This window comes from Cupriavidus nantongensis, from assembly GCF_001598055.1.
In the GTDB taxonomy this organism is placed as follows: domain Bacteria; phylum Pseudomonadota; class Gammaproteobacteria; order Burkholderiales; family Burkholderiaceae; genus Cupriavidus; species Cupriavidus nantongensis.
The window spans coordinates 111,384-565,566 of record NZ_CP014844.1 but is presented as its reverse complement, the minus strand read 5'-3'; the positions used below and the strand labels follow the sequence as shown (position 1 = coordinate 565,566).

Annotated in this window: 410 protein-coding genes, 2 tRNA genes and 2 riboswitches (2 of these 414 only partly in view); of the genes, 185 read left to right on the top strand and 227 right to left on the bottom strand. The window is 67.8% G+C overall.

Translation table 11 applies throughout. The annotated features are described in order from the left end of the window. On the top strand, positions 1–96 hold the end of the coding sequence (locus tag A2G96_RS02555) for a YbaN family protein (protein WP_062796495.1). Its footprint begins 306 nt before the window's first position; only the last 96 of its 402 coding nucleotides appear in the window; its start codon lies beyond the left edge, outside the window; the stop codon is at positions 94–96. 90 nt (positions 97–186) lie between these two features. Here A2G96_RS02555 and A2G96_RS02550 read toward each other — a convergent pair whose 3' ends face one another. From A2G96_RS02550 to A2G96_RS02520, 7 genes are all read right to left on the bottom strand, one after another. Beyond that, a complete protein-coding gene (locus A2G96_RS02550) occupies positions 187–1,437 on the bottom strand; it encodes a phenylacetate--CoA ligase family protein (RefSeq protein ID WP_062796489.1) in 1,251 nt (416 codons plus the stop codon). A gap of 84 nt (positions 1,438–1,521) precedes the next feature. Next, positions 1,522–2,337, bottom strand: a complete 816-nt coding sequence (locus A2G96_RS02545) for an ABC transporter ATP-binding protein (RefSeq protein ID WP_018003769.1) — start codon at positions 2,335–2,337, stop codon at positions 1,522–1,524. Between the two features lie 202 nt (positions 2,338–2,539). Beyond that, positions 2,540–3,877 (bottom strand): ABC transporter substrate-binding protein, encoded by a 1,338-nt coding sequence (locus A2G96_RS02540; RefSeq protein ID WP_062796487.1) that lies wholly within the window; start codon positions 3,875–3,877, stop codon positions 2,540–2,542. Between the two features lie 89 nt (positions 3,878–3,966). Continuing rightward, complete coding sequence (locus tag A2G96_RS02535) at positions 3,967–5,043, bottom strand: branched-chain amino acid ABC transporter permease (protein WP_062796485.1); 1,077 nt, start codon at positions 5,041–5,043, stop codon at positions 3,967–3,969. Positions 5,044–5,067: 24 nt separating this feature from the next. After that, entirely contained in the window at positions 5,068–5,982 is a 915-nt protein-coding gene (locus A2G96_RS02530; RefSeq protein WP_062796483.1) for a branched-chain amino acid ABC transporter permease, read from the bottom strand. 11 nt (positions 5,983–5,993) lie between these two features. Then, positions 5,994–6,956 (bottom strand): ABC transporter ATP-binding protein, encoded by a 963-nt coding sequence (locus A2G96_RS02525; RefSeq protein WP_062796480.1) that lies wholly within the window; start codon positions 6,954–6,956, stop codon positions 5,994–5,996. Beyond that, entirely contained in the window at positions 6,953–8,959 is a 2,007-nt protein-coding gene (locus tag A2G96_RS02520; protein WP_062796478.1) for an AMP-dependent synthetase/ligase, read from the bottom strand. The genes A2G96_RS02525 and A2G96_RS02520 overlap by 4 nt, the downstream gene beginning before the upstream one ends. Before the next feature lie 280 nt (positions 8,960–9,239). Between A2G96_RS02520 and A2G96_RS02515 the strand changes: the two genes are divergently transcribed. Both A2G96_RS02515 and A2G96_RS02510 read left to right on the top strand, forming a co-directional pair. Continuing rightward, complete coding sequence (locus A2G96_RS02515) at positions 9,240–9,908, top strand: Crp/Fnr family transcriptional regulator (RefSeq protein ID WP_012351564.1); 669 nt, start codon at positions 9,240–9,242, stop codon at positions 9,906–9,908. A 25-nt stretch (positions 9,909–9,933) separates the two neighbouring features. Continuing rightward, on the top strand, positions 9,934–10,356 hold the full coding sequence (locus A2G96_RS02510) for a DUF3293 domain-containing protein (protein ID WP_062796476.1): 423 nt from the start codon (positions 9,934–9,936) through the stop codon (positions 10,354–10,356). A 35-nt stretch (positions 10,357–10,391) separates the two neighbouring features. Here A2G96_RS02510 and A2G96_RS32175 read toward each other — a convergent pair whose 3' ends face one another. From A2G96_RS32175 to A2G96_RS02480, 6 genes are all read right to left on the bottom strand, one after another. Then, positions 10,392–10,733: a hypothetical protein gene (locus tag A2G96_RS32175; protein ID WP_082818827.1), complete on the bottom strand. Its 342-nt coding sequence runs from the start codon at positions 10,731–10,733 to the stop codon at positions 10,392–10,394. A 128-nt stretch (positions 10,734–10,861) separates the two neighbouring features. Then, positions 10,862–11,851 (bottom strand): virulence RhuM family protein, encoded by a 990-nt coding sequence (locus tag A2G96_RS02500; protein WP_231909608.1) that lies wholly within the window; start codon positions 11,849–11,851, stop codon positions 10,862–10,864. Positions 11,852–12,079: 228 nt separating this feature from the next. Further along, positions 12,080–12,982: a 3-hydroxybutyryl-CoA dehydrogenase gene (locus A2G96_RS02495; RefSeq protein ID WP_470290490.1), complete on the bottom strand. Its 903-nt coding sequence runs from the start codon at positions 12,980–12,982 to the stop codon at positions 12,080–12,082. After that, positions 12,979–13,416 (bottom strand): HIT family protein, encoded by a 438-nt coding sequence (locus tag A2G96_RS02490; RefSeq protein WP_062796468.1) that lies wholly within the window; start codon positions 13,414–13,416, stop codon positions 12,979–12,981. The genes A2G96_RS02495 and A2G96_RS02490 overlap by 4 nt, the downstream gene beginning before the upstream one ends. 144 nt (positions 13,417–13,560) lie before the next feature. After that, the gene (gene icmF / locus A2G96_RS02485; protein WP_062796466.1) at positions 13,561–16,851 is read right to left on the bottom strand and encodes a fused isobutyryl-CoA mutase/GTPase IcmF; all 3,291 of its coding nucleotides are present in this window, start codon (positions 16,849–16,851) and stop codon (positions 13,561–13,563) included. Between the two features lie 264 nt (positions 16,852–17,115). Continuing rightward, positions 17,116–17,463 carry a DUF2917 domain-containing protein gene (locus tag A2G96_RS02480; RefSeq protein WP_062796464.1) on the bottom strand — a complete coding sequence of 116 codons (348 nt, stop codon included), beginning with the start codon at positions 17,461–17,463 and terminating at the stop codon, positions 17,116–17,118. 224 nt (positions 17,464–17,687) lie between these two features. Here A2G96_RS02480 and A2G96_RS02475 point away from each other — a divergent pair, with 224 nt between their 5' ends. Next, a complete protein-coding gene (locus A2G96_RS02475) occupies positions 17,688–19,097 on the top strand; it encodes an aminotransferase-like domain-containing protein (RefSeq protein ID WP_062796463.1) in 1,410 nt (469 codons plus the stop codon). Positions 19,098–19,099: 2 nt separating this feature from the next. On the opposite strand, the gene A2G96_RS02470 is transcribed toward A2G96_RS02475, so the two are convergent. From A2G96_RS02470 to aptA, 4 genes are all read right to left on the bottom strand, one after another. Beyond that, complete coding sequence (locus A2G96_RS02470) at positions 19,100–20,497, bottom strand: amino acid permease (RefSeq protein ID WP_062796462.1); 1,398 nt, start codon at positions 20,495–20,497, stop codon at positions 19,100–19,102. 175 nt (positions 20,498–20,672) lie between these two features. Beyond that, positions 20,673–21,023: a glyoxalase superfamily protein gene (locus A2G96_RS02465; RefSeq protein ID WP_062796461.1), complete on the bottom strand. Its 351-nt coding sequence runs from the start codon at positions 21,021–21,023 to the stop codon at positions 20,673–20,675. Positions 21,024–21,039: 16 nt separating this feature from the next. Next, entirely contained in the window at positions 21,040–22,557 is a 1,518-nt protein-coding gene (locus tag A2G96_RS02460) for a CoA-acylating methylmalonate-semialdehyde dehydrogenase (protein ID WP_062796460.1), read from the bottom strand. Positions 22,558–22,678: 121 nt separating this feature from the next. Further along, entirely contained in the window at positions 22,679–24,010 is a 1,332-nt protein-coding gene (gene aptA, locus A2G96_RS02455; protein ID WP_062796459.1) for an omega-aminotransferase AptA, read from the bottom strand. Positions 24,011–24,334: 324 nt separating this feature from the next. Between aptA and A2G96_RS02450 the strand changes: the two genes are divergently transcribed. Both A2G96_RS02450 and dmeF read left to right on the top strand, forming a co-directional pair. After that, complete coding sequence (locus tag A2G96_RS02450; RefSeq protein WP_062796458.1) at positions 24,335–25,795, top strand: aminotransferase-like domain-containing protein; 1,461 nt, start codon at positions 24,335–24,337, stop codon at positions 25,793–25,795. Positions 25,796–26,205: 410 nt separating this feature from the next. Then, the gene (gene dmeF / locus A2G96_RS02445) at positions 26,206–27,183 is read left to right on the top strand and encodes a CDF family Co(II)/Ni(II) efflux transporter DmeF (protein ID WP_062796457.1); all 978 of its coding nucleotides are present in this window, start codon (positions 26,206–26,208) and stop codon (positions 27,181–27,183) included. A 35-nt stretch (positions 27,184–27,218) separates the two neighbouring features. On the opposite strand, the gene A2G96_RS02440 is transcribed toward dmeF, so the two are convergent. The 4 genes from A2G96_RS02440 to A2G96_RS02425 form a co-directional block, all read right to left on the bottom strand. After that, positions 27,219–27,662, bottom strand: coding sequence for a GNAT family N-acetyltransferase (locus A2G96_RS02440; protein ID WP_062796456.1), 444 nt, complete (start codon positions 27,660–27,662; stop codon positions 27,219–27,221). 316 nt (positions 27,663–27,978) lie between these two features. Then, positions 27,979–28,053 (bottom strand) — tRNA-Cys (locus tag A2G96_RS02435). Between the two features lie 96 nt (positions 28,054–28,149). Continuing rightward, positions 28,150–28,629 carry a bacterioferritin gene (gene bfr / locus A2G96_RS02430; RefSeq protein ID WP_062796455.1) on the bottom strand — a complete coding sequence of 160 codons (480 nt, stop codon included), beginning with the start codon at positions 28,627–28,629 and terminating at the stop codon, positions 28,150–28,152. A 315-nt stretch (positions 28,630–28,944) separates the two neighbouring features. Continuing rightward, positions 28,945–29,937 (bottom strand): Bug family tripartite tricarboxylate transporter substrate binding protein, encoded by a 993-nt coding sequence (locus A2G96_RS02425; protein ID WP_062796453.1) that lies wholly within the window; start codon positions 29,935–29,937, stop codon positions 28,945–28,947. Positions 29,938–30,041: 104 nt separating this feature from the next. Here A2G96_RS02425 and A2G96_RS02420 point away from each other — a divergent pair, with 104 nt between their 5' ends. Beyond that, the gene (locus A2G96_RS02420) at positions 30,042–30,971 is read left to right on the top strand and encodes a LysR family transcriptional regulator (protein ID WP_062796451.1); all 930 of its coding nucleotides are present in this window, start codon (positions 30,042–30,044) and stop codon (positions 30,969–30,971) included. Between the two features lie 34 nt (positions 30,972–31,005). Here A2G96_RS02420 and A2G96_RS02415 read toward each other — a convergent pair whose 3' ends face one another. Genes A2G96_RS02415 through A2G96_RS02400 form a run of 4 tightly spaced genes read right to left on the bottom strand, consistent with a single transcriptional unit; the run spans position 31,006 to position 35,088 of the window. Further along, positions 31,006–32,325 (bottom strand): MFS transporter, encoded by a 1,320-nt coding sequence (locus tag A2G96_RS02415; RefSeq protein ID WP_062796448.1) that lies wholly within the window; start codon positions 32,323–32,325, stop codon positions 31,006–31,008. Beyond that, positions 32,322–33,638, bottom strand: a complete 1,317-nt coding sequence (locus tag A2G96_RS02410) for an acyl-CoA dehydrogenase family protein (RefSeq protein WP_062796446.1) — start codon at positions 33,636–33,638, stop codon at positions 32,322–32,324. The genes A2G96_RS02415 and A2G96_RS02410 overlap by 4 nt, the downstream gene beginning before the upstream one ends. Next, positions 33,635–34,021: a DUF6285 domain-containing protein gene (locus A2G96_RS02405; RefSeq protein WP_062796444.1), complete on the bottom strand. Its 387-nt coding sequence runs from the start codon at positions 34,019–34,021 to the stop codon at positions 33,635–33,637. Before A2G96_RS02405 ends, A2G96_RS02410 begins: the two co-directional genes overlap by 4 nt. 2 nt (positions 34,022–34,023) lie before the next feature. Then, positions 34,024–35,088, bottom strand: a complete 1,065-nt coding sequence (locus A2G96_RS02400; protein ID WP_082818826.1) for a phosphotransferase family protein — start codon at positions 35,086–35,088, stop codon at positions 34,024–34,026. Between the two features lie 158 nt (positions 35,089–35,246). On the opposite strand from A2G96_RS02400, the gene A2G96_RS02395 reads away from it, so the two are divergent. After that, on the top strand, positions 35,247–35,882 hold the full coding sequence (locus tag A2G96_RS02395) for a TetR/AcrR family transcriptional regulator (protein ID WP_062796439.1): 636 nt from the start codon (positions 35,247–35,249) through the stop codon (positions 35,880–35,882). Between the two features lie 88 nt (positions 35,883–35,970). Here A2G96_RS02395 and glmS read toward each other — a convergent pair whose 3' ends face one another. Together glmS and glmU are read right to left on the bottom strand one after the other, a co-directional pair. Then, positions 35,971–37,809 (bottom strand): glutamine--fructose-6-phosphate transaminase (isomerizing), encoded by a 1,839-nt coding sequence (gene glmS, locus A2G96_RS02390; protein WP_062796432.1) that lies wholly within the window; start codon positions 37,807–37,809, stop codon positions 35,971–35,973. An 87-nt stretch (positions 37,810–37,896) separates the two neighbouring features. Beyond that, positions 37,897–39,261, bottom strand: coding sequence for a bifunctional UDP-N-acetylglucosamine diphosphorylase/glucosamine-1-phosphate N-acetyltransferase GlmU (gene glmU / locus A2G96_RS02385; protein ID WP_062796429.1), 1,365 nt, complete (start codon positions 39,259–39,261; stop codon positions 37,897–37,899). Positions 39,262–39,563: 302 nt separating this feature from the next. Between glmU and A2G96_RS02380 the strand changes: the two genes are divergently transcribed. Beyond that, positions 39,564–40,391, top strand: a complete 828-nt coding sequence (locus A2G96_RS02380) for a DUF6279 family lipoprotein (RefSeq protein WP_062802019.1) — start codon at positions 39,564–39,566, stop codon at positions 40,389–40,391. A gap of 69 nt (positions 40,392–40,460) precedes the next feature. Here the strand turns inward: A2G96_RS02380 and ttcA are convergent, their stop codons facing one another. The 3 genes from ttcA to A2G96_RS02365 all read right to left on the bottom strand — a co-directional run bounded on the left by ttcA (position 40,461) and on the right by A2G96_RS02365 (position 42,866). Continuing rightward, positions 40,461–41,387 carry a tRNA 2-thiocytidine(32) synthetase TtcA gene (gene ttcA / locus A2G96_RS02375; RefSeq protein WP_062796427.1) on the bottom strand — a complete coding sequence of 309 codons (927 nt, stop codon included), beginning with the start codon at positions 41,385–41,387 and terminating at the stop codon, positions 40,461–40,463. 109 nt (positions 41,388–41,496) lie between these two features. Beyond that, entirely contained in the window at positions 41,497–41,898 is a 402-nt protein-coding gene (locus A2G96_RS02370; RefSeq protein WP_082818824.1) for a dihydroneopterin aldolase, read from the bottom strand. Between the two features lie 71 nt (positions 41,899–41,969). Then, complete coding sequence (locus A2G96_RS02365; RefSeq protein WP_082818823.1) at positions 41,970–42,866, bottom strand: SDR family oxidoreductase; 897 nt, start codon at positions 42,864–42,866, stop codon at positions 41,970–41,972. 15 nt (positions 42,867–42,881) lie between these two features. Between A2G96_RS02365 and A2G96_RS02360 the strand changes: the two genes are divergently transcribed. Both A2G96_RS02360 and A2G96_RS02355 read left to right on the top strand, forming a co-directional pair. Further along, positions 42,882–44,117, top strand: coding sequence for a class I SAM-dependent methyltransferase (locus A2G96_RS02360; RefSeq protein ID WP_062796425.1), 1,236 nt, complete (start codon positions 42,882–42,884; stop codon positions 44,115–44,117). Positions 44,118–44,133: 16 nt separating this feature from the next. Then, positions 44,134–44,328, top strand: a complete 195-nt coding sequence (locus tag A2G96_RS02355; protein ID WP_012351539.1) for a DUF2905 domain-containing protein — start codon at positions 44,134–44,136, stop codon at positions 44,326–44,328. A 7-nt stretch (positions 44,329–44,335) separates the two neighbouring features. On the opposite strand, the gene A2G96_RS02350 is transcribed toward A2G96_RS02355, so the two are convergent. The 4 genes from A2G96_RS02350 to A2G96_RS02335 form a co-directional block, all read right to left on the bottom strand. Next, positions 44,336–45,583, bottom strand: coding sequence for a multifunctional CCA addition/repair protein (locus tag A2G96_RS02350; RefSeq protein ID WP_062796424.1), 1,248 nt, complete (start codon positions 45,581–45,583; stop codon positions 44,336–44,338). A 62-nt stretch (positions 45,584–45,645) separates the two neighbouring features. Beyond that, entirely contained in the window at positions 45,646–46,344 is a 699-nt protein-coding gene (locus tag A2G96_RS02345) for a glutathione S-transferase family protein (RefSeq protein ID WP_062796421.1), read from the bottom strand. Between the two features lie 211 nt (positions 46,345–46,555). After that, entirely contained in the window at positions 46,556–47,578 is a 1,023-nt protein-coding gene (locus A2G96_RS02340; RefSeq protein ID WP_062796419.1) for a complex I NDUFA9 subunit family protein, read from the bottom strand. A 132-nt stretch (positions 47,579–47,710) separates the two neighbouring features. Next, positions 47,711–49,663 carry a lytic transglycosylase domain-containing protein gene (locus tag A2G96_RS02335; protein WP_062796418.1) on the bottom strand — a complete coding sequence of 651 codons (1,953 nt, stop codon included), beginning with the start codon at positions 49,661–49,663 and terminating at the stop codon, positions 47,711–47,713. Between the two features lie 103 nt (positions 49,664–49,766). On the opposite strand from A2G96_RS02335, the gene A2G96_RS02330 reads away from it, so the two are divergent. After that, complete coding sequence (locus tag A2G96_RS02330) at positions 49,767–50,357, top strand: 5-formyltetrahydrofolate cyclo-ligase (RefSeq protein ID WP_062796415.1); 591 nt, start codon at positions 49,767–49,769, stop codon at positions 50,355–50,357. Here A2G96_RS02330 and A2G96_RS02325 read toward each other — a convergent pair. The 4 genes from A2G96_RS02325 to ahcY all read right to left on the bottom strand — a co-directional run bounded on the left by A2G96_RS02325 (position 50,354) and on the right by ahcY (position 54,154). After that, the gene (locus tag A2G96_RS02325) at positions 50,354–51,112 is read right to left on the bottom strand and encodes a Mut7-C RNAse domain-containing protein (protein WP_062796413.1); all 759 of its coding nucleotides are present in this window, start codon (positions 51,110–51,112) and stop codon (positions 50,354–50,356) included. The two genes, A2G96_RS02330 and A2G96_RS02325, sit on opposite strands and share 4 nt — an antisense overlap. A gap of 295 nt (positions 51,113–51,407) precedes the next feature. Next, the gene (gene metF, locus A2G96_RS02320) at positions 51,408–52,238 is read right to left on the bottom strand and encodes a methylenetetrahydrofolate reductase [NAD(P)H] (RefSeq protein WP_062796411.1); all 831 of its coding nucleotides are present in this window, start codon (positions 52,236–52,238) and stop codon (positions 51,408–51,410) included. Positions 52,239–52,286: 48 nt separating this feature from the next. Beyond that, on the bottom strand, positions 52,287–52,637 hold the full coding sequence (locus A2G96_RS02315) for a phage holin family protein (protein ID WP_062796409.1): 351 nt from the start codon (positions 52,635–52,637) through the stop codon (positions 52,287–52,289). Between the two features lie 83 nt (positions 52,638–52,720). Next, complete coding sequence (ahcY, locus tag A2G96_RS02310; protein ID WP_062796407.1) at positions 52,721–54,154, bottom strand: adenosylhomocysteinase; 1,434 nt, start codon at positions 54,152–54,154, stop codon at positions 52,721–52,723. A gap of 119 nt (positions 54,155–54,273) precedes the next feature. Next, positions 54,274–54,387: riboswitch (S-adenosyl-L-homocysteine riboswitch) on the bottom strand. A gap of 58 nt (positions 54,388–54,445) precedes the next feature. Between ahcY and thiD the strand changes: the two genes are divergently transcribed. Further along, positions 54,446–55,282 (top strand): bifunctional hydroxymethylpyrimidine kinase/phosphomethylpyrimidine kinase, encoded by an 837-nt coding sequence (gene thiD / locus A2G96_RS02305; RefSeq protein ID WP_062796405.1) that lies wholly within the window; start codon positions 54,446–54,448, stop codon positions 55,280–55,282. Between the two features lie 23 nt (positions 55,283–55,305). Here the strand turns inward: thiD and A2G96_RS02300 are convergent, their stop codons facing one another. From A2G96_RS02300 to thiC, 9 genes are all read right to left on the bottom strand, one after another. Beyond that, positions 55,306–55,755 (bottom strand): PaaI family thioesterase, encoded by a 450-nt coding sequence (locus A2G96_RS02300; protein ID WP_062796403.1) that lies wholly within the window; start codon positions 55,753–55,755, stop codon positions 55,306–55,308. 101 nt (positions 55,756–55,856) lie between these two features. After that, entirely contained in the window at positions 55,857–56,141 is a 285-nt protein-coding gene (locus A2G96_RS02295) for a type II toxin-antitoxin system RelE family toxin (RefSeq protein WP_062796401.1), read from the bottom strand. Beyond that, entirely contained in the window at positions 56,125–56,349 is a 225-nt protein-coding gene (relB, locus tag A2G96_RS02290) for a type II toxin-antitoxin system RelB family antitoxin (RefSeq protein ID WP_042883856.1), read from the bottom strand. The genes A2G96_RS02295 and relB overlap by 17 nt, the downstream gene beginning before the upstream one ends. A gap of 51 nt (positions 56,350–56,400) precedes the next feature. Next, positions 56,401–56,907 carry a GNAT family N-acetyltransferase gene (locus A2G96_RS02285; protein WP_062796399.1) on the bottom strand — a complete coding sequence of 169 codons (507 nt, stop codon included), beginning with the start codon at positions 56,905–56,907 and terminating at the stop codon, positions 56,401–56,403. 7 nt (positions 56,908–56,914) lie between these two features. Then, complete coding sequence (locus A2G96_RS02280) at positions 56,915–58,048, bottom strand: thiamine phosphate synthase (RefSeq protein ID WP_062796397.1); 1,134 nt, start codon at positions 58,046–58,048, stop codon at positions 56,915–56,917. Further along, a complete protein-coding gene (locus A2G96_RS02275; protein WP_062796395.1) occupies positions 58,045–58,896 on the bottom strand; it encodes a thiazole synthase in 852 nt (283 codons plus the stop codon). The genes A2G96_RS02280 and A2G96_RS02275 overlap by 4 nt, the downstream gene beginning before the upstream one ends. A 3-nt stretch (positions 58,897–58,899) precedes the next feature. After that, positions 58,900–59,097 (bottom strand): sulfur carrier protein ThiS, encoded by a 198-nt coding sequence (thiS, locus tag A2G96_RS02270; protein WP_012351522.1) that lies wholly within the window; start codon positions 59,095–59,097, stop codon positions 58,900–58,902. Between the two features lie 12 nt (positions 59,098–59,109). Next, the gene (locus A2G96_RS02265; RefSeq protein WP_062796393.1) at positions 59,110–60,300 is read right to left on the bottom strand and encodes an FAD-dependent oxidoreductase; all 1,191 of its coding nucleotides are present in this window, start codon (positions 60,298–60,300) and stop codon (positions 59,110–59,112) included. Between the two features lie 156 nt (positions 60,301–60,456). After that, entirely contained in the window at positions 60,457–62,337 is a 1,881-nt protein-coding gene (gene thiC / locus A2G96_RS02260) for a phosphomethylpyrimidine synthase ThiC (protein WP_062796391.1), read from the bottom strand. Between the two features lie 100 nt (positions 62,338–62,437). Then, positions 62,438–62,539, bottom strand: a riboswitch (TPP riboswitch). A 204-nt stretch (positions 62,540–62,743) separates the two neighbouring features. Here thiC and A2G96_RS02255 point away from each other — a divergent pair. Further along, complete coding sequence (locus A2G96_RS02255; RefSeq protein ID WP_062796389.1) at positions 62,744–64,414, top strand: acyl-CoA dehydrogenase family protein; 1,671 nt, start codon at positions 62,744–62,746, stop codon at positions 64,412–64,414. On the opposite strand, the gene A2G96_RS02250 is transcribed toward A2G96_RS02255, so the two are convergent. Then, positions 64,411–66,090: a GMC family oxidoreductase gene (locus tag A2G96_RS02250; RefSeq protein WP_062796387.1), complete on the bottom strand. Its 1,680-nt coding sequence runs from the start codon at positions 66,088–66,090 to the stop codon at positions 64,411–64,413. The genes A2G96_RS02255 and A2G96_RS02250 overlap by 4 nt on opposite strands. Positions 66,091–66,360: 270 nt before the next feature. On the opposite strand from A2G96_RS02250, the gene A2G96_RS02245 reads away from it, so the two are divergent. Next, a complete protein-coding gene (locus A2G96_RS02245) occupies positions 66,361–67,764 on the top strand; it encodes a coniferyl aldehyde dehydrogenase (protein ID WP_062796385.1) in 1,404 nt (467 codons plus the stop codon). A 15-nt stretch (positions 67,765–67,779) separates the two neighbouring features. Here the strand turns inward: A2G96_RS02245 and A2G96_RS02240 are convergent, their stop codons facing one another. Continuing rightward, positions 67,780–68,721, bottom strand: coding sequence for a Kdo hydroxylase family protein (locus tag A2G96_RS02240; protein ID WP_062796383.1), 942 nt, complete (start codon positions 68,719–68,721; stop codon positions 67,780–67,782). Positions 68,722–68,922: 201 nt separating this feature from the next. Beyond that, a complete protein-coding gene (gene metK / locus A2G96_RS02235; RefSeq protein WP_010813318.1) occupies positions 68,923–70,086 on the bottom strand; it encodes a methionine adenosyltransferase in 1,164 nt (387 codons plus the stop codon). A 278-nt stretch (positions 70,087–70,364) separates the two neighbouring features. Between metK and A2G96_RS02230 the strand changes: the two genes are divergently transcribed. From A2G96_RS02230 to A2G96_RS02215, 4 genes are all read left to right on the top strand, one after another. Next, positions 70,365–71,279 carry a lysophospholipid acyltransferase family protein gene (locus tag A2G96_RS02230; protein WP_062796380.1) on the top strand — a complete coding sequence of 305 codons (915 nt, stop codon included), beginning with the start codon at positions 70,365–70,367 and terminating at the stop codon, positions 71,277–71,279. Next, positions 71,276–72,169: a lipid A biosynthesis lauroyl acyltransferase gene (locus A2G96_RS02225; protein ID WP_062796378.1), complete on the top strand. Its 894-nt coding sequence runs from the start codon at positions 71,276–71,278 to the stop codon at positions 72,167–72,169. Before A2G96_RS02230 ends, A2G96_RS02225 begins: the two co-directional genes overlap by 4 nt. A gap of 62 nt (positions 72,170–72,231) precedes the next feature. After that, positions 72,232–73,098 (top strand): diaminopimelate epimerase, encoded by an 867-nt coding sequence (dapF, locus tag A2G96_RS02220; protein ID WP_062796376.1) that lies wholly within the window; start codon positions 72,232–72,234, stop codon positions 73,096–73,098. Between the two features lie 96 nt (positions 73,099–73,194). After that, positions 73,195–74,004 (top strand): polyphosphate kinase 2 family protein, encoded by an 810-nt coding sequence (locus A2G96_RS02215; protein WP_062796374.1) that lies wholly within the window; start codon positions 73,195–73,197, stop codon positions 74,002–74,004. A 19-nt stretch (positions 74,005–74,023) separates the two neighbouring features. Here A2G96_RS02215 and A2G96_RS02210 read toward each other — a convergent pair whose 3' ends face one another. Together A2G96_RS02210 and pyrE are read right to left on the bottom strand one after the other, a co-directional pair. After that, the gene (locus A2G96_RS02210) at positions 74,024–75,331 is read right to left on the bottom strand and encodes a patatin-like phospholipase family protein (RefSeq protein WP_062796371.1); all 1,308 of its coding nucleotides are present in this window, start codon (positions 75,329–75,331) and stop codon (positions 74,024–74,026) included. Positions 75,332–75,421: 90 nt separating this feature from the next. Then, positions 75,422–76,126: an orotate phosphoribosyltransferase gene (gene pyrE / locus A2G96_RS02205; RefSeq protein WP_150124042.1), complete on the bottom strand. Its 705-nt coding sequence runs from the start codon at positions 76,124–76,126 to the stop codon at positions 75,422–75,424. A 27-nt stretch (positions 76,127–76,153) separates the two neighbouring features. On the opposite strand from pyrE, the gene A2G96_RS02200 reads away from it, so the two are divergent. Next, positions 76,154–76,930: an exodeoxyribonuclease III gene (locus A2G96_RS02200; RefSeq protein ID WP_062796369.1), complete on the top strand. Its 777-nt coding sequence runs from the start codon at positions 76,154–76,156 to the stop codon at positions 76,928–76,930. 11 nt (positions 76,931–76,941) lie between these two features. Here the strand turns inward: A2G96_RS02200 and A2G96_RS02195 are convergent, their stop codons facing one another. Continuing rightward, the gene (locus A2G96_RS02195) at positions 76,942–77,340 is read right to left on the bottom strand and encodes a type II toxin-antitoxin system MqsA family antitoxin (protein WP_062796367.1); all 399 of its coding nucleotides are present in this window, start codon (positions 77,338–77,340) and stop codon (positions 76,942–76,944) included. Between the two features lie 32 nt (positions 77,341–77,372). Continuing rightward, a complete protein-coding gene (locus A2G96_RS02190) occupies positions 77,373–77,669 on the bottom strand; it encodes a type II toxin-antitoxin system MqsR family toxin (RefSeq protein ID WP_062796365.1) in 297 nt (98 codons plus the stop codon). A 171-nt stretch (positions 77,670–77,840) separates the two neighbouring features. Here A2G96_RS02190 and argC point away from each other — a divergent pair, with 171 nt between their 5' ends. Then, positions 77,841–78,788, top strand: coding sequence for an N-acetyl-gamma-glutamyl-phosphate reductase (gene argC, locus A2G96_RS02185; protein ID WP_062796362.1), 948 nt, complete (start codon positions 77,841–77,843; stop codon positions 78,786–78,788). 73 nt (positions 78,789–78,861) lie between these two features. Here argC and A2G96_RS34300 read toward each other — a convergent pair whose 3' ends face one another. Both A2G96_RS34300 and A2G96_RS02175 read right to left on the bottom strand, forming a co-directional pair. Next, positions 78,862–80,940: a S8 family peptidase gene (locus A2G96_RS34300; protein ID WP_062796360.1), complete on the bottom strand. Its 2,079-nt coding sequence runs from the start codon at positions 80,938–80,940 to the stop codon at positions 78,862–78,864. A 102-nt stretch (positions 80,941–81,042) separates the two neighbouring features. Continuing rightward, positions 81,043–82,029: a M48 family metallopeptidase gene (locus A2G96_RS02175; RefSeq protein WP_062796358.1), complete on the bottom strand. Its 987-nt coding sequence runs from the start codon at positions 82,027–82,029 to the stop codon at positions 81,043–81,045. A gap of 99 nt (positions 82,030–82,128) precedes the next feature. Between A2G96_RS02175 and A2G96_RS02170 the strand changes: the two genes are divergently transcribed. After that, positions 82,129–83,388: a muropeptide transporter gene (locus tag A2G96_RS02170; protein WP_062796356.1), complete on the top strand. Its 1,260-nt coding sequence runs from the start codon at positions 82,129–82,131 to the stop codon at positions 83,386–83,388. Positions 83,389–83,401: 13 nt separating this feature from the next. On the opposite strand, the gene A2G96_RS02165 is transcribed toward A2G96_RS02170, so the two are convergent. Both A2G96_RS02165 and A2G96_RS02160 read right to left on the bottom strand, forming a co-directional pair. Then, on the bottom strand, positions 83,402–84,250 hold the full coding sequence (locus tag A2G96_RS02165) for an acyl-CoA thioesterase (protein WP_062796354.1): 849 nt from the start codon (positions 84,248–84,250) through the stop codon (positions 83,402–83,404). 121 nt (positions 84,251–84,371) lie between these two features. Next, positions 84,372–85,259, bottom strand: a complete 888-nt coding sequence (locus A2G96_RS02160; RefSeq protein WP_062796352.1) for a DMT family transporter — start codon at positions 85,257–85,259, stop codon at positions 84,372–84,374. Positions 85,260–85,370: 111 nt separating this feature from the next. On the opposite strand from A2G96_RS02160, the gene A2G96_RS02155 reads away from it, so the two are divergent. Continuing rightward, a complete protein-coding gene (locus A2G96_RS02155) occupies positions 85,371–86,285 on the top strand; it encodes a LysR family transcriptional regulator (protein ID WP_062796350.1) in 915 nt (304 codons plus the stop codon). A 21-nt stretch (positions 86,286–86,306) separates the two neighbouring features. Here the strand turns inward: A2G96_RS02155 and A2G96_RS02150 are convergent, their stop codons facing one another. Then, positions 86,307–86,894 (bottom strand): TetR/AcrR family transcriptional regulator, encoded by a 588-nt coding sequence (locus A2G96_RS02150; protein WP_062796348.1) that lies wholly within the window; start codon positions 86,892–86,894, stop codon positions 86,307–86,309. 60 nt (positions 86,895–86,954) lie between these two features. Here A2G96_RS02150 and A2G96_RS02145 point away from each other — a divergent pair, with 60 nt between their 5' ends. Then, positions 86,955–87,383, top strand: coding sequence for a VOC family protein (locus A2G96_RS02145; RefSeq protein WP_062796346.1), 429 nt, complete (start codon positions 86,955–86,957; stop codon positions 87,381–87,383). A gap of 13 nt (positions 87,384–87,396) precedes the next feature. Here the strand turns inward: A2G96_RS02145 and metW are convergent, their stop codons facing one another. The 5 genes from metW to argB all read right to left on the bottom strand — a co-directional run bounded on the left by metW (position 87,397) and on the right by argB (position 92,085). Next, complete coding sequence (gene metW / locus A2G96_RS02140) at positions 87,397–88,008, bottom strand: methionine biosynthesis protein MetW (RefSeq protein ID WP_062796341.1); 612 nt, start codon at positions 88,006–88,008, stop codon at positions 87,397–87,399. Further along, entirely contained in the window at positions 88,005–89,186 is a 1,182-nt protein-coding gene (gene metX, locus A2G96_RS02135) for a homoserine O-succinyltransferase MetX (protein ID WP_062796339.1), read from the bottom strand. The genes metW and metX overlap by 4 nt, the downstream gene beginning before the upstream one ends. Positions 89,187–89,461: 275 nt before the next feature. Next, positions 89,462–90,088: a nucleoid occlusion factor SlmA gene (slmA, locus tag A2G96_RS02130; protein WP_062802014.1), complete on the bottom strand. Its 627-nt coding sequence runs from the start codon at positions 90,086–90,088 to the stop codon at positions 89,462–89,464. Positions 90,089–90,144: 56 nt separating this feature from the next. Next, positions 90,145–91,095 carry a pyrimidine 5'-nucleotidase gene (locus tag A2G96_RS02125; RefSeq protein WP_062802015.1) on the bottom strand — a complete coding sequence of 317 codons (951 nt, stop codon included), beginning with the start codon at positions 91,093–91,095 and terminating at the stop codon, positions 90,145–90,147. 72 nt (positions 91,096–91,167) lie between these two features. Further along, the gene (argB, locus tag A2G96_RS02120; protein ID WP_039008462.1) at positions 91,168–92,085 is read right to left on the bottom strand and encodes an acetylglutamate kinase; all 918 of its coding nucleotides are present in this window, start codon (positions 92,083–92,085) and stop codon (positions 91,168–91,170) included. A gap of 346 nt (positions 92,086–92,431) precedes the next feature. On the opposite strand from argB, the gene A2G96_RS32170 reads away from it, so the two are divergent. Beyond that, entirely contained in the window at positions 92,432–92,686 is a 255-nt protein-coding gene (locus A2G96_RS32170) for a cysteine-rich CWC family protein (protein WP_082818821.1), read from the top strand. Here the strand turns inward: A2G96_RS32170 and A2G96_RS02115 are convergent. Further along, complete coding sequence (locus tag A2G96_RS02115; protein ID WP_062796336.1) at positions 92,635–93,189, bottom strand: DMT family transporter; 555 nt, start codon at positions 93,187–93,189, stop codon at positions 92,635–92,637. The genes A2G96_RS32170 and A2G96_RS02115 overlap by 52 nt on opposite strands. 93 nt (positions 93,190–93,282) lie before the next feature. Between A2G96_RS02115 and A2G96_RS02110 the strand changes: the two genes are divergently transcribed. After that, positions 93,283–94,218, top strand: coding sequence for a LysR family transcriptional regulator (locus A2G96_RS02110; RefSeq protein WP_062796334.1), 936 nt, complete (start codon positions 93,283–93,285; stop codon positions 94,216–94,218). Positions 94,219–94,258: 40 nt separating this feature from the next. Here the strand turns inward: A2G96_RS02110 and A2G96_RS02105 are convergent, their stop codons facing one another. After that, positions 94,259–94,747, bottom strand: coding sequence for a copper chaperone PCu(A)C (locus A2G96_RS02105; protein WP_062796332.1), 489 nt, complete (start codon positions 94,745–94,747; stop codon positions 94,259–94,261). A 150-nt stretch (positions 94,748–94,897) separates the two neighbouring features. On the opposite strand from A2G96_RS02105, the gene A2G96_RS02100 reads away from it, so the two are divergent. Continuing rightward, on the top strand, positions 94,898–96,292 hold the full coding sequence (locus A2G96_RS02100) for an ATP-binding protein (protein WP_062796330.1): 1,395 nt from the start codon (positions 94,898–94,900) through the stop codon (positions 96,290–96,292). Continuing rightward, a complete protein-coding gene (locus A2G96_RS02095; protein ID WP_062796328.1) occupies positions 96,289–96,900 on the top strand; it encodes a response regulator transcription factor in 612 nt (203 codons plus the stop codon). Before A2G96_RS02100 ends, A2G96_RS02095 begins: the two co-directional genes overlap by 4 nt. A gap of 83 nt (positions 96,901–96,983) precedes the next feature. Here the strand turns inward: A2G96_RS02095 and A2G96_RS02090 are convergent, their stop codons facing one another. The 5 genes from A2G96_RS02090 to A2G96_RS02070 all read right to left on the bottom strand — a co-directional run bounded on the left by A2G96_RS02090 (position 96,984) and on the right by A2G96_RS02070 (position 101,828). After that, entirely contained in the window at positions 96,984–97,277 is a 294-nt protein-coding gene (locus A2G96_RS02090; protein ID WP_062796326.1) for a hypothetical protein, read from the bottom strand. Positions 97,278–97,487: 210 nt separating this feature from the next. Beyond that, a complete protein-coding gene (gene hslU / locus A2G96_RS02085; RefSeq protein ID WP_062796324.1) occupies positions 97,488–98,819 on the bottom strand; it encodes an ATP-dependent protease ATPase subunit HslU in 1,332 nt (443 codons plus the stop codon). Positions 98,820–98,853: 34 nt separating this feature from the next. Next, positions 98,854–99,390 carry an ATP-dependent protease subunit HslV gene (hslV, locus tag A2G96_RS02080; protein WP_012351483.1) on the bottom strand — a complete coding sequence of 179 codons (537 nt, stop codon included), beginning with the start codon at positions 99,388–99,390 and terminating at the stop codon, positions 98,854–98,856. 263 nt (positions 99,391–99,653) lie between these two features. Further along, on the bottom strand, positions 99,654–100,640 hold the full coding sequence (locus A2G96_RS02075; protein WP_062796322.1) for a tripartite tricarboxylate transporter substrate-binding protein: 987 nt from the start codon (positions 100,638–100,640) through the stop codon (positions 99,654–99,656). A gap of 288 nt (positions 100,641–100,928) precedes the next feature. After that, complete coding sequence (locus A2G96_RS02070; RefSeq protein WP_062796321.1) at positions 100,929–101,828, bottom strand: alpha/beta fold hydrolase; 900 nt, start codon at positions 101,826–101,828, stop codon at positions 100,929–100,931. A gap of 131 nt (positions 101,829–101,959) precedes the next feature. Between A2G96_RS02070 and A2G96_RS02065 the strand changes: the two genes are divergently transcribed. The 6 genes from A2G96_RS02065 to A2G96_RS02040 all read left to right on the top strand — a co-directional run bounded on the left by A2G96_RS02065 (position 101,960) and on the right by A2G96_RS02040 (position 108,873). Continuing rightward, positions 101,960–102,481 (top strand): Fur family transcriptional regulator, encoded by a 522-nt coding sequence (locus tag A2G96_RS02065; protein ID WP_062796320.1) that lies wholly within the window; start codon positions 101,960–101,962, stop codon positions 102,479–102,481. A gap of 28 nt (positions 102,482–102,509) precedes the next feature. Continuing rightward, positions 102,510–103,595 carry a CobW family GTP-binding protein gene (locus A2G96_RS02060; RefSeq protein ID WP_062796319.1) on the top strand — a complete coding sequence of 362 codons (1,086 nt, stop codon included), beginning with the start codon at positions 102,510–102,512 and terminating at the stop codon, positions 103,593–103,595. Between the two features lie 610 nt (positions 103,596–104,205). Next, on the top strand, positions 104,206–104,625 hold the full coding sequence (dksA, locus tag A2G96_RS02055) for an RNA polymerase-binding protein DksA (protein ID WP_010813282.1): 420 nt from the start codon (positions 104,206–104,208) through the stop codon (positions 104,623–104,625). Between the two features lie 230 nt (positions 104,626–104,855). Next, entirely contained in the window at positions 104,856–106,139 is a 1,284-nt protein-coding gene (locus A2G96_RS02050; RefSeq protein WP_062796317.1) for a GTP-binding protein, read from the top strand. Further along, positions 106,129–106,527: a hypothetical protein gene (locus A2G96_RS02045; RefSeq protein ID WP_062796315.1), complete on the top strand. Its 399-nt coding sequence runs from the start codon at positions 106,129–106,131 to the stop codon at positions 106,525–106,527. Before A2G96_RS02050 ends, A2G96_RS02045 begins: the two co-directional genes overlap by 11 nt. A 159-nt stretch (positions 106,528–106,686) precedes the next feature. Next, positions 106,687–108,873, top strand: a complete 2,187-nt coding sequence (locus A2G96_RS02040; RefSeq protein WP_062802013.1) for a TonB-dependent receptor — start codon at positions 106,687–106,689, stop codon at positions 108,871–108,873. 119 nt (positions 108,874–108,992) lie between these two features. Here the strand turns inward: A2G96_RS02040 and A2G96_RS02035 are convergent, their stop codons facing one another. The 27 genes from A2G96_RS02035 to A2G96_RS01905 form a co-directional block, all read right to left on the bottom strand. Beyond that, a complete protein-coding gene (locus tag A2G96_RS02035) occupies positions 108,993–109,886 on the bottom strand; it encodes an MBL fold metallo-hydrolase (RefSeq protein ID WP_062802012.1) in 894 nt (297 codons plus the stop codon). A 32-nt stretch (positions 109,887–109,918) separates the two neighbouring features. Further along, the gene (locus A2G96_RS02030) at positions 109,919–110,209 is read right to left on the bottom strand and encodes a DUF1289 domain-containing protein (protein ID WP_082819031.1); all 291 of its coding nucleotides are present in this window, start codon (positions 110,207–110,209) and stop codon (positions 109,919–109,921) included. 21 nt (positions 110,210–110,230) lie between these two features. Further along, complete coding sequence (locus A2G96_RS02025) at positions 110,231–110,659, bottom strand: thioesterase family protein (protein WP_062796313.1); 429 nt, start codon at positions 110,657–110,659, stop codon at positions 110,231–110,233. Further along, on the bottom strand, positions 110,656–111,195 hold the full coding sequence (locus A2G96_RS02020; RefSeq protein WP_174549288.1) for a YbaK/EbsC family protein: 540 nt from the start codon (positions 111,193–111,195) through the stop codon (positions 110,656–110,658). The genes A2G96_RS02025 and A2G96_RS02020 overlap by 4 nt, the downstream gene beginning before the upstream one ends. 34 nt (positions 111,196–111,229) lie before the next feature. After that, positions 111,230–112,165, bottom strand: coding sequence for a hydroxymethylglutaryl-CoA lyase (locus A2G96_RS02015; RefSeq protein ID WP_062796311.1), 936 nt, complete (start codon positions 112,163–112,165; stop codon positions 111,230–111,232). 51 nt (positions 112,166–112,216) lie between these two features. Continuing rightward, positions 112,217–113,158 (bottom strand): 2-hydroxyacid dehydrogenase, encoded by a 942-nt coding sequence (locus tag A2G96_RS02010; protein ID WP_062796309.1) that lies wholly within the window; start codon positions 113,156–113,158, stop codon positions 112,217–112,219. Between the two features lie 172 nt (positions 113,159–113,330). After that, entirely contained in the window at positions 113,331–114,314 is a 984-nt protein-coding gene (locus A2G96_RS02005; protein ID WP_082818820.1) for a fimbrial protein, read from the bottom strand. 168 nt (positions 114,315–114,482) lie between these two features. Continuing rightward, entirely contained in the window at positions 114,483–116,501 is a 2,019-nt protein-coding gene (locus A2G96_RS02000) for an acetyl/propionyl/methylcrotonyl-CoA carboxylase subunit alpha (RefSeq protein WP_062796303.1), read from the bottom strand. Positions 116,502–116,582: 81 nt separating this feature from the next. Beyond that, on the bottom strand, positions 116,583–117,605 hold the full coding sequence (bioB, locus tag A2G96_RS01995) for a biotin synthase BioB (protein ID WP_062802009.1): 1,023 nt from the start codon (positions 117,603–117,605) through the stop codon (positions 116,583–116,585). Between the two features lie 22 nt (positions 117,606–117,627). Then, a complete protein-coding gene (gene bioD, locus A2G96_RS01990) occupies positions 117,628–118,383 on the bottom strand; it encodes a dethiobiotin synthase (RefSeq protein ID WP_062796301.1) in 756 nt (251 codons plus the stop codon). Beyond that, complete coding sequence (gene bioF, locus A2G96_RS01985; RefSeq protein WP_062796299.1) at positions 118,380–119,594, bottom strand: 8-amino-7-oxononanoate synthase; 1,215 nt, start codon at positions 119,592–119,594, stop codon at positions 118,380–118,382. Before bioF ends, bioD begins: the two co-directional genes overlap by 4 nt. Continuing rightward, a complete protein-coding gene (gene bioA / locus A2G96_RS01980) occupies positions 119,584–120,984 on the bottom strand; it encodes an adenosylmethionine--8-amino-7-oxononanoate transaminase (RefSeq protein WP_062796297.1) in 1,401 nt (466 codons plus the stop codon). The genes bioF and bioA overlap by 11 nt, the downstream gene beginning before the upstream one ends. A 439-nt stretch (positions 120,985–121,423) precedes the next feature. After that, positions 121,424–122,212 (bottom strand): enoyl-CoA hydratase/isomerase family protein, encoded by a 789-nt coding sequence (locus A2G96_RS01975; RefSeq protein ID WP_062796294.1) that lies wholly within the window; start codon positions 122,210–122,212, stop codon positions 121,424–121,426. A 51-nt stretch (positions 122,213–122,263) separates the two neighbouring features. Beyond that, positions 122,264–123,160: a dienelactone hydrolase family protein gene (locus tag A2G96_RS01970; protein ID WP_062796293.1), complete on the bottom strand. Its 897-nt coding sequence runs from the start codon at positions 123,158–123,160 to the stop codon at positions 122,264–122,266. 40 nt (positions 123,161–123,200) lie between these two features. Further along, positions 123,201–124,808, bottom strand: a complete 1,608-nt coding sequence (locus A2G96_RS01965; RefSeq protein ID WP_062796291.1) for a carboxyl transferase domain-containing protein — start codon at positions 124,806–124,808, stop codon at positions 123,201–123,203. Between the two features lie 64 nt (positions 124,809–124,872). Beyond that, positions 124,873–125,550 (bottom strand): glutathione S-transferase family protein, encoded by a 678-nt coding sequence (locus A2G96_RS01960; RefSeq protein ID WP_062796289.1) that lies wholly within the window; start codon positions 125,548–125,550, stop codon positions 124,873–124,875. Continuing rightward, positions 125,547–125,996: a YchJ family protein gene (locus A2G96_RS01955; RefSeq protein WP_062796287.1), complete on the bottom strand. Its 450-nt coding sequence runs from the start codon at positions 125,994–125,996 to the stop codon at positions 125,547–125,549. Before A2G96_RS01955 ends, A2G96_RS01960 begins: the two co-directional genes overlap by 4 nt. Then, positions 125,993–126,679 carry an HAD family hydrolase gene (locus A2G96_RS01950; protein ID WP_062796285.1) on the bottom strand — a complete coding sequence of 229 codons (687 nt, stop codon included), beginning with the start codon at positions 126,677–126,679 and terminating at the stop codon, positions 125,993–125,995. The genes A2G96_RS01955 and A2G96_RS01950 overlap by 4 nt, the downstream gene beginning before the upstream one ends. Further along, positions 126,676–127,332 (bottom strand): 2-hydroxychromene-2-carboxylate isomerase, encoded by a 657-nt coding sequence (locus tag A2G96_RS01945; RefSeq protein ID WP_012351457.1) that lies wholly within the window; start codon positions 127,330–127,332, stop codon positions 126,676–126,678. The genes A2G96_RS01950 and A2G96_RS01945 overlap by 4 nt, the downstream gene beginning before the upstream one ends. Before the next feature lie 110 nt (positions 127,333–127,442). After that, entirely contained in the window at positions 127,443–128,573 is a 1,131-nt protein-coding gene (locus tag A2G96_RS01940; protein WP_062796283.1) for an acyl-CoA dehydrogenase family protein, read from the bottom strand. 32 nt (positions 128,574–128,605) lie between these two features. Continuing rightward, positions 128,606–129,286, bottom strand: a complete 681-nt coding sequence (locus A2G96_RS01935; RefSeq protein ID WP_062796281.1) for an SDR family oxidoreductase — start codon at positions 129,284–129,286, stop codon at positions 128,606–128,608. Positions 129,287–129,365: 79 nt separating this feature from the next. Next, the gene (locus A2G96_RS01930) at positions 129,366–130,544 is read right to left on the bottom strand and encodes an acetyl-CoA C-acetyltransferase (protein ID WP_062796279.1); all 1,179 of its coding nucleotides are present in this window, start codon (positions 130,542–130,544) and stop codon (positions 129,366–129,368) included. A 51-nt stretch (positions 130,545–130,595) separates the two neighbouring features. Beyond that, the gene (gene can, locus A2G96_RS01925; protein WP_062796276.1) at positions 130,596–131,267 is read right to left on the bottom strand and encodes a carbonate dehydratase; all 672 of its coding nucleotides are present in this window, start codon (positions 131,265–131,267) and stop codon (positions 130,596–130,598) included. Next, the gene (gene aceK / locus A2G96_RS01920; RefSeq protein ID WP_062796274.1) at positions 131,264–133,117 is read right to left on the bottom strand and encodes a bifunctional isocitrate dehydrogenase kinase/phosphatase; all 1,854 of its coding nucleotides are present in this window, start codon (positions 133,115–133,117) and stop codon (positions 131,264–131,266) included. Before aceK ends, can begins: the two co-directional genes overlap by 4 nt. A 121-nt stretch (positions 133,118–133,238) precedes the next feature. Further along, on the bottom strand, positions 133,239–134,420 hold the full coding sequence (locus A2G96_RS01915; protein ID WP_062796272.1) for an isovaleryl-CoA dehydrogenase: 1,182 nt from the start codon (positions 134,418–134,420) through the stop codon (positions 133,239–133,241). 75 nt (positions 134,421–134,495) lie between these two features. Then, complete coding sequence (locus A2G96_RS01910; protein ID WP_062796270.1) at positions 134,496–134,972, bottom strand: PaaI family thioesterase; 477 nt, start codon at positions 134,970–134,972, stop codon at positions 134,496–134,498. 124 nt (positions 134,973–135,096) lie between these two features. Then, on the bottom strand, positions 135,097–135,537 hold the full coding sequence (locus A2G96_RS01905) for a MerR family transcriptional regulator (protein ID WP_062796268.1): 441 nt from the start codon (positions 135,535–135,537) through the stop codon (positions 135,097–135,099). 211 nt (positions 135,538–135,748) lie between these two features. Here A2G96_RS01905 and A2G96_RS01900 point away from each other — a divergent pair, with 211 nt between their 5' ends. Then, the gene (locus A2G96_RS01900) at positions 135,749–136,825 is read left to right on the top strand and encodes an MBL fold metallo-hydrolase (RefSeq protein WP_062796266.1); all 1,077 of its coding nucleotides are present in this window, start codon (positions 135,749–135,751) and stop codon (positions 136,823–136,825) included. 5 nt (positions 136,826–136,830) lie between these two features. On the opposite strand, the gene A2G96_RS01895 is transcribed toward A2G96_RS01900, so the two are convergent. The 5 genes from A2G96_RS01895 to argS all read right to left on the bottom strand — a co-directional run bounded on the left by A2G96_RS01895 (position 136,831) and on the right by argS (position 141,948). Continuing rightward, positions 136,831–137,664: a helical backbone metal receptor gene (locus A2G96_RS01895; RefSeq protein ID WP_062796263.1), complete on the bottom strand. Its 834-nt coding sequence runs from the start codon at positions 137,662–137,664 to the stop codon at positions 136,831–136,833. Between the two features lies 1 nt (position 137,665). Next, entirely contained in the window at positions 137,666–138,472 is an 807-nt protein-coding gene (locus A2G96_RS01890) for an SDR family oxidoreductase (protein ID WP_062796261.1), read from the bottom strand. A gap of 101 nt (positions 138,473–138,573) precedes the next feature. Next, positions 138,574–139,209, bottom strand: coding sequence for a thiol:disulfide interchange protein DsbA/DsbL (locus A2G96_RS01885; RefSeq protein ID WP_062796259.1), 636 nt, complete (start codon positions 139,207–139,209; stop codon positions 138,574–138,576). Between the two features lie 137 nt (positions 139,210–139,346). Continuing rightward, on the bottom strand, positions 139,347–140,060 hold the full coding sequence (locus A2G96_RS01880; protein ID WP_062796257.1) for an SPOR domain-containing protein: 714 nt from the start codon (positions 140,058–140,060) through the stop codon (positions 139,347–139,349). A gap of 100 nt (positions 140,061–140,160) precedes the next feature. After that, a complete protein-coding gene (argS, locus tag A2G96_RS01875; RefSeq protein ID WP_062796255.1) occupies positions 140,161–141,948 on the bottom strand; it encodes an arginine--tRNA ligase in 1,788 nt (595 codons plus the stop codon). A gap of 277 nt (positions 141,949–142,225) precedes the next feature. Here argS and A2G96_RS01870 point away from each other — a divergent pair, with 277 nt between their 5' ends. Beyond that, positions 142,226–142,549: a DUF1840 domain-containing protein gene (locus A2G96_RS01870; RefSeq protein ID WP_062796253.1), complete on the top strand. Its 324-nt coding sequence runs from the start codon at positions 142,226–142,228 to the stop codon at positions 142,547–142,549. A 213-nt stretch (positions 142,550–142,762) separates the two neighbouring features. On the opposite strand, the gene A2G96_RS01865 is transcribed toward A2G96_RS01870, so the two are convergent. Together A2G96_RS01865 and A2G96_RS32165 are read right to left on the bottom strand one after the other, a co-directional pair. Then, entirely contained in the window at positions 142,763–143,194 is a 432-nt protein-coding gene (locus tag A2G96_RS01865; RefSeq protein WP_062796251.1) for a DUF883 family protein, read from the bottom strand. A gap of 53 nt (positions 143,195–143,247) precedes the next feature. Beyond that, positions 143,248–143,415: a DUF1328 domain-containing protein gene (locus tag A2G96_RS32165; RefSeq protein ID WP_010812883.1), complete on the bottom strand. Its 168-nt coding sequence runs from the start codon at positions 143,413–143,415 to the stop codon at positions 143,248–143,250. Between the two features lie 343 nt (positions 143,416–143,758). Here A2G96_RS32165 and A2G96_RS01860 point away from each other — a divergent pair, with 343 nt between their 5' ends. After that, the gene (locus A2G96_RS01860; protein WP_062796249.1) at positions 143,759–145,162 is read left to right on the top strand and encodes a sensor histidine kinase; all 1,404 of its coding nucleotides are present in this window, start codon (positions 143,759–143,761) and stop codon (positions 145,160–145,162) included. Positions 145,163–145,186: 24 nt separating this feature from the next. On the opposite strand, the gene A2G96_RS01855 is transcribed toward A2G96_RS01860, so the two are convergent. From A2G96_RS01855 to A2G96_RS01835, 5 genes are all read right to left on the bottom strand, one after another. Then, a complete protein-coding gene (locus A2G96_RS01855; RefSeq protein ID WP_062796247.1) occupies positions 145,187–145,594 on the bottom strand; it encodes a response regulator in 408 nt (135 codons plus the stop codon). Between the two features lie 55 nt (positions 145,595–145,649). Continuing rightward, positions 145,650–146,282, bottom strand: a complete 633-nt coding sequence (locus A2G96_RS01850) for a response regulator (RefSeq protein ID WP_018006648.1) — start codon at positions 146,280–146,282, stop codon at positions 145,650–145,652. A gap of 361 nt (positions 146,283–146,643) precedes the next feature. After that, positions 146,644–147,105, bottom strand: a complete 462-nt coding sequence (locus tag A2G96_RS01845; protein WP_062796245.1) for a hypothetical protein — start codon at positions 147,103–147,105, stop codon at positions 146,644–146,646. Positions 147,106–147,367: 262 nt separating this feature from the next. Continuing rightward, positions 147,368–150,115, bottom strand: a complete 2,748-nt coding sequence (gene metH / locus A2G96_RS01840) for a methionine synthase (RefSeq protein ID WP_062796242.1) — start codon at positions 150,113–150,115, stop codon at positions 147,368–147,370. 18 nt (positions 150,116–150,133) lie between these two features. Beyond that, on the bottom strand, positions 150,134–151,195 hold the full coding sequence (locus tag A2G96_RS01835) for a homocysteine S-methyltransferase family protein (RefSeq protein ID WP_062796240.1): 1,062 nt from the start codon (positions 151,193–151,195) through the stop codon (positions 150,134–150,136). 221 nt (positions 151,196–151,416) lie between these two features. Here A2G96_RS01835 and A2G96_RS01830 point away from each other — a divergent pair, with 221 nt between their 5' ends. Continuing rightward, positions 151,417–151,809 (top strand): rhodanese-like domain-containing protein, encoded by a 393-nt coding sequence (locus tag A2G96_RS01830; protein WP_018006652.1) that lies wholly within the window; start codon positions 151,417–151,419, stop codon positions 151,807–151,809. A gap of 105 nt (positions 151,810–151,914) precedes the next feature. Here the strand turns inward: A2G96_RS01830 and A2G96_RS01825 are convergent, their stop codons facing one another. The 4 genes from A2G96_RS01825 to A2G96_RS01810 form a co-directional block, all read right to left on the bottom strand. Next, a complete protein-coding gene (locus A2G96_RS01825; RefSeq protein ID WP_012351433.1) occupies positions 151,915–152,172 on the bottom strand; it encodes a BTH_I0359 family protein in 258 nt (85 codons plus the stop codon). A 226-nt stretch (positions 152,173–152,398) separates the two neighbouring features. After that, a complete protein-coding gene (locus A2G96_RS01820) occupies positions 152,399–153,241 on the bottom strand; it encodes an alpha/beta fold hydrolase (RefSeq protein WP_062796238.1) in 843 nt (280 codons plus the stop codon). Between the two features lie 53 nt (positions 153,242–153,294). Beyond that, positions 153,295–154,311, bottom strand: coding sequence for a DUF3108 domain-containing protein (locus A2G96_RS01815; protein WP_231909607.1), 1,017 nt, complete (start codon positions 154,309–154,311; stop codon positions 153,295–153,297). 58 nt (positions 154,312–154,369) lie between these two features. Then, positions 154,370–155,203, bottom strand: a complete 834-nt coding sequence (locus tag A2G96_RS01810; protein WP_062796236.1) for an IclR family transcriptional regulator — start codon at positions 155,201–155,203, stop codon at positions 154,370–154,372. Between the two features lie 179 nt (positions 155,204–155,382). Between A2G96_RS01810 and A2G96_RS01805 the strand changes: the two genes are divergently transcribed. From A2G96_RS01805 to rfaE2, 7 genes are all read left to right on the top strand, one after another. Continuing rightward, a complete protein-coding gene (locus A2G96_RS01805; RefSeq protein ID WP_062796231.1) occupies positions 155,383–156,390 on the top strand; it encodes a Bug family tripartite tricarboxylate transporter substrate binding protein in 1,008 nt (335 codons plus the stop codon). 109 nt (positions 156,391–156,499) lie between these two features. Beyond that, positions 156,500–157,480, top strand: a complete 981-nt coding sequence (locus A2G96_RS01800; RefSeq protein WP_062796229.1) for a fumarylacetoacetate hydrolase family protein — start codon at positions 156,500–156,502, stop codon at positions 157,478–157,480. Positions 157,481–157,598: 118 nt separating this feature from the next. Beyond that, positions 157,599–158,432, top strand: coding sequence for an enoyl-CoA hydratase/isomerase family protein (locus A2G96_RS01795; protein ID WP_062796227.1), 834 nt, complete (start codon positions 157,599–157,601; stop codon positions 158,430–158,432). Between the two features lie 65 nt (positions 158,433–158,497). Continuing rightward, entirely contained in the window at positions 158,498–159,334 is an 837-nt protein-coding gene (locus A2G96_RS01790) for a PhaM family polyhydroxyalkanoate granule multifunctional regulatory protein (RefSeq protein ID WP_062796225.1), read from the top strand. A 38-nt stretch (positions 159,335–159,372) separates the two neighbouring features. After that, on the top strand, positions 159,373–160,650 hold the full coding sequence (locus A2G96_RS01785; protein WP_062796224.1) for a patatin-like phospholipase family protein: 1,278 nt from the start codon (positions 159,373–159,375) through the stop codon (positions 160,648–160,650). A 201-nt stretch (positions 160,651–160,851) separates the two neighbouring features. Further along, on the top strand, positions 160,852–161,715 hold the full coding sequence (locus A2G96_RS01780) for a ferritin family protein (RefSeq protein WP_062796223.1): 864 nt from the start codon (positions 160,852–160,854) through the stop codon (positions 161,713–161,715). A gap of 361 nt (positions 161,716–162,076) precedes the next feature. Next, positions 162,077–162,571 (top strand): D-glycero-beta-D-manno-heptose 1-phosphate adenylyltransferase, encoded by a 495-nt coding sequence (rfaE2, locus tag A2G96_RS01775; protein WP_062796221.1) that lies wholly within the window; start codon positions 162,077–162,079, stop codon positions 162,569–162,571. A gap of 29 nt (positions 162,572–162,600) precedes the next feature. Here the strand turns inward: rfaE2 and A2G96_RS01770 are convergent, their stop codons facing one another. The 3 genes from A2G96_RS01770 to A2G96_RS01760 are packed head-to-tail and all read right to left on the bottom strand — an operon-like array spanning position 162,601 to position 164,570. Then, positions 162,601–162,813, bottom strand: a complete 213-nt coding sequence (locus tag A2G96_RS01770; protein ID WP_062796220.1) for a hypothetical protein — start codon at positions 162,811–162,813, stop codon at positions 162,601–162,603. 33 nt (positions 162,814–162,846) lie between these two features. Continuing rightward, entirely contained in the window at positions 162,847–163,698 is an 852-nt protein-coding gene (locus A2G96_RS01765) for a type III pantothenate kinase (RefSeq protein WP_062796219.1), read from the bottom strand. Then, positions 163,695–164,570, bottom strand: a complete 876-nt coding sequence (locus A2G96_RS01760) for a biotin--[acetyl-CoA-carboxylase] ligase (protein ID WP_062796218.1) — start codon at positions 164,568–164,570, stop codon at positions 163,695–163,697. The genes A2G96_RS01765 and A2G96_RS01760 overlap by 4 nt, the downstream gene beginning before the upstream one ends. Before the next feature lie 188 nt (positions 164,571–164,758). On the opposite strand from A2G96_RS01760, the gene A2G96_RS01755 reads away from it, so the two are divergent. From A2G96_RS01755 to A2G96_RS01735, 5 genes are all read left to right on the top strand, one after another. Beyond that, the gene (locus A2G96_RS01755) at positions 164,759–165,889 is read left to right on the top strand and encodes an MlaE family ABC transporter permease (RefSeq protein ID WP_150124040.1); all 1,131 of its coding nucleotides are present in this window, start codon (positions 164,759–164,761) and stop codon (positions 165,887–165,889) included. After that, positions 165,886–166,746, top strand: a complete 861-nt coding sequence (locus A2G96_RS01750) for an ABC transporter ATP-binding protein (RefSeq protein WP_062796217.1) — start codon at positions 165,886–165,888, stop codon at positions 166,744–166,746. The genes A2G96_RS01755 and A2G96_RS01750 overlap by 4 nt, the downstream gene beginning before the upstream one ends. Then, on the top strand, positions 166,743–167,687 hold the full coding sequence (locus A2G96_RS01745) for an MlaD family protein (RefSeq protein WP_062796216.1): 945 nt from the start codon (positions 166,743–166,745) through the stop codon (positions 167,685–167,687). The genes A2G96_RS01750 and A2G96_RS01745 overlap by 4 nt, the downstream gene beginning before the upstream one ends. A gap of 65 nt (positions 167,688–167,752) precedes the next feature. Further along, positions 167,753–168,415, top strand: coding sequence for an ABC-type transport auxiliary lipoprotein family protein (locus A2G96_RS01740; protein WP_417926422.1), 663 nt, complete (start codon positions 167,753–167,755; stop codon positions 168,413–168,415). Between the two features lie 18 nt (positions 168,416–168,433). After that, positions 168,434–169,684, top strand: a complete 1,251-nt coding sequence (locus tag A2G96_RS01735) for a VanZ family protein (protein WP_062796208.1) — start codon at positions 168,434–168,436, stop codon at positions 169,682–169,684. Between the two features lie 37 nt (positions 169,685–169,721). Here the strand turns inward: A2G96_RS01735 and pcp are convergent, their stop codons facing one another. From pcp to pxpB, 6 genes are all read right to left on the bottom strand, one after another. Further along, complete coding sequence (gene pcp / locus A2G96_RS01730) at positions 169,722–170,372, bottom strand: pyroglutamyl-peptidase I (RefSeq protein ID WP_062796206.1); 651 nt, start codon at positions 170,370–170,372, stop codon at positions 169,722–169,724. A gap of 15 nt (positions 170,373–170,387) precedes the next feature. Beyond that, positions 170,388–171,338 (bottom strand): DUF979 domain-containing protein, encoded by a 951-nt coding sequence (locus tag A2G96_RS01725; protein WP_012351412.1) that lies wholly within the window; start codon positions 171,336–171,338, stop codon positions 170,388–170,390. A gap of 10 nt (positions 171,339–171,348) precedes the next feature. Beyond that, complete coding sequence (locus A2G96_RS01720; RefSeq protein WP_062796204.1) at positions 171,349–172,077, bottom strand: DUF969 domain-containing protein; 729 nt, start codon at positions 172,075–172,077, stop codon at positions 171,349–171,351. Positions 172,078–172,184: 107 nt separating this feature from the next. Next, entirely contained in the window at positions 172,185–172,925 is a 741-nt protein-coding gene (pxpA, locus tag A2G96_RS01715; protein WP_062796202.1) for a 5-oxoprolinase subunit PxpA, read from the bottom strand. Between the two features lie 35 nt (positions 172,926–172,960). Beyond that, positions 172,961–173,980 carry a 5-oxoprolinase subunit C family protein gene (locus A2G96_RS01710; RefSeq protein ID WP_062796200.1) on the bottom strand — a complete coding sequence of 340 codons (1,020 nt, stop codon included), beginning with the start codon at positions 173,978–173,980 and terminating at the stop codon, positions 172,961–172,963. Further along, positions 173,977–174,624 (bottom strand): 5-oxoprolinase subunit PxpB, encoded by a 648-nt coding sequence (gene pxpB, locus A2G96_RS01705; RefSeq protein WP_062796198.1) that lies wholly within the window; start codon positions 174,622–174,624, stop codon positions 173,977–173,979. The genes A2G96_RS01710 and pxpB overlap by 4 nt, the downstream gene beginning before the upstream one ends. 211 nt (positions 174,625–174,835) lie before the next feature. On the opposite strand from pxpB, the gene A2G96_RS01700 reads away from it, so the two are divergent. Together A2G96_RS01700 and A2G96_RS01695 are read left to right on the top strand one after the other, a co-directional pair. Further along, on the top strand, positions 174,836–175,114 hold the full coding sequence (locus A2G96_RS01700; protein ID WP_062802006.1) for a ribbon-helix-helix domain-containing protein: 279 nt from the start codon (positions 174,836–174,838) through the stop codon (positions 175,112–175,114). Between the two features lie 86 nt (positions 175,115–175,200). Next, positions 175,201–175,422 (top strand): type II toxin-antitoxin system RelE/ParE family toxin, encoded by a 222-nt coding sequence (locus A2G96_RS01695; RefSeq protein ID WP_231909648.1) that lies wholly within the window; start codon positions 175,201–175,203, stop codon positions 175,420–175,422. Positions 175,423–175,523: 101 nt separating this feature from the next. Here the strand turns inward: A2G96_RS01695 and lipA are convergent, their stop codons facing one another. The 3 genes from lipA to A2G96_RS01680 form a co-directional block, all read right to left on the bottom strand. Beyond that, a complete protein-coding gene (gene lipA, locus A2G96_RS01690; protein ID WP_062796196.1) occupies positions 175,524–176,528 on the bottom strand; it encodes a lipoyl synthase in 1,005 nt (334 codons plus the stop codon). 40 nt (positions 176,529–176,568) lie between these two features. Further along, the gene (lipB, locus tag A2G96_RS01685; RefSeq protein WP_062796194.1) at positions 176,569–177,297 is read right to left on the bottom strand and encodes a lipoyl(octanoyl) transferase LipB; all 729 of its coding nucleotides are present in this window, start codon (positions 177,295–177,297) and stop codon (positions 176,569–176,571) included. Positions 177,298–177,466: 169 nt separating this feature from the next. Further along, positions 177,467–177,835 (bottom strand): DUF2917 domain-containing protein, encoded by a 369-nt coding sequence (locus A2G96_RS01680; RefSeq protein WP_062796192.1) that lies wholly within the window; start codon positions 177,833–177,835, stop codon positions 177,467–177,469. Positions 177,836–178,083: 248 nt separating this feature from the next. On the opposite strand from A2G96_RS01680, the gene A2G96_RS01675 reads away from it, so the two are divergent. Next, a complete protein-coding gene (locus A2G96_RS01675; protein WP_062796190.1) occupies positions 178,084–179,040 on the top strand; it encodes a transcriptional regulator GcvA in 957 nt (318 codons plus the stop codon). Between the two features lies 1 nt (position 179,041). Here the strand turns inward: A2G96_RS01675 and A2G96_RS01670 are convergent, their stop codons facing one another. From A2G96_RS01670 to A2G96_RS01640, 7 genes are all read right to left on the bottom strand, one after another. Continuing rightward, positions 179,042–180,118: a tyrosine recombinase XerC gene (locus A2G96_RS01670; protein WP_062796187.1), complete on the bottom strand. Its 1,077-nt coding sequence runs from the start codon at positions 180,116–180,118 to the stop codon at positions 179,042–179,044. A 23-nt stretch (positions 180,119–180,141) separates the two neighbouring features. Then, on the bottom strand, positions 180,142–180,828 hold the full coding sequence (locus A2G96_RS01665) for a DUF484 family protein (protein ID WP_062796185.1): 687 nt from the start codon (positions 180,826–180,828) through the stop codon (positions 180,142–180,144). Positions 180,829–180,910: 82 nt separating this feature from the next. Beyond that, entirely contained in the window at positions 180,911–182,053 is a 1,143-nt protein-coding gene (gene rodA, locus A2G96_RS01660) for a rod shape-determining protein RodA (protein WP_062796183.1), read from the bottom strand. Positions 182,054–182,064: 11 nt separating this feature from the next. Then, positions 182,065–184,371, bottom strand: coding sequence for a penicillin-binding protein 2 (gene mrdA / locus A2G96_RS01655; RefSeq protein ID WP_062796181.1), 2,307 nt, complete (start codon positions 184,369–184,371; stop codon positions 182,065–182,067). A 50-nt stretch (positions 184,372–184,421) separates the two neighbouring features. Next, positions 184,422–184,934 carry a rod shape-determining protein MreD gene (mreD, locus tag A2G96_RS01650; RefSeq protein ID WP_062796179.1) on the bottom strand — a complete coding sequence of 171 codons (513 nt, stop codon included), beginning with the start codon at positions 184,932–184,934 and terminating at the stop codon, positions 184,422–184,424. After that, positions 184,931–185,896 carry a rod shape-determining protein MreC gene (mreC, locus tag A2G96_RS01645; protein WP_062796177.1) on the bottom strand — a complete coding sequence of 322 codons (966 nt, stop codon included), beginning with the start codon at positions 185,894–185,896 and terminating at the stop codon, positions 184,931–184,933. Before mreC ends, mreD begins: the two co-directional genes overlap by 4 nt. A gap of 196 nt (positions 185,897–186,092) precedes the next feature. Next, the gene (locus A2G96_RS01640; protein WP_008648066.1) at positions 186,093–187,136 is read right to left on the bottom strand and encodes a rod shape-determining protein; all 1,044 of its coding nucleotides are present in this window, start codon (positions 187,134–187,136) and stop codon (positions 186,093–186,095) included. Between the two features lie 613 nt (positions 187,137–187,749). Here A2G96_RS01640 and gatC point away from each other — a divergent pair. The 5 genes from gatC to gatB all read left to right on the top strand — a co-directional run bounded on the left by gatC (position 187,750) and on the right by gatB (position 192,784). Next, positions 187,750–188,049: an Asp-tRNA(Asn)/Glu-tRNA(Gln) amidotransferase subunit GatC gene (gene gatC, locus A2G96_RS01635; protein ID WP_025585501.1), complete on the top strand. Its 300-nt coding sequence runs from the start codon at positions 187,750–187,752 to the stop codon at positions 188,047–188,049. An 85-nt stretch (positions 188,050–188,134) separates the two neighbouring features. Continuing rightward, entirely contained in the window at positions 188,135–189,640 is a 1,506-nt protein-coding gene (gene gatA, locus A2G96_RS01630) for an Asp-tRNA(Asn)/Glu-tRNA(Gln) amidotransferase subunit GatA (protein ID WP_062796175.1), read from the top strand. 2 nt (positions 189,641–189,642) lie between these two features. Then, on the top strand, positions 189,643–190,101 hold the full coding sequence (locus A2G96_RS01625; RefSeq protein WP_062796173.1) for a hypothetical protein: 459 nt from the start codon (positions 189,643–189,645) through the stop codon (positions 190,099–190,101). Between the two features lie 26 nt (positions 190,102–190,127). Then, positions 190,128–191,237, top strand: coding sequence for a dienelactone hydrolase family protein (locus A2G96_RS01620; RefSeq protein ID WP_062796171.1), 1,110 nt, complete (start codon positions 190,128–190,130; stop codon positions 191,235–191,237). An 89-nt stretch (positions 191,238–191,326) separates the two neighbouring features. Further along, positions 191,327–192,784, top strand: coding sequence for an Asp-tRNA(Asn)/Glu-tRNA(Gln) amidotransferase subunit GatB (gene gatB, locus A2G96_RS01615; RefSeq protein ID WP_062796169.1), 1,458 nt, complete (start codon positions 191,327–191,329; stop codon positions 192,782–192,784). Positions 192,785–192,977: 193 nt separating this feature from the next. Here gatB and A2G96_RS01610 read toward each other — a convergent pair whose 3' ends face one another. Then, the gene (locus A2G96_RS01610) at positions 192,978–193,679 is read right to left on the bottom strand and encodes a tetratricopeptide repeat protein (protein WP_062796167.1); all 702 of its coding nucleotides are present in this window, start codon (positions 193,677–193,679) and stop codon (positions 192,978–192,980) included. A gap of 145 nt (positions 193,680–193,824) precedes the next feature. Continuing rightward, on the bottom strand, positions 193,825–194,796 hold the full coding sequence (locus A2G96_RS01605; RefSeq protein WP_062796165.1) for a magnesium and cobalt transport protein CorA: 972 nt from the start codon (positions 194,794–194,796) through the stop codon (positions 193,825–193,827). Between the two features lie 240 nt (positions 194,797–195,036). Between A2G96_RS01605 and minC the strand changes: the two genes are divergently transcribed. From minC to A2G96_RS01585, 4 genes are all read left to right on the top strand, one after another. Further along, entirely contained in the window at positions 195,037–195,837 is an 801-nt protein-coding gene (minC, locus tag A2G96_RS01600; protein ID WP_062796163.1) for a septum site-determining protein MinC, read from the top strand. A gap of 68 nt (positions 195,838–195,905) precedes the next feature. After that, a complete protein-coding gene (minD, locus tag A2G96_RS01595; protein ID WP_062796161.1) occupies positions 195,906–196,721 on the top strand; it encodes a septum site-determining protein MinD in 816 nt (271 codons plus the stop codon). Between the two features lie 21 nt (positions 196,722–196,742). Next, entirely contained in the window at positions 196,743–196,997 is a 255-nt protein-coding gene (minE, locus tag A2G96_RS01590; RefSeq protein WP_012351386.1) for a cell division topological specificity factor MinE, read from the top strand. 334 nt (positions 196,998–197,331) lie between these two features. Next, positions 197,332–198,420: a porin gene (locus A2G96_RS01585; RefSeq protein ID WP_062796159.1), complete on the top strand. Its 1,089-nt coding sequence runs from the start codon at positions 197,332–197,334 to the stop codon at positions 198,418–198,420. A gap of 50 nt (positions 198,421–198,470) precedes the next feature. On the opposite strand, the gene A2G96_RS01580 is transcribed toward A2G96_RS01585, so the two are convergent. After that, positions 198,471–199,232 carry a sensor histidine kinase gene (locus A2G96_RS01580; protein ID WP_062796157.1) on the bottom strand — a complete coding sequence of 254 codons (762 nt, stop codon included), beginning with the start codon at positions 199,230–199,232 and terminating at the stop codon, positions 198,471–198,473. Continuing rightward, a complete protein-coding gene (locus A2G96_RS01575; RefSeq protein WP_062802005.1) occupies positions 199,229–199,957 on the bottom strand; it encodes a response regulator transcription factor in 729 nt (242 codons plus the stop codon). Before A2G96_RS01575 ends, A2G96_RS01580 begins: the two co-directional genes overlap by 4 nt. Before the next feature lie 229 nt (positions 199,958–200,186). On the opposite strand from A2G96_RS01575, the gene A2G96_RS01570 reads away from it, so the two are divergent. Then, positions 200,187–200,867: a response regulator transcription factor gene (locus A2G96_RS01570; RefSeq protein WP_062796155.1), complete on the top strand. Its 681-nt coding sequence runs from the start codon at positions 200,187–200,189 to the stop codon at positions 200,865–200,867. A 32-nt stretch (positions 200,868–200,899) separates the two neighbouring features. Here the strand turns inward: A2G96_RS01570 and A2G96_RS01565 are convergent, their stop codons facing one another. The 3 genes from A2G96_RS01565 to A2G96_RS01555 form a co-directional block, all read right to left on the bottom strand. Then, positions 200,900–201,889 (bottom strand): Bug family tripartite tricarboxylate transporter substrate binding protein, encoded by a 990-nt coding sequence (locus A2G96_RS01565; protein WP_062796152.1) that lies wholly within the window; start codon positions 201,887–201,889, stop codon positions 200,900–200,902. A gap of 99 nt (positions 201,890–201,988) precedes the next feature. Further along, positions 201,989–202,255, bottom strand: coding sequence for a hypothetical protein (locus tag A2G96_RS01560; RefSeq protein ID WP_092315260.1), 267 nt, complete (start codon positions 202,253–202,255; stop codon positions 201,989–201,991). Positions 202,256–202,352: 97 nt separating this feature from the next. Further along, positions 202,353–203,264: an EamA family transporter gene (locus A2G96_RS01555; RefSeq protein ID WP_062802004.1), complete on the bottom strand. Its 912-nt coding sequence runs from the start codon at positions 203,262–203,264 to the stop codon at positions 202,353–202,355. 91 nt (positions 203,265–203,355) lie between these two features. Here A2G96_RS01555 and A2G96_RS01550 point away from each other — a divergent pair, with 91 nt between their 5' ends. Then, positions 203,356–203,907, top strand: a complete 552-nt coding sequence (locus A2G96_RS01550; RefSeq protein WP_062796147.1) for a MarR family winged helix-turn-helix transcriptional regulator — start codon at positions 203,356–203,358, stop codon at positions 203,905–203,907. Between the two features lie 8 nt (positions 203,908–203,915). Here the strand turns inward: A2G96_RS01550 and A2G96_RS01545 are convergent, their stop codons facing one another. Further along, positions 203,916–205,163 carry an MFS transporter gene (locus tag A2G96_RS01545; RefSeq protein WP_062796144.1) on the bottom strand — a complete coding sequence of 416 codons (1,248 nt, stop codon included), beginning with the start codon at positions 205,161–205,163 and terminating at the stop codon, positions 203,916–203,918. A 127-nt stretch (positions 205,164–205,290) separates the two neighbouring features. Between A2G96_RS01545 and A2G96_RS01540 the strand changes: the two genes are divergently transcribed. Beyond that, complete coding sequence (locus A2G96_RS01540; protein WP_174549287.1) at positions 205,291–206,163, top strand: AraC family transcriptional regulator; 873 nt, start codon at positions 205,291–205,293, stop codon at positions 206,161–206,163. Positions 206,164–206,187: 24 nt separating this feature from the next. Here the strand turns inward: A2G96_RS01540 and A2G96_RS01535 are convergent, their stop codons facing one another. From A2G96_RS01535 to A2G96_RS01525, 3 genes are all read right to left on the bottom strand, one after another. Further along, the gene (locus tag A2G96_RS01535; RefSeq protein ID WP_062796142.1) at positions 206,188–207,432 is read right to left on the bottom strand and encodes a M20 aminoacylase family protein; all 1,245 of its coding nucleotides are present in this window, start codon (positions 207,430–207,432) and stop codon (positions 206,188–206,190) included. 204 nt (positions 207,433–207,636) lie between these two features. Continuing rightward, positions 207,637–208,485, bottom strand: a complete 849-nt coding sequence (locus A2G96_RS01530) for a fumarylacetoacetate hydrolase family protein (protein ID WP_062796140.1) — start codon at positions 208,483–208,485, stop codon at positions 207,637–207,639. 34 nt (positions 208,486–208,519) lie between these two features. Continuing rightward, a complete protein-coding gene (locus A2G96_RS01525) occupies positions 208,520–209,194 on the bottom strand; it encodes a GntR family transcriptional regulator (protein WP_231909606.1) in 675 nt (224 codons plus the stop codon). Positions 209,195–209,428: 234 nt separating this feature from the next. Between A2G96_RS01525 and A2G96_RS01520 the strand changes: the two genes are divergently transcribed. Continuing rightward, positions 209,429–210,727, top strand: coding sequence for an MFS transporter (locus A2G96_RS01520; protein WP_062796136.1), 1,299 nt, complete (start codon positions 209,429–209,431; stop codon positions 210,725–210,727). Positions 210,728–210,822: 95 nt separating this feature from the next. Then, complete coding sequence (locus A2G96_RS01515) at positions 210,823–211,551, top strand: maleate cis-trans isomerase family protein (protein WP_010811436.1); 729 nt, start codon at positions 210,823–210,825, stop codon at positions 211,549–211,551. Between the two features lie 64 nt (positions 211,552–211,615). Here A2G96_RS01515 and A2G96_RS01510 read toward each other — a convergent pair whose 3' ends face one another. The 6 genes from A2G96_RS01510 to A2G96_RS01485 all read right to left on the bottom strand — a co-directional run bounded on the left by A2G96_RS01510 (position 211,616) and on the right by A2G96_RS01485 (position 218,553). Beyond that, complete coding sequence (locus A2G96_RS01510; protein WP_062796134.1) at positions 211,616–212,242, bottom strand: glutathione peroxidase; 627 nt, start codon at positions 212,240–212,242, stop codon at positions 211,616–211,618. 82 nt (positions 212,243–212,324) lie between these two features. Then, a complete protein-coding gene (locus A2G96_RS01505; RefSeq protein ID WP_417926421.1) occupies positions 212,325–213,911 on the bottom strand; it encodes an MDR family MFS transporter in 1,587 nt (528 codons plus the stop codon). A gap of 300 nt (positions 213,912–214,211) precedes the next feature. Next, entirely contained in the window at positions 214,212–214,652 is a 441-nt protein-coding gene (locus tag A2G96_RS01500; RefSeq protein WP_062796130.1) for a CBS domain-containing protein, read from the bottom strand. Between the two features lie 152 nt (positions 214,653–214,804). Further along, positions 214,805–216,226, bottom strand: a complete 1,422-nt coding sequence (gene dbpA, locus A2G96_RS01495) for an ATP-dependent RNA helicase DbpA (protein ID WP_062796128.1) — start codon at positions 216,224–216,226, stop codon at positions 214,805–214,807. A gap of 22 nt (positions 216,227–216,248) precedes the next feature. Then, the gene (locus A2G96_RS01490) at positions 216,249–217,208 is read right to left on the bottom strand and encodes a DUF72 domain-containing protein (RefSeq protein WP_062796126.1); all 960 of its coding nucleotides are present in this window, start codon (positions 217,206–217,208) and stop codon (positions 216,249–216,251) included. 139 nt (positions 217,209–217,347) lie between these two features. Next, positions 217,348–218,553, bottom strand: a complete 1,206-nt coding sequence (locus A2G96_RS01485) for a DUF4382 domain-containing protein (protein WP_062796124.1) — start codon at positions 218,551–218,553, stop codon at positions 217,348–217,350. Positions 218,554–218,854: 301 nt separating this feature from the next. Here A2G96_RS01485 and A2G96_RS01480 point away from each other — a divergent pair, with 301 nt between their 5' ends. Further along, positions 218,855–220,654, top strand: coding sequence for a methyl-accepting chemotaxis protein (locus A2G96_RS01480; protein ID WP_062796122.1), 1,800 nt, complete (start codon positions 218,855–218,857; stop codon positions 220,652–220,654). 12 nt (positions 220,655–220,666) lie between these two features. On the opposite strand, the gene A2G96_RS01475 is transcribed toward A2G96_RS01480, so the two are convergent. Next, positions 220,667–221,110, bottom strand: a complete 444-nt coding sequence (locus A2G96_RS01475; RefSeq protein ID WP_062796120.1) for a helix-turn-helix domain-containing protein — start codon at positions 221,108–221,110, stop codon at positions 220,667–220,669. 64 nt (positions 221,111–221,174) lie between these two features. On the opposite strand from A2G96_RS01475, the gene A2G96_RS01470 reads away from it, so the two are divergent. Both A2G96_RS01470 and A2G96_RS01465 read left to right on the top strand, forming a co-directional pair. Then, positions 221,175–222,068, top strand: a complete 894-nt coding sequence (locus A2G96_RS01470) for a class I SAM-dependent methyltransferase (protein WP_062796118.1) — start codon at positions 221,175–221,177, stop codon at positions 222,066–222,068. After that, on the top strand, positions 222,061–222,570 hold the full coding sequence (locus A2G96_RS01465) for a DUF2938 domain-containing protein (protein WP_062796116.1): 510 nt from the start codon (positions 222,061–222,063) through the stop codon (positions 222,568–222,570). Before A2G96_RS01470 ends, A2G96_RS01465 begins: the two co-directional genes overlap by 8 nt. 30 nt (positions 222,571–222,600) lie before the next feature. On the opposite strand, the gene A2G96_RS01460 is transcribed toward A2G96_RS01465, so the two are convergent. From A2G96_RS01460 to A2G96_RS01445, 4 genes are all read right to left on the bottom strand, one after another. Next, the gene (locus A2G96_RS01460; protein ID WP_062796114.1) at positions 222,601–223,491 is read right to left on the bottom strand and encodes a restriction endonuclease; all 891 of its coding nucleotides are present in this window, start codon (positions 223,489–223,491) and stop codon (positions 222,601–222,603) included. A 125-nt stretch (positions 223,492–223,616) separates the two neighbouring features. After that, the gene (locus A2G96_RS01455) at positions 223,617–223,940 is read right to left on the bottom strand and encodes a nucleotide pyrophosphohydrolase (RefSeq protein WP_062796112.1); all 324 of its coding nucleotides are present in this window, start codon (positions 223,938–223,940) and stop codon (positions 223,617–223,619) included. A gap of 97 nt (positions 223,941–224,037) precedes the next feature. Continuing rightward, the gene (locus A2G96_RS01450) at positions 224,038–224,379 is read right to left on the bottom strand and encodes a type II toxin-antitoxin system RelE/ParE family toxin (RefSeq protein WP_062796109.1); all 342 of its coding nucleotides are present in this window, start codon (positions 224,377–224,379) and stop codon (positions 224,038–224,040) included. Beyond that, positions 224,379–224,654 (bottom strand): type II toxin-antitoxin system Phd/YefM family antitoxin, encoded by a 276-nt coding sequence (locus A2G96_RS01445; RefSeq protein ID WP_062796107.1) that lies wholly within the window; start codon positions 224,652–224,654, stop codon positions 224,379–224,381. The genes A2G96_RS01450 and A2G96_RS01445 overlap by 1 nt, the downstream gene beginning before the upstream one ends. A 216-nt stretch (positions 224,655–224,870) precedes the next feature. Between A2G96_RS01445 and A2G96_RS01440 the strand changes: the two genes are divergently transcribed. From A2G96_RS01440 to A2G96_RS01400, 9 genes are all read left to right on the top strand, one after another. Then, entirely contained in the window at positions 224,871–225,665 is a 795-nt protein-coding gene (locus A2G96_RS01440) for an IclR family transcriptional regulator (RefSeq protein WP_062796105.1), read from the top strand. Positions 225,666–225,745: 80 nt separating this feature from the next. Continuing rightward, positions 225,746–226,501, top strand: a complete 756-nt coding sequence (locus A2G96_RS01435) for a glutamine ABC transporter substrate-binding protein (RefSeq protein ID WP_062796103.1) — start codon at positions 225,746–225,748, stop codon at positions 226,499–226,501. A gap of 18 nt (positions 226,502–226,519) precedes the next feature. Continuing rightward, positions 226,520–227,188: an amino acid ABC transporter permease gene (locus tag A2G96_RS01430; RefSeq protein WP_062796101.1), complete on the top strand. Its 669-nt coding sequence runs from the start codon at positions 226,520–226,522 to the stop codon at positions 227,186–227,188. Beyond that, positions 227,185–227,946: an amino acid ABC transporter ATP-binding protein gene (locus A2G96_RS01425; protein ID WP_062796099.1), complete on the top strand. Its 762-nt coding sequence runs from the start codon at positions 227,185–227,187 to the stop codon at positions 227,944–227,946. Before A2G96_RS01430 ends, A2G96_RS01425 begins: the two co-directional genes overlap by 4 nt. After that, entirely contained in the window at positions 227,943–228,893 is a 951-nt protein-coding gene (gene hutG, locus A2G96_RS01420; protein ID WP_062796097.1) for a formimidoylglutamase, read from the top strand. Before A2G96_RS01425 ends, hutG begins: the two co-directional genes overlap by 4 nt. A gap of 193 nt (positions 228,894–229,086) precedes the next feature. Beyond that, entirely contained in the window at positions 229,087–230,481 is a 1,395-nt protein-coding gene (locus A2G96_RS01415; protein WP_062796095.1) for a saccharopine dehydrogenase NADP-binding domain-containing protein, read from the top strand. Beyond that, on the top strand, positions 230,481–231,656 hold the full coding sequence (locus A2G96_RS01410) for a glutathionylspermidine synthase family protein (protein WP_062796093.1): 1,176 nt from the start codon (positions 230,481–230,483) through the stop codon (positions 231,654–231,656). The genes A2G96_RS01415 and A2G96_RS01410 overlap by 1 nt, the downstream gene beginning before the upstream one ends. A 3-nt stretch (positions 231,657–231,659) precedes the next feature. After that, positions 231,660–232,382, top strand: a complete 723-nt coding sequence (locus A2G96_RS01405) for a hypothetical protein (protein WP_062796091.1) — start codon at positions 231,660–231,662, stop codon at positions 232,380–232,382. 61 nt (positions 232,383–232,443) lie between these two features. Next, positions 232,444–232,842 (top strand): DUF350 domain-containing protein, encoded by a 399-nt coding sequence (locus A2G96_RS01400; protein ID WP_082818819.1) that lies wholly within the window; start codon positions 232,444–232,446, stop codon positions 232,840–232,842. A gap of 112 nt (positions 232,843–232,954) precedes the next feature. On the opposite strand, the gene A2G96_RS01395 is transcribed toward A2G96_RS01400, so the two are convergent. From A2G96_RS01395 to A2G96_RS01390, 4 genes are all read right to left on the bottom strand, one after another. Continuing rightward, entirely contained in the window at positions 232,955–233,413 is a 459-nt protein-coding gene (locus A2G96_RS01395) for a DUF2846 domain-containing protein (RefSeq protein ID WP_062796089.1), read from the bottom strand. Next, on the bottom strand, positions 233,410–233,820 hold the full coding sequence (locus A2G96_RS32160) for a hypothetical protein (protein WP_082818818.1): 411 nt from the start codon (positions 233,818–233,820) through the stop codon (positions 233,410–233,412). The genes A2G96_RS01395 and A2G96_RS32160 overlap by 4 nt, the downstream gene beginning before the upstream one ends. Before the next feature lie 250 nt (positions 233,821–234,070). Next, positions 234,071–234,556, bottom strand: coding sequence for a hypothetical protein (locus A2G96_RS33025; RefSeq protein ID WP_150124039.1), 486 nt, complete (start codon positions 234,554–234,556; stop codon positions 234,071–234,073). Between the two features lie 680 nt (positions 234,557–235,236). Then, positions 235,237–236,022: a GntR family transcriptional regulator gene (locus A2G96_RS01390; protein WP_062796087.1), complete on the bottom strand. Its 786-nt coding sequence runs from the start codon at positions 236,020–236,022 to the stop codon at positions 235,237–235,239. A gap of 95 nt (positions 236,023–236,117) precedes the next feature. Here A2G96_RS01390 and A2G96_RS01385 point away from each other — a divergent pair, with 95 nt between their 5' ends. The 6 genes from A2G96_RS01385 (at position 236,118) to A2G96_RS01360 (ending at position 242,924) form a co-directional block, all read left to right on the top strand. After that, a complete protein-coding gene (locus A2G96_RS01385) occupies positions 236,118–236,900 on the top strand; it encodes an SDR family oxidoreductase (RefSeq protein WP_062796085.1) in 783 nt (260 codons plus the stop codon). A 71-nt stretch (positions 236,901–236,971) separates the two neighbouring features. Next, positions 236,972–237,904, top strand: coding sequence for a 3,5-dioxohexanoate:acetyl-CoA acetone transferase (kce, locus tag A2G96_RS01380; RefSeq protein WP_062802001.1), 933 nt, complete (start codon positions 236,972–236,974; stop codon positions 237,902–237,904). Between the two features lie 119 nt (positions 237,905–238,023). Beyond that, the gene (locus tag A2G96_RS01375; protein WP_062796083.1) at positions 238,024–239,331 is read left to right on the top strand and encodes an MFS transporter; all 1,308 of its coding nucleotides are present in this window, start codon (positions 238,024–238,026) and stop codon (positions 239,329–239,331) included. An 835-nt stretch (positions 239,332–240,166) separates the two neighbouring features. Continuing rightward, positions 240,167–240,889, top strand: coding sequence for an ABC transporter permease (locus tag A2G96_RS01370; protein WP_062796081.1), 723 nt, complete (start codon positions 240,167–240,169; stop codon positions 240,887–240,889). Further along, positions 240,889–241,608: an ATP-binding cassette domain-containing protein gene (locus tag A2G96_RS01365; RefSeq protein WP_062796079.1), complete on the top strand. Its 720-nt coding sequence runs from the start codon at positions 240,889–240,891 to the stop codon at positions 241,606–241,608. Before A2G96_RS01370 ends, A2G96_RS01365 begins: the two co-directional genes overlap by 1 nt. A 488-nt stretch (positions 241,609–242,096) precedes the next feature. Further along, positions 242,097–242,924 carry a hypothetical protein gene (locus tag A2G96_RS01360; RefSeq protein ID WP_062796077.1) on the top strand — a complete coding sequence of 276 codons (828 nt, stop codon included), beginning with the start codon at positions 242,097–242,099 and terminating at the stop codon, positions 242,922–242,924. A 215-nt stretch (positions 242,925–243,139) separates the two neighbouring features. Here A2G96_RS01360 and A2G96_RS01355 read toward each other — a convergent pair whose 3' ends face one another. After that, entirely contained in the window at positions 243,140–244,516 is a 1,377-nt protein-coding gene (locus A2G96_RS01355; protein ID WP_062796075.1) for an XAC2610-related protein, read from the bottom strand. 258 nt (positions 244,517–244,774) lie between these two features. On the opposite strand from A2G96_RS01355, the gene A2G96_RS01350 reads away from it, so the two are divergent. The 7 genes from A2G96_RS01350 to A2G96_RS01320 all read left to right on the top strand — a co-directional run bounded on the left by A2G96_RS01350 (position 244,775) and on the right by A2G96_RS01320 (position 257,472). Continuing rightward, a complete protein-coding gene (locus A2G96_RS01350) occupies positions 244,775–247,672 on the top strand; it encodes a type VI secretion system Vgr family protein (protein WP_062796073.1) in 2,898 nt (965 codons plus the stop codon). 20 nt (positions 247,673–247,692) lie between these two features. Then, complete coding sequence (locus A2G96_RS01345) at positions 247,693–248,586, top strand: DUF4123 domain-containing protein (protein WP_062796071.1); 894 nt, start codon at positions 247,693–247,695, stop codon at positions 248,584–248,586. 134 nt (positions 248,587–248,720) lie between these two features. Next, complete coding sequence (locus A2G96_RS01340) at positions 248,721–249,296, top strand: DUF3304 domain-containing protein (protein ID WP_150124038.1); 576 nt, start codon at positions 248,721–248,723, stop codon at positions 249,294–249,296. Positions 249,297–249,363: 67 nt separating this feature from the next. After that, complete coding sequence (locus A2G96_RS01335; RefSeq protein ID WP_062796069.1) at positions 249,364–251,877, top strand: T6SS phospholipase effector Tle1-like catalytic domain-containing protein; 2,514 nt, start codon at positions 249,364–249,366, stop codon at positions 251,875–251,877. A 148-nt stretch (positions 251,878–252,025) separates the two neighbouring features. Then, entirely contained in the window at positions 252,026–253,798 is a 1,773-nt protein-coding gene (locus A2G96_RS01330) for an SWIM zinc finger family protein (RefSeq protein WP_062796067.1), read from the top strand. A gap of 150 nt (positions 253,799–253,948) precedes the next feature. Beyond that, entirely contained in the window at positions 253,949–254,659 is a 711-nt protein-coding gene (locus tag A2G96_RS01325; RefSeq protein ID WP_417926429.1) for a YdcF family protein, read from the top strand. A gap of 170 nt (positions 254,660–254,829) precedes the next feature. Next, positions 254,830–257,472 (top strand): bifunctional diguanylate cyclase/phosphodiesterase, encoded by a 2,643-nt coding sequence (locus A2G96_RS01320; RefSeq protein WP_062801998.1) that lies wholly within the window; start codon positions 254,830–254,832, stop codon positions 257,470–257,472. A gap of 57 nt (positions 257,473–257,529) precedes the next feature. On the opposite strand, the gene A2G96_RS01315 is transcribed toward A2G96_RS01320, so the two are convergent. Beyond that, a complete protein-coding gene (locus A2G96_RS01315) occupies positions 257,530–257,853 on the bottom strand; it encodes a hypothetical protein (protein WP_062796065.1) in 324 nt (107 codons plus the stop codon). Between the two features lie 495 nt (positions 257,854–258,348). Next, on the bottom strand, positions 258,349–258,678 hold the full coding sequence (locus tag A2G96_RS01310; RefSeq protein WP_062796063.1) for a DUF1484 family protein: 330 nt from the start codon (positions 258,676–258,678) through the stop codon (positions 258,349–258,351). A 506-nt stretch (positions 258,679–259,184) separates the two neighbouring features. On the opposite strand from A2G96_RS01310, the gene A2G96_RS33670 reads away from it, so the two are divergent. Together A2G96_RS33670 and A2G96_RS01305 are read left to right on the top strand one after the other, a co-directional pair. Further along, entirely contained in the window at positions 259,185–259,352 is a 168-nt protein-coding gene (locus A2G96_RS33670) for a hypothetical protein (protein ID WP_154676074.1), read from the top strand. Positions 259,353–259,369: 17 nt separating this feature from the next. Beyond that, the gene (locus A2G96_RS01305) at positions 259,370–259,981 is read left to right on the top strand and encodes an HNH endonuclease (RefSeq protein WP_082818815.1); all 612 of its coding nucleotides are present in this window, start codon (positions 259,370–259,372) and stop codon (positions 259,979–259,981) included. 14 nt (positions 259,982–259,995) lie between these two features. Here A2G96_RS01305 and A2G96_RS33020 read toward each other — a convergent pair whose 3' ends face one another. The 10 genes from A2G96_RS33020 to dnaA form a co-directional block, all read right to left on the bottom strand. Continuing rightward, positions 259,996–260,742 carry a hypothetical protein gene (locus A2G96_RS33020; RefSeq protein ID WP_150124037.1) on the bottom strand — a complete coding sequence of 249 codons (747 nt, stop codon included), beginning with the start codon at positions 260,740–260,742 and terminating at the stop codon, positions 259,996–259,998. A 59-nt stretch (positions 260,743–260,801) separates the two neighbouring features. After that, entirely contained in the window at positions 260,802–261,821 is a 1,020-nt protein-coding gene (locus A2G96_RS01295; RefSeq protein ID WP_062796060.1) for a restriction endonuclease, read from the bottom strand. 255 nt (positions 261,822–262,076) lie between these two features. Beyond that, positions 262,077–263,537 carry a class I SAM-dependent DNA methyltransferase gene (locus A2G96_RS01290; RefSeq protein WP_062796058.1) on the bottom strand — a complete coding sequence of 487 codons (1,461 nt, stop codon included), beginning with the start codon at positions 263,535–263,537 and terminating at the stop codon, positions 262,077–262,079. After that, positions 263,534–264,322, bottom strand: a complete 789-nt coding sequence (locus A2G96_RS33015; protein WP_150124036.1) for an HNH endonuclease family protein — start codon at positions 264,320–264,322, stop codon at positions 263,534–263,536. Before A2G96_RS33015 ends, A2G96_RS01290 begins: the two co-directional genes overlap by 4 nt. Then, complete coding sequence (locus tag A2G96_RS01285; protein ID WP_062796056.1) at positions 264,319–266,037, bottom strand: AAA family ATPase; 1,719 nt, start codon at positions 266,035–266,037, stop codon at positions 264,319–264,321. The genes A2G96_RS33015 and A2G96_RS01285 overlap by 4 nt, the downstream gene beginning before the upstream one ends. 2 nt (positions 266,038–266,039) lie before the next feature. Beyond that, entirely contained in the window at positions 266,040–267,848 is a 1,809-nt protein-coding gene (locus A2G96_RS32155; RefSeq protein ID WP_082818814.1) for a restriction endonuclease subunit S, read from the bottom strand. Next, on the bottom strand, positions 267,845–270,634 hold the full coding sequence (locus A2G96_RS01270) for a type I restriction endonuclease subunit R (RefSeq protein WP_062796049.1): 2,790 nt from the start codon (positions 270,632–270,634) through the stop codon (positions 267,845–267,847). Before A2G96_RS01270 ends, A2G96_RS32155 begins: the two co-directional genes overlap by 4 nt. Before the next feature lie 173 nt (positions 270,635–270,807). Then, the gene (gene gyrB / locus A2G96_RS01265; protein ID WP_062796047.1) at positions 270,808–273,333 is read right to left on the bottom strand and encodes a DNA topoisomerase (ATP-hydrolyzing) subunit B; all 2,526 of its coding nucleotides are present in this window, start codon (positions 273,331–273,333) and stop codon (positions 270,808–270,810) included. A 253-nt stretch (positions 273,334–273,586) separates the two neighbouring features. Further along, positions 273,587–274,702: a DNA polymerase III subunit beta gene (dnaN, locus tag A2G96_RS01260; protein WP_062796045.1), complete on the bottom strand. Its 1,116-nt coding sequence runs from the start codon at positions 274,700–274,702 to the stop codon at positions 273,587–273,589. A gap of 367 nt (positions 274,703–275,069) precedes the next feature. Next, on the bottom strand, positions 275,070–276,860 hold the full coding sequence (gene dnaA, locus A2G96_RS01255; protein ID WP_062796043.1) for a chromosomal replication initiator protein DnaA: 1,791 nt from the start codon (positions 276,858–276,860) through the stop codon (positions 275,070–275,072). Positions 276,861–277,678: 818 nt separating this feature from the next. Between dnaA and rpmH the strand changes: the two genes are divergently transcribed. The 5 genes from rpmH (at position 277,679) to tam (ending at position 281,455) form a co-directional block, all read left to right on the top strand. Beyond that, positions 277,679–277,813, top strand: a complete 135-nt coding sequence (gene rpmH / locus A2G96_RS01250; RefSeq protein WP_008650850.1) for a 50S ribosomal protein L34 — start codon at positions 277,679–277,681, stop codon at positions 277,811–277,813. A 61-nt stretch (positions 277,814–277,874) separates the two neighbouring features. Then, positions 277,875–278,390, top strand: coding sequence for a ribonuclease P protein component (rnpA, locus tag A2G96_RS01245; RefSeq protein ID WP_417926428.1), 516 nt, complete (start codon positions 277,875–277,877; stop codon positions 278,388–278,390). Positions 278,391–278,400: 10 nt separating this feature from the next. Next, complete coding sequence (gene yidD, locus A2G96_RS32150; protein WP_082818812.1) at positions 278,401–278,682, top strand: membrane protein insertion efficiency factor YidD; 282 nt, start codon at positions 278,401–278,403, stop codon at positions 278,680–278,682. 21 nt (positions 278,683–278,703) lie between these two features. Continuing rightward, positions 278,704–280,374 carry a membrane protein insertase YidC gene (gene yidC / locus A2G96_RS01240; RefSeq protein WP_062796039.1) on the top strand — a complete coding sequence of 557 codons (1,671 nt, stop codon included), beginning with the start codon at positions 278,704–278,706 and terminating at the stop codon, positions 280,372–280,374. Positions 280,375–280,684: 310 nt separating this feature from the next. Beyond that, the gene (gene tam, locus A2G96_RS01235) at positions 280,685–281,455 is read left to right on the top strand and encodes a trans-aconitate 2-methyltransferase (protein WP_062796037.1); all 771 of its coding nucleotides are present in this window, start codon (positions 280,685–280,687) and stop codon (positions 281,453–281,455) included. Between the two features lie 7 nt (positions 281,456–281,462). Here the strand turns inward: tam and A2G96_RS01230 are convergent, their stop codons facing one another. Both A2G96_RS01230 and A2G96_RS01225 read right to left on the bottom strand, forming a co-directional pair. Beyond that, the gene (locus A2G96_RS01230) at positions 281,463–281,849 is read right to left on the bottom strand and encodes a VOC family protein (RefSeq protein WP_062796035.1); all 387 of its coding nucleotides are present in this window, start codon (positions 281,847–281,849) and stop codon (positions 281,463–281,465) included. 38 nt (positions 281,850–281,887) lie between these two features. Continuing rightward, entirely contained in the window at positions 281,888–282,325 is a 438-nt protein-coding gene (locus A2G96_RS01225; protein ID WP_062796033.1) for a PaaI family thioesterase, read from the bottom strand. 176 nt (positions 282,326–282,501) lie between these two features. On the opposite strand from A2G96_RS01225, the gene A2G96_RS01220 reads away from it, so the two are divergent. From A2G96_RS01220 to A2G96_RS01200, 5 genes are all read left to right on the top strand, one after another. Further along, positions 282,502–283,320 carry a CHAD domain-containing protein gene (locus tag A2G96_RS01220; RefSeq protein WP_062801997.1) on the top strand — a complete coding sequence of 273 codons (819 nt, stop codon included), beginning with the start codon at positions 282,502–282,504 and terminating at the stop codon, positions 283,318–283,320. Between the two features lie 80 nt (positions 283,321–283,400). Then, on the top strand, positions 283,401–284,828 hold the full coding sequence (gene mnmE, locus A2G96_RS01215) for a tRNA uridine-5-carboxymethylaminomethyl(34) synthesis GTPase MnmE (protein WP_062796031.1): 1,428 nt from the start codon (positions 283,401–283,403) through the stop codon (positions 284,826–284,828). Positions 284,829–284,984: 156 nt separating this feature from the next. Then, complete coding sequence (locus A2G96_RS01210) at positions 284,985–285,566, top strand: OB-fold putative lipoprotein (RefSeq protein WP_062796029.1); 582 nt, start codon at positions 284,985–284,987, stop codon at positions 285,564–285,566. A gap of 33 nt (positions 285,567–285,599) precedes the next feature. After that, the gene (locus tag A2G96_RS01205) at positions 285,600–285,794 is read left to right on the top strand and encodes a hypothetical protein (RefSeq protein WP_062796027.1); all 195 of its coding nucleotides are present in this window, start codon (positions 285,600–285,602) and stop codon (positions 285,792–285,794) included. 165 nt (positions 285,795–285,959) lie between these two features. Further along, complete coding sequence (locus A2G96_RS01200; protein ID WP_062796025.1) at positions 285,960–286,502, top strand: Sbal_3080 family lipoprotein; 543 nt, start codon at positions 285,960–285,962, stop codon at positions 286,500–286,502. Positions 286,503–286,591: 89 nt separating this feature from the next. Here the strand turns inward: A2G96_RS01200 and A2G96_RS01195 are convergent, their stop codons facing one another. The 3 genes from A2G96_RS01195 to A2G96_RS01185 form a co-directional block, all read right to left on the bottom strand. Beyond that, positions 286,592–287,569 (bottom strand): M14 family metallopeptidase, encoded by a 978-nt coding sequence (locus A2G96_RS01195; protein WP_062796023.1) that lies wholly within the window; start codon positions 287,567–287,569, stop codon positions 286,592–286,594. Positions 287,570–287,680: 111 nt separating this feature from the next. After that, positions 287,681–288,667 (bottom strand): Bug family tripartite tricarboxylate transporter substrate binding protein, encoded by a 987-nt coding sequence (locus tag A2G96_RS01190; protein WP_062796021.1) that lies wholly within the window; start codon positions 288,665–288,667, stop codon positions 287,681–287,683. Positions 288,668–288,796: 129 nt separating this feature from the next. Continuing rightward, positions 288,797–289,774: a LysR family transcriptional regulator gene (locus A2G96_RS01185; protein ID WP_062801996.1), complete on the bottom strand. Its 978-nt coding sequence runs from the start codon at positions 289,772–289,774 to the stop codon at positions 288,797–288,799. 102 nt (positions 289,775–289,876) lie between these two features. Between A2G96_RS01185 and A2G96_RS01180 the strand changes: the two genes are divergently transcribed. Next, the gene (locus tag A2G96_RS01180) at positions 289,877–290,713 is read left to right on the top strand and encodes a MerR family transcriptional regulator (protein ID WP_062796019.1); all 837 of its coding nucleotides are present in this window, start codon (positions 289,877–289,879) and stop codon (positions 290,711–290,713) included. A 193-nt stretch (positions 290,714–290,906) separates the two neighbouring features. Here A2G96_RS01180 and A2G96_RS01175 read toward each other — a convergent pair whose 3' ends face one another. The 6 genes from A2G96_RS01175 to A2G96_RS01150 all read right to left on the bottom strand — a co-directional run bounded on the left by A2G96_RS01175 (position 290,907) and on the right by A2G96_RS01150 (position 296,819). Further along, positions 290,907–291,071: a rubredoxin gene (locus tag A2G96_RS01175; RefSeq protein ID WP_062796017.1), complete on the bottom strand. Its 165-nt coding sequence runs from the start codon at positions 291,069–291,071 to the stop codon at positions 290,907–290,909. Continuing rightward, positions 291,068–291,943, bottom strand: a complete 876-nt coding sequence (locus A2G96_RS01170) for a metal-dependent hydrolase (protein WP_062796015.1) — start codon at positions 291,941–291,943, stop codon at positions 291,068–291,070. Before A2G96_RS01170 ends, A2G96_RS01175 begins: the two co-directional genes overlap by 4 nt. 23 nt (positions 291,944–291,966) lie before the next feature. After that, positions 291,967–292,926: an alpha/beta fold hydrolase gene (locus A2G96_RS01165; protein ID WP_062796013.1), complete on the bottom strand. Its 960-nt coding sequence runs from the start codon at positions 292,924–292,926 to the stop codon at positions 291,967–291,969. After that, positions 292,923–293,813 (bottom strand): SDR family NAD(P)-dependent oxidoreductase, encoded by an 891-nt coding sequence (locus tag A2G96_RS01160; RefSeq protein ID WP_062796011.1) that lies wholly within the window; start codon positions 293,811–293,813, stop codon positions 292,923–292,925. The genes A2G96_RS01165 and A2G96_RS01160 overlap by 4 nt, the downstream gene beginning before the upstream one ends. Before the next feature lie 61 nt (positions 293,814–293,874). After that, positions 293,875–295,470: a flavin-containing monooxygenase gene (locus A2G96_RS01155; protein WP_062796009.1), complete on the bottom strand. Its 1,596-nt coding sequence runs from the start codon at positions 295,468–295,470 to the stop codon at positions 293,875–293,877. Positions 295,471–295,727: 257 nt separating this feature from the next. After that, on the bottom strand, positions 295,728–296,819 hold the full coding sequence (locus A2G96_RS01150; RefSeq protein ID WP_062801995.1) for an AraC family transcriptional regulator: 1,092 nt from the start codon (positions 296,817–296,819) through the stop codon (positions 295,728–295,730). 121 nt (positions 296,820–296,940) lie between these two features. Here A2G96_RS01150 and A2G96_RS01145 point away from each other — a divergent pair, with 121 nt between their 5' ends. The 7 genes from A2G96_RS01145 (at position 296,941) to A2G96_RS01115 (ending at position 305,274) form a co-directional block, all read left to right on the top strand. Further along, positions 296,941–297,558 (top strand): hypothetical protein, encoded by a 618-nt coding sequence (locus A2G96_RS01145; RefSeq protein WP_062796007.1) that lies wholly within the window; start codon positions 296,941–296,943, stop codon positions 297,556–297,558. Between the two features lie 7 nt (positions 297,559–297,565). After that, positions 297,566–299,161, top strand: coding sequence for a GMC family oxidoreductase (locus tag A2G96_RS01140; protein WP_062796005.1), 1,596 nt, complete (start codon positions 297,566–297,568; stop codon positions 299,159–299,161). A gap of 275 nt (positions 299,162–299,436) precedes the next feature. After that, positions 299,437–300,399, top strand: a complete 963-nt coding sequence (locus A2G96_RS01135) for a TetR/AcrR family transcriptional regulator (protein ID WP_062796003.1) — start codon at positions 299,437–299,439, stop codon at positions 300,397–300,399. A gap of 175 nt (positions 300,400–300,574) precedes the next feature. Continuing rightward, positions 300,575–301,507, top strand: coding sequence for a DUF1571 domain-containing protein (locus tag A2G96_RS01130; RefSeq protein WP_082818811.1), 933 nt, complete (start codon positions 300,575–300,577; stop codon positions 301,505–301,507). 170 nt (positions 301,508–301,677) lie between these two features. Continuing rightward, a complete protein-coding gene (locus tag A2G96_RS01125) occupies positions 301,678–303,036 on the top strand; it encodes a DUF2957 domain-containing protein (protein WP_062796001.1) in 1,359 nt (452 codons plus the stop codon). A 33-nt stretch (positions 303,037–303,069) separates the two neighbouring features. Continuing rightward, complete coding sequence (locus A2G96_RS01120; RefSeq protein ID WP_062795999.1) at positions 303,070–304,353, top strand: DUF2957 domain-containing protein; 1,284 nt, start codon at positions 303,070–303,072, stop codon at positions 304,351–304,353. 81 nt (positions 304,354–304,434) lie between these two features. Further along, positions 304,435–305,274, top strand: a complete 840-nt coding sequence (locus A2G96_RS01115) for an OmpW/AlkL family protein (protein ID WP_062795997.1) — start codon at positions 304,435–304,437, stop codon at positions 305,272–305,274. A 220-nt stretch (positions 305,275–305,494) separates the two neighbouring features. On the opposite strand, the gene A2G96_RS01110 is transcribed toward A2G96_RS01115, so the two are convergent. The 3 genes from A2G96_RS01110 to A2G96_RS01100 all read right to left on the bottom strand — a co-directional run bounded on the left by A2G96_RS01110 (position 305,495) and on the right by A2G96_RS01100 (position 311,457). Further along, a complete protein-coding gene (locus A2G96_RS01110) occupies positions 305,495–306,973 on the bottom strand; it encodes an efflux transporter outer membrane subunit (RefSeq protein ID WP_062795995.1) in 1,479 nt (492 codons plus the stop codon). 2 nt (positions 306,974–306,975) lie between these two features. Beyond that, positions 306,976–310,128, bottom strand: a complete 3,153-nt coding sequence (locus A2G96_RS01105) for an efflux RND transporter permease subunit (protein ID WP_062795993.1) — start codon at positions 310,126–310,128, stop codon at positions 306,976–306,978. Between the two features lie 72 nt (positions 310,129–310,200). Continuing rightward, positions 310,201–311,457, bottom strand: coding sequence for an efflux RND transporter periplasmic adaptor subunit (locus tag A2G96_RS01100; protein WP_062795991.1), 1,257 nt, complete (start codon positions 311,455–311,457; stop codon positions 310,201–310,203). A 621-nt stretch (positions 311,458–312,078) separates the two neighbouring features. Here A2G96_RS01100 and A2G96_RS01095 point away from each other — a divergent pair. Continuing rightward, positions 312,079–312,819 (top strand): TetR family transcriptional regulator, encoded by a 741-nt coding sequence (locus tag A2G96_RS01095; protein WP_062795989.1) that lies wholly within the window; start codon positions 312,079–312,081, stop codon positions 312,817–312,819. Positions 312,820–312,849: 30 nt separating this feature from the next. Here A2G96_RS01095 and A2G96_RS01090 read toward each other — a convergent pair whose 3' ends face one another. Next, a complete protein-coding gene (locus A2G96_RS01090) occupies positions 312,850–314,064 on the bottom strand; it encodes an ABC transporter substrate-binding protein (RefSeq protein ID WP_417926420.1) in 1,215 nt (404 codons plus the stop codon). A gap of 203 nt (positions 314,065–314,267) precedes the next feature. Between A2G96_RS01090 and A2G96_RS01085 the strand changes: the two genes are divergently transcribed. Further along, complete coding sequence (locus tag A2G96_RS01085) at positions 314,268–314,942, top strand: response regulator (protein WP_012354366.1); 675 nt, start codon at positions 314,268–314,270, stop codon at positions 314,940–314,942. 1 nt (position 314,943) lies between these two features. Then, positions 314,944–316,416 carry a sensor histidine kinase gene (locus A2G96_RS01080; RefSeq protein ID WP_062795987.1) on the top strand — a complete coding sequence of 491 codons (1,473 nt, stop codon included), beginning with the start codon at positions 314,944–314,946 and terminating at the stop codon, positions 316,414–316,416. Positions 316,417–316,503: 87 nt separating this feature from the next. Here the strand turns inward: A2G96_RS01080 and A2G96_RS01075 are convergent, their stop codons facing one another. The 12 genes from A2G96_RS01075 to A2G96_RS01020 form a co-directional block, all read right to left on the bottom strand. Next, positions 316,504–317,991, bottom strand: a complete 1,488-nt coding sequence (locus A2G96_RS01075; RefSeq protein WP_062795985.1) for a dihydrolipoyl dehydrogenase family protein — start codon at positions 317,989–317,991, stop codon at positions 316,504–316,506. A 67-nt stretch (positions 317,992–318,058) separates the two neighbouring features. Further along, positions 318,059–318,955, bottom strand: a complete 897-nt coding sequence (locus A2G96_RS01070) for a patatin-like phospholipase family protein (protein ID WP_062795983.1) — start codon at positions 318,953–318,955, stop codon at positions 318,059–318,061. Positions 318,956–318,972: 17 nt separating this feature from the next. Next, a complete protein-coding gene (locus tag A2G96_RS01065; protein WP_062795981.1) occupies positions 318,973–319,386 on the bottom strand; it encodes a PaaI family thioesterase in 414 nt (137 codons plus the stop codon). 62 nt (positions 319,387–319,448) lie between these two features. Beyond that, positions 319,449–320,507, bottom strand: a complete 1,059-nt coding sequence (locus tag A2G96_RS01060) for an AbrB family transcriptional regulator (RefSeq protein ID WP_062795979.1) — start codon at positions 320,505–320,507, stop codon at positions 319,449–319,451. A 122-nt stretch (positions 320,508–320,629) separates the two neighbouring features. Next, a complete protein-coding gene (locus tag A2G96_RS01055; protein ID WP_062795977.1) occupies positions 320,630–322,144 on the bottom strand; it encodes a tripartite tricarboxylate transporter permease in 1,515 nt (504 codons plus the stop codon). A 28-nt stretch (positions 322,145–322,172) separates the two neighbouring features. Next, positions 322,173–322,646, bottom strand: coding sequence for a tripartite tricarboxylate transporter TctB family protein (locus tag A2G96_RS01050; RefSeq protein WP_062795975.1), 474 nt, complete (start codon positions 322,644–322,646; stop codon positions 322,173–322,175). Positions 322,647–322,903: 257 nt separating this feature from the next. After that, the gene (locus tag A2G96_RS01045; protein WP_062795973.1) at positions 322,904–323,872 is read right to left on the bottom strand and encodes a tripartite tricarboxylate transporter substrate binding protein; all 969 of its coding nucleotides are present in this window, start codon (positions 323,870–323,872) and stop codon (positions 322,904–322,906) included. A gap of 348 nt (positions 323,873–324,220) precedes the next feature. Then, the gene (locus A2G96_RS01040) at positions 324,221–325,045 is read right to left on the bottom strand and encodes a ChaN family lipoprotein (RefSeq protein ID WP_062795971.1); all 825 of its coding nucleotides are present in this window, start codon (positions 325,043–325,045) and stop codon (positions 324,221–324,223) included. A 37-nt stretch (positions 325,046–325,082) separates the two neighbouring features. After that, a complete protein-coding gene (locus A2G96_RS01035; protein WP_062795969.1) occupies positions 325,083–325,430 on the bottom strand; it encodes a DUF2149 domain-containing protein in 348 nt (115 codons plus the stop codon). Next, on the bottom strand, positions 325,427–325,936 hold the full coding sequence (locus tag A2G96_RS01030) for a MotA/TolQ/ExbB proton channel family protein (protein WP_062795967.1): 510 nt from the start codon (positions 325,934–325,936) through the stop codon (positions 325,427–325,429). The genes A2G96_RS01035 and A2G96_RS01030 overlap by 4 nt, the downstream gene beginning before the upstream one ends. A 119-nt stretch (positions 325,937–326,055) precedes the next feature. Continuing rightward, a complete protein-coding gene (cobN, locus tag A2G96_RS01025) occupies positions 326,056–330,051 on the bottom strand; it encodes a cobaltochelatase subunit CobN (protein WP_082818810.1) in 3,996 nt (1,331 codons plus the stop codon). 26 nt (positions 330,052–330,077) lie between these two features. Then, positions 330,078–332,342, bottom strand: a complete 2,265-nt coding sequence (locus A2G96_RS01020) for a TonB-dependent hemoglobin/transferrin/lactoferrin family receptor (RefSeq protein WP_062795963.1) — start codon at positions 332,340–332,342, stop codon at positions 330,078–330,080. A 284-nt stretch (positions 332,343–332,626) separates the two neighbouring features. On the opposite strand from A2G96_RS01020, the gene A2G96_RS01015 reads away from it, so the two are divergent. Next, positions 332,627–332,884, top strand: coding sequence for a type II toxin-antitoxin system RelE family toxin (locus A2G96_RS01015; RefSeq protein WP_062795961.1), 258 nt, complete (start codon positions 332,627–332,629; stop codon positions 332,882–332,884). Continuing rightward, complete coding sequence (locus A2G96_RS01010; protein ID WP_062795959.1) at positions 332,881–333,258, top strand: helix-turn-helix domain-containing protein; 378 nt, start codon at positions 332,881–332,883, stop codon at positions 333,256–333,258. The genes A2G96_RS01015 and A2G96_RS01010 overlap by 4 nt, the downstream gene beginning before the upstream one ends. A 21-nt stretch (positions 333,259–333,279) precedes the next feature. On the opposite strand, the gene A2G96_RS01005 is transcribed toward A2G96_RS01010, so the two are convergent. From A2G96_RS01005 to A2G96_RS00985, 5 genes are all read right to left on the bottom strand, one after another. Beyond that, positions 333,280–336,477, bottom strand: a complete 3,198-nt coding sequence (locus A2G96_RS01005; RefSeq protein WP_062795957.1) for an efflux RND transporter permease subunit — start codon at positions 336,475–336,477, stop codon at positions 333,280–333,282. A 3-nt stretch (positions 336,478–336,480) separates the two neighbouring features. Further along, on the bottom strand, positions 336,481–337,728 hold the full coding sequence (locus A2G96_RS01000; RefSeq protein WP_062795955.1) for an efflux RND transporter periplasmic adaptor subunit: 1,248 nt from the start codon (positions 337,726–337,728) through the stop codon (positions 336,481–336,483). Positions 337,729–337,990: 262 nt separating this feature from the next. Beyond that, positions 337,991–338,629: an MOSC domain-containing protein gene (locus A2G96_RS00995; RefSeq protein ID WP_062795953.1), complete on the bottom strand. Its 639-nt coding sequence runs from the start codon at positions 338,627–338,629 to the stop codon at positions 337,991–337,993. A 151-nt stretch (positions 338,630–338,780) separates the two neighbouring features. Then, on the bottom strand, positions 338,781–339,953 hold the full coding sequence (locus A2G96_RS00990) for an MFS transporter (protein ID WP_062795951.1): 1,173 nt from the start codon (positions 339,951–339,953) through the stop codon (positions 338,781–338,783). A 170-nt stretch (positions 339,954–340,123) separates the two neighbouring features. Beyond that, the gene (locus A2G96_RS00985; protein WP_062795949.1) at positions 340,124–341,149 is read right to left on the bottom strand and encodes a D-2-hydroxyacid dehydrogenase family protein; all 1,026 of its coding nucleotides are present in this window, start codon (positions 341,147–341,149) and stop codon (positions 340,124–340,126) included. Positions 341,150–341,685: 536 nt separating this feature from the next. Here A2G96_RS00985 and A2G96_RS00980 point away from each other — a divergent pair. Beyond that, entirely contained in the window at positions 341,686–343,542 is a 1,857-nt protein-coding gene (locus A2G96_RS00980; protein ID WP_062795947.1) for a phosphoenolpyruvate carboxykinase (GTP), read from the top strand. A 56-nt stretch (positions 343,543–343,598) separates the two neighbouring features. On the opposite strand, the gene A2G96_RS00975 is transcribed toward A2G96_RS00980, so the two are convergent. Together A2G96_RS00975 and A2G96_RS00970 are read right to left on the bottom strand one after the other, a co-directional pair. Further along, complete coding sequence (locus A2G96_RS00975) at positions 343,599–344,285, bottom strand: response regulator (RefSeq protein WP_062795945.1); 687 nt, start codon at positions 344,283–344,285, stop codon at positions 343,599–343,601. Continuing rightward, on the bottom strand, positions 344,282–345,688 hold the full coding sequence (locus A2G96_RS00970) for a cache domain-containing protein (protein WP_062795943.1): 1,407 nt from the start codon (positions 345,686–345,688) through the stop codon (positions 344,282–344,284). The genes A2G96_RS00975 and A2G96_RS00970 overlap by 4 nt, the downstream gene beginning before the upstream one ends. 406 nt (positions 345,689–346,094) lie before the next feature. On the opposite strand from A2G96_RS00970, the gene A2G96_RS00965 reads away from it, so the two are divergent. The 3 genes from A2G96_RS00965 (at position 346,095) to A2G96_RS00955 (ending at position 349,069) form a co-directional block, all read left to right on the top strand. Next, positions 346,095–348,167, top strand: coding sequence for a carbon starvation CstA family protein (locus tag A2G96_RS00965; RefSeq protein ID WP_012354347.1), 2,073 nt, complete (start codon positions 346,095–346,097; stop codon positions 348,165–348,167). Positions 348,168–348,189: 22 nt separating this feature from the next. Next, the gene (locus A2G96_RS00960; RefSeq protein WP_012354346.1) at positions 348,190–348,384 is read left to right on the top strand and encodes a YbdD/YjiX family protein; all 195 of its coding nucleotides are present in this window, start codon (positions 348,190–348,192) and stop codon (positions 348,382–348,384) included. Positions 348,385–348,610: 226 nt separating this feature from the next. Then, positions 348,611–349,069: a hypothetical protein gene (locus tag A2G96_RS00955; protein WP_062795941.1), complete on the top strand. Its 459-nt coding sequence runs from the start codon at positions 348,611–348,613 to the stop codon at positions 349,067–349,069. Positions 349,070–349,331: 262 nt separating this feature from the next. Here A2G96_RS00955 and A2G96_RS00950 read toward each other — a convergent pair whose 3' ends face one another. After that, the gene (locus tag A2G96_RS00950) at positions 349,332–349,622 is read right to left on the bottom strand and encodes a hypothetical protein (protein WP_062795939.1); all 291 of its coding nucleotides are present in this window, start codon (positions 349,620–349,622) and stop codon (positions 349,332–349,334) included. 201 nt (positions 349,623–349,823) lie between these two features. Here A2G96_RS00950 and A2G96_RS00945 point away from each other — a divergent pair, with 201 nt between their 5' ends. Then, a complete protein-coding gene (locus A2G96_RS00945) occupies positions 349,824–350,765 on the top strand; it encodes a LysR family transcriptional regulator (protein ID WP_062795937.1) in 942 nt (313 codons plus the stop codon). Between the two features lie 74 nt (positions 350,766–350,839). Here the strand turns inward: A2G96_RS00945 and A2G96_RS00940 are convergent, their stop codons facing one another. The 4 genes from A2G96_RS00940 to A2G96_RS00925 all read right to left on the bottom strand — a co-directional run bounded on the left by A2G96_RS00940 (position 350,840) and on the right by A2G96_RS00925 (position 356,572). Next, complete coding sequence (locus A2G96_RS00940) at positions 350,840–353,527, bottom strand: DNA topoisomerase III (protein WP_062795934.1); 2,688 nt, start codon at positions 353,525–353,527, stop codon at positions 350,840–350,842. Between the two features lie 158 nt (positions 353,528–353,685). Then, entirely contained in the window at positions 353,686–354,090 is a 405-nt protein-coding gene (locus tag A2G96_RS00935) for a thioredoxin family protein (protein WP_062795932.1), read from the bottom strand. 81 nt (positions 354,091–354,171) lie between these two features. Further along, positions 354,172–355,374 (bottom strand): DNA-processing protein DprA, encoded by a 1,203-nt coding sequence (dprA, locus tag A2G96_RS00930; RefSeq protein ID WP_062795930.1) that lies wholly within the window; start codon positions 355,372–355,374, stop codon positions 354,172–354,174. 7 nt (positions 355,375–355,381) lie between these two features. Further along, positions 355,382–356,572 (bottom strand): LysM peptidoglycan-binding domain-containing protein, encoded by a 1,191-nt coding sequence (locus A2G96_RS00925; protein WP_062795928.1) that lies wholly within the window; start codon positions 356,570–356,572, stop codon positions 355,382–355,384. A 160-nt stretch (positions 356,573–356,732) separates the two neighbouring features. Between A2G96_RS00925 and def the strand changes: the two genes are divergently transcribed. From def to A2G96_RS00865, 12 genes are all read left to right on the top strand, one after another. Further along, positions 356,733–357,239 carry a peptide deformylase gene (def, locus tag A2G96_RS00920; RefSeq protein ID WP_018005004.1) on the top strand — a complete coding sequence of 169 codons (507 nt, stop codon included), beginning with the start codon at positions 356,733–356,735 and terminating at the stop codon, positions 357,237–357,239. Between the two features lie 154 nt (positions 357,240–357,393). Then, positions 357,394–358,407 carry a methionyl-tRNA formyltransferase gene (fmt, locus tag A2G96_RS00915; RefSeq protein ID WP_062795926.1) on the top strand — a complete coding sequence of 338 codons (1,014 nt, stop codon included), beginning with the start codon at positions 357,394–357,396 and terminating at the stop codon, positions 358,405–358,407. Positions 358,408–358,588: 181 nt separating this feature from the next. Then, positions 358,589–359,449 carry a zinc metalloprotease HtpX gene (gene htpX / locus A2G96_RS00910; protein ID WP_018005006.1) on the top strand — a complete coding sequence of 287 codons (861 nt, stop codon included), beginning with the start codon at positions 358,589–358,591 and terminating at the stop codon, positions 359,447–359,449. A 141-nt stretch (positions 359,450–359,590) separates the two neighbouring features. Continuing rightward, complete coding sequence (gene rsmB, locus A2G96_RS00905) at positions 359,591–361,030, top strand: 16S rRNA (cytosine(967)-C(5))-methyltransferase RsmB (RefSeq protein ID WP_062801992.1); 1,440 nt, start codon at positions 359,591–359,593, stop codon at positions 361,028–361,030. Positions 361,031–361,039: 9 nt separating this feature from the next. Then, positions 361,040–361,912 carry a DUF4390 domain-containing protein gene (locus A2G96_RS00900; RefSeq protein WP_082818809.1) on the top strand — a complete coding sequence of 291 codons (873 nt, stop codon included), beginning with the start codon at positions 361,040–361,042 and terminating at the stop codon, positions 361,910–361,912. After that, positions 361,909–364,341, top strand: coding sequence for a sensor histidine kinase (locus tag A2G96_RS00895; RefSeq protein WP_062795924.1), 2,433 nt, complete (start codon positions 361,909–361,911; stop codon positions 364,339–364,341). The genes A2G96_RS00900 and A2G96_RS00895 overlap by 4 nt, the downstream gene beginning before the upstream one ends. Before the next feature lie 52 nt (positions 364,342–364,393). Then, positions 364,394–365,104, top strand: a complete 711-nt coding sequence (locus A2G96_RS00890) for a response regulator (protein WP_062795922.1) — start codon at positions 364,394–364,396, stop codon at positions 365,102–365,104. A 60-nt stretch (positions 365,105–365,164) separates the two neighbouring features. After that, a tRNA-Phe gene (locus tag A2G96_RS00885) sits at positions 365,165–365,240 on the top strand. A gap of 291 nt (positions 365,241–365,531) precedes the next feature. Next, on the top strand, positions 365,532–365,819 hold the full coding sequence (locus A2G96_RS00880) for a BrnT family toxin (protein ID WP_062795920.1): 288 nt from the start codon (positions 365,532–365,534) through the stop codon (positions 365,817–365,819). After that, positions 365,785–366,135 (top strand): BrnA antitoxin family protein, encoded by a 351-nt coding sequence (locus tag A2G96_RS00875; RefSeq protein WP_082818808.1) that lies wholly within the window; start codon positions 365,785–365,787, stop codon positions 366,133–366,135. Before A2G96_RS00880 ends, A2G96_RS00875 begins: the two co-directional genes overlap by 35 nt. 201 nt (positions 366,136–366,336) lie before the next feature. Continuing rightward, on the top strand, positions 366,337–366,828 hold the full coding sequence (locus A2G96_RS00870) for a hypothetical protein (protein WP_062795918.1): 492 nt from the start codon (positions 366,337–366,339) through the stop codon (positions 366,826–366,828). 308 nt (positions 366,829–367,136) lie between these two features. After that, positions 367,137–367,877, top strand: coding sequence for an aquaporin (locus A2G96_RS00865; RefSeq protein WP_062795916.1), 741 nt, complete (start codon positions 367,137–367,139; stop codon positions 367,875–367,877). On the opposite strand, the gene A2G96_RS00860 is transcribed toward A2G96_RS00865, so the two are convergent. Further along, positions 367,861–369,528 carry a carbohydrate porin gene (locus A2G96_RS00860; RefSeq protein WP_062795914.1) on the bottom strand — a complete coding sequence of 556 codons (1,668 nt, stop codon included), beginning with the start codon at positions 369,526–369,528 and terminating at the stop codon, positions 367,861–367,863. The two genes, A2G96_RS00865 and A2G96_RS00860, sit on opposite strands and share 17 nt — an antisense overlap. A gap of 500 nt (positions 369,529–370,028) precedes the next feature. Here A2G96_RS00860 and A2G96_RS00855 point away from each other — a divergent pair, with 500 nt between their 5' ends. The 3 genes from A2G96_RS00855 (at position 370,029) to dinB (ending at position 373,365) form a co-directional block, all read left to right on the top strand. Further along, on the top strand, positions 370,029–371,165 hold the full coding sequence (locus tag A2G96_RS00855) for a TRAP transporter substrate-binding protein (protein ID WP_062795912.1): 1,137 nt from the start codon (positions 370,029–370,031) through the stop codon (positions 371,163–371,165). A gap of 150 nt (positions 371,166–371,315) precedes the next feature. Then, positions 371,316–372,221: an EamA family transporter RarD gene (gene rarD / locus A2G96_RS00850; RefSeq protein ID WP_062795910.1), complete on the top strand. Its 906-nt coding sequence runs from the start codon at positions 371,316–371,318 to the stop codon at positions 372,219–372,221. Positions 372,222–372,285: 64 nt separating this feature from the next. After that, positions 372,286–373,365: a DNA polymerase IV gene (gene dinB / locus A2G96_RS00845; protein WP_062795908.1), complete on the top strand. Its 1,080-nt coding sequence runs from the start codon at positions 372,286–372,288 to the stop codon at positions 373,363–373,365. Positions 373,366–373,440: 75 nt separating this feature from the next. Here dinB and A2G96_RS00840 read toward each other — a convergent pair whose 3' ends face one another. Next, positions 373,441–374,451 (bottom strand): DUF2272 domain-containing protein, encoded by a 1,011-nt coding sequence (locus tag A2G96_RS00840; RefSeq protein WP_062801989.1) that lies wholly within the window; start codon positions 374,449–374,451, stop codon positions 373,441–373,443. A 241-nt stretch (positions 374,452–374,692) separates the two neighbouring features. After that, a complete protein-coding gene (locus tag A2G96_RS00835) occupies positions 374,693–374,971 on the bottom strand; it encodes an HU family DNA-binding protein (protein WP_012354324.1) in 279 nt (92 codons plus the stop codon). A 1,172-nt stretch (positions 374,972–376,143) separates the two neighbouring features. Between A2G96_RS00835 and A2G96_RS00830 the strand changes: the two genes are divergently transcribed. After that, the gene (locus tag A2G96_RS00830; protein ID WP_012354323.1) at positions 376,144–376,659 is read left to right on the top strand and encodes an SET domain-containing protein; all 516 of its coding nucleotides are present in this window, start codon (positions 376,144–376,146) and stop codon (positions 376,657–376,659) included. A gap of 25 nt (positions 376,660–376,684) precedes the next feature. Here A2G96_RS00830 and A2G96_RS00825 read toward each other — a convergent pair whose 3' ends face one another. The 4 genes from A2G96_RS00825 to phhA form a co-directional block, all read right to left on the bottom strand. After that, positions 376,685–378,313: a sensor histidine kinase N-terminal domain-containing protein gene (locus tag A2G96_RS00825; protein WP_417926427.1), complete on the bottom strand. Its 1,629-nt coding sequence runs from the start codon at positions 378,311–378,313 to the stop codon at positions 376,685–376,687. A gap of 152 nt (positions 378,314–378,465) precedes the next feature. Next, a complete protein-coding gene (locus A2G96_RS00820) occupies positions 378,466–379,170 on the bottom strand; it encodes a response regulator transcription factor (protein WP_012354320.1) in 705 nt (234 codons plus the stop codon). 155 nt (positions 379,171–379,325) lie between these two features. After that, positions 379,326–379,625, bottom strand: coding sequence for a 4a-hydroxytetrahydrobiopterin dehydratase (locus A2G96_RS00815; RefSeq protein WP_026164049.1), 300 nt, complete (start codon positions 379,623–379,625; stop codon positions 379,326–379,328). 187 nt (positions 379,626–379,812) lie between these two features. After that, positions 379,813–380,742 carry a phenylalanine 4-monooxygenase gene (phhA, locus tag A2G96_RS00810; protein ID WP_062795904.1) on the bottom strand — a complete coding sequence of 310 codons (930 nt, stop codon included), beginning with the start codon at positions 380,740–380,742 and terminating at the stop codon, positions 379,813–379,815. A gap of 170 nt (positions 380,743–380,912) precedes the next feature. Here phhA and A2G96_RS00805 point away from each other — a divergent pair, with 170 nt between their 5' ends. The 5 genes from A2G96_RS00805 (at position 380,913) to A2G96_RS00785 (ending at position 391,540) form a co-directional block, all read left to right on the top strand. Continuing rightward, entirely contained in the window at positions 380,913–381,398 is a 486-nt protein-coding gene (locus tag A2G96_RS00805; protein ID WP_018005022.1) for an Lrp/AsnC family transcriptional regulator, read from the top strand. Positions 381,399–381,505: 107 nt separating this feature from the next. Then, entirely contained in the window at positions 381,506–387,577 is a 6,072-nt protein-coding gene (locus A2G96_RS00800) for an Ig-like domain-containing alpha-2-macroglobulin family protein (RefSeq protein WP_062795902.1), read from the top strand. Further along, positions 387,574–388,278 (top strand): lysoplasmalogenase, encoded by a 705-nt coding sequence (locus A2G96_RS00795; RefSeq protein WP_062795900.1) that lies wholly within the window; start codon positions 387,574–387,576, stop codon positions 388,276–388,278. The genes A2G96_RS00800 and A2G96_RS00795 overlap by 4 nt, the downstream gene beginning before the upstream one ends. Beyond that, positions 388,275–390,500 (top strand): penicillin-binding protein 1C, encoded by a 2,226-nt coding sequence (gene pbpC / locus A2G96_RS00790; protein ID WP_062795898.1) that lies wholly within the window; start codon positions 388,275–388,277, stop codon positions 390,498–390,500. The genes A2G96_RS00795 and pbpC overlap by 4 nt, the downstream gene beginning before the upstream one ends. An 86-nt stretch (positions 390,501–390,586) precedes the next feature. Beyond that, positions 390,587–391,540 (top strand): delta(1)-pyrroline-2-carboxylate reductase family protein, encoded by a 954-nt coding sequence (locus tag A2G96_RS00785; RefSeq protein ID WP_062795896.1) that lies wholly within the window; start codon positions 390,587–390,589, stop codon positions 391,538–391,540. Here A2G96_RS00785 and A2G96_RS00780 read toward each other — a convergent pair whose 3' ends face one another. Next, positions 391,541–392,197, bottom strand: coding sequence for a TetR/AcrR family transcriptional regulator (locus A2G96_RS00780; RefSeq protein ID WP_062795894.1), 657 nt, complete (start codon positions 392,195–392,197; stop codon positions 391,541–391,543). A gap of 178 nt (positions 392,198–392,375) precedes the next feature. On the opposite strand from A2G96_RS00780, the gene A2G96_RS00775 reads away from it, so the two are divergent. Next, positions 392,376–394,373 carry an alkyl/aryl-sulfatase gene (locus tag A2G96_RS00775; RefSeq protein ID WP_062795892.1) on the top strand — a complete coding sequence of 666 codons (1,998 nt, stop codon included), beginning with the start codon at positions 392,376–392,378 and terminating at the stop codon, positions 394,371–394,373. A 265-nt stretch (positions 394,374–394,638) separates the two neighbouring features. Then, entirely contained in the window at positions 394,639–395,361 is a 723-nt protein-coding gene (locus tag A2G96_RS00770) for an OmpW/AlkL family protein (RefSeq protein WP_062795890.1), read from the top strand. Positions 395,362–395,428: 67 nt separating this feature from the next. On the opposite strand, the gene A2G96_RS00765 is transcribed toward A2G96_RS00770, so the two are convergent. Continuing rightward, positions 395,429–395,629 (bottom strand): heavy-metal-associated domain-containing protein, encoded by a 201-nt coding sequence (locus A2G96_RS00765; RefSeq protein WP_062795888.1) that lies wholly within the window; start codon positions 395,627–395,629, stop codon positions 395,429–395,431. Between the two features lie 196 nt (positions 395,630–395,825). On the opposite strand from A2G96_RS00765, the gene A2G96_RS00760 reads away from it, so the two are divergent. The 3 genes from A2G96_RS00760 to A2G96_RS00750 all read left to right on the top strand — a co-directional run bounded on the left by A2G96_RS00760 (position 395,826) and on the right by A2G96_RS00750 (position 399,826). Continuing rightward, positions 395,826–398,354, top strand: coding sequence for a heavy metal translocating P-type ATPase (locus A2G96_RS00760; protein ID WP_062795886.1), 2,529 nt, complete (start codon positions 395,826–395,828; stop codon positions 398,352–398,354). Next, positions 398,354–398,764 carry a Cu(I)-responsive transcriptional regulator gene (gene cueR, locus A2G96_RS00755; protein ID WP_062795884.1) on the top strand — a complete coding sequence of 137 codons (411 nt, stop codon included), beginning with the start codon at positions 398,354–398,356 and terminating at the stop codon, positions 398,762–398,764. The genes A2G96_RS00760 and cueR overlap by 1 nt, the downstream gene beginning before the upstream one ends. Positions 398,765–398,887: 123 nt before the next feature. Next, a complete protein-coding gene (locus A2G96_RS00750; protein WP_062795882.1) occupies positions 398,888–399,826 on the top strand; it encodes an alpha/beta fold hydrolase in 939 nt (312 codons plus the stop codon). Here the strand turns inward: A2G96_RS00750 and A2G96_RS00745 are convergent. Beyond that, the gene (locus A2G96_RS00745; RefSeq protein ID WP_062795880.1) at positions 399,823–400,710 is read right to left on the bottom strand and encodes a LysR family transcriptional regulator; all 888 of its coding nucleotides are present in this window, start codon (positions 400,708–400,710) and stop codon (positions 399,823–399,825) included. The genes A2G96_RS00750 and A2G96_RS00745 overlap by 4 nt on opposite strands. 303 nt (positions 400,711–401,013) lie before the next feature. Between A2G96_RS00745 and A2G96_RS00740 the strand changes: the two genes are divergently transcribed. The 13 genes from A2G96_RS00740 to A2G96_RS00680 all read left to right on the top strand — a co-directional run bounded on the left by A2G96_RS00740 (position 401,014) and on the right by A2G96_RS00680 (position 416,708). After that, positions 401,014–402,510, top strand: a complete 1,497-nt coding sequence (locus tag A2G96_RS00740) for a CoA-acylating methylmalonate-semialdehyde dehydrogenase (protein ID WP_062801988.1) — start codon at positions 401,014–401,016, stop codon at positions 402,508–402,510. Positions 402,511–402,537: 27 nt separating this feature from the next. After that, entirely contained in the window at positions 402,538–404,241 is a 1,704-nt protein-coding gene (locus A2G96_RS00735) for a GMC family oxidoreductase (RefSeq protein ID WP_062795878.1), read from the top strand. Positions 404,242–404,592: 351 nt separating this feature from the next. Continuing rightward, positions 404,593–405,369, top strand: coding sequence for an ABC transporter ATP-binding protein (locus A2G96_RS00730; RefSeq protein WP_062795877.1), 777 nt, complete (start codon positions 404,593–404,595; stop codon positions 405,367–405,369). A gap of 17 nt (positions 405,370–405,386) precedes the next feature. After that, on the top strand, positions 405,387–406,106 hold the full coding sequence (locus A2G96_RS00725; protein WP_062795876.1) for an ABC transporter ATP-binding protein: 720 nt from the start codon (positions 405,387–405,389) through the stop codon (positions 406,104–406,106). A gap of 79 nt (positions 406,107–406,185) precedes the next feature. Then, positions 406,186–407,394, top strand: a complete 1,209-nt coding sequence (locus A2G96_RS00720; RefSeq protein ID WP_062795875.1) for an ABC transporter substrate-binding protein — start codon at positions 406,186–406,188, stop codon at positions 407,392–407,394. Between the two features lie 304 nt (positions 407,395–407,698). Further along, positions 407,699–408,583, top strand: a complete 885-nt coding sequence (locus A2G96_RS00715) for a branched-chain amino acid ABC transporter permease (protein ID WP_062801987.1) — start codon at positions 407,699–407,701, stop codon at positions 408,581–408,583. After that, on the top strand, positions 408,583–409,638 hold the full coding sequence (locus A2G96_RS00710) for a branched-chain amino acid ABC transporter permease (protein ID WP_231909605.1): 1,056 nt from the start codon (positions 408,583–408,585) through the stop codon (positions 409,636–409,638). Before A2G96_RS00715 ends, A2G96_RS00710 begins: the two co-directional genes overlap by 1 nt. Positions 409,639–409,967: 329 nt before the next feature. After that, positions 409,968–410,501, top strand: a complete 534-nt coding sequence (locus A2G96_RS00705; protein WP_062795873.1) for a hypothetical protein — start codon at positions 409,968–409,970, stop codon at positions 410,499–410,501. Positions 410,502–410,590: 89 nt separating this feature from the next. Then, entirely contained in the window at positions 410,591–411,352 is a 762-nt protein-coding gene (locus tag A2G96_RS00700) for a sulfite exporter TauE/SafE family protein (protein WP_062795871.1), read from the top strand. Between the two features lie 290 nt (positions 411,353–411,642). After that, a complete protein-coding gene (locus A2G96_RS00695; RefSeq protein WP_062795869.1) occupies positions 411,643–412,791 on the top strand; it encodes an ABC transporter substrate-binding protein in 1,149 nt (382 codons plus the stop codon). A 255-nt stretch (positions 412,792–413,046) separates the two neighbouring features. Then, a complete protein-coding gene (locus A2G96_RS00690; RefSeq protein ID WP_062795867.1) occupies positions 413,047–414,099 on the top strand; it encodes a branched-chain amino acid ABC transporter permease in 1,053 nt (350 codons plus the stop codon). Between the two features lie 3 nt (positions 414,100–414,102). Further along, entirely contained in the window at positions 414,103–415,944 is a 1,842-nt protein-coding gene (locus A2G96_RS00685; RefSeq protein WP_062795865.1) for a branched-chain amino acid ABC transporter ATP-binding protein/permease, read from the top strand. 20 nt (positions 415,945–415,964) lie between these two features. Then, the gene (locus A2G96_RS00680; protein ID WP_062795862.1) at positions 415,965–416,708 is read left to right on the top strand and encodes an ABC transporter ATP-binding protein; all 744 of its coding nucleotides are present in this window, start codon (positions 415,965–415,967) and stop codon (positions 416,706–416,708) included. Between the two features lie 260 nt (positions 416,709–416,968). Here A2G96_RS00680 and A2G96_RS00675 read toward each other — a convergent pair whose 3' ends face one another. Continuing rightward, the gene (locus A2G96_RS00675) at positions 416,969–417,904 is read right to left on the bottom strand and encodes a LysR substrate-binding domain-containing protein (protein ID WP_062795860.1); all 936 of its coding nucleotides are present in this window, start codon (positions 417,902–417,904) and stop codon (positions 416,969–416,971) included. 165 nt (positions 417,905–418,069) lie between these two features. Between A2G96_RS00675 and A2G96_RS00670 the strand changes: the two genes are divergently transcribed. The 24 genes from A2G96_RS00670 to A2G96_RS00555 all read left to right on the top strand — a co-directional run bounded on the left by A2G96_RS00670 (position 418,070) and on the right by A2G96_RS00555 (position 448,770). Beyond that, positions 418,070–419,065, top strand: a complete 996-nt coding sequence (locus tag A2G96_RS00670) for a Bug family tripartite tricarboxylate transporter substrate binding protein (protein ID WP_062795858.1) — start codon at positions 418,070–418,072, stop codon at positions 419,063–419,065. A 3-nt stretch (positions 419,066–419,068) separates the two neighbouring features. Then, positions 419,069–419,941 (top strand): N-formylglutamate amidohydrolase, encoded by an 873-nt coding sequence (locus A2G96_RS00665; RefSeq protein ID WP_062795856.1) that lies wholly within the window; start codon positions 419,069–419,071, stop codon positions 419,939–419,941. Positions 419,942–420,152: 211 nt separating this feature from the next. After that, positions 420,153–422,111 (top strand): tRNA uridine-5-carboxymethylaminomethyl(34) synthesis enzyme MnmG, encoded by a 1,959-nt coding sequence (gene mnmG, locus A2G96_RS00660; RefSeq protein WP_062795854.1) that lies wholly within the window; start codon positions 420,153–420,155, stop codon positions 422,109–422,111. Between the two features lie 23 nt (positions 422,112–422,134). Next, entirely contained in the window at positions 422,135–422,836 is a 702-nt protein-coding gene (gene rsmG, locus A2G96_RS00655; protein WP_062795852.1) for a 16S rRNA (guanine(527)-N(7))-methyltransferase RsmG, read from the top strand. A gap of 85 nt (positions 422,837–422,921) precedes the next feature. Further along, complete coding sequence (locus A2G96_RS00650) at positions 422,922–423,695, top strand: ParA family protein (protein ID WP_062795850.1); 774 nt, start codon at positions 422,922–422,924, stop codon at positions 423,693–423,695. A gap of 16 nt (positions 423,696–423,711) precedes the next feature. Further along, on the top strand, positions 423,712–424,614 hold the full coding sequence (locus A2G96_RS00645; protein WP_062795848.1) for a ParB/RepB/Spo0J family partition protein: 903 nt from the start codon (positions 423,712–423,714) through the stop codon (positions 424,612–424,614). 317 nt (positions 424,615–424,931) lie between these two features. Next, the gene (locus tag A2G96_RS00640; RefSeq protein ID WP_012354284.1) at positions 424,932–425,438 is read left to right on the top strand and encodes an ATP synthase subunit I; all 507 of its coding nucleotides are present in this window, start codon (positions 424,932–424,934) and stop codon (positions 425,436–425,438) included. 243 nt (positions 425,439–425,681) lie between these two features. Further along, positions 425,682–426,548, top strand: a complete 867-nt coding sequence (gene atpB, locus A2G96_RS00635; protein ID WP_035848827.1) for a F0F1 ATP synthase subunit A — start codon at positions 425,682–425,684, stop codon at positions 426,546–426,548. Between the two features lie 71 nt (positions 426,549–426,619). Further along, the gene (atpE, locus tag A2G96_RS00630) at positions 426,620–426,886 is read left to right on the top strand and encodes a F0F1 ATP synthase subunit C (RefSeq protein ID WP_011299478.1); all 267 of its coding nucleotides are present in this window, start codon (positions 426,620–426,622) and stop codon (positions 426,884–426,886) included. A gap of 99 nt (positions 426,887–426,985) precedes the next feature. Next, complete coding sequence (locus A2G96_RS00625) at positions 426,986–427,456, top strand: F0F1 ATP synthase subunit B (protein ID WP_062795846.1); 471 nt, start codon at positions 426,986–426,988, stop codon at positions 427,454–427,456. A 2-nt stretch (positions 427,457–427,458) separates the two neighbouring features. Next, a complete protein-coding gene (locus A2G96_RS00620) occupies positions 427,459–428,004 on the top strand; it encodes a F0F1 ATP synthase subunit delta (RefSeq protein WP_062795844.1) in 546 nt (181 codons plus the stop codon). 38 nt (positions 428,005–428,042) lie between these two features. Further along, positions 428,043–429,584: a F0F1 ATP synthase subunit alpha gene (gene atpA, locus A2G96_RS00615; RefSeq protein ID WP_062795842.1), complete on the top strand. Its 1,542-nt coding sequence runs from the start codon at positions 428,043–428,045 to the stop codon at positions 429,582–429,584. 74 nt (positions 429,585–429,658) lie between these two features. Next, entirely contained in the window at positions 429,659–430,534 is an 876-nt protein-coding gene (gene atpG, locus A2G96_RS00610) for a F0F1 ATP synthase subunit gamma (RefSeq protein WP_062795840.1), read from the top strand. 33 nt (positions 430,535–430,567) lie between these two features. Then, positions 430,568–431,971 (top strand): F0F1 ATP synthase subunit beta, encoded by a 1,404-nt coding sequence (atpD, locus tag A2G96_RS00605; protein WP_018006198.1) that lies wholly within the window; start codon positions 430,568–430,570, stop codon positions 431,969–431,971. 96 nt (positions 431,972–432,067) lie between these two features. Then, entirely contained in the window at positions 432,068–432,484 is a 417-nt protein-coding gene (locus A2G96_RS00600) for a F0F1 ATP synthase subunit epsilon (protein WP_010811262.1), read from the top strand. A 718-nt stretch (positions 432,485–433,202) separates the two neighbouring features. After that, a complete protein-coding gene (locus A2G96_RS00595) occupies positions 433,203–433,643 on the top strand; it encodes a CoA-binding protein (protein WP_062795838.1) in 441 nt (146 codons plus the stop codon). A gap of 52 nt (positions 433,644–433,695) precedes the next feature. Continuing rightward, on the top strand, positions 433,696–434,646 hold the full coding sequence (locus tag A2G96_RS00590) for an alpha/beta hydrolase (protein ID WP_062795836.1): 951 nt from the start codon (positions 433,696–433,698) through the stop codon (positions 434,644–434,646). 52 nt (positions 434,647–434,698) lie between these two features. Continuing rightward, complete coding sequence (gene hemE, locus A2G96_RS00585) at positions 434,699–435,790, top strand: uroporphyrinogen decarboxylase (RefSeq protein ID WP_062801985.1); 1,092 nt, start codon at positions 434,699–434,701, stop codon at positions 435,788–435,790. A gap of 523 nt (positions 435,791–436,313) precedes the next feature. After that, positions 436,314–438,626 carry a primosomal protein N' gene (locus tag A2G96_RS00580; RefSeq protein WP_062795834.1) on the top strand — a complete coding sequence of 771 codons (2,313 nt, stop codon included), beginning with the start codon at positions 436,314–436,316 and terminating at the stop codon, positions 438,624–438,626. 194 nt (positions 438,627–438,820) lie between these two features. Further along, positions 438,821–442,804: a trifunctional transcriptional regulator/proline dehydrogenase/L-glutamate gamma-semialdehyde dehydrogenase gene (putA, locus tag A2G96_RS00575; protein ID WP_062795832.1), complete on the top strand. Its 3,984-nt coding sequence runs from the start codon at positions 438,821–438,823 to the stop codon at positions 442,802–442,804. Between the two features lie 180 nt (positions 442,805–442,984). Next, the gene (locus A2G96_RS00570; RefSeq protein ID WP_062795830.1) at positions 442,985–444,136 is read left to right on the top strand and encodes a branched-chain amino acid ABC transporter substrate-binding protein; all 1,152 of its coding nucleotides are present in this window, start codon (positions 442,985–442,987) and stop codon (positions 444,134–444,136) included. Positions 444,137–444,288: 152 nt separating this feature from the next. After that, positions 444,289–446,262, top strand: coding sequence for a tetratricopeptide repeat protein (locus tag A2G96_RS00565; RefSeq protein ID WP_062795828.1), 1,974 nt, complete (start codon positions 444,289–444,291; stop codon positions 446,260–446,262). Between the two features lie 166 nt (positions 446,263–446,428). Continuing rightward, positions 446,429–447,655 carry a cation:proton antiporter gene (locus tag A2G96_RS00560; RefSeq protein ID WP_062795826.1) on the top strand — a complete coding sequence of 409 codons (1,227 nt, stop codon included), beginning with the start codon at positions 446,429–446,431 and terminating at the stop codon, positions 447,653–447,655. Beyond that, positions 447,655–448,770 (top strand): YbdK family carboxylate-amine ligase, encoded by a 1,116-nt coding sequence (locus A2G96_RS00555; protein WP_062795824.1) that lies wholly within the window; start codon positions 447,655–447,657, stop codon positions 448,768–448,770. Before A2G96_RS00560 ends, A2G96_RS00555 begins: the two co-directional genes overlap by 1 nt. 58 nt (positions 448,771–448,828) lie before the next feature. Here the strand turns inward: A2G96_RS00555 and A2G96_RS00550 are convergent, their stop codons facing one another. The 5 genes from A2G96_RS00550 to gcvP form a co-directional block, all read right to left on the bottom strand. Further along, positions 448,829–449,677, bottom strand: a complete 849-nt coding sequence (locus tag A2G96_RS00550; protein ID WP_082818807.1) for an alpha/beta hydrolase — start codon at positions 449,675–449,677, stop codon at positions 448,829–448,831. 19 nt (positions 449,678–449,696) lie between these two features. Further along, on the bottom strand, positions 449,697–450,170 hold the full coding sequence (locus tag A2G96_RS00545; protein WP_062795822.1) for an OsmC family protein: 474 nt from the start codon (positions 450,168–450,170) through the stop codon (positions 449,697–449,699). Between the two features lie 28 nt (positions 450,171–450,198). After that, positions 450,199–450,936, bottom strand: a complete 738-nt coding sequence (locus tag A2G96_RS00540) for an MBL fold metallo-hydrolase (protein ID WP_062795820.1) — start codon at positions 450,934–450,936, stop codon at positions 450,199–450,201. A gap of 66 nt (positions 450,937–451,002) precedes the next feature. Next, positions 451,003–452,379: an L-serine ammonia-lyase gene (locus tag A2G96_RS00535; RefSeq protein ID WP_062795818.1), complete on the bottom strand. Its 1,377-nt coding sequence runs from the start codon at positions 452,377–452,379 to the stop codon at positions 451,003–451,005. Between the two features lie 92 nt (positions 452,380–452,471). After that, positions 452,472–454,183: the 3' portion of an aminomethyl-transferring glycine dehydrogenase gene (gcvP, locus tag A2G96_RS00530; protein WP_062795816.1), read on the bottom strand. The gene runs 1,219 nt beyond the window's last position; 1,712 of the gene's 2,931 nt are visible here — the last part of the coding sequence; the start codon falls outside the window, past its right edge — the gene reads right to left on this strand; the stop codon is at positions 452,472–452,474.

The window sequence follows — 454,183 nt, the reverse complement described above, 5'->3', positions numbered from 1 at the left end:
CCGCTGGTGTCGGCGGCGCTGCTGGCGTGCGCGGTGGGGGTGAGTGTGTGGATGGTGCGGTTGCCGACGCGGCCGGCGGAAGGTGGGGAGACTTGAGGCTTTCCGGACTATCGATGCCCTTGCTTCGTTGATGCTCCGGCCCTCACCCCCGCCCCTCTCCCGCAGGCGGGAGAGGGGAGCAAACCGTCAATCGTACTTGCGCGCATCCTCGATCAGCCGCCCGTCCTGCGGCAACGAGCCCGCCGCCACGAACGCCACCTCGCCTCGCAGCCGCATCACCTCGCGCAGCGACTCCGCCACCGCGCGCTGCAGATCGGCGTCTTCGCGCGTCGCCTCGCAGCGCAGCGTCATCACGTCGGCGCCCGGATCGCCCGTCACCACCAGCCGCGCCGCGCGGATTTCGGGATGGCGCCGCAGCACGTCGGCCACCTGGCCGGGATGCACGAACATGCCCTTGACCTTGGTGGCCTGGTCGGCGCGGCCGAGCCAGCCCTTCAGGCGGATATTGGTGCGGCCGCACGGGCTGGGCCGCTGCGACGATGCCGGCACCACCGCCGACAGGTCGCCGGTGCCGAAGCGGATCAGCGGATAGTCGCCGTTGCCCAGCACCGTCACCACCACCTCGCCGGTCTCGCCTTCGGGCATGGGACGCGAGCCGCCGGGCTCGACGATCTCGACCAGCACGCCCTCGTCCACCACCCAGCCGTCGCCGCCTTCGGTTTCATACGCGATCAGGCCGACATCGGCGGTGCCGTACATCTGCTGCACGCGCACCCCGCGATCGCGGAACCAGTTGCGCAGCGACGGCGGCAGGGCTTCGCCCGAGACCAGCGCCTTGGCCAGGCTGGTGCACGGCGTGCCGAGTTCATCGCCGCGCTCGAGCAGCAACTTGAGGAACGACGGCGTGCCGGCATATGCGGCCGGTTGCAGGCTGGCCAGCGCCTGCACCTGCGAATCGGTCTGGCCGACGCCGGCCGGGAATACGCAGCAGCCCAGCCGGTGGGCGCCGCTTTCCATCATCATGCCGGCCGGCGTGAAGTGGTAGGAGAAGGTGTTGTAGACCAGGTCGCCGGCGCGAAAGCCGGCGGCATGCATGGCGCGCGCGGTGCGCCACCAGTCGGCGTCGTGGCCGTCGGGCTCGTGGATCGGGCCGGGCGACTGGAACACGTGGCGCAGCTTGCCCAGCGGCGTCGCATTGAGCCCGCCCAGCGGCGGCAGCGCGCGCTGGCGCGCGCTCAGGTCCGATTTGCGCGTGACCGGCAGCTGGGCCAGCGCCGCGCGCGAGGTCAGCAGGCGCGGATCGACGCCGTCCAGCAGTTCGGCAAAGTATGGCGCCCGTTCGCGCGCATGGGCCACCTGGCGTGCCAGGGCGGCAAGGAGCGCCTGCTCGCGGACTTCCGGCGCGCGGGTTTCGAGCGGATCGAAGTGTTCTGGCATGGTGCTGTGCGTCAGGGAAGGGGATGCGGCTTGCCCCGCGCCGCAGTGCGCGTGGTGACAAGCCGGGTGAAAAACGGTCGGTTGCTAGGCCAGCCAGCGCTTGCGGCGACGGTAACTCTTCACGTCGCGGAACGACTTGCGGCCGGGGCCGTCGGCGTCGTTGGCGGCCACGCCCAGGTAGAACTCCTTGACGTCCTCGTTGGTGCGCAGCGACTCGGCGTCGCCATCCATCACCACGCGGCCGTTCTCGAGGATGTAGCCATAGTCGGCGTAGCGCAGCGCCACCATGGTGTTCTGCTCGGCCAGCAGGAAGCTGACGTTTTCGCGCGAGTTCAGGCCGCGCACGATCTCGAAGATCTCCTCGACGATCTGCGGCGCCAGCCCCATCGACGGCTCGTCGAGCAGGATCATCGCGGGCTTGGCCATCATGGCCCGGCCGATCGCGCACATCTGCTGCTCGCCGCCGGAGGTGTAGCCCGCCTGCGACTTGCGGCGCGTCTTCAGGCGCGGGAAGTATTCGTAGATCTTTTCCAGCTCGTCGCGGGTCTGGCCGCGCGACAGGCCGCGCGTGTAGGCGCCGGTGAGCAGGTTTTCCTCGATGGTCAGGTGCGCGAAGCAGTGGCGGCCTTCCATCACCTGGATCACGCCGCGGCGCACCAGGTCGTTGGGAGTGAGCTGGTCGACGCGGTCGCCGCGGTATTCGATCGAGCCCTTGGTGACGTCGCCCCGCTCGGCCTGCAGCAGGTTGGAGATGGCCTTGAGCGTGGTGGTCTTGCCCGCGCCGTTGGCGCCCAGCAGCGCCACGATCTTGCCCTCCGGCACTTCGAGCGAAACGCCCTTGAGCACCAGGATCACGTGATCGTAGATGACTTCGATGTTGTTGACGGACAGGAGGCTCATGGTGCGGGTCGTGGTGGTGTGGCGGTAACTTAGGACTTCACAGTCGCGGCGGTTTGCTCCCCTCGCCCGCTTGCGGGAGAGGGGCCGGGGGAGAGGGCAGGAGCTCGCCATGGCGAAGGCGCTCACTCTGTTGATGCGCTGCCCTCTCCCCCGCCCCTCTCCCAGAGGGAGAGGGGAGAAACCAATCGGGATTGGTGCGGCATCAGCTCTTCGAGCACCCCGGCGTAATCCCCTTCTCCTTCGCGTACTGCGCCGCGGTGGCCTTGAACAGCGGGTGGATCAGGCTCTTGTTGCCCTCGATCCAGTCCGATACCACCACCCACTTGCTGCCGTCCCACTGCTGGATCTTCACCTTGCCCGAGCCCTCGTGGTTCTCGCAGCTGGTCTTGATCTCCGGCAGCAGGCCGGTGGCGCCCAGTTGCTGCAGGCGGGCGTTGGTCAGGTTCAGGTTCTCGAAGGCCCAGCGCATCTGCTCGCCGGTCATGGGCTTGCCCTTGCCGAACTTGGCCTGCGCCACGCGCACCGCTTCCACCGTCACCACCGCCGCCGACACGCCGCGGTTGTACAGCACCGAACCGACCTTGTTCTTGTCCTGCATATTGCCCTTGCCGGCGCCATAGACCACCTTCTCGATATCGGCGATCAGCGGCACGCCCTTGCCGGCCACGTTCCAGGTCGCGCTCATATAGCCCTTGGAGGCATCGCCGGCCGGCACCGTGTCTTCCTCGGAGCCCGCCCACCAGGAGCCGATCATCTTCTCGCGCGAGAAGCCCACCTTCTGCGCCCCTTTCAGCGCGGTCTGGTTCATCACGCCCCAGCCCCAGAAGATCACGTAGTCAGGGTTCTCCTGGCGGATCTTCAGCCATTGCGCACCCTGCTCGTTGCCGGGGTGCGCCACCGGGATCTCGACCAGGTTGAACTTGCCCAGCCGCGCCTCGGCCTGCAGCGCCACGATCGGCTCCTTGCCGTAGGCGGAATCGTGGTACAGGTAGACGATCTTCTTGCCCGCCAGCGAGCCGCCGCTCTTGCTGGCCAGGTACTTGACGATGGCGGAGACCTGCATCTGGTACGTGGTCACCAGCGGGAACGCGTACGGGAACACCGAGCCGTCGACCGCATCGGTGCGGCCGTAGCCCATCATCACCAGCGGTACCTTGTCGGCCGCGGTCTTGTCGACCAGCGCGTACGAGATGCCGGTCGACATCGCGTGGTACGCGGTGCCCTTGGTGGTGGCGTTCTTGGCCTTCAGCCGCTCATAGCACTCCACGCCCTTGGCGTTGTTGTACTCGGTCTCGCACTCCTCCCAGCTGAGCTTGACGCCGTTGACGCCGCCGTCCTTCAGGTTGACGTAGTTGAGGTAGTCGATGAAACCGCCATACCAGGACTGCCCGTTGGCGCCATAGGGCCCCACGCGATAGCTCGGCAGCGCGATGAACTGCTCGTTGCTTTGCGCCAGTGCCGGCACCGCCGGCGCCAGCAGTGCAGCCGCGGCGCTGACCACCAGGGCGGCGCGTTGCACGTTGCGAATCAGGTTGGTCATGACAGTCTCCTTCGCCCTCAGGGGAGCGTTTCGTTATGCGTGAGCTTCAGAACTTCACAGGAACTGCGGTAACACGGGCACCCCTCCCGTCAATGAGGGAACGGCCACAGCCTCAGCTTCTCCTTGGCGATCTGCCACAGCCGGGCCAGCCCGTGCGGCTCGACGATCAGGAAGAAGATGATCAGCCCGCCGAACACCATCAGCTGGATGTGCGACACGGTGGCATTGGTAAAGGGCAGGTGCAGCAGCGATGCCAGCGGCGGCAGCACGTTGTCCAGGAAGATCGGCAACAGCAGGATGAAGGCCGCCCCCAGGAACGAGCCCATGATGCTGCCGACGCCGCCGATGATGATCATGAACAGCACGCGGAACGACAGGTCCAGCGAGAACCCGTCCGGCTCGACCGAGCCCAGGTAGCAGAACGCATACAGCGCGCCGGCCACGCCGCAGTAGAACGAGCTGACCGCGAACGCCAGCAGCTTGGTGCGCATCAGCGGGATGCCGATGACTTCCGCCGCCACGTCCATGTCGCGCACCGACATCCAGGCGCGGCCGGTGGCCGAGCGCACCATGTTCTTGGCCGCCAGCGCCAGCACCGTGACGATGGCCAGCACGAACAGGTACTTCTTCACCGGCGTATCGATGGCGTAGCCGAACAGATCCAGCCGCTGCGCCGTGATCACGCCCGACGAGCTGTTGTTGGAGAACCAGGGGAACTTGGTCAGCGCCCACACCACGAAGAACTGCGCCGCAAGCGTGGCCACCGCCAGGTAGAAGCCCTTGATGCGCAGCGACGGCAGCCCGAACGCCACCCCCACCAGCGCCGCCGACAGGCCCGCCAGGATAAAGGTCAGCAGCACCGGCATGCCTTCGATGCGCAGCTGGAAGTTGTAGGCCGCATACGCCCCCACCGCCATGAAGGCCGCGGTGCCCAGCGACAGCTGGCCGGCATAGCCGGTCAGGATATTCAGCCCCAGCGCCGCCAGCGAGAAGATCAGGAACGGGATCAGGATGGCCGAGAACCAGTATTCCGAGCCGATGAACGGGATCGCCACGAAGGCGATCGCCATCAGCACCGCAAAGCCGATCCGGTCCTGGCGGATCGGGAAGATCTGGCTGTCGGCAACGTAGCTGGTCTTGAACTGGCCGGCTTCACGATAAAACATGGCAACTCTCCTGTGCGAAGTCGGTCAGACGCGATCGATGTGTTTCTCGCCAAACAACCCTTCGGGCCGCACCAGCAGAAACAGCAAGGCAAACACATACGGGAACCACCCCTCGATGCCGCCGAAGTTGCCGCCGAACATCGACTGGAATACCGGCGGGATATAGATCTCGGCCAGCTTCTCCGACGCGCCGATGATCAGCCCGCCGACGATGGCGCCGGGCACCGAGGTAAAGCCGCCGAGGATCAGCACCGGCAGCGCCTTCAGCGCGGTCAGCGTCAGCGCGAACTGCACGCCATTGCGCGAGCCCCACAGCATGCCGGCCACCAGCGCGACGAAGCCGGCCACGCCCCAGACGATGGCCCAGATGTTCTGCAGCGGGATCCCCAGCGACAGCGCGGCCTGGTGGTCGTCGGCGACCGCGCGCAGCGCGCGACCGACCTTGGTGTACTGGAAGAACAGCGCCAGCGATCCCACCAGCACGCCGGCGATGGCGGCGGCGGCAAGGTCGAACTTGGAGATGACGATGTTGAAGGTGGTCAGGATCGATTCGATCGGCTCGTCGACGATGCCCAGGTTGATCGGGCGCACTTCATTGCCGAACAGCAGCGGCCCCAGCCCTTCGAGGAAGAACGACAGCCCGATGGTTGCCATGAACAGCGTGATCGGCGGCTGGTTGACCAGCTTGCGCAGCACGAAGCGCTCGGTGCTCATGCCCACCAGGATCATCACCACGAAGGCGCCGATCACCGCCGCCCACATCGGCATGCCCTTGTCCATCAGCCCCACCACCGCCAGCGCGGCAAAGTAGACCATCGCGCCCTGGGCAAAGTTGAACACGCCCGAGGCCTTGTAGATCAGCACGAAGCCCAGCGCCACCAGCGAGTACATCAGTCCCGACAGCAGGCCGCCGAGCAGGATTTCAAAGAAGAACGTCATGGTTCAGACCCTCAGTGCGAAGTGCCCAGGTATGCCTTGATCACGTCAGGGTTGCCCTTGACCTCCTCCGGCGTCCCATCGCCGATCTTCTTGCCATAGTCCAGCACCACCACGCGGTCGGAGATATCCATCACCACGCCCATGTCGTGCTCGATCAGCACGATGGTGGTGCCGAACTGCCGGTTCACATCGAGGATGAAGCGGCACATGTCCTGCTTCTCTTCCACGTTCATGCCGGCCATCGGTTCGTCGAGCAGCAGCATCGACGGCTCGGCGGCGAGCGCGCGCGCCAGCTCGACGCGCTTCTGCAGGCCGTACGGCAGACGCCCCACCGGGGTCTTGCGGATCGACTGGATTTCGAGGAAGTCGATCACCTCCTCCACCTTCTGCCGGTGCCGCATCTCCTCGTTGCGCGCCGGGCCCCACCACAGCGCGTGCGCGAACCACGAGGTGCGGAACTGCGTGTTGCGGCCGGTCATGATGTTGTCCAGCACGGTCATGCCCTTGAACAGCGCGATGTTCTGGAACGTGCGCGCAATGCCCTGGCGCGCCGCGGCGGTAGGGTGCATCTGCTTGCGCTCCTCGCCGCGGAACACGATGCGCCCCTGCTGCGGGTGGTAGACGCCGTTGATCACGTTCAGCATCGAACTCTTGCCGGCGCCGTTCGGGCCGATGATGGCGCGCACCTCGTGCTCGCACACGTCGAACGAGATATCGGTCAGCGCCTTGACCCCGCCGAACGACAGCGAGATATGCTGCAGGTCCAGGATCACCTCGCCGCCGGTGCGCGCCTGCGCGCCGGTGCGCTGCGCATGGCGCGTACCGGGAGGCACGCCGCTGTCATCCGCCAGCCCCGCGGGGGGCAGCGGTCCTGCGGGCGCCATCGCCCCGCCACCGCCAGCGCCGCTCGCATCGGTGCGTGCCGCCGCGGTCCATTCGCGCTTGCCGGCGCCTTGCCAGGCCACTTGTGTCATGTTGCTGCCTCCACCTGTGCTGTTATGGCCGTTATGCCGCGCGCGCCTGCCGCGCGCGCCGCTACCGGCAGCCGCCTGGCATCCACCAGCTTCAGCGTGGCCGACACGCTGCCCTCGCGCCCGTCTTCGAACTTGACGCGCGTCTCGATGAACTGCTCGGACTTGCCCGCATAGAGCGCGTCGACCAGCACGCCGTACTTCTCCGCGATAAAGCCGCGCCGTACCTTGCGCGTGCGGGTCAGTTCATCGTCGTCCGGGTCCAGCTCCTTGTGCAGCACCAGGAAGCGCGCCACCTGCGACCCCGCCAGCATCGGGTCGTTGGCCAGGTCGGCATTCACCTGGTTGACGCATTCGCCGATCATCTCCAGCACGTCCGGCTGCGCGGCCAGGTCGACATAGCCCGCGTACGGCAGGTGGCGGCGCTCGGCCCAGTTGCCGACGGCTTCGAAGTCGATATTGATAAAGGCGCAGACCTGGTCGCGGCCGTTGCCGAACGCCACCGCCTCCTTGATGTACGGGAAGAACTTGAGCTTGTTCTCGATGTACTTGGGCGCGAACATCGAGCCATCGGCCAGCTTGCCCACGTCCTTGGCGCGGTCGATGATCTTCAGGTGGCCGTCGGCGTCGATCACGCCGGCGTCGCCGGTCATGAAGTAGCCCTCGTCGTTGATGGCCTCGCGCGTGGCATCCTCGCGCTTGTAGTAGGACTTGAGCAGGCCCACGCCGCGCACCAGCACCTCGCCGTTGTCGGCGATGCGGATTTCCATGCCGGGCGCGGCCGGCCCGACCGAGTCGAACTTGACCTTGCCGTCGGGCTGCAGGCACACATAGGCGCAGGTCTCGGTCTGGCCGTAGAACTGCTTCAGGTTCACGCCGATCGAGCGGTAGAAGCGGAACAGGTCCGGGCCGATCGCCTCGCCGGCGGTGTAGGCCACGCGGATGCGGCTCATGCCCAGCACATTGCGCAGCGGGCCGTAGACCAGTGCTTCGCCCAGCGCATAGCGCGCGCGCTCGGCGAGCGATACCGGTTGGCCGTCGAGGATGGCGGTGCCGCAGCGGCGCGCCACGTCCATGGCCCAGTGGAACAGCTTGCGCTTGATCCAGCCGGCATCCTCCATGCGGATCATCACCTGCGTCAGCAGGCCTTCGTAGATGCGCGGCGGTGCGAAGTAGTAGGTGGGTCCGATCTCGCGCAGGTCGGTCATCACCGTTTCGCGCGATTCCGGGCAGTTCACCGTAAAGCCTGCCACCATCGCCTGCGCATACGAAAACAGGTTGTCGCCGACCCACGCCATCGGCAGGTAGGACAGCACGTCGTCGTCGGCGCTGAGCTTGTCGAAGGCGCAGCCGTTGCGCGCCGAGCCGATCAGGCCATGGTGCGAATGGCACACGCCCTTGGGCTTGCCGGTGGTGCCGGACGTATAGAGGATGATCGCGGTGTCGTCGGGCTGCCCGGCGGCGATGGCCTCGTCATAGAAGCCCGGATGGGCCTGGTCGAACTCGCGCCCCAGTTCCTGCAGGCGCTCGTACGACATCAGCGAGGGATGGTCGTAGTCGAGCAGGCCGCGCGGGTCTTCGAAGATGACGTGGCGCACGGCGCGGCCGGACTCGGCAAGCTGCGCCTCGACTTCGAGCAGCTTGTCGACCTGCTCCTGGTCCTCGACGATGGCGAACTCGATCTCCGCATCGTTGAGCACGTAGACCATCTCGTTGGCGATGGCGTCCTGGTACAGCGGCACCGGCACGCCACCCAATGCCTGCGCCGCGGTCATGGCCCAGTACAGGCGCGGACGGTTGTCGCCCACCACCGCCAGGTTCATGCCGCGCCTGAAGCCAAGCGCGGCCAGACCACATGCCAGCGCCCTCACCTGCTGTGCCGCCTGGGCCCAGCTGTATGTCTGCCAGATGCCGAGATCCTTCTCGCGGTAGGCCGGATGCTCCGGCCGCTGCTGGGCGTGCGCCAGCAGCCATCGCGGGAAGGTCGTCGCCGACGATTCCTGCATCGCTGTCTCCTGTCCCTCCGGCGTGGGGGTCCACGCCCGGTGTCAAGCGCCGGTCCAGTCGTTATACTTGGCTTGCTTTGCCCGGCGGCATCTGCCGCATCGCATCAAGCCCGTCTGTGCCTTGTCTTGAGGGGCCGGGAAAAGCGTCTTCTGCCTTCCCGGCGTGCCCCTGGTGGCACCCGCGGTTCCGTTGTGATCGTACGATAGCCCATGCCAACACCCCCGGTTGTCACGCCGGTGACAATTCCGGGTTAATCCCTACCGGAGCTTTCGCGAGGCCATGCTGAACGATTTTGTCGACCGCTGCGTGTGGGCAGCAGACCTGAGTCCGGAGCAGCGCGAGCGCGTGCGCCGCGCCATGTTCGTGCACGAGTACAGCCAGGGCGACTACGTCTGCCACAAGGGCGACAAGGCCGAGCACTGGCTGGGCGTGCTCGAAGGGATCGTCAAGATCACCACGGTGTCGCCGTCGGGCAAGTCGGTCACCTTCACCGGCGTGCCCACCGGCGGCTGGTTCGGCGAAGGGGCGGTGCTGAAGTCGGAGATCCGCAAGTACGACGTGATGGCGCTGCGCCGCTCGACCATCGCCTTCCTGCCGCGCGACACTTTTCAGTGGCTGCTGGATACCAGCCTGCCGTTCACGCGCTTCCTGCTGACGCAGTTCAACGAGCGCCTGGGGCAGTTCATTGCGGCGGTGGAATATGAACGGCTGCTCGACATCGATTCGCGCGTGGCGCGCGCGGTGTCGTCACTGTTCAACGAACACCTGTATCCGGGCATCGGCAAGACGCTGGAAATCTCGCAGGAAGAAATCGGCCTGCTCGCCGGCATCTCGCGCCAGCGCGCCAACCAGGCGCTCAAGGTGCTGGAACAGCAGGGGCTGGTGCGGGTGGACTACGGGGTGATCGAGGTGCTGGACCTCGACGGACTGCGGCAGTACGGGGAGTAAGGTGGGAAATAAGGTGGGAAATAAGGTGGCCAGCGCCATCGACGCCGAGACCCTGCGGGCGTATCGCGAAACGCACTACCGGGTGCTGGGCGACATGCCGATGACCTTGCGCATCGACCAGCCCAGCGCCGCGCTGGCCGCGCTGCACCGCGCGCTTGGGGTGGGCTGCAGCGCCTTCATTACCGCTGCCAATCCCTTCAGCCAGCGCTGCGACGATGCCGCCAACGCGCGCCGGCAATTGGCACTGGCACAGGATATCAACGCACTGGGGCTGCACGCGATCGAAGCCGCCGGCGAGCATCCCGACAACGGCTGGCCGGCAGAACCGAGTTTCCTCGTGCCGGGACTGCCGCTGGCCGAAGCGCGGGCCTTGGGCCAGACCTACCAGCAGAACGCCGTGGTCTGGAGCGGCGCCGACGCGGTGCCGCGACTGGTGCTGTTGCGCTAACCGGGGCGGCTGGAGCGGTCACGTCGACCCGTTGATCAGTGCCCGTGGCCGCGATGGCCATGATGGCCACGATGCCCATGGCCGTGGTGGCGATAGTGGTGATGCCGGTGATGATGGTGCCGGTAATGGTGATGCCGGCCGCGCCATTCATGCCGCCCATACCAGCGCCGGCCGTCCCAGTAACGATCGCCGTGCCAGCCGTGATAGCGCGGTGCGTACACCACGGGCGGCGGCGGCGCCACATAGACCGGCGCCGGCGCGGCATAGACCGGGGTGCCGATGTGCACGCCCACATCCACATGCGCCATTGCAGAACGCGCCGCCAGCAGGGACATGACGCCAGCGAGCAGCGCTGCAAAAAGAACCGGATGAGCCATGATGCGGTGTCGTCGTAAAAGGAATGGGTGCACTCTACCGCGCATTCCTGTTACCAGATGCGGCGGATTGTTTCGGTATATAACGCGGTGTAAGCGGGATTACAGACGGCCTGGGAATAAGGCGATGGTCACGGTTTTTTGACCACGGTACCGTCAAGCTGCTGCTCGAGTCGTTCCAGCGCCGCGACGTCCTCGGCGTCGGCGGCGAGGCGCTCGGCGTCGCGCCGTTTTGCCTCGAATTCGGTATAGCGCTCGAGCGCCAGGCGCTCTGCCACTTCCGCTGAGACCTTGCCGGCATGCGTCAGGACTTCGCGTTCGTTGAACGCCAGGAACGCATCCAGCTTGTCCGCCCATTCCTGCATCGTCATCGTCTTGCGACGCAGGGCCATGCTTTCGGCGTAGTCGAGATACATCACCACAATGCGGTTGAGCGCGTCGAACTCCGGCTGCTGCAGATAATTCTTGGCAACGCCCACGTCGCCCCGCCGCACCCGGCCGCCCTTCCAGCTCGTCAGCCCCATATTCGGCTGGCTCGAATCGGATCGGGCTGCAATCAGCTCCGCGGCGGTGTGGCCGGTAATGGCCCACAGCATCTTGTTCTGGGTCTTGGCGAAAAATCGCTGCGCCTGCTCGGTGGTGCCGTCGTAATCGACCGCCGTCGCATAGATATCACGGATCTTCTGGTAAAACCGCTTTTCGGACGCCCGGATGTCCCGGATGCGTTGGATCAGCTCGTCGAAATAATCCCAGCCGCCGGGCTCCTTGAGCCGTTCGTCATCCATGACGAAGCCCTTGACCAGGAATTCGCGCAGGTGGGTGGTGGCCCATTGGCGAAACTGGGTGCCACGATGCGAGCGAACCCGATAGCCTACTGCCAGGATCATGTCGAGGTTGTAGAGCATGGTTCGGTAGCTTTTGCCGTCGGAGGCAGTTGTAAAGTTTTGCTTTACAACTGAATGCTCCGCTAACTCGCCATCCGCCAGCACGTTCTTGATGTGCTGGCCAATGTTCTGCTTCGAGGACGAAAACAGTTCCGCCATCTCCAACTGCGACAGCCAGACCGTTCCACCTTCCGCCCGCAGCCGGATCCGCGTCCCCCCGTCCTCGGTGGTGTACAAGATGAGTTCGCCAGTACGCATAGGCGGGATTCCTCTACCAGTTCCTTGATCGCGTCGTCGCGAACGACCCCATAGACTACCCGAAGGGATCGCCCGGATTGTTGCAGAGTGTGCCGATACCGTGCCGAACGGCACCACCAACGGAAAAGGCCGGCGCTGACCCAAGTCCAGCCGCCGGCCTCGCTCAGACCAGACCCGCCCACTGAAAGTGGCGGGTCCAGGTCCGACTTACTTGCTATACACGTACACCCCACGCCCCGTCTTGCGCCCCAGGTAGCCCGCGGCCACCATCTCGCGCATCAGCATCGCCGGACGGTACTTCGGATCGGCGAACTCGGTGTACAGCACTTCCATCACCGCCAGCATGGTGTCCAGCCCGATCATGTCGGCCAGCGCCAGCGGTCCGATCGGATGGTTGCAGCCCAGCTTCATGCCCTCGTCGATCTCTTCCGGCGAGGCCAGGCCTTCGCCCAGCACGCAGAACGCCTCATTGATCATCGGGCACAGGATGCGGTTGACGACGAAGCCCGGGCTGTTCCTGACCGTGATCGGGTACTTGCCCAGTTCCCTGGCCAGCGCTTCGACGGCGCCGTGGGTGGCGTCGCTGGTCTGCAGGCCGCGGATCAGTTCGACCAGCGCCATCACCGGCACCGGGTTGAAGAAGTGCATGCCGATAAAGCGGTCGGCGCGCGACGTCACCGCAGCCAGCTTGGTGATCGAGATCGACGAGGTGTTCGACGCGATGATGACGTTGTCGCCGACGATGCCGTCGATCTGCTTGAGGATCTTGACCTTGAGGTCGTAATTCTCGGTGGCGGCCTCGATCACGATGTCGGCGGCCTTGAGGTCGTCATACGACGTGCTGCCCTTGATGCGCGCCAGCGCGTCGGCCTTCTGCGCCTCGGTCAGCTTTTCCTTCTTGATCAGCCGGTCCAGGCTGCCCGACACCGTGGCCACGCCCTTCTGAACGGCGGCGTCGCTGATGTCGACCATCACCACGTTCAGTCCCACCACTGCGCAGGCCTGGGCGATGCCATTGCCCATGGTGCCGGCACCGACGATGCCTACAGTCTTGATTGCCATCTTGTCTTCCTCTGCTTGCTTGGTTGAATGCTTGGATGCGTGATTCAGGGCGCCTGCTCGCGCAGCGCCGCGATGATGCGTTCGGCATGCCCCTTGAGCACTTCCGGCTCCTGCATGTCGCGCGCGTGGCCGCGCAGCGACTGGTCGTTGTAGCGCGGCACGATGTGGAAATGGATGTGCGGCACGGTCTGGCCCGCCGCGGCGCCGTTGAACTGGCCGATCGAGATGCCGTCGGGGTTGAAGGCCGCGCGCACCGCGCGCGCCACGCGCTGGGTGGCGACGATGGCGGCCTGGGCGCCGCGCTCCGACAGGTCGAACAGGTTGACCGCGGCTTCCTTGGGCACCACCAGCGTATGGCCGTCGGCCTGCGGCATGATGTCCATGAAGGCGATGGTGTCGTCGTCCTCGTACACCTTGATGCACGGCATTTCGCCGCGCAGGATCTTGGCAAAGATGTTGTTCGGGCTGTACTGGGTGTCCATGGTCTTGTGTTGCGGTTGTCTCGGAATTAGTTGCCGCCAGCGCTATGGTGCGGCCAGGGTGCGGCGCAGCATTCGAGTGTAACGCAGGGCGGCCCTTCACCGCGGCCGCCCTGCGCGATTACCGGTCAGCGCGTGGATCGGGGTCTACATATTGCGCCGGTATTGCCCGCCGACCTCGAACAGCGCATGCGTGATCTGCCCCAGCGAGCAGACCCGCACCGCGTCCATCAGCACCGCGAACACGTTCTGGTTGTCGATCACCGCCTGGCGCAGCCGCTGCAGCATCGCCGGGGCTTCGTCGGCATGAGCCTGCTGGAATGCCTGCAGGCGCTCGAGCTGGCTCTGCTTCTCGGCCTCGCTGGAACGCGCCAGTTCCAGCTTCTGCGGCACCGGGTCGCCGTCCGGATTGCGGAAGGTGTTCACGCCGATCAGCGGCAGCGTGCCGTCGTGCTTGAGCTGCTCGTAGTAGAGCGATTCCTCCTGGATCTTGCCGCGCTGGTAGCCGGTCTCCATCGCGCCCAGCACGCCGCCGCGCTCGGCGATGCGCTCGAACTCCTGCAGCACCGCCTCTTCCACCAGGTCGGTCAGCTCCTCGATCAGGAAGCTGCCCTGGTTGGGGTTCTCGCACTTGGCCACGCCCCACTCGCGGTTGATGATCAGCTGGATCGCCAGCGCGCGGCGCACCGATTCGCCGGTGGGCGTGGTGATGGCCTCGTCGTAGGCGTTGGTGTGCAGCGAATTGCAGTTGTCGTAGATCGCGATCAGCGCCTGCAGCGTGGTGCGGATATCGTTGAAGTCGATCTCCTGCGCATGCAGCGAGCGCCCCGAGGTCTGGATGTGGTACTTCAGCTTCTGGCTGCGCTCGTTGGCGCCGTACTTGTCGCGCATGGTCACGGCCCAGATGCGGCGCGCGACGCGGCCCAGCACGCTGTACTCGGGGTCCATGCCGTTGGAGAAGAAGAACGACAGGTTGGGCGCGAAATCGTCGATATGCATGCCGCGCGCCAGGTACGCTTCCACATAGGTGAAGCCGTTGGACAGCGTGAACGCCAGCTGCGAGATCGGGTTGGCGCCGGCCTCGGCGATGTGGTAGCCCGAGATCGACACCGAGTAGAAGTTGCGCACCTGGTGGTGCACGAAGTACTCCTGGATATCGCCCATCACCTTGAGCGAGAACTCGGTGGAGAAGATGCAGGTGTTCTGGCCCTGGTCTTCCTTCAGGATATCGGCCTGCACCGTGCCGCGCACGTTCTGCAGCACCCACGCGCGGATCTTGGCCTCTTCGTCGGCGGTGGGATCGCGGCCGTTGTCGGCGCGGAACTTGTCGAGCTGCTGGTCGATGGCGGTGTTCATGAACATCGCCAGGATGGTCGGCGCCGGGCCGTTGATGGTCATCGACACCGAGGTGCTCGGGCTGGTCAGGTCGAAGCCGTCGTACAGCACCTTCATGTCGTCGAGCGTGGCGATCGACACGCCCGAGTTGCCCACCTTGCCGTAGATATCGGGGCGCAGGTGCGGGTCTTCGCCGTACAGCGTGACCGAGTCGAACGCGGTCGACAGGCGCTTGGCATCCATGCCCTGCGACACCAGCTTGAAGCGCCGGTTGGTGCGGAAGGCATCGCCTTCGCCGGCGAACATGCGCGTGGGGTCTTCGTTCTCGCGCTTGAACGCGAACACGCCGGCGGTGTACGGGAAGCTGCCGGGCACGTTCTCGCGCATCAGCCACTTCAGCACCTCGCCGTCGTCGTCGAAGCGCGGCAGCACCACCTTGCGCACCTTGGTGCCCGACAGCGTGGTGGTGACCAGCCCGGTGCGGATCTCCTTGTCGCGGATCTTCACCACGTATTCGTCGCCGCTGTAGGCCTCGCGCATCTGCGGCCACATTGCCAGCAGCTTGCGCTCGACCTGGCCCAGCGCGCTGTCGCGCTCCGCGGCCAGCGCGTCCAGCGCGGCGCCGTCGCCCTGCGCGGCCTGCAGCATGCGGCTGGCTTCGCGCAGCTGCTGGCGCTCGCGAGCGATGCGGCTCTGCTCGGCGACGCGGCGGTGGTAGGCACGCACGGTGTCGGCCAGCTCGGCCAGGTAGCGGCTGCGCGCCGGCGGCACGATCACGTTCTGGCCGGTGGAGATGCGCCCGGCCAGCACCGGCAGCGTGCCCGCCTTCACCTTCAGGCCATGTCCGGCCAGCGCCTCGCGCAAGCCCTGGTACAGCATGGTGACGCCATCGTCGTTGAAGCGCGACGCCTGGGTGCCGTACACCGGCATGTCCTCGGGCTTGCCGTGCCACTGCTCGCGGTTGCGCTGCACCTGCTTGGCCACGTCGCGCCAGGCATCCTGCGCACCCTTGCGGTCGAACTTGTTGATGGCGACGAAGTCGGCGAAGTCGAGCATGTCGATCTTCTCGAGCTGGCTGGCGGCGCCGAACTCGGGCGTCATCACGTACAGCGACAGGTCGACGTGCGGCACGATGGCGGCGTCGCCCTGGCCGATGCCCGAGGTCTCGACGATCACCAGGTCGAAGCCCGCCACCTTGCACGCGGCGATCGCATCAGGCAGCGCCTGCGAGATCTCGGAGCCGGCCTCGCGCGTCGCCATCGAGCGCATGAAGATGTTGGGGTGGTTGATCGCGTTCATGCGGATGCGGTCGCCCAGCAGCGCACCGCCCGACTTGCGCCGCGACGGGTCGATCGAGATCACGGCGATCGACAGCGCGTCCTGCTGGTCGAGGCGGAAACGGCGGATCAGCTCGTCGGTCAGCGACGACTTGCCGGCGCCGCCGGTGCCGGTGATGCCGAGCACGGGGATTGATGCCCGCTGCGCCTGGGCATGCATCGCCGCCACCAGCGCCGCATCGGCCTTGCCGTTCTCGAGCGCGGTGATCAGCTGCGCCAGCGCGCGGCGGTCGCCGGCGGCGACGGGATCGAGCGAGGCGGGCGCATAGCGGCTCAGGTCGAGGTCGCAGCGCTGCACCATGTCGGCAATCATGCCGGCCAGGCCCATGCGCTGGCCGTCCTCGGGGCTGTAGATGCGGGCCACGCCGTAGGCCTGCAGTTCGCGGATCTCGTCGGGCACGATCACGCCGCCGCCGCCGCCGAAGACCTGCACGTGTTCGCCGCCCTTGTCGCGCAGCAGGTCGACCATGTACTTGAAGTACTCGACATGGCCGCCCTGGTAGCTGGAGATCGCGATGCCCTGCGCGTCTTCCTGCAGCGCGGCGGTCACGATCTCCTCGACCGAGCGGTTGTGGCCGAGGTGGACCACCTCGCAGCCGTGCGACTGCAGGATGCGGCGCATGATGTTGATCGACGCGTCGTGGCCGTCGAACAGGGATGCGGCGGTGACGAAGCGCACCTTGTTGACCGGGCCGGTGCCGGGCTGCACCGGCTTGGGCTGGGGCGCGCCGCGGCGCACATCATGGACATCGGAAAGGTCGGTCATTGTCTCCACCGTGTCGGGGTGTTGGCTGCGACCGCGGCGTCCGCCGGCGCCGTTCTGTGCCGGCTTGGCTGGAAACGCGCGGGCTGCGCCCCGGGGTTGGGGCGGGTCGATTGTATGACGTTGACGTTAACGTAAATCAATGGGGCGGAACCCGGACGGCGGGGTGCCGGCGTCCTTATAGAGTAGGTGTCTGCGCGCTGCGGACAAACAAAAGGCCACCTTGCCGGTGGCCTTTGCGCCGCATCCAGATGACTGCCTGCCGCGTTACCGGCACAACGCCCATATCCGCGGGCATTCGCCGAACGCATCGGTGCTGTGCTCGGTCACCCGATGCCGCAGCGCGCGCAGCCACGCGGCCAGCCGTTGCATCGACCACGGCGCGGGCGTCTGCGCCAGCGTGAAGCGCGCCCCCGTACCATCGCCGGACAGCCAGACCCTATAGCCCTCGGGCAGCGCCAGTTCCTGGCCCGGTTCCAGCCAGATATCGTTGGGATTGCCTTCCACCGTCACCCACAGCTTGCCCGCCGCCGCGCAGACGGTCTGCCCGTAACCGGCACGCCAGCTCACCGGCAGTCCGGGTTGGTCCAGTTCGAAAGTCCGTAGTTCGCGCATGTTGCACTCCTTGTCAGCCCGGCGGTCAGCGCGGGTGCCGGAGCATCCTGGATGCGGATGCCGGCGCCTTCGTCCGCCACGCTTCCATTATTCGCATCCCTCACTACAATCCCATGTACAGTTGTGAACAGTTTTCGATGGACTGTTCAGTAGTTTTTCCTGACAGTTGCCTGCCCACCGCCCCTCACCGGCAGCCCACCGGCAGCTCCCCGGCAGCTCCGCCCATGAAACTCATCTTAGATGCTTCCACCGGAATTCCACTGACCGAGCAGATCGTCGACGGCGTGAAGGCGTGGATCGGCAATCGCGAGGCGCGCCCCGGCGCGCGGCTGCCGTCGATCCGGCAGCTGGCGGCCGAGAACGGCATCAGCCGCTTCCCGGTGATCGAGGCCTATGACCGGCTGGTGTCGCAGGGGCTGCTCGATTCGCGGCAGGGGTCGGGGTTCTATGTGGCGGACAGTCCGCTGGCGGGGCGCTCGGCGCGCGGCTGGTCGGACCCCAGCCTGGCCGAGGACCTGTCCGACCATATCCTGGAGCAGTTCAACCACCCCAGCGGCACGCTCAAGCTGGCGGGCGGCTTCGTCCCCGAGAGCTGGCGCGACGTGGAGGGCCTGACGCAGGCGATCCGCGCGATCTCGCGCAACGAGATCGACAGCGTGATCCACTACGCCACGCCGATGGGCCATCCGGAGCTGCGCCGCCAGGTGCTGCTGCGCGTGCGCCAGCTGGGCATCGCGGCGGAACTGCCGCAGGTGCTGATCACTACCGGCGCCAGCCAGGCCCTGGACCTGGTGGTGCGCCACCTGCTCAAGCCGGGCGACACGGTGTTCGTCGAAGACCCCGGCTACTACAACCTCTTTGGCCTGCTGCGCCTGCACGGGGTGCAGCTGGTGGGCGTGCCGCACACGCCCGACGGCCCCGACCCTGACGCCACCGCGGCGCTGCTGCGCCAGCACAAGCCCAAGCTGTTCTTCACCAACAGCGTGCTGCAGAACCCGACCGGCTCGACGCTCGCGCCGCCGGTCGCGTTCCGGCTGCTGGAGCTGGCGCGCCGCCATGGCTTCCGCTTTGTCGAGGACGATATCTTCTCGGACTTCCAGACCCACTTCACCGACCGGCTGGCCACGCTCGACCAGCTCGAGCACGTGATCTACATCGGCGGCTTCTCCAAGACGGTGTCGGCCTCGCTGCGGATCGGCTACCTGGTGGCCGACAAGGCGCTGGTCAAGGACCTGGTCGATGTGAAGGTGCTGACCAGCGTGGCCGGCTCGCACTTTGCCGAAGCGGTGACCGCGGCGCTGCTGGAGCGCGGCGGCTACCGCAAGTACGTGGAGCGGCTGCGCTTGCGCGTGCGCGAGGCCGTCGCCAACGCGGTGCGCCAGCTGCATGGCAACGGCTGGGAGGTGTTCTGCCAGCCCTCCGGCGGCAACTTCCTGTGGGCGCGCCCGCCCGGCATCGAGGACTCGCGCGAGCTGGTGACGCTGGGCGAACAGTTCGGCGTGACGCTGGCGCCGGGCAACTACTTCCGCCCGGGCGGCGAGACCTCGGCGTGGATCCGCATCAACGCCGCCTATGCCAACGAGCCGCGCGCGGTGGCGTTCATGAAGGCGGCAGCGGAGCGCGGCGCGCGCTGACCTCAGCCGCCGTGGTTATGCAGCACGGCATTGCGCCGCGCATAGGCGAAGTAGATCACCAGCCCCAGCGCCAGCCACACCAGGAAGGCGACCCAGGTCAGCGCCTGGAGGTGGGCCATCAGGAACAGGCAGAAGCCGATCGACAGCAGCGGCACCACCGGCACGCCCGGGCAGCGGAACGCGCGCGGCAACTCGGGCCGGGTCTTGCGCAGCACCAGCACCGCGACCGAGATCAGCGTAAAGGCGGCCAGCGTGCCGATATTGATCAGCTCCGCCAGCACGTTCAGCGGCACGAAGGCGGCAATCGCGGCAAACACGACGCCGACGGTCCAGGTGGCGAAATACGGCGTGGCATGCACCGGATGCACCGACGACAGCCGCTCGGGCAGCAGCCCGTCGCGCGACATGGCGAAGATCACGCGGGTCTGGCCGTAGGTCATCACCAGGATCACCGTGGTCATGCCGAGGATCGCGCCCAGGTCGACAAAGCCCGCGACCCAGTTCTGCCCGGCGAACTGCAGCGCCAGCGAGACCGGATGGTCCACCCCGGCAAACTTCGCGAACGGCACGATGCCGGTCATGATCGCCGCCACCACCACATACAGCACGGTGCAGACCGCGAGCGAGCCGATGATGCCGATCGGCAGGTCGCGGCGCGGGTTGCGCACTTCTTCCGCGGCCGAGGTCACGGCATCGAAGCCGATAAAGGCGAAGAACACCAGCGCCGCCGCATTGAAGATGCCGGCAAAGCCGAACGGCGCGAACGGCTGCCAGTTGGCGGGCTGCACGTGCCACACGCCCACCGCGATAAACAGCAGCACCACGCCGATCTTCACCGCCACCATCAGGTTGTTGACGCGCGCAGACTCGCGCACGCCGTACGACACCACCCAGGTGATGGCCAGCATGATCAGGCACGCCGGCAGGTTCAGCACGGTCTGCACGCCCGGCACCGAGCCTGGCGCCGCGCTCAGCGCGGCCGGCAGCTTCATGCCGAAGCCGGCCATCAGCGACTGGAAATAGCCCGACCAGCCCACCGACACCGCCGACGTCGCCAGCCCGTATTCCAGCAGCAGGTCCCAGCCGATCATCCACGCGACGATCTCGCCCAGCGTGGCGTAGCTGTAGGTATAGATCGAGCCCGACACCGGGATCGCCGAGGCGAATTCCGCGTAGCACAGCGCGGCAAAGCCGCACGCCAGCGCCGCGATCACGAACGACACCGTCAGCGCTGGCCCCGCGGTCAGCGCGCCGGTGCCGGTCAGCACGAAGATGCCGGTGCCGATGATGGCGCCGATGCCCATCAGCACCAGGTCGACCGGACCCAGCACCTTTTTCAGGCCGTCATCGCGCGCGACGGCCAGCATAGCGTCGATGTCCTTGGTGCGGAACAAGCTCATTCAAACTCCCTGCAACGGTGGCCGGGCCCCGCGGCGGCAATGCCGGGGCCCGGAAAAAAGGGCGCTAGTGTACGCCGCTGGCCGGGCGCATGCATCACTTGCGCCGTGCCAACGCGTTGCAGGAATGATAGGAAAGGCGCGCCGGGCCGGCACTGACGGCGGGCAAGGCCCGCGCTCAGGCGTGCGCGAGGATATTGACCAGCTGCCCGAACGGGTCGCGCACAAAGAAGCGCCGCACGCCCCATGGCTCGTCGGCCGGGCCGTATTCGACGGCAAAGCCGGCCGCCACCATGCGGCGGTGGGCTTCGTCGACATCGTCGACCTCGATCGACAGCGCGGGCACGGGCGTGCCGTTGCCGCCTTCGACGGCAAAGCTGACCTGGGTCCGCGCCGCGGCATCGCTGCCGTAGGTGCGGATCCAGCCGTGGTCCATCAGCAGCTCCAGGCCCAGCACATCCTGGTAGAAGGCGCGGGCCCGGCCGGGATCGGCGGTGCCGATGTTGGCGACGATGCGGTTGACCTTCATGCCCGCGCTCCGCTGCTTACTTCGCCACCGGCATGGTGAACTCCGCGCCCTTGGCGATCGAGTCCGGCCAGCGCTGCATCACGCTCTTGTAGCGCGTGTAGAAGCGCACGCCCTCTTCGCCATAGGCATGGTGGTCGCCGAACAGCGAGCGCTTCCAGCCGCCGAACGAATGCCACGCCATCGGCACCGGGATCGGCACGTTGATGCCGACCATGCCGACCTGGATCTGCCGCGCGAACGCGCGCGCGATGCCGCCGTCGCTGGTGTAGCACGACACGCCGTTGCCGTACGCGTGCGCGTTGATCAGCGCCACCGCCTCGGCAAAGTCGTGCACGCGCACCACCGACAGCACCGGGCCGAAGATCTCTTCCTTGTAGATCGTCATCTCCGGCGTCACATGGTCGAACAGCGTGCCGCCGACGTAGAAGCCGTTCTCGTGCCCGTCGACCGTGTGGCCGCGGCCATCGGTCACCAGCGTCGCGCCCTCTTCCACGCCCTTCGCGATATAACCCTCGACCTTGGCCTTGTGCGCGCCGGTCACCAGCGGGCCCATCTCGGCATCGGCCTCCATGCCGTTGCGGATCTTCAGCGCACGCGCACGCTCGGCCAGTCGTGGCACCAGCCGGTCGGCGACGTCGCCGACCGCGACCGCCACCGAGATCGCCATGCAGCGCTCGCCGGCCGAGCCGTAGGCGGCGCCGATCAGCGCATCGACGGCCTGGTCCAGGTCGGCATCGGGCATCACCACCAGGTGGTTCTTGGCGCCGCCCAGCGCCTGCACGCGCTTGCCGTGCTTGGTCCCTTCGGTATAGATGTACTCGGCGATCGGGGTCGAGCCGACGAACGACAGCGCCTGCACGTCGGGGTGCGCCAGCAGCGCGTCGACCGCTTCCTTGTCGCCCTGCACCACGTTGAACACGCCGTCGGGCAAACCGGCCTGGCGCAGCAGGTCGGCAATCAGCAGGCTCGGCGACGGGTCGCGCTCGGACGGCTTGAGCACGAAGGTATTGCCGCACGCCAGCGCCACCGGGAACATCCACATCGGCACCATCACCGGGAAGTTGAACGGCGTGATGCCGGCCACCACGCCCAGCGGCTGGCGCAGGTTCCAGTTGTCGATGCCGCCGCCGATGTTGTCGGTGAAATCGGTCTTGAGCAGGTTGGGGATGCCGCAGGCGAACTCCACCACCTCGATGCCGCGCGTGACTTCGCCCTTGGCATCCGAGAACACCTTGCCGTGCTCGCGCGTGATCAGCGCGGCGAGGTCGTCGTGGTGCTGGTCGAGCAGTTCCTTGAACTTGAACAGGATGCGCGCGCGGCGTAGCGGCGGAGTGTCGGCCCACGCCGGAAACGCGGCCCTGGCGGCGGCGACGGCATCGGCCACGTCCTGCGCCGTACCCAGCGCGACGCGTGCGGAGACTTCGCCGGTGGCGGGGTTGAATACATCCGCCTGGCGCTGGCCGGCGGCGCGGCGCACGGTGCCGCCGATGAAATGATGGACTTCGGCCAGTTGCCGGTTTTCTGCGATGCTCACTTGGGGTTTCCTTCGATGGCCGCGGCGCGCAACACAGCGCGCCCCGGCGTGCAATCAGGGAGGCCGGGCCCGCGGGCCCGGCGGCAATGGGAGGCGGCGCGGGCCGCCGGCTCGATGTGCCTTACTTGATGTCCTGCAGCGCCTTCTTGACCGTATCGAACATCTCGCCGATCTGCGCCTCCGAGATGATCAGCGGCGGCGAGAACGCCAGGATGTCGCCGGTGTAGCGCACCAGCACGCCCAGCTCCAGGCACTTGAGGAAGGCCTCGTAGGCGCGCGCGCCGGGCTGGCCCGGACGCGATTCCAGCTCGATGCCGGCCACCAGCCCGTAGTTGCGGATGTCCTTCACGTGCGGCGCGCCGCGCACGCCGTGCGCCGCGGCCTCGAAGACCGGCGCCAGTTCGGCGGCGCGGCCGAACAGGTTCTCGCGCTGGTACAGGTCGAGCGTGGCGATGGTCGCCGCGGCGGCAACCGGATGGCCCGAATAGGTATAGCCGTGCAGCAGCTCGATCGTACCCGGTGCGGCCGAATTGACCACGGCGTCATGCACCTCGCGGCGCACCGCGACGGCGCCCATCGGCACCGCGGCGTTGTTGATCGCCTTGGCCATGGTGATCAGGTCCGGCGTCACCTTGAAGCGCTCGGCCGCGGTGGCGGCACCGAGGCGGCCGAAGGCGGTGATGACCTCGTCGAAGATCAGCAGGATGCCGTGGCGGCTGGTGATCTCGCGCAGCTTTTCCAGGTAGCCGACCGGCGGCACCAGCACGCCGGCGGAGCCTGCCAGCGGCTCGACGATCACCGCGGCGACGTTGGCCGGGTCATGCAGCGCCAGGATGCGCTCGAGCTCGTCGGCCAGGTGCGCGCCCCATTGCGGCTGCCCCTTGGAGAAGGCGGCCTCGGCCAGGTTGAGCGTGGCCGGCAGGTGGTCGGTACCCGGCATCAGGTTGGCCGAGAAGGCCTTGCGGTTCGGCCCGATGCCGCCCACCGCCATGCCGCCGAAGCCGACGCCGTGGTAGCCGCGCTCGCGGCCGATAAAGCGCGTGCGCTGGCCTTCGCCGCGCGCGCGGTGGTAGGCCAGCGCGATCTTCAGCGCGGTGTCGACCGACTCCGAGCCCGAGTTGGTGAAGAAGATGCGGTCCAGCCCCTGCGGCATGATCGCCGCCACCTTGGTGGCAGCCTCGAACGACAGCGGATGGCCCATCTGGAACGGCGGCGCATAGTCCAGCGTGGCCGCCTGGCGTGCCACCGCCTCGGCAATTTCCTTGCGGCAGTGGCCTGCGGCCACGCACCACAGGCCGGCGCAACCGTCCAGGATCTGGCGGCCGTCGTGGGTGGTGTAGTACATGCCGCTGGCCGACGCCAGCAGGCGCGGCGCCGCCTTGTACTGGCGGTTGGCGGTGAAAGGCATCCACAGCGCATCGAGATCGGGAATCACGGTCTTGGCGGCGTCCATACGTTCTCCTGGAGGAATCGGGTCGGTGGGCGGCGCCGCGCTGGGGGCAGCGGCGGCGATGAAGGCCACTCTACCGGCGGTGGCTGGCCGACAAAATATACAGTCCGGACAACCTCGCCTTACCGTACAGTTTGGCCACGCCAAACCGTACAGGCAAGCGGCACTCCGGTGCCGGCCCCAGGCACTCGCGCCGTGCGCCGCCTCTGCCGCCGCAGGGGCATGGCGCGCTGCACCGCGGCAATTTTCGCTGGATGGAACGTTAGCGGTCGCGAGCACGCCGCCAGCCGCTAAACTGTACAGGTCCACGCCCAGCCCGAGTGCACGATGCTGACCCTGAACCTGACCCGCAGCCGCCGCGACGGCGACACCCTGACCGAGCAGATCGTCGCCGGCATCGCCGCGCTGGTCGAGCAGCGCGCGCTGCGGGCCGGCGCGGCGCTGCCGTCGGTGCGGCGCTTCGCCCAGCATCATCACGTCAGCACCTTCACCGTGGCCGAGGCCTACGGTCGGCTGACCGCGCTCGGCTACCTGGCTGCGCGGCCCGGCTCGGGCTACACCGTGGCGCACCGCCACGCGCCGGCCGGCAATGCGCGCGCGCCGCAATGGGAGGCGCCGGGACTGAACGCGGCCTGGCTGCTGTCGGACGTGTTTGCCGACCATTCGGTGCCGATCAAGGCCGGCGCCGGCTGGCTGCCGGGCGACTGGCTCAACGAGGAAGGCCTGCACCAGGCCATGCGCGCATCGGCGCGGGTGCCGGCGGCGCAGCTGTCGGGCTACGGCCATCCGTATGGCTTTGCGCCGCTGCGCGAGCACATTGCCGCGGGCCTGGGCCAGTACGGCATTCCGCTGCAGGCGCAGCAGGTGGTGCTGACCCAGGGCGCGACGCAGGCGCTGGACCTGGTGGTGCGCACGCTGCTGCGCGCCGGCGATACCGTGCTGGTGGAATCGCCGTGCTACTGCAACCTGCTGCAGATCCTGCGGCTGGCCGCGCTGCGTGTGGTCGGCGTGCCGCGCACGGCGGCGGGACTGGACACGGATGCACTCGAAGATGCGCTGCGCGCCCATGCCCCGCGCGCGCTGTTCATCAACACCGTGCTGCAGAACCCGACCGGCGCCAGCCTGACCAGCATGAACGCCTTCCGCGTGCTGCAACTGGCCGAGCAGCACCGGCTGCTGGTGGTCGAGGACGATATCTACCGCGAACTGGCGCCGGCCGGCTCGCCGATGCTGGCGGCCATGGACGGGCTGTCGCAGGTGGTCTATGTCAACGGCTTTTCGAAGACCATCACGCCGTCGCTGCGGGTCGGCTACCTGGCCGCCAGCCCGGACCTGGCCAAGGCCTTCGCGCGTACCAAGATGGCAGTCGGCCTGACCTCATCGGAGGTGACGGAGCGGCTGGTGTATTCGGTGCTGACCAGCGGCCACTACGGTCGCCATGTGGCGGCATTGGCGGAACGGCTGCGCGCGCAGCAGGACCGCGTCACGGAAAGGATGGAAGCCCACGGGCTGGAGGTGCTGCTGCGCCCGGAAGGCGGGATGTTCGCGTGGGCGCGCCTGAACGAAGCGGTGCAGGCGCGCTGGCTGGCCAGCCGGCGCGGCGGACCGCTGCTCGGCAACCGGCTTGCCACGCTGGCGCTGGAGCATGGCATCTGGCTGGCGCCGGGATCGTATTTCGAGCCGGACGAAACCGACTCGCCATGGATCCGCTTCAACGTGGCCACCGGCGATGCGCCGCAGCTGTGGCAGTTCTTTGACAGCCTGGCGCAGGCGCGCGAGGCGGCTTGAGGTGGAGGGATGCAGCCCGGCCGGCGCTCAGCTCCAGAGACGCTCGACCAGCCAGCCGGCGGTGGCGCAAACGCCTACCCAGGCGGCAAGACAGGTGGCAATAAAGCGATAGCTCATCTCGGTACGGTCAACAAAGATATGACGGGGGCGTGAATTTTTCGCTGGATCATACATCCATTCATGAATGTATGTAAGCGAAAGACAAGATTCCTTACGACTATCGCGGGTATGTTGTTGTGTATAAGGCACACGTCCGCAATACCGGCCCGCCCTTTCCTGACCAGCCCAAACCCGCCCCTGACGCCGTCGGGGGATGTCGCGGCACGCGCACAGGTCTCTGCTACCCTTGGGCCTGCCCGGCTCCGTGCCGGGCGGGCTTCACGATTTCAAGCGCAACGCACGAATTTTCCATGCATACCCAAGACCTGTCCGCCTGGACCCACAGCCACGCCTTCGACGCCGGCAACCGCGCCGCCGAACGCGGCACGCGCCTGGTCATGGTGATCACCGCCATCACCATGGTGGCCGAGATCGCCGCCGGGCTCTGGTTCAACTCGATGGCACTGCTGGCCGATGGCTGGCACATGAGCTCGCACGCGCTGGCGATCGGCCTGTCGGCCTTCGCCTATGCCGCTGCGCGGCGCTACGCCGGCGACTGGCGCTTTGCCTTCGGCACCTGGAAGATCGAAGTGCTGGCGGGCTTTGCCAGCGCGGTGTTCCTGCTATGCATTGCCGCGCTGATGGCGGCAGGCTCGGTCGAGCGGCTGTTCACGCCGCAGGCCATCCACTATCGCGAGGCGATGGGCGTGACCGCGCTCGGGCTGCTGGTCAACCTCGGCTGCGCGCTGATCCTCGGCGGCCATGCGCATGGCCACGACCACGGCCATGACCATGGTCACCAACACGCTCACCATCACGGCCACGACCATGGCCATCATCACCACGACCTCAACCTGCGCGCCGCCTATGTGCACGTGCTGGCCGATGCCGCGACCTCAGTGCTGGCGATCATCGCGCTGGCCGGCGGCTGGTGGCTGGGCTGGTCGTGGCTGGACCCGGTGATGGGGCTGGTGGGCGCGGTGCTGGTCGGCCGCTGGGCCATCGGGCTGATGCGCCAGAGCGGCACGGTGCTGCTGGACCGCGAGATGGACCACCCGGTGGTCGACGAGGTGCGCGAGGTGCTGGCCGGCCTGGATCACGGTGATGAAAGCACTCGCGTGTCCGACCTGCATGTGTGGCGCGTGGGGCGGCAGCACTTTGCCTGCATCGTCTGCCTGGTCACGCATGATGCCGCGCTGACGCCGCAGCGCGTGCGCGAGGCACTGTCGGTGCACGAGGAACTGGTGCACGTGACGGTGGAGATCAGCCGCTGCGACGGTGTCCACTGAGGCGAGCGCGAAGCTCGCCGTCGGCTAACAGGGGATCAACTCAGCTCGCACCACATGCACAGCGGCGGCGTGTCCGCGGCGCGGTGGAATTCGCTAGATGCCATGACCTCGGGCGGCAGCTTCGCGGCCGGCACCAGCGTAAAGCCGTAGCGCGCGAAATAGCTGGGACAGCTGGAAGCGAGCAGCACCGCGCGCCGCGCGCCGTTGGCGCGCGCGCGCATCAGCGCGGCACGCACCACGTGGGTGGCCACGCCCTGGTCTCGGTGTTCTGGCAGCACGGCCACGGAACGTATCACCACGGTATCGCCGCAGCGCTCGCCGGCGGCGCAGCCGATGATCTGCGCGCCAAGGATGGCAACGTGGAAATGCTCGAGCAGCCGCGGTACACCGTCCACCGGCAGCCCGCATCGTTCCAGCACCTCTCCCACGGCGGGAGCGTCGGTCGGTACGGCCACGCGGATGCGCAGGTCTTTCATCATCTGGAGCCTCTGTTTGTCACACTGCCTCGCGAAGGGAAACGCCATGGAAGCCCGTACATGGCGGTGCCGCCAACTGGCGGCACGGGTTGCACGCAGGCCGACAGGCCTGTCGGGCAACATTACCTGATTCGTTGCCGTTGATCCATTGGGGATAAACGGGTGTCCGGAACCGTTGCGGCATACCGGTCAGGGCGCGCGCGGCACAGCACGCCGCAGTCATGGCGCAGGCCGATGACAGGCGCGTGAAAAAAGGAAAGCGGAAAGGTCGCGCGCGCATGCGCAGGTGCGCCGGGCGCAATGCGCCCGGGCAGGAAGATGGAGGCGGGGATCCGGAATCGAACCGTCGTACACGGCTTTGCAGGCCGTTGCATAACCACTCTGCCACCCCGCCGCTGACATCGCGCCGGAGTGGCGCGACGTGCTGCGGGCCGCAGTGTAGCGGGAAATGGAAATCTTTGCAGGAGACCGCGCGGCTCAACGCGCCGGCTCAGTCCTCGATCCCGCCCATGGCGGACTGGATGTAGTTCTGCAAGCCGACCTTGCGCACCAGCTCCAGCTGCGCCTCGAGCCAGTCGATATGCTCCTCGGTGTCCTCGAGGATATCGACCACCAGCTGGCGCGAGACATAATCGCCGACCGACTCGAAATACTTGATCGCGTCCTTGCAGCTGGCCTGCGACACTTGTTCCAGCTTCAGGTCGCAGCCGAGCATCTCTTCGGTGTTCTCGCCGACCAGCAGCTTGTCGAGGTCCTGCAGGTTGGGCAAGCCGTCGAGCAGCAGGATGCGCTCGATCAGCTTGTCGGCGTGCTTCATTTCCTCGATCGATTCGTCGTACTCATGCTTGCCCAGCGCGCGCAAGCCCCAGTGCCGGTACATGCGGGCATGCAGGAAGTACTGGTTGATGGCGGTCAGCTCATGCCGCAGCTGCGCGTTCAGCAACTGGATTACCTTCTTGTCAGTCTTCATGGCATTCCCCAATGTCCCCAGCAACGGGGACACACGATGTCGCGATGGCACGACCACAGCAACGCCACGGCGCATCAGCGATCCGCCGCCGTGACTTCATGGTAGTCCCGCATGGGCGGACATCAAGCCATCGCGGGCCGCGCCGCGTGGTTCTTGCCGCACGGATTCCCTATTTTCTTCGCCTGCTTGCGGATGCGAATGCCAATGGTTTTTATTCGGCTTTCATAAGCGCCCTGCACGACATCGCGACCATGAAAAGGCGGGCGCCGCGGTATTTGCCGCGGCGCCCGCCGTGGGCGTTGCCATCGTTGCAGTTCAGTCCAGCTTCGCGCCCGAATCCGCCACCAGCGTCTTCAGCACCGGCCAGTCGCGCGCATAGAGCGCCTGCGCCTCGGCCGGCGTACTGCCCACGGTGCGCAGGCCCAGCGTGACCATGCGCTCTTGCATCTCCGGGGTCTGCAGGATGGCGCGCACCTCGCTCTCGAGCCGGGCCAGGATCGGTGCCGGCACGCCCACCGGCGCCACCAGACCGATCCAGCCGACGGTCTTGAAGGCGCTGTCCTGCATGCCGGCCTCGGCGAAGGTGGGCATGTCGGGCAGCGCGCTGCTGCGCTGCGTGCCGGTCACCGCCAGCGCCTTGAGCTTGCCGCTCTGGATGTAGGGCTTGGCGGTCAGGATGCTGGCAAAGCCAAACTGCACTTGCCCGCCGAGCAGGTCCTGCAGCATCGGCGCCTCGCCCTTGTAGGGCACGTGCGTGGCCTGGCCGTGCACCAGCTTGCTGTAGTAGGCGCCGCTCAGGTGCGACAGCGAGCCGACGCCCCACGAGGCATAGCTGAGCTTGCCCGGCCGGCTGCGCGCGTAGTCGCCCAGCTCGCGCACGGTGCGCGCCGGCACTGACGGGTGGGTCACCAGCACCAGCTGCGCGTCGGCCAGCACGCTGATCATGCTCAGGTCCTTGCGCGGGTCGTAGGGCAGCTTCTGGAACAGGAACTGGTTGGTCAGCACCGACTGCGTCAGCGTCATCAGCAGCGTGTAGCCATCGGGCGCGGCCTTGGCCACGGCATCGGTGCCGATGATGCCGGAAGCGCCGGCCTTGTTGTCGACCACCACCGGCTGGCCCAGCCGCTTGCTCAGCTTTTCACCCATGGCGCGGGCGATGGTGTCGGTGCCGCCGCCGGCCACATAGGGCACGACGATGCGGATCGGCTTGGCGGGATAGGCCTGGGCCGCGGCCGGCAGGGCCATGCCGAGCGAAAGCCCGGCGACCAGGCCGCTGGTGGCCAGGGTCAGCCATGCGCGTCGGTTCATGTTGTCTCCAGATCGGTTTTGGTTTTGGAGGACAACCTTAGTGGGCTTGAGAACTTACGTCCAATGCAATATTTTTCAGTTTTTGATGCGCAAATAGTTAATTCATGGGCCTGAGGCAACTGCATCACTTCGTCACGCTGGTCGAGCAAGGCAGCTTCGCGCGCGCCGCGGCCGCACTGCACCTGTCGCAGCCGGCGCTGACGCGCAGCATCCAGGCGCTGGAATCCGAGCTGGGCACGCTGATCGACCGCAGCTACGGCAAGGTGCGCCCCACCGCCGCCGGCATGCTGGCGCTGACGCGCGCGCGCCGCATGCTGCGCGAGCAGCGCGAACTGCGGCGCGACCTGCAATTGCTCGAAGACGTGGAAGTCGGCACCATCCGCGCCGGCTTCGGGCCGTTTGCGGCGTCGTTCCTGCTCGACCCGGTGCTGGAGGCGCTGGTGCGCCGCTACCCGCGACTGCGCATCGACCTCGAGACCGCAGACACTGCCGCGATGCGGCGCTCGCTCGAAGCCGAGCAGCTCGACATCTTTGTCGGCGAAAGCCGCAGCCTGGCGGACCTGGCACACCTGCAGATCGACCGGCTGCCGGCACTGGAAACGGCATTCTTCGTGCGGAGCGGCCATCCGCTGACGCAGCAGCGCAAAGTCACCCTGGCCGACCTGCGCGCCTACCCGGTGGCCGGGACCCGGCTGCCGCCGCATATCGTGCGCTACTTCCGCCAGGCCCTGCACGAGGCCAGCGGCAGCAGCGGCCCGCTGCCCGAGGACCAGCCCGGCCTGATGACCGTCACCTGCAACGACATGCACGCGCTGCGCACGCTGCTGCTGGCGGTCGATGCCGTGGCGCTGGTGCCGGTGGCGATGATGGCCGAGGCGTGCGCGCAGCGCCTGGCGGTGGCCCTGCCGATGCACCCGCCCACCGCGCTGAAGGCGCAGTACGGCATCGTCACGCTGGCCGGGCGCACCCCATCGCCGGCCATGCGCGTGTTCGCGGCGCTGGTGCATGAAGCGGTGGCGCAGACCGGCGCCTAGTTTTGGCCGGGCGGGCCGGCGCGATGCGAAGCGTTCAGCCCGCAGCCACCGCGGGCTGTCCGGCCGGGACATCCGCCGGCAGCCGCGCGGCCAGGCGCTGGCGCGAGCGCTCGGGGTTGACCACGCACAGCCCGGCCAGCGCCGCCACCACCATCAGCGCGCCACATAGCGCCAGTCCCAGTTCAAAGCCGCGCGCGCCGGGCACGTTCTGCACCAGCACGCCCGTCACCAGCGGCGCCAGCACGCCGGCCACCGACGACACCGAGGCATCGATCGCCAGCACCGCGCCGCGCTGCCCGGCCGGCACCACCTCGGCCAGCATCGCCGGGCCGAGCGAATAGATCGCCGGCGCGCACACGCAGGCCAGCACCAGCAGCCCCACGCGCATGGCGGGCGTGGTGTCCGGCCACAGCAGCGACAGGAAGAAGCCGCCTGCCAGCAGCAGCATGCCGGCCGAGATCCGGCCGCGCGCCACCCGCGACGACACCCCGCGCGCCAGCAGCCGTTCCGAGAACCACGCGATCGCGATCGTCAGCGGCAGGTTGGTGCCGACGATCAGAGCGAACAGCTTGCCGCTGACGGCATGGTCGAAGCCCAGCCCGCTCTGCAGGTAGGCCGGGATCCAGGTCAGGCACAGCGCCAGGCCCCAGTACGCCGCCAGCCGCAGGGCAAAGCAGCCCAGCACGGTGGGATCGCTCAGCAGCACGCGATACGGCAGCCGCTGCGGCGCGCCGGTGCCCGCGGCGCCCGCGGCACCATGGCCGGCCGGGCGTTCGTCGAGCGTGCCTTCGCGCCCGAGCGCGAGCCACGCCACCGCCCACACCACGCCCAGCACCGCCAGCAGGTAGAAGTTGGTGCGCCAGCCCCAGTGCGCGGCCACCGCCGGGATCAGCAGCCCGGCCAGCACGATGCCGATGCCCGCGCCCTGAGTCAGCACCGCCACCGGCAGGTTGCGCCGGTTGTTCGGAAACCACTTGTAGCAGGCGTGGATCGCCACCGGCGCGGCCGGCCCTTCCATGAAGCCGAGCAGCACGCGCGACACGATCAGCACCGCCAGGCTGGACGACAGCGCGATCGGGATCTGGCACAGCGACCACGCCAGCGCCATCAGGATCAGCAGCCGCGAAGTCGGCGTGCGGTTGGCGAGGAAGCCGCCCAGCACACCCGACACCGCGAACAGCCAGAAGAAGCTGCTGCCGACCAGCCCGAACTGCGCCGGCGTCAGCCCCAGCTCCGCCATCATCGGCGCGGCCAGCAGGCCCACCACCATCTTGTCCATGGCGTTGACCACCAGGAAGAAGAACAACAGCACTGCGGTCAGCCAAGCGCGGCGGGGTTGGTAGGATGGATTCATGCGTGTCTCCCGGAAGTAAGGGGATGCGCGCCGCCATCGCGGCCGTCGCGCCCGATATAGCCGAACAGGTAGGCGCCGACCTTGCGCATCTGGATCTCGTCCGAGCCCTCGGTGATGCGGTAGCGGCGATGGTGGCGGTAGATATGCTCGAACGGCTTGTGGCGCGAATAGCCCAGCCCGCCGTGCACCTGCATCGCGGTGTCGGCGGCCTCGCAGCACAGGCGGTTGGCGGTGTAGTTGCACATCGAGACCTTGTCCGACAGGCGTTTCTCCACCTCGCGCTTGGGCATCTGGTCCATTTGCCACGCGGTCTGGCGGATAAAGGCGCGCAGCATCTCGGCGCGCGTGGCCAGTTCCACCAGCGGGAACTGGATGCCCTGGTTGCGCGCCAGCTCCTGGCCGAAGGGCTTGCGCTGGCGCGCGTACTTCACGCTCTCGCGGATGCAGTAATCGGCCGCGCCCAGGCTGGCGGCGGCCTGGCGGATGCGGTTCTCGTGCACGAAATGCTGGGCGATGGCGAGGCCCGCGCCGGGCTGACCAAGCACGGCGTCGTCCGGCACCCAGACCCCGCTGAAGCTCACGCGCGGATGGTCGGTGGGCATGTTGAAGGTCCACAGGTACTCTTCCACGCGCACGCCTTCGCTGTGCGCCGGCACCAGGAACGCGGTGATGCCGCGGGCATCGCCGTCCTCGCCGCTGGTGCGCGCGAACAGCACCACGTGCGTGGCGGTATGCAGGCCGGTGGTCCACATCTTCTCGCCGTCGATGCGCCAGCCGCCGCGGCCGCCACGCGCCTCGGGACGCGCACGCGTGGCCATGTGGGTGGCATCGGAACCGTGCTCGGGCTCGGTCAGGCCGAAGCTCAGCTTGACGGTCTCGTCGAGCATGCCCGGGATCAGCGTGGCGCGTTGCGCGTCGCTGCCGAAATCGCGCAGCACCAGCACGAATGGCTTGTTGCCGACGATCGAGTGCTCGTTCTGCAGGTCGTTGTGCAAACCCAGCCCCCTGGCCGCCAGGTGTTCGCGGATCACGGCCATCCACAGGTTGCCGCCATCGCGGCCGCCGTACTCGGCGGGCAGCGCGAAGCGCAGGTGCCCGGCGCGGTCGGCGCGGCGGCGCGCCTCGGCCAGCAGCGCCTCCCATTCGGGACGCGGCAGGCCCTGGTTGTCGAAGTCGGTGCGGGCCCACTCGCGGCGGTGGTCGAAGAAGCGCTGGTTGTCGTGTTCGGCCTGCAGCGGTGCAATCTCCGCCTCGATAAAGGCATCGAGCTCGGCCAGGTAGGCCGTCAGCTCGGCCGGCAGCTGGAAATTCATGGAAGCGTCTCCTCAGGATCCACAATCTGGCGATAGCTGCTGTACCCGGGCTGGTCGACGGCAAGCTTGGCCAGCGTGACCGCCCACAGGTGGTCGGCAAGCCCCGGCGTGGTGGCATCGAGGCGCCCGCTGGCGATGCCCTCGCACAGGCGCCGGTTCAGTTCGGCAAGCGTGCCGTCGGCGCCCAGCAGCACGCGCAGGCGCTCATGCTCGGCGGCTTGCGCCGCAGGCGCGAGGCGCAGCTCGCGCGCGACGATGTCGAGCACGTTGGCGGCCACGCGCGCGTCGAAGGCCGCGCGGCCGCTCAAGCCTGGGATCGCGGTATCACGCAGGAAGGCGGTCACCGCGTCGATCAGTTCCGCGGCGTGGGGGGTGTCCGGCATGGTCAGTCTCCGCAGGCCAGGCTGGCCGGCGCAGGTTCGCGCGGCAGCAGCAGGTTGAGCAGGTCGATCTCGGTTTCGGAACTGCGCCGGCCAATCGCGGCGCGCTCGACGCTGCGCGGACCGCCGCCCGCCGGCGCGCGCGACATGGTCTGGCACGCCACGCCCCACTTGAGCACGCCGAAGATCTCCCAGAAGCGCACGCGCCCCGCATCCACCGTGCCGCCCGCGTCGGCATAGCCGGCAAACAATTGCTCGCGCGTGCCGAAGCCACCCACCGGCAAGCCGGAGCTGCCGAAGCGCCAGGAGTTCACGCACAGCCAGCCGAGGTCCGTCATGGGATCGCCAACATGCGCCAGCTCCCAGTCCAGCACGGCGCGCAGGCCTGCCTCGTCGACCATCAGGTTGCCGTTGCGGAAATCGCCGTGGACCAGCGTGGTGCGCCCGGTGGCCGGCGCATGGCGCTGCAGCCAGCGGAAGGCCAGCTCGAACACCGGCCGCTGCTCGCCCGCCGCCCGAAAGCGCCGCAGGTAGCCTTCGACTTCCTCGGCGGCATGGCTCTCGCGCAGCGGCGGCAGCGCGGCGCGGTCGATGCCGTGGATCGCGGCCAGCGCCTGCCCGCACTGGTAGGCCAGCCGTTCGCGCGCCCGCGCCAGCCGCGGCTCGCGCACGATGCGCCCGCCCAGCGTCTCGCCTTCGATGCGGTCCATCACAAAGCCCGTGCCGATGCCGTCCTGCGGCGTCAGCATCGCCCGCACCACCGGCACCGGCACACCGGCCGCGCCGGCCAGCCGCAGCAGCGCGGCCTCGGCCGCCATGCCGGCCTGTATCGCCGAGACCGCGGCCGCGGGCCGTGCCCCTTCGCCGGGATCGCGCCGCAGGATCATCGGCGCCGGCCCGTGCGGCCCGGCCAGCGTGAATGACCAGGTTTCCTGGCTGGCGCCGCCGGACAGGCGGCGCAGTCCGGTGATGCCGGCCTCGGCATCGAAGCCGGGCAACTCGCGGCGTACGACGCGGCGCAGGCCGGCGAGCAAGGCGGCTTCCGCGTCGGGGGGCGTGGATGGGTGCATCGGTCTCCGGGCAGTCCCGCATGGTGGCGGCACGGCCAAATTGATAATCTGAATTATGTTTTTGGCGAGTATGGTGGCCTGATACAGTTCATGACATCAGTAAAAACACGGACAAGCAGGGGCATGCGGAGCCACTTCCGCACCGAATCGGGGTCGTCATGAAAGAAAAGCTGATCGCGCTCGAGGGCCATGCCGGCTATGCCGCGCCGCGCTATTCCAGCGGGCTGCGCACCACCCACCGGCTGCTCGAGGCGGGCCGGCGGCTGCTGCGCGAACGCACGCTGGAACAGGTGCCCATCCAGGAGATCTGTGCCCGCGCCGGCGTCACCACCGGCGCCTTCTACAGCCGCTTCGACGGCAAGGACAGTTACTTCAAGGCGCTGCAGGCGCTGGCGCTGGCCACGCTGCGCGAGGCCATGGCGGCACGCCTGGCACAGCTCGATAACGCGCCGACGACGCTGGAAGACGCGGTGCGCACCATGGCGCGCGACAGCCGCATCTGGGCCTGCCGCAATGAAGGCGTGCTGCGCGCCTCGCTGGTGGTGCGCGCCACCACCGGCGAAGACCCGATCCGGCAGCTCAATCGCCAGTACATCATCGACCTGGCCTCGCGCCTGGCGCGGCTGCATCCGGCCGGCCCGTCGCCCGAGCTGGAAGAACGCATCCGCTTCGCTCACCAGACACTGGCCGGCACGCTGCTGTATGCGCTGATCAACCGCGAAAGCATCTACGCGCTGTCGGACCGGCGGCTGGACCAGGAAATGGCAAGGGTGTTCCTGCTGTCGGTGGCGTAGCGGCAGTCAAATCGGAGCCAGAATGGAAAAGAGGCCCCGCAGGGCCTCTTCGCAACTGGCAGCCGGCATCGCGCCGGCATCGCCCACCTTATTCCACCGTCACCGACTTCGCCAGGTTGCGCGGCTTGTCCACGTCAGTGCCGCGTGCGCACGCCGTGTGGTACGCCAGCAGCTGCAGCGGCACCACGTGCAGGATCGGCGAGAGGTCGCCGTAGTGCTCGGGCATGCGGATCACCTGGATGCCGTCGGACGACTGGATCTGCGTGTCGCTGTCGGCAAACACGTACAGGCGGCCGCCGCGGGCGCGCACTTCCTGGATATTGGACTTGAGCTTTTCCAGCAGCGCGTCGTTGGGGGCGACGGTGACCACCGGCATGGCTTCGGTGACCAGTGCCAGCGGGCCGTGCTTGAGCTCGCCGGCCGGGTAGGCCTCGGCGTGGATATACGAGATTTCCTTGAGCTTGAGCGCACCCTCCAGCGCGATCGGGTAGTGCAGGCCGCGGCCGAGGAACAGTGCGTTCTCGCGGCGGGCGAAGTCTTCGGACCAGGCGATGATCTGCGGCTCCAGCGCCAGCACGCCGTGGAGCGCGGCCGGCAGGTGGCGCAGGTTGGTCAGCGCGCGGGCTTCGGCCTCTTCGGTCAGCAGGCCGCGGGTCTTGGCCAGCGACAGCGTCAGCATGTAGAGCGCGGCCAGCTGCGTGGTGAAGGCCTTGGTCGAGGCCACGCCGATCTCGGTGCCGGCGCGGGTCAGGAAGCGCAGTTCGGTCTCTCGCACCATGGCGCTGGTGGCGACGTTGCAGACCGCCAGCGTATGGACGTGGCCGAGCGCGCGCGCATGGCGCAGCGCGGCCATGGTGTCGGCGGTTTCGCCAGATTGCGAGATCACCACCACCAGCGCGCGCGGGTTGGGCACGGTGTCGCGGTAGCGGTATTCGCTGGCGACCTCGACCTGGGTCGGGATCCTGGCGATGCTTTCGAGCCAGTACTTGGCGGTGCAGCCGGAGTAGTAGCTGGTGCCGCAGGCCAGGATCAGCACGCTGTCGATGCCGGCGAAGACCTCGGCGGCGTTGTCGCCGAACAGGTCCGGCGACAGGCCTTCGACACCCTCGAGCGTGTCGCCCAGCGCGCGCGGCTGCTCGAAGATTTCCTTCTGCATGAAGTGGCGGTACGGGCCCAGGTCGACCGAGGCGGCGTGGGCTTCGACCACGCGCGCTTCGCGCTCGACCGGGTGGTCGCCGGCGTCGTGGATGGTCACGCCGTCGAGCGTGATCTCGACCACATCGCCCTCTTCCAGGTAGATGATGCGGTTGGCGGTGCCGGCCACGGCCAGCGCGTCGGACGCCAGGAAGGTCTCGTTCTCGCCCAGCGCCACCACCAGCGGCGAGCCGGCGCGCGCGCCGACGACGCGGCCGGGCTGGTCCTTGGCGAACACCGCGATGGCGTAGGCGCCGTGCAGGCGCTTGGTGACCGCGCGCACCGAGGCGAACAGGTCGCCGCGGGTGGCGCTGCTGGGGTAGCTGTAGGCCTGGTGGATCAGGTGCGCGACCACCTCGGTATCGGTCTGCGACTCGAAGCCGTAGCCGACCGCGCGCAGTTCTTCGCGCAGCGGCTCGTAGTTCTCGATGATGCCGTTGTGCACCAGCGCGATGGTCTCGCCCGACAGGTGCGGGTGGGCGTTGACGGTGTCGGGCTTGCCGTGCGTGGCCCAGCGCGTATGCGCCACGCCGGTGAAGCCGGACAGGCCGGACGCCTGCGTCTGCGCGTCGAGGTCGGCCACGCGCGACACGGTGCGCGCGCGCTCGACCGCATCGTCGCGCACGACGGCGACGCCGCACGAGTCATAGCCGCGATACTCCAGGCGGCGCAGCCCTTCGATCAGGACCGGAACGATGTTGCGCGTGGAAACCGCGCCGACGATGCCACACATGCTGAACCCCCGTTTGCTGGCGCCTGCCGTCTGGCCACTGGCGCCGGTATGAATCCTGTGGGCCGCCTGCGGGCGGCCCCTTGGTGCTTACTGCTTCGGCTGCTTGACCGGACGCTGCCAGGCGTCGATGGTCAGCTGCTTGGCCCGCGACAGCGTCAGCTTGTCGGCCGGGGCCTCCTTGGTGAGCGTGGTGCCGGCGCCCAGCGTGGCGCCGCGCCGCACCGTCACGGGTGCCACCAGCTGCGTGTCGGAGCCGATGAAGACATCGTCCTCGATCACGGTGCGGTGCTTGTTCACCCCGTCATAGTTGCAGGTGATGGTACCCGCGCCAATATTGACGCGCGACCCCACCGTGGCGTCGCCCACATAAGCCAGGTGGTTGGCCTTGCTGTGTGCCGCCACCTGTGCATTCTTGACCTCGACGAAGTTGCCGATATGGACGTCCTCGCCCAGCTCGGTGCCGGGGCGCAGGCGCGCGTACGGCCCGATGCGGCCCGCGGGCCCGATTCTGGCGTCGTCGATATGGCAGAACGGGTGCACCTGCGCGCCGGCGCCGACGGTGCTGTTGCGGACCACGCAATGGGCGCCGATGCGTACGCCGTCTTCGAGGTGCACGCGGCCCTCGAACACGCAGCCGACGTCGATGGTGACATCGCGCCCGCAGGTCAGCTCGCCGCGCACGTCGATGCGGGCCGGGTCCAGCAGCGTCACGCCGGCTTCCAGCAGGCGCCGGGCCTGGTTGCCCTGGTGGATGCGCTCGACTTCGGCCAGCTGCAGCTTGCTGTTGACGCCCAGCGTCTCCCACACCGCCGCCGGCTGGGCCGAGACCGTCTCGACGCCGTCGGCGACGGCGCGCTCGACGGTGTCGGTCAGGTAGTACTCGCCCTGGGCATTGTCGTTGCGCAGCGTCGACAGCCACTTGCGCAGGTGGCCGGTCGGGCACACGATGATGCCGGTGTTGATTTCGCGGATGGCCTTCTCGGCTTCAGTCGCGTCCTTCTGCTCGACGATGCGGACGATGCTGCCCGCCGCGTCGCGCACGATGCGGCCATAGCCGGTCGGGTCGGGCATCTCCACCGTGAGCACGCCAAAGCGCTGCGCGCCGGCCTCGGCCACCAGTGCCTGCAGCGTCGCCGCGCTGGTGAGCGGCACGTCACCGTAGAGAACCAACGTAGGCTGGTTGTCGTCCAACAAGGGAAGTGCCTGCATCACCGCATGGCCCGTGCCCAGTTGCTGGGCCTGCTCGGCGAAGGCGACATCGTCAGCGGCCACCGCCTCGCGCACGCGCGCGGCGCCGTGGCCGACCACGACCACCAGCCGCGACGGCGACAGCGCACGGGCCGTATCCAGGACATGCGCGAGCATGGGCCGCCCGGCTACCGGGTGCAGCACCTTGGGCAAATCGGAATACATCCGCTTGCCCATGCCCGCGGCGAGAATGACGATATTCACAAGGAGACCCCTAAGTGAGTGTGTCCGAAAATATTCTGGAAAACGCCGGGCGGATATTGGGCCCGGTGTTTGGCAAGGGGCGCCGCCGGGGCTGGCAAAAGCTTGCCGCCAGGCCTGCGCATCTTCCCGCAAACCCTTGCCAGGACTTGGCTGGCGGGCAGCGAGCGAGCCCGGTTCCAATGCGCGGCGATTTTAACATGGCGCATTCTGCCCAACCGACCGAGGTTTCCGAATTTCACAATTGCTGGGCCCGGCGCATTTTGGTGATTCTGGGCGCCGCGGCCGTGTGCGCGTGCAGCGCCATGAAGCTCGGTTACCAGCAGGGCGACCGCCTGGCGTACTGGTGGATCGACAATTATGTCGACGTCACCTCGGCCCAGGAGCCGCTCACGCGCGAGGCGATCGCGCGCTTCTTTGCCTGGCACCGCAAGGCGCAGCTGCCGGAAATCGCCAACCTGCTGCAGCAGGCCAAGGCCGACGTGCGCCAGCCGGTCACGCCGGCAAAGGTCGCGCACTTTCAGGACGCCTCGCAGGAACTGGCGCGCCGCTCCTTCGAGCAGGCCATGCCCGACATGGCCGACCTGCTGCTGACGCTGACGCCAGACCAGATCGCGCGCATGGAAAAGAAGTTTGCCGAGGGCAACGCCAAGTACCGCAAGAAATTCCTCAACGTGGACCCGGCCGAGCGCGAGGAGGCGCGCTTCGACAAGGTGATGGAGTACGCGCGCCTGATCTACGGCGGCTTCTCGCCCGAGCAGGAAAGGGAGATCCGCGTCAAGGTCGGTCCGGTGGTGCAGAACGCCGAGGCGCGCTATGCCGAGCGCGTCGCGCGCCAGCAGGAATGGATCAAGATGGTGCGCTTCGTGCAGGCCACGCAGCCGCCCAAGGCGCAGGTGATCGACCTGCTGCGGCGCTTCCGCGAATACTGGCAGAACCCGCCCGCCCGGCACGCCGCCAGCCATGAAGCCGGCAACAGCGCCGGCATCGCGCTCACCGTGGCGATCGCCAACCTGACCACGCCGCAGCAGAAGGCACACGCGCAGGATCGCTTCCAGAAGTGGATCGACGACACGCATGCACTGATGCGCGAGAAGGCGAATGCGCCGGTGCAGTCGGCGGCGGCGAACTGACGCCGCCTCGCCCTGACGCAAAAAAACGCCCGCGCAAGCGGGCGTTCTGCCATCCGGGTGCCGCAGGACTTACTGCGTGCCAGCCGGCTCCGCCGCGGGCGTGCGCTCGAAGCGCACGAACTCCATGCGGTTTTGGTCCAGGCTGCCGGCAAACGTCAGCGGCTGCTGCTGGAACGTGGTCTCACCGAACAGCGAGGCCTCGTCGACCTTGGCCAGGCCTGTCGCCAGGCCGGTGAACGGGAACAGCTCGGTATCCGCGAGGTGCGACGGCACCACGTTGCGCAGCGCCGAGAAGATATTATCGATGCGGCCCGGGTTCTGCCGCTCCCACTCCTGCAGCATCTCGCTGACCTTCTTGCGCTGCAGGTTTTCCTGCGAGCCGCACAGGTTGCACGGGATGATCGGGAATTCCATCGCGCGCGCGTACGACGCGATGTCCTTCTCCGAGCAGTAAGCCAGCGGGCGGATCACGATATGCGCGCCGTCGTCGGTGGCCAGCTTGGGCGGCATCGCCTTCATCTTGCCGCCGAAGAACATGTTCAGGAAGAAGGTGTTGACGATGTCGTCGCGGTGGTGGCCCAGCGCGATCTTGTTGGCGCCCAGCTCCTTGGCGGTGCGGTAGATCACGCCGCGGCGCAGGCGCGAGCACAGCGAGCAGGTGGTCTTGCCCTCCGGCACCTTTTCCTTGACGATCGAGTAGGTGTCCGCCTCGACGATCACATATTCCACGCCGACCGACTTCAGGTATTCGGGCAGGATGTGTTCCGGGAAGCCGGGCTGCTTCTGGTCCAGGTTCATCGCGATCAGCTTGAACTTGATCGGCGCGCGCTTTTGCAGCGCCATCAGGACCGACAGCATGGTGTACGAGTCCTTGCCGCCACTCATGCAGACCAGCACGGTGTCGCCGTCCTCGATCATGCCGAAGTCGCCGATGGCCTTGCCGGTTTGCGATTGCAGCCTCGTCTCGAGGCGATAGAAGTTGTTCGAGTGGCTCATGGAGCATCCTGTTGCGTGGCGCCCGCCGGATGGAATGGCCGGCGCGGCGCGAAGGGGCAACATTTTACTTTAGGCGCCGGCGCGCTGCAGCGGGCGCCGGCAGGACCGCTCAGGCCTGCTTGATATGGAACACCTCGACCCCGACCGAATCGCAATCCGGGTAGACGTCGGGCTTCTCGGTCGACACGCGTACCGCGCGCACCTTGGGATGCTTCAGCATGGCGCGCGCGACGTCGTCGCACAGCGTTTCCTGCAGGTGCACGTGGCCCTGCGCCATGCGCGCGGCGACGGTGTTGCGCATGAAGTCGTAGTCGACCACTTCGTCGAGCTTGTCGGCCTGCGGCGTGCATTCCTCCAGCGGCACGAAAAGGTCGATATTGATCAGCACGCGCTGCTCGCCCTTCTTCTCGAATTCATGCACGCCGATATTGATCTGCACTTCGTAGTTGCGCAGGAACATGCGTCGGCAGTCCTGCAGGCTGGGGTGGGAAAGGGCGGCGAGCATGGTCATGGGCGGAAAACGAAAAGGGGGAAGTGTAAGGCGGGGGTGCCGCGCCGGTCAGGCGCGGCCGGTGATGCAGGTCATTCGGTCAGGAACATCACGTCGCGCGCCAGCGGCATCAGGTGCTGGCCGCCGTCGACGTACAGCGTGGTGCCGGTCACGGCGCGCGCCTGCGCCAGGTAGGCCACCGCCTGGGCGATGTCCTCGGGCGTGGACGACTGGCCCAGCGGCGTCACGCGATGCGCGCGGCGGAAGCTCTGTTCCGACTGCTCGCCCGACACCAGCGTGATGCCCGGGGCCACGCCGACCACGCGCAGGCGCGGCGCCAGCGCCTGCGCCAGCTGCACCGTGGCGGTCTGCAGCGCGGCCTTGGACAGCGTGTACGACAGGAAATCCGGGTTCAGGTTGTCGAGCTTCTGGTCGAGCAGGTTGATCACCACGCCGCGCGGTTCGGCCGCCTTCTCGGCCGCCTTGTCGGCGGCCTTGCCGGCGCCATCCGGGCCCGCGGCCGCGGCCAGCGCCTTGTGCAGTTCGCGCGCCAGCAGCAGCGGCGCGGCCACGTTGGTGCGCATATGCGTATCGAGCGACGCATACGAGAAGCTGGTCGCGACGTCGTACTGGAACAGCGAGGCATTGTTGACCAGGCAGGTCGGCACGCCCAGCGCGGCGCTGCAGTCGGCCACCAGCCGGCTGGTGGCGGCCTCGTCGGCGAGGTCGGCGCGCAGCACCGCGGCGCGGCGCCCGAGCGCGCGGATCTGCGTAGCCAGCGCTTCGGCCTCGTCGACCGAGCGATGGCAGTGCACCGCCACGTCCCAGCCCTGCGCCGCCAGTTCCAGCGCGATGGCGCGGCCCAGGCGCCGCGCGCCGCCGGTCACGAGGGCCACGCCGCGGGCGGCGGGCTGGCCAGCGGGCTGGCCAGCGGACTGGCTGGCGGCTTGGCTGGCGGCTTGGTTGGCGGAGTTGTCGGTTGCGGGCATTGCTACAATCGCAGGATGCAGAAAGCCGCTAGTTTACCCCTTCCCCCCGCCGACGCGCAGGCCGCTTCCGATACCCTTACCGCCCGCATTGGCGAATCGATCGATGCGGCCGGAGGCTGGATCGGCTTCGACCGCTACATGGCGCTGGCGCTGTACGCGCCCGGCCTGGGCTACTACAGCGGCGGCTCGGCCAAGTTCGGGCGCGATGCCCGCGACGGCAGCGACTTCATCACCGCGCCCGAGCTCAGCCCGTTCTTCGCCCGCACGCTGGCACGCCAGTTCGCGCCGCTGCTGGCGCAGGGGATGCCACGCCTGCTGGAATTCGGCGCCGGCACCGGCCGGCTGGCGGCAGACCTGCTGCTGGGGCTGGAACAGGAAGGCCAGTTGCCCGACACCTACGCCATCGTCGAACTGTCGGGCGAGCTGCGCGCGCGCCAGCAGGACACGCTGGCCCGGCGCGCGCCGCACCTGGCCGAGCGCGTCACCTGGCTCGATACGCTGCCGGCCGCTTTCGAAGGCGTGATCGTCGGCAATGAAGTGCTGGATGCGATGCCGGTGCAGCTGTATGCGCGCCGCGACGGCTTCTGGCATGAGCGCGGCGTGGTACGCGATGTGGTACGCGATGTGGTGCGCGCCGCGCCGCAGGCCGATGGCGGCGCGCCCGCGTTCCGCTTCGAGGACCGGCCGCTGGCCGAGGCCGACGTGCCGGCGGCGCTGCGCGCCATCCCTGGCGACCACGACCTCGTCACCGAGACCCATGCCGAGGCCGAGGGCTTTACGCGCGCGGTCGGCGCCATGCTGGCGCGCGGCGCGGCCTTCTTCATCGACTACGGCTTTCCCGGCAGCGAGTACTACCACCCGCAGCGCGCCGGCGGCACGCTGATGTGCCACTACCGCCATCATGCGCACCCGGACCCGTTCCTGTACCCCGGCCTGCAGGACATCACCGCGCACGTCAATTTCAGCGGCATCGCGCATGCCGCGGTGGAATCAGGGCTGACCGTGGCGGGCTTTGCCTCGCAGGCGCGCTTCCTGATGAACGCCGGCATCACCGAGCTGCTGATGGCGCTGGACCCGTCCGACGCGCGCGCCTTCCTGCCGCAGGCCAATGCGGTGCAGAAGCTGCTGTCCGAGGCCGAGATGGGCGAACTGTTCAAGGTGATCGCGCTCACGCGCGGGCTCGACTACGGACTGGAAGACAGCGAGCCGCTGGCCGGCTTTGCCCGCGGCGACCGCTGCCACGCCCTGTAACGGCACCGGAGCCGCGATGCTGCGCTGGACCCTGACCATCTTCCTGAGCGTGATCATCCTGTCGGCGGCGCTGCCGTGGCTGCAGAAGGTCGGGCTGGGCCGGCTGCCCGGCGACGTGCGCTTCCGGGTGTTCGGGCGCGAGTTCGTGCTGCCGTTCGCGTCGACGATCCTGATCTCGCTGATTGCGCTGGTGATCGGCAAGCTGCTCTGAGCCTGGCTCACTCGCCCGGCTGCGCCGCGAGCCGCTGCGCCACCGCCGCCACGCGCGCGGCATGGACGCGGTCCTTGATCTGCGCCACGTCATCGGCGCAGGCGCGCGCGATGGCGCCCGCATCGACCGACGCCGCGGCCTCGCGCGCCGCCAGCAGGCGCGCGGCCTGCGGATATTCGCTGTGCTCGAAACCCTTGCGCCCGCGCTTGTCGGCCTCGCAGGCCTGCAGCGCCTGGGCGAAGCGCGCGGGCTTGCGCAGCGCATCGCAGCGCTCCAGCAGCCGCACCACCGCGGCGGCGCTGAACTCAAGCGAGCGGTGGATATTGCCGTGCTCGCGCGCCACCACCACCGCCAGGTCGCGGCATTCGTTGGGCACGCGCAGGCGCGCACAGACCTCTTCCAGCAGCCTGACGCTGCGCAGTTCGTGGCCAATATGGCGCGGCAGCACGTCTTCCGGCGTGGTGCCCTTGCCCAGGTCATGCACCAGCGCGGCAAAGCGCACCGGCAGCGGTGCGTCGAGCGCCGCGGCGCAGTCGATCACCATCATCACGTGCACGCCGGTATCGACCTCGGGGTGGAAGTCGGCGCGCTGCGGCACGCCCCACAGCCGCTCCAGCTCGGGCAGCAGCCGCGCCAGCGCGCCGCATTCGCGCAGCACCTCGAACATCCGCGACGGCCGGGCCTCCATCAGTCCGCGCGCCAGCTCCTGCCACACGCGCTCGGGCACCAGCGCATCGACCTCGCCCGCGGCGACCATCTCGCGCATCAGGCGCATGGTCTCGGCGGCAACGTTGAAGTCGTGGAAGCGCGCGGCAAAGCGCGCCAGCCGCAGGATGCGCACCGGGTCTTCGGCAAAGGCGTCGGAGACATGGCGGAACAGGCGCGCGCCCAGGTCGCGCTGGCCGCCGTGCGGATCGATCACGGGCCCGGTCAGGTTGCCGTCGGCATCGACCGCGCGCGCCATCGCGTTGATGGTCAGGTCGCGCCGGACCAGGTCGTCTTCCAGCGTGACATCGGGCTCGCAGTAGAAGGCAAAGCCCTTGTAGCCCATCGCGGTCTTGCGCTCGGTGCGGGCCAGCGCGTACTCCTCCTGCGTGCGCGGATGCAGGAACACCGGGAAATCCTTGCCCACCGGGCGGTAGCCGGCGGCTTCCATCTCCGCCGGGGTCGCGCCGACGACCACGTAGTCGCGGTCCTGGCTGGGCTTGCCCAGCAGTTCGTCGCGGATCGCGCCGCCCACGGCATACACCTGCATGGTTGTGGCCTTTTCATGCGCCGGCACGGGCAACCAGTTGTGGCCCGGCGCCGGCGCGATTGCTAGTGGGTGACGATTATCGCATCGGCACGGTCCGGGGCCCGCCGGTACGGTTCGTCGTCGGCGAGGAAGTCGCGTTCCTCGCGCGCGCCGGCAATCCATTGCTGCATCGCTGGCAGGCCCAGCACGAAATCGGCATAGGCCTTGGCGTCTTCGCGGTCGTCCGGCAGGTGGATGCCGTAGGTGGCGAAGCGACTCACCACCGGCGCATAGAACGCGTCGGCGACGGTGAAGCTGCCGAACAGGAACGGCCCGCGCGCCGCATGCTGCCTGCGCAGCCCGTCCCAGATCGCGGCGATGCGCTCGACCTCGCGCTGCACCGCCACGTTCCAGCCGCGCCCGGGCAGCACCGCGGTCACGTTCATCGGCAACTGGTTGCGCACGTTGGTGAAGCCAGAGTGCATCTCGGCGCAGATCGCGCGCGCGACCGCGCGCTCGGCGGGGTCGGCCGGCCACAGCTGCTGCTCGGGGAAGCGCTCGGCCACGTATTCGGAAATCGCCAGCGAATCCCACACGGTGACGTCGCCGTCGACCAGCACCGGCACCTTGCCCGCGGGCGAGTAGCGGGCGATCTCGGCGGCGAAGCTGCCGGTGAACAGGCGCACCTGCACTTCCTCGAAATCAATGCCGGCCTGGCGCAGCAGCAGCCAGGGGCGCAGCGACCAGGAGGAATAGTTCTTGTTGCCGATGACGAGCTTCATCGTGAGGTCCTTGGGGGAGGAAACGGAGGGAGAGACGGCACGGAGCGGGCCGCGATCCATGGGCCGCGATCCGCGTCGCGGCCCCGGGGCACGGCGTGGCCGCAGAGCGCCGGACCAGTCATTTTGCCAGCGCGCTCGCCCGCGTCAAAGTGAATTGCTCTCGCAACCGATATGAAATCCGGTCACATAAGCCGCGCCGCCGCGGGCCGCCTCAGCGGTGCACGCTGGCGCGCATGTGGGTCAGCGCGGCATCGCGGTTGCGCCCCGACAGCGCGTCGGTCATGACGGACTCCAGGTGCACGGGATGCAGGTTCAGCTCCGGCGCCAGCGGGCGCTCCAGCACATTGTCGAGCCGCATCGAATCCAGGTTGTCGCGCGACAGCAGCGGCTCGCCCGGCATATGCTCCATGACCGCGGCCTGCACCCGCGCCAGCGCGTCGGGCAGCGCGATCACCGGGCGGGGATGGCCCGAGGCGCGCCCGGCAAAGCGCACCAGTTCCTCGAGCGTATAGACCTGCGGCCCGCCAAGCTCATAGCCGTGGCCGATGGTGGCCGGGTTGACCATGGCGTTCAGGTAGGCCTGCACTACGTCCTGCACGAACACCGGCTGGAAGCGCGCATGCGCGCACGCCAGCGGCACCACCGGCGCCAGCTGCTGCATGTGGGCGAACAGGTTGAGGAAATGGTCGTCGGGGCCGAACACCACCGAGGGCCGGAAGATGGTCCAGTCGAGCCCGCTGGCGCGCACGATGCGCTCGCCGTCGCCCTTGCTGCGCAGGTACATCGACGGCCCGTTGCTGTCGGCGCCGAGCGCGCTCATATGCAACAGCCGGCGCACGCCCGTGGACAGGCACGACGCCACGATCTGCCGCACCAGTTCCACGTGCGCGCTGGCAAAGGCCTCGCCGTAGGGATCGGCGCGCTCGCCGTGCAGCACGCCGACCAGGTTGACGACGATGCCGTCGACGCCGAGCGAGCCGATCGCGTCGTCGAGCGCGGCGTTGTCGGCCAGGCCCAGTTCCACCACCTCGACGCGCGGCAGCAGCAGCAGGTGCTGCGCATGCTCGACATTGCGCGTGCCGACCACGATGCGGTCCGGGGCGATGGGGGAATCGGGATTGGCGCCGGGTTCCAGCGGCGCGCCCGAGGCCGAGGCGGCGCCGGCCAGGCGCGAGACGAGATGGCTGCCGATAAAGCCGGCGCCACCGATGACGAGGACGTTGCTGGTCTGCATGTTGCCTCCGTGCCAGGAAAGAAGCACGCCGCGGCACCCGCGCCAGCCCGGGCCAGCGGCGTTACGCCGGCAGGCCCGCCGCGCCAGTCCGACCCGCCCCATGCCGGGGCAGGCGGACCAGAACAGACGACTTCAGGGCAGGCTGGTGGTGGTCACCGCCGACGGCGCGACCGTGCCCAGGCGCGACTTCAGCGACTGCGGCCGGCCACTCATCAATGCAGCATAGTACGTAGCGTTGGAAAGCACATTCTTCACATAGCCGCGCGTTTCATTGAACGGGATGGTCTCTGCAAAGATCGCGCCTTCCACCGGCCGCGCCAGCGTGCTGCGCCAGGCCTTGGGCCGGCCCGGGCCGGCGTTGTACGCGGCCGAGGCCAGCGTCCACGAGCTGTCCAGGTCGGTCAGCACCATGTTCAGGTAGTTGGTGCCCAACTGGATGTTGATGGTGGGATCGCCCATCATCGACGGCGAAAAGTCGCTCATGCCGATCTTGCGCGCCACGTACTTGGCCGTCGCGGGCATCACCTGCATCAGGCCATGCGCGCCCGCCGACGAGCGCGCATTCATGATGAAGCGCGATTCCTGGCGGATCAGCCCGTACACCCATGCCATGTCGAGGCCGACCTCGTCGGTGGCGCGCTGCATGATGTCGCGGTACGGCATCAGGAAGCGCAGTGCGAAGTCATGCTCGTTGCGGGTGCGGTCGGCCGAGTTGACGGTGCGGTCGAGCAGCTCGAGGCGGCGCGCATATTCGGCGGCGGCCAGCAGCTCGCGGTCGCTCATATTGCGCAGCTCCCAGTTCCACTCGCGGTTGCCCTCGAAGCGCAGGTTCATCGCGTAGAACTTCTGCGCGCGCTGAAAACCGGGGCGCGCGCGCATCGCCATGGCCTCGGCGTCGCTGACGGTGGTGCGCGGCGGCAGCGTGATGCGGTTGCCCAGTTCTTCGCTGGCGAGCTGGCCGTAGAAGTTGAACTGGCCGGCAATCTGCTGGAAGTTCTGCTGGGCCTCGGTGTCGCGGCCGTCGGCCTTGAGCGCGCGGCCGTACCAGTAGGTCCAGGCCGGGTCCTTGGCACGCAGCTCCGGCCGCATCAGCTCGACCGCCTGGCGCACCTGCTTCCAGTCGCCCTGGCGCAGCGCGGCGCGCACGCGCCATTCCTGGCTGTCGTCGGACAGCCACTGGTTGCCGCCCAGGTCCATCTGGCGGCGGTAGTAGCCGGCCGCCTCGGGCAGCAGCTTCTTGGCGGCGAACTGGCCGATCACACCCCACGCCGCGCCCTGCTCGTCGCGCGACAGCGTGCTCTGGGCCGTGGCCAGATAGGCCGCCGCCTGCGACGGGTCGGAGCGCGCCATCTTGACGATGGTGGCCAGGGTATCGCCATCGACGCGCGCGTCGGGCAGCAGCGCGGCGATCTTGCCGGCGAGCGTGACGTAGTTCTGCTCCAGCGCCAGCCGCGCCTGGAAGGCCACGTCGCTGCGCTGGATCTGCTGGCTTTGCACCAGGTAGCCGATCAGGTCGACGCAACCTTCGCCGTAGTATTTGGGATCGCTCAGCAAGTTGCGCGCGTCGGCGGCGACGTTCTGGCCCTTGAGCGCGCGCGACAGCAGCGCATAGCATTCGACCTGGGTATCGTCCTTGAGCGCGAACTGCGGGTATTCGACATCGAAATTGGCCCAGTCGCGCTTCTTGCCCAGCACCAGCAGCCAGTCGTTGCGCATGCGGTCGGCAATCGCATCGCCCTTGTAGCGCTGCAGGAACACGCGCACCTGGTCGTCCGGCGCATCGATGCGGGCCAGGCCGCTGGCGTCGAACAGCTGCGGCTTGATGCGGAAGTACTCGACATAGGACGGCACCGGGTAGTCCACCAGCGTGGCCGAGATCGCGTAGGCGCGTTCGACGTCGTTCTTGCGCGCGGCTTCGCGCAGCGCGGTGAAGGCCTCGTCGGGATCGCTGGGGATCACCGTCGACGGCGCGCGCGTGACCGCCTGCGGGCGCTTCTGCGCGTGGACGGGCGTGACAAGCAATGCACATGCAAGCGCGATCCATGCGGCCCGCCCTGCACGCTGCAGATATACTCCCTTCAGCATTCTTCTTCCTTGTCGATGACGGCGGCGCCCGCGCCTGCACCGCGTGCCGGAAACCGCGGCGCCGCCGTCCGTGTTGGTTCGGACGAGGGCATTATCCCACGCCATGTCTTCCATTCCTGCGACTAGCTCCACCCCTGGCCCCATCCCCGCCGACGAGCGCCGCGCACTGCGCGCGCAACTGCTGGCGCAGCGCGCCGCGCTGCCCGCGCGCGCCGCCGCCGATGCCCGCATCGCCGCCGCGCTGTCCGAACTGCTGGCGGGCCTGGCGGTGCGCTGCCTGGGCTTCTACTGGCCGATCCAGCAGGAGTTCGACGCGCGCGCCGCGGTGGCGCAATGGCTCGCCGCCGTGCCCGGCCGCCATGCCGCGCTGCCCTCGGTCAGCCGCCCCGGCACGCCGCTGGATTTCCACTTGTGGACGCCGGATACCCCCATGGCCACCGGCCACTACGGCATCCCGGTGCCCGACGGCACCGAGGCCGCGATGCCGGATGCGCTGGTCATTCCCTGTGTCGGTTTCAGCCCGGACAAGTTCCGCCTGGGCTACGGCGGTGGCTTCTACGACCGCACGCTGGCCGCGATGGCGCAGCGGCCGGTCGCCATCGGCATCGGCTACGACGCCTGCCGCATTGCGCTGCAGGCGCAGCCGCACGACATCGCCATGGACTGGATCGTGACGGAGTCGGGCGCGTTCTAGCCCGGAGCCGGCCCGGCGCCCTGCACCAGCTCGTCGACCAGCGCGCGCATGCAGCGCCAGTGCGAGCCTTCCCAGAACACCCGCCGGCAGCGGTCGCAGGTGACGAAGCTGCGATGGCGCGCCAGCACGCCATCCGGCACGCGCCCGGCCGCGCCGGCCGGATCCAGCGCGCGCAGCGGCGCATTGCAGTCCAGGCACAGCGAAAACGGCCGGGCGCTGCGCGCCAGGTCCAGCCGCGCGAAGATCTCGCGCACCTGCTGGCGCGACTTGAGCGCGCGCACATAGCAGCCGTGCGTGATGCCGCGCCGCTTGAGCAGTTCGCGGTCGCGCGTCAGCACGATGCGGCCCTCGTCGACCGCGATGCGCTCGATCTCGCTGTCTTCGAAATGGTTGTCGTAGAGCGTGTCGAAGCCGGTCATGCGCAGCAGATGCGCCAGCCCGCCCAGGTGGGCATCGGCGACAAAGCGCATCACGCGCAGCGGCTGCTCGCGTACCCGCAGCAGCGGCGACACGTCGATCCGTTCGAACTTGGGGTAGACCGAAACCCGGTCGCCATCACGCAGCTGCCGCTCGAACCCGCTCGACTCGCCATTGACCAGGATCAGCTCGACCTCGGTATGCGGCACGCCCAGCGCCTCGATCATGTGCTTGACCGTGGCCGCGCGCGCGCACACGCACGACAGGTCGCGCCGGCGCTGGTCCGGCGCGAGGAAGTCGTTCAGTTCCTCGTAGAAACGGAAGGTGGCGGTGACCATGGAGGCGAGTATGGCACCGATTTTGGCAGGCGTGGCTGTGAGCCTGAAGCTGGCTGCCGAAGCTTGCAGCAAGCTCCCCTCGCCCGCTTGCGGGAGAGGGGTGGGGGAGAGGGCCAGGCGGATCAAAGGCCGAGGGCGGTGGGTTTACACCGTTGGCCTTGCTTGATGTGGTTCCTAGTTAAACCACCCCTCACCCCAACCCTCTCCCCATGAGGGGAGAGGGAGAACACCTTGCTTAGGCTAGTTCGGGCGGCTTGGGAGCACCCAAAGCCGCTCTCTTCTTCTGCGGCGTTCCTTACAGCTTCAGCCGTTGCCAGATCGCCTTGGTGGCGCCGGCCGCGTTGAGCGTATAGAAATGCAGCCCCGGCACGCCCGCGGCCAGCAGCCGCTCGCACAGCGCCGTGACCACATCGAGCCCGAAGGCGCGGATCGATTCGCGGTCGTCGCCGAAGCTCTCCAGCCGCCTGGCCACCCAGCGCGGCACTTCGGCGCCGCACATCTCGGAGAAGCGCATCAGCTGCGAGTAGTTGGTGATCGGCATGATGCCCGGCACGATCGGCACCTCGACGCCGAGCGCGCGCACGTCGTCGACAAAGCGGAAATACGCGTCGGCGTTGTAGAAGTACTGCGTGATCGCCGAGTCGGCGCCGGCCCTGACCTTGCGCACGAAGTTGTCGAGGTCATGGCGCGGCGACTTCGCCTGCGGGTGGTACTCCGGGTATGCCGCGACTTCGATATTGAACCAGTCGCCGGTCTCGGCGCGGATGAACTCGACCAGCTCGTTGGCGTAGCGGAACTCGCCGATCTCGCCCATGCCCGACGGCATGTCGCCGCGCAGCGCGACGATATGACGGATCCCGCCGTCGCGGTACTGCTGCAGGATCGCGCGGATGCTCTCGCGCGACGAGCCCACGCACGACAGGTGCGGCGCGGCCTCGATGCCTTCGCGCTGGATTTCCAGCACGGCGTCGAGCGTGCCCTGCTGCGTGGTGCCGCCGGCGCCGAACGTCACCGAGATGTACTTGGGCTTGAGCGGTGCCAGCTGCGCGCGCGTGTTGCGCAGCTTCTCGGTGCCCTCCGCCGTCTTGGGCGGGAAGAATTCAAAGCTGAAGTAGCGGTCTTGCATGATGGTGGCGCGCCGCGTTGGCACGGCGCGCGAATAGGGTCAGGCGGGTCAGTCGTCGCGGTTGCCCAGCAGCAGGCTGGCCAGCAGCCACGAGATCACGCTGTACAGGATCGAGCCCAGCAAGGCCGCCCAGAAGCCGCCGACGGTAAAGCCCGACAGCAGGTTGCCGACGAACAGAAACAGCAGCGCGTTGATGATGAAGATAAACAGCCCCAGCGTCAGCAGCGTGACCGGCAACGTCAGGATCACCAGGATCGGACGGATCAGCGTATTGACCAGGCCCAGCACCAGCGCCGCCAGCATCGCCGAGCCGAAGCTCTTGATGTGGATCGACGGGATGATGTACGGCAACACGAACAGCGCGACGGCGTTGATGATCCAGACGACCAGTAGTCTCATGACGGTTCCTTGGTTGGTTTCCCTGCGGGATGGCGCCCCGCTCCCGCAAGCGGGAGCGGGGCCTTCCTACCTTCCTGCGCGCATCAATAGCGGTAGTGATCCGCCTTGTACGGGCCTTCCTTGTTCACGCCGATGTAAGCGGCCTGCTGGTCGGTCAGCTCGGTCAGCTGCGCGTTCAGCTTGCGCAGCTGCAGGCGCGCGACCTTCTCGTCCAGGTGCTTGGGCAGCGTGTAGACGCCGACCGGGTACTTGCCGCTGTCGCGTTCCTGCCAGAGCTCGATCTGCGCGATGGTCTGGTTGGCGAACGAGCTGCTCATCACGTACGACGGGTGGCCGGTGGCGCAGCCCAGGTTCACCAGGCGGCCCTTGGCCAGGATGATCAGCTTCTTGCTTGGTTTGTCGCCAACTGCGGGGAACTTCACATGGTCGACCTGCGGCTTGATCTCGTCCCACTCGTACTTCTCGATCGAGGCGATGTCGATCTCGTTGTCGAAGTGGCCGATATTGCAGACGATGGCCTGGTCCTTCATCTTCGCCATGTGGTCATGGGTGATGACATGGTAGTTGCCGGTGCAGGTGACGAAGATATCGCCATGCTCGGCGGCGTAGTCCATGGTGACCACGCGGTAGCCTTCCATCGCGGCCTGCAGCGCGCAGATCGGGTCGATCTCGGTGACCCACACCTGCGCCGACAGCGCGCGCAGCGCCTGCGCGCTGCCCTTGCCCACGTCGCCGTAGCCGGCGACCACGGCGATCTTGCCGGCGATCATCACGTCGGTGGCGCGCTTGATGCCGTCGACCAGCGATTCGCGGCAGCCGTACAGGTTGTCGAACTTGCTCTTGGTGACCGAGTCGTTGACGTTGATCGCGGGGAAGCGCAGCTCGCCCTTCTGCGCCATCTGGTACAGGCGGTGCACGCCGGTGGTGGTTTCCTCGGTCACGCCGCGGATGGCTGCCAGGTTGCGGCTGTACCAGCTCGGGTCCTTGGCCAGCTTTTCCTTGATCGCGGCGAACAGGAAAGTTTCTTCCTCGCTGCCCGGGTTGGCGATCACCGCAGCGTCCTTCTCCGCGCGGGCGCCCAGGTGCAGCAGCAGCGTGGCGTCGCCGCCGTCGTCGAGGATCATGTTGGGGGTGCCGCCGTCGGACCAGTCGAAGATGCGGTGGGTGAAGTCCCAGTACTCCTTCAGCGATTCGCCCTTGAAGGCGAACACCGGCGTGCCGCCCGCGGCGATCGCGGCGGCGGCGTGGTCCTGCGTCGAGAAGATATTGCACGAGGCCCAGCGCACGTCGGCGCCCAGCGCCTTGAGCGTCTCGATCAGCACGGCGGTCTGGATCGTCATGTGCAGCGAGCCGGCGATACGCGCGCCCTTGAGCGGCTGCGCCGCGGCGAACTCGTCGCGGATCGCCATCAGGCCGGGCATCTCGGTCTCGGCGATGGCGATTTCCTTGCGGCCCCAGCCGGCCAGGTTGATGTCGGCGACGAGGTAGTCCTGCTTCAGGTCGGTCACAGCGTTCATGTTTCACTCCCGGTGAAGAGTGGCACGCAGTTGACGAGTACGGGGATCTGGCGGCCGCGCATGGCGCTCGGCTCATGCGAAGCACGCGGATAGGTCGACTCGCTTCCGTGCGGACCACGGATCAGCGAGCGCCGTTGAAGACAGTCCGAGCCTGGCGGATGGCAGGGGCGGCTGTGCCGCGGCCGCGCGATGTGCTTCGCGGGCCTCCATCCGTTGCAACGCTCCTCGGAGTGGCGGTATTGTAGCGTGCCCGGAGGCCTTGCGCACCGGCCCTCCTCGATTTCCGCACAGATGATTCCAACGCCACCCCGCACCCTGACCATCGCCGGTTCCGACTCCGGCGGCGGCGCCGGCATCCAGGCCGACCTGAAGACCTTTTCCGCGCTGGGCTGTTTCGGCATGAGCGCGATCACCGCGATCACCGCGCAGAACACGCTGGGCGTGACCGGCGTGCATGCGATCCCGGCCGACATGGTGGCCGCGCAGATCGACGCGGTCGCCGGCGACATCGGCGTGGACGCAGCCAAGACCGGCATGCTGGGCACCGCCGCCATCGTCGAGGCGGTGGCCGCGGCGGCGGACCGGCACGGCATTCGCAAGCTGGTGGTGGATCCGGTGATGATCTCGACCTCGGGCGCGACGCTGTCCGACGACGCCACCACCCAGGCCATGGTGCGGCTGCTGTTCCCACGCGCGCTGCTGGTCACGCCCAACCTGCCCGAGGCCTCCTACCTGCTGGGCCGCAGGATCGCGCGCCGCGCCGACATGGAACAGGCCGCCGCCGACCTGATCGCGCTGGGCTGCCCGGCGGTGCTGCTCAAGGGCGGCCACCTGGAACACGATGGCGCGGCGGGCCTCGGCGGCGGACTGGACGACATGCTGATGCTGAAGGACGGCAGCGTGCGCGTGTTCACGCACCCGCGGGTCGAGACCCGCAACCTGCACGGCACCGGCTGCACGCTGGCGGCGGCGATCGCGTCGCAGCTGGCGCGCGGCGACGCGCTGGAAACGGCGGTCGGCACCGCGCTGGACTATGTGGCGCAGGCCATCGCGGCCGGCGCGGGATTGCGGCTGGGCGGCGGCAACGGCCCGCTGAACCACGCCTTCGCGCCGCGCCCGCTCGGCTGAGCGGCGCGCGGCTCAGGCAGCGCTTAGTTGCCGCCGCTGGACAACGGCACCAGCTTGAACGCGGCACGCGCCACGCACACCACGTTGCCGTCGGCATCCTTCACTTCGCCCTCGCAGAACGCAATGCGCGCGCCGCGGCGCAGGCAGCGCGCTTCCAGCGTCAGCTCGCCGCGCGCGGCGGCGAGGAAATGGGTCGACATGTCGATGGTGATCACGCCGGTTTCCGTCGGCGCATGCGAGCGCGCGGCGCCGCTGAGGGTGAAGTCGAGCGTCGCCATCAGCGTGCCGCCATGCACGTCGCCGCGGCTGTTCACCAGCTGCGGATGCGCCGGCAGGCGGGTGCGGCAGTAGCCCTCTTCGATCAGCTCCGGCTGCAGGCCGAAATAGCGCATCAGCGGCACGTCGATGCCGAAATAGGGCTTTTCGGGCGTGCCGGGGGCGGCGGGGATGATGGCGGTGGGCTGGGTCGACATGGTCGGGACGCGGGGTGATTGGCGGGGAATGCTGCCCGACATCATAGCGGCGGGCTGCCGCCCGTTTTGGCAGTTGCGCGAATGTCGCACAAATCCTGACGCTAGCGATACACGTCTCTGCGATACACGTCTCTGCGATTCCCCAGGCGCAGCACCACAACCGTGATACGGGCGTCTTCGATCTGGCAAATCAAGCGCCAGTCGCCCACCCGGTATTTCCAGTATTCGCCCAGCTCGCTGCCCTTCAGGGCTTCGCCAAGCGAGCGGGGGTCGACGGATGCCGCGACACGCTCGCGCAGAAACGTGACAATACGCCTGGCGACCGGCCGATCCAGTTTGGCGAGTTGTTTCTCTGCCGTTTGCGTGATTTCAATCCGCCAGGCCAAGCCGCGCCTCCAGTTCATCCAGCGTTACCGTGGATTCCTCGCCGGCGCGAACGCGCGCGGCAACCTTGTCTGCCAGGTACAGGTCTTCAAGGTCGTCCAGGTGCTGCATGATGGCTTCACGCGCATAAAACGTCTTGGTGCGGCCGGTGCGCTTGGCAAGGGCCTCCAGGCGCGCTTCGATATCCTCGGGTAGTCGGATGGCGAGCATGACAGCCTCCAAAGTGATTGCTATACAAGTATAGCTCCGAGGTTCACGCCGTCAGAGCACCTGTCGCATCGCCACGCGCCGTCGCAACCCCGCCGCTCGCTGCGCCGCCAGCGCATCGGCCAGCAGGGGACATAGCTCGTCCTCGCGCAATTGCCGGAAGCCGAGCGAGGCATAGAACGGTGCATTCCAGGGCAAATGCGCGAACGTGGTCAGGTTGAGCGAGCGCAACCCGCCCGCACGCGCCCATCCCTGCACCGCTCCAACCAATGCCCGCCCGATGCCGCGGCGGCCATGGTCCGGATGAACGTCCATTTCATCGAGATAGGCACATTCGCCGTTGCGGCTGGCCAGCGCAAAGCCAGCCAGTTCGCCGTGGCGCTCGGCCACCCACAGACGCCCTTCGCGCTGCGCCGCCGCCAGTGCCGCTTCAGGCGTGCTGACCAGGCGCAGCAGCGCCGGCAGGTCGCCTTCCGGAAACAGTGCGGCGGCGGCCAGCTCGATGTCCGGCAGACGCGGCAGGTCATCAACGGCCGCCAGGCGAATGCGCAGGGCGGCCACGGCGCGCTCAGCCGGCCGGGAACAGGCTTACGAGGTGGGCCACAGCGGCCGGCACGTCGTCGGCCTCGGTGACGGCGCGGACCACCGCGGCGCTGCCGACGCCCACCGCGAGCACCTCGCGCATATTCGACGCATTGACGCCGCCGATGCCGACCAGCGACGGGATCACCGGCTGCATCAGCTTCACGTAGGCGCGGAAGCGGCCCATGCCTTGCGGCTGGGTCGGCATCACCTTGGTGGTGGTGGGGAAGATCGCGCCCAGCGCCAGGTAGCTGGGGCGGATCGCGGCCACGCGCAGCATCTCGGCATAACCGTGCGTGGACACGCCCAGCCGCAGCCCGGACGCGCGAATCGCGTCGAGGTCGGCATGGTCCAGGTCTTCCTGGCCCAGGTGGATGCCGTAGATGCCGCTGTGCGCGCCATGGGCGGCGTGGTAATCGAGCGCCGCCTGCCAGTGGTCATTGATGAAGAGGCGTGACGACGAGCCTTGCATGGCCCTGGCCGCGCGCGCGATCTCGGCGCGCACCGCCGTGGCGTCGCCGGACTTGAAGCGCAGCTGCAGCGTGGGCACGTTCAGCGGCGCCAGGCGCTCGATCCACTCGGCGTCCGGCACCACCACGTACAGGCCCAGCGCGGGGCATGGCGCGAACGGCGCGACGGTGTGCTCGGGCGCCACCAGCGCGGCGTGGCGCACGTGCGGGAAACGCGCGAAGTCGGACGGCCAGTCGGCCGAGCCCGGCGCCCAGGCGCGCGCCAGGCACAGCGCATCGTGGGCCGGGAAATGCAGCGACAGGCAGGCCAGCAGCACCGCGACGAAGGCGGGCGAATGCGGCTGGCCGCTATCCGCGGCGACCGAGAACACCCAGGTGCCCATCGGCGAGCGCACGGTGTCGATCCACTGGCCGCCTTCGCGGTCGGTCTCGATCAGGGTGGCGCCGGCGGCGGCCACGCGCGCGATGGTGTCGGCATCGGCTTCGCCGTCGGACAGCAGCACGTCGTGGGCGCCGGGCTGCGCCGGCGCGTCCTGCAGATGCCAGGCCTGCCACGGCTTGTCGTCGACGCCGAAGGTATCGCCATAGTGTTCCAGCACCGCCTGGCGCAGCGGGCCGTCGCTGGGGGCGTGCACGGGGCGGCGGGTCATGCGCGCTGCTCCGTGTTGCGCGGCTCCGCGTCGTCGGCGTGCCAGAACGGCATGCCCACCACCGGGGTGCTGGCCTGCGCGACTTCGCGCTCGGGCATCGGCCCGGCCAGGTAGGCGGTGCGGCCCGCGGCCACGGCCTGGGCGAAGGCGCGCGCCATGTCGACCGGGTAGGCGGCCTGCGCCACCGCGGTATTGAGCAGCACGCCGTCGTAGCCCCACTCCAGCACCTGCGCCGCGTGCGACGGCAGGCCCAGGCCGGCATCGACGATCAGCGGGGTATCCGGCAGGCGCTCGCGCAGCACCCGCATCGCGTGCGGGTTGACCGCGCCGCGGCCGGTGCCGATCGGCGCGGCCCACGGCATCAGCGCCTGGCAGCCGACGTCGAGCAGGCGGCGGCACAGCACCAGGTCCTCGGTGCAGTACGGCAGCACCTTGAAGCCCTCTTTGATCAGGGTCTCGGCCACGGCCGGCAGGTTGAGCGTGTCGGGCTGCAGGGTGTAGTCGTCGCCGATCAGCTCGAGCTTGATCCACGGCGTCTCGAACACCTCGCGCGCCATCATCGAAGTGGTGATGACCTCCTGCGCGGTGAAGCAGCCGGCGGTGTTGGGCAGCACCGGCACGTTCAGCGCCTTGAGCATCTGCCAGAACGCCTGGCCGCCCTCGCCATCGCCCACCGCGCCCTGGCGGCGCAGCGCGACCGTGATCATGGCCGGGGCCGAGGCCTGCACGGCCGCTTCCAGCGTGGCCGGCGACGGATAGCGCGCGGTGCCCAGCAGCAGGCGCGAGCCGAACGACTCGCCATACAGCACGAACGGGTCGCGCAGGGTTGCGGAAGGTTCGAAGGTCATGGGTCAGCCTCCCGTCACGGGTTGCACGAGGTCGATGCGGTCGCCGGCCGCAAGAGGGGTGTTGGCGTGCGCGGCGCGCGGCACGAACTGGCCGTTGACCGCCGCGGCAAAGGGGGGCGCGATCTGCGCCGCGCTGACCGCGTCCGCCAGCGTGGCGGATTCGGCAAGGGCGAGCGGTCGGCCGTTGAGCAGGATATCCATGTCAGTCTTGCATTAATGCAGCGTGCCGGAGCGCGCGCCAACGGTGGGCGCCGGCGCTTCGGTCACCGCTTCGATCATACCGGGCCAGCGCAGCGCGGCAGGCACGGCATGCGCGGCCGGGTCGCCGTTGAGCAGCGCGCCCACCACCGCGCACGCGGCCTCGGTCACCGCCGGCGCGATCAAAAAGCCGTGGCGGTACAGGCCGTTGACGCGCACCACGCGCGCGCGCTGGTCGACGCGGATCGCCGGCAGGTGGTCGGGGCGGGTCGGGCGGCGCTGCACGTTCAGCTCCAGCACGCGCGCCTCGCCGAAGGCCGGGTGTAGCGAATGCGCGGCCGACAGCAGTTCCAGCGCGGAGCGCACGCTCATCGGCGAATCGTCCTCGCTTTCCAGCTCGGTCGCTCCGATCACATACAGGTCGTTGGGCTTGGGCGCGATATAGATCGGATAGCGCGGATGCAGCAGGCGCACCGGACGGTGCAGCCTGACGTCGGGCGCATGCACCCGCACCACTTCGCCGCGCAGCCCTCGCAGGCCGGGCTGGGTGCCTCCGGGCTGCGCCGGCCACGCGCTGCGCGCGCCCAGGCCGCGGCAGTCCAGCACCACGTCGGCGCGGATGCCAAGCTGGGGCAGCGAGCCGGCATCGACCTCGCCCGCCTCCCACACGCAATGCACGCCTTCGCTGACCGCGCACGACAGCAGCGCGCGCAGCGCGCCGCGGTTGTCGAGCTGGCCTTCGCCGGCCAGCAGCAGTCCCTGCGGAAAGCGGCCCGCGAGCGCCGGCTCGACCTCGCCCACGCCCTTGCCGTCGAGCGCGCGCAGCCGCTGCGCCACCAGCTCCGGCGGCGCCACCGCGCGCACGCGGCTGGTGAACAGCGACATCTCGGCGCGGTCGCGCGCATGCCAGACCACCAGCGTGCCGTCTTGCTGGAAGAAGACCGGCTCGGCCAGCTCGGCCAGCCAGGCGCGCCACAGGTCGACGCTGGCGATGCCAAGGTCGACGATGCGGCGCTCGGCGATGGCCGACTCGGCCAGCGGCGCCAGCATGGCCGCGGCCACGTAGGCGGCCGAGCCCGCGCCGTCCGGGCCGGCCCGCTCCACCAGCGCCACGCGGGCGCCGCTGCGGACCAGCAACCAGGCGGCCAGGCGGCCGGCAAGGCCGGCCCCGAGGATGGCGACGTCAAACGACTGCACTGCTGTCATGAGGGTGTTGTGCCGGACGCGCCATGCGGCCGCGTCCGGCCTCCTTGTTATCGGTGCCGCCGCGCGGGGCGCTGCGCGGCGGCGGATCTTGCGCGGGCATGGCTTGCGAGGCCATGCCCGTCCTGCCGTGACTTCGGCAGGGTTTCAGCAATTGCCTTACGAGTAGATCTTGCTGCCCTTCTTCAGGAACTCGATCGACTTCTGTTCCATGCCCTGCTGCGCTTCCTTGGGCAGCGAGGCGGCGTAGTCGCGCACTTCCTGCGTGATCTTCATCGAGCAGAACTTCGGTCCGCACATCGAGCAGAAGTGGGCGATCTTGGCGCCCTCGGCCGGCAGCGTGGCGTCGTGGTACGAACGCGCGCGTTCCGGGTCGAGGCCCAGGTTGAACTGGTCTTCCCAGCGGAACTCGAAGCGCGCCTTGGACAGCGCGTTGTCGCGCAGCTGCGCGCCCGGCCAGCCCTTGGCAAGATCGGCGGCGTGCGCGGCGATCTTGTAGGTGATGATGCCTTCGCGCACGTCTTCCTTGTCCGGCAGGCCCAGGTGCTCCTTCGGCGTGACGTAGCACAGCATGGCCGTGCCCATCCAGCCGATATTGGCCGCGCCGATGCCGCTGGTGATGTGGTCGTAGCCGGGGGCGATGTCGGTCACCAGCGGTCCCAGGGTGTAGAACGGCGCCTCGTAGCAATGCTTGAGTTCTTCGTCCATGTTGGCCTGGATGCGCTGCAGCGGCACGTGGCCCGGGCCTTCGATCATCACCTGCACGTCGTGCTTCCACGCCTTGGCGGTCAGCTCGCCCAGCGTGCGCAGCTCGCCGAACTGGGCCTCGTCGTTGGAGTCGGCAATGCAGCCCGGACGCAGGCCGTCGCCGAGGCTGAACGACACGTCGTAGGCCTTCATGATTTCGCAGATCTCGTCGAAGTGCGTGTACAGGAAGTTTTCCTTGTGGTGCGCCAGGCACCACTTCGCCATGATCGAACCGCCGCGCGAGACGATGCCGGTAACGCGGTCGGCGGTCAGCGGCACGTAGCGCAGCAGCACGCCGGCGTGGATGGTGAAGTAGTCCACGCCCTGCTCGGCCTGCTCGATCAGCGTGTCGCGGAACATCTCCCAGGTCAGGTCCTCGGCGATGCCGCCGGTCTTGTCCAGCGCCTGGTAGATCGGCACCGTGCCAATGGGCACCGGCGAATTGCGCAGGATCCATTCACGGGTTTCGTGGATGTGCTTGCCGGTGGACAGGTCCATGATGGTGTCGGCGCCCCAACGGATCGACCACACCATCTTTTCCACTTCCTCGGCCAGCGACGACGTCACCGCCGAGTTGCCGAGGTTGCCGTTGATCTTGACGCGAAAATTGCGCCCGATCGCCATCGGCTCCAGCTCGGTGTGGTTGATGTTGGCGGGAATGATGGCGCGGCCCGAGGCGATTTCCTGGCGCACGAATTCCGGCGTGATGTCTTCCGGACGCAGCGGCAGGCCGGCGCCCAGCGCGTTGCCGGGATGCTGGCGCAGCAGCGCCTTGTATTCGGGCTTGTCGTACAGCGCCTGCAGGTTCAGCGATTCGCGCAGCGCCACGTATTCCATTTCCGGCGTGATGATGCCCTTGCGCGCATAGTGCATCTGCGACACGTTGGCGCCCGCCTTGGCGCGGCGCGGGTTGGTCAGCTGGGCGAAGCGCAGGTGCGCGGTGGCCGGGTCGTTGGCGCGGTCGCGGCCGTATTCCGACGACAGGCCGGGCAGCACCTCGGTGTCGCCGCGTTCCTCGATCCACTTGGCGCGCACCGGCGGCAGGCCGGCCTTCAGGTCGATATGCACGTCCGGGTCGCTGTACGGGCCCGAGGTGTCGTACACCGGGATCGGCGGATTGGGCATCTCGCCCTTTTCCGTGCGGGTCGAGGTCTGCAGGATGGTGCGCAGCGGCACGCGGATGTCGGGGCGGCTGCCGGTCAGGTAGGTCTTGCTCGAAGCCGGGTAGGCAAATTTCTGGTCGAGATCGCTTTCGAGCGATTCGAAGGATGCAGCGGGGGCAGTACGGGCCATGGGTGTCGTCCTCTCTCTCTTGCGGGGTGGACGAAACCAGGAGCCCTGTGAGCGCCGCCGGGCCTGAGGCCGAGGTGGCGAGTCCCGGAGGGACAAGAGGCTTGGTCTTGCTGAAACTTCCCACGCCGGTACTAACCGGATCGGGTTCGAAGGGACTCTCTCAGCCGCGCGGCCCATCCGCACGGCACCCCTGTTTCATCCAACGGGGTGAATTTAAGCACAGAGCACCGGTGGGCGCCAGTGCCAGTTGGCAACCGCGGGTGGTGCCACAGCTGTGCAAAAAGGTATCGAATCGCGCATGCTGCATCGCAAAAATACGCGTAAAGCGGACCACCATGCACTCGACGCGCGCGCGGCGTGATCTACCATGCAAGCAAACGACCAGCCTCGCTCGAGGAGACACAGCATGACCGACGCCGCCACCCATCGCGTCTTCAACCAGGTGCCGGATCTCGCGCACTACAACCTGTTCGACAGCGATCCCACGGTGCGGGCCGCGCTCGAACGCCTGGGCGGCGGCTGGCATGCCGACGCGCTGCGGCAGTTCGGCGCGCGCCTGGGCGAGCCGGAGGTGCAGCAATGGGCCGCGGACGCCAACCGCCATGCGCCCGAGCTGCACACCCACAGCCGCACCGGCGAGCGCATCGACACGGTCGAGTTCCATCCGGGCTGGCACGCGCTGCTGGGGCTGCTGCGCGGCCAGCAGCTGCAGGCGCTGCCGTTCGCGCAGCCGCGCGCGGGCGCCTGGGCGGCGCGCACCGCGGGGTACTTCCTGCAGGCACAGGTGGAATCGGGCTCGCTGTGCCCGCCCACCATGACCTTTGCCAGCATCCCGGTGCTGCGCAAGGAAGCCGCGCTGTTTGCCGAGCTGGAGCCGCGCCTCTATGCGGCCGAACACGATGCGCGCGACCTGCCCTGGCGCGACAAGAGCGCGATCATGATCGGCATGGGCATGACCGAGAAGCAGGGCGGCTCCGACGTGCGCGCCAATACCACGGTGGCACGCCCGGTGCGTGGCGAAGGGCGCGGCGCGGAATACGCGCTGATCGGGCACAAGTGGTTCTTTTCCGCGCCGATGTGCGATGCGCACCTGGTGGTGGCGCGCATGGGCGCCGAAGACGGTCCGCTGTCGTGCTTCTTCGTGCCGCGCTTTCGCGACGACGGCAGTCGCAACGCGGTGCAGATCCAGCGGCTCAAGGACAAGCTCGGCAACCGCTCCAATGCCAGCAGCGAAGTCGAGTTCCGCGACGCCACCGGCATCCTGATCGGCGAGGAAGGCCGCGGCATCCCGACCATCATCGAGATGGCCACCAGCACGCGGCTGGACTGCGTGATCGGCAGCGCCGCGATCCTGCGCGCGGCCTACGTGCAGGCGCTGCACCACACGCGCCACCGCAGCGCCTTCGGCCGCCTGCTGGCCGACCAGCCGCTGATGCGCAACGTGCTGGCGGACCTGGCGCTGGAATCCGAAGCCGCCACGCTGCTGATGATGGAGCTGGGCCACGCCTTCGCGCAGGCCGAGGGCGACAACCCCGACCCGCTCGCCGTCGCCTGGAAGCGCGTGATCACGCCCGCGGCCAAGTTCTGGGTGTGCAAGCGCACGCTCGAGGCCACCGGCGAAGCGATGGAAGTGTGGGGCGGCAATGGCTATGTCGAGGAAGGGCCGATGGCGCGGCTGTACCGCGAGGCGCCGGTCAATTCGATCTGGGAAGGCTCGGGCAACATCATGTGCCTGGACGTGCTGCGCGCGCTGCAGCGCAATCCGGACGATGGCGCGCGGCTGCTGCAGGACCTGTCGCGCCGCGCCGGCGGCCACCCGGCGGTGCGCGCCGAACTGGCCTCGCTGCAGGCCATGCTGCGCGAAAACGCCGACCAGCTCGAAGCCGGTGCGCGCCGCTTTGCCCAGGGCCTGGTGCTGACCGCGCAGGCGGCGCTGATGCTGGCGCATGCCGACCCCGAGCACGCCGAGCTGTTCGTCACCAGCCGGCTCGGGCGCCAGCACGGACGCGTGTTCGGCACGCTCGACGCGGATGCCGGCGCGCTCGGGCGGGTGGCGTTGCGCGGCTTCGAGGGCTAGGCCTCCATCGACTCCAGCACCCGCAGCATCACCCGCGGCGCATAGCGGATCAGGTCGTGCGCGCGCTCGCCGATCATGATCGCGGGCGCATTGGTGTTGCCGCCGATCAGCGTGGGCATGACCGACGCATCGACCACGCGCAGCCCTTCCACACCGCGCACGCGCAGCTGCGGGTCGACCACCGCCATCGCATCCATGCCCATGCGGCAGGTGCCGACCGGGTGGTAGATGGTGTCGGCGCGCGCGCGGATCAGCTCGCGCACGGCGGCATCGTCGCTGCCATCGGCGCGCAGGCCGGCCGTGTAGAGCTCGCGTCCGCCGAAGCAGGCCAACTGCGGCTGCGCCAGGATGCTGCGCACGATGCGCACGCCGGCCACCATGTCGTCGAGGTCGCGCGCGTCGCTGAGGTACTTCGGATCGATCAGCGGCGCGCGCCGGATATCGGCCGCGGCCAGGCGGACCTCGCCGCGGCTGCGCGGGCGCAGCAGGCAGACGTGGCAGGAATAGCCATGGCCGAGATTGAGCCTGCGCATATGGTCGTCGGCCAGGCCGACCACGAAATGCAGCTGCAGGTCGGGCTCGGGCAGCGCCGGGTGGCTGCGCAGGAAGCCGCCGGCCTCGGCGAAGTTGCTCGACATCATGCCGGCGCGCTCGCGCCGGTAGCGCAGCATTTCGGACAGCAGCCTGGCGACGCCGCCGAACGATACGCCGAACAGCTCGGGCACGGCGGTGCGCTTGTGCAGCACCACGTCGAGATGGTCCTGCAGGTTGCCGCCCACGCCCGGCAAGTCATGGACCACGTCGATGCCGTGTTCGCGCAGGTGCGCGGCGGGCCCGACCCCGGAGACCATCAGCAGCTGCGGCGAGCCGAACGTGCCCGCGCACACGATCACGTCGCGACGCGCGCGCAGCAGCTGCTGGCGGCCGTCACGCTGCACCAGCACCCCGGCGGCGTGACGGCCTTCGAAGACGATGCGCAGGGCCTGGGTGTCGGTCAGCACGCGCAGCCGCGCGCGGCCGCCGTTGCAGGCGCGGTCGCGCGCATTGCCGCCATGCAGGTAGGCGCGCGCGGCATTCCAGCGCTCGCCCGCGTGCTGCGTGACCTGGTACCAGCCGATGCCCTCCTGCTCTTCGCCGTTGAAATCGTCGTTGCGCGGATAGCCGGCCTGTTGCGCGGCCTCGATAAAGCGCTCGGCGAACGGGTTGGGCGTGCGCAGGTCGCTGACATGCAGCGGGCCGTTGCCGCCGTGCAGCGGATCGTCGTCGCTGCCGGCCAGGCGCTCGTTGCATTCGGCGCGGCGGAAGTACGGCAGCACGTCGTCCCAGGACCAGCCATCGCAGCCGGCATCGGCCCAGGCATCGTAGTCGGCGGGCCGCCCGCGCGTGTAGATCATGGCGTTGATCGACGAGCAGCCGCCCAGCCCGCGCCCGCGCGGCTGGTAGCCGCGGCGGCCGTTCAGGCCCGGCTGCGGCACGGTGTGGAAGCCGTAGTTGCGCGTCCCCGCGCGCGGCAGCATCGCCGCCAGGCCGGCGGGTGTTCGCACCAGCACATGGTGGTCGTGGTGCCCGGCCTCGACCAGCGCGATGGTGTCGTCGCCGCTGTCGGCCAGCCGCCCCGCCAGCGCACAGCCCGCCGAGCCCGCGCCGACGATGACGTAGTCATAGGTGGTTTCCATCTGTCTCCCCGCGAGTCCGCAGGCGGCGCGCGTGCGTGAGCCGGGCCGCGCCGGCGCGCGCCCTGTCCGTCCAGCGGATGGCAAGCCGTGAGATTCAGTGTAGGCGCTGGCCCAGCGGTTGAAAAAGGGCGGCGGCAACGAAACGCGCGAGCATGAAGGACGGCCGTTTGAATCGGCTTGCTGGTAGCAGGCTTCCATTGTGTTGGCCGGCGCGCTGCCTTATCTTGCGCGATGGTGCGCGAATGTGCGCGCAAATCCTGGAGCGCAGCCATGCGAGAAGTTCCCGACCTGTCGTCCGTCTTCGGCGCGATGCATGCCGCCTCGCGGCGCGACCAGCTGCCCGCGTGGACCGTGCGTGCCGATCGCCTGCAGCGCCTGCGGCGCCTGGTGACCGAAAACCAGGCCGAAATTGCCGCCGCCATCCATGCCGATTTCACCAACCGCCCGCGCCAGGAAACCGCGCTGCTTGAGGTATTCCCCAGCCTCGCCGGCATCGACGGTGCGCTGCGCCACGGCAAGCGCTGGATGCGCGTGCGGCGCGCGCCCACCGGCTTCTGGTTCCGCCCGGGACGCTCGCGCCTGGTGCCGCAGCCGCTCGGCGTGGTGGGCATCGTGGTGCCCTGGAACTATCCGCTGTACCTGACCGTCGGCCCGCTCGCCGGCGCGCTGGCGGCTGGCAATCGCGCCATGGTCAAGCTGTCGGAATACACGCCGCGTTTCGCGGCGCTGTTCGCGCAGCTGGTGCCGCAGCACTTCGCCCCGGACGAGATCGTGGTGATCAACGGCGATGCCGAAGTGGCCAGCGCCTTCACCGCGCTGCCGTTCGACCACCTGCTGTTCACGGGTTCGACCGCAGTCGGCCACCATGTGATGCGCGCGGCGGCCGCCAACCTGACCCCGGTGACGCTGGAGCTGGGCGGCAAGTCGCCGGCCATCGTCGGCGCCGGTGCCGACCTCGAGCGCGCGGTCGAGCGCATCCTGGTCGGCAAGCTGATGAACGCGGGCCAGACCTGCATCGCGCCGGACTATGTGCTGGTGCCTGAGGACTTGCGCGATCAACTGGTGGACGCGGCGCGCCGCTGCGTGGGCCGGCTCTATCCCGACCTGGCGCGCAACCCGGACTACACCAGCATCATCAGCCCGCGGCATTTCGCGCGGCTGGAGGGGCTGGTCGACGAGGCCGCCGCGCAAGGTGCGACCGTGGTGCCGCTGTCCGATGCGCAGCCGGATGCGCAGGCGCGGCGGCTGCCGCCGGTGCTGCTGCTGGACGTGCCCGATGGCGTGACCGCGATGCGCGAGGAAATCTTCGGACCGGTGCTGCCGGTGGTGACTTACCGCACCCTCGACGAGGCGCTGGACTACATCAACGCGCGCCCGCGGCCGCTGGCGCTATACGTGTTCGAGCGCGACCGCGGCGCCATCGCCCATGTGATGCGGCAGACCGTCGCCGGCGGCGTTACCGTCAACGACACCCTGTTCCATATCGCCCAGGACGGCCTGCCGTTCGGCGGCGTCGGCGCCAGCGGCATGGGCGCGTACCACGGGCAGGCGGGCTTCGACACGTTTTCGAAGGTGAAGCCGGTGTTCCACCAGGCCAGCCTGAACGGCGCCGGCCTGCTCAAGCCGCCTTACGGCAAGACCTTCGACACCATGCTGCGCCTGCTGCTGCGTTAGCAGCAGGCCGCGCGCTCACGACACCAGCATCGGCCGCCCGAGCATGCGCGACAGCACCGCCTCGGGCGAATGGGTGTGGTCCGAAATCGCCTGCGGCGCCAGGTAGATGGTCTGCTCCATCATCGCGCGCCCGCGCATGGCGGCGTGCAGCAGCTGGTCGCTGAAGACGATCCAGGTCGCACCCGGCGGGAAGTGGAATTCCTGCTGCGGCACGTTGGCCTGGTAGTCCAGGTCGGCCTTGGCCAGGTCATGCAGCTGCAGCATGCGGTGGTCGTATTCCGAGCGTTTGCGCTTGGTGATGTGGAGCAGCTTCATCAGCGCCGCCTGCCCCGGCCACATGCCGTGGGTCCTGGGCACGAACTTCTGCGCAAAGTCGCCGAACGGCTCGCCCACGCGCCACACGCGCGGCGCGGCCGGGTCGATATTGTGGAACACGCGCAACAGGCGCTTGCCCAGCATCGGGTTGGACGGGAATGAATCGACGTGCAGGCGGGTGTCGTCCTTGCGCCAGCTGACCGGGCGCCCGGCGATCTCGCTGGGCCGCAGCGAGGTGCCGGCGCGGGTCATGTGCGGGATGTATTCCGGGAACAGCGTGCGGATGAGCGACTCGCTGTTGTCGGCGTAGCGGCGGATCAGCGTGTACAGGTCGGCCAGGTCCTGCGCGCTGCCCTGCGCGCCGCGCACTGCGGTGTCGTCGGCGCGCAGGTTGATGTTCTTGGACTTGCCGTCGGAATAGCGGCTGTCGAGGAAGCGCTCTTCGCCCGGCTGGAACTGGAACTTCAGGTTGGGGAAGTAAAGTACCGCGCCTTGCTCCAGTTCGCGGCGCAGCGTGGCGCGCGCTTCGGGGGTGACCTGGGGCGCCCACTCGGTATAGGGCTGCGGACGGATCAGGTCGAGCTTGCCGGCGGCAGGCGGCCGGGCGGCGGGCGACGGGGCAAGGACAGGCGCTTCGGACATGGCATCCTCTGGGAACGGTTACCCGTGTTTGGGGTGGCCGCCGTGGCGGCGGCAGGGCGTGGCGGAATTTTACTCCGTGCGCCCGCCGTGGCGCCGGCGCCACGCGGCAGCTGGATCAGGATCAAACCCGCGCAAAAAACCCCGCGGGCCCTTGCGGGCCGGCGGGGCTTGCCGTCAGGACTGCCAGCGCGAGTGCGGCGCTTACAGGCCCGCCGCGGCGCGCAGCGCAGCCGCCTTGTCGGTCGCTTCCCACGAGAATTCCGGCTCTTCGCGGCCGAAGTGGCCGTAGGCCGCGGTCTTCTCGTAGATCGGCCGCAACAGATCCAGCATCTGCACGATGCCCTTCGGGCGCAGGTCGAAATGCTCCTGCACCAGCTCGGCGATCTTGGCGTCCGGAATCTTGCCGGTGCCTTCGGTGTAGACCGTCACGTTGATCGGCCGCGCCACGCCGATGGCATAGCTGACCTGCACCTGGCACTGCCGCGCCAGGCCCGACGCCACCACGTTCTTGGCCACGTAGCGCGCCGCGTAGGCGGCGGAGCGGTCGACCTTGGACGGGTCCTTGCCCGAGAACGCGCCGCCGCCGTGCGGCGAGGCGCCGCCGTAGGTGTCGACGATGATCTTGCGCCCGGTCAGGCCGCAGTCGCCCTGCGGCCCGCCGATCACGAAGCGCCCGGTCGGGTTCACCAGGTACTTGGTTTCCTTGAGCATCTCGGCCGGCAGCACCGGCTTGATGATTTCCTCGATCACTGCCTCGCGGATCTGCGCCTGGGTGATGTCGGGCGAATGCTGGGTCGACAGCACCACGGTGTCCACGCTGTGCGGCTTGCCGTCGACATAGCGCACCGTGACCTGCGACTTGGCGTCCGGGCGCAGCCAGGGCAGGCGGCCGTCGCGGCGCAGCAGCGACTGGCGCTCGACCAGGCGGTGCGCGTAGTAGATCGGGAACGGCATCAGTTCCGGGGTCTCGTCGCAGGCGTAGCCGAACATCAGGCCCTGGTCGCCGGCGCCCTGGTTCAGGTAGTCATCGGACGCACGGTCGACGCCCTGGGCGATGTCGGGCGACTGCTTGTCATAGGCCACCAGTACCGCGCAGCCCTTGTAGTCGATGCCGTAATCGGTGTTGTCGTAACCGATGCGCTTGATGGTGTCGCGCGCGATCTGGATGTAATCGACATTGGCGGTCGTGGTGATTTCCCCGGCCAGCACCACCAGACCGGTGTTGCAAAGCGTCTCAGCTGCCACACGCGCATACTTGTCCTGCGCCAGGATGGCGTCCAGGACGGCGTCGGAAATCTGGTCGGCGACCTTGTCGGGATGGCCTTCGGAGACGGATTCCGAAGTAAAAAGGAAGTCGTTTGCCACGAACTTATTCTCCAGGTTGGCTATTGCGTGCCAGCCTGTTCGGTTCATGGCGGCGACGCTTTAGCGGTATTTCAGGCAGCCCGGTTAGAGCCGCATCGCCCCGCAAGTTGTCAGTTAACTCGGCGATACACGCTATTATACGCGCCTGCAGGCGTCGTTGCAGCGCCACAGGCGTGCGGTACGACACCTTGCCGGCATGCCGGACCCACGCCTGCCTGCCCGTCTGATCCCGGCACAGACCCGGCGGCGGACTTGCCTGGACCCTTTTTCCGCGCCTGATGACTTTTTTATTCTGGCTGATCTCCCGTTTTCCGCTGCGGCTGCTGCAGGCCGCGGGCGGCGCGCTGGGCCTGCTGATCGCGCGTCTGCCGGGCCGCTATGGCCAGCGCCTGCGCGAGAACTTCCGGCTTGCCTTTCCCGACGCCACCGAGGCGATGATCGACGAGGCCGCCCGCTCGGCCGGCCGCATGATCATCGAGATGCCCTACTTCTGGAGCCGCCCGCGCATCGGCGCGAAGCTGTACGGCTTCGACGACCACCTGTGGCCCGAACTCGCCAGGCTGCAGGCGCGCGGCAAGGGCATCATCATCCTGACCCCGCACCTGGGCTGCTTCGAGGTGCTGCCGCAATCCCACGCGCTGCACCGCCCGGTGACCGCACTGTTCAAGCCGCCGCACCAGCCGTGGCTGCGCGACTGGATCGAGAAGATGCGCACCCGGCCCAACATGCATATGGCGCCGGCCACGCCGCGCGGCGTGCGCATGCTGGTGAAAGCGCTCAAGCGCGGCCAGGCGGTAGGCATCCTGCCCGACCAGGTGCCCAGCGGCGGCGAAGGCAACTGGGCGCCGTTCTTCGGCAAGCCCGCCTACACCATGGCGCTGGTGCACCGGCTGCAGCAGCTGACCGGCGCGCCGGTGGTGGCGATCTTCGCCGAGCGGCTGCCGCGCGGCGCCGGCTACCGCGGCCATCTGCGCGTGATCGAGGACGGCGGCATGCTGCCGGACGATCCCGCCGCTGCGGCCGCCGTCATCAACCGCACCATCGAAGCACTGGTGAGCCTGTGCCCGACGCAATACCTGTGGGGCTACAACCGCTACAAGCAACCCGCCGGAGCGGGCACCCCCGGCACCCCGGACACGCCGGCTACCGAGGGCACGGATTCCGAGCCGGCGACTGATCGATCGACTTCATGAGCCGTGTGTTCACGTGGCTCGGCATCGGCCTGCTGACCGTGCTGGGCAAACTGCCCTATCCCTTCGTCGCCCGCTTCGGCGAGGCGCTGGGCAGCCTGCTGTACCGCATCCCCAGCGAGCGGCGCCGGGTGGTGCAGGCCAACCTGCGCCTGTGCTTTCCGGACCGAACCGAGGCCGAGATCGACGCGCTGTCGCGCCAGAGCTTCCGCCTGCTGTTCCGCAGCTTTGCCGAGCGCGGCATCTTCTGGACCGGCAGCGAGGCGCAGATGCGCCGCTGGGTGCAGATCGACGACCAGGCCGGCCTGGTCGAACTCGATGGCACGCCGCATATCCTTGTGACGCTGCACCTGTCGGGCGTGGAAGCCGGCGCGATCCGGCTCACCATCCACCTGCGCGAGCATGTCGGCCGCTCCGGCGCCTCGCTCTATACCAAGCAGAAGAATGCGCTGTTCGACGGCTTCCTCAAGCAGGCGCGCGGGCGCTTCGGCGCCAACATGATCTCGCGCAACGACAGCGCGCGCGACATCCTGCGCTGCCTGAAGAAGGGCGAGGCGCTGCAGCTGATCGCCGACATGGACTTCGGCGAGCGCGATTCGGAATTCGTGCCGTTCTTCGGCGTGCAGGCGCTGACGCTGACCTCGGTCTCGCGGCTGGCGCGCCTGACCGGCGCCAGGGTGGTGCCGATCTACACCGAGATGCTGCCCGACTACCAGGGCTACGTGCTGCGCGTGCTGCCGGCGTGGGAGGACTACCCCGGCGCCAGCGTGACCGACGACACGCGCCGCATGAACGCCTTCTTCGAAGACTGCATCCGCCCGCGCGTGCCTGAGTATTATTGGGTCCACAAGCGCTTCAAGCACCGCCTGCCGGGCGAGCCCGAGATCTACTGAGCGTTACTGAGCACTGCCGAGCGCACCGGCACGACCTGCGCCGCGCCGCTACAATCGTCACCATGAAACTCAAGTTCACCAAGATGCATGGCGCCGGCAACGACTTTGTCGTGCTCGACGGCATCCACCAGCAGATCGACCTGACCCCGGCCCAGTGGCGCGCGCTGGCCAGCCGGCATTTCGGCGTGGGCGCGGACCAGATCCTGATCGTCGAGAAGCCGACGCGCCCCGACGTCGATTTCCGCTACCGCATCGTCAATGCCGACGGCAGCGAGGTAGAGCACTGCGGCAATGGCGCGCGCTGCTTCGTGCGCTTTGTCACCGAACAGGGCATGACCGACAAGCGTTCGGTGCGCGTCGAGGTGATGAACGGCGTGATCACGCTGACGCTGCAGGACGATGGCCAGGTCACGGTCGACATGGGCGCGCCCGAGCTGGAACCGGCGCGCGTGCCGTTCCTCGCCCAGGGCCTGCCCACCCATGCCGAAGGGGCCGATACGCTGTACGGGCTCGAGGTCAACGGCCGCACCGAATGGATCTCGGCGGTGTCGATGGGCAACCCGCACGCGGTGCAGGTGGTGGACGATGTCGAGAACTTCCCGGTGCTGCAGGACGGCCCGGTGATCGAGCACCACCCGGCCTTCCCGAACCGCGTCAACGCCGGCTTCATGCAGGTAGTTGACCGCCACGCCATCCGCCTGCGCGTCTACGAGCGCGGCGCCGGCGAGACCCTGGCCTGCGGCACTGGCGCCTGCGCGGCGGTGGTCGCCGGCATCCGGCGCGGCCTGCTGGATTCGCCGGTGCGGGTCCACACCCATGGCGGCGAGCTGACCATTGCCTGGGACGGCGGCGCCGAGCCGGTGCGCATGACCGGCCCGGCCACCACCGTGTTCGAAGGCAGCATTGACCTGGCGGCCCTGCCGGCCTGACCATAGGGGCTGCGCGCCCCTTGTTCCCCTCCCTGCAGCGCAGTTTCCGGGGCGCCCGATTCCCTGATCCCGCAGATCATCGCGAATGGAGCGCCCATGCCGCTGGACGATTTCCGCATCACCTCGGGCAAGCGATTCCGCCTTGCCGACTTCGACCCGGGCAGCAAGCCGCTGTCATGCGGCAAGAAAGAGGAAGACCTGGCCCGCATCATCGAGCTGAGCAACGCGCTCGACGCGCAGCAGGACATCTTCTATGCCGAGCACCGCCGCAAGCTGCTGGTGGTGCTGCAGGGCATGGACACCAGCGGCAAGGACGGCACCGTGCGCGGCGTGTTCCGCAGCTTCGATCCGCTGGGCATCCGCGTGGTGGGCTTCAAGGCGCCGTCGCCCGAGGAGCAGGCGCGCGATTTCCTGTGGCGCGTGCACCTGCAGGTGCCGAAGTCGGGCGAGATCGTGGTGTTCAACCGCAGCCACTACGAAGACGTGCTGATCACGCGCGTGCACCACTGGATCGACGCCGCCGAATGCGAGCGGCGCTTCCGCCAGATCCGCGAATTCGAGTCGATGCTGACCGAGACCGGCACCACCATCGTCAAGTGCTTCCTGCATATTTCGCGCGACGAGCAGAAGTCGCGGCTCGAGGCGCGGCTGGCGGACCCGGACAAGCACTGGAAGTTCGACACCAAGGACCTGGCCGAGCGCAAGCACTGGAAGGCCTACATGGACGCCTACGAGGCCGCGATCATGGCCACCAGCACGCCCGAGTGCCCCTGGTATGTGGTGCCGGCCGATTCCAAGACGCACCGCAACCTGATGGTGGCGGAGATCATGACCAAAGTCTTCGAGGACCTGAAGCCGGCTTATCCGCCGGCGCGTCCGGAACTGGCCGGGATCAAGGTCGACTGAGCCGGCGCGCCGGCCGGGCTCACCCGCCGTTGCCGCGATGCACGTCGTGCGTGACGAAGGGCTGCTCGCGGCTGGGCATGGCCAGCCATTGCGGATGGCGCAGGGTCTGGCGGATATCCTCGAGCCCGCTGGTCCAGTGCTCGTGCATGGTCAGCGGGCCGAACTGGTAGTCCTTGGCCAGGTTCTCGAACGACTTGTCGCGGTAGATCAGCTGGATCACGTTACGGCGCGCATCGCACGACTGCTCGGCCGCGCGCCGGTACCACTCGTTGTCGCGCTTCGACTGCGGCACCAGCGCCATCACCTCGTTGAGCATGCGGCGCAGGTTCTGCTGCTCGCGCATATAGTCGGTGATGGCGCGGGTGCGGCTGGAATACTGGATGTCCTTCTGGCGCTCGGCCACGTCGATCAGGTCGTGCGGCAGCTTGCCGCGCGCGCTCCACAGGTCGACCTGGAAGATCAGCGCGTCGCGCCGCGGCTGTGCGGTCAGCACCTCGGCCAGCGGCGTGTTCGAGACCAGCCCGCCGTCCCAGTAGTATTCGCCATCGATCTCCACCGCCGGAAAGCCCGGCGGCAGCGCGCCCGAGGCCATGAAATGCTCGGCGCAGAGCTTGTCGCGGGTATTGTCGAAGTAGGCGAAGTTGCCGGTGCGCACATTGACCGCGCCCACCGAGACCCGCATCAGGTCGGGGCGATGGTTGATCAGGTCGAAGTCGGCAAAGCGCTCCAGCGTGGCCTTCAGCGGCCTGGTGTCGTAGAAGCTGGCATGGGTCGGGTCCGAGTAGCGCGACATCAGCGCCGGCCAGCTGCGCGGCTGGAAGAAGCCGCGCTGGCCCTCCAGCATGGCGCGCGCTGCGTGCAGGCCGTCGAACCAGATCCGCATCGGCTCGGGCCAGCTTGCCGCTTCATCGGCAAACCAGGTGTAGGACAGGCTGGGCAGCCACGGCTGCGCGCAGATGTGTTCCCAGAACGCCCGCAGCTGCTCGACCCGGCGCTGCGGCGGATTGCCGGCGATGATGGCCGCGTTCAACGCGCCGATCGAAATGCCGGCGACCCAGTTGGGGAAGATGCCCCCTTCGGCCAGGCCCTGGTACACGCCGGCCTGGTAGGCGCCGAGCGCGCCGCCGCCCTGCAACACCAGCGCGCGCACCGAGTAGGCCTCGTGCGCGGGCCGGTCGGGCGCCTTGGCCGCCTTGCGCACCGGCTTGCGCGGCCGCACTTGGGCGCCGCGCTCGGCCAGCGACTCGCCGTTGCCGGCGGACTCCGCCGTTGGGGACGGCGTTGCCGCCTGCCGCACTGCCCGTTCCTGCCGCTCCTTTGCCGCCACGCCGCGCTCCCTCCCAGTCCGAAAGTCAGCCGTGTGCCTACCGGCCACGCTCCGGGCGCTGGTTGCCAGCGCCCCGTCTCTGCAACGGTTTCAGACGCCGTAGCGCTGACGATAGGCCGCCACGGCCTCGCGCGACGCGCCCAGCGCCGGATCCTGCGAGGCATCGAGATAGGCCAGCAGGTCCTTCAGGCTGGCGATGGCGATCACCGGGATGCCGAATTCGCGCTGCACGTCCTGCACCGCCGAATGGGTGCCGACCTGCTCGGCGGTGCCGCTCTTTTCCATGCGGTCCAGCGCGATCAGCACCGCGGCGGGCTCGGCGCCGGCCGCGCGGATCAGGTTGACCGACTCGCGCACCGAGGTGCCGGCGGAGATCACGTCGTCGACGATCACCACCTTGCCCTGCAGCCTGGCCCCGACCAGCGTGCCGCCTTCGCCGTGGTCCTTGGCTTCCTTGCGGTTGTAGGCGAAGCCGACATCACGTCCCATGCCCGCCAGCGCCACCGCTGTCGCCGACGCCAGCGTGATGCCCTTGTACGCCGGCCCGAACAGCACGTCGAACTGCACGCCCGAGGCCAGCAGGGTTTTCGCATAGAATTGCGCCACCTGGCCCAGCATGCCGCCCTGGTTGAACAGGCCGGCATTGAAGAAGTAAGGCGACTTGCGGCCGGCCTTGGTGACGAACTCGCCGAATGACAGCACGCCCGCGTCGAGCGCAAAGCGGATAAAGGTCTGGCTGAGGTCATTCCCCGCGTTATCTGCACTCGGGGCGGCCGGATTCTGCTGCGTCATCATTTCTCTCTGAATTCAAAATTTCCCCGAATGTTACGGATTATCAGCGCCAACCTCAACGGCATCCGCTCCGCGTCGAAGAAGGGCTTTTTCGACTGGATGGGCAAGCAGGACGCAGACATGGTCTGTGTGCAGGAACTGAAGGCGCAGGCCGCCGACATGACGGAAGCGTTCCTGGCGCCACACGGTTACCACGGTTATTTCCATTACGCCGAAAAGAAGGGCTACAGCGGCGTCGGGCTCTACACGCGCCACAAGCCCGAGCGGGTCATCACCGGTTTCGGCAACGCTGAGTTCGACAGCGAGGGCCGCTATGTGGAAGTGCAGTACCCGCACCTGGCAGTGATTTCGGTGTACGTGCCGTCCGGTTCGAGCGGCGAGGAACGCCAGCTGGCCAAGTTCCGCTTCATGGAGGCCTTCCTGCCGCACCTGCTGCAGCTCAAGGCCAGCGGGCGCGAAATCGTGCTGTGCGGCGACGTCAACATCGCGCACAAGGAAATCGACATCAAGAACTGGAAGGGCAACCTGAAGAACTCGGGCTTCCTGCCGGAAGAGCGCGCCTGGATCGGCGAGCTGTTCGACGTGCACGGCTATGTCGACGTGTTCCGCAAGCTGGACCCGCGCCCCGATCAGTACACCTGGTGGAGCAACCGCGGCCAGGCCTATGCCAAGAACGTGGGCTGGCGCATCGACTACCACCTGGCCACGCCGAAGATCGCCGACACCGCGCAGCTGTGCTCGATCTACAAGGACGAGAAGTTCAGCGACCACGCGCCGCTGTCGATCGACTATAACTTTCCGCTCTGAGCGCTTGGCGGTCACGCCGCCCGGACTTCGTCGAGGAGTTCTGGGTGGCGGTCCAGCAGCCGCAACAGCTTCACCAGCGCCAGTGGCGGCTTGGTCCGGCCGGTTTCGTACCGCGAGAACGCATTGACGCCACCGCCGAAGATTTCGGCCGCCTCGCGCTGGTCGAGGCGCAGCTTTTTGCGGACTTCGGTGATATAGGCCGGGTCGACCAGGGCGGCATTGACTTGCCGGTTGAAGGCCAGCATCGCCTCGCTGACCCAGTCGCTATCACGGGGCAGCACGCCCTCGCCGCACTTGGGGCACCATTGGCCGGGCACATTCGGGATCACCGTGGTCTCACCGCGGTACGTATAGGGCACGTCGCGCGTTCCCGCCACCAGTTCCGCGCCACCGCACTCGGGACATTTCATCTTGCTTTCTCCGGCTGCTCGCCTCGGTACTGTTACCTTGGCTTGAAGGAAACGACCAGTACCTCGTTGGCAACGGTGAGCTTCACATACAGCGCACCATGCGGCGTGACGGGCCGGTAGACGTCCTGCCAGATCCGATGGTCTTCGTACGTTGTCATGCTCTTGTAGAAGTCCGCTGGCTGGAGGCGGGCCAGGATGTCGCGCACCCCGCTCCTGCCCAGGCCCATCATCGCCGCATGGGAATACGCGGCATACGTCATTTCCATCTTGCCCGCCAGCAACAGGACCTTCACATCCCGCAGCTTGTAATGCGCCGTCCCCTTCTCCATGTAAATTAACCTACTAGGTTAAATCCCGCAACCCGCGAACTGTGCCAAAGCGCAGGACTCCAATCGGTACAAACCCCTGCGACAGGCCCCCATCCCCGCTACAATGCGGGTTCGCCCCTGCGCCCGGCAGGAGAGGTTTCGCATTCCCGCATTTCAAAGAGCGAGTCAGCCATGGTTTTCAAAGTGTTCGTCGATGGTCAGGAAGGCACCACCGGTCTCCGGCTGCTTGACTATCTTTCCGGTCGTGCCGACGTGGAACTGCTGCGCATTGCCGAAGACAAGCGCAAGGATCCGGCCGAACGAGCACGCTTCCTGAACGCCGCCGACGTCGCCTTCCTGTGCCTGCCCGACGTGGCCTCGCGCGAGGCGGTGTCGCTGGTGAACAACCCGGACACCTGCGTGATCGACGCCAGCACGGCGTTCCGCACCGCCGACAACTGGGCCTACGGCCTGCCCGAACTGGCGCGCGGCCAGCGCGACAAGATCCGCGCCAGCAAGCGCATCGCGGTGCCGGGCTGCCATGCCAGCGCCTTCGTGCTGGCGGTGCGCCCGCTGGTGGATGCCGGCGTGCTGCCGGCCGACTACCCGATGACGGCGTTCTCGCTGACCGGCTACAGCGGCGGCGGCAAGTCGATGATTGCCGAGTTCGAAGCCGGCGGTAACCCGAAGCTGAACAGCCCGCGCCCTTATGCGCTGGGCCTGGAGCACAAGCACCTGCCGGAAATGCGCGTGCAGGCGGGCCTGGCGCAGGCGCCGATCTTCAATCCCATCGTCGGCAATTTCCTGAAGGGCCTGGCGGTGACGGTGCCGGTGTTCGCCGAGCGGCTGGCGCGCAAGGTCAGCCCCGAGCAGATCGTCGAGATCTATCGCCAGCACTATGAAGGCGAGCAGTTCGTGCGCGTGATGCCGTACAACAGCGCCGACAACCTCGACGGCGGTTTCTTCGATGTGCAGGCCAACAACGACACCAATCGCGTCGACCTGTTCGTGTTCGGCAATGCCGAGCGCCTGAACCTGGTGGCGCGCCTGGACAACCTGGGCAAGGGCGCGGCCGGCGCGGCGGTGCAATGCATGAACGTGCATGTGGGCGCCGACGAGGCCAGCGGACTGCGCGCCTGAGAAGCCTGCCGTTCCCGCACTAATAAAAAAAGCCGGCACTGCCGGCTTTTTTTGTTGGATCACGCAGCCGCGGCTACACGCGCTGCAGCGCGCGCAGCGCGTCGACCAGCCCGGCGCCCTGGAAGGCGCGCTCGCGCCCCAGGTCGGTGGCCGCGGCGCACAGGATGGTCTTGACGGTCTCGGGCTGGCCCATCAGTTCATTGTTGCGCGACAGCAGCAACGCCGCGACCCCCGACACATGCGGTGCCGCCATGCTGGTGCCGTCCATCGACGCCAGCGTGCCGCCGGGCACGGTCGAGGTGATCTTCTCCCCGGGCGCGACCAGGTCGGGCTTGATGCGGCCGTCGCCGGTGGGACCGTGGCTGGAAAAGTAGGAGATGCCGTAGCGGTAGGGATCGGTGCGGTGGGTCGCGCCCACCGTGATCACGGCGCGCGCATTGCCGGGATCGGTAATGGTCTGGCCGCGGAAGCCGGCGCCCATGTGTTCGGCGGCGAAGGCCTCGTCATAGCCGTAGTTGCCCGCCGCCGCCACCACGATCACGCCGCTGGCCACCAGGCGGTCGCACTCGACGCATACCGGCGTGCTGCCGCAGGCGTAGCTGCGCACGTCGTGGCGCAGCGCCACGCTCAGGTTGATGCCGTGCACCGACTGCCGGTCGCGGCTCTGGTTGAGCCAGCGCACGTACTGCAGCGCGCCCAGGATGCCGAATTCGTCGCCCCTGCCCTGCGCGTCGAAAATGCGCAGGTCGAGCAGCTCGATGCGCGGGCAGATGCCGCTGACCTCGCCGGCTTCCGCCAGCTCGGGCGGCAGCGGCAGCGGGTCCGGCCGCGCCAGGTAGGCCGACGCCGGCCAGCCCGCGCCGATGATGCCCGCCACGTGCGTGCCGTGGCTGTCGCCGGGGGCCACATACTGCGCCGGATCGTCGTGACTGATTTCGAGCAGCGGCTCGATCACCGACCAGTCGATGATGCGGCCATGCGCCAGGTCGTCGGCGATCGCGGCGATGCGCTGCCGCAGCTCGGCCTCGCCGGGCCCGCGCTTGCCCTTGGGCATTGGCGGCAGGCGCCCGCTGGTGATCGCCGACAGGCGCGTGAAGTCAAGCGTCCTGACCACGCGCGACAGGCGCGGCGCGACCAGCCCGTCGCGCACCGGCAGCGGCCCGTCGAACTTGAGCGGATCGAAGAAGGCCGGATGGCGCGCATCGATGCCGGAATCGATCACCGCCCAGCGCACGCCCTGTCCGCCGGTATCGAACACGCGGATGGCCGCATCGGCCTTGACGGTCTTGCGCGAGGCGAACACGGCGTGCTCGGCCGGCCGGTTGACGGAGATGCGCCATAGCGGCGAAATGGCGGCGGCGGCGGCGACTTCGCCGGCAGTCATGCCGGCAGTCATTGCCGCTACCGGCACGGCGGCCTCCACATGATCCTCCCGCAGGCAGTCCCACAGCGTCTCCAGCACCTTGCGGCTTTCCTGCGTGACGCGCCGCGTCAGCCCGCCGGGCGGGAAGCTGTCGTCATGCAGGCCCAGCAGCGTCAGCGCGACGTACTGCGCGGCGACATTGACCAGCCGCCCCAGCGCCTGCCCGGCCGGCGCGGCGAGGCCGCCGAAGCGCGTACGCGCCGCGTTGTAGCCGATGTCCTTGAAGCGCGCCAGCGCCGCCTCGCTGCCGACATGGGCCAGCACCGACTCGCCCAGCCAGCGCACTAGCGCATCGCCGGTCAGGCTTAGCGCCAGCGCGCTGCGCGCGGCGGGCGTCCACCTGATGCCGGCCATCGGCACGCGCACCTCGCGCTGCCACCAGGCGGTCAGCGGCAGCAGGCGCAGCATGTCGAAGAAATCGATCTGCGCCAGCAGGTGCGATTCATTGGCGGCAAGGAAGCGCGGACCGGCATCGTCCGCTGCCGGACCGGCCAGCGCCGGCAGGCGCCGCAGCACCGCGGCGCGCAGCGCGGCGATGCCGGCGCCGTGGTGCGGCGTCAGCAGCAGGCCGCGCGGCACCTCGAACGATTCGCCGGACGCATACAGCAGCCAGACTTCGGAGCTGACCGGCAGGTCGCTGGTGAAGCGGTCGGGCTCGGCCTCGCAGCCGGCGAAGATCAGCATATACGCGGCCCGCCGTTCCGACGGGCTCATGCGGTTCAGGCTCATGCGGGTCCCCCTGCGGTTGTCGCATTGTCCCTGGCGCCGGACGCAGGCCATCGAGGCGCTGCGCGGCAGGCGGCGCGGCTGGCCGCGGCGCCGTTCAGTGTTTCAGCGCTTCAGCGGCTTTTGCCGGTCCTCGTCGCCGGCATCGACCGGCGCGGCGCCCAGCCCCGCCATATTGGGGCGGTAGGGCGGCAGCTTGTCGACCGCGGTGTTGATCGCGCGCGCGTACAGCGGCAGCACCTCGGGCATGTGCTTTTCCAGGTCGGCGATGCGGCTGCGCCCGGACGGATGGGTCGACAGGAACTCGGCGCCGGACTGCGAGACCTTGCCCATCTTCTGCCACAGCGACACCGCCGCGCGCGGATCGTAGCCGGCGCGCGCGGCCACATCCATGCCGATCAGGTCGGCCTCGGACTCGTCCGAGCGGGAAAAACGCAGCGTCAGCAGGTGCGCGCCGGTGCCCAGCGCCATATTGCCGAGGTTGCCGAAGCCGAACAGCTGCGAGATCACGTTGGCGCCCAGGTTGGTGATCTCGGACTTGGCGGCGCGCTCGCGCGCATGCTCCTGCAGCGCGTGCGCGATCTCGTGCCCCATCACCATGGCGACTTCGTCGTCGGTCAGCTTGAGCTGGTCGAGCAGCCCGGTATAGACGGCGATCTTGCCGCCCGGCATGCAGAAGGCATTGACCTGCTTCGAGCCGATCAGGTTGATTTCCCACTGCCACTGCCGCGCGCGTTCGTTCCACCGTGCGGTCTGCGGCAGCAGCCGCTTGCCGATGGCGCGCAGGCGCACCAGCTGCGGGTGGTTGTCGGGCGCCAGCGCTCGCTTGGCGATGGCTTCCTGCTTGAGCTGCTCGTATTCCTGCACCGCCTGCTGCTCGATCACCTCGGCCGGCACGATGTTGCGCACCGCCGAACCGCCGGGGTTCAGCCGTATCCCACCGGCACCGCCGGCACTGCCGTCCTGCGGCTGCGCCGGCGCCGGAAGGCTCCAGCCGAGCGGCAGCACGGCCGCGGCCAGCGCCAGCGCACGGGCGAGCCGCAGTCGACGCTGTCGATAGGGACGCTGAACACCTTGCAGGCGGCGACGCATGGGAGATTCCTTGGGCGCAATCGGAGAGTAGGCAAACAGGTGGTGCAATAATACACGGCGCCCGCGCAGCCGCGCGGGCGGCACCCGGCCGCCCCATCCATGAATTTCCAGACCTATCTCGATATCTTCCGCAACCGCCGCATCGGCGCCATGCTGATGCTGGGCTTTGCCTCCGGCCTGCCGCTGGCGCTGACCTCCGGCACCCTGCAGGCGTGGATGACGGTCGAAGGGCTGGACATCAAGACCATCGGCTTTTTCTCGCTGGTGGGCCAGGCCTATATCTTCAAGTTCCTGTGGGCGCCGTTGATGGACCGCTACACGCCGCCGCTGATGGGGCGCCGGCGCGGCTGGCTGCTGCTGACCCAGGTCGGGCTGGTGCTGGGCATCGCCGGCATGGCGTTCTGCCCGCCGCAGCAGGCGCTGTGGATGCTGGCGGCGCTGGCCACGCTGGTGGCGTTCCTGTCGGCGTCGCAGGACATCGTCTTCGACGCCTACAGCACCGACGTGCTGCGCCCGGCCGAGCGCGGCGCCGGCGCGGCGGTCAAGGTGCTGGGCTACCGGCTGGCGATGCTGGTCTCGGGCGGGCTGGCGCTGTGGCTGGCGGACCGCGTGCTGGGCTGGCAGCAGACCTACCTGCTGATGGCAGCGCTGATGGGCGTGGGCATCATTACCTTGCTTTGGGCGCCTGAGCCGGATGTGCCCGCGCGCGCGCCGCGCTCGCTGGAAGAGGCGGTGGTGGGCCCGCTGCGCGACTTCTTCGCGCGCCCGGGGGCATGGTGGCTGCTGCTGCTGATCGTGCTGTACAAGCTCGGCGACGCCTTTGCCGGCAGCCTGTCGACCACCTTCCTGATCCGCGGCGCCGGCTTCTCGGCGGGCGAGGTCGGCATCGTCAACAAGACCCTGGGGCTGGCCGCGACCATCGTTGGCGCGCTGTTCGGCGGCACGCTGATGGTGCGGCTGGGCCTGTACCGCTCGCTGATGCTGTTCGGCGTGCTGCAGGCGGTGTCGAACCTGGGCTACTGGATCCTGGCGGTGACGCCGCCGCACCTGTGGACCATGGGCGCGACGATTGCGGTCGAGAACCTGTGCGGCGGCATGGGCACGGCGGCCTTCGTCGCGCTGCTGATGACGCTGTGCAACCGCTCGTTCTCGGCCACGCAGTACGCACTGCTGTCCGCGCTGGCGTCGGTGGGCCGGGTCTATGTGGGACCGACCTCGGGCTATATGGTCGAGGCCTGGGGCTGGGCGCCGTTCTATCTCGGCACCGTAGTCGTGGCGCTGCCCGGCGTGATGCTGCTCTGGGCGATGCGCCACACCGTGCACCGCTACGAGGCCCAGGCGCGCGAAGCGGTGGCCTGAGCCGCCGGCCGGCTTATTCCTTGTAGTAGACGATCTGGTGCGAGCTGGCGATCAGCTCGCCCGCGGCGCTCCACAGCTGCGCGCGCTGGTCGAAGAATCCCTGGCGGAACACCTGCGCCTGCGCGCTGGCCAGCACATGGCTGTGGCCCAGCGCGGCCAGCGTGGCCGCATCGGCATGGAAATACGTGGTCATCGACACCGTGCCGGCCGGCACGAAGCCAGCGCGCTTGAGGAAGATGCGCGGGTAGAAGCTGTCGGCCCACGCCGCCACCGCGGCGAAGTCCGGCGTGCGCGCCGGCGCATCGCGCAGCCAGAACTGGGTCAGGCTGTCCGGGTGCTCGGTGCCGGCCTCGGCGATCGGCTTGGCGCCGCGCACCGGCCGCATGTCGTAGGCCTTGAGCCAGCGCACCGGCGCAAACCCGCCCATCGCCGGCAGCGCGTCGGCGGCCGGCACGTCCGGCATCACCGCTTCGCCGCAGGCCCAGGTGTCGCGCCGCACCGCGAACATCGCGGTGGCGGTGGTGGCAACGGCATCGCTCTGGCGCAATTCCAGGGTCCAGTGCTGGGTCGAGCGGTTGGTGCGAACCGGACGCGCCTCGATCTCGAACGGGCCCTCGGCGATCGGCCCGGCAAAGTTGACGGTCAGCGAGACCGGCTCGCCCAGGCGCTGCGGATGGTCCATCGCCGCCTGCAGCAGCGTGGCGGCGGTGATGCCGCCAAACGGTCCGATCATGTTCCAGTACGCAGGCGTGGTGCGGCCCCGGAAGCGGTGTTCGCCGGCCGGCACCAGCGCCAGCGCGTCGTCGAAGGGATGGAGCGGGCTGGCGGCAGCGGCGGCTTGGATCTGGGGCGCAGAGGACATGGCGGAAGCAGGGTTGTCTCGTTGGAATAGAACGATCGTTCGCTAGCTGCCTACACTAACCGTAGTCAGCATTCCGGTCAAGCGTGGCCATGTGACCGGCCGCGCCCGGCCATGCCTCGCTTCATCCCCGCGCCCGCCGCCGCAACGGCAGCGCCCAGCCAAGCTGGTTGGCAACCACGCCCAGCAACACCAGCGCCATGCCGGCCACCTGCAGCGGCCCCAGCACCACGCCGAACACCATCACGTCGATGACGATCGCCACCAGCGGGTAGATAAACGACAGCGTGGCGATCGACACCACCGACAGCCGCTGGAAGGCGCCGTACAGCAGCGTGTACATCACCCCGGTATGCACCAGCCCGAGCGCCAGCAGCGCGCCCCAGGTGCCGCCGCCATAGCTGCCCGCCGCCGGATGCGCCAGCGGCGCCAGCATCAGCACGCCCAGCACCATCTGCAGTCCGGCGATCTGTCCCGGCGGGATCGCCTGCAGCCGCCGCGTGGCCAGCGTGGTCACGGCGTACAGCAGTGCCGCCAGCAGGCCCTGGCCGATGCCGGCCAGCATCGAAGCGCCGCCGGCGCCGTGCTCCAGCCCGGTGATCAGCATGACGCCGGCAAAGGCCAGCACCAGCCATGGCAGCCGCGCGAACGGGAACGGCTCGCGCTGCAGCACGGAAGTCAGCAGCAGCAGGAAGAACGGCTGGGTATGGTAGACCACCGTGGCGATGGCAATGCCGCTGTACGCGTACGCCGAAAACAGCGCCAGCCAGTTGAGCACCAGCGTGACGCCGCCCAGCACCAGCCAGCCGGCCTGGGCGCGGGTCATGCGCACCCAGCCGCGCTGCAAGGTCAGCACGCCCAGCAGCGCGGCGCCGCCGAACAGGCAGCGGAAGAACACCACATCCAGCGGCGGCTGTCCGCTGGTGACCACGAACCAGCCGATGGTCCCCGACAGCACCATGGCTGCGACCATGCGCCAGGCGCCGCCCGGCTGGGGTTGTTGCGAAGGCATGAGGAACTCCGGTTTAGCCAATGGCCGCATTGTTCCACTCGCCACAGAAGTCAACAATGTGGCGGCAACTCAATTAGTATTTGACGACAGGTCAAAGACAGGGGATTTTGCATGCTCGATGCGCCACTCAATGCGATGGCGGTGTTTGCACGCGTGGTCGAGTGCGGCAGCTTCTCGGCCGCCGCGCAAGACCTCGGCATGACGCCGTCGGCGGTCAGCCGCCATGTCTCCCGGCTCGAGGCCCGGCTCGGCGCGAGCCTGCTGCAGCGGACCACGCGCGCGTTCGCGCTGACCGAGCTGGGCCAGTCGGTCTACGCCGCCTGCGCGCGCATGACCGCCGCCGCGCGCGAGGTCACCGCGCTCGCCGGCGAACACGGCGGCGCGCCGCACGGCGTGCTGCGCGTGAGCGCGCCGGTCTCGTTCGGGCAAGCCTGGCTGGCGCCGCGGCTGCCGCCGTTGCTGGCGAAGTACCCGGGGCTGGACCTGCAGCTGACGCTGGCCGACCGCATGGTCGACCTGGTCGAAGAAGGCCTGGACGTGGCCGTGCGCATCGCGCGCGAACTGGCCCCCGGCCTGGCGGCGCGGCCGCTGCGCGAGGTGCGCTACCGGTTGGTGGCCTCGCCCGGCTACCTGGAGCGCCATGGCGCGCCGGCAACGCCGGCCGAACTGCCGGCCGCACGCTGCCTGTACCTCGGCTACGGCAATTTTGGCGAGCGCTGGACGCTGCGCCACCACGCCGGCGGCGACAAGGTCGAGGTCCGCATCCCGCCGCGGCTGACGCTGAACAACAGCCTGGCGATCATGAGCATGGTCGAGCGCGATGCCGGCATCGGGCTGGTGCCGGATTTCTCGCTGGGCGATGCGCTGGAACGGGGGCGCGTCGTCACCGTGCTGGGCGACTGGGACATCCTGGAACCCTACATCGGCACGGCATACGCGGTGTACACGCCGACGCGGCACGTGCCGCCCAAGGTGCGGGCCTTTGTCGATCATCTGGCAGCCAGCGCCGGCGACGCACCGCGTTGAGGATTCGTGAGGTGGTTGGGCCTAGCGCCCGCCCTGCCCCAGCACGCGTCGCAGCAGCCATAGCATCGCCTCGCGCACCCGGCCGGCATCAGCGCCGGCCTCGATCTCCAGCGCGGCGCGGTCGAACGCGGCCGACAGCAGCGGCGCCACGCCGGCGGCGTCCACGCCCGCCGCCGCCAGCCCCTCGCGCAAGGTCCGGGCCGCGTTGGCCTCGTCGAGCGCCAGCATCTCGCGCAATCCCAGCACCGCCGGCCCTTCCACCAGCAGCAGCCGGGTGCGCCCGGGCACCGTCATCGCCTGCAGGTAGGCTTGCGCCCCGTTGAGCAGCGCCTCGGCAGGATTCTGTTCCGGCGGCGTGGCGGCTTCGATATCGGCGGCGACGGCCGCGGCTTCCTCGGCCAGCACGTGGCGGAACAGGTCGCGCTTGTCGGCAAAGTGGTGATACAGCGCACCGCGCGTGATGCCGGCGGCGGCGCAGACGTCAGGCGTCGAGGTTTCGGCGTAGCCGCGGCTGACGAACAGGGCACGGGCAGCCTCGGTCAGCGCCTGGCGGGTGGTTTCGGTGCGTTCGCGGTTGGTGCGGGCCACGTGCTGGTTCCTTGCAAACATGCAGCCTGTATCTTAATATCGATTTACATACAGGCTGCATGTATTTAACGAGGAGCCATCATGAAAGTCACCAGCTATTACCCGGTCATCATGACCGCCGACGTGGCCGGCACGGCCGCGTTCTATCAACAGCATTTCGGCTTCACGGCCCTGTTCGCCAGCGACTGGTACGTGCACCTGCAACTGGCGGACGACCCTGCGGTCAACCTCGCCGTGCTCGACGGCAGCCACGAGACCATACCTGCGCCGGCCCGCGGCCAGCGCGCGCAGGGGCTGCTGCTGAACTTCGAGGTGGAAGACCCGGACGCCGTCCATGAGCGCCTGCGCGCAGCCGGGCTGCCGATCCTGCTGCCGCTGCGCGACGAGGCCTTCGGCCAGCGCCATTTCATTACCGCCGATCCCAACGGCGTGCTGATCGACATCATCAAGCCGATCCCGCCGTCGGCGGAATTCGCGGCGCAGTACCAGGCCGGCGCGCTGCCGGGCTAGCAGGAGAACGCGTTCAGGCCGCGCAGACCCGGTACACCGCCAGGCTGCCGCGCCAGTTGACGCCCCAGCTGACGGTCACGCCCTCGTGCATCACGACGCGGTCGATCACGCGCAGGCCGACCTTGGGCGCCAGCGCCTCGAAGTCGCTGATGGTCAGCACGCGCACGTTGGGCGTGTTGTACCACTGGTAAGGCAGCGATTCCGACACCGGCATGCGGCCGCGGAACACCGACAGCCGGTGCGGCCAGTAGCCGAAGTTGGGGAACGAGACGATGCACTCGCGCCCGACCCGCAACGTGTCGCGCAGCACCTGCGCGGTGTTGTGGATGGTCTGCAGCGTCTGCGACAGGATCACCGTGTCGAAGCTCTTGTCCTCGAACAGCGCGAGCCCGCCTTCCAGGTTCTGCTGGATCACATGCACGCCCTTCTGCGCGCAGGCCAGCACGCCTTCGTCCCGGATCTCGATGCCATAGGCCTGCACCTCGAGCTCGTCCTGCAGCACGCGCAGCAGGCTGCCGTCGCCGCAGCCCAGGTCGAGCACGGTGGAGTTGGGTTCGATCCAGCGCGCGATCGCGCGGAAGTCGGGGCGCAGCGCCAGGATATTGGGATTGGCCAGGGCGTTCATGCGCCGATCTCCTCAGCGATGCGGTCGTAGTAGGCGCGCATCAGGTTGTGATAGCGCGGGTCGTCGAGCAGGAAGGCATCGTGGCCGTGGGGGGCGTCGATCTCGGCGTACGAGACCGGGCGCTTGTTGTCCAGCAGCGCCTTGACCAGCTCGCGGCTGCGGCTGGGGGCGAAGCGCCAGTCGGTGCCGAAGCTGGCTACCAGGAAGCTGGCCCTGGTCTGCGCCATCGCGCGCGTCAGGTCGCCGCCGTGCGCCAGCGCGGGATCGAAGTAGTCGAGCGCGCGTGTGATCAGCAGGTAGGTGTTGGCGTCGAAGTACTCGGCGAACTTGTCGCCCTGGTAGCGCAGGTAGCTTTCCACCTGGAACTCGACGTCGAACGAGAAGCGGATGTCCTCGCTCTTCAGTTCGCGGCCGAATTTCTCGGCCATGTCCTCGTCCGACAGGTAGGTGATATGGCCGATCATGCGCGCCACGCGCAGGCCGCGCTTGGGCTTGACGCCATGCGCGTAGTAGTTGCCGCCATGGAAGTCCGGATCCGACAGGATCGCGCTGCGCGCCACCTCGTTGAAGGCGATGTTCTGCGCCGACAGCTTGGGCGTGGACGCGATCACGATGCAGTGGCGCAGGCGCTCCGGGTACATCAGGCTCCAGGCCACTGCCTGCATGCCGCCCAGGCTGCCGCCCATCACCGCGGCAAACTGCGTGATGCCGAAGGCGTCGGCCACGCGCGCCTGCGCATTGACCCAGTCTTCGACCGTGACCACCGGGAACGCCGCGCCATAGGGCGCGCCGGTGGCCGGGTTCAGGCTCATCGGCCCGGTCGAGCCGAAGCACGAGCCCAGGTTGTTGACGCCGATGACGAAGAAGCGGTTGGTATCGAGCGGCTTGCCGGGACCGACCATGTTGTCCCACCAGCCCACGTCGCGCGGGGCGTCGGCATAGACGCCGGCGACATGGTGCGAGGCGTTCAGCGCGTGGCAGACCAGCACCGCGTTGGAGCGGTCCGCGTTGAGCGTGCCGTAGGTCTCGACCATCAGGTCGTAGCCGGCGATGGACGAGCCGTTGCGCAGCTTCAGCGGCTCGGCAAAGTGCATGCGCTGCGGCGCGACCACGCCGACCGAATCCGGCGGCAGGTCGAGCGCGGCAGGCGCGGCGGTCGGCAGGGCGACATCAGTCATGGAATCCGGCCCGTGGCGAACGGGCATAAAAAAACCCGACCGGCATTTGCGTATCAAGCGTCGCAGCCAAGTCGGGATTCGCTGGATTCCTTGCGGGATTCCGCGTGCCGGCGCCATCCACTGCCGTGGTGGCATGGGGCGCCGACCCAACCTCTTTAGCCGCATTTATAGTGGCGAGCCATCGGACCCTGTCCGTGGCTGCCGCGCGCCCGCAAGCCAGTCATCAAATCGGCGCGACCGGGCAATTATAGAGCAATCGGCCCGGCAGGTTGCATTCAGCCCAGCAGCACGCGCAGATGCGCCTCGGCATGGTCCGACGGCGACTTGCGGAAACCGCTCTTGGCATAGCGGTGCCACTGGCCCTGCACCGCCGCCATGATCAGCGCGGCGCGCGCGGGAATATCGGCATCCGCCGGGAACGCGGCCTGGGTCACCGCCACCTTCAGGCACTGGCGCAGCGAAGCCTCGATGCGATCCACCACCTGGTTGATGCGCTCCTGCAGCCGTTCGTGCTCGCCCACCAGCGCCTCGCCGGTCAGCACGCGCGTCATGCCCGGGTTCTTTTCCGCGAACGACAGCAGCATGCGCACGATCGCATGCGCCTGGCGCAGGCCGTGCTCTTCCTTGTCGGTGATCTGGTTGATCAGGCCGAACACGGTCTGCTCGATAAAGCCGATCAGCCCCTCGTACATCTGCGCCTTGCTGGCGAAATGCCGGTACAGCGCCGCCTCGGACACGCTCAGGCGCGCGGCCAGCGCCGCGGTGGTGATCTTCTCCCCGCGCGGGTGCTCCAGCATGGTGGCCAGCGTCTGCAGGATCTGCACGCGGCGCTCGCCGGGGCGCGGACGCTTGCGCGCCGGCAGCGCAGGCTGCTGGTCGGCGTCCGCTTCGCTACCCTGCATGCTGCCCTGCGCGCTGCCCGTGATGACCGCCTCTGGTTCGCGCCCGTTGCTTTGCGTCATGACCCGGTTCTCCGCATTCGTCGTTGGAGTTGATGCATCGATTGTACTTTTATGTCCACATAGGCCGGCCGGTTCGGCACGCGCGCGCGCACGCGCGGCACGTTGTCCGGCTGCGCCTGCGGCGCCTGGGTCTCGGCGGCCACCAGCGTCACCGAGCGCTCCTGCACCGCGTGGCCGGCGCGGCGGCGATCCTCGGCCGCGAGCGTCGAGCGCACCGCGGCGTCGCGGCGGCTGCCGTCGTCATGCACGGCGGCGGGCGCGGCGGGCACCACGTGCGGTCGCGACGGCGCGACCGTGCGCAGGTAGCCGGTCACCCAGGCGGTGCGGATGCCGGTGCCGGCGTAGCGCTTCAGGTGCGACACGGTGTCCTCGACCAGCACCGCCCGATGCGGCGCGATGCGCGCCTGCGCCAGCAGCCGGCGCAGCATGCGGCGGTCCGGCTTGGGCCGCAGGTGGCCGTGCACCCACATCTGCTCGATCGCCACCACGCGCTCGAAGCAGTGCCGGATGCCGGCGATCTCCAGCACCGCGCGCGCATAGTCCTGCGGCGCGTTGGTGACCAGGATCTTGCGCCCGGGCAGGCGCCGCAGGTGCGCAGCCAGGCCGCGCCGCACCCGCACCATCTCGGCCAGCGCCGGGAATTCATGCGCGGCGCGCAGGAAATCCGCCGGGTCGACACCATGGTGCCGGATCATGCCGAGCAGCGTGGCCCCATAGCGCTGCCAGTAGTCCACGCGCACGCGGCTGGCGGTGGCCTCGTCGCAGCCGAGCACGCGCGCCACGTAGGCGGTCATCAGCCGGTTGATCGCCGGGAAGATCGCGTGCGAGGCGTCGTGCAGGGTGTTGTCGAGATCGAACAGCCAGACCGTGCCGCCCGAGGTATCGCCCGCGGGGCGGCGGCGGAGGCGAGCGCGGACACGGCGCGGTGAGGGAAGACTGGAAGACACGCCGGGCAACTCGGAAGGTGGTGGGATATGCCGGAGCGGCCGGCGGGGGCCGGCGCCGCTCCGGGGCTCCGCTCAGTGCGAGCGGATCATGGTGCCGAAGGCTTGCTCGGTCAGGATTTCCAGCAGCAGCGAATGCTCGATGCGGCCGTCGATGATGTGCACCGAATGCACGCCGCTCTTGGCCGCGTCCAGCGCCGACGAAATCTTCGGCAGCATGCCGCCCGAGATGGTGCCGTCGGCGAACAGCTCCTCGATCTCGCGCGCGGACAGGTCGGTCAGCAGGTTGCCCTTCTTGTCCATCACGCCCGGGATGTTGGTCATCATCACCAGCTTCTCGGCCTTGAGGATCTCGGCCATCTTGCCCGCGACCACGTCGGCGTTGATGTTGTAGGCCTGGCCGTCGTCGGAGAAGCCGATCGGCGAGATCACCGGGATGAAGGCGTCGTCCTGCAGCGCCTTGACCACCGCCGGGTTGATCGCCTCGATGTCGCCGACATAGCCGATGTCGATGAACGCGCCCGGGTTCTCGCGGTCGGGCATCTGCAGGCGCTTGGCGCGGATCAGGCCGCCGTCCTTGCCGGTCAGGCCGACGGCCTGGCCGCCGTACTGGTTGATCAGCATCACGATGTCCTGCTGGACTTCACCGCCCAGCACCCACTCGACCACTTCCATGGTCTCTTCGTCGGTGACGCGCATGCCCTGCACGAAGGTGCCGACCTTGCCGACCTTCTTCAGCGCCTCGTCGATCTGCGGGCCGCCGCCGTGCACCACCACCGGGTTCATGCCGACCAGCTTCAGCAGGATCACGTCGCGCGCGAAGCCGTGCTTGAGCTTCTCTTCGGTCATGGCATTGCCGCCGTACTTGACCACGATGGTCTTGCCGTGGAACTTGCGGATATACGGCAGGGCCTCGGCGAGGATCTCGGCCTTCAGTGCGGGAGCGATGGCGGCCACCGCGGTCGCGGCAGGCCCAGGGTTGTCGGCGTTCATGGGGGACATCCGTGAGATTCAACAGGTATGATGGCTAAGCCGCTGCGTCCCCGGGGGGAAGCCCGACGGATCGCCCCCGGGGATCGCCCGAAAGTGCGCCATCCGGCCACGGCAGGCGCCGATTTTACAAGAAACCGCGCGGGGCGAAAGCGCGCCGGCCCGACGCGGCGCGCAAACGGACCACAAGGCGGCCGCAAGCGGCCTGCGGGGCACCAGTGCGTTCCGTCGATGCAACAGGCACGCCGCTTCGTAGCCGTTTGGCCCGCGCCGCGGCGCAGTGTTCCCGAATCGCTTCGATCATGCCCGAACGAAATTCCCACGCCGCCTCGCCAATGCGGGGGCAACCATGAGCGACGCCACCGCAGTGCTGACCGGCCAGCTGCGCCCGGTCGAACATTGCAGCCGCTGCGGCGCCGGCTTCGTCTGCGGCTACGTCGCGGGCTTGCCCGAGTGCTGGTGCGCCAGCCAGCCGCTGCTGCCGGCGCGGCAGATCGTGCCGGGCCAGCACTGCCTGTGCCCGGCCTGCCTGGCGGACCGGAGACAGGCGGGTCAGGCGCCGGATTCCGAACCCGATTCGATACCCGATCCAGCGGGCGGCTGACGCGCCGGCGCGGCCGCCGCGCCGCTGTCCCACTGCATCGCCAGCATCCCGGCCACGATCAGCGCGGCGCCGGCCAGCCGCGCCGGCGTCAGTGCCCGCACCGCAAACCCGGCCAGGCCGAACTGGTCCACCAGCAGCGCGGCCAGCACCTGCCCGGCCACCACCGCGGCGATAAAGCCGGCGGCACCCAGCCTGGGCGCCATGATCAGCGCGGCCGAGATATAGAACACTCCCAGCACCCCGCCGCTCCACAGCCAGGCCGGCGCCTGCGCCAGCGCCGCCGGGGACGGCAGCGGCACCCGCATCAGCCACAGCACCGGCAGCAGCGCCACCAGACTGACCAGCAGCGACACCAGCGTGGCCGACAGCGGATGGCCGAGCATGCGACCGAGCGTGGCGTTGGCGCCGGCCTGGAACGGGATCGCGGCACCGGCCAGCACGGCGGTGCCTAGCGGCAGCCAGAGCGACGACGGGATAGAAAACGACAGCTGGGTGCCTGACATGGCGCGCTCCATAGGGCAAGATGCGATGCCAGCAGATTGAAATATCGCTTTGCGAATTTCCAATTCTGCTTTCGTACGTTTAATATTCGCCGAATGAATAGCCTACGCGGAATCGACCTCAACCTGCTGGTGGTGCTGGAAGCGCTGCTGGCGGAGCGCCATATCTCCCGCGCCGCGCTGCGGCTGCACCTGAGCCAGCCGGCGGTCAGCCATGCGCTCGGGCGGCTGCGGCAGCTGCTGGATGACCCGATCCTGGTGCGCGGCAAGGGCGGGCTGGTGCTGAGCGCGCGCGCGCACGAGCTGTCGGGCCCGCTGGCCGAGGCGCTGGCACAGGTGCGCATCCTGCTGGGGCCGAGCGGCTTCCAGCCGGCCACCGCGCGGCGCAGCTTCCGGCTGGCGATGTCCGACTACGGCGCGCTGGTGGTGCTGCCGCGGCTGCTGCGCGCGGTGCGCAAGGCCGCGCCCAATATCGACCTGGTGGTGTCGCAGGCCAGCCGCGAGGGCATGACCGCGCAGGTGGCCGATGGCGAGATCGACATGGCGCTGGGGGTGTTCAGCCACCAGCCCGAAGGCGTGCAATCGGCCGAGCTGTTCCGCGAAAGCTATGCCTGCGCGGTCGATGCCGCCACCGTGCGCGATACCGGCCGGCTCGACCAAGTGGCCTACCTGGCGCGCTCGCACGTGCTGGTCGCCACCCACAGCGAACGCATGGATGCGATCGACACGGCAGTGGCCAGGCTGGGGGGCCGGCGCAAGATCGCCTGCGTGGTGCCGCACTGGAGCGTGGCGCCGGCGCTGATCGCCGGGACCAACCTGGTGCTGACCACCGCGCGGCGCAGCCTGGCCGCGCTCGAGGACGACCCGCGCTACGCCGTGTTCGCGCCGCCGTTCGCGCTGGAAGACTTCACCTTCAGCATGATCTGGCATGAACGCACCGAGGCCGACCCCGCCCACGCCTGGCTGCGCGAGCGCGTGCTGGCGGCGGCATCGAGCCCGGAAGCAGACGAGCCGATCAGCCTGCGCGGCTGACGGCGCGGCGCCGGCATCGCGGCCGCGTATCAGCTGTTGTTCAGTGCTTGTGGTCGCCGTGGCCGGCATGACCGCCGGCGGCGGCCGGCACCATGCTGCGCACTTCGGCCGTGAGCTTCTGCTCGATCACCTTGCCGCCCTGCTCGATCTTCAGCGTGATAGGCACGGTATCGCCGGGCTTGAGCTGGGCCTTCAGGTCCATCAGCATCACGTGGTAGCCGCCCGGCTTCAGTTCGACGTTCTGCATTTTCGGCAGGTCCAGCGACTTGATCTGGCGCATGCGCATCACGTTGCCTTCCATCTTCATCTCGTGCAGCTCGGCCGCCGCCACCGGCGACGACACGCCGACCAGCTTCGCGTCCTGGTGCGCGTGCAGCACCATGAAAGCGCCGGAAGCGGTCTGAGTCGGCACCGTGCCGCGCACCCAGGCGTTGCTGACATCGACCTGGGCCAGCGCGGCGCCCGATGCCAGCGTGGCGGCCAGGGCGAAGGAAGCGGCCAGCGTGGCCGGGCGGAATTTGGCTTGCATCAAAGGCTCTCCTGAAAGCAGACATTAGACCATGGCGAGGACCGCCCCGCCTGCGCAACCAGCCAGTCTGGCAGCCGCGGCGGCCGCGCGCCAATGCGGCAAGGTGTCGCACGCGCCGGCGCCCCGCGGCGGCATTGATACACTCGCGCCATGCGCCCCGCCCCAGCCATGACCCGCCTGCCTGACTTCCCGTTCCTGTCGCCCCTGCCGGCCGGCAGTTCGGCACGCCATGGCCAGGTGACGCTGCGCCGCCTGTTCTGGCTGCGCTGGGCGCTGCTGGGCGGACAGGCGCTGACCGTGCTGGTGTGCGAGCCGATCGCCGGCATCCGCCTGCCCTACACGCCGCTGCTGGTGGTGCTGGGGCTGCAGGCGCTGTTCAACCTGCTCACCGGCCTGCGGCTGCGCCAGCACACGCGGCGCAACAGTGCGCCCGGCGAGGCCGAGCTGATGGGCCAGCTGCTGGTCGACCTGACCGCGCTGTCGGCGATCCTGTTCTACACCGGCGGCGCCACCAACCCGTTCGTCTCGTTTTACCTGCCGGGGCTGGCCATCGCCGCGGCCATCCTGCCGTGGCGCCAGGTGATTGCGCTGGCGCTGTACGCGCTGGCCTGCTACACGGTGCTGCTGATCGAATACGTGCCGCTGGACCTGCACAACCCGGACAACGCGGTGACCTACCACCTGGCCGGCATGTGGCTGAACTTTGTCGCCAGCGCGGTGATGATCGCGCTGTTCGTCGCGCGCCTGTCGGGCGTGCTGCGCCAGCGCGAGGCGCAGCTGAACCTGGCGCGCGAACAGCTGCTGCGCGAAGCGCGCGTCGAAGACCTGAACGGCCAGGCCGCCGCGGTCGCGCATGAAATCGGCACGCCGCTGGCGACGCTGGCGGTGATTGCCGGCGAGCTGCGCGCCGATGCCTCCGACGCCGGCCGCGGCGCCGCCGCGATCAGCGGCTACCTGGCCGACCTGCAGACCATGGAGCAGCAGCTGGCGCTGTGCCGTTCGACCCTGGCGCGGCTGCGCGAAGACCCGGCCACGCTGGCGCCGCAGCGCATCGACGGCTGGCTGCCGGCCTTTGCCGAGCGCTGGCAGCTGCGCCATCCCAATGCCAGCCTGCAGGCCGTGGCCACGCCGGGCGCCGGCGCGCAGTCGGTGGAAACCGCGCGCGTGGGCCAGATCCTGACCATCCTGCTCGACAACGCCGCGCGCAGCCAGCAGGCCGCCGGCCGCGGCGCGCAGCCGCTGCAGCTGCAGATCGCCATGGCGCCGGGCAACACCGCGCCGTGGCTGTCGTTCCGCGTCGCCGACCACGGCGACGGCATTCCCGAAGCGCTGCGCGGCCAGCTCGGCGAGACCCCGGTAGCCAGCCAGCACGGCGGCCAGGGCATCGGGCTGTACCTGGCGCAAAGCGCCGCCCGGCAGATGGGCGGCGAACTCGCCTGGCATGACCGCCCCGGAGGCGGCACCGTCGCCGAACTGCGCCTGCCCGCGCTCTCCACGCTTTCCACCTCGGCGGCTGCCGCCGCCACCGTGCCCTCTGCCTTATGACCGAACCCCTTACCCCGGTACCCGAAGCCACCGCACCGGCCGGCACGCCCTTCCTGGTGATCGACGACGACGAAGTCTTTGCCGGCACGCTGGCGCGCGCGCTGACGCGCCGCGGCTATGCCGTGGCAGTGGCGCACGATGGCCGCACCGCGCTGGCGCTGGCGGCGCGCACCGACTTTGCCTACGTCACGCTGGACCTGCACCTGGAGCCGCCGCCCGCAGCCGGCAGCACCGCGCCCGCCGAGTCCGGGCTGCAACTTGTGGCGCCGCTGCGGCAGGCCCTGCCCGACGCGCGCATCCTGATCCTGACCGGCTACGCCAGCATCGCCACCGCGGTGGCGGCGGTCAAGCAGGGCGCCGACGAATACCTGGCCAAGCCGGCCAATGTCGACTCGATCCTGACCGCGCTGATGGCGGGCGTGTCGGAAGACGCGGCGCAGGCCGCGCTGGAAGAACCGGTGCCGCTGTCGGTGGCGCGGCTCGAGTGGGAGCATATCCAGCGCGTGCTGGCCGAGCACGGCGGCAATATCTCCGCGACCGCGCGCGCGCTGAACATGCACCGGCGCACCTTGCAGCGCAAGCTGGGCAAGCGGCCGGTATCACGCTGAAGGCGGCAGGCGCTGAACGGCCCCCCCAATGCAAAAGGCCGCGCACGTGCGCGGCCTTTTGCATGGCGTGGCATGACGCCGCCTTACAGGCGCAGCTGGACGTAGTCCCAGTCCAGCCCGTCGGCGCCGTCCGGAGGCGTGCCGCTGTCGGCGATGCGCATGGCATCGCCGGCATGGCGGTCCGCCAGCGTGAACAGCGCGCCCGAATCCAGTGCCAGCGTCGCCGCCGCGGCGGCGGCCGCGCCCAGGGTGCCCGATTGCGCGGCTTCGGCCGCCGGCATCGCCGGACGGATGCAAAGGAAGGCCGTGGCGGCGGCCAGCGCGGCCAGCAGGCCGCCGGTGGCGAGCACGACCCGGCGAGTCTTGTAATGGACCATGTGATTTCTCCTGCCAGTGGGTTGAGGGGGATGCGGTGGCTCCCGCACCGGTCAATCGACCGTCAAGGTGCGCAAGGGTCGCATCGCCCGGCAACGCCGGCCAGCGGGCTTACCAATGCTTACGAGCCTTACCGGGATGTGGCAGGTGGAAACGCACGGACATGAAAAAAGGCGCACCGCGGTGCGCCTTCGTTGGGACGGCTGCGGGCTTTACAGCACGTAGCGCGACAGGTCCTCGTTGCCGGCGAGGTCGCCCAGGCGTTCCTCGACATACGCCGCATCGATCGTCACGGTCTCGCCGGACGACTTGGTGGCGTGGAACGACAGGTCTTCCAGCAGCCGCTCCATCACCGTATAAAGCCGGCGCGCGCCGATGTTCTCGACCTTCTCGTTGACCGAGAACGCGATCTCGGCGAGCCGGCGGATGCCGTCCGGCGCGAACACCAGGTTGACCTCTTCGGTGTTCAGCAGCGCCTGGTACTGCTTGGTCAGGCTGGCATCGGTCTGCGTCAGGATGGCCTCGAAGTCCTGCACCGACAGCGATTCCAGTTCGACGCGGATCGGGAAGCGGCCCTGCAGCTCGGGGATCAGGTCGCTCGGCTTGGACAGGTGGAACGCGCCCGAGGCAATGAACAGGATATGGTCGGTCTTGATCATGCCGTACTTGGTGTTCACCGTGGTGCCCTCGACCAGCGGCAGCAGGTCGCGCTGCACGCCCTGGCGCGACACCTCGCCGCCGCCGATATCGCTGCGGCTGGCGATCTTGTCGATCTCGTCCAGGAACACGATGCCGTTCTGCTCGACGTTGGCGATGGCCTTGTGCTTGAGTTCCTCGTCGTTGACCAGCTTGGCGGCCTCTTCGTCGATCAGCAGCTTGAACGCTTCCTTGACCTTCATCTTGCGGCGCGCCTTCTTGCCCTGGCCCAGGCCGGCGAACATCGAGCGGATCTGCTCGGTCATGTCTTCCATGCCCGGCGGGCCCATGATGTCCATGCTCGGCATGCCGGCGGAGACCTCGAGCTCGATGTCCTTGTCGTCGAGCTGGCCTTCGCGCAGCTTCTTGCGGAACACCTGGCGCGTGTTGGAGTCCTTCTCTTCCGGCTGCGAGAAGCCGATATCGCGCGGCGGCGGCAGCAGCACGTCGAGCAGCCGGTCCTCGGCGGCGTCCTCGGCCTTGGTGCGCACCTTCTTCATCTCGGATTCGCGCGTCTGCTTGATCGCCATCTCGGCGAGGTCGCGCACGATGGTGTCGACGTCGCGGCCGACATAGCCCACCTCGGTGAACTTGGTCGCCTCGATCTTGATGAAGGGCGCGTCGGCCAGCTTGGCCAGGCGGCGCGCGATCTCGGTCTTGCCGACGCCGGTCGGCCCGATCATCAGGATGTTCTTGGGGGTGATTTCCTGGCGCAGCGGCTCGGCCACCTGCTGGCGGCGCCAGCGGTTGCGCAGCGCCACCGCCACGGCCTTCTTGGCCTTGTTCTGGCCGATGATGTGCTTGTCGAGTTCGGAAACGATTTCCGACGGGGTCATGGTATGCGACATGGTATCCGTTCAGTTGGGGCGCGGTGCCAGCGGCTTATTCCAGCGTCTCGATGACGAAATTGGTGTTGGTGTAGATGCAGAGCTCGCCGGCGATGGTCAGCGCCTTCTCGACCACGTCCTTCGGCGCCATCTCGGTGTTCTCCATCAGCGCCTTGGCCGCCGACTGCGCATACGCGCCGCCCGACCCGATCGCGGCGATGCCGCCTTCGGGATCGAGCACGTCGCCGTTGCCGGTGATGACCAGCGTGGTGTCGCGGTCGGCGGTGATCAGCATGGCCTCCAGCCGGCGCAGCGCGCGGTCAGAACGCCAGTCCTTGGCGAGGTCGACCGCGGCGCGGGTCAGGTTGCCCTGGTATTTCTCCAGCTTGGCCTCGAAGCGGTCCAGCAGCGAGAAGGCGTCGGCGGTGCTGCCGGCAAACCCGACCAGCACCTTGCCGTTGTAGATGCGGCGCACCTTGCGCGCGGTGCCCTTCATCACGATATTGCCGAGCGTGACCTGACCATCACCGCCCAGCGCGACCTGATTGCCGCGGCGGACGCTGACGATGGTAGTGCCGTGATACTGTTCCATGGTGGCTTCCGTGAATATGTCAGGACCGTAGTTGGCGACGCCCCCGCGCGGTTTCAAGGCCTGCCGCGCACCTTGGCGGCGCGGCGGCAGTCTGACCAATATAGGATGCCGGCCAGCGCCGGTCGGGCCGAGCCGCAAACAAAAAAGGCCATGCGCAATGCATGGCCCTTCGGCACGACGCGCCGGCCAGCTGGCCGGCGCGCCGCATGAATCACTCCATCGGCTCAGTCCGATCGACCTGTCCGATCGATCAGTCCGATCGATCAGTCCGCATAAACGCCGGCCTTCCTGATCACCGGGGTCCACTTGTTGATCTCGGCGCCCAGGAAGGTACGCAGCGAATCCGGCGTGGCGCGCTGCGCGGGCACGGCCTCGGCGCCCAGCTCGGCCATCTTGGCGCGGAAGGCCGGGTCGGCCACCGACTTCTGCAGCGCGGCCGACAGCTTGTCGATCACCGGCTTGGGCGTGCCCTTGGGCGCGTACATGGCGTGCCAGATCTTGACTTCGACGCCCGGCAGGCCCTGCTCGGCGGCGGTCGGGATGTCCTTGAAGGCTTCCACGCGGCGCGACTGCATGGCCGCATACGGCTTGAGCGCGCCCGCCTTGAGCTGGCCGGCGATATTGGTGGTCTGGTCGCACATCAGGTTGACCTGGCCACCCAGGATGTCGGTCAGCGCCGGCGCGGTGCCCTTGTACGGCACCGTGGTCAGCTCGGTCTGGATCGCGCTCTGGAACAGCAGGCCGCACAGGTGCGAGGCCGAGCTGATGCCGGCATTGGCCAGCGACAGCTTGCTGGCGTTGGCCTTGATATACGGCAGCAGCTCCTTGAAGGTGTTGGGCGGCAGCGACTTGTTGCCCACCAGCACCATCGGCACGTCGGCGATCTCGCCGACCATTTCAAAGTCCTTGAGCGGATCGAAGCCGAGGTTGCGATACAGCGCCGGGGCCGTGGACATGCCGATATGGTGGATCAGCACGGTGTGGCCATCGTTTTTGGCCTGGACCACCTTCTTGGCGCCGATGGTGCCGCCGGCACCGCCGAGGTTCTCGATCACGATGGTCGCGCCCAGGTGCTTGGACATGATCATGGTCAGTTCGCGCGAGACCTTGTCGGTCGGGCCGCCCGCGGCAAACGGCACCACCGCCGTCACCGGCTTGCTGCCGGGATATTCCTGGGCGTACGCGCCCGTCGACACACCCATCGCGCTGACTGCCATAGCGGCCGCGACCATCTTTGCCACTCGTTTCATGCTCTCTTCTCCTGGTTCCCGGTAATACCCGTCTGCAATGCGTTGCCGCCAGCCCGGCGTCCGCGTGGGGCGGGCGCACTGGCGCGGTCTCTCTGGCCGCGCTTGGACCATGCCGGCTGGCTTCGCTGCCCACCGTAAACGGCAAGGGCGGGGCTTGATGTTAACAACAGCAGACAATAGGCAGGTATAGGGGCTAACCCGCCTGCAATCCGCGGCATATGGCGAGAAAGCGAGAAGAACTGGCAGCAATCGACCACAAACTCCGCGTTTCGCGACAGCCGCCGCCGGCTAGCGGAAGAAACCGAGCATTTCCTCGAGCAGCGGCTCGGGGGCTTCCTCTGGGATGTAATGGCCGCAGGGCAGCGCGCGACCGCTCACGTCGGCGGCTACTTCCTGCCACAGCGCCAGCGGCTCGAAGCAGCGCGCCACCACGCCGTGCTCGCCCCACAGCACACGCAGCGGCAGCGCCAGGCGGCGCCCGGCGTCGCGCTCGGCGCGGTCGTGCTCGAGGTCGATGGTGGCGGCGGCGCGGTAGTCCTCGCACATGGCGTGCACGCGCGCCGGGTCGCGCATCGCCGCGGTGTAGGCGGCCATGGCGTCGGGCGCGAACGCAGACAGGCCGGCGTGGCGCAGCCCCATCAGCTTCTGGATGTAGAAATCCGGCTCGGCGTTGATCAGCGTCTCTGGGAACGGCGCCGGCTGGATCAGGAAGAACCAGTGCCAGTAGGCGGCGGCAAAGGCCATGCTGGTGCGCTCGTACATGGCCAGCGTCGGCGCGATGTCGAGCAGCATGGCGCGGCTGACCGCGTCGGGATGGTCCAGGCAGAGCCGGTGCGAGACGCGCGCGCCGCGGTCGTGGCCGCACAGCGCAAAGCGCTGGAATCCGAGCGCCGCCATCAGCGCCACCTGGTCCTGCGCCATGGTGCGCTTGCTGTAGCGCTCGTGGCCGGCATTGCCGGGCGGCGCGGCGCTGCTGCCGTAGCCGCGCAGGTCGGTGGCGATCACGGTGAAGTGGTCGGCCAGCGCGGGCGCCACCCGGTGCCAGATCAGGTGGCTTTGCGGGTGGCCGTGCAACAGCAGCAGCGGCGGCCCCGAGCCGCCCCGCACCCCGGCGATCTCGACCTCGCCGACCTGCTGCCGGAACGGTTCGAAATTCGGGAACAGCAGCGCGCTCGCGTCGTTCAGCATGGGGGTCTCCGCTCAGGTGGTCTTGTCAGGTGGTCTTGTCACGTGCTCCTGTGCCGATCATAGGCGCAATCCGTCGCCCCGGCTGACGCAACTGAATTGCAACAACCAGAGGGCTATGGTTAAATCCGGCCATGACCCGTCCCAGTCCGGACCGGCCGGCCCTGGCGCCGGAACCGGCAATCCCGACCCCGGCGGCCCTGGAGGCCGCCCATGAACGCCTGCGCCGGCTGGGCGCGCGCGTGACCCAGCCGCGGCTGTGCATCCTGGCCTGCCTGATCGGCAGCGACGCGGCGCTGACGCACCAGGCCGTGATCGACCGGCTGCCGCAGGCCGGCGAGACCATCGACCGCGTCACCGTCTACCGCGTGCTGGACTGGCTGGTGGACCAGGGTGTGGCGCAGAAGCGCGCCGGCAACGACCGCGTGTTCCGCTTTAGCCTGGTCGAGCACGAGGCCGCGCGCGCGCAGGAGCATCGCCAGCACAGCCATTTCCACTGCACCCGCTGCGACCGCACCTTCTGCCTGGACGATGCCGCCGCCCCGGCGCAGCCGGCCGCGCCGCGCGTGCCCAGCGGCTTTGCCATCGAACATGTCGAACTGACCGTGAACGGCGTCTGCGCCGAATGCGGCAAGCGTACGCGCGCCGCCCACTGACCGGCACTCATTTCCCGGAGAACCAACAATGTCCAAACTGATTCCGGTCACGATCCTGACCGGCTTCCTCGGCAGCGGCAAGACCACCCTGCTCAAGCGCATCCTGAACGAGCAGCACGGCATGAAGATCGCCGTGATCGAGAACGAGTTCGGCGAAGAGAACATCGACAACGAGATCCTGGTGCAGGACGGCCGCGAGCAGATCGTGCAGATGAGCAACGGCTGCATCTGCTGCACCATCCGCGGCGACCTGGTGCAGGCGCTGTCGACGCTGCTGACGCGCCGCGACGCCGGCGAGATCGGGTTCGACCGCGTGGTGATCGAGACCACCGGCGTGGCCAACCCGGGCCCGGTGGCGCAGACCTTCTTCATGGATGAAGAGATCGCCTCGCGCTACCTGCTCGATGCGGTGATCACGCTGGTCGACGCCAAGCACGCCCACCTGCAGCTCGACAAGCAGGAAGAGGCGCAGCGCCAGGTCGGCTTTGCCGACGCCATCTTCATCACCAAGTCCGACCTGGTCGGCGAAGCCGACGTGGCCGAGCTGCGCCACCGCCTGCTGCATATGAACCCGCGCGCGCCGATCCGCCTGGTCAATTTCGGCGAGGCCCCGATCGACAGCATCTTCGACCTGCGCGGCTTCAACCTGAACGCCAAGCTCGAGATCGACCCGGAATTCCTGCGCGCCGAGGAACACGACCACGATCACGCGCACGATCACGACCATGAGCACGGCGACCATTGCGGCGCCGACTGCGGCCACGATCACGATCATGGCCACGGCCACGTGCATGATCACCATCACCACCACCACCATACCGACCGCATCGCGTCGTTCGTCTTCCGCAGCGACAAGCCGTTCCACTACGGCAAGCTGGAAGAATTCCTGTCCGGCATCCTGGCTGTCTACGGGGAAAAACTGTTGCGCTACAAGGGCGTACTATATATGGAGGGGGTGGACCGCAAAGTGGTGTTCCAGGGCGTTCACCAGCTGATGGGCAGCGACATCGGTGCCAAGTGGGAAGACGAGACCCCGGGCACGCGCATGGTGTTCATCGGCGTGGACCTGCCCCGCGACGCCATCCTCAAGGGCCTGGAAAACTGCCTGGCCTGAGTGCGCCTGCCGTCCTATGGGCGGCATCCCTTCCGACACCGCCGCGCGGCTGCCCCCCGTTCGGGGTACCGGGGAAATACCGAAGCGCCAGCCGGTTTTCCCCATATCTCCGAAAAATTTGTTCAAGTACAATAGGCCGGATTTGATACCGGTGGCGCACCTTTTTCCCGCCGCCGGTGTCCGGTCCACCGCTTGCCGGTGGACTTGCAGGGCGGCGGTTGTCGTCAGCATGAGGCAGGCCGCCAGCAGGTGCGGTCGCAGTGCTTCGTGCGGAGACCGCCTGTTCCGCTTGGGGTACCCCGACGCGCGCCGTCACTGACTGACGCGAGAGAGAGGTGTCCCCATGACAGCCGCAACGAAGACCAAAGAAAGCCGCAGCAAGACTGGTAGTGCAGCGGCAGAGACGCTCAAGACGCAGCCTGTGAAGGCCGCGTCCGCTCCCCGCGGCAGTACGGCGAACGCCGAAGCGGGCGCAAGGAAGGGAGGCCCGCGAAGCAGCAAGACTGCAGCCAGCCAGAGTGAAACAACCGTGGCGCGCAAGCGCGCGGACAGCGCACCCGCGCGGACTGAGACGCCGCCGGCCGCATCAACAAGAGAATCAGCAGCAACCATGAGCAGCAACAAACTTCTGACTGAAGCTGAAATCCTGAAGATGAGCGACAAGGATTACATGAACGAAGCGCAGCTCGCTTTCTTCAAGCACCGCCTTGAACAGCTGCGCGACGAAATCCTGAAGAACGCTGACCAGACCACGGAACACCTGCGCGAAACCGTGATCGTGCCGGATCCGGCCGACCGCGCCACCATCGAGGAAGAACACGCGCTGGAACTGCGCACGCGCGACCGCGAGCGCAAGCTGCTGAAGAAGGTCGAACAGTCGCTGCAGCGCATCGAGTCCGGCGACTACGGCTGGTGCGAAGAAACCGGCGAGCCGATCGGCGTGCCGCGCCTGCTGGCGCGCCCCACCGCGACGCTGTCGCTGGAAGCGCAGCAACGCCGCGAACTGCGCCAGAAGCTGTTCGGCGACTGAAGCACGGCGCGCCGGCCCGCCGGCGCAGCCTGCGCAACAACGGCCCGGGTACCCGGGCCGTTTGTTTTTGAGGCCCACACCCGCCCTTGTCGCGCCAGGGCCACGGCCCGACATTGAGAATCATCCGGCTGTTGCCGCCGCCGCCTTTCTGGTAAATTCGCAACCTTGTTGCAACAGCGCGCCGCGGCTATGCGCGCTGCGTTGCCCTCTCCACATTCCCTGCTGCTGCCATGGCTGATCGCCTGCCCGTCACCGTGCTGTCCGGTTTGCCCGGCGCCGGCAAGACTACGCTGCTGAACCACCTGCTCGCGCATGGCGCCGGCGGGCGGGTCGGCGTGCTGGTCTGCGGCGCGCAGCACGGGCAAGCGCTGGCTGCGCTGCCGCCCGGTTGCGAGGCCACGCTGCTGCCGTCGGGCGAGCCGCTGCTCGCCGAAGCCGCCAGGCTGGCCGCCACGGACCGTTTCGACGCGCTGCTGGTCGAGGCCGACGGCCTGGACGAGCCGCTGGCGATTGCCGAAGGCTTCCTGTTCGAGGCCGAGCATGGCGCGGGGCCCGACGCGGCCGTGCAGCCCGATACGCTGGTGACCGTGGTCGATGCCGCTACCGTGCTGCGCGACCTCAACGAAGCCGAGTTCCTCGCCGACCGCGGCCTGGCGCAGGACCAGGACGACGACCGCACCGTGGCCGAAGTGCTGGTGGCGCAGATCGAAGGCTGCGACGTGATCGTGCTGAACAAGGCCGACCTCGTCGGCGCCGCCGAGCTGGCGCGGCTGCGCGCGGCGCTGCAGGCGCTGAACCCGCGCGCCGACATCGTCGCGGCCAGCTTCGGCAAGGTGCCGCCCGGCCGCGTGCAGGGCACCGGCCGCTTTGATTTCGAAGCCGCCGCCGAAGGCGCCGGCTGGCTCGCCGCGCTGCGTGGCGAGGCGCCCGCGGCGGATGCCGCCAGCGGCGTGTCCACGCTGGTCTACCGCCGCCGCCGCCCGTTCCACCCGCAACGCTTCGCCGACCTGATCCATACCGAATGGCTGCGCGAGCATGGCAGCGTGCTGCGCTCCAAAGGCCTGTTCTGGCTGGCAAGCCGCATGGAAACCGCGGGCGACTGGAACCAGTCCGGCGGCGTCTGCCGCCATGGCGGCGCCGGTGCCTGGTGGGCGGCGCTGGACCCGGCCGAATGGCCGGTAGATGCCGCCGAGCGTGCGGAGGTGGAAGCCGACATGCAAGACGCCGGCGCCCCGGCGCCGTTCGGCGACCGCCGCCAGGAACTGGTGCTGATCGGCCTGGACCTCGACCACGCCGCGCTGCAGGCCCGTCTCGACGCCTGCCTGCTGAGCGATGCCGAGATGGCCGCCGGCGTGGAGGCCTGGGCCGCGTATCCGGACCCGTTCCCCGCCTGGGTCGATGACTTCGACGACGACCACGACCATGGCCACGATCACAGCCATGGCGATGACTGCGATTGCGGCGATCCCGGCCACGATCACGGTCACCAGGGCCGCAATCCCCATGCGCACTGACTGGTTCGCCCGCCTGCGCGCGCACGGCCCGGGCCTCTGGTCCGCGCTGTGGCTGGCGCTGTGCCTGCTGCTGGCGCAGCATGCCGGGCTGACCCACCGCATCGTCCACGGCGGCCTGCTGGCACCGGCCAGTGCCCCGTCCGCAGCCAAGGTCGCCGCGTCCGACAGTGATCCGCACCCGCTGTCGCAGGCCTTCAGCGGTCACTCGTGCGTGCTGTTCGATGGTGCCACCGTCGCCGACACCCATTGCGGCAAGCTGCCGCCGCTGCAGCTTGCCTACGGCAAGCCGGTCAAGCCCGCCAGCCTGGCCTGGCGCTGGCCCGACCTGCCCTCATCCCAGCCCTTCCAGTCGCGCGCCCCGCCGGCGCCGGCCATCGCCCTCGCCTGATCCGGGACGCGGCCAGCGCCGCGCACCCGCCGTCTTACGCATTCCGAGCTGAACACGCGCCCTGCCGGCCGCGCCGCCATGCCCTTTGCTGGCGTGCCGCGCCTGGCCGGATGCCGCCGTGCCAGCCGGGCCGATTGCCACTGCATTGCTCCGCGCGCCATGTCGAAGAACCGTTATACCGCCCGCCGTTACCCCCAGCCTGCCGCCCCGCGCCTGACCCCGCTGGCGGCACTTGCCGCCTCCCTGACCGCCACGCTGGCCACCGCCCTGGTGGCGCCCGCAGCGCTGGCGCAGACCGCCACCGCGCCCGCCGCAGACACTGCACCGGCCACGCCTGCCGCTGGCGCCACGCTGCGCGAAGTCGTGGTCACCGCCAACCCGCTGGGCAGCGACCTGAACGACATGGTGGCGCCGGTCTCGACGCTGGGCGGCGACGCGCTGGCCGTGCGCCAGGCCAGCACGCTGGGCGAGACCCTCGACAAGCTGCCCGGGGTCTCGTCGACCTACTTCGGCCCCAACGCCAGCCGGCCGGTGATCCGCGGCCTGGACGGCGACCGCATCAAGGTGCTGCAGAACGGCGGCACCACGGTCGACGCCTCGACGCTGTCCTACGACCATGCCGTGCCGGTCGATCCGCTGGTGGCCGAGCGCATCGAAGTCGTGCGCGGGCCGGCGGCGCTGATGTACGGCGGCAATGCCATCGGCGGCGTGGTCAACGTGATCGACAACCGCATCCCGAAGGAGCCGATCGAAGGCGTCGGCGGCGCGATCGATGCCAGCGCCACCGCCGGCGGCGACCAGGCGCGCAACGCCAGCGCGCTGATCGAGGCCGGCAACGGCAAGTTTGCGGTCCACGCCGATGCCTTCGCGCGCAAGACCAGCGACCTGCGCATCCCCGGCTACGCGCGCAGCGACCGCCTGCGCAACGCCGAGCCGCTGCCCGACGGCGAGGCCGAACCCTACGGCCGCCTGCCCAATACCAGCGCCGACCAGCAGGGCGGCTCGCTGGGCGGCTCCTACACTTGGGCCGATGGCTTCCTCGGCGCCAACTACAGCGCCTACCGCAACGACTACGGCACGCCCGCCGAAGACGCGGTGCGGCTGAAAATGAAGCAGGACCGCTTCGCGCTGGAAGGCGAGGCACGCAACCTCGCCGGCAACACCGGCGGCTGGTTCGAGTCGGTCAAGGGCAAGGTCAGCTTCACCGACTACGAGCACCGCGAAATCGAGGACGGCGAGACCGGCACCATCTTCAAGAACCGCGGCTGGGATGCGCGCTTCGAGGCCCGCCACGCGAAGATCGGCAACCTGACCGGCGTGATCGGCACGCAGTTCGGCCACACCAACTTCTCGGCGCTGGGCGAAGAGGCGTTCGTGCCCAGCACCAACACCGACAACGCCGCGCTGTTCCTGTTCGAGGAACTGCCTTTGACCGCCGGCGGCGACCTGAAGCTGAACTTCGGCGGCCGGCTCGACCACAGCAGCGTCAAGGCCAGCGCCAACGGCAACGACCGCTTCGCCGACGCCAACCGCAGCTTCAACGCCACCAGCGCCTCGGCCGGCCTGCTTTACAAGATGAACCCGGCGTGGTCGCTGACCAGCAACCTGTCCTACACCGAACGCGCGCCGACCTTCTACGAGCTGTACGCCAACGGTCCCCACGTCGCCACCGGCGCCTGGGAAGTCGGCGATCCCAATGCCAACAAGGAGCGCGCCACCTCGATCGACCTGGGCGTGCGCTTCAAGTCAGGCGCGCACAGCGCCGGCGTGTCGGGCTACTACAGCCGCTTCGCCAACTACCTCGCGCTCAGCGCCACCGGCCGCGCCCGCGACGAGGCCGGCGACGTGGTCGCGCCCGGCAGCCCGGACGCGCTGCCCGAGTTCCAGTACCTGGGCGTGCCGGCGACGCTGTACGGCTTCGAGGTCGAAGGCAAGACGCGCCTGCTGCAGAAGATGCTGACCAGCAGCGACACGCTCGACTTCGAGGCGCGCGCCGACTACGTGCGCGGCGAAAACCGCGACACCGGCGAGCCGCTGCCGCGGCTGGCGCCGCTGCGCCTGGGCGGCGCGCTGGTGTATGGCGCCGGGCCCTGGGGCGCACGCGTCGATGTCACCTACGCGGCCAGGCAGACGCGCGTGCCGACCAACGACACACCGACCGATGCCTACACGCTGCTGAGCCTGGCGCTGACCTACAAGTTCAAGGTGGCGGGCACGCAAACCCTGGTGTACCTGCGCGGCGACAACCTGACCAACCAGGACGCGCGCAACGCGGGCTCGATCCTGCGGGATATCGCGCCGATGGCGGGCAGGAGTGTGAAGGTGGGGTTCAGGACGTCGTTCTGATCGGCCTGCCGCAAGGCCGCGCATCCCGATTGTGTGCTCCCTCTCCCGCTTGCGGGAGAGGGTAGCAAACCAGCAGGAGCGACGGATCCCTCGCTATGAGGCGCGGCCTCGGCGCGGAATCAATCCCGATTCACCACCCACTCCCCCTCGACCTGCGCCGCCCCCACCCGCGCCAGCGCCCCCACCGTCTGCGCGCAGAGCTCAGCCATCTGCTGCCCCGGCATAAAGCGCTCGCGCATGTGGGCCATCAGCGGCGCCGCCTCCATCCACGCGGCCAATGCCGCCAGCGTCATCCGCTGCGCCTCGAGCAGCTTGAATTTCACCAGCACCTTGACCGCATGCGCGGCATTGCGCGCCGGGTCGGCGCTCAGGTACGCCAGGCGTCCCTGCGCGCGCTCGACCGCCGCGGCGACGTCGGTGAACACGCTGCCGTGGCCGGGGATCACCACGCGCACATCGAGTTGCGCGATGCGCGCCAGCACTGCCGCCTGTTCGGCGAAGCCGCTCTCGCCCTCCAGCTCGGGAAAGATCACGCCGAAGCCGTTCTGCCACAGCGCATCCCCGGATATCAGGATGCGCTCCGCGGGCGCGAACAGCATCACCGCGTGCGGATCGTGACCGGGGGCTGCCACCACCTGCCAGTCGATGCCGCCCAGGCGCAGCGTGTCGCCGTCGTTCAGCACGCTGTCGAAGGTAAAGCGGTCGCACTGCTGGCCGGTGGCCTTGTAGCTGAGCGCATCGGTATCCCACGCCGCCACGGCCTCGGCCTCGGCCGCGGGGATCGCGGTGCGCGGCTGCCAGCGTGCCTGCAGCGCGGCATTGCCGCCGCAGTGGTCGGAGTGCAGATGGGTGTTGATCACGCGCGCCAGCGGCCGGCCCTGCAGCGCGGACGCCACCAGCGCCAGCGTCTGCGGCGCGTGGGTGACGTAGCCGGTGTCGACCAGCGCGGTATCGTCGCCGTCGTCGAACAGGATGTTGTTGGCCGACAGCCAGCCGCGCTCGAACACGCGCATGGTGGCCGGCAAGCGCGGCACGGTGTTTTCGCTCACGACGATGTCTCCCCGCCCGCCAGCCCTGCGGCGCGCCGCGGCAGTTGCGCCCAGATGCGGCGCTTGTCTTCGTCGCCGGCCGACGACCAGCCGGCAATCTCTTCGATGGTGCGCAGGCAGCCCTCGCAATAGCCGCTCGACGGGTCCATGCGGCAGACGTTGCGGCACGGCGAGGGCACCGGCGTGGCGTGCAGCGCGGCGTCGGCCTGGCTGGCCAGTTCCGCGGCGAGCGAGGCGGGCAAGGTAGGCGAAGGCGGCGAAGGCGGCGAAGGCGGCATCGTAGCCATGGCGTTGCGCGCGCTCGCCACTCAGCCCGCCGCGCGCGCGGCCTTGGCCGCGACCTTCTGGTTGAAGCGGCCGGCGTCGATCAGGTGGCGCTCGTGCACACCCTCCGAGATCTTGTCCTCGCCGTCCCATGCGCTCAGCTGGAAGCGCAGGCGGCGCCCGTCGACCTCGACCAGCTCGCCCCTGACCGTCACGGTCATGCCCGGCGGCGTCGGCGCCAGGTGCGAGAAGCTGACCAGCGTGCCGAGCGATTGCTCGCGCGGCCAGTCCAGGTGCTCGCGCAGCATCTGCAGGCAGGCGCACTCCATGATGCCGACCAGGTAGCCGGTGGCCAGCACGTCGGGCATCTCGGCGCAGCCCGGGATATCGTCATACAGGCGCGGCACCGTGGCCTTGGGCGGCACCGTGTATTGCCAGGTGAAGGCCAGGCCGGGGCGCAGGTCCGGGCTCATGCCGCGGCTCCGGAAGCGGCTCCGGGAGCGGCCGCGATCGCGACATCGGCGACTTCGGCCCCGGTCATCTGCTGCAGCTGGTGCGGGGTCAGGTTGAACACCGCGTGCGGATGGCCGGCCGCGGCCCACAGGCTGTCATAGCGGAACAGGTCCTGGTCCAGCAGCATCACCGGCGCCACCGCATGGCCGATCGGGCAGACGCCGCCGATGGCATAGCCGGTCTTCTCGCGCACGAAGCGCGCGTCGGCCTTGCCCAGCGCGCCCACGCGCGCCGCCACCTTGGCCTCGTCGACGCGGTTGCTGCCGCTGGCGATCACCAGCACCGGCGCATCGTCGGCGACGCGGCGAAAGATGATGGACTTGGCGATCTCGGCCACGCTGCAGCCGAGCCCGGCGGCAGCCTCGGCCGAGGTCTTGCCGGTCGCGGGCAGCATCACCACGGGCCGGTCGTGGCCGAGGCCGGCCAGCAGGTCGGCCACGCGCTGCGCGGACTCGGGCAGCGCGGACTCGGGCAGCGCTTCGTCAGGCATTGTCATGCGTTCTCCTGCGTTCTCTTGTATTGGCCGCGCCTTACACGCAGGCCGGCGCCGCGTCGCTGGCGGCGGCCCATTTGGTCAGCAGGGCGCGGCCCACGCGCGAACTGTTGGCGCGGCCGATCGCCTGCGAGATGTAGTCGCCGGCGCGCACCACTGCTTCCAGGTCGATGCCGGTGTGGATGCCCATGCCGTGCAGCATGTACAGCACGTCTTCGGTGGCGACGTTGCCGGTGGCGCCCTTGGCATAGGGGCAGCCGCCCAGGCCCGCGACCGAGGCATGGAAGATCGCGATGCCCACTTCCAGGCTGGCCAGGATGTTGGACAGGGCCTGGCCGTAGGTGTCGTGGAAATGGCCGGAGAGCCGGTCCAGCGCAAACTCCGCCGCCGCGGCGCGCATCACTTGCTGCACGCGCACCGGCGTACCCACGCCGATGGTGTCGGCGATGTCGATCTCGTCGCAGCCCAGCTCGCGCATGCGGCGCACCACGTCGACCACCGAGCTGACCGGCACCTCGCCCTGGTACGGGCAGCCGAGCGCGCACGAGATGCTGCCGCGCAGGCGCACGCCCTGCTCCTTGGCCGCGGCCGCCACCGGCGCGAAGCGCTCGATCGACTCGGCGATCGAGCAGTTGATGTTCTTCTGCGAGAACGCCTCGCTGGCCGCGCCGAAGATCACCACCTCGTCGGCCCCGGCCGCGATCGCGCCCTCGAAGCCCTTCATGTTGGGCGTCAGCGCCGAATACAGCGTGCCCGCGCGGCGCTGGATGCGCGCCATCACGTCGGCGCCGTCGGCCATCTGCGGCACCCATTTGGGCGACACGAACGAGGCGGCCTCGATATTGACGAAGCCGGCGTCGGTAAGCTGGTTGATCAGCGCGACCTTCACGTCGGTGGGCACCATCGCCTTCTCGTTCTGCAGGCCGTCGCGCGGGCCCACTTCAACGATCTTCACGTAGTTCGGCATGGTCATGGCTGTCTCCTGTCGTTTATTCGGTGGGGATTTGGTTGGCTCGTTCGGTAATCAATAGCCGCGCTGCAGGTCGACCACGCCCGCGATCGGCTGGCCGGCGCGCAGTGCGCGGATCTTGCCGGCGATCTGGGCGATGCTGTCCTCGCGCAGCGTCAGCGCCGAGATATGCGGGGTAATGGTGATGCGCGGCTCCTGCCAGAACGGGTGATCCGCCGGCAGCGGCTCGGTGCGGAACACGTCAAGCGTCGCGCCCGCGACCTGGCCGGCCTGCACCGCCGCGAGCAGGTCGGCTTCGACCAGGTGCTGGCCGCGCGCGACATTGATCACGTAGGCGCCCTGCGCCAGCTTGCCGAACAGTTCGCCGTTCAGGATGTTCTCGGTCTGCGGCGTCAGCGGCAGCACATTGACCAGCACGCGCAGGCCGTCCAGGAACGGCGTGCGGCCGGCATCGCCGTGGAATCCCACCACGCCCTCGACCGCGCGCGCGGTGCGGCTCCAGCCACGCACCGGGAAGCCGAAGCCGGCCAGCGTGCGCGCGATATGCGTGCCCAGCGTGCCGATGCCCATCACGCCGATGGTGAAGTCCTCGCGGCGGTGCGGCTTGAGGAATTTCCACTTGCCCGCCTGCGCCTGGGCGGCGTAATCGTCCAGCCGGCGGAAATAGCGCAGCACGGCCGAGGTGACGTATTCGGCCATCTGCGCCGCCATGCCGGCGTCGTCGAGCCGCACGATCGGCACGCCGGCCGGCAGTGCCTGCGGATCTTCGTCGCGCAGGCGCAGGATGCCGTCGACGCCGGCACCGAGGTTGAACACCGCCTTCAGGTCGGTGCGGCCACGCAGCATCTCGACCGGCGGGCGCCACACCACGGCGTAATCGACGGCCTGGCCGCGGCTGTCGTCCCAGGTCACGCAGGTGGCTTCCGGCAGCGCCTGGGCGAAACCTTCGATCCAGGGCTCGTAACGGCCATCCGGAACGTACAACTGCAACTTCATGATGTCTCCAGCGACTCTGGTGGTTCAAAGGGCTATTTTGGCAGAGGAATGCGCCGCGGGGGCGGATGGCGGGCGCGCCGCCAATGGAAAAAGCCCCGCGGCTGGCAGGGCATTTCCTTCGTTCCCGCGGCTCGCGCGGGCTTGTGAGGCGCGCCAGGCGGCGCGCGGGGCGCTACTGGTAGTTCATGTTTAGCGTGGCGATGGCACTTACGCGGCCGCTGGTCACGACCGGGCTGGTCTTGAAATACCGTGCGGTCATCGGAATGCTGACGGCCTCGTTGTCGCTGGTGGTCCGCACGTACGGAGACGACACCGCATTCAGCGTTACCGGCGTCTTGCCTTGCAGCACCTGTACCCCGACGCCGGTGGCCATGCCGCTGCCGGCCTGGTTTGCCAGCACGCCGGGGGCATTCGATGCGTCGGCCGTCCCGTCCAGCTCGTAGGCAATGCTGATGCCGGCATCGCAGACCAGCGGAATGCTGAACTGGGTCGCCCCTTGCGTCGAACCGACGGCACTGAAGCTCTGCAGGCTGGTGGTCGGCAGCTCGACGATGATATTGCTGTTGGTGACGCGGCAACCTGCGGTCCGGATATTGACCTGCGTACTGGTGAAGTTGGTCGAGGTGGCGACGATGCCGCCGTACATGGAGGTTGCGGTGGGATTCTGGAACGCGATCACGCCCGGCGCAATCGGTCCGGTCTTGATCAGCTGGACGCGATACAGCGCCGGTGGGAGATAGGCGCCGCGGAAGTTCGGCAGCGTCTGCTGCGCACGCGGCCAGTTCTGCACCATGGCCTGGGTGATGTCGGCCGGCTGCACGCTGAGCGTGTTCGACCACGCGGTCCGGATGCCGATGCCGGCGACGCCGGTTTCATAGACACCCACGCCGGCCGCCGGCGTCATCGGCAGGGCGTAGCCATAGCTCCATGTTTCGAGGGGGTCGCATGTGACGTACGCGGAATTGGTGCCGACCCAGCCGGTGTCGAACAGGATGCTGCCGTCGGGCTGGTCCCGCGCAATGGTAAGGCCGGCCGGCAACGCCATGGTCGAACTGACGCCGGTGCCGGTACACGCGGCTCCGGCGGTGCCAGCGGTGCCAGCGATGCCAGTAGTCAGCAAGGTCCAGAGGAGGATCCGGCAAAGCGTGCGTAGCATGGGGAAGTCGGCGTGACAGGCTGAAGGTCCGCCATTCTAGTCACGACGCGTCAAGCGCCAGCGTAGGACGTATCCCGATCTCCGCAGGAAACGTCATACCCGCGATCCCTCGCACGCTCCGCCGCTTACGGGCCCGGCGCCATGGCGCCGGGTCCCGTAGCCGTCGCCCTATTTCCCCGCAAATGCCAGCAGCTGCGCGCCTTCCGCCACCTGTTCGCCCACGCCGTACAGGATTTCGCTGACCACGCCATCGGCCGGTGCGCTGATGGTGTGCTCCATCTTCATCGCCTCCATGACCAGCAGCGGCGTGCCGCGCGTGACCGTGCTGCCGGCTTCGACCATTACGGCGATGACCTTGCCCGGCATCGGCGCGGTCAGCTTGCCGCCTTCGCCCTCGGTTTCTCCCGCGTGGGCGAGCGGGTCGAGCCACGCCAGGCTCACATGCCGCCCGGCATAGAAGACGTGGAAGGTATCGCCATCGGCATGCACCTGTCCGTGGGTGCGCCGCGTGCCGAGGTTGACGCGGAGATCGTCGGCCTGGCAGGTATAGGCAAACGGCGCGGCCTGGTCGGCGTAGATCAGCGTGGCGCCGCGCGCATTGCGGTCCAGCTTTACGTCGAGCACCTGCTCGCCGTAGCCGAAGCGAAGCGTGCGCGACACGCCGCCGTTCAGCCGCCAGGCCCCGGCGTGGGTCCACGGCGAGTGCGGATCGGCGGCATCGATGCGCAGTTCGCGCGCCTCGCGATCCAGCAGCGCCGCCACCGCCAGCGCGATCAGCTCCATGCCGACCGGCGCGGGCGGCGGAAACAGGACCGCCTCGTTGCGCTCGATCAGCCCGGTGTCGAGATCGGCGGTGCGGAACGCCTCGGACTTCACCAGCCGCTGCAGGAAGGCCACGTTGGTCGACAACCCCACCACGTGGTACGCCGCCAGCGCCTGGCGCATGCGCGCCAGCGCCTCGTCGCGGTCCTTGCCCCAGACGATCAGCTTGGCGATCATCGGGTCGTAGAACGGGCTGATGGTGTCGCCTTCGCGCACGCCGGCATCGATGCGCACGCCGGCCGGGCCATGGGAATCCTCGCCGCGCATGAACTGCACCGCCGGCGGCGTGCGCAGGAAGCGCAGCGTGCCGGTGGACGGCAGGAACTGCTTGTCGGGGTTCTCGGCGTAGATGCGCGCCTCCAGCGCATGGCCGTCGATGCGCAGCTGCTGCTGCGTCAGCGGCAGCGGCTCGCCGGCGGCGACGCGCAGCTGCCATTCGACCAGGTCCTGACCGGTGATCATCTCGGTCACCGGATGTTCGACTTGCAGGCGCGTGTTCATCTCCATGAAGTAGAACGAGCCGTCTTGATTGGCGATGAACTCGACCGTGCCGGCGCCCACGTAGCCGACGGCTTTTGCCGCGGCCACTGCCGCCTCGCCCATGGCGCGGCGGCGTTCCTCGGTCATGCCGGGCGCCGGCGCTTCCTCGAGCACCTTCTGGTGCCGGCGCTGCACCGAGCAGTCGCGCTCGAACAGGTAGACGCAGTTGCCGTGGGTGTCGGCAAACACCTGGATCTCGATATGGCGCGGACGCGTCAGGTACTTCTCGACCAGCACCTTGTCGTCGCCGAAGCTGGCGCTGGCCTCGCGCTTGACCGATGCCAGCGCGGCCTCGAAACCGTCGCCGGACTCGACCACGCGCATGCCCTTGCCGCCGCCGCCCGCGCTGGCCTTCAGCAACACCGGATAGCCGATGCGGTCGGCCTCGCGCCGCAGCAGCGCCGGGTCCTGGTCCTCGCCGTGGTAGCCCGGCACCAGCGGCACCGACGCCTTTTCCATCAGCTGCTTGGCCGCGCTCTTGCTGCCCATCGCGTGGATCGCCGACGCCGGCGGGCCGATAAAGACCAGCCCGGCCGCGGCGCAGGCCTCGGCAAAGGCTTCGTTCTCGGACAGGAAGCCGTAGCCCGGGTGGATCGCCTGGGCGCCGGTCTCCTTCGCCATCTCGATGATATGGTCGGCGCGCAGGTAGCTGTCGCGCGCGGCGGCACCGCCGATATGCACGGCCTCGTCGCAGAAGGCAACGTGGCGCGCCTCGGCGTCGGCGTCGGAATACACCGCGACGGTGCGGATGCCCAGCCGGCGGCAGGTGGCGGCCACGCGGCAGGCGATTTCACCGCGGTTGGCGATCAGGATCTTGTTGAACATGCGCCCTCCTTGTTATCCCCTAACCGGGATATTACGGCGGCGCGCGGTCCAGCGGGCACTTTCCTGCGGCGTTGATCCGGGTTACCCCGCGTAGCCCTCGGCGCGGATGTCGAGGCGGGCCAGCAGCGCGCGGTCGCGGTCGGCCTGCGGGTTGCCGGTGGTCAGCAGCTTTTCGCCGTAGAAGATCGAATTGGCGCCGGCCATGAAGCACAGCGCCTGCAGCGCTTCATCCATGGCCTCGCGGCCGGCCGACAGCCGCACCATCGCTTGCGGCATGGTGATGCGCGCCACCGCGATGGTGCGGACGAACTCGAACGGGTCCAGCGCCTCGGTGCCGGCCAGCGGCGTGCCCTCGACCTGGACCAGGTTGTTGATGGGCACCGACTCCGGGTACGGGTCCATATTGGCCAGCTGCGCGATCAGGCCCGCGCGCGCCTCGCGCGACTCGCCCATGCCGACGATGCCGCCGCAGCACACGTTGATGCCGGCGTCGCGCACGTGGCCGATGGTGTCGAGCCGGTCCTGGTAGGTGCGCGTGGTGATGATCTTGCCGTAGAACTCAGGCGAGGTGTCGAGGTTATGGTTGTAATAGTCCAGGCCTGCTTCCTTCAGTTGCTGCGCCTGCTCGGCCTTGAGCATGCCCAGCGTGACGCAGGTCTCCAGCCCCATCGCCTTGACTTCGCGCACCATGTCCATCACCGGCTCGAGGTGGCGGTCCTTGGGGCTGCGCCAGGCGGCGCCCATGCAGAAGCGCGTAGCGCCATTGGCCTTGGCCGCGCGCGCGGCGTCCAGCACTTCGTCCAGCGCCATCAGCTTCTCGGCCTTGACGCCGGCGTCGTGGTGCGCGCTCTGCGGGCAGTAGCCGCAGTCCTCCTCGCAGCCGCCGGTCTTGATCGACAGCAGCGTCGACAGCTGCACGGTGTTGGCATCGAAGTGTTCGCGGTGCACCTGCTGGGCGCGGAACAGCAGGTCGTTGAACGGCAGCGCGAACAGCGCGGCGACGTCATCGACGCGCCATTTGGCATCGTCGGGCAAGGCATGCTGGCGCGCGGTCTGGCGCAGCGATTCGGCGGAGATGGTGGTAACGGTATGGGCTTGGGTCATGGTCAATGAGATCTTGTTGTTGTCAGGCAGCCAGGCCGGCGGCCTCGGCCTGGTAGCGGGTGGCGGCGGCCAGCAGCGGCGCAAGCTCGAGCCGGCCGGCGGCGGCGGCGGGCGCCAGCTGCCAGGGCAGCTCGCCCAGGCACGGCGCGTCGAGCGATGCGTGCAGCGTGGCGATGTTCTCGTCGGCCAGCAGCATGTCCGGGTCGACCCGGTTGGCGATCCAGCCGGCCAGCGGCAGGCCGCGCGCGCGGATGGCTTCGGCGGTCAGCACGGCGTGGTTCAGGCAGCCGAGCCGGATGCCGACCACCATCACCACCGGCACGCTAAGCATCACGGCAAGGTCGGCGGTGTTCCAGCGCACCGCACCGGCGTCGAGTGGCACGTTGAAGCCGCCCACGCCCTCGACCACCACGGCATCGGCCTGGCGGCGCAGCGCGTCGAAGGCAGCGCGGATCGGCGCGCGCGTGATACGCACGCCTTCCTGAGCAGCCGCCAGGTGCGGCGAGCACGGCGTGCGCAGCAGGAACGGGCAGGTCTGGCCCAGCGGCACCGCGACCGAACTGGCGGCGCGCAACTGCGCCACGTCGTCGTTGTGCCAGTGGCCGTCGCGCCATTCGCTGCCGCTGGCCACCGGCTTCATGCCCGCGGTGCGGTAGCCGGCGCCATGGAGCGCATGCAGCAGCGTGGCGCTGGCGTGGGTCTTGCCGATGCCGGTATCGGTGCCGGTGACGAAGCAGGCAAAGGGAGCCGCGAGAGAGGCGGAAGCGTACGCGTTCATGCGGCCTCCCGCTGCGCCACCGCGGCGCCCAGCGCATCGAGCAGGCGGCGCACATCGGCCTCGGTGTGCGCCGCCGACAGCGTGATGCGCAGCCTTGCCGTGCCTTCAGGCACGGTCGGCGGACGGATCGCGCCGACGCGGATGCCATTGGCCTCCAGCGTGGCCGACAGCGCCAGCGCGGCGCCGTTGTCACCGACGATCAGCGGCTGCACCGCGGTCTGGCTGTCGCCCAGGATCCAGCCCGCGATCGCGGCCAGCCGGGCCAGGCCTTCGCGCAGCAGCGCGATGCAGCGCGCCAGTTGTGCGCGGCGCTGCCTGCCCTCTTCACCTTCGATGATGGCCAGGCTTGCCAGCAGCGCATGCGCGACCGCAGGCGGCGCGGCCGTGGTGTAGATATACGGCCGCGCGGTGTTGACCAGATGCTCGACGATGGTCGCGTGCGCGGCGACGAAGGCACCCGCGACGCCGGCCGCCTTGCCGAGCGTGCCGATATAGATCAAGCGTTCGGACGACAGTCCAAGCGCTTCCAGCACCCCGTGCCCATGCTCGCCGAGCACGCCGAAGCCATGGGCATCGTCGACGACGATCCACGCCTCATGGCGCTCGGCCAGCGCCAGCAGCTGGCGCAGCGGCGCGACGTTGCCGTCCATGCTGAACACGCTGTCGGTGACGATCAGCTTGCGCGCGCTGGTGCTGGCCGCGAGCAGCGCTTCCAGCGCCGCGGTGTCGCAATGCGGGTAGCGCTGCACCTCGGCACGCGCCAGCCGCGCACCGTCGATCAGTGAGGCATGGTTGAGCGACTCGCAGAACAGCGTCGCGCCGGCGGTGCCGAGCGCGGTCAGCACGGCCATGTTGGCCATGTAGCCGGTGCAGAAGTACAGCGTGCGCGCCTGCGCGATATACGGCGCGAACCAGCGTGCCAGTTCGGCTTCCAGCCGCGCGTGCGCGAGCGAATGGCCGCTGACCAGGTGCGAGGCACCGCTGCCGGCGCCATAGCGCTGCGCGCCTTCGACCAGCGCGGCGATCACTTGCGGATGGTTGGCCAGCCCGAGGTAGTCGTTGCTGCAGAAGGTCAGCAGCGATGCCGCCTCGCTACCGTCCTCGCCCACGGCCTGGTGCGGCGCGCACGCGGTGTGCGCGGTGCGGCGGCGGCGCGTCAGCGCCAGCGCGTGGCGCTGTTCGGTGGCCTGCTTCAGTTGTTCAAGCAGCATCGCGCACCTCCTTGCCTGCGGTCACATCATCGAGCGTGGCCAGCATCCGTTGGCCCAGCCAGCGCGCCTGTGCGGCGTCGAAGACGTAGGGCGGCATCACGTAGAGCGTATTGCCGATCGGGCGCACCAGCAGCTCGCGCGCGCGCGCGGCATAGTGGAAACGCGCGGCGAAGTCGACGCCGGCAACGTCGTCGCGCACGTCCGCGGCCCAGATCAGGCCACGCTGGCGCACGTGCTGCACGCGCGTGTCAGCGGCAAGAGCGGCCATGCCGTCGGCCAGCCATTGCGCGCGCTCGCGGTTGCGCGCCAGCACATCGTCCTGCTCGAACAGGTCCAGCGTCGCCAGCGCCGCGCGGCAGGCGAGCGGGTTGCCGGTGTACGAATGCGAATGCAGGAAGCTGCGCGCGAGCTCGTCGGCGACAAAGGCGCGCTGGATTTCCGGGCGCGACAGCACCAGCGACAGCGGCAGGTAGCCGCCGCTGATGCCCTTGGACAGGCACAGGAAATCGGGCCAGTCATGCGCCGGCAACGGCGCCTCGGTGCCGCGCGACTGTTCCCACGCGAAGAAGGTGCCGGTGCGCCCGCATCCCACCGCGATCTCGTCGGCGATCAGGTGCACGCGGTAGCGGTCGCACAGCGCGCGCACGCCGTCGAGGTAAGACGGGTCATGCATTGCCATGCCGGCGGCGCCCTGCACCAGCGGCTCGACGATCAGCGCGGCAATGGCGCCGGCGCGCTCGCGCAGCAGCGCCTCCAGTTCCGCCAGCGCGCGCGCGGCCACGCCGGCGGCGGACTCGCCGCGCCGGGCCTGCCGCGCATCGGGCGACATCACCACATGGGCGCGGCGGATCAGCGCATCGTAGGCATCGCGGAAGATCTCCACGTCGGTGACGGCGAGCGCGCCCACGGTTTCGCCGTGGTAGCCGTGGCGCAGGCAGACGAACTCGCGCTTGGCCGGCAGGCCGGTGTTGCGCCAGTAGTGGAAGCTCATCTTCAGCGCGATCTCGACCGCCGAGGCGCCGTCCGAGGCGTAGAAGACATTGCCGAGCGCGCCGCCGGTCAGCACCGACAGCCGCTCGGCCAGCTCGACCGCGGGCGCGTGCGTGCAGCCCGCCAGCATCACGTGCTCGAGCGTCTCCATCTGGCGCGCCAGCGCGGCATTGATGCGCGGGTTGGCATGGCCGAACAGGTTGACCCACCAGGAACTGGCGGCGTCGAAGTAGCGCTGGCCGTCGGCATCGTGCAGCCACGGGCCTTCGCCGCGCACGATCGCCAGCGGCACGGCGTCATCGTCCGGACGCAGGCGCGTGCACGGATGCCAGACGGCGGCGCGGCTGCGCTGGCCGAGGCCAGGTGCAGCGCCGCCTGGGGATAGGGACAGGTGGTCCAAGATAGCCCTCCTTGGTTGGCCGTCCGCGCTGGCGCCGCCGGCGGGACCGGTCGGCGCGATGGTGGCGGACGGATTGGGAGGGTCATGGTAGGGAGGACTTCCGCGGCTTGGCAATGTCGCTGGATTTTTCCCGTTAGCAGAGCTTTGGCGGGAATTACCGAACGTTGCATGCAAGAAGCCCTGCGCTTGTGGCTAGCGTGCTGCCATCTCCACGCAGTCGCGCCCAGTCTTTATTTCATGCGTCGCGCTCTCGCATGCCGCGAGCGTTCCAAACTCCCGCTTGTGTACTCCCTCTCCCGCTTGCGGGAGAGGGTTGGGGTGAGGGCCCTGAGCCTCAACGAAGTGAAGGCCGTCGCTATTGCACGCGCCGGCCCTCACCCCCGGCCCCTCTCCCGCGCGCGGGAGAGGGGAGCAAACCAGCGCAGCTGATGAGCCACGATCAAGCCGGGCGCCACGACGGCGTGCGCTTCTCCAGGAACGACTTCACCCCTTCCCGCCCCTCTTCCGACGCGCGGATCTTGGCGATGCGGTCGGCCGTATCGGCCAGCAGGTCGTTGTCGATCGCGCGTCCGGCGATGTCCTGCACCAGCCGCTTGCTCTCGCGCACGGCGTTGGGGCTGTTGGCGACCAGCGCAGCGGTCAGTTCGGCGACCTTGGCGTCGAGCGCCTCGGCCGGCACCACCGCATGCAGCAGGCCCAGTCGCAGCGCCTCGGCCGCGTCGAAGCGCTCGGCGGTGATGAAGTAGCGGCGCGCGGCCTGCTCGCCCATGGCGCGGATCACGTACGGGCTGATGGTGGCGGGCAGCAGCCCCAGGCGTGCCTCGGACAGGCAGAAATGCGCATGCTCGGCCGCGACCGCGATATCGCACGCGGCCACCAGGCCCATGCCACCGGCATAAGTGTCGCCCTGGATGCGCGCGATCACCGGGCGCGGGCATGACCAGATCGTGTGCAGCATCTGCGCCAGCGTCAGCGCATCGGCTCGGTTCTGGTCGTCGGAGTAGCCCGCCATCTTCTTCATCCAGTTCAGGTCGGCGCCGGCGCAGAAGGCCGGGCCGTTGCCGGCCAGCACGATGGCGCGCACCTCGTCCATGTCGCCCAGCGCGCGGAAGGCGCCGGTCAGCTCGGCGATCACGGTCTCGTTGAAGGCGTTGCGCACGTCGGGCCGGTTCAGCGTGACGGTGGCGACGTGGTTGGCGATATTGACGGTCAGGGCAGTGAATTCCATGGTTCGCTCCGTTGGCGGATATGGCGGAAATAAGGGATAGGATGATGCGGTTCAGGTGCCCGGATCGAAGGGCAGCCCCAGCGAGCGGAAGAACTCGCCCACCTCCGGCAGCCACACCGGAATGCCTTCGCGCGCGCTGAACAGGCGGTGCGAGTCGGCGCCGAACTCGCCCACGTCGACCAGCCGGGCCTGCGCCGCCGGCCCGCTGGCGCGCGCCTTGAAGGCGTTGAACATGCGGCCGGGCAACGGCACCGGCCAGTAGCTGTCGTTCTCGCCATAGAACCACAGCGAGGGGTAGCGCGCCACGCTGCCGTAGGCGGCGAAGGCATCGACCAGGCGCTCCTCCCAGTCGGGGCAGTTCAGGTTGCGCAGCCCGCCGGCAAAGTTGACCACGCCGCGCACGCCGGGATAGGAGATGGTGCTGAACGCCATGGTGGTCAGCCCGCCGTGCGACTGGCCGATCACGACGATGCGGTCCATGTCGACATAGGGCTGCGTGGCCATGTAGTCGAGCGTGGCGACGACGTCATCGGCCTGCATCATGCCGTTGGTCTCGATGTCGCAGCTGCCGCCGATATAGGCGCCGCCCGAGCGCGCGAAGCCCTGCCGCATCGGCAGCACCACCACGTAGCCGCGGCGCAGGAACTCCACGCTCTGCGCCGGAAAGCGCGCACGGCCCTGCATGCCTGGCCGGCCCGGCGCCTTGCCGTGGTTGATCACCACCAGCGGGAACGGCCCGGCGCCGGCCGGCTTGAACACCGTCGCCTCCAGGTCGATGCGCGACGGGATCGCGGCCTTGGGCAGCATCACCACCTGCTCCTGGAAGCGCACGCGCGCGGCCGACTGGCCGTTGCCGTCCGCCATCTGCGCATGGCCGCACAGCGGTGCCAGCACGGCAAGCACCGTGGCCAGGGCAAGGCGGCGAATCAGGCGGGCGGTGCGGCGCATCAGCGGTCAGGCAGTATCAGGTCGGCGCAGATTGACATGCTTACATGCGGAACACGCCGAACTTCATCTCGTCGATCGGCGCGTTGAGGCTGGCCGACAGGCCCAGCCCCAGCACCGTGCGCGTCTGCGCGGGGTCGATCACGCCGTCGTCCCACAGCCGCGCGCTGGCGTAGTACGGGTGGCCCTGGTGCTCGTACTGGTCGCGGATCGGCTGCTTGAAGGCATCCTCTTCCTGCGCGCTCCACTGGCCGCCCTTCGCTTCGATGCCATCGCGGCGCACCGTCGCCAGCACGCTCGCGGCCTGCTCGCCGCCCATCACCGAGATGCGCGCGTTCGGCCACATCCACAGGAAGCGCGGCGAATACGCGCGCCCGCACATGCCGTAGTTGCCCGCGCCGAACGAGCCGCCGATGATCACCGTGAACTTCGGCACCTGCGCGGTCGCCACCGCCGTCACCATCTTGGCGCCGTTGCGCGCGATGCCCTCGTTCTCGTACTTGCGCCCGACCATGAAGCCGGTGATGTTCTGCAGGAACACCAGCGGGATCTTGCGCTGGCAGCACAGCTCGATAAAGTGCGCGCCCTTCAGCGCCGACTCCGAGAACAGGATGCCGTTGTTGGCGACGATGCCGACCGGATAGCCCCAGATGCGCGCGAAGCCGCAGACCAGCGTGGTGCCGTAGCGCGCCTTGAACTCGTCGAACTCGGAGCCGTCGACCAGGCGTGCGATGACCTCGCGCACGTCGTACGGCTTGCGCGTGTCGGTCGGGATCACGCCATACAGTTCTTCCACCGGGTACAGCGGCTCGACCGGCTCGTGCAGCCGGATCTGGTCCGGCTTGCGCCGGTTCAGGTGCTGCACGATATTGCGCGCCAGGCTCAGCGCATGGTGGTCGTTCTGCGCGAAGTAGTCGGCCACGCCGGACAGGCGCGTATGCACATCGGCGCCGCCCAGGTCTTCCGCGCTGACTTCCTCGCCGGTGGCGGCCTTCACCAGCGGCGGGCCGCCCAGGAAGATGGTGCCCTGGTTCTTGACGATGATCGACTCGTCGCTCATCGCCGGCACGTAGGCGCCGCCCGCGGTGCACGAGCCCATCACCACCGCGATCTGCGGGATGCCGCGCTTGGACAGGTTGGCCTGGTTGTAGAAGATGCGGCCGAAGTGGTCGCGGTCGGGGAAGACCTCGTCCTGGTTGGGCAGGTTGGCGCCGCCCGAGTCGACCAGGTAGATGCACGGCAGGTGGTTCTCCTCGGCGATCTCCTGCGCGCGCACATGCTTCTTGACCGTCATCGGGTAATACGTGCCGCCCTTGACGGTGGCGTCGTTGCAGACGATCACGCATTCCTGCCCGGCGACGCGGCCGATGCCGGTGATGATGCCGGCGCCGGGCGCGGCATCGTCGTACATGCCGTACGCGGCCAGCTGCGACAGCTCCAGGAACGGCGTGCCGGGATCGAGCAGCTGCTGCACGCGCTCGCGCGGCAGCAGCTTGCCGCGCGACAAATGCTTGGCGCGCGCGTCGGCGCCGCCGCCTTCGGCCAGTCTGGCGATCTTGGCCTTCAGGTCGGCCACCAGCGCGCGCATGGCCTCGGCATTGGCCTTGAAGGATTCGGAGCGGGCGTTCAGTCTGGTTTCGAGCGTGGGCATCTGGGAGTCTCTTGCTGGCAGATAAGGTTGGGGGCCGCCTGATGCCGTGCCGTGGCGGCCGGACTCAGCCGGCTGCCTTCGGCAACGGATGCCCGGGCATCAGCTCGTAGGGATGCTTCCAGCCCGGCAAGGCGCGGAAGCGCTCGGTCCACGCGTGGATATGCGGATATTCCTTGCGCCAGTGCACGCCGATCTCGTCATCGAAGAAGACGTAGCCCGCCAGCGAGAAGTCGGCGATGGTGGCGCGCTCGCCCAGCACGAAGTCGCGTCCGGCCAGGTGTGCGTTGAGCACGTTCCACGCACCTTCGCAGCGCGCGCGGAAGAACTCCAGCACGGCCGGATCGGGCGACCTGGCGAAGGTGCGCATGAAGCGGTAGGTGGCGGTGTACGAGGTGAACTTGTGGTTGTCGAACAGCAGCCAGCGCAGCACCTCGGCGCGCTCGGCTTCGTTGCGCGGGCCGTACGCATCCAGGCGCGCGGCCAGCGTCTCGAGGATGGCGCCGGACTGCGACAGGCGCTGGCCGCCGAACTCCAGCACCGGCACCTCGCCCATCACGTTGATCGCGCGGTATTCCGGGGTGCGGGTCTCGCCGTTGAAGAAATCGACAAAGCGGGCCCGCCACAACTGCTGGCCGCGCTGCACGCCGACGGTTTCCAGCAGCTGCGCCACCTTGTAGGCGTTGCCGGACTGGGCAAAGCAATACAGCAGGTACTCGGGCTCGTTCTGCTTGTCGGTGCTCATGGTGTCTCCCCGATGATGTCGCCATCCACATAAAGCCAGCGCGGCGCCTCGCCCGGGGCGCGCGCCTCGCAGACAAAGCGGCTGCGCTCATGCAGCCGCCAGGCGCGCCCGCCTACCTTGTAGCGCGCCACGAATTCCACTTCGGCATGCGTGTCGTCCTGCTGTGCATGCGCCTTGACCGCCAGGCCGAGCCAGCGCGTTGCGGTGTCGGGTACCAGGTCGGCCGGGCAGGTGGACGCATGCCAGGTCTGGCGCAGCCAGTCGATGTCGTTCAGCACATAGGCGCTGTAGCGCGAGCGCATCAGCGCCTCGGCATTGGGCGGCAGCGCCTCGCCGCGGTGAAAGCGGCCGCAGCAGGCGTCATAGTCAGCGCTGCCGCAAGGGCACGGCACCGGGCCGGCCTTGGGCAGGCGCTGCGGGGCCTTGGCCGCCCTTGCGCCCGTCATCCCACCAGCTCCGGCAGCTCGCGCATATCGGTGAAGATGATGCGCGCACCGGCCTCGCGCAGCTGCGCGGCATCGTTGCGCGCGGCGTAGCCGAACACCGTCATGCCGGCCGCCACGCCCGCGGTCACGCCGGTCGGGCTGTCTTCGACCACGGCGCAGCGCGCGGGCTCGACGCCCATGGTGCGCGCGGCCAGCAGGTACACGTCCGGCGCCGGCTTGCTGCGCGCCACTTCGGTGGCCGAGAAGATATGTTCGCGTTCATCCTGCTGGAACAGCTCGACCAGCCCGGTCTTGGTCAGCTGCAGCTTGACCTTGACACGGTCCGCGCCCGACGCCACGCACACCGGCATGCCGGTGGCGGCGACCGCGCGGATGGCGTCGCGCACATGCGCCACCGCCGCGACCTCTTCTTCCAGCACCGCATTGCGGCGCGCCAGCCACGTCGACAGCCAGTTCTCGGGCAGCGGCGCGCCGCGCATGCGTTCGATCATGTCCAGTTCTTCGCGCACCGCGCGGCCCAGGAACAGGCGCGTCGAGTCTTCCAGCGAGATCTCGATGCCGAGCTCGTTCAGCATCTGGTTGAGCACGCGGTTGACGATGGGCTCGCTGTCGACGAGCACGCCGTCGCAATCGAAGATCACACAATCGAAGCGGCCGGAATGGCCAGGGGTTGCTGCAGTCATGCGGGTTTCTTTTCCTTGGTGTCGGGGTTTGGCACGGCCCTGAGTTCGGTCTGGCGGCGGCTCTTCAGGTGGGCCTCGATCTGGTCGAAGCGGTCGAAGCCCCAGAACGGCTCGCCGTCGACGATGACGAAGGGCGAGCCGAACACGCCCTTGGCCATCGCCACCTCGATCTCGGCCTTGAGCTGGTCCTTGATCTGGTAGCTGGTGGCTCCGGCGTCGAGCGCCTGCACGTCCACGCCCAGCGGCTCGGCCAGCTTCATGATCTCGGCCGGTTCGGCAATGTTGATGTCGTCGACGAACAGCGCGCGATACACCGAGCGGGCGAAGGCCGCGGCCAGGTCGTCGCCGTGATGGTTCTGCAGCCACAGCATGGCGCGCGCGGCATGCGTGGTCGGCAGCGGGAAATGCGTGGGGCGCTTGTATTCGATGCCGTGGAAGCGCGCGGTGCGCTCGAAGTCGCGCCAGCTGTAGTCGCCCTTGAGCGGCAGCTGCGGCAGCGGCGACGCGCCGGTGGTCTTGAACACCACCCCCAGCAGGATCGGATGCCAGGCGACGTTGCGCCCGTACTTCTGCGCCAGGTCGTCGATACGGGTGCTGGCGAAATAGCCGTACGGCGAAGAGAAATCGAAGTAGAAGTCGATCGCTGCGGTCATGTCGGGGGCCCTATTCTTGTGGTTGCAGGTCCGGTTGCGGAAGACGTGGGTTGCACAAAGACGTGACGCCGGCGCGGCACGCCCGCTCATCGTACGCGCAAATGGCGGCGCTAGGCCAGCGCGCGCGCGATCAGGATCTTCTGGATGTCGCTGGTGCCCTCGTAGATCTGGCACACGCGCACGTCGCGGTAGATGCGCTCGACCGGGAAGTCGCTGACGTAGCCGTAGCCGCCGAACACCTGGATCGCATCGGAACAGACGCGCTCGGCCATCTCGCTGGCGAACAGCTTGGCCATCGCCGCCTCCTTCAGGCACGGGCGCCCGGCATCGCGCAGCGCGGCGGCGTGCCACACCATCTGGCGCGCGACGTCGATGCGCGTGGCCATCTCGGCCAGGCGGAACTGCACCGCCTGGTGCTGGAACAGCGGCTGGCCGAAACTCTCGCGTTCCTTCGCATACGCAAGCGCCGCTTCAAACGCGGCGCGCGCCATGCCGATGCTCTGCGAGGCAATGCCGATGCGGCCTCCCTCCAGCCCCGACAGCGCCATCTTGTAGCCGCCGCCCTCGTCGCCGAGCAGGTTGGCGGCCGGCACGCGGCAGTCCTCGAACAGGATCTGCGCGGTGTCCGACGAATGCTGGCCGAGCTTGTCCTCGAGCCGCGCCACCACGTAGCCCGGGGTCGAGGTCGGCACGATGAAGGCGCTGATGCCGCGCTTGCCGGCGGCCTTGTCGGTTACCGCCAGCACGATCGCGACGTCGGCGTTCTGCCCGCTGGTGATGAACTGCTTGACGCCGTTGAGCACGTAATGGTCGCCGTCGCGGACCGCCGTGGTGCGCAGCGCCGAGGCATCGGAACCGACGTGCGGCTCGGTCAGGCAGAACGCGCCCAGCATCTCGCCGCGCGCCAGCGGCACCAGCCACTGCTGCTTCTGCGCCTCGCTCGCGAACGACATCAGCATGCTGCACACCGGGCAGTTGTTGACGCTGATGACGGTGGAAGTGCCGCCGTCGCCGGCCGCAATCTCTTCCAGGATCAGCGCCAGCGACAGGTAATCGAGGCCGGCGCCGCCATACTGCTCCGGCACCGCCACGCCATACGCGCCCAGCGCCGCCAGCTCGCGATGCACATCCTTGGGGAAGGTCTTGTCGCGGTCCCACTGCGCGGCCTGCGGCGCGATCACTTCCTGCGCGAACTGGCGCACGGCGTCGCGGATCATTTCCTGTTCGGGGGTCAGCAGCATGTCGGTTCGGTGATAGAAGTGCGCGGGCGCCCTTACCAGGGGATGGGCGTGCCGTCGTAGTTGTGGAAGGTGCCGTTGTCGCGGCGCTTGACGCTGGCCAGCACCTGGCGCATGCCCTTGACGCTCTGCTGCACGGTCAGGTCGGCTTCCTGGCCGCCCATGTCGGTCTTGACCCAGCCCGGATGCAGCGCGACGCAGGTGGCATGGCGCGCATCCAGCGCCACCGCGCGCAGCGCCGCGTTGGCGCCCGCCTTGCTGACGCGGTACAGCCAGCTGGTGCTGTGCTCCATCGCGCCGATGCTGCCCATGCGCGACGACAGCACCGCCAGCACGCCGCCATGGCCGGACTGCCCGGCCTCGACATAGGGCAGCAGCAACGGCAGCGCCATCATCGGGCCCAGCACGTTGACATGCATGACACGGTCGAACTCCGGCGGCGTGACCGGCTGCGCGCTCTCGGTGCGCGGCCCCATCACGCCGGCGTTGTAGACCGCCACGTCGAGCGCCTCGCCATCGAGCTTCCAGCCCAGGCCCGCGACCGCGCCGGCATCGGACAGGTCGGCCTGGTGCGCCTCGGCGCCGAGCGCCTCCAGCGCACCGACGCCTTCGGGCGTGCGCGCCGCCGCGATGACGCGCCAGCCGTCGGCACGGTACTGGCGCACGAATTCAAGGCCGATGCCGCGCGAGGCACCGAGGATGAGGGCGGTTGGCAAGGTGGGCCTCCTTTTTCTGGTTTCGCTTCCCTCTCCCATTTATGGGAGAGGCGAGCAAACAAAGCGGGAACGGGTCGCGTTACAGGATCTCGATCCCCACCGCCGTCGCCTCGCCGCCGCCGATACACAGGCTTGCCACGCCCCGCTTGCCGCCGGTCTTGCGCAGCGCGCCGATCAGCGTGGTCATGATGCGTGCGCCCGAGGCGCCGATCGGGTGGCCCAGCGCGCAGGCGCCGCCGTGGATATTGACCTTGTCGCGCGGGATCTTGAGGTCGTTCATCGCCGCCATCGGCACCACGGCGAAGGCCTCGTTGATCTCGAACAGGTCGACGCTGTCGGTGTTCCAGTCGAGCTTGCGGTACAGCTTGGCGATGGCCTCGACCGGCGCGGTGGTGAACCAGCCCGGTGCCTGCGCATGGGTGGTGTGGCCCAGCATGCGCGCGATCGGCTGCAGGCCCAGCGCCTTCGCGGTCGAGGCGCGCATCATCACCAGCGCCGCGGCGCCGTCGTTGATCGACGACGACGAGGCCGCGGTGATGGTGCCGTCCTTGGCAAACGCCGGCTTGAGCGACGGGATCTTGTCGAGCTTGATGCGGCGCGGGCCTTCGTCGGTGTCGATCACGGTGTCGCCGCCCTTGCCCGACACCGTCACCGGCGCGATCTCCCAGCGGAAGTCGCCGTTCTCGGTGGCCTGCTGCGCGCGGCGCACGCTTTCGATCGCGAACTCGTCCTGCTGCTGGCGCGTGAAGCCGTACTTGGCCGCGCAGTCCTCGCCGAAGGTGCCCATGGCGCGGCCCTTGTCGTATGCGTCTTCCAGGCCGTCCAGCATCATGTGGTCGTAGATCATGCCGTGGCCGATGCGGTAGCCGCCGCGGCCCTTCGGGATCAGGTACGGCGCATTGGTCATGCTCTCCATGCCGCCGGCGACGGCAATGTCGAACGAACCGGCGACCAGGCCGTCATAGACGGTCATGGCCGCGCGCATGCCCGAGCCGCACATCTTGTTGACCGTGGTGCAGCCCGTGCCCAGCGGCAGGCCCGCGCCGAGCGCGGCCTGCCGTGCCGGGGCCTGGCCCTGGCCGGCGGGCAGCACGCAGCCGAACACCACTTCCTCTACCTGCTCGGGCTTGAGCCCGCCGCGCTCGACCGCGGCGCGGATGGCCACGGCGCCGAGCTGCGGCGCGGTGACGTTGGCGAATTCGCCCTGGAACGCAGCCATCGGCGTGCGGGCGGCTGAAACGATGACGATCTCTTCCATGTCGGGTCTCCTGGATCGGTAGCTAGGCGTTCAGTGGTGTCGGGTAAAGCTTCAGCGGATCGACGCCTGCGGCGGCTCGCCGTACTGGCGGTAGGCCGCGGCCAGCTGCTCGTGCAGCTCGTCGTTGTTGCTGGCGGCCATGCCGAGGTCGCGCAGCAGGCCGTCGGACACGCCGTAGATCCAGCCGTGCACGGTGATCTCCTGGCCGCGGGCCCAGGCGTCCTGGATCACGGTGGTCTGGCAGACGTTGTTGACCTGCTCGATCACGTTGAGCTCGCACAGCCTGGTATGCGCGTCTTCCTCGCGCAGGATGGTGCCGAGGTAGGACTCATGCTTGTCGGCCACGTCGCGCACATGGCGCAGCCAGTTGTCGGCCAGGCCGATGCGCTCGCGCTTGAGCGCGACCTTGACGCCGCCGCAGCCATAGTGGCCGACCACGGTGATATGGCGCACCTTGAGCACTTCGACCGCGAACTGGATCACCGACAGCGCGTTCAGGTCGCTGTGCGCGATCACGTTGGCGATATTGCGGTGGACGAACACCTCGCCCGGGGCCAGCCCCAGGATCTGGTTGGCCGGCACGCGCGAATCGGAGCAGCCGATCCACAGGTACTCCGGCGCCTGCTGGTTGGCCAGGCGGGTGAAGAAGGCCGGATCTTCCGCATTGACGCGGTCGACCCACTCGCGGTTGTTGCGGAACAGCTGGGCAATGGCGTCATTCATGCGACTCTCCTTGCAGGGCCGGCAGCGGGCTGTGGGTGGGGCGGTGGGCCGGGTTGGTCGACGGACGGCTCGGCGCCGTAGCGGTGGATGAATCGCTCTGAAGCGTGATAGGCAAAAAAGTCATGGACATGTCCGGCCAGCAGCCGGTCCTTGTGGCTCTGCCACATGGCAGGGTCAAAAAAATCCGCATGGTGCCGCAGGAACGCCGCGCCTACGCGCGGATCGCCCAGCAGGAAGGTGCGGAAGGTCTCGGGAAAGATGTCGTGCGGACGCACGGTGTACCAGACTTCGCCCGACATCTCCTCTTCCTCGTTGCGCGGCTGCGGCACGTGGCGGATGTTGCAGTCGGTCAGGTACTCGATCTCGTCGTAGTCGTAGAACACCACGCGCCCGTGGCGCGTGACGCCGAAGTTCTTGTACAGCATGTCGCCCGGGAAGATGTTCGCCGCGATCAGCTCCTTGATCGCGTTGCCGTATTCGATCACGCCGTGCTCGACCTGCGCGTCGGAGCCCTCCTGCAGGTAGATGTTCAGCGGCGTCATGCGGCGCTCGATATAGACGTGGCGCACCACGATCTCTTCGCCGCCGTCCTTGGCGCGCTGGTATTCGATCATCGATGGCGCATGCTGCTCGAACTCGCGCACCAGCGCATCGTCGAAGCGCGACAGCGGGAAGGCCACGTCGGAGTATTCGAGCGTATCGGCCATGCGGCCGACGCGGTCGTGCTGCTTGACCAGCTGGTACTTCGACTTGACCAGCTCGCGCGTGGTTTCCTTGGGCGCCGGGAACACATCGCGGATCACCTTGAACACGTACGGGTACGACGGCAGCGTGAACACCAGCATCACCAGCCCGCGGATGCCGGGCGCGACGATGAACTTGTCCGACGAATGCTGCAGGTGGTGCAGGAAGTCGCGGTAGAACAGGTTCTTGCCCTGCTTCTGCAAGCCCAGCGAGGTATAGATTTCCGCGCGCGGCTTGCGCGGCATGATGTCGCGCAGGAAGGTCACGTAGGCCGACGGGATCTCCATGTCGACCATGAAGTAGGAGTGCGTGAACGAAAACAGGATCAGCAGCTGTTCCTTCTTCAGCAGCACGGCGTCGAGCACCAGCTTGCCCGAGGGCCCGTGCAGGATCGGGATCGCCAGCGGGAAGGTGCGGTCGCCGTTGACGATGCGGCCGATGATAAAGGCCGCCTTGTTGCGGAAGAACAGCGACGACAGCGTATGGATCTGGAAATTCGGCGCGATGCGCAGGTCGCCGAAATGCTCGCCGACGGCGCGCACCACGTAGCCGATGTCGCGCTGCAGGTCCTCGAACGGGCGCTCGAGCTGGAAGTTGTGGACGATGCGCTCGAAGCACGCGGCCATGCCCTCGCGGCTGCCCGGGTAGTAGGCGCGGAAGGTCGGGCGCGTCGGCGATTCCTCGTTCTCGATGTACTCGGTCGAGATCGCCGGGCGCACGAAGATAAAGTCGTTGTTGAAGTACGAGCGGTGCAGGATGCGCGTGCACACCGAGTTGAAAAAGGTCTCGGCCAGCTCGGGCTGGTGGTGGTTGGTCAGCAGCCCGATGTAGTGCAGCTTGATCTGCTGCCAGATCTCGTCCTCGATGTTCTCGGCGTCGTACTCGTCTTCCAGGATCACGCTGGATTCGCGCACGCGCTCGTTGTAGAACGCGATGCGGTCGCGCTGGATCTGCTGCAGCCCGTGCCAGTCGCCGGCCTCGAACTTCAGCTTGGCCTGGTGGCTGACCTCGCGGAACAGGCGGTAGTGCTTGTCGAACCCATCGAGCATCGTTCTCGCCACATCGTAGGCAATCTGCGAGGAGAGCAGTTTGGGGAAGTGGGACATGGGTCGACGGGGACGACTGCGTGACGGTCTTGCGACAGGTAATGAGATTGTAAATGGGTTCCGGGCAAGGGCTGCGGATGTCCGGGGACGCCGGAGGTGATTCCGGCGTCCCCGCGCACGGTTACATCGTTTCCGCGAATAGCTCGCGGCCGATCAGCATGCGGCGGATCTCGGAGGTGCCGGCGCCGATCTCGTACAGCTTGGCGTCGCGCCACAGGCGCCCGGCCGGGTACTCGTTGATATAGCCGTTGCCGCCCAGGATCTGCACGGTCTCGCCCGCCATCCAGGTGGCCTTTTCCGCGGTGTACAGGATCACCGCGGCGCAGTCCTTGCGCACCTGGCGCACGTGGTCGCTGCCGAGCGCGTCGAGGTTCTTGCCGACCGTGTACAGGTAGCTGCGCGCCGCCTGCAGCGTGGTGTACATGTCGGCCACCTTGCCCTGGATCAGCTGGAATTCGCCGATGCTCTGGCCGAACTGCTTGCGGTCGTGGATATACGGCGTGACCACGTCCATGCACGCCTGCATGATGCCGACCGGGCCGCCGGACAGCACCGCGCGCTCATAGTCGAGCCCGCTCATCAGCACCCTGGCGCCGCCGTTCTCGGCACCGAGGATGTTCTCGACCGGCACTTCCACGTCCTCGAACACCAGCTCGCCGGTGTGCGAGCCGCGCATGCCCAGCTTGTCCAGCTTCTGCGCCACCGAGAAGCCCTTCATGCCCTTCTCGACGATAAAGGCGGTCATGCCGCGCGCGCCCAGCTCGGGCTCGGTCTTGGCGTAGACCACCAGCACGTCGCAGTCCGGGCCGTTGGTGATCCACATCTTGGTGCCGTTGAGCACGTAGCGGTCGCCCTTCAGTTGTGCGCGCAGCTTCATGCTGACCACGTCGGAGCCGGCGTTGGGCTCGCTCATCGCCAGCGCGCCGATCCATTCGCCCGACACCAGCTTGGGCAGGTACTTGGCCTTCTGCGCGGCCGTGCCGTTGCGGTGGATTTGGTTCACGCAGAGGTTCGAATGCGCGCCGTATGACAGTCCCACCGAGGCCGAGGCGCGGCTGATTTCCTCCATCGCGATCATATGGGCCAGGTAGCCCATGTTGGCGCCGCCGTATTCCTCGGCCACGGTGATGCCGAGCACGCCGAGGTCGCCCATCTTCTTCCAGGCGTCCATCGGGAACTGGTCGGTACGGTCGATCTCGGCCGCGCGCGGGGCCAGTTCGGCCTGGGCCCAGTCGCGCACGGCACCGCGCAGCATTTCGATGTCTTCGCCCAGATCGAATTTCAGGCCTGGCAATTCAGTCATGATGGTCTCCTGTAGGAATCGGTGTGTCGGTGTGTCGGTGTATCGGTGAGTTCCGGGGTTGCCGGATTGATCGCTTCAGACGTGGCCCAGCGTCTTGACCACGCACAGCGTCATCAGCATGGTCGCCACCGGCTTGCGGCGGCCTTGCTGCTCGACGTAGACATCGCCCTGCGCCACGATCAGCGTGCGCCCGGGCTTGAGCACCCGCCCCACCGCCACCAGGCGTTCGCCGTGGGCGGGGGACAGCAGGTTGATCTTGTACTCGGCGGTCAGGCCCGCCTCTTCTTCGCCGACCAGCGTCAGCGCGGCATAGCCGCAGGCGCTGTCGGCCAGCGCGCCGACCACGCCGCCGTGGAAGAAGCCGTGCTGCTGGGTCACGCCCTCGGACCACGGCATGGCCAGTTCCACCTCGCCGCGCTGCACGCGCGCCAGCTCGGCGCCGAAGGTCCGCATCAGCCCCTGGCGCGAGAAACTGGTGGCAATGGCGTCGGCCCGCGCGGCGGACAGCGGTTCCGGTTCAGCGGGCACGGCTTGGGCGGGGGAGGCGGTCATGGCGGGTTCCGGTGTAATGGCCTGTCTGGACGGACAGCGCACGGCCAACGCGCTGTCCGGCTATTCTATTTACGTTTACGTAAACGTCAATGCCGGATCGCACGGAGGCGTGCGCAAGTGCCGCTCAGGCGGCATGGGTCTGATCGGGCGCATCGTCGCCGCCCTGCGCGGCCAGCAACGCCCTGCACTGGCGCTCATGCTGGTCGATCTCTGCCAGTTGCGCCTGCAGGTCTTCCATCTGGCGCTCGAGCGTGCGGCGGTGCGCGGCGAGCGCGACCAGGAACCGGTCGAGTTGCGGCGCGGTATCGCGCGGCGATTCATACAGGTCAAGGATCTCGCGGATCTCGTTGAGAGTAAGCCCCAACCTCTTGCCGCGCAGCGTCAGCTTTAGCCGGGTCCGCTCGCGGCCGTTGTAGACGCGCTTGCGCCCGCCCGGCCCTTCGCGCTGCGGCGACAGCAGGCCTTGATCCTCGTAGAAGCGGATGGCGCGCGGCGTGACGTCGAATTCACGCGCGAGGTCGGTAATGGTGTAGGTGGCGGAAGCCGCCGCTGGCGTCGCTGACATGGCCTGACCAAAGAAAGTGAACGGTCGTTCGTTGCGAAGTCAAGTTTTCGCTTAAGATGGAAACGAACCCGTATGGTTGACGTTTACGTTAGCGTCAACCAGATCGGCTGGCAACCGGTGCTTGCACGCCCCCTCGCGCATGATCGGGGGACGTGCCGGCAGAACGAGAAAGCCCGCGCCCCGCCGCCAGGCTTCGACCACGAGACTCCTCATGAACGCACTCGAACACCAGCTCCAATACCCGTTCGGCGACACCATGCCGGCGCCCGGCACCAAGCAGGAAGTCGCCCCCGGCGTCTACTGGCTGCGCATGCCGCTGCCGTTCGCGCTCGACCATATCAACCTGTGGCTGCTGCGCGACCGCCTGGACGGGCGCGACGGCTGGACCATCATCGACTGCGGCATCACCAACGACACCATCAAGGCGCACTGGGAAACCATCTTCGCCAACGAGCTGGAAGGCCTGCCGGTGGTGCGCGTGCTGGTCACGCACAGCCACCCCGACCACGTCGGCCTGGCGCACTGGCTGTGCCGGCGTTTCGACGTGCGGCTGTGGATGAGCCTGGGCGACTACATGAGCGCGCGGGTCATGGGCAGCGGCACCGGGGCCGGGTCGAGTGCCGGCGGCGATGCTGCCGCCGCGCACTTCGCGCTGCATGGCCTGACCGATGCCGACAGCCAGGAAAAGCTGCGCGCGCGCAAGACCTATTACCCGTCGCTGGTGCCCGACCTGCCGACGCAATACCGCCGCCTGATGGAAGGCGACACGGTGCGCATCGGCACCGACGCGGCGACCTCCGGCTGGCGCGTGATCACCGGCTTCGGCCATTCGCCCGAGCACGTGGCGCTGTATAACGCCGCCACCAACGTGCTGGTCTCCGGCGACATGGTGCTGCCGCGCATCTCGACCAATGTCAGCGTGTTCGACATGGAGCCCGAGGCCAATTCGCTGCAGCTCTACCTGGATTCGCTAAGCAAGTACGAACCGCTGCCGCAGGACGTGCTGATCCTGCCGTCGCACGGCCGCCCGTTCCGCAACCTGCATACCCGCATCATGCAGCTGCGCGAGCACCATGCCGACCGCCTCGCCGAAACGCTGGAGGCGTGCCGCGAGAAAGCCTGCAGCGCGCACGACATCGTCAGCGTGATCTTCAAGCGCCAGTTCGACATCCACCAGATGACCTTCGCCATGGGCGAGTCGCTGGCCCACCTGCACTGCCTGTGGCACCGCGGCGAGCTGGTGCGCGAAACCGGCGATGACGGCGTGATCCGTTTCCGGGCCGCCTGAGCGCCTCAGTTGGCGGCCGCCAGCGCCGCCAGGTAGCGCACCCCGTCGACGGCGCGGCTGCCGTACCAGGACAGCATCTCGCCGTCGACCAGCAGCACCGGCTTGCCGAGCTGGCGTTCGAGCGCGTCGGCATGGTCTTCGGTAAAGCGGTAGGGCTCGGTCGACAGCAGCACCAGGTCGAGCTTGCGCACCAGCGCATCGCTCCAGCGGAAGGTCGGATAGCGCTCGCCGGGCGCATTGGGGCGACTGCAGTCGCCGCCTTCGCAGGCCTGCAAGGTATCCGCGCCGCCAGGCCAGGTCTGCCAGTTGGCCAGCGCCAGCATGCGGCTGATATAGGTGTCGCGCGACACCGTCATCCACGGGTCCTGCCAGATCGCGTAGAGCACGCGCCGTGGCGGCCATGGCCGCACGCGGATCGCATCCAGTTGCGCCTGCAGCGCCGCGCACAGGGCCTCGGCCTCGGCATGGCAGCCAAAGATGCCACCCAGCAGCCGGTACAGCCCGAGGTTGTCTTCCGGCGCGCATGGATGGGTGACGATCACGTTGGGCACGAAGCCGCGGATCTCGTCGACCGTCTCGCGCCGGTTCTCGTCGATATTGACCACCACATGGGTGGGCGCCAGCTCGCGCAGCCGCGCCACGTTGACGTCCTTGGTGCCGCCCACCTTGGGCACGGCACGCACCGCCGGTTCCGGATGGATGCAGAAGCCGGTGCGCGCCACCATCTGCCGCGCCAGCCCGAGCGCGAACAGCAGTTCGGTTACCGACGGCACCAGCGAGGCGATCCGCACCACGCCGGTGGCGGCGGCATGCTGCTGGCCGATGGCGTCGCGCCACATCTCAGGGCTCCCGGGGTGCGTCGGCACGGCGCGGCTTGCGCGGCGCGCCCGCGGCGAGCGCGTCGTACAGCCAGCGCGGCATCACGTGCAACAGCGCCGCCACCACGCCCATTTGCCACGGGATCACGCGGAAACGCCGGCCCGCCGCGATCACGCGCACGGCCTTGCGCGCGAACACGTCGGCATCGGTCAGGAACGGCATGCGGTACGGGTTGTGCGCGGTCATCGGCGTGCGGATATAGCCGGGCGCGATCGTGACCACGCCGATACCGTGGCGGCGCTGCTCCAGCCGCAGGCTTTCGAGCAGCTTGATCACCGCCGACTTGGAAGCGCTGTAGGCCCCCGCGCCCGGCAGTCCGCGCACGCCGGCGACGCTGGCGATGCCCACCAGCGTGCCGCGCCGCCCGAAGTGGCCGGGCTCGCGCGCCTGCATCGCGTGCAGGAACGGCTGGAAGGTGGTCAGCACGCCGAACCAGTTGGTGTCCATCACCTGGCGGAAGGCGTCCAGGTCCTCGCGCTCGCTGGCGACGGTGCCGACCGAGACCCCTGCGTTGGCGATCACCACGTCCGGGCAGCCGAAATGGGCAAGGAAGTCCTGCGCCGCGCGCGCCATCGCCTCGGCATCGCGCACGTCGGCGCCATAGACGCGCACCGCGCCGGGGTTGGGCAGCGTCGCCACGAATTCGCGCAGCGCGTCCTCGCGCCGCGCCACCAGGCCCAGGATGGCGCCCTGCGCGGCGTACTCGCGTGCGAGCGCCTGGCCCAGGCCGCTGGAGGCGCCGGTGAGGAAGACTTTGAGGGGACGCATGAGGGCGGGAACTCTGAATAAAAAAAACGGCTGGTACAGGATACCAGCCGTTTGGCTTGCCACAGGTTCTTGCTCCTGGATGGGAGCAAACCCTCAGCAAATCACATCTTCTTCGCCTTGATCTGCTCCACCAGGTAATCCATGGTCTGCACCGCGCCCTGCTTGTTGCCGGCGATCGACGGCGAGGTCACGTACTTGCCCTGCACCACCACGGTCGGCACGCCGTCGATCTTGTAGGCGTCGGCGATCTTGTTGGCGCGCTGCGAGTTGGTCGTCACCGTGAACGAGTTGTACGCATCCAGGAAGGCCTTGCGGTCGACACCGTTCTTGGCCATGAAATCGGCGATCTCGTTGGTGTCGGTCAGGCGCTTGCGCTCCGTGTGGATGGCGCTGAAGACCTTGTTGTGCATGGCGTCGAGTTTGCCGATGGCTTCCAGCGCGTAGAAGATCTTGGTGTGGGGGAGCAGGTCATCGCGGAACGCGACCGGCACGCGCTTGAACACCACGTTGCCGCCCTGCTTCTTGACCCAGGCTTCCAGGTCGGGCTCGAAGTCATAGCAGTGCGGGCAGCCATACCAGAAGAACTCGGTCACCTCGATCTTGCCCGCCGCGACCGGCTGGGGCGTCTTCAGGACCTGGTACTCCTTGCCTTCGGTGGGTGCCGCCTGCGACGGGGCGGACATCAGCAGGCCGCCCACGGCGGCGAACATGGCGAACAGTGCGGCGAGTTTTTTCATTTGAGAACGGCCTTGCGGTTTGGACGATGAGCGTATGACAGCGGCGGCGGCACCCGGTTCATCGGCGCGCCCGCCGCTACTGGCGGGAACCTGTTGCTGCGGTGTTGCGGCGGTTACCGGGTATTAAGCGGTGCCGCCTACTGCTTGGTAAAGCGGATCACCGAGGCCTCGAAACCGGACGACTGCAGCCGGTCGCGTGCCTTGTTCATGTCTTCGATGCGGTTGTACGGCCCCAGGCGCACCCGGTACATCTTGACCCCGTTGACGTCCCGCTCGGTGATGCGGGCCTCGAAGCCCTGCATCGCCAGGTTGGCCTTCTGGCGGTCGGCGTCGTCCGACGAGCGGAACGCGCCCACCTGCAGCAGGTAGCCCACCTTGTGCGCGTCGGCCTGAGCGATCTCGGCGATCGGGTCCGACACCGGCTTCTCGGCGGGCTTGGTGGCGAGCGGCTTGTCGGCCGGCTTCTCGACGGGCTTGTCCAGCGGCTTGTCCACCGGCTTCTCCGCCGGGCGGGTCGCCACCGGCGGCTGGCCGTTCTGCTTGGGCTCGGGCTCCGGCGCCTGGCCCACCGGCTTGGCCGGGGTCTTGCTCCACAGCGGCTTGTTGGGGTCGCTCGGGCCTTCGTCGGCGCGCTGGGCCGGAGCCGGCAGCTGGCTGGTGACGTTGCCGGGCTCGCTCGGCCGGGGGGCATGTTTCTGCTGGAACGGCGTCGGCGACTTGGTGATGTACAGGGCGACCACCACGGCGATGGCCAGCCCGACGATCAGCCCGAGCACCAGGCCCAGGAACGTACCGCCGCGCTGCTGGCTGCGGCGGACATTGCGCGACTCGCGCTTGCGTTGCTGTTGCATGAAGTCCTCTTCGGTGATGCCGGGATTATAGAGCCAGTGCCGCCGCCGGCCGCACTGGATCGTCCCCGGGGCCGGCTGGCCCCGTGCGTCGCTGGCGCGCTTACATGCGGCGCGGGGCGGACACGCCGATCACCGCCAGGCCGTTGCGCAGCACCTGGCGCGTGGCGGCCAGCAGCGCCAGGCGGGCGCGCTTGACGGCTTCGTCGTCGACCAGCACGCGGTCGGCGTTGTAGAAGGCGTGGAAGTCGCCGGCCAGGTCGCGCAGGTAGAACGCCACCGCGTGCGGCGCCAGTTCCGACGCGGCGGCCGCCAGCATGTCCGGGAACTCGGCCAGGCGCTGTCCCAGCGCCAGCGCCTGGGCGCTGGCTTCGGCGCCGGTCACGGCGGCCAGGTCGGCGCCCGCCAGCTCGGCCAGGCGCGCTTCCCAGTCCGCGCCGCCCCACGACTCGAAGATCGAGCAGATACGGGCATGGGCGTACTGGACGTAGTACACCGGGTTCTCGTCGTTCTGCTTGAGCGCGAGGTCGACATCGAACACGAACTCGGTATCGGCCTTGCGCGACAGCAGGAAGAAGCGCACCGCGTCGCGGCCGCGGGTGAAGTGCGCGGGCCAGTCGGCCACGCCCTGGTCCAGGCAGCCGCGGATGGTCTCGTCGCCACCGTTGGACCATTCGATCAGGTCACGCACGGTGACGTAGGAGCCGGCGCGCTTGGAGATCTTGACCTCCTCGCCGTTCTTCATCACGGTCACCATCTTGTGCAGCACGTAGTCGGGATAGCCCTGCGGGATGCCGATGTCCAGGCCCTGCAGGCCGGCGCGCACGCGCGCGATGGTGCCGTGGTGGTCGCTGCCCTGCACGTTGATGACCTTGGTGAAGCCGCGCTCCCACTTGGTGGTGTGGTAGGCCACGTCCGGCACGAAGTAGGTATAGGTGCCGTCGCTCTTCTTCATCACGCGGTCCTTGTCGTCGCCGTCGTCGGTGGTGCGCAGCCACAGCGCGCCCTCGCTCTCGTAGGTCTTGCCTTTACCGATCAGCGACTGCACCGCGGCGTCGACGCGGCCGTCGCTGTACAGCGACGACTCCAGGTAGTAGCGGTCGAACTTGACGCCGAAGGCCTGCAGGTCGATGTCCTGCTCGTTGCGCAGGTAGGTCACGGCGAACCTGCGGATCGAGTCGATGTCCTCGACGTTGCCCGACGCGGTCACCGGCTCGCCGTCGGACGCGCTGACGGTCTTGCCGGCAAGGAAGTCGGCGGCGATGTCGGCGATGTAGTCGCCGTTGTAGGCGGCCTCGGGCCAGCTGGCATCGCCCGGCTTCAGGCCGCGCGCGCGCGCCTGCACCGACAGCGCCAGGGTCTGGATCTGCACGCCGGCATCGTTGTAGTAGAACTCGCGGTGCACGTGCCAGCCCTGCCACGACAGCAGGTTGGCGAGCGCATCGCCCAGCGCCGCCTGGCGGCCGTGGCCGACGTGCAGCGGGCCGGTCGGGTTGGCCGAGACGAACTCCACCAGCACCTGGCCATGCACGCCGCGTTCGCGCGCGCCGTAGTGGTCGCCCTGGTTCAGCACCGCGCGCAGCACCTCGGCCTTGGCCGCCGGCGTCAGGCGCAGGTTGATGAAGCCGGGGCCGGCGATCTCCATGGTCGCGACCAGCGCCTGCGCGCGCTCGTCGGCCTGCACCGCGGCGACGATGCGCTGCGCCAGCTCGCGCGGATTGCTCTTGAGCGCGCGCGCGACCTGCATCGCGACATTGCAGGCGAGGTCGCCATGGGCGGCCACCTTGGGCCGCTCGAAGGTGACCGCGGGCAAGATGGCATCGGCCGGGGCGAGCGCACGCACGGCATCGGTGAACGCGGCGGCAAGATTGGAGGTCTGAACAGGCAGCATGGATGTCGGAAGCCCTGTGGGCTGGTATTCAGGCGCAGGCCCCGCGGGCTGCGCCGGCGCCACGACCACGGCAAGTGACGGCGAATCAACGCCGCGCCGCGTGGCAGGCATGGGAATCGGGAACGCGCAATTTTATCAGGTGCTATGCTGACATCATGCGCAAGGACGGCCACGGACCACAATCGGCTCCGGCGGCCGCGCCAGACCGTGCCCGAACCGGCGCGGCATCCCGCCCCGGGGACGCCGCCCACCGTTCTCCGTGAAAGGAAAAACCATCATGCTGATCACCTTCAAATCCCACGCCGCGCAGGACCTGATCATGATGAAGGATCTGGCCGTGACGCTCCTGGGCATCATCGGCAAGCATCTCGGGGAACGGGGGGTGATCACCGTCGACGAACTGCCGCACGCAATCCACAAGCTCGAGGCGGCCGTGGCCGATGCGCGCCGCGCGCACCCGGCCGACACGGCGGTCGAGGCCCAAGCCGATGCCGAGGAAGAAGAGGAAGAGCCGCTGCACTTGGGGCAGCGCGCCTATCCCTTCCTCGACATGCTGCGCGCCTCGCAGCGCGAAGGCGCCAATGTCCTCTGGGGAGTCTGAACCGTCTGCTGGCCGCAAGGCGCTGAGTGCCGCTGCGCGCCAGTCCATCGCCCGCGGATAAAAAAACACCCGGCACCACAACTTGGCGGCCGGGCTTCCGGACGAGGGTTCCGGAAAGGGGGGAATTCCGGCGGAGCCCGGCTGGCGCGCCAGCCGGGCTCCGCATCAACGCTTGTCTGCTGAGTCCGCGGTTATTCCCTGGCTATTCCCTGGTTATTCCTCATCGGCATGGTGGTGCCGCCCATTGGCCAGCAGCAGCCCGATCACCGCGCCGACGGCGGCGGCGATCGCCACCGCCTTCAGCGGGGATTCGGCCACGCGGTGCTGGGCGTGCACCACCGCACCATCCACGCGTTCGCGCGCGCGCATCATGCCGTCGGCGGTCTGGGCACGCAGGCGATGCGCCATCTCGCTAGCGCGTTCGCGCAGGCGATGGCCGGCCTGCAGGCTCTCGGCAGAGCCCTCGCGCGCCAGCACCTGAATGGTGTGCTCGAGCTGCGAGATCAGCGACTTGACTTCGCTGGACACCGGCGCCGCGGCCTCGCGCGTATCGCGCGCGGCATGCTTGATATGGCGGATCGCACTGTCGGCACTGTCGGACAGGTGGTTCAGTTCCTTCCGGACTTTAGGGTTCTGCGTCAGCATACGGTCTCCTCAGGTTCGGGTCGACGAGGGCGTGATGCCGGCTTGCGCCGGCTTTATCGTCCCCTGCGAACGAGTCCCATCACCGCGGCAACCAGCGCCACGACCAGGAAGATGAAGAACAGGATCTTGGCGATTTCCACGGCGCCGGCGGCAATCCCGCCGAAGCCGAAAATCGCGGCGATCAGGGCGATGACGAAAAATACGAGTGCATATTGCAGCATGGCTAGGCTCCCGAAGATTTCGGACCAGGCCAGGCGCACTGGCTGGGCCCATGTGAGGCTTGCGCCAACGGGTGCAAGCTCATAGCCTCATCGTAGAAAGCCGTGCTTCGTGCCAATACCGACCGGCTGCCGATTCCGGTGTCAGCCGAGTCCTACAACGCCTGCCGCGGGCCACGCCGCCCCGCGCGACACGCGCGCCGGGGCTGTCGTGCCGCGCAGGAATCGGCCCACGGAACCGCCGGCGGCGCGGGCGCCGGGTTGACCCATGGCGGTCGATGTGATTCCATGAGCCCTCCCTTGGCGCCGCGGCGGGCGAGCGCGCCTTCACGATAGGAATTGCCCCATGTTCAAGCAGTCATTTCTCCCTCACACGCTGTTGCTGGCGGGCGGCATCCTGCTGACCCTGGCGGTGCTGGTGGCGTCGGAAACCGGCAATATCCGCCTGCGCGAAAGCTATACCGACGTGATCCGCTCGCAGCGGCTGCAGACCGAGCTGGCCGCGCTCAACGGCGAGCTGGTCAATGCCGAAGCCGGCCAGCGCGGCTTCCTGCTGACCGGCAAGGAAAGCTACCTGGAACCGTACTACAAGGCGCTGCCGCGCATCGCCGAGCTGATGGCGCAGATCCGCGCAGGCTACGCCGACGACCCGGAAGGCCTGAAGCAGTTCGGCGACACCTCCAAGCTGGTCAACAGCAAGCTCAACGAGATGGCGCTGACGCTGGTGTACGGCAAGCGCGACCTGGAAGTGGCGCTGGACCTGATCCGCACCGACTACGGCAAGCAGACCATGGACAACGCGCGCCGCGGGCTCGACCAGCTGCAGGCGCGCGAGGCCGGCGCGGTCTCGCATCGGCTCGAGGGCGCCGAGAACGACGTGCAGCTGTCGCGCTACGGCATCGGCCTGCTCACCGCCATCAACATCATCCTGCTGATGGCGGTCGGCATCGGCCACGCCAAGCGGCTGGCGATGGCCGAGGCGGTGCGCACCCAGCTGGAAGAGGAAAGCGTGCGGCTGGACCGCAAGGTGCGCGCGCGCACGCGCCAGCTGTCGGCGCTGGCGGGCCACCTGCAGCGCGTGACCGAAGACGAGAAGACCCGGCTCGCGCGCGAACTGCATGATGAACTGGGCGCGATCCTGACCGCGATCAAGCTGGACCTGCACTGGGTGCGCCGCAAGGTACAGGCGGACCAGCCGGTGGCGGCCGAGCGCCTGACGCGCGTGATGCTGCACGTGGACCAGGGCATCCAGATCAAGCGCCGCCTGATCGAGGACCTGCGCCCCACCGTGCTGCTCAACCTGGGCCTGCGCGCGGCAGTCACTCAACTGGTCGAGGAAGTGGGCGCGCGCAACAACTGGGAGACCGACGTCAGCGTGCCCGAAGACCTGCCGGCGCTGCGCGACGAAGCCGCGATCGCGCTGTACCGCATCGTGCAGGAATCGCTGACCAATGCCAGCAAGTATTCGCAGGCCCGGCACGTCGAGGTCTCGCTGGCATGCCAGGGCGAACTGCTGACGCTGACCGTGCGCGACGACGGCAAGGGCCTGCCGCCGGATTTCGATGCCGGCAGCACGGCCGGCCACCACGGCCTGCTGGGGATGGAGCAGCGCGTCACCGCGCTGGGCGGCAGCATGCAGATCGATTCGTCGCCGGATGCCGGGGTCCGGATCCGGATCGAGGTGCCGCTGACCGCATCGGTGCTGGCGCCAGTCGAAGAGCCCGAGAGCCCCGAACCCGCACGCGCCTGAATGCGCCTGAATGCGCCTGATGCGTCAGCCCTGCAGCGCGGCGTGTTCCTCGATCACGCGGAACACCTGCTCCAGCTCGAGCGACTTGTCGAAGAAATAATCGGCGCCGGCCTCGGCGCACTGGCGCCGGTACATCTCGAGCTGGGCATGGTTGGTGTAGACGATGCGCACGGTGCCGGTGCCGGCGCGCTGCATCGCGCGCAGCACGTTGATGCCGTTACCCTGGCGCAACTGCAGGTCGACGATGGCGACGTCGTACTTGCCGGCGGCGAGCAGGCGCAGCGCCAGGGCTTCGGTATCGGCCCAGTCGACGTTCTCGACGAACGGGAAATCCTTCAGGTATTCGAGCAGCATGCCGCGCAGAACCGCCGAATCTTCAATCAGCAGCACGTTCAGCGCCCGGTAGGAAGTGTTCGAATCCTGCTCCGACATATTTTGTATTGCGGGTCCCTTCCGGGGCGGCCCGCGCGGGGCCGCGATTGAACTGCTATTCCACCAGGCCGTTCTTGATCGCGTAGTAGGTCAGGTCGGCGTTGGTCTTCATGCCCATTTTCTCCAGGATGCGCGAACGGTAGGTGCTGACGGTCTTGACGCTGAGAAACAGCTCGTCGGCAATCACCGACACCGACTGCCCGCGCGACAGCTTGCAGAAGATCTGGAACTCGCGCTCGGACAGCATCTGGTGCACCGGCTGCTCGGTCGGCTTGTCGAGCCCGCCGATCAGCAGGTCGGCCACCGTGGCGCTGACATAGCGGCGGCCCTGCGCCACCGTGCGGATCGCCTTGACCAGGTCGTCGGGTGCGCTTTCCTTGGTCAGGTAGCCGGACGCGCCGGCACGGATCAGGTTGATCGCGTACTGGTCTTCCGGGTATGTCGACAGGATCAGCACCGGCAGGTCGGGCTTGCGCTGGCGGATCAGCTTGAGCACGTCGATGCCATTGCGGTCCGGCATCGAGATGTCCAGCACCAGCACGTCGAACTCGGCATCGCGCAGCTGCGCCATGACTTCGTCGCCACTGCCGGCCTCGCCGGTCACCTGGATATCGGGCTCTTCGGAAATGAACTGACGCAGCCCGGCACGCACAATCTCGTGGTCGTCGGCGATCAGGACGCGGATCATGTGGGGCTCCACGGGTTTAACGGACCGGCACTTCGGCCCGGTGCACGTCGGGTGCAGGCGGAACCGCTTGCGATGTTGTCATTGTAGTGCCGCGCGCGCGCCCGGGCTGTCGGTGTCAGGCTGACAATGCGGCGTGGCGGCAAGGCGGGTTGGGGGCATGCCGCGGTCATGCTGCGGGCGCACTTCGGCTGCCACAAAAGCAAAGCGGGACGGATCAGATCCGTCCCGCTTTGCTGCGGCGCGTCAGGCCCGTGAACTTCCCTGGAAGGAGCCTGGCGCGGCCGGCACCGGTAGAGGCTGGGGCTAGTACTGCAAGCGACTATCCGGGTGCTTACTGCGCCGGTGCTTACTGCGCGGGTGCTTACTGCGCTTTCGCGCCAGCTTCGGCGCCGGCGCTGACGCCCACGTTGGCGTCGGCCTTCGACTTCTTGGTCGACTTGGCGGCGTGCTTGCCATGCTTGGCCTTGCTGCCGGCCTCTGCCTTGGCCGCGCCGGTGGCGTCGGCGGCGGCGCCGGCGCTCTTGTCGACGGCGGCGCCCGCGGTCGACAGGCCCTTGTCAGCCGCCGTGCCCGCTGCCGACAGGCCCTTGTCGGTCGCCGCGCCGGCGGTCGACAGGCCTTTCTCGGCCGCGCCCGCGGCACCCGTGGCGGCGCCGCCGACGGCGTTCAGGCCACCCTGTGCCGCCGCGGTGGGCGAAGGCGTGGTCACCGAGGCACCGACATCGGCCTTGGCGCCGACGGCAGCGCCGGTGCCCTGGGCCATGGCCAGCGAGGAAGCCGCGGCGATCGACAGTGCGGACAGGGAGAGCAGCAGTTTCTTCATGGACAGACTCCTTTCAGGATGCCCCACGGCGAACAATTCGCCGCGGTGATCACGCTGGTGATTGCGTGTATCGAGCCCTCAGTCTAGGGAGCCGGACTGCGGCGGTCTGTGAGCAGTTGAAAGGCACTGTAAGGAGTTGTGAGGCGGCCCGCACGCCACCCTGGTGGCGCCGTGCGGGCCATTCGCTGCGCTTTTCCTGCTCCATCAAAGGGCTGGCGGCGGGGCACCGCCGCCGCCGTTGCCTCCCGGGCGTCGCACCCGGTTACAGGTTGGGCGCGAGCGCGCGCGCCAGCGCGGCGCGGTCCTCGTGGCGGCGGGCCGCCATGTCGTCGAGCTGGTCCTGGCCGATCTTGCCGATGGTGAAGTAGGTCGACTCGGGATGCGCCAGGTAGAAGCCGCTGACCGAAGCCGCCGGCGTCATCGCCAGCGATTCGGTGATGCCCATGCCGATCTCGGCCGCGTCGAGGAATTCGAACATCGGCCCCTTGACGGTGTGCTCGGGGCAGGCCGGATAGCCAGGCGCGGGACGGATGCCGCGGTATTTCTCGGCGATCAGCTCGTCGTTGCTCAGCGCTTCGGCGGCGTCATAGCCCCACAGGTCCTTGCGCACGCGCTCGTGCAGGCATTCGGCGAAGCCTTCGGCGAGGCGGTCGGCCAGCGCCTTGAGCATGATCGCGCTGTAGTCGTCGTGGTCGGCCTCGAACTGCGCTTCCTTCTTGTCGACGCCCAGGCCCGCGGTGACGGCGAACACGCCGACATAGTCGGCGATGCCGCTGTCCTTCGGCGCGACAAAGTCCGCGAGACAACGGTTGGGCCGGCGCACGCCATCCACCACCGGGCGCTCGCTCTGCTGGCGCAGGTTGTGCCAGGTCAGCGCAACCTTGCTGCGGCTCTCGTCGGTGTAGATCTCGATATCGTCGTCGTTGACGGTGTTGGCCGGCAGCAGCGCGATCACGCCGTTGGCGGTCAGCCAGCGGCCCTGGATCAGCCGCGACAGCATCGCCTTGCCGTCCGAGAACACCTTGCGCGCCGATTCCCCCACGATCTCGTCGTTGAGGATGTCGGGGAATTTGCCGGCGAGGTCCCAGGTCTGGAAGAACGGGCCCCAGTCGATGTAGTTGGCCAGCTCGGCCAGGTCGTAGTTGCGGAACACGCGGCGGCCGATGAACTTCGGCTTGGGCGGCACGTAGCGGCTCCAGTCGATCGGCGTCTTGTTGGCGCGCGCCTGCGCCAGCGTCACCATCGGCGTGGCCTTCTTGTTGGCGTGCTGGGTGCGGATGCGCTCGTAGTCGCTCTTCAGCTCGTCCAGGTAGCGGGCCGCGCCCTCGTCCGACAGCAGGCTCGACGCCACGCTGACCGAGCGCGATGCGTCCGGCACGTACACTACCGGGCCTTCGTAGTTGGGCGCGATCTTGACCGCGGTATGCACGCGCGAGGTGGTCGCGCCGCCGATCAGCAGCGGGATCTTCTTCACGCGGAAGTAGTCGTCGCGCTGCATCTCGGAGGCGACGTAGGCCATCTCTTCCAGCGACGGCGTGATCAGCCCGGACAGCCCGACGATGTCCGCGCCCTCGACCTTGGCCTTGGCCAGGATCTCGTTGCACGGGACCATCACCCCCATGTTGACCACTTCGAAGTTATTGCACTGGAGCACCACCGAGACGATGTTCTTGCCGATGTCGTGCACGTCGCCCTTGACCGTGGCGATCACGATCTTGCCGCGCGCCTTGACGTCGCCGCCAGCCTCGGCCAGCAGGCGCTTCTCTTCCTCGATGAAGGGCAGCAGGTGCGCCACCGCCTGCTTCATCACACGCGCGCTCTTGACCACCTGCGGCAGGAACATCTTGCCGGCGCCGAACAGGTCGCCGACGATGTTCATGCCGTCCATCAGCGGGCCTTCGATCACCTCGATCGGGCGGCCGCCGCGCGCGGCGATCTGCTGGCGCGCTTCCTCGGTGTCTTCGACGATAAAGGTGGTGATGCCGTGCACCAGCGCGTGCGCGAGGCGCTCTGCCACCGGCACCGGCTGCTCGGGCGTGCCGCGCCAGGCCAGGTTCTCTTCCTTCTTTGCGCCGCCGCCCTTGAACTTGTCGGCGATCTCCAGCAGGCGGTCGGTGGCATCGTCGCGGCGGTTCAGCACCACGTCCTCGACGCGCTCGCGCAGCTCGGGGTCGAGCTGGTCGTACACGCCGAGCTGGCCGGCATTGACGATGCCCATGTCCATGCCCGCCGCGATGGCGTGGTACAGGAACACGGTGTGGATGGCCTCGCGCACCACGTCGTTGCCGCGGAACGAGAACGACACGTTGGAGACGCCGCCGCTGACCTTGGCGTACGGCAGGTTCTGCTTGATCCAGCGCGTGGCCTCGATAAAGTCGACCGCGTAGTTGTTGTGTTCCTCGATGCCGGTCGCGACCGCGAAGATGTTCGGGTCGAAGATGATGTCCTCGGGCGGGAAGCCGACTTCATTGACCAGGATGTCGTAGCTGCGCTTGCAGATCTCGGTCTTGCGCGCGAAGGTGTCGGCCTGGCCCTGCTCGTCGAAGGCCATCACCACGGTAGCGGCGCCGTAGCGGCGGATCAGCTCGGCATGGTGGCGGAACTGTTCCTCGCCTTCCTTCAGCGAGATCGAGTTGACCACCGGCTTGCCCTGCACGCACTGCAGGCCGGCCTCGATCACTTCCCACTTGGACGAATCCAGCATGATCGGCACGCGCGCGATGTCGGGCTCGGACGCGATCAGGTTCAGGAACCGGACCATCGCGGCCTTCGAGTCCAGCATGGCCTCGTCCATATTGATGTCGATGATCTGCGCGCCGTTCTCGACCTGCTGGCGCGCCACCGCCAGCGCCTCGTCGAACTGGCCATTCAGGATCATGCGCGCGAAGGCCTTGGAGCCGGTCACGTTGGTGCGCTCGCCGACGTTGACGAACAGCGTGTCGTCGTCGATGGTGAAGGGCTCGAGGCCGGACAGGCGCATCGGGCGCGGGGGCAGTTGGTTGTCGCTCATGTTGTCGGGCTCTCGGGCTCAGGCGGCGTCGCGGTACTGGCCGGGCCAGCTGCGGGGTTTCTTGTCGGCCACGCGCTGGGCGATGGCGGCGATATGCTCGGGGGTGGTGCCGCAGCAGCCGCCGACCAGGTTGACCAGCCCGGAGGCGGCGAACTCTTCCACCAGCGACGACGTGACCTCGGGGGTTTCGTCGAAGCCCGTGTCGCTCATCGGGTTCGGCAAACCCGCGTTGGGGTAGCACGACACCGCGGCGTCGCAGATCTTGGCCAGCTCGGCGATATACGGACGCATCAGCGTCGCGCCGAGCGCGCAGTTCAGGCCGAAGGTGACCGGCCGCGCGTGGCGCAGGCTGTTCCAGAACGCCTCGACGGTCTGGCCCGACAGGATCCGGCCCGAGGCATCGGTGACGGTGCCGGAGATCATCACCGGCACGCGCTCGCCGGTGTCCTCGAACAGCTGGTCGATGGCGAACAGCGCGGCCTTGGCGTTGAGCGTGTCGAAGATGGTCTCGACCAGGAACACGTCGGCACCGCCTTCGAGCAAGGCCTTGCCCTGTTCGTAGTACGACTCGCGCAGTTCCTCGAAGGTGACGTTGCGCGCGCCGGGGTCGTTGACGTCGGGCGAGATGCTGGCGGTCTTGGGCGTGGGGCCGAAGGCGCCGGCGACGAAGCGCGGCTTGTCGGGCGTGCTGTACTTGTCGCAGGCGGCGCGCGCCAGGCGCGCGGCCTCGACGTTCATCTCGTACGCCAGCCCGGCCATCTTGTAGTCTTCCTGCGCCACGCGGGTGGCGCCGAAGGTATTGGTCTCGATCAGGTCGGCGCCGGCGGCCAGGTATTGCTCGTGGATCTCGCTGATGACCTGCGGGCGCGTCAGCAGCAGCAGTTCGTTGTTGCCCTTGACATCGACCTTGTGGTCGGCGAAGCGCTCGCCGCGGTAGTCGGCCTCGCTCAGCTTGTAGCGCTGGATCATGGTGCCCATGGCGCCATCCAGGATCAGGATGCGTTCTTGCAGCAGCCGGGGCAGCTCGGCAGCCCGGGTGTAGGGGCGCGGTGCGGCCGCGCGGGAATCAGGGGCACTCATGGCGGGGAACTCTGGAAAGGCGGGGCCGGCGGAGCTTCGACGGTAGGCCGCGGTGGCCGATGGCGGCCAAAGAGGTGCGATTTTATCAGGTGTATCAAGGCCTTGCGGGCGCCGTCGGTTGCCTGCCGGACGCTCCGGCGCCTACACTGAGAGACGTAAACATCACCGTCCGGCGGCCTGCGCCGCACCCCTTCCGCGCCCCCTTCGTCCCGCTTCCGACCATGCAACACCTGTCCCCGACCGACGCCCACGCCTTGCTGGCGCAATCGCCCGAGACGCTCTTCATCGACTGCCGCAGCGAGATGGAATACCTGTTCGTCGGCCATCCCAAGGGCGCGCACAACGTGCCCTGGAACGATGGCCCGGACTGGGAGGTCAACCCGCATTTCGTGCAGATGGTGAAGAAGCTCGCCGGGCAGGCGTCGGCGCGGCCGGTGCTGCTGATCTGCCGCAGCGGCAACCGCTCATCCGCGGCGGCCCGCGCGCTCGAGGGCGCGGGGTTCTCCAACGTCCGGTTCGTGCTGCACGGCTTCGAGGGCGACCTCGACGCGGAGCGCCACCGCAACACGCTCAACGGCTGGCGCCACGACGGGCTGCCCTGGGAGCAGTACTGAGCCATCGCATTCGGCCGCAAGCAAGCAAAAGCCCGCCGAAGCGGGCTTGGTATCCGTCGCGAAACCGGGCGTGCGCGGCTCGGGGCGCCGGCCCGGCGAAGCCGCTCAGTGCATCACCAGCGGGTGCGTCATCACGTTGTCGAACTTGCCGAGGAAGTCATCGACCTCCTCCACCGACGGCTCGCTTTCGATCAGCCGCTTCACATCCGCACGGAAGCTCTCGGCAAGCTGGCCGCCAAGGAAAATCTCGCGCTTCAGGTTCTTGTCGACGATTTCGTAGCCGCCGAATTCGAGCGGCGCTTGCTCGACATCCGCACCGAACTCGACGATGCAGTAGTTGTCGCTGTTATAGATCATTTGCATGGCACACCTCCTGGGCGTCATGGATGGGCGGCTCGCCCTTGTGGTTCTTGCCTCAGTTGTTGCCATGAGGGGGCGCCGCGGCTTTACCTCCAAACTTGGGGTGACCGGCGGTAAATCAAGTTACTGGTTGCCTGTCACCACGTTGCCACGATTTTCTGCCTTACATGAATTGGGCATCGGCCAATGCAACAAGTTTCTTGAGCCTGGAACATCAGTGTGTTGCTTGTCACGGAACGTCGCACTGGCCCCCGCATGCGGCGCTCCCGAGGAAGGCGTCCAGCGCGGCGTGGAAGCGTTCCGGCTGCTCCACGTGCACCAGGTGCGCCGCTTGCGGCACCACCTCGAGCCGTGACCCGGCAATCGCCGCGGCAATGCTCTGGGCCATCGCCACGGTAGCGCCCTGGTCCTGCTCGCCCGCTACTACCAGCGTAGGACAATGAATGCGGGAAAGCGCGCCCGCCAGGTCGAAAGCCATGATGGCCTCGGCTACACCCACGTATCCACGTACCGGAGTCGCCACCAGCATGTCGCGGATACGCAACACTTCGTCCGGATGTGACGCATGGAACGCCGGCGTCAGCCAGCGCCCGAGGGTGGCATCGGCGAGTCCCGCCATGCCGTGGGCCTCGGCCTGCCCGATCCGGTTGTGCCACATCGGGTGGGCTTCCATCGGCGTCTGGCTATTGGTCGCGACCAGCGTCAGCGACAGCAGCCGCTCCGGATGGCGCAGCCCCATGCTCTGCCCGATCATGCCGCCGACCGAGATGCCGCAGAAGTGCGCCTGCGGAATCTGCAGCGCATCCATCACGGCGACCACGTCGTCGGCCAGCCGCGTCATGGTGTAGGGGCCGAGCGGGGCATCGCTGGCGCCATGGCCGCGCAGGTCCGGGCGCACCACGCGGTAGCGGCCGGCAAGGTGCCGGGCCGTGATGTCCCAGAGCGTATGGTCGGCCGCCAGGGCATGGGTCAGGATCACCCAGGGCCCGTCGGCGCCGTCCAGGCGCACGTGCAGGTCGGCGCCGTCGGCATGGATGCGGCGGGTTTCGGTGGGCGGCGTGGCAACGGTCATGGCTGGGACTCCTTTCGGTCAAGCATGCGTTGGGAATGCGCAAACCTGCGGCGCTACGGTCCTTCCTTGCCGCGGTACACCAGGTCGATCTGGGTGCCGTCGGGCTCGGTCTGGCGCAGCCGCACCGGCATCCAGCCAAGCGACGGCGCCAGCCAGACCTCGACACGGCGCCGGTCGTTGGCGCGGCGCGGCAGCCGCACAAAGTGCTTGGCGCGCGCCACGCCCTGGCCGGTGTCGACCTCGACCTCTCCAACATACTGCACTTGCATCGGTTCGACATCCCGGGTGTCGGCCACCTGGAACGATTCCGTCACACCGGGCGTGACGTAGCGCTGCGGATTGCCGCGCACCAGCCCCACCAGCTGCAGGAAGACGCTGAAGCGGTCCTGCGCGCCGGGCGGGAACGGCGCCTGCGCGCCCGAGGCAAAGGCCACGGTGCCGGCCGCGGTGTCGATGCGCGAGGCCTCGACCTTGTTGCGGCGGCGCTCTTCGTAGCGTTCCGGCAACAGTCCCTGCTCGGCCAGTGCGCCGCTGCTCTGGAAGGCAAAGCGGAACCACAGCACGCGCGTCTCGACCGCAAGCCGGTAGCGGCTGCCGTCCTGCTCCCAGCGAATCAGGCCGTCCGGATTCTGCACGCCGTTGACGAAGCTGGCGTAATGCATGGTTGCCGACGGCGGCGCGCTGTAGCGCACCCCGTTGACGCCGCCCTGCGGCCCGCCGGACGGGGCCGGCGCGGCGGCGGCTGTGGGCGCCGCCACGCTGCCTTCGCCGCCAGTGCCGGCAGCCATCTCGGTAGCGCCCTGCGGGCTGGTGGCAAGCGGCGGCGCTGGCTCGGGAGCGGGGGCCGGGGCGGGCACCTCCGGTTCAGGCCGCGGTGCCGCGGGCTTGGGCTGCGGGCGCGGCGCGCGCGCGATCGGGCGTGGCTTGGGTGGGGCGGGCGGCGCCGGCGGCGGCAGCAATACGGCTTCCAACGTGGGCGTATTGCTGACATCGACCGGGATCAGCGGACCGGGCATGCGCACCAGGCCCACCACCGCCAGCAGGTGGACCAGCAGCACCAGCGCAATCACAAAGATCCAGCGGCGCCGGCGCCAGACGCGGGGATCCGCGCCGCGGCGGGCGTCAGGTTCAGGCGGGGCCGGTTTGTCCGGCCGGCGTGGCGGCACCAAGGTAGCCGAGTTCCGATGAGAGCTGTTGGGCGATGGCGCGCACGCGGCGATCCATCGTACCGCCCCATTCTGCATCGAATATGCTTTGCGCGCCCAGCACGATCAGCCCCATGGCGAGATGGCCGTTGGCGTCGAACACCGGCATCGAGAACGCGTTGATGCCCGGCAGCACGCCGCCGAGCGTGCGCGCGGCACCGTGTGCACGCACCTCGGCGCAGATCGCGTCGTAGTCGGCCAGCGTGCGCGGCATGTCGGGCACGCCGTCATGGCCGCGCGCGCCCAGTTCGCGCTCGATCAGCGGCAGGGTCTGCTTGCGCGGCAGGTAGGCGCCGTAGAGCCGGCCGGTGGCGGAGTTCAGCATCGGCATCACATCGCCCAGTCGCAGGCTGACGGTCACGGGATGGCTGGACTCCTCCCAGTGCACGACCGTGGGACCGTGGTTGCCCCACACCGCGATGCCGGCGGTCAGGTCCAGCTCGTCGCGCAGCTGCGACAGGATCGGGCGCGCCTTCTTGACCGGGTCGAGGCGGTTCAGCCCGGCCAGCCCCAGCTGCAGCGCGAACGGCCCCAGGTCATAGCGCCCGCTGACGGGGTCCTGCGCCACCGCGCCCAGCCGCATGAAGCTGACCAGGTAGCGGTGGGCCTTGGCCGGGTTCATGTCGGCGGCGGCGGCCAGGTCGCGCAGCATCATCGCGCGCGGCGATGCCGCCAGCGCCTGCAGCAGCCTGAAGCCCACCTCGATGGACTGGATGCCGGAACGCAGCTTGGCGTCTTCTTCTTCGATCTCTGACATGCGGGTGGCAGGGCGTGTGCCTGCTGGCTGGGGGAGGGAAAAATCCTAGGTAAATTTACTATAGCGAAATCGATTTACCAATTTTTAAGCGCTCGGTAGACTTTCTCCGCTACAGACCTGGCCGGCGGGCGCAGTGCAGCCCGCCAACACCGGGCCCCGTTTTACCATGGAGACCACCGATGCGCCCCCCTGGCTACTTCCGCCCCGCCCTCGCCGCCGTCGCAGCCCTCGCCGCTGCTCCCCTGCTTGCCCTGCTGTGCACCGCCAGCGCGCCCGCGCGCGCCGACACCTGGCCGTCGCAGCCGATCCGCTGGGTCGTGCCCTACCCCGCCGGCGGCGGCACCGATGTGGTCGCGCGCACCGTGGCCCAGGCGATCACGGCGGGGCTGGGCAAGCAGGTGGTGATCGACAACCGGCCGGGCGCCGCCACCATTGTCGGGGCCGATGCGGTGGCGCATGCCAGGCCCGACGGCTACACCGTGCTGACCGCCGATACCGCCACGCTGGCCGCCAACCCGTCGCTGTACAAGAAGCTGCCGTACAACGCCGACAAGGATTTCGTCTATATCGGCCAGCTGGCGCGCTTCCCGCTGGTGCTGGTGGCCAACCCGAATTTCCCCGCGCGCACGCTCAAGGAAGCGATCGACTATGCGCAGAAGCACCCGGGCAAGGTCAACTTTGCCTCGCCGGGCGCCGGCAGCCCGCACCACCTGGCGATGGAGCTGTTCATGGACCAGACCCGGGTCAGGATGACGCACGTGCCCTACAAGGGCGCCGCGCCCGCGGTGCAGGACCTGCTCGCGGGGCAGGTCGACCTGATGTTCCTGGACCTGGCCTCGGGCCAGCAGAACGTTCAGGCCGGCAAGCTGCGCGCGCTGGGCGTGGCCACGCCCAGGCGGCTCACCGTGCTGCCGAGTGTGCCGACCGTCGCCGAAGGCGGCGTGGCCGGCTTCGAGGCCTACGCCTGGCAAGGCATGGTGGCGCCGGCCGGCACGCCCAAGGCCGTGGTCGCGCGGCTGAACGCCGAGCTGGTCAAGGCGCTGAAGACGCCCGAGGTGCAGAAGAAGCTGGAAGGCGTGGGCGTCGAGGCGGTGTCGAGCACGCCCGAGGAATTCGCCAGCTACGCGCGTGCCGAGGCCGAGCGCTGGGGCAAGCTGATCAAGGCCAAGGGCATCACGGTCGACTGAGCGGCGCGCGCGCCGCGTTAGACTAGCGCCCATACAAGCGCCCATACTAGCGCCCATACTAGCGCCCATCGCGCCTGCCCGGCAGGCCCCCCGATCCCTACCGCATCCCATGAAACTCGCAACCCTGAAGGACGGTTCGCGCGACGGCCAGCTGGTGGTCGTGTCGCGCGACCTGAAGACCGCGCACTTCGCCACCGACATCGCCGGCAAGCTGCAGACCGTGCTCGACGACTGGCAGTTCTACGCGCCGCAGCTGCAGGACCTGTACGACGCGCTCAACGGCGGCCGCGCGCGCCATCCGTTCCCGTTCGCGCCGAAGGACTGCATGGCGCCGCTGCCGCGCGCCTACCAGTGGGCCGACGGCTCGGCCTACGTCAACCATGTCGAGCTGGTGCGCAAGGCGCGCGGTGCCGAGATGCCGCCCGAGTTCTGGACCGACCCGCTGATGTACCAGGGCGGCTCCGACGATTTCCTCGGCCCGCACGACGACATCGTCTGCGCCAGCGAGGCCTTCGGCATCGACTTCGAGGCCGAGGTCGCGGTGATCACCGGCGACGTGAAGATGGGCGCCACCCCGGAGCAGGCCGGCGAGGCCATCCGGCTGGTGATGCTGGCCAACGATGTGTCGCTGCGCAACCTGATCCCGGCCGAACTGGGCAAGGGCTTCGGCTTCTTCCAGAGCAAGCCGGCGACGGCGTTCTCGCCGGTCGCGGTGACCCCCGACGAGCTGGGCGAGGCCTGGCGCGAGCGCAAGGTGCACCTGCCGATGACCGTGCACTGGAACAGCAAGAAAGTGGGCCAGCCCGACTGCGGCACCGACATGGTGTTCGACTTCGGCCAGCTGATCGCGCATATCTGCAAGACCCGCAACGTGCGCGCCGGCAGCATCGTCGGCTCGGGCACGATCTCCAACGTCGACCGCAAGAAGGGCTACTGCTGCATCGCCGAGAAGCGCATGCTCGAGACCATCGACGAAGGCAAGCCGGTGACCGAATTCATGAAGTTCGGCGACGCGGTCAAGATCGAGATGTTCGACGCGCAGGGCCATTCGGTGTTCGGCGCGATCGACCAGCTGGTGGCGGCTGCCTGAGGCGGGCCGGGCCGCGCACGCAGCCGCGCGCCGGATTTGCATATAATTAACCGACCGATCGGTTGGTAAATTAACCATGCGTCCGGCGCCCGCGCTGGCGTCCACTTCAAAGGCCCCCATGACCACGCCCTCCGCTGACACCTCCACGCTGTCGCCACGCTACGAGCGCTACCGCGCACTGACCCTGCGCCGCCACGGCCCGATCCTCGAAATCGTCATGGGCGCGGCCCAGTCGGCCAACCAGAAGCTGGCCACCGCCGACGCCAGCATGCACCGCGAGCTGGCCGAGATCTGGCGCGACGTCTCCGCCGACCCCGAGGTGCGCGTGGCGCTGATCCGCGGCGAGGGCAAGGGCTTCTCCGCCGGCGGCGACCTCGCGCTGGTCGAGGACATGGCCAACGACTTCGACACCCGCACGCGGGTCTGGCACGAGGCGCGCGACCTGGTCTACAACGTCATCAACTGCGACAAGCCGGTGGTCTCGGCGATGCACGGCCCGGCCGTCGGCGCCGGGCTGGTGGCGGGACTGCTGGCCGATATCTCGATCGCGGCGAAGAGCGCGCGCATCGTCGACGGCCATACCCGGCTGGGCGTGGCCGCGGGCGACCATGCCGCGATCGTGTGGCCGCTGCTGTGCGGAATGGCCAAGGCCAAGTACTATCTGATGCTGTGCGAGTCGGTCAGCGGCGAAGAGGCCGAGCGGATCGGCCTGGTCTCGCTGGCGGTGGATGAGGACGAACTGGTGGCGCGCGCGTTCGAGGTGGCCAACCGGCTGGCGGCAGGGTCGCAGAGCGCGATCCGCTGGACCAAGTACGCCCTCAACAACTGGCTGCGCATGGCCGGCCCCGCTTTCGATACCTCGCTGGCGCTCGAATTCATGGGTTTTGCCGGCCCCGACGTGCACGAAGGCATGGCGAGCCTGCGCGAAAAGCGGCCGCCTCAGTTCAGGTAACGACGACGCAGCCGCGCTCCCGGAGGTCCGGGCACCCGGCTGCGCCGCACACGGAGCGCGCGACCATGTTCGGACAGATTCCCGATTTCACCAACGGCTTCGACTTCATGCGCCGGCTATGGGGCGGCGGCGCAGGCATGCCTGCCGGCCTGATGCCCGGCCTGCAGGCGATGACGCCGCCGATGGACCTGGAAGACCTCGACAAGCGCATCGCCGACCTGAAGGCGGTCGAAAGCTGGCTGCAGCTCAACACCAACCTGCTGCGCACCACCATCCAGGGACTGGAAGTGCAGCGTGCCACGCTGGTGGCGCTGCAGACCTTCGGCAACGCGCTGTCGCCCGAGGCGATGCAATCGGCGATGGAAAACGTCGCGCGCGCCGCCAACGCGCCCAGCGCCGAGGCGCCGCAACGCACCGGCGCGGATACCGGCTCCGGTACCAGTGCGGACACGGGCAGCGCCGCGCAGCCCGAGCCGCCGGCCGCCGAGCCGTCGCAGGCGGCTTCCACCGACGCCGATGCCGCTCCGGCGCCCAACGCCGCGTTGTGGTGGGACATGCTGCAACAGCAGTTCAACCAGATTGCCAGCAGCGCCGCGGCGGCCAGCATGGTGCCGTTCGGCATGGGCGGCATGGGCGGCATGGGCGGCTTTGGCGCCGCCGGCGCCGCCACGCCAGCCGGCACCACCCAGTCCGGCGCAGAGAAACCGAATACCGCGGCAGCCGGCAAGCCGCCGGCGGCTGGCACCGCCGGCCCTGCAGCGAAGAAGGCGCCGGCAAAGAAAGCACCGACGAAGAAAGCGGCTGCCAGTAAGCCGGTCAAGGCCAGGCCGGCGCGGGAGGCCGAGGGTGGCAATGGCGGCAACGGCAGCAGCAACGGCACGGGCGGCAGCGTCACCAACTGATCCCGCCGCTGCCTGACGCCCCCTTCCCCCAACCGCCCATGCATCGCGATTCGCTGCCGCTGCCCCCTGCGGCGCCCGCCTCCACGCCAAACCCCGCCGCCACCGCGCTGATCCTGACGGGCGGCGGCGCGCGCGCCGCCTACCAGGCCGGCGTGCTCAACGGCGTGGCGCGTATCGCCGCGCGCCACGGCAAGGCGCAGGCCGCGCTGCCGTTCGGCATCCTCGCCGGCACCTCGGCCGGGGCCATCAACGGCGCGGGGCTGGCCATCCATGCCGGCGACTTCGAGGCTGCCACGCAGAGCCTGGGCGCGCTCTGGCACAGCATCCATGCCGACGAGGTCTACCGCACCGATGTGCTGCGCGTGGGCGTGTCGGGCGCGCGCTGGCTGTCGACGCTGGCGCTGGGCTGGGCCACGCAGCGGCGCGCGCCGCGCGCGCTGTTCGACAACACCCCGCTGGGCAGCATGCTGGGCGAGCTGTTCGAGCCCGCGCGGGTGCAGGCCAGCCTCGACAGCGGCGCGCTGCAGGCGTTCGCGGTGACGGCGCTGTCGTACAGCACCGGGCGCCATGTGACCTTCTACCAGTCGCACCACCGCATCCATCCGTGGCACCGCAGCCAGCGCATCGCGGTGCCGGCGCAGATCACGGTGGACCACCTGCTGGCCTCGTCGTCGATCCCGTTCCTGTTCCCGGCCATGCCGCTGGAACTCGATGGCCACCACGAGTGGTTCGGCGACGGCACCATGCGCCAGATGTCGCCGCTGTCGCCGGCGATCCACCTGGGCGCGTCGCGCATCCTGGCGATCGGCGCGGCCTCGCGCCAGCGCTCGGGCTGGTTCGACACCATGCCGGGCGGCGGCTATCCGTCGCTGGCGCAGGTGGGCGGCCAGGCGCTGGCCAGCATCTTCCTGGACGGCCTGAACGCCGACCTGGAGCGGCTGCTGCATATCAACCGGCTGCTGGCGCGCATGCCCGAGGTGGCCGGCGACCGCGAGGGCTGGCGCCCGGTGCAGGTGATGACGGTGGCGCCCAGCGAGCCGATCGAGGCCATCGCCGCCGAGCACCAGAAGCAGCTGCCGCGCACCGTGCGCGCGCTGCTGGCGCCGCTGGGCGGCACCGAGGCGCGCGGCGCCGCGTTCGCCAGCTACCTGCTGTTCGAGCCGGCCTTTACGCAGGCGCTGATCGCGCTGGGCGAGCGCGACGCCGAAGCCCAGGCCGACGAGCTGGCGGCCTTCCTCTACGGCATCGTCCCCGGCACGGCGCCGGCCGCGCCCGACACTGGCGACCACGCGGCCGAGCAGGCAGTCTCTCCCTGAGTTGCCGCCGTCACATGACGGTCACACAGGCGCCCGCGCTGGCACTTTGGCCCGCCGCCGCGGCGCTGATCGCCCGGAAAATGCAGAAGGCGCCGGCAAACCCCGCCCGGCGTTGCATATTTGCCCCGCTCCGGCCTAAAAAAGGAGAGAAGAGAATAATTCGCATCTGGTAGAATCTGCCCGTAATTTCAAAGGCTTACCATGCTCTACCCCGAACTGTTCAAATCGTTGGAAGCCGTCCGCTGGCACATGGACAAGGACATCCCCTGGGAGTCCTTCGACGCCAGCATGCTGACGGACGACCAGGCCAAGACCATTCGCATGAATGCGATCACGGAATGGTCCGCCCTGCCCGCGACCGAGATGTTCCTGCGCGACAACCGCCACGACTCTGACTTTTCGGCGTTCATGAGCATCTGGTTCTTCGAGGAACAGAAGCATTCGCTGGTGCTGATGGAGTACCTGCGCCGCTTCCGCCCGGACCTGGTGCCGACCGAGGAAGAACTGCACGCGGTGCGCTTCGAGTTCGACCCGGCCCCCCCGCTGGAAACGCTGATGCTGCATTTCTGCGGCGAGATCCGCCTGAACCACTGGTACCGCCGTGCCGCCGAATGGCACACCGAACCGGTGATCAAGCATATCTACCGCACCCTGTCGCAGGACGAAGCCCGCCACGGCGGCGCCTACCTGCGCTACATGAAGAAATACCTGGCGCAGTTCGGCGACAGCGCGCGCGCGGCCTTCGCCAAGATCGGCGTGCTGATGGCCTCGGCGCGCCGCACCGAGAAGCCGCTGCACCCGACCAACCTGCACGTCAACAAGGCGCTGTTCCCCAACGACACGGTGCAGTCGCGCCTGCCGGACCCCGACTGGCTCGAGAAATGGCTGGACGAGCAGATCCGCTTCGACGAAGGCTGGGAGAAGAAGGTCATCGAACGGATCCTGCACAACATGTCGCTGCTGTTCGAGCGCACCTTCGAAAGCGTGCAGGACCTGAACCGCTACCGCAAGGAGCTGAACGCCAGCCTGCAAGGCGCCGGCGCGGCCCGCCCGGCGCAGGCCTGAGCGGCCCGAACGGGACGAGAAAACCGGACGAAAAAAATGCCCCGCCGAAGCGGGGCATTTTTCTGTCTTCTTTTTCTACCTTCACGCATTCCCGACAAATGCGGCCCGCAGCGGCATGCCGGATCGGGTCCGGCCCTGGCGGGTAGGGTACAACGCCGTTTTCCTGTTCCCGGAAATTCGGTGCCGCGGATGATAAGCGCACCAGAGGCTTCGCAGGTAGTAGCCGGTTACTACATCCTGGACGTGCCGCGACCGAACCGGCCAGCGCCGGCGCGGAGCCCGCTGCAAGAACAGGTACCATTCGGGCAAGCGCGCCGGCTCCGCCATGGTGCCGGCCTCCACCTACCCCATGTCCCGATCCATGTCCGTACCCGCCTTCGAATCCAAGCTGACTCCCGCCGACGACACCGCCGCGCTGGCCGCGCGCATCGCCGCGCTGCCGCGCCCGCTGGTGTTTACCAACGGCGTCTTCGACATCCTCCATCGCGGCCATGCCACCTACCTGGCGCAGGCGCGCGCGCTCGGCGCCAGCCTGGTGGTCGGGGTCAACAGCGATGCCTCGGTGAAGATGCTGGGCAAGGGCGACGACCGCCCGCTCAACCATGAGTCGGACCGCATGGCGCTGCTGGCCGCGCTGGCGTCGGTCGACCTGGTGGCGATGTTCCGCGAACAGACGCCGGTGGAGCTGATCCGGCTGGTGCGCCCCGACATCTACGTCAAGGGCGGCGACTACGATATCGATACGCTCGAAGAAACCCGGCTGGTGCGCAGCTGGGGCGGCCAGGCCTACGCCATCCCCTTCCTGCACGATCGCTCGACCACCAAGCTGCTGACCAGGGTGCGCCAGGGCGGCTGAGCCGCCGCGCCTGCATTATCTGGCCCGCACTAAGCGCCCGGCGCCGACGCCGGCGTGGCCGGCGGCGCTTGCAGCCGCATGCGCTCGCCCCGCACCTGCTGCTCCAGCCGGTGCGGCTCGCGCGGCGATTCGAACCAGCCCGACAGCGGCTGCGCGCCGAACGCACCCAGCACCGCGGCCAGCAGCACCGCGTTGGCAAGCAGCAGCAACAGCAATGCGATGCTCAGGGAGCGGGTGATCATGGGGAATCGGCTGGAGGTAGGGACGTAGCGTGGTTACGCGTCGGCCATGGCCATTGCATGCAGGCCGAGCAGCACCAGATTATCGTGCATCTCGAACGGCACCGCGAGCGCCCCGGCCAGCGCGCCGCGGGCGCCGCCTGACAGCAGGCAGCGCGGCGGGCGCGCAGCATCGCCGCGCTCGCCCAGCGCGCGCCAGGTGCGCTCGATGGCGCCCGCCTGCGCGGCCAGGCAGCCGGCGGCAATGGCGTCGTGGGTGTTGTCGGCCCAGCGCCGCTGCGCGCCCGCCACGCTGCCGGCCTCGCCCACATCCAGCGCCGGCAGCTGCGCCGTATTGCGCGCCAGCGTGCCCAGCATCAGCGCCAGCCCCGGCAGGATCAGCCCGCCTTCGAAACGCGCGCCGCCAGCCTCCGTCACGGTGACGATATCGAGCGTGGTGGCGGTGCCGGCAGTGACCAGCAGCAACGTGTCGCGCGGCAGCCAGCGGTGCGCGCCGACTGCGCCGATCCAGCGGTCGACGCCCAGTTGGGTCGGTTCGCGATAGCCGTTGGCCAGGTCGCCATGCACGGCCGCGCTGCGCACCCATTGCACCGGCGCGCAGCCGCCGAAGGCATCGGCCAGCGTAGCATCGACGTCGGCGGCAAGCACCGGCCCGGCCACGTTGCTGATCCACACCGACGGCATCGGCCCGCCGGCGCGCAGCACGCGCAGCTCGGCGGCCAGGGCCTGCAGCGCGCCGTCGGCGGCATGCGTGACCGCGCCGGCGTGCTGCCACGGCGTCGGCAGCGCAGCGGTGCCAGCGGTGGCGGGCAGTGCCGCACCGGCGTCGCACCACGCCCACTTGAGCCGGGTATTGCCGATATCGACCAGCAGGCGCGGCGCGGTCATGCGTGCCCGTCCTTGCCCGCAGCGGGCCGCAGCGACAGTTCGCCGCTGGCGATGCGCTCCAGGCCCGCGGGCGTTTCCAGCAGCAGGTGGCCGGCCTCGTCGACGCCGCGCGCCATGCCTTCGGCGATCACCTGGCCGTCGTGCAGCAGCCGCACCGGCTGGTCGCGGTAGGCATCGGCGGCGGACCAGCGCCGCGCCATCGGCCCGAAGCCGTGCGCGAGGAAGTCCGCGCGCATCGCCACCAGCCGCTCCAGCACCGCGGCCAGCAGGCGCGGCGCATCGCGCCCGGCATCGAAGCCGGGCATGGCCTCGGCCACGCCCGCCAGTTCGCGGCCCAGCGCGGCCTCCATCTGCGCATCGCGCACCAGGTTCAGGCCGATGCCGATCACCGCCCAGACCCGCTGCGGGCCCGCCGGCACCGATTCGATCAGGATGCCGGCCAGCTTGCGGCCGTCGATCTGCAGGTCATTGGGCCATTTCAGCCCGACCCGCGCGCCCAGCGCCGGGGCCACGTCGCCCAGGGCCTCGGCCAGCGCCAGGCCCACCGCCAGGCTCAGGCCGCTCAGCTGCGCCGGCGCCAGCGCCAGCGGCAGCGCCACCGAGAAGGTCATGCCGGCCTGCCCCTGCCATGGCCGGCCCTGGCGTCCGCGCCCGGCGGTCTGGCGATAGGCCAGGCGCAGCGTGCCGGCATCGGACCACGGCGCCTGGCGGCAGCGCGCGGTCAGGTCGGCATTGGTCGAGCCGGTTTCCTCGACCAGTTCCAGGGTCCAGTCGCGCAGCGCGGGCGACAGCATGGCGCGCAGCGCGCCTTCATCGATGCGCCAGGCCATGGCGGCGGAAGGATCGGGCGAATTCGGAGGAACGGCGGACATGCGCGGCAATGGATGGGGATGGGCGGGATCGCGGTCGGCACAGGCTGGATCCGGGCCATAACCCGTGCCTGCGGCAGATGCCGCATTGTAGCCGTGCCGCGCGCCGGGGCATGCGGCCGGGCACGGCGCGGTCGCGCCAGCCGGGCGCGTGGCTTAGAATCGAGACTCGGCCATCACATCGCTAGCCCTTGGAACGCCAGACGACGCCAGACTTCCAGATCACGCGCGGGGACGGAACCGTCAGCGTACAGCTGCGTGGCGACTGGACCGCGCTCGCGCTGGCCGGCTGCCGCCAGGCGCGGCAGCTGCGCGCGCAGCTGCACGAGCTGGCGCAGGCCCCGGATCACGCGCAATGGTCGCTGGCCGGCGTCGAGCGCCTCGACCATATCGGCGGGCAGCTGCTGTGGCAGGCCTGGAACGGCGCGCTGCCGCAACGGCTCGAGGCCAGCGAGGGCCAGCGCCGGGTGTTCGAGCGCATCGCCGCGGTGCACGACGAGGGCTGGAAAAAGCACATGGTGGACCGCTTCAACCCGGTCATGCTGTTCGGCGCCAACGTGCTGTCGTTCGGCGCGCAGCTGGGCAACGGCATCACCATGCTGGGCCAGCTGGCGTTCGACCTGCTGCGCTTCGCGCGCATGCCGCAGCGCGGCCCGTGGCGCGAGATCTCGGCCAATATCTACAACGTCGGCTACAAGGCGCTGGGGATCACGGCGCTGGTCGGCTTCCTGATCGGCATCGTGCTGTCGTACCTGTCGGCCAACCAGCTGCGCACCTTCGGCGCCAGCACCTTCATCGTCAATATCCTGGGCATGGCCGTGATCCGCGAACTGGGGCCAGTGCTTGCCGCGATCCTGATCGCGGGGCGCTCGGGCTCGGCCATCACCGCGCAGATCGGCGTGATGCGCGTGACCGAGGAGCTGGACGCGATGCGCGTGATGGGCATCTCGCACGGCTTCCGGCTGATCATGCCGCGCGTGATCGCGCTGGCCATCGCCATGCCGCTGCTGGTGGCATGGACCGACGTGATGGCGCTGGCCGGCGGCATGCTGGCCGCGCGCATGCAGCTGGGCATCAGCGCCACCTTCTTCCTGCGCGAGCTGCCCGATGCGGTGCCGGTGGCCAACCTGTGGCTGGGGCTGGGCAAGGGCGTGGTGTTCGGCATCCTGATCGCGCTGACTGCGTGCCACTTCGGGCTGCGCATCAAGCCCAACACCCAGAGCCTGGGCGAAGGCACCACCGCCTCGGTGGTGACCGCGATCACCATCGTGATCCTGGCCGACGCGATCTTCGCCATCCTGTTCAAGGACGTGGGCCTGTGAACGCGGCACAAGAGAATCCGACCCGGCCACGCGCGCCGCAACCCGCGCCGGAGCGCACCCCGGTGATCGAGGTGCGCGACCTGGTCAAGCGCTTCGGCAAGGCGGTGGTGCACGACCACGTGGATCTCGACGTGTACCGCGGCGAGGTGCTGTCGATCGTCGGCGGCTCGGGCAGCGGCAAGACCGTGCTGCTGCGCCAGATCGTCGGGCTGGAGCGCCCCACCTCGGGCACCATCAAGGTGTTCGGCGAAGATCCGGCGCGGCTGCGGCCGGCACAGCTGCAGGCGCTGCGCAGCCGCTGGGGCCTGCAGTTCCAGCGCGGCGCGCTGTTCTCGGCGCTGTCGGTGATCGACAATATCGCGCTGCCGCTGCGCGAGCTGCGCGCGCTGCCCGACAACCTGATCTGCCAGGCGGCGCTGCTCAAGCTGCAGCTGGTGGGGCTGTCGGCGCGCGATGCCGACAAGATGCCGGCGGACCTGTCGGGCGGCATGATCAAGCGCGTGGCGCTGGCGCGCGCGCTGTCGCTGGAACCCGAGCTGCTGTTCCTGGACGAGCCCACGGCCGGCCTGGACCCGATGGCGTCCGACGACTACGTCGCGCTGATCCGCGAGCTGCGCCGCGAGCTGGGCCTGACCGTGGTGATGATCACGCACGACCTCGACACGCTGGTGGCGCTGTCCGACCGCGTCGCGGTGCTGGCCGACCACAAGGTGATCGCGGCCGCGCCGATTGCGCAAGTGGTGGAGGTGGACCATCCCTTCATCCGCGAGTATTTCCTGGGCGAGCGCGCCCAGCGCGCCCTGCAGGCGCTGCCCCGGAGCGGGCAGCCCGCGGCGCCGCCCCCTGGAGAAGCATGATGGAAAACAAGTCCCACGCCTTCCTCGCCGGCGTGTTCACCATCGGCCTGGCCGTGCTGGTGCTGTTCGCGATCTTCTGGTTCAGCAGCGACCACGCGGTGCGCGTGCCGTACGACCTGATCACCCGCTCGACCGTCAACGGCCTCGGGCCGCAGGCCGACGTCAAGTACCGCGGACTGGCGGTGGGCAAGGTCGAGTCGATCAAGTTCGATCCGCAGGTGCCGGGCCAGATCATCGTGCGCGTCAACGTCAACCGCGAAACGCCGATCACGCGCACCACCTACGCCACGCTGGGTTTCCAGGGCGTGACCGGGATCGCCTACGTGCAGCTCGACGACTCCGCCGCGCATGACGGCACCACCGCCTCGCCGCCGCTGCCGACCTCGCCACGCGCGGTGGCGCGCATCGCCATGCGGCCCGGCTTCTTCGAGGAACTGGAAAAGCGCGGCGACTCGCTGCTGACCCAGGCCGAGACCCTGATGGGCTCGCTCAACGACATGTTCCGCGACGCCAACCGCGACGAGCTGATGGCGGCGATCCGCTCGGTGCGCAAGACCGCCGAAGACTATTCGCGCCTGTCCGATTCGCTCGCGCCGGCGGCGCAGCGCCTGCCGAAAGTGGCCGAGAACCTGAACGCGACGCTGGAATCGACCCGGCGCCTGACGCAGGAGCTGGCCAACCCCAACGGCACCGTGATGCGCACCGTCGACAGCGTCGGGCGCGACCTGCAGGGGGCGGCCGCGTCGGTGCAGTCGGCGGCGGGCACCTTCAGCGAAGAGACCCTGCCGCAGCTCAATGGCCTGGCCCGCGACGCGCGCCAGACCGCGCGCAGCTTCGAGCGCGCCGCCGGCCAGTTCAACGAGAGCCCGAGCAGCGTGCTGTTCGGCGCGCCCGCGCCCACGCCAGGGCCGGGCGAGCCGGGCTTCAGCGCGGCCCCGTAACGCGGCCGGCCTGCGACAAAGTCCGCCCCATCGATCACGCCAAACGCCAACCGCGAGAATCCGCCGTGAACCCTGCGACCGAGATGCCACGCTTGCTGCGCTCCACGCCCGCCCGCCTGCGCGCGGCCCTGCTGATTTTCTCCGCCGGCCTGGCGCTGTCGGGCTGCGCGCTGACCCGCGGCGAACCGACCATCACCTATGACCTGGGCCCGGCCGTCGCCACCAGCGCGGCCACCAGCGCGGCCTCCGGCAGCGGGAACCCTGCGCCCGCACCGTTGCCCAAACTGCGCGTGGCGCAGACCGACGGGCCCAACTGGCTGGAAGGCAATGCGCTGTTCTACCGGCTGCAGTACGCGCAGGCGCAGCGCCTGCAGGCCTATGCCACGCAGCGCTGGGTGATGTCGCCCACGCGTTTGTTCGACGAACGCCTGCGCGAGGCCGTGGCCGCGCGCGGCACGCTGGCCTGGTCCGGCGACAGCAGCGCGCCGGGGCTGAAGGTCGACCTGCTCGAGTTCGACCAGGTGTTCGACAGCGCCACCACCAGCGCGGGCGTGGTGCGGCTGCGCGCCACCGTGTACCGGCACGGCATGCTGGGCCAGCAGACCTTCGAGGCGCGCCGCCCCGCGCCCAGCGCCGACGGTGCCGGCGGCGTCAAGGCGCTGGCCGAAGCCAGCGATGCCGTGATCGCCGCGCTGCTCGACTGGATCAGCACGCTGCAGCTAAAGTAAAGCCACAGGAGATTTGCCATGGAGCCGGCTCCCCCGCCGCTCTCCGCGCCGCCGCCGGCGGCTGTGCCAGCATCACCCGCGACCGCCCCGCAGCACTCGCCGCTGGCGCGCGTGGGGCTGCTCTGCTTCACGCTGCTGGTGATCTACGCCAGCCTGTACCCGTTCTCGGGCTGGATCGACAACGGCATCTCGCCCTTTGCCTTTGTCAGCGCGCCCAAGCCGCGCTATATCACCGACTTCGACCTGCTCACCAACGTGCTGGGGTATTTCCCGTTCGGCGCACTGGTGGTGCTGTCGCTGCATCCGCGCGTGTCGGGCGGGCGCGCCACGCTGGTGGCGCTGGTGGCCGGCGCCCTGCTGTCGGCGTGCATGGAGGCCTTCCAGACCTGGCTGCCCAGCCGGATCTCGTCCAACATCGACCTGATCACCAACGCGCTGGGGGCACTGCTCGGCGGCGCCGTGGTGGCGCCGTTCACGCGCGCGCTGATCGACGACGGCCGCCTGACGCGGCTGCGCCATGCCTGGTTCGAGCCGCATGCCAGCTTCGCCATCATCCTGCTGCTGCTGTGGCCATTCGCGCAGGTGTTTCCGCAGGAGCACCTGTTCGGCATGGGCGGCATCGTGCGCGAATGGCTGACCGACCCGGAATCCTGGCCGATGCAGGTGCTGCAGATGGTGTTCCCGCAGCTGGAGGCGTGGCAGGACCATATCGGCCTGCGGCCCGAGGACATGCAAAGCCAGCAGTTGCTGGAATCGCTGGTGACCGCCAGCAGCTGGGTCGGCACCGGCCTGTTCGCCTCGATCGCAATGCGCCGCAGCGCGCCGATGCTGCGCATCCTGGCCGGGCTGCTGGCGGCGGCGCTGCTGCTCAAGGCGACCGCGGCCGAGCTGCAGTTCCCGACCGAAAGCGCCTTCGTCTGGCTGTCCGAGGGCGGGCGCTTCGCGCTGTTGACCAGTTCGCTGGTGCTGGCGCTGCTGCTGTACCTGCCGCGCTGGCTGCGCGCGGTGCTGGCGATGGCGGCGCTGATCGTGCTGGTGGCGCTGACCAACGTGCTGCCGTCCAACCCCTACGCGTGGATCTCCGAGCAGGGCTGGCGCATGGGCCGCTTCATCCACTTCAACAGCCTGGCGCAGTGGCTCGGCTGGCTGTGGCCGTTCCTGGCGTTCTGCTATGTGATCTGGCGCTTCGAACAGGTCAGCCTGCGCCGCCATGCGATGAAGAAAGCCGCGGCGCGCCGCGAGGCGGCCGCGGCCAACCTGCAGGAGTAAGCCGGCGCGGATTGCGCGCCGACATGCGCGCCGGTGCTCAGTGCAGCTGCCCGCCCTGCTCGCGCACATCGGCGCGGGTCGACAGCGCCGTCGCCACCGCGGTGCGCAAGCCCTTCACCAGGGTCTCGTGCGCGAGGCTGGGCTGGCCCGGATGGCGCGCGGCCTGCTCGGGCAGATACGGAATGTGGATAAAGCCGCCGCGCACCGCGCCATCCGGCTGCCGCGCCAGCCGGTGCATCAGCCCGTAGAACACGTGGTTGCAGACGAAGGTGCCGGCGGTCTGCGATACCGACGCCGGCACGCCGGCGGCGCGCATGTCGCGCACCATCGCCTTGATCGGCAGCGTGGCAAAGTAGGCGGCCGGGCCGTCGGCGACGATGGCGGTGTCGATCGGCTGGGCGCCGGCATTGTCGGCGATGCGCGCATCGTCGACATTGATCGCCACGCGTTCGACCGACATCTCGGCACGCCCGCCGGCCTGGCCGACGGCGATCACCACGGTCGGCCGCAGCGCGTCGAGCAGTGCGCCGATCGCATCGATCGCCGCGCCGAACACGCACGGCAGCTGGCGCGCGACGATCACGGCGTCGCCGACGCGCTCGCCGTCGAGCGCGCGCACGGCTTCCCACGACGGGTTGACCGGTTCATCCTCGAACGGCTCGAAGCCGGTCAGCAGCACGGTTGGCATGGGTGTCTCCTGCGCTTACATCAGCCAGTACAGCAGCACGATATTGGCCGCCAGGATCGCCAGCGCGGTTGGCACCTGCGCGCGGATCACGGCGTTCTTGTCGTCGAGTTCCAGCAGCGCCGCCGGCACGATATTGAAGTTGGCCGCCATCGGCGTCATCAGCGTGCCGCAATAGCCAGAGAACATGCCGATCGCCGCCATCACCGCCGGATTGCCGCCGAACATGCCGACCAGGATGGGCACGCCGACGCCGCCGGTCATCACCGGGAAGGCGGCGAAGCCATTGCCCATGATCACCGTGAACAGCGCCATGCCGACGCAATAGACCGCCACCGCGACCAGCTTGTAGTCCAGGTTGATATAGGCGGTGGTCAGGTGGGCCACGGCCTTGCCCACGCCGGCGTCGGCAAACACCAGCCCCAGCATCGCCAGCATCTGCGGCAGCACCAGCGCCCAGCCCAGCGACTCGGTCAGCCGGCGCGACTCGCGCAGGCCCTGCGCCACGGTGTCGCGCGTGAGCCAGCACACCACCGCCAGCGAGATCAGGCAGCCGATCCCCAGCGAAACGAAGGTCACGTTCTTGGGATCGAGCAGCGGCACGCCGGCGATCCTGACATCCTTGAACAACATGGTGCCGATCACGGTCACCAGCGGGATCAGCAGCGCCGGGATGAACAGCTTGTTGCCGAGGCGGCTGGCACTGGCACGGCGTTCGGCCTCGGGCAGGCTTTCGTGCTTGCCGTGGCCGACGCCGCCGAAGCCCGCAATCAGCGCCATCACGACCGCGCCGATGCCGACCGCTGCCGGCGGCAGCCGATCGCCGGCCAGGAACACGATCGCGTACAGCAGCCAGAACAGGCCGGTGCTGAGGCGGCGCGGATGCGCGCGGTCGGTGAAGGTCATCAGCGCGGTGATGGCCAGCACCAGGCCGGCGAGCCAGTACAGGTATTCGATCGAAATGATCATGGCGTGCTCCTTACTCGGCGCTCTTGGCCGGCACCGCGGCGCTGGCAGCTTTGCCGCCCAGCTCGCGCTCGAGCCAGCCGTCCAGGCGCTTCAGGCGCACGGCATGGATCAGGAAGGCGCAGATCGCGGTGGGGATGCCCCACACGGCGATATGCAGCGGCTCGACCTCGATGTTCGACGACAGCAGGAAGGTATGCATCAGCGCGATCGCGCCGAATGCGACGAAGATGTCCTCGCCGAAGAACAGGCCGACGTTGTCGGTGGCGGCGCAGAAGGCCAGCACGCGCTGGCGCACCGGCTCGGGCAGGTGGCCGAAGCGGTTCTCGGCCGCACCCTCGGCCATCGGCGCCAGCAGCGGGCGCACCATCTGCGGATGGCCGCCGAGGCTGGTCAGGCCGATCGCCGCGGTCAGCTCGCGCACGCCCAGGTAGACGATCAGCAGGCGCCCGACCGTGGCCGAGGCAATGCGCGCGATCCACGCCTGCGCATGCTCGCGCAGCCCGTGGCGCTCCAGCAGGCCGATCACCGCAAGCGGCAGCAGGATGATCAGCGGCAGGTTGCGCGCCTTGACGAAGGCGGTGCCGATCGCGGAGAAGATCTGCATCAGCGGCATCGGCGCGGCCAGCCCGGTGGCCAGCGCGGCGAGTACGACCACCAGCATGGGATTGAAGCGCAGCACGAAGCCGACGATGATGACGCCGACCCCGACTAGGGGCCAGAGATTGACTGCCTGTTCCATGGATACACCAAACGAAGATAACGAAGGCGCGCGGACAGCAGCCGTCGTGACGCGTGACGGGGCAGGCCGCGTGGGGGAAATGCCGGCGTGAAGGCGCGCGAACGCGCTCAGTCGCCGGCGCGGATCGCGATGCCTTCAGCGCCCAGCCGTTCCCGGATGCGACGCGCGAAGGCCAGCGCGTGGGCGCCGTCGCCGTGCAGACACACGGTTTCGGCCTGAATCGGTACCCAGCTGCCGTCGATGGCGCGCACGCGCCGCTCGCGCACCATGGTCAGGGTCTGGTCCAGCGCGACTTCCTCGTCCTCGTGCAGCGCGCCCGGCGTGCCGCGCTTGACCAGCGTGCCATCGGGGTTGTAGCCGCGGTCGGCAAAGACCTCCTGCCTGACGCGCAGGCCGGCCTCCTTCGCCACGTCGATCATCTGGCTGCCGGCCAGGCCGAAGAACACCAGGTCGGCGTCGAAGTCGCGCACCGCGCGCACGATCGCGCGCGCCAGCGCCGGGTCGCGCACGGCCTGGTTGTACAGCGCGCCATGCGGCTTGACGTGGTGCAGCACCCCGCCCTGCGCGCGCACGATCGCGGCGAGCGCGCCGATCTGGTACAGCACGTCGGCGTAGACGTGTTCCGGGTCGCGCTGCATCTCGGTGCGGCCGAAGTTCTCGCGGTCCGGGTAGCTCGGGTGCGCGCCGATTGCCACGCCATGCGCCAGCGCCCACTTCACCGTCTGCACCATGGTGGCGGCGTCGCCCGCGTGCCAGCCGCAGGCGATATTGGCCGAGCTGATCAGCGCCAGCAGCGCCTCGTCATTGCCACAGCCTTCGCCAAGATCCGCGTTCAAATCGATCTGCATTGCCATTCTCCTGTGCGGCGCCCAGGCGCCTTCTCTTACGCTGCGGCCCGCGTGCGGGTACGCCGCCGCGCGGCAATGGGCATGCCATCGCCCTGCCACTGCAGCGCCTGCCCGATCTGCCGCAGGTAGCGTGCCAGCTCATCCTGCGCCGCCTGCGCCTGGGCCAGCGTGACCTGCACGAAGCGCACCGGCGCGCCCAGCGGCACCTGCGCCAGCCGCCACAAATCCGCTTCGATCACCACGCCGATCTTGGGATAGCCGCCGGTGGTCTGCGCATCGGCCATCAGCGCGATCGGCTGGCCGCCCGGCGGCACCTGCATCACGCCCGGCATCACGCCGTGCGAGAGCAGGTCGGCGCTGCGCTCGGGGCGACGCGCCAGCGCCGGGCCGGCCAGGCGCAGGCCCATGCGGTTGCTGTTGGGCGTGACGGTCCAGTCGGCCTGCCACAGCGCGGCCTGCGCGGCCGCGTCGAAATCCTCGTATTCCGGCCCCGGCAGCATGCGGATCGCCGTGGCCTTGCCTTCGACCGCGGCGGGCAGCGCCCACGCCGGCGCCTGCACGCCGATCCAGTCCGTCTCGGCGTCCAGCCCCGGGCGTCCGGCGGGCAGGCGGTCGCCCTCCTGCAGCGCGCGGCCGCCCAGCCCGCCGAAGCCCGACTTCAGGTCGGTGCTGCGCGAACCCATCACCGGCTCGACCGCAATGCCGCCCGCCACGCACAGGTACACGCGCGTGCCGCCGCGCGTCGACGGCAGCGTCAGCGTTTCGCCCTTGTGCGCGTCGAACGCATGCCACGACCACACCGGCATGCCGTCAAGATTGGCGCCGCATTCGGCGCCGGCCAGCGCCACGCGCATATCGGCATGGAAGCGCACCGCGGCGCGTCCCAGCGTGAATTCGATGGCGGCGCAGCCGGGCGCATTGCCAAGCAGGCGGTTGCCGACTTCGACCGCCAGCATGTCCATGGCGCCGCAGCGGCCCACGCCAAAACGGCGGAAGCCGGTACGGCCCAGGTCCTGCACCGAGGCGAGCGCGCCCGGACGAAGGATCTCGATCACGCGATGATTTCCTCGGCAACGAAGCGCACGGTATCGCCGGGCGCGAACAGGGACGGCGGATCACGATCCGCCACGAACAGCTCGGCGTCGGTGCGCCCGATCAGCTGCCAGCCGCCCGGCAGCACCGCCGGATAGATGCCGGTCTGCTCGCCACCGATGCCGACCGACCCGGCCGGCACCGCCACCCGCGGCTCGCGCCGGCGCGGCGTGGCCAGTTCCGGCGCCAGGCCGCCCATGTAGGCGAAGCCGGGCTGAAAGCCGAGGAAGTAGACCACGTACTCGCCCGCCGCATGGCGGCGCACCACTTCCTGCGGCGTCAGGCCGGTATGCGCGGCGACGTCTCCCAGGTCCGGGCCATGCTCGCCGCCGTAGCGCACCGGGATCTCGACCAGCTTGCCGGTCGCATTGCGCGCCTCGCCCGAGGCCCACGCCAGCTTCAGGTTGCGCTCGAGCGCGTCGACATCGGCACTGCCGTCGAAGATCACGGTCAGGTTATTCATGCCCGGCACCACGTCGACCACGCCGCGCCAGTCCGCAGCACGCGCGGCCATGGCCCAGATGCGGCGCTGGACTGCCAGCGATGCGGGCGGCGCGACGCTGTACAGCAGCGCCTGCTCGGCAAGTCGGTGGACGGTGCAGTTCATGAGATTCCTGGTAGCGCACTTGCTACCCAGTGTAGGCAGACAAGCCGGAATGTGACGTATTGGTATTTCATCGATAATTTATCGATGAATTCATCATATCGAAATGGATCGAGCGGGGACAGTCGGGGTTGACCCTAGGAGGGCGCAGGTCGGCGGGTGGACGGCGCTAATCGGCGGGAGTAGGATTAAATCCTACCGATGGGAGATCGTCATGCGAACCACGCAACAATTGAGCGTCACGCTGCCGACCGAAATGGCTCAGGCGGTCAAGGACAAGGTGCGGTCTGGCGAATATGCCAGTGAAAGCGAGGTCATCCGCGATGGCCTGCGTACATTGCTGGCGCGTGACCGGGCCGTCGACGCGTGGCTGCTGCAGCAAGTGGGCCCTGCCTACGATGCGCTTCAGGCCGATCCGTCCCGTGCCGTGACCGCAGATGACGTTCGCGCTCGTCTGGCTGCCAGACAGGCAGGGAAAGCCAAAGGCCGATGAGAACCTATCCCGTAGTCTTTGCGCCGGAATTCGTGGAGCAACTTGAGAGCTTGTACGACTATATCGCCGAAGAAGCCTAGCCCTACATCGCGGCGCGGTACACCGACGCGATCGTGGAATATTGCGAGTCGCTCAGTGCATTTCCGCATCGCGGCACCCTGCGCGATGACGTGCGGCCAGGGCTGCGGATTACCCATTACAGAAAGCGCGCCGTGATCGCGTTCGCCGTGGATACCGACAAGGTCTCCATCATTGGCTTGTTCTATGGCGGTCGGGACTACGAGACGATGCTGAACGAGTCGGATTGAGTCGACGATGGCCAGTGGCGCCTGGCCAAGAGGCGGGCACGAGCGAGAACAAAAACGGCCGGGGAAATCCCCGGCCGTTTTCATATTCCCAACCAACCCGCTCAGGCAAACCCCGCCTGATGCGCCTGCTGGTCGGCATGGTAGGAACTGCGCACCATCGCCCCCACGGCAGCGTGGGTGAAGCCCATCTTGTAGGCCTCGTCCTCGAACATCTTGAACGTGTCGGGATGCACGTAGCGCAGCACCGGCAGGTGGTGGTTCGACGGCGCCAGGTACTGGCCAATGGTCAGCATGTCGATGTCGTGCGCGCGCATGTCGCGCATGACTTCCAGGATTTCCTCGTCGGTCTCGCCCAGGCCGACCATCAGGCCGGACTTGGTCGGGACGTTGGGATTGCGGCGCTTGAATTCCTGCAGCAGCTTGAGCGAGTGCGCGTAGTCGGCGCCCGGGCGGGCCTGCTTGTACAGGCGCGGCACGGTTTCCATGTTGTGGTTCATCACGTCGGGCGGGCACGCCTGCAGGATGTCCAGCGCCTTGTCCAGGCGGCCGCGGAAGTCGGGCACCAGCACTTCGATGCGGGTATTGGGCGACAGCTCGCGCGTCTGCGAGATGCAGTCGACATAGTGCTGGGCGCCGCCGTCGCGCAGGTCGTCGCGGTCGACGCTGGTGATGACCACGTAGTTCAGCTTCAGCTGCGCGATGGTGCGGGCCAGGTTGCCCGGCTCGTTCACGTCGAGCGGATCGGGGCGGCCGTGGCCGACGTCGCAGAACGGGCAGCGGCGCGTGCACTTGTCGCCCATGATCATGAAGGTGGCCGTGCCCTTGCCGAAGCATTCACCGATGTTGGGGCAGCTGGCTTCCTCGCACACCGTCACCAGGTTGTTGGCGCGCAGGATGTCCTTGATCTCATAGAAACGCGAATTGCCGGTGGCGGCCTTCACTCGGATCCAGTCCGGCTTCTTGAGCTTCTCGGCCGGCACGATCTTGATGGGGATGCGCGCGGTCTTGTCGGCCGACTTCTGCTTGCGGGTCGGGTCGTACTGCTCCGCGGGGGACTGCGGGGCTTCGCTGGAAGCTGCGTTGGGGGCGATCAGTGCGTCGCTCATACATTTCTCCGCACGCGCTCGGCGTGCATTTCGCTTTTGACTAGGAGGCCAGGGCCGGGGCGGCAGCTTCTTCGGCCGCCAGCACGCGAGCCTCGTGCGCTGCCAGCACCTCGCACAATGCAGCCGCCAGGCGCTGTGCGATCTCGGGTTGTGTTGCCGCGGTCACGGGCACTGGGGCGCCACCGGCATCCGCCACCGGGCAGGTGGCGCCCGCGGTGGCCATGTCGACCGTTTCCAGGCCGGCATAGCCGCAGGGATTGATGCGCAGGAACGGCGACAGGTCCATCTGCACGTTGAGGCTGACGCCGTGGTAGCTGCAGCCGTTGCGGATCTTGAGGCCGAGCGCGGCAATCTTGGCGCCCTGGTGCGGCCCGCCGGACAGGTAGATGCCGGGGGCGCCGGGCTTGCGTTCGGCTGCGAGATTATACGCCGCGAGCGTGTCCAGCACGGCCTGCTCGATGCCGTGCACCAGCTCGCGCACCATCAGCCGGCGGCGGCGCAGGTCCAGCAGCAGGTAGGCCACCACCTGTCCCGGGCCGTGATACGTGATCTGTCCGCCACGGTCGATCTGCACCACCGGAATCCGCTCGTCCGGGGCCAGCAGGTGCGCGGGGTCGCCCGCCTGGCCCAGCGTGTAGACCGGCGGATGCTCGACCAGCCAGACCTGGTCGGGCGTCTCGGGGGTGCGTGCGGCGGTGAAGGCGCGCATCGCGTCGAAACACGGCTGATAGTCCTCGCGGCCGCGTTCGATGACTTGAATCGGATGCATGGCGAGAGTGTAACGAAAAGGGCCGGCTTGCGCCGGCCCCCAACTTGCCCCGCCTCGGCCCCTTCAGCGTGCCCGGGGCGGCGAACCGTCCGATGCGTCACGCGACCAGACCAGGCGCAGATGGCCCCGGTCCCGGTGCGACGCGGAGGCTGCCCCGCCCGGCCCCGCTTCAGGAGGCGGTGACCCGGTCCTGGTTAGGCGTCCACTCGGTGCCTCGAACCAGGCGGCGCAGGCTGCGGTACACCAGGTGCGGCAGGTCGGCCAGCGCCAGCGCCGGGCGGCGGGCCTCGGCAATCAGCGCCAGGCGCACCGGATGCAAGGCGCGCGGGTCGATGCTGAGCACCACCTCGTCCCCGGCGCGCAGCAGCAGGCTGCCGCCACAACGCAGCCAGTAGTCCTCGGAATCGTTCTCGCGGGTCAGCCAGACATCGGTGCCGCGGGCCTCGGCAATATGGAGGCGCTGGGCCGCATGCACCGACAGCGTGGTGACTTCGCCAGGATTCAGGGTGAACTCGGTCGTTGTGAGCACGGTTTTCATGGTGGTTCTCCGTTCGGCCGGCCCTGGCGGGGATACGCCAGACGCAATACGGATTCGCGGCGAGTCGCAGGAATTGGCCCGGCAAGGGGACCAGGCCAGTTAAATCCTGCGAACATCGCTGCAAAGAGGTGTGCAACTGCGGGGGCCGGTGATGGAATATTAGTGATTGCCCGACCACTATCAAAACGATATATTTTCTTTGTTCTTGTTAGCCAATCTCACATAACCCCGTTCGTCTGGAGGCGGCCATGGCCTGGAAAAGCGCCTGGGAGAAAGACCTGCCGCGCGGCTGGCACCGCGAGTTGCCGCGCCTGCCGGCTCTGACCGCGCTGCGCGCGTTCGAAGCCGCGGCGCGGCACGAGAGCTTCTCGCGCGCGGCTACCGAGCTGTTCGTCACCCACGGCGCGGTCAGCCATCAGATCCGTGCGCTGGAAGAGGAACTGGGCATGCCGCTGTTCGAGCGCCACGGCAAGCGCGTGGCGCTAACCCCGGCGGGCCGGCTCTATGCCGAGCGCGTGCGCGACGCGCTGCTGCAGATCGCCGATGCCACGCGCGCGCTGCAGGCCGGCAACCGCGACAAGCGCCTGACCATCAGCACCATGCCGTCATTCGCCGCGCGCTGGCTGACGCCGCGCATCGGCAGCTTTATCGAGCGCCACCCGGAACTCGATGTCGAGCTGCTGTCGTCGAACACGCTGGTCAACTTTGCGCACGAAGAAGTCGATGTCGCGCTGCGCATGGGCAGCGGCGACTATCCCGGCCTGTATGTGGAGCGGCTGCTCGACGACGTGTTCTTCCCGGTGTGCAGCCCGGCCTTCAACGGCGGCCGGCTGCCGGCGCGGCCGCAGGACATGGCGGGCATGCCGCTGCTGCGCGGCGAGGGCGATCCGTGGAAGCCGTGGTTCGAGGCCGCCGGGCTGGACTGGCCCGAGCCGCGCAAGGGCCTGCTGCTGGAAGATTCGTCGCTGCTGCTGCAGGCCGCCTCGGAAGGCCAGGGCATCGCGCTGATCCGCTCGTCGCTGGCGTGCAACGACCTGCTGTCCGGGCGCGTGGTGCGGCTGTTCGACGTCAGCATCCCGTGCCCGTGGCTGCTGTACTTCGTGTGCGCGCCGGGTTCACTCAATTTGCCCAAGGTGCAGGCGTTCCGCGGCTGGCTGCTGCCCGAGATCGAGCGCTTCCGCGAGGTGCTGGCGCAGTGGGAGTGAGTCAGTCTTCCTGGGTCTCGTCGATTGGCGCCGCGCCGGCCGCGGCATCGGCCGCCGGTTTCCTGCGCGCGCGGCCGGCACGCGGATGGGCCTTGTCGTAGACCTTGGCCAGGTGCTGGAAATCGAGTGCGGTGTAGACCTGCGTGGTCGAGATGCTGGCATGGCCCAGCATCTCCTGCACCGCGCGCAGGTCGCCGGAAGATTGCAGCAGGTGCGTGGCAAACGAATGCCGCAGCATATGCGGATGCACGTCGGCCGGCACCCCGGCGCGCAGCGCCTGCTGCTTGAGCCGCAGCTGCACCGTGCGCATCGACAGGCGCCGCCCGCGCGGGCCGAGAAACAGCGCATTGGCGTCTTCGGGCGCGGCGCCCGGCCGCAGCAAGCCGTCGCGCACCGCCAGCCACGCCTGCAGCGCGGCGATGGCCTTGCTGCCGACCGGCACCGAGCGTTGGCGCGAGCCCTTGCCAGTCACGGTCACCTCTGCGCCGGCCAGGTCGAGCCAGCCGCTGGAGCGGTAGCCGTCGGCATCGGCATAGCGCAGGTCCAGCTGCACCAGCTCGGACAGCCGCAGCCCGCTCGAGTAGAACAGTTCGTAGACGGCCTGGTCGCGCAGCGCCTCGGCATCGGTGCCGGCAGGGTGCGCCACCAGCGCCACCGCGTGCTCGACCGACAGCGCCTTGGGCAGCGCGTGCCCGGAGCGCGGCGCGCGCACGCCGTCGACCGGATTCACGGTCACGCCATGGCCATGGCGCGCCGCCCACAGATAGAAGCCGCGCCATGCCGACAGCGCGCGCGCGATGCTGGTGCCGACCAGCCCCGCGGCATGCAGCCGCGCGGCGAAATGGCGGATATGGTGGGTCTGCAGCGCCAGCAGCGCGACGCCCGGCGCATGCTGCGCCGCGTGCGCCTGCAGCACGCGCAGTTCGCGCGCATAGCCGGACAGCGTGTGCTCGGCCAGCTTGCGGCTGCCGCGCAGCCAGTCGAGGTAGCGCGCGACCAGCGGGTCTGGCAGGGGCGCTTCGCCGTCCGCGGGCGCCGACGATGGGACCACAGCGCGCGGCGGCCGGCGTGCCGTCATGGCGTTATCGCAAGGCCGCGGCTTCAGTCGCGCAGCCGGTTCAGCGCGGCGCCCGCGACCTCGCCGATCTGCGACAGGTAGGCGGTGCCCATGCCGTCGTGGAAACGGCGCGGATCGGGCGAGCCCAGCACCAGCAGGCCAAAGGCGGCGCCCCGCACGTCGGCGCCGGCCTCTGCCTTGCCGGCGGGCAGCGGCACGCGCAGCGTCACCATCGCCAGCGAGGTGATATCGTCGCGCTCCAGCAGGCTGGCCGCCTCGAAGCCGCTGTTGCTGCCGCAGTATGGCGCGCGCAGGCCCTCGGCAAAGATGCGCAGGTCTTCGCTGGCACCCTGCGCGACTTCCATGTGCGCGTACTGCTCGGCGACATCCCACAGCCTGAGCGCCACCGCCGGCACGTCGAACACCTGCTGCAGGCCGTCCTGCACCGCATACGGCAGCGCATGCGAATCGGCCTCGGCCAGCAGGCGCAACTGCCAGTCGTGCAGGCGCTGCTGGGTGCGGTCGTTCTCGTGGCCATGGCGGACCAGGTCCGCCAGGCGCAGCTCCAGGCCCTTGTTCTTCTCGCGCAGGATTTCCATCTGGCGCTCCTGCAGCGACACGGCACGATGGCTGTGCGGGCTGGTCAGCTGCACCGCGGCCAGCAGCTCGGCATGCTCTTCGAAGAACTCGGGATGGCTCTGCAGGTAGGCGGCAACGTCTTGGGCGTTCATGGGGCGTGGACCGGTAGAGGTAAAGTGGGTGGCAGTTTAGCAAACCCACCAAAGCAAAAGAGTCCGAGGCGAGCAACCCCGCCTACGTCTGAATCAGCCGCTTCTGCCGCGAAATGCTCATCAAGATGCCGATGCCCGCGCCCAGCGTCACCAGCGCGGTGCCGCCGTAGCTCAGCAGCGGCAGCGGCACGCCCACCACCGGCAGGATGCCGCTGACCATGCCCATGTTGACGAAGGCATAGGTGAAGAAGATCAGCGTGATCGATCCCGCCAGCAGCCGCGAGAACAGCGTCGGCGCATTGGCCGCGATAAAGAGCCCGCGGAAGATCAGCAGCAGATACAGCACCAGCAGCACCGCGTTGCCGATCAGGCCGAACTCTTCCGAGTACACGGCGAAGATAAAGTCGGTGTGCTTTTCCGGGATGAACTCCAGGTGGGTCTGCGTTCCCTTGAGCCAGCCCTTGCCCTCGACCCCGCCCGAGCCGATCGCGATGATCGACTGGATCGTGTGGAAGCCCTTGCCGAGCGGATCGCTGGTCGGGTCCAGCAGCGTGCAGACGCGGTGCTGCTGGTAGTCGTGCAGCACCGGCCAGTTCACGCCCGGCGCGCACATGTCGTTCTGGAAGGTGATCAGCAGCGTGATGGCGACCACCAGGATCGCCATCAGCGGCAGGATCAGCTTCCACGACAGCCCGGCGAAATAGATCACGTACAGGCCCGCGGCCATCACCAGCAGCGCCGTGCCCAGGTCGGGCTGCTTGGCGATCAGGCCCACCGGGATCAGCAGCAGCACCAGCGCGACGACGAAGTCGAACCAGCGGATCACGCCCTCGCGCTTCTGGAAGTACCACGCCAGCATCAGCGGCATCGAGATCTTCATGATCTCGGACGGCTGGATCACCATGCCGACATAGAGCCAGCGGCGCGCGCCCTTGCGGATCAGGCCGAACATGGCCACTGCGATCAGCAGCGCCACCCCGACCGTATAGATCGGCACCGCCACCCGCATCAGCGTCTGCGTCGGCAGGTAGGCGATCACGAACATCACCACGTACGACAGCAGGATGTTGCGCAACTGGTCCTCGACCCGGCCCGGCATGTCGATGGCGGCCGAGTACAGCGCCACGATGCCGGTGGCGAACAGCAGGAACACGATCAGCGAGAGCGGCTTGTCAAAACCGGTCAGCGCGGTCTTGACCAGGGACATGACGCGGCGTCGATCCATGCGCGTCTCCTTCAGCGAGAGGCGTCGGCCCCGCTGGCTGCCTTGGCAGCCACGGGCCTGACGCGTGGTTTGGGTGCGGGCGCCTTGGCCGGCACGGCCGCCGCCGAGGCCGGCGCGGGGGCCTGCGGCTTGCTGTGGCCCAGCGCCTGCAGCATGCGCTCATCCAGCGTCTGCACCGCCGAGGCCGGGGCGATCGCATCGGGGTCGAGCATCGCGGCGATCGCCTCGGGCGTCGGCACCTGCGCGGCCGAGGCCGCCGCCACCGCGCTGGCGTCAGCGCCGCTGGCCGGGGCGCCGCCGCTGGACATCACCGTGGCGCTGGCAATGCTGGCGGTCTGGCCGGTGGTGAACACGCTCGGCGTATCGACCGGCGCGCGGCCGGCGACGCGCTCGCCCGCGGGCGGCGCGATCGCCTCGAGCTCGGCGGGCCACTTGCCGGTCAGGTAGTAGTCCATCACCTTGCGCGCGATCGGCGCGGCCACCGCGGCGCCGAAGCCGGCGTTCTCGACGATCAGCGCCAGCGCGATCTTGGGGTTGTCGGCCGGCGCGAAGGCGGTGTACAGCGAGTGGTCGCGCTTGTGCTCGGCGAGCGCGTGGTGGTTGTACTTCTCGCCCTTGGCCAGGCTGTAGGTCTGTGCGGTGCCGGTCTTGCCGGCGGATTCGTAGGCGGCGCCGGCAAACACGCGCGCGGCCGTGCCCGAATGCGTCACCGCCACCATGGCGCGCTTGATCACGTTGATGTCGGCCTGCTTGAACGGGATGGTGTAGCTCTCCTTGGGCACGGTCAGCGTGCGCTTGCGCGTGACCGCGTCTTCGATGGCCTTGACCAGGTGCGGCTTCATCACCTTGCCGTCGTTGACGATCACCGAGGTCGCCTGCGCCAGCTGCAGGATGGTGAAGCTGTTGTAGCCCTGGCCGATGCCCAGCGAGATGGTCTCGCCCTCGTACCACTTCTGCTGCTCCGGCTTGCGGTAGGCGCGGCGCTTCCAGTCGGTCGACGGCAGGATGCCGCGGCTTTCGCCCTCGATGTCGATGCCGGTGATCTGGCCGAAGCCCAGCGGCTTCATGAAGTCGTGGATGCCGTTGACGCCCATGTCGCGCGCCAGCGCGTAGTAGTAGGTGTCGCACGAATGCACGATCGAGCTGTGCATGTCGACCCAGCCGTGGCCGCCCGGCTTGTCGTCGCGGAAGGTGTGGTTGCCCAGCGTGAAATAGCCGGGGTCGGACATGCCCCACGCCGCGGTGCGCTTGCCGGTAGTCAGCGCCGCCAGCGCCATGAACGGTTTGTAGGTCGAGCCCGGCGGATAAGTGCCGCGCAGGGGTCGGTTCAGCAGCGGCTTGTCGGGCGAGTTGTTCAGTTCGTTCCAGGTATTGGTGTCGATGCCCTCGACGAACAGGTTGGGGTCGAAGGTGGGCTTGGAGACGAAGGCGAGGATGTCGCCGGTGGACGGCTCGATCGCCACCAGCGCGCCGCGGCGGTTGCCATAGAGCGCCTCGGCCAGCTGCTGCAGGCGGATGTCGAGCGACAGGATCAGGTTGTTGCCGGGTGTGGCGGGCGAGGTCGACAGCGTGCGGATCGGGCGCCCGCCGGCGCTGACTTCCACTTCCTCGAAGCCGGTCAGGCCGTGCAGTTCGCTCTCGTAGCTCTGCTCCAGGCCGATCTTGCCGATGTAGTTGGTGCCCTTGTAGTTGTCGGCATCCTTGCGCGGGTCATATTTGGCGCCGTCGGCATCGTTGGCCACGTCCATGGCCTCGATGCGCTCCTGGTCGCGCTGCGAGATCCGGCCCAGGTAGCCGATCACGTGCGAGGCCGACTCGCCCAGCGGGTACTGGCGGAACAGCCGCGCGCGCACGTCGACGCCGGGGAAGCGGAAGCGCTGCGCGGAGAAGCGCGCCACCTCCGCGTCGGTCAGCTGGCTGCGGATCGGCAGGCTTTCGAAGCTGCGCGACTCCTCCATCAGCCGCTTGAAGCGGCGCCGGTCGCGCGGCTGGATCTCGACCAGCGCGGACAGGCCTTCGATGGTGTTGTCGAGCGTATCGGTCAGCTTGGACGGGGTGATCTCGAGCGTGTACGCCGAATAATTGCGCGCCAGCACGATGCCGTTGCGGTCCATGATGATGCCGCGGTTGGGCTCGATCGGCGCGACCGAAATGCGGTTGTCCTCGGCCTTGGCCGAGTACTGGTCATGCTTGTACCACTGCAGCCACAGGAAGCGCGAGAACAGCAGGCCGAAGCAGACCACCGTGAACAGCGCCGCGGCCGCCACGCGGATGCGGAAGCGGCCGATTTCCAGTTCGACGTTGCGGATTTCGGTCATGGTACTGCGTGGCCTGGAGAAATCGGTGGTGGACGATGGCGGTGGCGGCGTCAGATCGGCCGGGTCTCGTCGACATCGGTCGAGCGGCGCTGCGGCGCCAGCAGCAGGCTGGTGGCGAGCGGCCACAGCAGCGCCTCGATCGCCGGCGCCAGCAGCAACGGCCAGCCGGGCAGCGGCGCGCCCATCGCCAGCCGGATCAGCACCGGCACCGCGTGCGCGATAAACAGCAGCGGCAGCACGTGCAGCGCCTGGGTATAGACCGTGAACCACAGCACGCGGCGGTGGATGGTGATGGCGAAGTAGGCCAGCAGCGTGTAGGCCAGTGCGTGCTCGCCCAGCAGCCGGGCATCGTGCACGTCCATCAGCAGGCCCAGCACGAAGGCCACGCCCATGCCCACCTTGCGCGGCTGGTGGATGTTCCAGAACACCAGCACCAGCGCCACCATGTCCGGGATCCACAGCGTGGTGCCCCACGGCATCAGGTTGAACAGGAACGCCAGCACGAAGCTGAAGGCGATGAAGGCCGGGTTGACCGGCCGCAGCAGGTATTGGGGATTGGTCACCGTGGTGCCTCCTTGGCGGGCGCGGCCTTGCCGGCCGCGGCGCTGTCGGCGGCGGCGCGCGCCGCGGCCGACTTGGCGCCCTTGACCGGCGCTTCCGGCCGCGCCTCGACCGTTTCGCGCGCCGGGATGGCGGCGTCGTAGCGCACCACCAGCAGCTGGCGGTGCGCGCGCACGCCGGCGACCGGCTCGCAATAGACGCGCGAGAACGCGGTATCGGCCTTGCGCTCGATCTGCACGATCTTCGCCACCGGCAGGCCGGGAGGATAGGTGCCGTCAAGGCCCGAGGTCACCAGCAGGTCGCCCTGCTGCAGGTCGGCGGCGGCGGCCATGAAGCGCAGGTCGAGGTGGCCCGCGCGCGCGCCGCCGAAGGCCACGCTGCGCAGGCCGTTGCGCACCACCTGCACCGGAATCGCCTGGTCCTTGTCGGTCAGCAGCGTCACCTCGGACTGGAACGGCGACACGCGCGTGACCTGCCCCACCACGCCGCGCTCGTCGATCACCGGGTAGCCGGCGCGCAGGCCGTGCTGGCTGCCCTTGTCGATGACGATGCGCTGGCTGTACGGGTCGCGCGCGTCATACAGGATCTCGGCCGCGGTCACCGGCGTGGCCGACTGCTGCGCCAGCCCGAGCAGCTTGCGCAGCTGGTTGTTCTCGGCCTCGAGCTGGGCCTGGCGCACCGAGGCCTGCGCCTGCTGCACCGCGTTCTGGCGCAGCTCGCGGTTCTCGGTGGCGAGCGTCGCCGACGACTGGGCATAGTCGAACATGGCGCGCAGCGCGTCGCGCGGCGCCAGCACCAGGCGCTCGACCGGCATCAGCACGGTCGCGGCCACCTGCCGGCCCACGCGCAGCGCGTCGAAACGCGCGTCGACCACCAGCAGCGCCAGCGCGATGCCCACGTACAGGACCAGCCTGGCGACGGCCGAGGTGCCTTGCTTGAAGAGCGGCGGAGGGGAGTAATCCATTTACCCGAACAAAGGCCGGAGGCCACGCGGAAACGCCCCGCCGCCCGCCTTGCCGCGCACCGGCCCCTGGCGGGGACAGGCGCGGCACGGTCGGGCGGCGGGAGCTGCCAGGGCCGGGCCCCGGCGGATGCGGCGCCGCGACGCCGCCATGATCGGTCGATCCGGCAGGCCGCGCATCGCCACGTGAGCGTCCTTCTTACTCGTAGGAGAAGATGCTGCCGAGCTTGTCCATGCGTTCCAGCGCCATGCCGGAGCCGCGCACCACGCAGGTCAGCGGGTCTTCGGCGACCAGCACCGGCAGGCCGGTTTCTTCCGCCAGCAGGCGGTCCAGGTCGCGCAGCAGCGCGCCGCCGCCGGTCAGCATCATGCCGCGCTCGGCGATGTCGGCGCCCAGTTCGGGCGGAGTCTGTTCCAGCGCGATCTTGACCGCCGACACGATCTGGTTGAGCGGATCGGTCAGCGCTTCCAGGATTTCGTTGGACGAAACGGTAAAGGCGCGCGGGATGCCTTCGGACAGGTTGCGGCCCTTGACTTCCATCTCGCGGACCTCGGAGCCCGGGAAGGCCGAGCCGATTTCCTTCTTGATCGCCTCGGCGGTCTGCTCGCCGATCAGCATGCCGTAGTTGCGGCGGATGTAGTTGACGATGGCCTCGTCGAACTTGTCGCCGCCGACGCGCACCGAACCCTTGTAGACCATGCCGCCCAGCGAGATGATGCCGACCTCGGTGGTGCCGCCGCCGATATCGACCACCATCGAGCCCGACGGCTCCGACACCGGCAGGCCGGCGCCGATCGCGGCCGACATCGGCTCCTCGATCAGGTAGACCTGGCTGGCGCCGGCGCCCAGCGCCGATTCGCGGATGGCGCGGCGCTCGACCTGGGTCGAGCCGCACGGCACGCAGATGATGATGCGCGGGCTCGGGCGCAGCAGCTTGCTGTCATGCACCATCTTGATGAATTGCTTGAGCATCTGCTCGGTCACGGTGAAGTCGGCGATCACGCCGTCCTTCATCGGGCGGATCGCCTCGATATTGCCCGGCACCTTGCCCAGCATCTGCTTGGCTTCCTTGCCCACCGCCGTGATGGTCTTCTTGGCGTTGGGGCCGCCTTCCTGGCGGATCGCAACGACCGAGGGCTCGTCCAGCACGATGCCCTTGTCGCGCATGTAGATCAGCGTGTTGGCGGTGCCGAGGTCGATCGCCAGGTCGTTGGAGAAGTAGCTGCGGAGAAATCCGAACATCAGGAATCCTGTCTGTGATGGTGTTCGCGGGTAGGCGAAGCGGCCGGCGCCGCGAGCGGTCCGGCCACGAAATGGGGTTGTGTTGCGTTGAATACGGAATGGTTCTCGGCTTCCCGCTCCGCCCGCCGCCCGGACCGGAGGCTGTCCGGCCGGATGGGAACGGGTTCGGCACCGCCGGCGCACCGCGCGCGCCGGCCCTACGGGAACCTTTGATTAGACCCCGCCGAAAAGTTCGCGGAAATGTGCAGGCGCCGGCGCATCATGCTGGCTGTCGCACAACATGCGGGGACCGGCGGCAAGGCCTAATCAGAGGACCCAGGTTTGCCCTTCGGGCGCCTTCGGGCACCGGGCGCGGAGGCGCCGGCCGCAGGCCATGTGGCGTAGGCGTTGCCAAAGGTCGGTAACTCGCAATGATACCTTATAATTCTGGCGACTTCGGGCGTTTACAGCCTGAAAATACCTGCAATTCTGACGACTGCGGGGTGTCGTTCCGGCGCCTGCGGTCAGGCTGCGGGCCACACGACGCAGCGGCACCGCAAGCCAGCCGCCGGCGCAGCCCGCGCCGCCCTTCGTATCCCAGTATCCGAGCCTCCGAGCATCGACCCACCACGCCATGGCCCTCGACCTATCCGACGTCAAGCGCATTGCCCACCTCGCCCGCATCGAAACCAGCGATGACGAGGCCGCCCAGACGCTTGCGCAGCTGAACAACTTTTTCTCGCTGGTCGAGCAGATGCAGGCGGTCGACACCACCGGCATCGAGCCGCTGGCGCATCCGCTGTCGGCGGTGCGCGACATGGTCCAGCGCCTGCGCGAGGACGTGGTCACCGAAACCGACCGCCGCGCCGACTACCAGCGCCCCGCGCCGGCCACCGAAAACGGCCTGTACCTGGTGCCCAAGGTCATCGAATGACCCTTGCCCCGGCCCGTGCCACCGCGCCACCAGGCGCGCCCCGGGCGGCCCGCCAGTACAACACCCCTGATGCCAACCGACTGTCATGCCCTTTTCCGCTGATTCCGTGACTTCCCTGCGCCAGCTTGCCGACGCCCTGGCCGCGCGCACCGTCTCCGCCGAGGAACTCGCGCGCGAGTACCTGGCCCGCATCGAGCAGGCCGCCGCGCTCAACGCCTTTATCCACGTCGATGCCGAGCTGACGCTGGCCCAGGCCCGCGCCGCCGACACCCGCCGCGCGCGCGGCGAGGCCGCGCCGCTGACCGGCGTGCCGGTCGCGCACAAGGATGTGTTCGTCACGCGCGGCTGGCGCGCCACCGCCGGCTCGAAGATGCTGGGCAACTATGAAAGCCCGTTCGACGCCACCGTGGTCGAGCGCATGGCCGCCGCCGGCATGGTCACGCTGGGCAAGACCAACATGGACGAATTCGCGATGGGCTCGTCCAACGAGAACTCGCATTTCGGCCCGGTGCGCAACCCGTGGGACGCCAGCCGCGTGCCCGGCGGCTCGTCGGGCGGCTCGGCCGCGGCGGTCGCCGCCGGCCTCGCGCCCGCCGCCACCGGCACCGACACCGGCGGCTCGATCCGCCAGCCGGCATCGTTCTCGGGCATCACCGGCATCAAGCCGACCTACGGCCGCGTGTCGCGCTACGGCATGATCGCCTTTGCCTCGTCGCTGGACCAGGGCGGCCCGATGGCCCACACCGCCGAGGACTGCGCGCTGCTGCTCAACGCCATGGCCGGCTTCGACCCGAAGGACTCGACCAGCATCCCGCCCGCGCAGGGCGGCGTGGACGAGGACTACACCCGCCTGCTGGGCCAGCCGCGCGCCGGCGCCAGCGCCGAGCGCCCGCTGGCCGGCCTGCGCATCGGCCTGCCGAGGGAGTACTTCGGCAAGGGCCTGGCGGCCGACGTCGAGCAGGCCGTGCGCGCCGCGCTGGCCGAGTACGAGAAGCTGGGCGCGACGCTGGTCGAGGTGTCGCTGCCCAAGACCGAGCTGTCGATCCCGGTGTACTACGTGATCGCGCCGGCCGAGGCCTCGTCCAACCTGTCGCGCTTCGACGGCGTGCGCTACGGCCACCGCGCCGACGAGTACCGCGACCTGCTCGACATGTACAAGAAGACCCGCGCCGAAGGCTTCGGCGCCGAGGTCAAGCGCCGCATCCTGGTCGGCACCTACGTGCTGTCGCACGGCTACTACGACGCCTACTACCTGCAGGCGCAGAAAATCCGCCGCATCATCGCCGACGACTTCCAGCGCGCCTTCGCCCAGTGCGACGTGATCATGGGCCCGGTGGCGCCGACGGTGGCGTGGAAGCTCGGCGAGAAGACCTCGGACCCGGTGCAGATGTACCTGGCCGACATCTTCACGCTGTCGACCAGCCTGGCCGGCCTGCCCGGCATGAGCGTGCCGTGCGGCTTCGGCGCGGGCAACATGCCCGTGGGCCTGCAGCTGATCGGCAACTACTTCGACGAAGCGCGCCTGCTGCAGGCCGCGCACGCGTTCCAGCAGGCGACCGACTGGCACCTGCGCCGCCCCGCCAAGGCCTGACCATGACCCGCTCCCTGCTCCGCCTGCTTGCCGCCGCGGCGCTCGCCACACTGGTGGCAGGCTGCATCCAGCTGCCGATCATCGGCAAGCCCACGCCGATCGCCAGCCGCGACATCGACCTGGCCGGCGACTGCCGCCGCACCGAGGAAGACGGCTTCCGCGAAGACGCGCAGCTGCGCATTGCGGACAACAGCGTGCAGCAGCTGTCGTGGAAGCTGTGGGTCGGCAAGCGCGGCTCTTGCAGCTTCAACCTGGCGGATTTCCGCCAGGTCCAGAAGAAGCCGCATATCGAGCTGCGCGCCAACGACGGCAGCGGCTGCAAGCTGATGGTGTGGCAGGACCCGCGCCGCGTCACGCTGGCGCACGCCAACTGCCAGCAGCGCTGCACCCCGGGCATCTATGAGGAAGCCTGGCCCGTGATGTTCGAGCCGGGCACAGGCGCCTGCGCGCGCACGCGCTGAAGCACCGTAACCACAGCAAGCCGGCCATGGTCCACGCCCCCGCCACCCTGCAACACGCATCGCGCGCCGCCCGTCCGGCGCGCGCGTGGCTGCGCGCCGCGGTGGCGCTTGGCTTTGGCGCGTGGCTGGCCGGCGCCGCGGCGCATACGCCGGACCTGCCGGCACCCGCGCTGGACGCGCCGGCACCGCTGACGCCGGCGGGCGCACTGGCGCCCAACGCGGTGAGCCGGGCCGCGCCGGCCTCATCGGCGGCAGCCAGGGCGGCAGTCGCACCCGTGCCCGCGCAACGGATCCAGCTGCGCGGCGATGCCGCCACGCCGGCGCTGACCGCCTACTGGTTCCTGCCGCGCGAAGCCACCACGCCGCGCGCGCTGCCGGTGGTGGTGGCGCTGCACGGCTGCGGCGGCCTGCTGGCACAGCGCCCCACGCGCGACGGCAGCGCCGCGGCAACCGGTACCGACACCGCGGATGTTGCCGCGCTGCTGCAGCAACGCTACCGCGAATACGCGCACTGGCTCACCGAACGCGGCTACGCGGTGCTGATGCCCGACAGCTTCAGCGCGCGCGGCAAGCCCAACGGCATCTGCGCCGAGCCCATCGACAACCGCGCCATCGACGACCGCACCCGCCGCGCCGACGCGCTCGCCGCGCTGCGCTGGGTGGCGCAGCAGCCCGCGGTCGACGCCGCGCGCATCGTGCTGCTGGGCTGGTCGAACGGCGCGCAGGCGGTGCTGGCCACCGTCGACGCCAGCCGCCCGTGGCCGGCCGGCACGCCGCCGGTCGAGCGCGCGGTGGCGTTCTACCCGGGCTGCAAGCGCGCGGTGCAGCAGCACAGCTTCCGCCTGCGCGCGCCGCTGCTGCTGATGATCGGCGGCGCCGACGACTGGACCCCGGCGACCCGCTGCGCCATGCTGCAGAGCGCGGTGCAGGCGCGCCAGCCGGGCGCGCGCTTCCGGCTGGAGATCTACCCCGGCGCCTATCACGGCTTCGACGGCACCAGCGAGCTGCACCGGCGCACCGACGTGCCCGCCGCCGCCATGCGCAAGGGCCAGAGCGTTACCGTCGGCGGCGACGCGGTCGCGCGCGTGGCCGCGCTGGCGCAGCTCGACTCCTGGCTGGCCAGTCCCGACCCCTGACCGCCACGCAAGACCAGACACAACACCGGGGCGGCGCTGCCGCTCCCTCGCAACAGACAACACCGAAAGAACCGAACAGGAATACCGCCATGCAATGGGAAGTGGTGATCGGCCTCGAAACGCACGCGCAGCTGTCGACGGCCTCCAAGATTTTTTCCGGCACCTCCACCGCCTTCGGCGCCGAGGCCAACACGCAGGCGTCGCCGGTTGACCTGGCGCTGCCGGGCGTGCTGCCGGTGCTCAACCAGGGCGCGGTCGAGCGCGCGATCCAGTTCGGCCTGGCGATCGGCGCGACCATCGCGCCGCGCAGCGTCTTTGCACGCAAGAACTACTTCTACCCCGACCTGCCCAAGGGCTACCAGATCAGCCAGTATGAGATCCCGGTGGTACAGGGCGGCACCATCACCATCCAGGTCGAGGGCAAGCAGGGCGAGTCCTACCAGAAGACCGTCAACCTGACGCGCGCGCACCTGGAGGAAGACGCGGGCAAGTCGCTGCACGAGGACTTTGCCGGCATGACCGGCATCGACCTGAACCGTGCCGGCACGCCGCTGCTGGAAATCGTCACCGAGCCCGACATGCGCAGCGCCGCCGAAGCGGTGGCCTACGCCAAGGCGCTGCACTCGCTGGTGGTGTGGCTGGGCATCTGCGACGGCAACATGCAGGAAGGCAGCTTCCGCTGCGACGCCAACGTGTCGGTGCGCCCGCTCGGCCAGAAGGAATTCGGCACGCGCCGCGAGATCAAGAACCTGAACTCGTTCCGCTTCCTGCAGCAGGCCATCGAATACGAGGTGCAATGGCAGATCGCCGAGATCGAGGACGGCCGCAAGATCCAGCAGGCCACCGTGCTGTTCGACCCGGACACCGGCGAAACCCGCGCCATGCGCACCAAGGAAGACGCGCACGACTACCGCTACTTCCCCGACCCGGACCTGATGCCGCTCGAGATCGACGCCGGCTGGATCGAGCGCGTGCGCGGCGAACTGCCGGAGCTGCCGGCGGCGATGCAGGCGCGCTTTGTCTCGCAATACGGCCTGTCGGCGTATGACGCCACCATGCTGACCGCGACCAAGGCCTATGCCGCCTACTTCGAAGCCGTGGTCGCCGGCGCGGGCACGGCCAGCGCCAAGCCCGCCGCCAACTGGCTGATGGGCGACGTGGCCTCGCAACTGAACCGCGAAGGCATCGCCATCGACGCGGCGCCGGTCACGCCGGCGCAACTGGCCAGGCTGCTGGCGCGCATCGCCGACGGCACGGTGTCGAACAACACCGCCAAGAAGGACGTGTTCCCCGCGATGTGGGCAGGCGAGCACGGCGGCGACGCCGACGCCATCATCGCGGCCAAGGGACTGAAGCAAATGTCCGACAGCGGCGAGCTGGAAAAGATCATCGACGACGTGCTGGCCGCCAATGCCAGGTCGGTCGAGGAATTCCGCTCGGGCAAGGAAAAGGCGTTCAACGCGCTGGTCGGGCAGGCGATGAAGGCGACCAAGGGCAAGGCCAATCCGGCGCAGGTGAATGAACTGCTGAGGAAGAAGCTGGGGTAAGGCTCCAGTCCGGTCTATCCCGCTTGTTGGCTCCCCTCTCCCGCTCGCGGGAGAGGGGCCGGGGAGAGGGCAGGCGCTGGCATACCGACGGCCCTGACTTCGTCGACGCATCGGCCCTCTCCCCAACCCTCTCCCGCAAGCGGGAGAGGGAGCCGTCCTTCGGTCGGAAGGTTCGCGCACGCTCAAGCGCCCTTCACATCCCCGCCCTCCCCCTCACCGTCTCCTCCAGCAACGACCTCAGCTTCGCCAGCGCCCCGGGATCCCCGTGCGCCGCGGAGCGTGCATACCAGATCTTCGCCTGCTCGATATCCCGGTCGACCACGCCGGGCTCGCCACGCTCATAGAAGCTGCCGACGATGTACTGCGCGCCGCCGTTCCCCGCGCTTGCCGCGCGCTGGTACCACGCAAACGCCTGCGCGTAGTCGCGCGGCACGCCGCGGCCGGTGAAGTAGTTCGTCGCCAGTTCCATCTGCGCCTGCACGTGGCCGCCCTGCGCCGCGCGTTCGTACCAGCGGTTCGCCTGTTCCAGCGATTTCGGCACCAGTTCGCCGCGCTCGTACAGGTCGCCCCAGGTGTATTGCGCATGGGTCATGCCGTTGTCGGCCGCCTTGCGCAACCACACCAGCGCCTCTTGCGGCCGCGCGGCAGTGCCCTCGCCACGCAGCAGCATCATCGCGTAATTGAATTGGGCGAGGCGGTTGCCCTGGCGCGCGGCGGCGGAGAAGCCCTGCAAGGCCTCGTCGAAGCGGCCGGACTCGTAGGCCGCGACAGCGTCACGGGTCTGCGCCTGCGCCGGAGCGGGCGGCTGCGGTGCCGCGGTGGCGGGTGGCAACACCAGCCACGCGCAAAGCGCGCCGGCCAGCAAGGCGGCATGCGGGAAACGGGCTTTCGACATGGCGGACTCCGGCGCGGGGCCTTCTTTGCTTCAGTGTAGGAGTCCGCCGAGGTGCCCGGTAGCGACCGAATTATCTACACGAATAATCAACCGGCCAACAATGCCGGCCCCAATCATTCGTCGTACCAATAAACCAAATCCCGGCTCAGATCCACCCCGCGCGGTGCAGCCGCCGCCACAGCGCGCCACAGGCCACCGCGGTCACGCCGATCACCGCCGGATAGGCATAGTGGACCTTCAGCTCGGGCATGAAATCGAAGTTCATCCCGTACAGGCTGAACACCACCGTCGGGATCGCCAGGATGGCGCCCCAGCCGGCGAGCCGCTTGACCACCTCGTTCTGGCCGACGGTCACCAGCGCCAGGTTGACCTGCACCGCCGTGGTCAGCATCTCGCGCACCACGTCGAGCGTGCGCACCAGCCGGCTGGCGTGGTCCTCGATATCGCGGAAGTAGGCGCGCAGCTCCTTCGGCACCAGCTCTTCGTGCAGCCGGATCAGCTGGCCGCACATGTCCTCGACCGGGCTGACCGCGTTGCGCAGGCGCAGTACCTGGCGCTTGACCTGGTACAGCCGCTGGATCGCGGCGCGGTCGAACTCGTCGCGGAAGATGCCCTGCTCGAGCGCCTCGAAGTTGTCCTCCAGGCGCGTGACGATCGGCAGGTAGTGGTCGACGACGAAATCCATCAGCGCGTACAGCACATAGCCAGGCCCGTTGGCCAGTCCGTGCGGGTCGTGCTCGCAGCGCTCGCGCACCGGTGCATAGGTGCTGCTGGCCCCATGGCGCACCGAGACCACGTAGTTGGGGCCGACGAACAGATGGGTCTCGCCGACCACGACTTCGTCCTGCACCAGCTGCGCGGTGTTGAGCACCACGAACACGGAATCGCCGTAGGCCTCGAGCTTGGGCCGCTGGTGCGCGTTGGTCGCGTCTTCGACCGCGAGGTCGTGCAGGCCGAAGGCTTGCTGCGCCTGCCGCAGCAGCGCCAGTTCGGGCTCGTGCAGCCCCAGCCAGACGAAGGTGCCAGGCACCGCCAGCACCTTCGGGATTTCTTCCATGCCTACCGTGCCGAGCCGCTTGCCCTGCCGGTAGGCCACGCAATTGACGATGGCGCCCATGGAAACTCCGCTGATCAGATGGCGCAATCGTAACAAGGCTTTGCACGATGCCCGCACTGCCCGCGCCCTGCCCGCGCCTGGCCCGATGCCGAAGCCGCTCAAGCCGCGCCGGCCACACTTGCGCCGCGCCAGCGGTGCGCGCATGGAGCCCACCCGCCACCTGCGGTACATATCGATCCAATTGTTACAGTTCGCCACAGATACAACGTTAGAATGTGGCATTTCCACGGTCACCCGGCTATGTCCCAGAAGAAAACGCCACGCTTCGAGCTGCGCAGTGGCAACGTCGACGCCCTCCTTCTCGCCCTCCAGACCGCCGACATGGCTGCGCTGCGGGATGACCTCCTCACCCGCTTCGAAGCCACCCCCGACTTCTTCTCCAATGACGTGATCGCGCTGGACCTGCGCGCGCTCGACGATGACAGCGAAGTCGCGCTCGGCACCGTGATCGACACGCTGGCCACGCTCAAGGCCCGCGCCATCGGCGTGGTGGCCCGCGCCGGCCAGCGCGAGTGGGCCGAGCGCTTCGGCCTGCCGCTGCTCGACAGCCAGGCCCGCCGCAACGGCGCCGCCGAGCGTGCCGCCGAAGCCAGGGCCGCTGCCGCCGCGGAACAGGCCGTCGCGGAACAAGCGGCGCGCGAGGAAGCCGCCCGCGCCGCGGCGCAGGCGGCCACCGACGCCGCCGTCGCCGCCGCCGTGCGCCAGAACCAGACCCTGCTGATCGACAAGCCGCTGCGCTCTGGCCAGCAGGTCTACGCGCATGGCGACGTGGTCATCATGGACGTGGTCAGCTACGGTGCCGAGGTCATCGCCGAAGGCAACATCCATATCTATGCCCCGCTGCGCGGCCGCGCGCTGGCGGGGGTCAAGGGCAACACCGCCGCGCGCATCTTCAGCACGTGCATGGAGCCCGAACTGATTTCCATCGCCGGCATCTACCGGACCGCGGAGCAGACGCTTCCGGCCGATGTGCACGGCAAGACCGCCCAGGTGCGCCTGGCCGATGAAAAACTGATCCTCGAAGCGCTGCGGCTCAAGTAACCGCGGCGCGCATCGGGACCGGATCACAGAGAGCGCAAGCTTCCAACTTATTACTGGACCAAAGAGCCATGGCAAAAATCATCGTTGTGACCTCCGGCAAGGGAGGCGTCGGCAAGACCACCACCAGCGCCAGCTTTGCCGCCGGCCTGGCCCTGCGTGGCCACAAGACTGCCGTGATCGACTTCGACGTCGGCCTGCGCAACCTCGACCTGATCATGGGTTGCGAGCGCCGCGTGGTGTATGACCTGATCAACGTGGTGCAGGGCGAAGCCAACCTGCGCCAGGCGCTGATCAAGGACAAGAAGTGCGAGAACCTGTTCATCCTGCCGGCGTCGCAGACGCGCGACAAGGATGCGCTGACGCGCGAGGGCGTCGAGAAGGTGATCGACGGCCTGATCGAGATGGATTTCGAATACATTGTCTGCGACTCGCCCGCCGGCATCGAATCGGGCGCGCTGATGGCCATGTACTTCGCCGACGAGGCGCTGATCGTGACCAACCCGGAAGTGTCGTCGGTGCGCGATTCGGACCGCATCCTCGGCATCCTGGCGTCCAAGACCAAGCGCGCCACCGAGGGCGGCGATCCGATCAAGGAACACCTGCTGATCACGCGCTACAACCCCAAGCGCGTTCATGGCGGCGAGATGCTGTCGCTGACCGACATCCAGGAAATCCTGCGCATCAAGCTGATCGGCGTGGTGCCGGAATCGGAAGCGGTGCTGCACGCCTCCAACCAGGGCACGCCCGCCATCCACCTGGAAGGCAGCGACGTGTCCGACGCCTACAGCGACGTGGTGGACCGCTTCCTCGGCAAGGACAAGCCGATGCGTTTCACCGACTACCAGAAGCCGGGGCTGTTCTCGCGCATCTTCGGCAACAAGTAACGGTCAAGGAGGGCTCACCCCATGTCGATCCTTTCCTTCCTGCTGGGAGAGAAGAAGAAGTCCGCGTCGGTCGCCAAGGAGCGGCTGCAGATCATCCTGGCGCACGAGCGCACCGGCCATTCCGCCCCCGCCGACTACCTGCCCGCGCTGCAGCGCGAGCTGGTGGCGGTGATCTCCAAGTACGTCAAGATCGGCGACCAGGACCTGCGCGTCAGCCTGGAACGCCAGGACAACCTCGAGGTGCTCGAGGTCAAGATCGAGATCCCGCAGCACTGAGCACGGGACCCGGCGGCGCCGGGTCCATGCCCCCGCGGGGCTCGCTGCCCCGCCCCTTCTTGCGCCTTCCCGCCCTGTCGCTCCAACGCCCCGCCGCCGTGCCAGCGCGGTGCCGAGGCTTCTCCGCTGCGCTGCCTTATCCCCCAAATGCAGAATTCTGTAGCGGCCAGACAACGGAATTGCACCAATTTCCTGCTTGAAAGCGCGGCTCCACGGAGTTTTGTGTCCTTGTTCCTTACGTTTTGTTAAATTTTCGCGGCGTTTACAGGAAACGTAGACCTTATCCCCGCCGTGATCCGGCGAAGGGCACAGTACAAGACAGAAAAGGAGCACCATGAAGAAATCGGCCATCGTCCTCGCAGCCGGCAGCCTGTTGGCAGGTTCGGCTTTCGCACAATCGTCCGTCACCCTGTACGGTATCGTCGACCAGAGCATCCGCTTCCAGACGAACGCGAACGCCAACAATGACAACTCGTGGGAACTGACCAACGGCGCCGTCACCAACAGCCGCTGGGGCATCAAGGGCAGCGAAGCCCTGGGCAACAACCTGAAGGCGATCTTCCAGCTGGAAAACGGCTTCGATCCGGACACCGGCCGCGCCAACCAGAATGGCCGCCTGTTCGGTCGTCAGGCCTACGTGGGCCTGAGCGGTGACTTCGGCACGATCAAGCTGGGCCGCCAGTACACCGAAGGCTTTAATTTCTTCGGCGACTACGATCCGCTGACCATCGGCAACTACACCAACAACGCCTGGCCGTTCTTCCTGACCAACTTCCGTAACGACAACGTCATCAGCTACGGCGGCAAGTTCGGCGGCCTGGACGTCGGAGCCAGCTACGGCTTCGGCGAGCAAGCGGGCAGCATGAGCCGGAACCAGTACTGGGGCGCTCGCGCCGCGTACACCTTCGGTCCGTTCGGCATCGGCGGCGTGTACCAAGAAGTGCGTAATCTGACCGGCGAGAAGCAACAGATGTGGGGCGCTGCCGGTAAGTACTCGATCGGGCCGGCCAAGGTCTTCGTGGGTTATATCGGTGGTAAGGACCGCACCGGCAGTGTCGACGCTTCGCTGAACTTCGACACCTCAACCGGCGCCACGACGCTTAACCCGATCCCGGCAGGTGGCAACGCAGCAGCCAACCCGCGCAAGGACACCATCGGCTACATCGGCGTGACCTACCAGGCCACCCCGGCTCTGGCGCTGACCGGCGTGTTCTACGGCGACTATGTTGAAAACGTCAACGGCGTTAACAACAACAACGGCCGCCGCTACACCGGCGTGCTGCTGGCCGAGTACTCGCTGTCCAAGCGCACCCAGGTCTACGGTACGGTTGACTTCAACAAGGTTTCGGGCGGCACCACCACCGAAATGCCGGGCCGCAACAACCAGACCGGCGCTGCCGTCGGTATCCGCCACATCTTCTGATCGATACCTGATCGGCAGCCCTGGCAAAAGGCACCTTCGGGTGCCTTTTTTCATGGTCGCGGCCGGCGTCGCAGCCACAGGTACCAGCCGGCCTGCGCGGCTTCGCCCTGCATCGGCTGCAGCGGCACCAGCAGGCCGCCATGGCGCGCCACCACGCGCTGCGCGCACAGCAGCGCGGGTCCAGGCCGGGCCAGTTGCGCGGCGCCCGTGTCATCGGCGGGCTGGAACACGATCGACAGCGCCGCGCCGCCGGCATGGCCGCGGCACGCGGTGCGCAAGGCCGTGCCATGCGCCGCCGCGCCGATGGCGCTGCTCAGCAGCCATTCCAGCGTAGCGGCGAGCATCGCCGCGTCGCCGCCGATGCGCGGCAAGCGCCCGGCCGGGCGTTCGAGCCGGATCCCGGCCTCGCAGGCTTCGGACCAGACGCGGTCCAGCGCTTCATCGAGCAGGGTCTCCATGGCGATCCGCCGCATCCGGTAGGCATGCCGGGTTTCGCGCAGCAGCCGGTTCAGGTCGTCGATATGGCGCAGCGAGCGGCGCGCATGGCCGCCGACCTGCGCCAGCAGTGCCGCATCGGCCTGCGAGCGGGTCTGCCGCAGCGCCAGCCACGCCAGCAGCGACGCATTGGGTTGGCGCAGGTCGTGGCCCAGCACATGCAGCAGCATGTCGTGCACGGCGGCCGGGTCGCGCACGTCGCGGCCGCTTGCTGGCACCGGCAGCGCAGCAGCGCTGCGGCTGCGTCGCACCAGCCGGCTGCCGCCCAGGCACAACGCCGCGGCAACCAGCGCAACGCGCAACTGGCGCGCCGTCATGCCGCGGCCCGCTCCGTGTGTGCCAGGCGCTCCAGCCGGTAGCCATGCGTATAGACCGGGGTCAGCCGCATGCCGTGCCCGGCCTGCAGCCCGAGCTTGCTGCGCACGCGCGACACGTGGGTATCGATGGTGCGCGACATCGGCGAGATCTCGCGGCCCCAGACCGCGGCGGTGATGTGGTCGCGCGTGACGATGCGGCCTTCGTGGCGGAACAGCAGCACCGCGAGGTCGAACTCCTTGGGCGTCAGGCCGATCGGCTGGCCGTTGCAGGTGACCCGGCGCAATGCGCAGTCGAAGGCGTAGTCGCCCAGCCGCAGCGGCGCGTGCGGGGACGCCTGCGCCGGATACGCGCGCCGCAGCAGGCAGTCGATGCGCGCGGCCAGCTCGGCCGGGCGGATCGGCTTGACCATGTAGTCATCGGCGCCGGCGGCGAGCGCGCTGACGATATCGTGCTCGGCATCGCGGCAGCTCAGGAACATGACCGGGATGCGCCGGTCCAGGTGGCTGCGCACCCAGGCCAGCACCTCGCGCCCGGACAGGTCGGGCATCTGCCAGTCCAGCAGCAGCAGGTCGAAGCCGGCGTCGCGCAGCGCCAGCAGCAGGTGCCGGCTTTCGCTGAAGCTGACGCATTCGAATCCCGCGCTGGCGACGACCTGGCGGATCAGCGCCGCATCCGCGGGCGCGTCCTCGAGCGATGCAATGCGCGGTGCCGTTTTCTTTCCCATGTTGCCTCCGACGTAGCTGGCCATTAGCGGGACATTTAATCCGGTGTCGCAGCCCGCCCGAATAGGAAAGCGCTCAATCTCGCCTTTCAACAATCTTTTACTTCTCGCCTCAGCGAGCCGCTCCTACCATGGGCTTCGCTGCGGCACGACCCGTGCCCGCACCACCCGTTTGTCGAGCTGTCCATCCCGGCGGCGCACCACGGTGCGTCCGCGCACAGGAGCCACGTCCGTGAAGATCGCCGCGCTGCAGGCGGACCCTACCCTCGCCGTCAGCATCGAACAAACCCTGCGCCTGAACGGCCACCAGTGCACGCGCTACCTCAGCGGTCGCGCGCTGATCGGCGCGCTGCGCGGCCGGTCGTTCGACCTGCTGATGCTGGATTGCGATACGCCGGGCCTGCCGGCATTGGAAGTGCTGGCGTGGGTGCGCCGCACCCTGGGCAACGAGATGCCGGTGATGCTGACCGGAGCCTCGAACGAAGAAGGCTTTGTCGCGGCGTGCCTGGCGCAGGGCGCGGACAGCTACGTGCCCAAGCCGCTGCGCACCGCGGAACTGGCCGCGCGCGTGCTGGCGCTGCTGCGCCGCGCGCGGCCGGCAAGCGCGGACTGCGACCTGGAACACGGTCCGTTCCGCTTTGCCACCGCCGAGCGGCAGGTGTGGGTCAAGGGCCAGCCGGTGCTGCTCGCCCCGAAGGAATTCGACCTGGCGGTGCTGCTGTTCCGAAATCTCGGTTCGCTGGTGCTGCGCCAGACCATGGTCGACCAGGTCTGGCGCTATCACATGGACACGGCCTCGCGCACCGTGGACAGCCACCTGTCGCGCGTGCGCACCAAGCTGGCGCTGTGGCCGCACAACGGCGTGCGGCTGTCGTCGGTGTACGGGCTGGGGAGCCGGCTCGATGCGGCCTAGCGCGACTGCGTCGCCGGCACCCCGCGGGGCATTCAGTCAGCCTTGATGCCGGCTTCCCTGACGATGCGGGCATTCTCCGCGGACTCTTCGCGGATGGCCTTGGCAAACTGCGCCGGCGTGCCGCCGGTCGGCACTTCGCCGCCCTTGAGCAGGCGCTCATGCACTTCGGGCTCGGCCAGCGCCTTGTTCAGCTCGGCGTTGAGGCGGTTGATGATGGCCGCGGGGGTCTTGCCCGGCGCGAACACACCAAAGGTGGAAGTCAGGTTGGCCTTGGGATAACCCAGCTCGGCCAGCGTCGGCACGGCCGGCAGGCTCTCCAGGCGCTTGGGCGCGCCCACCGCCAGCGCGCGCAGGCGGCCGGCCTGCATATGCTGGCTCAGCACCGGGCTGGCGTTGGTGCTCATCACCTCGAACTGGCCGCCGAGCGCATCGTTCATCTGCTGGCCGGCGCCCTTGTACGGGATCAGCACGATATCGGCCTTCGACTTCTGCTTGACCTGTTCCAGCACCACATGGCCGACCGTGCCCAGGCCCGACGTGGCCCAGCGTACCGAACCCGGTTTGGCGCTGGCCTGGCCGACCACGTCGGCAAAGCTCTTGCCGCTGAAGGCGGAAGTCCCGACCACCAGCACCGGCGAGTACATCACGCTCATCACCGGCGCCACGTCTTTCTGCGGATCGTAGTTGACGCGGCCCACATGCGGATTCAGCGTCAGCGGGCTGGTGGCGGCAAAGCCGAGCGTGTAGCCGTCCGGCGCGGCCTTGGCGACCGCATCGATGCCGATGCTGCCGCCCGCGCCGGCCTTGTTCTCGACCACCACCGAGGTACCCATCTGCGCCGACAGGCGCTCGCCGAGCGCGCGCGCGACGGTGTCGCTGATGCCGCCGGTGGGATAGGCGACGATCAGGCGGATCGGGCGGCTGGGATAGGCGTCGGCCGCGGCGGCAGCGGCGGGAGCAAGGACGGCGGCACTGAAGGCGCACGCTGCGGCCAGCAGCGACGAGCGGAAGGAAAAGGCCATGATGGGAAGGCGGGAGAGATTCGACGGAAGCGGCCGCGCGGCGGCAACGGGCCGGCGCGGCGCAGAACAGCCGCTATCTTAGCCGATCATGCGGCGCGCTCAGCGCTCCAGCGGCCGCTCCGGCACCCACGACACAAAGAGTTCGTTGGCGCGGTCGTAGAGCCGCCAGCCCGTGCCGCAGTCGCGGCAGCAGAACGACAGCATGCTGTACGGCACCCCGGCGGCGCTCTGGGTGACTACCGGGGCCGTGCCGCGCAGCGCCAGGCAGGCCGGCGGCTCGCGCCGGCGCGGATCATCGGCCAGCGCCAGGCAGCGCTCGCAGGGCGGCGTGGCGGGGGCGGCGGAAGGGTCTGGGGCGGCTGGCATCGTCGGCGGCGTCGGCGGAAACGGGGCAGGTCTGACTGAAGTGCCCGCCATGATGCCGCAAAATTCCGCGCGGCAGCAGCACCCTTCGCGGATGACATCAGGCCGCCTGCGCGCGCGCCACCGTGGCGGGTGCGGCCGCGCGCTGGCCAAGCCACACGCTGCCCAGCACCAGCAGCGCGCCGGCTGCCTGCACCGCAGTCAGTGCCTGCCCCAGCACCAGGAAGCCGAGCACCGTGGCGCTGACCGGACTGAGCAGGCCCAGCGCCGCCACCGCCGCCGACGGCATGCGCCCTACCCCGCGGAACCACAGCGCGTAGCTGAAGCCGGCGCCCACTATGCTGAGCCACGCGTAGCCGAGCCAGTTGGCCAGCGTGAAATGCCCGGGCAGCGGTTCCAGCACCAGCGCGAACGGCAGCAGGAACAGCCCGCCCGCGCACAGCTGCCATGCCGTCAGCACCAGCGGCGAGACCGGCGGCTGCCAGTGGCGCGTCAGCACCGTACCCACCGCCATCGACACCGCCCCCGCCGCCGCCGCGGCCACGCCAACGGCATCCAGACGGGCGGCCGGCCCGAGCACCAGCAGCGCCACGCCCAGCAACCCGCCCGCGCCGGCCATCCAGGCCGCCGGGCGCGGGCGCGCGCCCAGCCAGGCCCACGCCAGCACCACCACGATCAGCGGCTGGATCGCGCCAACGGTGGCCGCCACGCCACCGGGCAGGCGGTAGGCGGCGATGAACAGCATCGCCTGGAAGAAGCCGATATTGAGCACGCCCAGCACCGCCGCGCGCCACCACCAGCCGCCCCGCGGCAACTGCCTGCCGAAGGCCAGCATCGCCAGGCCGGCCGGCAGTGCGCGGATCACGCCCGAAAGCAGTGGCTGCCCCGGTGGCAACCACTGGCTGGTGACCAGGTAAGTACTGCCCCAGATCGCGGGGGCGAGGCCGGTCATCAGGATGTCCCTGAGGCTCGGGCCGCCTGCCCCGGTCGTGGAAATGGCGTTCGCCTTCATGTCGATATTCTTGATGTCAAGATAAATCACTTTACGAAGGCGATTGGTTGATGTCAAGATACTTCGATCTGCTTCCTTTCTGCCCTGCCCGATGACCGCCCGCCGCAAACCCGAAGACGCGCCCGACCATGTCGACGGCATCCTCGCCCAATGGGCGCGCGAACGCCCCGATCTCGATGCTTCGCCGATGGGCATCCTCGGGCGGCTGGGCCGGCTCAACCGCCATACCGGTCGGGCGATCGAGGCCGCGCTGGGCGCAACCGGCCTGCAGCCGTGGGAGTTCGATGTGCTGGCGACGCTGCGGCGCGCCGGGCCGCCTTATGCGCTCTCGCCCGGTGCGCTGATCGGTTCGTTGATGATCACCTCGGGCACCATGACCAACCGGCTCGACCACCTAGAGCGGGCCGGGCTGGTACGGCGCGAGCCCAATCCGGAAGACCGGCGCGGACTGCTGGTGGCGCTGACCGACGCCGGCCGCAAGCGTGTCGACCACGCGGTGGAGTTGCACGTGGCCAACGAGCACCGCCTGCTGGAAGGGCTGACCGCGACGGAGCGCGCGCAGCTGGCCGCGCTGCTGCGCCGCTGGCTGCGCATGTTCGAGCCGCCCGCCGGCGATGGCGGCGATGGCAAGTCAGGCGACTAAGCCACGCTTCACACGCGCTGCGGTCCCTCGCGCAAATCCGGCAGGAACACCGTCAGCAGCCCCAGCAGCGGCAGGTAGGCGCAGTACTCGTACACCGCGCGGATGCCGTGGGTATCGGCCATGCCACCCAGCACCGCGGCGCCGATGCCGCCCATGCCGAAGGCAAAGCCGAAGAACAGCCCCGACACCATGCCGACCTTGCCGGGGATCAGCTCCTGCGCGAACACCAGGATCGCCGAGAACGCCGACGCCAGGATAAAGCCGATGATGAAGGTCAGCACCGTGGTCCAGAACAGGCCCACGTGCGGCAGCAGCAGCGTGAACGGCGCCACGCCCAGGATCGAGGCCCAGATCACGCGCTTGCGGCCGATGCGGTCGCCGATCGGGCCGCCCAGGATGGTGCCGGCGGCGACCGCGAACAGGAACAGGAACAGGTGCAGCTGCGCGTCCTGGCGCGCCAGCGCGAAGCGCTCCATCAGGTAGAAGGTGTAGTACGAGGTCAGGCTGGCCATGTAGAAGTACTTGGAGAACACCAGCACCATCAGCACCACCATGGCCCGCACCACCACGCGCGTCGCCACCGGGCTGGCCGTGGCGCCGGCCGCCTTGCGCTTGCGCGCGCCCTGCGCCAGCTGGCGCGCGTACCAGCCGCCGATGCGCCACAGCACCACGATGCCCACCAGCGCCGCCAGCGAGAACCACGCCAGGCTGGCCTGCTGGTGCACGATCAGCGCCGCCAGCAGCGGACCCATGGCGCTGCCGCCATTGCCGCCCACCTGGAAGATCGACTGCGCCAGCCCGTGCTGGCCGCCCGACGCCATGCGCGCCACGCGCGACGACTCCGGATGGAAGATCGACGAACCGGTGCCGACCAGCGCCGCGGCCACCAGCAGCACGCCGTAGCTGGGTGCCACCGACAGCAGCAGCAGGCCGGCCAGCGTAAAGGCCATCGCCACCGCCAGCGAATGCGGCTTGGGATGCTTGTCGGTGTACAGGCCCACCACCGGCTGCAGCAGCGACGCGGTGACCTGGTAGGTCATGGTCAGCAGCCCGATCTGGGTGAAGCTGAGGTTGAAGCCGCCCTTCAGCATCGGATAGATCGCCAGGATCAGCGACTGGATCATGTCGTTGAGGAAGTGGGCGAAGCTGATCGCGGACAGCACGCGGAAGCCGGTGCGTTCCGCCTGCGGGGACGGGGCAAGCGAGGGGGTCGCGGGGGCTGCGCCAGCCGGCGCGGAGTCGATGGTTGTGCTCATTGGCGGCTCTCGACAAACGGAAAGCGGCCAGCGGGGGCGCCGGCCGGGAAGGATCTGAGCACCGATGCTAGCTGGCGTGCCCGCGCCTGTCCTGCGAGAATAGGTCCGCAACCTTGGAGAAAAGGACATGGCGCGCGCCCCCCGCCCTCTTTCCGCCGCGGCCCCCGACAGCCGCCGCCCCCGGCAGCGGCTGCCCGATCCCACGCCCGAGACGCTGGCGCTGGGCGACACCTATGCCGATCCGCCGGCCTATGTGCGCTTCGACCGCAGCCCGCTGCCGGTCACCGCGATGGCCGCAGACTACCTGCCCGGCCACGTGACCCAGCCGCACCAGCATCCGCATGCGCAGCTGATCCACGCCGTGCATGGCGTGATGGTGGTGGCCACCGCCGAAGGCCAGTGGATCGTGCCGCCGACGCGCGGCATGTGGATGCCGGGCGGCACCACGCACTGGATCCGCATGGTGGGGCGCGTGCAGATGCGCACCGCGTATATCCGCCCCGATGCCGCGCCCGACCTGCCGCAGCGCTGCACCGTGCTGGGCATCTCGCCGCTGCTGCGCGAGCTGATCCTGGCCGCGGTCGAGATCGCCCTGCCCTACGCGCCCGACACGCGCGACGCGCGCCTGATGCGGCTGCTGCTCGATGAGGTGATGCTGGTGCCGTCGCTGCCGCTGCACCTGCCGCGTCCGGCCGATGCCAGCCTGCGCAAGATCTGCGACACCATTGCCGGCGCTCCCGACACCGCACTGACACTGGCCGACTGGGGCGCGCGCCTCGGCCTGGACCCCAAGACCATCCAGCGCCGCTTTGCGCGCGAGACCGGCATGACCTTCGGACAATGGCGCCAGCAGGCGCGCCTGCTGGCCGCGCTGGAAAAGCTGGCGGCCGGCAGCAAGGTGGTGGATGTGGCGCTGGACCTCGGCTACGACAGCCCGAGCGCGTTCGCGACCATGTTCCGGCGGCAGTTCGGCGTGCCGCCGAGCGCGTTCTTCCGCTAAGGCGCTGGCGCGCGGAATCCGCGCTCAGTGGCCCAGGTAGCGCTCGACCAGCCGGGTCCAGTAGGCCGCGCCGACGGTCAGGTTGTCGTCGTTGAAGTCATAGCCGGCGTTGTGCAGCAGCGGCTGGTTGGCGCCGTTGCCCAGCCGCACGAAGCAGCCGGGGCGCTCTTGCAGGAAGTAGGCGAAGTCCTCGCTGCCGGCGATGCGCGCGGCCTGGTCCACCACCTTGCCGCCGCCGACCAGTTCCTCGGCTACCTGGAGCGCGAACTCGGTCTCGCGCTCGCTGTTGACCAGCACCGGGTAGCCGCGCACGTAGTCGATCTCGGCCACGGCGCCATAGCCTTCGGCGTGCGAGGTCGCGAGCTGGCGGATGCGCTGCTCCAGCGCGGCCCGCACTTCCGGGCTGAACGAACGCACGCTCAGCTCCATGCGGGCGCTGTCCGGAATCACGTTGGGCGCGTGGCCGGCGTGCAGCGTGCCGATCGTCACCACCGCGGTTTCGTTCGGGTCGACATAGCGCGACACCACCGACTGCAGCGCCATCACCAGGCTGCCCGCCACCAGGATCGGGTCGACCGACTGGTGCGGCCGCGCGGCGTGGCCGCCCTTGCCGCGGATGGTGATGGTGACGGTATCGCACGCGGCCATGAACGGGCCCGCACGGAACAGGAATGTGCCCTGCTCCACGCCCGGATGGTTATGCAGGCCGAAGATGGCATCGCACGGAAAGCGCTCGAACAGCCCGTCGGCCAGCATGCGCTCAGCGCCGCCGCCGGCGCCGATTTCCTCGGCCGGCTGGAAGATCAGGTGAACGGTGCCGTTGAAATTGCGCGTGCGCGCCAGCTGCCGCGCCGCGCCAAGCAGGATCGCGGTATGGCCGTCGTGGCCGCAGGCGTGCATGCGGCCGGCGTTGACGCTGGCGTACGGCAGCGCGGTGCGCTCGTGGATCGGCAACGCATCCATGTCGGCGCGGATGCCGACGCTGTGGCCGCTCTCGCCGCAGCGCAGCGTACCCACCACCCCGGTGCCGCCCACGCCGCGCGTGACCGCGTAGCCCCACCCTTCGAGCAAGGTGGCGACCAGGCCGGCGGTACGGACCTCGTCGAAAGCAAGCTCGGGATGCTGGTGGATATTGCGCCGGATGGCTTCGAGTTCGGCGCGGCTGTCGAGGGTATCAGCCAGCGCGCAGTATCGATGCTTCAGCGATGAGCCGGGGGACTGGAGGGTGGTGCCGAGGTAAGACTCGATTTCGGGGGCGTGCTCGGACATGACGTTTTGCTCTCTGGCGAAACCTGTATAACCAGTATTTCACGCAGAAAAGGCGAACGAAACGTCAGGCCCCCGATTTCCTGTAAAACCATGTAATCCGGCCGCTTTCTGCGCCAGAACTGTTGCCCTAATCGTACGCTTTGTGTGGAAACCCAACGCTTTGTATAAAAGCGTATCGATGGGGAACCCTGGCGGCGGCCGTGTTCAGCGCTCGCCGTACGCCACCACCCGCTGCACCTGCTCGCCCAGTCCGTCCACGCCCAGGCGCATGGTGTCGCCGGCTTTCAGGAAGCGCGGCGGCTTGCAGCCCATGCCGACGCCGGGCGGCGTGCCGGTCGCGATCAGGTCGCCTGGCAGCAGCGTCATGAAGCGGCTGACATAGCTGACCAGCGTGGCCACATCGAACACCATGGTCGCGGTGGTGCCCTGCTGCACGCGCTCGCCGTTGACCTCCAGCCACAGCCCCAGCGCCTGCGGGTCCGCCACTTCGTCGCGCGTCACCAGCCACGGGCCGGCCGGGCAGAAGGTGTCGCAGCCCTTGCCCTTGTCCCAGGTGCCGCCGCGCTCGATCTGGAACTCGCGCTCCGAGACATCGTTGACCACGCAGTAGCCAGCCACGTGCTGCAGCGCCTGCTCGCGCGAGACATTGCGCGCGGTGGTGCCGATGACCACGCCCAGCTCCACTTCCCAGTCGGTCTTGTGCGAGCCGAACGGCAGCATCACCGCGTCGTTGGGACCATTGAGCGAGCTGTTGGCCTTCAGGAACACGATCGGCTCGGCCGGCAGCGGCATGCCGGCTTCGGCGGCATGGTCGGCATAGTTCAGGCCAATCGCGACGATCTTGCCGATACCGGTCCAGGGCACGCCAAAACGCGCGCCTTCGATGACAGGCAGGGTGTGCGGGTCGACCTGCGCCAGCGCTTCCAGCGCGGCCGGCGCCAGCTGCGCCGCATCGATATCGGGAATCACGCCGGACAGGTCGCGCACGCGGCCGGCATCGTCGATCATGCCCGGGCGCTCGGCGCCGGGGTTGCCTACTCGAACCAGTTTCATCGTCGTCGTGGGGTGGTGAGTTGTTGGAAGGGATTCAGGCCGACCGCTTGAGCGCGCCGTTGCGCGCATTGCCCTCGGCCAGCGTTTGCGCCACCACGGTCAGCACTTCCCGGGCGGTGTTTTCGGAATGGCTGCGCAGCACCTGCGCCAGCCGCGGCCGGCCGGGTTCGCGCAGCGCGGCCATGATGGCCTCGTGCTCCTCGTGCGACTCCTGCCAGCGCAGCGTATCGGCGTTGGCGGCGCCGCGCGCGCGGTGCACCTTGCTCATCAGCGCGGCGTAGATGCTGGCCAGCACCGGGTTGGCGGCGCCGTCGATGATCAGTTGGTGGATTTCCTGGTTGATGCGGAAGTAGTCGGTGCGCCGGCCCGCCGCGTGGGCGTCGATCATGGCCTGGTGGCGCCGCTCGAGCTTGGCCATCGTCGCCGCCCCCAGCCGCTGCGCCGCCAGTTCGCCCGCCAGCGCCTCCAGGCCGTGCAGGGTTTCGAAGGTCGCGCGCAACTCTTCCAGGTCCAGCGGCGCCACCCGGTAGCCGATGTACTGCCGGTGCAGCACCAGCCCCTCGGACACCAGCACCTTCAGCGCCTCGCGCAGCGGCGTCTTGGACACATCGAAGGTCTCGCAGAACGCGCGTTCGTCGATGCGCGCGCCGGGCGGCAGTTCGCCCTCTTCGATCATGGTGCGCAGCCGCGCGGCGATTTCGGCCGACATGCCAAGCGTGCGCAGACGCGCGGAAGGGGAAAGCGTTTGTGTCACAGACGTCACCAAAATGGGGAAATGCACCACAGCAAGGCTACCACACCCCTAAATTGTGCATCCGCAACATCGTAAAATCAAAGACTTACACGCGTTGTAATTACAGATTACGTATCCTATACTCCGGCCTGTTGCGCGACACCCCATCAGAACTGCCTCAACCGAAGGACGAAAACAGGAGACGCCGTCATGCAGACGACAACGCGGGCAACAGCGATGACCGAGGCCAGGACCTCGGTACGCTGGAAGATTTTCTTGATGATGCTGTTTCTTATCGCGATCAATTACATCGATCGCGCCTCGCTGTCGGTGGCGATGCCGCTGATCGCCAAGGAGTTCGACCTCAGCCCCGCCATGCAGGGCCTGATCCTCAGCTCCTTCTTCTGGACCTACGCGCTGATGCAGGTGCCGGGCGGCATGCTCGCCGACAAGTACAAGCCGCGCATCGTGATCGCGTGCGCCACCGTGTTCTGGGGCATCGCCCAGGCCGTGGCGGCGTTCACCACCAACGCCACCCAGCTGCTGCTGACGCGCCTGGGCCTGGGCGCCGCCGAAGCGCCGATCTACCCGGCCGGCGGCAAGCTCAACGCGATCTGGATGACGCAGAACGAGCGCGGCCGCGGCGCCACCCTGCTCGACGGCGGCGCCCCGCTGGGCGCGGCCCTGGGCGCGATCATCATCACCTGGCTGATCGCCGCGCTGGACTCGTGGCGCCTGGCCTTTATCGTCGCCGGCGTCGGCACGGTGCTGGCCGGCGTGGTGGCCTGGTACTACGTGCGCAACTCCCCGCGCGAACACCGCGGCGTCAACGAACTGGAAGCGCGCTACATCGAGGAAGCCCTGGCCAGTGAACACCGCGCCGAGCCGGCCAACCTGTCGGGCCGCTCGCTCGACTTCTTCAAGTACCGCTCGGTGTGGTGCATGGCGATCGGCTGGATGTGCTTCAACACCGTGTTCTACGGCCTGCTGACCTGGATGCCCAACTACCTGAACAAGGTGCACGGCTTCGATATCAAGCAGATGGGCGGCGCCAGCTTCATCATCTTTTTCAGCGGCTTCGTCGGCGAACTGATCGGCGGCTGGATCGCCGACAAATGGAAGGAAGCCGGCGGCCGGCCCAATGTGGTGATGCGCACGCTGTTCGGCATCGCCGCGGTGGTGGCGACGGCGTCGATCTTCTCGGTGGCCTATGTCACCGACCCGGTGGTGGTGGTCGTGCTGCTGTCTTCCACGCTGTTCTTCCTGCGCTGGTGCGGCTTGTTCTGGTGCGTGCCGTCGATGCTGGGCACGCGCAACAAGGTCGGCTTCCTGGGCGGCGTGATGAACCTGGGCGGCAATATCGGCGGCATCTCGGTGCCGATCATCGTCGGCATGATCGTGCAGTTCACCGGCTCGTACTTCCTCGCGCTGATGTTCTTCGCCGCGGCCGGCGTGGGCCTGCTGCTGGCTTCCACCGCGATCGACTACGAGACTAAGATTCCCGTCTGAAGACCCGTCGGATCACCGAGTTCCGCAAACAGAAATCCCGCGACAGGCGCCGGCAACGTCCCGGCGCCCGCACTCACTCCTGAGACAAGAACACAATGACCAAGCAAATCCGACTCGGCATGCTGACGCCGTCTTCCAACACCGCGCTCGAACCGATCACCAGCGCGATGGTGGCCGGCCTGCCCAATGTCAGCGCGCATTTCTCGCGCTTCACCGTGACCGAGATCTCGCTGCGCGACCAGGCCCTGGGCCAGTTCAACCTCGACAAGATCCTGGCCGCGGCGAGCCTGCTGGCCGACGCGCGTGTCGATGTCATCGCCTGGAACGGCACCTCGTCCGGCTGGCTCGGCTTCGACAAGGACGAAGCGCTGTGCAGGCAGATCACCGAAGCCACCGGCATCCCGGCCACGACCTCGGTGCTGGCACTGAACGAGATCCTGGAAAAGACCGGCGCGCGCAACTTCGGGCTGGCCACGCCGTACCTGGACGACGTGCAGCAGCGCATCATCGCCAACTATGAGCGCAGCGGCTTCCATTGCGTGGCCGAAAGCCACCTGGACCTGCACGTGAACTACAGCTTCGCCGAGGTCGAGGAAGACACCATCCGCGAAATGGTGCGCGGGCTGGCGCAGCACCAGCCGCAGGCCATCACCACGTTCTGCACCAACCTGCGCGCCGCGCACCTGGCCGAAGAACTGGAAGCCGAGACCGGCATCCCGCTGTACGACACCATCTCCACGGTGGTGTGGAAATCGCTGCGCCTGTGCGGCGTCGATACGCGCGAGCTGCGCGGCTGGGGCCGGCTGTTCCGCGAAGTCGAGTAAGCCGGGACCGATGCCGACCGAGGAGCTGGTGCGCGACTGAAGGCAAGCGCACGCGCGTCGCTGCTCAGCGCGGCGCGGCGAGCAGCGATTCGATCTTCGCCACCAGCTCCTTGTCGTCCGGGGCGGTGCGGCTGCCGTAGCTGGCCACCACCTTGCCGTCGCGGCCGATCAGGTACTTGTAGAAGTTCCATTTCGGCGCGGTGCCAGTCTGCTTTGCCAGCAGCGCGTACATCGGGTTGGCATCGCTGCCGCGCACATGCGATTTACCCAGCATCGGGAACTTGACGCCGTAGGTGTTGTAGCAGAAGTCCGCGATCTCTTTCTGCGAGCCCGGCTCCTGCGAGAAGTCGTTGGACGGGAAGCCCAGCACCACCAGCCCGCGCGCGTTGTACTTGGCGTACAGCGCCTCGAGCCCTTCGTACTGCGGCGTGAAACCGCAATAGCTCGCGGTATTGACCACCAGCACCACCTTGCCCGCGTACTGGCACAGGTTCTGCGGCGCGTCGTCCTGCAGGCGCGGGAAGGTGAAGTTGAGCGATGCCGGGCAGGTGCCGGCGGCGGGCATTGCGGACGTGGCGGGCTTGTCGGCGGCGCGCAGCGGTGCCGGCAACAGGGCCGCGCTGGCGGCTGCCAGGGCGAGGGCGGCAGCCAGGGGAACGGACAGGCGGAAAGTCAGGGGGCGACGGCTCATGGCGACGGGGCTCCGGTAGTCGGCTCGCTGGTTTGGGTACGCGTAGTCTACGCCGATGGCGGCCTGCCGGATGCGCCCCGCGTCAGTCCATCGCCAGCGTGGCGGCGTGCTCGGTAACGCTGCTGCGCAGCTCAACATCCGGCATGCGGCGCACGATCAGCAGCGCCAGCACCGCCGCCGCCGCGCCCACCGCAAAGATCAGGTGGAAGCCGGACTCCACGCCGCCGGCCAGCACCGCGCGCACCGACGGCGACAGCTGCGCGAAGGCCTCGCTGCCATGGCGCAGCGCGCCCAGGTCCAGCGCCTGCGTCACCCCGGAAGCCGCCAGCGCCTGGCGGAATTCCAGCGTCAGCAGCGTGCCGGCCAGCGCGCCGCCGAGCGCGCTGCCGAGCGAGCGCAGCACCAGCAGCGCACCGGTGCCGGCGCCGGTATCGCGGCGCTCCAGCGCGTTCTGCACGCTCATCAGCGTTGCCACCATGGTGATGCCCAGGCCCACGCCGGCCAGCGACATCGCCGCCAGCACCACCGCCACCGGCACCGCCGGGGTCACCAGCGCCAGCACGATCAGGCCCAGCGCGCCGGCGATATAGCCCGCGGTCAGGATGCCGCGCATGCGGCCCACGCGCGGCGCCAGCCACGCCACGATAAAGTTGCCCGCCACCGTGGCCAGCAGGAACGGCATCACCAGCAGGCCGGAGGTCGACGCATCGGCGCCGCGCACCAGCTGGAAGTGCAGCGGCAGGGCGAAGATGCACAGGAAGATGTCGAGCGCCGCCAGCGCCGACGCGGCCACGCCCAGCACATAGGCACGGTTGGCGAACAGGCGCGGCGGCAACATCGGGTCGGCCGCGCGGCGCTCCTGCCAGGTCAGCAGCAGCACGGCGGCGACGGCGGCCAGCAGCAGGGCGCCCAGCTCCGGCGAGAGCCAGTCATAGACATCGCCGCCCCAGCTCATCGCCAGCAGGAAGGCGACGATGGCCACCGCCAGCAGCAGCGCCCCCAGCCAGTCCACGCGCGCGCGCCCGCCGCGCGCGGGCAGCATGGCCAGGCCGCGGTAGCACATGAACATCGCCAGCAGCCCCAGCGGCACATTGACCCAGAACAGCCAGCGCCACGACATGTGGTCCGAGACCCAGCCGCCCACCAGCGGCCCGGCGATCGACGCCACCGCCCATACCGTGGCCAGGTAGCCCTGGTAGCGCCCGCGCTGGCGCGGCGCCACCACGTCGGCGATCGCGGCCTGCGCCAGCGACATCAGCCCGCCGCCGCCCACACCCTGCAGCGCGCGGAACAGGATCAGCTGCCCCAGCGTCTGCGCCAGCGCGCACGCCACCGAGGCGCCGATAAACAGCGTGATCGCCACCATCAGCAGTCGCCGCCGCCCGAAGCTGTCGGACAGCTTGCCGTACAGCGGCGTGGTCACCGTCGACACGATCAGGTAGGCCGTGACGATCCACGACAGGTGGCCGAAGCCGTTCAGGTCATTGGCGATCGCCGGCACTGCCGGGATCACCACGGTCTGGTCGAGCGCGGCCAGCAGGATGCACAGCACGATGCCGCCGATCACGCGCATCACCGCGCGGTGGTCATGGGTGGGGAGGGCGGCAGCGTGGTCGGGTGTGGTCGGAACGGCAGACGCGGTGGAACCGGCGGAGGCGGGCGAAGACATGGGCAAGCACAGGGCCGCAGCAATGTGCGGCGAAAGCAACGTCAAAAGCAGGGAATCGTGGCCGGGAACCGCGCGAGGAGGGCGTGATGCCGGAGCGGGTGGCCTAATTCAGCGAACGCATAATTATATGCGGCCAGCGAATATCGTGCTTGCTGCGAGATCGGATGACGGTCACGACCACGCAGCGCGGCTGCCTCACCGCGCAGACGGGCTAAAGCAGGCCGCTTAAGGCAATGCCGTTCAGATAACCACCGTCGTTCCCGCCTGCGCGGGAATGACGGTAGTGTTTGGAGGCAACCGCTAGCGGCCGCCGCCGGTGATGTAATGCTCGAGCTGCTCGATGATGAACTGCTGCTCGGAGATGATGTCCTTGACCAGGTCGCCGATCGACAGCATGCCGATCAGCTCGTCGCCCTGCATCACCGGCAGGTGGCGCAGCCGGTGCCGGGTCATCAGCGCCATGCATTCGTCGGTGGTCTGGTTGGCGCTGACGTAGATCACCGCGGTGGTCATGATGTCGCGCACCAGCGTCTCACGCGAGGTGCGCTGCATCAGGATCACCTTGCGCGCGTAGTCACGCTCGCTGATGATGCCCTTGATCTCGCCATGCTCGAGGACCAGCAACGCGCCGATGCCTTTCTCGGCCATCAGCTGCAGCGCGGCGTAGACGGATGCCGTGGGCGGAATGCTGTAGATGGCCTGACTCGGCTTGGACTCCAGAACCTGGCGTGCGGTTTTCATCACCAACTCCTTTTCCGTCGAGAAACATGCGGCTGGCGCTACCTGCCTTGCTGCCAATGGAACCAGAGTAGCAAAGGAATGCGCAGGCTTACAGGGTGACTTACGCTAATCTTTGTAAGCAGAGTGTGGCGCCGCCACTACTGGCGTCCCAGCTACTCGGTCAGCATCCGCACCTTCACCTTCTTGCCCTTGACCTTGCCGGCGTTGAGCCGCTTCACCGCCTCGCGCCCGATGCTGCGCTCGACGGCGATATAGGTCGACATTTCCAGCACGTTGATCTTGCCGATCTGCTCCTTGGCAAAGCCCGCCTCGCCGGTCAGCGCGCCCAGGATGTCGCCGGGACGGATTTTCTCCTTGCGGCCGCCCAGCATCTGCAGCGTCACCATCGGCGCCAGCAGGCGCTCGGTGCTGGCCGGCGTCAGTTCGGCCAGCGGATGCCATTCGAACTCGCCGCCGTGGTGCTGCTCCAGGTTGCCCACGCGCCCCATCTCGTCCATGCTGACCAGGCTGAAGGCCCAGCCCTCCTGGTCGGCGCGGCCGGTGCGGCCGATGCGGTGCACGTGCACTTCCGGGTCGGGCGTGATCTCGACATTGATCACCGCCTCGAGCTGGGCGATATCGAGCCCGCGCGCGGCCACGTCGGTGGCCACCAGCACCGAGCAGCTGCGGTTGGCAAACTGCACCAGCACCTGGTCGCGCTCGCGCTGCTCCAGTTCGCCATGCAGCGCCAGCGCCTGGTACCCCTGCGCGCGCAGCAGCTCCACCAGGTCGCGGCAGCGCGCCTTGGTATTGCAGAACGCCAGCGTGCTGGCCGGCCGGAAGTGGTCCAGCAGCCGCGCCACCGCGTTCAGGCGCTCGCTTTCTTCCACCTCGTAGAAGCGCTGGCGGATGGTGCTGTTGTCGTGCGTCGCCTCCAGCTTGAGCGACTGCGGATTGCGCAGGAAGCGGTGGCTGAGCTTGTCGATGCCGGGCGGGTAGGTGGCCGAGAACAGCAGCGTCTGCCGGTCGCGCGGGCAGCGGCTGGCCACATAGGCGATATCGTCGAAGAAGCCCATGTCGAGCATGCGGTCGGCCTCGTCCAGCACCAGCGTGTTGATCGCCGACAGGTCCAGACTGCCGCGATCGATATGGTCCAGGATTCGCCCCGGCGTGCCGACCACGATATGCGCGCCATGGATCAGGCTGTCGACCTGCGGGCGCATCGGCGCGCCGCCGCACAGCGTCAGCACCTTGATGTTCTCTTCGGCGCGCGCCAGGCGGCGGATCTCCTGCGTGACCTGGTCGGCCAGCTCGCGCGTCGGGCACAGCACCATGGCCTGCACGTCGAAGCGGCGCGGATCGAGCCGGTGCAGCAGCGCCAGCCCGAACGCCGCGGTCTTGCCGCTGCCAGTCTTGGCCTGCGCCACCAGGTCGTGGCCGGCCAATGTGATCGGCAGGCTGGCCGCCTGGACCGGCGTCATTTCGTCATAGCCCAGCTGCGCCAGCGTGGCGAGCATCGCGGGCGACAAGGGCAGGGTGGAGAAAGCGGGGCCGGCTGGCGGCTGCGCGGGGGCTTGGACAGGGGTCGAGTTCATGCGCGATTATAGCGAGCCGGCGTCAGGCATCCGCGGCGGCGGGCGGGGTCCAGCCCAGCCGCTCCAGCAAGGCCTGGGCGGCGGCCGGCGCGCGTTCCTTGGCACCGTTTATAAAGAAGATAAAGACCTCGCGCTTGCGTGCCGCGGGCTTGCGGTCCTCGAGCATCGGCAGGTCATCCGGCTGCGCGCCCTGCGCCCATGACTGTGCGCGCGCGGCCCATGCGTCGAGCGCCTTCGGACCATAGCCGGTGTTCAGCTTCGCGCTGCTTTCCATCAGCCGCGCGTAGACAAAATCCGCGGTCAGGTCCGCCATCGACGGGAATTTCTGCGCATCGGTAAAAACCGTGGCGGCCTTGTACTTGCGCGCGAGCTTGAGGTAGTCAGCCGACCTGAAGCTGTCGTGCCGCACCTCCAGCACGTGGCGCAGTGTCACGCCTTCGACGGAAGGCGGCAGCAGTTGCAGGAAGGCCTCGAAGTCTTCCGCATCGAACTGCTTGGTCGGCGCGAACTGCCATACCACCGGCCCCAGCTTGCGGCCCAGTTCGGCAATGCCGCTGTCGATAAAGCGCGCGATGGACTCGCCGGACTCCGCCAGCACGCGGCGATTGGTGGCAAAGCGCGAGGCCTTCACCGCAAAGACGAAGTCATCGGGGGTCTCGTCGCGCCACTTGGCGAACGAGGTGCGCTTCTGCGTGCCGTGATAGGTGCTGTTGATCTCGATCGCGCTGAGGTGACGGCTGGCGTAGGCCAGTTCGCGCGACTGCGGCAGTTTGGCGGGATAGAAATTGTCGCGCCACGGCGCGTAATTCCAGCCGCCGATGCCGACGCGCACCAGGCTGGCCGGCGCGGCGGCCTTGCGCGAGGGCGCGGTCGATAGAGCTTTGGACGCGGCTTTGACTGCGGCTTTTGCTGCGGCTTTTGCTGCGGCCGCAGAGGTTGCGGCAGGCGTGGATGCGGCCTTCGCCGCGGTGCGTGCTGGCATGGCGCGGTCTCCCGAGACGCGAGACTGGCAGTCTAGCGGGAAACCGCGCCTTGTGGTGACGGCACGGCCGCAAGCCGTCGCCATAAAAAAACCGGAAGAGGACGACGCCCCTTCCGGCCCGCTCCCCGATCCCCCGGGTTCAGAACGAGAAATTGAGCAGCACGTCCGCGATATTGACGTCCGCGGGTTGGGTCTGCACGGCCCCGCCGACGCTGGTCGCCTGGATGCTGTACTTGCCTGCCGCGGCGCCGTCCGGCGACAGCGGGATCGGCAATGCGGCAGTGTAGGTGCCGACCACCGGCGCGGCCACCGGCAGCGCGGGTTCGGTCGCGAACAGGCTGTAGGCGCCGGTATCGCTGGCGGCCGCGGTCGCGGCGATTTCAAAGGTACCGCCGTTGACCAGCTGCAGCGCGCGCAGCGTGGCTTCGGCCGAAGCCGGCGCCACCGCGCCCGAGACGCGGCGATAGGTCGAGGCCGGCAGCGTCAGCGGCGCCGCTGCGGTCGAGATCGCCGTGGGCGTACCCACCACCACCGGCACGCCGCGCACGATGCCCGCCGCCTTGGCGTTGGCCGCACCCGGCACCACCACCACGTCGACCGGACCGGCCGTGCTGCTTTGCTCGATCGGCGACAGGCGGAAGCTGCCATTGGCATCGGCCACGGTCGACTTCACCACCACGCCGTTGCGCTCGGCATAGACGCGCGCACCCGGGGCCCCGGCCACCACGCCATTGACTTCGCCGCTGACGGTCATCGGGATCGCGGTCACCACCGGCTTCAGGCCATAGGTGCCATTGCCGCGCGTCACCACCGACTTGCAGGCGTCGAAGTCCAGCACCAGGTCGGTCAGCGTGTCGCGCGCCACCGTGAACGCACGATTGATCTTGATGCCGGACTGGACCGCGCTCGGCGTGTCGAGCGGCTGCTCGGCGCCGCCGACGGGAACCACCGAATTGGCCAGGGCCGAGGCACCGCTGCCGCGGTTGGCATCGAGCACCAGGCGTACCTGCTGGTAGTTGCCGGCCGGCAGTGCGGTCTGGCCCAGCACCGTCATCACGCCGTTGGTCAGCGACAGCAGGTCGATCCTGCGCGCGGGCACCACGTCGATATCGACCCAGCCCCCGGCGCTGGCCTCGGCGCTGGCGCTGCTGTGCACGCGCACCTTGTTGACGGTGACGAAGACATTGTTGAAACCGCAGGCCGGCGCATCGGTCATCGATACCTGCAGCGTGCCGCGCCCGGCATCGCCATCATCGCCACCGCCCCCACCGCAGGCGGCCAGCGCAAGGGCGCCACTCAGGGCGAGCAGACGCAACGGTGCAGAAGTCTTGGCAAGGAATGACACAGTGATTTCTCCGCTTATTGTTTATGGGTTGATCGCAGCATATGTGCCGGCTCGCATAACCGGTGTAAATCTTTGTAATACGTTGTGAAAAAGTTCAGTGCATTGTCTGCATGACTGATCAGGAGGTCTTGAGCAATCGCAACGATTCGCGCTGCATTGTGTCGTCAACTCCGGCGATCACGAGCGCATGCATCACATTGCTCAAGTCGGCGCCGCGCGCTCCGTATACAGCGGGGTGGAAATCCCACGCTGCAGATTCCTGCAAACGCCCCCAACGATTCCTTACGAAGGATTCCCCTTGATGTTCACTACCATCCGCGCGCGGATCGTGGCGCTGTGTGTCGCCATCGTGGTCGCCGCGCTCGCCATCAACACGGCACTGAACCAGTTCGTTGCCAATCGCCATAACGAAGACGCCATCGACAGCAGCCTGGCCGCGGTGCAGAGCGGGCACGCCAGCGCCATCGTCGACTGGGTCGCATCGCACAGCCGCATGATCGAGTCGCTGCAGGACGCCGTGCTGCAGCCCGAACCCGATGCCGCGCTCAAACAGATCGCGCAGGCCGGCGGCTTTACCAACGTCTACGTCGGCTATGCCGACAAGACCGCGAAGTTCTCCAACCCGCAAGGCATCCCGCCCGGCTACGACCCTACCGGCCGCCCGTGGTACCAGCAGGCCGCCGCCGCCGGCAAACCCGTGGTCACGCCGCCTTACGTCGATGCCGGCACCGGCAAGCTGGTGGTGGCGTTCGCCGCGCCGGTGGTGCGCGACGGCGCGGTACAGGCCGTGGTCTCCGGCGATGTGGCAATGGATACGGTGATCGCCAACGTCAAGGCGATCCACCCGTCGCCAGCCAGCTTCGGCATGCTGGTGGCGCGCAACGGCGACATCGTCGCCCACACCGACGACAAGCTCACGCTCAAGCCCGTCACCGAGCTCGTGCCCGCGCTGAGCGCCGACAAGCTCGCCGCCTTGGCCGGCGCAAAGACGCCGCTGGAAGTCGACGTGCACGGCAGCACCAAGCTGCTCGGCGCGCGCGCCATCCCCGGCACCGACTGGCTGGTCATCGTCGCGCTCGACCAGGCCGAGGCCACCGCTGGCATGCGCTCCGTGCTGATCGCGTCGGTGATCGCGCTGGTGCTGATCGCCGTGGTGGCCGCCGCGGTGGTATGGGGCGTGGCGACGATGTCGCTGCGCGGCCTGTCCACCGTGCGCGACGCCATGAATGCGATCGGCTCCGGCGATGGCGACCTGACCCAGCGCCTGCCCGCCGACGGCAACGACGAGGTCGCGCAGATCGCGCGCGCCTTCAACACCTTCGCCGACAAGCTCTGCACCATCATGCGCCAGATCCGCGACGCCAGCGAATCGGTGCGCGCCGCATCCGACGAAATCGCCGCCGGCAACATGGACCTGTCGCGTCGCACCGAGTCCGCCGCCGCCAGCCTGCAGCAGACCGCCGCGTCGATGGAACAGATCACCGCCACCGTCGGCCAGTCGGCCAGCTCGGCGCAGCACGCCAACGCATCCGTCGCCGCGGCCTCGCGCGTGGCCGGCGACGGCGGCGTGGTGATCGGCGAAGTGATCAGCACCATGGGCCAGATCGAGACCGCGTCGGTCAAGGTGTCGGACATCATCGGCGTGATCGAGGGCATCGCCTTCCAGACCAACATCCTCGCGCTGAACGCCGCCGTCGAAGCCGCGCGCGCCGGCGACCAGGGCCGGGGCTTCGCCGTCGTTGCCGGCGAAGTGCGCGCGCTGGCGCAGCGCAGCGCCCAGGCCGCGCGCGAGATCAAGACCCTGATCGAGACCACCGTGGGCAGCGTCGCCTCGGGTTCGGAGCAAGTCCGCCGCGCCGGGGACACCATGGGCGAGATCGTCAGCAACGTCTCGAAAGTGACCGGAATCATCAACGAGATCACTCACGCGACGATGGAACAGACCCGTGGCATTCAAGAGGTGAATATGGCGGTGAGCCAGCTCGACCAGATGGTGCAGCAGAACGCGGCGCTGGTGGAGCAGTCGACCGCGGCGGCCGCGGCGCTGCAGACGCAGGCCGGCAGCCTTGCGGGGGCGGTGGGGCAGTTCAGGCTGGGCTGAGATTCCCGTCCGTCATCGTGCCTTGGCGGGCGGCACGGGCGCGCGCTCACGCCGCCCGCCAATCGCGCCCGTGCCCGCCGCCTGCACGATGCGCCGGAAGGTCGGGCATTCCATATGGCTGGGCGCCGGACACACCGCCGCGTGCCGCAACCCGTCGCGCATCGCCGTCAGCTTGCGGATGGTGCGGTCCAGCTCGTCGGCCTTGGCGGCCAGCATCTGGCGGTCGATGCGCGGCTGGCCCTGCGGCGAGAACATCCGCGCAATATCGTCCAGCGAGAAGCCCGCCGCGCGCCCCAGCGCGATCAGCGCCAGGCGCTCCAGCACCCCCGCGTCGAACACGCGCCGCATGCCGCGCCGGCCGATCGACACGATCAGTCCCTTTTCCTCGTAGTACCGCAGCGTCGAGGCCGGCACGCCGGCCTGCCGCGCCACTTCCGCAATATCCAGGCTTTTCACCGCTTGACCTCAAGTCGACTTGAACTGGCACAGTGTAGCTTCCAGCCAAGCAAGGGGTAAGACCATGGGTGAACATCGGCAAATCAGCGGCAACGGCGGCGAGCAGGCCGCACTGTGGAACGGCGCCTCCGGCCAGGCCTGGGTCGAGCACCAGGGCTTGCTGGACGACATGTTCCGGCCTATGGAAGAGCAACTGGTCCAGGCCGCGGTCCACGCCGCGGCACAGCGCATCCTCGATGTTGGCTGCGGCACCGGCAGCACCACGCTGGCGCTGGCGCGGCGCTTGGGTGAGAAAGGCCACTGCACCGGCATCGATATTTCCGCGCCGATGCTCGCCGCCGCGCGTTCCCGCGCGCAACGAGAGGGCATCAACGCTGGCTTTGTCCACGCCGATGCGCAGGAGCACGCCTTCGCCCCGGCGAGCTTCGACATGATCGTGTCGCGCCTGGGCGTGATGTTCTTCAGCGATCCGGTGCGCGCCTTCGCCAACCTGCGCTGGGCCGCAACGTCGGACGCCACGCTGCACTGCATCGCCTGGCGCAGCGCCGCCGAAAACCCCTTCATGACCACCGCCGAGCGCGCCGCCGCGCCGCTGCTGCCCGATTTGCCGCCGCGCCAGCCAGGCGCGCCAGGGCAGTTTGCCTTCGGCGACCGCGAGCGCGTGCTATCGATCCTGCAGGCGAGCGGCTGGGGCGATATCGAGATCCGTCCGACCGACGTGACTTGCACGCTGCCGGAGCCTGCGTTGGCCGGCTACCTGTCGCGGCTTGGGCCGGTCGGACTGGCGCTGCAAGGCGCCGACGCCACCACGCGCGAGCGCGTCGCCACAGCCGTGCGCGCCGCGTTCGAGCCCTATGTCCAGGGCGACACCGTGCGCTACACCGCGGCGTGCTGGACCGTCACGGCCCGCGCGACCGCGGCCGCGTCGCCCATTCAGCGGGACACGAACCATGCCTGATCACACCACCGCCATGCTGCTCCACGCCACGGTCATCGGTACCGGCGCCACGCTCGTCATGGATGCGTGGGCCATCTTGCGCAAGCGGCTGCTCGGCGTGCCTGCGCTGAACTATGGCCTGGTCGGCCGCTGGCTGGCCTGGCTACCGCGTGGACGTTTCCACCATCAACCCATCGCCGCCACGCCACCGGTGCGTGGCGAGCAGGCCATCGGCTGGATCGCGCATTACCTGACCGGCATCGCGTTCGCGGGAATACTGCTGGGGCTTTGGGGCCTGAACTGGGTACGCCAGCCGACGCTGGCGCCGGCCCTGCTGGTCGGCATCGGCAGCGTCGCCGCGCCCTTCTTGCTGATGCAGCCCGCGATGGGCGCCGGGATCGCGGCCAGCCGCACGCCACGGCCGAACCTGGCGCGGATGCATAGCCTGGTGACGCATGCGGTGTTCGGGGTGGGGTTGTATGTGGCCGGATGGGTGGCGAACCTTACGACGAGGTCGCTCTGATCCGCGCACAGCCAAGCAGGTTGCCGACCGTCAGAGCCCCCGCACCCCGCGGCATTTCGGAAACGTGGTGCAACCCCAAAAGGGATTGCCAGCGTTCGCGCCCTGCTTTGCGATGCGCTGAATCATGGCAGCGCCACAGCGCGGGCAGGCCGGTGCGCCAGGAGGCCTTGCCTCTTGCTGTGGCGGCTGCGTGGAGGATGCGGGCGAACTCGCAGGAGCGGATGGTCTGGCGGTGAAATCGACCGGCGCTGCCGCGCGGACGCGCTTGACCAGCGCGCTCAGTGCCTCGCCGTCGATCAGCTCGATGTTCCGCCCCGACGCGAAGGCCCGAGCATCGGCCGTGAACTGTCCCGATGTCACCACGTACCCCTGCGCCACACCTTGCGCTGCCATCACACCGTACAGTTCGCGCACCACCGTGACGGGGACCTTGTAGGCGCGCCATTGCTTGCATTGAACCAGCGCCAGTTCATTTCCCTTCCTGAGCCGCAGATCGATCCCGCCGTCCGCTCCGCTGCCTCCAGTTTCGACGACGGCATATCCCCGCATCCGAAACAACTCGCCCACCAGCCGCTCGAAATCCCGCCAGCTCATCTGACGCAGCGCGTCGCCAGACCGTGCCGCCGCCACGTCGCGGACCAGACCTTGCCGCTTGCGGCGTCCCAGCCATGAGGCCAGCGCGCCCGCGAGCAGTATCAGCGGAACAAGGTACTGGCCGTATGTCGACAGCGCCTTGGCGATCTGCGATACAACCATCTGTCCCATCTGCCCCGGCGCAGCGTTGATCGGCACTTCAGCGACTGCATAGCGATGCAACACGACGTAGGCAAAGATTGCTGCCGTTACGCCAACCCACCATGGCAGCGCCGCGGCAATGCCATAGAGATCCTCGAAGACGCTCGATTGCTTCCTGCGACCCATGTTGACCCTCGCCTCTATTTGTTTTTGTCAGACGGAAGGATGCCGTCGGCAATGGGGGATGTCGTCCCTGCGCACGCGGGGGTAGCGGCAGGGCAAGCCGCCCTTGCAGCGGGCTTATCGCCTTTTCACTCCGGCACCGGATACTTCCTCGCATTGATTTCCATCTTCGCCCGCACCGCGGCGTCGAGGTCCACGCCGAGCGCCGTCACCAGCTGGGTCAGATAGATGGTGATATCCGCCAGCTCCTGCTCAACGTGTTCGCGCTTGGTCGTGGACATGATGGCGCGCGATTCGTCCTCGGTCTGCCACTGGAAGATCTCGACCAGTTCCGAGACCTCGACGCTCAGTGCCATCGCCAGGTTCTTGGGGCTGTGGTACTTGCCCCAGTGACGGGCTTCGCCGAAGTCGTAGGCGGCTTGCTGCAGGTTCTTGATATCGATCAGGGGCATGATGGTGTGGCGAATGCTTCGTCTGGCAGCACGCCTGCACCGGCGTGTGTGCAATGGTTGAGTTGCCCTCGGGCAGCAAATGGATGGCTGCGGCGGCTCAAGCGCCGAGCAGCCGGCGCGCCAGCAATGCCTGCAGGTCGCGCCGGCCATCCGCGATGACATAGATGATCACGCTGTCGTCGATCAGGCGATAGATCACGCGATAGGGCTTGAATGCGGTCTGGCGATATTCCCGGATACCCAGCGCGATCAGCTCGGCCGGGTAGTTGCCCTTCTCGGGAAAGCGCGAAATCTGATCCACCGCCTCCAGCAACCGGTCCAGCACGTAGTCCGCGTTCTCGACACAGTCGAATTCCGCAATGTAGTCGTGGATGGATTCCAGGTCCTGTTCGGCCCCGGCGGTAAGCAGGACCTCATGGCGCTTGCCGCCCGCGGACATCAGCCGGCGGCCCGCTTGCTGCGCAGGCGCGCGACCACGTCCTTGACAGGCTTGAGCTTGCCGGCGGCGATTTCCTGGTTACCCAGCGCAAGGATCTTGAGCAGGGCCAGCGTTTCCTGCGTCTGCTCGAACGACGCAACGTCCTGCAGCACCGCGCGGGCCTCGCCGTTCTGGGTGATCACCAGCGGCTCGCGCCGCTCGTTGACCTGCTCCAGCACCTCGGCGGCATTGGCCTTCAGGTAGCTGATCGGCTTGACCTGGGAAGAGTAGCGCATGATGTGAGCCTGGTTGTGCAATGGACCGAATATAGACTTTATTCGGTCCTGCAACAACCGCCGGCAGCCGGGAAAGTTTTCGCCAGCACGAAGCGGCGCCGCGCGCACCTCACCCATCAAATTGCGATCGACCAAGGGTAATCCCTAGTCACGCATTCCCATTTTCCGGGACTGTCGGTTTTGATTTCCGGGAATCCGGTCCTATTCTTGGGCCCCATGTTGAATGCTGTCGACCCAACCATCGCCCCGGAGCCGGCGGCTCCCGCCGCCGTCGAATCCGCCCAGCCCGCCGGCGGCGCCGATCGCGTGCTGTTCGTGCTGGCCGCGCTGGCACAGCACGGATCACCGATCACTGTGCGTGAGCTGGTAACCAGGACCGGCCTGCCCAAGAGCACGCTCTACCGCCAGCTGATGCTGCTCAAGCGCTGGGGCTTCGTGCTCGAGTCCGACGGCGAATACGCGCCGGGCCCGATCAGCCTGCAGCTCGCGCTGGGGTTCGACATGGCCTCGCACCTGGCCCGCGAAGCGCTGCCCGATATGCGGTTGCTGGCACAGCAGTCCGACGAAAGCGTCGGCCTGGTGGTTGCCGTCAAGGACCACGCGGTGTGCCTGGAGATGGTGGAAAGCCGCCAGTCGCTGCGCTGCTCGTTCGAGAAGGGCCGCGGCGTGCCGCTGCGCGCGGGCGCATCGGCCAAGTCGCTGCTGGCCTTTATGCGCGACGACGCGCGCGAGCGCGTGGTGCGTGCGCAGTGCGAGCCGGCCGAAGCGGAACAGCTGCTGGCGGAACTCGCCGCGATTCGTGACACCGGCTATGCCGTCAGCGAAGGCGAAGTCGATCCGGGCGTGTGGGGCGTGAGCGCGCCGCTGTTCTCGCGGCGCGCCCGGGCCGAGGCGCATGGATCCGTCACGCTGATGGTGCCGGCCACGCGCCGCCAGGGGCGCGAAAGCGCACTGATCGACATGACCGTGGCCGCCGCCATGCGGATTTCCGCGCGGCTGCAGGCTTACTGAAACCTGAAGCAATCGTTACCGCACCGTCCGCAAGCCTGCGCGACGGGCAGATTTCCTGTTCCCGGAAAAAGGAGACCCCCATGAACCTTCGTCGCAAATGCCTGATCGCCGCCCTCTCGGCCGTGGCTGGACTGACCTTCGGCGCCGCCGCGCACGCGCAGGACAGCAACGTCCTGCGCGTCGCCACCGACGCCACCTTCCCGCCGATGGAATTCATCGAGAACGGCAAGCGCACCGGCTTCGACGTCGAGCTGGTCGAGGCCATGGCCAAGACCATGGGCAAGCAGGTGGAATGGACCAACATCGACTTCAAGGGCCTGATCCCGGGCCTGGTCTCGCGCCGCTTCGACATGGCGGTGTCCGGCATCTACATCACCCCGGAGCGCCGCAAGGTGGTGGACTTTACCGAGCCGTACTACACCGGCGGCCTGGTGGCGCTGGTCAAGAGCGGCAACACCGCCATCAACAAGCCGGAAGACCTGAACGGCAAGAAGGTCAGCGTGCAGGTGGGGACCAAGTCGGTCAGCTTCCTGCGCGAGACCTATCCGCAGGTGCAGCGCGTGGAAGTCGAGAAGAACCAGGAAATGTTCAACCTGGTCGAGATCGGCCGCGCCGATGCCGCCGTCACCGGCAAGCCGGCGGCGATGCAGTACGTGAAGACCCGCGGCGGCCTGCGCATGGTGGAGCAGCAACTGACCACCGAGGAATACGGCATGGCCGTGCGCAAGGACACGCCCGAGCTGACCCGCGCGCTGAACGCCGCGCTGGCCAAGCTCAAGGCCGATGGCACCTACGCCAGGCTGACCCAGAAGTGGTTCGGCAGCGCCGCCAAGTAAGCCACGCGGACCGAGATCATGGAACTGGATTTTTCTCCCGTCTTCGCCGGGTGGCCTGACATCCTGCACGGCGCCGTCATCACCGTGCAGGTGACGGCCTGCGCGCTGGTGCTGGGCTGCGTGATGGGCCTGCTGGTCGGCATCGGCCGGCTGGACCCGAAGCGCCGCATCATCTACGGCATCTGCACCGCCTATGTGACCTTCATCCGCGGCACGCCGTTGCTGGTGCAGTTGTTCCTGCTGTTCTTCGGGCTGCCGCAGTTCAACATCCTGCTGCCGGCCTTTGTGTGCGGCGTGATCGGGCTGGGCATCTATTCCGGCGCCTATGTGTCGGAGATCGTGCGCGGCGCGATCCAGTCGGTCGACAAGGGCCAGATGGAAGCGGCGCGCTCGATCGGCATGTCGTCCGGCCAGGCCATGCGCGCGATCATCCTGCCGCAGGCCATCGTGCGCATGATCCCGCCGCTGGGCAACGAGTTCATCGCGCTGATCAAGAACTCGGCGCTGGTGTCGCTGCTGACCATTGCCGACCTGATGCACGAGGGCCAGAAGATCATCAGCGTGTCGTACCGCTCGCTGGAGGTCTACCTGGTGATCGCGCTGGTGTACCTGATCCTGACGAGCGCGGCCGGGCTGATCCTGCGCCGCGCCGAACAACGGCTGCGCATGGGAGGCATGGTGCAATGAGCGATTCCGCAATCATCCGGATCCGCAACCTGGGCAAATCGTTCGGCAGCCACACCGTGCTGCGCGGCATCGACTTCGACGTGCAACCGTCGCAGGTGGTGGTGGTGATCGGCCCCAGCGGCTCGGGCAAGAGCACCTTCCTGCGCTGCTGCAACGGACTGGAGCAACCCGAGGCCGGCACCATCGACATCGTCGGCAAGCGCCTGGTAACCGACGGCCAGCTGATCGACGAGCAGGGGCTGAACCAGCTGCGCACCGAAGTGGGCATGGTGTTCCAGTCGTTCAACCTGTTCCCGCACCTGTCGGTGCTGCACAACGTCACGGTGGGGCCGCGCATGCTGCGCGGCGTTTCGCGCGACGACGCCGAGCGCAAGGCAATGAGCCTGCTCGAGAAAGTCGGCCTGGCGCACAAGGCCCACGCCATGCCGGCCAGCCTGTCCGGCGGCCAGAAGCAGCGCGTGGCCATTGCCCGCGCGCTGGCGATGGAGCCGCGCGTGATGCTGTTCGACGAGCCCACCTCCGCGCTGGACCCCGAGCTGGTGGGCGAAGTGCTGCAGGTGATGAAGGTGCTGGCCGCCGAAGGCATGACCATGGTCGTGGTCACCCATGAAATGGGCTTCGCCCGCGAAGTGGCCGACGTGGTGGTGGTCATGGACGGCGGCGGCATCATCGAGGCCGGGCCGCCGTCGGTGATCTTCTCCGCGCCGACGCAGGAACGCACGCGCGGCTTCCTGCAGGCGGTGCTGACGCGGGCATGAGGATGGCAGCCACGCAAACCCCCTGGCAGGGCCGGGTCGACCACGGCGAGCAGGGCGACACCACGCGGCTGTTCCGCATCGTGCAGGCGCTGGACCGCGCGGACACCGCGCCGCTGGACCACGCGCCGGTATTGCTCGGCTTCCGCTGCGATGCCGGCGTGCTGCGCAACCAGGGCCGCCCCGGCGCCGCCCGCGGCCCCGACGCCATCCGCCAGGCGCTGGCCAACGTGCCGGCGCACGGCCTGCCGGCGCTGTACGACGCCGGCAATGTCAGTTGCGACGACGGCGACCTGGAATCTTCCCAGCAGGCGCTGGCGGACGCCGTCCACGCAGTGCTGGCGCGCGGCGGCTTTCCGCTGGTGCTGGGCGGCGGCCATGAAGTGGCGTGGGGCACGTGGCAGGGCCTGCGCGCGCACCTGGATGCACGGGACGACGGCGGCCGCGTGCTGATCGTCAATCTCGACGCCCACTTCGACCTGCGCACGAGCCGGCCGGCCAGCTCCGGCACGCCGTTCGACCAGATCGCCCATGCCTGCGCCGAGCGCGGCCAGCCGTTCGACTATGTCTGCCTGGGCGTCAGCCGCCTCAGCAACACGCCGGCCCTGTTCGGCCGCGCCGAGGCGCTGGGCGTCTGCTACGTCGAGGACGTCGACATGCAGGAACGCCACCTGACAGAACGACTGGCGGAGTTGTCCGCGCGCATCGATGCCGTGGACCACGTGTACCTGACCATCGACCTCGACGCGCTGCCGGGCGCGGTGATGCCCGGCGTGTCGGCGCCCGCGGCCTACGGCGTGCCGTTGCCGGTGGTGGAGGAAGTCGTACAGCTGGTCCGCCGCAGCGGCAAGCTGCGCGTGGCCGACCTGGCCGAGTACAACCCCCAGTACGACCGCGACCACCTGGGCGCGCGCGTGGCGGCACGGCTGGCCTGGCGCCTGCTGCGCTGAAGCGCGGGCCATAGACCCGCCGGCAGTTGGCAGCCGCCGCGCGCGGCGATAGTATTGCCCTTCGCTAGATTTAGCGATTCTGATCAGAATTGATAAAGCCAGGCAAGGGCAGTCCTGCGCCGGCGCGGCCGTGGCCGTGACCGTAGCGCGTCCGGGGACCGCCGCTTGCCGTTTCTCGGGCGGAAGGGTCTGCGTGATCGAACAAATCGTCATCGTTGGTTTCGGCTGCATCGGCCAGGCCGTGCTGCCGCTGCTGGAGCGGGCCTGGCCGCGGGCAGCGATCACCGTGGTCGACCGCGAGCTGGATCGCGCGCGCCAGCAACTGGTTGCCCGCCACAAGCTGCACGGCATCCAGGCCGCCGTCACCGCGACCAACTACCAAACCATACTGGCCCCGCTGCTGCGGCCCGGCACCTTCCTGCTGAACCTGGCGCCGTCCGTCTGCAGCCGCGACCTAATCGCGCTGGCGCAAGCGCGCGGCGCGTTCTATGTCGATGCTGGCATCGAGCCCTGGGACTACGAAGCCGATCCGCTGGCCTCGCACCTGAGCAATTACGCGCTGCGCCACGAGATGCTGGCCTTCGCCCGCGGCCGCGAGACCCTGCCGACCGCGCTGGTGGCGCATGGCGCCAATCCCGGGCTGGTCTCGGTGCTGGTCAAGGCCGCGCTGATGGCACTGGCCGGCAAGGCCGGATTGAATCAGCCGGAGCCCGGCGATCGCGCCGCGTGGGCCGCGCTGGCGCGCGCGCTGGACGTGCGCGTGATCCAGGTCGCCGAATATGACAGCCAGCAGGCCCCTGGCTACCCGCGCGACGGCGAGTTCGCCAACACCTGGTCCGCCGAAGGCTTTATCACCGAATGCCTGCAGGACGCGGAGCTCGGCTGGGGCAGCCATGAGCCCGCGCTGCCGCCAGATGGCTATCGCCATCGCTACGGCAACGGCGCCGCGATCGCGCTCGACCGGCCGGGCCATCGCACGCGCGTGCGCTCGTGGTCGCCGGTACACGGCCCCTTCGACGCCTACCTGATCACGCACAACGAATCGATCTCGATCGCCGAGTACCTGACCGACACTCGCGCCGGCCAGCCGCCGTATCGCCCCACCGTCTACTACGCCTATCGCCCCACCGCCGCCACGCAGGCCTCGATGCAATGGCTGGACGACCGCGCCGCCCCGCGTGTGCGCGCCGAACGCATCCTGCGCGACGAGCTCCAGTGCGGCGAAGACGAACTCGGCGTGCTGCTGATGAGCGGGCTGCACGGCGCGGTCTGGCATGGCTCGCGCCTGTCGGTGCAGCGCGCGCGCTCGCTGGCGCCGTACAACACCGCCACCAGCCTGCAGGTGGCATCGAGCCTGGTCGCCGGCATGCAATGGATGCTGGCCCATCCATCGCGCGGCGTGGTGGAATCCGATGCGCTCGACTTCGGCCCGGTGCTGGCCGATGCCGCGCACTGGTGGGCCCCGCTCAGCATCGCCTTCACCAGCTGGCTGCCCCGGCCCGGCGCCAACTCGCTCGCCTTCACCGACTTCCTGCTGGACGATGCTACGGTCCGGCCCGATCCCGCTCTTCTGACCCTTGCCTGCTGATGCAACGCATCCCGCAAACTCCGCGCCGCAACTGGCCGCGCGAACTCGAGAAGGTGGGCTTCCACTTCCATTCGCTGGACGAGTTCAACGTCCCGCGCGAAGTCGATGACCACACCTTCTTCTACTGGCGCGAAGACGCCGCCTACGCGTTCAGCAAGCATGAGGTGGAAACGCTCTACGCCGCCGCGTACGACCTGAACCAACGCTGCCTGGAAGCCGTGCAGCACGTGATCGACCACGACCTGTTCGCGCGCCTGGCGATCGACCGGGACTTCGCGCAACTGATCCGCACCTCGTGGGACCGCGACGAACCCACGCTGTTCGGCCGCTTCGACATGACGCTGGACCCGCACGGCGTGCCAAAGCTATATGAGTTCAACGCCGACACCCCGACCTCGCTGATCGAATCCGCCGTCGCCCAGTGGCACTGGAAAGACGCCGTGCAGCCGCAAGCCGACCAGTTCAACAGCCTGCACGACGCCCTGGTGGCGCGCTGGCAATGGCTGCGCAACCACTACCGCAACGCCAGCCTGCTGCACCTCGCCTGCATGTTCGACAGCCAGGAAGACGTCTGCAATACCGAGTACCTGATGGACACCGCGCTGCAGGCTGGCTGGTCCGTCAAGCTGATCGACCTGCAAGACATCGGCACCGACGGCCGCGGCAACTTCTACGACGCCGACAACGTGCCGATCGAAGTCGCGTTCAAGCTGTACCCGTGGGAATGGATGGCCACCTCCGACTACCGCGACCAGCTGGCGCACAGCCCCGTGCGCTGGGTCGAGCCGCCGTGGAAGGCGGTGCTTTCCAACAAGGCCATCCTGCCGATCCTGTGGGACCTGTTCCCCGGACATCCCAACCTGATCGAAGCCAGCTTCGACCCCGGCCACTTCGCCGGCCGTCCGCACGCGAAAAAGCCCTTCCTGTCGCGCGAAGGCGAAAGCGTGACGCTGCTCACCCCGGAAGGCGACCGCGTCCACAACCCCGGCGAGTATGGCGAGGAAGGCTTCATCTACCAGGCCTACGAACCGGCGCGGCGCTTTGACGGGCGCTACACCACGCTGGGCGTCTGGATCGTCGACGACGTGCCCAGCGGCCTGTGCGTGCGCGAAGAGTCCGGGCCCATCGCCAAGAACACCAGCTTCTTCGTCCCTCACTACTTCACCCACGCGTAAGCCATGGCCAACAAGAAGAAGGGCACCAAACGCTCCAAGTACGGCAGCCCATACATGCCGGGCAGGGGCGGCTCCGGCGGCCCGTCGCCGCGCGTCGCCGCCTACCAGGCCGAACAGAAAAAGCAGGGCGGCTCGCCCGCGCTGTGGATCGTCGGCGCCTGCGCCGTGGTCGCCGGCGTGGCCGTGCTCGGCTCCTGCAGCGACGACGCCGACGACGATCCCGGCGTCACCGTGCGCCGCGCCAGCTACGCCACGCTGGAAGACTGCGAGGCCGACTGGAACACGCCCAACGACTGCGAAAGCGTGCCGCTCGACGACCCCAGCACCATCTACAGCTCCAGCCTCAACGCCCCCGCCAGCGAAACCGCAGGCGCCGGCACCACGCACAGCAGCAGCGCGTACTACGCGCGCTGGTACGGGCCGTACTACACCGCCAGCGGCACCGTCTACCACCCCAACGGCACCCAGACCCAGCGCGATATGACATCCGGCCCGCTGCGCCCGCTGCAGGCCTACGATCGTAACGGCACGCCCACACAATCCTTCACCAACGCCACGCCACGCGCCGCCATGGTCGAAGAAGCCACGGTGCGCCGCAGCTCGCTCAGCGGCGGACGCTCCATGGGCCTGACCATGCGCTCCGCCGCCGTATCGCGCGCACCGGTGGTATCGCGCGGCGGCTTCACCAGCCGCTTCGGCAGCTCCGGGCGCTCCGGCGGCGGCTGAATGCCATCTGCTTGACGCTTTCTCGCACGCAAACCCTGACAACCGACAACGAGTCCATCCAATGGTCAACACCATGCACCCGGCGCTTGCCTACCTGATCTACATCGTCACCAGCTTTGCCATGCTGGGGTTGTTCCTGCTGGTCTATACGCGGGTCACGCCGCATCGGGAATTCACGCTGATCCGCGAGGGCAATATCGCGGCGGCATTGTCGCTGGGTGGGGCGGTGCTGGGGTTCTCGCTGACGCTGTCGTCGAGCATTCAGCACAACGCTACGTTTGCGATGTTCTTGCTGTGGGCGTTTGGGGCCTTTGCGGTGCAGGTGGTGGCTTACCTGGTGGCGGCGCGGGCGCTGGGGGGTGTCAGTGAAGCGATTTCCAGCGATAACCGGGGGGTGGGGGCGGTGATGGGGGTGATTTCGTTGTCGGTGGGGGTGGTTAATGCGGCTTGTTTGACTTGAGGCGAACCTGAGAGAATTCCGGGGCTCTTCCACCAATATCGCCGCTCCCCGCTTTACGCAAACGCTTAGCTCCGGGGCTCCCCACGGACTTTGGGGGGAGCCGCCGCGCCGCTTACTTCGCCGGCGCCTTGACTACGTCGCCGGTGTAGCTCAGCGATGCGAGATCTGCCTTGGCCTTCTCAGGCGTCTCGAGTTCCAGCACGACGCGGCCCACCATCAAGCCCATCGACGGTGAACTGCGCACGTATTTCGTCTCGCCGGCGTCCAGCACGAAGCTCAGCGTCTTTTCGGTTTCGGTCGAAGCCGACGCCACGTACTTGCCGGCCGGACGATCCACAAAGAAGAAACCGCCGGGCTTGGACTCGCCCACTACCTCATTGTTCAGACGCAGATCCGGTTGGATCGCCGCGCCGAACATCGATGCCGAGCGCAGGAAGTAGACCCGGCCGTCACCCTGCTTCAGCGTCGGAATCGACGCCTCCATTTCGGCGTGTTTTACGCCGGAAGCACACCCGGCCAGCAGTGACGACACGGCCAGTCCTGCGATCAGCATGCGTGCGACCCGTTTCATTCTGATTCTCCCAAGTTCAAAGGTACTGCTGTGGATAGCGGGGAATAGTTCTGTTCCCCGGGCAAATAGAAGCCCACCAGGGTCTGGTTATGGATGACCAGGTAGGCTTCGTGTACCTGGCGGCCTTCGATTGTGAAGATGGTGCCGACGGGCCGGAAGACATCGCCCTGTGGAACGCGGCCTGCTTTCGACCAGACTGACTTTTCAGGCAGCGTACGGGAATAGCCAGTGTCTAGTTTGATGGTGGCAGGTGTCAGGATCTGGATGCGTCGGCTGGCGGTGTTTGGCTGCGTGGCCTCGATGGTCGAAGGTGTTGTCGCAACCATTGGGGCACAGGCAGCAAGCGCCAGGCAGCATCCTGCGGCAATTCCGATACACACAAAATGGAAAGAACATGAAGATTTCATTCAGGCAACCGATTGGATCAACGTTTCGAAAAGTGTGACCGTACCATTGGAATCCCGCCAAATCGCAGGTTTGTGTGAACCTGGATCGAATCTTCCGAAACCAGATTTCCTTGGTTACCGACGTAGAGCATTTCCATCGAATCGGCGGTGGGTATTCGATCCGAATTCTGGCACAACCTCGAACTTACAATTCAGAATAAGTGAATACCAAGGGGTTATCTATCATCTCGCTCTCCACGCATCTCCCTATCTATTGCTTGAACCTCTTCACATCTGCCACCTTGTAATACAGCCTAAACTGCGCTCCTTTCGACGACGGGATCCGCCCCACGTAGGCTGACCGGAAAAAGGCGGCGCTGCCATTTCCATTGCTTTCCATCACGCACACATAGCGTCGTCCATGCTGGCGCAGCAGAGCGTAGGCAGCAAGGATCGGTTGCTCGACTCGCGAGGGTCGGTGCTTTCCAAGAGCGACTGCACGATTGATGTAACCGCGGCTCGCTCCGACGAAGATGAAGTCGTTGCTTCCGCGCTTGCTGGTTGCGTAGCCAATCCCATGCATGTTGTTGGCGACCCCGGGAGTGAATAATTGGTAACCGGGTACAGTCACGTCGTCTATAACATCCGCCTCTCCCTCAATCCGGGTGATTGAGATCGAAGCCTCCGACGGTCTGTCGACGAGCAGGCAACTGTCGATGAGATCGAAGCCTCCGACGGTCTGTCGACGAGCAGGCAACTGTCGATGATGGTCGCCGGAATTTTTTGGGCGTGTGCGGTAGCGGAAAGCGCGAGCAGGGATGCTACGAGAACGGTTCGCGTCATTTGTACTCCTTCGCGCGTGTAACGGTCATCCAGTCGTGGCCATATCGCCAAAAAATCGTTCCTCCCACACCCGCCGTAGACTCAATCCGTCATGCTCGGCCTTCGGTCGGGTTGCATTGTGGCTTCAGTTTGCCGACCTGATGCCGAGGTTTAACCAACCTTGGGTCGTGCATCCATAGGGCTAGCCTTAAAGTTGTTCATCGTTGTGAGGCACGAGCATGCGGGTATTCACAGAACAAGCATTAGTAAGCGGCGGCGACGAGCTTGGCCTGCAATGCCGGATCTCGACATAGGCCCACGCGCCCCCAGGCTATCGCACGATCGGCATTCACGAGAACGTGGCTACGCACAGCCTTCAGCTGGCGGTTGGCTGAAGCGCACCGCGTTACATGCAAAGGGATGGCTTGCGGCAGTGACGAAAGAGTTGTCGTTGGCGCTGCGCAGTGTGTTGGCCAGTTTGGCTCGCACGACCCATGACTGGAGTCCGTGCGCAACATGTTGCTGCACTATTTGACTGGCGATCTACTGCGGCACGGGACTAACGGAATCCATCGTATGGCGAAAATTCCCTGGTCCAGCTCACCCAAGGGCGGCTCAGCGCTTCGCCCCTGTGCGCCCGGCCTTCGCGGCCCGCTTCACTGGCACGAGTGCGATGGCCGCCTCTTCGGCCGCCTTGTCCGCATTCACGAGAACACCCACCGAGACAATATAAACCGCCGCGCTTTCGATATCCCCGCGCAGCGCCGCACACGCCGCAGCACCATCATGCTTGCGAAGCGCCTCGACCAGCTTGTCGTGATGCTTGACCGCCACCCGCTCTTCCACCCGTCTCGACCCGGAGCGCAGATCATGGTTCAGGATCGGCCCGATGCGCAGCCACTGTGACTCGATCATCTGCAGCAGGATCGGCATGCGCGCCGCCGCGTAGACGGCAAAGTGAAAGGCCTGGTTCGCGGCGATGACATCGGCGCCGTCAGGATTGCGCTTGGCCATCTCGTCGGCAAAGCGGCGGTGCAGCGCCTGTACCTGTTTCAGCTCCTCGTCGGTGATGCGTTCGGCCGCGGTCGCGGTGGCAAGGCCTTCGAGCTCGATCCGGATCTTGGTGATTTCCTCGAACTGGCTGACGCTCATGCGGGGCACGCGCAGGGCGCGGTTGGGCGTGAGTTCGAGGGCCTGTTCGGCGACCAGCCGGTGCACCGCTTCGCGCACTGGCATCACGCTGACGCCTAGTGCGGCGGCGATGTTGCGCAGGGAAATTTGCTCGCCGGGCATCATCTGGCCGCTTACCAGCAGCTCGCGCAGCTGCGTGTAGACGTCGCGGCTGAGGGTCTGGCGGACAAGAGGCGTCACAAGGTCATTCAGGCTCATGCCGCGAAGCATAGCACATAGGGTTATTCTCTATATTTGATCTGTGATCACAGTTTTAATCTTCGTCCGGAAGGCGGGCATCGGCCTGCTTCGAGGAGATTGAAACCATGTGGAAGGATGAATCGCTCGCCGGTAAACGCGCACTGGTCACCGCCGGGGCCAGCGGGATCGGGCTGGAAATCGCGCGCGCGCTGGCCGAAGCCGGCGCCCGCGTCGCGGTCTGCGACGTGGCCGGTGACGAGCTGGAGCGCGTCTGCGCCGAATTGCCGGGCGTGGTGGCCGTCAGGGCCGATGTGTCGAAGGAAAGCGACGTCGAAGCGCTGTTCCAGGCGGTGGACCAGGCCTTTGGCGGCCTCGACGTGCTGGTCAACAATGCCGGCGTTGCCGGACCGACCGGCGGCGTCGAAACGCTGTCGCTGGCCGACTGGGAACGCACGCTGGCGGTCAACATTACCGGCCAGTTCCTGTGCGCCCGCGCCGCGGTGCCGCGCCTGCGGCAAGGCCGCTCGCCGTCGATCGTCAACCTGTCTTCCGCCGCCGGGCATCTCGGCATGCCGGGCCGTTCGGCTTACTCCGCCTCGAAATGGGCGGTGGTGGGCTTTACCAAGTCGCTGGCGCTGGAACTGGGCGCCGACGGCATCCGTGTCAACACGGTGCTGCCCGGCGCGGTCGACGGGCCGCGCATCCGCGCCGTGATTGCCGCAAAGGCCGAGTCGCTGGGCAAGCCGCTGGAGGAAGTGACGCGCGACTACACCTCGCAGGCAGCGCTGGGGCGCATGGTGACAATGCGCGATATCGCCAACATGGTGCGCTTTCTGTGCAGCGACCAGGCGGCCAGCGTGCATGGGCAGGAGATGGTCGTCGACGGACTGACCCAGGCGCTCAGCTAGCGCGCCCCTCGCATTCCTTGCACCGCGGGTTATCCGCGGTGCGGACCACCAACACCGACAAGGGAACCACCATGGCCAAGCGAGCCAAAGCCATCATCACCTGCGCCCCGACCGGCGCCATCCACACGCCCAGCATGTCGCCCCATTTGCCGGTGACTGCCGAAGAGATCGCCACCGCCGCCATCGATGCGGCACGCGCCGGCGCCGCCATCCTGCACCTGCATGCGCGCGACCCGAAGGACGGCCGCCCGTCGCAGGACCCGGAGCTGTTCCGGCCGTTCCTCGCCAGGATCCGCGCCGAGACCGATGCGGTGATCAATATCACCACCGGCGGCAGCCCGCACATGACCGTCGAAGAACGCATGCTGCCGGCCACCACCTTCAAGCCGGAGCTGGCGTCGCTGAACATGGGCTCGATGAACTTCGGCTTGTTCCCGATGCTGGAGCGCTTCAAGGATTTCCGTCACGACTGGGAGCGCGAGCACCTGGAGAACAGCCGCAACCTGATCTTCAAGAACACCTACCAGGACATCGAGAACATCCTGCGCATCGGCAATGCCAACGGCACGCGCTTCGAGTTCGAGTGCTATGACATCAGCCATCTCTACAACCTGCGGCACTTCCTCGACCGTGGGCTGGTCAAGGGGCCGGTGTTCATCCAGTCGGTGTTCGGCATCCTGGGCGGCATCGGGGCCGATCCCGAAGATCTGATGCACATGCACCGCACTGCGCAGCGCCTGTTCGGCGACCAGTTCCGCTGGTCGATCCTCGGCGCCGGCCGCAACCAGATTCCACTGGCCACCATCGGCGCGGCAATGGGCGCCAACGTGCGCGTAGGGCTGGAAGACTCGCTCTGGATCGGCCCTGGCCAGCTGGCCGCATCCAGCGCTGAGCAGACCACGCGCATCCGCACCGTGCTGGAAGCGCTCAACATCGACGTTGCCACGCCCGACGAAGCCCGCGACATCCTCGACCTCAAGGGCGCGGCAGGCACCGCGTTCTGAACCGCTGGGCCGCCAAGGCGCGGCCCAGCCAGGCATCGATCACCGAAGACATCAACCAGGCCGAATGGCAAATCCGCGCCAGGGGCGCAGCGCCGTATCCGCCGATGGAGACTAAGCACATGCAGACCGTACCCGCCTCGGGCGCACCGCCGCTGGCCGCGCCGACCGACCGTCCGCTGACCGCGCTACTGTTCCGCAAGCTTATGCCCTTGCTGGTGCTGTCGTACGTGATCAGCTTCCTGGACCGCACCAACATTGCGCTGGCCAAGACCCACATCGCCGTCGACCTGAACATTTCGGCCGCCGCCTACGGCCTGGGCGCGGGCCTGTTCTTCCTCAGCTACGCCTTCCTGGAAATCCCAAGCAACCTGATCATGCATCGGGTCGGCGCCCGCTTCTGGATCACGCGCATCATGGTGACGTGGGGCCTGCTGTCCGCGGGGATGGCCTTTGTCCAGGGCGAGACATCGTTCTACATCATGCGCGTGCTGCTCGGCGCGGCCGAGGCGGGACTATTCCCCGGCGTGATGCTCTACCTGACATACTGGTTCGGCCGCGAGGATCGCGCGCGGGCGGTGGGCTACTTTCTGCTCGGTGTCTGCATCGCCAACATCGTCAGCGGCCCGCTGGGCGGCGCATTGCTGGCCATGGACGGCATCTGGGGCTTCAAGGGCTGGCAATGGATGTTCGTGCTCGAAGGCCTGCCCGCCGTGTTCCTGGCCGCCGTAGTCTGGAAGAAGCTGCCCGACGGACCGGACAGCGCGCCATGGCTGACCCCGGCACAGGCCCAGGCGGTGCGAACCCGCCTTGCCGCGGAAGCCGCCGATGCCAGCACCGGCAAGGCCGGCCATTCTTTCCTCGGCGCCATGCGCGACCCGCAGGTGTGGCTGGCGATCTTCATCTACTTCTGCCACCAGATCTCGATCTACACGGTGATCTTCTTCCTGCCGGGCATCATCGGCACCTACGGCAAGCTCACGCCTGTGGAGATCGGCCTGCTCAATTCTCTGCCTTGGATTGCCGCCGCCATCGGCGCCGCCTGGCTGCCCCGCCATGCCAACACCCCGGGCCGCGGCCGCCGACTGCTCTGCCTGGGGCTGGCGGTGATGGCTGGCGGCCTGTTGATTGCTGCCTTCGCCGGCCCGGTGATGGCGCTGGTGGGCTTCTCGCTGACCGCGCTGATGTTCTTCGTGGTGCAGTCGATCGTGTTCCTGTTTCCGTCGTCGCGGCTGAAGGGCGTGGCGCTGGCAGGCGGTCTGGCGCTGATCAATACCTGCGGGCTGATTGGCGGATTCATCGGGCAGTCGGTGATGGGTCTGATCGAACAGGCGACCGGAAGTACGCGTAACGGGCTGATCATCATGGCGGCGCTGCTGCTGGTGGCGTGTGCGGTGGCGCCTGCGTTGCGGCAGGGGCAGGAGCGGTGACAGGCCTGCACGGCCCGTAGTCAATCACCCTAATACCTTCGACGTTCTCACGGTACTACACCTTCCCCGTTGGGCCGGCGGGCTGTCGTGGTCCGCCTCCACTCGGCGTCCGAATACTCGTCCACTGCGGAAACAAGCACCAGCTTGCCGTGTATATAGCGATGGGTCGCGTCAGCGGCCTAACAAGTATCAGCGAGGCAAGTGTGGGGTCCTGGATGAGAGGTTCATTTCCTTTCAACTCTTTGAACCATCTACATTCCCCATCCTGTAATACAGGTTCAACCCGCACTTTCCGCCTCCCGGAATCAGCCTCACGTAGGTTGACCCGACGAGCGCGGCGCTGCCGTTTCCGCTGGCTTTCGATCACGCAAACTGCGCCCCATCCCGAACTGACGAACTCGTCGACCAGCTGATCGGCGTCTTACGTTTGCTCGAAGAGCTATCCACAGCCCCTGGTTGACCATAGTCCCGCTTTAGCGACCAGCGGACGACTTCGGCACGAAATTTCCCAAGCGCGCGTGGCCGAGGTGCTTACGTCGCGCACGACGATAGGAACTTTCGGGCTGCCAAATCCGCACTCTTCTAGCCGCCACGTCGGCGTCCGTCAGGCCTAAATGCGAAAATTATCGGCCAACAATTCCCACTCACTTGAGCTCGCCTGATGTTTTTAAATTGACGTGAATCAACGATTACGTCGATTAAGATAATTTCCTTATCGTAACGCCTAAGCTGATTCTGGAGGCAACTTTCCGATTAAAGGACTTCACGTCTTCTATAAGAAACCTATGTGCCGAGCGAGTAGAGAGGATGGCCCCCTTTCCATGAGAGCCGCAGAATGAAAAGCCTCCTTGACTGCACCAGAATACTTGTTGTTGAACAGATAAGAGAGCCGATCGGTGTTTTCTGGTCATTGGTGGCCCCCGTCGGATATCTCGCCTTCAGAACAAGCGCATACGGCGATACCGAGAGCCAGCACTACGAGCAATCGATCGGATGGTGCCTGGCATACATCGCCATGATGACATCTCTGTTCGGGTTCGGCCTTTACCTGATAGGTCGGCGCGAGAGCGGGTTCGTGCGCTCATTTTTGACAAGCGTTCGGAAGAGAACGCGCTTTCTTATTGCGCAATATCTGGCGTCTCTTTGTATGTCATTGCTTTATGGCGCGGGGTTTCTGGTCCTCACATCCAACCTTTTGACATGGATTCCCGTTTCAGAGATGTTGAGATACTTCGCCATGTTTGCGGCTTTCTGTTCTTTGTTCATGCTGGCTTCGACCTGTCTCGCCACACTTCCCCTCACCTTTCAGTCGGCCAGCAGCCTCCTCTCTATCGCAGCGACGGCAATTATCGTCATTGGAATCGGCAGCACTACCGTGGCAGGCAGCCAAGCCCTGGCCCTGGTTAACCCATTTTTAGTGGGGGCAAGAGCGATCTCGGAGACGCACTGGGAACGCGCTCTTGTCATTGCATGCATTGGCCACGCGCTCATGTTTGTCTGCCTCGGTGTCTATGGGGCAATCCATCAACGCATCAACCCCCAATGGAGCAATCGCTAATGCTTGTCGACGCGTCGCTTGCAACAGAGAATCTCGGGTTCCAGCATAAGGCCAGAAACATACTGAGGGCCGTGGATATCGATGTTCACCGCGGTAGCATCGTCGGTCTACTGGGTTCGAATGGCGCCGGCAAGACCACGCTCTTCGACATTCTGTGTGGTCTGAAGACGCAGACCGCAGGCACGATAACACGTAACGTACCGCCCGAAAGGGTGGCCTACCTCACCCAAGTCATAACCATCCCAGATGCGCTCAGGCTCGGGGAGTTAGCCGAGTTGGTCCAAGGCATAGCGAAGTGCAGCGGCTCCGCGCTTGATGAGCTCGTCGGAAAGCTCGGCTCCCGAGAGAGGGAGAGGTTTGCAACCCTCTACGGCCGGCGTGCGGCAGGATGCAGCTATGGTGAAAAAAGATGGTTCGTTTTCCTGACCGTGTTGTCGATCGATGCGGACATCTACATCCTCGATGAACCGACGGCCGGCGTTGATCCGGAGTACGCCGTCTATATGTGGAGGATCTTGCAAACCCTGCGGGCCAATGGGAAATCCGTGCTTTTCTCCACCCACCATGTTTCGGAAATCGCTGATCATTGCGATTACTTTTACTTCCTTAAGGATGGCATCACGCGGAAATTTCAAACCGGGAGGGAATTTATCAGTGTAACCGGGGCGCTGTCTCTTGATGACGCTTTCGTAAAATATGCCATCGCGGATCTGGACTGATTTTCACCGGTCGTACCAAGGGTATGGCGAGCGATTTACCGCGGCACGGCGTAACAGAGTTCAAATCCGCCTCGCACACGAAGATGCGGATAGGCACAACAAGCTTTCACTCGTTGCGAAGCACCCTGTATAGCCTCTTCTCGTCGCCACAGCGGCCTGGCCAGCTCTTGGTCAAGACGTGTTTTCCGCAAAGAAATCGGATAGCTCCTACATCTGCACGAATTCCAATTCAGTAGGCTCAGTCTCTCATTACGGCCATGCGGATTGAAGAGAGACATGTGCCGAGTGCTAAGGACCTTGTTCGGCTTCGGCCCAGCGCCGTGCTGTGCCCGTACCGCTTGGCTCACGTCCCCGCACCTCAGCAGGATTCATCAGCGCAGCTCGGTGAAGGGTCAGTACTGCGACGCTTTCCTCGGGAGCTGGTGAGGCCTGCCAACTTTCCCACGAGCTCGCCAGCAATGGGCTCTGTGTTTTACCGGTACTAAGAAATGGGAGTCGATATGCGGAAGCAGCGAAATGCCATCCTCCTGGTTGCGATGGGCCTTACCCCGGTGCTGTTGACGGCCTGCGGGGGCGGCTCGGAGAGCCCCGACGAAGGGAGGGGTGGCGGCCCACCGGCGGCCATCAATCAGCTCGACGCTGAATGCCTGGCTGCGCCCGCGGTCGGCCAGCAGGTCACGGCGACGCTCACTGCGGCCCCCCTTATCCAAGTCGCCACGTTCCAAACCAAGGCCCTCGGCAAGACAAGCTTCGACGGCGGCAATTACGACACGCTTGAACTCAAGCTGCTGCATGGCATTTATGACTGGGGCGGCAAGGACGCTCTTGTCTATATCGATCCGATGTCGCCAATCTTCCCGATCGGTGTCACGGAATACAACCACCGCAGTACGGGCAACTACAACAAGTACCGCCGCTTTACCTATACCGACATGGTGACCGGCCAAACCGGCACGCCGAGCCTGGTGGGCATGAAACCTAACGAGACACGCAGCTTCACGATGGCCGAAGCGGACGCCACTGCTCTGGCCACCAAGCCGCAACCGACGCTTGTGCCCATCAGCCGCGTGGTCGACGTGGCCGTGCAGTATGTCGGCCGCGAGGATGTCACAGTCAAAGGGGTGACCTATAAGGGGGCCTGCAAGCTGGTGCTGCACTATGAACGGAAGGATCAAGGCAGCCTGTACCCACTCCCGGTACTGGAAGGCACAGCCTGGCTAGCCCCAAGCGCGGGCGTCGTCAAGCTCTCGGGGGCGCCGTTAGTCGGCGCGGACATGATGACTGCCGAAACGACCGGTATCGTGTCGGTCAACTGAGAGGTTGCTTAAGTTCAGCGATGCGCATGCTCCTCGTCGTCTTCGCATCCGCGTCGCCGTTTGAGATGAATGACTGGTCTGCGCGGACATCAAAGCGGAATCGATATCAAATGTTTGTCCAGCGGCTCTCCGTGACGGTGGGGTCCTGTCCGCATATTTGTGTACAGTTGCGCCTGCTGCAGCTATAGAGGAGGAAATGGCTGCGATTACGGCGTTCATGGAGAAGCGGGCTGACCAGGAGCGGCGTTGGGTTCGCCTTTATATCTTCGACGTTCTTCACGGTAGTACATCTTCCCTTTGCGACGGTGCGCTGTTGCGGTCCGCACCCACTCGCCGTCCGAGTATTCATCCACGCTAGAAACAAGCGTCAGCTTGCCCTGCACATAGCGATAGGTCTCGGAGTAATGGCTGCAGCAGCCCCCACGTTGAGCGGTATGAATAGTCCGGGTTTTCGCGTCGATCCACAGTTGGGTCAGCTCTGACAATTCCCTGGAGAAACTGAACCGACGCCGTACCGGGTCGTACAGGAACACGTTGGTCGTACTGTTCGGACCGGCGCCGCCAGACATGCCGTGTATCGTAATATCTGGATGGCCGTCGAAGTTGGCGTCTACCACATTGATCGCTTCGTCGCCCAGCACATAGCGGCCATCCGACTCGAAATCGCGAAGTACCTGCAGGCGCTGGCCGCTGTGCCGCGACAGCACTTCGATGGCAACCGGTTGCGGTGCGTCCGTGTCACGGTCGCCAGGTACTACGCCCACGCGAAATCGGAAGTCACGCGTCGAGGCGCGCTGTGCCAGCCACTGCACAGCAACGACATCGTCGCGGTCGATCCACCCATGGCGAGCATTGCCATCTTCGAAGTAATCGACCTCGAACCATTCCGACTGACGGTCAAGCACTGCGACGAACGTTCCGGCCTTCAGTTCGGAACGGTTATTCGTGCGTTCACGTGAAGCGAAAACTGGGACTGCGTTTTCCAGGAAGAGAATGTCCTGGTAAGGACGTACCTTTTCCAGCGTAAAACGATCGGTACGGTATGTGACCTCGACGCGCTGGATCCACCTGCCATAGGCAGCAGGGTCACACACGCCGAGCAGGCAGCCGACCCTGTCTTCCTGAGTGGGAGTCCGTTCAGCCGGGATATGAATCCCGGCAAGATCGCGTCGCCGCGGCGGGTGCCGCAGGACAAAGCTGGCAAGGGTCCGATCGGACAGCGCTTCCTCGCCAGCACAGAACGGATTGGTGGTCGAATAATCGTTCCAGCCTGGCAGGGCATAGGCAATGCAAGACAGTTCGCCACGCTCGGCCTTGTAGCCGTCCACCGTTAGGAACAGCACCCTGTTGCGCTCGGGCTCGGCATATCTCGCTTCGCGCGACACCACGGCATACGTGACACCGGCCGCGGCAGGGAAAGCATGCTCGAATTTTTCTTCGATGCGCTTATTGGGCCCGGCTTCAGCCCGTTGCACAGCGGTCAGGTAGGAATTGGCGTCCATGCGGTAGATGCCTGGGGTCAACGCGGCGCCATAGGCGTGTCCGGCAACAGCGGCGCCGAGCATCAGCAGCGCGAGAATCAATGTCTTCATTGGGTGAAGGCTCGGAAAGTGAATGCGTTTTCCACATCGAAGCCGACGTTATATCGGCGCCCCCATCCGGCCGCAACGCTGTCTGCACCAGATTCAGCAGCGAAGTAAGGATTTTTCTGAGGCCGCAGGCCTCCTCCATACGGAGAAAGTCACGGCACCAAAATAACAAATCCGATCTTGATCTGGATGAATGATTTCCGTATCGCTTTGTGGAACTAATGGCGTTCCTTTCCCGGCAATGGATTTCATCCAAGTGCTATGGACGCCGCAGCCCTGTTCAAGAACCTATTTTCGCCGGTTCACCGCCTCTATTCGCTGGACGGCACCGGCCCGCTCGAGGCGCTGGCAGTCGAGGCGTGGATCGGCCGCGAGGCGATCTCCGAACTCTTTGAATGGCGCATCGTCGCGGTCAGCGCCAATCCTTCGCTGTCACTGGATGCGTTTCTCGGCCAGCGCCTGACACTGATGACCACACTGGCCAGTGGTGGCCAGACGGCGCGCACCGGGCTCGTACGCCAGGCGGAGAAGCTGGGTGCCGATGGCGGCCTCGCGCGTTACCGGCTGACCGTGGTGCCGTGGCTGTGGCTGACCACCCAGGAGCGCCACAGCCAGGTGTTCCAGCAACGCACGCTCGACAGCATCATCGACGAGGTGCTGCGCCCGTACGCGCCCTATGCAAGCTGGCGCTACGCGCCCGGCGCGCTGGCGCGGATCGGCGCGGACCGAAAATGGCCGCATATCGCGCAGTTTCGCGAGACCGACTATCACTTCCTGTCGCGGCTGATGGCCGAGGCGGGTCTTGGATATACCGTCGTGGAAGACCAGCAAGCGCCGCATCACCACACGGTGCTGATCTTTGCCGACAGTGCAAGCCTGGACGAAGACCCTGAATCCGCGGCGGCCGGCGGTATCCGTTACCACCGAGCCCATAGCCAGCAGGCCACCGACGCCATCCAGCAGCTGACTTGCGAAACGCGTTCTGCAATTCCCGGGGTTGCCGTCACCGCGTGGGATGCCGAGGCCAAAGGCACCGTGCGCGGCCATGCCCCGGCACGCTTCGGCGCGATGCAAAACATGCCCGATTCCTACCTGTCAGTGAGTCCGTCGCTGGCGCCCGACACCGCGGCCGCGCAACGGATTGCCGAGCAAGTGATGGAAGCCATCGAAGCACGCGCGCTGCTGTTCACCGGTGCCGCTACGGTACGCACGTTGCGCGCCGGCACCCGGCTCGCCGTCACCGGCTGCCCTCACTTGCCGCCGCTGGAGAACGCTGCCGACGGCTATCCCTTGCTGCTCGATGCCGTCGAGCACTGCGGCTTCAATAACCTGGGGCAAGATACGCACGCCGAACTGTCGAAGCGTCTGGGTTCGCCGGAAGCCGCCCTGATCCTCGACAACGCCCCGGACGCACCAGAATCCACGGTCGAGATCCTGGGCTTGCTGGCACCGCCGCCCCTGCCAGCACGCGACGCTGCGCCGCCACAGTTGCTTGCCGTGGCCCGCAAACACGGCTATGGCGCGCTGTTGCGCGCCTTCGATGCGCGCCGGCCATGGCGCGCGCCCGTACTCGGCGCGGACTGCCCGCGCCTGTACAGCCGCCCGGTACGGCTGGGCGTGCACACCGCCATCGTCGTGGGGCCGGATGGTCAGACGCTTGCCGACGGCAACGCCGAGCACCACGTCAGCCCAAGGGGGCATGTGCGGGTGCGGTTCCACTGGCAGCGCGGCGAGCGCGCCGACGACCGCAGCAGCCGCTGGATCCGCGTGGCGCAGCGGCAAGCTGGCGCCGGCATGGGCTGGCAGTGGCTGCCGCGCATCGGCCAGGAGGTGCTGGTCAAGTTCACCGACGACGATATCGACCAGCCCTTTGTGCTGGGCGCGGTGTACAACGGTCAGGGCGAAGCGGGCATCGCGCCGACACCAGGCGGATGGACATTGAGCGGCACGTCTTTCGCGCAACCCTATGATGCCCAGGGCCTGTATGCGCAGGCCAGCGATGCCCACGGCAGCGCGCAGGGCAATCTCGCCCAGGGCAACAGCCCGCCCTGGCACGGCATGAGTCCGGAATCGCAAGGGCACCGCAACGCGGCGGCAATGACCGGCTTCAAGAGCCAGGAGCACGGCGGCACAGGCCATAACGAGCTGGTGCTTGACGACAGCGACGCGCAACTGCGCGCGCAACTGGCCACCACGCAAGCGGCGACACAGCTAAACCTCGGCCACATGGTGCACCAGCAGGACAACCGTCGCGGCAGCTTCCGCGGACAAGGCTTCGAGTTGCGCACCGACGGCTACGCCGCCGTGCGAGGACGGGTCGGACTGCTGCTGACCACCTACCGCGACGCCGTCACCGGCCGGGCCCTGCCGACCGGGGACAACGCGGCCGGCATCGCACTGCTGCGGCAGGGCAGCGACCTCGCACGCACACTGGGTGAAGCCGCGGCCGTACACCAGGTGCCATCGCCGAGCGTCGCTGCCGACGACCAGGCGCCGCTGCCGGCACAGGTTCGCGCGGCCGCCGGCATGGTCGACGGCCAGCACTTCGAGGCCGCACTGGCCGATGCCGCCGCCGGCAACACCGCCACGACTGCAGGCAAGGTCCCGCACCAGTCCGAACCCATGGTCCACCTGAGCGGCCGCGCCGGGATTGCCGTGGTGGCGGGCCAGGATCTGCAAATGGCCAACGGCGAAAGCGTGGCGCTGCTCAGCGGACAGGACCACAACGTCGCCGTGGCAGGCCAGGCGCGCGTGCATGCCGGGCAAGCAATCGGCATTGCAGCCGGGCTGTCCGCCGCCGGCGAAGGCAACGTCGGGCTGCAAGTGACAGCCGGGCAGGACGATATCGATCTCCAGGCCCAGCACGACCTCCTGAAGCTCGCGGCCCGCGAAGACCTGGTCATCGTTTCCGCCAACATGAACGTCGATTTTGCGTCGGCCAAACGCATTCGCCTGGCCACGGCTGGCGGTGCCTCGATCACGCTGGAGGGCGGCAATATCACCGTCGAGTGCCCGGGGCCGATCACCTACAAGGCCGCGCAGCGCAAGTTCGAGGGGCCGGTGGACACGCCCTATCCGTTGCCGGTGTTTCCGCAGAAGGCGTGTCTCGCCTGCCTGCTGAAAGCGGCAGCCGCCGGCACGCACCTCGCAGCCGTGTAGAAGCCATTGCCGGAGCTCTTATGTATTACGCAGTCGAGTCGCGCGATCCCGGGATATGGCTGGATGGGCTGTTACAGCGCATCGACGGTGCGCCGGACGTCCACTGGTCGGCTCTGGTCGATGGGGTTTTTGACCATGAGGGCAAGCCCTTCGCGGCACCGGTCCAGCGCTATCCGCTGTACGGCGATACCGGCGCGCTGCGTGAACTGTTGCCGGCGGCGCCTTACCTGTTGCCGCTTGACGGCATGGCCAGCGTCGAACGGCGCGACTTGCTGGCAGCGCTGGGTACGCACTGCCTGGGGCGGCCGATGCTGAGCTTCGTCGCTTCATGGCAGTCCGCCGAGCGCCTGGCTGAGCTGTGGCAGCCCTGCCTGCAGCCGGTCATCGCGGACGACGACACGCACTATCTGCTGCGATTTGCGGATACGCGCGTACTGTCGGCACTGCCTGTGGTCTTGAGCCTGGAAGGATGGAATCGACTGACTGCGCCTCTTGTGCAGTGGCACCTTGTAAATCGCCAAGGTGCGCTGGACATGCTGGCGCTCACCGAGCCAAGGGCCGAACCTGAGGCATACCGGGACGAGCCGCTGATGCTGTCTCAGGAAGAGCTGGACCGTATGGTCGATGCGGCGATGCCAGATGCTGTGCTGGACATGATGTACCGGGAGACGCTCCTGCCCGATATTGGGAAGACCAAAGCGTATCGCCTCGTCGCGCGGGCGTGTGAGGTGGCGAGGATGTATCGGATTGAATCAGCGCTGGATATCGCGCTGCTTGCGCTTTATGCAATGGCGAAGGGGGAGGCAAGTCTGGAGGCGCCGGAGTTTCTGCAATGGCTTGGGAAGTCGCGCCAATCGGATCTGGCGTTGCGGGAATACTTGCTCTCGGCGCTTGGCGATGGCGGTGGGGCGTGATGGCGCTGGCGAAATGGGGGGCGTGGTGGTTATCGTTGTTGCGATGGCATTGGCGTTGCCGATCGCAGGGTGCATCATCGCGATCAAGGCAAGTTGGCACCATGAGCTATGTACGACCTAATACGGAATAACCCATGATGATTACAAGAATGATCAGAGGCTCCATTGTTGTAATTCTGACCGCAGCGTTTCTGGGCCTTGCTGCATGCAGCAAGGCTGAAGCGCCGCAGGTCGCCGTCGAAGACGACGACACGCTCGGCGGCCAGATCGGCGTGCTGAACTACACCGACGTTCCGATCGGTGTGGTGTACGTCAATGGTCAATGGGCTGGTGGGATGGTGGCGAACGCGGGTGGCACGAGCTGGACTGGGGGGATATCCGTGCCGAAACAATGGGACCCCAACTTCAAGGTCACGATCGAATGGAGCGACGATGAGCTATTCGAGAAAGATGAGAAGGCGCTCTACAAGAAGGACGTTCCCGTCGAAAAGTACCCGCCACAGGGAGGCGCGTACTTCTATGTCGCGTTCTATCCGAACCAGGAGGTCAAACTTTACCTTACGCGGGGTTTGCCTGGCTTCGAAGGAGATCCATACGATTTGCCAGATCCAAAGGAAGCTTGCCTTAAGCGCCGCGCTCCAAAAGACCGGCGGCTGTGCTATCGCCCAGAATTACGTGACCCTCCTGAAAATTCTCAACAGACTAAATAGCGTGAGTAATCAGTCTTGTTTTGAGAGATTTGAACCTTTAGTTGTCAGTTCCGCCAGATGACGATCCATGACCACAGTCAAGTCTGCGCCACAGTGCCCGAACAACCCCTTCAAGTTGGCGCCGCCAGAGAAGCTGCGCAAACTAGCAGGACAGGACGTTCATCTCAACATGACGCCGCCATGCAAGGAGGATTTGCACTTCGGCTTTTTCTTTGACGGCACCCGCAACAACGCGGACAACGACCGGCCACGCAGCGCTCAAAGCAACGTCGCCAGGCTCTTTGACTTGTTCGATGTTGAGATAAGAGAGATTGAGTTGAAGCGGTATCGTTTTCGAAGCTATGTCGCTGGTGTGGGCAGCCCGTTCTACCAGGCGATAGGTGATCTCGGCATCGGGATCCAGGCAGTAGCTGGAGCCGCCGCAGGTTGGGGTGGAGAGGCTAGGATCAATTGGGCCTTGCTTCAAATGCACAATCACCTGCACGCCCACTATCATGATGTTCCATTAACCGATCGGTTCGGGGACCGCGACCTCGTCAAGCAGATGAGCGCCGACATAAGCGCCCCAGAAATCCAGATCCCAAACCTGGGCAGCACCGCCACCATCGAAAGCCAACTGAACGGCAAATACCGCGCCAAAGGCGAGTTTGATCGAGACCTGCGCGCACGCGTCGGCACGCTCGCATCGCTAACCGCCGTGGCTCGTACCAACTGGCGCGAGGTCAATACCAAGGGCCGTCGTGGTGTGCTCAATGAGCGCAAGACAGCGTTGGCCAAAGCGCTAGGCAACCTGCCCAGAGACCGCAAGCCGATCATCAAGCGAATCCACCTGCATGTCTTCGGTTTCTCGCGAGGCGCCGCGCAGGCAAGGGTGTTCTGCAACTGGCTGCGCGATGCCTGCGATGCCAACGGCGAAAAGCTCAGCCTGTGCGGCATTCCTGTCCAGGTCGATTTCTTGGGACTGTTCGATACCGTGGCCTCGGCCGGCATCGCGCAGAGCATGATGGAAACCATGGTCACCGGGCATGGCGCCTGGGCGCAAAAGCGCTGGTTGCGCATTCCGGGCCCGGACTTGGTCAAGCGCTGCGTGCATCTGGTATCCAGCCATGAAGTGCGCGGCTCTTTTCCTCTCGATAGCGCCCACGGCAGCAATGTGGAGGAATTCGTTTACCCAGGTGTGCACTCCGATGTCGGAGGTGGTTATGAGCCGGGTGAACAGGGCCGCGGGTGTGGCGATGATGGAAAGCCAGACGACAGCACAAAACTGTCTCAGATCCCGCTGGCCCATATGTATCGTGAGGCCGTGATTGCCGGCGTGCCGCTAATGAGTCCGGCATCCGCCCAAGCCGAGTTGAGAAAACAGTTTCGGGTCCACCCCGAACTTATCACCGCCTTCAACGCCTACCGCGACGCCACCATCTCCAGCACTGCCCCCACCACAACCCCGGAACTGATCCGAAACCACTACGGCTACTTCCTGCGCTGGCGTCATCTCCACCTTGGCAAGGTGGCAAGCATGCCGAGCGTCCAACGCGCACCCGCGAACGACCGCATGGATCTGGTCAAGGCCGATGCCGAACTGGCCGAGGAGTTGAAATGGGTCCAACGCTACGTCCACTACGAAAACCCCGTGCCGGACTGGATCAGCGGCCATTACACCGACTGGCTGATAAAAGGCGCGAAATGGATTGCCGAGGCCGTGGCCTCGACCGGGGCTTCCGTGGTCTCCGCCGTCGCTGGCCAGGTCACAAGCCCGGCCGTACATGCGGCGGTCCCCGAAGCGCCCGGAGGACCGATCGCGTGGCTTCCGCCATCGGGAGCCGTGCAAGGCGCCACCGTGTTCTCTCAGGGCAAGAGAGCAATCCGCATCAAGTTCGATAGCTGGAAGGACGTCAAGCAAGCATGGGAAAACAAGGATGTCTCACCTGCCATCGATGTCCTCTTCTCCCGCTATGTGCATGACTCCCGCGCCTGGTTCAAGCCATTGGGCGACGACGATGACGTCTGGTACCGCAAGCAACAGGACAAATTCGATGCGGTCGCGGCAAAAGCGGCCCGCAAGGAGTCTGCGCCTGTAATGATCGGCCCGATGACGGCCAAGGTGTGGGTATTGCCGCCACCGCCATTGAGCGATAAGGAACAAGCGATGCTGGAGACACACGCCCGCCTCAAGCGTCAACGCCAAGCCAAGGGCCAATCGGTCGACGCTGCGCTGAAAGATCTGGCCTACACCAGCCAGCTGCCGCAGCAGCCCAGCGGCCGTGAGCTCTGGCCGATGTGGGGCTACCTGCGGTGGCGGACGGTCTATGACGACAAGTACATGGACTACCGCGCCAACTTCCCGCAGCTCGCCGGACTGGACGCCAGCGCATTGAAAAGGCGGATGAAGGAACTGGAACCGCAGCTCAAGCTGACACGCTCCCGATCCGAAGCGCTTAACCGGACGCTGAGCAGCTCGGCTCGTTACGGGTCGGTATCGCAGGACCTCTATAACGACTTGGCAGGACAGTTTCGCCTGGCACAGGCGATAGAGGAAGAGATGGCTGCGATTACGGCGTTCATGGAGGAGCGGGCCGACTAGGTGCCGAGCTGACTTAGGTGATGACCAGCGATTTCCATGTGCCTCGAGTGATGCGGCTTGCGCGCAGGGGATTCGCTGCGCCCGGACAGGTATCATCGCATCAATCCACCGTCCGTTGCGGCACTCCTTCAATGGTATGCCTCCTTCCATGTCCGCCCCTGCAACACTCACTGAGACTCTCACACTCACCGCAGTTCAGACGCTTGCCGATACCGGATCGTTCGAGCGCGGCATGGCCTATTTCCATGACGGTGCCGTGTCCCGCCTCGAGGAGCGTGAAAACGCGGTTCGCGCCAGCGTACGTGGAACGCACCGTTACCGTGTAGAGCTGGCCGTCGCTGGCGATGGCGGACTCGCCTATTCGTGCAACTGTCCGGTGGGCGATGAAGGTGTCTTCTGCAAACACGCGGTAGCGGTCGCACTCGCCTGGCTTGAAAACTCCGGCGAAGAGGTGTTCCACGCCGAAGAGACAAGCCGGGACAAACCTCGCAAGAAGCGAAAGACCTACGGCGAGGTGATTCGCGAGTACGTTGAGACGCTGGACAAGAGTGCGCTTCAGGATCTGCTGCTGGAGGCCGCCGAGCTTGATCGGACGTTACGCGACAAGTTGCTGTTCGCCGCACGTACAGCGCAGTCAGATTTGCCGAGTATGAGAACCGCAGTGCAGCAGGTAACGCGCATCGCCCGACCGCTGGCCTGGAACGAGGCTGACGAATATGGCAACAGCCTGTGGTCGCTCGCCGATACCTTGCGCCAGCGGCTTGCCGGACCGCACGCCGCGGACGTCGTCGAACTCACAGAACTGGCCATTGCCGGCGCGGAGAAGAGCCTTGAGCAGATCGACGATTCCGGCGGAGGCGTGATGCCCGGCATCCTGGAACTGGCGGCTGTCCATCTCGACGCATGCAGGCAGACCCGGCCCGACCCTTTGAAGCTTGCGGAGCGGCTTTTCCGCCTGCAGACGCAAGGGCAATGGGATACTTTTTACAACGTCTTGCCGGCTTACGCAGAACCGCTGGGCAATAGCGGGTTGAGCTGTTATCGCAAACTCGTCAGCGAGGCCTGGGAAGCCCTTGCCCCGCTTGCTCCGGGCAAAGACCCTGGCCAGTCATTCGAGACGCGTCGACTGTATCTCGAGAACGCCATGCAAGCCCTGGCAGAGCATGACGGCGACATCGATGCACTGGTCCGGATTCTCTCCAAGGACCTTTCGAGTCCGTACCGCTTTCTCCAGATCGCAGAAGCTTGCGCGAAGCACGGCCGTCCGGACGACGGCCTCGCGTGGGCCGAGCGAGGTCTTCGTGAACCGGCCAGTCACGTCGACCCGCGCCTGCTTGACTTTTGCGTCGACGGATATCTGCGTCGCGGCGATTTCGACGAGGCCGCTATGCTCGCCTGGCGTCGCTTCGAGATGGATCCAACGGCAGACTCGTTCCCTACGCTGATAAGCGTTGCCAGGGCCATCGGTCGGCATGATGAGATCCGGAAGCGTGCACTGGAACATCTGTGGGCACTCGTCAAGAAGGAAGAGTCGCCCGGAAAATCGAAGCGCCGTGACTGGGAGAAGCCAACACGCACGGAACTCGTCAAGCTCTTCCTCTCCGAAGACAAGGACGATGCGGCCTGGGACGTCTTCATCGGCGGCCCGGTCGCGACGCAGTTGTGGCCGCGGATGGCGGAATGCCGCGCCAGAACGCATCCCCATGACGCGATTGCCCTCTATCACCAGCTGCTGCCAGTGGCTGCCGACAGCGGCACGCGCAGCGCGCGCTATGACGAGGCATTTGAAATCGTGCGCACCATCGGAAGCCTGCGGGCAAAGCTGGGCGAGCGTGCCGAGTTCGCCAGGGAACTGGAAGATATCCGCGCCACCTATCGCGCGAAGCGCAACTTCATCAAGTTGCTCGACAAGTTGTCCTGAGCTTGGTGTCGCTCTATCAGGTGGTCTATGCCGTTGGATAATCCAGCAATCAACGATCTGGAGAACCCCGCAGTGAAACAAGACACGCGCTGGATACGCCTTGGCCTGGCGCTGATTGGCGCCGTGCTGCTCGGCGATGCCGTCGCACTGATGAGCATGGGGTTATTCAACTTCGGCATCACGTTGCCGGCGTGCATTGGCATCGCGTTCCTGCTGCTCGCGTTGTGCTGGAATGGCGTGGCGCGCTGGCGGAAAGCGGATCGGCGGCGGCAGTGGTTTTGGCGTGCCGGATGGATGGCGTTCGCCATGTGGCTGGTTACGGTCGGCGTTTTCTTTTATGGCATCCGCAGCGGCATGGGCGTTTCCGTACCCGCGGGGATGCCGGTGAAGGCGATCGTCATTCTTGGATCGGGCACCCCAAACTGCAAGGCGTCGCCAACGTTGATTGCGCGACTGGATCAGGGACTGGTGCAGGCGCGGCGGTGGCCTGACGCCAAGGTCGTCGTGAGTGGCGGGCAGGACTTTGGGCTGCAGTGTGTCGAGGCGGACATCATGGCTGACTACCTCGTTGCGCGTGGCATCGCGGCCGACAGGGTGATTCGCGAAGGACGCAGTACCAGCACCGAGGAGAACCTGGTGTTCAGCCGGCGGTTGTTGGCGGGGCAGGGCGTCGATGCCACCGACCCCATTGTGGTGGTGACCAGCGATTTCCATGTACGGCGTGCGGTGCGGATTGCCGGCAAGGCAGGCTTCGGCAAAGTCGCCGGAGTCGGGGCTGGAACGCCGATCTACCTTCGATATAACGCCTGGCTTCGCGAGTACTTCGCAGCGATCAGCGGATGGGTGTTGAGGGAGTATTGAGGCTTCCGCCTCCGAGCGAAGCATGATCACGGCGTGACGCTTTCGGCGCACGCCGACCCTGACTCCACGCGGTCAGCACCGGACTAAAGTGCGTGCCGCTTGTCGGGTTCGCTGACCTCGACTAGCCTGCTATGGCCGTCAATCCTTCGCCGCGCTGCGACACGCATTTGATGCCAGAACCCGCGACCACCCGCTATGGCAAGGCGCTGCAGCGCCTGCGCGCGGTCTTTTCCCCGTTGAACATGGCGGCGGCGGCGTGGCTGATTGCAACATGGGCGTTCGCGGCGTATCAGCTCGTGAGCGAGCGGGACCGGTTGCTGCACGACGCCGCGAAGCGTACCCAGGCGCAGGCCCAGGCGTTCGGCGCGTACTCGAAATCCAGCATCCTGCGGCTGTCCGAGTTCCTGCTGGACTTGCGGGCCAGCTGGCTGGCCGGCCAGCCAGGTTTCATCGAAATGGTGCGCGAGCGGCAGAACCTGGTGGTGGACCTGTCGTTCCAGGTCGCGGTGATCGACAAGCATGGCCTGCTGATCTACTCATCCATCGCCCCGCCAGCGCCCGGCCAGAAGATCGACCTGAGCGGGCGCGAGCATTTCCGGATCCATCAGAACGCGGGCGGGCGCGACATGCTGTTCATCAGCGACCCGGTAATGGGCAAGGTCTCGCGCAAATGGTCGATCCAGTTCACCCGCCCCATCCTGCGCGCCGGCAGCTTCGACGGGGTGATCGTGGTCTCGGTCAGTCCGGAGCAGTTCGCCAGCTTTGCGCAGACGTTCACTGACCGCGATGGCAAAGTGGCGTCGGTCATCAAGACTTCCGGCCAGGTCCTTGCGCGCGTGCCGGCCCTGGAGGGCACGCTGGCCAGGGCGGTCAGCAACCGGCCGTACCTCGCCAGCGGGTCGCCCGACTCCGGTAGCTATCGGGCAATGTCGGGCTCCGAAGGCGTGGAGCGGGTCTTCGGCTATTACCGTTTGCCGGAGTACGGGCTCAATTTTGTGGTGGGCGAGGCGGTCAGCCTGGTGCTGGCGCCCTACGAGGTCTATCGCCGCATTGCCCTGGCCGGTGCCCTGGCTTCCACGCTGCTGCTGGCCCTGTTGTACTACAGCCTGCGCCGCTCCATGGCGGAGCGGCGGCGCCATATGGAGGAAATGCGGCTGGCGTCGCTGGTCTATTCGTCCAGCAGCGAGGCCATGATGGTGACGTCGCTCGATGGCACCATCATCGACGTGAATCCTGCCTTTGCCGCCGCCACCGGCTATACAACCAAAGAGGTCAAAGGCCGCCCGGCCTATATCGTCGGCGGGGCAGGCAATGCGGCAGCGCTGGTCGATCGCCTGCGGGCCACCGTGGCAGCCAAGGGCAGCTGGAGCGGCGAACTCTCGATCCGGCGCAAGGACGGCAGCGAGTTTCCCGCCTACCTCACCGTCGATACCTACCTGGCCCACGCGTATGGCGAGCGCCGCCGCGTTGCGCTGATCCATGACATGACCGAGAAGCGCCAGGCCGAGGACGTCATCCGGCACCAGGCGAATTTCGATGCGCTGACGGACCTGCCCAACCGCCGCCTGTTCTTCGACCGGCTGGAACAGGAGATCGAGCGATCGCGCGGCACGCAGGATGCGCTGGCGCTGCTGTTCATCGACCTGGATCGATTCAAGGAGGTGAACGATACCCTCGGCCACGAACAGGGCGACCAGTTGCTGCTGGAGGCGGCGCGGCGCATTGCGGCATCGGTGCGCGCATCGGATACCGTGGCACGGCTGGCCGGCGACGAGTTCACCGTGATCCTGCCCGCGGTGGGCGATGCCGGCGTTGCCGGGGACATCGCCCAGGCGATCCTGGAGCGGATTGCCGCCCCTTACCACCTGGCCGACGAGCGAGTGGTGGTATCGGCCAGCATCGGCGTGGCCACCTGGCCCAGGGACGCCGACAACGCCGAGGCCCTGCTGGTGTGCGACGACCAGGCGATGTTTGCCGCCAAGGCCGAGGGCCGCAATCGCTGGAAGGTCTTCTCGCAGGCGCTGCTGCAGGTGGAGCGGGAGCGCCTGCGCATCACGCAGGACCTGCGCACGGCGCTGGCGTCCGGGCAGTTCGCGCTGCACTACCAGCCCATTGTCGACCTGCGCACGGGCAAGGTCTGCAAGGCCGAGGCCCTGATCCGCTGGGACCATCCGGTGCGCGGGCCGATCCGTCCGGCCGATTTCATTGCCGTTGCGGAGGAATCCGGCCTCATCATCGACATCGGCCGCTGGGTGCTGACCGAAGCGCTGGACCAGCTTGCGCGCTGGCAGGTGCTGCGGGGCAAGGACTTCCAGATCTCGGTCAACAAATCACCCGTGGAGTTCTGCGCGCCGGCGAGCGGGCCCGAGTCCTGGTCCAGCATGATCGAGCGCAGGAACGTGCCGGTGGGCAGCCTCGTCATCGAGATCACCGAAGGCTCGCTGATGGAGCAGAACGCCGATGTCATGGACCAGCTCTCCCGCTTCCAGGCGGCCGGCATCGAGATCGCGCTCGACGACTTCGGCACCGGGTATTCGTCGTTGTCTTACCTGCGGCGCCTCGATATCGACTACATCAAGATCGATCAGTCTTTCATCCGCTCGCTGACGCGGGGTCCGGACGACGTGGCTTTGTGCCGTGCCATCATCAGCATGGCGCATGCGCTGCGCATTCGGGTGATTGCGGAGGGCGTGGAGACAGAGTCGCAGCGGGACATACTGGTGGCGGCGGGGTGCGATTACGGGCAGGGCCACTTTTTTTGTCCGCCGGTGGAGGCTAGGGCGTTTGAGGCGTTTGCGAGTGCGGTGACATGAGGCGGGTGGCTCCTTCGGCGCCTTGGTCCGCGGCTCATCCGCGCTTCGTCCTTGCGCTCACGAAAGCCTGAATGCAATCCAACCATGCCCAAGCGCGAGGCCAAGTGCGAATACCATGGCGCCTGCGATGTATGACGCGGCCAGACGCCTGCGATACCTATGCCGCCGAAACCATGCGATGAGAAGCATGGCCAGTCCCAGGAGCAGCAGCGACGCCGCGACCAGCAAGGCAGCCGCCAGATATACAACGGGCGCGCCGGTGTACAAGTCGCCCCGCTGAAACGGCGTCAACAGAAGTGCCGCCGCGTAGATGATTCCATCCAGTGCCAGGAGCACTGCCACGAGATCGACGCTGCGCACAAGCAGCGGTTTGAGGCTCATCGCAATCCCTCTGATGCCAGCCGCTGTGCCAGTGCAGCCCATCGCCGTTCGCTGTCGGCGACGACGTGGGCATAGTAGAAATGACCCTCGCCTCTCCCGGCTACCATTTGCATGGAGAGCTGCGGTGCGCACGCTACAAGGTCAGGCCATGGCATGCCTGCATAGACGGGATCGCCAACGGCTCCTGCGGCGATGAGCATGCCCCCTGTACTCGTCTTGTCTCCGTCCCTCAAGGCATAACGAAAATCTGGCATGGCAGCTCGCCAGGGAATCAGGCCAATACAGCGACATAGGCAAGGCCCATCAGCTATACAGGAACGTGAATCCGCTGGGCACACGAAAAGTCAAAGCGGTAGGCGGAATTTTCGGCACGACACGTAAACCGGCCACCGTTGCATCAACTTGCGGCACAACCTCCGGGCCACAACCAGAACGGCGCGACACCAGCTCGCGCCGTTTTACTGTCAGGCCTGCATTGCGCAGGCCTGTCCCTCGTCAAGCAAGCGCCTGCAGTCGATCAGCGCACCGGTCGATCTGCCGCTTGAGCGGCGAAATCAGGGCGTGCAGGCCGATGCTGTCAGGGATATCGCCGGCCTGCAGGTCCAGCAAGGTCAGGACGGATTGGAAGCCGGCGCTGACGCGCAGAAGGTCGTCGCTGATTTCGAGGATGTGGTCCTCGAGGGTGACGGCTTTGCTGGGTTGCGGTGGGGCAGCCTTGGCGCGGCGGCGGAACTGGGCGCGGTCGACTTTAGCCAGGTTTTCGGCTAGTTGGGCTTGTTTTTGGGCGAGGGTGGGCTCTTGGGGGGTTGGGGTGGTGCTAGTCATTGCGACCTCCGTACATAGGGTAGTGGAGGCTCGCCATCCGCTGTCAACCGGGTGGGCGAGCGCGAGGCAGGGTTGACAGACCGGCATGTACGAACCGGCGAGCGCGAAGGCTCCCCCGCCACGGCCCGCCCATAGGGGCGTACATAGGCGAAAGACGAGAGGATACAGCTTCGCTGCTCGTCCGGCGTACAAGGGTCAGGCTGTCAAACCTGGTCGACCATCGTGCTGGCGACGGTGCAAGTCTCCTACGGGATTCCCGATGGGAAAATACAGCGGAGTCTCAAAACTTCGCTGGACACTACGCACCATCGGTGGGATGGCCAGAGCCTCTCCCACGTCCCTAACACGAAACAGGCCGGCTTGTCTCGAATCCCTACTGACCAACGCGAAGGTCATCCCTCTGCCGGTTGCTTTGGAGATCCCTCCTCTCGAACCTGCGGAAATTTCGCAGCCAATCTCGGAAAATGGCGATACCATGCAAATTAATCAAAGAGCATGCGCCCCGAATGACTGCATCCAAAAAGAACCCAGATTGGCGCAGGGACGAGCTGATTCTGGCTCTGGATCTTTATCTTCGTCACCGGCAAAAACTGCCTGGATTCTGGCTCTGGATCTTTATCTTCGTCACCGGCAAAAACTGCCTGCTGAAGAGGCTAAGGATATTGAGGAGCTGAGCATCCGGCTCAGATAAATGGCATCAGTACTGTTCCCGGGCTATGTGCCATCGAATTCCTTTCGCAATACCAGCGGCGTTTACATGAAGCTCATGAACTTCAGGCGACTCGACCCTCAATACACTAGCGAAGGAAAGAAGGGGTTAAGTCGAGGCGCGAAGGGCGATGAGGATGTGTGGCAGCAGTTCGCGAAAGAGCCGAATCGTTGCCGGATTGCGGCAGAAGCGTTGCTTAAGGGGCTTTCGAATGAGACTTTCGCTAGTGCTTCCATGCACCATGATGACGATACAGAAGCCGCTGAGGGCCGCCTGCTAACCCGCACCCATCTAGTACGTGAGCGTGATCGCACGCTTGTCAGGAAGAAGTGCGAGCAAGTGTGGGCGAAGACGGGAAAGCTCGAGTGCGAAGTCTGCGAGTTCGACTTCGGCGATAAGTACGGCAAGCATGGCGCCGGATTCATCGAGTGCCATCATACAAAGCCGCTTTCGACTCTTCCGGAAAACGGCAAGACGCACATCAACGACTTAGCGCTTGTATGCGCCAATTGCCATCGGATGCTACATCGGGGGAAAGACTGGCTGGATATCAAGAGCCTAAAAAAGCTCCTGCCGGCGAAAATCAACAGCTAGTCATTGGGTACGCCCTACGAGTCGGTCGCCACTTGTGCGGACGCTACCGGGCGCTTCGCCGCGTGCTTCAAGATCACAGCTAGTCGATCGAGGGTGAACGAAATTCCGACGAAGCGCAGCGCGATAACGTAAAAAATCCCGGCCACAGCTGCGGCCGTCATCCAAATGAAGGGAATCTGGCCGTTATCAAAGAACTTTGCAAGCGTGACGGCAAGTGAACCGATAAGTGGGACTAGCCCTACCTTATCTAAAGCTCCGACAATATAGGCCATGCTCGATTTGACCTGCGTACTAACTGCGCATACATAGTCCTGAGCGAAGTTAATCTGGTCGGGCGTGTATGTCTCCCGCAGTTTGGATATCGTCTCATACCATAGTTGCATCCTCTTTCCCGCACCATCCAACATATCGACCTCCAACGTCTTCCACTCCTTCAGAAAACTCCTTGAAGTAGAGAGGCCATATGCAATAGTGGTGGCCGCGCCTACCACTAGCAAGCCCAAGCAAACATGAGCCAGCCAAAGTGGTCCGTCTCGCTCAGCAAAAAATGCGGTTAACCACGCCAGTGCCATCGCCCCTAGACTTACGACAAGGAGAACTCGCTGATGGCGCGGCGTCGAATCATCGCCATCACTTGTAGCTGCACGAACCGCACCGCTTAGCTCTCCCATCAAGGCATGAACCGTCATTGCCCTATCTGGAGCTGCTTGGCCCTTTTCGCTATTCGAACCCATGGCTTCCAGCTCAGTTGAAATCGACACAGTGCCTCCAACACCCGCCTGCATATCGCCGAGTCAGTATGCGGCGCTTACCTAATAGATTAGGCAGGCACGTACAGCCGCTTTAGCGGCACCAACCGCTTTGTCTCCGCATCCGTATTGTCGTAATGCTCAACCAGCGCCCGAACGAGATTATCGAGCGTCCATAGCGTTAGCGGCACCGTCGCACGGTCTGCCTCGTAGTGGGCATCCCGCGAAAAACCACCGGTGCTAACGTACAGGCCGCGATCGTCCTTATGGCGGCCGCCGAGGAAGCTTCGGATGGACTGGCTGCCCATCTGGCCGGACCGATGCTTCACTTCCACTACGATGCGCGGGTTCTCGAAGCCGAAGCCGTCTGGCGATGCAATGATGTCTTTGCCGCGATCGGGGCCAGCCGGGGAGACCTGCGTCTTGTAGCCCATCGCGCGGAGGATGCCGGCCACCAGTTCCTGCATCTCATCCCAGTCCAGACGACTAACGAGATCTTTGATGCGTTCAATGGCTTGCTGTTCGATGCCTGCCAGGGGGTCTGCTGCGATTTCTTCGGCAGCTTCCACCTCGGCAGCGGCTTCCACTACCGGATCGGGCGTCGGTTTGCCTGCAAGGACGGCAAGTAGCTCCTTCTTCGCGAATTCCGGTACCAGGAAGACCGTTAGGGTGGAGCCCAGGCTGTTCTTGGCAGCCACGGCCAGGTCGTCGCGGTCGATCTGCTTCGGCTCCCATTTGACCGCCCGCGCCATGGCCATGCCAGACTCCGCCAGCTCGGGTTGGTACCGATACGAGCCGGTGACCTTGCCCACCATGTAAGTGCGATTGGGCGGGGAGTAGGTCACCACCCAGTCACCGACCTGAATCTCATTGATGAACCGCCAAACCTGCGACGCGCCTGAAATGGCCGTGCCAGCTTTCGCATGCGGCTCCAGCACCTTGTAATGATCAATCAGCGCTTGCCGGGACATGCCGGGCTTTGCCACCGTGGCCAGTAGCTGCCACCCGATGGCCGCCACACCGCGCTCGTTGAACTCGTCGTACAGACGTCCGCCTTCGCCGCGGATCATCCACATCTTTGCCGTATTCATACGCGTATCCCGTCAAAAAGGCTGAATGGCCGGGCGAGACGGAAACCAGTCCGCGGCCTTTGATCTTATTGGTTTCGGCAGTCTACCAGCGCTCAATATTCACGCCGACTCTTTGCCAATGCAAATCCGGCATGCGGCTTGCCGCCCGTCCCCCCTGTGGAATGATTGGGACAACCAGAGCACTACTACCGTGCTAGTTGTCCTTGCTGGCCACTGACAAATTTTGCTACAGACGTCCTCAAGGCGCGACCAGATTCAATTGCCCTGCAGTCCAACTGCCACATCCCGGAAAGACGCCAGCGCAGCTTCCAGATGCTCAATGATTTCCTGTTGCAGCACATCCGGTGGTGGCAGGTCATCTAGGTTGTCCAAGCTATTGTCCCTGAGCCAAAAGATATCCAGATTTGCTTTGTCTCGGGCGATTAACTCGTCATACCGGTAGAACTTGAAACGCTCGGTCTCTTTCCGCTCGTGGCGGTTCTCAGGGTGGTAGGAGGCGATGAAGTCCTGCAGATCATCCAGCTTGAGCGTGCGCGTCTTAAGTGTGAAGTGCTTGTTGGTACGCATGTCGTAGAACCACACGCCTTTGGTGTGCACACGGCCATCCTTGGGAGCGTTGTCGAAGAACACCACGTTCGCTTTAACGCCCTGTGCGTAGAAAATGCCGGTGGGCAAACGCAGAATGGTGTGCACATCGCAGGTCTCTAGCAATTTTCGGCGAATCTTTTCACCGGCGCCGCCCTCGAATAGCACGTTGTCGGGCAGCACCACAGCCGCCTTGCCGTCCACCTTCAGCATGCTCACAATGTGCTGTAGGAAATTGAGCTGCTTGTTCGACGTGGTTTCCCAGAAATCTTGGCGCTCATAGGTGAGTGCGTCACGGTCTTCCTCGCCTTCATCGTTGGTGATGGTCATGCTGCTCTTCTTGCCGAAGGGCGGGTTAGCGAGCACGTAGTCCACTTTCACCTTGGGCTCGGCAATCAGTGCGTCTGAACGATCCACCGAAGGCTCCCCGTCCAATTCGCCGATGTTGTGCAGAAACAGGTTCATCAGGCACAAGCGGCGCGTGTTGGCCACGATTTCGTTGCCCTGGAACGTGGAATCGCGCAGGAATTCCTTCTGTCGCTTGTTCAGCTTGGCACCGGGACGGGTCAGCCAGTTGTACGCGCCCAGGAAGAAGCCACCTGTGCCGCAGGCCGGGTCGGCAATGGTCTTCCCAGGAGCCGGGCGCAAGCACTCCACCATCGCCTGGATGATGGCACGCGGCGTGAAGTACTGGCCAGCACCGCTCTTGGTGTCTTCCGCATTCTTCTGCAACAGGCCCTCATAGAGATCGCCCTTGGTGTCGGCGTCCATACCCACCCAGCTTTGTTCGTCGATCATCTGCACCAGGCGCGAAAGCTTGGCCGGGTCCTGAATCTTGTTTTGCGCTTTGAAGAAGATGGCGCCCAGCATGCCCGTGCCCTGTCCCAGCTTGTGCAGCGTGGCCAGGTAGTGAGCTTCAAGCGGCTCGCCGGTTTTGCTGCGCAGGCTGGCCCAATCATGGCCCTTCGGGATGCGCGTGTTGCGGTTGTAGGGCTCCCGGGCATATTCATGTGCCATTTTCAGGAACAGCAGGTAGGTGAGCTGCTCCAGATAGTCGCCATAGCTCACACCGTCGTCACGCAGGGTGTGGCAGAAGTTCCAAACTTTCTGGATGAGGGATGATGTGTTCATAGAAGTGCTTCTACCCAAGCCTTGTCACGATGTGTGCCGATCGCAGATCGGAAGAAACTTGAGTATTCGTGGTCCGTAGATAAGTGCTCTTGCAAATGCGCGACGACTGCGGGGTGATGTCCAGCCAGGCGAATCAGATCATCCAGCAGACGCCAGGAGTTCTTCTTTGTCTCCGGTGTATTCCAGTCATTGAATCCAAGCCGGTCAATCGTGTACCGCGCGCGTTGGTTGTCCCAAGTACCAGTTAAGGCAAGAGGTTTGACCTCTCCATCGACACCGTGCGCCAACAACTCACAGTCGGCTTCATTGCACGGATCCAAGAGCCTTGGCTCCTCGGTGGTCAGAAGCGCTGTCGGCAGTGTGCACCGATGTGCTTCATCCCGAACCGGAAACTCGTTCGCCTTTCCATGCAAGACATCAGCCTCATCCTTCTCGGGTCGATTGCACCTTTGGCAAGAAAGGCGAAAGTTCCTCCACTCATAAGCCAGCCAGTAATACCCCTCGTGTCCTGCAAGCTCAACGCCGTCGACCGTGATTCCCAACTTCGGCCGAAAGTGATCAACGTCAAATGGCGCTCGATTACTTTTTGCTTCGCAGTACCAGCACTTGTAATGACTGACCTGGGAAAGCCACTTCTTCAGCTGCCCCCAGCTGGTGTGCTTCTTGATATAGGTCGACCGAATGTCATGTGTAGGGCATGCGCCAACGGCCGCGATCCTGGCGGCAGCAATCGTAAGCCACCGTTTTGGTGGATGGGAGGGCAGTGGAACCTGAACGAATCTCAATCTTTACCCTCCTGCAAGCCGTGAAGCAGGCTTTGCACCAAGGCGTCGAGAGCTTTCTGCTTGTTCTCGGGAGTGACGATGGCGCCATCAATTGCACCATCCGCGGTCAGATCAAATCTGGCGCGTACATACTCTTGCTCAAGCCGATCTCGCGAGGCGAAGTTGAAGTCCAAGCCTTCGAGGCGCTGCCGGATCTCGACCAATCTGTCGCGATCAGCATCGCAAAGAGGCTGCCGCTGCGTAGAGAGTTGATGCAAGGCGATCAAGTCTTCATTCGTGGCCCTATCCAAGCTTGAACCCAAGCCAAACATCTCGCTGGTCACAATGCCGGCGAAGCCCATGCCCTTTGGGTCAACAGCAGGGTTCTCGGCATGCACTGTGTGGGAACCTACTTGCCGATATAAGATCTGCACCTGCTCCCTCACCAGCTCCGCAATGGCCAAGGGGTTGTGAGTTGTCAGAACGATGTGGCTGTTGTCCTGGTCATCAGTGTTCTGTCCGACAAATGACTTGAGGTAGTTCAAGTACTTCACACACCATCGTGGGTTTAAATGCGTGTCTGGCTCGTCTAACAAGAACAAGCTTTCTTCCTCGGCGGTAAAGCGCAACAGTCCCAACACGGTAAGCAGTTGCTGTTCGCCTTCGCTGAGTTCTCGGAAGGTCACGCTGCCATCGTTCTTCTTCAAACGCACCCTGATGCGGATTTCTTCGATGAGTTCAGAGACGTAGGTACTTTCCAAGTCGCGGAAAAATTCGTTGGCAGGTTGGCTTCCTACAAAGGCCCTAAGCGACTCCACATCCTTGACGAACAAATACTTGTACTCATGCGCCGATTGATTCTTGTTCCAGATCGACTTCTTCAACCTCCTCTTTATCGTGATTGGCGCCAGCGACACCGTCATGAGGCGATCTAAGAATCGCTGAACCAGGCCTCTCGCGAACCAGAATCTGGGGTCGCCCTCTCTCGAGCTCCAAGGGGGCTCGCGCAAGACAAAGAGAACGGACTCGATCCCACTATCAGGGTCAATGCCCAGCTCTTGCTCCAGGAAGTCCTTTACCTTCTGGTCTGTTTGGATCAGAAACGCCAGAAGTACGAACTGACTGTGAACCGGCAATGCATAGAAGAGTCGCTTTGGCGCCGGATCGACCTTCGATGTCACTAGGTTCTGGTAGTAATCCTTTAGATATGGTTCAAATACTTCTTGCATGCGCGAGCTCTCGCCCGAGTAGTAGCTGAACACATAGCGAGGCAGATACTCGGCCTCGCCATTTAGGAAGGCCGTGAGCTTGATTGGCTCGCCCTGCGGTGTTTTATGCGCATCATTACCAAAGTCCAGAGCTCTGTCGACTAGGTCGTTTCGTCCAATTTTCTTGGCATCAGCGACGCGAATAAGAAACGCTTCCTTTTCACGATCTGGATCTGCGTCGATGTGGACGTAGCGCAAGTTCTCGCCGGCACCCATGCGGTACGAAAGCTTGAATGCGAATCGAGGAACCTCCTTTCGCTTCTCCGCCGACATCCCTTTGTAGGTAATCAGGTCGCGGAAGATGATGGCCAGCGCTTCCAGCACATTCGACTTACCAGTACCGTTCCAACCGATGACTACCGTGACCCAATGGTCTTGATCGAAGTCGATGGTGACATTCTTCAAGTTTTTGAACTGGTGCGTGGGGCTGTCCTTTGCGCTTCCGATGGTGAATTTGTCCAGGCGCATGCTCAAACCTCTAGCAGTTTCAGCTTGTCATATAGCTTGCGGCCTTGCTCATCGGCCACTGGCTCGACGGCCAAGCGGCCCGCCTTGTCCAGCGCGCGCAGCTCGGCGAAGAGCGTTTCGATCTGGTCAGTTAACGCGCCATCGGAAACACCACAGCGTCGAAAAGCCTCTTGCGCCGGCACCCAGTCGCCTGCTTCGGCGAGCACGTCGATCAATTGGCTCACCACGGCGGCGATCTCCTTTTTCTGTTTGGTCTTACGGGTCTTTGGCTGTTTGGCACGTTCTGCCCTCTCGGCGCGGATGCGTTCAAGCAACACACTGGCGTGCTCGTCATTCGGGTCTTGCGGTACCAACTGGCCGGCGAAGGCAGCGCGGAGAATGTTTTGGCGTTGGGCTATGGATTGCATTAGTCCACGCTCAATGGCGGCCTCTTGCTCCGCGATCTGAGCGAACTGATCCGAAAGCCGCCGGACTATCTCCGCTTGTTCCACGTTACTCGGCAGAGGGAACTCCAATTCAGCAAACCGCCCGGCGCCCAAGTGCGCAATGTTGGTTGTGATCTTTGCAATTCTTCGGAAGCGACCCGAGTGCATGTAATGCCGGAACAGGATCAACGCAAAGTCTGGAATAACTGATGCTTCGGTGCGGAACCGAATAAGCGTGTTTGTAAAGCACGCCCTTGGAAGCTCATTCCTATAAATCGCGGGGCGGCCTACCAATTCCAAACTCTGCCCCTCATTGAGCAGAATGTCGTTGTGGCCCAACTTGAACGTCTCTTCGTCTTCCGCAGAAAAGTGCATCTCCTTCACGTCAGAGATATCAATGCGATCTTCAAAAACGTTGGCAACGCGCAGGTACGGAACCATGTTGGGGCCACTGTGAAACTGCGGGGCCCGTTGCCGACCTAGCTGAACGTCTCCAGCCTGATCCACACTCGCCCACGCCCATCCCTCCGGAAGTACCGGCAAATCGGTGGTATTCGGCTGCACTGGGTCAGGATATTTCTTTTGCCAGTCATTGGGGGGGAGTTTGCCTTGTTCCTTGAATTTGGCGAGTTGCTTGGCTTCCCATCGGGTGCGGCGCTCGGTGAGAATGCGTTCCAGCAGTTGGGCGCCTGTTTCGGTGGCAGCGGCGAGCTCGCGCTGTGCTTCGCGCCACGGGGCAGTGAGCGTACCTTCAACGGCTGCCTTGAGCAGGGACTTGCGGTATTGCCGCAGCTTCTTCTGAGCAGCCTTCAGCTCTGCTACGCCGACGTCGAGTTCAGACAGCAGTTCTTCGAGCTTGGCGACGATGCGGGCCTGCTCCGCCATAGGGGCGAGGCGCATTCTCAAAGCCCTAATTTTGGTGAGATTGACACGAGGCCGCGTCGTGCCTTTGGTTTGCTCTTTGAACTGATCTACAACGTTATCCGAATTGATTTGATGGCAAAGAAAGCTCACATCAGCCCAGCAATGGGTTACGCGAGCTCTAACAACATCTGCGACAAGCACACCCGTCGGGATGTTGGACGGTGCTAGACACGCTTTGCCTAGAGGGTCACCGAGCTTTGTGATGAGTATGTCGTTGGGCATGAACGTATGCCGCTCCAGCTCGTCAGCCTTCTCCAAAGTCACGAACTGAATGTTCTTGGCGACGAACCGATTCCGATCAATGTTCTGAAGTCGGGCGATAGGAATGCCGGCCGAAACATACTCGCTCGCCTTCAAATTCGAGCCAAAAGGACCATCAACAACATCGTCGCCCGGATGAACGAAAAGTTCGCCAAACTCAACTTCGATCCATCCGTTTGGCAGATCAGCTTCTTGGCTCACGCTACCAACTCCTCATTCATCTCATTCATCAGCGTATCCAGCTCACTGCCAAAAAGACCCCAAGCCCTCTGCAGACCACCCTTGTCGGCGAGTTCGGCATAATCAAAATCCTCGCGCGAGATCGAGCATGAACTCGCAATGTGGTCCTTCATTAGCCGAAGCCATTCGGTCTGCTCCGGCGTAAACGACGTGCCGCGTTGCGCGTTATGGCGGAAGATCCAGGCCTGGAAGCGGCGGTCCACCTCGTCTGCAAAGGGCTTGAGCTCCGCGCCCTCGCCATCCAGCCCCAAAGCGAAGCGCAGGAGGCTGACCAGATCGGTAAGCTGGCGGCGGATCGTTGCTCCTTTCACTTGCCCCCCCTGCAATCGGGCATAAGCGCTCCACAAGCGTTCGGTGGTTAGCATCAGCGGCGGTCGGCTCAGGTGCTCGTGCAACTCTTCGATCATCCGGAAGGTAAGTGCGCGGCGCTGGTAGGGCTGCTGGTAGAAGAAGCGCAGTGCGGCGATCTCGTCCTTGTGCTGGCGGATAAAATTTGCAAAGGTTTGGACCACCATCTTGTTCTGAGCTTCAGCTTGATCCGAGAAGCCCGAGAAGGTGACCTGATCAAGATTGATATGGTCGATGACTTGCTCGCGATCGCGGCGGGCGCTTTCGATTTCATCGCGCAGTTCGGGCTTGTCGAACGGCGCGCAGGCGGCGGCCACGCGGCTGGCGCGGGCGGCTTCGATTTCTTTCGGCAGCAGCGTGTCTTCGCTGCGGGTAATGCCGTTGGCCTTGGCTGCGGCGAGTGCAGTTTGCACGATGGCGTCCGGGTCCAGCGCAGTGATGAGCGCCTTGCCCAACTCGCCGACAGGGATGCCGCCGCTGAGCTTCTCGATGCGCGCTTTCGCCTTGTCGTCGAGCTGCTTGTTAAGGCGCACGAGGCGGTTGGCCAGCGATAACACAGTGTCGTCGTCGCGGCTTCCCATGGCCACGCCTTGCAACAGGTCCTTGAGCGCGATGCCGGGCTTCTTTTCCAGTGGACGGCTTTCGGTCTTGCAGGATTTTTCAACGCCCACGGCATCGATTAGCACAAAGCGCGTCTTTGCGCCTTCGGCACTGTTGCTCACGCGCTTGAGGCTGTCCGCATCGAGGCTGCGCACGCCGCGGCCTTTCATCTGCTCATAATAGCCCTTGCTGCGCACGTCCCGCATGAAGAGCAGCACCTCCAGAGGCTTTACGTCGGTGCCGGTGGCTATCATGTCCACCGTAACGGCAATGCGGGGGTTGTAGTCATTCCGGAAGCTGCTGAGGATGCTGTCGGCGTCTTCCTCAGCGCGATAGGTGACCTTCTTGCAAAAGGCGTTGCCTTGACCATAGACCTCACGCACGATGTTGATGATGTCGTCGGCGTGGCTGTCGGTCTTCGCAAAAATCAGGGTCTTAGGCGTTTCCTTGCGCGCAGCGAAGATATGGGTCTCTACCGCAGTTTTCATGGCTTGAATGACCCGGCGGATCTGGCTTGTGTTGACCACTGAGCGATCCAGCTCCTTGCCGGTATAGACATTGTCTTCTTCCGTTTCTCCCCAGCGCTTTTTGCGCGTCTGGCGGTCTCGATGGTCCACCCACTCTTTGGCCTTGAGTTCAGCGCCTTTCTGTGTGATTTCGGTAACGATCTCGAAGACGTCATAGCCGACGTTGACACCATCAGCGACGGAGTCTTCATAGCTGTATTCCGCAACGATGTTCTCGTTGAAAAAGCCGAAGGTGCGCTTGTCGGGCGTGGCGGTAAGGCCGATCAAGAAGGCGTCAAAGTAATCGAGCACCTGCTTCCACAGGTTGTAAATGCTGCGGTGGCACTCGTCGATGATGATGAAGTCAAATTCTTCGACCGGAATGGTCGGATTGTAGCGAACAAGCTTTTCCTGCTTGACGGTTTGCTGCACCTCGTTGAGCGATATGTCTTCGGCGGACTCGTCGATGGGTTCGCCGGAGAGTATGGAGTACATGCGCTGGATGGTACTAATGCAGACTTGCGCATGCGGGTCGATGCTGGCAGAGGCCAGCCTCTGTACGTTATACAGCTCGGTGAACTTGCGGCCGTCGTCCGGCGGCGTGTAGGCCATGAACTCCTGGTGCGCCTGCTTTCCAAGGTTGCGCGTGTCGACAAGGAAGAGGATGCGCTTCGCACCTCCGAACTTGAGCAGACGGTAGACGGCGGTAATAGCAGTGAAGGTCTTGCCTGCACCGGTGGCCATGTGGATCAAGGCGCGTGGCTTGTTTTGTGCCAGCGACTTCTCCAGTCCGGTCACAGCGCCGATCTGGCAGTCGCGCAGATTGCGCTCGGACAGCACCGGCATGCTGTCGACGAGGCGGCGACGAAGGGCGTCTGGCTGCGCAAGCCATGCAGCAAGCTGCTCAGGCCTGAAGAAGTGGGAAAGCTCGCGCGAGCGGGGCGCGGGATCGGCGTTGTCAGTGAAGCGGATGATCTGGCCCGTGGCTTCAAAAAGAAAGCGAAGCGGGATGTTGCCCTTACGCCATTTGAGGTTGGCGGTGGCGTAGCGCTCGGTCTGGCTCTCCGCCACAGTGAGGTTTTCACCGGCGTTGTCCTTCTTCGCTTCGATCACTCCGCAGGCGGTGCGATTGATGAAGAGCACGTAGTCAGCCGGACCTGTATCCGTGGGGTACTCGCGCACGGCTACACCAACACCCGCAGACAGGTCGATCTGGTTTAAGTCCTGAACTACCCAGCCGGCTTGGTTGAGCTTTTGGTCGATCTGTTGACGGGCCTTGATTTCCGGCGTCATGGATATCCCTCGGTCTATCAGCTCACGTTGACGTCCGCCTCACCGATTTCTTGACCAATCCACTGCTTACGTCAACCAAAAGGCGATGGTGAACCGGAACGTCGACTTCCTGCGCAGCGTCACGGGATTCACACAAGTACGGCTAATTCCGGTTTCCTACATTTCGCACTGAATCAAACATCAATATTCCGCGCCACCAACGCATTACTCTCAATAAAGTTCCTACGCGGCTCGACCTCATCCCCCATCAGCGTAGTAAAGATCTGATCCGCCGCAATAGCATCCTCAATCTGCACCTTCAGCAGACGCCGCTGCGTAACATCCAGCGTTGTCTCAAACAGCTGCTCAGGGTTCATCTCACCAAGACCCTTATAGCGCTGACGCGAAACGCCACGCTCGGCTTCAGCAAGCAACCACTGCATAGCCCCGTGGAAATCATTCACGGTCTGATCGCGAAGTTTCTCACCTTCACCCCGCTGCACCTTAGTCCCTTCCGGCGTCAGCCCCTGGAAAGTCTTGGCAGCATTGGAGAGCGCAGCGTAGTCCGCCCCATGAACAAAATCCGCATCCAGATGCGACAACCGCACGTTGCCGTGGTGGCGCCGCGCAATCATTAGGCGATGCTTGTCGGTCTTCTCGTCGAACTGGGCATAGACGTCCGCAGTGCCATCATCATTCACCGCAGCCCCAATCAACGTCTTAGCATGCATCTCCGCCAACTTAGCCTTCAACGCCACCGCTGAAGCCTCCGCCGCCGCCGCACTATCCAGATCCAGCGTCACCCCATCCGCAATAGCCCGCAGCGCGTCGGTATCCACAACCCGCGACAAGCGACCAATCACCCCTTCAGTCAGCTGGTACTGACGAGCCAGTTCCGTCAGCGCATCCCCACTGATTTCCGACCCATCCGGCCGAACCAGCGACGCCTTCTCCATCGCCAACTTCAACAGATAAGCATTCAGCTCGACATCATCCTTGATATACCGCTCATCCTTCCCATGCTTGATCTTGTACAGCGGCGGCTGCGCGATATACACATAGCCGCGCTCGATGATGTCAGGCATCTGCCGATAGAAGAACGTCAGCAGCAGCGTGCGGATGTGCGATCCATCCACGTCCGCGTCGGTCATGATGATGATGCGGTGGTAGCGCAGCTTGTCCAGGTTGTAGTCGTCCTTGCCGATGCCGGTGCCTAGCGCGGTGATCAGCGTCAGCACTTCCTGGCTGGAGAGCATCTTGTCGAAGCGGGCGCGCTCTACGTTCAGGATCTTGCCCTTGAGCGGCAGGATGGCCTGGAACTTACGGTCGCGGCCCTGCTTGGCGGAGCCGCCTGCGGAGTCACCCTCGACCAGGAAGAGTTCCGACTGGGCGGGGTCTTTTTCCTGGCAGTCGGCCAGCTTGCCGGGCAGGCCCATGCCGTCCATCACGCCCTTGCGGCGGGTCATTTCGCGGGCCTTGCGGGCGGCTTCGCGGGCGCGGGCGGCGTCGACGATCTTGCCGCAGATGGTCTTGGCGTCGGCGGGCGTTTCCAGCAGGAAGTCGGTCAGGGCCTTGCTGACGAGTTCTTCCACGGGCAGGCGCACTTCGGACGAGACCAGCTTGTCCTTGGTCTGCGAGCTGAACTTGGGCTCGGGCACCTTTACGGACAGCACGCAGGCCAGGCCTTCGCGCATGTCGTCGCCGCTGGTTTCTACCTTGGCCTTCTTGGCGATCTCGTTTTCTTCGATGTACTTGTTGATGACGCGGGTCATCGCGGCGCGCAGGCCGGTCAGGTGGGTGCCGCCATCCCGCTGCGGGATGTTGTTGGTGAAGCAGAGCACCTGCTCGTTGTAGCCGTCGTTCCACTGCATGGCCACTTCCACGGCGATGCCGTCTTTCTCGGCGTTGGCGTAGAAGATGTTGGGGTGCAGGGTGGTTTTGGCGCGGTTGATGTACTCGACAAAACCCTTCACGCCGCCGGAGAAGGCAAAGTCTTCTTCCTTGCCGGTGCGCTGGTCGGTTAGCTTGATGTGGACGCCGTTGTTCAGGAACGAGAGTTCGCGGATGCGCTTGGACAGCACCTCATAGTGGAACTCGACGTTGGTGAAGATTTCTTCATCCGCCAGGAAGTGGACTTCGGTGCCGCGCTTGTCGGTGGCGCCGGTGATCTTCATCGGCGAGACTTCAACGGGCTGGCCGTCGGGGCCGGGCACGGTCTCGATGATGCGGTTCTGCACTTCGCCCTTGGCGAATTCGATCAGGTGGACCTGGCCGTCGCGGCGCACGGTCAGGCGCAGCCACTTGGACAGCGCGTTCACGCACGACACGCCCACGCCGTGCAGGCCGCCGGAGACCTTGTAGCTGTTCTGGTTGAACTTGCCGCCGGCGTGCAGCTCGGTCATGGCGATTTCGGCCGCGCTGCGCTTGGGTTCGTGCTTGTCGTCGAACTTGACCAGCGGCGGGATGCCGCGGCCGTTGTCGACGATGGAGATCGAGTTGTCGCTGTGGATGGTGACCTGGATCTCGGTGCAGTAGCCGGCCAGCGCTTCGTCGATGGAGTTGTCCAGCACCTCGAACACGAGGTGGTGCAGGCCGGTGCCGTCCGACGTGTCGCCGATATACATGCCCGGGCGCTTGCGCACCGCCTCCAGGCCTTCCAGGATCTGGATCGAGGAGGCTCCGTAGGTGTTTTCCTGTTGCGGATTCTGCTGTTCGGTCATGTCTTTCCTACTTACGGCGAATGCGGGATCGGGGCCGGGCGGGCATGGCTGGCATGCCGGCGGCGGGGCGCGATGGGTCCGCATGGCGGGTTACTAAAAACGGCAAAAGGGGCGGATCGTCGTAACGATCCTGCCCCCGCGGCGGGATGGTCATCCCCTGGACGGTCCGGCCGGGGCCGGGTGTCGTAGCGTGCCGTTTGCTGCTCCGGTATTTGTCTGCGCTGGTTGTGGCACAGGTCCTGTCACCGGATCATCAGATGCGCATCGGCATGACGACGTACTTGAAGTTGTCGTCGTCCGGCACGGTGATCAGCGCGCTCGAATTCGAGTCGCCGAGGCTGACCTGCACCTGCTCGGTCTTCAGGTTGGCAAGCACGTCGAGCAGGTAGGTCACGTTGAAGCCGATATCGAGCGCGTCGCCCGAGTAATCGAGTTCCAGCTCTTCCTGCGCCTCTTCCTGGTCGGCGTTGGTGGAGCTGATCTTGAGCATGTGCGTGTCGAGGATGCAGCGCACGCCCTTGAATTTGTCGGTGGTCAGGATCGCGGTGCGTTGCAGCGCCTGCTGCAGCTGCACGCGGTCGATCGCGAAGGCGTTCTTGTAGCCCTTGGGAATCACGCGCTGGAAATCCGGGAACTTGCCTTCGACCAGCTTGGAGATCAGTTCGATATTGGCGAACGTGAACTTGACCTGGTTGGCGGCCAGCTGCACCGTGACCGGATCGTCGTTGTCTTCCAGCAGGCGCTGCAGTTCCAGGATGGTCTTGCGCGGGATGATGACTTCCTGGCGCGAGCCAACACCAGCCGCTTCGTTTTCCAGCTCGACGCCGCAGTAGGCCAGGCGGTGGCCGTCGGTGGCGACTGCCATCACCTTCTTGCCGTCCACCACCAGCAGCATGCCGTTCAGGTAGTAGCGGATGTCCTGCTGCGCCATGGCGAAGTGGACCATCGCCAGCAGGTGCTTGAAGGTCTTCTGCGGCAGGCTGACGCTGGCGTTGAATTCGCTGGCTTCGGCCACGGTCGGGAATTCTTCGGCGGCCAGCGTCTGCAGGGCAAAGCGGCTCTTGCCGGATTGCACCGTCATGCGCTTGTCGTTGAGCGACAGGGCCACGTCGCCGTCGGGCATGGCACGCAAAATGTCCAGCAGCTTGCGCGCGGCCACGGTGGTGGCGACGCTGTCATTGCCGACGCCGCATTCCGCATGCGTGGTGATCTGGATTTCGATGTCGGTCGACAGGAAGGATACGTTCGACCCGGACTTGCGAATCAGCAGGTTGGCCAGGATCGGGAGGGTGTGGCGGCGCTCCACGATGCCGCTCACGATTTGCAGCGGACGCAGCAGGTTGTCTCGCGAGGTTTTGACCAATTGCATTGAATTTATCCTTCGTCGTTTGTAATCGGCGACCGCAGAACGCAAACAACTCCAAATTCACTTAGGAATCAAGGAGTTAATGTGCCATTGTACCAAGGATAAGCCGCTGCGGTGAAGCGGGGCGGGACCGGCCGGCGGGCCAGCTGTGCCCAAAAAGCCACGCTGGCGCCAATCGTTCTTGCCATCCCGTCCCGACTCACCGCAAAGCCTTATCAGTGGCCACTTTCCGGACACTTGCCCCGGCGTCGCTGACGTTAATTCCCCAGGCGCCACGGGATGTCCGTGGCGCGCACCCTACAGTATGCCAGCCCGGCGGGGCTGGCCCTTCAAAACACCGTCCCGGGAGCGCCCCGGGTCCGGCCGGCGATCATCCCTTGAGCGTCTGCTCCAGCACGTGCAACTCGTGGTTGAGCTGCGCATCCTTGCTGCGTTCGTCGGCGATCTTTCGCACGGCGTGCAGCACGGTGGTGTGGTCGCGGCCGCCGAAGAGTTCGCCGATCTCCGGCAGGCTCTTCTGCGTCAGCTCCTTGGCCAGGTACATCGCGATCTGGCGCGGCCGGGCAATATTGGCAGGCCGCTTTTTCGAATACATGTCAGCGACCTTGATGTTGTAGAAATCCGCGCAGGTCTTCTGGATGTTCTCGACCGAGATCTGGCGGTTCTGCACCGTCAGCAGGTCCTTCAGCGCTTCGCGCGTCACTTCGATGGTGATGTCCTTGCCGTGGAAGTTGCTGAACGCCAGGATCTTGCGCAGCGCGCCTTCCAGCTCGCGCACGTTGGAGCGCAGGTGCTTGGCAACGAAGAAGGCGACTTCTTCCGGCACGTTCACGTTCTCGGCGGCGGCCTTCTTCATCAGGATCGCCACGCGCATTTCCAGCTCGGGCGGCTCGATCGCCACGGTCAGGCCGGAATCGAAGCGCGAGATCAGGCGGTCGTCGATGCCGGTGATTTCCTTGGGGTAGGTATCGCTGGTGATGATCACCTGCGCCCGGTTGGCGATCAGGGCCTCGAAGGCGTAGAAGAACTCTTCCTGCGTGCGGTTCTTGCCGGAGAAGAACTGGATATCGTCGATCAGCAGCAGGTCCAGCGAATGGTAGTAGCGCTTGAACTCGTCGAAGGCCTTGCGCTGGTACGCCTTGACCACGTCGGACACGTACTGCTCGGCGTGGATGTAGCGGATGCGCGCGCGCGGGTTCTCCATCAGCATGTGGTTGCCGATGGAATGGATCAGGTGGGTCTTGCCCAGGCCGACGCCGCCATAGAGATACAGCGGGTTGTAGGACTTGCCCGGGTTGTTGGCGACCTGGATCGCGGCGGCGCGCGCCAGCTGGTTGGCCTTGCCGGTGACGAAATTGTCGAAGGTCAGGATCGGGTTCAGGCGCGAGCGCTCGTGCACCGTGTCGCTGGGCTGGTGGCCGGGCATCGGCGCGGCGTTGCCCATCGCGGCATGCGGATGCTGGCCCTGCTGCGGGGCGCGGTAGGAGCGGGCGCTGGCTTCGGCGGGGTCCATCTGGACCACGTCGATCTCGCCCAGGTCGGCGTTGTGCTGCTGATGGTGCTGCTGATTGTGCTGCGGGTGGTGCTGGCCGGGATGCTGGCCCATGCCCTGGCCACGCGCGCCGGCCGGAACCGGGGCGGCGGAGGGCATGCCGGCCGGGTTACCGGTCGGGTGGCCATATGGCGGCTGGCCCAAGCCGTACGCGGCCGCGGTGGGGTATTCGCCATAGCCGGGCTGCGCGGGCTGGCCAGGCATGGCAAACGGGGCCTGGCCGCCCATCGATTGGCCGGGCTGGGCGCCGGGATAGCCGCCCATGCCCGTACCCGGTGCTGCGTGATGCTCCATGCGGTCCATACCGCCCGCGCCCATGCCAGGCTGGGCCGGCTGCATATAGGCAGCGGCGCGGCCCGACGCGGCGGGATCGAGCACGAACTGGACGCTGACCTGCGCTTCCCAGTATTCGCAGGCGAGGGCGGTGATGCGCCCTGAAAACTGACTCTTGACCCAGTCGAGCTTGAAACGGTTGGGCGCAGCAATCCGCAGCGCATGCGTTTCTTCATCGAACGCAACGGGCGCCAGCGGCTTGATCCACGTTTTGAACTGTTGCGGCGTCAGCTCGCGCTCGAGTTGCGCGGCTGCCGCCTGCCAGAAATCTTGCATTGTTTGTTGTTGAGTAATCGCACCCCACGCTGCCTTGCCAGCAGCACTGGGTACGCCACGGGCGGCGTATGCGCCGCGCATTCCGGACCGCCTCGGCCGTATTGGGAATCGATTCCCTCCGCCAAGGGCACCGCGGCATGCCATGCCGCCGGCAGCGAACCTTCTGGCTCGCCGCACTGGCGTGCGTAAACTCATGCGTTGTCGCGGTGGGGGCCCGGGTTGCGCCTGCGCCACGCAGCCCGTGTTGTGTTTGGACCCGGATTGTACCCCCGCCCCTGAGTTATCCACAAAGGATAAGTCTGTGGACAACTTGTGCAAATGCAGTGGATTGATGTGCACAACCCTTGCTGCGATGCGGGTTTCTGGGGGGCGGAAATGGGCAAAATTTCAGGCAAAACAGGGACTTCGCCTGTGGATGGCCGGGTTAGAGGTGGCCTTCGGGGCACTGCTGGTTGCCCACTGCCCGTTGTGGACAATGGCGCACCACCGGGCTTGCGGCGCTGTGGCGATTGTGCCGTCGCACACAGACTGCTGCCTTGACAGCGTCGCGGAAAATCGTTTAAATGGCGGGTTCTGCGATGCGGCAGGGGATCACGTATGCGCATCGCCGGGTCTGGCCTGTCCGTGCCGTCCGCGCCCACAGGCTACCTGCCTGCAGCGCGCGCCCTTCGGCCGGCAGCTAAGACAGAACCAGAATCGTCGGACACGCCGCTGCAGTTCCCTCGCAAGCGGCAACCCCATGCGAACCATACGCGGCGGCCACGGCACCCCGGCACCGGCCGGAGTCGGGCGAGCCAAGATCAACCAGAGAGTGCAACATGAAACGTACCTACCAACCTTCCGTTACCCGCCGCAAGCGTACCCACGGTTTCCGCGTGCGCATGAAGACCCGCGGCGGCCGTGCCGTCATCAACGCTCGCCGCGCCAAGGGCCGCAAGCGCCTGGCGATCTAAGGGCCGGGCGACCGGTCCGGACCGCGGCAACGCGGTCCAGGCCAACCGCCTCGCTGTCCGGATGGCCGGTAGCTTGCCGCAGGGTGCAGTGTTCCCGCTAGCTTTGCCAGGCGTGTCTACCTTTGCCTTTCCCAAAGCCGCGAGGCTGACAAAGACGGATGAGTTTTCATCCGTTTTTGCTTTGCGGCCCCGGCGGCGCAGCACTCACTTCGTGCTCTATGTACGCCCGAACGATCGGCCGGAAGGCCGGCTGGGCGTGGTGGTGGGCAAGAAGTTCGCGCCGCGCGCCGCCGAGCGCAACCTGGTGAAGCGCATGGCGCGCGAGCTGTTCCGCCAGCGCCGCGAACAACTGGGTGGCCGCGACGTGCTGCTGCGCCTGCAAGCGAAGTTTCCGCGCGCGGAATTTGCGACGCGCGCGGCGGTCCGAAGGGCATGCGCGGCGGAAATCGCCAGCCTGCTCGAGGTAGCGGCCAGGCCACTGCCGCCACCCGCGCCGCCTGCCTCGCCTCCGGCACCGCCCACCGCGGCGCCACCGGCGAGCCCCTCGCAAAGCCAGCCACCAGGCCAGCCAGCCTGACCGCCCCGCCATGAAGCGAATCCTGCTAGCCCTGCTGCGCGTCTACAAGATCGCCCTCAGCCCTTACCTGGGCTCGCAGTGCCGCTTCCTGCCGACCTGTTCCGACTACGCCCGCGACGCCATCGTCCATCATGGCGCCGCGCGCGGCAGCTGGATGGCCGCCTGCCGGCTGTGCCGCTGCCATCCTTTCGCCCAAGGCGGGTATGATCCCGTGCCGGGCACGGAAGCTGACACGCCAGTCCATGCCGCCACAGGCCGAGCGCCAGTGGCAATCCGTCTGCCCAGACCCTGATTTTTCCGACCACAGCCAGACATGGATATCAAACGCACCATCCTCTGGGTCATCTTCTCGATGTCCCTCGTGCTGCTCTACGACAACTGGCAGCGCGCCAACGGCCATGCGTCGATGTTCTTCCCGAGCACGACGCAGCAGCAGGCCGCTTCGGCGCCGGCCGCCAGCGGCGCGGCCGCGCAGGGCGACGTGCCCAAGGCCAACGTCCAGCCGGGCGCAGCGGCACCGGCCGCGGGCGCCGCGCCGCAGGCCGCGGCCCAGCCCACCGGCGAGAAGATCGTGGTGACCACCGACACGGTGCGCGCCGAGATCGACACCGCCGGCGGCATCGTGTCGCGCCTGGAGCTGCTCAAGGAGCATGAGAAGGACGGCAAGCCGGTGGTGCTGTTCGAGCGCGACAACGTGCGCACCTACATGGCGCGCTCGGGCCTGATCGGCGGCGACCTGCCCAACCACACCACGCTGTTCACCGCGACTCCGGGCCCGCGCACGCTGGACGGCGCCGAGCAGCTGCAGGTGGTGCTGAGCGCCGAGAAGAACGGCGTGAAGCTGGTCAAGACCTACACCTTCCGCAAGGGCAGCTACGTGGTCGACAGCAAGTTCGACGTGACCAACGCGGGCACCGCGCCGGTCTCGCCGACGCTGTACCTGGAACTGGCGCGCGACGGCAGCAAGGTCGAGCAGTCGCAGTTCTACAGCACCTTCACCGGTCCGGCGGTCTACACCGACGCCGACAAGTACCACAAGATCGACTTCGAAGACATCGCCAAGGGCAAGGCCACCGTGCCGGCCGCCGCCAACAACGGCTGGGTGGCGATGGTGCAGCACTACTTTGCCTCGGCCTGGATTCCGCAGACCGGCAAGGAGCGCAGCTTCTATGTGCAGCAGATCGATCCGCACCTGTACCGCGTGGGCATCCAGCAGCCGCTGGGCGAACTGGCCCCGGGCGCGAGCGTGAGCACCGATGCGCGCCTGTTCGCCGGCCCGCAGGAAGAGCACATGCTCGAGAAGATCGCCCCGGGCCTGGAGCTGGTGAAGGACTACGGCTGGCTGACCATCCTGGCCAAGCCGCTGTTCTGGCTGCTGGAGAAGCTGCATGGCTTCCTGGGCAACTGGGGCTGGTCGATCATCGCGCTGACGGTGCTGATCAAGCTGGTGTTCTTCCCGCTGTCGGCGGCGAGCTACAAGTCCATGGGCAAGATGAAGGACCTGCAGCCGCGCATGACGTCGATCCGCGAGCGCTACAAGAACGACCCGCAGAAGATGAACCAGGAGATGATGGCGCTGTACCGCACCGAGAAGGTCAACCCGCTCGGCGGCTGCCTGCCCATCGTGATCCAGATCCCGGTGTTCATCGCGCTGTACTGGGTGCTGCTGTCGTCGGTGGAAATGCGCGGCGCGCCGTGGCTGGGCTGGATCAAGGACCTGTCGGTGCCGGATCCGTTCTACATCCTGCCGATCGTGATGGCCGTGTCGATGTTCGTGCAGACCAAGCTGAACCCGACCCCGCCGGATCCGGTGCAGGCCAAGGTGATGACCATCATGCCGCTGGTGTTCTCGGTGATGTTCTTCTTCTTCCCGGCCGGCCTGGTGCTGTACTGGGTGGTGAACAACATCCTGTCGATCGCGCAGCAGTGGCAGATCAACCGGATGCTGGGCAAGGGCAAGGCCGCGGTGGTGGCCAAGAGCTAAAGCCTGTTGCAAGATGCGGTGATGGAAGCCCGGCAGAGATGCCGGGCTTTTTGTTTTTTGCTGAGGGCTGAGGGCTTTCGCGATCCCGACGGTTTGCTCCCCTCTCCCGCGCGCGGGAGAGGGGCCGGGGGAGAGGGCAGGCGCTGGCATACCGACGCGCTTTACTTCGTGGACATTCCGGCCCTCTCCCCCACCCCTCTCCCGCAAGCGGGCGAGGGGAGCCTGGTTCAAGCGGTGTTGGCTGCGGCTGGCCTGCGCTGGCTGCGGCAGGCGTATGCTACTGGCCTGCTCTTACCGTCAGGAGACCCCCATGAGCTGGTCCGCCCACCAATACGTCGCCTTCGAAGACGAACGCACCCGCCCGGTCCGTGACCTGGTGGCTGCCATTCCCAACGAGATCGCGCGCAGCGCCGTGGATATCGGTTGCGGCCCCGGCAATTCCACCGAGGTGTTGCTGGCGCGCTATGCCGGCGCCTCGGTGACCGGGCTGGACAGCTCGCAGGACATGATCGACGCCGCGCGCAAGCGCCTGCCCGACGTGCAGTTCCGCGTGGCCGACATCGGCGCCTGGGACGAGGCCGGCCCGTATGACGTGATCCTGGCCAACGCGGTGCTGCAATGGCTGCCCGACCACGGCCGTTTGTTTCCTGAGCTGGTCTCGAAGCTTTCCGAGGGCGGCACGCTCGCCGTGCAGATGCCGGACAACCTGGAAGAACCCGCGCACCAGCTGATGCGCCGGGTGGCGGCGGAAGGCCCGTGGGCCGACAAGCTGGCCGGCGCCAGCAAGGCCCGCGCCGAACGCGCGCCGGCGCGCTGGTACTACGAGCTGCTGCGCCCGCTGTGCCAGCGCGTGGACGTATGGCTGACCACCTACCACCATCCGCTCGCCGGCGGCCCGGCCGCGGTGGTGGAGTGGTTCAAGGGCAGCGGCCTGCGCCCGTTCCTGCAGCCGCTGGACGAGGCCGAGCGTGCCGCCTACCTGGCGCGCTACCAGACCGAGATCGCCAACGCGTACCCGGCGCTGCCGGACGGTTCGGTGCTGCTGCCGTTCCCGCGACTGTTCATCGTCGCGACGCGCTGAACCCTCATTAAGAGGGCTTGTGGCAGACCGCCTCGATGTTGTGGCCGTCAGGGTCCAGCACGAAGGCGCCGTAGTAGTCGGGGTGGTAGTGCGCGCGCACGGCCGGTGCGCCGTTGTCGCGCCCGCCCGCGGCCAGTGCCGCGCGATGGAACGCATCGACGGTCGCGCGGCTGTCGACGCGGAATGCCACGTGCACCGGCGGCTGGTTGGGCGTGCCGCGGTGGATCCAGAAGTCGGGATGGCCGGGCGTGCCGAAGCCGGCCACGTCGGTGCTGCCGGTGACGCTGGCCGGGAATTCCTTGTCCAGCACGTAGCCGATGGCGCCCAGCGCGGCCTGGTAGAAAGCGCGGCTTTTCTCGTAATCGCTGACGCTGACGCCGGTGTGGTCGATCATGGGTGGCTTCCTTTGTCGATGGTTGGAGCGGGCGGGTCTCAGGCCAGGTCCAGCACGCTCATGGTGGCGTTGAGCCGGCTCACCAGCACGGATTCGCCATGGACGTCGGCAAACACGTCGGCCTCGACCACGATGATGGAGCGGCCGGACTTGAGCACGTCGGCGCGGCAGCGCAGCCGTTCGCTGCGCACGGCCCGCAGCAGGTTGATCTTGAACTCCGCGGTGACCACGTGCTGGCCAGCTTCCAGGATGGTGGAGGCGGCCGCGCCGGCGGTGTGATCTGCCATGGTGGCCTGCACGCCCGCGTGGACGATGCCGCCGTGCTGAAGATGGCGCGCCGTGATGGCCAGCGTCGACTCGCACCAGCCGGGCCCGCAGTCGGCCAGCGCGATGCCGACGTCGTTGACGAAGGCGGCCTGGCGGAAGCCGGCCTCGATGGTGTCGCGCAGCAGCAGCCGTTCCTGTTCGGTGGTCATGGCGGTCCTCGTGGGTGGGCACTGGTCCTGACGGATCTGCGCATTCCAGCGTGAAGGCCGCGGCCTGTCAACCGACCGGAAGCGGCGCTGGCGCCGCATACCGCCCAAGCGCGTGCCGTCGCCTACACTGAAGGCATCTGCGTCCCGCGTGCGCGCCTGACCGCATGCAGTCCGCCATGAACGCCGACGCCAAATCTCCCAGGCTGCGCCGCAAGACGCGGCCCGCCGCTGCCTTTGCCGCGCTGGCGCAAGCCAGCCTGGCGCGCATCGACGCGCTCCTGGACCAGCTGCAGCGCCGCGACGACCCGGAAGACCTGCACCAGCTGCGCATTGCGCTGCGCCATGCGCGCGCGGTGGTCTGGGCCATGGGCCCGGCCCTGCCGCGGCAGGAGCGGGACCGCTGGAAGCGCGACCTGCGCACACTCGCGCGCGCCACCAGCGCGGCGCGCGACTGGGACGTGTTCCTGGCCGAGACCATCGGCCCGGCCCGCGAACAGGAGCCTGACGACACCGTACTGGCCGCCATTGCCGACACCGCCCGGCAGCGCCGCAACGCCGCGCGCGAGGCGATGCTGGCGGCGCTGGCTACCTACCGCGACTGGCCGCTGCCGGCGCTGCATCGCGACCTGGCGCACCTGGCGCATCTTGCCGGCCGCGCCCGCAACGACCGCACCCGCCTCGCGTCGTTTGCACGCCAGCGTGTGCGCCGTGGCCGCAAGCAGCTGCGGGCGCTGGCGAGAAGCGCCCGCGATGGCGATCCCGTCGCCGTGCACGCGCAGCGCATCGCCGGCAAGCGGCTGCGCTACGTGATCGAGGCGCTGGCGCCGGTGCTGCCGGCGCGCTATACCAGGCGCCTGCACCGCAAGCTGGTCAAGCGGCAGGCCCGGCTGGGCCGGCAGGTCGACGGCATCGTCGCGCGCCGCCTGCTGGCCGAGTGCCTGGAGCTGCAGGCGATGCCGGACCATGCGGCGCCGCCGCTGCCCGGCGCCAGTTGACCACTCCGCCAGCCATGGCGGCCCCGCCACCAGGTGCCAAGCGAACCGCACCCGCGCACCCGATCTGCGACAATACCGCCATGACTGCTCCCCAGCTTCCCATTGCCGCCATCGCCACCGCGCCCGGCCGCGGCGGCATCGGCGTGGTGCGCGTGTCCGGCCCCGATGTCGGCCCCGTGATGCGCGCCGTCTGCGGCCAGGCACTGAAGCCGCGCCACGCCACCTACCTGCCGTTTCTCGACGGCAACGGCAAGGTCATCGACCACGGCCTGGCGCTGTATTTCCCGGCGCCCAATTCCTATACCGGCGAGGAAGTGCTGGAGCTGCAGGGCCACGGCGGCCCGGTGGTGATGCAGATGCTGCTGACGCGCTGCCTGCAGGCTGGCGACGGCATCGGCCTGCGCCTGGCCGAGCCCGGCGAGTTCACGCGCCGCGCCTTCCTCAACGACAAGCTCGACCTGGCCCAGGCCGAGGCCGTGGCCGACCTGATCGAAGCCAGCACCGAGGCCGCGGCGCGCTCGGCCGCGCGCTCGATGGAGGGCGAGTTCTCCAACGCGATCCGCCAGCTGGTGGACAAGGTCATCCACCTGCGCATGCTGGTCGAGGCCACGCTGGACTTCCCCGAGGAAGAGATCGATTTCCTGGAACAGTCCGACGCGCGCGGCCAGCTTGCCACCATCCGCGATGAACTGGGGGCGGTGCTGGCGCAGGCGCGCCAGGGCGCGCTGCTGCGCGAAGGCCTGTCGGTGGTGCTGGCGGGCCAGCCCAATGTGGGCAAGTCGTCGCTGCTGAACGCGCTGGCCGGCGCGGAACTGGCCATCGTCACGCCGATTGCCGGCACCACGCGCGACCGCGTGCGCGAGACCATCCAGATCGACGGCATCCCGCTGCATATCATCGACACCGCCGGCCTGCGCGAGGAAGCCGCCGACGAAGTCGAGCGCATCGGCATCGAACGCACCTGGGACGCCATCCGCCGCGCCGACATCGTGCTGCACCTGGTCGACGCCACCGACTACCTGCGCCACGGGCTGTCCGAGATCGACGACGCCATCGACGACAAGCTCAGCGGCCAGCTGCCGCCCGGCGCGCCGATCGTGCGCATCGTCAACAAGATCGACAAGGCCCCCGCGGTGGGCGAGATGATGTTCGGCGGCAACCGCCCGCACGTAGTCGCCGCCAACGGCCCCAACCCGACCGAGATCTGGATCTCGGCCCGCACCGGCGCCGGCATTGAGCTGCTGCGCCGCGAGCTGCTGCGGCTGGTGGGCTGGCAATCCGGCAACGAAGGCACCTTCCTCGCGCGCGAACGGCACCTGACCGCGCTGCGGCAGGCGCAATCGCACCTGGACGTCGCCGCCGAACAAAGCCAGCGCCAGGCCCAGGCGCTGGACCTGTTCGCGGAAGAACTGCGGCTGGCGCAGGAACACCTGAACAGCATTACCGGCGAGTTCACCAGCGATGACCTGCTGGGGACGATTTTTACGCGGTTTTGTATTGGGAAGTAGGGCGGGGCAAGCCGGCGTGTCCCAATGGCTCCGCGCACGCGGCAAGGCGACGTGGCCGGCGTTCCCGACGCTGTACGCGTGCTTTTGCGGCAGCCGGGCGCATAATTCGCCTTTCGCCTTTTTTACCTTCCGCTTTCACTACGCAGGACCCTCCCGATGTTGAACCGCACCCAGCAGATCCTCATTGCCATCGTCGCCGTGGCCGTCCTTGGCATGTTGTGGTTTGCCGGCAATGACCGCCGCGACGATGTTGGCGGCGCCGTGCCCGACGTGCCGGCCGATGCGCTGGCCGCGGCCAGCGCGGGGCCGGCGAGCGAGGTTCGTGGCGTGCCGCGCAACGGCACGCTGGACCCGGTCAGCATCGACCCGCAACGCCCCGCCGACCGGCTGCCGCAGCTGCAGGCCGATGCGCTGCTGGCTGCCTATCGCGACAATCCCGGCAAGGCGGATCGCGACTACCTTAACCAGTACCTGATCGTCGAAGGCGTGGCCAGCGGCATCCGCCGCGACGGCGAGCAGGTCTTTGTCGATATCCGCACCAACGACCCGGGCGCCAATGTGCGTGCGCTGCTGCTGCCGCGCCAGATCTGCGGCCCGGCCGGGCGCGAGTGCGAAGTGGAAGCCCGCGCCACCATGGTGCGGCGCGGCCAGAAGGTGGCGGTGGAGTGCAACGGCGCGGGCCTGGCTGACGGCATGCCGCTGCTGCGCGACTGCCTGCTGCGCGGCGGCGCCAACTGATCGCACCCGCGACGATTCCGGAGTTACCCCGCCATGCAATCCGTACTGTCCGTGCTTGCCATCCTGATCATGGTGGCGACCCTCGCCGGCGTGATCTCGCCCGCCTGGCTCAGCCAGACGCTGTTCGGCGGCAAACCCGTGACGCGCGTGCAGGTGGCGGTGGTCGGCGTGTGCCTGGCGGCGCTCTGCCTGGTGCTGGTGGGCCGGCTGGCGCAGGGCGGCGGCTGAGGCGTCATCCGCAGCGCTATCCGCCACCCATCCGCAACACCAGAAGCGACCGTTTTGCGCTTCTGTTTGCCCGATTGGAACGGCCTGCCGGCGCCTACAGTGTGAAGGTATGCGGTGGCGCATGCGCCTTGTCGTGGCGCGCCGCCCAGCCCTCCAGGACATTCCATGAACCATGCACTGCTGGCGGCCTGCGCGGGCCTGCTGCTGACCGCCTGCTCGACCTACCAGGCCGTGACGCCGGTCGACCGCCTTGATCCCAACGATCCCGTGGTCGCGTTCCAGCTGCCAGCCGGCGGCGGCCCGCTGGGCAACTACGGCGCCCACGGCACGCTGCTGTGCGTGGTGGTGAACCCGGTCAGCGGCAATGACTTTGTCGAGGACTTCCTGTCGTCGCTGCGGCGGCGCAATTTCGAGGTGAAGGTGCTGCAGGCGCAGACCTCGATCGCGGCATGCCCGATGGTGGCGCTGTACACCGCGCGCAGCGCCTGGTACTGGAACACCTACCTGAACAACGCCGACATCACCGTGTTTCTCAATGGCGACCGGGTCGGCAAGGCGATCTACAACGCCAACCGCAGCGCGGGCGGGCTGAACCTGAGCAACTTCGTGCAGCCGTCGTCCAAGCTCGATGAGCTGGTCGAGCAGCTGTTCCCCGGCATGCTGCCGCCTCCGCCGCCGGCGGGCACGGCGCCCGCGCCGGCAGCCTAGCCGATTCTGCATTCAACCGGAGGGCCGCGCCATGAGCCTGTGCGCAGCATCCTGCCGGGCGCAGCCGCGCCCGGCCCAGCGTACCCGGGTCAGCGCTCCAGCCGTCCCAGGCGCACCACGGTCACGCCCGGGCGCAACTGGCGCAGCGACGGCATCACCAGCACGCAATCCGGATACGGCGTCACCACCGGCTCGCCGTCGCGCCAGCCGATTACGGTCCCGGCCTCGGTAAAGGTCTCGAGCCCGGTGTAGGGGCCGGCAAAGCGGAAGTCCATGCTGGTGGCCACCACCGGCTCGGTCACGCGCACCACGCGCTGCGCGGCGGGCAGCGGCTGCAGCCAGCCGGTGGGCAGGTCGCTGGGCTCGACGATGCCGGCATGCAGCAGGAAGCGCGCGGTGCTGTCCTGCGCCACCGTCACGGCGGCGGGCTCCCAGTGCTGGCCGCATTCGATCAGCAGCGCGTTACGCGGGCTGGCGGCGTCGCCGAAGCCATCGTAGTCGCGCATGCGGCGGCCTTCGGGATGGCCTTCGTCGACGATCACATCGGCCGGCGCACCAAGCGCGCGCGACAGGGCGATGCCCTTGTCCAGCGGACCGGAGACGATCAGCGGCCGGCTTTTCTCGTGCATCGAATGCAGGTCCAGCAGCAGGTCGACGGTATCGATTACCGGGCGCATGGCGCGTGCGCGGCGCAGTTCCGAGGAATCGAGGCTGGCGTCATCGAGCACCTTCGCGGTCCACACGCGGTTGAAGTCCTGGTCGACGAAGCGCGAGGCATCCGGGCTGGCGGGATCGAAGCGGTGGTACGCGTCGACGTTGGCAAAGGCCAGCGTCAGCCGGCCGCGGCGCGGGCGCAGGCCGTGGTCCAGCAGCGCCTTGACCGCGATCGCGCCGCAGACTTCGTTGCCATGGGTCAGCGCGTTGACCATCACGTGCGGACCGGGCTGGCCGCTGTCGAAGGTGTAGAGGTAGGGGATGCCGGTGTTGCCGGCGGCGTAGGGGCGGATGTCGGGGAAGGCGACGTCGACGGGGTAGGCTTCGAGGGGTGCGGTGGGCTGGTGAGTCATGGAGTCGGTGCGTTCAGGGTGCCTGGCGGGTCGGTGCCTGCCGGGTCGTTGTGACAGGGACGGGGAGAGGGCAAGCGCGCGCAGAGCGACGCCGCCTCCCCATGCTGCTGCTTACTGCTGAATCCCCGCCGTCTGCACGATGGTGCGATAGCGCCCGGTCTCGCGCTTGATAAAGCTGCCGAACTGCGCCGGATTGGCGGGCGCCACGTCCACGCCGGCCTCGGCCAGCTTCTTCTTCACGTCCGGCATCGCCAGCACGGCCTGCATCTCGGTGTTCAGGCGCGCCACCACCGGCTGCGGCAGCCTGGCCGGGCCCATCAGGCCGAACCACACGCCCATGTCCACGCCCTTGAGCGCCGGCGTCTCGGCCAGCGCGGGCACGTTCGGCGCCACCGGCGAGCGCTTCGCGCCGGTTACGCCGTAGGCCTGCACGCGGTTGGCCTGGATATGCGGCAGCGCCGACGACAGCACCATCACCGCCAGGTCGATCTGTCCGCCGAGCAGGTCGGTCGCCATGGCGGAAGCGCCCTTGTACGGCACGTGCGTGATCTCGACCTTCCCCTGCTGCTTGATCAGCTCGCCCGCCAGGTTCAGCGGCGTGCCGACACCGGACGAGGCATACGACAGCTGGCCCGGCTGGGCCTTGGCCAGCGTGATCAGCTCGGCCGCGTTCTTGGCCGGCAGGCCGGGCTTGCCGACCAGCACCATCGGCTGGGTGCCGACAAAGGTCACCGGCGCCAGGTCCTTCTCGCCGTCGTAGCGCACCGCCGGGTTGGTCAGGCGCGCGATCGAGACTTCACTGCCCGAGCCCATCAGCAGCGTGTAGCCATCGGCTTCGGCCTTGACCACCTTGGCCGCGCCGATGGTGCCGCCGGCGCCACCCAGGTTTTCGATCACCACGCTCTGGCCCAGGCGCTTGCCCAGCTCCGGGGCGATAGTGCGGGCCACCAGGTCGACGCTGCCGCCGGCGGTGTAGCCGACCACCAGCGTGATCGGCTTGGTGGGCCAGGCGGCGGTGGCGGCGGCGGCGCTGGAAACGGCACCGGCAGAGGCGGCAAGGCAGAGTGCGGCAGCGGCCGCGCGCAGGGTGGTCTTCATGGTATTGGCTCGGGGTCCCGGAATCATGGTTGTGGACCGATGTTAGAAGCGCGCGACCGCGGCGGCGTGCGGCTTTGGCAACCGCGGTTGCCGATTCGGCAATGGCGCCAATGTCAGCGCAGGGACGCTTCAGCGCGGCGCCTGCACCGCCGCCTGCCAGAACGCCTCGGCCAGCGGCCGCATCGGCGCGCGCGGGCGGTACAGGCGGATGTCGAGCGCGAGGTCGCCGCCGTCGCCACCTTCGTCCTCGCGCGGGGCGGCGATGGCACGCACCAGCCGGCCGTCGCGCAGGTCGTCGGCAATCAGACGCGCCGGCAGCCAGGCCAGGCCCATGCGCTGGCGCACCATCTCGTGCACCGACTCGGCAAAGTCGCTGACCGCGATCACGTCCAGGCGCGGCGCCAGCTTGCGGCGCGCGATCTCCTGGTTGACCATGCGGCCCAGCGTCAGGGTCTCGGCGTAGGCGATCATCGGCACCGGCCTGGCCGCGGTCTTGCCGGCGGTCTTGCCCGCGGTTTTGCCCGTCCCGAGCCGGTGCAGCGGCGCGCCGCGCGCGTCGGCGGCGCTGACGCACACCAGCCGCTCCACGCCGGCCAGGTGGAACTGGTAGCGCGCGTCGTCTAGCATCACCGGCAGGTCGGGCGGGCTGTAGCACAGCAGGAAGTCGGCATCGCCCTCGGCGAACATCGCCAGCGCGTCGTGCATCGGGAAGGTCGACAGGCGGGTGCGGAAGCCGGCCGCCGCGGGGTCATGGCGCAGCGCCTCGCGCAGGCCCGCCAGCCACGCCGGCACCATCGAGCGCGCCAGCGTCTTGCCGGTGGCGATGGTCACGGTGCTGGCGTCGGCGCGATGCGCGGCGCGCAGCGCCAGGCGGGTGTCGTCAAGCGTGCGCAGCGCGCTCTGCGCGGCTTCCAGGAACTGGCGCCCCTCGGCGGTCAGCCGCACCGGGAAGGCGCTGCGGTCGATCAGCGGCGCGCCGGCCCAGACCTCCAGCGCCTGCATGCGCCGGCCGAAGGCGGGCGGGGTCACGTTGCGCAGCTCGGCGGCGCGCGCGAGGCTGCCGGCCTGGGCCAGGCAGACGAAGTCTTCGAGCCAGCGGATATGCATGGGAAACAGGCGCTCGGGTGGCGGGGACAGGGGCAATGCCTTCATTATCGGCAAAACCCGCCGCGACTTTGCCTGCCGCGTTCCTCGGTTAGAATTTTTGGCATGACACTGACCCGGCGCCGCCAACCCTCGTCTTCGCCCCGCACGGGGTCCGCCGCAGCCGGACCGCCGCCCGCCCCGGAATACACCATCGACGAACTGGCGCGCGTGGCCGGCACCACGGTGCGCAACGTGCGCTCGTACCAGGACCGCGGCCTGATCGATCCGCCGCAGCGGCGCGGGCGCGTCGGCATCTACACCCAGGCGCACCTGGGGCGGCTCAAGCTGATCCACCACCTGCTGGCTCGCGGCTACACGCTGGCCAATATCACCGAGCTGCTCAAGGCCATCGTCGAAGGGCACGACCTGCGCTCGATCCTGGGGCTGGAAACCGCCATCAGCAGCCCGTGGACCAACGAGACCCCGCGCCACTATTCCTACCTGGCGCTGGCGCGGCTGTTCGGCCGCGCGATCTCGCGCCCGGCGCTGGCCAAGGCGATCTCGCTGGGACTGCTGGAACCGGACGGGCTCGGCTACCTGGCGCGCAGCCCGCGTGCGCTGGCCGCGGGCGCCGAAATCGCGCACGCGGGCTTTGCGCTGGAAGACGTGCTGGAGATCATCGCGCAGTCGCGCGGGCATTTCCAGGCGGTGTCGGACCAGATCGTCGCCACCGTGGTGCGCGAGCTGGACCGCTTCGGCGAGGGCAAGCTGCCGCCGCCGCAGGACGTGCCGCGACTGGTCGACATCCTGTGGCGCATCCGCCCGCTGGCGCTGGTGATGGCGGAGACGGAGATGATGCGGGCGCTGGAGATCTCGGCCAACAAGTACCTGGGGGACCGGGTGGCGGCGATCATCGAGCATCTGCATGATGAGGAGGGCGGGGGCGGCGGGAAGCCTTAGCGCGCCGATGGTTTGCTCCCCTCTCCCGCGCGCGGGAGAGGGGCCGGGGGAGAGGGCAGGCGCTGGCATACCGCAGCCTTGAACTTCGTGGGGACACCGGCCCTCTCCCCCACCCCTCTCCCGCAAGCGGGAGAGGGGAGCTACGCCGTCAGCTTGTGAAGCGCCTCAGCTCTTGTCCAGCTCTCCTCCGCGCCTATACCGCAACCATGTCGAAATCCGCTTTCGCCATGCCGCAGTCCGGGCAGCTCCATTCCGGCGGGACCGCGCCCCACGGTGTGCCGGGCGCGATGCCGTGCTCGGGCATGCCGAGCGCTTCTTCATAGACGAATCCACAGATCCGGCATTGCCAGATGGTCATGCCGTCCCCCGCAGCGAGGGTGCGCGCGTGGAAACGCCGGCGGCGCGCGCGGTGTCTTCGATCTCCCGCACCAGCGGATCGATGCGCGCCAGCTCGGCACGGTTGTCGTCGTCCCACGGATGGAAGCCGGGACGGAAATAGCTGAGCCACTCCGGGATCATGCGCGGCAGCGCGCCGGGCGATGCCCACAAAAAGCGCAGCGCGGTGCCAAACCCGCTCAGCTTGTTGCGGCAGCCCTTGTCGCCCATCACCAGCGCGATATGGAACACGAACACCATGGCCCAGAACGTCACCGTGGTGGTCAGCATGGTGAAGGTGCGCACGAAGTAGCGGTACGGGCCGGGCTTCATCACCGTGTTCCAGACGTCGTAGGCCACCGCCTTGTGCTCGGTCTCTTCCAGCGCGTGCCAGGTCCACACCTGCCGGTAGCCGGCCTGCGAGCTGGCGCCCAGGTGGCGCGGGTCCTTCAGCACGCCGTCGGCCAGCATCGCGGTGTAGTGTTCCAGCGCGATGGTATGCGCCAGTTGCCATGACTTGGGCAGGATCTTGCGCAGCAGGTCCAGCAGCCACCACACCGCGCGGTCCAGCGCCGCGGCGGGCAGGCCGGCGTCGTCCATCAGCCGGTTGTAGAGGATGTGCTCGCGCGTGTGCATCGCCTCCTGCCCGATAAAGCCGGCGATGGCGCGGCTCAGCTCCGGGTCCTGTACCTGGTCGCGGTAGTTGCGCACGCTGTCCATGAAAAAACGTTCCCCGGCGGGGAAGAAGATCGACAGCGTGTTGAGGAAATGGGTGACGTGGCGGCCCCGCTCGTGCCAGTCGCTGATGCGCTCCGGCGGCAGGTGGGGATGCACGTCGCGGCGGACTGGCATCATGGCGGTCTCCTTGGATGGCAAGCTCATCGCGCTAAAAAGGGCAGCAGGTCTGCGGCCACGCGTTGCGGGTCTTCTTCCATCGGCACGTGGCCCAGCCCCGCATAGCGGCGCAGCAGCGCGCCGGGGATGCGCTCGGCGAAGGCCTGCGCGTGTGCGGTCGGGATCCAGCGGTCGCGCTCGCCCCACAGCACCAGCGTGGGTGCGCGCACGCTGCCGAGCAGGTGGGTGTCGAGCTGGGCGAAGTCGAGCTTCGGCACCATCTTGCCGACAGCCTCGCGGCTGCCTTCGGCATAGAAGAAGTCGACGTAGCGACGGAAGGTGGCTTCGGGCACGCGAGACGCATCGCCGTAGACGTCGCGCGTGGCGGCGCGGATGATGAACTCGGGCAGCAGCCACGGTGCCGACCAGCGCACCGGCGCATGGCGGAACAGGTCGATATAGATCGGCAGCTTCATCGGGAAGCCGGCGGCGTCGATCAGCACCAGCTTGTCGACCGCGCCCGGCCGGCGCACCGCGAGGTCCCACGCGATCAGCCCGCCCAGCGAATTGCCGATGACGCTGGCGCGGCGCACGTCCACCGCGGCGAGGAAGGCATCGATGAAGTCGCGGTAGCGGTGCACGTCCATGGTCTCGATGCGCCCGCGCGCATCGCGCAGCGGCCCGGTCAGCCCGAACGGCGCCAGGTCCAGCCGCAGCACGCGATAGCGTTGCGCCAGCGCCGGCACCAGCCCCTGCCACGTATGCAGCGACGCGCCGAAGCCATGGATCAGCACCAGGGTCTCGCCGTCGGCGGGACCTTCGTCGGTGTAGTGCACCATCGCATCGAGCACGCGCACCCAGCGCGAGGCAGGCAGCGCATGGCGCTGCGCCAGCGTCGCGCGCGACAGGCTGAACAGGCCCACGCGGCCCTGCCCGAACCAGCGCGTCAGCGCGCCCGGCGGCGCCAGCAGCGCCGCGTCGGCTTCCATTGCAAGGCGGTTCACGGGCGCTCTCCCTGGCCCACCGAAGCGGGCGCCACCACGTTGCCGAGATCGCGCTTGCGGCGCGTCTCGCGCACCACCAGCGACTGGTAGGCGGCCGGCAGCAGCCGCGCCATGGCGTCGGCGGCATAGGCGTCGGGCCCGATCAGCACGCGCCGGCGGTTGCGCCGCACGCCTTCCAGGATCACGCGCGCAGCCTTGTCGGGCGAGGTGATGAAGAACTTCTCGAATTCGTCCTTGCCATGCTGCGCGTCGCGCACCAGGAAGCCATTGACGCTGGCCGAGACCCGGCTGGCCTGCGCGATATTGGTCTTGATGCCGCCGGGGTGCACGGTGGTGGCCGACACGCCGCAGTCCATCAGGTCCAGTTCCTGCCGCAGCGATTCGGTGAAGCCGCGCACCGCGTACTTGCTGGCGTTGTAGGCGCCCATGCCGGGCTGGGCGAAGATGCCGAAGATGCTCGAGGTGTTGACCACATGGCCGTCGCCGCTGGCCTTCAGGTACGGCAGGAAGGCCTTGGTGCCGTAGACGACGCCCCAGAAGTTGATGCCGATGATCCATTCCAGGTCGTCGTAGTTCATGCCCTCGACCGTGCTCGACAGCGCCACGCCGGCGTTGTTGAAGATCAGGTTGACGCGGCCGTGCGCGTCGGCGGCGGCCGCGGCCCACGCGTAGACCGCGGCACGATCGGCCACGTCCACGGTGTGCTGCGTGATGCGGGCATGCGGCGCCGCGCCCATCGCCTGCGCCACGGTCTGCGCCAGTCCGGCCTCGTTACGGTCCGACAGCGCCAATTGGCAGCCCTCGCGCGCCAGTGCCAGCGCCAGCGCGCGGCCGATGCCCGAGCCGGCGCCGGTGATCGCGGCAACCTTGTTGCGGAAGTCCTTCATGTCCGGTCTCCTTCCGGTGTGTGTCGTTGTTCTTGATGTAAGCGTGGGAAAGGCGCGTGCCTCATGCACCGGCGGCGCTGGCGATGTCCGCTACCGGCTGCGGCGCGGCCTCGTCCGGCACGGCGCGGCGCACCGGGTACAGGTCGTAGTCGGTCATGCGGAAGCTGGCGGTGGCGCGGCGGAACTGCCAGGTAAAGCCCGGCCACAGCGTGGTGTTGCGGCCGCTGCGCGGGTCGATGTACCAGCTGGCGCAGCCGCCGGCGGACCAGATCGCATGGCCCAGGCGCGCCTGCAGCCGTTGGTTGAAGCGGCGCTGCACCGGCTCGCGCACGTCCACCGCCTGTACGCCGTCGCGGCGCATCTGGCGCAGCGCGTCGGCGATATAGGCCACCTGCGACTCGATCATGAACACCATCGAGCTATGGCCCAGGCCGGTGTTGGGGCCGACCACGAAGAACAGGTTGGGAAAGCCCGACACCGTGGTGCCCAGGTAGGCCTGTGCGCCGTCGCGCCACGCATCGACCAGGTCGACGCCGCCGATGCCGGCGATCACGCCGCGCGGCAGCGGGTCGGTGGCGTGGAAGCCGGTGCCGAGGATGATGCAGTCCGCCGGCCGGCGCGTGCCGTCGCGCAGCACCACCGCGTCGCGCTCGACCCGTGCGATGCCGGTGGTGACCACGTCGACGTTGTCACGCGTCAGCGCCGGGTAATAGTCGTTGGAGATCAGCACGCGCTTGCAGCCGATGGTGTAGTCCGGCGTCAGCGCCGCGCGCAGCGCCGGGTCGCGCACCTGCCGCGCCAGATGGCGGCGCGCGACGCGCTCGACCACCTTCATGATCTTCGGATGCAGCACGAAGCCCAGCACGCGCGACTCCAGCATCCAGTAGATACCGGTGCGCACCAGCGTCTGCGTGAACGGCAGGCGGCGGAACAGCCAGCGCTCGGCGGCGCTGACCTCGCGGTCGGGCTTGGGCATGATCCACGGCGGGGTGCGCTGGTACAGGTCCAGCTGCGCCACCTGCGGCGCGATCTGCGGCACAAACTGGATCGCACTGGCGCCGGTGCCGATCACGGCCACGCGCTTGCCGCCCAGCGCATAGGCGTGGTTCCAGTGCTGCGAGTGGAAGCATTCGCCCTCGAATGTATCCAGCCCCGGGATGTCGGGATACGACGGCCGGCTCAGCCCGCCCATGCCCGACACCAGCACGCGCGCCCGCACCACCTTGCCGTCGGCCATCTGCAGCCGCCACAGGTGCGCGGACTCGTCCCAGGCGGCGTGGCGCAGCTCATGGTGCAGCCGCAGGTGCTGGCGCAGGCCGAAGCGGTCGGTGCAGTCCTCCAGGTAGGCGCGGATTTCCGGCTGGGTCGAGAACATGCGCGACCAGTCCGGGTTGGGCGCGAAGGAAAACGAATACAGGTGCGACTGCACGTCGCAGGCGCAGCCGGGGTAGTGGTTGTCGCGCCAGGTGCCGCCGACCGAGCCGGCTTTCTCGAACACCAGGAAATCGCGCTCGCCGCGCTCGCGCAGCCGGATCGCCATGCCCAGGCCGGCAAAGCCGCTGCCGATGATGGCGATGTCGGTGTGCTCGGGGGCAGGGGGTGCCTGTGGTGGCCACTGCGGCGACAACGCCGGCGGCAACTCCGCGGGTGCATTCATGCGCGCTCCTCACCTTTACGACAGTGTTTATTGTGACATTGATGGATGTCATCGTAGGAAGCGCGGCCGGGGTGGTCAATGCCGTGAATCGAAGGATGGTTCTAATTTTGGTGGTTTGCCAGCGGCGCCTGGCGCACATCAAACGGCGACAGAAGGCGGCATCGCGCCTTGCAACGGCGATGGCCGCGTGCGTTTGAAACCGCAGGATTTTTTCGCAGCTTCGTCGATGACGAAGGCGTGCCCGCAACAAACGGGCTTTAGGAAGTCCGGCCCCTGCGCCAGCCCTGCGGCGTTTCACCGGTCCAGCGCTTGAACGCGTGGGTGAAGGCGCTCTGTTCGGAATAGCCGAGCCGCATCGCGCATTGCGCCAGGCTCAGGCCGGGTTCGGCCAGGTACTGTCGGGCCAGTGCCTGCCGCACGTTATCCACAAGCTGTGAATAACTGATGCCCTGCGCCTGCAGCCGGCGCTGCAGCGTGCGCACCGGCAGGCCCAGGTGCGCGGCGACGTCGGCGATCGGCACCTCGCCCTGCGGCAGCCGCGCGCGGATGCAGGCACGCGCCTGCGCCAGCGCGTCGGCGCCCGCGGGCACGATCTGCTGCAGCTGTGAATCGGCGATGCGCGTCATCTGCGCCTGCATGCCGGCATCGGCCTGCAGCGATGGCAGGTCCAGCAAGGCGCGGTCGATATGCATGGCATGGCGCGCGGCATTGAAGACGACGGGACAGCCGAACACCTCGGCATGCAAACGGGTATCGGCGGGAGCGGCGTGCGGGAATTCGACCTGCGTCGCCACATGCTGGCTGCCGATCAGCCAGCGCGCGAACACCACCCAGGTGGCCATATGCAGCTCGTGCGCATGGCGCGACAGCGGCCCATGCCGCGCTTGCCACGTCATGCATGCGGACTGCGGCGTTTCGATCAGGCGCGTGCCGCCGATATCGTTGGCCAGCACTTCATAGCGAATGCCCTGCAGGATGGCGTCGCGCACGGTGGGCGTGGTCAGCACCACGTAGCCCATCTCGGCATAGTGGCGCGGCGCGAAGGCGGCGCCGGCGCGCAGGCCGACATCGGCATCGCCGGTGGCCTGCTCGAGCCAGTCCAGCAGCGCGAGATAGGCCGTGCCGGCAATGCGCGTGGCGGTCTGCGCCTGCGCCCCCGCGTCCAGCACCTCCGGCGGCACGCCGACGGCGCGCAGCTGCTCAGCCGGGGCAATGCCCTGGCGCTCGCCGTGGTCGAGCACGGCGCGCAGGTAAGCGAGCGAGACGGTGCCGGATGTGGTGCCCGATGTGGTGCCAGCTTGCGTACCACCGGCACTGGCACCGCCATCGGGCGGAGTGGCGCGTGGCATCAAATCACCTGTCATGCGGGATCAAGACCGGGCACCGATCTTTATCCAAACTCCGGCTAGCGTCAATGCGGGCCTGCCCGCCCAGCACAGCGAAGACAAGAACCCGACGCAAGGAGACCCGATGCGCCCCAACCCTCATCACCGCCGCGCGGTGGCCGATGCCGATGCCGACGCCGAAGCGCTGCACGCGCTGACGCGGCGCGGCTTCCTCAAGGTGGGCCTTGGCTTCTCGGCCGCGCTGGCGTGTACCGCGCTGGTGCCGTCGCTGGCCGGCTGCTCATCCGCCGATCCCGCCCCGCAGGCGGGCATGTCGTTTCTGCTTCCGGACGACGTGGCGATGTTCCACGCGCTGCTGCCGGCCATCGTCACCGAACTGGCCGAAGCGCCGCCGCCACGCCAGGCCGCGCTGGCGCACGACGCGCTGCTCAATATCGACGCCACCTGCGCGGCCATGGGCGCGGGCGCGCAGGCCGAGCTGCGCAAGCTGTTTGGCCTGCTGGCCAGCACCCCGCTGCGCTGGGCGCTGGCCGGCATCCGCCAGCACTGGAGCGCCGCCACGCCGGCGCAGGCGCAGGCCTTCCTGGCGCGCTGGCGCGCCAGCCGCCTGGCCACGCTCAATGCCGGCGCGCTGGTGCTGGTCAAGCTCACCAGCGTGGGCTATTACGCGCTGCCGGCCGCGTGGGCCGGCAGCGGCTATCCCGGCCCCAACGCGGCCGTCTACCGGGCGCTGCACGCCTGATCCCGCCATGGCCATCGACAATCTCTACGATGCCGGCATCGCCGCCGGCTGGAAAGTCTTCGACGCCAGCACCTTCACCGCCACGCGCACGCTCGATGCCGACGTCGTCATCGTCGGCAGCGGCGCGGGCGGCGGCATCAGCGCCGAGGCCCTCAGCCGCGCCGGCCTGCGCGTGGTGCTGCTGGAAGAAGGCGCGCTGCGCACCTCGGACAGCTTCCGCGACATGGACGAGAACCGCGCCTACCGCGAGCTGTACCAGGAGGCCGCGGCGCGCACCACCGCCGACGGCGCCATCGCCATCCTGCAGGGCCGCGCGGTCGGCGGCAGCACCACGGTCAACTGGTCGTCGAGCTTCCGCACGCCGCCGCAGACGCTGGCGCACTGGGCCTCGCACCACGCCGTCACCGGCCACGGCGAGGCCGAGATGGCGCCATGGTTCGACAAGATCGAGGCGCGCCTGGGCATCGCCCCGTGGGCGATGGCGCCCAACCCCAACAACGACGTGCTGCGGCGCGGCTGCGAGACGCTGGGCTGGGAATGGCACGTAATCCCGCGCAACGTGAAGGGCTGCTGGAACTCGGGCTATTGCGGCTTCGGCTGCCCGGTCAATGCCAAGCAATCGATGCTGGTGTCGACCATTCCCGCGGCGCTGGCCAGCGGCGCAACGCTGGTGCATCGCGTGCGCGTGCGCACGCTGGACCATGACGGCAAGCGGGTGCGCTCGGTCACCGGCGAAGCGCTGGGCGCCGACGGCTATACGCCTACTGGCGTCAGCGTGGTCGTGCGCGCCCGGCACGTGGTCGCCGCCGGCGGCGCCATCAACACGCCGGCGCTGCTGCTGCGCTCGCGCGTGCCGGACCCGCATCAGCGGCTGGGCGTAAGGACATTTATCCATCCGGTGAATATCAGCATCGCAAAGATGCCAGAGCGCATTGATCCCTATTATGGCGCGCCGCAGTCTGTCGCCTCGGACCACTTCCAGTGGCAGCACGGCGCGACCGGGCCGATGGGCTACAAGCTGGAGGTGCCGCCGATGTTCCCCGGCATCAGCGCGGGCGTGGTCAACGGCGTGGGCGAGGCGCTGCGCCGCGACATGGCGCAGCTGCCGCATACCAACGCGATGCTGGCGCTGCTGCGCGACGGCTTCGTGCCGGACAGTCCGGGCGGGCAGGTGCGGCTGGCGCCCGACGGCAGCCCGCTGCTCGATTACGAATTGACGGACTACGCCTGGGACGGCGTGCGGCGCGCGTGGCTGAGCATGGCGCAGGCGCAGTTCGCCGCCGGCGCCGAACGCGTGCGGCCTGCGCACGTGGACGCCGCCGAATACCGCAGCTGGCCCGAAGCCCGCGAGGCCATCGCGCGGCTGCCGCTCAAGCCGTTCCGCACCGCGCTGTTCACCGCGCACCTGATGGGCGGCTGCGGCATGAGCGACGACCCGCGCGGCGGCGTGGTCGACAGCCGCGGCCGCCACCACCAGCTGGCCAACCTGTCTGTGTTCGACGGCTCGGTGTTCCCGACCAGCGTGGGCGCCAATCCGCAACTGTCGGTGTTCGCGCTGAGCGCGCAGAACGCCGACGCGCTGGCGCAAAGCCTCACGTCATGATGGATTCGCGCATGGCGGGCAATCCCGGCTTGTCTGGCTGCGCAGCCATGCGGCCAGCGTGCCCCTTGCATGACGCGGCGGACAATGCCGTGCGCTTGCGCACAAAACACCGGTTTTTAGAATGTCCATTCCAATTCAGGTCTTGTGAAACGCCCGAAGCCGTGGATAGGCTTCGTACAGCTGTTTCAAGCATCCGTATGCCGTCAGAGCAGGGAGCGGACAGCGCATCAAATTGCACAGGGGTTTATCGCGGTACAGAAGAGAGAAGCGCCCCCATGAAGACCGGCAAAAGCTCGGCAGGAGACACCAAGGCCCGGATTCTCGACGCCACGGAAAAGCTGTTCACCGAGGTCGGCTACGAAGCCACCTCGCTCAGGCAGGTCACGTCGCGCGCCATCGTCAACCTGGCCGCCGTGAACTACCACTTCCGCAGCAAGGACATCATGATGCACGCCGTGCTGAGCCGGCGCCTGGACCCGCTCAACGCGCGGCGCCTGGCACTGCTCGATGCGTGCGAAGCGCGCTGGCCGGGCCACGCCATCCGCTGCGAACACGTGATGGGCGCGCTGTTCGTGCCCGCGCTGCAGATGGCGCGCGACCCGGCGGTGGGCGGGCCGTCGTTCCTGCGGCTGCTGGGGCGCGTGTATTCGGATACCTCGCCCTTTATCCAGCAATACCTGCTGGAGCACTATGCGCCGGTGTACGGCCGCTTCTTCGATGCCTTCGCGCGCGCCATTCCGGCGCTGCCGCGGCACGAGCTGGGCTGGCGCCTGCAGTTCGCGCTCAAGGCACTGGCCGGCGTGCTCGCCGGCGAAGAACTGGCGAGCCTGCTGCCCGCGTTTACGCAGGGCCGGCAGCTGAGCGATGCGCACGTGCTGGCCCAGCTCACCGCGATGGTCGAGGCCGTGCTGAACGTGGCGCAGCCCGGCGCGGACCAGCTCTCGGCGCTGCAATCGGTGTTCGAGCTGGGCGAGGATCAGCAGCACAGCGGGCGCGCAGCCAGCAGTCCCGCCAACGACCCGGATGCCAGCGTGGCCGCGATCGCGGCTACCGTGGGCGACGCGGCCAGCCATGCCGCCGCCGCCCTCGGCAAGGCCCGCACCAGCGCCCGCATCGTGCGCAATGCGGGCACCAAGCGTGCCGCCGTGACCAGCGTGCCGGTGCGCGCGCGCGAGCACACCGTGAGCTTTCCCAGCAACCCACTGGATGACTGGATGCGAATGCGCTCCAGGACATAGCGGCACGCGCCGCCGCCGGTTACCGCCGGCATGGCGCTGCCGCGCTCGCGCAACCTGAACCGTCGATCCACCCAGCGAGGCCGCGCCGCGGCCTTGTGGAGCCGTGCGCCCGGTGCATGCCCGCGGACGCTGCGGTGACCCTGTCCGCTTTGCCCGTCTTGAGGAGGAAGCTGCCGTGTCCATCCATCCGCCGATCCAACCATCCAATCGATCATCGATCAAACTGCGCCGCCTTGCCGCCATCACCGGCGCCGTCATCGGCCTGCTGGCCGCGCCGCTGGGGTATCCGCCCGTGGCCATGGCCCAGCCGGCCAGCGCTGCCGCAGCGACAGGTACGGCCTATGACGGCCTGCCCTCGGCGCAGCAGGCCGCGCTGTTCTCGCGCCAGGTCGCCAGCGGAGAGCTCGCGCGGCTGTCCGATGCGCAGGTCTTGGCCGTGTTCCAGGCGCTGCAGCCCGATGCGCTGCTGAAATGGGCACGCGCCGAGATGAACCGCTATCCCGAGTACGAGTACTGGATGTCGCGCCAGGAACGGCTCAACGGCCAGTGGCAGGAGCAGCCCGCCAAGATGCAGATCCGCTACCGCCATGCGCCGCGCCAGCTCTATGCGAAGTGGCTGCCGGGCGGGGCGCAGGCGGGCCAGGAAATCCTCTATGACGAGACCCGCCGCAAGGACGAGATGTACGGCCACCTGGGCGGCGTGCTGGGCTTTACCTCGATGTGGATCGCGCTCGATGGTTCGCTGGCGCGTTCGCAGTCCAACCATACCGTGCGCGACCTGGGCTTCCAGTACGTGCTGTCGATGCTCGAGCGCGACGCGAAATCGCTGCGCGCCGCCGGGCTGTCCGAGAAATACGGCAAGGCCGAGATCGTGCAGGAGCAGGGCGTGCGCATGGTGGCGCTGACCTGGGACCTGCCGGCCGGCGCGCCGCAGTACTACGCCAAGCGGGTGCAGCTGATGCTGGACCTGAAGCATCCGTATATCCGCGTCGAAACCGCGTGGGACGCCGACGGCAACATGGTCGAGAAGATCGTGTTCGACAAGCTGGTGCGCAAGACCTTCGAGGCCTCGGCGTTCGACCCGGCCAATCCCGAATATCGCTTCTGACGCGGCACAGGCCACACCCGGCCGCGCCCGGCCGCGCCCGTTTGGAACGGCCGCTCTATTGACGCTGAAACCCGCGCGCGGCGACAGTCGCCGCACACGACAGGATCCGGACGCAGAGCCGGACGACCGATCCGGCAACAGGGGTCGCAGGAAAAAACAGGAGACAGGCAATGACCATGTCGAGGCTTTGGCGCAGCACTTTGGTTGTGACAGGGGTGAGCGTTGCCGCGGCGCTGGCTGGCTGCGGCGGTGGCGGCGGCGGCGATGACGACGCGCCGCGCGCCGGCACGCAGGCGCCGCCGCAGTGCGCGGACACCGGCACGTGCCCGGCGCAGGGGCCGGTCACCATCGGCGGCCCGCCCGGATCGCTGTGCCCGGCGGCGCTGGACTACGGCACCACCTTCACCGGCGGCTCCGGCGCGGGCGAACTGGTCAGGCTGCGCTTCGATACCGCGGCGCGCACGTATGAGCTGGAGATCATCGAGTCGCCGGTGCCGAAGCAGCCCGGCAGCGTCAGCCCGACGCGCGCGGGCGTGACCTTCACCGGCACCTTCGCCAACCTGACCTCGCTGCCCACCGCCGAGCAGAACCGCTGCGCGGTGGCGCTGCAGACCGCCACGGCATCGGACGGCGTCTCGCAGGCGAATATCGACAGCGCCAAACCGCCGGTGATCTTCCTCGGCAACGGCGTCGCCGGCGGCGGCATCCCGGGCGCCACCATCTCCTATCCGGGCGTGCTTGGACTCGGCGCGATCCCGGCGACGACGTTCCCGTTCTATCCGGTGCTGGCGTTCGCGCAGACCGAGACCAACTTCACCCGTGTGGCCGGCACCTACAACCTGCTGGGCTACCATCAGGTGCCGTCCGGCGGCACGCTAACCGCCTCGAGCCACTTCACGCCCGCCACCGCGCAGGCCACCGAGACGCTCAACGCCGACGGCAGCTGCACCACGGCGAGCGGCAGCTGCGTCAGCACCGGCAACAACTGGAAGCTGCGCAGCGCCGACGGCGCATTCGAAAGCAGCAATGCCGACGGCAGCCGCCGCTATCCGTCGTTCCACAACCAGGCCATCACCGCCAACAACGCCAGCCGCGCCAAGGGGCTGATGGTGGTGGGCAAGCTCGATGGCGCGCTGGTGCCGCTGCTGGTGCGCACCGGCTATGCGCAGATCTCGCTGCTGCCGCTGACGGTCAATGTCGACGATGAATCGGGGCTGGCACTGATGGCGCCGGCGACGATGCTCGCCAGCGGCCGGCTCGACGGCGGCTATATCGGCTCGGGCAGCGACTTTGCCTACACCGCGTCGCTGGTCAAGGGCGCGCGCGTCGACCTGCTCGACCCGATGACGATGAACCAGACCGGCGGCTTCCAGCTCGATTTCACGCAGGCGGCGGCGGGCATGTTGAACACCACCGACAACAGCGGCACCACCGGCGCGCTGATCGCCAGCGGCCGTGTGTTCAGCCACTTGTCAGGCAGCGGCGGTGCGAATCCGACCTTCCGTGTCGGCGTGCTTGCGGCGCCCTGATTGCAGCACAGACAAAACAACGAGGAGACAACCATGCAGCCCCAACGAAACCACCTGCCGCGTGCGCCGCGCCCATCGACCGTGCCGGCGCGCGCGCTGGCCGCGGCCGCCACCGCCATGCTTGCCGCCTGCGGCGGTGGCGGCGGCGGTGACGACGCCCCGGCCACGCCCAGTGCCGCGCAGACACGCCTGTGCCCGGCCTCGCTCGACTACAACACCACCTTCACCGGCGGCACCGGCTCGGGCGAACTGGTCAAGGTGCAGATCGACACCACGCGCATGACCTGGCAGGTGACCTTCCTCGATTCCTCGGTGCCGCGCCAGACCGGCACCGTGCAGCCCACGCGCAGCGATCCCACCAATGACCTGAACGTGATGCGCGGCACGCTCAAGGCCGAGACCGGCCTGCCCACCGAGAAGCTGAACCAGTGCGCGTTCGAGCTGAGCGGCGCCAGCCTCGATCCCGACCGACCGGCCAAGCTCTTCGTCGGCGAAGGCGTGGCGGGCGGCACCATCCCCGGCGCGCGCATCCAGTTCAACGGCGTGCTCGGCGCCGGGGCGGTGCCCGATACCACCTTCCCGTATTTCCAGTTCATCGGCTTCGCGCAGACCGAGACCGACCTGTCGAAGATCGCCGGCCAATACAACGGCACCGGCTTCCACGAGGTGCCGTCCAAGCAGTTCCAGGTGGTGGCGCAGGACTACCGCATGGCGCTCGCCGCCGACGGCTCGTTCACGGTCTGCGACAACGCCACCAACACCTGCGAGCGCAAGGGCAACAACTTCGTGCCGCAGCCCAGCGGCGCGCTGCTGTCGACCAACTACAAGGCCGAGAGCCAGCCGGCCACGCTCGGCAGCACACTGGGCAAGGCCTACCTGATCGTCGGCAAGCTGCGCGGCCAGCTGGTGCCGATCATGATCCGCGTGGGCTATGCCAACGACTCGCTCGCCAACGGGCCCCTCGGCGCCGACGACGAGATCGGCATCGGCATGATGGCGCCCGCGGTGGCGGTCACCGAGGGCACGGTCAATGGCGAATACGTCGGTGTCGACAGCAACTTCAACTACCGCGTGACGGCGCTGGTGGGTGCCGCCGCAACCATGATGGACCCGTTCCGGCCGTCCGATGCGTCGCTGGCGATCCCGTACCGGCTCGACTTCTCGCAGCAGGTGCCGGGCGTGGTCCGCACCTCGCGCCGCGAGGCGCCGGCGGGCTCGGCGCCGACCGGCAAGCTGATGTTCACCGGCGGCGTGTTCGGCTTCCTCGAGCAGCGCGACAACGGCCCGTACTTCACCGTCGGCGCGTTCGTGCAATAAGCCGGCCCAGGCCCGGGGCCATCGCAGCCCCGGCGCCTCCATCGATACATCAACAGTGACTTCACTGCCCGGGGACACAACATGAAGACCTTGCACCTGACGCTTGCGCTGGTGCTGGCCGCGCTGGCCAGCATCGCCCTGCCTGCCCACGCCCAGAAGAAGGGCGACAACGTGGTTTCGGCCGGCTGGTTCCATATCCGGACCCACGGCCAGAGCGACCCGCTCACCACCTCGCTGCTGGACGTGCCGATCAACTACCCGCTCGGGCTGCCGTCGAGCTTCACCGCGCCGGGCAGCAGCATCTCGTCGTCCAACGCCAACACGCTGGGGCTGACCTTCAGCCACTTCGTCACCGACCATATCGCCATCACCGCGGTGGGCGGCATCCCGCCCGAGTTCAAGCTCTATGGCCACGGCGAGCTGATCCCGCCCGGCCCGGCCGGCGCGCTCGGCCGCCAGAGCCTGGGCGACCCGGCGCTGAACCCGATCATCACCAAGGCGCGCCAGTGGAGCCCGGCGGCGATGGTGCAGTACCACTTCCTGGAGCCGGGCACGCGCTTCCGGCCGTTCCTGGGGCTCGGGGTCTCGTACAACTTCTTTACCAACATCGAAGTCAACCCGGCCTTCGCCAGCTCGGTCAACAACAACCTCGGCGCGATCCTGGCCGCGGGCGCGGGCATTCCGGGAGCGACTTCGGTCAGTGCCGACGCGTCGTCGTCGTGGGCGCCGGTGTTCAATATCGGCGGGACCTATAACTTCGACGAGCATTGGGGGCTGACGGCGGCGGTGACCTACATCCCGCTGAAGACCACGTCGACGATGACGATCAAGGCGGCCAATGGCACGGTGCTGTCGACGTCGAAGACGAAGCTGGAGCCGAATCCGCTGGTGTTTTTTGTGGCGGCTTCGTACAAGTTCTGAGGGCGAAAAAAAAACCAGTGGCGAAACCACTGGCTTTATCGCATGGACCGCTGCCGGTGTACTCCCTCTCCCGCTTGCGGGAGAGGGTTGGGGTGAGGGCGGGAGCCTCCACGAAGTAAGGGCCGTCGCAATTGCCAGCGCCAGGCCCTCACCCCCCGGCCCCTCTCCCGCAAGCGGGAGAGGGGAGCAAACCCTCGGCAAGCGATACGGCGCTACTGCCTTACTGCGTCACCGTTCCTTGCCCAGCCGGCGCCTGCTGCGCCACCGCGCTGCTCTCCTGCAACCCGCCGCCCAGCGACCGGTACAGATCGATCGCATTGTTCAGCCGCAGCTGCCGCGCCTGGATCAGCGCCTGCTCGGCGGTGAACAGCTGGCGCTGCGCGTCGAGCTCGTCCAGGTAGCTGGCCACGCCGCTGCGGAAGCGCAGGCGCGACAGCTCGTAGCGCGCGGCCTCGGCGTTGCGCACCTGCTCCTGGCCCGCGACCTGGTCTTCCAGCGTGCCGCGCGCCACCAGCGCGTCCGCCACTTCCGCGAAGGCCGTCTGGATGGTCTTCTCGTAGTTGGCGACCTGGATGTTCTTGCGCACGTTGGCCAGGTCCAGGTTGGACAGGTTGCGGCCGAAGTCGAAGATCGGCAGCACCAGCTGCGGCGCGAACGTCCACGCGTGCGTGCCCCCGTCGAACAGCCCCGAGAAGCTGGGGCTGATGGTGCCGGCGCTGCTGGTCAGCGTGATGCGCGGGAAGAACGCCGCGCGCGCGGCGCCGATATTGGCGTTGGCCGACAGCAGCTGCTGCTCGGCCTGGCGGATATCGGGACGCTGCTCGAGCAGGTCCGACGGCAGCCCCGGCGGGATATCGCTGATGATGCGCTCGTCCGACAGGCGCATCGGCTCGGGCAGGTTCTCGATGGTGCCGATGGGCTTGCCCACCAGCACTTCGAGCGCGTTGTGCGCCTGCGCGCGCTGGCGTGCCAGCTGCGCCGCGGCGACGCGGGCCTGCGCCACCAGCGACTCGTTGTCGCGCAGGTCCAGCGCCGAGGTGGCGCCGGCCTCGAAGCGCTGCCTGGCCAGGCCATAGGTGCTTTCGCGCGCCTTCAGCGTGTCGCGGGCAATCTCGTACTGCTCGGCGTAGGAACGTTCTGCCAGGTAAGCCTTGGCCACTTCCGACACCAGCGAGATCTGCGCCGAGCGGCGCGCCTCTTCGGTGGCAAAGTACTGCGCCAGCGCGGCGTTGGACAGGCTGCGCACGCGGCCGAAGAAGTCCAGCTCGTACGCGCTGATGCCCACGCCCACCTGGTAGGTGCTGCCGGTGAAGTCCGTGCCGGTGATCGACTGCGACGCCGGCGTGCGGCCGCGCGTGAACGCGGCGGTGCCGTTCACCGTGGGCAGCAGGTCGGCGCGCTGCACCTGGTACAGCGCGCGCGCTTCCTCGATGCGCAGCGCCGCGGTGCGCAGGTCGCGGTTGTTTTCCAGCGAGGTCGCGATCAGCGCCTGCAGGCGCGGGTCGCGGAAGAACTCGCGCCAGCCGATGTCGGCGGCGCGGCGGGTTTCGCCGCTCTTCACCTCGGCCGTGGCGTAGCCCTCGGGCGCGGTCGGGAAGCTGTCTGCCACCGGCGGGGCAGGGCGGTCATAGTGGGGTGCCAGCGTGCACCCCGTCAGAACGCCGGCCACCAGCAGCAGTGTGGTCAGAGTCTTGGTCATGTTCAGATTTCCTCCTGGGGGTCGTGCCACTTCTGGTCCAGCATGCGCTGGCGGGCACTGCCCTTGAAGCGCTTGCGCACCACCACGAAGAACACCGGCACCAGGAAGATCGCCAGCACCGTGGCCGTGATCATCCCGCCCATCACGCCGGTACCGATGGCGCGCTGGCTGCCCGAGCCCGCGCCGGTGGCGATCGCCAGCGGCAGCACGCCCAGGATGAACGCCATCGACGTCATCAGGATCGGGCGGAAGCGCAGATGCACCGCTTCCAGCGTGGCTTCGATCAGGCCCTTGCCCTGCGCCTGCAGGTCCTTGGCGAATTCCACGATCAGGATGGCGTTCTTCGCCGACAGGCCGATGGTGGCGATCAGGCCCACCTTGAAGTACACGTCGTTGGGCATGCCGCGCAGCGTCACGCCCAGCAGCGCGCCGAGCACGCCCAGCGGCACCACCAGCAGCACCGAGAACGGGATCGACCAGCTTTCATACAGCGCGGCCAGGCACAGGAACACGATGATCAGCGACAGCGTGTACAGGATCGGTTCCTGCGAGCCGGCCAGGCGTTCTTCGTACGACTGTCCGGACCACTCGAAGCCGAAGCCCGGCGGCAGCTTGGCGAAGTTCTCCTCCATCACGCGCATGGCTTCGCCGGTACTGCGGCCCGGCGCGGCCTGGCCCGCCAGCTTCACCGCCGGCATGCCGTTGTAGCGCTCCAGGCGCGGCGAGCCCATCACCCACTTCGAGGTCGCGAACGCCGCGAACGCCACCATGTCGCCGTTACTGTTGCGCACGCGCAGCTTGGTCAGGTCGTCCGGCAGCCGGCGGTCGGCGCCGTCGGCCTGCACGATCACCTTGCGCACGCGGCCTTCATAGATGAAGTCGTTGACGTAGTTGGAGCCGAACGCGATCGACAGCGTCGAGTTGATGCTGGCCACCGAGACCCCGAGCGCCTTGGCCTTCTCGCGGTCGATGTCGATCTGCAGCTGCGGCGCATCTTCCTGGCCTTCGGGTCGCACGCCCATCAGCACCGGGCTCTGCGCGGCCATGCCGAGCATCATGTTGCGCGCTTCCATCAGCTTGGCGTGGCCCTGGCCGGTGCGGTCCTGCAGGCGGAAGTCGAAGCCCGAGGAGTTGCCCAGCTCGGAAATCGCCGGCGGATTGAGCGGGAAGATGATCGCGTCCTTGATGAACGACAGCGCGCCGAAGGCACGGCCGACCAGCGCCTGCGCGGTCTCGCCCTCGCCGGTACGCTCCTTCCAGTCCTTCAGGCGCACGAACGCGATACCGCCGTTCTGGCCGCGGCCGAAGAACGAGAAGCCCGCCACCGTGATCATCTGGTCCACCACCTTGCTTTCCTTCTGCAGGTAGTAATCCTCGATCTGCTTGAGCACGCCGATGGTACGGTCCTGGGTCGCGCCGTTGGGCAGCTGCACCACGGTGATCATGTAGCCCTGGTCTTCATCGGGCAGGAACGACGACGGCAGGCGCTTGAACAGCACCACCACGCCAGCGATGATCAGCGCGTAGATGATCAGGTAGCGGCCGGTGCGCTTGAGGATGCGCGCGACCACGCCCTGGTAGCCGGTCGACGCGGTGGCGAAGGTGCGGTTGAACCAGCCGAAGAAACCCTTCTTCTCGTGGTGGTGGCCCGCTTCCACCGGCTTGAGCAGCGTCGCGCACAGCGCCGGGGTCAGCGTCAGCGCCAGCAGCGCCGAGAACGCCATCGAGGCGATCAGCGACAGCGAGAACTGGCGGTAGATGTTGCCCACCGAGCCCGAGAAGAACGCCATCGGGATAAACACCGCGGTCAGCACCAGCGTGATGCCGACGATGGCGCCGGTGATCTGGCCCATGGCCTTGCGCGTTGCTTCGCGCGGCGACAGGCCTTCCTCGCTCATGATGCGCTCGACGTTCTCGACCACCACGATGGCATCGTCCACCAGGATACCGATGGCCAGCACCATGCCGAACATGGTCAGCACATTGATCGAGAAGCCGAATGCCAGCAGCGCGCCGAACGTACCCAGCAGCGCGATCGGCACCACCAGCGTCGGGATGATGGTGGCGCGGAAGTTCTGCAGGAACAGGTACATCACCAGGAACACCAGCACCACGGCTTCGAGCAGGGTCTTGATCACTTCCTCGATCGAGATCTTGACGAAGGCCGAGGTGTCGTACGGTACCGAGTACTCGTAGTCCGCCGGGAAGTTCTTCGACAGCTCTTCCATCTTGGCGCGCACCGCGGTGGCGGTGGCGAGCGCATTGCCGGTCGGGGCCAGCTTGATGGCGATGGCCGCCGACGGCTTGCCGTTGGTGCGGGCCTGGGTCGAGTAGTCGGCGCCGCCCAGCTCCACGCGGCCGACGTCCTTGATGCGCACCGACGACCCGTCCGGGTTGGTACGCAGCAGGATGTTGCCGAACTGCTCCGGCGTGGTCAGCCGGCTTTCGGTGGTGACGGTGGCATTGAGCTCGGTGCCCTTGGGCGAGGGCGTGCCGCCCAGCTCGCCCACGGCGACCTGGATGTTCTGCTCGCCCACCGCGGCGGTGACGTCGGTCGGGGTCAGGTTGAAGCCGGTCAGCTTGGCCGGGTCCAGCCAGATCCGCATCGCGTACTCGGTGCCGAACAGGTCGGCCTGGCCCACGCCGGGAACGCGGCGGATCGAGTCGATCACCTGCGCCGAGACGTAGTTGCCGAGCTGGATCGCGCTGGCCGTGCCGGACTTGGACGACACCGTCAGGAACATCATGTAGTTGTTCCCGGCCTTGTCGACGCGCACGCCCTGCTGGCGCACTTCGGCCGGCAGGCGCGCTTCCACGCGCTTGAGGCGGTTCTGCACCTCGACCGAGTTCAGGTCGACGTTCGAGCCCGGCGCAAACGCGATGGTGATGCTGGCCAGGCCGGACGACTCGCTGGTCGAGCTGTAGTAGAGCAGGTTGGGGGCGCCGTTAAGCTCCTGCTCGATCACCGAAGTGACGGAATCCTCCAGCGTCTTGGCCGACGCACCCGGGTAGGTGGCGGTGACCGAGATCGTCGGCGGGGCGATGTTCGGATATTGCGCGATCGGCAGCTGCAGGATCGACAATATGCCGCCCAGCACGATGATCAGCGCGAGCACCCACGCGAACACCGGCCGGTCGATAAAAAACTTGGCCATAAGACTGGCTCCCTCTTTGTCTAGCCCTGTGTGCCGCGGCGGCTGGCGTCAGCCGCCGCGGCCCGGCGGTGTTCAGCCTTGCTTGCCCTCGGCCTTCACCTCCTGCTTCGCCTCGGCCTTGGGCGCCGAAGCGGGAGCGGGAGCGGCGGAAGCCGCGGCCGGGGTCGCGGCCGGTGCCGAGGCGCCGGCCTGCACGAACGGCACGGCCTTGGCGGGCGCGCCCACCTTGACCTTCTGCAGGCCCTCGACGATCACCTTCTCGCCGTCCTTGAGGCCTTCGGTGACGATCCAGCGGTCACCGATCGCCTGCGGCGCCTTGACCGGCACCGCGGCGACGTTGCCGTCGGCGCCCACCACCATCACGCTGGCGCCCTGGGCGCCGCGGATCAGCGCGCGCTGCGGCACGGTCAGCGCGTTCTCGTCCACGCCCTGCTCGATCTTCACGCGCACGAAGGTGCCCGACAGCAGCTCGCGGTTCGGGTTGGGGAACTGCGCGCGCAGCGTGATCGCGCCGGTGGTCGGGTCGACCGTCATGTCCGAGAACAGCAGCTTGCCGGTGTGCGCATACTCGCGGCCGTCCTCGACGAACAGGTGCACGTTGGCACCGCCGTTGACGCCCTTGACCGCACCGGACTCGATCGCGCGGCGCAGGCGCGTGACTTCGGAGGCCGGCTGGGTAAAGGTGACCCACATCGGGTCGACCTGCTCGACCAGCGCCAGCTTGGTCGCCTCGCCCTTGCCCACCAGCGCGCCCTCGGTCACCAGCGCGCGGCCGGCGCGGCCGCTGATCGGCGCGGTCACGGTGGTGTAGCCCAGGTTGATCTGGGCGGTGCGCACCGCGGCCTTGGCCGACGCCACGTCGGCATTGGCCTGGCCGGCGGCGGCGACGGCGTCGTCGTACTCCTGCTTGCTGACCGCGTTGACCGCCACCAGCGGCTTGTAGCGGTCGGCCTTCAGGCGCGCCGACACGGCGTTGGCTTCGGCGCGCTGCAGCGCGGCCTGGGCCGAGGCCAGCTCGGCCTGGTAGGGCGCGGGGTCGATGCGGAACATGACCTGGCCGGCCTTGACTTCGCCGCCTTCGGTGTAGTTGCGCGACAGCACGATGCCTTCGACGCGGGCGCGCACTTCGGCGGTGCGTACGCCTTCCAGGCGGCCCGGCAGTTCATTGACGACAGCGACCGGCGACGGCGTCACGGTGACCACGCCCACTTCAGGCGGCGGCGGGGCGCCGCCCTCGGCCTTCTTGTCGCCGCAGGCGGACAGCGCCACGGCCGACAGGGCCGCTAGTGCACAGGCTGCAACGCGACTGATACGTTGGGACTTCCTCATCGATAACCCCATGATGGCAATTTGAGATCCGCCGTGGCGCCCCGCCGTGTCATCGGACAAACGGGAACGACATGGCGCGCCGCAAGGCTTTGCGGCGGGCAAAAGCGTGATGCTAGCCACAAATCACGGCGTCGCGGTGACGATTGCGACGAACGGTGGCTTTTATGTAACGACTGGATAAATTGACCGGCTGGCCTGCAGCAGGATTGCCCGCCGTGCTGGGTAGGTCACAGTGGGCGGCTGGCCGAATGCCGGGCAAGCGCGTATTATATATACATTCAAGCATGTATGTTAAGTTGATGTTGCGAAAGGGCCTTTCGGCGCACAACCTGCGCGAAAAGGCACGCCAAGGCGCAAGACCCTGCCGCTCCATCGATCGGATCGGTACGAAATGCGTCCAAACCGCCCCAGATCCCGGCGCAAACCGCCGGCTCGGGTTAGGATGCGCGCCGTCGTGTCGGCTCGCAAGCTTGGCAATGCCCGGCATGTGATGACAACGACCCGCCGCGGGCCCCGGCCAGCGGCATGTGCGGCTGCCGTGGCAGCCGCATCAGGGAGAAAACCAACCAGGCCCGGCCATGCGCGCCCGATCGCGCCATGCCGCCGGCACCAGAGACAATCATGGTCAGACGCACCAAGGAAGAGGCGCTCGAAACGCGCCACCGGATACTCGACGCGGCCGAAGCCGTGTTCCACGCCCGCGGCGTGGCACGCCCGTCGCTGGCCGACATTGCCGAGGCGGCGGGCGTGACCCGCGGCGCGATCTACTGGCACTTCAAGAACAAGAGCGATGTGTTCGCCGCCATGTGCGACCGCGTCCACCTGCCGGTGGAAGCGCTGATCGAGCCGGAGCGGCTGGCGCGCCAGGAAGACCCGCTCGGCGGCATCCGCGACATCTGCGCCTACGTGATGCGCCAGACCGTGATCAACCCGCGCTGGCGCCGGGTCTTCGAGATCATCTTCCACAAGTGCGAAATGGTGCAGGACAACGGCGCCATCTTCGAGCGCCAGCGCCAGTCGCACCAGGAAGGCCTGGTCAAGATGCGCGAACACCTGCGCCTGGCGCTGGAGCGCGGCCAGCTGCCCGCCGACCTGGACCTGGACCTGGCCGTCAACGCTTTCCATGCCGCGGTGGGCGGGGTGCTGGCGCACTGGCTGTTCTCGCCGCAGGACTTCAACCTCGACGCCAATGCCGAGCGCCTGTCCGACGCCTTCATCGATACCCTGAAGTTTTCCCCGGCGCTGCGCCATGGCTACGTGCCGCGCCCGATGGCCGAGCTGGACCAGGAGCTGTCCACGCTGTGCCGGCAGGCCTGCGCCGCGCAGAACGGCGGCCTCGATACCCCGGACCTGGTGCCCTGAGACACGCCGCGACGGTTCGCGGCGGCAGCGCTAGCCGCGCATCGCCTCGCGCCAGCGCGCCAGGAACGCGCGCTTGCGCATCGCGTCCTGCGCCGCCAGCAGGCCCGGGCCGACGCTGATCGGCTTGAGCGCGTAGCCGAGCCGCTCCGACAGCGCCGCGGCGGTGTGCACGCTGTCGGTATCGGTGCGGATGGTATAGAGCTGCGAGGTCGACTTGGCCAGCAGCGCCTGGCCCTCGCGCGACAGCAGGTAGTCCAGCCACAGCCGCGCCGCATTGGGCCGCGGCGCGCGCCGCGCGATAAAAGCCACGCGCGACATCACCAGCGTGTAGTCGCTGGGGGCGATCACGTCGATCGCCGCGCCGCGCTGCATCAGCGACAGGGCGTAGGAGCCCAGCAGGTTGTAGCCCATCACCAGCTCGCCGCTGGCGATGCGCTCGATCATCTCGGCGGTCGACGCCGACAGCTGCACCCCGGCCCGCCCGAGCGCCTGCGCCAGGTACCAGAACTCGCTGCCCATGCGCGCGTCCTGCTGCGCCAGCAGGTAGCCCACCCCCGAGCGCTCCACGTCGTAAGTCACCACCTTGCCATGCCAGCGCGGCGCGTGCTCCTGCAGCAGCCGCGCCAGCCCGCTGCGGCTGCGCGGCGGGCGCATGCCGGCCAGGTGATGGCGGTTGTAGACGATCACCGCGGGTTCGAAGGTGGTGCCCCAGGCTTCGTCGCGCCACACCGCCCAGCCCGGCAGGCCGGCGCGCTCGGGCGAGGCGTAGCGCTGCGCATGGCCGTCGTTGACCAGCTTGATCTGCAGGTCCATCGCGGTGCTCCACAGCACATCGGCAAAGATCGCCCTCGGCTCCGGCGGCTGGCCGGACAGCGCCGCGGTCTCGGCCAGGAAGCGCTGGTTGAGCTCGACCGTGTTGAGATCCTGGTAGTGCACGCGGATGCCGGGGTAGCGCGCCTCGAACGCGGCAATCAGCGGCCGCGCCACCTCCAGGTCGGTCGACGCGTACACCGCGACCATGCCTTCGCGCAGCGCGCCGGCAATGATGGCGTCGTACCCCGACGGGTATCCCCGCGGCGCAGCCGGCGGCCTGGACTGGGCATGCAGCGGCCATGCCGCCGGAAGCGCGGCGCCACCCAGCAGCGCGGTGCCCAGCAGGCGGCGGCGCTGCCCCGAAACGGGCGCAGCGCTATCGGTCAGGCACGGCTGTGAAGGTTGGGACGGCTGGGACGGACGCGGCGACACGGTGCTCGGGACGGAGGGACTGCCGATGCCGCCGGTGACGCGGCAAGCGCGCCGGGAGCGGCGGGGCGAGGGTATTATAGGCGCCCGCGGCGGGCGCGCTCCATTGGTGCTGCCCCCGGTTTTGCGGGCGCTTTCCAGGCCTTGTCCCCGCGTGTGCGCGCCGCAACCTAACATAGAACCAACCGGCACAGGAGGAGACCGGCATGCGCATCCTGCTGGTGGAGGATGAAGTCGAACTGGCACGCTGGGTCGCCCGCGCGCTGGAGCAGGGCGGCTTTGTGATCGAGCACGTCGCCGACGGCCTGCAGGCCGAGGCGCGCCTGCAGGCCGAGGAATACGACGCCGTGCTGCTCGACCTGCGGCTGCCCGGCAAGGACGGGCTGGCCGTGCTCAAGTCGATGCGCGGGCGCGACGACCGCACCCCGGTGCTGATCCTGACCGCGCAGGACACCCTGGACGAGCGCGTGCGCGGGCTGAACCTGGGCGCCGACGACTACCTGCCCAAGCCCTTCGCCATCGCCGAGCTGGAAGCGCGGCTGCTGGCACTGATCCGCCGCAGCCGCGGGCGCGCGCATCCGCGCCTGCAGTGCGGCACGCTGGTGTTCGACGGCGAGACCCGCAGCTTCACGCTGGGCGGCGCGCCGCTGGCGCTGACGCCGCGCGAATCGACCCTGCTGGGCGCGCTGCTGGCACGCAGCGGCCAGCCGCTGACCAAGGCGCAGCTGCTCGACAAGGTGTTCTCGCTCGACGCCGACGTCTCGCCCGATGCGATCGAGGTGCTGGTCTACCGGCTGCGCAAGAAGCTGGCCGGGCACGGGGTCACCATCGTCACGCTGCGCGGCTTCGGCTACCTGCTGGAGCCGGAGGCGAAGGGCTGAGATGCGGCACCCGGTGCTGCTGTGGCGCCGCGGCAGCCTGCGCCGGCAACTGCTGTTGCTGTTGCTGCCGGCGCTGGCGGCGATGATGGCGCTCGACACCTGGCTTACCTACGGCACGCTGCGCGACGCCGCCAACACCGCCTACGACCGCTCGCTCTACGGCTCGATCCGCGCCATCGACAATGCCATCGGCATGGCCGGCGACAACGTCCAGCTGACGCTGCCCGACGCCGCCATGGAGATCTTCGAGACCGCGGCGCAGACCCATGTGTTCTACCGCGTCTCGACCGAGCGCGCCGGCCAGGTCGAGACCGTGACCGGCTACAGCGACCTGCCGCTGCCGCGCGGCCCGCTGGTCAACAACCAGCCGCGCTTCTACGACGCCGAATACCTGGGCGAGGCCGTGCGCATCGCCGCGATGGCCCGCCCGGTGTACCGGCCCGACGCGCGCATGCGCGTGATCATCCAGGTGGCCGAGACCGCCGAGCCGCGCAGCGCGCTGATCGGCTCGGTGTGGCGCAGCGCGCTGGCGCGCGACCTGCTGCTGATCCTGCTGAGCGCGGCGATCCTGGTGGGCGGCGTCACCTACGTGCTGCGTCCGCTGGCGCGCGTGCGCGACGATGTCGAGGCGCGCTCGCCCGAAGACCTGACCCCGCTCGCGTTCGAGCGCGTGCCCGCCGAGGTGCGGCCGCTGGTCGATGCGGTCAACCTGCACGTGTCGCGCTCGGCCGCGATGGCGCAGTCGCAGGCGCAGTTCATCGCCGATGCCGCGCACCAGCTGCGGACCCCGCTGGCCATCCTCAAGACCCAGGCCGAGTACGCCCAGCGCCAGCTGAATGCCGCCGACCCCGCCCCCGACCCCGAAGCCGCGCGCGCCGCCGCCGGCGAAGCGGTGGGCGGCATCGTCACGCAGCTGGAACAGGCCGCGCGGCTGACCAACCAGCTGCTGGCGCTGGCGCGGGTACGCCAGCATCGCGCCGACGCCGCCGCGCAACCGGGCGAGGCCGGCGAAGGCATCGACATCATCGATGCCGTCACCGTGGCCGAGCAGGTCGCGCTGGACTACCTGCCGCTGGCGCGCGGCAAGCAGCAGGACTTCGGCTGGGAGCCGGTGCCGGGACTGGCACTGCCGGTGCGCGCCGACCCCGCGCTGCTGCGCGAGGCGCTGGCCAACCTGGTCCACAACGCGATCCAGTACTCGCCGCGCGGCAGCCGCATCACGCTGTCGGCGACGCGTGTGGGCGATCACGCCTGCCTGGTGGTCGAGGACGATGGGCCCGGCATCCCGGCTGAAGAACGCGAGAAGGTCTTTGCGCGGTTCTACCGGCGGGTGGGGAATGCGCAGCCCGGCTCGGGGCTGGGGCTGGCGATTTCGCGCGAGATGGCGGCGCGGTTCGGGGGGACGGTGGAGTTGGGGGAGGGGGCGCAGGGCACCGGGGTGCGGGCGGTGTTGAGGTTGCCGGTTGGCGGGTAACTCGGCCAGGAACGCATCGCGACCGAGTGTGGTCTCCCTCTCCCGCAAGCGGGCGAGGGGAGAAAACCGGGCGCGTGGCGAAACGCGCTACCCGAACAACTCTTCCGCCACCGTAGGATGCACCTGCACCGTCGTCTGCAAATGCGATTCGCGCACTCCCAGCCTTAATGCCACCGCCAGCGCCTGCACGATCTCCGGCGCGGCGTTGTCCATCAGATGCACGCCCAGCACGCGCCCGCTGCGCGCGTTGAGCACCAGCTTGAATACCGACTGGTGCGGCGTCCCGGCAAAGCGATGCTCGAGCGAGACAAAGCGCTTGACCACGGTACGGATGCGCTCGGGCTTTCCGGCAGCCTCGATGGCCTGCGCTTCGGTCAGGCCTACCGCACCGATGGCCGGCTCGCAGAACACCGCGGTCGGCACGAAATTGAAATCCGCGCGTTCGCCGCGCCGCCCGAACAGCCGGTCGGCCAGCCAGCGCCCCTGCGCGGTGGCCACCGGCGTCAGGTGCAGGCCGTCGATGGCATCGCCCAGCGCATAGACGCTGCGCACGCTGCTGCGGAACTGGCGATCGACGCGGATGCCGCCGCGCTCGCCGAAGGCCACGCCCAGCGCTTCCAGCCCCAGGCCCTGCACATTGGAAACGCGCCCGATCGCCGCCAGCGCGGCCTGCGCCCGTACGGCTTCGGTCTGGCCCGCGCGGCTCGGGTCGTTGGTGGGCTGGTAGCAGACCTCGACCGCGCCGTTGGCCTGGCTCAGCAGGTGCACGCGCGCATTCAGGTGCAGCCGCACGCCGCGCGCGGTCAGCGCGTCGGCCAGCGCCGTGCCGATGTCGTGGTCGAAATGCGGCAGCAGCCGGTCGCCGGCGACGACCAGGTCGACCTTGACGCCGTAGCGCGACAGGATCGAGGCCTGCTCCACGCCGATATAGCCGCCGCCGATCACGGCGACGGACGCAGGCAGGCTCTGCCAGGTGAAGACGTCGTCGGAGCTCGCGGCCAGCTCGCCGCCGGGAACGTCGAGCGTGCGCGGGCGCGCGCCGGTGGCGATCAGGATGCGGCGCGCGTGGATGGTCTCGTCGCCGACGCGGACCTCCTCCGGCCCGGTGACGCGCGCCTCGCCGCGCAGCACTTCCACGCCCGAGTCGGTCAGGCGCTGGGTGTAGCCCACGTTCAGGCGCGCGACCTCGGCGTTGACGCGCACGATGGCATCGCGCCAGTCCTCGTGCCCGCCGGTATGCGACAGGCAGCCCGACAGGATCGCCGACCACGAGGCGCCGTACGACAGCATCTTCTTGGGCACGCAGCCGCGGTTGACGCAGGTGCCGCCAATGGCGTCGCGCTCGACCAGGATCACGCGCGCGCCGTGCGCCGCGGCGCGCCGCGCGCAGGCCACGCCGGCGGAGCCGCCGCCGATCACCACCAGGTCGGCCTCGCGCACCTTGTCGTTGCGCCGCGCGCGGCTGCTGCGCGCGCGCGGCACCTTCTGCACCGGTGGCGCCGCGCTGACCTCGCGGGCGCGCCGCGGCGCGCTGGTGGACTGCACGATGGAAAGCGGTGTCTGGCGTTTGGTCATCCAAGCCTCCTGTCGCGGCACGCGGGCCGCATCGACAATCATCAGGCCAGCGCCGGCAACACGGAAACTAGGCAGCGGGCCGCAGTTCGGTATTCAGGATCGACGGCCATTCGCGCAGGAAAGTTTCCCCGTCGCGGCGGCCCAGTTCATAGGCGTGCGTCATGGCATCGGGCCGGGTGTAGTCCCAGCTCGAGATCGGCACGCGCTGCGAAGGCTGCAGGTACAGGCGGCGCTGGCCGCCTTGCTCCAGCACGAAACGGCGCGGGCGCGGGTACAGCCGCGTGACCAGCACCAGCACATTGCCGGGCGCGGCATCGAGCGCGTCGACCGGCACGTTGTCGACCAGCCCGCCGTCCAGCACCGGGCGCCCGTCGCGGCGCAGCACGGGCGTGAACGGCGGCGTCGACGCCGACTGCAGCAGCAGGTCGGCCAGCTGCTCGGGCGAGGCGCAGTCCTGCGCGCGCACGAATTCGGGCCGGAAGCCGAGCTTGCGCCCCAGCCGCGGGTGCAGCGTCTTGAGCACGTGCTTGTCGATGTTGTAGGCCAGCAGCCCGGCGGCCACCGCCAGGCGCGGACCGCTCCAGCGCGGGATATGCGCCACGCCGATGCGGATCTCGGGCGCCTGCTGCAGGTGCGCGAGGCGGCCGTCGGCAAAGATGCTCAGCAGCGCGGTGCGGTAGATGCCGTAATGCGGGAACACGCGCTCGTTGCGCAGCAGGTTGCCCCAGTAGGCATTGCGGCGGTTGTCGGCCAGCACCGCGCGGTAGTAGTCCATGGTCTGGTGCGAGTCGTGCGCATAGACCATGCAGGCGGTGGCCGCGCCGGCCGAGATCGCGGCGATCACGCGCGGGCGCAGCTGCAGCTCGGGCGCGACCGTGTCCCACCAGCCCGCCTGCCACCAGCAGCGGTTGCCGCCGCCGGCAAAGACGACCTGGTCGAAGGGATTGGCGTCGCCGCTGGCCATGGGAGATCCGGAGTGCGTCAGAGCAGCGCGTAGGTGGTGGTGGCCTGCACCGCCAGCTTGCCGTCGATGCCGGTCAGCTCGATCTCGCCGAACACCACGGTCTTGCCCAGCCGCAGCACATTGGCGCGCACCAGCACGTCGCCGTCGATCACCGGGCGCATGAAGTTGGTGGTCAGCGACACCGTGGTCATCGGCCGGAACCCGCCCAGCGCGCTGGCCACGGCGACGATCATGGCGGTATCCGCGGCGGACATCAGCACCTGGCCGCAGACCACGCCGCCTGCATGGCGGAACGATTCGCTGAACGGCAGGCGCAGCGTCACGCCCCGGGCGTCGACGGCTTCGGCGCGCAGGCCGAGCTGGCGTACCCACGGCGCCAGCACGCGCTCGAGCGTGGCGTCGATGTCGGCAAGGGTCAGGGCTTCGGGCATGGTGCTCCTTGTTCTGGCTGGCCGCACCATGGCGGTCGAATGGCGGACCTGCGGGCGGACCGCTATTCCGTCTCCTCGGGCGCGACGCGATGTTTGAGCCAATGATACAGGGGCCCGGTGGCCAGCACCACGAACGCCATCCGGATCACGTGGAAGGCCGTCACCAGCGGCACCCCGACCTCCAGCACCTTGGCGGTGATGCACATCTCGGCGATGCCGCCCGGGGTGGTGCCCAGGATCACCGTGGCCGGGTGCGCGCCCGACAGCGCCGACAGCCCCCAGCCGAACAGCGCCGACACCACCAGCGCCAGCACGGTGTACAGCGCTACGCCCGACAGGAAGCGCGGCGCGGTATGCAGGAACTCGCGCGAGAAGCGCACCCCCAGCGACACCCCGATCAGCAGCTGGCCGGCCCGGCTCATCCAGGTGGGGATGGCCGACAGCTCGATGCCGCAGGCGGTCAGCACCGCCGCCGCCAGCAGCGTGCCGATCACGAACGGGTTGGGCATATTGAGCCGCTTGACCAGCAATGCCACGCCCAGCGTGATCGCCACCAGCGCCACCAGCCCCGGCGCGCTGACCACGCGCGGACCCGGGATATACGGGTCAAGCCCGTGGATGCCGCCGTACTGGAAGATCGCCGGCACCGTCACCACCACCATCAGCACGCGCAGCGAATGCGCCGCCGCCACCTGGTCGATGCGCGCGCCGTTGCGCTCGGCCAGGTTGGCCATCTCCGAGGCGCCGCCGATGGCGGTGGAAAAGAACGCGGTCTTGAAGGCGACGCCGGTGGTCCGCCGCAGCAGCAGCGCGCCGCCAGCGCCCAGCGCCAGCGCGAACAGCGAGGCGGCGACGATGTACGGCAGGTACTCCACCAGCCGCGCCACCACGTCCGGCGTGAAATACAGCCCGAGCGAGGCGCCGATGACCCACTGGCCGGCATTGCGCGCCTGCGCCGGCGCGCGCAGGTCGGCGCCGGCCATGCGCGCGGCGGCGACCGCCAGCAGCGGCCCGATCATCCACGGCAGCGGCGTATGCAGGAGAGTGCAGAGCAGGGCGGCGGCCAGCCCGAGCGCCAGCGTGGGCAGCGCGGACAGCCAGCGGTTGGCGGCAAGCGGCATCGGTCAGCGGCCTGGCGCGGGGCGCCGGCGCTTGTTGTTTTGCAAGGTTGGGGCGGAGCAAAGCAAGAGGCCCGCACGCCATGGCGCCGGGCCTCCGAGAGACTACCGCATGCTAACGCGGATCACGCGGCGTTGTCAGCCTGCGCATGCGCGGTACCGCGTCCGGCGTGCCAGCGCAGCAGGCGCGGAATCACCACCACCGCCACCGTCAGCGCCAGGATCGAGGCCGAGATCGGCTGGCGCAGGAACAGGCTCCAGTCGCCCTGGCCGATCGACAGCGCGTTGCGCAGCTGCTTCTCCGCCATCGGCCCGAGGATCATGCCGACGATCACCGGCGCGGTGGGGAAGTCGAAGCGGCGCATCACCATGCCGAGCAGGCCGATCACGAACAGCAGCAGCAGGTCGAACCACGACTGGCGGATGCCGTACGCGCCCAGGCCGGCGAAGATCAGGATGCCGCCGTACAGCAGCGGCGTCGGCACGCGCAGCATGCGCACCCACAGGCCGATCGCCGGCAGGTTCAGCACCAGCAGCATCACGTTGCCGATATACAGCGACGCCAGCAGGCCCCACACCAGGTCGCCCGAGGTCTGGAACAGCATCGGGCCCGGCTGCAGGTTGTAGTTCTGGAACGCGGCCAGCAGGATCGCGGTGGTGTTGGAGGTGGGGATGCCCAGCGTCAGCAGCGGCGCCAGGGTCGCGGTCACGGCCGAGTTGTTGGCGGCCTCGGGGCCGGCCACCCCTTCGATCGCGCCGACCTTGCCGAACTCTTCCTTGTGGTCCGACAGCTTCTTCTCGGTTGCGTACGACAGGAAGGTCGGGATCTCGGCGCCGCCCGCCGGGATCAGGCCGAACGGGAAGCCGATGAAAGTGCCGCGGATCCATGCCGGCAGCGAGCGCTTCCAGTCCGACCGGTTCATATGGGTCGAGCTGAGCTTGTTGTAGGTGCTGGGCGGCTGCGGGAAGAACGCGTTGAACAGCGCCTCGCCCACCGCGAACAGGCCCACGGCGACCACCACGATGTCGATGCCGTCGTACAGCTCCTGCACGTTCATCGAATAGCGCGTCTGGCCCGACAGCGAATCCATGCCGATCAGGCCGATGCCCAGTCCCAGGAACAGCGCGGTCATGCCGCGCAGCAGCGACGAGCCCAGCACCGCCGACACCGTGGTGAAGGCCAGCAGCATGATCATGAAGTACTCGCCCGGGCCGAACTGCAGCGCCACGTCGGCGGCCACCGGCGCGAACAGCGACAGCATCACGGTGGCGATGGTGCCGGCCACGAACGAGCCGATCGCCGCGGTCGCCAGCGCCGGGCCGGCGCGCCCGTTCTTGGCCATCAGGTTGCCCTCCATGGCGGTGACCATGGTGGAGGACTCGCCCGGCGTGTTCATCAGGATCGAGGTGGTCGAGCCGCCGTACATCGCGCCGTAGTAGATGCCGGCAAACATGATCAGCGCCGCGGTGGGCTCGACCTTGGCGGTCAGCGGCAGCAGCATCGCCACCGTCAGCGCCGGGCCGATGCCCGGCAGCACGCCGATGGCGGTGCCAAGGAAGCAGCCGACCAGGGCCCACATCAGGTTGATCGGCGTGATCGCGACGGCAAAGCCGTGCATCAGCTGGTTCAGGGTATCCATGCGAAGACTCCTTGCGGGACGGGCGGGCTCAGAAGCCGGCGATGGGCAGCAGCGGCAGGTTGATGCCGAGCAGGAACTCGAACAGCGCCCACATCGGCACCGTGATGCACAGCCCGATGATGGCGTCGCGCACGAGGCGGCGGCTGCCGTAGCCGCGCGCCACGCAGACCATCAGCAGCGTCGACGACAGCACGAAGCCGAGCGTGCCGATCAGCGCCATGTTCAGCACCAGGCCCGCGGCGACCCAGACGAAACCGCCGAAGTTGTGCGGCGCGTTGGGCAGCTCGGCGTCCTCTTCCGGCATGTTGCGGAAACCGCCGCGCACGCCCTGCCAGGTCAGCAGCGCGCCGCACACCGCCAGGCCGATCGCCACCAGCGTGGGCACGAAGCGCGGCGACAGGCCCGCATAGCCCTCGTCGCCGGTGATGCCGGACAGCCCGAGGAAGAAGAACAGCGAGATCGCCAGCACGGCGATGCCGATAGCGAGGTGCGAGGGTTTCATGGAGACTCCTTGGCCATGGTCGCCGGCCACGGAGGCAGGCATGCGCGACGCTGGCTGATGCTGCCCGCGCGGCGGCGGGGCCCGGCGACAGATGTTGTTGTCTTCGGTATCGCAGGTGGACACCGGGCCCCGCGCCGTGTTTCCGGCCGCCGGGATCACCGGCGGCGTCGGCAGGCACGACAGGTAAAGCGAGAAGTTGCGAGAAGGTGCGTTAAGGCGGTACGCAGGGCACTGCAGCCCTGCGTGCGGGCAGTGTGTTACTTGGCCACGCCCAGTTCACGCAGCGTCGCGCCCAAGCGGGTCGATTCGCTGTCGACGAACTTGCCGAACTCGTCGCCGGTCAGCAGGAACGGGGTCCAGTCGTTCTTTTGCAGCGTGTCCTTCCAGGCCTTGCTCTCGGTGGCCTTGACCACCGCGTCGATCATGGCCTTGCGCTGCTCCGGGGTCGTGCCTGGCGCGCCGTACACGCCGCGCCAGTTGTAGATCTCGACATTGACGCCTTGCTCCTTCAGCGTCGGGATATCGGCGACGCGGTCCTTGGACGTGACCGCCAGCGCGCGCATCTTGCCGCTCTTGATAAAGGGCAGGAACTCCGACACGCCGGCGATGCCGACCGTCACGTGCCCGCCCATGATCGAGGCCGAGGCTTCGCCGCCGCCCTGGAACGGCACGTAGTTGACCTTCTTCGGGTCAACGCCGCTTTCCTTGGCGACCAGGCCGGCCAGGATATGGTCGATCGAGCCCTTGGAGCCGCCGCCCCAGCTGACGCTGCCCGGGTTGGCCTTCAGCTGCGTGGTCAGGTCCTTGATCGACTTGATCGGCGAGCTGGCCGGCACGGTGATGACCATGGTGTCGGCGAACAGGCGCGCGATCGGGGTGGCGTTCTTCAGCGTGACCGGCGGCTTGTTGGTCTCGATCGCGCCGACCATCACCGCGCCCACCACCATCAGCGCATTGGGGTTGCCCTTGTCGGTGTTGACGAACTGGGTCAGCGCGATGGTGCCGCCGGCGCCGCCCTTGTTGTCGTACGAAGCGGCCTTGGCCTGGCCCGCCGCGATCATCGCCGCGCCCAGCGAGCGGCCGGTCTGGTCGAAGCCGCCGCCGGGGTTGGCGCCGATCATGACCTTGACGTTGTCCATCGCGAACGCGGGCGCGGCCACGGCAGCGGCGGCGAGGGTGGCGGATGCCATCACGGCATGGGCAAAGCGGAAATAGGTACGGCGCATGGCGGTCTCCTTGGTAATACCGGTGATCGCTTGCCGTCGATGGCTGCCGCGATCCGACCCGGGGGTTCCGGCGCGCCTGGCCTTGCGGGACGGGATGCGGACCGGGTGCGCGCAGCAGCGTGGCACCGGGCTTGTCTCCTGTCCGGCGCGGCGAGGCTGGCCGGGACTGTTCTTGGACTTGTGGTGAACGTCAGGCCGGAACTTCCGGCCTTGGGGCGGATTCTAGGCGGGGGAAACTGTCAAAAGGCTGTCAAATCCGGGGAGATGGGGTTGGGGTTTACGTGGATGTTGGCAGGTGGGTATGTGGAGGGCGCGACTTCGTTGAGGCTCCGGCCTTGACAATTCCCCTCAGCCCGCAGGCTTCGCCTGCAGACAAGGATCCTTGCGCTCGACCTTCGGCACCACCACTGCCATATCGAACTCACCCTTGTCCGGCGCGCTTTCCACATAGCCGATGCTGAGCGCCTGCCCGGCTTCACCGCCCAGCCAGCGCGGCACCCCCACATCGCGCCGCACATGCCCGTTGCCCGCGATCAGCACCGCGCCACGCCCGGCATAAGGCCGCAACGCCTGCGCCATCACCGCGTCGCGCGCGGCCTGTGCCGCCAGCATGCCGGGCAGCATCGCCTTGGGGAAATTGCCGCAGTGCCCGCGGTCGAGCACCGCGGTCTGCGCCGCCACCAGGTCCGGCGGCAACGCGCCGGTCAGTCCCAGTTGCTGCCGCTCGGCCGCGGAAAACAGCCCGTCCAGCCCGCCGCGCACGATCTTGCCCGCGTCGGCGCGCGACAGGTTGGCGGCGACCAGCGGTAGATCGTATTGCAGCGCCAGCGCCACCACCGGCCGGTACAGCGGCCACTGCCACGCGCCGCCGCCGGCCTGCGCGATCAGGTAGTCGGCATCGCGCGGGCGCTCGCGCCGGGCCCGGTCGATATCGGACTGGCGCTCGCGGTCGAACTGCTCCATGGCGATGGCCGGACGCCAGCCTTGTTCGACTGCACGCGCCAGCGCGGCCAGCCGCTGCTGCTGGCCGGCGGCGTTGTCGTGCACCTCGCCCAGCAGCACGTAGGGCTTGCCGGCAAAGGCGGCGCTGACCGTCGATGGAGCCGGCCCCGACGTCGCACAGCCAGCGCCCAGTACAGCAACGGCCGTGGCCAGCGTGGCGGCCGCGCACATGCGGAAACCCAAGCGGAATGAGATCACGCGCTTTCCTTTATCTCGTTTCATTCGCCGGCACCGACGCCTGCGGCGCGGGCTGCTCCGGCACGTACACCATCGATCCGTCCTGCATCCGGTACGCCACGCCGGCCTTGATGCCGTCGCCGCTGCCGACCTGGCCGCTGGCCTGGTAGCGCACCACCTTCTCGCCCTGGCGCGACACGATCTCCATGTTGGGCTTGCCAGGATTCCTGATGATGGTCACGTCATCATGGGTGAACGGGTTGGCCGGGTTCTGCGCGATCGCCACCAGCAGCGCGGCGATCACCACCAGGAACACGTCGATCAGGTTCACCACCGACAGGATCGGGTCGTCGGCCTCGCTCTCTTCCAGGAACTTCATTCGTCCACCTCCCACTGCGGCCGCGACTGCGCCAGCCACACCAGTTCCTCGGCCAGCCAGCGCCGGCGCACGTTGACCACCCAGAAGGTGATGCTGGCCGCGATCAGCGCCAGGATCACCGCGGAGAATGCGATGGTGAGATTCTCGCCCACATTGGCCAGGTTGCCACCGGACAGCCCCTTCAGCGCCGGCCCCATCGGGATCATGGTCGCCACCAGCCCCAGCATCGGCGCCACCCGCGTGGCGATGCGCGGGCGCTCCAGCAGGCGGTGCGCGGCGACGTCGAGCGCGTCGGCATCGGCCACCCTGTGCTTGCGCGCCCAGGCCACCAGCACGTAGCCGCGCCCGCTGCCGATAGGATGACGCGCGCGCAGCCAGGCCTGCATGGCGAATTCGCCGAGCGCCCAGAAGGCGTAGAGGAACAGCAGCGCGATCAGCGCCAGCGTCGGGATCAGGAACAGCTGGCCGACGTCGTACATCAGGGTTTCGAGCAGGGTGGGTGTCATGGGGTCTCAGTCGTCTGGGAATACACAAATCAAACTACTCGTCGTCCCCGCGAAGGCGGGGACCCAGTGACTTTTCAAGACGCTGGATTCCCGCCTTCGCGGGAATGACAAAACGAAACTCAGCGGTGCGGCAGCCATGCCTCTGATTTGCCGGCAGCAAAGCGCCGCCGCGCGCTGAGCGCGCCGCCGGCGATCGCGGCCGCCAGCGCGATGCCGCCGGCCAGCCACGACAGCACCGGCACGATCTCGGCCGCGGGCGACTTGCGCTCCACCAGCTCCATGCCTTGCACGGGCTGCGGCTGGTTCGGCGCGGGTGCGCGGGCGGGCGCTGGCACAGGGGCCGGCGCGGCAGCCTTCGGCGGCGCCGGCGCCGGACGCGGCGCCGCGGCGCGCGGCTGCAAGCCATAGCCCGGCGCGGCGGCCCGCGCCTGCTGCTCGCGATACTGGTTGAACGCGCGGTTGTGGCTGACGATGTCGTGCCGCTGCGCCAGGTCCTGATAGCGCTGTGCCAGCGTCTGCAGCAGCTTGCTGTCGGCCTTCCAGTAACCCTTGCGCGCGGCTTCGAGCATGCGTTCGATCACCTGCGCCTGGGCCTGCGGCGCGTTCTGTTCGAACCACTCGTTGAGGCCGAGCTTGTGCTTGTCGTTGACATAGACCTCGGCAAACTCGGTCCACTGGTCGTCGCGCACGATCTCGGGCGAGACCGCGGTCCAGCCCCAGAAGTTGTTGACGGTGTCGAGCACGTTCAGCGCGCCGCTGTAGCCCTCGGCCTTCATGCCCTCGATCCAGCCGGGATGGAAGTAGCGCGTGCGCAGCTCGCTGGCAAGGAAGCCGGCGGCGGTCTCGGTGCGTGCCTGGCTGGCATCGCGCAGGTTGGAGATCAGCAGCTCCGGCGCCTTGCCGGTCAGGTGGCGCACCGCCAGCCCGATGCCGCCGAGGTACTGGAACGGATCGTCGGTGGTCAGCAGGCCGTACAGGTTGGAGCTGCGCGCCAGCAGTGCGCCGTCGACGCCCTTGAGGTTCTCGGCATACAGGTTGACCTGCGGCAGCGCCTCGCCCCAGTGCTGCTCGTCCGGGCCGTAGGCGTACTGCATGCGCGCCAGATACAGCCGGGCCAGCCTGGCATCGGCCTGGCGGCCGCTGCCGAAGGTGTCGGTCGCCAGCGCCGCGTCGTTAAGGCCGGTGCCGTAGTCGCCCGATTCGCTGGCAAAGATGCGCGTCACCGCGAGCGCGTCGAGCCGCTCGGCGGGGACGTTGAGCTGGCTTAGCCGTTCACGGACGGCGCGGGTATTCGCGGCGACGACATTGCCGGCTTCCGGTTGCGCGGCGGCGAGCTTCACCGCCTCGGCCAGCCACTTCATCAGGTTGGGGAAATGGTCGCGATACAGACCGGTGGCCGACAGCACCACGTCGACGCGCGGACGGCCCAGCTCCTCCGCAGAAATCGGCTCGACCCCGACCACGCGGCCGCCGTCGTCCCACTTCGGCCGCACGCCCAGCGCCGCCATCGCCTGCGCTTCGAGCATGCCCTGGTGGCGCATGGTCTCGACGCTCCACAGCGAGAACGCCAGCTTGTCGGGATAGCGGCCATGGCGCTTGCGCCAGTCGGCGATCATCGCCTCGGCGGCGGCCTGGCCTGCCTTCCACGCTTCGCGGCTGGGCACCTTGGACGGATCGAAGCCGTACAGGTTGCGGCCGGTCGGCAAGGTGTCGGGGTTGCGCACCGGGTCGCCGCCGGTGCCGGATTGAAGGTGGCGGCCGGCCAGCGCGGTCAGCAGCCCCGCGTTCTCGGGCGTTGCGTCGAGGCTGGCATAAAGCTGCCGCGCGCGCTGCATGTCCTCGCGCTGGCGCGCATCGGCCAGTTCCTCCAGCGACGCGCCCTCGGCCACGTAGCGCCGCACCATCGCATAGGGCGGCGTCTGCGCCAGCTGTGCGTAGTCGACCGCGAACAGCTCTTCCGGCTCGTCGGGGAACACGCGCCGCAGCCAGTCCTTGCCGAGCATCGCCATGGTCGTGTAGAGCCGCAGCCCCGGGTCCTGCGACTGGCCGAAGGTGTGCAGGCCATAGGGCTGCAGTGCGCCGCCGAGTTCGTGCAGGTGGATATGCAGCGCATCGAGGTAGCCGCCGAAATCCGCGCGCGCCCGTGCCGCGCTCCAGCCCATGTCCTCGAACAGATGCATCGACGCGCTGCGCGCCAGGATCTGCTGGCGGATGGCGTCCTTCACCGCGCCTTGGTCCTGTTGCAGGTAAGCGTGCAGCTGGTCGTGCAGCGCGACCAGGTCGGTATGCAGCCCGGCCGGGCGGAACGGCGGCGTCTGGTGGCTGACGATCACGGCACGGCCGCGGCGCTTGGCCTGGATCGCTTCGCCGACGTCGTCGACGATATACGGATAGATCACCGGCACGTTGCCGAGCACCAGGTAGGGCTGGTCGGTGACCGACAGGCCGCGCTCCTTGCCCGGCGTCCATTCCTGCGTGCCGTGGGTACCGTAGTGGACCAGCGCCTCGCGGTCCTGGCGCGCCCACAGGTAGGCGGCCATGTAGAAGTGGTTCAGCGGCGTGGAGGTGGAGTGGTACAGCGCCTTCTCGTCCGATTCATTGCGCTCGCCGCGCGGCGGCACCGGCATCAGCGCGACGTTGCCGAGCTGCAGCCGCGGGATCACGAAGCCGGGCTCGCCGCCGCGCGTGGTCGCCATCGCCGATTGCTCCGGACTGCCCCAGCGCTGCGCCACGGCGGCGCGGAACGGCGCGGGCTGCACGTCGTACCAGCGGCGGTATTGCGACATCGGCATCCAAACTGCGAGGCCGGCGTCGAGCAAGGGTTCGAGCTTGCCGCTGCGATAGAAGGGTGCCAGCAGCGCGCCCAGGTCGCGCTGCAGCCGCGCTTGGTCGGCGGCCTCGGTGGTGTAGCCCGCCGCGCGCAGCGCCGCCAGCGTGCTGGCCAGGCTCTTCGGCAGGTTCAGGAACGACGCCGACAGGTTCTTCTCGCCGGCGGGATAGTTGTAGTACAGGATCGCCACGCGCTTGTCGGCGTTGGGCAGGTGGCGCAGCCGCGCCAGTGCCAGCGCCTTGTCGGCCACCGCATCGAGCTGCGCCGGCAGGCCGACGATGGCGCCGTCGCCCTTGGCCGTGGCGGCAGCCAGCATGGGATCGATCACGCCGGCCAGTTCGGGCTGCACCAGATAGAACGGTGTATCGGTCAGGCTGATGCCGTGCGGATCGTCCTGCCACGCCTGCGCGTCGCCCTTGCGGTAAGGCATGACCTGCAGCACCGGCACGTCGAGCTGCTCGAACTCGGCCTTGCGCCCGTGCGGGTTCAGCATGATCTGGCCGTTGACCAGCACGTCGACCAGGCGCTTGCCGCCGGGCATCGCCATGCGCGTGATGCCGTCCGCGTCCATCACCGGGCCGTAGAAGGTCAGCACGCGCGCATGGCGCGCTTCGAGGCGGCCGATCAGGTCATCGATAAAGGCGCTGTCGAGGCCCGACACATAGGCCTGGTGGATGGCGATGCCGATCACCGGGCCGCTGCTGCCGGAGACGGCCAGCGCTTCCTGCGGCGAGGTGGTGATCACGCCGGCGAGCCTGGGGTGGTAGTAGGCAGCCTTCGGGAACACCACGGGCGCGGGGATGCCGTCGTCGCTGCGCAGGTGGAACTGGCGGGCCGCGATCGTGCGCATCATCGCGCCGAAGTTGCCGCGGCCGCCGTTGACGTAGTACGCCTGCAGTTGGGCGGCGAGCTTGTCGTCGACACCGTGCGCCTCATGGCGGTCGGTGGCGATCAGCACGCGCGGCACGCGCGCCTCGCTCCACAGCGGGCCGAGGCGCTGCAGCATCGCGGTCACGATATGGTCGCGCGGCGCATCGACGATCAGCAGGTCGGCGTTGTGGATAAACGGGGCGACCTGCTGCGCCGGCATGCGCTCCAGGTACTGCGCCTCCAGCGTCATGCCCTGGGCCTGCGCCAGTTCGCGCAGCGGGCCGAACTTGCCCGCCGGCACCGGCGAGCTGGTCAGGATGGCGATGCGCGGCGCGGCAGCCTGCGCCGCGCCCGTCCACAGCAGCAGGCACAGCAGCGCCCAGAGCAAGCGCGAAGTTATGGTTTGTGGGGACATGCGGTACCTCCTCGAGCCAGCGTGACTCAGAACGACAGCTTCAGGCTGGCGGCAAAAGTGCGGCCCGGCTGCGAGTAGAAATCCACGCCGGGCTCGGCCGCCGAGACGCCGGTCTGGCGCACGTCGCCCCACAGCCAGTACTTCTTGTCGAACAGGTTGTTGACCGACAGCGCCAGGCTGACATGGCGATTGAAGCGCCACCACGCCTGCAGGTCGACCACGCCGTAGCCGGCGGGCTTGAAGTAGGTGAACGACGAATCGTCGGTGCGCGTCACCGGGCGCGCGCCGCGCCAGCGGATCGCGGCACCTTGTCCTTGCACGCGCTCCCACGTCAGCCCGGCGCTGGCGCGCAGCGGCGAGACGCTGTTGAGCGGCTGGCCGGTCTGCTCGTTGTTGCCATGCGCGTACGCCACCGCGCCGTCGATGCGCCATTGCGGCAGGAAGCGCCATACGCCGCGCCACTCGGCGCCATAGATGCGCACGCTGGTCTGGTTGCGGTGCTGGTAGGTCGCGCGCAGGCCGGGCAGGCAGGCGGGGTCGGACGGGCAGGTCAGCTGCACCTGTTCGATGAAGTCGCGGTAGCGGTTGTCGAACAGCGCCACGCTGGTCTGCACGTTGTCGCCGGTATAGCGCGCGCCGATCTCGAACGAGCGGCTCTTCTCCGGGTCCAGGTTGGCGTTGGGCGCGGCACCATAGCCCTGCACCGGGTTGCGGAAGCTGCCGTTGACTTCCTGGTAGTTGGGCGCGCGGTAGCCGAATACATACTGCGCCCACAGGTTGACGCGGTCGCTCGCCTGCCACAGCGCCGACAGCTTGGGCGACAGGTGCGAATCGCTCTTGCTGACCGCCGGGCGGCCGCCGGCATTGTTGTAGACCAGGTCATCGCCGTCGGGGGACAGCGAGTAATGGTCGAAGCGCAGGCCCGGCGTCAGCGTGAAGCGACCGTCGAAGAAGCGCATTTCGTCCTGCGCGAACAGGCCGGTCTGGCGCGTCTCGCCGGTGGGGAAGTCGTGGATCGGGAAATTCTCGCCGGCCAGCGTCTTGGTGGTGGTGCCGGTGGTCAGGTTGCGCACCGTGCCGTCGCGCGCTTCCGACGAGCGCACGCGCATGAAATCGACGCCGCCGATCAGCCGGTGCGCGACGCCGCCGGTGGCGAACGACTTGTCGCCCTGCAGGTTGAAGCCGGTCTGCTCCTGCTTGAAGGCAAAGCCCAGCGCGACGTTGCACAGGCTGGTGCCGCGCATGGTGGCCGAGCAGCCGGTGCTGGTGTTGCTGCGCACCTGGTTGGTCAGCGTGGTGGTCTCGGACTCCTGGTAGTAGACCTGCGCGGTGAGGCGGTCGAGCACGCCGCTGGCCGGCTTCCACTCGTAGCCCAGGCTGACGCGGTCGCGGCTCAGGTCTTCATTGCCATTGGCAGCGGTGACGCGCGGCAAGGCCGTGGACAGGCGCAGCAGGTCGGTGTCGGTGTTGCCGTCGCGATGCTCGTAGGTGAATTTGAACTTGTGCGCCGGGCTGGCGTTGAGCAGGATCTTGCCCAGCCACGCCTGCGTGCGCACGTCCTGCGGGTTGGGCCGGGTGCGGTTGACCGAGGTGGAAGCGTCGCTGCCCATGTTCTTCATCTCATGCGCGTTGCGGTTCGCGTACATGAACAGGCCCTGCAGCGTGTCGCTGCCGCCGGCCACGCCCGCGCTCTGGCCGAAGCCGTTGTCGATGCCGTTCCAGTTCAGCCCCAGCTCGCCACCGACCTTGCGGCCCTGCATCAGGTCCGACGGATCCTTGGTCGCGTACGCCACCACGCCGCCGATCGCGTCCGACCCGTACAAGCTCGACGCCGGCCCGCGCAGCACTTCGACCCGCTTCAGGAACGAGAACTCCGGCGCATCGCGGGTCGAGCTGGAGATATTCGACGGCCCGCCGCCGTTGAAGAAATCCGGCAGCCGCACGCCATCGACCATCTGCAGCACGCGGTTGTCCTCGATGCCGCGGATATTGATGCTGCCGGCGCCGAAGCGGCGGCGATCGCGCGGCACGTCGATGTCGGGCTCGTCGGCGAACAGACCGGCTTCGTCGACCGGCTGCGCGCGTTGGATCTGGCGGGCGTCGCGCGTGGTGATGGTCGACGCCACCGCATCGGCGCGCTCTTCGGTGCGGGTGGCGGTGACCACCACCTCATTGAGCGCAGCGAGCGTAGTGGCATTGGCGATGGCAGGCGCGCACAGCGCCGCGCACACGGCGGCAACAGGCGTGACCCGGACGGTGGCGCGCAGACGCGCCAGGCAGCGACGTTTCATGGATTTTCCCCAAATGAAATCGGACGCTGGCTGGCTGGAAACGGGGGCGGATGGCTGGCTCGCGTGGAGGCGCTACCTGACGGCGGAATGCCGTCGCAACTGGCGCCTCGTTTTAGTTAACGAGAATTATTATCGTTTACAGCGAATTCGGTAAAGTGCTTCACGCATAGGATGTGGTGGCTCTACCACATCGGCGGCATGTTGTCGGCTGGACACAGAACGGGTCAGCACGCCTCAGGCTTGCAAACTTTGTTTGCAGGGAGGTTAGCAACCTACTACCATGCATGCATGCCATCGAATTCACCAAGCAAGCGGCGCAAGCGTTGAAGGCGATGCCGAGGAATGTCGCGGCAACGATCCGGGCAAAGATCGACGCGCTTGCCACCAATCCCTACGCACCCAATCCGAATGCGACCAGGCTCGCGGGGCGGCCCGGCTATCGGCTGCGGGTGGGCGATTGGCGCGTGCTGTACCAGATTGAAGACGGCCGGCTAGTCATCCTTGTGGTGGCGATCTGTCCGCGAGGAAGTGTCTACCAATGACCAACATCCAATTCATCCAGCGCGACGGCCGTCGCGAGTTTGCCGTGGTGCCCATCGAGGTCTGGGATCGCGTCAAGCATCTGATCGAAGCGAGCGACGACGTCACCTTGTTTGACGCCGCCACGGAACAGGACGACGGCTTCCGCGTGCCGGCCGCCGTGCTCGACGCCGAACTGGCCGGCGATCATCCGGTCAAGGCGTGGCGCAACTATCGCCGGCTGACGCAGGATGCGCTGGCCCAGGCCGCCGGCCTGAGCAAGCCGTATCTCAGCCAGATCGAAAACCGCGCGCGCGCCGGCAGTGCGGCCGCGCTGCGCCGGCTGGCGCAAGCCTTGGACGTACCCGGCGACATCCTCGTGGAAGCGGGCGCATAGCCGGTTTCCCAGCCATCGCCCTCAGTGCTGCTGCACCGTCTCCCCGGTCACCTTCTCCGGCAGCTTGTTGCCGTCCGCATCGATCTGCAGCGGCCCGGTGCCGGAGAACCGGTCCAGCGCGAGGTAGATCACCGGCGTGATGAACAGCGTGATCACCTGCGAGAACAGCAGGCCGCCCACCACCGCCAGGCCCAGCGGCTGGCGCAGCTCGGCGCCGGCGCCCAGGCCCAGCGCCAGCGGCAGCGCGCCCATCACCGCGGCGAAGGTAGTCATCATGATCGGCCGGAAGCGCAGCAGGCACGCCTGGCGGATCGCCCGGGCCGGGGTCATGCCCTGTTCGCGCTGCGCCGCCAGCGCGAAGTCGATCATCATGATCGCGTTCTTCTTGACGATGCCGATCAGCATCAGCACGCCGATCACCGCGATCAGCGACAGCTCGACGTTGAAGATAAACAGCGTCAGCAACGCCCCCACCGCCGCCGACGGCAGGCCCGCCAGGATGGTCAGCGGGTGGATGTAGCTTTCGTACAGCACGCCCAGCAGCGTGTAGATCACCGCGATCGCCGCCACCAGCAGCACGATCTGCGTCGCCTGCGACGACTGGAACACCGCCGCATCGCCGCCCCAGCTGGTGAAGATCGAGGTCGGCATCGCGATCTCCTGCTTGTAGCGGTCGATGCGCGCGGAAGCATCGCCCAGCGCCGCGCCCGGGGCCAGGTTGAACGACACCGTCACCGACGGCAGCTGTCCCTGGTGGTTGACGGCGATCGGCCCGACCCGGCGCTCGGTGGTGGCGAAGGCCGACACTGGCACCATCTGCCCGGTCTTGCTGCGCACATAGAGCTTGGAGAACGCGCTTTCGTCGGTGCGGTCGACGTCGGCCGCCTGCAGGATCACGTAGTAGTTGTCGATCGGCGTGTAGATGGTCGACACCTGCCGCTCGCCGAAGGCCGAGTACAGCGCGGTGCGCACGTCCTGCATCTGCACGCCCAGCGCATTGGCCTTGTCGCGGTCGATGGTCAGGTGCGCCTCCAGCCCGGACTGCTGCGAGTCGCTGGTGACGTCGCGGAACAGGCTGTCGGCCCGCATCTTCGCCATCAGCTGGTCGGAGTAGTCCTGCAGCTGCCCGGCCTTCACGCTCTGCAGCGTGTACTGGTAGCGGCTCTTGCTCTGGCGTCCGCCCAGCTGCAGGTTCTGCACCGGCGAGAAATACACCGCCAGGCCCGGCACGCCGGACACATCGCGCCGCAATGACTCGATCACCTTGGGCATCGCGTCGCGCTCGCCGCGCGGCTTCAGTTCGACGAACATGCGCCCGGTGTTGATCGCCGGCGACGGGCCGCCGCCGATGGCGACCACGATGCTCTTCACCGCCGGGTTGGCGCGCATGCGCTCGGCCGCATCGCGCAGGCGTTCCGACATGGCGTCGAACGAGATGTCCTGCGGCCCTTCGGCATTGACGCGGATCTGGCCGATGTCCTCTTCAGGGAAGAAGCCCTTGGGAATGGCCACGAACAGCACCGCGGTCAGCACGAAGGTCAAACCCGCCGCCACCAGCACCGTGCGCCGGTGCGCCAGGCACCAGTCCAGGCCGCGCGCATAACGGTGCAGCGTGAACTCGAACAGGTTCTCGAACCACTGCGTCGAGCGCATGCCCAGGGTCTGCTTCTGCGCCACCGCGGGCTGCGCCACCGGGTGGTCGCCATAGGCGTGGTGCGATTCGTCCACCGGCACGTTCTCGGCCGACAGGAAGCGCGCGCACAGCATCGGGATCAGCGTCAGCGACACCAGCGCCGACACCAGGATCGACAGCGACACCACCGCGGCGAATTCGTGGAACAGCAGCCCGATCACGCCCGGCATGAAGAAGATCGGGATGAACACCGCCACCAGCGAGATCGAGATCGACAGGATGGTGAAGCCCATCTCGCGCGAGCCCACCAGCGCGGCCTTCAGCGGCGCCACGCCGTCCTCGATATGGCGCACGATGTTCTCGAGCATGACGATGGCATCGTCGACCACCAGCCCCACCGCCAGCGTGATCGCCAGCAGCGAGACGTTGTCCAGGCTGTAGCCGAATGCCTTCATCAGCGCCACCGTGCCGATCAGCGAGATCGGCAGCGACACCGTCGGGATCAGCGTGGCCGCGGCGCGGCGCAGGAACAGGAAGATCACCATCACCACCAGCGCCACCGTCAGCGCCAGCGTGAACTGCACGTCGTGGATCGATTCGCGGATCGAGCGCGAGCGGTCGTTGACGACCGACACGTTGATCGAGCCCGGCATCTGCTGGATCAGGCGGGGCAGGGCGGCATGGATGGCGTCGACCACGGCGACGGTGTTGGCGTCGGGCTGGCGCAGCACCGCCAGCACGATCGAGCGCTCGTTGTTGAGCCAGCTGCCGGTCTTGATGGTCTCGACGCTGTCCTCGACCTCGGCCACGTCCGACAGCCGCACCAGCGCGCCGTTGGGCTGGCTGGCGACGATGATATTGCGGAAGGCGTCGGCGCTGGTCAGCTGCCGGTTGGCCTGGATCGTCAGGGTCTGGCGCGCGCTGTCGAGCGTGCCCACCGGCGTGTTGGCGTTGGCGCGGTTCAGCGCGGTGGCGAGTTCATCCAGCGTCAGCCCGCGCGCGGCCAGCGCATCGGGGTGGGCGCGCACGCGCACGGCAAAGCGCTTCTGGCCGAAGATCTGCACCTGCGCCACGCCCGGCAGCGTTGCCAGCGTCGGCGAGATCAGGTTGTCGCCGAAGGCGTTCAGGTCGGCCAGGCTCATCGCCGGCGAGTTGATCGCCAGCAGCAGCACCGGCGCGTCGGCCGGGTTGACCTTGCGGTACGACGGCGGCGTCGTCATCTCGATCGGCAGCGAGCGCTGCGCGCGGAACAGCGCCGCCTGCACGTCGACGGCCGCGTCGTCGATATCGCGGTCGCTGTTGAACTCGATGGTGATGCTGGAGTTGCCGAGCGTGTTCGACGAGCTGATCACCGACACGCCCGGAATCGTCGCGAACTGCTTTTCCAGCTGCGTAGCCACCGACGCGGCCATGGTCTCGGGGCTGGCGCCGGGCAGCGTCGCGGTGACCTGGATCACCGGCGAATTGAAGCTGGGCAGCGCCGCAATCGGAATGGTCGGATACAGCACGATGCCGGTGACGATGACGGCCAGGCACAGCAGCACCGTCATCACCGGACGGCGGATGCAGAGTTCCGAGAGCGTCATGGCTCAGTGCCCCGCGCTGGCAGGGCGGGCGGCAGCGGCACCCGAAGCGGCACCCGAAGCGCCACGCGCCGCGGCCTCGCGCACCAGCGCGCCGGGGCGCAGGTTCTGCGTGCCTTCCACCACCACGCGGGCGCCGGGCTGCACGCCCTCGACCACGGCCGCGGTGGCGGTGGTGGTCACCACCCGCACCGGCACGCGCGCGACCTTGCTGTCGGGCTGCACCACATAGACGAAGCGGCCCTCGGGCCCGGTCACCACCGCCTGCGGCGGCACCGACAGCGCGTTCTTCAGCGTCTGCACCACGGCGCTGACGGTGGCATAGGTGCCCGGCCACAGCCGCTGTTCTTCATTGTCGAACTGCGCCTTGACGCGGATGGTGCCGTACTGCGGATCGACCGTGTTGTCCACGAAGCTGATGCGGCCGGTCACCGGCGCCGGGTTGCCGTCGTTGGGCTGCGCGGTGACCTGCACCGGGCCGGCGCGCAGCGCCTCGCGCAGCGCCGCGAGCTGGCGTTCGGGCAGGCTGAAGGTGACGGCGATCGGCTGCACCTGGGCAATGGTGACCATCGGCTGGGTGCTGTTGGGCAGCACCAGCGAGCCCGGGAAGGCGTTGATCACGCCGGTGCGGCCGCTGATGGTGGCGCGGATGGCGCCGTAGCTGACCGCGACGCGGCTGGCCTCGATCGCGGCCTGGTCGGCGCGCACGGTGGCGGCCAGGCCGTCGGCCCGGGCCTGCGCGGTATCGACCGCGCTCTTCGAGATGAAATTGCGCTGCAGCAGCTCCTGGCTGCGCGCCAGCGCGCGGCGGGCATCGGCCAGGTCGGCCTGGTCGCGCAGCAACTGCGCCTGCGCCCTGGCCAGGTTGGCCTCGTCCATGCGGGTATCGAGCGAGAACAGCAGGTCGCCGGGCTTGACGGTCTGGCCTTCCTTGATATGGACGGTGCGCACGGTGCTGGACACCTGCGGCCGAACCTCCACGGTGGACAGCGCCGTGACATTGCCGTTGGCCGAGACCTGCAGCGGCACGTCGCCCTGCTGCACCGGCGCGGTCGACACCACCGCCGCCGCGGGCGGCTTGGGCGCCGGCTTGGGCGCCAGCCACGTGCGCCACGCAAACCAGCCGAGGCCAGCGATGGCCAGCACGATCACCACCGCCAGCCACGGCGACACGCGGCCGCGCCCGGTCCCGGCGGCCGCCCTCCAGTTGCTGTCGACGAAGCCCTTGGGCTGGTCGATCCTGTCAGATTTCATATTGTGTGGACCCTCTGCCCCGCGTCTTCAGCGCCACTCCCCGTGTACCGCCCGGCATGTTGTACGCAGATTGCTGCCGGTGCGTGTCGCGCAAAGACTCTACTAGTACCGCGCTTCGCCCGCCGGAGCCAGCGCCGCGTATTACAGTCCGTTACAGGGGTGCAAGGGTCTGGTAATGCCCGGCGCCGGCAAACGCCGCCCGGGCCACAGGGGAGGCCGGAGATGTGTGTAGCGGGGCGCTTGTATGGTTAGACAAACATTATCAGAAAAGCTGCCGCCGGCCATCGCGGCGCCACTGATTTACGCTGTCGACCGACAATTCCCGTGGTCCGGCCTGCACAATCACGGCATCGCCGGCGCGCACTTCGCCCTTCAGCACCACGCTCAGGTAGACCCCGGAGTAGCCGCTCTGCACCATGTCGCGCACCGCGTGGCGATACCCCAGCGCGGCGTTGAACTTGTAGCAGGGCTGGCGCGGTGCCTCCACGCGCAGCAGGGCGGTGCCGACCCGCACCAGGTCGCCGATCCATAGCGCGGACTCCAGCAGACCCTCCAGCGTCAGGTTTTCCCCCATCGCGCCGTAGGGCAGCGGCGGCCCGGAGTCAGGCTGGGCGCAGGCGCGGCGGCGGGCGTTCCACCAGGCGTAGTGCTCGGAGGGGTAGGCGTAGACCGCCTTGTCGAGGCCGCCGTGCGCGGTCAGGTCGCCCTGCTCGTCGCCGGCCAGGCCCAGTTGCTGCACCTGGACCCGCAGCGGATGCAGCAGCGTGCTGACCGGATGCTTGCGGATGCCCGACAGCACCACCGCCTCGGTGCCCGCACCCGCCACCACCAGCGGGATGGCCTTGCCCAGGCTGACCGCCAGCACGCGTGCAAGGCCCGGCCAAGGTCTCGAATCGCTCACGTGCGCCCCCGCTTCGTGGTTGTGGAAAGGGATGTGGATAAGCTGCGGATATCCCTGAGGATAACGGGGCGGATAACGCTGTGGACAAGTGCTTTGTGCGGTTCCTCACAAGGCGCCGGGCGGGGCGCGCGGCGTGCGTTTCAGAGAGAAATCAGAGCTGCCGGGCCGCTTGCGCAGGCTGCCAGCCGCAGCCCATCTGGCGCGCGCGCTGCGACACCGCCAGTGCCGCCAGCATCAGCGCCGCCGCGCCCCAGTGCAGCGTGTCGGGGCCCGCCAGGGTGTAGATCGCCGCGCCTGCCATGGCGCCGGCGGCCTGGCCGAGGTAGATCGAAGAGGAATTCAGCGAGATCGACACCGAGGCCCGCTCCGGCGCCAGCAGCACCAGCCGCGCCTGCTGGGCGCTGTTGGTGGCAAAGCCGCCCACGCCCCACAGCATGAACAGCGCCACCAGCGCTACGCTGCCGAGCCCGGCCAGCGGCCACAGCACCATCGCTGTGATCGACGTCAGCAAGGTCACCTGCACGATCCGGCTGGGCGTGACCCGGTCCATGCGCGACGCCGCCATGGCGTTGCCGAACACGCCGCAGGCACCGTAGGCGAGGAACATCAGGCTGAGCGCGCCGCCGCTGATGCCATAAATGTCGCGCATCAGCGGCGCAATATAGGTAAACAGCGTGAACATGCCCGCCGACGAGATCATGGTGGTCAGCACCACCAGCATCACCGGCTTGTGGCGCAGCACCGCGCCCCAGGCCTCGCGCCCGGCCGGCGGCACCATCAGCCCGCGCGGCAGCGCGCGCCACACCGCCGCCGCCACCAGCAGCGCCATCACCCCCACCAGCGCCATGCTGACGCGCCAGCCCAGCGTGCTGGAAATCCACGTCCCCAGCGGCACGCCCACCACGCTGGCAATGCTCCAGCCCAGGAACACAAAGCTGATGGCGCGCCCGCGGGTCTGCGCATCGACCAGCAGCGGCAGCGTCGCCGCGGTCTGCGGGGTATAGATGGCCGCCCCGATCGCGGTCAGGAAGCGGATCGCCATCAGCGCCGCAAAGCTCGGCGCCAGCGCCGCGGCCAGGTGCATCACCCCATAGACCAGCAGCGAGCCCGCCAGCAGCAGCCGGCGGTCGATGCGCGACCCCAGCGTGGCGAACAGCGGCGCCCCCACGCAGGTGGCCAGCGCGAACACCGAGATCAGCTGCCCGGCGCTGGCCGCGCCAAGCCCGAAGTCGCCGGCAATGTCGTTCAACATGCCGGTCACGATCATCGCACCGGTGCCGATAACGAAATTGCCGACGCAAAGCGTCACGAGCCTGGGGTCCATGCCGGCCTTGGGAGAGGGATCGGCGCGAAGGGCGCCTTGTGGTTTTGTCAGGTCTGCCGCCAGGCCATTGCGGCCGGCGGCTGGGGAAGACCCGAGTGTAGCGGGTTCGGAAAATTCGCGTTGGCGCCTGCGCGGGGCGCCAGCGGAAGCCCGAAGCGCCGACTGAACCCTCAGCGCGTCAACACCGGCGCCAGCGCCTTCGGGTTGACGATGCAGTCATGCTTGCCGTCCAGCACGTCCAGGATGTTCTGGAACGCCGTGCGGAAATACAGCTCGTAGCTGTCGCGTTCGACATAGCCGAGGTGCGGCGTGCAGATGCAGTTTTCCATGCGCAGCAGCGCGTGGCCCTGCAGGATCGGCTCGGATTCGAACACGTCGATCGCCGCCATGCCCGGGCGGCCGCGGTTCAGCGCGGTGACCAGGGCGTTTTCTTCGAGCAGCTCGGCGCGGCTGGTGTTGACAAACAGCGCGGTCGGCTTCATCGCGGTCAGGTCGGCCTGCTTGACGATGCCGCGGGTGTCGTCGTTCAGGCGCAGGTGCAGCGACAGCACGTCGCTGTCGGCAAACAGCTGCTCCTTGGATGCCGCCACGTCCAGGCCATCGGCGCGCGCGGCTTGCTGCGACGCCTCGCGGCCCCAGACCAGTACCTTCATGCCGAAGGCGCGGCCGTAGCCGGCCAGCAGCCGGCCGATCTTGCCGTAGCCCCAGATCCCCAGCGTCTGGCCGCGCAGCACCTGGCCCAGGCCGAAATTGGGCGGCATCGTCGTCGATTTCAGCCCCGACTGCTGCCACGCGCCATGCTTGAGGCTGGCCACGTACTGCGGGATGCGGCGCTGGGCGGCCATGATCAGGGCCCAGGTCAGCTCCGCTGGCGCCACCGGCGAACCGACGCCTTCCAGCACCGCCACGCCGCGGTCGGTGGCGGCATCCAGGTCGATATGGCTGCCGGGCCCGGCGCCGACCCGGCCGGTCTGGCTGATCAGCTTCAGTTTGGGCAGTTTTTCCAGCAATTGGCGCGTGATGCGGGTGCGTTCGCGGATCAGCACCACGGCTTCCACGTCCGACAGGCGCGCCGCCAGCTGGCCCACGCCCTTGACGGTGTTGTTGAACACCTTGACGTCGTGCCCCTCCAGCAGGCTGAAGCAAGGCAGCTTGCGCACGGCATCCTGGTAATCGTCGAGTACGGCAATCTTCATCGGCAACCCTGGTTATCTTCGGGACGTTGTGCCAGTTGGTGCGCGCGCACACCGAGGCGTGCGCTGGCCAACAGTATTGTTGTGAAACGTTTGCGAACCCGCACCGGCGCGCCGCAAGCCTGCTGCCGCGCGGCCAAATACCGCGCCGGCCGACGCCGGCAATTGTTGCGCAGCAAAAAACAGGGGGGTGCGCCAGTGGTATCCTTGCCCGCTCCGGTGCCGCCGCGGATTGTCGGTCGAGCGTTGCTCCCGTCACGCGGCTGCTCCCGGACAAAGCCCGGCCGGCATCTGCGGGCCGCCCTGCGCGGGCGAAGCGCCACTGTAGCGCAGCCGCCGTGACCGCCGCGACCTTTTGCGCAAACCGGACAGCCGCGGAGTTGTAACGGGATGTGACGCTCCCAATGCGGCCCTTGCAGGGACACTGCAGGGACACGGCGGCAGTGACGGTTCCGCCCCCCGGCACGCATGACAACCGCCGGCCAGGCTTTGCAAGGATTCCTTCCCTTCCTTCCCTTTACAAACCTGGAGTTTGCAGTATGAACCACCCCACGATGCAAGGTACGGCAGCCGTCAATGCGCCGGCCTGGGTCAAGCACCCCAAGCTGATCGCCTGGGTCGCGGAAATCGCCGCGCTGACCAAGCCCGACAATATCTACTGGTGCGACGGCTCGCAGGAAGAATATGACCGCCTGTGCGAGCAGATGGTCGCCGCCGGCACCATGAAGCGGCTGAACCCCGCCAAGCGCAAGAACTCTTTCCTCGCCCTGTCGGACCCGTCGGACGTGGCCCGCGTCGAAGACCGTACCTTCATCTGCTCCGAGAAGCAGGAAGATGCCGGCCCGACCAACAACTGGACCCCGCCGGCCGAAATGCGCCAGACCCTGGCCGGCCTGTTCGACGGCTGCATGCGCGGCCGCACCCTGTATGTGGTGCCGTTCTCGATGGGGCCGCTGGGTTCGCCGATCGCCCATATCGGCGTGGAGCTGTCCGATTCGCCGTACGTGGCGGTCAACATGCGCATCATGACCCGCATGGGCAAGGCCGTGTACGAGGTGCTGGGCAGCGACGGCGCCTTCGTGCCGTGCGTGCACACCGTGGGCAAGCCGCTCGCCGCCGGCGAGCAGGACGTGGCATGGCCGTGCAACCCGACCAAGTACATCGTCCATTTCCCGGAAACGCGCGAGATCTGGTCGTTCGGCTCGGGCTACGGCGGCAATGCGCTGCTGGGCAAGAAGTGCTTTGCACTGCGGATCGCGTCGACCATGGGCCGCGACGAAGGCTGGCTCGCCGAACATATGCTGATCCTCGGCGTGACCTCGCCCGAGGGCAAGAAATACCATGTCGCCGCCGCCTTCCCGTCGGCCTGCGGCAAGACCAACTTCGCCATGCTGATCCCGCCCAAGGGTTTCGAGGGCTGGAAGGTCACCACCATCGGCGACGACATCGCGTGGATCAAGCCGGGCCAGGACGGCCGCCTGTACGCGATCAACCCGGAAGCCGGCTACTTCGGCGTGGCGCCGGGCACCAGCGAGAAGACCAACTACAACGCGATGGCGACGCTGAAGGAAAACGTCATCTTCACCAACGTGGCGCTGACCGACGACGGCGACGTGTGGTGGGAAGGCATGAGCAAGGAAGCGCCCGCGCACCTGATCGACTGGCAGGGCAAGGACTGGACCCCGGAGATCGCCCGCGCCACCGGCGCCAAGGCCGCGCACCCGAACGCACGCTTCACCGCGCCCGCGTCGCAATGCCCGTCGATCGACGACAACTGGGACAACCCGGCCGGCGTACCCATCGATGCGTTCATCTTCGGCGGCCGCCGCTCGACCACGGTGCCGCTGGTAACCGAGGCGCGCAACTGGACCGAAGGCGTCTACATGGCCGCCACCATGGGCTCGGAAACCACCGCCGCGGCAGCCGGCCAGCAAGGCGTGGTGCGCCGCGACCCGTTCGCGATGCTGCCGTTCTGCGGCTACAACATGAGCGACTACTTCGGCCACTGGCTCGCACTGGGCAACAAGCTCGAGGCCGCGGGCGCGAAGCTGCCGAAGATCTACTGCGTCAACTGGTTCCGCAAGGATGCCGACGGCAACTTCGTGTGGCCGGGCTTTGGCGAGAACATGCGCGTGCTGTCGTGGATGATCGACCGCGTGGAAGGCAAGGGGCAGGGCGCCGAGCACGTGTTCGGCACCTCGCCGCGGTACCAGGACCTGAACTGGAACGGCGTCGAGTTCTCGCCGGCGCAGTTCGAACAGGTCACCTCGATCGACCGCGATGCCTGGCAAAAGGAGCTGGCGCTGCATGACGAACTGTTCACGCAGCTGAAGCACCACCTGCCGCCGGCGCTGGCGCAGACGCGCGCGGCGTTGGGCAAGCGACTGGAGGGCTAAGCGGCGCAAAGCCCTGAGCAGTCAAACGCCCGCCTTATCCCAAGGCGGGCGTTTTTTTATCCGCCGTCGCTGTCCCCCAAGGTCTCCACCGCGTACTTCACCAGCCCGGCGCGCCCCTCAATCCCCAGCTTGCGCTTCAGGTTCAGCCGGTGGGTCTCGACGGTGCGCACCGACACCCCCAGGTGCGCCGCGATCTCCTTGTTGGCCAGGCCGCGGCCGATGCCGCGCAGGATATCGCGCTCGCGCGGCGTGAGCGCATCGAGCGGACCGGCCGCGGGGCTTTGCTCGGCGATGCCGCGCGCGATGCGGGCGCTGTAGAACACGCGCCCGGCCAGCACCGAGCGGATCGCCGCGATCAGCTCGTCGGCCGGGGCGTCCTTGAGCACATAGCCGCGCGCGCCGGCACGCACGGCCTGGCGCACATACTCCAGGTTGTCGTGCATCGACACGATCAACACCGCCAGCTCGGGATAGCGGTCGTGCAGCGCCGCCGCCAGCGCAATGCCGCCCATGCCGCGCATGCCGATATCGGTGATCACCAGGTCCGGCATCTCGGCCTCGCCGGCGCGGTCCAGCCACGCCAGCGCGGCTTCGCCGTCGTCGGCCTCGCCCACCACGCGCAGCCCGGGCTGTAGCGCCAGGTGCATGCGCATGCCGTCGCGCACCAGCGCGTGGTCGTCGATAAGCAGCACGCGCGCGGGCGCTTCATTGTCTTCGCGATCTTCGGCAAGAAACTGGATCATGACTGCGAGGGTCCTGCGGTAATGGTGTCGCGCGCGGCGGCCGCGGGGCTGGCCAGCGGCAGCGCGGCGATGATCTGGGTGCCACCGGGGCCGGAAACGATGTCGAACTGCCCGCACAGCGCGGCGATGCGCTCGCGCAGGTTGCGCAGGCCAATGCCGCGCTGCGGGTCGGCCTGCATGCGCGCGACGTCGAAGCCGTGGCCGTCGTCGCGCACGGCCAGGCGCGTGGCATCGGCATCGAAGGCGAGCGACACGGCAACGCGCCGCGCGCCGCCGTGGCGCTCGACATTGGTCAGCGCTTCCTGGGCGATGCGGAACAGCGCCGTGGCCTGCTCGTCGGGCAGTTCGCGCGGCGTGCCGCTTTGCGTCACCACGATCTCGAGGCCGCTGCCGCCCTGCATCTCGCGCGCCAGGTGCTGGAGCGCGGCGAACAGGCCCAGGTCGTCGAGCAGCGCCGGGCGCAGGTTGCGCGCCACCCGCCGCACTTCATTGAAGACGGTGTCGAGCCGGTTCAGCGCCATGCCCAGCACCGGCGCCACCGCCGCGCCTTCGGCCGGGGCCAGGCGCAGCCGGTTGGCGGCGGTTTCCAGCACCAGCTTGACCGAGACCAGCAGCTGGCTGATGCCGTCGTGCAGCTCGCGCGACAGCCGCGCGCGCTCTTCTTCCTGCGACTGCACCACGCGCTGCGCCAGCTGGCGCAGCTTGGCGTCGGCCTCGCGGTGTTCGCTGATATTCAGCGCCAGGCCGCTGGCCGCCACCAGCAGGATGCTGATGCCGGCGATCACGCCGATCCACGCCATGGTCTCGCGGATATCGGTCTCGGCGCGCGCGTCGAGCTGGCGCAGCGTGCTTTCGACATCATCCAGGTAGATCCCGGTGCCGAGCATCCAGCCCCATTCGGGCACTGCCACCACGTAGCCGAGCTTGGGCGCCAGCTGCTGCGACGAGGGCTTGCGCCACTGGTAGCGCACCGCGCCGCCACCGCCCCTGGCCGCGGCGATCAGTTGCTGGATGGTGGGCGCGCCCTGCGGGTCGCGCAGTGTCCACAGATCCTGGCCGACCAGCTCCGGCTGGCGCGGATGCATCAGGTTGCGGCCCTGCAGGTCGTACAGGAAGAAGTAGCCGTCGGGGCCGTAGTCGAGCCGCGCCAGTGCATCCATCGCCGCCTGGCGCGTGGCGGCGTCGTTGCGGCCGGAGCGCACCAGCGGCGCGATCGCGCTCTGCGCCAGTTCCACGTAGTGGCGCAGCTCGGTCTCCTTGCTCTGCAGGTAGGCGGCCTCGACCAGCGCGCGTTCGTGCTGCGCCAGCTGGGTGGCCTGGAAGCGCACCGCCAGCGCGATGCCGAGCATCGCCACCGCGAGCGGCGCCACGGCAAGCAACAGGATTTTCTGGCGGAGTTTCATACAAGACCGGGGGAGCGGGGGTAAACACCGATGCCGCGCAGGCGGCATGCCACCGTCGACTTGCGTAGTACTACGCAGAAGTGCTGCGTAGTTACGCGCTTGTGCCGGGTTTGGCGGCTGTCAATACTACACGCCGGACGCGCAAGCCGCCCCAACATGCGGCGCGGGTCCACGCAGTTGGTGCAGCGCCTACCCGGTTGGTGCATCGCCTGCCTGCAAGACGAGATCCGGAAACGACACGAACCGGGCGCGCAGCAATTCATTCCAGCAGCCCAGGAGACCCCTCACCGCCGGATTGCCCTCGCTGCCCGCCCCAGGCGCGCCCGCCGCCGACCCGCCCGTTGCCAGTTGCCAGTCCTTCGCCGCCGCAGGCTTTCCAAATCCCGGTCTGAGGAGACCCTTCACTATGAATCGCATCGGAGAACACCTGGTGTGGCTGGCCGTCGCCATCCTTGGCGCGTTTGCCTTCGGCACCGTCGCGCTCGCGCGCGGCGAAGCCGTCAGCGCGCTGTGGATCGTGGTTGCCGCGCTCTGCATCTACCTGATCGCCTATCGGTACTACAGCCGCTTTATCGCCGACAAGGTGATGCAGCTCGATCCCAAGCGCATGACGCCCGCGTGGCGCCATAACGATGGCCTGGACTACGTGCCGACCAACAAAGCGGTGCTGTTCGGCCACCACTTCGCCGCGATTGCCGGCGCCGGCCCGCTGGTGGGCCCGGTGCTGGCCGCGCAGATGGGCTATATGCCCGGCATGCTGTGGCTGCTGGCCGGGGTGGTGTTCGCCGGCGCGGTGCAGGACTTCATGGTGCTGTTCATCTCGACGCGCCGCGACGGCCGCTCGCTGGGCGACCTGGTCAAGTCCGAGATGGGCACGGTGCCCGGCATGATCGCGCTGTTCGGCTGCTTCATGATCATGATCATCATCCTGGCGGTGCTGGCGCTGATCGTGGTGAAGGCGCTGGCGGACTCGCCCTGGGGCACCTTCACCGTGGCGGTGACCATCCCCATCGCCATCTTCATGGGTATCTACACCCGCTACATCCGCCCGGGCCGCATCGGCGAGGTCTCGGTGATCGGCTTCGTGCTGCTGATGCTGGCCATCATCGGCGGCCAGTACGTGCATGAAAGCGCGACCCTGGCGCCGCTGTTCACCTACGACGGCAAGGCGCTGACCTGGATGCTGATCATCTACGGCTTTGTCGCCGCGGTGCTGCCGGTGTGGCTGCTGCTGGCCCCGCGCGACTACCTGTCGACCTTCCTGAAGATCGGCACCATCATCGCGCTGGCCGTCGGCATCCTGATCGTCGCGCCGGAGCTGAAGATGCCGGCCTTTACGCAGTTCGCCGCGGGCGGCGGACCGGTGTGGTCGGGCAACCTGTTCCCGTTCCTGTTCATCACCATCGCCTGCGGCGCGGTGTCGGGCTTCCACGCGCTGATCTCGTCGGGCACCACGCCCAAGCTGCTGGAAAACGAAACCCACGCTCGCTTCATCGGCTACGGCGCGATGCTGGCCGAGTCCTTCGTCGCGATCATGGCGCTGGTGGCCGCGGCGGTGATCGAGCCCGGCGTCTACTTCGCCATGAACAGCCCGGCCGCGGTGATCGGCACCACGCCCGAGGCGGTGGCGCAGGCGGTGTCGACCTGGGGCTTCGTGATCACGCCCGACGTGCTGGTGCAGACCGCCAAGGACGTCGGCGAGAACACCATCATCTCGCGCGCCGGCGGCGCCCCGACGCTGGCCGTGGGCATCGCCCACATCCTGCACCAGGTGGTCGGCGGCCAGGCCATGATGGCGTTCTGGTACCACTTCGCCATCCTGTTCGAGGCGCTCTTCATCCTGACCGCCGTCGACGCGGGCACCCGCGCCGGCCGCTTCATGCTGCAGGACCTGCTGGGCAGCTTCGTGCCGTCGATGAAGCGCACCGACTCGCTGCCGGCCAACCTGATCGCGACCGCGCTGACGGTGGCGGCCTGGGGCTACTTCCTGTACCAGGGCGTGGTCGATCCGCTCGGCGGCATCAACACGCTGTGGCCGCTGTTCGGCATCTCCAACCAGATGCTGGCCGCGGTGGCGCTGGTGCTGGGCACCTGCGTGCTGGTCAAGATGAAGCGCGGCCAGTACGCCTGGGTTACGCTGGTGCCGACCGTCTGGCTGCTGATCTGCACGCTGACCGCCGGCTGGCAGAAGCTGTTCCACGCCGACCCGAAGGTCAGCTTCCTGACCCACGCGTCCAAGTTCAGCGCCGCCATCGCCGAAGGCAAGGTGCTGGCGCCGGCCAAGTCGATGGAGCAGATGCACCGCATCGTCTTCAACGACTACCTCGACGCGGGGCTGTGCGCGCTGTTCATGGTGGTGGTGCTGTCGATCGTCTGCTACGGCTTCAAGACCGCGATGCAGGCGCGCGCGGTGAACCGGCCGACCGACAAGGAAACGCCGTTCGAGCCGCTGCCGGGCGCCGCTTCGGCCCAGTCCTGATCCGCACCGACAAGGAGCCGCCATGCTGGAACAACTTGGCACCATGGGCCGGTACCTCGGGCAGTCGCTGCGGCTGATGGTCGGGCTGCCCGACTACCAGACCTATGTGGCGCATATGGAAAGCACGCACCCCGACCGCGCGCCGATGAGCTACGAGGAGTTTTTCCGCGAGCGCCAGGAAGCGCGCTACGGCGGCGGGCAGGGCAAGTGCTGCTGACGGCATGCTGATCATCGCTGCCAAACCCTGATGCGGCGGCAGACAATGCAGACAGGCGATCACATGATCGCCTGTCTTTTTATTAAGTGTTGTATTTTCACCGCGTCTTTGTAATGGCCCGATACCGTTTCTGCAGGGGGTTACAGGGCTTTACAGGTGGTTACAGCAAGGCTGCGGCACCTTATCTACACTTGCGACACATCATGGCAATTCGAGGAAAAAACATATGACTCGCCATCCCATCCGCAACCTGACCGTTGCCCTTGCCCTTGCGGCCTGCGCGCTGCCGGCCGTCGCGGGCGACATGAACAATGCCCTCGGCGGCGCGCTCGGCGGGGTCGCCGGTGCCGCGGTCGGCGGCGCGCTGGGCGGCAGCACCGGCGCCGTGATCGGCGGCGCGGTGGGCGGCGGCGCCGGTGGCGCGGTCACGTCCAACCGCCGCGAGCGCACCGGCGCCATCATCGGCGGCGCGCTGGGCGGTGGTGCCGGCACCGCGGCCGGCAACGCCATGGGCGGTCGCACCGGCGGCCTGATCGGCGCCGGCCTGGGCGGCGGCGCTGGCGCGGCGCTGGGCGGCAATATCTCGCGCAACAACTCGTACGACGACGATCGCCGCTACTACAACAAGAGCCATTACAAGCGCAAGAAGCACAAGCACCATCATCGCCACCACTACGACGATTAAGTCGCAGCGGGGTCAGCAAAACGGGCCGTCATGGCCCGTTTTTCTTTTGGGCGCCGCATCGCCCGGGTATCCACCAGACCTTGTTGCGTTGCGGCGTCTGGCATAATCGACCACGGTCCGGGCCGGATCTGCCGGCGCCAGAAACAAAGAAGCCCGCACCGTGACCCGGTGCGGACTTCTTCTCCAATAAAGCGGGAGAGGCGCGGGGCGCTCTCCTAAAGACCTGTGGAGACCAGGTTCAAGCGGTGGACCGTGCCGGGGCTCAGAGCGGCGCGCGATCGGTGGTGGTGTCGTACTTCGCGCCTTCCGAGAAGGTGTCGAACTTGCCGGTGCGGGCGCCGTCGGTGAAGGTGTCGAACTTGCCGCCCTTGGCACCGTCCGTGTACGGGTCGAACTTGCCGGCCCGGGCGCCGTCGGCATAGACGTCGAAGCTGGCCACCCTGGCGCCGTCGGTGAAGACGTCGAACTTGCCGTTCTTGGCAAAGGCCGGCGCGGCGCAGAGGGCGGCGGCGACGGTGGCGACAGCGATCAGGGCGTAACGGTTGGTTTTCATGATTCAGGCCTTTCTTGTAGCGCGGATGCCTGATCCGGCACCTTCAGGAGAAGGGCATGTTGCATTGCGGCATCCGATGGCTAGATATTAGGCATTTCCCTGATATCAATAAATATCAGGATCCACAATGATTAATTTTGATTCGGACAATAAAATAAGCTGATTGCGTAAGAATTCAGCAAAGAAACGGGAGACTATGTCATGGATCGCTTGCAGTCGATGCGTGTGTTTTCCAAAGTGGTGGAGCTCGGCAGCTTCGCGCGTGCAGCGCAGCAGCTGGAAATGTCCAACGCGGTGGTCACGCGCTATGTGGCCGACCTGGAAAGCCACCTCGGCACGCGCCTGCTCAACCGGACCACGCGCAGCCTGTCGCTGACCGATGCCGGCGAGACCTACCTGCAGCGCTGCCAGCAGATCCTCGAAGACGTTGAAGAAGCCGAAAGCGTGGTCACGGCGCGCAGCCAGTCGCTGTCCGGCACGCTGCGGCTGGTGACGCCGGTGATGTTCGGCCTGCACCTGCTGCCCGAGCTGCTGTCGCGCTTCCAGCAGCTTTATCCGGACGTGGTGTTCGACGTGATCCTGTCGGACCGCAATGTCGATATCGTCGAGGAAGGGCGCGATGTCGCGGTGATGCTGTCCGACCTGGGGCTGGGCTCGCACCTGGTGGCACGGCCGCTGCTGTCGGCCGAGGTGATCCTGTGCGCCTCGCCCGGCTATGTCGCCGCTCATGCGCCGATCCGCCATGCCCATGAGCTCAGCCACCATCGCTGCATCGCCATGCGCCTGCCCAGCGCCGAGCACGAGTGGACGCTGCTCGGGCCGGAAGGCGAGGTCACCGTGCCGATCCGTCCGGGGCTGCTGTGCAGCAACGCCGAGCTGGCGCACCAGGCCGCGCTGGCCGACATGGGCGTGGCCATGCTGTCTTCCTACCTGGCGCGGCCCAATATCGAAGCGGGCCGGCTGGTGCGCGTGCTGCCGCAGTACCAGTTGCCGCGGCGCGATGTCAGCGTGGTCTATCCGAGCCGCAAGTTCCTGCCCACCAAGGTGCGCGCCTTTATCGATTTCCTGCTGGAAGAGGGGCAGGTGCGCGGCAAGGACGAGCAGCCGGCCGTGACCGTTGGCGCCCACGCCTTGCGCACCTGAACCAGCGTACGGGCTGCCTCCCGCGCAAAGCAAAACGCCCGGCAACGCCGGGCGTTTTGCATAGGCGGCCGCGCTTACTCGCCGGCCGCTGCCGCGCGCGTCTTCTTTGCCGCGGCGGTCTTGGCGGGTGCCTTCTTGGCTGCGACCTTCTTCGCCGGCGCCTTGGTGGCAGCGGTCTTGGTCGCGGTCTTGGTGGCAGTCTTGGTTGCCGGCGCCGCTTCGGCTTCCGCCGCGCCGCGCGATGCCGCCTTGGCCGGGGCCTTGGCCGCCGTCTTGGCGCCGGCCTTGGGCTCGCGCACCTCGAACTCGAAGCCGATCTTGCCGTCCGGCTGCTTGACCAGGAAGGCCTTGAAGTTGCGGCCGGTGCGCGACGACTTGAAGCCGGTCAGCAGGTCGGTCTTGCCTTCGTTGAGCAGCTTGCCGATCTGCTCGCGGCTGATTTCCTGCTGCAGGATGATCTTGCCGGTGGTGAAGTCGCAGCTCTTGGGGCTGGTGGTGCTGTTCTCGCAGACGTACTTCATGCCGTGCTCGAACACCGAGCCGCCGCACTTCGGGCAGGTGCCCACCGGCTGCTGGCCGCTGAAGTCGACCGGCTCGCCGTCGTTGTCGTCGTCATTCTGGCCGAAGTCGAACTCCATCTTGTAATGGCCTTCGTCGTCCTTGCCCAGCTTGAGGATGGCGGCGAACGGGCGGCCCATCTTGCTGCGGAAGCCCTGCAGCGGACCGATCTCCTTCTTCAGCAGCAGCTCTTCGACTTCCTCGATCTCGAACTGGCGGCCACCCGGAATCTTGCTGATCGAGAATTCGCACGCGGTGCAGGCAAAGCGGCGGTAGTTCTCCTTGACCTGGCCGCCGCACTGCGGGCACGGCGTGTCCAGCGTGGCGTAGTCGCCGGGGATGGTGTCGCTGTCGTATTCCTTGGCGCGCTTGACGATCTGCTGCGTCATCTGCGCGATCTCGCGCATGAATTCGTCGCGCTTGAGGCGGCCGCGCTCGATCTGCGACAGCTTGTGCTCCCACTCGCCGGTCAGTTCCGCCTGCGTCAGCTCCTGCACGCCCAGGCCGCGCAGCAGCGTCATCAGCTGGAACGCCTTGGCGGTGGGGATCAGCTCGCGGCCTTCGCGCACCAGGTATTTCTCGGTCAGCAGCCCTTCGATGATCGCCGCGCGCGTCGCCGGCGTGCCCAGGCCCTTGCCGGCCATGGCTTCGCGCAGCGCGTCGTCGTCGACCAGCTTGCCGGCGCCTTCCATCGCCGACAGCAGCGTGGCTTCGTTGTAGCGCGCGGGCGGCTTGGTGGTCAGGCCGACGCCCTCGACCTTGTCGGTCTTGACCTTTTCATCCTTGGCCACCGGCACCAGGTTGGCGGCATCCTCCTTCCCATCCTTGCCCTGCGCTTCCCGGCCGTAGATCACCAGCCAGCCCGGGTTGACCAGCACCTTGCCTTCGGTCTTGAAGTGGTGGCCGGCAACTTCCGTGATGCGCGTGGTGACCTGGAACTCGGCCGCCGGGAAGAACACCGCCAGGAAGCGGCGCACCACCAGGTCGTACAGCTTCTGCTCCGGCTCCGACAGGTTCTTGGGCGCCTGCAGCGTCGGGATGATGGCGAAGTGGTCGCTGATCTTGCTGTTGTCGAAGATCCGCTTGTTCGGCTTGACCCAGCCCTGCGCCAGGATCTTCTTGGCGTGCGGCAGGTAGTTGGGCGAGCTGTCGGCGAGCATGTCCATGGTCTGCTTGACCGTGTCCATGTAGTCCTCGGGCAGCGCGCGCGCGTCGGTACGCGGATAGGTCAGGACCTTGTGCTTTTCATACAGCGCCTGCGCCAGGCCGAGCGTGTTCTTGGCCGAGAAGCCGAAGCGCGAGTTGGCCTCGCGCTGCAGCGTGGTCAGGTCGAACAGCGCCGGCGACTGCTGCGTCGACGGCTTGGATTCCTCGGTGACGGTGCCGGGCTTGTCGCGGCACGCGGCGACGATGCTCTTGGCCTCGGCCTCGCTCCACAGCCGCGAATCGCGCGCCTCGGGGTCGAACTCGTTCTTCTTGAACTTGGGATCGAACCAGCGGCCCTCGTACAGGCCGGCGGCGGCGATGAACTCGGCGCGCACTTCCCAGTAGTCGCGCGGCACGAAGTGCTTGATCTTCTCTTCGCGCTCGACCACGATCGACAGCGTCGGCGTCTGCACCCGGCCCACGGTGGTCAGGAAGAAGCCGCCGCCCTTGCTGTTGAACGCGGTCATGGCGCGCGTGCCGTTGATGCCGACCAGCCAGTCGGCCTCGGAGCGGCAGCGCGCGGCATCGGCCAGCGGCAGCATGTCTTCGTCTTCGCGCAGCGCGGCAAAGCCGTCGCGGATCGCCTGCGGCGTCATCGATTGCAGCCACAGCCGGCGCACCGGCTGCTTTGCCTTGGCCTGCTGCGCGATCAGGCGAAAGATCAGTTCCCCTTCGCGCCCCGCGTCGCAGGCGTTGATCAGCGCGGTCACGTCCTTGCGCTTGATCAGCCGGTTCAGCACCTTCAGGCGCGACTCGGTCTTGGCGATCGGGCGCAGGTCGAAGTGCGGCGGGATCACCGGCAGGTTGGCGAAGCTCCACTTGCCGCGCTTGACTTCGTATTCGTCCGGCGCGGCGATCTCGACCAGGTGGCCGACGGCGGAGGACAGCACGTAGTCATCGCTCTCGAAATACTCGTCGTGCTTGGTAAACCCCCCGAGGGCACGGGCGATATCCGCCGCGACCGACGGCTTTTCCGCGATGATGAGGGCTTTTGACATGGGAAGGGTCCTTGCGGGCTGCATCCGGCAACCCGCTAATTGCACTGCAAACGTAGTAATCAGAACGCCGGGGGGCTATGAGGCGCCAATAATAAGCGCGCTTTCGACGGCGGTGCAAGCCAGCCTCATGGCGGCCCGGTTGCCGTCGCGCGCGCCGCCTAGGTGCCGCCGCGCCCCCCGCCAAGCAGCCAGTCCAGCACCTCGGGCACGTCTTCCGCGGGCGCTGGCATGGCCGCGCCGCGCGTGAGCATGCGCTCGAGCACCTCGATATGCGGCAGCAGGGAGCCATAGAACTGCGGCGTCCCCCCCGCGGCCGGCTGCACCAGCACGGTCGGGAAATTCTCGATATCGATATCGCCCAACGCATCGGCATGGGTCTCGATATCGATCCAGACAAAGCAATCATCCGGGTGGCGCTCGGCCAGCGCGGTCAGCGCCACCAGGTAGTCCCGGCACGTGCCGCACCACTGCGCGCACAGGCAGGCCACCAGACGGCCCTGCGGCCGCGCCGCCAGGCAGTCGGCAATGGCGCCGGCGTCACGTTCAGGAAAGTAAACGGTCATGGCATCGGAAACATGAGTTGCCCGCGACACACGGACAGCCGGCGATTGTATCGGTATTGCGTTGACGCCCCCGCGCGGCCATCACGCAAGGCGCCGGAACAGGTTTCCCGGTAGACGCTCGGCATGCCCGGTCAGTTCCAGTTCCAGCAGGCGCGCCACGGCGGCTTCGGGAGGCTGGCCGCTGCGCTCGCACAGCGCATCCAGCGTAACCGGATCGTAGCCGAGGGCGGCCAGCAGGGGGTCGGCGGCATCGGCAAATTCAGACTGGTCCGAAGCCGGAGGTGAAGCCACGGCCTGTGCCGGCGGCTGGCCGAGCACCGGTGCGATCGGTCCCAGGTTGATTTCCTCCAGCACGTCTTCGGTGCGCTCCACCAGCTTGGCGCCCTGGCGGATCAGCAGGTGGCAACCCTGCGACAGCGGCGCGTGGATCGATCCCGGCACCGCGAACACCTCGCGCCCGAGCTCCGCGGCCAGTCGGGCGGTGATCAGCGAACCCGATCGCGCCGCGGCCTCCACCACCAGCACGCCGTGCGCCAGTGCCGCGATGATGCGGTTGCGGCGCGGGAAGTTGGCCGGCAAGCCCTGCATGCCGAGCGGGAACTCGGTGACCACGGCGCCGCGCTCGGCAACCTCATGGGCCAGGGCCGCATTGTCAGGGGGATAGATCCGGTCGGCCCCCGTACCCGTGACCGCGACGGTGCCGCCGCAGCCAAGCAGGCCGCCGGCATGGGCGGCGGCGTCGATCCCCAGCGCCAGGCCGGAGATCACCGTCAGGCCCGCGTCGGACAATTCGCGTCCGAACGCCTGCGCATCGCGCTTGCCCTGCGCGGTGGCATTGCGCGCGCCGACGATGGCGACTGCCGGGCGTGCCAGCAGCGCGGGATCGCCTTTGATATATAGCAGCGGCGGCGGATCGTGCAGGTCGAACAGGCGGCGCGGGTAGGCGTCGTCGGCCAGCGTCAGCAGGTGGTTGCCGGGCGCGCCGAGCCACGCCAGCGTGCGTTCGACCAGCGCCGGCAGTCCGGCCCCCGGCGCGGCCAGCACCGCGCGCGCCAGCCTGGCCGGAACCACGGCGGACAGCGCCGTCACACTCTGCGCCAACACCTGTCGCGGCAGCCCGAACGCCGCCAGCAGCAGGCGCACCGCAACCGGGCCGACGCCCGGGGCACAGGCCAGTTGCAGCCATGCCTGCAGGTCATCGGCGTCGCGGATGGCGGCTGGCGCGCCGGCGCCGGCATGGCAAGGGGATGGGGCGCAGACAGGCGCCGCCGGGGATGTCACCAAGAACGGCTCAGCGCGGCGAGGTGGCGCGGTCGCCGACCGCGATCACGTTGGAGGCATCGGTAACCAGCGCATACGAGACGCCGGGAAACACGCGGAAGACAAAGGCCAGCCCGTAGCGCTCGTCCGGCAGCCGGATGGCGCGGTTGCTGTCGGTCTTGTCGGTCACGGTTTCGCCGGTGCGCGACAGGGCCAGCACGTGGCCCGGCTCTACCCCCGCCTGGCTGCCGAGGTTGAGCACCACCACCTGCCTGGCGCCACCGAACTCGACCCCGCCGTAGACCTTGGCGACGCGGCCGTCGAGTTGCGCATCGGGCGCGTGCGGCACGTAGCGCAAGGCTTCGCGCGCGGGCTGCGGCATCAGCAGCGTGCCGACGCCCATCTCCTGCCTGGCCAGCGTGACCTGCAGGGTCGAGACCGCGTCCGGACCCTGCGCGCCGCGCGCCAGCCGCACATTGCCTTCATATTCGGCTTCGTAGCCGAGCACGGCCTGGGTCACCGGATCGCGCACCGGGGTAAGCGGGCGGTAGGCCTGCCAGTCGCTGCCCTGCGGCGCGTCCGCGGGGATGCCGCGTGCGTAGCCGGTGTCGTCGCGGCCCAGGATGACGCGCGATTCCGACACCGCCACGATGCGCGCCGAGGTGTCGAGCGTGCCCTGGTCGACCACCAGCGGACGGATCAGGAAGGGTTCGATATCGGCAGCCGGGATGCTCAGGATGGCGGCGCCGTCGGCGGCGCCGCTGCGCATCTGCGGCGACAGGCGCACGGTGTCGCCGCCGCCCGGCGTGGTCGACAGCCAGGCTCGCCCGTCGCGCTGGATCAGATACAGGATCTGGCCCGGATAGATCAGGTGCGGATTGCGGATCTGCTGCCGGTTCATGCCCCACAGCTCGGGCCAGCGCCACGGCTGGCGCAGGAAGCGGCCCGAGATGCCCCACAGCGTGTCGCCGGCGCGCACCGTGTATTGCGATGGCGCGTTGGCGGCAAGGTCGGCCACGGGAATTCCGTGCCGGTAGGTACGCTCGGCTTCGGCCTGCTGGGCCGCCGTGACCGTCAGGTCGGCCGCCAGTGCCGGCAACGCGGCGGTGAAGGCCGCGGCACTCGCCGCGGCACTCAGTAACGGATAAGCAAGAAATCTGGGGATGAACGCGTGCAGCCTGCGGCCCGACGCCGCCTGGTGTTCTTTGGTAAGATCGCGCATTTTCCTGACCGGCCGGTGGTTCGGCCGGATTGACCCGGGAGAGCGTGCCTGTTGCGGCGCGCCTTGAATTTTTGTACTTGCGCCCCGATTCTGCATGTAAACATCCGCCGCCGCAACGCGGCCCGGTTGCCGGCAGCGGCCGGCGTTGCGCCCCAGCATCATGGCAAAACTCGACATCCTGACCTACCCCGATCCCCGCCTGCACACCGTCGCCAAACCCGTGGCCGCGGTGGACGACCGCATCCGCCAGCTGGTCAAGGACATGGCGGAAACCATGTACGAAGCGCCCGGCATCGGCCTGGCCGCGACCCAGGTCAACGTGCACGAGCAGGTGGTGGTGATCGACGTCTCGGAAACGCGCGACCAGCTCCAGGTCTTCATCAACCCGGAGATCGTCTGGGCCAGCGACAACCGCAAGGTGTGGGAAGAGGGCTGCCTGTCGGTGCCCGAGGTCTATGACCGGGTCGAGCGCCCCGACCGCGTGCGCGTGCGCGCGCTCAACGAGAAGGGCGAGAGCTTCGAGCTCGATGCCGACGACCTGCTGGCGGTCTGCATCCAGCACGAGATCGATCACCTGCGCGGCAAGGTCTTCGTCGAGTACCTGTCGCCGCTCAAGCTCAACCGTATCAAGAGCAAGCTGCAGAAGCGCGAACGCACCCGCATGTAAGCCGCAACGGCGGCAATAAAGATGTAACAGCGCGCCGGAATCCGGCCACCCGCGCGCGGCAGCGGCGCAGGGTCTGTTATCTTTATGACTTCCGAAGAACCACGATACCGGCCGCTATAGCGGCCGGTGCCATTTCAGGCCACGGAAACCTGCCATGTCCCAAGCCAGCCCCTTGCGTGTCGCCTTTGCCGGCACGCCCGAGTTTGCGCGCGTCGCGCTGGAAGCCATCCACGCCGCCGGCTTTCCGGTGGTCGCGGTGCTGACCCAGCCCGACCGGCCCGCCGGCCGCGGCATGCAGCTGCAGACCAGCCCGGTGAAGCAGTTCGCCGTCAGCCATGGCCTGGCGCCGGTGCTGCAGCCGCGTTCGCTGCGCCGCCAGGGCAAGTATCCCGAAGAAGCCACCGCCGCCATCGACACGCTGGCCGGCCTCGCGCCCGATGTCATGGTGGTAGCGGCCTACGGCCTGATCCTGCCGGCCGAGGTGCTGACGCTGCCGCGGCTGGGCTGCCTGAATATCCACGGCTCGCTACTGCCGCGCTGGCGCGGCGCCGCGCCGATCCACCGCGCCATCGAGGCGGGCGACGCCGAGACCGGCATCACGCTGATGCAGATGGACGAGGGCCTGGACACCGGCGACATGCTCACGCGCGAGGCAGTGCCGATCGGCGCGGACGACACCACCGGCACGCTGCACGATACCCTGGCCGCGCTCGGCGCGCGCATGATCGTCGACGCGCTGCGGCAGCTGGATGCCGGCCGGCCGCTGCCGGCCACGCGGCAACCGGAGCAGGGCGTCACCTACGCCGAGAAGATCGCCAAGGACGAAGCGCCGCTGGACCTGCGCCGCCCGGCCGCCGAGCTCGCCAACCAGGTGCGCGCCTTCAACCCGTTCCCGGGCGCCACCGTGCAGGTGGGCGACACCGTGATCAAGTGCTGGCAGGCGGTGCCGCTGGCGGCGGCCAGCAGCCTGCCGCATCCGCCCGGCACGGTGCTGGCGGCCGATGCCGCCGGCATCCTGATCGCGTGCGGCGAGGGCAGCGCGCTGCAGGTCACCGAGCTGCAGAAGCCGGGCGGCCGTCGCCAGCCGGCGCAGCAGTTCCTGCAAGGCCTGCCGCTGCCGCCCGGCACGCGCTGCGTGGTGCCCGGCAACGGCGCTGCGGCAGCCTGAACAGGCAGCCCTTTGCCGCACATGACGCTTGAAGTGCCGCGCACGGCGCCCCCGTCCCTGCGGGTGAGCAACATTGCAAAGGCCGTTGCACGGCCGTTGAATTTTCTGCGATCGGCCCCGATCTAACGGGCATCGCGCCAGCTTTTCGTGGGCGCGTCACGATTACACGGAGATCACCGCAATGTTCAACTGGGTCAAGACCTTCATGCTGATGGCGGCCATCACGGCGCTGTTCATCGTCATCGGCGGCATGATCGGCGGGCGCAGCGGCATGATGTTCGCGCTGCTGATCGCGCTGGGCATGAACTTCTTCTCCTACTGGTTCTCGGACAAGATGGTCCTGCGCATGTACAACGCGCAGGAAGTCGATGCCGGCAGCGCGCCGCAGTTCTACGGCATGGTGCAGGACCTGGCGCAGCGCGCCGGCCTGCCGATGCCGCGCGTCTACCTGATCAACGAAGACGCGCCCAACGCCTTTGCCACCGGCCGCAACCCCGAGCATGCCGCGGTCGCGGCCACCACCGGCATCCTGCGCGTGCTGTCCGAGCGCGAGCTGCGCGGCGTGATGGCGCACGAGCTGGCCCATGTGCGCCACCGCGACATCCTGACCTCGACCATCGCCGCCACCATGGCCGGCGCGATCTCGGCGCTGGCCAATATGGCGATGTTCTTCGGCGGGCGCGACGAGAACGGCAACCGCACCAACCCGATCGCCGGCATTGCGGTCGCGATCCTGGCGCCGCTGGCGGCCTCGCTGATCCAGATGGCGATCTCGCGCGCGCGCGAATTCGAAGCCGACCGCGGCGGCGCCGAGATCAGCGGCGACCCGCAGGCGCTGGCCAGCGCGCTGGACAAGATCCACCGCTACGCGCAGGGCATCCCGTTCCAGGCGGCCGAGGAACATCCGGCCACGGCGCAGATGATGATCATGAACCCGCTGTCCGGCGGCGGCATCGCCAACCTGTTCTCGACCCATCCGGCCACCGAGGAACGCATCGCGCGCCTGATGCAGATGGCCCAGACCGGCACCTACCCCGCCTGAGCCGCCGGAAATCCGGGGCGCGGCGCCGCCACAAGGTAAACTGCCCGCTGTTCCGCGTGGACCGGCGGGCTTTTTTTGGCCCGCGCCCCGCGCCTTCCCGATTCACGCCTGACCCGCTGCCTGATCCGCCGCCTGACCGATATGCGCCTGCCTCCCGATTCGCTTGCCTTCCAGATGCTTGGTGCCGCAGCCGCGGTGCGCGCCGTCAGCGAAGGCACGGCCTTGCCCCAGGCGATCGAAGACGCCGCCGCGCAGCTGAAGCTGGATCGCGTGCGCGATGCCGCCACGCGCGGCGCGCTGCAGGACATCGCCTACCGCACCATGCGCCAGTTCGGCACCGCGCGCGCGCTGGTGACCAAGCTGGTGACGCGGCCGCCCGGCGCGCAGGTCGATTCGCTGCTGGCGGTGGCGCTGGCACTGTTGCTGGAACACGGGCCGGGCCCGCGCGAGCGGCACGACGGCGCCGACCCGGCACGCCATGATGCCGACGCCGGCCGTCCGGGCTACAGCACCTTCACGGTGGTCGACCAGGCCGTCAGCGCGGCCGCTTCCGAACCCAAGACTGCGCATGCGCGCGGACTGGTCAACGCGGTGCTGCGCCGTTTCCTGCGCGAGCGCAAGGCGCTGCTGGCCGAGGTCAACCGCGACGAGCAGGCGCGCTGGAACCTGCCGCCGTGGTGGCTGCGCATGCTGCGCGAGGCCTACCCCGACCAATGGATGGCGCTGGCCGCCAGCGCCAATGTGCGCCCGCCGATGACGGTACGCGTCAACACCGCGCGCGTGTCGGTGCAGCAGTACCGCACCGACCTCGCCAACGCCGGCCTGGCCGGGCACGTCGTCGGTCCGCAGGCGGTGCGCCTGGTGCGCGCGGTGCCGGTGAACCAGCTGCCCGGCTTTGCCGAAGGCGCGGTCTCGGTGCAGGACGCCGGCGCGCAACTGGCCGCGCCGCTGCTCGAGGTTGCCGACGGCATGCGCGTGCTCGATGCCTGCGCGGCGCCCGGCGGCAAGACCGGACATTTGCTGGAGCTGGCCGATATCGAAGTGACCGCGGTCGAAAGCGATCCGCAACGCGCGACACGCATTGGCGAGAACCTGGCGCGGCTGGGCAAGTCGGCAAAGATCGTGGTCGGCGATGCCAGCCGGCCAGCCGACTGGTGGGACGGACAGCCCTTCGACCGCATCCTCGCCGACGTGCCGTGCTCGGCCTCGGGCATCGTGCGGCGCCATCCCGATATCCGCTGGCTGCGCCGCGAAACCGATATCGCCAAGCTCATCACCGAGCAGCGCCGCATCGTCTCGCAGCTGTGGCCGCTGCTGAAGCCGGGCGGCATCCTGGTCTATGTCACCTGTTCTATTTTCCCAACGGAGGGCGAGGAGCAGGCGCGCTGGTTTGGTGAGCAACTGGCAGATGCGATACGATTGCAGGCGCCGGGACAGCTGCTGCCCGGCACCCATGCAACGCTTGCCGCGGGCGCGGACGGTGACAAGGCCACCCTTGACAGCACCGTTCGCACCGACGGTACCAGCCTGCCATCCGATCACGATGGCTTCTTCTACGCCCGCTTCCAGAAACGCGCCTGATCTGATCCGATGCCGAGCACGCCGCGCCTGTCAGGCTTTCGCGTTGAAGTGGACCTCCGCCGCAGAGTGCTGGCGCGCTGGGCCCTAGCGCTGCTGCTGGCGCTGGCCGCCGCGCTGTGGCTGCCGCGCGCCGCACAGGCGCAGGTCATCGAGGCCACCGAGGCCCGCATCGAATACCAGGACGGCGGCTTCGAGCTTGCCGCCAGCTTCGACTTCGACCTGCCGCCCGCGCTCGAGGACGCGCTGCACAAGGGCATCTCGCTGTATTTCGCGGTCGACTTCCAGCTGTCGCGCTCGCGCTGGTACTGGTTCGACGACAAGCCGGTCAACACCACCCGCAGCGTGCGGCTGTCGTACCAGCCGCTGACGCGCCAGTACCGCATCTCCACCGGCGGCCTGCAACTGCCGTTCACGCGGCTGAAGAGCGCGCTGCAGTTTATCCAGCGCGTGCGCGGCTGGCGCGTGTTCGAGCGCAACGCGGTCAAGCCCGGCGAGACCTACAACGCCGAAGTGCGCATGCGGCTGGACCTGTCGCAATTGCCCAAACCGTTCCAGATCAATGCCGTCAACACGCGCGACTGGAACCTGGCGTCCGACTGGCGGCGCTTCACCTACACCGTGCCGACCGACCTCAGCACGCCGCCCGCGCCGCCCGCGCCGCCGCCGCAACCGCCGGCAGCGCCACCCGCATTGCCTGCATCTCCCGCCGCGCCCGCACTGCCTGCCTCTCCGACCATGCCCGCGCCCGCACCGTCTCCGGCCTCGCTGCCTGCCGCGGCCAATGAGCGCGGCCTGATGGAAGGACGCGGCCTGTATCTGCAGGCCGCTTCGTTCGCGCTGTCGCCGGCGATGCTGGCGCAGCCCGCGCCGGGCCAGCCATGAGCAACCCGTTGTGGGACAGCCGGTTCCGGCGCGTGCTGTACCGCGTCGTGGCCGGCATCATCGTGTTCCTGGCGCTGGTGCTGGTGGGCCTGCTGGCCGGCGCCTCGGCCAATACCGAATTCTTCGATCGCTATTTCACGCTGCTGTTCAAGGTGAACCTGGTGATCGGCGCGCTGCTGGTGCTGACCGTCGGCGCGCTCGCGGTCACGCTGTGGCTGCGCTATCGCCGCGGCAAGTTCGGCACGCGGCTGATGACCAAGCTCGCGGTGTTCTTCGGCGTGGTCGGCGTGCTGCCCGGCGTGCTGATCTACCTGGTGTCGCTGCAGTTTGTCTCGCGCAGCATCGAGTCCTGGTTCGACGTGCGCGTGGAAACCGCGCTCGAGGCCGGCCTGAACCTGGGGCGCTCCACCATCGACAGCTCGCTGGCCGACCTGCAGGTCAAGGCGCGGCTGATGTCCGAGCAGCTGGCCGGCGCCTCCGGCGTGGCCACCTCGCTGCAGCTGAACCGGCTGCGCGAGCAGTACGGCGTGCAGGAAGCCGCCATCTTCACCGGCAGCGGCCGCGTGCTGGCAAGCGCTTCCAGCAACTATGCCTCGCTGGTGCCGGACCTGCCTTCCGGCGTGCTGGCGGAACAGGCGCGGCTGGCCGGCGGCTATGCCGCAGTGGAGGGCGGCACCGATCCTTCGAGCGATGTCGGCCAGGCTGCCGAGCGCGTCGACAGCAGCCACCTGTACCGCCTGCGCGTGATCATTCCGCTGGGTGCGGCGCCGGGACCCGCGCAGGATTCGGTCGGCGCCGCTAGCGCACCGCGTGCGCTGTCGCGCTCGCCGCGCTGGGCCGGCTCGGGCCTGTCGGTGGAGCGCAGCCCGGAAGATTCGCCGTCGAGCGGCTTCGGCCTGGTCGGCGAAACCGTGCGCGAAGAGCGCTACCTGCAGGTGCTGCACCCGGTGCCGGCGGTGCTCGCGCGCAATGCCGACGAGGTCCAGCGCGCGTACCAGGAATACCAGGAGAAGGCGCTGGGCCGCACCGGCCTGCGCAAGATGTATATCGGCACGCTGACGCTGACGCTGTTCCTGGCGGTGTTCATCGCGGTGATGCTGGCGCTGCTGCTCGGCGGCCAGCTGGCGCGGCCGCTGCTGATGCTGCTGCAGGGAACCAAGGAAGTCGCAGAGGGCGATCTGTCGCCCAAGCGCGAGCTGAAGAGCCGCGACGAGCTCGGCATGCTGACGCAGCAGTTCAACCAGATGACGCGCCAGCTGGCCGAGGCGCGCCTGGCGGTCGAAGAAAACCGCGCCGCGTTGGAGCAGTCGAAGGCCTACCTCGAAAGCGTGCTGCAGAACCTCACCGCGGGCGTGCTGGTGTTCGACCGCCGCTTCGTACTGATCACCGCCAACCCCGGCGCCGAACGCATCTTCCGCCAGCCCTTCGGCGCGGTGATGGGCCTGCCGATGGAGCAGATCCCGGGCATGGGCACGTTCGGCGAGATCGTGCGCCAGGCCTTCTCGGACCAGAACACCAGCGAGGTGCTGGGCGGCGCCGAGCACTGGCAGAAGCAGATCGAATTGCCGCAGGGCGAGGAGCAGCCGCTGACGCTGCTGGTGCGCGGCGCGCGCCTGCCCGGCGGCGAGCGTGACGAGCCCGGCTATGTGATCGTCTTCGACGATATTTCCGATGTGATTTCCGCTCAACGCTCGGTGGCGTGGGGCGAAGTGGCACGGCGCCTCGCGCACGAGATCAAGAACCCGCTCACGCCGATCCAGCTCTCGGCCGAGCGCCTGCAGATGAAGCTCTCGCCCAAGCTCGAGGGCACCGATGCCGACGTGCTCAAGCGCGGCGCCGCCACCATCGTCAACCAGGTGGCCGCGATGAAGCGCATGGTCGATGATTTCCGCGACTACGCGCGCACGCCGCCGGCGGTGCTGCAATCACTGCAGCTCAACAGCCTGGTGGCCGAGGTGCTGCACTTGTACGGCATCGACGATCCGGCGGTGCACGAGCACCCGGTGATCCATCCGACGCTGGGCAGTGCGCTGCCCGAGATCAAGGGCGACCCGACGCAGCTGCGCCAGGTCATCCACAACCTGCTGCAGAACGCGCAGGACGCGGCCGCGGAGAACGTCGCGGCCGGTAGGGCCGCGCCCCATATCACTCTGCACACCGAGACTGTAGAATACAAAGATTCTGCCGGCGAGAACCGGCAGGCCGTCAAGCTCACCATTGCGGACAATGGTCCCGGTTTTGCACCACGCATCCTGAGCCGTGCGTTCGAGCCTTATGTGACCACCAAAGCCAAGGGCACAGGTCTCGGGCTCGCGATGGTAAAGAAGATCATTGACGAACACGGCGCGCGCATCGAACTGCGCAATCGCATGGAAGGTGCCGAGATCGTCGGTGCGCAGATCTCGATCCTGTTCGTTAAACTGGCATAGTCAACATTGGCGTCCGGTCCCGGAACGCTGCGGTGGGGTTAAGAGGGGAAGTATGGCAACCATCCTCGTAGTCGATGACGAAATGGGAATCCGGGAGCTGCTCTCGGAGATCCTCAGCGACGAAGGCCATGTGGTCGAACTCGCGGAAAACGCGCAACAGGCGCGCGATTACCGTGCGGCGGGCACGCCCGATCTGGTGCTGCTCGATATCTGGATGCCCGATACCGATGGCGTCACGCTGCTCAAGGAGTGGTCCGCGCAGGGACAGCTGACCATGCCCGTGATCATGATGTCGGGCCACGCCACCATCGATACCGCGGTCGAGGCCACCAAGATCGGCGCGCTCAATTTCCTGGAAAAGCCGATCGCGCTGCAGAAGCTGCTGTCCGCGGTGGAACAGGGCCTGGCCCGCGGCATCGAACGCCCGCGCAGCACCGCCACGGCCGCCGCCGCACCCGCCACTGTGCCGACAGCGGAACCCGGCACGGCCGCCACCGCGCCCGAGGCCATCGCCGAAGCCGCACCCAACGGCAACCCGGCGCGCGTGCCCGAAGCCGAGATGCAGTTCTCGTTCGACATGCCGCTGCGCGAAGCGCGCGACCTGTTCGAGCGCGCCTATTTCGAGTACCACCTGCTGCGCGAACACGGCAGCATGACCCGCGTCGCCGAGAAGACCGGGCTGGAGCGCACCCACCTGTACCGCAAGCTCAAGCAGCTCGGCGTGGAGCTGGGCCGCAACAAGCCTGAGCCGGCCGAACACTGACGCAGTGGCCTACATGACGCTTGACTGGTCCTGAAAGACCCGTTATAGTTTCGCTTCTTTGGCCCGGTAGCTCAGTCGGTAGAGCAGAGGATTGAAAATCCTTGTGTCGGCGGTTCGATTCCGTCCCAGGCCACCAGAACACGAAAAGCCCGGCTCTTGCAGCCGGGCTTTTTGCATTGGGGCGGCTCACTCTCTCGTGAGCCGTGCCAGGCCTTCCGCGCCGCCCGGCGACACATCTGCATCCCACCCACATCGCATTTCTCCGAACCGCTAGACACGGCTGACCGAAGTCAAGGTTGCCTTGCGCGTGCCCGCACATCGTGACGCTCTCGTCAGCAGGAAACCCTTGCCGGCTGCAGCCGACAGGGAATTTTCGTATTGGCAAATACTCCTTGTCCCGCCTATTTAACGTCTATACAATAAATTGATGCCGCTCGTGTTTGATCCGGTCAAGGATCTCGCCAACCAGATCAAGCACGGGGTACCGCTCGCATTGGCCGAAGCGTTCGAGATGGACGGTGCGCTGATACGCGACGACCTGCGGTTTGCATACGGTGAAGGGCGGGTGATCGCGACCGGGCTGATCGGCACCCGTGTGTTTGTGATGGTCTACACGATGCGAGGCGAGACGATGCGCGTGATCAGCTTGCGCAAAGCCAATCGCCGCGAGGTATTGAAGTATGTCAACGAAACGCAGAATCCATATCCCGACTGACGCCGAAGACAAGGCCCTGACCCGCGCAGCGCAGGCCGATCGGGACAACCCGCCGCTTACCGATGCCGAGCTGGCGCGCCTGCGTCCGGCGCGTGAAGTACTGCCCCGGCTGGTCGGCGACAAGGCAGCGCAGGCGCTGCTGCGGCCCCGCGGACGTCCGGCGCTGCCGGAAGGCCAACGCAAGGTGACGCTGAACATGCGTTGCGACCGCGATGTGGTCGAGGCTTTCAAGGCCACTGGCGATGGCTGGCAGACGCGCATCAACGATGTGCTGCGTGCCTATGCCAAGTCGCACCGCATGCTGCCAAGCCGCTGATGCGGCCGTCGTTTTGCCCGGCGCGCAACACCCAATCCAGAAGTAAAAATCTTCTACTTGGCAGCCGATCCATGTCTCTCTAGGATGCCCTGACGCACCGCCGCCAGGCGGGGCGGGCCAGGCCGGCCAAGCCGCATCGCAATGCGCAGCCATAACGCGGATACCCCGGCCCGGGGCCGATACTTTCTTACCGGGGGTTGGATGGACACACTGATCGGGACGGACAAGCACTGGCCGCCGCAGACCGCGGCCGGCGAGCGTGGCTTGTGGAAGAGCACCGTGGCGGCGGCCAGCCAGGCGCTGGGGGCGGCGGGGCGGATGCAGCAGGCGGTGTCGCAGACGCTGAAGCTGCAGAACAAGATCCGTGCGCTGCGCGACGAGCTGCATCAGATGGAAGCCGAGCGCGATGTCTACCGCGAGCTGCACGCGCGCACGGTGGAAGAGCTGCACCAGGCCATCGACCGCAGCCCCGCCGAAATCAGGCGGCTGCGCGCCGAGACCGACTCCATGCAGGTGCGCCATCGCGCCTACAAGCTGCTGGTGCAGCACTACATGCGCATCGGCACGCCGATCGATCCGGCCGTGTTTGCCGAACAGCGCAGCCGCGTGCAGCAGCACATCCTGTTCCAGCGCCGCAAGGGTATCCCGGTGGCGAATATCGTGGTCGAGGATATTGCGTTCCTGTTGCGCTGAATGACGCTGATTTTGTTCTGAGCGGCGCGATTCGAAACCCGGCGTCAGCACACAACATCGCCGGCGCGCATTGACGCGCCCTGGCCGCGGCGGAACACTGTCGCGACCGCGCGCGCAGCCGCTGCGCCGCGGCGTTGCCCTGCCCAGGGCAACGACCTGCCACCGTTCGAGGCGTCGTCTCAGGCGACGTTGTCTATCTTGCTGCTGCGCGCTGTCCCCATCGTTTCCACCACCGGTCCTGGTACGAGTCCACGGGCGTGCCTTGCTCGCGCCCATGCTTCGCGCCGCTGCGCCGGCCCAGCGCAGCGATGAGTACGCTGGCACGCCGCCTGGTGGCGGAAGGACTTGGCACGGCGCTGCTGGTGGCGATCGTGGTCGGCTCGGGCATTCGTGCCGAGCGCCTGGCTGCCGGCGATACCGCGCTCGCGCTGCTGGCGAACTCGCTCGCCACCGGCGCCGGGCTGGTGGCGTTGCTGGTGTCGCTGGGTCCGGTCTCGGGCGGGCATTTCAACCCGGTGGTGAGCCTGTCGGCGCTGGTGCAGGGCGCGCTGGCGCCGCGCGATGCGCTGCGCTATGTGCTGGTGCAGCTGGCGGGCGGCGTCTGCGGCGTGCTCGCGGCGCATGCCATGTTCGGTGAGCCGGCACTGGCGTGGTCGGCGCAGAGTCGCACCGGCGCGTCGATGTGGTGGAGCGAGTTCGTGGCCACCTTCGGCCTGGTCGGCGTGGGCATCGGCACGCTGCGCAGCCGCCCGCAGCTGGTGCCGTTCGTGGTGGCCGGCTATATCACCGCGGGCTACTGGTTCACGTCGTCGACCTCGTTCGCCAATCCCGCGCTGACGCTGGCCTGCGCGCTGACCGATACCTTCACCGGGATCCGGCCGCAGGATGTGCCGGGCTTCGTGCTGGCACAGATCGGCGGCGGGCTGGCGGCCACGCTGCTGTTCCACTGGCTGTTGCGCAAACCCGCCGCGGTGGCACCGGCGCCGGTCAGGACCCTGAGCGGCGCAACCACCAGCGCAACTACCACCGCAACTACCAGCGCCGATTGAGCTGCACGCCGAAGATCGAGCCGCTCGGCTGCGACGCCCACGCGTCGGCCGGCGCGGTGTAGCCGATTCCATCCACATCGCTGGCGCGGCTGTAGGTGTAGAAGGCGCGCAGGTTGGCATTGCCGGCCGACTTGCCCAGCGTCAGCGTCGGCGCCACCGTCAGCGCGGTGCGCTGGCCGCTGACGCCGAAGCCGGACGAGATCTGGTCGTGCGAGACCTCGAAGTTCAGCCGGAACTGGCTGCTGGCCACGTACGCGGGACGCAGGCGCGTGGTGGTCCACTGCAGCGTGCCGACCGGCGAACGGTCGAACTGCAGGCTCTGCTCGACCGCACCGCTCAGCCCCCAGCGGCTCTTCCATTCGATCGAGTCGGCCACGCGCGTGCGCGACAGCGACGGTCCCATGCCGGTATAGCCGGTCATGGCGTTGCGCGAACCCGAGCCGAACTGCACCCCGAGCCGGTTGGTGCCGAACAGCACGCCCTTTTGCTCGTGCAGCGCCGACGCCCACCATGCCCCGCCCGGATCCTCCACCAGCGGCTGGGCTTCCACCCGCGTGAAGCCGAGCTGGACCGAACCCTGTTCATTGGTGGGGATCGGCGCGGTGCGCAGCGAGTGGTAGCTGGGCAGGTTCTGGCCGTTCTGGTCGGCGCGCGCGGTGTACTGGTAGCTCAGGCCGATATCGCCGATCAGCTTGGCGTTGTCGACGCCGAAGCGCATCGCCGTCGAATTGGGCGGCAGCAGGCCGGACGACATCAGGAACGGCGCGTTGTCGCGCCGGCCGGCCCACATGGTGGCGCCGTCCAGCACCGCCAGCCCGCTCACCGCCGTATAGAACTGCGGCACCAGCGCATAAGGATCGATCGCCGCCGGGCGGCCGTTGACGGTGGTGGCGTCGGTGCCGCGCGCCTGCGCGATCAGCATCACCTGGGCGCCGCCGTCGAGGTCCAGCACCGACTCCCGGATCCGGACCTCGCCCGCGCTGCGGCACGCCAGCCCGCTGCCGATGCCGGTGGACAGCGCGCCGCCGGGGCAGGCGCGCATGGTCGACGGGCGATCCTCGACCGCGGCGCGGCCGCTGTAGCTCAGGCGCCACACGGATTCGCCCGCCGGGTCATCGGCGGGCAGCTGGGAATGCAATACCGGCGGCGCGTCCGACGGGGTGCCGGCGTCCGCCGCGCCTTGAGCCGGGGCAGGGGACGTCTCGGCCTGGAACTCGCCAAGCCTGGGCGGGAACAGCACCAGCGGCGGTGGCGGCGGGGCCGGGGGTTCGGGTGGGCCGACGAAGTCGGGATCGACCGGTGCCGGGGCCGCGGCGACGCTGGTGTCCGCCGAAGCGGGTACGGTGACGCTTGCCGCGGGCGCCGCTTCGCCGGCGATCAGCGCGGCGAGCGGATCGTCGGTGGTGGCCGGCGCGGGCGCTTGCGCTTGCGCTTGCGCTTGCGCTGTTTCGATGGTCGCCGCTGCCACCGCTGGGGCTGGCGCCGCCGCGGACGCAGTGACCGTTGCCGGCACCGCTGGCCGCGGCGCGATGCGCGGCGGCTGCAAGGCTGCCGCGGATTCGTCAGCGCCTGTCAGCGGAGCGCCGGTCTGCGCGCATGCCGCCAGACCCCAGGCGGCCAGCACGGCAAAGCCGACGCGGCGCAGCGGCACGCGACGGCCTGCGCAAGCGCCGCGCGGCTTCAGGGAGAGTCGACGAGAAAAAGCAGCCAATTGGTACGGCAACGGGGCAATTCAGCGGGCAACGACGATATCCGGCAGGCAGGGCTCCGGAGGCGGGACTGTTTTTTATCAGCCGAGACCATTTGACCGCAAGCCGGGTTACAAAATCCATCACACCGTGCGGCGTCTCACAATACGAAAAACAGCGGAAATGACGCAATCGACTAGCGAAAACCCGCACTTGCGCGGGGCCCCGTGCCGAAAGGGCCACCGCTATAATCGGCTGGCTTGTCTTTCGGGTAAGACAGCCCTCGGCCGTGGGCGCGGTTCCAGCGTCCGGCCTGCAGGGCACGCCGCCGTGCCCGTTCGCCACAGGCACTGCGCTGCGCAGGCCGCCGTACCCCGGCGGCCGGTGCGTCACGGTCTGGCGCGCGGCCTCATGCAGGCCGGCGCCCGCATCCGAATCAATATCTATAAGAGGAGAAGTGGAGATGGAACGTCGTTCCTTTCTGTTGAAAGCGTCGGCCGTGGCTGCCACCGGGGCACTGGCCGCGTGCGGCAAGGGTGAAGAGAAGGCAGCGCCGGTCGCCGCCAGCGGTCCGGCCGCGCCGGCCGTAGTGGGCAGCAACCCGGCCGTGGAATGGCGCCTGGCCTCGAGCTTTCCCAAGTCGCTCGACACCATCTACGGCGGTGCCGAGCTGCTGTCGGCCCGCGTCAAGGAACTGACCGACGGCAAGTTCAACATCAAGGTCTTTGCCGCCGGTGAAATCGTGCCGGGCCTGCAGGTGCTGGACGCGGTGCAGAACAACACCGTGCAGATCGGCCACACCGCCGGCTACTACTATTTCGGCAAGAACCCGACGCTGTGCTTCGACACCACCATCCCGTTCGGCCTGACCGCACGCCAGCAGAACGCCTGGATGATGCAGGGCAACGGCATGAAGCTGATGCGCGAGTTCTTCAAGGAATACAACGTCGTCAACTTCCTGGGCGGCAACACCAACGCGCAGATGGGCGGCTGGTTCCGCAAGGAAATCAAGACCGTGGCCGACCTGCAGGGCCTGAAGTACCGCATCGCCGGGTTTGCCGGCGTGGTGCTGTCGCGCCTGGGCGTGGTGCCGCAGCAGATTGCCGGCGGCGACATCTACCCCGCGCTGGAGAAGGGCACCATCGACGCGGCCGAGTGGGTGGGTCCGTACGATGACGAGAAGCTGGGCTTCTACAAGGTAGCGCCGTTCTACTACTACCCGGGCTGGTGGGAAGGCAGCGCGCAGCTGTCGTTCTACGCCTCGGCCAGCGAGTTCGAGAAGCTGCCGGCGCTGTACAAGCGCGCGCTGGAAACCGCCACCATCGAGGCGCACACCAATATGATGGCCAAGTACGACACGGTCAACCCGCAGGCGCTGGCGCGTCTGCTGGAAAACGGCGTCAAGCTGCGTCCGTTCTCCAGGGAGATCATGGAGGCCTGCTTCAAGGCGACCCAGGAGTCCTACGCCGACGAAACCGCGAAGAACCCGTCGTTCAAGAAGATCTACGACGACTGGCGCGTGTTCCGCAACAACCAGGCGGCCTGGTTCAACGTGGCCGAGCAGGGCTACGCCCAGTTCAGCTTCGCGCGCAAGCTGTAAGCCGCTTGGCGCCCGGGCAGCCGGGCCCGCCGCAAAACCCCATGGTCCTCCGGGAGCATGGGGTTTTTTGTTGGCGGCGGCCGCACGCGGTGCGCGCCGGCGGGGATGGCGCGGCCCCGGTAGAATCGCCGGCATCGATCGGAAAACCTTATGCAACTCGGCATTCTCTACGCCCTGCTGGCGTACCTCATCTGGGGCCTGCTCCCGCTCTATATCAAGTCGCTTCCCGGCATCGCCCCGACGGAGATCCTGCTGCACCGGATGGTGTGGTCGCTGGTCTTCCTGGGGCTGATCCTGGCCTGGCGCCGCCAGTGGGCGTGGCTGGGCCAGGTGATCAGGGACCGGCGCCCGTTGCTGTCGTTTGCCGCCAGCGCGGCGCTGCTGTGCGCCAACTGGTTCCTCTATATCTGGGCGGTGTCGGCCAACCGCGTGGTCGACGCCAGCCTGGGGTATTTCATCAATCCGCTGTTCAGCGTGCTGCTGGGCGTGGTGTTCCTGCATGAGCGCCTGCGCCGGGTGCAATGGCTGGCGATCGCGGTGGCGGCGGCCGGCGTGGCCTGGCTGACGGTGGCGGCGGGGCAGCTGCCGTGGATCGCGCTGGGCCTGGCGGCAAGCTTTGGCGGCTACGGGCTGCTGCGCAAGACCGGTGCGCTGGGCGCGCTGGAAGGGCTGTCGCTGGAAACGCTGCTGCTGTTCCCGCTCGCCGCGGCGGCGCTGGGCTGGCTGTTCGCCACCGGCCAGGACAGCTTTACCCACGCAGCGCCGGGTACGCAGTGGCTGCTGTTGCTGGCCGGGCCGGTGACGGCGGTGCCGCTGCTGTTCTTTGCCGCCGGCGCGCGGCGCATTCCGCTGTCGCTGCTGGGCCTGCTGCAGTACACCGGCCCGACCCTGCAACTGCTGCTGGGCGTGTGGCTGTGGCACGAGCCGTTCCCGGCGCAGAAGCAGGTGGGGTACGCGCTGATCTGGCTGTCGCTGGCCTTGTATGCGGCCGAAGGGTTGTGGATGAATGCGCGGCAGAAGCCTGCCGGCATCCAATCGATCAATGAGACGACATGAAAATCGATATCGGCCATTCGTCCCGCTGACAATCGAAAGATAGCCGCTCCCCATCCCGGCCCCCATGTCCGCCCCGCCTGACGCCAGTGCCGCGGTCCAGCGCAAGATCATCCATTGCGACTGCGACTGCTTCTACGCCTCGGTCGAAATGCGCGACGATCCGTCGCTGCGCGGCCGGCCGATGGCCGTGGGCGGCGCGCCCGACCGGCGCGGGGTGATCGCCACCTGCAACTACGAGGCGCGCGCCTATGGCGTGCGTTCGGCGATGGCGTCGGCGCAGGCGCTCAAGCGCTGCCCGGAGCTGCTGATCGTGCGCCCCGCGATGGACAAGTACCGCGAGGTCTCGCGCCGCATCTTCGCGATCTACCGCGAATACACCGCGCTGGTCGAGCCGCTGTCGCTGGACGAGGCCTACCTCGATGTCAGCCTGTGCACGCACCATGCCGGCAGCGCCACCCGCATCGCCGAAGAGATCCGCCAGCGCGTGCGCGAGGAAGTCGGGGTGACGGTGTCGGCCGGCGTCGGCCCCAGCAAGTTCGTCGCCAAGATCGCCAGCGACTGGAACAAGCCCGACGGCCTGTTCGTGGTCAGGCCGGCCGCGGTCGATGCCTTCGTCGCCGCGCTGCCGGTGGAGCGCATCCATGGCGTGGGCAAGGTCACCGCGGCCAAGCTGCGCCGGCTCGGGGCCGAGACCTGCGGCGACCTGCGGCCGTGGTCGCCGGACCGCCTGCATCGCGAGTTCGGTGTGTTCGGGGCGCGGCTGTACAAGCTGTGCCGCGGCATCGACGAGCGCGCGGTCACGCCCGAGCGCGAGCGCAAGTCGATCAGCGTGGAAGAGACCTATGCCGACGACCTGCCCGACCTGCAGGCCTGCCTGGCCGAGCTGGAACCGCTGATCGCCATGCTGGAGACGCGCATCGCGCGCGCCCAGGCGCACGACACCATCGACAAGCTCACGGTAAAGCTGCGCTTCTCGGATTTCCGCCAGACCACGGTGGAATGCCGCGGCCATGCCCCGGACCGCGGCGTCTATGCGCGGCTGCTGTCCGAGGGCCATGCGCGCCGGGGCCTGCCGGTGCGGCTGCTGGGGGTTGGCGTGGGAACCAGCGACCGGGATACCGCGCAGCTCGAGTTGTTCGACTGATCGCCAGTTTATTTGTACGATTTATCAGCAATGACGCACTGAGCGCATGTAGATAAATCGTATCGATAAACCGGCTTACTGCAGCTCGTTACGCATCACCAGCAGCCAGGGCATGTGGGAGTTCGTGACCCCGTCGAGCCGGCCCGAGTCGCCCAGCTCGATCTCTTCCATCGATACCGATTGCTGGACATTGCCGCCGATGGCGCGCACCACGCGCGCGGCCGGATCCACGGCGACCACGATGTCGCAATGCATCGGCGTGGTGCCGAAGCCGATCTCGGCGATGTCCTCGAGATAGCGGTCGCGGCCGCGGCCGGCGCAGATGATGTCGCCGGGGCGCGGCATCGCCGGCAGCGGCTCGATGCGGAACGCGGGGCGCGGCAGGATGCCGTCGCGGGCGTCGACCACGTACATCGAGTGCGACTGGCCGGTCAGGAACTGGCGCTCGTCCAGCCCCGCCTTGCGCAGCACCCATGACACGAAGACCGCCGACCACGCCCAGGCGCCCTGCGTGACCTGCCTGCAGCTGGGCGTTTCGCCGACGATGCCCCAGTAGCGGCGCGCCAGCGTGCAGCCCAGCGGCGTGGCCTCCATGCCGGTGCCATCGGGGAACGAGAGACAGCTGGCTGCCGGCGGCGGGTTGCCGTTGGTCTTGGACTCGGTATCGGTGGTGGCGACGGCGGGCGCTGCGGCGTCGGTCGGGGACGCCAGCGGCAGCTCGGGGGGCAGCTCGGACGGCAATTCCGGCGCCGGCACCGGGCTGTAGGTCACGCAAGAGGTGTCGTCGCGGCCCAGCCGCACCACCTGTCCGCCCCAGCGGGCCCATTCCTGGGTGGCAATCTCGACGATGCGCTCGCGCGGCGTGGCGCCCGGGCTCGTCACCGGCCGCTCGCTGTCCGGCAGCGCCCGCGCCTGCGGCCGGGCCGGTTCGATAACGGTGGTGCAGGCGCTCAGCAACGCCAGCGCCGCGGCTGCGCAGGCGGCGCGCAGCGGTGCGCACGCCTGTGGAGAACGCTGTGGAATCGGCTGTGGAAAGCGTTGTGCATAACGCTGTGGAGATCTGCGGCGCTGCGGACGGGCAAACATGTCGGCCCCACGTGGCACGGCGCCCGGCATGGCGAGTTCTGGCCAAGGCTGGACGCCTGTTGGAAGACTTGGCGCGCCATCGCCCAGGCGCTGAGCGGGCGATGCGGCGGATACTGCAGGATATTCAGATCACGACTGTGGATAACGTCCCCCGCCTGGCGCGCGCCTGCGCCCTTGGGCACCGGGGCAGCGGCATGGCGGGGTCAGGCAATGCCGGGCTCTGCAGTGCAGCCCGTCAGGATCACTGGTTGACAGCGTCCTTGAACTTCTGGCCAGCCTTGAACTTCACGGTCTTGGCGGCTTCGACCTTGATCTCTTCACCGGTACGCGGGTTGCGCGCCATGCGCTCGCCACGCTCGCCCTTGCTGAACGTGCCAAAGCCGATGAGGCTCAGCGTGTCACCCTTGGCCACTGCGTCCATGATGGCCGACAGGGTCACGTTCAGTGCCTGTTCCGCCTTGGCCTTGGTCAGACCGTCCACCCCGGCTGCGATAGCGTCGATCAGTTCGGTTTTCGTCATGCTTCACTCCGTATCGAGTTGATAAAACACAGGCGTCCGCGGCCGTGCGGCCAGGCTGGCACCGCTCCGGCAAAGACGCCGCGGGCCACATGATACCGTGTCGGACAAGGCGCACCGGGAACAGATTGTTACCTGGCAGTTTGCGCAAGGCCGCGCCAGCACGGGGCTGGAGGCAAATCGCGCTTGCTGGAAGGGGGGCCGCCGTAGGCGGAATCGCGGCGTAAATGGCAAATGCGCGGCAACTGCGCGGCAAAGGCTGTACGCCACGCGGCGTGGCTGCCGCGATCGATGTAGCACGGTATACCCGCATGCCAGGCGCCTCCAGAAGGCCGCTGACAGCCTCGAGATCCGCTCAGAGGGTCTGGGCACCCCGGAGCTCCTGAACGGACTGGAGGCGCTGTGGGGCTGCAATGCTTCCAGCTGCACTATGGTGCATGGCCTGGACCGGGCCACCTCCAGTCTTGCCCGGCGTTATTCGGCGTATGCATGGGACCCTCGGCCACCTCACTGAACCGTGATCCGCCGGCATCCGCGTATACCGCAGCGAAAGCGGTCTCGCTGGTCGGTATACGTCGTGGGGTATACGTCACCGGTATACGCGTCGCCCGCACGGGCAAACAGAAAGTCTCTCGCAAACCCGCCGTTTCCGCCTGTCGCCTTTCGGATGATGCCGCGGGCCCGGGGTCGTTCTTTCGGTTTACCTTTTTCTTTCATGTATACAGATAGTAGTAGTAGGTAAACACCCGCGGCCGCTGTGGAAAACCCCGTAAACGTCTTTGCCTTCAACGGTTTACGTAAACGAGAAGTGGTCTCATCGTGTGTTGGCCGAAGTGGAAGACTCCACCCAAAGGATGAGATGCGAGCCGGACCCCCTCCGACTTATGCCCGAGGCATCCCCATGCCAGCCCCAGGCAGCCCACACCCAATCCGCGTGCTTGTCCACAGATCGGGGCGGGGTTATCCACACGCGGGGTGGTAAACGGGCGCGGCGTATACCGGGTGCGGCGACACGGCGGGGAGGGGGTGTATACGTCTTTCGTACCGGCTGCAGCCACGAACGGCAGCGTTGCCACGTATACGTGTCGCGGTGGCCCCGGTATCATCCCCGATCGCGCCGGGCGGCCGGCACCGGCCACGACCCAGGCACAACAGGCGAAAGCACGGAAAGGCAAATGGCGGACAAGGCAAAGCGCAAGGCAGCGGGCGAGGGCAGCAAGAAAACGGCGAGCGACCGGATCGAGGTGCGCCAGTCAGGCGTGCACGGCAAGGGCGTCTATGCCATCGCCCCGATTGCCGAGGGCGAGCGCGTGATCGAATACAAAGGCGAGCACATCTCGTGGAAGAAGGCGCTGGAGCGCCATCCGCACGATCCCAGCGACCCCAACCACACCTTCTATTTCAGCCTGGACGACGGCAGCGTTATCGACGCCAAGTACGGCGGCAACCGCGCGCGCTGGATCAACCACGCCTGCGAGCCCAACTGCGAGGCGCGCGAAAAGAAGGGCCGCGTCTTTATCCACGCGCTGCGCGATATTGCCCAGGGCGAGGAGCTGTTCTATGACTACGGCCTGGTGATCGACGCGCGCTATACCGCCAAGCTGAAGAAGGAATTCGAGTGCCGCTGCGGCAGCCCGCAATGCCGCGGCACCATGCTGGCGCCGAAGGAAAAGAAAAAGAAGGCCAAGTAAGGCCGCCGCTCGCGCAGCAGCGGGTTCAGGCCACCGACCCTGCGGGCTCGCAGGGGATCCGGATCACGAAGCGCATCACCGCGCGCCGCTCGGGCGTGGTGTCCGTGGTGGAGGTTTGTGTCGCCGCGCCTGCTGCGCCCGGCGCTGGCGGCACGTCTTCGATACGAATGGTGCCGTGGTGCAGGGTCACGATCTCATGCACGATGGCCAGCCCCAGGCCGGCACCGCCCGCCTGGTCCCCGCGGCCGCCGGGCTCGGGGGCGCGGTCGCCGCGGAAGAAGCGCTTGAACACTTCCTCGCGCCGCTGCGGCGGGATGCCGGGGCCGTTGTCTTCGACCATCACCACCGCCATGCCGCGGTGGCCCATGGCCTCGCCGCCGGCGCGCACCGTGATGCGCCCGCCCGACGGCACGTATTTCACCGCATTGTCGATCAGGTTGGACAGCGCCTCGCGCATCAGCAACCGGTTGCCGCGCACCACCGCCGGCGTGCTGCCGGTGAAGGTGGGGCCGGGCAGGATCTCGAAGCCCAGGTCGATGCGGCGCGCCAGCGCCTGCGGCACCCATTCGGCACCGATTTCAAAGGCCAGCTCGGCCAGGTCGAAGTGTTCCACCGGGCCCAGCCGCTCCAGCGACAGCCCGGGCTCGGCCCGCGCCAGCGACAGCAGCTGGTTGGACAGCCGCACCGCGCGGTCGGCGGCGGTCTGCACCTCGCGCAGCGCATGGCGGGCCACTTCCAGCGAATCGGCGGTCTGGGCCCGGTCGGCATGCAGCTTGACCGCGGTCAGCGGCGTGCGCAGCTGGTGCGCGGCATCGGCAATGAACTTGCGCTGCGCGTCGAGCGCGTCGCGCAGCCGCGCCAGCAGCGCGTTCAGGCCGCGGATCAGCGGCGCCACCTCGGCCGGGACCTGGGTTTCGTCCAGCGCCGCCAGCGAGCGCGCGGTCTGGCGGTTGAGCTTGTCGGCCAGGATCTGCAGCGGCACCAGCTCTTCCTTGAGCACGTGCGACAGGATCAGGCTGCCGACCAGCAGCAGCAGGATCAGCGGCACCGACACCGATAGCAGGATCTCGTTGGCGGCGGTCTCGCGCCGGTCCAGCAGCTCCGCCACTTCCACCACGATGGGCCCGCGCGCGGGCTTGCCGGCCTCGCTGGTGCCGAGCTCGTCGACCGCGGCGCTGGGCAGCATCACCGGCAGCCGCACCGCGCGCACCTGGCGTCCGCTGAACCACGCGTAGAACAGCCGCGCATCGTGCAGCGTGGTCTGGCCGGTGCCGTAGCCCAGCCAGGTATCCATGCCGCCGATCAGCCCGTCGGGACCGTGGATGCGCCAGTAGATGCGGTCGGTGCCCTCGGCCTCGACCAGCGTCTGCGCGATCATCGGGATGTCCTGCTCCAGCCGCGGGCCGGCGATGCGGATCTGCTGGGCGATATTGTTGGCCACCCCGTACAGCGCGCGGTCGAACACCTGCGTGGTGTAGTGCGCCGCCAGCCAGTAGGACAGCGAGCCGCTGGTCAGCACCAGCGCGAACAGCGGCGTCGCCAGCGCGCGCAGCAGGTGCACGCGCAGGCTGATGTTGGAGCCGGGGCGGGCGGCCTGGCGCGTCGATGCGGGCGCGGCGCCGCCGGTGTCAGCTTCGGCGGCGGCGGGAGGCACATTGCGCGTGGCAATGCGCGAGGCGGTGCGCCAGGAGACGCGGGACGCGGTACCGGAGGAGGTGCGGGAGCGGGGCCACATTGCCGGCTGGGCCAGGGACTGGGCCGGGGATCAGGACCGGGCGCCGGGCGGCGCAAGCGGCAGCAACGCTGTCATTGGCCGGCGCGGATCTGCAGCAGGTAGCCGAAGCCGCGCACGGTGACGATCTCTACGTCGCTGTCCTCGAGCTTCTTGCGCACGCGGTGCACGTAGACCTCGATCGCGGTGTCGCCGACGGTATCGCCGCCCTCGCCGGCGGGGTGGGCAAAGGTGGCCAGGTGGTCCTGCAGCTGGGCCTTGCTGACCACGCGGCCCTGGCGCTGCAGCAGCAGCTCGAGCACCGCGAACTCGCGCGGCGACAGCTCCAGCGGGCGCGCGTCGATAAACATGCGACGGTCGTTGCCGGACAGCCGCAGCCGCCCCAGGCGCACGTCGCGCTCGGGCGCGGCCTCGCCGTGCTGGCTGCGGCGCAGCAGCACGCGCACGCGCGCTTCCAGCTCGGGCAAGGCGAAGGGTTTGATCAGGTAGTCGTCGGCGCCCGCGTTCAGGCCGGAGAGCTTGTCTTCGAGCTCGTCGCGCGCGGTCAGGATGATGACGGGAGTGGTGCGGTTGCGGGCGCGGTAGCGCGCCAGCAGCGTCATGCCGTCGATGCCGGGCAGGCCCAGGTCGAGGATGACCAGGTCGTGCTGCTCTCGCAGCAGGTGTTCGGTGGCATAGACGCCGTCGTGGACGACGCGTACCTGGTGGCCGGCGCGGGACAGGCCGGCTTCGACGCCGCTGGCAATCTGGCGGTCGTCCTCGATCAGCAGGATACGCATGGCGGCAGCTCGGGAAGGACGTTGGGCATGGCAGGCAGGGAGGCAGGGCACGCGGCCCACGGCGCACACGGTGCCATGGGCCTGCCGCAGATTGTACCCGGCGCCGTCCCGCGCTTCCTTACGGTTAGCCTACAGCCGCCGCCGCGGGCGCCGGGTCAGTTGGTCACCGCGTCGGCGGCGCGCTCGATAAAGTGGGCCAGGTCGATGTCGCGCTGGGTCAGGCCGTTGGCATCGTGCGTCGACAGCGTGATGTCGACCCGGTTGTAGACGTTGAACCATTCCGGGTGGTGGTCGGCCTTCTCGGCCTGGATCGCCACGCGCGTCATGAAGCCGAAGGCGGCGTTGAAGTCGTGGAAGGTAAAGCGCTTGAAGATCGCATCGCGGTCGGCGACGGTGGTCCAGCCGGGCAGTTCGGCGAGCAGCGTGGCACGGGCTTGCGGGGACAGAGGGGTCATGGTGGGCTCGATCTGGATCTTGAAGAAAACGAAGGTCGCGCAGTGCGGACGATTCGCACCATGCGGACAGCCGGCCCGCCCGCGCCGGGGCGGCGGGCATGCCGGCATTGTTTCACAAAGCGGGGAATGGGGCAGGGCGGGGCAGCGGTGTGGCAGGCCGCCCCGGGGTTTGCGCGCGGGACCCGGATCAGATGTCGTCGGTATCGGCCCAGCCTTCACGGGTGCCGGCGTTGATCACCTGGTCGCCCTCGGCGATGTCGCCCGCGCCCAGCGTCGGCTGCTCGCGCAGCGCTTGGTACAGCGGCGCGAAGTCCGGGCGGGTGGCGTCGAACAGTTGCTCGAAGCTGTCGATCACGAAGTAGGTCTTCTGGAAGGTGTCGATGCGGTAGCGCGTGCGCATGATGCGGCGCACGTCGAAGCCGATCCGGTTGGGGCTGGCCGAATCAAGGCTGTAGATCGACTCGCCCTGGCTCGACACGATGCCGGCGCCGTAGATGCGCAGCCCTTGCGGGGTGCGGATCAGGCCGAATTCGACGGTGTACCAGTACAGCCGCGACAGCATTTCCAGCGCACCCAGTCCCGCCGCTTTCAGGCCGCCCTTGCCGTAGGCTTCCATATAGTCGGCAAACACCGGGTTGATCAGCAGCGGCACATGGCCGAACACATCGTGGAAGCAGTCCGGCTCCTGCAGGTAGTCGAGCTGCTCGGGCTTGCGCATCCACCAGCTGGCCGGGAAGCGGCGGTTGGCCAGGTGTTCGAAGAAGACCTCGTCGGGCACCAGCCCGGGCACGGCCACCACCTGCCAGCCGGTGGCGCGCATCAGGGTCTCGTTGAGCTGGTCGAAATCCGGCACGCGGTCCTTTTCCATGCCGAGCGTGGCCAGGCCCTGCAGGAATTCGTCGCTGACGCGGCCGCGCAGCATCTCGGCCTGGCGCTCGTACAGCTTGCGCCAGATCGCGTGGTCGATGCTGGTGTAGCGGTGCACCGGCTGGGCGATGGTGAAATCCGGGCGCAGTTCCTGACCGGACAGCAGGCCGGCGTCGAACTGTTCCTTCAGTTTGTCGGTCAGGGTGCCCTGGAAGGCGCCGGGGGCTTCGGTGGCCGTGGCGATGGACATGTTGTGTGCGTCTCCTGGATTGCGCGCTGGCTGCGTCGGCGCCAGCATGGATGCGGATTTACTGCGTAGTTTAGGCGTGGGAGGCCGCAATCTGTCCGCATAGTCCGCTTGATTTCGATGGATCATGCATATAATGCGCATTGATTGAAAGAGATATGCGGGATTTGTGTATGGCTGCTCACAGTGTTTCCCTCGATGCGTATGACCTGGCCCTGCTGAGCGCGCTGCAGGCCGACGGCCGCACCACGCACCAGCAGCTGGCCGAGCGCGTGCACCTGTCACCCAGCCAGGTCGGGCGCCGGCTGGCGCGGCTGGAAGCCGACGGCGTCATCACAGGCTATCGCGTCAGCCTGTCGTCGCAGGCGCTGGGGCTGGGCGTGGTGGTCTTTGTCAGCGTCAAGCTGGCGCATCACGGCGACACCATCATCGAGCGCTTCCGCGAAGAGATCCTGCTGCTGGAAGAGGTGCAGGAGTGCTATTCCGTCGCCGGCGAGGCCGACTACCTGATCCGCGTGGTGGTGCCGGACCTGCCCACGCTGGCCGAATTCACCATGAAGCGGCTGATGCGCGTGCCGGGCGTGGAGAGCGTGCGGTCGAACATCGTGCTGACTGCGATCAAGTGCGAGGGGCCGCTGCCGCTGTCGCACCTGCGCTGAAACGCTTGCCGCAGCGCCTGGCCGGTGCGTGCCGGCCTTGCGCTCTTGTGGCGTGCGTGTCACCCTCGCCGGGTGCCGCAGACGTGGCGGGAACGGAGGATGGCAGGATGAAGGGAATCGTCGCTCGAGCCGATCGGGGTCTTGGCAGTTCGCTACAGCAATCGCACCTGGCGGGGGTATCCGCGGCGGTGGCCCTGGTGGCCGCGCTGGTCGGCCTGAGCGGCGGCGCGCTGGCCGCGCAGGTGAGCCGTTTTTCGCCGGAAGGCACGGTCGGCCAGGTACGGCAGGTGGCGATCCGCTTCGATGAAGCCATGGTGCCGATGGGCGATGTCCAGGCCACTGCACCCGCGGCGGTTTCGTGTACCGGCGCCAGCACCAGCGGCCAGGCGCGCTGGATCGACGCCAAAAACTGGGTCTACGACTTCGCCAGCGACCTGCCGCCGGGCGTGCGCTGCACCGTGCGCATGCGCGCCGGGCTGCGCAGCGAGGCCGGCAATGCCTATGCCGGCAAGGCGGAATACCGCTTCGAGACCGGCGGGCCGACCGTGGTCTCGAGCCGGCCCTCCGGCGGCGAGATCGAGGAAGACCAGGTCTTCGCGCTGCGCTTCAACGGCGCCGCCACCGCGGCCTCGGTGCGCGAGCACGCCTGGTGCCAGGCGCAGGGGCTGGGCGAGCGCATCCCGGTGCGGCTGCTGGCCGGCAAGGAGCGCGAGGCCGTGCTCGAGGCGATCCGCTGGGACCGCCTCGCCAAACCGATGCCCGACGCGGTGCACCTGCTTGCCTGCCAGCAGCGCCTGCCGGCCGCGGCGCGCGTGCAGCTGGTGCTGGGCGCGGGCATTGCCACGCCGTCCGGTGTCGCCACGCGCGAGGAGCGCCGCTTCGACTACACCGTGCGCGAGCCGTTTACCGCCAGCTTCAGCTGCGAACGCGAACACGCGCAGTCGCCCTGCACGCCGCTGCGGCCGATGACGGTGACGTTCTCCGCGCCGGTGCCGCGCAAGCTGGCCGAAAGCGTGGTGCTGAAGACCCCGTCGGGCCCGCGCGCGCCGCAGTTCGACCCCGACCTGGCGCCCGACGCCAGCGTCAGCGCGCTCACCTTTGCCGCGCCGTTTGCCGAGAAGGCGCAGTTCACCATCGAAGTGCCGCGCAAGCTGCAGGACGACAGCGGCCGCGCGCTGGCCAATGCCGACCTGTTCCCGCTCAAGGTGGCCACCGCCGCGATGCCGCCGCTGGCCAAGTTTGCCGCGGCGCCGTTCGGCGTGGTCGAGCGCTTCGGCGAGCTGCCGCGCGGCAAGTCGGCGCAAGACTACCCGCCGCTGCTGCCGGTGACGCTGCGCAATGTCGAAGCCGACCTTGCCGTGCGCGGCGTGCAGGCCCGGGCCGGCACCGTGATGAAGCTGCGCGTCGACGACGATGCCGCCGTGATGCAGTGGCTGGGCCTGGTGCGCCGCCTGCACGAGGCCAGCTATACGCGCGGCGAGCTCGACGCCGTGCTGGCGGGCCGCTCGCCGTACCGCGTCAACAATCCGCGCAACGCGGTCTCGATCGAAACCCGTTCGGTGTCGCTGCTCGAGCGGGCCCCGGGCGTGCAGAAGCTGGCGGTGCCCAAGCCGTCGGGCGATGCGCCGCGGCCGTTCGAGGTGGTCGGCATCCCGTTGCCGGAACCGGGCTTCCATGTGGTCGAGATCGCCTCGCCGATGCTGGGCGAGGCGCTGCTGGGCAAGCGCGCGCCGATGTACGTGCGCACCGCGGCGCTGGTCACCAACCTGGGTGTGCACTTCAAGCTGGGCCGCAGCACCGGCAACGAAGACGATGGCAGCCGCAGCGCGGTGGCCTGGGTCACCGCGCTCGACGACGGCAAGCCGGTGCGCGACGCCGCGGTGGCGGTGCGCGACTGCAGCGGACGCCTGCTGGGCGAAGGCCGTACCGATGCCAGCGGCGTGGCGCGCTTTGCCAGACTGGCGGCGGCACCCGAGAGCGCGTGCGACCAGAACGGTCTGTCGGGCTATTTCGTCTCCGCCCGCATCGCCGCCACGCACCCGCAGGCGCGCGGCAAGGCCGACATGGCCTTCGTGATGTCGGACTGGAACCGCGGCATCGAAAGCTGGCGCTTCAACGTGCCGACCGACACCAGCGCCACGCCCACCGTGCGCGCCCACACCATCTTCGACCGCACCCTGCTGCGCGCCGGCGAAACCGTGTCGATGAAGCACCTGATCCGCGCCGAGACCGCGCAGGGCTTTGCCTTGCCGCCGGCGAGCCGCCCGCTGCCGACGCGCGTGACCATCCGCCATGAAGGCAGCGGCCAGAGCTACGAGCTGCCGCTGCAATGGCGCCAGACTGCAACCGGCGGGCGCAGCGCGGAAAGCACCTTCCAGGTGCCGGCAGCGGCCAAGCTCGGGATCTATACGGTCGAGCTGGAGACCCAGAAGGGCGACGGCGCGCAGGACGACGGCGGCGCGCGCAGCTACACCAGCGGCAGCTTCCGGGTCGAAGCGTTCCGGCTGCCGGTGCTGGCCGGCACGCTGCAGGTGGCGGGCAAGGCCGGGCCGGTGGTGGCGCCGGCCGAACTGCCGGTCGGGGTCGAGATCCACTATCTGTCCGGCGGCGGCGCGGCCGGGCTGCCGGTGCGCGTGTCCGCGCTGCTGCGCGACAAACACGTCAGCTTCCCCGGCTACGATGAGTTCTCGTTCAACCCGCCGCGCGCGCAGCGCGAAAGCGGCGGCGACGAGGAGATGGACGACGACCAGCAGGGCGACGCCAGTGCCGACGGCCAGCAGCTGGTCGCCGACAAGCTGCCGCTGACGCTGGACAAGAACGGCAATGGCAGCGTGACGCTGCGCAAGCTGCCCAAGGCCGACGCGCCGCGCGACCTGGTGCTCGAGGCCGGCTTTGCCGATCCCAACGGCGAGATCCAGACGCTGCGCCAGACCGTGCCGGTCTGGCCGGCGGCGGTGGTAGCCGGTATCCGCACCGACGACTGGGTCTCGGTCAAGCAGAAGCTGGCGGTGCATGGCGTGGTGCTCGACGTCAACGGCAAGCCGGTGGCGGACGCGCCGGTCAAGGTCAATGCGCGCGCGCGCATCACCACCTCGGCACGCAAGCGCGTGGTGGGCGGCTTCTACCGCTATGACAACCGCACCGAGACGCGCGATCTCGGCACCGTGTGCGAAACCCGCACCGATGCGCAGGGGCGCGCGCGCTGCGAGGTGGCACTGGAACAGGCCGGCCAGATCGAACTGGTGGCGAGCGCGCGCGACAAGGACGGCCGCACCGCGCAGGCCGCCACCACGGTGTGGGTCACGCGCCAGGGCGAGCTATGGTTCGGCGGCGAGAACCATGACCGCATCGACCTGCTGCCGGAGAAGAAGTCCTACGCGCCGGGCGACACCGCGGTGTTCCAGGTGCGCATGCCGTTCCGCCACGCCACCGCGCTGGTGGCGGTGGAGCGCGAGGGCATCTACCAGACCCAGGTGGTGGAACTGCACGGCAGCGATCCGACCGTGCGCGTGCAGGTCAAGCCGGAGTGGGGGCCCAACGTCTACGTGTCGGTGCTGGCCTTGCGCGGGCGCCTGCACGAGGTGCCGTGGTATTCGTTCTTTACTTGGGGCTGGCGCCAGCCGGGCGAGTGGTGGCGCGCGTTCCGCAGCGAAGGGCGCGAGTATGCGGCGCCGACCGCGCTGGTCGACCTGTCCAAGCCGGCCTTCCGGCTGGGGCTGGCGGAGATCCGCGTCGGCAATGCCGGCCACCGGCTCGATGTCGCCGTGACCCCGGACAAGACCAGCTACCCGGTGCGCGGCAAGGCGCGCGTGGCGATCCAGGTCAGGCTGCCCGACGGCAAGCCCGCCGCCAACGGCGAAGTGGCGCTGGCCGCGGTGGACCAGGCGCTGCTGGAGCTGATGCCCAATACCAGCTGGGACCTGCTCGACGCGATGCTGCAGCGGCGCGGCTACGGCGTCGAAACCTCGACCGCGCAGATGGAGATCATCGGGCGCCGCCACTACGGGCGCAAGGCGGTGCCGGCGGGCGGCGGCGGCGGCAAGAGCCCGACGCGCGAACTGTTCGACACGCTGCTGCTGTGGAATCCGCGCGTGCAGCTCGACGCCGAGGGCCGGGCCAGCGTCGAGGTGCCGCTCAACGATTCGCTGACCAGCTTCCGCATCGTCGCGGTGGCGGACCTGGGCCTGGGCCGCTTCGGCACCGGCAGCGCCACCATTGCCGCGACCCAGGACCTGCAGGTGATTTCCGGCCTGCCGCCGCTGGTGCGCGAGGACGACCGCTACCGCGCCATGTTCACGCTGCGCAATACCACCAAACGTGCGATGACGGTGCAGGCCAGCGCGCGCGGCACGCTGCTCGGCAACGAGAGCGGGCTGCCGGCGCAGACCGTGCAGATTCCCGCGGGCGAAGCGCGCGAGATTGGCTGGGACGTAACCGCGCCCGCGCTGCTGGCCTACGCGCGCACCGGCACCGTGATGTGGGATGTACAGGCGAGCGAGCAAGGCACCGGGGGCGCCTCCGACCGCATCAAGGTGTCGCAGCAGATCGTGCCGGCGGTGCCGGTCACGGTGCAGCAGGCCACGCTGGCGCAGGTGGCGCCGTCGCTGTGGATCCCGGTCAAGGCGCCGCCGGGCGCGCTGGCCGATCCGGCCGGCAAGGTGCGCGGCGGGGTGCAGGTCGACTTCCAGTCGTCGCTGGCGGGCGGCATGCCGGGCGTGCGCGAGTGGTTCCGCAACTATCCGTTCACCTGCCTGGAGCAGCGCGCGTCGAAGGCCATCGGCCTGAACGACAGCGCCGCGTGGGACGCGCTGATGGCGCAGCTGCCGTCCTACCTCGATGCCAACGGCCTGGCCTCGTACTTCCCGTTGAACAGCGACAGCGACTACGGCAGCGAAGTGCTGACCGCCTACCTGCTGGCGGTGACCGACGAGGCCGCGCGCGCCGGGCAGGCGCTGCGCATTCCCGATGCGCAGCGCGCGCAGATGGAGCGCGGCCTGACCGACTTCGTCGAAGGCCGCATCCGCCGCGACAGCTGGTCGCCGGTGGGCGGCACGCAGTACCTGGAGGTGCGCAAGCTGGCCGCGCTCGAGGCGCTGTCGCGCACCGGCCATGCGCAGGCGCGCATGCTGGGGTCGATCCAGATCCTGCCGGCGCAATGGCCGACCTCCGCGTTGCTGGACTGGACCCTGCTGCTGACGCGCGTGCACGACATCCCGCAGCGCGAACAGCGCCTGGCAGAGGCGCAGCAACTGCTGCGCTCGCGCCTGACGGTGCAGGGCACGCGGCTGGCGTTCTCCACCGAGCGCAACGACAACTGGTGGTGGATGATGGCCGGCGGCGATGTCAATGCCGCGCGCCTGCTGGCGCTGGCGTCGGAACTGCCGGGCTGGAAGGAAGATGCGCCGCAGCTGGCCACTGGCTTGCTGGGACGCCAGGTGCATGGCGCCTGGGGCACCACCACCGCCAATGCCTGGGGCATGCTGGCAGTGACGCGCTTTGCGCAGGCGTTCGAGAAGACGCCGGTGGCTGGCACCACGCGGGCCAGCATCAGCCATGCTGCTGACGCCGCGCGCAGTTTCGACTGGGCGCGCGCGCAGCGTACTGACGGCGTGGCGCAGGGCAGCATCGACTTGCCGTGGCCGGCCGGGGCCGACGGCGGCACGCTGCAGGTGGAACAGGTCGGCGCGGGCCAGCCGTGGGCCACGGTGCGCGCCATGGCGGCGGTGCCGGTGACCGCGCCGCTGGCCGCGGGCTACCGCATCCAGCGCACCGTGACGCCGCAGGAGCAGGCGCTGCCCGGCAAGTGGTCGCGCGGCGACGTCTATCGCGTCAAGCTGGAGATCGATGCGCAGGCCGACATGACGTGGGTGGTGGTCAGCGATCCGGTACCCGCCGGCGCCACCATCCTCGGCAGCGGCCTCGGCCGTGACTCGGCCATCGCCGCGCGCGGCGAGCGGCGCCAGGGCGCGGCGTGGCCGGCTTACATCGAGCGCACGCCGCAGGCGTACCGCGAGTACTTCGGCTACCTGCCCAAGGGCAAGGTCTCGGTCGAATACACGGTCCGGCTGAACAACGCCGGCGACTTCGCGCTGCCGCCCACGCGGGTCGAGGCGATGTACGCGCCCGACGTGTTCGGCGTGGCGCCCAATGCGCGGCTGGCGGTCGGGGCGCGCCCATGAGCTGGCTTGCCGCGATGATGCCGGCACGCGTGCGCGAGTGGTGGCTCGCGGGCGCGATGGCCGGCCTCATCTATGGCGCGCTGCTGGTGCAGGTGGCGCTGGACCTGCCCGACGGCGCGCCGCTGACCGGGCATATCGCGATGCAACCGGCATGGAAGACGGCGATGGCGGTGCTGCTGGCGCGCGCCGCGTGGTTCCATCGCGTGCCCGGCGAGCGCCGCTGGCTGGTCACGGCGCTGCTGTGCTCCGCGCTGGGCGATTTCCTGCTGGCGCTGCCGACGCTGTCGTTTTCGTTCGTCGGCGGGCTCGGCGCCTTCCTGCTGGCGCACCTGGCCTATCTGCGCCTGCTGGTGCCGCTGGCGGGCGACACCCGCCCGCACCGGCTGATTGCCTGCGGCGCCATGCTCGGCGTGGCGGGCACCATGCTGGGCCGCTTCTGGCCCAACCTCGGCACGCTCGCCGTGCCGGTGACGCTGTACGTGGGCGTGCTCGCCGCGATGGTGTGCAGCGCGCTGGTGGCGCGCCTGCCGACGCCGCTGGCGGCGCTGGGCGCGCTGTGCTTTGCCGCGTCGGACCTGATGATCGGCATCGCGCGCTTCCTGGTGCCGTTCGAATCGTTCCAGCTGGGTATCTGGTGGACCTACGCCGCGGCGCAGGTGCTGCTGGTCGCGGGCCTGGTATCGGGACGCAAGCAGCCATGACACCGCGCCTGGCTTTGGTTGCGATGGCGGCGGCGCTGGCCTGGTCCACGCCGGCCGCGGCCTTGCCGAGCTTCGCGCAAGTGCGCGCCGACTGGCGCAGTGCCGACGTGGTGGTGCTGGACCGCGACGGCGAGCCGGTCGGCCGCGTGCGCGACGACTTCCGCGCACGCCGCGGCGACTGGGTAGCGCTGGCCGACACCTCGCCCGCGCTGCGCACGGCGATCGTGCTGTCGGAGGACCGGCGCTTCTATGCGCATAGCGGCGTCGACTGGCACGGCGTGGCCGCGGCCGCCTGGGCCAACCTGTGGAACACGCGCACGCGCGGGGCTTCCACGCTGACGATGCAGCTGGCCGGGCTGCTCGATGAAGACCTGCGCCGCCCGGGCGCGCCGGGGCAGGGGCGCAGCCTGACGCAGAAGCTGGGGCAGGCCGCCGGCGCCGCGGTGCTGGAGCGTAGCTGGAGCAAGGACCAGATCCTCGAGGCCTACCTGAACCTGGTGCCGTTCCGCGGCGAACTGGTGGGGCTGTCGGCGATGTCGCAGGTGCTGTTCGGCAAATATCCCGACGGCCTCGATGCGCGCGAAGCGGCGCTGGCGGTGGCGCTGGTGCGCGCGCCCAATGCCCGCGCCGCGCAGGTGGCCAGCCGCGCCTGCGGCATCCTGCGCGAGATGCGGCTGCCGCGCGAGTGCGACGGCCTGGAAGGATTTGCGCAACTGGCGCTGCTGCGCACCGGCCCGGTGGCGCAGCGCGCCGCGGCGGCCGCGCCGTCGGCGGGGTTCAGGCAGCTGGCGCCGCACCTGTCGCGGCACCTGGTCAGCGAGGCCCGCGCGCAGCTGCCGGCCGGCGCCGCGATGCCGGCGCGCATCGCGTCGACGCTCGACGCCCGCCTGCAACGCGCTGCCGTGGCCAGCCTGGACCGGCACCTGCGCGAACTGGCGGGGCGCAATGTCGAGGACGGCGCGGTGGTGGTGGTCGACAACGCCAGCGGCGACGTGCTCGCCTACGTGGGCTCGTCCGGCGCGCTGTCAGGCGCCGCGCAGGTGGACCACGCGGCGGCGCTGCGCCAGGCGGGATCGACGCTCAAGCCGTTCCTGTACGAGCAGGCGCTGGAAGAGAGGCGGCTGACCGCGGCCTCGCTGCTCGATGACCGGCCGGTGAACCTGCCGGTCGGCGGCGGGCTCTACGTGCCGCAGAACTACGACCACCGCTATGCCGGCTGGGTCAGCCTGCGCGCGTCGCTGGCGGCATCGCTGAACGTGCCGGCGGTGCGCACGCTGGTGATGGTGACCCCGCACCGCTTTCACAAGCGCCTGGTGGCGCTGGGGCTGCCGCTGACCGAGGCGGGCGACTACTACGGCTACAGCCTGGCGCTGGGCAGCGCGGATGTGTCGCTGCTGGCGCTGACCAATGCCTATCGCGCGCTGGCCAATGGCGGCAACTACGCGCCACCGCGCTTGCGGCAAGGGGCGCCGGCGGTGGCGGCGAAGCCCGTGATGCAGCCGGGCGCCAGCTACGTGATCGCCGACATCCTGTCAGACCGCCACGCCCGCGCCCGCACCTTCGGCCTCGACAGCCCGCTCACCACGCGCTTCTGGACCGCGGTCAAGACCGGCACCAGCAAGGACATGCGCGACAACTGGTGCATCGGCTGGTCGCAGCACTACACCGTGGGCGTGTGGGTCGGCAATGCCAGCGGCGCCAGCATGCGCGACGTGTCCGGGGTGTCGGGCGCGGCCCCGGTGTGGCACGACGTGATGGAAGTCCTGCACCGCGCGCGTCCCAGCCAGGCGCCGGCCATGCCTGCCGGCGTGGAGCGCGTGGCGCTGCGCTTCCACGACGGGCTGGAGCCCGCGCGCGATGAAGTGTTCCTGGCTGGCACCGCGGTCCGGCACGTCAGCGTGGCGGCGCCCGCCGCGCGTCCGGGCGCGCCCATGATCGCCACGCCGGCCGACGGCACGGTGTTTGCGCTCGATCCCGACATGCCGCCGGCGGCGCAGCGGGTGTGGTTCCATGCGCAGGGCGTGGCTGGCCAGTCGGCACGCGCGGTCATCTGGCGCATGGACGGCAAGCCGTTGGGGCGGGGCGGAGAGGTGGCGTGGCTGCCCTGGCCGGGGCGCCACCAGGTCGAGCTGCTCGATGCCGCCGGCAAGGTGGTCGACCGCATCGGCATCGAAGTGCGCGGCGCTTCGGTGCGCGCGCCCGTGCCCACGTCCCGTCGCTGAGGCAAGCCCGCGCCGCGGCCAGGGTGGGCGGCGTGGGCAATAATGGCGCTTCGCCATCTCGCACCATATCCCGCCGGAGCCCGCGCATGTCCCTCGTTGCCCTCGATGCCGCCGCCACCGCGGCGCGCCTGCCTTATCCCGAACTGGCGCAAGCCATCGCCGACATGCTGGCCGAACTGCGCGACGGCACCGCCATGGCGCCGCCGCGCATCGCGCTGCCGGTCGGCGATGCGCTGCAGGGCGCGGGCACGCTGCTGGTGATGCCCGCGCGCAACCGCGAGCTGGTGATGACCAAGAACATCACCGTGCATCCCGGCAACCCGCAGCGCGGCCTGCCCAGCATCCTCGGCGAAGTGGTGGTGGCCGACGCGCATACCGGCGCGCGCATCGCCATGCTCGACGGACCCACGGTGACGGGGCGGCGCACCGCGGCGGTGTCGCTGCTGGCGGCGCAGCGCTTTGCCGCGCGCCCCGATGGCGAGCTGCTGATCGTCGGCGCGGGGGTGCAGGCGCTGACGCACCTGGAGGCCTTCGTCGCCGGGCTGGGCGTGCGCCGGCTGTGGCTGCATTCGCGCACGCGCGACAAGGCCGAGGCGCTCGCCGCGCATGCACGCACGCTGGGCGTGGAAGCGCAGGTGGCCGAGTCGGTCGCGGCGGTATTGCCGCGCGTGTCGATGGTGGTCACGGTGACGTCGAGCCGCAGCCCGGTGCTGCCGGACCTCGACAGCGGCCTCTGGCGCGACCATCACTTCATTGCCGCGGTCGGCGCGTTCCGGCCCGACATGTGCGAGCTGCCGCCGGCGCTGTGCCATGCCGCCGCCGACCATGGCCGGCTGCTGGCCGATACCCTGTTCGGCATCGAGGACGAGGCCGGCGACCTGCTGCAGGCCGGCATCGACTGGGCCGCCGTGCAGCCGTTCGAGAGCGCGATCCTGCAGGCCGACGCGATCCGCGCGCGCGCCGGCAGCCCGCTGGTGTTCAAGAGCGTGGGTTATGCGCTGTGGGACCTGGCCGCGTGCGTGCTCGTCAGCCGCGCCTGATCAGCGCTCGCGGTCGCGCTCGCGCAGCCAGTCGCCGAACAGCTCGCGCGCCGGCGCCAGGAAGTCGGCAATCGGTTCGCTGCGGTCGCTGGCGTACCAGTGGCAGTAGCAGCCGTGGATGGTGGCGATCATCAGGCGCGCCATCGGTGCCGGCAGCGGACGGCCGGGAGCCGACAGCGCCGCGACCAGGTCCTGCACATGGCTGTCCCAGCTGCGGCGGATTTCCTCGCGCACGCTGGCCGGCACGCTGCCGGAGAACAGCAGCGACAGCACCACGCCCTTGGCCTCGGGATTGGCGCTGAGATAGTCGGCGATCCGGTCGAAGCTGTTCTCGAGCCGCCGCGCCGCGGTCCTGCCGCGGTGCGGCTCGGCACCCAGTTCTTCGCCGATCTGCCGGAACAGGCTGGTGGCGGCCTCCGCCAGCAGCATCTCCTTGCTGCCGAAATGCCACAGCAGGCTGCTCTTGGCCACGCCGGCCTCGGCGGAAATCTGGTCGAGCGTCACCTCGGCGTAGCCATGCGCGCTGATCAGCCCGCGCGTGACCGCGAGCACGCGCTCGCGCGTTTCCAGCCCGCGCCGGTTCCTGGCGACCGGGGCGGGGGAGGTGGGCACTACGGGGGGCTCGGTGGGCTCGGCGGACTGGCGGGTCGGGGGCATGGGGGCGGCGATAGATAGGGCGACACAAGGTCGGCGGCAGGTCGGACCTGGGCCAGGGTCTATTTGACAGTAGACGAGGTCTGCCAGCAAACTCCGGAATTGTACTGAACGTTCAGCACAATGTCATGAATGTTGCCGGCCGCGCCACTGCGCCCGGCACAGGATCCAGGAGATCAGCATGCCGTATCCGACCCGCTTTGCCGCCACCGCCGCCGCCGCTGCGCTGGCCGTCACCTTCAGCCTTGCCGGGACCGCCGTTGCCGCCACCGCCACCGCCGCACCCGGCGCCGGCAAGCCCGCCACCGATGCCACCGCCCGTGCCAACGCCGCGGTGCTGCAACAGCTGCCGTTCCAGGACCAGCGCGACTTCGACGCGGCGCGCCGCGGCTTTATCGGCACGCTCGACAGCACCGAAATCCGCGACGCCAAAGGCAACGTGGTGTGGTCGCTCGAACCGTACGCGTTCCTCAAGGCGGATACCGCGCCCCCCACCGTCAATCCCAGCCTGTGGCGGCAGGCCCGGCTCAACCTGCACCACGGCCTGTTCCAGGTGACGGACCGCATCTACCAGGTGCGCGGCTTCGATATCGCCAACATGACCATCATCGAGGGCGAGTCCGGCCTGATCGTGATCGACCCGCTGACCGCGACCGAGACCTCGCGCGCCGGCCTCGAGCTTTACTACCGGCACCGGCCGAAGAAGCCGGTGGTGGCGGTGATCTACACCCACAGCCATGCCGACCACTTCGGCGGCGTCAAGGGCGTCATCAGCGACGAAGACGTCAAGGCCGGCCGGGTCAAGGTGCTGGCGCCGGAAGGCTTCACGGAGGAAGCCGTCAGCGAGAACGTCTTCGCCGGCAACGCCATGAGCCGCCGCGCGCAGTACATGTATGGCTTCAACCTGCCGCGCTCGGCCACCGGCCAGGTCGACGTGGGCCTGGGCAAGGCGGTCGCGCACGGCACGCTGACGCTGATCCCGCCGACCGACCTGATCCACAAGACCGGCGAGACCCGCACCATCGACGGCGTGCAGATCGAGTTCCTGATGGCGCCGGGCACAGAGGCGCCGGCCGAGATGCTGATGTACTTCCCGCAGTGGAAAGCCTTGTGCGCGGCCGAGGACGCCACCCACAACCTGCACAACCTCTACACCATCCGCGGCGCCCAGGTGCGCGATGCCAACCTGTGGTGGCGCGCGCTGGACGAGACCATCGACCGCTACGGCGCCCGCACCGACGTGCTGTTCGCCCAGCACCACTGGCCGACCTGGGGCCGCCAGGAAATCGTCACTTACCTGGGCAAGCAGCGCGACGGCTACAAGTACATCCACGACCAGTCGCTGCGGCTGGCCAACCAGGGCTACGTGCCGGCCGAGATCGCCGAGCGCGTGAAGCTGCCGCCGTCGCTGGCGAGCGAGTGGCACCTGCGCGACTACTACGGCACCGTCAGCCACAACGCCAAGGCGGTGTACCAGCGCTACCTGGGCTGGTACGACGCCAACCCGGCCAACCTGAACCCGCTGCCGCCGGAAGAGGCGGGCAAGCGCTATGTCGAATTCATGGGCGGCGCGGCGCGCGTGCTGGAGCAGGCCCGCGCCGCCTATGCGCGCGGCGAGTATCGCTGGGTGGCGGAGGTGGTCAAGCACGTGGTCTTTGCCGACCCGTCCAACCAGGCGGCGCGCCAGCTGCAGGCCGATGCGCTGGAGCAGCTTGGCTACCAGGCGGAATCGTCGACCTGGCGCAACGCCTACCTGAGCGGCGCGGCCGAACTGCGCAGCGGCCCGCCCAAGACCGGCCGCCGCACCGGCAGCCCGGACGTGCTGCGCGCGATGACCGACACCATGTTCCTGGACTACCTGGCGATCAGCCTGAACGGCGACCGCGCCGCCGGCAAGACGCTGGCGCTGAACTGGGTACAGCCGGACACCGGCAAGCGCTTTGCGCTGACCGTGGAGAACGGCGTGTTCCGCTACAAGGCCGACGCCCAGCACGCCGCCCCGCAGGCCACGCTGACCATGCCGCGCGCCGTGCTGATGGCCGTGCTGGCCGGCCAGACCACGCTGCAGGCCGAGACCCAGGCCGGCCGCGCGCGCGTCGAGGGCGACCCGCAGGCGCTGGCGGCGTGGGCCGGGCTGATGGACAAGTCCGAGCCGAACTTCGCCATCGTTACGCCCTGACGGCCTGCAGGCCAGGCGCGCCGCCGCTGTTGCGCGCCTGGCTACCAAAACCGCTTTTACGTGAGGGTTTTTTCCGCCGCGCGGCATAAACCGTTGCGTGGATGCTGCGGACAGCGGTCCGGGGAGCCGCTGCCGCGCCATTTTTTCATGGTTAACCCTCCCTTTAGGGGGCTGCCTCTACGAATCCGTGTCATTGATGAAACAACCTCGCGCGGGCTGGCCGGATAATGCACGCGGCAGTTACCGAAAGAGGAGTAAGAGGATTATGAAATCGACCTATAAGAAGATGCTGGCCGCGGGCGCCGTGATGGCGCTGACCGGAGCCGCACACGCGCAGTCCGCGGGCAGCAATATCGTCAGCATGGGCTGGTTCCGCGTGATGCCGAACAGCTCCGCCGATCCGCTCACCGTCGACAGCATCGGCGGCCGCCCGGTCGGCATGACCCGGCCCAACACCGGCGCGGAGATCGAGTCCGCCGACACGCTCGGCCTGGCTTTCACCCATTTCTTTACCGACAACATCTCCGGCGAGATCGTCGCGGGCATTCCGCCCAAGCATGACGTCAAGGGCACGGGCAACTACGCCCAGTACGGCAAGCTCGGCTCGGTCAAGCAGTGGAGTCCGGCGCTGGTGGTCAAGTACCACTTCTTCGACGCCAAGACCAAATTCCGTCCCTATGTCGGCCTCGGCGTGAACTACACCTGGTTCACCGACGAGACCATCACCAACCAGAACTTCGTCAACCGCGAGTTCGCGCCGGGCGCACGCATGACCGCCAGCGCCAAGCCGTCGTGGAACCCGGTGTTCAATATCGGCGCCACCTACGCCATCAACGACAACTGGTTCGTCGGGCTGTCGGTGTCCTATGTGCCGATTTCGACCCGGGCATCGTTCACCACCCAGGCGGGTCCGGTGACGATCCAGTCGCACACCAAGATCAAGATCGATCCGGTGGTGACGTACCTGAACGTGGGCTACCGCTTCTGAGCGCCGCACACGGCAGGCTGAACAGAAGGGCGCCCGGGGGCGCCCTTTTTGCTGGCGAGGCGACGGCTCAGGCCACCGACCTGACCGGATAGCCGGCTTCCTCGATGGCCTCGCGCAGCTCCTGCGTGTCGGCGTCGCTGTCGACGCGAACAGATTGGGCCGGCACATCCGCGCTGACGCGCGCGGCGGGGTCGACGGCAAGCACGGCACGGGTGATGGCGCCGACGCAGTGGTTGCACGTCATGCCTTCTACCTGGAACTGGATCATGTTGTAACGCTCCTGAACGGGATGGAAACGCGGCATCGGGCCGCGACAGAGATAGTGTGAACCTTGCCATGATGGGAAGCGCAAGGGGAAATTTCTGATGTGGAGGTGGCGCTGGCGTCATCTGCAGCGGCCCTTGACCTTCCAATGATGGTAAGGTCCATGATGCTGACATCGACACTGTGGATGACTCAGAACCATGCCAGATTCCAGCGCTGTGCTCGCTTCCCAACCGGTCCGTGCGGACCGCAACCCGCCCGCCGACGCCATGCCCGAGTGGCGGCTGCCGGTCGAAGGCATGACCTGCGCTTCGTGCGTAGGGCGCGTCGAAAAGGCTCTCGCCAAGGTGCCCGGCGTGCGCGACGTGGCCGTCAACCTGGCGACCGAGGCCGCCACGCTGCGCGCGGCCTCCGCCGCGGTGCTGCCCGCCGCCGCGCGCGCCGTGGCCGACGCCGGCTACACCGTGCCCCACGACACCATCGAACTGAATATCGCCGACATGACCTGTGCCTCCTGCGTGGCGCGGGTCGAAAAGGCGCTGCGCGCCGTGCCGGGCGTGGTCGAGGCCACCGTCAACCTGGCCACCGAGCGCGCCAGCGTGACGCTGCTGCGCGGCGCCACCGATGCCGCGGCGCTGGCCGGCGCGGTCGTGCGCGCCGGCTATGGCGCGACGCCGGTGGCGGATGCCGCGGCCGCGGCGGGCGCCGTGGCCCAGCCCGGCCAGCCGGGGCAGGCCACGCGTCCCGCCTTTTGGGACGGCCCGTGGCCGGTGGCGATCTCGGCGGCGCTGTCGCTGCCGCTGGTGGCGCCGATGGTGCTGGAATGGTTCGGCGTGCACTGGATGCTGCCGGCGTGGGTGCAGTGGCTGCTGGCCACGCCGGTGCAGTTCGTGTTCGGATGGCGCTTCTACAAGGCCGGCTGGAAGGCGGTACGCGCCGGCGCGGGCAATATGGACCTGCTGGTGGCGCTCGGCACCACCGCCGCCTACGGGCTGTCGCTGTGGCTGATGTGGCGCACCCCGGCCGATGCCATGCCGCACCTGTACTTCGAGAGCGCGGCGGTGGTGATCACGCTGGTGCGCCTGGGCAAGTGGCTCGAGACGCGCGCCAAGCGCCAGACCGCCGACGCCATCCGCGCGCTGGCGGCGTTGCGCCCCGATACCGCGCGGGTGCGGCGCGGCGGCGTCGAGCAGAGCGTGCCGCTGTCCGCCGTGACCGTCGGCGATGAAATCGTGGTGCGCCCCGGCGAGCGCATCCCGGTGGACGCCGAGGTGGTCGAAGGCACCAGCCATGCCGATGAATCGATGCTGACCGGCGAAAGCCTGCCGGTGCCCAAGCAGCCTGGCGACCGCATCACCGGCGGCGCCATCAATTTCGAAGGCCTGCTGGTGGCGCGCACCGTGGCGGTGGGCGCCGAGACCGTGCTCGCCCGCATTATCCGCATGGTCGAGCACGCGCAGGCGGCCAAGGCGCCGATCCAGCGCCTGGTCGACCGCGTCAGCGCGGTGTTCGTGCCGGTGGTGCTGGTCATTGCGCTGGTCACCGTGCTGGGCTGGGGCCTGTTTGCCGGCGACTGGGAGACGGCGCTGCTCAATGCCGTGGCGGTGCTGGTGATCGCCTGCCCGTGCGCGCTGGGGCTGGCCACGCCTACGGCGATCATGGCCGGCACCGGCGCCGGCGCGCGCGCCGGCATCCTGATCAAGGACGCCGAGGCGCTGGAAGTGGCGCACCGGGTCGGGGTGGTGGCGTTCGACAAGACCGGCACGCTGACGGTGGGCAAGCCCGAAGTGGTGGCGCTGCATGCGGCCGATCCTGCAGACGCCGACGGCAGCGCATTGCTGGCGCAGCTGGCCGCGCTGCAGGCCGGCAGCGAGCATCCGCTGGCGCGGGCCGTGCTGGCCGCGGCGCAGGCGCGCGGCCTGGCCGTGCCGCAGGCCAGCGGCGTGCAGGCCCTGCCGGGCCGCGGCATTGCCGGCGTGGTCGACGGCCAGGCGCTGCAGCTGGGCAGCGAGCGCCTGCGCGAGTCGCTGGGCGCGCCGGCCGGCGCGCTGGCCGCGGTGGCGCAGCAGTTGCAAGCGGAAGGCCGCACCGTGTCGTGGCTGGTGCAGACCACGCCGCCGCGCGTGGCCGGGCTGGTCGCGTTCGGCGACGCCATCAAGCCGGGCGCACCGGCGGCGATCGCCAGGCTGCGTGCCGCCGGCGTGCGCACCGTGATGCTGACCGGCGACAACGCCGGCGCCGCGGCGCGCGTGGCGCAGGTGCTGGGGCTGGATGACGTGCAGGCCGAAGTGCTGCCCGAAGACAAGGCCGCGCGCGTGCAGGCGCTGGGCCGCGATGGCGCGGTGGTGGCGATGGTGGGCGACGGCATCAACGATGCCCCGGCGCTGGCCGCGGCCGACGTGGGCATTGCCATGTCGACCGGCACCGACGTCGCGATGCACGCAGCCGGCATCACGCTGATGCGCGGCGACCCCGCGCTGGTGGCCGATGCGCTGGCGGTCTCGCACCGCACCGTGCGCAAGATCCGCCAGAACCTGTTCTGGGCCTTTATCTATAACGTGGTGGGGATTCCGCTGGCCGCGGCCGGCATGCTCAATCCGGTGGTGGCGGGCGCGGCGATGGCGTTCTCCAGCGTCAGCGTGGTCGGCAATGCGCTGCTGCTGCGCCGCTGGCGCGCCCGGGCCGGCACCGCGCCGGCGGCTGCCAGCGCGGCGCAGGGAGGCGAATGATGAATATCGGCGAAGCGGCACAGGCCTCGGGCGTATCGGCCAAGATGATCCGCCACTATGAATCGATCGGGCTGGTGGCGACGCCGCCGCGCACCGAAGGCGGCTACCGCCGCTATGACGAACGCGCGGTGCATACCTTGCGCTTCGTGCGGCGTGCTCGTAATCTGGGATTTTCGCTCGACGAGATCCGCAACCTGCTGTCGCTGTGGCACGACCGCGACCGCGCCAGCGCCGACGTCAAGGCGCTGACGCTGCGGCACGTGGCCGACCTGGAGCAGCGCATCGCCGAACTGGCGGCGATGCGCGACACGCTGCGCGAACTGGCGCAGCACTGCAGTGGCGACGACCGGCCGGACTGCCCGATCCTGGCCGACATGGCGCAGCCGGAGGCGCCGGCCTGCCATGGCTAAGCGCGCTTAAAGCCCCGGTTGTAGCCACAGCAGGGGCCGGCACACGCCGGCACAGCGGACTCCATAACAACAACGATAGCTGGCGTCGCGCCTGGCCCGCGCGCGCCGGCAGGAGACCTGCAAATGGAACAGCCGATGACGGACGACCCGGCCCTGGCCGGCGTTGCCAGCACCCCCGCCGCGAGCCCGGCGGACACCCATGCCCATGCGCCGGTGCAGAGCCGCCAGCGCATGCGCGACGGCACCGAACTGTTGCTGCGCACCTGGCAGCCCGACCCGGCACGCTTTGCCGAACCGCTCGGCTCGGTACTGCTGGTACACGGACTTGCCGAACACGCCGGGCGCTACCAGCATGTCGCCGATCTGCTGTGCGGACTGGGGCTGCGCGTGCGCGCCTTCGACCTGCGCGGCCACGGCGCCAGCGGCGGCGCGCGCATGGTCGCGGAGCACCCGGATGCGTACCTGAACGACCTCGCCGAGATCTACGATGCCGCGGTGCCGGGCTGGCATGAATTGCCGATCCTGCTGGGCCACAGCATGGGCGGGCTGATCGCGGCGCGCTTTGCCACCGCGCGGGTGCGGCCGGTGCGCGCGCTGGTACTGTCGTCGCCGGCGCTGGCGCTGCGGCTGTCGCGGCCGGCGCTGACGCTGCACCGTGTGCTGCTGACGCTGGCGCCGCGGCTGCGCGTGCCCAATCCGATCGACGCGCGGCACCTGTCGCATGACCCGGCGGTGGTCGCCGCCTACCGCGCCGATCCGCTGGTGCAGACCACCATCACCGCCTGCGTGCTCGAAGGATTTATCCGCGGCATGGCGCAGGCGCAGGCCGACGCGGCGCTGCTGGAAGCGCCCATGCTGATGCTGGTCGGCGGCGCCGACCGCATCGTCGACCCGGCCGGCAGCCGCACCTTCTTCGACAGCGCGCCACCCGACCTGCGCGAACAGGTCTGGTTCGACCACGGCTACCACGAGATCTTCAACGAAGCGCAGCCGCTGCGCGGCGAAGTGTTCGCGGCGCTGAGCGGCTGGCTGCAGCGCCGGCTGGGCATCCCGCAGCGCTAGGTACGGAACACCGACTCGGCGACGCCGAACACCGCGGCAACCACCGGGTCGTCGCGGCGCGCGGCCAGGCAGACCAGCGTCAGCTCGGTCTGCACCGAGACCCCTTCGACGATCACCAGCCCGTGCGCATGCGATTCGCGCAGCGCGATCGCATCGCGCACCAGCGACAGCCCCACGCCCGAGCGCACCAGGTCGCGCATCGACGCTTCCTGGTCGACGTGCGCCACCTTGGGCACGGTCGCCGGATCCACGCCCGCCTGCGCGAAGTGCGCCGACAGCAGCCGGTTGTGCGCCGATTCGGGCGGGGTCCAGATCCAAGGCAGCGTCGCCAGCTGCGCCCACGAGCGCAGCGCGGTGCGCTCCTTCCAGCCCTTGGGCGCGACCACGTAATACGAGAACGGTGTCAGCGTCAGTGCGTGGAAGCCGGCTTCCGTCGGCTGCCCCAGGTAGAAGCCCACATCGAGCGCGCCGCTGCGTATCTGCTGCAGCACCCAGCCCGACATGCCGTGGCGCAGCTCGGTGCCGATCTGCGGATGGCGCTCGACCAGCGTGCGCAGCATCGGGCCCAGCCGCGTGAATTCCGGGTCGAGGATGGTGCCGATCGCCAGCCGCCCGCGCACGGTGTGATGCATGGCGTTGACGGTGTGCTGCAGGTCGCCCACGCCATCGAGGATGCGTTCGGCCAGCGGCAGCAGCGCGGCGCCATCGGCGGTCAGCGTCAGGCCTGCCGCGGTGCGCTCGAACAGCCGGATGCGCCAGGCCGACTGCAGTGCCTTCAGCTGCAGGCTGACCGCGGGCTGGGTCAGGTGCAGGCGCTGCGCGGCGCGGGTCAGGTTGCCTTCGCGCGCGACGGCGACAAAGGCGCGCAGGTGGTGGAGGTCCAAGGGGGCGCGGGCAGAGAGAGGGGTGGCGGTGGTGCGTCGCAATATTTTGCGCGGCTTATATTGCGATTGACGATAAATCATTGGACGGGGCCGCGCAACTGCACCAAGCTTGCGCTCAACCATGGCCCGAAGTCTTGTGCCGCACGGCATACGTGCCGCAGCGCGCCGCGGCCGGTGCGCGGCGCAGCGTGGCAGCGTCTTCACCAGACGCAAAGATCGACGGGACGGACCGGCGGCGGAATCGCCCCGGGGAACCAGCATCCAGGAGCGGAAGTGGAAGACATCCTTGCAGAGGCCAGCGCGGTGCAGGCCATCATCGGCCATAGCATCGCGGGCCGGCAGACACGCGGCGCCTCGCAGCGCCTGGCCGACGTATTCAACCCCGCAACCGGCGAAGTCGCCGCGCGCGTCGCGCTGGGCACCGCGCAGGACGTCGCCGATGCCGTCGCCGCCGCCCAGGCCGCGTTCCCGGCCTGGGCCGACACCCCGCCGCTGCGCCGCGCGCGCATCCTGTTCAAGTTCAAGGAACTGCTCGACCAGCACCACGACGACCTCGCCGCGCTGATCACGCGCGAGCACGGCAAGGTGTTCTCGGATGCCAAGGGCGAAGTCACGCGCGGCATCGAGGTGGTGGAGTTCGCCTGCGGCATCCCCAACCTGCTCAAGACCGATTTCACCGACAACATCGGCGGCGGCATCGACAACTGGAACCTGCGCCAGCCGCTGGGCGTGGTGGCCGGCATCACGCCGTTCAACTTCCCGGTGATGGTGCCGATGTGGATGTTCCCGGTGGCGCTGGCGTGCGGCAATACCTTCGTGCTCAAGCCGTCCGAGCGCGACCCGTCCCCCAGCCTGCTGATCGCCGACCTGCTGCGCCAGGCCGGTTTGCCCGACGGCGTGTTCAACGTGGTGCAGGGCGACAAGGAAGCGGTCGACGCGCTGCTGGCGCACCCCGACGTGCAGGCGCTGTCGTTCGTCGGCTCGACCCCGATCGCCGAATACATCTATACCGAAGGGACGAAGCACGGCAAGCGTGTGCAGGCGCTGGGCGGCGCCAAGAACCACCTGGTAGTGATGCCCGATGCGGACCTGGACCAGGCCGTCGACGCGCTGATCGGCGCCGCCTACGGTTCGGCCGGCGAGCGCTGCATGGCGATCTCGGTGGCGGTCGCGGTCGGCGACGTCGCCGACCGGCTGGTGCCGCGACTGGCCGAACGCGCGCGCACGCTGAAGATCCGCAACGGCATGGAGGCCGATGCCGAGATGGGCCCGCTGGTGACCGGCGCGCACAAGGCCAAGGTCGAAGGCTATATCGCGAAGGGCGTGGAAGAGGGCGCGACACTGGTGACCGACGGCCGCGGCCACACGGTCGATGGCCACGAGAACGGCTTCTACGTCGGCGGCACGCTGTTCGACCATGTGACGCCTGAGATGACGATCTACAAGGAAGAGATCTTCGGCCCGGTGCTGTCGGTGGTGCGCGTGCACGACTTTGCCGAGGCGGTGGCGCTGATCAACGCGCACGAGTACGGCAACGGCGTGTCGTGCTACACCAGCGACGGCGGCATCGCGCGCGCGTTTGCGCGGCAGATCCAGGTCGGCATGGTCGGCATCAACGTGCCGATCCCGGTGCCGATGGCGTGGCATTCGTTCGGCGGCTGGAAGCGCTCGCTGTTCGGCGACCATCATGCCTATGGCGAAGAGGGCGTGCGCTTCTACACGCGCTACAAGAGCGTGATGCAGCGCTGGCCGGACTCGATCGCCAAGGGCGCGGAGTTCACCATGCCGGTGGCGAAGTAAAACCGATCATCACCACAACAGGGCGCCATGGAGACATTCGACTACATCATCGTGGGGGCCGGTTCGGCCGGCTGTGTCCTGGCGAACCGGCTGACGCAGGACCCGGACATCAACGTGCTGCTGCTGGAAGCAGGCGGCAAGGACGATTACCACTGGATCCACATTCCGGTGGGCTATCTCTACTGCATCGGCAACCCGCGCACCGACTGGCTCTATCGCACCGAAGCCGAGGCGGGGCTGAACGGGCGCTCGCTGGGCTATCCGCGCGGGCGCGTGCTGGGCGGCTGTTCGTCGATCAACGGCATGATCTACATGCGCGGCCAGCGCGAGGACTATGACGAGTGGGCGCGGCTGACCGGCGATGACGGCTGGCGCTGGGACAATGTGCTGCCGCTGTTCAAGCGCAGCGAAGACCATCACCGCGGCCCGAGCGAATTCCACGGCGCCGGCGGCGAATGGCGCGTGGAAGGGCAGCGGCTGCGCTGGGACATTCTCGAGCGCTTTGCCGATGCCGCCGAGCAGGCGGGCATTCCGCGCACCGACGACTTCAACCGCGGCGACAATTTCGGCGTCGGTTATTTCGAAGTGAACCAGCGCCGCGGCATCCGCTGGAATACCGCCAAGGCATTCCTGCGGCGTGCCTCGGAGCGGCCCAACCTGACCATCGTCACCGGTGCGCAGGTGAGCGGGCTGAGCTTCGACGGGCGCCGCTGCACCGGCGTCAACTATCTGGGCGGCGGCCGCGCGCATGCGGCATCGGCCACGCTCGAGGTGATCCTCGCCGCCGGCGCGGTCAACACGCCGCAGTTGCTCGAGCTGTCGGGCATCGGCCAGGCCGAACGGCTGCAGGCGCTGGGCATTCCGGTGCGCCATGCGCTGCCCGGCGTGGGCGAGAACCTGCAGGACCACCTGCAGCTGCGCAGCGTGGTCAAGGTCAACGGCGTGCGCACGCTGAACACGCGCGCGGCCAGCCTGTGGGGCAAGTTCTGCATCGGCGTGCAGTACGCCTTCAACCAGAGCGGGCCGATGAGCATGGCGCCATCGCAGCTGGGCGCGTTCGCGCGCTCGGATCCGTCGCAGGCGCGGCCGAATATCGAGTACCACGTGCAGCCGCTGTCGCTCGACAAGTTCGGCGATCCGCTCCACGCCTTCAACGCCTTTACCGCCAGCGCCTGCAACCTGCGCCCGACTTCGCGCGGCAGCGTGCATGCCGGCAGCGCGGATTATCGCCAGGCGCCGGTGATCGCGCCCAATTACCTGTCGACCGACGAGGACCGCAAGGTCGCCGCCGACTCGATCCGGCTTACGCGCCGCATCGTCGCGTCGCCTGCGCTGGCGCCTTACCAGCCGGAGGAGTGGCTGCCAGGGCTGGCGTTCCAGAGTGACGACGAACTGGCCGAAGCCGCCGGCAATATCGGCACCACCATCTTCCATCCGGTCGGCACCTGCAAGATGGGCCGCGCCGACGATCCCATGGCGGTGGTCGACCATCGGCTGCGCGTGCTGGGGGTGCAGGGGCTGCGCGTGGTTGATGCCTCGGTGATGCCGCTGATCACCTCGGGCAACACCAACTCGCCGACCATCATGATTGCCGAGCGCGCCAGCGACATGATCCGCGAAGACCGCAGGCAGCGCGCCATGCCGGCCGAAGTGGCCAGCTCCGAAGAGGGGTCGGCGCAGGCGCCGGCCGAAGCCAGCCCAGTGCCGGTGACAGCGGCCACAAGCGCTTGATGCGCCACGCCACATGACCACCGGCGGGGCGGTGATCCTGTGGCCTTTGCGGCGCTTGTGCGGCCGCGGAAAAACTGACACTTGGTTCATGTTTCATAGTGCAAACCCCGATGTTTTGCGATGCAACAGGCGCACACAATAGACGCCTCACAGGGTGCTTCGGCCGCACATACCATGCCGCCGCCGCAACCCGCGCGGGAGCCGCCCCGCACAGATAAAAACCGCGGGCATGGCCGGCAACCACGGCAAGCCTGACGGAACAAGCGGCAGTAAGGGCCTACAAGGCCGGTTCGGACCATTGTCAGTGCCGGGCATCACCCCGGCAGTTCAGCAAGAGGGCGGGCAGGAGACATGAACCAGCAGGAAACCATCCTGGAAACGCGGAACCTCACCAAGGAGTTCAAGGGGTTCACGGCGGTGAGCGACGTTAACCTGCGGGTGCGCCGCGGCTCGATCCATGCGTTGATCGGCCCCAACGGCGCGGGCAAGACCACTTGCTTCAACCTGCTCACCAAGTTCCTGGAGCCGACCACCGGCACCATCCTTTTCAACGGCATCGACATCACGCGGGAAAAGCCGGCGCAGATCGCGCGGCGCGGCGTGATCCGCTCGTTCCAGATCTCGGCGGTGTTCCCGCACCTGACGGTGATGGAGAACGTGCGCATCGGGCTGCAGCGGCAACTGGGCACCGCGTACCAGTTCTGGCGCAGCGAGCGCTCGCTCGACGTGCTCAACGACCGCGCCATGGAGCTGCTCGAGCAGGTCGGCCTGACCGAGTTCGCGCATACGCTCACGGTGAACCTGCCGTACGGGCGCAAGCGCGCGCTGGAGATCGCCACCACGCTGGCGATGGAGCCCGAGCTGATGCTGCTCGACGAACCCACGCAGGGCATGGGCCACGAGGACGTCGACCGAGTCACGCAGCTGATCAAGCAGGTCTCGGCGGGCCGCACCATCCTGATGGTCGAGCACAACATGAGCGTGGTCTCGTCGATCGCCGACAAGATCACGGTGCTGCAGCGCGGCGCGGTGCTGGCCGAAGGCCCGTATGCGGAGGTGTCGAAGGACCCGCGCGTGATGGAAGCCTACATGGGCACCGCCGACGCGGAACTGCAGGGCGCGCACTGAGGCCGGGGGGACGACACATGAGCACAGCCAATACTCCCGCCCTGGAAATCAAGGGCCTGCACGCCTGGTACGGCGAATCGCACATCCTGCACGGCGTCGACCTGACCGTGAACCGCGGCGAGGTGGTCACGCTGCTGGGCCGCAACGGCGCCGGGCGCACCACCACGCTGCGCGCCATCATGGGCTTGACCGGCGCGCGCAAGGGCTCGATCAAGGTGGACGGCCACGAGACCATCGGCCTGCCCACGCACAAGATCGCGCACTACGGCATCGGCTATTGCCCGGAAGAGCGCGCCATCTTCTCCAGCCTCTCATGCGAAGAGAACCTGCTGCTGCCGCCGCAGCTGAAAGGCAAGGATTCGGGCATGAGCGAGGCCGACATCTACGAGATGTTCCCGAACCTGAAGGAGCGCCGCCAGAGCCAGGGCACGCGCCTGTCGGGCGGCGAGCAGCAGATGCTGGCGGTCGGGCGCATCTTGCGCACCGGCGCCAACCTGCTGCTGCTCGACGAGATCTCGGAAGGGCTGGCACCGGTGATCGTGCAGGCGCTCGCACGCATGATCCGGATGCTCAAGCAGAAGGGGTACACGGTGGTGATGGTGGAGCAGAACTTCCGCTTTGCTGCGCCGCTGGCGGACCGCTTCTACGTGATGGAGCACGGCACCATCGTCGAACGCTTCGCGGCCAGCGAGCTGCAGGCCAAGATGCCGGTGCTGCATGAATTGCTCGGGGTCTGATCCGCGCAACGCGGGTCGATGGTTGCTTGTTGGCAGGAACGGGTGGCGCGCACGCCGCCGCAAATCAGGAGACACGGAAATGAAAAAGACTCGGCTCGCGGCCGCGATGGCGGCCATTGCCATGGGTGCGGTGTCGTTCGGCGCTGCCGCACAGGTATCGGGCGACACCGTCAAGATCGGCTATATCACCGACATGTCGGGCCTGTATGCCGATATCGACGGCCCCGGCGGCCTCGAAGCCATCAAGATGGCGATCGAGGACCGCGGCGGCAAGGTGCTGGGCAAGCCCATCGAGATCGTCTCGGCCGACCACCAGAACAAGGCCGACATCGCTGCCTCGAAAGCGCGCGAATGGATGGACCAGCAGGGCCTGGACATGCTGCTGGGCGGCACCAACTCCGGCACTGCGCTGGCGATGAACAAGGTCGCTTCCGAGAAGAAGCGCGTCTACATCAACATCGGCGCCGGCACCGCGCGCCTGACCAACGAAGAGTGCTCCCCGTACACGGTGCACTACGCCTATGACACGGTGGCGCTGGCCAAGGGCACCGGCAGCGCGGTGGTCAAGCAGGGCGGCAAGTCGTGGTTCTTCCTGACCGCCGACTACGCCTTCGGCCACTCGCTCGAGAGCGACACCGCCGCGGTGGTCAAGGCCAACGGCGGCACGGTGGCGGGGCAGGTGCGCCATCCGCTGTCGGCGTCGGACTTCTCGTCGTTCCTGCTGCAGGCGCAGGCGTCCAAGGCGCAGATCCTGGGCCTGGCCAACGCCGGCGGCGACACCATCAATTCGATCAAGGCGGCCAAGGAATTCGGCATCACCAAGTCGATGAAGATCGCCGGCCTGCTGATGTTCATCAACGATGTGCACAGCCTCGGGCTGAAGAACACCGAAGGCCTGCTGATGACCGACAGCTGGTACTGGGACATGAACGACGACACCCGCAAGTTCGCCAACCGCTTCTTCGGCAAGATGAAGAAGATGCCGAGCAGCTTGCAGGCCGCGGACTACTCGGCCGCCAGCACCTACCTGAAGGCCGTCGAAGCCGCCAAGACCGACGATCCGGACAAGGTCATGGCCGAGCTGAAGAAGATGAAGATCAACGACTTCTACACCAAGGGCTATATCCGCCAGGACGGCCGTGGCATCCACGACATGTACCTGATGCAGGTAAAGACCGCGGCCGAATCGAAGAAGCCGTGGGATTACCTGAAGGTGGTCGCGACCATCCCGGGCGAGCAGGCCTTCACCACGGTGGCCGAGTCGAAGTGCGCCATGTTGAAGAAGTAAGAGCCGTCGGCACTGCGACGGTTTGCTCCCCTCTCCCGCTTGCGGGAGAGGGGCAGGGGGTGAGGGCTTGAGCGTCAAAGGCTGAGGTTGGTGGGTTAACACCGCTGGCCCTGCCAAGGCCGCCATGCTGGAACACACCGAGGGCTTCGCTTGATGTGGTTCCTCGCTAAACCGCCCCTCACCCCGACCCTCTCCCCGTGAAGGGAGAGGGAGAACACCTTGCTCAGGCTAGCCCGGGCGGCTTTGGCGCACCCAAAACCGTTGGCTCCGCTTAGTGGCTGCCAACAACCTGCAATCGATGCCCATGGACATCTTCGGAATCCCCTTGCCGGCCATGCTTTCCCAGCTCTTGCTGGGCCTGGTCAACGGCGCCTTCTATGCGATGCTGAGCCTGGGCCTGGCGGTGATCTTCGGCCTGCTCAACGTCATCAACTTCGCGCACGGCGCGCTCTTCATGCTGGGCGCGGTGCTGGCCTGGATGGGCATGGAGTACGCCGGGCTGAACTACTGGATCATGCTGCTGCTGTCGCCGCTGGTCGTCGCCGCGCTGGGCGTGGTGATCGAGAAGACCATGCTGCGCTGGATCTACAAGCTCGACCATATCTACGGCCTGCTGCTGACGCTGGGCATCACGCTGGTGATCGAGGGCATCTTCCGCTCGGTCTACGGCGTCTCGGGCCTGCCGTACCAGACCCCGGACGCGCTGCAGGGCGCGACCGACCTCGGCTTCATGATCCTGCCCAATTACCGCGCCTGGGTGGTGGTGGCGTCGCTGGTGGTGTGCTTCGCCACCTGGTACGTGATCGAGAAGACCAAGCTGGGCGCCTACCTGCGCGCCGGCACCGAGAACCCCAAGATGGTCGAGGCCTTCGGCGTCAACGTGCCGCTGATGGTTACGCTAACTTACGGCTTCGGCGTGGCGCTGGCCGCGTTTGCCGGCGTGCTGGCCGCGCCGGTGATCCAGATCTCGCCGCTGATGGGGCAGAACCTGATCATCATCGTGTTCGCGGTGGTGGTGATCGGCGGCATGGGTTCGATCATGGGCTCGATCCTGACCGGCCTCGGGCTCGGCGTGATCGAAGGCCTGACCAAAGTGTTCTATCCGGAAGCATCGGCGACCGTGGTGTTCTTCATCATGGTGATCGTGCTGCTGCTGCGCCCGGCCGGGCTGTTCGGCAAGGAGAAGTGATGAGCGCACCCTCGACATCATCGACGCCAGCCACCGTGGCGGCCAATGCAGGCAAGGCAGGAAAGGGACAAGGCGTGCAGAAGAAACTGTTGTACGGATTGCTGCTGCTGGCACTGCTGGCGGCGCCGCTGGCCGGGGCGTATCCGGTGTTCGTGCTCAAGGTGCTGTGCTTCGCGCTGTTTGCGTGCGCCTTCAACCTGCTGATCGGCTACACCGGGCTGCTGTCGTTCGGCCATGCGGCGTTCTTCGGCGGCGCCGGCTACGCCGCCGGCCACGCCATGAAGGTGTGGGGCGTGACGCCCGAGATCGGCCTGATCCTGGGCACCGGCACGGGCGCGCTGATCGGCTACGTGGTGGGCTCGCTGGCGATCCGGCGCCAGGGCATCTATTTCTCGATGATCACGCTGGCGCTGGCGCAGATGCTCTTCTTCATCTGCCTGCAGGCGCCGTTCACCGGCGGCGAGGACGGGCTGCAGGGCATCCCGCGCGGCAAGCTGTTCGGCGTGCTGCCGTTGTCGGATGACCTGACGCTGTACTACGTGGCGCTGGTGATCATCGTCGCGGCGTTCGCGCTGATCGTGCGCACGGTGCATTCGCCGTTCGGCCAGATCCTGAAGGCGATCAAGGAGAACGAGCCGCGCGCGGTGTCGCTGGGCTATGACGTCGACCGCTTCAAGCTGACCGCGTTCGTGCTGTCGGCAGCGCTGTCGGGGCTGGCCGGCTCGATCAAGGCGCTGGTGCTGGGCTTCGAGACCCTGACCGACGTGCACTGGTCGATGTCGGGCTCGGTGATCCTGATGACGCTGGTCGGCGGCCTGGGCACGTTGTCGGGCCCGATCGTCGGCGCCTTCGTGATCGTCGCGCTCGAGAACAAGCTGGGCGACATCGGCAACTTCCTGGCGTCGGTGACCGGCGTCTCGTGGTTCGGCACGCTGGGCGAGTCGGTGACGATGGTGACCGGCGTGATCTTCGTGATCTGCGTGCTGACCTTCCGCCGTGGCATCATGGGCGAATTGCTGGCGCGCTTCGGCGGACACGCCGGGCGCAAGGAGTGACCGCAGGTCGACATGCCCGATTCTGGGGCTAGGGTTTTTTCTAGCTTGTCCTCGATGCACCGCTTCGTTACATTCCACATACGGTTTTCGCAGGTTAAATGGAGGCGGAAGCGAGGAGACGACAGGCGCGCACCCGGTGTCGGGTAGCAGCGTTATAAATAAAGGGCGTTGCCGGGTGATCCTCGGCAACGCTTTTTTCATTGGGCTCTACGCCCGTTAGTGACGCTTTCGCCCTGTGCCTTTGCCCTGTTCTGGGGCACTCATGCCGCATCGGCATCACCTGGCGGCCTCACGCATGCGACAATGCGGGCGCTCCTTGCTGCCCGCCCATGTCCGCCACCGATCCCCCTGATCCATCCCCAACTGTCCCGCACGCGGGCGGCCAGGTCGCGCCGCAGGTCCGGGTACGCCTGGGGCAAGGCGCCGACGCTGCCCTGGTGTCGGACTGGCTGGACCGGATCCAGCCCTTGCCCGTACCCGCCGCACGCGCGCGGGCGCTGATGCTGGGCGAACTGCTGGCCCAGTCCGGGCGCGGCATCTGCCTGCTGGCCAGCGACGCGCCGGACGGCGGCCTGCTCGCCTGCCTGCCGGTGGCCTTGCTGCCCAGCCTCGAGTTGGCGGGCCTTGTGGCCTGCGCCAGCGAGTGGTGGGTACGGCCGGAGCTGGATGCGGCCGCCCGCCGCGCCTGCCTGCAAGCCTGCTGCGCCACGCTGGCGGAGTGGGGCCGCGCGCACGGCATCCGCCATGCGCTGCTGGCGCCGGGACTGGCGGCCGGCCACGGCGGCGCGCCGCCCGGCTTCCGCCTGCACGGCAACGGCATGTGGCACGGCAGCCTGGTGCCGGCGGCCAAGGTACTGGGCTGATCCGCTTGCGCCGCTTGTGCGCCAGCGCCGCGGTACCGGCCGTGGCTGGTCTTTCCTCCTTTCCTTTTTCCCCTTTTCGCTTTTCTGCAATGACGGAATTCGCATTCCTGGCGGTTGCCGCCTTTCTTGCCGGCCTGATCGACGCGGTCGCCGGCGGCGGCGGGCTGGTCCAGATCCCGGCGCTGTTCTCGGCCTATCCCAACCTGGCGCCGGCGACGCTGCTCGGCACCAACAAGGTCGGCTCGATCGCCGGCACCGCCAGCGCGGCGCTGCGCTACGGCCGCAGCGTGCGCATCTACTGGGGCGCGACCGCGCCGGCGGTGGTCGCGGCCTTTGCGTGCTCGATGGCCGGCGCCTGGGCGCTGACCATGATCCCGGCCGAGCCGCTGCGCAAGGCGCTGCCGTTCGTGCTGGTGGCGCTGCTGGTCTACACCGTCGCCAAGAAGGACCTGGGCGCCGAACACGCGCCCACGCTGAGCGGCTGGGGCGAACGCGGCGCGGCGCTGCTGGCCGGCGCCGTGCTGGGCTTCTACGACGGCGTGTTCGGGCCGGGCACCGGCAGCTTCCTGATGATCGTGTTCGTGCGGGTGTTCGGCTATGACTTCCTGCACGCCGCGGCATCGACCAAGCTGGTCAACCTGGCCACCAACCTGGCGGCGCTGCTGCTGCTCGCCAGCAAGGGACATATCTGGTGGCAGCTGGGCCTGGTGATGGCGGTGGCCAACGTCGCCGGCAGCCAGGTCGGCAGCAAGCTGGCGCTGCGCCATGGCAGCGCCTTCGTGCGCAAGGTGTTTATCGTGGTGGTCAGCGCGCTGATCCTGAAGACCGCCTGGGACGCCTTCGTGCGCTGACGGCAAAGCCAGGCGTGACAGGCGATGCGGGTTAATCCTCGCTGTTCGCGCCAGGGCCCTGTGATAGACTCGATCCGCATTCCCGACCGCACGGTCGGTGAATCACCGAAGCGCCTTTCCGGGGGAGTGGCGTGGACGGGAAATGGGGAGCGGCCTGGTGTCGTTCCTGGTTGTAGCGCAGGTGCCGGCGCTGTGCCTGCGTTGACCCGAGGGGTCATTCCAAAAAAATGGGCATCCGCCGGCGGACGCCGGACGGATGCCTTTCCGTTTCAGGAACCGAAGGAGACAAGATGGATTTCAAGCGCGCCAGCCTGCTGGCAATCGCTGCGGCCAGCCTGGCTGCCGGGGCCGCCCAGGCGCAGGTCAAGGTCGGGGTGACGGTGTCGGCCACCGGTCCGGCGGCATCGCTGGGCATTCCGGAAAAGAACACCTTCACGCTGATGCCCAAGGAGATCGCGGGCAAGAAGATCGAGTACATCGTGCTGGACGATGCCTCGGACACGACCACGGCGGTCAAGAACACGCGCAAGCTGATCAGCGAAGACAAGGTCGACGTAATGGTCGGCTCGACCGTCACGCCCAACTCGCTGGCGATGGTCGACGTGGTCGCCGAGAACGAGACCCCGATGATCACCATGGCCGCCTCGGCCCGCATCATCGAGCCGATGGACGCCAAGCGCGCCTGGGTCTTCAAGACCCCGCAGAACGACTCGCACATGGCCACCGCCATTGCCGAGCACATGAGCAACAACAACGTGAAGACGGTGGCGTTCATCGGCTTCGCGGATGCCTATGGCGACAGCTGGGCGCAGGAATTCGCCAAGGTGGCCGAACTGCGCAAGATCAAGGTGGTCGCCAACGAGCGCTTTGCCCGCACCGATACCTCGGTCACCGGGCAGGTGCTGAAGATGATGGGCGCCAATGCCGACGCGGTGCTGATCGCCGGCTCGGGCACGCCCGCGGCGCTGCCGGCCAAGACGCTCAAGGAGCGCGGCTACAAGGGCAAGGTCTACCAGACCCACGGCGTCGCCAATGCCGACTTCCTGCGCGTGTGCGGCAAGGACTGCGAAGGCACCTTCCTGCCCGCCGGCCCGCTGCTGGTGGCCGAGCAGCTGCCCGACAGCAACCCGGTGAAGAAGCCGGCGCTGACCTACAAGACCGCCTACGAGAAGGCCTTCGGCGGACAGGTGTCGACCTTCGGCGGCCACGCCTGGGATGCGGGCCTGATCCTGCAGCACGCCATCCCGGAAGCGCTGAAGAAGGGCCAGCCGGGCACCAGGGAGTTCCGCAAGGCCCTGCGCGACGCCATGGAGCAGACCAAAAACCTGCCGGTCTCGCACGGCATCATGAACATGAGCGCCACCGACCACCTCGGCTTCGACCAGCGCGCGCGCGTGATGGTGCAGATCGTCGACGGCAAGTGGAAGCTGCTGAAATAAGCGGCTGACTCAAGCGTCTCGAGCGGCAGGCAAGGCATGCCGGATACGTAGTGATGCAGGGCGCATGGCTGACCATGCGCCTTTTTTTTCAGGTGCGGGCCGGGCGATGGCGCGCCAAGTTAGGGTTGCTCTGTATTTCCGCAATGCGCAACCCGTTTACTATTTCGTAACCCGAAGCGCACCACCCTGTCGGCCCGTCGGCGCCCCGCTGACCCCGTTCGATGCAGGCAGGTTTTCCAACAAGACGGGGAGACAATGGACCTATCTATCGCCGCCATCCTGGCGCAGGACGGCATCACCTCGGGCGCGATCTACGCGCTGCTGGCGCTGGCGCTGGTGCTGGTGTTCTCGGTGACCCGCGTCATCTTCATTCCGCAAGGGGAGTTCGTCGCCTATGGCGCGCTGACGCTGGCGGCGATGCAGGCCGGGCACGCGCCGCAGACCAGCTGGCTGCTGCTGGCGATGGGCGTGCTGACCTTTCTCTACGAGACCGTCACCGTGCTGCGCAGCGCCGAGCTGCGGCGCACGCTGGGCCAGCGGCTGGCGGTGCTGGCCGGCAAGTACCTGGTGTTCCCGCTGGCGGTGCACTGGGTGGTGCAGCAGTATGGCGCGCAGCCGCTGCCGATGCTGGCGCAGGTCGCGCTGACGCTGCTGATCATCATCCCGCTCGGGCCGATGCTGTACCGGCTGGCCTACCAGCCGCTGGCCGAGGCCAGCACGCTGGTGCTGCTGATCGTCTCGGTGGGCGTGCACTTCGCGCTGGTGGGGCTGGGGCTGGTGATGTTCGGCGCCGAGGGCTCGCGCACCAATCCGTTTTCGGATGCGCGCTTCGAGGTGGGCGCGCTCAGCATCTCGGGGCAAAGCCTGTGGGTGGTGGCGGTGTCGGCATTGCTGATCGGTGCGCTCTATTTCTATTTCGAACGCACGCTGCAGGGCAAGGCGCTGCGCGCGACCGCGGTGAACCGGCTGGGCGCGCGCCTGGTCGGCATCGGCACCACGCAGGCGGGGCGCCTGTCGTTCACGCTGGCGGCGGCGATGGGGGCGCTGTGCGGCATCCTGATCGCGCCGCTGACCACGGTGTACTACGAGTCGGGCTTTCTGGTGGGGCTGAAGGGCTTTGTCGGCGCCATCGTCGGCGGGCTGGTCAGCTATCCGGTGGCGGCGCTCGGTGCGCTGCTGGTGGGCCTGCTGGAATCGTATTCGTCCTTCTGGGCCAGCGCGTTCAAGGAGGTCATCGTCTTCACACTGATCATTCCGGTGCTGCTGTGGCGCTCGCTGACGAGCAAGCATGTCGAGGAGGAGGAATAAGCCATGACCATGCTGACCGACAAGCAGGCCGGCGTGGCCGGCGCCGAAGCCGGCAGCCGCGCGCGGCTGAATCGCAACCGGGTGCTGGTGCTGGCACTGATCGCGGTGCTGGCGCTGCTGCCGGTGCTGCCGACGCCGGAATTCTGGATCACGCTGGGCAACTACATCGGGCTCTACAGCATCGTCGCGATCGGGCTGGTGCTGCTCACCGGCGTGGGCGGCATGACCTCGTTCGGGCAGGCGGCGTTCGTGGGCCTTGGCGCGTACAGCACGGCGTACCTGACCACGCAGTTCGGGCTGTCGCCGTGGTTCGGGCTGCTGGTGGGGCTGGTGATTACGATGGCGTCGGCGTATGTGATCGGGCTGATCACGATGCGCATGTCCGGGCATTACCTGCCGCTGGCGACCATCGCCTGGGGCCTGTCGCTGTTCTTTGTGTTCGGCAACCTGGAGTTCCTGGGCAAGTACGACGGCATCAGCGGCATCCCGGTGCTGTCGCTGTTCGGCATCGAACTGCAGTCCGGACGCGCGATGTTCTATCTGATCTGGGCAGTGGTGCTGCTGGCGGTGCTGGCGATGCAGAACCTGCTGAACTCGCGTCCGGGGCGCGCGATCCGCGCGCTCAAGGGCGGCGGCGTGATGGCCGAGGCCATGGGCGTGAACACCGCGTGGATGAAGGTGGTGATCTTCGTGGTCGCGGCGATCCTGGCGTGCGTGTCCGGCTTCCTGTACGCACACCTGCAGCGCGCGGTGAACCCGACGCCGTTCGGACTAAACTACGGCATCGAGTACCTGTTCATGGCCGTGGTCGGCGGCGTCGGCCACGTGTGGGGCGCAGTATTGGGTGCGGGCATCCTGACCATCCTGAAGGACGTGCTGCAAGGCGTGCTGCCCAGGCTGCTCGGTGCCGATGGCAACTTCGAGATCATCGTCTTCGGCGTGCTGCTGGTGCTGCTGCTGCAGTACGCGCGCGATGGCATCTGGCCGTTCCTGCGGCGCCTGGTGCCTTCCGGCCCGCCGGTGCTGGCACCGGGGCAGGCCGCGGGACTGGCGGTGCGCCAGAAGCCCGATGCGGGCGAGCTGATCCTGGACGTGCGCGCCGCGCGCAAGCAGTTCGGCGGGCTGGTCGCGGTCAACGATGTCAGCTTCCAGGTGCGCGCCGGCGAGATCATCGGCCTGATCGGCCCCAATGGCGCGGGCAAGTCCACCACCTTCAACCTCGTCACGGGCGTGCTGCCGGTGTCCGGCGGCGAAGTGCGCTACCGCGGCGAGGTGATCTCGGGCCTGCCGTCGCGCGAGATCGTCAAGCGCGGCATCGGCCGCACCTTCCAGCACGTGCACCTGCTACCGACCATGACGGTGCTCGAGAACGTCGCCATCGGCGCTCACCTGCGCGGCGACTTCCGCGCGCAGGGGGGCGTCTGCGCGGCGATCCTGCGCATGAACAAGGCCGAGGAAGAAAAGCTGCTGTTCGAGGCCAAGCGCCAGCTGGAGCGCGTCGGCCTGGCCGACTGCATGTACATGGAAGCCGGCAGCCTGGCGCTGGGCCAGCAGCGCATCCTGGAGATCGCGCGCGCACTGTGCTGCGACCCGGCCCTGCTGCTGCTCGACGAGCCTGCCGCCGGCCTGCGCTACAAGGAAAAGCAGGCGCTGGCCGAACTGCTGCGCAAGCTGCGCGGCGAAGGCATGAGCGTGCTGCTGGTCGAGCACGATATGGACTTCGTGATGAACCTGACCGACCGGCTGGTGGTGATGGAGTTTGGTTCGCGCATCGCCGAGGGCGTACCTGAAGAGGTGCAGAAGAACCCGGCGGTGCTGGAAGCCTACCTGGGCGGCGTGGAATAAATCTGGAGCACGGACCCGACATGAGCCTGATTCTGGAAGTGAAGGACCTGCACGTGCGCTACGGCAAGGTCGAGGCGGTGCATGGCGCCAACCTGAAAGTCGAGGCCGGCCGCATCGTCACCGTGATCGGCCCGAATGGCGCCGGCAAGTCGACCATGCTCAATGCCATCATGGGCGCGCTGCCGGTGACGGGGTCGTCCAGCGGCACGGTCAGCTACCTGGGCCACGACATGGCCGGCATCCCGGTGGAGGGCCGCGTCGCGCGCGGCATGTGCCTGGTGCCGGAAAAGCGCGAGCTGTTCGCGTCGATGACGGTGGAGGACAACCTGCAACTGGGTGCCTTCCGCCGCAAGCGTGCCGGCGAGAAGAACTACCTGGACCAGATGGACGTGGTCTACGACCTGTTCCCGCGCCTGCGCGAGCGCGCGCGCCAGGACGCCGGCACGCTTTCCGGCGGAGAACGGCAGATGCTGGCGGTGGGCCGCGCGCTGATGGCCAAGCCGCAGTTGCTGATGCTGGACGAGCCCAGCCTTGGCCTGGCCCCGCTGATCGTCAAGGAGATCTTCCACATCATCAGCAACCTGCGCCAGACCGGCGTCGCCACGCTGCTGATCGAGCAGAACGCCCGCGCGGCGCTGCAGGTGGCGGACTACGGATATGTGATCGAGACCGGCGACATGGCGATGGAAGGGCCGGCCGACGAACTGGCGGCCAATCCGAAGGTGATCGAAACCTATCTTGGGCTGGCGAAAAAGGCGGCGTAGCCGAGCTCGATTTCGCCTGAGGAATGAGGGCCTGCGCAAGCGGGCCCTTTGTTATTGGTGGTGTGAATAACTTTGGGGATAACCTGATTTTCCGGCCGATTAGCCTTGTGTCCACCCGCGCTACCGACCTGAGGTGCGATGCTATTCGTATGTTGGATGTTTTTGCGCGTGAGTTTGATCATCGCATCCATCATGTTGATGGATTGGATGCAAGTCATTCAGCGTATGGATGGATTGGCGTGGAAATCCATAAATGAAAGTCATCCGCCGAATAAGATGGCGTTTTCCCGGGCGGTGTCCTCAGCCGCCGTTTCCAGCAGCCACGTGCGGAAGCAATGCAGCGCCGGATGATCGCGCCGCTCCTTTGGCGCGCACAGAAAATAGCCGCGTTGCAGCGTAATCGGCAGGTCAAACGGCGCTGCGACGCGTCCGGCCGCAATTTCCTCGCGCACCAGGCAGCGCTGCAGCACGGCGACGCCCATGTCGGCGCGCACCGCCTGGATCAGGATCGAGACCTGGTCGAACGCTGTGGATAACCGGGGCGCAGCGTTGGGTACGCCGGCCGCCTGCAGCCAGTTTTGCCAGTTCGCCGGCGCGGTGGTGTGGTAGAGCAGGGGCTCATCCAGCAGTTCGGCCGGAGACTGCCAGCGGCCGGCCTCGCGGCGCGCGCGCGCGCGGTCCGGGTGGCAGACCGGCACCATTTCCCGACCCACGACGTAGTCGGCCTGCAGGCCGGGCCATTTCCCCGCTTCACCGGCCAGGATGGCGGCGTCGGGCGAGGGGCCGGACAAGTCTTCGTCGCGCTGGTAGGGGACGAAATCCAGCCGGATCTCGGGGTGGCGGCGGTGGAAATCCGGCAGCCGCGGCACCAGCCAGACGCTGGCCAGCGTGGGCACCACAGACAAGGTCAGGTGGTGGCGACGGTCGCCGGCGCGCAGTGCGGCGCTGGCGTGTTCGATCGCGGCCAGCGGCTCGGCCACGGCATCGAGCAGTTGCCGCCCGGCGTCGGTCAGTCCCAGCCGGTGCGCATTGCGTTGCAGCAGCGGCTGGCCGAAATGCGCTTCCAGCCGGGCGATAGCGCGGCTGATCGCACCCTGCGTCACGCACAGTTCCTCCGCCGCGCGCGTAAAGCTGCCCAGCCGCGCCGCGGTGGCAAAGGCGTGCAGCTCGGACATCGAAGGGGAATGCAACCGCATGGCGGAGGGGGCGGAGAGCGGAGTAGGGCGGAGCTGGCGCTTTGCCGTGCCCGGCGCAAGGATGATCTTTGGTAATGCAAAGGTGCAATATAGTCGTTTGCGCCCGGCCGGTAAACGGCTGACACTCGCCCGGTTCATGCACAAAACACCAACAGGAGAAACCCCATGATCCGAGCCCGGATGTCCCGCCGCCAGCTGCTGCTGACCGGCACCGCCGCCACTGCCACGCTGGTCTTTGCCGGCAGCGCGCTTGCGCAGGCCAGCTACCCGACCCGCCCGATCCGCCTGATCGTGCCGTTTGCCGCAGGCGGCTCGACCGACCTGTCGGCGCGCCTGGTGGCGGAGTTTGCCGGCCGCGAGCTGGGGCAGTCGATCGTCGTGGAAAACAAGGGCGGCGCCGGTGGTTCGCTGGGCATGGAGCAGGTCGCCAATGCCACGCCGGACGGCTACACCATCGGCATGGCCACGGTCAGCACGCACGGCTCCAATCCGGCTGTGTACCCCAAGCTCAAGTACGACCCGATCAAGGACTTTGCCCCGGTCACCAACGTGGTGGCGATCCCCAGCGTGTTCGCGGTGCACCCGAGCGTGCCGGCCAAGACCATGCAAGAGTTCATCGCGCTCGCCAGGGCCAACCCTGGCAAGTACAGCTTCGCCTCGCCGGGTGCCGGCTCGCTCGGCCACGTCAACATCGAGAACTTCATGATGCTGGCCAAGATCGACCTGCTGCACGTGCCCTACAAGGGCGCCGGGCTGGCGCTGAACGACGCCGTGGCGGGGCAGGTGAACGCGATCACCGACAACCTGTCGTCGACGCTGCCGCACGTCAAGGCCGGCCGTCTGCGCGCATTGGCAGTGCTGGGCGCGGCCCGCTCCGCGCAGCTGCCCAACGTGCCGACCTACGCGGAACTGGGCTTCAAGGACATGGGCGAGGGCGGCTGGTTCGGCATTGTCGCGCCCGCCAATACGCCGCCCGCCATCGTCACCAGGCTGAACCAGGCGATCCACAAGGCCATGCAGAACCCCGAGTTCAAGCGCAAGGTGGAAGAGTCCGGCGGCACCCTGGTGCCGACCACGCCGGAACAGTTCAAGGCCCAGATCCAGCAGGCCATGGCGCGCTACGCCCGCGTCGCCAAGGCCGCCGAGATCAAGCTGGACTAAGGCATGGCGGAAGCAAGCAAGCAGGCAGCCGCGCTGCCGCCGGTGATCGTGCACCTGCCGGAAGGGGAGGCCCTGCCGCTGGTGTGCGACTCCCCGCATAGCGGGACCGCCTACCCGGCAGACTTTGGTGCCGCGGTGCCGGCAGCACGCCTGCGCGGCGGCGAGGATACGCATGTGGACGCGCTGTGGCAGGCCGTGCCCGCGGTGGGCGGTACGCTGCTGGCGGCGACCTTCCCGCGCGTCTATATCGATCCGAACCGGATGGCCGATGACATCGACCCGGCCCAGCTCGACGGCGCCTGGCCGGTGCCGCTGGCCCCGGGGCCGAAGACGCAGCTGGGCTACGGGCTGATCTGGAGCCGGATCGACGCGGCCACGCCGATCTATGACCGGCGGCTGTCGGTCGCGGAAGTGCAGGCCCGTATCGAGCGCTACTATCGGCCGTACCATGCGGCGCTGGCCGAGGCCGTGGAGGGCGCTTACGCGCGCTTTGGCGCGCTCTGGCACCTGAACCTGCACTCCATGCCCAACAACGCTTACGAGCGCCTGAAGATCGCCAGCCCGCATCCGCTCGCGGACTTTGTGCTCGGCGATCGCGATGGCACCACCTGCGAGCCGGGGCTGGTCGACCTGGTCGAGCGGGAACTGCGCGGCATGGGCTACACCGTGGCGCGCAACGATCCCTACAAGGGCGTGCAGTTGATCGCGCAGATCGGGCGTCCGGCGGAGCGGCGCAACAGCCTGCAGATCGAGATCCGGCGTCCGCTGTACATGGACGAAGTGACTCGCGAGCGCAACGCCGGCTTCGCTTCGCTGCAGCGCGATCTGGGCAAGCTGACCGGGCAAGTGGCGGCCTATATCCGTTCACAGCTCTGAGGCGCTTGTTCCACGTGAAACATCTGGCCGGGCCTTGTGCCCGGTCTTTTTGTTTCACGTGAAACACAACGTCGTTTCCAGGCGACTGGCGGCGTACCGAAAGCGCCATGTTTCACGTGAAACATGGTGTCGGTGGGAAAGCGATAACTCGAATGCCGCTATAATTTCGCATTCCCGTATTTTCCCGCCAGCCTCCCGGAGGAGGTGTCCCATGCTTTACCCGAAAGAATTCGATGTCATCGTCGTCGGCGGTGGCCATGCCGGCACTGAAGCCGCCCTTGCTGCGGCCCGCATGGGCTGCCAGACGCTGCTGCTGACCCATAACATCGAGACGCTTGGGCAGATGAGCTGCAACCCGTCGATCGGGGGCATCGGCAAGGGGCATCTGGTCAAGGAAGTGGACGCCATGGGCGGTGCCATGGCGGCCGCCACGGACGAGGCCGGCATCCAGTTCCGCATCCTGAACTCCAGCAAGGGACCGGCCGTGCGTGCCACGCGCGCCCAGGCCGATCGGGTGTTGTATCGGAAGGCGATCCGCACCCGGCTGGAAAACCAGCCGAACCTGATGCTGTTCCAGCAGGCCGTCGACGACCTGATGGTGGAGGGCGACCGTGTCGTCGGCGCCATGACGCAGGTCGGCATCGCCTTCCGCGCACGCGCGGTGGTGTTGACCGCCGGCACCTTCCTGGACGGCAAGATCCATGTTGGGCTGGACAACTACACCGGCGGCCGCGCCGGCGATCCGGCCGCGGTGTCGCTGTCGGCACGCCTGAAGGACCTGAAGCTGCCGCAGGGCCGCCTGAAGACGGGTACGCCGCCGCGCATCGACGGGCGCACCATCGATTTTTCGGTGATGGAAGAGCAGCCCGGCGACCTCGATCCCGTGCCGGTGTTCTCGTTCCTGGGCCGGCCCGAACAGCACCCGCAGCAACTGCCGTGCTGGATTACCCATACCAACAGCCGTACCCACGACATCATCCGCGGCGGGCTGGACCGCTCGCCGATGTACACCGGCGTGATCGAGGGGGTAGGGCCGCGTTACTGCCCCAGCATCGAGGACAAGATCCATCGCTTTGCCAGCAAGGAAAGCCATCAGATCTTCCTGGAGCCGGAAGGCCTGACCACCAACGAGTTCTATCCCAACGGGATCTCGACCAGCCTGCCGTTCGACGTGCAGCTGGAACTGGTGCACTCGATCCGCGGCCTGGAGAACGCCCATATCCTGCGTCCTGGCTATGCGATCGAATATGACTACTTCGATCCCCGCGGACTGAAGGCATCGCTGGAGAGCAAGGCGATTCGGGGCCTGTTCTTCGCCGGCCAGATCAATGGCACGACCGGCTATGAAGAAGCCGCGGCGCAGGGCCTGCTGGCCGGTATCAGTGCCGGTTGCTACGTACGCGAGCGCGATCCGTGGACGCCACGCCGCGACCAGGCCTACCTCGGCGTACTCGTCGATGACCTGATCACGCGTGGCGTGACCGAGCCGTATCGGATGTTCACTAGCCGGGCGGAGTTCCGCCTGAGCCTGCGGGAAGACAACGCCGACATGCGGCTGACAGAGGTTGGCCGTGAACTGGGCGTGGTCGACGATGCGCGCTGGGACGCGTTCAACCGCAAGCGCGACGCTGTTTCACGTGAAACAGAGCGCCTGAAGAGCACCTGGGTGAACCCGGCGATGCTGCCGGCCGAAGAGGCGGTGCCGCTGCTGGGCAAGCCGATCGAGCGCGAGTACAGCCTGGCCGACCTGCTGCGTCGCCCGGAAGTCAGCTATGAAGCCCTGATGGCACTGCAGGGTGGTCGCCACGCGCCCGAGGCCCCGCTGGATGCGGAGCCGATGCTGGCGGAGCAGATTCGCGAGCAGATCGAGATCGGCATCAAGTATCACGGCTATATCGCCCGCCAGGCGGCTGAAGTCGACAAGCTGGAAGCCAACGAATCGACGCGCCTGCCGGAAGGGCTGGATTACACCGAAGTGCGCGGGCTGGGTTTTGAAGTCAGCCAGAAGCTGAACCAGCATCGCCCGGAAACCCTGGGCCAGGCATCGCGCATCTCGGGTGTGACGCCGGCGGCGGTCTCGCTGCTGTTGGTACACCTGAAGAAGAAGGGGCTGGGCCGCGGCCGCGCGGACGCCGGCACATCGTCCGGCAACGGTGAAGAGGCTGCCTGAGAGTGCCCGCACCGCGACCGACCATGACCGACGACGCCACGCAGCGTCGTCGCCTTGAAGCCGGCCTGGCCGAGATCGGGCTGGCCCTGGCGCCGGACCGGATCGACACGCTGTTCGCCTACCTGGCGCTGCTGCGCAAATGGAATGGCGTCTACAACCTGACCGCCATCCGCCATCCCGACGAGATGCTTACGCATCACCTGCTGGATTCGCTTGCCGCGGTCCCGGCGCTGGCCGCAGCCGCCAGGGCTGCCGAGGTCGATGCGCCGGCGCGGGGCAGGGTGCTCGATGTCGGCTCCGGTGGCGGCATGCCGGGCCTGCCGCTGGCCATCGCCTGTCCGGAGGTATCGGTGCTGATGGTCGACATCGTGCAGAAGAAGACGGCTTTCCTGACCCAGTGCCGCGCCCAGCTGGGCTTGTCGAATGCCGCCGCGCATTGGGGCCCGGTGGAGAAGCTCGACGATGCCGACGGCTTTGCCGTGATCACCTCGCGCGCATTTGCCGAGCTGACGGATTTCGTCAGCCTGTCGGGCCAGCTGCTGGCGCCGCGCGGCAAGCTGATCGCGATGAAGGGGGTGTATCCGCAGGCCGAGCTGGACCGTATGGAAGCCGCCGGGTTGATGGCGCAATGGCAGGTCGACGCCGTGCCGCGGCTGACCGTTCCCGGGCTGGAGGCGGAGCGCCACCTGGTGGTGTTGTCGCGCCGCGAGGGCGCCCCCGCATGACCTACGCCGCGGCGCCGCGCAAGCGCGCCGCGAACTGCCAGCCGCGTGCTGGCCGGATGATTTGAAGCAGGAGCCGCAGGAGCTTATGGCCAAGGTATTCGTGATCGCAAACCAGAAGGGCGGGGTAGGCAAGACCACCACCACGGTGAACCTTGCCGCTGGCCTGGCGGCGCAAGGCCAGCGCGTGCTGCTGGTCGACCTGGACCCGCAGGGCAATGCCTCGATGGGCTCCGGCATCGACAAGCAGGCGCTGGAAACCAGCGTGTACCAGGTGCTGGTCGGCCTGGCCGGCATCGCCCAGGCGCGCCAGCGTTCCGAAACCGGCAAGTACGATGTGCTGCCGGCCAACCGCGAACTGGCCGGTGCGGAAGTGGAACTGGTCGAGCTGGACCAGCGCGAGCGCCGGCTGCGCCAGGCGATCGCGGAGGTCGACGGCGACTATGACTTCGTGCTGATCGATTGCCCGCCGTCGCTGTCGCTGCTGACGCTGAACGGCCTGTGCGCGGCGCACGGCGTGATCGTGCCGATGCAGTGCGAGTACTTTGCGCTGGAAGGGCTGTCGGACCTGGTCAATACCATCAAGCAGGTGCACGCCAACCTGAACCGCGACCTGCAGGTGATCGGCCTGCTGCGCGTGATGTTCGATCCGCGCGTGACGCTGCAGCAGCAGGTGTCGGCGCAACTGGAATCGCACTTCGGTGAAAAGGTCTTCAAAACCCTGATTCCGCGCAATGTGCGGCTGGCCGAGGCACCGTCCTATGGCATGCCGGGCGTGGCGTTCGATCCGTCATCGAAGGGCGCCAAGGCGTACCTGGACTTCGGCGCCGAGATGATCGCGCGGGTCCGGCAGCTGGGCTGAAGGAGAGGGCAAGAGCATGAGCACTGCAAAGAAGAAGGGCCTGGGCCGCGGCCTCGAAGCGCTGTTGGGCGGGCCCGCCGAAATCGTCGAGTCGGTCAAGCAGGAGGGCGCGCCCACCGTGCTGAACCTGAACCAGCTGCAGCCGGGCAAGTACCAGCCGCGCACGCGCATGGACGAGGGCGCGCTGCAGGAATTGGCCGCGAGCATCCGCGCCCAGGGGCTGATGCAGCCGATCCTGGTGCGGCGCGTGGCCGAACCCGACCGCTACGAGATCATTGCCGGCGAGCGGCGCTTCCGCGCGTCCAAACTGGCCGGGCTGGACAAGGTGCCGGTGCTGGTCAAGGACGTGGCCGACGAAGCCGCGGCGGCGATGGCGCTGATCGAGAACATCCAGCGCGAAGACCTGAATCCGCTGGAAGAAGCGCAGGGCATCATGCGGCTGATCCGCGAGTTCAGTTTCACGCACGAGCAGGCGGCCGAGTCGGTGGGCCGCTCGCGCAGCGCGGTGTCGAACCTGCTGCGCCTGCTGAACCTGGCCGCGCCGGTGCAGACCATGCTGATGGCCGGCGACCTCGACATGGGCCACGCGCGCGCGCTGCTGGCGGTGGATGGTGCCAACCAGATCACGCTGGCCAACCAGATCGTCAACAAGCGGCTGTCGGTGCGTGAGACCGAGAAGCTGGTGGCGTCTACGCTCAAGCCGTTCGACCTGAAGTCGCTCAAGCAGAAGGGCGGCACCAATGTGCGCGACGTGGCGCGGCTGGAAGAGGAGTTGTCGGATGCGCTCGGGCTGGCGGTGCAGATCAAGCTGTCGCCACGCGGCAAGGGCCAGCTGACGATCCACTTCAGCAACAACGATGCCCTTGAAGGGGTGCTGACGCGCCTGCGCGAATCGCGCGAAGGGCAGCAGGCTGCCTGATTTACTGCGCGATTAACGGCCATTGCTGCGGTGACTGTTGCGCGCACGCAGCACTGGCCGGGTCGATCCCCGGTATACCTTGTGGCGGACCGGTAATCCCCCATCATGCGCAGGGTTCACTGCGCAATCCAATTACGTCAAACGTCATTGCCGCGCAATTTTTGCGCAGCCATCATGCAATCGTGATGGCAACCGTTGTGCGCAACGCACTGCAAGGTAAATGTAAGCAGATTGACGCGAATCAGTAGTTCCCCTTAAAATCGTGCGGTTTGAATTCTGGTCGGGCCGAAAAGTTCCGGCCCGGATAAGGCAGGCAGGTGGTGGTGCGAGACCGTCAGCAACGAGGCGCCGGGTCCCGTCAGGAAGATGACTGGGACGACTGGAAAGAAGGCGCGGACCGTGAGGAAGAGGCTGTCGATCCGCTGTCGCATGCCGAGGCGGTGACGCTGTTTGGCGAGCGCGCGCTGCGTCCTTCGCGCATGACCCCGGGCAAGGTTGTCCTGGCGCAGGTGGCGGTTTCCCTGCTGTCGGCACTGTGCTGGGCGCTGTTTGCGAAGGAGCCGGGGCCATATGGATGGTCGGCGCTGTTCGGCGGCATGGTGTGCTTCGTGCCGAGCGGGTTCTTCGCCTTCCGCCTGTGGCTGGCGCGCGATCGCGCTTCGGTGGGCGGACTGGTGTTGGGCGAGGCGATCAAGGTCTTTGCCACGGTGGCGCTGCTGGTGCTGGTCGTGGTGCTGTACCGCGATCTGCGCTGGGTGCCGATGCTGGTCACGTTCCTGCTGGCGCTGAAGACATACTGGGTGGTGGCCCTGGCCTTGCGCTAGGACCGCTGCTCGAAAACGGTGCTTCCTTTGCAAGTGGTGGCACCAAGACGGAATATCAAGAGTTTTCCGTGACGGCTGCGGCGGGTTGCATGGCGCTGGCACCGGGCACGGTAAAGGTTGGAAACCCGCTTGCATCGCGGTGACCGGCGAATCCGCCGAAGGCAATGCAAGACGCGTACCGGGCGCTGCACAGAACAGCGGCGCGCGGCCCGAAGATTTCGCAATATACCGTTCGATTCGACAATGGCAGAAGCTACCCAAAGCGCGGAACACGTGCTGACACCCTCCGGCTATATCGCCGAACACTTGCAGAACTTGAACTCGGTCGGCGGCAAGCAGGCGTCGGTGGTCGATTTCTCCGTGATCAACTACGACACGGTGTTCTGGTCGGTGCTGTGCGGCGCCATTGCCGTGCTGTTCCTGTATGCCGCCGCGCGCCGCGTCACCGCCGGCGTGCCGGGCCGCTTCCAGGCCTTCGTCGAGATGATCGTCGAGATGGTCGACGACCAGGCCAAGGGCATCATCCATGGCGACCGTTCGTGGATCGCCCCGCTGGCGCTGATGGTGTTCTGCTGGATCACCATGATGAACGCGATCGACCTGATCCCGGTCGACTGGGTCACCGGCCTGAACAAGGTCCTCGAGATCTTCCACATCCATATCCCCCACCACCGCGCTGTGGCCACGGCCGACCTGAACGGCACGCTGGGCATGTCGTGCGCCGTGCTGGTGCTGATGATCTACTACAGCTTCAAGATCAAGGGCGCGGGCGGCTTCATGCACGAGCTGTTCTCGGCCCCGTTCGGTGCCAAGTGGTACCTGGCCCCGTTCAACCTGGTCCTGAACATCATCGAATTCCTGGCCAAGGCCGTGTCGCTGGGCATGCGGTTGTTCGGCAACATGTACGCCGGCGAACTGGTGTTCCTGCTGATCGCGCTGCTGGGTTCGATCTGGACGTTCGGCGCGGACCTGTCGGCGCTGGGCTTTGTCGGCCATGTCGTGGCCGGTGCGGTCTGGGCGATCTTCCACATCCTGATCGTCCTGCTGCAGGCCTTCATTTTCATGATGCTGACGCTGGTGTACATCGGCCAGGCTCACGATCACCACTGATCACTGCAAGTTTCCGGTTTTTGGTTTTTTGGTTTTTTGGTTCTAAGTCTCTCTAAATTAAAGGAGTCATCATGCAAGCATTTCTCGCCAACATCCAGGGTCTGACCGCCATCGGTATCGGCATCATCATCGGCCTGGGCGCTATCGGCGCCTGCCTGGGCATCGCCCTGATGGGTGGCAAGTACATCGAAGCCTGCGCACGTCAGCCCGAGCTGATGAACCCGCTGCAAACCAAGATGTTCCTGCTGGCCGGCCTGATCGACGCGGCATTCCTGATCGGCGTGGGTGTTGCAATGCTGTTCGCGTTTGCCAACCCGCTGCTGGCTGTCATCCAGTAATTCTTTTCGGTCTGCATGATGCTGACGGGCGGCGCGGGCCACCAGCCTGGCCGCCTTTTGTGCATTTATCTGTAGTTTGATTACCGAAAGGAACACACCATGAATCTGAACGCAACGTTTTTTGCGCAGATGGTCGTGTTCTTCATCCTGTGGTGGGTTGTTGCCAAATTCATTTGGCCGCCGCTGGTGAAGGCGCTCGACGAACGCGCAAAGAAGATCGCCGATGGCCTCGCCGCTGCCGAGAAGGGCAAGGCCGAGCTCGAACTCGCCAACAAGCGTGTGGACCAGGCCATGGCCGAAGCCCGCACCGAAGGCGCTCAACGTGTCGCTGACGCCGAGAAGCGCGCCCAGCTGACGGCCGACGAGATCAAGCAGAACGCCCAGGCAGAAGCCGCACGCATCATTGCCCAGGCCAAGGCCGAAGCCGAACAGCAGGTCACCCGCGCGCGCGAAGAACTGCGCGACCAGGTCGCCGTGCTGGCCGTCAAGGGTGCCGAGCAGATCCTCAAGCGTGAAGTGAACGCGCAGGTCCACAACGACCTGCTCAATCAACTCAAGGCTGAGCTCTAATCATGGCTGAAACCGCAACCATTGCCCGTCCCTACGCTGAGGCGCTGTTCCGCGTCGCCAGCGAATCGAGCGCAGGCAACCTGGGTGCATGGTCCGAGCTGGTGTCGGAAATGGGGCAGGTTGCCGCCAATCCCGACATGAAGGCGGTCGCCGACGATCCGAACGTTCCCGGCGCCAAGCTGGTTGAACTGTTCCTGTCGGTGCTGAAGTCCCCGGTCAGCGACGAAGCGCGCCGCTTCGTGCAACTGCTGGTGGACAACAACCGCCTGACGGTGATGCCCGACATCGCCGAACAGTTCCATGCGCTCAAGAACGCCCGCGAAGGGTCGTCCGACGTTGAAATCACCAGCGCCTTCCCGCTGGAAGATGGTCAGCTGAACGACCTCGTCGCCGCCCTCGAACGCAAGTTCGGCCGCAAGCTGTACGCGCAGGTGGCGGTGGACCCGTCCCTGATCGGCGGCGTCAGCGTCAAGGTTGGCGACGAAGTGCTCGACACCTCCGTGCGTGCGCGCCTGGCAGCCATGCAAACCGCGCTGACCGCCGCCTGAGCGGCCGTCCGGCGGATTGAAGAATTAGGAGCATTGTGATGCAACTGAACCCCTCAGAAATCAGCGAGCTGATCAAGACCCGCATCTCGGGCCTTGGCGCCGAAGCTGAAGTGCGCAACACCGGCACGGTGATCTCCGTGACCGATGGTATCTGCCGCGTGCATGGCCTGTCTGGCGTGATGCAGGGCGAGATGCTGGAATTCCCCGGCAACACCTTCGGCCTCGCGCTGAACCTCGAGCGCGACTCGGTCGGCGCCGTGGTGCTGGGTGAGTACGAACACATTTCCGAAGGCGACACGGTCAAGTGCACCGGCCGCATTCTGGAAGTGCCGGTGGGCAAGGAACTGCTGGGCCGCGTGGTCAACACGCTGGGCCAGCCGATCGACGGCAAGGGCCCGATCAACGCCAAGGAATCGGACGTGATCGAGAAGGTGGCCCCGGGCGTGATCGCGCGTCAGTCGGTGAGCCAGCCGGTGCAGACCGGCCTGAAGTCGATCGACGCGATGGTGCCGATCGGCCGTGGCCAGCGCGAGCTGATCATCGGCGACCGCCAGACCGGCAAGACCGCCGTCGCGGTCGACGCCATCATCAACCAGAAGGGCAAGGGCGTCTTCTGCGTGTACGTGGCAATCGGCCAGAAGGCTTCGACCATTGCCAACGTGGTGCGCAAGCTGGAAGAGCATGGCGCGATGGAATACACCGTCGTCGTCGCCGCCGCCGCTTCGGATTCGGCCGCCATGCAGTACCTGGCCGCCTACGCCGGCTGCACCATGGGCGAGTACTTCCGCGACCGCGGCGAAGACGCGCTGATCGTCTATGACGACCTGACCAAGCAAGCCTGGGCCTACCGCCAGGTGTCGCTGCTGCTGCGCCGCCCGCCGGGCCGCGAAGCCTACCCCGGCGACGTGTTCTACCTGCACTCGCGCCTGCTCGAGCGTGCCGCCCGCGTGAACGCCGACTACGTCGAGAAGTTCACCAACGGCGCCGTCAAGGGCAAGACCGGTTCGCTGACCGCGCTGCCGGTGATCGAAACGCAGGCCGGCGACGTGTCCGCGTTCGTTCCGACCAACGTGATCTCGATCACGGACGGCCAGATCTTCCTGGAAACCGACCTGTTCAACGCCGGTATCCGCCCCGCCATCAACGCCGGTATCTCGGTGTCGCGCGTCGGTGGTGCTGCGCAGACCAAGGTGGTGAAGAACCTGTCCGGCGGTATCCGTACCGACCTGGCCCAGTACCGTGAACTGGCTGCGTTCGCGCAGTTCGCCTCGGACCTGGACGATGCCACCCGCAAGCAGCTGGAGCGCGGCCGCCGCGTGACCGAACTGCTGAAGCAGCCGCAATACCAGCCGCTGCAAGTGTGGCAGCTGGCCGCTTCGCTGTTCGCCGCCAACAACGGCTTCCTCGACAACGTGGAAGTGAAGGACATCCTGCCGTTCGAGAAGGGCCTGCACGACCACCTGAAGACCAAGTACGCCGACCTCATCAACCGCATCGAAGAGACCAAGCAGCTCTCGAAGGAAGATGAAGCCGCCCTGCGTGCCGCTGTCGAGGATTTCAAGAAGTCCGCCGCGTTCTAACCGCGTAATTCCACGACATCGTCGCCGCGCCTGGCTCACGCCGGCGCGGCGATGGTTCGGATGGAGAGGAAGATATGGCCGGAACGAAAGAGATTCGAACCAAGATCAAGAGCGTGCAGAACACGCGCAAGATCACCAAGGCGATGGAGATGGTCGCCGCGTCCAAGATGCGCAAGGCGCAGGAGCGGATGCGCAACGCCCGTCCTTACGCCGAGAAGGTGCGCAACATTGCGGCGCACCTGGCTACGGCCAACCCCGAGTTCAAGCACCCGTTCATGCAGGAGCGCGAAGTCAAGCGCGTCGGCATGATCGTGGTCACGACCGACAAGGGGCTGTGCGGCGGCCTGAACACGAACGTGTTGCGCTCGGTGACCAATGAGCTGAAGGCCCTGCAAGGCCGTGGCGTGGAGGTGCAAGCCACCGCCATCGGCACCAAGGGCATGCAGTTCCTGGGCCGGATCGGCGCCAAGGTGGTTTCGCACGTGGTGCACCTCGGTGACACCCCGCATCTGGAAAAGCTGATCGGCGCGATCAAGGTCCAGCTCGACGCCTTCACCAATGGTGAAGTCGACGCGGTGTACGTGGCGTACACCAAGTTCATCAACACGATGAAGCAGGAACCGATGGTTGAGCAGCTGCTGCCGCTCGCCGCCGACAAGCTGTCGCAGACCGAAGAAGAGAAGCGCGCCTACTCGTGGGACTACATCTACGAGCCTGACGCCCAGACCGTCGTGGAAGAGCTGCTGGTCCGCTACGTCGAGGCGCTGGTGTACCAGGCCGTGGCCGAGAACATGGCGTCCGAGCAATCGGCGCGCATGGTGGCCATGAAGGCTGCGTCCGACAACGCCAAGAACGTGATCGGCGAACTGCAACTGGTCTACAACAAGACCCGTCAGGCCGCGATCACCAAGGAACTGTCGGAAATCGTCAGCGGTGCAGCTGCGGTCTAAGGCGTCACGAATTCAAGCTATCGGAGATACGAAATGAGTATCGGAAATATTGTGCAGTGTATTGGCGCCGTGGTGGACATCGAGTTCCCCCGCGACGCAATGCCGAAGGTGTACGACGCGCTCGTGCTGGAAGAATCCGGCGACGCCTCGTTCGCCGAGAAGGGCCTGACCTTCGAAGTCCAGCAACAGCTGGGCGACGGCGTGGTGCGTACCATTGCCCTGGGCTCGTCGGACGGCCTGCGCCGCGGCATGGCAGTGAAGAGCACCGGCGCCCCGATTTCGGTGCCGGTTGGCCACGGCACCCTGGGCCGCATCATGGACGTGCTGGGTCGCCCGATCGACGAAGCCGGCCCGATCGCCTCGGACGAACTGCGTGCGATTCACCAGAAGGCACCGAAGTTCGACGAACTGTCGCCTTCCGTTGACCTGCTCGAAACCGGCATCAAGGTGATCGACCTGGTCTGCCCGTTCGCCAAGGGCGGCAAGGTGGGCCTGTTCGGTGGCGCCGGCGTGGGCAAGACCGTCAACATGATGGAGCTCATCAACAACATCGCCAAGCAGCACAGCGGTCTGTCGGTGTTTGCCGGCGTGGGCGAGCGTACCCGTGAAGGGAACGACTTCTACCACGAAATGAAGGACTCGAACGTGCTCGACAAGGTGGCCATGGTGTTCGGCCAGATGAACGAGCCGCCGGGCAACCGTCTGCGCGTGGCGCTGACCGGCCTGACCATGGCCGAGCGCTTCCGCGACGAAGGCCGTGACATCCTGTTCTTCGTCGACAACATCTACCGCTACACGCTGGCCGGTACCGAAGTGTCGGCACTGCTGGGCCGTATGCCTTCCGCCGTGGGCTACCAGCCGACACTGGCTGAAGAAATGGGCAAGCTGCAGGAGCGCATCACGTCGACCAAGACCGGCTCGATCACGTCGATCCAGGCCGTGTACGTGCCTGCGGATGACTTGACCGACCCGTCGCCTGCCACGACCTTCCTGCACCTGGACTCGACCGTGGTGCTGTCGCGTGACATCGCCGCGCTGGGTATCTACCCCGCCGTCGATCCGCTCGACTCGACCTCGCGCCAGCTGGACCCGCAAGTGGTCGGCACCGAGCACTACGAAGTCGCCCGCCGCGTGCAGCAGACCCTGCAGCGCTACAAGGAACTGCGCGACATCATCGCGATTCTGGGCATGGACGAACTGTCGCCGGAAGACAAGCTGGCCGTCTCGCGCGCGCGTAAGATCCAGCGTTTCCTGTCGCAGCCGTTCCACGTGGCCGAAGTGTTCACGGGTTCGCCGGGCAAGTACGTGCCGCTGAAGGAAACCATCCGCGGCTTCAAGATGCTGGTCGACGGCGAGTGCGATCACCTGCCCGAGCAGGCGTTCTACATGGTCGGCTCGATCGACGAGGCCTTCGAGAAGGCCAAGAAGCTCCAGTAAGCCTTGCTTGTCGCTCCCGCGCGAGCGGGGGCGAAGGCGGGCCCGGTTCGGTCCGGGCCTGCCGCTTGAGCGAAGCGATTGGAGAAAGGATCAGATATGGCAACCATTCTTGTAGACGTCGTCAGCGCGGAAGCGTCGATCTTCTCCGGCCAGGCGAAGTTCGTGGCGCTGCCGGGCGAGTCGGGTGAGCTGGGCATCCTGCCCGGCCACACGCCGCTGATCACGCGCATCCAGCCGGGTGCGGTGCGCATCGAGAAGGAAGACGGCAGCGAAGAGTTCGTGTTCGTTGCCGGCGGCATTCTCGAAGTGCAACCCAAGCACGTCACCGTGCTGGCCGACACCGCGATCCGCGGTGGCGACCTGGACGAAGCCAAGGCCCAGGAAGCCAAGCGCGCCGCCGAGGAGCTGATGCAGAACCAGAGCAGCGACCTCGACCTGGCCCGCGCCCAGAGCGAACTGGCCGTGGCCGCCGCGCAACTGGCAGCGATTGCCCGTCTGCGTCGGAAGAAGTAAGCATCGGGCAGGACTGTCGCATTGTTGTTTTTTCGATGCGACATTTAAAAAAGGCAGCCGCGAGGCTGCCTTTTTTGTCAGCGCGGCGATATGCTTTTTGCCGCGCCTGGACAAAAAAAAGCGCGCGGGCCGGGGAGGCTCCGCGCGGACGGGAAAATCCCTTCGAGGGGTCAATTCGAAGGAACGGGTTCGGTCCAGGTCGACAAGCAAGGCGCATCGGATATCCAAATATCCGCTCACAGGCCGCAAAGGCCACGCGCTGCAACGGTCTTCCTGGTGCTCCGGTCCAGCAAAGCTTTACGCTGGATCGGAAAATCGGGTTACTGCCGGAAACGCTACAAAAAGGCTTTCTTCAGCACGCCCCTTTAGTCTGCGTTGCCATTTTCACCGGGGCGCCACGCCCGCCCAGCGGGTGTGTCAATGCATTGTGGGGGAAACTCCCGGGCATGGCAGTAACAAAATGTATCGGTTTGAAAGAAGTTGAAAGCCGGAGTGCTCAAAATCCGGCGTGATCGGCATATTTTCGCGCCTGGGCGTCACGTTTTGCGCCGCCACGTGTTGTGGGATTATCTTTATATCCGCGATTCCAGTGTTCGTTTCCGCACCAAATCCTGCGTGACAATTGCGGTTACGATTGAGCCGGCCGGCCGGAGTTGCCTGCGCTTCCATGCAGCCCCACGGTCACCTCCACCCTCACGTCCACAGCCCCGGAGACGCAATGCCGCCTGAGATGCAGCAAGCCATACAAGCCATGCTGGCGATGAAGACCGTAGCCGTGGTCGGCCTGTCCGACCGTGCGGAGCGGCCCAGCCATGAGGTCGCCGAATTCCTGCAAGGCCACGGCTTCCGCATCGTGCCGGTCAATCCTCGCCATGCCGGCGAACGCATCCTGGGCGAGACTTGCCACGCGACGCTGCGCGAGGCCGCCGACGCCGCCGCGGCGGCCGGCGCGCCGATCGAATGGGTCGATATCTTCCGCCGCGCCGAGGACACGCCCGGTGTGGTCGACGAGGCCATCGCCGTCGGTGCGCGTGGGGTCTGGCTGCAGCTTGGCATCGTCAACGACGAGGCGGTGCGTCGCGCCACCGATGCCGGGCTGCTGGCGGTGCAGGACTGTTGCAGCAAGATCGAGCTGACGCGCCAGCTTGGCGGGGCCTGATCCCCGTCGTTTCGGTTTCTTTTTCCTCCCGATTTCCCTTCCGCCGCCGACCATGGCCATCGATCCGCAACTGCTCGCCTATTACCGCCGCCTGGCCGAACGCTATGCTACCGAGCCGGTGCCGGCCGACGTCCCGGCGCAGCGTGCCCGTTTCGCCGAGATTGCCGCCGCCTCGTTGCGGCCGGATCCGGAGGGCGTCGCGGTGCAGCAGCTCGAACTGGCGCTGGCCGGCCGCACGCTGGGGGCCCGCTTGTTCCGTCCGGCGGGCGTGGCCACGCCGCGGCTGCTGGTGTACTTCCACGGCGGCGGCTGGGTGATCGGTTCGACGCAGACGCACCACACCGTCGCGGCCTTGCTCGCGGCTGATACCGGGTGCGCCGTGGCCAGCGTCGACTACCGGCTGGCCCCCGAGCACGCGTTCCCGGCGCCTTGCGACGATGCCGCCGAAGCGGTCCTGTGGCTGGCCGGCCAGCGCCAGGCGCTGGGACTGGCGCCCGATTTCCTGGCGGTGGCCGGCGACAGCGCCGGCGGCCACCTCGCGGCGCAGGCTGCGCAGCAACTCAATGCCGGCGATGCAGTGCGGGTCGACGCCCAGCTGCTGATCTATCCGGTCGCGGCGCCGGTGCTGAGCACCGAAAGCTATCGCGCCTTCGCCGATGGCCCCGGCCTGACGCGTGACGAGATGGCGTGGTTCTGGACCCAGTTCATCGGTGCCGAGGCGCTGGCGCAGGGCGCTGCCCACGCCGATCCGCGCGTGCACCTGATGGCCGCGCCGCCGGTGCGGCCGCCGGCCACCGTGCTGATGGTGGCGGCGCACGATGTGCTGCGCGACGACGGCCTGGCCTATGCCGACTTCCTGGTGCGCCACGATGCTCCGGTCATCACCATCGAGGCCAGCGGCATGACCCACGGCTTCGCCCGGCTGCAGCCGGAGGCGGAGCGCGCGCGGGAATGGATGCGCCGCGCCGCGTCGGCGTTCGCGGGGATGATCGACGACGTCTGAGCGGCATCCGCGTGCGGCCATCCCTTAGAATGGCGGTCTTACGAGGATGACCATGACCGCACTGCAGAACGATACCTTCCTGCGCGCGCTGCGCCGCCAGCCGACCGAATACACGCCGCTGTGGCTGATGCGCCAGGCAGGCCGCTACCTGCCCGAGTACAACGCCACGCGCGCGCGCGCCGGCAGCTTCCTCGGGCTGGCCAAGAACCCGGCCTACGCCACCGAAGTGACACTGCAGCCGCTGGACCGCTATCCGCTCGACGCGGCCATCCTCTTTTCGGACATCCTGACGGTGCCGGATGCGATGGGCCTGGGCCTGTCGTTCGCGCAGGGCGAGGGCCCGCGCTTCGCGCATCCGCTGCGTACCGAGGCCGACGTGCAGAAGCTGGCCGTGCCCGACATGGCATCGCTGCAGTATGTGTTCGACGCCGTGCGCGAGATCCGCCGTGCGCTGGTGCAGGACGGGCGCCAGCGCGTGCCGTTGATCGGCTTCTCGGGCAGCCCGTGGACGCTGGCCTGCTACATGGTCGAAGGCGGCGGCTCGGATGACTTCCGCACGGTCAAGGCGATGATGTACGGCCGCCCCGACCTGATGCACCGCATTCTCGACATCAATGCACAGGCAGTCACGGCGTACCTGAACGCGCAGATCGAGGCGGGCGCGCAGGCGGTGATGATTTTCGACACCTGGGGCGGGGCACTCGCCGACGGCATGTACCAGGCGTTCTCGCTGGCCTACATGCGCCGCGTGCTGGCCGGACTGAAGCGCGAGCACGCCGGACAGCAAGTGCCGGCGATCGTCTTCACCAAGGGCGGCGGCCTGTGGCTGGAAGCGCTGGCCGACACCGGCGCCGATGCCATCGGGCTGGACTGGACCGTCAACCTGGCCGAAGCGCGCCGGCGCACCGGCGGCCGCGTGGCGCTGCAGGGCAATATCGACCCGACCGTGCTGTTTGCGCCCGAGGCCGCAATCCGCGAGCAGGTCCGTGGCGTGCTGGACAGCTATGCCGCCGGTGGCGGCAGCGACGGCCATGTCTTTAACCTCGGCCACGGGATTTCGCAATTCACGCCGCCGGAGAGCGTGTCCGTGCTGGTCGACGAAGTGCACCGGCACAGCCGCCAGCTGCGCGCAACCGGGAAGTGACCGCCGCGGTATGCCAGCTGGCAGGGCGGTTTGGCGCCGCCCCGCGCTGCAGCGTCCCGGACGCGCCCGTACCCAGTGCTGCGCGAGCCGCGCGGCCGTACCGTGTCAAGTTAACTTTTTCGCCACGAGCCACCAAAAAGGTGCACTGGGTTGACTGGCGGCACTTGACTTATGCACACCGATAGGTTTGCCGCAGTGCAGGACAGGGTTATTCCCTAACCTATCTGGGGGATGTTTGCAAGCCCTTGATTTTTAAGGCTTTGGAAGATTTGCAAAGAAGGGGTCGATGCCAGTGGATCCCTTGTTTTTCGGGGCTTCCGGGCCAGGCAGAGCGACTTTTCAACAAAGTTATCCACAGGGGCGGTGGAATTAGTGGAAAACCAGTCATCTATCATCGACTTAGGGCCACATTTGAAGTTTTACTTTAAGTTGATGCTGCGCCGCACACCAATCCGCTGCCATGGCCCGGCAGATCGCCGGTGGACCGACGCCTGCCCCACGGCGATGCATCTTCAACTCGTGCATGCGGCCCGATAGCGGCAGTCTCCTTCCCGAGTCCGCGGCGCCAGCCGCAGGCGCGACGTCGCCGGTGCCGCCGGTGATCCGCGTTGCCCTCGACACGCCTGCCGACGACTGCTTCGATTACCTCGCCATTGCGGATGTCGCGCCCGGGGAGCTGGTGGTGGTGCCGTTCGGCCGTCGCAGCATGGTCGGTGTCGCGGTTGAATTCGCGCAAGCTTCGGACGTGCCTGTGGACAAGTTGCGCCCGGTGGCGCAACGGCTGGACTGGCTGCCGCCGCTGCAGCAAGACTGGATCGAGCTGGCAGCGTTTGCTGCGCGCTACTACCAGCGGCGACTCGGCGAAGTGATGCTGCCGGCCTTGCCGCCCGCCCTGCGCGAGGCCGAAAGCTGGTCCAGCCTGGCGCAGCGTGCCCGCACCGATGAGTACCGCGTGCTGCCGGGCCAGGCGGAGGCATTGCTCGCGGCCGTACCGCCGCGCGCCCGCAGCGTGCGCGCGCTGGCGCAGGCGCTGGCCGAGCGCGCCGCCACGGGAGAGCCGCTGTCGCTGGCGCAAGCGCGCGCCCTCTGTGCCGCGGCACCGTCGCGGCTGGCCGAATGGCTGGCCGCGGGCTGGGTCGAGGTCAGCCGCACCGCGCGCACCCTGTTGCCGACCGACCCCTCCCAGCCGCCATCGGCCGCGCCGCCGCTGCATGACGAGCAGCGCGCCGCGGTGCAGGCCATCGCCGACGCCGAGGGCTTCGCCCCGTTCCTGCTGCACGGCGTCACCGGCAGCGGCAAGACCGAGGTCTACCTGCATGCGATGCAGGCCGTGCTGGCGCGCGACCCGCGGGCCCAGGTGCTGATGCTGGTGCCGGAAATCAACCTGACCCCGCAGCTGCAAAGCCGCATTGCCGCACGCTTCCCGCAGTTGCCGCTGGCGGTGCTGCACAGCGGCCTGGCCGACCAGGAGCGCAGCCTGCAGTGGCTGGCGGCGCACCGCGGCGAGGCCCGCATCGTGCTGGGCACGCGCATGGCGGTGATGGCGTCGCTGCCGGCGCTGGCGCTGATCGTGGTCGACGAGGAGCACGACACCTCGTACAAGCAGCAGGAAGGGCTGCGCTACTCCGCGCGCGACCTTGCCGTCTGGCGCGCCAAGCAGCGCGGCATCGCGGTGGTGCTGGGGTCCGCGACGCCGTCGATGGAAACCTGGTGGCGGGCCGGGCAGGGCACCTACCGCAAGCTGGTGCTGCGCGAGCGCGCCCAGGTCGATGCGGCGCTGCCGGCGGTGCGGCTGGTCGACCTGAACCACGAGCGCCAGCGCCAGCGTGCCCTGTTCGAGGGCCTGTCGGTGCCGCTGCTGGAGGCCATCGACGCGCGCCTGGCGCGCGGGGAGCAGAGCCTGCTGTTCCTGAACCGGCGCGGCTATGCGCCGGTGATCGCCTGCGACAGCTGCGGCTGGCTGTCGGGCTGCCCGCGCTGCTCGGCGTACCTGGTGCTGCACCGGCCCGAGCGGCGCCTGCGCTGCCACCACTGCGGCCTCGAGGCGCCGGTGCCGCACCATTGCCCGGACTGCGGCAATGTCGATATCGCGCCGCTCGGGCGCGGCACGCAGCGTATCGAAGAAGCGCTGGCGGCGCGCTTCCCGCAGGCGCGCATTGCCCGCATCGACGCCGATTCCACGCGCCGCAAGGGCAGCGCCCAGGCCATGTTTGACGAGGTCCATGCAGGCGAGGTCGACATCCTGGTGGGCACGCAGATGGTGGCCAAGGGCCATGACTTCCAGCGCGTGACGCTGGTCGGCATCGTCCATCCGGACGCGGCCATGTTCAGCCACGACTTCCGCGCCGCCGAACACCTGTTTGCGTCGCTGATGCAGGTGGCGGGAAGGGCGGGGCGGGCCGGGTTGCCGGGCGAGGTGCTGATCCAGACCCGCTATCCCGATACCCCGGCATTGCAGGCCCTGACGCGCCATGACTATGATGGATTCGCGGCCAGCCAGTTGCGCGAGCGGCGCCAGGCCGGGTTGCCCCCGTTCTGTTTCCAGGTGCTGGTCACGGCGGAGCACGGGCAGCTGGAGCGGGCGCTGCAGTTCCTGGAGGCCGCGCGCCGGCATGCCGAACGCTGCACGCTGGCGCCGGAGGTGCAACTGCATGACCCGGTGCCGATGTCGATGGTGCGGGTGTTCAACCGCGAGCGCGCGCAGATGCTGGTCGAAGCCAGCGCGCGTCCGGTACTGCAACGGTTTGTGGCCGAGTGGGTACAGACTTTCGCAGAGGTTGGCACGGAGGTGAAGGGGGTGCGCTGGCAGCTGGAAATCGACCCGCTGCGGATCTAGCAGCCGGCGATGTGGAGCAAAAGTGCAACCTCTGGGTTAGGGTTTTCGATAGGGTTGCACCAGGTTGCACCTTGGTGATTTTAGGGAGTAAGATCGCGCCAGCTCACAGGCTGCGGCCGGTCGCGCGCCCCTGCCTGTCGGCTCGGACGAGGTAGCACCGGCGGCGGCTCCAGTCTTTCGGAGAATTGCCCGCAATGGCCACCACCACCCTTGGCGTCAAGCTCGACGATGCCTCGCGCGACCGCCTCAAGCGCGTTGCCCAATCCATCGACCGCACCCCGCACTGGCTGATCAAGCAGGCCATCTTCTGCTACCTCGAGCAGATCGAGCGCGGCCACATGCCGTACGAAGCCGGCGCGGCCGGGGCCGACGGCGAAGGCAGCGACGGCGCGGATGCGCTCCATGCCGACGGTGCGCCGCAGCCGTTCCTGGAATTTGCGCAGAGCATCCAGCCGCAGTCGGTGCTGCGCGCCGCCATCACTTCGGCCTATCGCCGCCCGGAAACCGATTGCGTGCCGGTGCTGTTGGAGCAGGCGCGCCTGCCGCAGCAGCAGGCCGAGGCCGCGATCAAGATGGCCAAGGCCCTGGCCACGCGCTTGCGCGAGCAAAAGGTGGGTACCGGGCGCGAAGGCCTGGTGCAGGGGCTGATCCAGGAATTCTCGCTGTCGTCGCAGGAAGGCGTGGCGCTGATGTGCCTGGCCGAGGCGCTGCTGCGCATTCCCGACAAGGCCACCCGCGACGCGCTGATCCGCGACAAGATCAGCGGCGCCAACTGGCAGTCGCACCTGGGCCAGAGCCCGTCGCTGTTCGTCAACGCCGCCACCTGGGGCCTGCTGCTGACCGGCAAGCTGGTCGCCACCCATACCGAATCGGGCCTGACCAAGGCGCTCACGCGCATCATCGGCAAGGGCGGCGAGCCGCTGATCCGCAAGGGCGTGGACATGGCGATGCGGCTGATGGGCGAGCAGTTCGTCACCGGCGAGACCATTTCCGAGGCGCTGGCCAACGCGCGCCGCTACGAGGCCGAGGGCTTCCGCTACTCCTACGACATGCTGGGCGAGGCGGCCATGACCGAGGCCGATGCGGCACGCTACCTGGCCTCGTACGAGCAGGCCATCCACGCCATCGGCCAGGCCTCGCGCGGCCGCGGCATCTATGAAGGCCCGGGCATCTCGATCAAGCTGTCGGCGCTGCACCCGCGCTACAGCCGCGCGCAGCACGAGCGCGTGGTGGGCGAACTGTACGAGCGCCTGAAGTCGCTGACGCTGCTGGCGCGCCAGTACGACATCGGCATCAATATCGACGCCGAAGAAGCCGACCGCCTCGAGATCTCGCTGGACCTGCTCGAGCGCCTGTGCTTCGAGCCCGAGCTGGCCGGCTGGAACGGCATCGGCTTCGTGGTGCAGGGTTACCAGAAGCGCTGCCCGTTCGTGATCGACTACCTGATCGACCTGGCCCGCCGCAGCCGCCACCGCCTGATGATCCGCCTGGTCAAGGGCGCCTACTGGGACAGCGAGATCAAGCGCGCCCAGGTGGAAGGGCTGGAAGGTTATCCGGTTTATACGCGCAAGGTCTACACCGATGTGTCTTACATCGCCTGCGCGCGCAAGCTGCTGTCGGTGCCGGACGCGATCTACCCGCAGTTCGCCACGCACAACGCGCACACGCTGTCGGCCATCTACCAGATCGCCGGGCACAGCTACTACCCGGGCCAGTATGAATTCCAGTGCCTGCACGGCATGGGCGAGCCGCTCTACGACCAGGTGGTGGGCCCCACCGCCGACGGCAAGTACAACCGGCCGTGCCGCATCTACGCGCCGGTCGGCACGCATGAAACGCTGCTGGCCTACCTGGTGCGCCGGCTGCTGGAGAACGGCGCCAACACCTCGTTCGTCAACCGCATTGCCGACGACACCATCTCGCTGGATGAACTGGTCGCCGATCCGGTGGCCGTGGTCGAGGCCATGCACCGCGACGAAGGCGTGCTCGGCCTGCCGCACCCGCGCATCCCGTCGCCGCGCACGCTGTATGGCAAGAGCCGGCCCAACTCGGCCGGCATCGACCTGGCCAACGAGCATCGGCTGGCGTCGCTGTCGTCGGCGCTGCTGGCCGGCACCGGCGAGCGCCTGATCGCCGAGCCGATGCTGGGCGCCGAGGTGGCGCGCGCCGCCGATGCCATCACCACGCCGGTACTGAATCCGGCCGATCACCGCGACGTGGTCGGCCATGTCACCGAAGCCGGCAAGGCCGAGGTCGACGTCGCGCTGCAGGCCGCGGTCAATGCCGCGCCGATCTGGCAGGCGACACCGCCGGACGTGCGCGCCGCCGCGCTGGAACGCGCCGCCGACCTGATGGAAGCCCAGATGCAGTCGCTGATGGGCATCATCATGCGCGAGGCCGGCAAGACCTTCTCCAATGCCATCGCCGAAGTGCGCGAGGCGGTGGACTTCCTGCGCTACTACGCCGCCGAGGTGCGCCGCGGCTTCGACAACGAGACCCATCGCCCGCTGGGCCCGGTGGTCTGCATCAGCCCGTGGAATTTCCCGCTGGCGATCTTTACCGGCCAGGTCGCCGCCGCGCTGGCGGCGGGCAACCCCGTGCTGGCCAAGCCCGCCGAGCAGACCCCGCTGATTGCTGCCGCCGCGGTCAAGCTGCTGCGCGAGGCCGGCGTGCCGGCCGGCGCGGTGCAGCTGCTGCCGGGCCGCGGCGAGACCGTCGGCGCCGCGCTGGTGGGCGACGCCCGCGTCAAGGGCGTGATGTTCACCGGCTCGACCGAGGTCGCGCGCATCCTGCAGCGCAATGTCGCCGGGCGCCTCGACGCCGCCGGCCGCCCGATTCCGCTGATCGCCGAAACCGGCGGCCAGAACGCGATGATCGTCGACTCGTCGGCGCTGGCCGAGCAGGTGGTCGGCGACGTGCTCAACTCCGCCTTCGACTCGGCCGGCCAGCGCTGCTCGGCGCTGCGCGTGCTGTGCCTGCAGGAGGACGTGGCCGAGCGCGTGCTGGAAATGCTCAAGGGCGCGATGCAGGAACTGAACATGGGCAACCCGGACCGCCTGTCGACCGACGTCGGCCCGGTGATCGACGAAGAGGCGCGCGCCGGCATCGTGCGCCATATCGATGCGATGCGCGCCAAGGGCCGCCGCGTCCACCAGGCCGACCCCAATGCGGCGCAGGGCGCCAGCTGCCGCCATGGCACCTTCGTGCCGCCGACGCTGATCGAGCTGGACAGCATCGAGGAACTCAAGCGCGAGGTCTTCGGCCCGGTGCTGCACGTGGTGCGCTTCCCGCGCGCGGGGCTGGATACCATGGTCAGCCAGATCAACGGCACCAACTATGGCCTGACGCTGGGCATCCATACCCGCATCGACGAGACCATCTCGTTTATCGTCAGCAGGGCCCGGGTGGGCAACCTGTATGTGAACCGCAATATCGTCGGCGCGGTGGTGGGGGTGCAGCCGTTCGGCGGCGAGGCGCTGTCGGGCACCGGCCCCAAGGCGGGCGGCCCGCTCTACCTGCACCGGCTGCTGTCGGTCTGCCCGCAGGACGCGGTGGCGCGCAGCGTGCGCGCGGCCGACGTCAATGCCGCAGCCGGCGGCGCCCAGACCGTGGGACCGGACGACGAAGCCGTGCGCGCCACCGAGGCCTTCCGCGAGTGGGCGCGCCGCGAGCTGCCCGAGGTCGCGGCCGCGTGCGAGCGCTTCGCCGAGGCCTCGGCCGCGGGCCTGGCGGTGACGCTGGCCGGGCCCACCGGCGAGCGCAACACCTACACCCTGCTGGCGCGCGAGCGGGTGCTGTGCCTGGCCGCGCAGGAGGCCGACCTGGCGCTGCAGCTGGGTGCCGTGCTGACCGTCGGCGCCGAGGCGGTATGGCTGGAAAACCCTGTCGGCCGGGGGCTGTTTGCGCGCCTGCCTAAGGGCGTACAATCGCGCGTCCGCATGGTGGCCGACTGGACCGCGGCGGACACGGCAATTGATGCGGTGCTGCACCACGGCGATTCGGACCAGCTGCGCACGGTGTGCGAGCAGATCGCGGCGCGTCCCGGCCCGATCATCGGCGTGCAGGGCCTGGCGCAGGGTGAACGGAACATTGCGCTCGACCGCCTGCTGATCGAGCGCTCGCTCTCGGTCAACACCGCGGCCGCGGGCGGCAATGCCAGTTTGATGACGATCGGCTGAGGCAATCCTCGGACGGCGTCATGTCGAAGCGCGCGGCGAGGGTGGCGATCCCGCCCAGCTGCGCAGGGAAAGCACGGCGCGGCACTGCCAGGCCGCGCCGCAATACAACTGCCGATAGCGGCACCACATGGATACCGCATCGGCACCACATCGGCACCATTTGGGACCCAAGGAGATCTGATGAGCTCGACCTTCCACAAGACGGCAATGACCGTTGCCCTGACCCTGGCCGGCCTGACCGCCGCCTCCGCCGCGTTCGCGCAGGCGCAGGAAATCAAGCTGGGCTATGCCGGCCCGATGACCGGCGGCCAGGCCCAGTACGGCAAGGACATGCAGAACGGCATCGTCCTCGCGATCGAGGACATGAACGCCACCAAGCCCAAGATCGGCGGCAAGGAAGTCAAGTTCGTGCTGGTTTCCGAAGACGACCAGGCCGATCCCAAGACCGGCTCGGTGGTCGCGCAGAAGCTGGTCGATAACGGCATCCAGGGCATGCTGGGCCACTTCAACTCGGGCACCACCATCCCGGCGTCGATGGTCTACAACCGCGCCGGCATTCCGCAGATCGCCATGGCGACCGCGCCGGAATACACCAGGCAAGGGTTCAAGACCACCTTTCGCATGATGACCTCCGACACCCAGCAGGGTTCGGTGATCGGTGCCTTCGTGGTGAAGAAGCTGGGCGCGAAGAACATCGCCATCGTCGATGACCGCACCGCCTACGGCCAGGGCCTGGCCGACGAGTTCGAAAAGGCCGCCAAGGCCGCCGGCGGCAAGATCGTGCGCCGCGAGTTCACCAACGACAAGGCGGTGGACTTCAAGGCCGTGCTGACCAACATCAAGCGTAGCAACCCGGACATCATCTTCTACGGCGGCGCCGAGACCCAGTCCGCGCCGATGGCCAAGCAGGTCAAGGAACTGGGCATCAAGGCCCCGCTGGTGTCGGGCGAAATGTCCAAGACCGACAACTTCCTGAAGCTCGCCGGCCCGGCCGCCGAGGGCACCGTGGTGTCGCTGGCCGGCCTGCCGCTGGACCAGATGCCCGGCGGCGCCGCGTACGAGAAAAAGTACGAGAAGCGCTTCGGCTCGAAGGTCCAGACCTATTCGCCGTACGCCTATGACGGCGCCACCGCGATGATGACGGCGATGGTCAAGGCCGGCTCGACCGACCCGGCACGCTACCTGCCGGTGCTGGCCGCGACCAACATGCAGGGCGTGACCACCAAGACGCTGGCGTACGACGCGCGCGGCGACCTGAAGGACGGCGGCATCACGGTCTACAAGGTCGTGGGCGGCAAGTGGACGGTGCTGGAGACGGTGGGCGGCAAGTAAGCCGCCGGCCGCGCCTGGCGCATGGGAAGAACGCTGCCTGCGGGCGGCGTTTTTTCTTTGCGGGCGCCGGCGCCGGGCCTGACCAGATAACCGATCCCCGCCATTGGCGCATAATCCCGCACTCGCACTTTTTCAATCCATAGGAGCAGTACGTGTCCGAGCAGGAAGCCAGCTACGACCACGCCATCGGGCTTGCCAACCAGGGGCGCTTCGCCGAAGCGCTGCAGATTGCCGACCAGCTGTCGCTGGCGCGCCCCGAGGTGGTGGATTTCGTCACGCTGCGGGCGCGGCTGCACTTTGACAACGGCGACGCCGGTGCCGCGCTGGCGGTGCTGGACGAGGCGCTGGCGCGGCTCGACACGCTGCCGCTGCAGCCGCCGCACCGCTGGGTCTCGCGCGGCGTGATCGCGCACCGCTACGGCGCCATGCTGATGAGCCTGGGCCGCGATGCCGAGGCCCGCCCGTGGCTGCACGAGGCGGCGCAGCGCAGCGGCCTGCTGACGGGCGAATGGGCCGCGCATTTCCACGCCGGCCTGGCGGCGCTGCGTCTGGGCGACATCGCCGGCGCGGCGCGCTACTGGTACGACCTGATGGTGCGCAACCCCGACCTGGGCGCCGACGATATCGCGCCGCTGGTGTCGGACTACATCGCCCGCACCGACGCCGCCGGCGCGCCGGCGGAGCCGCTGATGCGGGTCTGCCTGGGCCGGGTCGCGCTGGACAACCCGCATCTGCTGGAGCTCGATGCCGCCGCCGGCGATGCCGTCGCCGCCGACCAGGCCGCGCGCGTGCTGGCCGAGCACCCCGACCACCCCGAGGCGCGCCGACTGCGCGCGCCGCTGCGCCATGGCGCCGGCGACCTGCAAGGCGCGCTCGACGACCTCGGCGTCTACCTGCGCCAGGTGCCCGACCCGCAGAGCCAGGTGCGCGAGCTGGCCTGGCGCTACCAGCTGGCGCAGCGCGGGGACGGCAATGTCGGCACCGCGCCGGCCGAGCGCGAGCCGTGGCTGCGCTTCACGCTGACCGACCAGTGCGACGACGGCGCCGGCTACTACCGCGCCGCGATGGCGCTGGGCGAATTCATCGACGACGTGCCCGCCGCCGAAGCCGTGCTGCGTCCGCAACTGGTGCAGGCCGGGCGCGCGGGCGTGGCGCGCTTCGACCAGTATTTCGCCACCGGCCAGGGCGATGCCGCCGGCCATGGCGGCAATGCCGATCCCCATGTCTATTCGCTGCTGTGCCGGCTGCTGGCGCGCAGCCTGCCGGCCGACGCCGCGCATGCCGACGAGCGCATCGCGCTGCACCGCCAGGGCATGGCCGCGAGCGAGTTCATCGAGCACTGGATCGACCTGCTCGACTGCCACGCCGACGCGGGCCGGCACCAGAAGGTAGCGGAACTCGCCGGCGAGGTGCTCAACCGCTACCCGCTCGAGCGCAACCCGGCCGACGTGACCTGGGCCTTCAGCCGCATGATCGCCGCCTGGAAGGCGCTCGGCGGCGCCGAGCCGACCGAGGCCGCGCGTGCCGCGATGGCGCACATGGATGCGCGCCTGGACGCGCTGCCGGTGGAAGCCCGCAGCGAGGCCGCGCACCCGATGGCGCATGCGCGCGCCTACTATGCCGCGCTGCTGCAGAGCCGGATGGCCAGCATGGATGAGCACGACCGCACCGATGCGCTGGCCGAGATCGAAGCGCAGCAGCGCCGCGCGCTGCTGGTCGAGGATGCGTGGCTATACAACCGTTTCGGGCAGGTCTGGCGCGAGCTGGGCGAACCCGAGCGCGCGCTGCCGCTGTTCGAGCAGGCGGTGGCGCTGACCGAGGGCGATCCGCAGGACCAGGCCGGCCCGCGCGTGCAGCGCGGCCTGGTGCACAACGCCATGGGCCGCCACGATGCCGCGCTGGCGGACCTGGTCGCGGCCTTCGCCGTGCGTGACGACTGGGACGCCGAGGTGTACCTGCGCGCGGTCCAGTCCGCGATTGGCCAGGGCCAGCGCGAAGCCGCGCTGGGCTATTTCGACCAGGCGCGCGCCCGCGGGGCCGCGCAGGGCGCCACACGCACGCTGTATGGGCAGGTCGAGACGGCATTGAAGGCCACCCGCCCGGTATGGAAGGTGTGGGGCGTCTGAAACGTCTCTCGCAGCCTGCGAATCGGCTGAAGATGTAAGGTATGTAAAAAACGCCATCCGCAGATGGCGTTTTTTACGTGAAGATGACCGAAATAAGGCGCGCGTTTGGTGCGGTGTCGGACAATCACTGACATGGATTGTGAAGTGCTTACATTACCATGTCGCCATGAATGGACTGAGCCAACTTTTTCCTAGCCTCCCGCTCGCGCCCGGCGGCCTCTTTTGGGTCGGCCTGGCCCTGGTCGGCGCCGGCCTCGCGGGCGAGCTGAGCCGGCGCTGGCTGCGCTGCCCGCGTATCGTCGGCTACGCCGCGGCGGGGCTGTGCGCCGGCATGCTGGGCCGCGGCATCGTCGACGAGAACATGATCAACCAGACCCGTATCCTGATCGATATGGCGCTGGCGCTGGCCCTGTTCGAGCTCGGGCATCGACTCTCGCTGACCTGGCTGCGCGCCAACCGCTGGCTGCTGCTGACCAGCGCCTTCGAGAGCCTGCTGACCTGGGGGCTGGTGGCGGCGGTGCTGCAGTGGATCGGCGCCTCGCCCGGCGTGGCCATCCTGGCCGGGGGCATCGCGGTCAGCACCTCGCCCACCATCGTGCTGCAGCTCAAGAACGAGCTGCGCGCCGACGGGCAGGTCACCGAGCGGCTGCTCGCCATGGCCGCGCTCAACAGCATCTATGCCGCCGCCATCGTGCAGGTCGCCACCGGCTGGCTGCATTCGGAATACGGCAACCTCGGCGCCGCGCTGCTGCATCCGCTGTACCTGCTGGTGGGCTCGTGCCTGCTGGCGTGGATGGTGGGCAAGCTGGGCCATGCCATCTACGGCCGCATGTCGGCCGACGACCACTACAGCTTCCTGGTGCTGGTGGGCCTGGTGCTGTTCACGCTGGCGCTGACCCGGGTACTAAAATTGTCGATGCCGCTGACGCTGATGCTGGCCGGCGTGGTGTTCAAGCACCAGGACGACCAGCCGCACGTATGGCCGCCGCATTTCGGCAGCGCCGGCAGCCTGCTGATCATCGTCATGGTGGTGTCGCTGGGCCTGCCGCTGACAGCGCAGGACTGGGCCGTGGGCGGCGTCTACGCCATCGCGCTGGTGGTGCTGCGCCACGTGGCCAAGCTGGCCGGGGTGGTCTCGCTGGGGTCGTTCTCGGGCCTGAGCCTGCGCCAGTGCATGGCGCTGGGGCTGGCGCTGGCGCCGATGTCGGGCCTGGCCTACCTGCTGATGCATGACGTCGCGCGCCTGTATCCGGGCACCGGGCAGCCGCTGGCAGCCATCATCCTGTGCGCGCTGGCCATCGAACAACTTTTCGGTCCGGTGATCGCGGCCTGGGCGCTGCGCTACGCAGGCGAAGTCCGCGTCGATATCCGGGCCAATGGAGGAGGGCGCTGATGTCGCTCGAACCGTTCAAGCAATCCGAGGCGCTGACCTTCGGCGTCGAGCTGGAGCTGCAGCTGGTCAACCGGCATGACTATGACCTGGCGCCGTTCGCGCCCGACCTGCTGCGCGCGCTCAAGGGCGCCGAGCATGCCGGCGACATCAAGCCCGAAATCAGCCCGTCGATGATCGAGATCAGCACCGGCATCTGCCACAGCTACCAGCAGGCGCTGCAGGAGCTGACCGTGATGCGCGACCTGATGGTGGCGGCGTCGCACTCGCTGAACCTGGGCATTGCCGGCGGCGGCACGCACCCGTTCCAGCAATGGTCGGACCGCACCATCTCCGATTCGCCGCGCTACCAGTACATCTCCGAGCTGTACGGCTACCTGGCCAAGCAGTTCACGGTGTTCGGCCAGCATGTGCATATCGGCTGCCCGAGTGCCGACGAATCGCTGTTCCTGCTGCACGCCATCGGCCGCTATGTGCCGCACTTCGTCGCGCTGGCGGCGTCGTCGCCCTATGTGCAGGGCGTCGATACCGGCTTTGCCTCGGCGCGGCTGAATTCGGTCGCGGCGTTTCCGATGAGCGGGCGCGCGCCGTTCCTGCTGACCTGGGACGCCTTCACCGCGTACTTCGAGAAGATGCGCAACACCGGCGTGATCGAAAGCATGAAGGACTTCTACTGGGATATCCGTCCCAAGCCGGAGTTCGGCACGATCGAGGTCCGCGTGATGGACACGCCGCTGACGGTGCAGCGCGCTTGCGATATCGCCGCGTATATCCAGATGCTGGCGCGCTACCTGCTGCTGTCGCGCCCGTTCATGCCGCAGGAAGACGACTACCTGGTGTACACCTTCAACCGCTTCCAGGCCTGCCGCTTCGGGCTGGAGGGCGAGTACGTGCACCCCAACGAACTGACCCGCATGCCGATCGCGGACCATATCCTGTCGATCTGCGACGCGCTGGTGCCGCATGCCGAGGCGCTCGGCTCGCTCGAGGCGCTGGCCAATATCCGCGCGCTGGCCGCGCGCCGCGACGGCGACGCGCACTGGCTGCGCCAGGTCGATGCGGACGCGCGCAGCCAGCGCGAAACCGTGCGCAAGGCCTGCGAGCGCTGGGCCACGTAAAGCCACTTAAAGCCACTTAGGGCCACGTAAGGCCGCATAAAGCCGCTTCGCCTCGCCGTCAGCGCTGCTGGCGCGGCAGCAGGAAGTCCAGCGCGTCGCGCCACCAGCGCGCGTCGACATGCGCGGTCCAGTCGTTGTGGCCGGCGCCGTCGATCACCGCCAGCCGGCGCGGTTCGCCCAGCGACGCATGCAGCGCCTCGCCGAAGCGTGCCGGCACGATGGTGTCGCGTTCGGCCACCGCCACCATCACCGGGCGGCCGAAGCCCGCGAGGTTGGCCGCGCTGTCGTAGCGGTCGCGCAGCACCCAGCCGGCCGGCAGCCAGGGATAGTGGTGCGAGGCCAGGTGCGCCAGCTTGTCCCACGGCGTGATCAGCAGCACGCCGGCAACGCTGTCGCGCTGGCGTGCCGCCGCGGCCGCCGCCACCCCCGCCCCCAGCGATTCACCGATCAGCAGCAGCGGGCCGTCGAACTGGCGCCGCGCCAGCACGATCGACTGTTCCGCGTCGGCGACGAAGCTGCGCTCGCCCAGCGTGCCCGGGCGCGGCCCGTAGCCCGGGTACTCGGCCAGGATCACGCGCACGCCCAGCGGCGCCAGCGCACTGGCGTAGTAGTCGCGATGCCCGGCATGTCCGGCGTTGCCGTGGAACACCATGACGGTGGCGCGCACCGGCCCGCGCGGCTCGGCCACCAGTCCGCGGAAGTCGTCCGGGCCCGGCCACGCGCGCAGCCCGGGCGAGACCATGTCGTCGACCGCAGCGCGTTCGGGGAAATAAAGGAAGTGGTCCTGCAGCATGGCGATCATGGCAATCCCCAGCAGGGCCGCGGCCAGCCAGCCCGATACGTATGCCCGCGCGCTTCGTCGCGGCGCCGCCTGTGTCGGGGCAACGGGCAGCACGCCGGTAGGCATGGCCTTGGGTCCGCGGCGGTCAGGCGCCTTCGTACACCGGCTCGCAGCGCACCTCGGTCCTGACCGAGTTGGCGATAAAGCAGGCCTCGTGTGCGGCGTGGTGCAGGGCGTCGAGCTGTTCGCGCGTCGGTTCTTGCCCGCCGCCGAACGTGACCTGCGGGCGCAGCGTCACCACCGTCATCGCCATGCGCCCGTCGGCGTTCTTTTCCATCACACCGGTGGCCGCGTCGAGATAGCGGTCGACGACAAAACGCTGCTTGGCCGCCAGCGACAGGAACCACAGCATGTGGCAGCTCGACAGCGACGCGATAAACATCTCTTCCGGGTCGACCGCGCTGGCATCGGACATCGGCAGCGGCACTACATGGGGCGAAGACGAGCCCGACACTTCGGCGCCGCCGTCGAAGCGCAGCAGATGCCGGCGGCTGTAGCGGTTGCCGGCGAAATCCTGTCCGTCGCGTTGCCACAGGACTTCAGCGGTGTAGGTCGACATGCGGGGACTCCTGGGGTTGGGTAGGGTTTCAGGCGCCGTGCGGCACGCTTTCGCCGTCGCGCAGGCCCAGGCGCTGGTTGGCCGGCACGGCGACATCGATCAGCCTGGGGCGCGGCAGGTTCAGGTTGCGCATCATCTCGATGAACTGCTCGCGCGTGCGGCCGGCGACGCGGCTGTTATGCGCGCGCTCATGGCCGATGGTGGACACGGTGCGGCCCTTGTAGTCATGGGCCGGATAGACCAGCGTGTCGTCGGGCAGCGCGAACAGCTTGCGCGTCACGCTGTCGTACAGCGTGCCGGCATCGCCGGACTGGAAATCGGTGCGGCCGCAGCCGTCGATCAGCAGCGCATCGCCGGTGAAGACGCGACGCACTATGCCGTCGGCGGTGGCTTCTTCCCACAGGTAGCTCATGCTGCCGGCGGTGTGCCCGGGCGTATGGATGGCACGCAGCACCTGCTTGCCGAAGGCGACGGTATCGCCATCAATCAGTTGTTTCTGTGCCGGCTTGATGTCGCAGCCGGACGGTGCCGCGGTATGCGCGCCGGTCTGCAGCGCCAGGTGGCCGGCCGAGGTGATGTGGTCGGCGTGGGCATGGGTCTCGATCACCCACGCCAGGCGGGCGCCGGTCGCTTGCAGCAGTTGCAGGTCGCGCTCGAGCTGGTGGTCGACCGGATCGATCAGCAGCGCGTCCCCGGTGGCAGCGTCGATCAGCAGGTAGGTGAAGGTGGACGAGGTCTCGTCGAACAGCTGGTGGAAGGTCTGCATGGCCGTCCTCTTGTTGTTGGCCGGGGAACGCCGCCATGATACTCCGCACCGGCGGACGCGCCGCCGCTAGCACTCCACGATATTCACCGCCAGGCCGCCGCGGGCGGTTTCCTTGTACTTGGTCTTCATGTCGGCACCGGTCTCGCGCATGGTCTTGATCACCGAATCGAGCGACACGTAGTGCGTGCCGTCGCCGCGCAGCGCCATGCGCGCCGCGTTGACCGCCTTGACCGACGCCATCGCGTTGCGCTCGATGCACGGGATCTGCACCAGCCCGCCGACCGGGTCGCAGGTCAGGCCGAGGTTGTGCTCCATGCCGATCTCGGCGGCGTTCTCCACCTGTGCCGGGGTGCCGCCGGTGACCGCGGCGAGTGCGCCGGCCGCCATCGAGCAGGCCACGCCGACTTCGCCCTGGCAGCCCACCTCGGCGCCGGAAATCGACGCGTTGAGCTTGTACAGCAGCCCGATCGCGCCGGCGGTCAGCAGGAAGTCGACCACGCCTTCGCGATTGGCGCCAGGCACGAAGCGGTCGTAGTAGTGCAGCACCGCCGGGATGATGCCGGCCGCGCCGTTGGTCGGCGCCGTGACCACGCGCCCGCCGGCGGCGTTCTCTTCATTGACGGCGATGGCGTACAGGTTGACCCAGTCCATCACCGAGAGCGGATCGGACAGCGTGCGCTCGGCGCGCTCGGTCAGGCTGCGGTACAGCTCGGGCGCGCGCCGCTTCACCTTGAATGGCCCCGGCAGTTCGCCGTCGGTGCGGCAGCCGCGCGCGACGCAGGCCTGCATCACGTCCCAGATATGCAGCAGGCCGTCGACGACTTCCTGCTCGCTGCGCCACGTCAGTTCGTTCTCCAGCATCAGCCGCGCAATACTCTTGCCGCTGTCCTGTGCCATCTGCAGCATGTCTTTGCCGCTGCGAAACGGGTGCGGCAGCTGCTGCGCGGCGTTGAGCACCTGGGTGTTGGGCGCACCCGCAGTGACCACGAAGCCACCGCCCACCGACAGGTAGCGCGCTTCGCGCAGGCTCGCGCCGCTGCTGTCGAAGGCGTGGAACTTCATGCCGTTGGGATGCTCGGCCATGGCCTCGCGCCGGTAGAAGGCGATGTGCTCCTTCTCGACGAAGGGCACCATGTGTTGGCCCAGCAGCGACAGCTCGCGGGTCTGGCGCAGGGCTGCCAGGCGCGTGTCGATGGAATCGGGATCGATGGTATCGGGCGCCTCGCCCATCAGGCCCAGGATCACGCCCTTGTCGGTGCCGTGGCCCTTGCCGGTGGCGCCGAGCGAGCCGTACAGCTCTACCCGCACGCTGGCAACTTGCGGCAGCAGGCCGTCGCGCTCCAGCCCCTGCGCGAACATCAGCGCCGCGCGCATCGGGCCCACGGTGTGCGAGCTCGACGGGCCGATGCCCACCTTGAACAGATCGAATACGCTGACTGCCACGGACGGCCTCCAGTTTGACGCCGGACCAGGCCGGCGGGCGCCGCGTTGCGCGGCGCCCTGAGTACAGCTTAGCTTGTGGCCGGGGTGCCGGCTCAGTCCACCACGTAGTCGCTGACCGGCACGCAGGCGCAGAACAGGTTGCGGTCACCGTACACGTTGTCGGCGCGGCCGACCGGCGGCCAGTACTTCTGCGTGCGCAGCGACGCCACCGGGTAGGCGGCTTCCTCGCGCGTGTACTGGTGGGTCCACTCGTTGGCGGTGACCACCGCGGCGGTGTGCGGGGCGTGCTTGAGCGGGTTGTCGTCGCGGTCGAAGGTGCCGTCGGCAACGCGGCCGATTTCCTGGCGGATCGCGATCATGGCGTCGATGAAGCGGTCCAGTTCATGCAGCGCTTCGGACTCGGTCGGCTCGATCATCAGCGTGCCCGGCACCGGGAAGCTCATGGTCGGCGCGTGGAAGCCGTAGTCCATCAGGCGCTTGGCCACGTCTTCGTTGCTGATGCCGGTTTCCTTCTGCAGCGGGCGCAGGTCCAGGATGCACTCGTGCGCGACCAGGTCGTGCTGGCCGGTGTAGAGCACCGGGTAGTACGGCGCCAGGCGCTTGGCGACATAGTTGGCGGCCAGGATCGCGTTCTCGGTCGCCGCGGTCAGCCCGGCCGAGCCCATCATCGCGATATACATCCACGAGATCGGCAGGATGCTGGCCGAGCCGAACGGCGCCGCCGACACGCCGCCGATGCCGCGCTCGTCGCGGCGATAGCCGACGCTGTCCTGGTTGGGCAGGAAGTCGGCCAGGTGCGCGCCGACCGCAACCGGGCCCACGCCCGGGCCGCCGCCGCCGTGCGGAATGCAGAAGGTCTTGTGCAGGTTCAGGTGCGACACATCGCCGCCGAACTGCCCCGGCGCGGCGGTGCCGACCATCGCGTTCATATTCGCGCCGTCGACATAGACCTGGCCACCATGCTTGTGCACGATCTCGCAGATCTGCTGCACGCCCTGCTCGAACACGCCGTGCGTGGACGGGTAGGTGATCATGATCGCCGCCAGGTTGTTGCTGTGCTGCTCGGCCTTCTTCGCCAGGTCTTCCAGGTCGACGTTGCCGTTCTCGTCGCAGGCCACCACCACCACCTTCATGCCGGCCATCTGCGCCGACGCCGGGTTGGTGCCGTGCGCCGACGACGGGATCAGGCAGATGTCGCGATGGCTTTCGCCGCGGCTGGCGTGGTAGGCGTGGATGATCAGCAGGCCGGCGTACTCGCCCTGCGAGCCGGCGTTGGGCTGCAGGCTGACCGCGGCATAGCCGGTGGCGGCGCACAGCATGGCCTCGAGCTGGTCGATCATCTCGCGGTAGCCGACGGTCTGGTCCAGCGGCGCGAACGGGTGGATCTGGCTGAATTCGGGCCAGGTCACCGGGATCATCTCGCTGGTGGCGTTCAGCTTCATCGTGCACGAGCCCAGCGGGATCATGGTGCGGTCCAGCGCCAGGTCCTTGTCGGCCAGCATGCGCAGGTAGCGCAGCATCTCGTGCTCGGCGTGGTGCGTGTTGAACACCGGGTGCGTCAGGTAGGCGCTGGTGCGTGCCAGCGCGGGCGGGAAGGCATCCTGCGCGGCGGCCTCGAGCTGGTCGAAGTCGACCTCGGCGGGCAGCGGCTTGCCCTGGGTAAAGATCTCCCACAGCGCGATCACGTCGGCGCGGGTGGCGGTCTCGTCCAGCGAGATGCCGACGCGCGTGGCGCCGGCATGGCGCAGGTTGATGCCGCGCGCGGTGGCGGCGGCGTGGATCGCGTCGGTGTGGAAGCCGGTCT

Excerpts from the sequence above, each read along its gene's own strand:
- A2G96_RS02550 (WP_062796489.1), bottom strand. The coding sequence starts at position 1,437 with ATGCCAGAACACTTCGATCCGCTCGAAACCCGCGCGCCGGAAGTCCGC.
- A2G96_RS02545 (WP_018003769.1), bottom strand. The coding sequence starts at position 2,337 with ATGAGCCTCCTGTCCGTCAACAACATCGAAGTCATCTACGATCACGTG.
- A2G96_RS02540 (WP_062796487.1), bottom strand. The coding sequence starts at position 3,877 with ATGACCAACCTGATTCGCAACGTGCAACGCGCCGCCCTGGTGGTCAGC.
- A2G96_RS02535 (WP_062796485.1), bottom strand. The coding sequence starts at position 5,043 with ATGTTTTATCGTGAAGCCGGCCAGTTCAAGACCAGCTACGTTGCCGAC.
- A2G96_RS02530 (WP_062796483.1), bottom strand. The coding sequence starts at position 5,982 with ATGACGTTCTTCTTTGAAATCCTGCTCGGCGGCCTGCTGTCGGGACTG.
- A2G96_RS02525 (WP_062796480.1), bottom strand. The coding sequence starts at position 6,956 with ATGACACAAGTGGCCTGGCAAGGCGCCGGCAAGCGCGAATGGACCGCG.
- A2G96_RS02520 (WP_062796478.1), bottom strand. The coding sequence starts at position 8,959 with ATGCAGGAATCGTCGGCGACGACCTTCCCGCGATGGCTGCTGGCGCAC.
- A2G96_RS02515 (WP_012351564.1), top strand. The coding sequence starts at position 9,240 with ATGCTGAACGATTTTGTCGACCGCTGCGTGTGGGCAGCAGACCTGAGT.
- A2G96_RS32175 (WP_082818827.1), bottom strand. The coding sequence starts at position 10,733 with ATGGCTCATCCGGTTCTTTTTGCAGCGCTGCTCGCTGGCGTCATGTCC.
- A2G96_RS02490 (WP_062796468.1), bottom strand. The coding sequence starts at position 13,416 with ATGGACACCCAGTACAGCCCGAACAACATCTTTGCCAAGATCCTGCGC.
- icmF (WP_062796466.1), bottom strand. The coding sequence starts at position 16,851 with ATGACCGACCTTTCCGATGTCCATGATGTGCGCCGCGGCGCGCCCCAG.
- A2G96_RS02480 (WP_062796464.1), bottom strand. The coding sequence starts at position 17,463 with ATGCGCGAACTACGGACTTTCGAACTGGACCAACCCGGACTGCCGGTG.
- A2G96_RS02475 (WP_062796463.1), top strand. The coding sequence starts at position 17,688 with ATGAAACTCATCTTAGATGCTTCCACCGGAATTCCACTGACCGAGCAG.
- A2G96_RS02470 (WP_062796462.1), bottom strand. The coding sequence starts at position 20,497 with ATGAGCTTGTTCCGCACCAAGGACATCGACGCTATGCTGGCCGTCGCG.
- A2G96_RS02465 (WP_062796461.1), bottom strand. The coding sequence starts at position 21,023 with ATGAAGGTCAACCGCATCGTCGCCAACATCGGCACCGCCGATCCCGGC.
- aptA (WP_062796459.1), bottom strand. The coding sequence starts at position 24,010 with ATGGACGCCGCCAAGACCGTGATTCCCGATCTCGATGCGCTGTGGATG.
- A2G96_RS02450 (WP_062796458.1), top strand. The coding sequence starts at position 24,335 with ATGCTGACCCTGAACCTGACCCGCAGCCGCCGCGACGGCGACACCCTG.
- dmeF (WP_062796457.1), top strand. The coding sequence starts at position 26,206 with ATGCATACCCAAGACCTGTCCGCCTGGACCCACAGCCACGCCTTCGAC.
- A2G96_RS02440 (WP_062796456.1), bottom strand. The coding sequence starts at position 27,662 with ATGATGAAAGACCTGCGCATCCGCGTGGCCGTACCGACCGACGCTCCC.
- bfr (WP_062796455.1), bottom strand. The coding sequence starts at position 28,629 with ATGAAGACTGACAAGAAGGTAATCCAGTTGCTGAACGCGCAGCTGCGG.
- A2G96_RS02425 (WP_062796453.1), bottom strand. The coding sequence starts at position 29,937 with ATGAACCGACGCGCATGGCTGACCCTGGCCACCAGCGGCCTGGTCGCC.
- A2G96_RS02420 (WP_062796451.1), top strand. The coding sequence starts at position 30,042 with ATGGGCCTGAGGCAACTGCATCACTTCGTCACGCTGGTCGAGCAAGGC.
- A2G96_RS02415 (WP_062796448.1), bottom strand. The coding sequence starts at position 32,325 with ATGAATCCATCCTACCAACCCCGCCGCGCTTGGCTGACCGCAGTGCTG.
- A2G96_RS02410 (WP_062796446.1), bottom strand. The coding sequence starts at position 33,638 with ATGAATTTCCAGCTGCCGGCCGAGCTGACGGCCTACCTGGCCGAGCTC.
- A2G96_RS02405 (WP_062796444.1), bottom strand. The coding sequence starts at position 34,021 with ATGCCGGACACCCCCCACGCCGCGGAACTGATCGACGCGGTGACCGCC.
- A2G96_RS02400 (WP_082818826.1), bottom strand. The coding sequence starts at position 35,088 with ATGCACCCATCCACGCCCCCCGACGCGGAAGCCGCCTTGCTCGCCGGC.
- A2G96_RS02395 (WP_062796439.1), top strand. The coding sequence starts at position 35,247 with ATGAAAGAAAAGCTGATCGCGCTCGAGGGCCATGCCGGCTATGCCGCG.
- glmS (WP_062796432.1), bottom strand. The coding sequence starts at position 37,809 with ATGTGTGGCATCGTCGGCGCGGTTTCCACGCGCAACATCGTTCCGGTC.
- A2G96_RS02380 (WP_062802019.1), top strand. The coding sequence starts at position 39,564 with ATGAAGCTCGGTTACCAGCAGGGCGACCGCCTGGCGTACTGGTGGATC.
- ttcA (WP_062796427.1), bottom strand. The coding sequence starts at position 41,387 with ATGAGCCACTCGAACAACTTCTATCGCCTCGAGACGAGGCTGCAATCG.
- A2G96_RS02370 (WP_082818824.1), bottom strand. The coding sequence starts at position 41,898 with ATGACCATGCTCGCCGCCCTTTCCCACCCCAGCCTGCAGGACTGCCGA.
- A2G96_RS02365 (WP_082818823.1), bottom strand. The coding sequence starts at position 42,866 with ATGCCCGCAACCGACAACTCCGCCAACCAAGCCGCCAGCCAAGCCGCC.
- A2G96_RS02360 (WP_062796425.1), top strand. The coding sequence starts at position 42,882 with ATGCAGAAAGCCGCTAGTTTACCCCTTCCCCCCGCCGACGCGCAGGCC.
- A2G96_RS02355 (WP_012351539.1), top strand. The coding sequence starts at position 44,134 with ATGCTGCGCTGGACCCTGACCATCTTCCTGAGCGTGATCATCCTGTCG.
- A2G96_RS02350 (WP_062796424.1), bottom strand. The coding sequence starts at position 45,583 with ATGCAGGTGTATGCCGTGGGCGGCGCGATCCGCGACGAACTGCTGGGC.
- A2G96_RS02345 (WP_062796421.1), bottom strand. The coding sequence starts at position 46,344 with ATGAAGCTCGTCATCGGCAACAAGAACTATTCCTCCTGGTCGCTGCGC.
- A2G96_RS02340 (WP_062796419.1), bottom strand. The coding sequence starts at position 47,578 with ATGCAGACCAGCAACGTCCTCGTCATCGGTGGCGCCGGCTTTATCGGC.
- A2G96_RS02335 (WP_062796418.1), bottom strand. The coding sequence starts at position 49,663 with ATGCTGAAGGGAGTATATCTGCAGCGTGCAGGGCGGGCCGCATGGATC.
- A2G96_RS02330 (WP_062796415.1), top strand. The coding sequence starts at position 49,767 with ATGTCTTCCATTCCTGCGACTAGCTCCACCCCTGGCCCCATCCCCGCC.
- A2G96_RS02325 (WP_062796413.1), bottom strand. The coding sequence starts at position 51,112 with ATGGTCACCGCCACCTTCCGTTTCTACGAGGAACTGAACGACTTCCTC.
- metF (WP_062796411.1), bottom strand. The coding sequence starts at position 52,238 with ATGCAAGACCGCTACTTCAGCTTTGAATTCTTCCCGCCCAAGACGGCG.
- A2G96_RS02315 (WP_062796409.1), bottom strand. The coding sequence starts at position 52,637 with ATGAGACTACTGGTCGTCTGGATCATCAACGCCGTCGCGCTGTTCGTG.
- ahcY (WP_062796407.1), bottom strand. The coding sequence starts at position 54,154 with ATGAACGCTGTGACCGACCTGAAGCAGGACTACCTCGTCGCCGACATC.
- thiD (WP_062796405.1), top strand. The coding sequence starts at position 54,446 with ATGATTCCAACGCCACCCCGCACCCTGACCATCGCCGGTTCCGACTCC.
- A2G96_RS02300 (WP_062796403.1), bottom strand. The coding sequence starts at position 55,755 with ATGTCGACCCAGCCCACCGCCATCATCCCCGCCGCCCCCGGCACGCCC.
- relB (WP_042883856.1), bottom strand. The coding sequence starts at position 56,349 with ATGCTCGCCATCCGACTACCCGAGGATATCGAAGCGCGCCTGGAGGCC.
- A2G96_RS02280 (WP_062796397.1), bottom strand. The coding sequence starts at position 58,048 with ATGACCCGCCGCCCCGTGCACGCCCCCAGCGACGGCCCGCTGCGCCAG.
- A2G96_RS02275 (WP_062796395.1), bottom strand. The coding sequence starts at position 58,896 with ATGACCTTCGAACCTTCCGCAACCCTGCGCGACCCGTTCGTGCTGTAT.
- thiS (WP_012351522.1), bottom strand. The coding sequence starts at position 59,097 with ATGGATATCCTGCTCAACGGCCGACCGCTCGCCCTTGCCGAATCCGCC.
- A2G96_RS02265 (WP_062796393.1), bottom strand. The coding sequence starts at position 60,300 with ATGACAGCAGTGCAGTCGTTTGACGTCGCCATCCTCGGGGCCGGCCTT.
- thiC (WP_062796391.1), bottom strand. The coding sequence starts at position 62,337 with ATGGCCCGTACTGCCCCCGCTGCATCCTTCGAATCGCTCGAAAGCGAT.
- A2G96_RS02255 (WP_062796389.1), top strand. The coding sequence starts at position 62,744 with ATGACCGACGCCGCCACCCATCGCGTCTTCAACCAGGTGCCGGATCTC.
- A2G96_RS02250 (WP_062796387.1), bottom strand. The coding sequence starts at position 66,090 with ATGGAAACCACCTATGACTACGTCATCGTCGGCGCGGGCTCGGCGGGC.
- A2G96_RS02245 (WP_062796385.1), top strand. The coding sequence starts at position 66,361 with ATGCGAGAAGTTCCCGACCTGTCGTCCGTCTTCGGCGCGATGCATGCC.
- A2G96_RS02240 (WP_062796383.1), bottom strand. The coding sequence starts at position 68,721 with ATGTCCGAAGCGCCTGTCCTTGCCCCGTCGCCCGCCGCCCGGCCGCCT.
- A2G96_RS02230 (WP_062796380.1), top strand. The coding sequence starts at position 70,365 with ATGACTTTTTTATTCTGGCTGATCTCCCGTTTTCCGCTGCGGCTGCTG.
- A2G96_RS02225 (WP_062796378.1), top strand. The coding sequence starts at position 71,276 with ATGAGCCGTGTGTTCACGTGGCTCGGCATCGGCCTGCTGACCGTGCTG.
- dapF (WP_062796376.1), top strand. The coding sequence starts at position 72,232 with ATGAAACTCAAGTTCACCAAGATGCATGGCGCCGGCAACGACTTTGTC.
- A2G96_RS02215 (WP_062796374.1), top strand. The coding sequence starts at position 73,195 with ATGCCGCTGGACGATTTCCGCATCACCTCGGGCAAGCGATTCCGCCTT.
- pyrE (WP_150124042.1), bottom strand. The coding sequence starts at position 76,126 with ATGATGACGCAGCAGAATCCGGCCGCCCCGAGTGCAGATAACGCGGGG.
- A2G96_RS02200 (WP_062796369.1), top strand. The coding sequence starts at position 76,154 with ATGTTACGGATTATCAGCGCCAACCTCAACGGCATCCGCTCCGCGTCG.
- A2G96_RS02195 (WP_062796367.1), bottom strand. The coding sequence starts at position 77,340 with ATGAAATGTCCCGAGTGCGGTGGCGCGGAACTGGTGGCGGGAACGCGC.
- A2G96_RS02190 (WP_062796365.1), bottom strand. The coding sequence starts at position 77,669 with ATGGAGAAGGGGACGGCGCATTACAAGCTGCGGGATGTGAAGGTCCTG.
- argC (WP_062796362.1), top strand. The coding sequence starts at position 77,841 with ATGGTTTTCAAAGTGTTCGTCGATGGTCAGGAAGGCACCACCGGTCTC.
- A2G96_RS34300 (WP_062796360.1), bottom strand. The coding sequence starts at position 80,940 with ATGAGCCTGAACCGCATGAGCCCGTCGGAACGGCGGGCCGCGTATATG.
- A2G96_RS02175 (WP_062796358.1), bottom strand. The coding sequence starts at position 82,029 with ATGCGTCGCCGCCTGCAAGGTGTTCAGCGTCCCTATCGACAGCGTCGA.
- A2G96_RS02170 (WP_062796356.1), top strand. The coding sequence starts at position 82,129 with ATGAATTTCCAGACCTATCTCGATATCTTCCGCAACCGCCGCATCGGC.
- A2G96_RS02165 (WP_062796354.1), bottom strand. The coding sequence starts at position 84,250 with ATGTCCTCTGCGCCCCAGATCCAAGCCGCCGCTGCCGCCAGCCCGCTC.
- A2G96_RS02160 (WP_062796352.1), bottom strand. The coding sequence starts at position 85,259 with ATGCCTTCGCAACAACCCCAGCCGGGCGGCGCCTGGCGCATGGTCGCA.
- A2G96_RS02155 (WP_062796350.1), top strand. The coding sequence starts at position 85,371 with ATGCTCGATGCGCCACTCAATGCGATGGCGGTGTTTGCACGCGTGGTC.
- A2G96_RS02150 (WP_062796348.1), bottom strand. The coding sequence starts at position 86,894 with ATGTTTGCAAGGAACCAGCACGTGGCCCGCACCAACCGCGAACGCACC.
- A2G96_RS02145 (WP_062796346.1), top strand. The coding sequence starts at position 86,955 with ATGAAAGTCACCAGCTATTACCCGGTCATCATGACCGCCGACGTGGCC.
- metW (WP_062796341.1), bottom strand. The coding sequence starts at position 88,008 with ATGAACGCCCTGGCCAATCCCAATATCCTGGCGCTGCGCCCCGACTTC.
- metX (WP_062796339.1), bottom strand. The coding sequence starts at position 89,186 with ATGACTGATGTCGCCCTGCCGACCGCCGCGCCTGCCGCGCTCGACCTG.
- slmA (WP_062802014.1), bottom strand. The coding sequence starts at position 90,088 with ATGCAGGGTAGCGAAGCGGACGCCGACCAGCAGCCTGCGCTGCCGGCG.
- argB (WP_039008462.1), bottom strand. The coding sequence starts at position 92,085 with ATGAACGCCGACAACCCTGGGCCTGCCGCGACCGCGGTGGCCGCCATC.
- A2G96_RS32170 (WP_082818821.1), top strand. The coding sequence starts at position 92,432 with ATGAGCGACGCCACCGCAGTGCTGACCGGCCAGCTGCGCCCGGTCGAA.
- A2G96_RS02115 (WP_062796336.1), bottom strand. The coding sequence starts at position 93,189 with ATGTCAGGCACCCAGCTGTCGTTTTCTATCCCGTCGTCGCTCTGGCTG.
- A2G96_RS02110 (WP_062796334.1), top strand. The coding sequence starts at position 93,283 with ATGAATAGCCTACGCGGAATCGACCTCAACCTGCTGGTGGTGCTGGAA.
- A2G96_RS02105 (WP_062796332.1), bottom strand. The coding sequence starts at position 94,747 with ATGCAAGCCAAATTCCGCCCGGCCACGCTGGCCGCTTCCTTCGCCCTG.
- A2G96_RS02100 (WP_062796330.1), top strand. The coding sequence starts at position 94,898 with ATGCGCCCCGCCCCAGCCATGACCCGCCTGCCTGACTTCCCGTTCCTG.
- A2G96_RS02095 (WP_062796328.1), top strand. The coding sequence starts at position 96,289 with ATGACCGAACCCCTTACCCCGGTACCCGAAGCCACCGCACCGGCCGGC.
- A2G96_RS02090 (WP_062796326.1), bottom strand. The coding sequence starts at position 97,277 with ATGGTCCATTACAAGACTCGCCGGGTCGTGCTCGCCACCGGCGGCCTG.
- hslU (WP_062796324.1), bottom strand. The coding sequence starts at position 98,819 with ATGTCGCATACCATGACCCCGTCGGAAATCGTTTCCGAACTCGACAAG.
- hslV (WP_012351483.1), bottom strand. The coding sequence starts at position 99,390 with ATGGAACAGTATCACGGCACTACCATCGTCAGCGTCCGCCGCGGCAAT.
- A2G96_RS02075 (WP_062796322.1), bottom strand. The coding sequence starts at position 100,640 with ATGAAACGAGTGGCAAAGATGGTCGCGGCCGCTATGGCAGTCAGCGCG.
- A2G96_RS02070 (WP_062796321.1), bottom strand. The coding sequence starts at position 101,828 with ATGCTGAACGACGCGAGCGCGCTGCTGTTCCCGAATTTCGAACCGTTC.
- A2G96_RS02065 (WP_062796320.1), top strand. The coding sequence starts at position 101,960 with ATGACCCGTCCCAGTCCGGACCGGCCGGCCCTGGCGCCGGAACCGGCA.
- A2G96_RS02060 (WP_062796319.1), top strand. The coding sequence starts at position 102,510 with ATGTCCAAACTGATTCCGGTCACGATCCTGACCGGCTTCCTCGGCAGC.
- dksA (WP_010813282.1), top strand. The coding sequence starts at position 104,206 with ATGAGCAGCAACAAACTTCTGACTGAAGCTGAAATCCTGAAGATGAGC.
- A2G96_RS02050 (WP_062796317.1), top strand. The coding sequence starts at position 104,856 with ATGGCTGATCGCCTGCCCGTCACCGTGCTGTCCGGTTTGCCCGGCGCC.
- A2G96_RS02045 (WP_062796315.1), top strand. The coding sequence starts at position 106,129 with ATGCGCACTGACTGGTTCGCCCGCCTGCGCGCGCACGGCCCGGGCCTC.
- A2G96_RS02040 (WP_062802013.1), top strand. The coding sequence starts at position 106,687 with ATGTCGAAGAACCGTTATACCGCCCGCCGTTACCCCCAGCCTGCCGCC.
- A2G96_RS02035 (WP_062802012.1), bottom strand. The coding sequence starts at position 109,886 with ATGCGCGTGTTCGAGCGCGGCTGGCTGTCGGCCAACAACATCCTGTTC.
- A2G96_RS02030 (WP_082819031.1), bottom strand. The coding sequence starts at position 110,209 with ATGGCTACGATGCCGCCTTCGCCGCCTTCGCCGCCTTCGCCTACCTTG.
- A2G96_RS02025 (WP_062796313.1), bottom strand. The coding sequence starts at position 110,659 with ATGAGCCCGGACCTGCGCCCCGGCCTGGCCTTCACCTGGCAATACACG.
- A2G96_RS02020 (WP_174549288.1), bottom strand. The coding sequence starts at position 111,195 with ATGACAATGCCTGACGAAGCGCTGCCCGAGTCCGCGCTGCCCGAGTCC.
- A2G96_RS02015 (WP_062796311.1), bottom strand. The coding sequence starts at position 112,165 with ATGACCATGCCGAACTACGTGAAGATCGTTGAAGTGGGCCCGCGCGAC.
- A2G96_RS02010 (WP_062796309.1), bottom strand. The coding sequence starts at position 113,158 with ATGAAGTTGCAGTTGTACGTTCCGGATGGCCGTTACGAGCCCTGGATC.
- A2G96_RS02005 (WP_082818820.1), bottom strand. The coding sequence starts at position 114,314 with ATGCTACGCACGCTTTGCCGGATCCTCCTCTGGACCTTGCTGACTACT.
- A2G96_RS02000 (WP_062796303.1), bottom strand. The coding sequence starts at position 116,501 with ATGTTCAACAAGATCCTGATCGCCAACCGCGGTGAAATCGCCTGCCGC.
- bioB (WP_062802009.1), bottom strand. The coding sequence starts at position 117,605 with ATGACCCAAGCCCATACCGTTACCACCATCTCCGCCGAATCGCTGCGC.
- bioD (WP_062796301.1), bottom strand. The coding sequence starts at position 118,383 with ATGAACGCGTACGCTTCCGCCTCTCTCGCGGCTCCCTTTGCCTGCTTC.
- bioF (WP_062796299.1), bottom strand. The coding sequence starts at position 119,594 with ATGCTGCTTGAACAACTGAAGCAGGCCACCGAACAGCGCCACGCGCTG.
- A2G96_RS01975 (WP_062796294.1), bottom strand. The coding sequence starts at position 122,212 with ATGGAATTCACTGCCCTGACCGTCAATATCGCCAACCACGTCGCCACC.
- A2G96_RS01970 (WP_062796293.1), bottom strand. The coding sequence starts at position 123,160 with ATGCGCCGCACCGCCCGCCTGATTCGCCGCCTTGCCCTGGCCACGGTG.
- A2G96_RS01965 (WP_062796291.1), bottom strand. The coding sequence starts at position 124,808 with ATGCCCACGCTCGAAACCAGACTGAACGCCCGCTCCGAATCCTTCAAG.
- A2G96_RS01960 (WP_062796289.1), bottom strand. The coding sequence starts at position 125,550 with ATGAGCACCGACAAGCAGAACGAGCCCGAGTACCTGCTGTATTGCTTT.
- A2G96_RS01955 (WP_062796287.1), bottom strand. The coding sequence starts at position 125,996 with ATGACGGGCGCAAGGGCGGCCAAGGCCCCGCAGCGCCTGCCCAAGGCC.
- A2G96_RS01950 (WP_062796285.1), bottom strand. The coding sequence starts at position 126,679 with ATGACTGCAGCAACCCCTGGCCATTCCGGCCGCTTCGATTGTGTGATC.
- A2G96_RS01945 (WP_012351457.1), bottom strand. The coding sequence starts at position 127,332 with ATGACCGCAGCGATCGACTTCTACTTCGATTTCTCTTCGCCGTACGGC.
- A2G96_RS01940 (WP_062796283.1), bottom strand. The coding sequence starts at position 128,573 with ATGCTGCTGACCCCCGAACAGGAAATGATCCGCGACGCCGTGCGCCAG.
- A2G96_RS01930 (WP_062796279.1), bottom strand. The coding sequence starts at position 130,544 with ATGGAAGAGATCGTCATCGTTTCAGCCGCCCGCACGCCGATGGCTGCG.
- can (WP_062796276.1), bottom strand. The coding sequence starts at position 131,267 with ATGAATGACGCCATTGCCCAGCTGTTCCGCAACAACCGCGAGTGGGTC.
- aceK (WP_062796274.1), bottom strand. The coding sequence starts at position 133,117 with ATGTCCCACTTCCCCAAACTGCTCTCCTCGCAGATTGCCTACGATGTG.
- A2G96_RS01915 (WP_062796272.1), bottom strand. The coding sequence starts at position 134,420 with ATGACTGAATTGCCAGGCCTGAAATTCGATCTGGGCGAAGACATCGAA.
- A2G96_RS01910 (WP_062796270.1), bottom strand. The coding sequence starts at position 134,972 with ATGACCGCCTCCCCCGCCCAAGCCGTGCCCGCTGAACCGGAACCGCTG.
- A2G96_RS01905 (WP_062796268.1), bottom strand. The coding sequence starts at position 135,537 with ATGTCAGCGACGCCAGCGGCGGCTTCCGCCACCTACACCATTACCGAC.
- A2G96_RS01900 (WP_062796266.1), top strand. The coding sequence starts at position 135,749 with ATGAACGCACTCGAACACCAGCTCCAATACCCGTTCGGCGACACCATG.
- A2G96_RS01895 (WP_062796263.1), bottom strand. The coding sequence starts at position 137,664 with ATGTGGCGCGACGCCATCGGCCAGCAGCATGCCGCCGCCACCGGCGTG.
- A2G96_RS01890 (WP_062796261.1), bottom strand. The coding sequence starts at position 138,472 with ATGCGTCCCCTCAAAGTCTTCCTCACCGGCGCCTCCAGCGGCCTGGGC.
- A2G96_RS01885 (WP_062796259.1), bottom strand. The coding sequence starts at position 139,209 with ATGAAAAAACTCGCCGCACTGTTCGCCATGTTCGCCGCCGTGGGCGGC.
- A2G96_RS01880 (WP_062796257.1), bottom strand. The coding sequence starts at position 140,060 with ATGCAACAGCAACGCAAGCGCGAGTCGCGCAATGTCCGCCGCAGCCAG.
- argS (WP_062796255.1), bottom strand. The coding sequence starts at position 141,948 with ATGCTGCCTGTTCAGACCTCCAATCTTGCCGCCGCGTTCACCGATGCC.
- A2G96_RS01870 (WP_062796253.1), top strand. The coding sequence starts at position 142,226 with ATGCTGATCACCTTCAAATCCCACGCCGCGCAGGACCTGATCATGATG.
- A2G96_RS01865 (WP_062796251.1), bottom strand. The coding sequence starts at position 143,194 with ATGCTGACGCAGAACCCTAAAGTCCGGAAGGAACTGAACCACCTGTCC.
- A2G96_RS32165 (WP_010812883.1), bottom strand. The coding sequence starts at position 143,415 with ATGCTGCAATATGCACTCGTATTTTTCGTCATCGCCCTGATCGCCGCG.
- A2G96_RS01860 (WP_062796249.1), top strand. The coding sequence starts at position 143,759 with ATGTTCAAGCAGTCATTTCTCCCTCACACGCTGTTGCTGGCGGGCGGC.
- A2G96_RS01855 (WP_062796247.1), bottom strand. The coding sequence starts at position 145,594 with ATGTCGGAGCAGGATTCGAACACTTCCTACCGGGCGCTGAACGTGCTG.
- A2G96_RS01850 (WP_018006648.1), bottom strand. The coding sequence starts at position 146,282 with ATGATCCGCGTCCTGATCGCCGACGACCACGAGATTGTGCGTGCCGGG.
- A2G96_RS01845 (WP_062796245.1), bottom strand. The coding sequence starts at position 147,105 with ATGAAGAAACTGCTGCTCTCCCTGTCCGCACTGTCGATCGCCGCGGCT.
- metH (WP_062796242.1), bottom strand. The coding sequence starts at position 150,115 with ATGAGCGACAACCAACTGCCCCCGCGCCCGATGCGCCTGTCCGGCCTC.
- A2G96_RS01835 (WP_062796240.1), bottom strand. The coding sequence starts at position 151,195 with ATGAGTGCCCCTGATTCCCGCGCGGCCGCACCGCGCCCCTACACCCGG.
- A2G96_RS01830 (WP_018006652.1), top strand. The coding sequence starts at position 151,417 with ATGCAACACCTGTCCCCGACCGACGCCCACGCCTTGCTGGCGCAATCG.
- A2G96_RS01825 (WP_012351433.1), bottom strand. The coding sequence starts at position 152,172 with ATGCAAATGATCTATAACAGCGACAACTACTGCATCGTCGAGTTCGGT.
- A2G96_RS01820 (WP_062796238.1), bottom strand. The coding sequence starts at position 153,241 with ATGACCGTTGCCACGCCGCCCACCGAAACCCGCCGCATCCATGCCGAC.
- A2G96_RS01810 (WP_062796236.1), bottom strand. The coding sequence starts at position 155,203 with ATGTCAGAGATCGAAGAAGAAGACGCCAAGCTGCGTTCCGGCATCCAG.
- A2G96_RS01805 (WP_062796231.1), top strand. The coding sequence starts at position 155,383 with ATGCGCCCCCCTGGCTACTTCCGCCCCGCCCTCGCCGCCGTCGCAGCC.
- A2G96_RS01800 (WP_062796229.1), top strand. The coding sequence starts at position 156,500 with ATGAAACTCGCAACCCTGAAGGACGGTTCGCGCGACGGCCAGCTGGTG.
- A2G96_RS01795 (WP_062796227.1), top strand. The coding sequence starts at position 157,599 with ATGACCACGCCCTCCGCTGACACCTCCACGCTGTCGCCACGCTACGAG.
- A2G96_RS01790 (WP_062796225.1), top strand. The coding sequence starts at position 158,498 with ATGTTCGGACAGATTCCCGATTTCACCAACGGCTTCGACTTCATGCGC.
- A2G96_RS01785 (WP_062796224.1), top strand. The coding sequence starts at position 159,373 with ATGCATCGCGATTCGCTGCCGCTGCCCCCTGCGGCGCCCGCCTCCACG.
- A2G96_RS01780 (WP_062796223.1), top strand. The coding sequence starts at position 160,852 with ATGCTCTACCCCGAACTGTTCAAATCGTTGGAAGCCGTCCGCTGGCAC.
- rfaE2 (WP_062796221.1), top strand. The coding sequence starts at position 162,077 with ATGTCCGTACCCGCCTTCGAATCCAAGCTGACTCCCGCCGACGACACC.
- A2G96_RS01770 (WP_062796220.1), bottom strand. The coding sequence starts at position 162,813 with ATGATCACCCGCTCCCTGAGCATCGCATTGCTGTTGCTGCTGCTTGCC.
- A2G96_RS01765 (WP_062796219.1), bottom strand. The coding sequence starts at position 163,698 with ATGACCGCGCCGCGCCTGCTGGTCGATATCGGCAATACCCGGCTCAAG.
- A2G96_RS01760 (WP_062796218.1), bottom strand. The coding sequence starts at position 164,570 with ATGTCCGCCGTTCCTCCGAATTCGCCCGATCCTTCCGCCGCCATGGCC.
- A2G96_RS01745 (WP_062796216.1), top strand. The coding sequence starts at position 166,743 with ATGATGGAAAACAAGTCCCACGCCTTCCTCGCCGGCGTGTTCACCATC.
- A2G96_RS01735 (WP_062796208.1), top strand. The coding sequence starts at position 168,434 with ATGGAGCCGGCTCCCCCGCCGCTCTCCGCGCCGCCGCCGGCGGCTGTG.
- pcp (WP_062796206.1), bottom strand. The coding sequence starts at position 170,372 with ATGCCAACCGTGCTGCTGACCGGCTTCGAGCCGTTCGAGGATGAACCG.
- A2G96_RS01725 (WP_012351412.1), bottom strand. The coding sequence starts at position 171,338 with ATGATCATTTCGATCGAATACCTGTACTGGCTCGCCGGCCTGGTGCTG.
- A2G96_RS01720 (WP_062796204.1), bottom strand. The coding sequence starts at position 172,077 with ATGGAACAGGCAGTCAATCTCTGGCCCCTAGTCGGGGTCGGCGTCATC.
- pxpA (WP_062796202.1), bottom strand. The coding sequence starts at position 172,925 with ATGCAGATCGATTTGAACGCGGATCTTGGCGAAGGCTGTGGCAATGAC.
- pxpB (WP_062796198.1), bottom strand. The coding sequence starts at position 174,624 with ATGAACTGCACCGTCCACCGACTTGCCGAGCAGGCGCTGCTGTACAGC.
- A2G96_RS01700 (WP_062802006.1), top strand. The coding sequence starts at position 174,836 with ATGCGAACCACGCAACAATTGAGCGTCACGCTGCCGACCGAAATGGCT.
- lipA (WP_062796196.1), bottom strand. The coding sequence starts at position 176,528 with ATGAGCGACGCACTGATCGCCCCCAACGCAGCTTCCAGCGAAGCCCCG.
- lipB (WP_062796194.1), bottom strand. The coding sequence starts at position 177,297 with ATGCATCCGATTCAAGTCATCGAACGCGGCCGCGAGGACTATCAGCCG.
- A2G96_RS01680 (WP_062796192.1), bottom strand. The coding sequence starts at position 177,835 with ATGAAAACCGTGCTCACAACGACCGAGTTCACCCTGAATCCTGGCGAA.
- A2G96_RS01675 (WP_062796190.1), top strand. The coding sequence starts at position 178,084 with ATGGCCTGGAAAAGCGCCTGGGAGAAAGACCTGCCGCGCGGCTGGCAC.
- A2G96_RS01670 (WP_062796187.1), bottom strand. The coding sequence starts at position 180,118 with ATGACGGCACGCCGGCCGCCGCGCGCTGTGGTCCCATCGTCGGCGCCC.
- A2G96_RS01665 (WP_062796185.1), bottom strand. The coding sequence starts at position 180,828 with ATGAACGCCCAAGACGTTGCCGCCTACCTGCAGAGCCATCCCGAGTTC.
- rodA (WP_062796183.1), bottom strand. The coding sequence starts at position 182,053 with ATGGATCGACGCCGCGTCATGTCCCTGGTCAAGACCGCGCTGACCGGT.
- mrdA (WP_062796181.1), bottom strand. The coding sequence starts at position 184,371 with ATGACCGAAATCCGCAACGTCGAACTGGAAATCGGCCGCTTCCGCATC.
- mreC (WP_062796177.1), bottom strand. The coding sequence starts at position 185,896 with ATGGATTACTCCCCTCCGCCGCTCTTCAAGCAAGGCACCTCGGCCGTC.
- A2G96_RS01640 (WP_008648066.1), bottom strand. The coding sequence starts at position 187,136 with ATGTTCGGATTTCTCCGCAGCTACTTCTCCAACGACCTGGCGATCGAC.
- gatC (WP_025585501.1), top strand. The coding sequence starts at position 187,750 with ATGGCCCTCGACCTATCCGACGTCAAGCGCATTGCCCACCTCGCCCGC.
- gatA (WP_062796175.1), top strand. The coding sequence starts at position 188,135 with ATGCCCTTTTCCGCTGATTCCGTGACTTCCCTGCGCCAGCTTGCCGAC.
- A2G96_RS01625 (WP_062796173.1), top strand. The coding sequence starts at position 189,643 with ATGACCCGCTCCCTGCTCCGCCTGCTTGCCGCCGCGGCGCTCGCCACA.
- A2G96_RS01620 (WP_062796171.1), top strand. The coding sequence starts at position 190,128 with ATGGTCCACGCCCCCGCCACCCTGCAACACGCATCGCGCGCCGCCCGT.
- gatB (WP_062796169.1), top strand. The coding sequence starts at position 191,327 with ATGCAATGGGAAGTGGTGATCGGCCTCGAAACGCACGCGCAGCTGTCG.
- A2G96_RS01610 (WP_062796167.1), bottom strand. The coding sequence starts at position 193,679 with ATGTCGAAAGCCCGTTTCCCGCATGCCGCCTTGCTGGCCGGCGCGCTT.
- A2G96_RS01605 (WP_062796165.1), bottom strand. The coding sequence starts at position 194,796 with ATGGGCGCCATCGTCAATTGCGTGGCCTACCGGCAGGGCAAGCGGCTC.
- minC (WP_062796163.1), top strand. The coding sequence starts at position 195,037 with ATGTCCCAGAAGAAAACGCCACGCTTCGAGCTGCGCAGTGGCAACGTC.
- minD (WP_062796161.1), top strand. The coding sequence starts at position 195,906 with ATGGCAAAAATCATCGTTGTGACCTCCGGCAAGGGAGGCGTCGGCAAG.
- minE (WP_012351386.1), top strand. The coding sequence starts at position 196,743 with ATGTCGATCCTTTCCTTCCTGCTGGGAGAGAAGAAGAAGTCCGCGTCG.
- A2G96_RS01585 (WP_062796159.1), top strand. The coding sequence starts at position 197,332 with ATGAAGAAATCGGCCATCGTCCTCGCAGCCGGCAGCCTGTTGGCAGGT.
- A2G96_RS01580 (WP_062796157.1), bottom strand. The coding sequence starts at position 199,232 with ATGACGGCGCGCCAGTTGCGCGTTGCGCTGGTTGCCGCGGCGTTGTGC.
- A2G96_RS01575 (WP_062802005.1), bottom strand. The coding sequence starts at position 199,957 with ATGGGAAAGAAAACGGCACCGCGCATTGCATCGCTCGAGGACGCGCCC.
- A2G96_RS01565 (WP_062796152.1), bottom strand. The coding sequence starts at position 201,889 with ATGGCCTTTTCCTTCCGCTCGTCGCTGCTGGCCGCAGCGTGCGCCTTC.
- A2G96_RS01560 (WP_092315260.1), bottom strand. The coding sequence starts at position 202,255 with ATGCCAGCCGCCCCAGACCCTTCCGCCGCCCCCGCCACGCCGCCCTGC.
- A2G96_RS01555 (WP_062802004.1), bottom strand. The coding sequence starts at position 203,264 with ATGAAGGCGAACGCCATTTCCACGACCGGGGCAGGCGGCCCGAGCCTC.
- A2G96_RS01550 (WP_062796147.1), top strand. The coding sequence starts at position 203,356 with ATGACCGCCCGCCGCAAACCCGAAGACGCGCCCGACCATGTCGACGGC.
- A2G96_RS01545 (WP_062796144.1), bottom strand. The coding sequence starts at position 205,163 with ATGAGCACAACCATCGACTCCGCGCCGGCTGGCGCAGCCCCCGCGACC.
- A2G96_RS01540 (WP_174549287.1), top strand. The coding sequence starts at position 205,291 with ATGGCGCGCGCCCCCCGCCCTCTTTCCGCCGCGGCCCCCGACAGCCGC.
- A2G96_RS01535 (WP_062796142.1), bottom strand. The coding sequence starts at position 207,432 with ATGTCCGAGCACGCCCCCGAAATCGAGTCTTACCTCGGCACCACCCTC.
- A2G96_RS01530 (WP_062796140.1), bottom strand. The coding sequence starts at position 208,485 with ATGAAACTGGTTCGAGTAGGCAACCCCGGCGCCGAGCGCCCGGGCATG.
- A2G96_RS01525 (WP_231909606.1), bottom strand. The coding sequence starts at position 209,194 with ATGTCGGCCGAAATCGCCGCGCGGCTGCGCACCATGATCGAAGAGGGC.
- A2G96_RS01520 (WP_062796136.1), top strand. The coding sequence starts at position 209,429 with ATGCAGACGACAACGCGGGCAACAGCGATGACCGAGGCCAGGACCTCG.
- A2G96_RS01515 (WP_010811436.1), top strand. The coding sequence starts at position 210,823 with ATGACCAAGCAAATCCGACTCGGCATGCTGACGCCGTCTTCCAACACC.
- A2G96_RS01510 (WP_062796134.1), bottom strand. The coding sequence starts at position 212,242 with ATGAGCCGTCGCCCCCTGACTTTCCGCCTGTCCGTTCCCCTGGCTGCC.
- A2G96_RS01505 (WP_417926421.1), bottom strand. The coding sequence starts at position 213,911 with ATGTCTTCGCCCGCCTCCGCCGGTTCCACCGCGTCTGCCGTTCCGACC.
- A2G96_RS01500 (WP_062796130.1), bottom strand. The coding sequence starts at position 214,652 with ATGAAAACCGCACGCCAGGTTCTGGAGTCCAAGCCGAGTCAGGCCATC.
- dbpA (WP_062796128.1), bottom strand. The coding sequence starts at position 216,226 with ATGAACTCGACCCCTGTCCAAGCCCCCGCGCAGCCGCCAGCCGGCCCC.
- A2G96_RS01490 (WP_062796126.1), bottom strand. The coding sequence starts at position 217,208 with ATGCCAGCACGCACCGCGGCGAAGGCCGCATCCACGCCTGCCGCAACC.
- A2G96_RS01480 (WP_062796122.1), top strand. The coding sequence starts at position 218,855 with ATGTTCACTACCATCCGCGCGCGGATCGTGGCGCTGTGTGTCGCCATC.
- A2G96_RS01470 (WP_062796118.1), top strand. The coding sequence starts at position 221,175 with ATGGGTGAACATCGGCAAATCAGCGGCAACGGCGGCGAGCAGGCCGCA.
- A2G96_RS01465 (WP_062796116.1), top strand. The coding sequence starts at position 222,061 with ATGCCTGATCACACCACCGCCATGCTGCTCCACGCCACGGTCATCGGT.
- A2G96_RS01460 (WP_062796114.1), bottom strand. The coding sequence starts at position 223,491 with ATGGGTCGCAGGAAGCAATCGAGCGTCTTCGAGGATCTCTATGGCATT.
- A2G96_RS01455 (WP_062796112.1), bottom strand. The coding sequence starts at position 223,940 with ATGCCCCTGATCGATATCAAGAACCTGCAGCAAGCCGCCTACGACTTC.
- A2G96_RS01450 (WP_062796109.1), bottom strand. The coding sequence starts at position 224,379 with ATGTCCGCGGGCGGCAAGCGCCATGAGGTCCTGCTTACCGCCGGGGCC.
- A2G96_RS01445 (WP_062796107.1), bottom strand. The coding sequence starts at position 224,654 with ATGCGCTACTCTTCCCAGGTCAAGCCGATCAGCTACCTGAAGGCCAAT.
- A2G96_RS01440 (WP_062796105.1), top strand. The coding sequence starts at position 224,871 with ATGTTGAATGCTGTCGACCCAACCATCGCCCCGGAGCCGGCGGCTCCC.
- A2G96_RS01435 (WP_062796103.1), top strand. The coding sequence starts at position 225,746 with ATGAACCTTCGTCGCAAATGCCTGATCGCCGCCCTCTCGGCCGTGGCT.
- A2G96_RS01430 (WP_062796101.1), top strand. The coding sequence starts at position 226,520 with ATGGAACTGGATTTTTCTCCCGTCTTCGCCGGGTGGCCTGACATCCTG.
- A2G96_RS01425 (WP_062796099.1), top strand. The coding sequence starts at position 227,185 with ATGAGCGATTCCGCAATCATCCGGATCCGCAACCTGGGCAAATCGTTC.
- hutG (WP_062796097.1), top strand. The coding sequence starts at position 227,943 with ATGAGGATGGCAGCCACGCAAACCCCCTGGCAGGGCCGGGTCGACCAC.
- A2G96_RS01410 (WP_062796093.1), top strand. The coding sequence starts at position 230,481 with ATGCAACGCATCCCGCAAACTCCGCGCCGCAACTGGCCGCGCGAACTC.
- A2G96_RS01405 (WP_062796091.1), top strand. The coding sequence starts at position 231,660 with ATGGCCAACAAGAAGAAGGGCACCAAACGCTCCAAGTACGGCAGCCCA.
- A2G96_RS01400 (WP_082818819.1), top strand. The coding sequence starts at position 232,444 with ATGGTCAACACCATGCACCCGGCGCTTGCCTACCTGATCTACATCGTC.
- A2G96_RS01395 (WP_062796089.1), bottom strand. The coding sequence starts at position 233,413 with ATGAAACGGGTCGCACGCATGCTGATCGCAGGACTGGCCGTGTCGTCA.
- A2G96_RS32160 (WP_082818818.1), bottom strand. The coding sequence starts at position 233,820 with ATGAAATCTTCATGTTCTTTCCATTTTGTGTGTATCGGAATTGCCGCA.
- A2G96_RS01390 (WP_062796087.1), bottom strand. The coding sequence starts at position 236,022 with ATGCTTCGCGGCATGAGCCTGAATGACCTTGTGACGCCTCTTGTCCGC.
- A2G96_RS01385 (WP_062796085.1), top strand. The coding sequence starts at position 236,118 with ATGTGGAAGGATGAATCGCTCGCCGGTAAACGCGCACTGGTCACCGCC.
- kce (WP_062802001.1), top strand. The coding sequence starts at position 236,972 with ATGGCCAAGCGAGCCAAAGCCATCATCACCTGCGCCCCGACCGGCGCC.
- A2G96_RS01375 (WP_062796083.1), top strand. The coding sequence starts at position 238,024 with ATGCAGACCGTACCCGCCTCGGGCGCACCGCCGCTGGCCGCGCCGACC.
- A2G96_RS01370 (WP_062796081.1), top strand. The coding sequence starts at position 240,167 with ATGAAAAGCCTCCTTGACTGCACCAGAATACTTGTTGTTGAACAGATA.
- A2G96_RS01365 (WP_062796079.1), top strand. The coding sequence starts at position 240,889 with ATGCTTGTCGACGCGTCGCTTGCAACAGAGAATCTCGGGTTCCAGCAT.
- A2G96_RS01360 (WP_062796077.1), top strand. The coding sequence starts at position 242,097 with ATGGGAGTCGATATGCGGAAGCAGCGAAATGCCATCCTCCTGGTTGCG.
- A2G96_RS01355 (WP_062796075.1), bottom strand. The coding sequence starts at position 244,516 with ATGAAGACATTGATTCTCGCGCTGCTGATGCTCGGCGCCGCTGTTGCC.
- A2G96_RS01350 (WP_062796073.1), top strand. The coding sequence starts at position 244,775 with ATGGACGCCGCAGCCCTGTTCAAGAACCTATTTTCGCCGGTTCACCGC.
- A2G96_RS01345 (WP_062796071.1), top strand. The coding sequence starts at position 247,693 with ATGTATTACGCAGTCGAGTCGCGCGATCCCGGGATATGGCTGGATGGG.
- A2G96_RS01340 (WP_150124038.1), top strand. The coding sequence starts at position 248,721 with ATGATGATTACAAGAATGATCAGAGGCTCCATTGTTGTAATTCTGACC.
- A2G96_RS01335 (WP_062796069.1), top strand. The coding sequence starts at position 249,364 with ATGACCACAGTCAAGTCTGCGCCACAGTGCCCGAACAACCCCTTCAAG.
- A2G96_RS01330 (WP_062796067.1), top strand. The coding sequence starts at position 252,026 with ATGTCCGCCCCTGCAACACTCACTGAGACTCTCACACTCACCGCAGTT.
- A2G96_RS01325 (WP_417926429.1), top strand. The coding sequence starts at position 253,949 with ATGAGCATGGGGTTATTCAACTTCGGCATCACGTTGCCGGCGTGCATT.
- A2G96_RS01320 (WP_062801998.1), top strand. The coding sequence starts at position 254,830 with ATGCCAGAACCCGCGACCACCCGCTATGGCAAGGCGCTGCAGCGCCTG.
- A2G96_RS01315 (WP_062796065.1), bottom strand. The coding sequence starts at position 257,853 with ATGAGCCTCAAACCGCTGCTTGTGCGCAGCGTCGATCTCGTGGCAGTG.
- A2G96_RS01310 (WP_062796063.1), bottom strand. The coding sequence starts at position 258,678 with ATGACTAGCACCACCCCAACCCCCCAAGAGCCCACCCTCGCCCAAAAA.
- A2G96_RS33670 (WP_154676074.1), top strand. The coding sequence starts at position 259,185 with ATGACTGCATCCAAAAAGAACCCAGATTGGCGCAGGGACGAGCTGATT.
- A2G96_RS01305 (WP_082818815.1), top strand. The coding sequence starts at position 259,370 with ATGGCATCAGTACTGTTCCCGGGCTATGTGCCATCGAATTCCTTTCGC.
- A2G96_RS01295 (WP_062796060.1), bottom strand. The coding sequence starts at position 261,821 with ATGAATACGGCAAAGATGTGGATGATCCGCGGCGAAGGCGGACGTCTG.
- A2G96_RS01290 (WP_062796058.1), bottom strand. The coding sequence starts at position 263,537 with ATGAACACATCATCCCTCATCCAGAAAGTTTGGAACTTCTGCCACACC.
- A2G96_RS01285 (WP_062796056.1), bottom strand. The coding sequence starts at position 266,037 with ATGCGCCTGGACAAATTCACCATCGGAAGCGCAAAGGACAGCCCCACG.
- A2G96_RS01270 (WP_062796049.1), bottom strand. The coding sequence starts at position 270,634 with ATGACGCCGGAAATCAAGGCCCGTCAACAGATCGACCAAAAGCTCAAC.
- gyrB (WP_062796047.1), bottom strand. The coding sequence starts at position 273,333 with ATGACCGAACAGCAGAATCCGCAACAGGAAAACACCTACGGAGCCTCC.
- dnaN (WP_062796045.1), bottom strand. The coding sequence starts at position 274,702 with ATGCAATTGGTCAAAACCTCGCGAGACAACCTGCTGCGTCCGCTGCAA.
- dnaA (WP_062796043.1), bottom strand. The coding sequence starts at position 276,860 with ATGCAAGATTTCTGGCAGGCGGCAGCCGCGCAACTCGAGCGCGAGCTG.
- rpmH (WP_008650850.1), top strand. The coding sequence starts at position 277,679 with ATGAAACGTACCTACCAACCTTCCGTTACCCGCCGCAAGCGTACCCAC.
- rnpA (WP_417926428.1), top strand. The coding sequence starts at position 277,875 with ATGGCCGGTAGCTTGCCGCAGGGTGCAGTGTTCCCGCTAGCTTTGCCA.
- yidD (WP_082818812.1), top strand. The coding sequence starts at position 278,401 with ATGAAGCGAATCCTGCTAGCCCTGCTGCGCGTCTACAAGATCGCCCTC.
- yidC (WP_062796039.1), top strand. The coding sequence starts at position 278,704 with ATGGATATCAAACGCACCATCCTCTGGGTCATCTTCTCGATGTCCCTC.
- tam (WP_062796037.1), top strand. The coding sequence starts at position 280,685 with ATGAGCTGGTCCGCCCACCAATACGTCGCCTTCGAAGACGAACGCACC.
- A2G96_RS01230 (WP_062796035.1), bottom strand. The coding sequence starts at position 281,849 with ATGATCGACCACACCGGCGTCAGCGTCAGCGATTACGAGAAAAGCCGC.
- A2G96_RS01225 (WP_062796033.1), bottom strand. The coding sequence starts at position 282,325 with ATGACCACCGAACAGGAACGGCTGCTGCTGCGCGACACCATCGAGGCC.
- A2G96_RS01220 (WP_062801997.1), top strand. The coding sequence starts at position 282,502 with ATGAACGCCGACGCCAAATCTCCCAGGCTGCGCCGCAAGACGCGGCCC.
- mnmE (WP_062796031.1), top strand. The coding sequence starts at position 283,401 with ATGACTGCTCCCCAGCTTCCCATTGCCGCCATCGCCACCGCGCCCGGC.
- A2G96_RS01210 (WP_062796029.1), top strand. The coding sequence starts at position 284,985 with ATGTTGAACCGCACCCAGCAGATCCTCATTGCCATCGTCGCCGTGGCC.
- A2G96_RS01205 (WP_062796027.1), top strand. The coding sequence starts at position 285,600 with ATGCAATCCGTACTGTCCGTGCTTGCCATCCTGATCATGGTGGCGACC.
- A2G96_RS01200 (WP_062796025.1), top strand. The coding sequence starts at position 285,960 with ATGAACCATGCACTGCTGGCGGCCTGCGCGGGCCTGCTGCTGACCGCC.
- A2G96_RS01195 (WP_062796023.1), bottom strand. The coding sequence starts at position 287,569 with ATGACTCACCAGCCCACCGCACCCCTCGAAGCCTACCCCGTCGACGTC.
- A2G96_RS01190 (WP_062796021.1), bottom strand. The coding sequence starts at position 288,667 with ATGAAGACCACCCTGCGCGCGGCCGCTGCCGCACTCTGCCTTGCCGCC.
- A2G96_RS01185 (WP_062801996.1), bottom strand. The coding sequence starts at position 289,774 with ATGCATATCCGCTGGCTCGAAGACTTCGTCTGCCTGGCCCAGGCCGGC.
- A2G96_RS01180 (WP_062796019.1), top strand. The coding sequence starts at position 289,877 with ATGACACTGACCCGGCGCCGCCAACCCTCGTCTTCGCCCCGCACGGGG.
- A2G96_RS01175 (WP_062796017.1), bottom strand. The coding sequence starts at position 291,071 with ATGACCATCTGGCAATGCCGGATCTGTGGATTCGTCTATGAAGAAGCG.
- A2G96_RS01170 (WP_062796015.1), bottom strand. The coding sequence starts at position 291,943 with ATGATGCCAGTCCGCCGCGACGTGCATCCCCACCTGCCGCCGGAGCGC.
- A2G96_RS01160 (WP_062796011.1), bottom strand. The coding sequence starts at position 293,813 with ATGAAGGACTTCCGCAACAAGGTTGCCGCGATCACCGGCGCCGGCTCG.
- A2G96_RS01155 (WP_062796009.1), bottom strand. The coding sequence starts at position 295,470 with ATGAATGCACCCGCGGAGTTGCCGCCGGCGTTGTCGCCGCAGTGGCCA.
- A2G96_RS01150 (WP_062801995.1), bottom strand. The coding sequence starts at position 296,819 with ATGCCACGCGCCACTCCGCCCGATGGCGGTGCCAGTGCCGGTGGTACG.
- A2G96_RS01145 (WP_062796007.1), top strand. The coding sequence starts at position 296,941 with ATGCGCCCCAACCCTCATCACCGCCGCGCGGTGGCCGATGCCGATGCC.
- A2G96_RS01140 (WP_062796005.1), top strand. The coding sequence starts at position 297,566 with ATGGCCATCGACAATCTCTACGATGCCGGCATCGCCGCCGGCTGGAAA.
- A2G96_RS01135 (WP_062796003.1), top strand. The coding sequence starts at position 299,437 with ATGAAGACCGGCAAAAGCTCGGCAGGAGACACCAAGGCCCGGATTCTC.
- A2G96_RS01125 (WP_062796001.1), top strand. The coding sequence starts at position 301,678 with ATGACCATGTCGAGGCTTTGGCGCAGCACTTTGGTTGTGACAGGGGTG.
- A2G96_RS01120 (WP_062795999.1), top strand. The coding sequence starts at position 303,070 with ATGCAGCCCCAACGAAACCACCTGCCGCGTGCGCCGCGCCCATCGACC.
- A2G96_RS01115 (WP_062795997.1), top strand. The coding sequence starts at position 304,435 with ATGAAGACCTTGCACCTGACGCTTGCGCTGGTGCTGGCCGCGCTGGCC.
- A2G96_RS01110 (WP_062795995.1), bottom strand. The coding sequence starts at position 306,973 with ATGACCAAGACTCTGACCACACTGCTGCTGGTGGCCGGCGTTCTGACG.
- A2G96_RS01105 (WP_062795993.1), bottom strand. The coding sequence starts at position 310,128 with ATGGCCAAGTTTTTTATCGACCGGCCGGTGTTCGCGTGGGTGCTCGCG.
- A2G96_RS01100 (WP_062795991.1), bottom strand. The coding sequence starts at position 311,457 with ATGAGGAAGTCCCAACGTATCAGTCGCGTTGCAGCCTGTGCACTAGCG.
- A2G96_RS01095 (WP_062795989.1), top strand. The coding sequence starts at position 312,079 with ATGGTCAGACGCACCAAGGAAGAGGCGCTCGAAACGCGCCACCGGATA.
- A2G96_RS01085 (WP_012354366.1), top strand. The coding sequence starts at position 314,268 with ATGCGCATCCTGCTGGTGGAGGATGAAGTCGAACTGGCACGCTGGGTC.
- A2G96_RS01080 (WP_062795987.1), top strand. The coding sequence starts at position 314,944 with ATGCGGCACCCGGTGCTGCTGTGGCGCCGCGGCAGCCTGCGCCGGCAA.
- A2G96_RS01075 (WP_062795985.1), bottom strand. The coding sequence starts at position 317,991 with ATGACCAAACGCCAGACACCGCTTTCCATCGTGCAGTCCACCAGCGCG.
- A2G96_RS01070 (WP_062795983.1), bottom strand. The coding sequence starts at position 318,955 with ATGGCCAGCGGCGACGCCAATCCCTTCGACCAGGTCGTCTTTGCCGGC.
- A2G96_RS01065 (WP_062795981.1), bottom strand. The coding sequence starts at position 319,386 with ATGCCCGAAGCCCTGACCCTTGCCGACATCGACGCCACGCTCGAGCGC.
- A2G96_RS01060 (WP_062795979.1), bottom strand. The coding sequence starts at position 320,507 with ATGCCGCTTGCCGCCAACCGCTGGCTGTCCGCGCTGCCCACGCTGGCG.
- A2G96_RS01055 (WP_062795977.1), bottom strand. The coding sequence starts at position 322,144 with ATGGATACCCTGAACCAGCTGATGCACGGCTTTGCCGTCGCGATCACG.
- A2G96_RS01050 (WP_062795975.1), bottom strand. The coding sequence starts at position 322,646 with ATGAAACCCTCGCACCTCGCTATCGGCATCGCCGTGCTGGCGATCTCG.
- A2G96_RS01045 (WP_062795973.1), bottom strand. The coding sequence starts at position 323,872 with ATGCGCCGTACCTATTTCCGCTTTGCCCATGCCGTGATGGCATCCGCC.
- A2G96_RS01040 (WP_062795971.1), bottom strand. The coding sequence starts at position 325,045 with ATGTGCGCGGCCGCCACGCTGGCCACGGCCGTTGCTGTACTGGGCGCT.
- A2G96_RS01035 (WP_062795969.1), bottom strand. The coding sequence starts at position 325,430 with ATGAAGTTCCTGGAAGAGAGCGAGGCCGACGACCCGATCCTGTCGGTG.
- A2G96_RS01030 (WP_062795967.1), bottom strand. The coding sequence starts at position 325,936 with ATGACACCCACCCTGCTCGAAACCCTGATGTACGACGTCGGCCAGCTG.
- cobN (WP_082818810.1), bottom strand. The coding sequence starts at position 330,051 with ATGTCCCCACAAACCATAACTTCGCGCTTGCTCTGGGCGCTGCTGTGC.
- A2G96_RS01020 (WP_062795963.1), bottom strand. The coding sequence starts at position 332,342 with ATGAAACGTCGCTGCCTGGCGCGTCTGCGCGCCACCGTCCGGGTCACG.
- A2G96_RS01015 (WP_062795961.1), top strand. The coding sequence starts at position 332,627 with ATGCATGCCATCGAATTCACCAAGCAAGCGGCGCAAGCGTTGAAGGCG.
- A2G96_RS01010 (WP_062795959.1), top strand. The coding sequence starts at position 332,881 with ATGACCAACATCCAATTCATCCAGCGCGACGGCCGTCGCGAGTTTGCC.
- A2G96_RS01005 (WP_062795957.1), bottom strand. The coding sequence starts at position 336,477 with ATGACGCTCTCGGAACTCTGCATCCGCCGTCCGGTGATGACGGTGCTG.
- A2G96_RS01000 (WP_062795955.1), bottom strand. The coding sequence starts at position 337,728 with ATGAAATCTGACAGGATCGACCAGCCCAAGGGCTTCGTCGACAGCAAC.
- A2G96_RS00990 (WP_062795951.1), bottom strand. The coding sequence starts at position 339,953 with ATGGACCCCAGGCTCGTGACGCTTTGCGTCGGCAATTTCGTTATCGGC.
- A2G96_RS00985 (WP_062795949.1), bottom strand. The coding sequence starts at position 341,149 with ATGAAGATTGCCGTACTCGACGATTACCAGGATGCCGTGCGCAAGCTG.
- A2G96_RS00980 (WP_062795947.1), top strand. The coding sequence starts at position 341,686 with ATGAACCACCCCACGATGCAAGGTACGGCAGCCGTCAATGCGCCGGCC.
- A2G96_RS00975 (WP_062795945.1), bottom strand. The coding sequence starts at position 344,285 with ATGATCCAGTTTCTTGCCGAAGATCGCGAAGACAATGAAGCGCCCGCG.
- A2G96_RS00970 (WP_062795943.1), bottom strand. The coding sequence starts at position 345,688 with ATGAAACTCCGCCAGAAAATCCTGTTGCTTGCCGTGGCGCCGCTCGCG.
- A2G96_RS00965 (WP_012354347.1), top strand. The coding sequence starts at position 346,095 with ATGAATCGCATCGGAGAACACCTGGTGTGGCTGGCCGTCGCCATCCTT.
- A2G96_RS00960 (WP_012354346.1), top strand. The coding sequence starts at position 348,190 with ATGCTGGAACAACTTGGCACCATGGGCCGGTACCTCGGGCAGTCGCTG.
- A2G96_RS00955 (WP_062795941.1), top strand. The coding sequence starts at position 348,611 with ATGACTCGCCATCCCATCCGCAACCTGACCGTTGCCCTTGCCCTTGCG.
- A2G96_RS00950 (WP_062795939.1), bottom strand. The coding sequence starts at position 349,622 with ATGAAAACCAACCGTTACGCCCTGATCGCTGTCGCCACCGTCGCCGCC.
- A2G96_RS00945 (WP_062795937.1), top strand. The coding sequence starts at position 349,824 with ATGGATCGCTTGCAGTCGATGCGTGTGTTTTCCAAAGTGGTGGAGCTC.
- A2G96_RS00940 (WP_062795934.1), bottom strand. The coding sequence starts at position 353,527 with ATGTCAAAAGCCCTCATCATCGCGGAAAAGCCGTCGGTCGCGGCGGAT.
- A2G96_RS00935 (WP_062795932.1), bottom strand. The coding sequence starts at position 354,090 with ATGACCGTTTACTTTCCTGAACGTGACGCCGGCGCCATTGCCGACTGC.
- A2G96_RS00925 (WP_062795928.1), bottom strand. The coding sequence starts at position 356,572 with ATGCGCGATCTTACCAAAGAACACCAGGCGGCGTCGGGCCGCAGGCTG.
- def (WP_018005004.1), top strand. The coding sequence starts at position 356,733 with ATGGCAAAACTCGACATCCTGACCTACCCCGATCCCCGCCTGCACACC.
- fmt (WP_062795926.1), top strand. The coding sequence starts at position 357,394 with ATGTCCCAAGCCAGCCCCTTGCGTGTCGCCTTTGCCGGCACGCCCGAG.
- htpX (WP_018005006.1), top strand. The coding sequence starts at position 358,589 with ATGTTCAACTGGGTCAAGACCTTCATGCTGATGGCGGCCATCACGGCG.
- rsmB (WP_062801992.1), top strand. The coding sequence starts at position 359,591 with ATGCGCCTGCCTCCCGATTCGCTTGCCTTCCAGATGCTTGGTGCCGCA.
- A2G96_RS00900 (WP_082818809.1), top strand. The coding sequence starts at position 361,040 with ATGCCGAGCACGCCGCGCCTGTCAGGCTTTCGCGTTGAAGTGGACCTC.
- A2G96_RS00895 (WP_062795924.1), top strand. The coding sequence starts at position 361,909 with ATGAGCAACCCGTTGTGGGACAGCCGGTTCCGGCGCGTGCTGTACCGC.
- A2G96_RS00890 (WP_062795922.1), top strand. The coding sequence starts at position 364,394 with ATGGCAACCATCCTCGTAGTCGATGACGAAATGGGAATCCGGGAGCTG.
- A2G96_RS00880 (WP_062795920.1), top strand. The coding sequence starts at position 365,532 with ATGCCGCTCGTGTTTGATCCGGTCAAGGATCTCGCCAACCAGATCAAG.
- A2G96_RS00875 (WP_082818808.1), top strand. The coding sequence starts at position 365,785 with ATGTCAACGAAACGCAGAATCCATATCCCGACTGACGCCGAAGACAAG.
- A2G96_RS00870 (WP_062795918.1), top strand. The coding sequence starts at position 366,337 with ATGGACACACTGATCGGGACGGACAAGCACTGGCCGCCGCAGACCGCG.
- A2G96_RS00865 (WP_062795916.1), top strand. The coding sequence starts at position 367,137 with ATGAGTACGCTGGCACGCCGCCTGGTGGCGGAAGGACTTGGCACGGCG.
- A2G96_RS00855 (WP_062795912.1), top strand. The coding sequence starts at position 370,029 with ATGGAACGTCGTTCCTTTCTGTTGAAAGCGTCGGCCGTGGCTGCCACC.
- rarD (WP_062795910.1), top strand. The coding sequence starts at position 371,316 with ATGCAACTCGGCATTCTCTACGCCCTGCTGGCGTACCTCATCTGGGGC.
- dinB (WP_062795908.1), top strand. The coding sequence starts at position 372,286 with ATGTCCGCCCCGCCTGACGCCAGTGCCGCGGTCCAGCGCAAGATCATC.
- A2G96_RS00840 (WP_062801989.1), bottom strand. The coding sequence starts at position 374,451 with ATGTTTGCCCGTCCGCAGCGCCGCAGATCTCCACAGCGTTATGCACAA.
- A2G96_RS00835 (WP_012354324.1), bottom strand. The coding sequence starts at position 374,971 with ATGACGAAAACCGAACTGATCGACGCTATCGCAGCCGGGGTGGACGGT.
- A2G96_RS00830 (WP_012354323.1), top strand. The coding sequence starts at position 376,144 with ATGGCGGACAAGGCAAAGCGCAAGGCAGCGGGCGAGGGCAGCAAGAAA.
- A2G96_RS00820 (WP_012354320.1), bottom strand. The coding sequence starts at position 379,170 with ATGCGTATCCTGCTGATCGAGGACGACCGCCAGATTGCCAGCGGCGTC.
- A2G96_RS00815 (WP_026164049.1), bottom strand. The coding sequence starts at position 379,625 with ATGACCCCTCTGTCCCCGCAAGCCCGTGCCACGCTGCTCGCCGAACTG.
- phhA (WP_062795904.1), bottom strand. The coding sequence starts at position 380,742 with ATGTCCATCGCCACGGCCACCGAAGCCCCCGGCGCCTTCCAGGGCACC.
- A2G96_RS00805 (WP_018005022.1), top strand. The coding sequence starts at position 380,913 with ATGGCTGCTCACAGTGTTTCCCTCGATGCGTATGACCTGGCCCTGCTG.
- A2G96_RS00800 (WP_062795902.1), top strand. The coding sequence starts at position 381,506 with ATGAAGGGAATCGTCGCTCGAGCCGATCGGGGTCTTGGCAGTTCGCTA.
- A2G96_RS00795 (WP_062795900.1), top strand. The coding sequence starts at position 387,574 with ATGAGCTGGCTTGCCGCGATGATGCCGGCACGCGTGCGCGAGTGGTGG.
- pbpC (WP_062795898.1), top strand. The coding sequence starts at position 388,275 with ATGACACCGCGCCTGGCTTTGGTTGCGATGGCGGCGGCGCTGGCCTGG.
- A2G96_RS00785 (WP_062795896.1), top strand. The coding sequence starts at position 390,587 with ATGTCCCTCGTTGCCCTCGATGCCGCCGCCACCGCGGCGCGCCTGCCT.
- A2G96_RS00780 (WP_062795894.1), bottom strand. The coding sequence starts at position 392,197 with ATGCCCCCGACCCGCCAGTCCGCCGAGCCCACCGAGCCCCCCGTAGTG.
- A2G96_RS00775 (WP_062795892.1), top strand. The coding sequence starts at position 392,376 with ATGCCGTATCCGACCCGCTTTGCCGCCACCGCCGCCGCCGCTGCGCTG.
- A2G96_RS00770 (WP_062795890.1), top strand. The coding sequence starts at position 394,639 with ATGAAATCGACCTATAAGAAGATGCTGGCCGCGGGCGCCGTGATGGCG.
- A2G96_RS00765 (WP_062795888.1), bottom strand. The coding sequence starts at position 395,629 with ATGATCCAGTTCCAGGTAGAAGGCATGACGTGCAACCACTGCGTCGGC.
- A2G96_RS00760 (WP_062795886.1), top strand. The coding sequence starts at position 395,826 with ATGCCAGATTCCAGCGCTGTGCTCGCTTCCCAACCGGTCCGTGCGGAC.
- cueR (WP_062795884.1), top strand. The coding sequence starts at position 398,354 with ATGAATATCGGCGAAGCGGCACAGGCCTCGGGCGTATCGGCCAAGATG.
- A2G96_RS00750 (WP_062795882.1), top strand. The coding sequence starts at position 398,888 with ATGGAACAGCCGATGACGGACGACCCGGCCCTGGCCGGCGTTGCCAGC.
- A2G96_RS00735 (WP_062795878.1), top strand. The coding sequence starts at position 402,538 with ATGGAGACATTCGACTACATCATCGTGGGGGCCGGTTCGGCCGGCTGT.
- A2G96_RS00730 (WP_062795877.1), top strand. The coding sequence starts at position 404,593 with ATGAACCAGCAGGAAACCATCCTGGAAACGCGGAACCTCACCAAGGAG.
- A2G96_RS00725 (WP_062795876.1), top strand. The coding sequence starts at position 405,387 with ATGAGCACAGCCAATACTCCCGCCCTGGAAATCAAGGGCCTGCACGCC.
- A2G96_RS00720 (WP_062795875.1), top strand. The coding sequence starts at position 406,186 with ATGAAAAAGACTCGGCTCGCGGCCGCGATGGCGGCCATTGCCATGGGT.
- A2G96_RS00715 (WP_062801987.1), top strand. The coding sequence starts at position 407,699 with ATGGACATCTTCGGAATCCCCTTGCCGGCCATGCTTTCCCAGCTCTTG.
- A2G96_RS00710 (WP_231909605.1), top strand. The coding sequence starts at position 408,583 with ATGAGCGCACCCTCGACATCATCGACGCCAGCCACCGTGGCGGCCAAT.
- A2G96_RS00705 (WP_062795873.1), top strand. The coding sequence starts at position 409,968 with ATGTCCGCCACCGATCCCCCTGATCCATCCCCAACTGTCCCGCACGCG.
- A2G96_RS00700 (WP_062795871.1), top strand. The coding sequence starts at position 410,591 with ATGACGGAATTCGCATTCCTGGCGGTTGCCGCCTTTCTTGCCGGCCTG.
- A2G96_RS00695 (WP_062795869.1), top strand. The coding sequence starts at position 411,643 with ATGGATTTCAAGCGCGCCAGCCTGCTGGCAATCGCTGCGGCCAGCCTG.
- A2G96_RS00690 (WP_062795867.1), top strand. The coding sequence starts at position 413,047 with ATGGACCTATCTATCGCCGCCATCCTGGCGCAGGACGGCATCACCTCG.
- A2G96_RS00685 (WP_062795865.1), top strand. The coding sequence starts at position 414,103 with ATGACCATGCTGACCGACAAGCAGGCCGGCGTGGCCGGCGCCGAAGCC.
- A2G96_RS00680 (WP_062795862.1), top strand. The coding sequence starts at position 415,965 with ATGAGCCTGATTCTGGAAGTGAAGGACCTGCACGTGCGCTACGGCAAG.
- A2G96_RS00675 (WP_062795860.1), bottom strand. The coding sequence starts at position 417,904 with ATGCGGTTGCATTCCCCTTCGATGTCCGAGCTGCACGCCTTTGCCACC.
- A2G96_RS00670 (WP_062795858.1), top strand. The coding sequence starts at position 418,070 with ATGATCCGAGCCCGGATGTCCCGCCGCCAGCTGCTGCTGACCGGCACC.
- A2G96_RS00665 (WP_062795856.1), top strand. The coding sequence starts at position 419,069 with ATGGCGGAAGCAAGCAAGCAGGCAGCCGCGCTGCCGCCGGTGATCGTG.
- mnmG (WP_062795854.1), top strand. The coding sequence starts at position 420,153 with ATGCTTTACCCGAAAGAATTCGATGTCATCGTCGTCGGCGGTGGCCAT.
- rsmG (WP_062795852.1), top strand. The coding sequence starts at position 422,135 with ATGACCGACGACGCCACGCAGCGTCGTCGCCTTGAAGCCGGCCTGGCC.
- A2G96_RS00650 (WP_062795850.1), top strand. The coding sequence starts at position 422,922 with ATGGCCAAGGTATTCGTGATCGCAAACCAGAAGGGCGGGGTAGGCAAG.
- A2G96_RS00645 (WP_062795848.1), top strand. The coding sequence starts at position 423,712 with ATGAGCACTGCAAAGAAGAAGGGCCTGGGCCGCGGCCTCGAAGCGCTG.
- atpB (WP_035848827.1), top strand. The coding sequence starts at position 425,682 with ATGGCAGAAGCTACCCAAAGCGCGGAACACGTGCTGACACCCTCCGGC.
- atpE (WP_011299478.1), top strand. The coding sequence starts at position 426,620 with ATGCAAGCATTTCTCGCCAACATCCAGGGTCTGACCGCCATCGGTATC.
- A2G96_RS00625 (WP_062795846.1), top strand. The coding sequence starts at position 426,986 with ATGAATCTGAACGCAACGTTTTTTGCGCAGATGGTCGTGTTCTTCATC.
- A2G96_RS00620 (WP_062795844.1), top strand. The coding sequence starts at position 427,459 with ATGGCTGAAACCGCAACCATTGCCCGTCCCTACGCTGAGGCGCTGTTC.
- atpA (WP_062795842.1), top strand. The coding sequence starts at position 428,043 with ATGCAACTGAACCCCTCAGAAATCAGCGAGCTGATCAAGACCCGCATC.
- atpG (WP_062795840.1), top strand. The coding sequence starts at position 429,659 with ATGGCCGGAACGAAAGAGATTCGAACCAAGATCAAGAGCGTGCAGAAC.
- atpD (WP_018006198.1), top strand. The coding sequence starts at position 430,568 with ATGAGTATCGGAAATATTGTGCAGTGTATTGGCGCCGTGGTGGACATC.
- A2G96_RS00600 (WP_010811262.1), top strand. The coding sequence starts at position 432,068 with ATGGCAACCATTCTTGTAGACGTCGTCAGCGCGGAAGCGTCGATCTTC.
- A2G96_RS00595 (WP_062795838.1), top strand. The coding sequence starts at position 433,203 with ATGCCGCCTGAGATGCAGCAAGCCATACAAGCCATGCTGGCGATGAAG.
- A2G96_RS00590 (WP_062795836.1), top strand. The coding sequence starts at position 433,696 with ATGGCCATCGATCCGCAACTGCTCGCCTATTACCGCCGCCTGGCCGAA.
- hemE (WP_062801985.1), top strand. The coding sequence starts at position 434,699 with ATGACCGCACTGCAGAACGATACCTTCCTGCGCGCGCTGCGCCGCCAG.
- A2G96_RS00580 (WP_062795834.1), top strand. The coding sequence starts at position 436,314 with ATGCGGCCCGATAGCGGCAGTCTCCTTCCCGAGTCCGCGGCGCCAGCC.
- putA (WP_062795832.1), top strand. The coding sequence starts at position 438,821 with ATGGCCACCACCACCCTTGGCGTCAAGCTCGACGATGCCTCGCGCGAC.
- A2G96_RS00570 (WP_062795830.1), top strand. The coding sequence starts at position 442,985 with ATGAGCTCGACCTTCCACAAGACGGCAATGACCGTTGCCCTGACCCTG.
- A2G96_RS00560 (WP_062795826.1), top strand. The coding sequence starts at position 446,429 with ATGAATGGACTGAGCCAACTTTTTCCTAGCCTCCCGCTCGCGCCCGGC.
- A2G96_RS00555 (WP_062795824.1), top strand. The coding sequence starts at position 447,655 with ATGTCGCTCGAACCGTTCAAGCAATCCGAGGCGCTGACCTTCGGCGTC.
- A2G96_RS00550 (WP_082818807.1), bottom strand. The coding sequence starts at position 449,677 with ATGCCTACCGGCGTGCTGCCCGTTGCCCCGACACAGGCGGCGCCGCGA.
- A2G96_RS00545 (WP_062795822.1), bottom strand. The coding sequence starts at position 450,170 with ATGTCGACCTACACCGCTGAAGTCCTGTGGCAACGCGACGGACAGGAT.
- A2G96_RS00540 (WP_062795820.1), bottom strand. The coding sequence starts at position 450,936 with ATGCAGACCTTCCACCAGCTGTTCGACGAGACCTCGTCCACCTTCACC.